The organism is Glutamicibacter sp. ZJUTW (assembly GCF_008370855.1).
Lineage (GTDB): Bacteria > Actinomycetota > Actinomycetes > Actinomycetales > Micrococcaceae > Glutamicibacter > Glutamicibacter nicotianae.
In genome coordinates this window covers 1-455,274 of sequence record NZ_CP043624.1, presented here as the reverse complement: position 1 = coordinate 455,274, position 455,274 = coordinate 1, and the positions used below count along the sequence as shown (strand labels likewise).

The following is a 455,274-nucleotide window of genomic DNA, read 5'->3' as shown; positions in this document are numbered from 1 at the left end:
GATAGTCCAAACCACACACAGCCTGCCACTGATGGACCGGTTGCTGATTCACTGCTTTCGATGGGAAAGTTCCTGCGCCGCGGTGACACCAGTGACGACCTGCGTGCCATGTTCCTCCAGGGAGGGCGCAAGGGCGATGTCTTCTACCGGGACCGATGGTCCCATGACAAGGTGGTGCGCTCGACCCACGGGGTGAACTGCACCGGCTCCTGCTCCTGGAAGGTCTACGTTAAGGACGGGATCATCACCTGGGAAACGCAGCAGACCGATTATCCCTCGGTTGGCCCGGACTCCCCCGAATACGAGCCGCGCGGCTGCCCGCGTGGCGCGGCGTTCAGCTGGTACACCTACTCCCCGACCCGCGTGCGCTTCCCCTACATCCGCGATGTGCTCGCCGAGCTGTACCGCAGCGCGAAGCAGGAGCACCCGGATCCGGTCGATGCCTGGGCATCGATTGTCGAGGACCCTGCCAAGGCCAAGCGCTACAAGAAGGCCCGCGGCAAGGGCGGGCTGATCCGCACCACCTGGGATGAAGCACTGGAAATCGCCAGTGCGGCGCAGGTCTATTCGGTGAAGAAGTACGGGCCGGACCGCATTGCAGGCTTCTCCCCCATCCCAGCCATGTCGATGGTCTCCCATGGGGCCGGCTCGCGCTACATGAATCTGGTCGGCGGCACCATGCTCTCCTTCTACGATTGGTACGCAGATCTTCCGGTCGCCAGCCCGCAGGTCTTCGGCGACCAGACCGACGTGCCGGAATCGGCCGACTGGTGGAACTCGCAGTACCTGATCATGTGGGGCTCCAATGTGCCGGTGACCCGCACCCCGGATGCGCACTTCATGGCCGAGGCTCGCTACAAGGGCACCAAGGTGGTCACGGTATCACCGGACTACACGGACAACACCAAGTTCGCCGACGAATGGGTGGCCCTGCAGCCCGGCACCGATGCGGCGTTGGGCTTGTCCATGGGGCATGTGATCCTCAAGGAGCACTACGTCGACAAGCGCACCAAGGCCTTCGAGGACTACATGCTGCGCTTCACCGATTCCCCGTTCCTGGTGGAAATCGATGCGGCCACCGGCACCCCGGTGCCTGGCAAGTTCCTCACCGCCACCGACCTCGGGATGTCCGACGAGCAGAACGCAGACTTCAAGCCTGCCCTGCTTGATCTCGATGGCACCGCCCGGGTTCCGCGCGGCACCCTGGGCCACCGCTACTCCGAACAGGACAAGGGGCAGTGGAATCTGGACCTGGGCGATATCACCCCTGCCCTGTCGGTCATGGACCTGGACAGCTGGGATGGCGCAACGGCAGAAATCAGCCTGCCGCGCTTCGATCTGACCCCGGAGGCCGGGCAGGAGCATGCCGGAGGCTCGGGCGTCGTGCAGCGCGGCGTCCCGGTGGTGCAGCTTGCCGGCAAGACGCTGACCACGGTCTTCGACTTGATGCTCGCCCAGTACGGTGTGGGCCGCGAATCCCTTCCCGGCCAGTGGCCAACTGATTTCATGGATGCCTCCACCGTCGGCACCCCTGCCTGGCAAGAAGAGCACACCGGGGTCCCGCCAGAGCAGGCCATCCGCATTGCCCGCGAATTCGCCGATACCGCAGAGAAATCCGGCGGCCGCTCGATGATCCTGATGGGTGCCGGCACCAACCACTGGTTCCATTCGGACACGATCTACCGCACCTTCCTGGCGCTGACCATGATGACCGGCTGCCAGGGCGTGAACGGCGGCGGCTGGGCGCACTATGTGGGCCAGGAAAAGGTTCGCCCGCTCACCGGCTACCAGCAATATGCTTCGGCCGGAGACTGGAACCGCCCGCCGCGCCACACCATCGGCACCGCCTTCTGGTACCTGGCAACCGACCAGTGGCGCTACGACGGCCTGCCGGCCAACCAGCTGGCCTCGCCGCTGGCCAAGGGCCAATTCGACGGGCGCACCACCGCGGACTGCCTGGTCGAGTCGATCAAGCGCGGCTGGATGCCGGACTACCCGACCTTCAACCGCAATCCGCTGGATCTGGTGGATGAGGCCGAAGCGGCCGGCAAGGATCCGGCGGCGCATGTGGTCGATTCGCTGAACGACGGCTCGCTGTCCTTCGCCTGCGAGGACCCCGACGCCCCGGAGAATTTCCCGCGGGTCGTGCTGATCTGGCGGGCTAACATCCTCGGCTCCTCCGGCAAGGGCAATGAGTACTTCCTCAAGCACCTGCTGGGCACCGATGCGTCGGTACGCGCCCCGGAAGCTGCCGTTGGCCACCGCCCGGCGGACATCGCCTGGCACGATGAGGCGCCGGAAGGCAAGCTGGATCTGCTGGCCACCGCGGATTTCCGGATGACCAGCACGACGTTGTTCTCCGACCTGGTCTTCCCGGCAGCCACCTGGTACGAGAAATACGATTTGTCCTCGACGGACATGCATCCGTTCATCCACTCCTTCAACCCGGCCATTGCTCCTCCATGGCAGACGAAGACCGACTTCGAGCTGTTCGGGTCCATGGCCAAGCGCTTCGGCGAGTACTCCGCCAAGCACCTGGGTGTGCGCAAGGACCTGGTGGCGTCCCCGCTGCAGCATGACACCCCCGATGCCATGGCCACCGTCAAGGGCAAGGTGGCGCAGGGCGCTCCGCTGGTTCCGGGACTGAGCATGCCCAAGCTGAAGGTCGTGGAACGCGACTACCCGAACCTCTACCGGCAATGGAGCACATTAGGTCCCCTGACGCAGGAACTGGGCATGGTCACCAAGGGCATCAATTACCGCGTGGGGCCTGAGATCGAGGCGCTCAAGCACGCCAACGGGGTTTCCGCCACCGGCGCGGTGCTGCTGGACACCGACAAGAAGGCCTGCGAAATGATCCTCGCCTTCTCCGGCACCTCCAACGGGCGCCTGGCCACCGCGGGCTTCAAGCAGCTCGAAGAGCATACCGGGCAGAAGCTGGCCTTCCTGGCCGAGGAGCATGAGGGCTCGCGGATTTCCTTCCACGATGTGCAGGTCCAGCCGCGCAGTGTCATCACCTCACCGGAGTGGTCCGGCTCGGAGCACGGCGGCCGGCGCTACACCGCGTTCGCGATCAACGTCGAGCAGCTCAAGCCCTTCCACACGCTGACTGGGCGGATGCACTTCTACCTGGACCACGACTGGATGCAGGAACTGGGCGAGTCGCTGCCGGTCTACCGGCCGCCGCTGGACATGCACCGGCTGTTCAACGACGCCAAGCTGGGCGCCACCGGACAGCATGAGTCGGGCAATGCCGAGGTCGCCGTGCGCTACCTGACCCCGCACTCGAAGTGGTCCATCCACTCCGAGTACCAGGACAACCTGTTCATGCTCTCGCTCTCCCGCGGAGGGCCCACCATCTGGATGTCCCCGCAGGACGCGGCGAAAATCGGGGTGAAGGACAACGAGTGGATCGAGTCATACAACCGCAACGGCGTGGTGGTGGCCCGTGCGATCGTCTCGCACCGCATGCCCGAGGGCACGGTGTACATGTACCACGCCAAGGACCGCACGGTGGATGTGCCGATCGCGGAAACCAGCGGCAAGCGCGGCGGCATCCACAACTCGCTGACCCGCATCCTGATGAAGCCCAGCCACCTGATTGGCGGCTACGGCCAGCTGGCCTGGGCGTTCAACTATCTCGGACCCACCGGAAACCAGCGCGACGAGGTCACCACGATCCGCCGCCGCAACCAGGAGGTGCAGTACCGATGAAGGTCATGGCCCAGATGTCCATGGTGATGAACCTGGACAAGTGCATCGGCTGCCATACGTGCTCCGTGACGTGCAAGCAGGCATGGACCAACCGCACCGGCGTGGAGTACGTCTGGTTCAACAATGTCGAGACGCGTCCCGGCGTGGGCTACCCGCGCACCTACGAGGACCAGGAGAAATGGCGCGGCGGCTGGACGCTGAACAAGCGCGGCCGGCTGACCCTGCGCGATGGCGGGCGCTTCAAGAAGATCAGCCGCATCTTCTCCAACCCGAAGCTGCCCGAGATCCACGACTACTACGAGCCGTGGACCTACGACTACGACATGCTGCTGAACTCGCCCTCCGGCGAGCACACCCCGGTAGCCACCCCGAAGTCGCTGCTCACCGGCAAGGACATGAAGATCGGCTGGTCGGCGAACTGGGACGACAACCTGGGCGGCTCGCTGGAGACCATGGACCAGGATCCGCTGCTGGCCAAGATGAGCGAAGAGGTGAAGGCCGAATACGAGAAGGCCTTCATGTTCTACCTGCCGCGCATCTGCGAGCACTGCCTGAACCCCTCCTGCGTGGCCTCCTGCCCCTCGGGCGCGATGTACAAGCGGGCCGAGGACGGGATCGTGCTGGTGGACCAGGACGCCTGCCGCGGCTGGAGGATGTGCGTCTCCGGCTGCCCGTACAAGAAGGTCTACTTCAACCACCGCACTGGCAAGGCCGAGAAGTGCACCTTCTGCTACCCGCGCGTGGAAGTCGGGCTGCCGACCGTCTGCGCCGAAACCTGCGTAGGCCGCCTGCGCTACCTGGGCCTGGTGCTCTACGACGCCGACGCGGTAGCCGCCGCGGCCAGCGTCAAGAACGAGCACGAGCTGCTCGACGCCCAGCGCAATGTCCTGCTGGACCCGAACGACCCGGCAGTCATCGAGGCCGCCCGCGCCGAAGGCATCCCGGACGACTGGATCGCCGCCGCCCAGGCTAGCCCGATCTGGAAGCTGATCCGCGACTACCAGGTGGCCTTGCCGTTGCACCCTGAGTACCGCACCATGCCGATGGTCTGGTACATCCCGCCGCTGTCCCCAGTAGTGGACGTGGTCACCAATACCGGCAACGACGGCGAGGACGCCAACAACCTCTTCGCCGCCATCGACAAGCTGCGCATCCCGATCGGCTACCTGGCCGAGCTGTTCACCGCCGGGGACACCGCCCCGGTGGACCTGGCCCTGCGCAAGCTGGCAGCCATGCGCTCCTACATGCGCGGCGTTTCGCTGGATGATGTCCGTGACGAGTCAATCGCGCTGGCGGTGGGAATGGACGGGCCGGCCATGGAGGAAATGTACCGGCTGCTGGCCATCGCCAAGTACGAGGAACGCTACGTGATCCCGCCGGCCCACGCAGAGCAGGCGCACGACCTGGAGGAAATGGGCTGCTCGCTGGACTTCGAGGACGGCCCTGGCATGGGCGGGGCCGGCCCGTTCGGCTCCTCCTCGGGCGAGTCGGTGCCGGTGGCGGTGGAGAATTTCCACTCGCTGAAGAACCGGCAGACCGCGGACCGGCCTTCCAGCCCGGGACGCGTGAACCTGCTGAACTGGGACGGCAACGGCCGGCCCGAGGGACTCTTTCCACCGGAGGATGAAAAGTGATTCCACGACTGTTCAACCGGGGCACCCCGCGCCGCCGGCTGCCGGGCGCCCTCGAACCGGTTCCCATGGCCCGCGGGGAACGCGCCCAGGTGCACATGCTGGTCTCCCTGCTGCTGGATTACCCGGACGCGGCATGGTTCGCCCGGCTGCCGGAGCTGGAGCGCCATCTGGGTGCGGTGCCGAAGCCGCTGGCCGGCCTGCTGGCCGAATTCATCGATGCCTCCACCGAGCTGGGTGCCGCCGAGGTGCAGCGCCGCTACGTGCAGACCTTCGATTTGAAGCGCAAGTGCAGCCTGTACCTGAGCTATTTCGCCACCGGGGATACCCGCAAGCGCGGCACCGCGCTGGTGACCTTCATCGAGGCCTACCGGGCCGCGGGCTGGGAATTCGAGGCCGAGGAGCTGCCGGACTATTTGCCGGCCGTGCTGGAATTCTCCGCACGCAGCGATGACCCGATCGCCGAGGCGCTGCTCGCGGCGCACATCGAGGGCATCGAGGTGCTGCGCGCGGCACTTGAATCCATGGACAGCCACTGGGCTGTCCTGGTCCGCTGCATCACCCTGTCCTTGCCGCCAGTCGACCAGGAAACCCAGGAACGGGTGCTGGCCCTGGTCAGCGAGGGACCGCCGACGGAAACCGTCGGTCTGTCCTTCCTGGGAAATCTTCCGCCATTCAGCCCGAGGGGGAACGGATGAGTACGTCAGCGATTCTGCTCTGGGTCGTGCTGCCCTATGCCTGCGCGGTGGTGTTCATCGTCGGCCATATCTGGCGCTACCGCTACGACAAATTCGGCTGGACCACGCGGTCGAGCCAAACCTATGAGAACCGGCTGCTGCGCTGGGGCTCGCCCATGTTCCACCTGGGCATCCTGATGGTGATCGCCGGGCACGTGGTCGGCCTGCTGATTCCACGCGAATGGCTGTACGCCATCGGGATCAACGAGCACATCTACCACCTCGGCGCCACCTGGCTCGGTACCGCGGCGGCCATCCTGACACTGGCCGGCCTGGCGATCCTGATCTACCGCCGCCGCACGGTGGGCCCGGTCTTCCTCGCCACGACCCCGATGGACAAGATCATGTACGTGTTCCTGGGAGCCACGCTGTTCTTCGGCACCTTGGCGACGGTCGTGTACCAGGTCTTCGGGCCAGGCTATTCCTACCGCGAATCGATCTCGCCGTGGATCCGGCAGATGATCATCTTCCAGCCGCACCCGGAAATGATGCTGGAGGTGCCGCTCTTCTTCCAGCTGCATGTGATCACCGCTTGCCTGCTGTTCGCGTTGTGGCCGTTCACCCGGCTGGTGCACGTGTTCTCGGCGCCGATCCCGTACTTCTTCCGCCCCTACATCGTGTACCGCTCGCGGGATGATTCCCGTGGCGCCGGCAGCCGTCCGATCCGCCGCGGCTGGGATCCAATCACCACGCCGCCGCAGACCCGCGGCCGGCGCAGCCGGTAGCACCGCGGGTTGCCGGCTGTCCGGAGAATTGCGATTCCGGGGAGGCTGCGAGCAGCCGGACTAGGCTATTCGTCCGGGTGCTCGTCAGCCCAGCGGTGGGCGCGCGAGACCAGCTGCTCGGATAAGCCAGAAAGCTCACCCTTGCCGCTGCCCATGGCCAGTCCGAGCAGGAAGGTGCTCAGCGGGGCTGCTGGCCGGGCAACCTCGTGGGCTACATGCTTGGCAACATCAAGCACGGTGGCGATGTCCACCTCGCCGGAGTCCAAGCCCAATTCCTTGGCGGCTGCTTCCAGCCAATCGTTCAATGCTTCTGGCGGCAGATGCTGTGCCATGGCTTCCCTTCGGTTCATGCGGGCGCTTTCCAGCGCCTGCGGCGTATCTATGTCACTGCTGATTCCATCATCCACCTGCACCCGCGCCAACTGCAGCTGATTCAAAGCCCGGCGCACCGGGGCATTGACCAGGTCCGCGCCCAGCTGGGCGCAGATGGCCGCCAGTGCCGAAGTGCGGTAGATTCCTGCCAGCCACTGGGTGTGTCCTTCCGCGTCAACCAGCAGCAGGCCATCGGCTCCGCGTTGCCCGAAGCCCGTCAGCAGCGCGCTGGCCACAGCGACCGGGCGTTGCAGGTCGCAGGCCAAAACCATAGTCCATTCCGCGTTGGCGCTGCCAGCGAGTTCGGCAAGTCCAGCGGCGATTCCCGCCAGCGGACCGGCAAATGGCGGGTCCTCCCGGACGACTGAATCGGCTTGGGTACCGGTGGATTCCGGGCCAACCACAACCACCCGTCGTGCGCCGGATTTGCGGGCCGCGGCAACCACGCGGTCAACCAGGCGCTGGCCGTGCAGCTGGATTTCGGCCTTGGCCTCGCCCCCGAGACGCGTACCCCTGCCGCCGGCCAGCACCAGGGCGTTGAAGCCGGGAAGCTGTGCGGCGCTCATGGAATCATCCTCAGTACTTCGACCTCATCGCCCGGGTTGACCCGGTCGACGCCAGCCGGAACCAGTGCATAGCCTTCGGCGGCGCCGAAGCCGCCCACCGAGTGGGAGATGCTGCTGGCTTGGACTGCCGGGGCGCACCGCAGTTGTTCCCCGTGCTCGAAGACGACGGGAATGACTTGCAGGCGTCCGGCCGCCGCTTTCCAGCCCACCGCGGCGATGGCGCGCAAGGTTGGGCGCAGCACCTCGCGGTGCCCTTGCATGGCCCGCAGGCAGGGGCGCACGAATAATTCGAAGCTGACCGCTGCGCTGACCGGGTTTCCGGGCAGGGCGAAGACCATCGCGCCAGCCTGCAAGCGTCCAGCGCATTGCGGCTGGCCGGGGCGAATCTTCACCCGGGCCGCCTGCACCCCGGGTTCGGCATCCAGCACCTGGCGCATCACGTCATAGGCGCCCGGGCCGACTCCCCCAGTGCTCAGGACGACATCATGGGTTGATCCAAGCACCTCAAGCTGTTCGCGTACCGCTGCGGTGTCATCCACGCAGTGCACCACGGTGGTTGCCTGGATGCCGGATTCGGCCAGCAGCCCTGCCATGAGCAGCGAGTTGGTTTCCGGGATCTGCCCGCGCGACAGCGCTGTGCCGGGTTCAAGCAATTCCGCTCCGGTGATCAGCACCGCCACCCTGGGAGCGGTGCGCACCGGCAAGCGGCTGGCCCCGGCGGCCGCCAGGGCCGAAAGACGGGCGGCGGTGAGCTGCTCGCCGGCATGGGCCACCGGCTGGCCTGCGGCCTTGTCCTCGCCGCGGCGGCGCAGGTCCTTGCCCGGCTGCACCGGCACGTGGATCTGCACGGTCGCCGCATCCCAGCCGGTCACCGCGGCGGAGGTGTCCTCGATGCGCACCACCGCATCGGCATCACTCGGGATCGGGGCACCGGTCATGATCTTCACGCACTGGCCCGGTTCCAGTTTCGGGTCCCAGCCGCTTCCGGCCGGCACTTCGCCAATGACGTCCAGCGCAACCGGCGCTGCAGCGGTATCCACCGAGCGCACCGCATAGCCGTCCATTGCCGAGTTGTCCCATAACGGCAACGGATGCGTGGAGCACACATCCTCGGCCAGCACCGCACCGTGCAGGGCGGCGAAGCCTCCAGCCACCTCGATCTGCCGCGGGGCCAACGGCACAGCCTGCGACAAAAGCCGCTCACGGTGCACTTCAAGTTCCACTGGTTGGATGCCGGTACTCATGGTTGCTCTTCCTGGATGCTCATCGGATGCTGTGCTGGCAAGGTGGCCGCCACCGCACGCACAAAGCGGTTGGCAGGTTCAGCGAAAACCTGCTGCACCGTTCCCTGCGCAATGATTCTTCCGCGCTCCAGCACCAGCAGGTCATCGGCGAGCGCCAGGGCGTCGGCGGCCGAATGCGAGACGACAATGGCGCTGGTTCCGGTGCGGTCCAGCTCTTCGCGCACCAGGGCACGCATGTCCATGGCCGCTTCGACATCCAGCGAAGCGAACGGCTCGTCGATAAGCAGGATCTTGGGCGCGGCGGCCAAGGCCCTCGCCAGCGCGATGCGCTGGCGCTGGCCGCCGGAGAGGGCCTCGGGCCGGTGCGTGGCGATTTCTTCCAGGCCCAGCCGCGCGATCCATTCGGCGGCCGCGGCCTTGGCGGCAGCCTTGTCCAGTCCCCCGGCCCGGGCGCCGAAGGCGATGTTCTTCAGCGCATCCAGGTGCGGGAACAGGTGCGGGTCCTGGCCCAGCAGGCCGACCTCGCGCAGGTGCGGCGGGCGGTGCTGCTTCGCATCGGCCAGCACGGTGCCGGAGAGCTCGATGCGCCCGGCGGCAATCTTCTGGATCCCGGCGATGGCATGCACGATGGTGGACTTGCCTGAGCCGCTGGGTCCCATCATCGCCAGCGTGCTGCCGGCAGGCACCTGGAATTCGACGTCCACGTCGAATCCGGTGCGCGGCACGCGCAGGGCAACCTCCAGTGTCATTTCAAGGCCCCCGGACGCCAGGCGCGCACCAGCAGCAGCACCACCACGGCGGTGGCCAGCAGCAGCAGCGACAGGGCGACCGCGGAATCCCGTCCGGTGCCGGCCCCGTTGAATGCGGTGTAGATGGCCAGCGGCATGGTCTGGGTAATGCCCGGCGCGTTGCCGGCGAACAGCGCGGTGGCCCCGAATTCGCCGATGGCCCGCGCGAAGCACAGGATCACCCCGGCTACCAGGCCCGGGGCGGCCAGCGGCAAGGTGATGCGGGTGAGCACCATCCAGCGTCCGGCACCCAGGGTGGCGGCGGCTTGCTCGTAGCCGGCCCCGGCGGCTCGCAGCGAGCCCTCCACGGAGAGCACCAGGAAGGGCAGGGCCACGAAACTCTGGGCGATGACCACCGCCGCGGTGGAGAAGGGCAGGGTGATCCCCCACAGGGAATCGATGAATTCGCCGATGGGGCTGGTGCGTCCGAAGAGGAAGAGCAAGGCGACGCCGCCTACCATCGGCGGCAGCACCAGCGGGACGGCGATCAGCGCGCGCAGCAGCTGGGCTATCCGGGCCGGGCTGCGGGCCATCAGCACCGCCAGCGGCACGCCAAGCAGCACACACAGCACGGTGGCCGCCACCCCGGTGCGCAGGCTCAGCCACAGCGCCGAAAGGGCCTGAGGGCTGGTTGCATCGTCCACCAGCGTGGCCCAGCTGGCGCGCGTGATCAGCGCCAGCAGCGGAAGAACCAGCAGCCCGACGCCCAGCAGGGCCGGAGCGATGGCGAAGCCGGGAACCCGTACCCCGGTATCGCTAGCCATTGGCCTGCTCAGCGCCGGTGCCGAAGCCGTGCTCGGCAAGGATCTGCTGGCCGCGCTCGCTGATCACGAAATCCATGAACGCCTGCGCGCCGGGATTCTCGCCGAGCGTCGTAATCGGATAGGTGTTCACTACGTCCTCGGCTCCGTCCGGGACAATCGAGGCGACGTTCTCTTCGTTGAGCACATCGGTGGCGTAGACCAGCCCAGCATCCGCTTCGCCGGCGGCCACCTTCTGCAGCACCGCGGTGACGTTCTGCTCCTCGCTGGCCGGGGTCACCTGAACCCCTTGGTCTTCGAGCAGCTGGCGGGAGGCCGAGCCGCATGGCACCTGCTGCGCGCACAGCACCGTGGTGGCCTGCGCCAGGTCATCTAGCGAATCGATATCCGCCGGGTTGTCCTGCGGCACCGCGATCACCAGGGTGTTGCTGGCGAAGATCACCGGCTCGTGGCCGAACCCGGCCTCGGTTACCTCGGACATGTTGCGTTCATCGGCCGAGGCGAAGACGTCCACGTCGGCGCCTTCGAGGATCTGCGTGGCCAGGGTCGAGGAGCCGTCGTAGGAGATGCTGGAAATCTGCACCTCCGGGTGTTCTGCGCTGAATTCTTCGGAGATCTGCTCGAAGGCGCTTTGCAGGGAGGCCGCCGCGGAGATGGTGATGGGTTCGGCTGCTGCATCCTCGGATGGGGTGCTGGCCGAACAGCCCGCCACCGCCAGCACGGCCACCGCCAGCCCGGCAAGGGCTCGGAACCGTGGGAAAGGGCGGTGCTGCATGGGTTCTCCTTGAAATCGGGGCTGGTGCCAATGCTACCGTCGCACCTGCCATGCCGATCCATTTGCGTAGCTGATTTGTTACTTTCAGGTTAACCGTCTTCCACGCGAGGATGCCGGAAGCTACTGTGGAGAGTATGAAAGCACAAGCGGCCGGCGCTCTGGGCGATGCCCGTGGACGGCCCCTGCACGACCTGCGGATCTCGGTGACTGACCGCTGCAATTTCCGCTGCGTGTATTGCATGCCCAAGGAGATCTTCGGGCGCGATTTCGTCTTCCGCGAGCGCTCCGAGCTGCTCAGCTTCGAGGAAATCGAGCGGCTGGCTCGTATCAGCGTTTCGCTGGGGGTCACCAAGCTGCGGCTGACCGGAGGCGAGCCGCTGCTGCGCCGCGGAATCGTGGACCTGGTTAGCATGCTTTCGAAGCTGAAGACCCCCGAGGGCCAGCCGGTGGATTTGGCGATGACCACCAACGGCTCGGCGTTGCCGGTCATGGCCCAGAAGCTCAAGGACGCGGGGCTGCGCCGTGTCACCATCTCGCTGGATTCTCTGGATGACGAGAAGTTCAAAGCGATCAATGACGTGGATTTCCCTGTCTCCCGGGTGCTGCACGCCATCGATGTGGCTCAAGAGGTGGGCCTGGGCCCGGTGAAGATCAATACGGTGGTCAAGCGCGGGGTCAACGATTCGGAGATCCTGTCGCTGGCCGAGCATTTCCGCGGCACCGGTGCGATCCTGCGCTTCATTGAATACATGGATGTGGGCACCACCAACGGCTGGAAGCTGGACGAGGTGCTGCCCTCTTCCGAGGTTGTGGCCATGGTCAATAAGCGCTGGGCGCTGGAACCGGTCAGCAAGACCGAGCCGGGTGAAACCGCCAACCGCTGGCGCTACACCGACGGCGCCGGGGAAATCGGCGTGATCTCCAGTGTCACCAATGCCTTCTGCGGCAATTGCTCGCGCGCCCGGGTCTCGGCCGAAGGCCAGCTGTACACCTGCCTGTTCGCCGGCTCCGGTTATGACCTGCGCGCCCTGATGCGCGACGGCATCAGCGATGAGGAGTTGGCCAACGCACTGGCCGGACACTGGCGCAAGCGCGATGACAACTATTCGGAACTGCGCGCCGCACTGACCCCGGGCAACCGCAAGCGCATCGAAATGTCCTACATCGGGGGCTAGCCCATCGATTTCTGCCCGTCCAGGGATTCGCGAATGATGTCCGCATGCCCGGCGTGCTGGGTGGTTTCCGCAATGATGTGCAGCAAAGTGCGGCGCACCGACCAGTGCGTGTCGGTGAACCACGGGGCAGAGGGCAATTCGTAAACCGTGTCCAGGTCGATTTCTGCCAGCAGGGCATCGGTCCGCTCGGCTACCAGCGCGTAGTTTTCCAGGAGCCCGACCAACGTCTCGTTTGGCTGCATGTTGAATTCGTTCTGGAAGGCTTCGATCATCTCCGAGGTCGGTTCGGAGAAGTCAATGCCGTCCCAGGCCATGGCGGCCCGCCCTTTGACCATGAATTCCTGCCATTGCTGCTCGACTCCGGTCACATGCTTGATCAGCCCGCCGAGGGTCAGCTCGCTGACGGTGGTTCGAGTGGCTGCCTGCTCATCGGTGAGGTTCTGGGTGGTGAACCGCAGGAAATGCCGGGCATTGGCAAGGGCCTGGAACAGGTCGGCGCGTTCCCCGGTGAGGGTGGTGTTGGTGCTGGCCATGGTGCTCATGGTTTCCTCCTGGCATAAGCTGCAGCGGGTATTTCCAGCTGGTAGTAACCAGAGTAGAAGCCAAAAGTGCCATTTTTTGTCCTAAATCAAGGCAGACTTGTTGCATGAGTACCAGCACCAGATTCCTGCGTTTGCTGTCCCTGCTGCAGACCCACCGCTACTGGTCCGGGGACGAGCTGGCTGAACGCTTGGACGTCAGCCTGCGCACCGTTCGCCGCGACATCGACAGGTTGCGCGACTTGGGCTACCCGGTGCAGGCGGATCGCGGTGTGGGCGGCGGCTACCAGCTGTCTTCTGGCGCCGCACTGCCTCCGTTGGTGCTTGACGACGAGGAAGCGGTCGCGCTGGTTGCCGGACTGCAGTCGACGGTCCACGGCGGCGAGGATGCGCTTGCGGAGGCGGGGCTGCGTGCCCTGTCCAAGGTGGTCCCGGTGCTGCCGTCCAAGCTCCGGCAGCGGGTGCAAGCGCTGGCTTCCAGCACCGTCCCGCTGAACTCCCCGACTTCCTCACCTGATTCCGTGGACCCGGCAGTTCTGGTGGCTTTTGCCCAGGCATGCCGCGACCATGAACGAATCGCCTTCGACTACAAGGATGCCAAGGGAGTTGCGAGCTCGCGCAGGGTCGAGCCAGCCCAGTTGGTGAATGTCGGCAACCGCTACTACCTGGTGGCCTTCGATCTGGATCGCGATGATTGGCGCAGCTTCCGCGTGGACCGCGCCGAGAACGCAGATCCGCGGGCGTTGCGCTTTGCGCCGCGGCAGATCCCCGGCGGCGATGCAGCCCAGTTTGTCCGCAATGGGCTGCGCGGCTCCGGAGTGCAACCAGTCAGCGCACGGGTGCACGCCGGCGCGGAAGCGCTGGAACCACGCATTGGACGATGGTTCGAGATCGAGCCGATCGACAAGCACACTTGCAGGGTGCGCACCGAGAATGCCGATTTGCGGTGGGCGGCTTTCGGGCTGGCGCTGAGCGAAGCACCGGTCAGCGAGGTGCAGCCAAAGGAATTGCGGGAGTTGCTGTCGGAATGGTCGGCCAGACTTGCACAAGAGCCTGGCACGTAGAATTCCAGCTGTCGAAACCAGCTAGCTGCTGTGCTCGCCGAAAAATGCCGTACGATTGCTCGCTGGCCTGGAAGCCGCGCGCAATGAACAGACCACGAAACGTGGGCTTGTTGAACCGTGAAGCGTCAACCTGGTGACTTGGCTCGGCTGCTGGTCGATTCAATTGCGCCGTTGCCAAGATTAATTGCTTTCGAAGCTGGCCATGGCCACGCCCCCGCGAAGTCCGGATCTCCACGTGCTAGCGCACGGAACCAACCGAATTGTTAAAGCCCCACCCATTCGGAGCTGCCGGAAGTGAAGTGCTGCTTTTTCCAGATCGGCACCTCGGCCTTGATGCGTTCCACCAGGTTCTCGATGGCGTCGAAGGCTTCCTTGCGGTGCGCCGCGGCCGAGGCCGCCACCAGCGCCGCATCTCCGATGGCCAAAGGTCCTACGCGGTGCACCGCTGAGAGCTTCAGGCCAGTGCGTTCTTCTTCCTCGGCGATGATCTTTTCCAGGAACTCTTGTGCCTGCGGGTGGTGGGAGTAATCCAAGGAATTCACCGACTGGCCGCCATCATGGTTGCGGATGATGCCATGGAACATCACCAAGGCTCCCGAAGTATCGGATTCCACGGCAGCCTTCACCGCATCTTCATCGATCGGTTCTTCGGTAATCAGTGCGTAGCTCATGCTCAAGCTCCTTCAATGTCTGCTGGTTCTGCCAGCAAGTTCGGGGCAACTTCGGCCAGGGCCGGCAACCCGCCGTCAAGATAATTTGCCTTGATGCCTCGTGTGGCGAGCAAGGATGCCGCGCGTTGCGAACGCGGTCCGCGTGCGCAGTACACGGTGACGTTTTCAGGGATCTGTTCCAGCTCGGCACCGGATTCGATCGTCGCTTCCAGCTGGGGCAACGGCAGGTGCAGGGACCCTGCAATATGCTGCTGTGCGCGTTCGTCCTCGTTGCGCACATCCAGCAGCACCGGCGCATCCGCACCGGCCAGTGCGTCGGCGAGCGCTTCGGCGCCGACGGATTCGGCCTCCGGCAGTGATCCGGCGCAGAAGAGCACGTAGTCGATCAGCCCGGAGATTTCGGGGGCTTGCGGGTCGCGGGAGTATTCCAGGGTGCGGGTGCTTGCAGCCAGCGCATCATAGATCAGCACCTTGCCCACCAGCGGCTGGCCCAGCCCAGCGATGAGCTTCAGTGCTTCGGTGGCGAGCAGCGAACCGATGGTTCCGCATAATCCGGGCAGCACTCCCCCGGCCGCGCAGTCCGGGATGGTGCCCGGGGCTGGAGGAACCGGGAAGAGATCGCGGTAGCCCGGACCTTGCTCATGCCAGGCCACGGAGACCTGGCCGTGGTGCTGCAGGATGGATCCCCAGATCAGCGGGATGCCGGTGAGCTGCGCAGCATCATTGGACAGGTAACGGGTCGGGAAGTTGTCGCTGCCGTCGATCACGAGGTCATAATTCGCAAAGATCTCCAGCGCATTGGAGGAATCCAGGCGCAGGTTGTGCTCGATGATCTTTACGTTCGGATCCAGCGCGGAGGCCGCCTGGGCCAGCGACGCGGTCTTGGATTTGCCGATATTCGCGGTGGTATGGGTGACCTGGCGATGCAGGTTGGACAGTTCCACCACGTCGTCATCCACGATGCCAATGGTGCCTACCCCCGCCCCGACCAGATACGGGATGCAGGCGCTGCCCAGGCCTCCGGCGCCGATCACCAGCACGCGGGCGGCGGCCAAGCGGCGCTGGGATACCTCATCGAATCCGGGCAGCGAGAGCTGGCGTGCGGCCCGCTTAGCCTGTTCGCCGCTGAGTTCCGCACCGGGTGCGACTAGGGCTGGGAAGTAGCCTTCGCTCATCATCGTGTCCTGTTCGCTCTAGCGCGATAGCATGAAGTCATGTCGAAGATCACGATACGCTACTTCGCTGCCGCCGCGGCGGCGGCGGGCACCGAGCAGGAAACCTGGGATCGGCCGGAAACCCTGGCGCAGCTGCGCACGCAGCTCATCGACACCCACGGGACCGAGATGGCCCAGGTGCTGCGTGCCGGAAGCTTCCTGGTCAACGGTGTGGTGCGCCGCGATGCCGGCGAGCTGGGACCCACCGGCGAGCTCACCGTGGACGTGCTGCCGCCTTTTGCAGGCGGATAGCCAATGACCTGCACCCTTGAAAACCATCGCGCCGAGCTGGCTAGCCTGCTCAAACCGGTCTTCGATTCGCTTGGCACGCAATGGCTGCCCGTAACCAGCGAGCAGCTGTGCGACCGGATCACCAGCGAGGACACCTTCGCCGTGCTGCCCATCCCCGCGTTCACGAATTCGCAGATGGACGGCTACGCCGTACGCAGCGCAGATCTGTTGTCCGCGGCACCCGATGCCCCGGTCTCCCTGCCCTTGGGCTTCACCGCCGCCGCCGGGGACCCGCAGCTGGAGCTGCAGCCGGGCACCGCCAGCCCGGTGATGACCGGCGCAATGATCCCGGCCGGAGCCGACACCGTCATTCCCGTGGAGGAAAGCGCCACCGGAACCTTTCCCGAACTCGTGCGTTGCGGCCACGGCACTCCCAGCGGCCAGGCAGCATTCACCGCGCCGAGTGCCGAAGGGCGCTTCATCCGCCCGGCCGGCGTGGATCTGGCAGCAGGCGCCCTCGTGGCACCGGCCGGCACCCGCTTGGCCCCTGCAATGATCGCGGCCCTGGCTTCCAGCGGGCTGACCGAAATCCCGGTGCGCCGCGCCCTGAAGGTGGCGCTGTGCACCACCGGCGATGAGCTGAGCAATGGCCAGCTGGCCGAAGGGCAGATCCCGGATGCCAATTCGCCGATGCTCGCGGCCCTGCTGCGCCGGCACCAGGTCGAGGTCCGCACCATCCAGCTGCCCGATGATCCGCAAGGCTTCGTCGCGGCCATCGACGAGCTGCAGGCAGAAGTGGACCTGATCGTGACCGTCGGAGGCATCAGCGCCGGCGCCTACGAGGTGGTCCGCCAAGCCCTGGCCGAACGCGGCGGGAACTTCCACCACGTGGCCATCCAGCCCGGCGGCCCGCAGGGCTATGCGCAGCTGGACGACGCAGCAGTGCTGTGCTTCCCGGGCAACCCGGTCAGCGCGCTGCTCTCGGCCGAGCTGTTCCTGGTTCCGCTGCTGCGGGAATTCAATGGCCTGCCCGAGCCTCGGCCCGAGCAGTACCGGCTGGCATCCGATGCCAGCTCCCCCGAGCACAAGCACCAGGTGCGCAGGGCAGTGATCCGCGATGGACAGGTCACCATCCTGGATCCGGGGTCCCATCTGGTGCACGACCTGGCCCGCGCCGATGCGCTGGTGCACATCCCGGTAGGCATCAGCCAGCTGGCCGCCGGCCAAAGCATTGAAACTTGGAGCATGAATGTCTGAGAAACTCACCCACCTGCGCGAAGATGGCAGCGCCCACATGGTCGACGTCAGCGACAAGGCGGTCACCAAGCGCGTGGCTACCGCCGAGGCCATCTTTGCCACCCGCCCGGATGTCATCCCGATGCTGATGACCGGAGACCTGCCCAAGGGCGAGGCGCTGGGCACCGCACGCATCGCCGGCATCATGGCGGCCAAGCGCACCTGGGAACTGGTCCCGCTGTGCCATCCGCTGCCGATTTCCAAGGTGTCCATTGATTTCACCGCCGAGGAATCCGCAGTGCGCGTCACCGCCCAGGTGACCACCAAGGGTGTCACCGGAGTGGAGATGGAAGCATTGACCGCCGCCAGTGTCGCCGCGCTGACCCTCTACGACATGGTCAAGGCCGTGGACAAGCACGCCGAGGTCCGCTCAGTGAAGGTGCTGTCCAAGTCCGGAGGCAAGAGCGGGGACTGGGTTCGTGGAGACTAGCCGCACAGCGGCGGTGGTGGTCGCCTCGACCAGCGCCGCGGCCGGCAAAGCAGAAGACAAGACCGGCCCACTGATCACCCGGTGGCTGTCCGAGCGCGGTTTCGACACCGGGCAACCGACGGTGGTAGCCGACGGGCAGCCGGTGCGTTTCGCCGTGGATGAGCTGCTGGCCAATGGCAGCCAGGTAGTGATCGTCACCGGCGGGACCGGGGTCTCGCCCGATGACCAATCCCCCGAAATGGTTGCCCCGCTGCTCGATGTCCAGCTGCCCGGTATCATCGAGGCCATCCGCCGGCGCGGAGAGGCCTCAACCCCGATGTCCATCATTACCCGCGGGGTGGCAGGATTCGCTGGCAGCAGCTTCGTGATCACGCTGCCCGGATCCACCGGCGGAGTGAAGGACGGGCTGGCGGTCCTGGAACCGATCCTTGAGCACCTGCTGGCCCAGCGCAGCGGTGTCGGTGCCGGGCACGGCTCGCGCTGAAGTTTTCCTGCATCCCAATTGACCAGAAAGGCCGCCACGGTGAGCATCGAACCCGGCATCTACCAGCATTTCAAGGGACAGCGCTATGAGGTGCTGGCCGTGGGAAAGCACAGCGAGACCGAAGAGCCGCTGGTCTTCTACCGCAAGCTCTACGATGACTACAGCTTCTGGGCCCGGCCGCTTCAAATGTTCGCGGAACACGTTGAACGCGACGGCTACAGCGGACCGCGGTTCGCCAGGATCGCATAGGTCCGGTCGCGGAATTCCCTGGCTCTACTGCGAGTCGGCCTCGTTATAGCGTGCCAAGGCTTCGGCAAAGGTGGAGATCTGCTCTTCGCTCCAGCCATCCAGGCGGTCGGCTACCGCGGCGCGGTGCACTGCGGCGGATGCCTGAAGCCGATCGCTTCCCAGCTCAGTCAGTTCCAGTACGCGCCCGCGCCCTGATTCGGCAGCGTCATAGGCGATGTATCCCAACTCCAGCAGCGTGCCCACTTGCCGGGAAACTGTCGACCGGTTCAGCGAGAATGCCTCGGCAATGTCGGTAGCCCGGGTTCCGGGAGTATCGGCAATGAAGCGCAGCAGGGAATGCTCCACGAGCGTCAACGGCTCGGCCAGCTGGCGGGAGCGCGAATTTGCCCGCCGGGTAATCAGTTGCATGTGGTGGAAAATCGATTGGATGTCGGCTTCGCGCTGTTCCTTGCCCATGTACCGAGTCTAGTACCCAGGGCTTCATCGGAATCTTAAAGTTGCATCATGCAACATTAAGAGTATTCTTGGGTGCTGATGACTCTCACCGACACCGCCCCGCGCCCATCCTCCGACTCCACGCAGAACGTCTGCGTGGACGCAAAGCCGTCCCCTGCGCCCAAGCGGGCACCGCTGGGCTGGGGAAAGCTGGCCTTGACCATGCTGATCCCGTTCTTCCTGTGCGCAATCATGGGCTTGTTCTATCTGGGCGCGTTCCATGCGCCCAGTCCGCACAACGTGCAGGTAGCAGTCGTCAGCGGTTCCGCGCAGTCCAAGGTCTTCGCCCAAACCTTGCAGGATGAATCCGACGGCGCCTTGGGAGTGCGCACCGTCGCTGATGCCGCGCAGGCTCGGAAACTGGTCGGACAGCGCGAACTCGCGGCCGCCTACGAAACAGGCAACGGCACCGCAACGCTGTACATTTCCAGCGCGGCGTCGGAAACGTCGGCGAATATCGCCCAGAAGATCTTCATGGACGTGGCCTATGAGCAGGACCTGCCCTTGCGCATCGAGGATGTCGTGCCCACCGGAAAGCAGGACACCACTGGGCAGGGCCTGTTCTTCCTGCTGGTTGCATTGAGCATTGGCGGCTATGCCAGCGCCGTTCCGCTGGCCGGGTTCATGGGCAAGGTCAAGCTGCCGGTGCGCCTGGTCCTGGCGGCGGTCGCCGCCGCAGTGGTTGCCACGATCGCAGTGCTTATCGCAGGTCCGGTCTACGGGATCATCGAGTCCCGGTTCACGGGCATCTGGATGATTTCCTGGGTTTATGCCGCCGGCATCACCTTGCTGGGCCTGGGCCTGCATCCGCTGATGCGCCACTGGACCACTCCGGTGCTGACGCTATGCTTCGTCGCGTTGAACTTCACCAGTTCCGGCGGCATCTTCCAGCCCCAGATGCAGCCCGGCTTCTATGGTGCACTGAACTCGTTCTGGAATGGCGCAGGGTGGCTGCATGCTGTGCAGACCCTGGTCTACTTTCCCGAGCAGTCCATTAGCATGGATATCCTGCGGCTGCTGTTGTGGCTCATTCCCGGGATCCTGCTGGTGATCCTGACCCACGCCTGGAGCGTGCGCAGAACCCGCATCGCGAACGAGCATGCCGCGATCCAGGACGTCGAAGAGGCTGTAGCGGCCTAGCCGGCAGGCAGCCTTGATCGTGCTTTGGCCAGCGCGCGCCGCAGTCCGTCGACCGCATCACCCATCGCCGGGGTGCCGGCATCCTGGAATGATCCCATGCCGCCTTGGTAGTGCCGCATCGCCTGCGCGGCGGCCTCACGCAATTCCTCACGGGTCGAGACCTGCCCGAACAGCTCGCCGAGCGACTGTGCCACGCCCGCCCGCTGCGCATCGCCGTCCATTGCCGCCGCCTCGCGCAGATTCGAGATGGCTTGCCGGATCTCGCGCAGGCGTTTCTCTACTGCGTGCATGCTTCTAGGCTAGCCGCCGCCTTGCTGCCGGCGCTATTGGCCCAACGCGGCGCGCACTTGTGGCAGGACTTCTGTGGCCAGCAGCTCGATGGAACGCAAGGTCTGCGCCTGCGACAGGCCGCCCAGACCCACCTGCGCCAGGAAACGGGTGTGGCCCAGGATCTCGTGCTCCCACAGGATCTTGTCCACGATTTCTGCCGGGCTGCCGGCAAAGAGCGCCCCGCGCGGGGAGGCCCATGCCTCGAAGGATTCGCGATCCAGAAATCCTGCACGCGGCATGTTCTGCCCGATGTAGGAGCTGTAATGCGGGTAGAAGCTGTTCCGGGCGCCCTGCGAGGTTTCCACGGCATAGAAGTGCGAAGTTACCCCGATGCGTCCTGGCTCGCGCCCGGCTTCGTGCGTGGCACGGCGATAGAGCTGGGCCAGCGGCCCGAAGCGTTCAGGTGCGCCGAGGATCGCCAGGTACAGCGGCAACCCTAGCCGGCCGGCACGCACCGCCGAGACCGGCGTGCCGCCTACGGCTGCCCAGATGGGCAGTTGCTCCTGAACCGGACGAGGCCAGACCCCCGCCTCATCCAGCGGCGCGCGGGTGTTGCCGCTCCAGGTCACGGGGTTTTCGTCGCGGATCTTCAGCAGCAGATCCAGCTTTTCCTCGAAGTACTCGTCGTAGCGCTCCAGCGACTGGCCGAAGAGCGGGAAGGATTCCAGGTACGCCCCGCGGCCGGCGGTGATTTCGGCGCGGCCGCCGCTGATCAGGTCCACGGTGGAGAAGTCCTCGAAGACGCGTACCGGGTCGGCTGAGGAAAGCACCGTGACGGTGCTGGTCAGCTTGATGTTCCTGGTTTGCGCTGCGGCGGCCGCGAGCACTACCGGAGGGACGGACACCGCGAAGTCCTCGCGGTGATGCTCGCCCACGCCAAAGACGTCCAGTCCGGCCTGGTCTGCGACCCGCGCCCATTCAAGGATGTCGCGCATCCTGGTGGCCGCATCGATGGGCTTGCCGTCGGCATCACTGGTCAATTCCCCGAAGGTGAAGATGCCGATTTCAAAGGGCGCGCCCTGGCTCATGCGTTGCCTGCCGCCATCGCATCCAGCTGCGCGGAAATATGGCTGCGCACGTCGTACAGCTCATCCATGTTGATGCCGTGGGCCAGCCCCGGGTAGGTCCGTTCATTCAGGGTCGAGTGCTCGGGCAGGAACCCGGCGGTCCGTTCGATGGCGACCGGGGCGATGACCCGGTCTTCGGTGCCGCGGCCCCAGAAGACGGCGGGTCGCTGGGCGGCGATGATTTCATCGGCTGGCTGGGTGCCGCCAAGCACGAAACCGCCGAGGATCGTGGTGGCCAGGACGCGCTCGGGACGGGTGCGCAGCAGCTGGCTGGCCATCAGCCCGCCCTGGGAGAAACCGACCGGAATAATCGTGGTGGAGGCGTCCGCATTTGCGTCGATCCAGGCCCAGATGGCTGCGGTGGCCGCTTCCACCGGTGCCGCGTCGGGGACGCCCGGTGTGGTGATCTGGAACCAGGCGGCCCCGCCGTGGCCCAATTCCAGCGGTGCGCGCAGCGAAGCCCACGGCAATTGAAGGCCCAGCGGTTCGGCCAGCGAAGCCAGGTCGTGCTCATTGGAGCCGAAGCCATGCAGGAAGACCAGCACGGCGCCGGATTCCGCGGCGTCATCCCAGTTGGAAGAACGCACATCGCTCAACAGGTTGCTCATGGCAGGTCAGCTCCTCATCAGTTGCCGGGGGCAGTGCCGGAGGCGGAAGTTCAGCTTTCACGGCAGCCTTCCCGGCAAAGTTCATAGTCCAAGCATACTGGAATTGATTGAAGATACAAGTAAATTTTTTCCATCCACCTCGTCACATACACCCGACCAGGCCCATTCGGAATTTCTGAAGCGAGCTACACTGCGATCCAGTTCACCCTCTGCCAAGAGCCGCGCGGCAGCAGGACGAACCTGCTGGTCAACAAAGATAATCCCGGCCCGGAATCGGCCCGAAGCGAATGCGAAAACTCGGGGATTCGCCTTGGCGGAATCATTGAATCCGGAGGTATCCCATCCCACTTCACGCAAGAATTCGGCGGCAGAAAACTCTGGACAGCGATCAAAATTACTGTGATCATTTCGTTTTACTACTGGCCGGTAGCAAGTTTCTTCCAACTTTTACCCGAAGGACAACCATGCAACGACGCATACTCTCCGGTCTGGGCGCACTGTGCCTGGCCGCCGCAGCACTCGCCGCTCCGGCCGTCGCGCCAAGCCCGGCAAGCACCGCGCAAGCCGGCACGGTTTCCACTCTTGGCATCAGCCCAGTGGGAGCCAACGACTGGGACTGCACGCCCGATGCAGAACACCCCTACCCTGTAGTCCTGGTTCACGGCACCTTTGAAACGATGGACGTCAACTGGATCTCCCTGTCGCCCAAGCTCAAGCGCAACGGCTATTGCGTTTTCGCACTGAACTACGGCTTTGAAAACGGGCTTTCCGGGGCCGCGCATGTCCCCGACTCGGCGGCCGAACTGGGCGATTTCATTGACCGCGTACGCCAGGCCACCGGTGCCAAGAAAGTGGACATCGTCGGGCACAGCCAAGGCGGAATGATGCCGCGCTGGTACATGGGCCACATGGGCGGTGCGAAGTACGTCAACGACCTGGTGTCGATCGCCCCCTCCAGCCACGGCACCCAGGGCATCCTGGTCCCGACCGCCACTGGTGTGGCAATTGCCAACAGCATTGACACTTGGATCTGCGATTCCTGCGCCGACCAGGTGTCCGGCAGCGACTTCATGACCGAGCTGAATGCCATCGGCGACACCGTTGCCGGCCCGGACTATACGGTAATTGCCACCAAGTACGACGAGATCGTCATGCCCTACAAATCGCAGTTCCTGAAGGGAGAGAGCGAGCAGGTGACCAACGTCCTGCTGCAGGACAAATGCCCATTGAATATCTCGGGACACCTCGGCGTGAACGTTGATCCGGTGGTCCATCGCTGGGTGCTCAACGCCCTGGCCACCGATGGCCCGGCAGACCCCGGCTACCGCCCATCCTGCTACCTGTAAGCAGGCCAGTACGCGTCCCGGCATCGGCTCCCGGTGCCGGGACGCACCCGGAGCACCCCTAGGCAGTGCGCCAGCCAGCTACTAGATTGGTGGCCATGGACGTACTTTCCAGCAGGGTGCTGCTGCGGCCGGTGGATCTGGCCGCAACCCAGCGGTTCTACCGCGAAGTGCTGCAGCTGGCCGTGGCCCGGGAATTCGGTCCGGCCGAGCAGCCAGGCATGGTGTTCTTCCTGGGCAATGGCCAACTGGAAGTCTCCGGGCGCAGGGCGCCTGGCACGCCCTCCACCTTGGTGCTCTGGATGCAGGTGCGGGATGTGCGCGCGGAACTGGAACAACTGTCCGCCCGCGGCGCGAAGGTGCTCCGCGAGGCATGCCAGGAGGACTGGGGCCTGGTCGAGGCATGGATCGAGGATCCCGACGGAACCAGGATCGTGCTGGTGCAGGTGCCGGCAGATCATCCGCTGCGCCGGGACGTGCGCGGGCCGCGAAAATAAAAGCTGGCGTGCGTGCCGTGCCCGTGGCAAGCTGAAACCGAGCGCCGCTGAGGAGGTCGGCGGCCCGTGGAAAAGGGGCATGCCATGCGTTTCGACCCGTCCAGGACTGCAGTGGTGTCCATCCACAATCAAAGGGACATCATCGGGCCCGATGGCGCCTTCGCGCACCTGTTCCACGAGCAGATCACCGCCCGGAACGTGGTGGGCAAACTGTCCGGGCTGCTGGACCAGGCCCGCACGGCCGGCGCCACCATCATCTACACCCGTATCGCCTTCGCCCCGGACTACAGCGACCTGGTGCCCAATTCCCCGCTGCTGCAGCTGGTGCAGCAGGCAGGCGCCCTGGTGGACGGCACCGAATCGGCGGCCATCATCCAGCCGCTGCTGCCTGGCCCCGGCGACGCGGTGATCACCAACCAGCAGGTCGGCGGCTTCGGCACCGAACTAGCTGGGCTGCTCGAATCCGGTGGCATCGACACCCTGCTGATTGCCGGGGTGGCGACGAATATCTCGGTGGAAAGCACCGCCCGGGCGGCTGTGGACCACGGCTGCCGGGTAGTGATCGTGGAAGATGCCTGCTCGGCGGCCGCCGAGGCCGCCCATGCGGCGAGCATCGAATCGCTCGGGCTGCTCGCCACGATCACCGGCTGCGCCGACATCCAATGGGATCCGGCCGCTGGCTGATCCACGGCGGCCGCTAGCGGCTGGCGGCCAGCGCCTCGCGCACCTGCTGCGCGGCTTCGAGAAGCCGCGGCAGCACCGCCTGGGCGGCATCCTGCGCAGTATCAGCGGTATTCGGATGCACGCTCATCGACACGTTCATCGCGGCCACTACGGTGCCATCGGCGCTGAATACCGGCACCGCCACGGAGCGCAGCCCGATTTCCAGTTCCTGGTCCACCACCGCATAGCCCTGGGCGCGGATCTTCTCCAGTTCCTCGCGCAGCGCAGCCGCATCTCCAATGCCCAATCCGGTCATCGACTGCACCCCGGCGGACAGCACCTCCTGCTGGATTTCCGCCGGCTGGTGGGCCAGCAGCACCCGGCCCATGGAGGTATTGGCCGCAGGGAAGCGGGTGCCCACCGAAATACCTACCCGCATGATCGAACGGGTATGCACGCGGGCGATGTAGACGATATCCGAACCGTCAAGGATGGAGGCGGAAGCCGATTCGTGCACGGCGGCCGAGAGTTCCTCGAGCACCGGTTCGATCAGCTGCGGCAAGGTGGCGCTGGACAGGTAGGCATAGCCCAGCTGCAGGACCTTGGAAGTCAGCTCGAAGTGCTTGCCGTCGGTGCGCACATAGCCCAGATCCACCAGGGTCAGCAGGAACCGCCGGGCGGTGGCCCGGGACAGGTTTGTGCGGGCGGCGACCTCGGAGAGGGTCATCGACGCGTGTTCTGCGTCGAAACTGCTGATGACCGCCAAGCCCCGGGCCAGTGACTGGACCGATGCGGTTGGTGCTGCCTGCTCGCTCACCGTGCTCCTTGCGCGTGCTCAAATGATTGCGGGGTGCGCGTCCGGGTTCCCCGATGCGCACCCCACTAATCTACTGTGTCTGCTATGCCTTGGTCAGTTCCACCGGGACCTTGGCCGCCAGCTGATCGAAGCTGATGCCATGGGTGGACCGCACGAAGACCTTGGAATCGCGCAGCTCGAAGACCGCGACTTCGGTGTAGATCCGCGAGACGCAGCCCAGGCCGGTGACCGGGTAGCTCAGCGCCTCGACGAGCTTGGATTCACCGGCCTTGGTGAACAGGCTCATCATTACCCAGGTCGCCTTGGCGCCGATGGCCAGGTCCATGGCGCCGCCCACGGCGGGGATGGCGCCTTCGGCACCGGTGTGCCAGTTGGCCAGGTCGCCGTCCTTGGAGACCTGGAAGGCGCCGAGCACGCACACGTCCAGGTGCCCGCCGCGCATCATCGCGAAGGAATCAGCGTGGTGGAAGAAGGAGGCGCCGGGCAGCTCGGTGACCGGGATCTTGCCTGCATTGATCAGGTCCTCGTCGATGTCCTCGCCGGTGGCGACCGGGCCCATGCCCAGCATGCCGTTCTCTGTGTGCAGGGTAACCCCCTGCTCCTTGGTGAGGTAGTTCGAGACGTTGGTCGGCTGGCCGATGCCCAGGTTCACGAAGGCGCCGGCCGGGATGTCGGCGGCCACCAGCTGCGCCATTTCATCGCGGGTGAGCTTCGCCTCGGTGGTGCTGAATGCGCTCATTACTTTTCCCCTCCCAGTTCCACCACGGTATCCACGAAGATGCCCGGGGTGATGACGTTTTCCGGATCGATGGCACCGGCCGGAACGACCTCGTCCACCTGGACGATGGCCTGCTTGGCCGCGGTGGCCATGATCGGGCCGAAGTTGCGTGCGGTCTTGCGGTAGACCAAGTTGCCCAGCGTGTCGGCCTTCAGCGCCTTGATCAGTGCGAAGTCCGCATGGATCGGGGTTTCCAGCACATAGCCTTTGCCATCGATGATGCGGGTTTCCTTGCCCTCGGCCAGCAGCGTGCCGTAGCCGGTGGGAGTGAAGAACCCGCCAATGCCGGCCCCGGCGGCGCGGATGCGCTCGGCCAGGTTGCCCTGCGGCACCAGTTCCAGCTCGATTTCCCCGGCCCGGTAGGCCGTATCGAAGTGCCAGGAGTCGGACTGGCGCGGGAAGGAGCAGATGATCTTCTTCACCCGGCGCTCCTTGATCAGCAGGGCCAGGCCGGCATCGGCCTGCCCGGCGTTGTTGTTGACCACCGTCAGGTCGGTGGCGCCGCACTCCATGAGCGCGTCGATCAGTTCCATCGGCTGCCCGGCGTTGCCGAAGCCGCCGATCAGCACGGTGGATCCGTCGGTGATCTCGGCGACGGCGTCCGCGGCCGAGGTGGCAATGCGTGGTGCCATGATGCTGCCTTTCTACAAGCTACTTGGTTGCGTTCACGTTCTCGACGACGACTGCCAGCCCCTGGCCCACGCCGATGCAGATCGCGGCGATGCCGTATCGTTCGCCGGATTCCTGCAGCCGGCGGGCGACGGTACCCAGGATGCGCAGGCCCGAGGCGCCCAGCGGGTGGCCGATGGAGATGGCCCCGCCCCAGGCGTTGACGATCGCCGGGTCGATATCCCAGGCGCGGATGCAGGCCAGCGACTGGGCGGCGAAGGCTTCGTTCAGTTCCACCGCGGCGATGTCCGACCACTTCAGGCCGGCCTTGGCCAGCGCCTTGTTGGCCGCCTCGACCGGTGCGAAGCCGAAGAACTGCGGGTCCAGGGCGGCAGTGCCGTTGGAGACAATGCGGGCAATCGGGTCTGCGCCCAGCAGTTGCCCGCCGCGCTCGGAGCCGAGGAAGGCGGCCGAGGCGCCGTCGCTCATCGGCGAGGCGTTGCCGGCGGTGACCGTGGCGTTCTCCCCGGTGCGGAAGACGGTGCGCAGCTTGGAGAGGGTTTCGGTGGTGGAATCGGCGCGGATGGTCTCGTCGCGGGTGACTTCCACCCCGCGCTTGGTTGCCGGAGGCACCGGGACCACCAGGTTCTCGTACTTGCCGGCCTCCCAGGCGGCCGCCGCCTGCTGGTGCGAGCGGGCCGAGAACTCGTCCTGGTCCTCGCGGGAGATGTTGTGCTTCTCGCGCAGCTGCTCGGTGGCTTCGCCCAGCGACACCGTCCACTGACCCGGCATGGCCGGGTTGACCAGGCGCCAGCCCAGGGTGGTGTTGGCCAGTTCCATATTGCTCATCGGGAACGGGCGCTCGGTCTTGGGCAGCACCCAGGGAGCGCGGGACATGGATTCGACGCCGCCGACCAGAACCAGGTCCGCGTCGCCGGTGGCGATCTGCCGGGAGGCGGCGATGGAGGCATCCAGCGAGGAGCCGCACAGGCGGTTCATCGTGGTGCCCGGCAGCGAGGTGGGCAGGCCAGCGAGCAGGGTGGCCATGCGGGCCACATTGCGGTTTTCCTCGCCGGCGCCGTTGGCGTTGCCAAAGATCGACTCGTCGATTTGCGCACTGTCCAGCTGCGGAGCGCGGGCTACCAGTTCGCGCACCACGTGGGCGGCCAGGTCGTCGGGACGGTGGCTGGACAGGGAGCCGCCGATTTTGCCGAATGGCGTGCGGATTGCGTCGTATAGGTAGGCCTGCTGCATCGTCTCACTGCTCCATCGCTATAAGATGTTCACATTGTGAACTTATGTTCGTATGTTGAACTTTACCAGTTTCCACCCATCGGGCACAAGGGTTTGGCCAGTCCCACCTGTTCGCTGTGCGAACTTTTGGTCACTATGCGAATGAGGTGCTAGTCTCACTTGGTCATGAACTGCATCACTGCCATGGCGTCGCGTCTTCGAAAGGATCAAGATTGTCCGCGCCCACCACTAGCACCTCCCCACAACGACTCGGTGGCTGGATCGCCGCCCTCTGCTTTTTCATCGTGGTCTTCGAGGGCTACGACATTGTCGCACTGGGCGCCACAATCCCAATGCTCACCGACCCGGATGTCGGCGGCTTCAGCGTCGGAGCCATGAACTGGGTCAACACCTTCTCGCTGATCGGCGTGGGCGTGGGCGCCGCATTCATGGGCCGCTTGGCCGACCGCTTCGGGCGGCGCCGCCCACTGCTGCTCGCAGTGCTCGTCTTCTCGATCTTCACGCTGGTCTTCCCGCTCATGCCCTCGGCGTTCCTGATGGGCCTGGTGCGCTTCATCGCGGGCCTCGGGCTGGGCGGCTGCATGCCGGTAGCGCTGGCGCTGATGCAGGAGAACGCGCCGGTGGGACGCCGCGCGCTGGCCAACAACTTGCCGATGGTCGGCTACCACCTCGGCGCGGTGCTGGCCTCGCTGGCTGGCAAGGCCGCCGGCGTGCACTGGTCGCTGCTCTACTACCTGGGCGGCGGCCTGGGCCTGGCGCTGCTGGCGCTGCTGTGGTTCAAGCTGCCGGATAGCGAAGTGGCTGCCGCGGATGAGCGGACCTCGGCAATGGATGTGCTCAAGCCCAAGTACCTGCGCAGCTCCATCGGCTTGTGGATTGCCGCCTTCATGGGCCTGGTGCTGGTCTACGGCCTGAATGCCTGGCTGCCGAAGATCATGGGCGCTGCCGGCTACCCGGTGGCCGATTCTCTGACCATGCTCTTCGTGCTGAACCTCGGCGCGATTGCCGGCCTGATCATCAGCGCCTACGCGGCGGATGCCAAGGGCATCAAGCTCATCTCGCTGCTCTGGTTCGCCGCGTCCGCGGTGTTCCTGCTGCTGCTGGCCGTGCCATTCGGCAGCCAGGTGCTGCTCACCGCGATCCTGTTCGTCACCGGCATCTTCGTGTTCAGCGCCCAGTGCCTGATGTATGTCTATGCCGGGCACGTGTACCCGCGCGACATGGTGGCTACCGGCATCGGCCTGGCCTCGGGCATCGGCCGCTTCGGCGCCATCATCGGCCCCTACGTCACCGGCCTGATGGTTGCCGCGGGTACCGCCTACCCGGGCGCGTTCTTCCTCTATGGCGGCGCGGCTCTGATCGCAGTCCTGGTCATCGCGCAGATCCCGAAGCCGAAGAGCGCGTAGCCGCGCGCAGCAGCTGTTCCCTGCAAGCAACGCCGGGCCCCTTCCCAAGGGGCCCGGCGTTCTTCATGCTGCGATCGAGGCGCCTTTCACCTGTGCACTGCTATTGGGCGTTGAAAGCGACATCCAGCGGCTGCCACCCGGTGGTTTCGTCGAACTCCGGCTCCTGCACAGCCAGCCGGCAGATCGATCCGATGAAGTTCCCATCCTTGTCGTAGGCGACCTCGTCCCAGGTGCTGTCGATGCCCTGGCAGGACACCGGCTCAATCTGGCCGCTCGCCTTACCCCCGGAATCGAGCACCTCGCCGGCGGCGCGTTCCATCCCGAAGTTAGCAAAGGCCACCTTGTCATCGCCATCTTCTTCCTGGAACTGGTCCAGGCTGCTGGAGATCTCGACGATGCTGAACTGCCCGTCGGCAATGCTCCCGCCCTCGGCGTACACCCGGTCGATTGCGGCGATCTGCTCCTGGCACAGCGAGCAGTCCGGAGCGGAGAATTCCTTGAGCGACGCAGTGTCTCCGGTGGCCACCGCATGGTTCAGCAGGGCTACCCAGTAGTCGACAGCGGCTTCAAGGCCCTCCTCGGTTTCCTCCTCCAAGCCCGCAGGCGGTTGCGGCGCCTCGGCAGCCTGCTGCGCAGAATCCGAGCCGGATGCCGCCGTGGCGTCCGGCTGATTGCCGGCACCCTCCTCGGACACTCCGACGCAACCGCTGGCGGCCAGCGCCACGGCAGCCGACAGCGCAACCAGTTCCACTTTATGAATTCGAACCATGTCCACCCGCTCCTCAATAGGTACGCCCCCACCTGCAACCGACAATACATCAATCGGTTGGAAAATAGGATGCCGAGAGGCTAATTCATTCTCCGCTTCTTCGGCCTACTGGCCGCGGCCTGGAGTGGGAGGCGTTGGAGGCTGCTCATCGTGCGGATTGCCGGCACCCGGGTCGGGCTCCGTTCCCGGCTGGGGGACGCGCGGCGCCATGCCCGTGGCGGGACGCGGCGGGGTGAGCACCGAGGCATAGTCGTGCTCGTCCGAGTACCGCAGGAAGGACAGGTGCGTTTCGTAGCGGTCCAGCACATCGTTGATGACCTGGTCGCGTTCCAGGCCCATCAGGTCGTAGCCTTCGGAGCCGGTCTGGGTGAAGACCTCGAGCCGGAAATACACGTCGATTTCGCGGGACATCGAACGCGCGCCGAACATCGGCACAGGAGCTTCCACCGCGGCCACCTGGTAATGGAAATCCCGGTGGTCCGGGATGTGGATGACCAGAGCATGCTCGGGGATCTTCGTCTGCTCGTTGGGCGTGGTGGACAGCTCGGCCTGGTAGCCGAGTTCCTCGAATTCCTTCGCCACTTCCACCAGCGCCGGGTGGATGACCTTCTCCACGTAGCGGGCCACCTGCTTGTTCGACGGGTAGGAGCGCAGCTGGGCCAGCCGCTGGCGCCAGGTCTTGTCCGGGGCCGCGCCGCCATGCGCGGCGGTGGCCTTGCGCCGGTTCATCCGGCCCTCGCGTTCGGCGCGCTCCATGCGCAGCACCTTGGAGAAGGAAACCATCACCAAGTAGGCGATGATGGTCACCGGCAGCGCGAAGATCAGCGTGGCGTGCTCCATGGTGGTCACCCCACCGGCCACCAGCATGGCAATGGTCAGCATCGCGGTGGCCAAAGCCCAGAAGATGCGCAGCCACTTCGGCCCGTCCTGCGACGGGTCCGGGATGGTCGAGGAGAAGTTGGACATCACCATCGCGCCGGAGTTCGCGCTGGTCAGGTAGAACAGCAGGCCGGAAAGAGTGGCCAGGCCGATGAGGAAGGGCGCGCCAGGGAACATTTCCAGCAGCGCATACCATCCGTGCTCCGGCTCCGCCATGGCCCGCTCGGCGAAGCCGGTATTGCCGTCCATGACCACCTTCAGCGCGCTGTTGCCGAAGATCGAGACGATGAAGAAGTCGCAGAGCACCGGGGCGGTGATCGCCGCGATGACGAATTCGCGCAGGGTGCGCCCGCGCGAGATGCGCGCTAGGAACATGCCGACGAACGGTCCCCAGGCCAGCCAGAAGGCCCAGAAGAACAGCGTCCAGCTGGCCATCCAGTCGGGCCCGTCGGCCTCGTAGGCGAAGGTCTGCAAGGTGCGTTCGGGCAGGGTGAAGATGAACCGGCCGATGTTCTCCACCAGCGCGCTGAGCAGGAAGGAAGTCTTGCCGGTGACCAGGATGTAGAGCATCATGGCGGCCGCGGACCACAGGTTCAGCTCGGAGATGATGCGGATGCCCTTGTCCACCCCGGAGGTGCAGGCAGCGATGGTCAGCACCACTGCCACCCCGATCAGGGCGATCTGCAGGGCCAGCCTCTCGGGCAGCCCGAAGATCATCGAGAAGCCCACATTCAGCAGCACGACGCCGATGCCCATGGAGGTCGCGACGCCGAAGACGGTGCCCACCAGGGCGAAGATGTCGATCACGTCGCCGGTGCCGCCGCGCACGCGCTTGCCCAGCAGCGGGTAGAGCGCCGCGCGGATGGACAGCGGCATGCCCCAGCGGTAGGCGAAGTAGCCCATGGCCATGCCCAGCAGCGAGTACATGGACCAGCCGGCGATGCCGTAGTGGAACATCGTCCAGACCACCGCGTCCTGGGCGGCCGCGGCGGATTCGGGATCAGCCGCCGGAGGGGCGATGTACTGGGTAATCGGCCCGGTCACCGAATAGAAGAGCATGTCGATGCCCACGCCGGCGGCGAAGAGCATCGCCACCCAGGTGACCAAGTTGTATTGCGGCCGCGAATGGTCCGGGCCCAGCCGGACGCTGCCTTCCTTGGAGAAGGCCACCCAGAGCACGAACAGCACCACCGCGGTCACCGTCAGCACGTAGAACCAGCCCAGGTTCGTGGAGATCCACGATACCGCCGAGCGCATCGCCGAGGCCGCGGCATCCGGGGCGAGCATCGCCCACAGGGAGAATCCCAGAATGACCGCGGCGGCAATCACGAACACCCGCCAGTTGACCTTGGGACCGGGGTGCTCGATGAGTTCCCCGGGGCCCTTGCTCAGTTCAGTACTGGTGATCGGCGCCCTGAATTCCTCGGCTTCGGGATTCCTCGGCTTCTTGCTGACGCCGAACTTGCTGCGTTCAACGATAGGATTCGGCTTCTCGTCTGGATCCGGCGACGTGCCGCTGTGCTCTGCCATCATGTCCTCCCTGAAGTCCTGGTGCAATCACGACTCCGGATCCGCTCGTCCGCCTGTACTGCGCCACTCGCCCGGCGGGCGCGTGGCCCCCTCCGCAAGGCCGTGGTCATCGGTGTACCTGTGCTCAGCCTAGGCACGTTGCGGTTCGCGGGCTAGCATCCCGGGAGTTGAATCGCTCTCTTTCGCCTGGCCTCAGGCCGCTGGCCTGCTGGTCTAGAGTAGTGCCATGGCCAATTCGCCCAGCGGGGATTCGATGCTGGACCGCCTGGTGCGGATCCTTGATGCCTTCGACGCGCATAACCCGCAGCTGACCGTCAGCGCGCTGTCCCGCCGGGCGGATGTCCCGCTGGCCACGGCCTACCGGCTGGTCGAATCGCTGGCTGCCCACGACCTGCTCTCCCGCGACGCGGACGGGCAGGTGCGCCTCGGCTTGCGGCTCTGGGAGCTGGCCAATCGCAGCGCGTCCACGCTTGGCCTGCGCCAGGCGGCCCTGCCCTTCATGGAGGACATCAACCAGCTCATCGGCCAGAATACCCAGCTCTCGGTGCTGGACCGGGACGAGGTGCTCATTATTGAGCGGCTCTCCCGACCAGGTTCCGTGGTGAACCAGGCCAGCGTGGCAGGCCGGATGCCGGTGCACCGCACCTCGATGGGCATGGCCCTGCTGGCTTTTGCCCGGCCGGATGCGATCGCCGGGTATCTTGCCCGCCATCAGGCATCGATGGATGCAACCCACCCGGACTTCCGTGCCGAGATCGCGGAGATCCGCCGCAACGGCTACGCCTCCTTCGATGGTTTCATCGACCCGCAGACCACGGGCGTCGCCGCCCCGATCCTCGACGAGTCGGGCTACCAGATCGCGGTAATCTCGGTCGTGGTACCCAGGGATTCGGGAATCCTGCACTCCGCCGCGCTGGCGCTGCGCACCGCGGCCCGGGGCATTTCCCGCGCGCTGGCTCCGACCACCTGATTCCGCCGGTTCCCTGCCCAGCTAGGCCCATTGGCCCTGCAGGGCCGCCAGCGTCTCAACGACTATGGCGCTGCGGCTGACCGATTTCGGCATGGCCGCCACCAGCGAATTGGGCTCGGTGTGCTCGGCGAGCGGCCGGAAGACCAGCGGCCGGTCCTCCATGCTGCTCTGCGTGGGTTGCATCAGCAGCGAGTACGCCAACCCCCGGCCCACAACCGCATGAATGGAGGGCACATTCGACAGCAGCCAGCTGACCTGCGCCGTAGCACCGTGGCGCTTGAACTCGTCCAGCGTATGCTGCAGCGCCGGCTCCAAATCAAGGAATGCGGCCGGATACTCGGCCAGCTGGGCGAAACTGATCTGCTCATGCCGGGCCAGCGGATGTTCCGGGCTCACCACCACCTGCCGGTGGAATTCCTTGAGCACCACCAGCGCGCAGTCGGGACCGAATTGGGTTTCATAACCGAGGGACAGCTGCGTGCGTCCGGAGAAAAGTGCCTCCTGTATTTCGGGGCCGCTGCCTTCGATGAAACTGAGCTGCAGTTTCGGATGCCTGCTGCTGAACCACTCGATGAGGTGCGGGATGACATGGACCGCCAACGTGGTGAAGACTCCCACGGTCAGCCGCCCGGCCAGCCCGGTATGCACCTGGGAGACCGCATCTCGCAGATGCTCCACCTGATCGGTAATAATCCTCGCTCGGGTGGCAACCTCCTGGCCCTCGGCGGTCAGCGCGACGCCGCGGCCACGCTGGCGCATGGCGAGCGTGACTCCCAGCGCCTGCTCGAGCTGACCGAGGGCCAGGCTGACCGCACCCTGGCTGACGTGGCACAACCGCGCTGCCTGGGTCACAGATTGGGTTTCGGCGATTGCCGCGAAGTATTCGAGCTGCCGCAATGTCAGTTCGCTCATTAGTTCTCCTTATGGCCGTCTGCAGTAATTCTAGCTAGGCAAATGTGACGGCGGACACCAAACTGGAGTGAGCGTCCCGGGAAACCAGTCCATCCCCGGCATCATCCGTTGAAAGCGAGAGATCCAGCATGAGCCATTCCGAGCCCGCCGACCTGATTCCATACGTCGTCACCTTGGGCACCGCCGGCGGCCCGCGCTGGTGGAAAGACCACCGCGGCACCCCGAGATTCGGCATCGCCACTGCGGTGGTGGTCGGCGAGACCTGGTACCTGGTCGATTGCGGCCAAGGGGCTGGGCGCCAAGCCAACGCGGCAGGGCTGCAGATGTCGCAGCTGGGCGGAATCTTCATCACCCACATGCACTCGGACCACACCGTGGATCTGCCTTCGCTGCTGCTCTTCGGCGCCTTCGAGCTGAAGAACGCCACTCGCGGGCCAATTCCCATCATCGGTCCAGGCGACCGCGGCAAGCTGCCGCCACTCTCTCCCCGGGCGACCTCCGTGCCCGAGCCCATCGCCCCGACGCGTCCGACCCCCGGAATCGATGGCCTGGTCACAGGAATCCTTTCCGCCTACGCCACCGACTGCAATGACCGGATCTTCGATTCGCTGGCACTCTCCCCCTCCAGGCAATTCGACCCGCGAGAAATCCGCCTGCCCGAATCGATCGGCTTCGACCCCGACACCGAAGTGGCTCCACCGATGGAACCCATCGAAGTCTTCCACGATGGCAACGTCACCGTGACAGCCATCTTGGTCTCCCACCACCCCACCGCCCCGGCTTACGCCTTCCGCTTCGATACCACCGGCGGTTCGGTGACGATTTCCGGGGATACCGCGCCCTGCGCCAACATGGCGGCCCTGGCCCGCGGCACCGACCTGCTGCTGCACGAGGCCATCAATCTGGACATCCTGGCAGCGCAGTACTCCGACGCGCAAATGCTGCAGGCCACCATGGACCACCACCGTCGGGCGCACACCACGGCAGCCGAGGCGGGGCAGATCGCTGCCGAAGCGGGGGTCGCCCATCTGGCCCTGCACCATCTGGTCCCCAGCTACAGCCCTCCAGAGGCTTGGCAGGAGGCGCGCTCGCGCTTCAGCGGGCAGCTCTCAATCCCCGATGACCTCGACGTGATCCCCTTCGGACCGGGTGCCCGCGCCTCCTTGGCGCCGGCAACAGCCCGCACCAGCAACAACTAGCATCCCCAGCACGCACCGAAAGGACAGAGCCATGAGCCAGAACCCGCAGGCAATGCCACCCACACCGGCACCACAAGGCACGACCTACCATGCCAACCCCAAGGAGATGCGCAGGATCCTGTTTTCCAGCTTCCTGGGCACCGCCGTGGAGTACTACGACTTCATCCTCTATGCCACCGCCGCGGGCATCGTCTTCAACCAAGTGTTCTTCGCCGGCCTGGACCCGAACGCCGCACTGTTCGTTTCCTTCGGCACCTTGGCCGTGGGCTACATCGCCCGCCCATTGGGCGCGTTCATCTTCGGCAACCTGGGCGACAAGATCGGGCGCAAGGCCATCCTGATCACCACGGTGCTGGCCATGGGCATCGCTTCCACACTCATGGGACTGCTGCCCACCACCGCGCAGATCGGTGTCTGGGCACCGATTCTGCTGGTCAGCTTGCGCGTTTTCCAGGGCCTTGCCGTGGGCGGCGAATGGGGCGGCGCGATGCTGCTGGCCTTCGAGAACTCGAAAAAGAGCTCACGCGGCTTCGCCTCGGCCTTCGCCTACATGGGCGCGCCTGCGGGCACCATCCTGGGCACGCTGATCCTTTCCGGGATGTCGCTGCTGCCTAAAGCCGAATTCCTTGCCTGGGGCTGGCGGGTGCCGTTCCTCTTCTCCGCTGTGCTCATGATGCTGGCGATCTTCATCCGCATGCGCGTTTCCGAGTCGCGGATCTTCACCGAGGTCTCGGCAGCGGCTAAGAAAACCAAGAAGCGCATCCCCCTCGCCGAGCTGTTCCGCGATCACCGCACGCCGCTGCTGACCGCCGTGGTGGCCGGACTATCGGGCCAAATGGCACAGGGATTGATGGGTGCGTGGGCGATTTCCTTCGCCGTGCAGCAGGCCATCCTCGCCCAGACCGAAGTGCTGAACATCAAGGCCATTGGCGGGGTATTCACCGTGCTGGCCATCATCACTGCTTCCAAGCTCAGCGACCGGCTAGGCCGCCGCCGCATACTCATCTGGGGCAATATCGCAGCGATCCTGCTGGCCTTCCCGGTGATGGCCTTGCTGGAGATGGGCAGCACCGTGGCCTTCATGCTTGCGATCGTGCTGGGACTGAGCTTGGTACAGGGCTTTACGTCCGGGCCTTACGGCGCCTTCGCCGGCGAGCTGTTCCCAACCGCAGTGCGCTATTCCGGAACCTCGGTGGGCTATCAGCTGGCGTCCACCCTCGGTGCCGGTTTCACCCCGATGATCGCCACCGCCCTGGTGATAGCTGGCGGCGGGAAGCTCTGGCTGGTAGCGATGCTGTGGATGTCATTCTCCGGCATGTCCCTAGTTGCCTTACTGCGCTCGCAGGACCGTTCCGGTTCAGAGATCCAGAATTTGGACGCTGAGATGGGCTCGGCCATGACAGTCGGCAAATCCAGCGAGGCCCAAAGCCAGGAAGCCGCCGCAATGCGAAGCTGATTCCATCACTGCCGAGGAAAGGGCGAAGCCCGGGGCGATCCATCAGTGCGGATCACCCCGGGCTTCGCCCTGCTCCTGCGCGGCTCTTGGCTGACGCCGGGAATCTTCGCGCAGCTGTTCCAGCGCATCGGCCACTCACCGTGGCGACATGCGCCAGGCGACCAGACCACTTCCAAATTCTGCTCCATGTCATCAGCCACCAGCATGTGGGCGACTTCAGCCCGTCGAAGGTGTTCCGCGTGGCCGAAACGCCATGGGCACATGTGCCGACAATTCATACCGGGCCCGAACTTGCTAGCTGCTTCAGCAGGAGCCGCAGCAAGGGAACAACCTGCCGTCGAAAGCCAGAGTAAGCCCACTGACGAGCCGCACGGCGTACCCCAGCATCAGTTCCTATTTCGGGATGCGCGCCATGGCGGAATGGCTGCCGGATTCGCTAGATCCCTGGGTGAAATTGCGTTGGCTTCAACCTGCGGGACGCCCTAGCGCACCCTGAAGACATCGATGCGCACGCCGTCGGGACGCCGCTCGCCCACGCCGAGGAACAGCGTGCGGTTCATCCAGGCATGCGGACCCGAATCATCGGCCGAGAGCTGCGGGACGCAGCGGAAGTAGACCCGGGACGGATCCACGCGTTCCCCGGCCATCATTTTCTCCAGGTCCGCAGGGGCCGCTACGCGCACCGCCCGGTTCTCCACCAGGATGCGCTGCCCGTCCTGAAGCTCTAGCACGTAGTTCGCTTCCAGCAGGGCCAGATCCGCGGATGGGTAGCGCTGGAAGTCGGCTCCGGCGTCCAGCACCTTCCCGGCCAGCCCGGGGCCGGCGACGCGTCCGCCCCGGATCGGGGCCACCCTGCGGATGCCTTGGGCCGTGCTGCCGATCTGGATGGTTTCGCTGACCTCGACATCGATGCTGGCCACGAACTCAAGTGCCGGCGGGGTTGGGATGTGCGGCATTCCGTCTCCTTCCAAGAGCGCTTGCCTGCGGTTTTCGGCAGGCACAGCCTATTCTGCCTTGGCAGGCTGAACTGCGGCTTGCGCGGGCGCTGGCTGCTGCGCGTTGCCTGTTCCCGGCGAGCGCAGCAGCGCCAGGGCCACCGCGGCAACCAGCACCACGACGCCCACGCCCAGGTAGAGCTGGCCCGCGGTCCACGAGGCGTCGAGCAGCGTGCCTGCGGCCAGCGGGGCGAGGATGGCGCCGAACCGGCCGATGCCAATGGCCCACCCAACGCCCGTGCCGCGCGACTGCGGGGCGTAGGAGGCCGGGGCCAGGGTGTACAGGCCGGCCACGCAGCCGTTGATCAGCATGCCGACCAGAACCCCGAGCACGAAGGCCAGGGCGAGGACTCCGACCGCCGAGATGAAGACCACCATGAGCACCGAAGACAGCACGGTGAACGCGATGAGCACCTTGCGCACCGCCCACTTGGCAGTGAGCGCACCGAAGAGCAACGAGCCGAAGGTGCCGCCCAGGGTCAGCATCAATCCGCCGACCACGCCCTGGCTCTCGGTCATGCCCGCGGTGACCAGTAGCTTCGGGGTCCAGCTGTTCACGAAGTAGAAGCCGAACATCACGGCGAAGAAGGCCACCCAGATCACCGTGGTCACCCGTCGGGTCTGCGGGGAGAACAGCGCGAAGACGGCATTGCGGCCCGAGCCGGACGCGGTGCCGCCCTGCTCGGGCAGCACGACATCCTCGGTTCCCAGGCGCATCTTGCGGGCCAGCCGGCCCAGCTTCTGGGTAGTGCGCACAGTGCGCCGGGTGAGCAGGAAGTCCACGGATTCGGGGACGACTGCCAGCAGGGCGAGGAAGGCGACCATGGTCAGCACGCCGCCGAAAATGAAGACCGAGCGCCAGCCGTAGTGCGCCTGCAGCCAGACCGCTGCCATGCCGCCCAGGGTGGCGCCGACGCCGTAGCCAGCGGTGTAGATGCTCACCGCCATGCCGCGCCAGCGGCCATTGGAGTACTCGCTGGTGATCACGTTGGTGCAGGCCAGGATGCCACCGACGCCCAGCCCCGTGACGATGCGCCAGATGGCAAGGCTCGTCATGGAATCCGCGGTGGATGAGAGGAACATGCCCGCGGCGGCGAGCGCGGTGGTGCCCAGCAGCATCGGTCGGCGTCCGAACAGGTCCGCAAACGGGGCCAGGAACAGCGACCCGGCAGCCATGCCGAACAGGCCGGCACTGAGCAGCACGCCCAGCTGCGCTCCGTTCAAGGAGAACTCTTCGGAAACCTGGTTCGCGGTAAATGCCATCGCCAAGACGTCGAACCCGTCGAGGGCGTTGAGGAAGGTGCAGACTGCGACGACCAGCCATTGGAAGGCCGACATCGGCGAATTCTCGATTCTCTGCTTGATGTCCATGGGGAGCTGTCTCCAGTTTCGGGGTGCACCGAGCCGCCCGCGGGCCGGTTTCTGCGCGCGGGCGGTGGTGCTAGGATGGATGGTCGGCTAGTTCGGTTCGATGGTCACCACGGCCGGCCCGCTGCCGGCGGCGGCATCGGCCTTGGCGCCGGTCGGCGAGGTGATGGCGCGCGAGACGCAGCAGTTCATCTTGCTCGACTGGCGTTTCTGGCGTTCGGAGTAGAACACGTCGCGGTGGTCGATGCGCCCGGTGATCTCGGTGATGCGCACTTCGCACAATCCGCACTCGCCCTTGCGGCAGTCGGACATCATGTCCGCGCCGGCATCTTCCAGGGCTTCGAGCATGGACCGGCCCTGCGGGACCCGCACTTCCAGGTCCAGCTTGGGAACCCGGACTATGAATTCTTCCGGGTCATGCCAGCCCGAGTTGCCGAAGGTTTCATAGCGCAGCGCCGAAGGTTCCAGTTCGCGCTCGAGCCAGCCCCGGCGCACCGCATCCATGAGCCTGATCGGCCCGCACATGTACAGTTCGGTCTCTTCGCCGGCGCGGGCCAACAGCTGATCGACCTTCAGCGAGGTGCCTTCGTCATCGACGTGCACCTCCAGCCGGGAACCGTGCTCGGCCTGCAGTTCCGGAAGGTAGGCCATGGCCGAACGCTTGCGTCCGGCGAAAACCAGCGTGTAATCGGCATTCAGCCGCTTGAGCACCGACGCCATGTTCACCATGGCGGTGATGCCGACCCCGCCGGCCAGCAACAGGTAATGGCCGGCTCCCACGCGCAGCGGGAAATTCTGCAAGGGCTGGGTGATCTGCAACCGATCCCCCACCGCAAGCTCGTGCATGAAGGATGAACCTCCACGGGACAGCGGGGCCTTGAGCACGCTGATCACCAGGGTGCTTCCGTCCGCGCTGGACTCCACCACGGAGTAGGAGCGCTTGGCGTTATCGCCGTTGATCCGCACCATCACATCGATGTGGGATCCCGGCTCGGCGCGCTTGGGCTGCTGCGGGGCGAGCTCAATGCGCCGGATCCCGTCGGCCACCTCGACGCTGCGGGTGACTTGCGCGTCCTGCCAGACTTCAATATTTGTCGCTGCCATGATCGAGGCACCAACCTTTCATCTTGTGGGAAGGGCGCGCTAGGCCTTGGCCGGCTGATTCGCCTCGGCGGCGATCATGGATTCGAGGATCCGGCGCACCCACATGCCGCCGGCATCGATGTTCAGGTTGTAGAACTCGTAGTCCGGGTTCGCATCGATGGCTTCCTGCTGGGCCTTGAGCATCGCCTCGTCTTCGCCGAAGACGCCGTGCACGCCGTCGCGCAGCTGCGTGGTGATCAGCTGGCTGTCCAAGCAGTAGTTGCGCATGAATGCCCAGAAGTAGTGCGAGGAGCGGTCGGTTTCCGGGGTGATGGTGTTCATCACGAAACCGTTCACGCCTTGGCTGCGATCGCCTTCCGGCGCCCCGGTTCCGGCTTTGGCTACGCCCACGTCAATGGTGATGGTTGCCGGGGCCTCGAAGTGGATGATCTGCCAGCGGTCCACCTTTCCTTCGAAGCCGGGGAACTTGTCGCGCATGTTCTTCAGCCAGAATGGCGGGGCATCGATGTTATGCATCCAGCGGGTCACGGTGACCTTGTTGCCCTCATGGGTGGTGATGAATTCCGAGTCGCTGAGCTCATCCTGGCCAATCGAGGAGGAATGCACGAATTCCTCATGGGTCAGGTCCATCAGGTTGTCGAGGATCAGCTGGTAGTTGCAGTCAGCGGCGATGGTCATGCCATCCCCTGCCCACTGGTCGGAAGTCATCTGGTGCATATCCGGGACCAGCTGCGGGTCGGCCAGGGTCGGGTCGCCCATCCAGACCCACACGTAGCGGTAGCGCTCGACCACGGGGAAGGACGGAACCGTTGCCGAAGGGTTGATGGTTTCCTGGGCGGGCATGGAGACGCAGCGGCCGGCGGAATTGTAGACGATGCCGTGGTACGGGCACTGCAGCCCGTCCTTGCCCACGGTCTTGCCCATGGACAGCGGGGCCAGCCGGTGCCAGCAGGAGTCGGCCAGCGCGACCGCCTTGCCGTCCTCGGTGCGGTACAGCGCCACCGGGCGCTTGGCGATGGTGCGGGACATCGGCTTGCGAGTGACCTCGTGGTCCCAGGCTGCGACATACCAGGCGTTCAGCGGATGGCCCATGATCTTGGCGGTGGTGGTGCTCTTGGCTGCAACCTCGGTCATGACGGTCCTCTCGGTCATGGATCCGGCAGTGCTCGGCTGCGGCAGATCCAGCGTGTGGTTTGCTCAGGGTGGAATGCGCGAAACTATCTATGTACATAGATAGTTCGCATGCCATTAGACTAGCTATGCAGATAGTGATGTGCAATACATTTCTGGAAAGAGGCGGATTTGAGTCTTCGCAACGCGCTGCTTTCGTTGCTCACAGTTGAGCCGATGACCGGCTACGACCTGTACAAGGTCTTCGAATCCTCGGTAGGCCACGTCTGGCACGCCCCGGACTCCCAGATCTACCCCGAGCTCAAGCGCATGGAATCCGAAGGCCTCATTACCGGCCAAGATGTGCAGTGGGGCCAGCGTGGCAAGAAACGCCAATACACCATCACCAACGAGGGCATTGCCGAATTCAAGAGCTGGATGAACACGCCGCTGGAGTACGCGCGCACCCGCGACCCCGCTCACCTCAAGGCGGCATACTTGGAATGGGCGGACCCCGAGGCGGCACGCGAGCAAATGCGCCGGCATATCGCCCATTACCAATCCCTGCTCAAGCAGTGGCAGGAGCGGATTGTTGAATTGGAGCAAGGAACGAACTCCATGCTTGCCAAGCGCTTGAACAGCACGCCGCGCAAGGACTGGGAAGCCACCATCGCCTACAAGCGGTTCACCTATGAGGGCCTGGTTTCCCGGGCAGAGGCCGAAATCCAGTGGGCCGAGCGCGGGCTTCAACTCATTGACCGATTGAACGCCTAGCAACAGTTTGCAGGTACAGGAAAGCCGCCGGCCCAGAAAGGACCGGCGGCGTTCTCGTGCTACTTGGGATTCGTCAGGAACTTCGTCTTGGCTTCCTCCGGGCGATGACCCTGCTTGGCCTTCTGGATTTCGGCATAGACGTGGTGGCGCAGCTCGGTGAACCGCGGCAGCGACCGGGTCTCCAACTGGTCGCGCTCGTCGGGCAGATCAATCAGGATATCCTCCTGCACCACGGTCGGCGACGAGGAAAGGATAATCACCCGCTGGCCCAGGTAGATCGATTCGTCGATGTCATGGGTGACGAACAGGACCGTCACGCCCAGCTTCTTCCAGACGTTGCGGATCAAGTCCTCCAAATCGGCACGCGTCTGCGCGTCAACTGCAGCGAATGGCTCATCCATCAGCAGCACTTCTGGCTGGTAGGCCACCGCGCGGGCAATGGCCACGCGCTGCTGCATGCCGCCGGAGAGCTGCCACGGGTAGGACTTGGGCACATGGGCCAGCCCCACGGCTTCCAGCGCCTCGTCGACCAGCTTCTTGCGTTCGGCCTTGGGCACCCCCGCATTCTTCAGCGGCAGCTCGACATTGTCCGCCACGCGCAGCCATGGGAAGAGCGAACGGCCGTATTCCTGGAAGACCACAGCCATTTTCTTCGGCGGGCCGGTGACCTTCTGGCCATCGAGCAGCACCTCGCCGCTGGTCGCGCCCAGCAGTCCGGAAATGCACTTGAGCAAGGTGGTCTTGCCCGAGCCTGAGGGGCCGACCAGGCAGACCAGCTCGCCATGCCCCAAGTCGAAGGTCAGGTTGCGAACGGCCTCGATATCGCCGCCGTCGGTGTGGTAGACCTTCTGCAGCCCGCGTACCGACAGCAGCGCCTCGCCCTCCGGCAGGGTGCGGCCGCCGGTAGTCCCATTCTGATTAGACAGCATTTTCGACCTCTTTCAGACCGTTGTACCAGCGCAGCACGCGGCGTTCGATCCACTGGAAAATAAATGACATGATGACGCCGATCAGACCCAGCACCACGATGCCGGACCACATTTCGGGGACAGCGAAGGACCGCTGGAACTGGACGATGGCGAAGCCCAGGCCGGAGGAGGATGCGAACATCTCGGAAATGACCATGAGGATCAGACCGATCGACAGGCACTGGCGGATGCCGGCCATGATGGTCGGCGTGGCGCTGGGAAGCACCTGGTAGCGGATCCGCGAGATGCCGCTGATCCCGTAGGAACGGCTTGTCTCGTTCTGCACCGGGTCGATGGCGCGCACGCCCTCGATGGTGTTCAGCAGCACCGGCCAGATTGCGCCGGAGATGATGACCGCAATCTTCATTCCGTCGTTGATGCCCACCAGCAGCATCAGCACCGGGATCAGCACCGGTGGCGGCAAGGCGCGGAAGAATTCGAAGACCGGCTCGGTAATGGCCCGCGCGGTGCGGTTCATGCCCACCAGCAGGCCCAGCAGCACGCCGATCACGATGGCCCCGAGCACGCCGAAGACCAGCCGCTGGATGCTTGGCAGCACATCGGTGAACATGCGTTCGCCAATCCAGGTGTCGATGAACGTCGCAACCAAATCCGCAGGGGTGGGCACGAAGAAGCTCGCTCCGCCCGCGGTGGCGGCAACCCACCAGAGCACCAGCAGCACAGGCAGGGCCACGATGAAGATCAGTGACTTCACGGTTCTCATGCGATAATTTCCCCTCGAACCGAGGCGTGCCAGGACAGCACGCGCTTCTCGACCACGCGCATGCACAGGTTGATCACCACGCCCAGCAGGCCGGTGGCAACGATCAGCGCATACATTCCGGCAATGGCGCCGCCGGACTGCGCCAGCTGGATTTCTTTGCCCAGACCCGGGGAGCCGATGATCAGTTCAGCCGTGATCGCAAGGATCAGTGCCACCGCGGCACCCAGGCGGATGCCGGTCATCAGGTAGGGCAGCATGGTGGGAAAAATGACGTCACGGATGCGCTGGAAACGGGAAAACCCGTAGGAACGCGCGGTCTGCATCGCCACGTTGTCCACGTCCGCCACGCCGTAGAGCACCTGGATCAGCACCTGCCAGAAGCAGGCGTAGATGATCAGCATCAGCGAGGACTCGATCTTGGTGCCGAACAGCAGCACCGCGAGCGGGATCAGCGCCACCGAAGGAATCGGGCGCAGGAATTCAATCGTGGAGTTGGTGGCGCGGCGCAGGAAGGGCGACATGCCGATGACCAGTCCGAGCACCAGCGCCAGCAGCACGGCAGCCAGCAGGCCGATGAACCAGGCCAGCAAGGTTTCGCCCACGGCCACCCAGAAGGCGGTCAGCGTGAGGTCGAAAGCCAAGGTCGCCAGCACTTCCGAGGCTGGCGGAAGGTACGCGGCCTGGACGATCCCCAGGGCCGGGAGCAATTCCCAGATGCCTAGGAAGACCACGATGCCGATCAGCCCCCACACGGCGTTGGGAACAGCTGAGCCGGTCCTAGCGCGCTTGGCCCTGCGCACCCGTGCCGGTACTGCGCTTGCGGCACTCATGGCAGCAGCTTCTCGATGTCAACCGGCTTGGACAAAGTTCCGTAGCTTTGCGCCGCGTCGCCGAGCTTCTGCACTGCTTCGCGGTTGAAGTCCGCGCGGAAGCGCGGGAGCACCATCCCGGCGCGGACGTCCTCGCTGATCTTGGTGTAGGTGCCCACGATGTCGCGGACCTGATCGGGGTGCTGTTGCGCGTAGTCCAGCGACTTGTTCATCGCCGTGGTGAATTTCTGCGTCACCTCGGGGTTCTCCTGCGCATACTGCGCGGAGGTGAAATATCCGGCAACATCGAGCTCCGGATCGAACTCGGCGAAGTTCGCCGAGAGCATCTTCGCCCCTGCGTCCATGGCCGAGCTCTGGAATGGCTCCAGGATCCAGGCCGCATCGACAATGCCGTTCTCCAGCGCCGCCGGGGCATCAGGGAACGGGACCTCGACGAATTCAATACTCTCCGGGTCTCCCCCGTCAGCCTCGACGATCGACTTGATGGTGGTGTCGCCGATATTCGACAGGTTGTTGACCGAAACCTTCTTGCCGGCCAGGTCCTTCGGCGAGGAGATCTTGGAATCGCCCTTGACCAGCACGGAACCGACATCGGAGCTTTCATCTCCCGTCGTGGAGATGCCATTGGCCACGAATTCCATGTCCAAGCCCTTGTCGTTGGCAACCATCACGGAAATGAGGTTCGAGAAGGCGAAATCGTAGCTGCCGGACTGGATCCCCGGCACTATGGCCGAACCGCCGGTGGCGGTTTCGATTTCCAGGTCCAGGCCTTCCGCGGCAAAGAAGCCTTTGGCTTCCCCGAGCCAGATGGGTGCGGTGTCCACGATCGGGATCACGCCGACGGTGATCTGCTCCAGGGATCCCTGGGCATCGGCGGAGCTGTCCGCCCCGCCACTGGGCGAGCCGGAGCCGCAGGCGGCCAGTGCGAGAACTGAGATGGAAGCAAGCGCGAGCTTGAACGAGTGTTTCATGGCAAATTCCCCCATTTAGGTGCGGTTGCTGCCGCGGACCCGGCTTCTGGGTCCGCGGCAGCGCGAATGCGAAGCGGTTGGATTACTTGATGACCAGCTGGTCCATGTCCGGGGCCTTGTCCAGGAATCCGAACTTGGCTGCCAGATCGCCGAGCTTGGTCAGTTCGGGAATCGGGGTCTCGGCGTTCCAGGTTTCCATTACCAGGCCTTCGGCCACCTTGGCGTCCATGTTGATGAAATCCGGGAGCATGGCGCGTGCTGCGTCCGGATCGCCTTCAGCCGCGTCGAGCACTTCTGCCATTGCGGCCTTCCAGTTCGTGATGACTTCGGGGTTCTCCTCGGCGAATTTGCCGCTGGTGAAGCTGACCATGGTCGGCATGCCGACAATGGCGTCCTGGTTCGGGTAGCCCACCAATTCGTTGTCCTTGTTGGCCAGCGCACGGGAGAGGAACGGCTCGGGAACCCAGATCGCGTCGACATTGCCGCGGTCCAGCTGGGCTTCCATATCCGGGAACGGCATTTCACTGAACTTCAGGTCCTCGGGATTGGCACCGTCCATTTCCGCCGATTCCATGATGGTCAGATCCCCTTGGGTGCGCAGCGCGTTGACCGACGTGGTCTTCCCGGCCAGGTCCTTCCAGCCGCCGATATTCGAGCCCTTGCGGGCAACTACGCCGTTGACGTCTTCGCCGGAGGAGCGGGAAGCGGAGTAGCCGGTGACGATCTTCATATCCAGGCCTTTGTCCGCGGCGGTCATCACCGACAGCGGGTTGCCTACGGCAATCGCCAATTCGCCGGTGGACACTGCTGGCAGCATCGCCGCGCCGGCATTGGAGGTGCTCAGCTCTACATCCAACCCGTGCTTCTCGAAGGTGCCGGCATCGATGCCCTGCTGCACTGCTACCGACGGCGCGATGGGCAGGATGCCCACGGTAATCTTGGTCAACGAGCCGTCTTCAGCAGCTGCCGAATTACTTCCCTCGGATCCCTCCGAGCCGGAGAGCGACCCTCCGCCGCAGCCAACCAGGCCCAATGACAGGACCGCCGCACCTGCGAGCAATGTAGACCAGCGCTTATTCATGTTTCCCCCTAGAAAGCCAGTGCCCCGGTCCCCATTGGCGGACCGCGAATTGCGTGTGATTTGAGACACATATCCAGACTAGATCAATCATTGAAAAAGTCAATGGTTGATCTTATAACGATTTAACTTCAGGGATTCCTGGCCAGATCCTGTCCGATGGCCAACGCGTTCCAGCCCGAGCGCTTCCGGAAGCGCCCGGGCTGGGAATCCTCAGCTGTACTGCTTGCGCAGATCCGCTTTGCGGATCTTACCGCTGGCCGTGCGAGGCAGTTCCTCGAGGAATACTGCTGTACGCGGAATCTTGTAGCGTGCCAACCGGCCATTGAGATGTGCCACGATGCCTTCTTGGGACATTGAGCTGCCGGGCTTGAGCACGACGATTGCGCGCGGCACTTCGCCCCATTTGTCATCCGGGATCCCGATGACAGCGACAGACTCGACTTCGGGCAGCTCCATGATGGCTTGCTCGACTTCTGCCGGATAGATGTTCTCTCCGCCGGAGATAATCATGTCCTTCAGGCGGTCCGAGATGAACAGGAAACCCTCCTCGTCCACATGCCCGATATCCCCTGAACGGAACCAGTCGGGTTCGTAGAATGACCCGGCCGTCGCTTCGGGACGGTTCCAGTATTCCTTGATGACGTTGGGACCGCTGATCAGGATTTCGCCGACCTCGCCGGCGGGCAATTCATTGCCCAGTGAATCGGCGATACGGATATCGGTGAAGAAGTGCGGCAAGCCGGCCGAACCCATTTTCGGACGCGAATGCACCGCCTGCAGCAACGTGGCCCCCGGCGCGGTTTCGGTCAGCCCGTACCCGCCGCTGAATCCCAGTCCGCGGGCTTCGTAGGCTTCCAGCACGCGCAGCGGCACGGCCGAGCCGCCGCAGGTGAGCATCTGCAGCGAGGATAAGTCCGTGTTCGCCCAATTCTCATGCTCGGCCAGCAGCTGGAAGGTGGTTGGCACTCCCGAAAGCTGAGTGACCTGGTAGCGTTCCACAGCATCCAGGACCGCCGCTGGTTCGAAGCGCTCCTGCAGCACAACGGTTCCGCCCTTGAGCAGCACCGGCAGCGCGCCCATGCCCAGTGCCGCCACATGGAATAGCGGAGCGATGAGCAGGACCACCGATGTGCTGGTGATGTCGTAGTCCACGATGACATTGTAGGAATTCCATGTCATGTTCGCGTGGGTGAGGACCGCGCCCTTGGGTGTGCCTGTAGTGCCCGAGGTATACAGGATGATGGCTGGGTCTTCGAGTTCCACGGCCAGGTCCGGGTGGGTTGCCTCACCGGCTTGCAAGGCCCGCTCGTAGGAGCTGTCTTCGCAGGGGACCAGCGCAACGTCCCATGCCTGGGCCACCGGGCTGCCCTCGATGGCTGCATGCGCTTCTGCGGCGAAGTTCTCGACATAGATCAGCACTTCGCTGCCCGAATCGCGCAAGGCGAAGTTAAGTTCCCTCGGAGCCAAGCGCACGTTGAGCGGAACGAACAGCGCTCCAAGCTGCGTGGCGGCGAACATGGTCTCCAGATAGGCGGCGTGGTTGGCCCCGAGGAACGCCACCCGGCTGCCCCGGGTGATCCCCTGGGCGGCCAAGGCGCTGCTGAGCTTGTCGATGCGTTCGGCGAGCTGAGCGTAAGTCAGGCTGACTCCCGCATGGATCACTGCAACCTGCTGCGCGGATTTCACCCGGCGCCGGTGGATCCAGTTGCCAAACCCCTTATTCAACATCTGTCACTCTTTTCGTTAGGTCGATCGGTGCGGTTGCAGCCCAGGCCCAGCAGCGCTGCGGACTAGGCGTAGAAGCGGTAGAGTCCGCGGGAGACCACGGCCGGCTTCGTGCCGCCCTCCACTTCAACTACCTGGTCTACGGCGATCTGGTAGCCGCCCTTGACCTCTTCCACGTCGGCAATTTCGGCCTTCATGCGGATCTTGGCGCCCACCGGCACGGGCGATGGGAAACGGACTTTTTCCAGGCCGTAGTTGACCTTGGTCTTCACGCCGGTGACGTCGAAGAGCTCGGTCCAGAAGGCGATCTGCAGGCTCAGGGTCAGGTAGCCGTGGGCGATCGGGCCGCCGAAGGGGCCGTCCTTGGCCTTTTCCGGATCGGTGTGGATCCACTGGTGGTCATCGGTCGCGTCGGCGAAGGTGTTGACCTGATCCTGCGTGACCACGCGGTACTCGCTGTAGCCCAGGTCCTTGCCCTTGGCGGTGGCGAGGTCTGCGTAATCCAAAATGGTCGGTGCCATGGTGTTTCTCCTGATGTTGTAGTCGTTTGTTGCTGAAGTCCGGTGCTGCAGAAGTCAGCGGAAGGCGCTGACGCCGGTAATGGCCCGGCCGATGATCAGCGAATTGATCTCGTGGGTGCCCTCGTAGGAATAGATGGCTTCGGCATCCGCGTGATGGCGGGCCACGCTGTTCTCCAGCAAGATCCCGTTGCCGCCGCATACTTCCCTGGCCAGCGCCGCGGTCTCGCGCAGCATCCGGGCCGTGAACATCTTGGCCATCGCCGAGTTCTCGTCGCGGTAGATGCCTGCTTCCTGCTGCTGGGTCAGCCGCACCACCATGGCCAAGCTGGCGGTGGCATTGGAGAGCATATGCGCCAGTTTTTCCTGGACGAGCTGGAAGGAGCCCAGCGGCTTGCCGAACTGGCTGCGCTTGGCGACGTAGTCGCGGGCCGATTCATATGCTCCGAAGCACACGCCGGTGGCAATCCAGGCGACATCCGAGCGCATATTGCGCAGGCAAGCCGCGACGTCCGCGAAGGAGTTGATCTTCTCCAGACGGGCGGAGGCCGAAACCCAGACTCCGGACAGCTCGATATCCGCGTTCTGCATGATGCGCAGGCTGGTCTTGCCCGGGATTTTGCTGATCTTCACGCCCGGCGCATTCGTTGGCACCAGGAAGCACTTGACCTGGGAGTCAGCCTTGTCGCGGGCGAAAACCGCCAGAACATCTGCCTGGCCGGCGCCACCGATCCAGCGTTTTGCCCCGTTGATCAGCCAGCCGTCTTCCCCGTCGCGCTGTTCCCGCTTGGCTGAGGTTGCCAGCCCGCCGGCGATGTCCGAGCCGTGCTCCGGCTCGGTCAGGGCAAACACGCCCTTGTAGGCGAAGGACGTGATCTGCGGTTCCAGCTGCGCCACCTGCTCTGGGCTTCCGCCGAGATTCACGGTGGTGCGGAACAGTCCCGATTGCGCGTTGTAGAAGGTGGCGACCGAGGCATCCATACGACCCAGTTCGAAGTTGCGGAAACCGGCGTAGAGGCCCGTGGGCCGCTCGCCAGCCTGGAGCACTTCGGCTGGTTCCATCAGCTGGGCGTCGACCAGCGGCGCGACGATCTGCTCCGGGAATTCCCCGCGTTCCCAGTACTCATCGAGCACCGGGCGCACGTACTCCTGAAGCAGGCCACGCAGACGCGACAACGCGCTGCGCTCGGCCTCGCTGAGCAAGTCCGTGAATCCGTAGAAGTCACTGGTGGCTACGGCTTCCATCAGCCCTCCACCCCCAGCACGCGCAGTGCATTGCCCTTCAGGATTCCCGGGCGGACCTCGTCCCTCAGCTCCAGATCGGCAAATGCGCCCAGCCATTTCTGCGGGGTGATCAGCGGGAAGTCGGTGCCGAACAGCAACTTGCGCGAAAGCACATTATTCCCCATTTTCACCAGCGAGGCCGGGAAGTACTTGGGGCTCCAGCCCGAGAGGTCGATGTAGACATTCGCCTTGTGCGTGGCAATCGAGTTCGCCTCGTCCTGCCACGGCACCGAAGGGTGCGCCATGATGATGACCAGGTGAGGGAAGTCCGCGGCAACATCGTCCAGCAGCAGCGGATTGGAATAGCGCAGCTTGATGCCTCGGCCGCCGGGAAGCCCTGCGCCCATTCCGTTCTGCCCGGTGTGGAAGATGCAGGGCAGGCGCAGTTCCTGCAGCGTCTCCCAGAGCGGGTAGAAGCTTTCATCGCTCGGGTCGAAACCCTGCAATGACGGATGGAACTTGAAGCCGCGCACGCCCAAGGTCTCGGCCTGGTACCGTGCGTCTTCAATTGCCTGCTTGCCGCGGCGCGGATCCACCGAACCGAAGGGAATCAGCACGTCATTGTTCCGCGCGCACCCTTCCACCAGGTCCTCGATGGAGTTCGGCTCATGGCCCAGTGCGGTGCGCGCATCGACCGTGAAGACCACCGCTGCCATCTTCTGCTCGCGATAGAGCTGCGCAATGCTGTCGATGGACGGGGTCCGGTCTTCCGACTTGAAATAGGCCGCCGAGGCATCGAAGAGGTCTTCCGGCATGGCCTTGTGGCCGCATTCGTCGACTTCAAGATGCACGTGCATATCGATGGCGTCCAAAGCCGCGAAGTCGACTCCTAATTCATAGCGTGCAGTCACGGGTTTTCCTCCGGAGGTTACTTGGCTGGTTCTGGGCGGAGTTCTTCAGGAAGCTCCGGGAACTTCTCGCCAACGGACTGCTGGTTGCCCGCGAAGGGGAACCGCTCCTGAAGTGTTGCATAGTCCCAGCCGCCGTCGTTGAATTCCGAGGCGATGGCCTCTGGGTGGCTCCACAGCTGCAGGCGGTCGCCGCCGGCGCCAATAGCCTGGCCAGTGATGCCGCCTGCTTCCTCGGAAGCCAGGAATGCGATCAGTCCGGCCACATCGTCTGCGGTGCCGAAGCCCAGATCCTTGCGGAAGAAGTCAGGCATGGCTTCGCCGCGCTCATCAGCCTCGACGGCCTTGGCGAAATACGGAACGGTCTTGGTCATTTCGGTGGCAGCCACCGGGATGACAGCGTTGACGGCAATGCCGGCGCGCTTCATTTCCAGCGCCCAGGTGCGCACCATGCCCACGATGCCGGCCTTGGCTGCCGAGTAGTTGGTCTGCCCGAAGTTGCCGCGCTGCCCGGTCGGTGAACCGATGGCGATAATGCGGCCGCGGATATCGTTCTCCTTGAAGTAGGCGTAGGCCTCGCGGACGCAAGTGAAGGTGCCACGCAGGTGGACGTTGATGACCAGGTCGAAATCCTCATCGGTCATCTTCAGCAGCGACTTGTCGCGCAGCACTCCTGCATTGGTCACCAGGATGTCCAAGCGGCCGAAGTTCTCGACTGCGCCAGCCACCAGCGCCTTGGCGGCTTCGGTGGAGCCGACGGCCGCGACGATGCCGGCGGCTTTGCCGCCGGCTGCGGCAATGGAGGAAACTGCAGCTTCCACAGCAGCTGGGTCAACATCGTTGATGATGACCGCCGCGCCCTGGCGAGCCAATTCTTGCGCGTAGCTCAGACCCAGTCCGCGTCCGCTTCCGGTGACGATGGCAACTTTTCCTGCTAGCGACATGAGTTCTCCATTTCAATGGGTGTTTCGATTGCTCCCCCTTGGTAGAAAGTGGGAACCTTGACTACATACATAAGATCTTTAATCCTTGAGAAAGTCAATGGTTTATTTTTTCATGAAAAATGGGGATAGTGGAGTGAGCAATAAAATCACCGCCAAATCAGCGAAGGAAGAACAGTTCATGAAATGCGATCTCGTGCAGGAGCTGAACTTCCTGGTGGCGCGCATGCGCTCCCTGGGATCAAGCCGGGCCAATCAAGCACTGAAGCCCCTGGGCTTGAAGGTGCGGTCCTACTCGGTGCTCTCGCTGGCCTGCAGCGACATCGTGCCAACCCAGCGCGATCTGGCAGAATTCCTGGCCCTGGATCCCAGCCAGATCGTCCCTCTGGTGGACGGCTTGGAATCCAGCGGGCTGGTCACGCGCATGCCGGATCCCAAGGATCGCCGCTCCAAGGTCATCGTGGCCACGGACGCCGGGCGCAAGCTCTACGCGCAGGCCAGGAAGGTTACCAAGGCGAACGAAAATGAAACCCTCGAGGCGCTCACCCCCGATGAACGCCTCCAGCTGCGCGACCTGCTATCCCGCGTGGCGTTGGCCGAAACGCAGTAGCCATTCCTTGATTATTCTCATTCATTGAGAACGTCGCTGTCGTCCAGGTCACTCGCGTCGCATGCTTGTGGAAGTTCCCCAATACTTCCCTCGGCCAGATGACCCGGCCCGGCAACGCAGCCGGCCGCACGGGACATGGCCCAGACGACAGCAAGGCAAGGTCCCATGGTTCAGAATCCACGCATCCTCAAGACCAAGGTCGGCATCATCGGCGGCGGTCCGGCCGGGCTCATGCTTTCGCATCTGCTGGCCAAGACCGGCATCGATAACATCGTCGTGGAAATGCGCGACCACGAAACCATCCGCAATACGCATCGCGCCGGAATCCTCGAAGCCCAGGCGGTGCAGATGCTCACCGAGTCGGGCGTCGACGGCCGCGTGCTCACCCACGGCGACGAGCACGCCGGCATCGACCTGCGCTTCAATGGCGAATCCCACCCGCTGGACTTCCGCGACCTGGTGGACGCCACCGTCACCCTCTACGCGCAGAACGAGGTGTTCGTGGATCTGTCCGCGGCCCGCCACCGCGACCACGGCGACGTGCGCTACTCCTGCGAGGTCACCGAGATCCTGGACATGGAGACCACCACCCCGAAGTTCCGCTTCACCGACGCCGAGGGCACCGAGTTCGAAGTGCACGCTGATGTGATCGTCGGTGCCGACGGCTCGCGCTCCTTCGCCCGCCGCCAGATGCCCGAGACCGTCAAGCAGGACTTCAAGGTCACCTACCCCTTCGCCTGGTTCGGCATCCTCACCGAAGCGCCGAAGTCCGCACCCGAGCTGATCTACGCCAACTCCCCGCATGGCTTCGCGCTGATCTCCCAGCGCAGCGAAACCGTGCAGCGCATGTACTTCCAGTGCGATCCGAACGAAGACGTGAACGCCTGGAGCGATGACCGCATCTGGGCCGAACTGCAAAAGCGCGTGGACGGGCCGGATGACTTCCAGCTGAAGACCGGGCCGATCTTCGACAAGACCGTGCTGGGCTTCCGCTCCTTCGTGCGCGAACCGCTCTCCCACGGGCGCCTGTTCCTGATCGGCGACGCCGGGCACACCGTCCCGCCCACCGGCGCCAAGGGCCTGAACCTGGCCTTCGCCGATGTGAAGGTGCTCTTCGAAGCGCTGGATTCCTACTTCTCCACCGGCAGCGACCAGCTGCTGGAAGGCTACTCCGACCTCGCGCTGAAGCGGGTGTGGAAGGCGCAGAACTTCTCCTACTGGATGACCTCCATGCTCCACACCCCGGTAGGCGGCGACCCGTTCATGGCCAAGCGCGCCCTGGGCGAGCTGGAAACCGTCACCTCCTCGCGGTTCGGCCAGCAGTACCTGGCCGAGTCCTACACCGGCTGGCCCCACGCCTGAACTCCCTGACTTACCACCGCATCCTTGAAAGGAGCCCGCATTGAGCACCGGCACCACGCACCAGGACGGCACCGAGGCCGAATCCTTCGCCAACTCGCATCTGCTGGACCCGGCGGCAACCACCGCCAGCCAGGATGAGATCAGCGGCGAAATCGCAGACATCCACGAGGCCTACCGCCAGGAAGTCCTGGCCGGCAAGAAGGCCGAAACCCAGCCGCGCATCGATTTCGCACCCTACCGCTCCTCGCTGCTGCGCCACCCGACCAAGAACCTGCATCACGCGGATCCGGAAACCATCGAGCTGCACTCCCCGGCCTTCGGCCAGCGCGACGTGCACGCACTGGAATCGGATCTGACCATCCAGCACAACGGCGAGCCGATCGGCGAGCGCATTGTGGTGGCAGGCCGCGTGCTGGATGGCGACGGCCGCCCGGTGGCCGGGCAGCTGGTGGAAATCTGGCAGGCCAACGCCGCCGGCCGCTACATCCACAAGCGCGACCAGCATCCGGCCCCGATCGACCCGAACTTCACCGGCGTAGGCCGGGCGATCACCGGCCCGAACGGCGAATACTCGTTCACCACCATCAAGCCGGCGCCGTACCCGTGGAAGAACCACCACAACGCCTGGCGCCCGGCGCACATCCACTTCTCGCTGTTCGGCACCGATTTCACCCAGCGCATGATCACCCAGATGTACTTCCCCGGCGATCCGCTGTTCGCGCTGGATCCGATCTACCAGTCGATCACCGATGCGAAGGCCCGCGACCGCCTGGTCGCCACCTACGACCATTCGCTGACCAGCCACGAATGGGCCACCGGCTACAACTGGGACATCGTGCTCACCGGCAGCAACCGCACCTGGATGGAAGACGAAGAGGGAGAGCACTAAATGGCACAGGCACCTGAACTGAAACTCGTCCCGACCCCGGGACAGACCATCGGCCCGTTCTACGGCTATGCATTGCCCTTCGAGAAGGACAACGAGCTGGCCAGCCAGGCCAACCCGAACTCGGTGCGCCTGCACGGGGTCATCACCGATGGCAACGGCGAGGTCATCCCGGACGCGCTGCTGGAAATCTGGCAGGCCGACGAGCACGGCAAGGTCGTCTCGCGCGACGGCTCGCTGGTCCGCGACGGCTACACCTTCACCGGGTGGGGCCGCGTGGCCGTGGACAACGTCGGGCACTACACCTTCACCACGGTGAACCCTGGCCCCACCGAAGAAGGCAAGGCGCCGTTCATCATGCTCACGGTCTTCGCCCGCGGCCTGCTCAACCGGCTGTTCACCCGCATCTACCTGCCGGAGGACACGCAAGCGCTGGCCAATGACCCGCTGCTGGCATCGCTGAGCGAAGCAGAACGCTCCACGCTGATCGCCACCCGCGAACAGGACGGCTCGCTGCGCTTCGACATCCGGTTGCAGGGCGAGAACGAGACGGTGTTCCTGTCCTACCCGCGCGAAAGCTAGAACCCATCGCACCACCCCGCCAGGCTGCCCCGGCGCCCGTACTGTTACGGGCGTTGAAGCACCCGGCGGGGTTTCGCCCGTTGCCGGGCACTAGAGTTCTAGAAGAACGGCGTGCACGCTTACAGCTAAGAATCGAGGGACTAAATGGAAGGCGCAGACTACGGCGTACTGGCCCCTGCCTGGGCTGGTACCGCGGCCTCGGCGCTGGCCAGCGACGCGGCTTTCGTCCAGGGGATGCTGGATGCCGAAGCCGCCTGGGTGCAGGTCCAGGCGGACGCCGGCCTGTGCAGCATCGAGGATGCGCAGGCGGTGCGCGAGGTGGCCAGCGTGGACCGCTACGACCTGGCGCTGCTGGCGTCCAAGACACCGGACGGGGCCAATGCGCTGATCCCGCTGCTGGGCATGATGCGCGAGCTGCTCACGCATGATGGCGCGGCGAAAACTGCCAGCACCGCCTTGCACCGCGGGGCGACCAGCCAGGACATCATCGACACCGCGCTGATGCTGGTGCTCTCCAAGACGATCACGCTCACGCTGGCCGATCTGCGCAGCACCGCTGGCGGGTTGGCGGCCCTGGCGCGCGAGCACCGGTCCACCGTGTGCATTGCCCGCTCGCTGACCCAGCATGCTCTGCCCACTACCCTGGGCTGGAAGGCCGCCAGCTGGTTAACTGCCGTACTGGATGCCGAACGGCAGCTGGACGCCGCCACCGGGCAGCTGCGCCTGCAGTGGGGCGGAGCGGTGGGAACGCTCGCATCCTTGGAGCAGCTGCTATCCAGACACACGGAAACAACAGCCACGAGCAAGTCGCTGGCCTCGCAGCTGGCAGGCCTGCTGGGCCTGGCGGATCCGGGAACGCCATGGCACACCAACCGCATGCCGATTCTCCAGCTCGGCTCCGCGCTGGGCGCGGCCATTGCCGCGCTGGGGACCTTCGGCGCGGATGTGCTCACCGCCTCCCGCCCGGAAATCGGCGAGCTGTCCGAACCGCGCGAGGCTGGCAAGGGCGGTTCCTCGGCCATGCCGCAAAAGCAGAACCCGGTGCGCTCGGTGCTGCTGCGCAATGCGGCGTTCAGCGCCCCCGGCCTGCTCTCCACCCTGTTCACCGCCGCCGGCACCGCAGTGGATGAACGCCCTGATGGCGGCTGGCATGCCGAATGGAGCGCCCTGCGCGAACTGGCCCGGCTGGCTTCCGGCGCCGCCTTCCACGCCGCATTCTTGGCCAACGGCCTGAGCGTGAATTTTGCAGCCATCGAACGCAACCTCGCCCTGGGCGGCGACGCGGTGCTCTCCGAGCGCCTCGCGGCCGTCCTGGCGCCACTGGTGGTTGGCGGAAAACCGGCCATCCAGGCGCTGGTGCGCCGCAGCCTGGACGAGGATGTTTCCCTGCGCGAACTGCTGCGCCTGGAAATCCCCACCCATGATCTAAGCGACCAGGACCTCGACGAATTACTTGATCCAGCCGGCTACCTCGGTGCCGCGGATCGCTTCACCGAAACAGTACTCGCCGATTACTCGGCACGGAAGGAACTATGGCAGTCCCGCAACTAACCCCATCCTTGCTGCATACCAGCAAGGAACTTCCCACCCTCATTGCCGGCCCTTCGCTGGGCACCGCCGCCCTGCCGCTGTGGGCACCGGCCCTGCCCTACCTCAAAGAGCACTTCCAGGTCATTGCCTGGGACCTTCCGGGGCACGGCGAGAGCAAGCCATCCACGGAGGAATTCACGCTGGCCGAGCTGGCCACCGCTGTCACCGAAGTTGTTCAGGCGCTGCGTGCCGACGGCGTCATCGCCGAGGGCTCCAAGCTGTACTACGCGGGCGTCTCGGTGGGCGGGGCAACCGCACTGCAGCTGGCGGTAGACCACCCAGGCTTCTTCAACGGGCTATCCTCCATCTGCTCGGCCGCGAAAATCGGCACCCCGGAAGCGTGGACCGACCGTGCCGAGCTGGTCGCCAAGGCCGGCACCCCGACCATGGTCGCCGGTTCCGCCGAACGCTGGTTCGCACCGGGGTTCATCGAGAAGCAGCCGGTGATCAGCACCGAGCTGCTGCACAGCCTGCAGGACGCCGACCGATTCGCCTACGCCCACGTCTGCGGCGCCCTGGCAGGATTCGACGTGCGCGAGCAGCTGGCTTCCACCAGCGACCCGATTATTGCCATCAACGGCGCGCAGGACCAGGTCTGCCCTCCTGCAGACGCTGAATTCATTGCCGAAAATGCACCGCACGGAACCATGGCGGTCATTGATTCGGCAGCCCATCTGGCCCCGGCCGAGGCACCGGAAGAAACTGCGGCCTTGCTGGTCGACTTCTTCCTGGCCAACTAGCAGCGAGGACTAGCAGACAATGACTGAATCATCACGCCTTCCTGGCGACACCTACGATGCCGGCATGGCGGTGCGCCGCCAGGTCCTGGGCAATGAGCACGTGGATCGTTCCACCAAGAACTCGAACGAGTTCACCGACGAATTCCAGGAGATGATCACCCGCTACGCCTGGGGCACCATCTGGACCCGCGAAGGCCTGCCACGCACCACCCGCAGCGCCATCACGCTGACTGCAATGATTGCCGGCGGATACTGGGAAGAGCTGGAAATGCACGTGCACGCCGCCCTGCGCAACGGCATGACCCCGGAAGAGATCAAGGAAGTCTTCTTGCAGTGCGCCATCTACTGCTCCGTTCCGGCAGCGAATGTGGCGTTCAAGATCGGCAAGAAGGTGCTGGACGAGTACTCGGCGGCCGAAGGCAACTAGCCGCTAGCGCCGCGCATCCGCGGCCTGCTGGATCGAGTGCAGCAAGGCCCACGGGACGATGCCGCTGGTGCGCGGGTTGCGCGGCGATGGGTAATTCTTGACCGAGAAGCTGTACTCGCCGGCTGGCCCGTGCGCTTCGATGAGGTGCTCGGTCAGCTCTGCCGCCGGATCGGCGAGCAGCCTGACCTGCACCGCGTCCCAATCCCCCACTGTTAAGGCCACTGCCGCGGCGACATTCAGCGACTTCTGGAAGTCGCGGGCCGCCACCGCAGCCGGACCATTGAATACCTCTACCGGGCCGCTGGCCTGCTCCAGTTCGCGGCGCCGCCGCGCATCCATCCACGGCTGCACCAAGGTGGCCGGCAGCTTGCGCGTAGTTACCAGCACCTGCTCGATGCCGCTCATTCGTGCCGCCGCACCAAGCAGGTCCAATCCGCCAATGGCCCCGGCGGTGCTGATCAGCCGGCCTGGCCCGGCAGCTTGCACTGATGCGGCAAGATCCGGGTCGGCCAGCGCTCCCATGGAACTGGCCAGCAGGTCGACCCCTGCCTCCAGGATGCGCACCGCATGCTCCCGCACAGCGTGCTGGCCCGCGCATTCGACCACCAGGTCGCAGCGCTCCAGCGCCTGCTGGAGATTCAACTGTTCAGGTTCCAGCCCCGGCTGATGCCGGCGCAGGATCACCCCTTCAAGCTGGGCGCCCGCCACGCTCCCGGCAGCCAATCGATCCGCCACCACGGAGCCGATGGCGCCATAGCCCATTACTCCCACCCGATACATGCTGCCCACGGCCATGACCGTCCTGTCCGAATTCTTTGATGCCAGCTATCGCCAGCTTAGCCAGCTGGCGCGACCATCACGAACCGGCGTGGTCCCGGAACGACAGGAGCTCCGCGCTATTGCCCGGCCGCGGAGGCATGGTCGCCGCGCTCCATGAGCCGGGAGGCGGCATAGCCGAAGAGGATGCCCCAGAAGGCCGCGTGGATGTTGAACAGGTCCAGACCGGAAATTGTCACGACAAATGTCACCAGCGCGCCAAGGGAGAACTTCGTGGCGAAGGCCGCCACGAACGCCTGCTGCAGGGCCTTGAGCATGGCGATGCCTCCCAAGGCCAGCACGAATGCCTCAGGGGTGGCCAGCATGAAGCGGGTCAGCGTCGGAGCCAGCAGGGCGAAGACCAGGGACAGGAATCCATAGACCACCGCCGCTGTGTAGTGGCGGTGCTTTTCGCCCGATGAGGTGAGCAGCGCGTTGGTGGGCCCGGTGACGCAGGCGGATACCGCGCCGAAGCAGGCGTTGAGGATTGAGAAACCGCCGGAGGCCAGGGCGAAGGCATTGACCGGCGGCTGGTGCCCGGCGGCACGCAGCACCGCAACGCCCTGGCCGTTCTGCACGATCAGCACGGTGATGGCCAACGGTACCACCAGTTCAAGTTGCGCGGCCCAGGTGAATTCCGGAGCGGTGAACACCGGGGTGGCAAGTACCGGACCGCCCGCGGCATCCAATGCGAACTGCCCGCCGGCGGCCATGGCAATGATGCCGGCGATCAGCGTGCCCAGCACCGGTGGCAGTTTTCGGCCCAGCGCCGGCACCGCACTGAGCAGCACGAAGACCAGCACCATGGGAGCGGCCACCACCGGGTTGGCTTGGGTGGATGAGACGATGTCGGTGCCAAAGCGCAGGAAGACCGCCGCCACCATGGCCATCACAATCGGCATCGGGATGGCCGCCATGATCCGGCGCACTACCCCGGTGGCTCCCAGCGCCAGGACCAGCACCCCCGAGACGAAGAACGCCCCGACCACTTCGGCGAAGGACAGGTGCTGCAGCGAAGGACCCAGCAGCACCGTGCCGGGGATGGACCAGGCGAAGCCCAGCGGCTGGCGGTAGAGCAGGGACATCACGATGGTCGCCAACCCGGCGGAGAGGAAGATCCCGCAAACCCAGGAAGCCATCTCGGCCTGGGATAGCCCGCCTGCGGCACCCACGGCAAGGGTGACCGCGATGGGGCCCGAGGCGGAGAAGACCAGGCCGATCACCCCATTGCTGGCATAGACCGCGCCCAGATCGCGCAGCAGCGCGCGGATCCCGGCGGGCCTGCTCGCGGGCCGTTCCAGCAGCGGTTCGCGCGGTGACCGCGCGGGTGCTGGAGCCGATTCGTCGGTGGGCAAGAAATTGGCTGGCTTGGGCATGCGCTCTCCTGGATGACGGTGGCAGTGGCATTAATAGTCCATCACTAATGCACCGCTTAGGGGGCCGTGGGAAGTGGCACATTGATCCGGGGTATGCCAGTCCTAGGATAGTTCTGGCCTCGGACCAGCACCGCAGGCAGGGCTAGGATGAGACCGGGGCGATGCGGCCCGCGGATGAAAGGACTGCTCCGATGAATTCCAATACAGAGCTCGGCGAGTTCCTCAAGGCGCGCCGGGCGCTGGTCAGCCCGGCAGGCGATGGTGGTCCCCGGCGCCGCGTTCCTGGCCTGCGCCGCGAAGAGGTCGCGGTCCTGGCCGGAGTGAGCACCGACTACTACACCCGGCTGGAGCAAGGCCGTCACAAGCGCCCCTCCGAATCAGTGCTCGGCGCGTTGGCCAAGGCCTTGGAACTGGATGAGGCGGCGACCGGGCATTTGTTCAATCTGGCGCGCTCGCTCTCCGGCTCCGGGCGCGACAGCCCATCAAGCGGCGTCCAGCGGGTGCGCCCATCCCTGCACAAACTGCTGGATTCCTTCACCGCCCATCCGGCCTTCATCCGTGGTCGGCGCACCGAGGTGCTGGGCATGAATCCGCTGGCAGCCAGCCTGCTCACCGATTTCCTGGCCAAGCCGGTGCGCCACCGTAGCCTGATCCGCTGGGCATTCCTAGATCCCGAAGCCAGGCAGCGCTATGCCGACTGGGAGCAGGTCGCCGCGTCAATGGTCGGCACCTTGCGCCTGGATGCCGGGCGCCATCCGCATGATCCGTTGCTCGCGCAGCTGGTCGGAGAGCTATCGATGAACAGCGGAGAATTCCGCACCTGGTGGGCCGACCACCGGGTGGTCGAGCGGCGGGACGGAATCAAGCGGTTCAACCATCCCGACGTGGGTTATCTGGAGGTCAACTACGAGGCGCTGGACGTAACCGGGGCAACCGACCAGACCCTATTCATCTACACCACCGAGCCGGGCTCTGAGTCCGAAGCGAAGCTGCGCGATCTAGCAGCGCGGCTCAACAGCCCGGGTGCGGCGCCGAGAGGCTAGCCGCGTGCCGGGATCAGCGATTCGCTGAGCCAGCTGCGCTCCAGCTCGTTCAGCGGCCGGGACGAAACGCCATCGGCTGCTAGCGGAACCATGACCGTGGTCGAGTCGAATACCGGCTGCCCATCCTGGTAGCCGATGCCGCGCACGGTGAATGACTTGTTGCCCAGCCGGCTGATGCCCATGCGGATGTGCATTTCGGGCTGGTAGTACAGCGGGCGCAGGTAGTCGATCTGGATGGATGCCACTACTGTGCCGAATTCGAATCGGCCAGTAGTTCCGTCTTCGCGCGTCCAGCGGATGCGCGCTTCTTCCATCAATGTCACGATGCGCGCATTGTTCACGTGGCCCAGGGCATCCTGATCCGACCAGCGCAATTGCAAGATGATCTCGGTTGCGGCGGCCAGTTCATCGTTTTTCGCGTCATTCATGAAACCCATTGCACCAGAAACCGGGGCTGGCCACTGCGCCCGTGACAGCTCATGAACTTGGAACATTGCCAGCAGGCACCCACCGCGCATCCTCGTTGTTGGCATCCAAGCAGAACCATTCCTTTGCCGGCCCATAGCACCGCAGCTCATCGGTGAACCAGAACGTCTGGTCCGGATCCCACCCGGCAATCACGCTGGCGTACTTCTCATCGATGTCGAGGCACTGGCCGGCGAGCGCCAGATAAGCACCAATGCCCAGATGCACCCCGTCATAGTCGCGCGCCACTGCCAGCCAATCAGGGATCATCCATGCGCCGTCGCGCCCAGTAGCCAAATACCAGTCGTGGCGTTTCTGCGCGGACACCTCGAGGCCGTATTCGCGGCAGAGACGGATCCAGTCCTCCGCCGTGGCGATCTCCAGCATGTTCGCTGCGGGAGGCACACTAGCGTGCCTGACGCTGGCCTGCTCCCATCCGAAACCGTCTTCCACGCAGCTCAGGCCCACAGGCTCGCCGCCAGGGAAGATACCGGTGCTGGCGGGCAGGCGGCTGCTGGGCTTGGACCACCATTCGCCACTGAAGCTGCCCAGCTGGATGTTATGCAGTTCCGCGGCATCGCGGGCTTCCGTCGCCAGAACCGCGCCCCTCCAGTCCTGCAAAATGCCAAGGGCATCGTCATCGGGAGCTTGCGACTTACCCACGGGATCATGCTGGTCGAACTCCACCTTGAACTGGTTGCGCAGATCCACGGGATCCATCCACCAGTCCGCGAGCCCGCTGTCCGCCAGATGCCGGGCGACCCGCTCAAGAGGCCCGGCGAAAGTCGGCAACGCCAGCAGGGTGTCTTCCCCATCCGGTTCCTGCCAATAGCGCGCGTAGTCCACCGAACGAACTAGCGCGTGTTGCAGGAGCGCCGCAGTGGGCGTCACCAGGTTGGTGCTATCAAGGAGCCGTGCAATCTCCTCGACACTGATATCGGGCACGCCTGGCTCGTCCATGCCAAACAGGCCAACGCTCTCGCCACGTTCGACCGCGACCCGATGCGCGGCATAGAACATCGCCGCCCGCAGTGGATGCTCCGCGAATTCCGGTTGCAGCTGCTCTTCGCTGGCAATTGCGAATTCCCACAGCAGCCTGCGTCCCCGCGCGCCTGCCATCAGCGCCTGCACCAGTTCCATCGCCACCACTTCATTTCATTAGCTGGAGATACCTAAATCCTGCCAAGACAGTCGATAACTATTTACGGGATCGATGAATCGACATTACCTGGGCATGGGTTGCAATTCACCTGTCCTTGGCACCGTGGGATACGGCTGGCCAACGGGCCGGCAGATTGCCCCCACCCGGAGGAACGTACGTGAAATTCTTCGCTCGACCCGGCAAAACCAATCATCTCACCCCACTGCATCTGACCGCCGGAAGCCTGGTTGCCATTGCCGCTTCCACCGCTTTGATCAGCGCCAGCCCAGAAGTCGAAGCGGCGCCTGCCGCCAAGACCACCGCGGATTGGAGCTCCTCGGCCTACCGCGGGTCCGTCGAGGTCATCCCTGCTAAAAATAGCGGCAACGCCGCCGATCAACAGACGCTGGACGGCGTGGTCTTCGAGGACCGCAACAAGAACTCCAAGCAGGATGCCGGTGAACCCGGCCTGCCGAACGTCACGGTGTCCAACGGCCGCGACGTTGTGTCCACCGACGGACAGGGCCGCTACGAACTGCCGGCCTACAACAACATGACCGCATTCGTCACCCAGCCGCGCGGCTTCCAGGTACCGGTTGACGAGGACAACGTCGCCCAGTTCTTCTACAACCACCTGCCCGGAGGCTCCCCGGAACTGAAGTACGACGGCATCGCCCCGACCGGCCCGCTGCCCGAGGCGGTCAACTTCCCGCTGGTGCGCAGCAGCGCCACCCAATCGCCGGAGCAGAGCTGCGTCATCGGCGCGGACGTGCAGACCTACACCCAGCAGGAAGTCGAATACGCCAGGGACGGCGCCTTCGCCGATCTGGCGGCCCGCACCGACTACATCGGGTGCGGCGTCTTGTTCATCGGCGACCTCGTGGGCGATGACCTGACCTTCTTCCACCAGACCCGCGAGCTTTCTTCCATGCTCAACGGCCCGGCCCGCTTCCTGCCGGGCAACCACGACATCGACTACGATTCGCTGGACGGGCAGCATGAGTTCGATTCCTTCCGCGCCCAGTTCGGCCCGGAATACTACTCCTACGACACCGGCAAAACGCACGTCATCGCACTGAGCACCATCGACTACCCCACTGCGGTTCCAGCTAAGAAGAGCGACTACACCTATGATTTGGGGCAGCGCCAGCTGCAGTGGCTGCGCGAGGACCTGGCCAAGGTTCCCAAGAACAAGGCCATCGTGCTGGCCGGGCACAGCCCGATGCTCGAGTTCTTCTACAGCGACGAGCATTCCACCAAGCAGGTCAAGGAGATCTACGAGCTGCTAGAGGGACGCGAGGCCGTTTCCCTGGGCGGGCACACCCACATGTCGGAGAACCTGCGCGCCGGGGACCTGATGGACGGCTGGCGCGATGAGGTCGGCGAAGCAGGCTTGCCCTTCACCCATCTGACGGTCCCGGCAATTTCCGGGCAATGGTATGACGGCCGGGTCTCCGAGAACGGCTACCCGACCTCCATCCAGCGCGACGGCACCCCGCCGGGCGTGCTCACCTTGGACATCAAGAACACCGGCATCGTGGAGCGCTTCACCGCCACCGGCCAGGATCCCAGCAAGCAGATGTCGCTAGGCCTGAATACCCCTCAGTACCGGAAGTGGTACGAAGAGAATCTGGACAAGGAACGCGGCACCGTCCAGCCCCTGGCCGACCCGCTGGCAGTGAGCCGGCAGGGATTGGCCCAGGACACCTGGCTGACCACGAACTTCTGGATGGGCAGCACCGGTTCCACCGTCGAGGTCTCCATCGATGGCCAGGACCCGGTGGCCGCCGTGCGGACCCAGCAGATGGCGGGCGAGCGCCCGCTGACCGGAGCCGAGTACTCGGACCCGTCCGCCATCGCCGAGCAGTTCGTCCACGGCGGCGGCCTCGCCGAGAAGACCAGCCACCTGTGGCGCATGGAACTGCCTGATGACCTCTCGGTTGGTGAGCACACCGCGACGGCGACCGCCACCGACGTGCATGGTCGCTCCTACACCGAGCAGCTGGAATTCACCGTCGTCCAGTAGCATCGCTGCTTTGAGCTGGTGCCTGCATGATGCAGGCGCCAGCTTTTTGTTACGCCAGCGACAGGACAGCAGCGGCCGCAGATGCCTAGGATGAAGCCATGCGCATTGCAATCCTTGATGATTACCACAACGTGGCCCGCTCGCTGGCCGATTTCGATGGCCTCGCCGCCGAGCTGGACGCCGAGATCACCGTCTTCACCGAGCACCTGGGCCATGAGGACCACACTGTCATCGAGGCATTGCTGCCCTTCGACGCCATTGTCGCCATGCGCGAACGCACGCCTTTTCCGGCCGCCCGGCTGAACGCCTTGCCCAACCTGAAGCTGCTGGTCACCACCGGTCGCCGCAACGGATCCATCGACCTGCAGGCAGCACAGGACCGGGGCATCGTGGTCAGCCACACCGGCTATGTGGCCACCGATGCCGCTGAGCACACCTGGGCGCTGATTCTTTCCGCCGTGCGCCGACTGGATGTGGAACTGTTTTCCGCGGACCGCCCGCTGGCGGCCGACTCGGGCTGGCAGACCACGTTCGGGATGGGCCTATCCGGCAAGACCCTGGGCGTCTACGGCCTGGGAAATCTGGGGTCGAGGGTGGCGAAGGTCGGCTTGGCATTCGGCATGAGGGTCATTGCCTACAGCCAGAACCTCACCAAGGAGCGCGCCGCCGAAGCGGGCGTGGAGCTGGTCTCGGAGGCCGAACTGTTTTCCATCAGCGACATCGTGACCGTGCACCTGAAGCTCTCCGAACGCAGCACCGGGGTCATCGGCCCGAAGCAGCTGGCTTGGATGCGGCCTGATTCCATCCTGGTCAACACCTCGCGCAGCCGGATCGTGCAGACCGACGCGCTCATCGACGCGCTGGAAAGCCGGCGGCTGCACCTGGCCGCGGTGGATGTCTTCGATGTGGAACCGCTGCCGGCCCAGGACCGGCTGGCGAACACCAGGGGCGTGATTGCCACCCCGCATATCGGCTACGTGACCATCGAGCAGTTCGAGATGTTCTACCGCGATGCGGTGGAAGATCTCCGCGCATGGGCTAGCGGCGCGCCGATCCGCGTGCTGGCCTAGAAGCTGCGGGCCGCGGCACGAAGAAGTAGTGCAGGATTGCCACCACGGCGGCCCAGGCGGCCCCGATCAGCAGGCCCACCAGCACATCCGAAACCCAATGGTGCCCGATGTAGATGCGCGAGGCGCCCATCGCCAGCACGAATAGCGCCGCGATGATGGCGATCAGGTACGCGTAGCGGCGCAGCCCGTAGATGATCGCCAGGTAGCTGGCGATACCGATCAGCGCCGCCGAGTTCAGCGTGTGCCCGCTGGGGAATGAAAAGGTTTCAGGCGGCGCAGGTCCCCCGGGGATGCCCTGGGGACGCGGCACCTGGAGGTTGGCCTTGAGAATAACAGTCAGCAGCACCGAGACCAATGCCGTGAACGCGACGGCCGCCAGCGGCCACGCGCTGCGCGTTTTCCAGCACAGCAGCCCGGTGATCACCAGCATGATCATGGTCATTCCCGGAGTGGATCCCCAGAAGTACAGGAAGTCGGAGACCGCGAACAGGAACGGCGACTGGTGCTCCAGCGCCCATTGGTACACCGGGGCGTCCAGGTCCTTGGCCCATCCGCCCGCATGCAGGGACACCAGCACCCTGCGGGTGAAGTAGAACATGGCGACGACCAGCCCGAAAATGATCCACAGCACCTGCGCGCCGCCAGGACGCTGGCCTTGCCGGAAATACCAAGAGGATCTCATGGCTTCCATCGTATCGGGGTGGAAGCGAAGCGCTGAACCCGCTGGATGCGGAACAATGGAAGCATGACGATCAAGGTGCTGGCAGTTGGCAAGAAACACGAGTCCTGGGTGGACGAGGGAATTTCCCGCTATGAGAAGCGGCTGAAGAAGCCCTTCGACCTTTCCTGGCAGCTGCTGAGCCACTCCTCGCGCGAGAACGACGCGGCGCGCACCGATGAATCCGGACGCATCCTGGCCAAGATCGACGACCGCGACTTCGTCGTGCTGCTCGATGAACGAGGGAAGAACGTGGACTCCCCCGCGCTGGCCAACACCCTGCGCACACCGATCGATTCCTCGCGCAATGTGGTGATCATCATCGGCGGCGCCTACGGCGTGGATCCCACGTTGCATGCCCGCGCCAACTTCACCTGGTCGCTGTCCAAGCTGGTCTTTCCGCACCAGCTGGTGCGCTTGATCCTCACCGAGCAGCTCTACCGGGCGCAGGACATCCTGGCCGGCGGCAAGTACCACCACATTTAAGCCAATCCCTTGATTTTCTGACATGGAAATGCGAGACTTTCCGTGACGGAAAGTGAGTAATTCATGGCTTCATCAGGCGATTTCATGGACGGACAGCACGCGGCCAAGCTGTTGCAATCTGCCGAGCAGCACTCACAGGAGATGGTCCAGACTTCCGGGAGTCCTCGCGGCTTCACCACCACCTTGGTCGCAGTCTCGGCCGTAGTCCTCACGTTGTTCCAGGCTTACCCACCCCAGGCTTTTTGGACAGCACTGCTGTATATACCGTTGATCCTTTGGTACGTGCTGGCCCGGCGCCGTCGCGCAAAGCCACGGACATTGGCCGATACCCCGAGCCTGCTGGCGGGCGCCTATGCAGGATATTTCTTCCTCGGCATCCTGCTGGTCAATTGCCTGAGGTTTTGGGAAGCGGCACAGGCAGAGGAAGTTGTGGCGAAGATTCTTGTCACCTTTATATCCTGCATGTTCTTGGTGGCCAAGATCCAAGCTGCCTACAACATGGCGCGCCTGGAGGACGGCAATGACCAAGTCGTCTAGCGACGCCCGGTTCGACGAATTAATCCACGCTCCATTGCGGCTGCGCATCTGTGCCAGCCTGGCTCCGGTTCAGTGGGCTGAATTCGCACACCTTCGCGGTCTCCTCGATATCGCCGACTCGGTTCTGAGCAAGCACCTCAAACAGCTCGCCGATGCCGGTTATGTCGGCATCGAGCGATTCACCAAGCTGGGCCGCAGCCATGTGCGCGTTTCGCTGACGAAGGCAGGCCGCAGAGCATACGTTGGCCACGTCGCAGCCCTTCGTGAAATTACCGCAGGATAAGAATTCTCGCGAGCTGAGCATGTGAAACGGCCCCCCAGCACCCCGCAACATAGCTTTGGCTTCGCTAATCGATGGCAAGCATTACTCATTCCAACGCTTATTCCGACAACCATTGGCATGGCGGATTCATGTGAATGCCTGAGCAGGGTTCTAATTGGCCACCGCTTCAGTTTGGGCGGTTCCTGTTCCCGAACTGTCGAGTCCAGAACGTAGTATCGATTCCATGAGTGATGTGCTTTCCCGGTTTGGTGCAGCCACCCGCAAGTGGTTCACCGACGTGTTCTCAGCGCCCACGGTGGCGCAGAGCGGCGCCTGGGAATCCATCTCCGACGGGAAGCACACCCTGGTCATCGCTCCCACCGGTTCTGGCAAGACCCTGGCCGCGTTCCTCTGGGCCCTGGACCGGCTGCATCATGCGGAACTCGACGCGCCAGCGCTGCCCGGAATGGAATCCGATGCGGACCACCCGGCAGGCACCGGAACCAAGGTCCTCTATATCTCCCCGCTGAAAGCCCTGGGCGTGGACGTGGAGCGCAACCTGCGCTCCCCGCTGGCCGGCATCCGCTCCACCGCACACGAAATGGGGCTCTCCCAGCCATCGGTCACCGTGGGTGTGCGCTCGGGAGATACCCCGGCCAATGACCGGCGCAAGCTGCTCAAGGACCCACCCGACATCCTGATCACCACGCCCGAGTCGCTGTACCTGATGCTCACCAGCCAGGCCCGCAAAACCTTGGACCAGGTGCATACCGTCATCATCGACGAGGTCCACGCCATCGCCAATACCAAGCGCGGCACCCACCTGGCCCTGTCCCTGGAACGGCTCGACGCGATGCTTGCTGCCCCGGCCCAGCGCATCGGGCTCTCGGCCACGGTGGAACCGCCCGAAGAAGTCGCCCGGTTCCTGGCAGGCTCGGCACGAGTAAATATCGTGCGCCCGAAATCCACCAAGAAGTGGGAGCTCGCGGTGCGGGTCCCGGTCGAGGACATGACCGACTTGCCGTCGGCGGCCGGCGCCCACGACCTGGGACCCGGTTCCTCCCCGGCGGCCTCGGCCAGCATCTGGCCGCACGTGGAAAACCAGCTGGTGGATCTGGTGCTGGAGAACCGCTCCACGATCATCTTCGCCAACTCCCGGCGTTTGGCCGAACGCCTGACCGGGCGGCTGAACGAGATCTATGCCGAACGCGAGGGGTTCAGCGCCGCGGATACTTCCACGTCCACACCGGCAGTGCTGATGGCCCAGGCCGGGTCCACCGCCGCCTCTAACCCAGAGGCGCCGCTGCTGGCCCGGGCCCACCACGGCTCGGTCTCCAAGGATGCCCGCGCCCAAATCGAAGAAGACCTGAAGCTGGGCAAGCTGCGCGCCGTGGTGGCCACCAGCTCGCTGGAACTGGGCATCGACATGGGCCTGGTGGATCTGGTGATCCAAGTCGAATCACCCAATTCGGTCTCTTCCGGGCTGCAGCGCGTGGGCCGTGCCGGTCACCAGGTCGGCTCGGTCTCCCAGGGCATCTTCTTCCCCAAGCACCGCGCGGACCTGCTCTCTACCGCACTGGTGGTCACCCGCATGCGCGAAGGCAAGATCGAGAAAATGGCCATGCCGGCCAACCCGCTCGACGTCCTCGCCCAGCAGACCCTGGCCGCGGTGGCCATGGAGGACCTTGAGGTCGAAGCCTGGTACGACACCGTGCGCAGGGCCGCGCCCTACCAGCAGCTGCCGCGCAGCGTGTACCTGGCGACCTTGGACATGATGGCGGGCAAATACCCGTCGGACGAGTTCGCCACCCTCAAGCCCCGGCTGATCTGGGATCGCGATGCCGGAGTGCTCAGCGCCCGCCCCGGCGCCCAGCGCCTCGCGGTGATTTCCGGTGGCACCATCCCGGACCGCGGGCTGTTCGGCGTCTTCCTTGCGGGATCCGAGGATGACAAGGCCCCCAAGCGGGTGGGCGAGCTCGACGAGGAAATGGTCTACGAGTCCCGCGTGGGCGACGTGTTCGCGCTGGGCGCCACCAGCTGGCGCATCGAGGACATCACCCACGACAGGGTGCTGGTCACCCCGGCCTTCGGCCAGCCCGGCAAGCTGCCCTTCTGGCACGGCGACGGTCTGGGCCGCCCGGTGGAACTCGGAGCGGCGCTGGGCGAATTCACTACCGGGCTGCTGGCCGGCGAGCGCAGCGCCTCCGCCGCCGCGCTGCGCGAGCACGGGCTGGATCCCTTCGCGGCCGAGAACCTGCTGAACTACCTGGGCGAGCAGCGCCAGGCCACCGGGCAGGTGCCCAACCACCAGAACTTCGTAGTGGAACGCTTCCACGATGAGCTGGGCGACTGGCGGGTCATCCTGCATTCGCCCTTCGGCCTGGCGGTGCACGCCCCGTGGGCGCTGGCCATCGGGGCGCGCGTGCGCGAACGCTGGGGCCTGGACGCCTCCGCGATGGCCGCGGATGACGGTATCGTGCTGCGCATCCCGGCCATGGATGATGAGCCGCCGGGTGCCGACCTCTTCGCCTTCGAAGCCGATGAGATCGTGGACGTGGTCACCTCGCAGGTGGCCAACTCGGCGCTGTTCGCCGCGCGATTCCGCGAATGCGCGGCCCGAGCGCTGCTGCTGCCGAGGATCAACCCGACCAAGCGCACCCCGCTGTGGCAGCAGCGCCAGCGGGCCAGCCAGCTGCTGGACGTGGCCCGCAACTACCCGGATTTCCCGATCATCCTGGAGACCGTACGCGAGTGCCTGAACGACGTCTACGACCTGCCGGCCCTGACCGAGATCCTGGGCCAGGTCTCCTCCCGCGCCATCCGTCTGGTGGAAGTCACCACCGAGCTTCCCTCGCCCTTCGCCCAATCGTTGCTCTTCGGCTACGTGGCCCAGTTCCTCTATGAGACCGACGCCCCGCTGGCCGAACGCCGCGCCACCGCGCTGAGCCTGGACCCGGTCCTGCTCGGCGAACTGCTGGGCCGCAACGATGTGCGCGAGATCCTCGACCCGCAGGTCATCGCCGCCCTTGAACAGCAGCTGCAGCACCTGGCGCCGAACCGCCGGCTATCCGGGATGGAGGGCGCCGCGGACCTGCTGCGCCTGCTCGGCCCGCTGAGTGCAGAGCAACTGGCTCAGCGCCTGCGCTCAACGGAGGATGAGCAGGAAGCCCTGAATGCCGAGACCGCCCGGGCCCATGCCGAATCCCTCGTGGCCACCCGCCGCGCCTTCACCCTGCGGGTCGCCGGGCAGCTGGCCTATGCGGCCATCGAGGACGCGGGCAAGCTGCGCGATGCCCTGGGCACCCCGCTGCCCACCGGCATCCCCACCGCCTTCCTCGAACCGGCGGCCCAGCCAATTGAGGACCTAGTGTCCCGCTTCGCCCGCACCCACGCCCCGTTCACGCTCTCCGAGCTGTCCGCCGTACTCGGCCTGGGCGTCGCGGTGCTGCGCCCGGTGCTCGACCAGCTGGTGGCGGCCGGCCGCCTGTCGCTGGGCGCGTTCCGTCCGGTGGAGCTGATCCCGCCTGGAATCAGCGGGGATGAATACTGCGATGTTTCGGTGCTGCGCACCATCCGCACCCGTTCGCTGGCCGCATTGCGCGCCGAGGTGGAGCCGGTGGACCAGCCAACGTTCGGACGTTTTCTGCCCGCCTGGCAGCAGGTGGGCTCCCGGCTGGAAGGCAGCGACGGGCTCTACGAGGTGCTGACCCAGCTGGCAGGGGTTGAAGTTCCTGCCTCGGCGCTGGAATCATTCATCCTGCCCGCCAGGTTGCACGGCTACCAGGCATCGTGGCTCGATGAGCTGACCAGCAGCGGGGACGTGCTGATCTGCGGGGCCGGGGCCGCCGGCGGCAAGGACGGCTGGCTTTCGTTGCACACCGCAGAGTTCGCCTCCCTGAGCCTGCCAGCCCCTGACATGTCCCAGCTGGATTCGCTGGCCCGCCGGGTGCTTGATTCCTTCGACGCTACCGGGGCCTACTTCGTGCAGGAACTCGCCGCCCGGCTGCACTCGGAAGAGGGGCTGCCGCCCACCGAGCAGGAGATCACCGAGGCCTGCTGGCAGCTGTTCTGGGCGGGGTTCATCTCCCCCGACACCCTCGCCCCGGTGCGCGGCTACCTGGCTGGCGGCACCACCGCGCACAAGATCGCCAAGCCGGCGCCGCGTGCCCGTGCCGCCCGGCTGAATCGGCTCTCCGGGCTTACCCGGCTAGCCCGGGAACAGGCGGCCGGACAGCTGGCACGCAATACCCGCGGCTCGGCCCGCTGGGCGCTGTTGCCCTCCCCTGCGCTGGACCCGACCATCGCAGCGCATGCAACCGCGGAAATCATGCTTGAACGCTACGGGGTGCTCACCCGCGGTTCGGTGGCCGCCGAATCCGTGCCCGGCGGCTTCGGCCAGCTCTACCGGGTGCTGTCCAAGCTGGAAGAGGCGGGCCATGCCCGCCGCGGCTACTTCATCGAGAAGCTCGGCGCCGCGCAGTTCTCCACCGCCAACACCATCGACCGGCTGCGCACCTTCACCCTGCCCGATGACCCGCAGCGCCAGCCGCAGGCTGTGGTGCTCGCCTCCACGGACCCGGCCAACCCCTACGGCGCGGCCCTGCCGTGGCCGGCCACGCAGACCGGGCACCGCCCGGGGCGCAAGGCCGGGGCGATCGTGGGTCTGCTGGACGGAGAATTGGCGCTCTATCTGGAGCGCGGCGGGCGCACCGTGCTCGCTTTCGGCGAGCCAAGCGAAGAGTCATGGCGGCTGCTGGCAGGAAATCTGGTGGCCGTGCTGCGCACCGCGACAGTGGACAAGCTGGCCATTGCCACGGTCAACGGCGAGCCGGTCCTTGAGCACCCCCTCGCCCACGCGCTGCTGGCGGCCGGATTCTATTCCACCCCGCAGGGGATCCGCTTCCGGCGCTAAGCCGCAGCGCAGGCAAGCACCGGCGCTACTTGCGCGCCCTGCCCCAGATCCAGGCAGCATTGGTGACCTCGAAGAGAACCTGCCCATCGCAGCCGAGCGAGCCATGCAGAGTCACCAGGGCCCGGTCCTCGCGCTTGAACTGGATATCGGTGATTTCCAGTTGCCCGTGCAGTTCCATGCCGGGACGCACCGGAGCATGGAACTGGATATTCTCCATCGCCCTTCCGGCCACCACCCACCAGTGCCGGTAGGCTCCCAGCACTGCCAGGCGCTGGAAGATCGCCAACGAGTGGATGCCGCTAGCGATAATGCCGCCGAAATGCCCCTGCTGCGCAAATTCCTCGTCAGTGTGGAAACGCTGCGGATCCCACTGCGTGGCGAACGCGTGCAGATCCTCCGCGGTCATCTTGTACGAGCCCAAATCAACTATGTCCCCGACTGCCAAGTCCTCGGCATAGACGGTCGGTTAGGTTGGATCGATCTGCTCTTTTGCTGCAATGCTCATGCGCCCAGCGTAGGCCACGGCCGTGACGAACTGCGCTTCGTCACGGCTGCACCGTACGATGGGTTCCTGGATTGATTCTAGGGAGGACGCATGCCAGAAGGAGATTCCGTCTACCGGGCCACCGCCCGGCTGCACCGCGCGCTGGCCGGAAAAACCATCGTTCGCTCGGACTTCCGGGTTCCGTCGCTGTCCACCGTGGACCTGGCCGGGTACATGGTGTCCGAAGTCGTCCCGCGCGGCAAGCACCTGCTGGTGCGCCTGCATCCGCCCACGGACCCAGACCCTGCCTTCAACCATCCTCCCCTGACCCTGCATTCGCACCTGCTGATGGAGGGCCGCTGGGACCTCTACGGCTCCGGCGACCGTTTCAAGCGCCCCGCCCACACTGCCCGTGTGGTGCTGCAATTCACCGGGATCACCGCGGTCGGATTCGACATCGCCCAGGTCAAGCTCGTGCCCACCGCCGACGAGCAGGAACTTGTTGGCCATCTGGGCCCGGACCTGCTCGGCACGGATTGGGATGCGCAGCAGGCGGCCGCGAACTTCCGCGCGCAGCCGCAGCGCGGCATCGGCGAGGCGCTGCTGGACCAACGGCTGATGGCCGGGGTCGGCAACATCTACCGCAGCGAGGTCCTGTTCCTCACCCGGCTGCATCCGCTCACTCTGGTGGGGCAGGTGGTGGGCCTGGAGAAAGCCATCGAGATGTCCCGGCGCCTGCTGGAGGTCAACAAGGACCGGCCGCGCCGGGTCACCACCGGCCTGGCGCGCACCCGCGAGCCCTATTGGGTGTATGGACGCGCCGGCAAGCCCTGCTTGCGCTGCGGCACCACCATCCAGGTCTTGAAGATCGCCGCCGAGGACTCGGGGCCAGAACGCGACTGCTACCTCTGCCCGTCCTGCCAGCCGGCACCGCGCAGCTGAGGCCGCGGATCAGCGTGCTCCCGGCAAAGATGGGAGAATATCCCATATGGCTATGGAATCCCCGCTTCCCGTTCGCAACGGCGTCAATGCAACTCGGCTTCGACTCCCGCGGACCGGTTCATGGGCAACTGTCGCCGATTATCTGCTCGAACGCTTTGGCCATGTCGATCCCGAGGGCATTCTGCGCCGCTTCGATGAGCAGCAAATCGTTGGCCTGGGCGGCACTCCGCTCACCCGCCAGACTCCCCTGGGCGAGCATGAATTCATTTGGTACTACCGCTCCTTGCCGGAAGAAACCCCGATCCCCTTCGAGGCCAGAATCCTGCACCAGGACGAGCACCTGATGGTCGTGGACAAGCCGCACTTCCTCCCCACCACACCCGGTGGACGCTTCATCCAGGAATCAGCGCTGGTGCGCTTGCGCAACCAGACCGGCATCGACGACCTGGTGCCGATGCACCGGCTGGACCGCGCCACCGCCGGCGTCATTCTTTTCGCGGTGAATCCGCAGACTCGGGGCGCCTACCAGATGCTTTTCGAGCGCCGGGAGATTGCCAAGCGCTACAAGGCGGTCGTCGCCCTGCAGCCCGGTGAAGGACTGGAAACCGGACGCGTGCTGCACCCCAACGGCGGGCATTCCCAGGTCAAGACTGAATCCGAACTGCGCGATCTGCTGCAGCGCATGCCGCTGGTTTTCGAAAACCGGATGTCCAAGGTCAAGGGCCAGCTGCGTTCAATTGTGGAAGAAGGCGAGCCGAATGCCCAGACCCTGATCAAGGTCGAGACCATTGGAACCAGCCATGGTTTCCATTCCGGGACCGAGGTTGCCTTGATGGATCTGGAACCGCATTCGGGCAAGACCCATCAGCTGCGGATCCACTTGGCTTCCCTGGGCCTGGGCATCATCAATGATGCGTTCTATCCCCGGCTGTGGGATCTGGCTCCTGATGACTACCGGCGCCCGCTGCAGCTGCTGGCGCACACCATTTCCTTCACCGATCCGTTGACCGGCGCCGAACGCAGCTTCAGCAGTGAACAACGGCTGACGGAAGCCCCTTCAGCTCAATAACCCCTTCTCATGTGGGAGGAACTGGCCTAAGCTGGTGCCCAATATCCCGTGACCCATAAGGATGAAGGCAAGATGGCCGAACACGAGTCGACCCCGCAACTTGATTCCCTCGTGGCCTCGGCCCGTTCCGCCATGGCATCGGCCAGCGAACGGACCTCCTTCGAGTTGCCCTATGCACCGCCGGATCATCGCCCCAACCCTGTGGTGGAGCCCTTCGACAAGATCCGCGGATATCTGCTGGGCGCTTCGGGCCTGCTGCTGTTGCTGACCACTTTGGCGTTGTCTTCCGGATTGCATGGACGAGCCGAAGCCAGCTTGCTGGATACCAGCCTGGTGCACTCGGTGCTGTGGCCGGCACTTGCCATCGCGCTGGTCCTCAGCGCAGCGTTCTCGCTGCGCAGCGACCAGCTGTCGGCCCGGCGCCAGCGGATCATTTCCATCTACTCGATCCCGGCAACAGCGTTGATGGCGTCCGCCATCACTCTGGCGTCCGGCTTCATGCCCGTCGGCGCTGCCATCCTGGCGACCATCGCTTCGCTGCTCTCCCTGTACGGCGTACTGCAGCTGAACAAGAATACTGCGCGCAACCGCTTGGAGCGTTGGGCCACCGACGCCCCGATCAGCTTCTTTGCAGGTGCCAGCATGGTTTACGCCCTGCAGCTGTGGTTTGCCGCGGCCGGCTGGCATGACGGCGAGCACGGAATCCAGGCCGCCCTGATAACTGCCGGAATCTCGGTGGCCGCCGGCGCTTTCGCCCATTCGGAGCGCGGCCGCCATGCCTTGGCCAGCGGCTACGGGATCTGCATGATTGCTGCCGCCATCCAGGGCTGGCTCAATGATTCAGCGCCGCTGTGGGTCTGCGCGGTCTGGATCTTCATGGCCCTGCTGGTGTTCCTGATGGCCGAGAACCGCCGGTTCCAAATCATCCATGCCGAGCACCGGGCGCAGCGCGGCAAAACCGTAGAATTCTAGGTTCTGCCACGCCCGCCACGAATGCTTAACGCGGTGCCATGCGGATGGCGCCATCAAGGCGAATGGTTTCGCCGTTGAGCATCGGATTGGCCACGATATGCTCCACCAAGGCCGCGTATTCTTCCGGACGTCCCAGGCGCGATGGATGCGGCACCTGGGCACCGAGCGAGTCCTGGGCTGCCTGCGGCAATCCTGCCATCATCGGCGTATGGAAAATGCCCGGCGCGATGGTCATGACGCGGATCTGGTGGCTTGCCAGCTCTCGGGCCAGGGGAAGGGTCATCGCGGCCACGGCTCCCTTGGACGCCGCGTAGGCGGGCTGTCCGATCTGGCCGTCAAAGGCGGCCACCGACGCGGTGTTGATGATGACGCCGCGTTCGGTGGTTCCCTGTTCGTCGTTCAGCGCTTCGCTATGCGCCATGGCTTCTGCGGCCAGGCGGATCACGTTGAAGGTGCCGTTGACATTGATGTCCAGCACCTTGGCGAAGCGTTCCAGCGGCAGCACCCCGTCACGGCCCAGCACCTTTCCCGGGGTGGCAACACCGGCGCAATTGACCAGCACGCGCAGAGTGCCCAGTTCCTTGGCACGTTCGATGCCGGCGGCCACCTGCTGCGCGTCGGTGACATCGGCAGGCACGAAGCGGACATTCGACCCGATCTCAGCCGCAATTTCATCGCCGTCCTCGCGCGGCAGGTCGAGCACCACCACGTGCTTGGCCTGGGCGGCCAGCGTGTGCGCCGTGGCACGCCCCAATCCCGATAGGCCGCCGGTGACGAGTGCGACTGAATCCTGCAACTGCATGCTTGCTCCTTCGTAGACAGTGAACCTGTGATCTACATTACTGGCCAGTTGCGTCCAGGCGAAGAAGCTTGCCAGCAGGCATGGAAAAACCGCTGGATCCCATGATGGGATCCAGCGGCTATCGTACGCTTCTGCTGCCTAGTGGCTCGGAACCTTTGCAGGTTCGGCTTCAGCGGCAACGGACTTGTTCTTCCCGCCGAGCAGGAAGCCGATGACCACGATGCCCACGCTGCAGGCGGCACCAACCAGGAAGCCGGGCTGGAACCCTTCAACCGAAGCGGTTAGCGGGTCGACGCCGTCCGCGATCTTCGAGGCGGTGGCCGCGGCGACAACGCCAACGAGCAGCGCGGTGCCCATGGCGCCAGCCAACTGCTGCAAGGTGGACAGCAGGGCCGAACCATGCGAGTGCAGGCTGTGCGGCAACGGGTTCAGCGCAGTGGTGAACGCCGGGGTGAAGATGAAGGCCAGGCCCAAGCTCATCACCAGGTGCATGACAACCAGCAGCCAAATCGGGGTATCCGCGTTCAGGATCATGGCGTAGCCAAGCAGCGATACCAGCAGCACCAGGGCGCCGGGAACGATCAGCGGACGGGCGCCGACCTTGTCGTAGAGCTTGCCGACCATCGGTGCGAGGATGCCCATCAGCAGGCCGCCCGGAAGCATGATCAGGCCGGTGGTCAGGGTCTCAATGCCCAGCACGTTGGTGAAGAACATCGGCAGCAGGATAATCACGCCGAACAGCGAGATCATCGAGAACATCATCAGCACCAGCGAAAGGGTGAAATCCTTGTAGTTCAGCGGACGCAAATCCAGCAGCGCCTTGTCCTCCTTCTGCAGGTTCAGCTGCAGGAAGACGAAGGCGACCAGGCACAGGACCGCGCCGACCAGGATGCCCAGGTTCAGCGGGGTGATTCCTGCCGAGAGGCCGCTCAGTCCGTAGACCAGGCCGCCGAATCCAGGGATCGCCAGGATCAAGGAAGGAATGGACAGCGGAGCCGAGGCGCCGTCGACGTCCTTGGACAGCCGCGGGGTACCGATCAGCAGGGCTGCTACCGCAATCGGGATGATCACGATGAACATGAAGCGCCACGAGAGGAACTGCAGGATCAGGCCGGAGAGCGTCGGGCCGATGGCCGGAGCTACGGAAATCACGATGGAGACGTTGCCCATCAGCACGCCGCGGCGCTCGGCCGGGACCAGATGCAAAATGGTGGTCATCAGCAGCGGCATCATGATGGCGGTGCCGCTGGCCTGGATGACACGGGCCAGCAGCAGGACGCCCAGACCCGGCGCGAGTGCAGCCAGCAGGGTGCCGAGGGTGAATAGGCCCATCGCCAAGACGAAGACATTGCGTATGCTCAGCCGCTGCAGCAAGAAGCCGGTCATCGGAATGACCACGGCCATGGTCAGCATGAAGATGGTTGACAGCCACTGGATTGCGTCAGCGGTGACATTGAATTCAACCATGAGCACAGGCAGGGCCACGTTCATGATGGTTTCGTTCAGGATGACCACGAAGCTGGAAACAATCAGCACCGCAATCGTGGTGAAATTCTGTTTGCTCAGTCGTTCTGGAGCGTTCGTCACGGCAGGAATCTGCTTCCACGAGGATTCGGAAAAAGGAAATGCCATTTGATGCCTGCAGCTGTTCGCCGGACTAGAAATTCAAATAGCTCTACCGATTTTATCGCTTGGGAATGCGGCGCACTAGGGTTGCGGGAAATCCGCATCAGTGAGTTCGGCAACACAGATCCAGCTTCATGGAATGTCGAGGGTTTGTGTACCAAGATAGAACCATGAACGTGCGCACACCTGACCCATACCCTGGATGGCTCTCCGAGGAAGACCTCTACGAGGCACGCCAGCGCCTGCCGATGCTCTACGTCGAGGCCATTCCCGTGCGCCTGGATCCGCTGGGCTACGTCAACGAGGTGGGCCTGCTGCTGACCGGCGATGACGATGGCCGCATGCTGCGCACCTTCGTTTCGGGCCGGGTGATGTACCGCGAGACCATTCGCGCAGCGTTGATCCGCCACATCGAAAAGGATCTGGGCACCATGGTGCTGCCGCAGCTTCCGGCCTCACCGGTGCCATTCACCGTTGCCGAGTACTTCCCGGCGCCGAGCGAAACCGGCCTGACCGATGATCGCCAGCACGCAGTGTCCATGTGCTACATCGTGCCGGTCCGCGGCGAGACCAGCCCGCGCTCCGACGCCTTGGAACTGACCTGGCTTTCGCCAACCGAAGCGCTCAGCTCGGATATCCAGGGCGAGTTCGCGGGCGGCCGTGAAAATATTCTCCGTCAGGCATTAGCCCACGTCGGAGTGAATATCTAGTTCTGCTTTCCGCCCTTGGGGACGATTCCCTGACGACGCTTGACGATCGATCCGACCCAGCTTCCCAAGAGCACGCCGAGCATGCCCACGATGCAGCCGATCAGTGTTTCGACCACGCGGTCGTACATAACCCAGCCGCTCAGGCCTGTGGCCAGCGAGACGCCTACCAGTGCCATCGGGGTAATGAAGACCTGCGCCAAGAAGTAGTTGCGCATGACCAGCAGCTCGGCCATGAACTGGCAGAAGCCGATGAAGGCAAGCAGGATCCACACCTGCGGATTCAGGAAGATCAAGATCGCCATCAGGATCACCCCCACCAAGGTGCCGAGCATACGGTGCATGCCGCGCCGGATGCGCAGGCTAGTGGTGTGCCCAACCAGGGGAACCACCGCGGCCACCATCGCCCAGTAGTTGTGCCCGGCTTCCAGGTTGTTGCCCAAGGTATTGGCCAGGGCACCGGCGACGCCGGCCGTCAGGATATAGAACAGCCCTTCCCACCAGATGGCTTTGCGGACGTTATCCGAAAGCGGCGGCAACGGGGTGCGCTTCCACAGGCTGGTCCACTGCCCGAGCGCCCCGGCAGCGCCGATGGCTATCGACAGCAAGATCGTCAAGCCCGCCACGAGCAGGGCCTCGCCAAAGGGCACGGGCCCAGGAATCGAGGCAATCGCCGCAAAGGCGAAGATGTGGAACAGCGAACCGCCAGGCCGCAACCGCATGAAACCGACCAGCACCGAACAGGCACCGGCAACGAGGGTCGTCGCACCAACGACTTGCCACTGCTTGATCCCGGGGTCCGAATGGTCGATCCACCAGTGGGAAGCGGCCAGCGCCAAGGCAATCACCGCGAAGAACAAGGCACCGGAACGGACCTGCATCCGCAAGCGGTTCCAGTAGCCATCCACGCGCCCATACACGCCGGTGAAGGCACCGAAAACGGCAAAGACCACCAGGTCCAGCCGGTCAATCGCGAAAAGGGCAAGCAGTGGCGCAAAAACACCTACGCCAGTGCGCAAGCCGATCCAGTGGTCTTTGCGGGCAGGCCCCAGCGTCACCAGCGCCTTGGCGGACTCCTTCAGATTCTGCAGGGCCACATCTTCCTTCCGTCGCGTTGGACACAACACGTATGCCCCATTATTCGCGCTTTGCCTTGTGACACGTTAGGTTTTGGCGCACATTGACCCTGTCGTTTTCCTCACCGCGCGATTAATACGGCAAACTTGTTACGTGCCCGAAAAGAACTTTGACCCCAGTGCCCCGCATGCCCGCCAGAACGAATTCGGCTTTGAAGTCGGAACCCGGCTGACCGCTGAAGACGGTTCCCCGATGCTCGGGCGTACCGGCGTGATCCGTACCCCGCACGGCGAAATCAAGACGCCAGCGTTCATTGCCGTAGGCACCAAAGCCACCGTCAAGGCGGTCACCCCCGTTCAGGTCGAGGAGCTTGGCGCGCAGGCAGTGCTGTCCAATGCCTACCACCTGTACCTGCAGCCGGGGGCGGACATCCTCGATGAGGCCGGTGGCCTGGGCAAGTTCATGGGCTGGGAAGGTCCAACCTTCACCGATTCGGGCGGATTCCAGGTCATGAGCCTGGGTTCGGGCTTCAAGAAGGTCATCGACATGAAGTCCGTCGACCAGTCGGGTCCGGATGATGCTGTGGCTCCGGGCAAGGAACGCCTGGCCAATGTGGATGAGGACGGCGTCTGGTTCAAGTCCCACCTCGACGGCACCAAGCACCGCTTCTCCCCTGAGATCTCCATGGGCGTGCAGCACCAGATCGGCGCGGACATCATGTTCGCCTTCGACGAGCTGACCACCCTGCAGAATTCCCGCGGCTACCAGGTCGAGTCCCTGGAGCGCACCCGGCGCTGGGCCGAGCGCTGCATTGCCGAGCACTTCGCCCTGACAGATTCCCGGGCGGGCAAGGATTACCAGGCGCTGTTCGGAGTCATCCAGGGCGCCCAGTACGAAGACCTGCGCCGCAAGGCCTGCCAGGATCTGGGAGCCATGGCCTTCGACGGCTTCGGCATCGGCGGCGCCTTGGAAAAGGAGAACCTGGGAACCATCGTCGGCTGGTGCGCCGAAGAACTGCCCGAGAACAAGCCACGCCACCTGCTGGGCATTTCCGAGCCGGATGACATCTTCACCGCCATTGAGAACGGCGCTGACACCTTTGACTGCGTCTCGCCCACCCGCGTGGCCCGCAACTCGGCGTTCTATACCCCCTGGGGCCGCTTCAACCTTTCAGGTGCACGCTACAAGCGCGACTTCACCCCACTGGTGGAAGGCTGCGAGTGCTATGCCTGCAGAAACTTCACCCGTGCCTACATCCACCACCTGTACAAGTCCAAGGAACTGCTCAGCCACACGTTGATTTCCATCCACAATGAGCAGTTCACTGTTTCGCTGGTCGAGTCCGCGCGCCAGGCCATCGAAGACGGAACCTTCTTCGAACTGAAGGACAAGGTGCTCTCCAGCTACTACGCTGGCAAGCCCGATCCGCAGGGCCAGCCAGTTACCCAGTAGACGAGGATTCCTAGAACAGCCAAGGCATCGGTTCTGAACGCGCCAGCCAGCGTGTGGAGAACCGATGCCTCGGTCTTTTCTAGGCTGGAATGCCCTGCCCTGCGCGGATCATCGGCAAATGCATGATCCCGTCGTCATCACAGTCTTCCCCAGAACGCTGGAACCCGAACTTGCCATACCAGCCCTCCAGCTGGGTCTGGGCGCTAAGCTGGATCTGAGCATCCGGGGCGCACAGGTCCACGGCACGTTGTGTGAGTTCCCCGGCAAGGCCGCGGCCGCGGGCCTCCGCTGCCGTCGCAACGCGCCCAATGCGCGGAGCGCAGCTGTCGATATCCATGATTCGAACCGTGCTCAGCACTTTTCCGTCCTCGGCAACAACCAGGTGCACCGTGCCGGCATCCAGATCGCGGCCGTCAATGTCCGGACAGCACGAGCGCTGCTCGGCGATGAAGACGTCGGCCCGCAATTTCAAGATTGAGTAGAGCAAATCCATGGACAGCTCATCGGGCTTATAGATGGAAATCATGTCGTTCATCGTACAAGACCATCTACGCCGCTCCTCCCCGTTTCCTGCCGGCAACGTGAATCAGCGAATTTGCGCCGAAGAGCATCGCGGCAACCCACAGCAATGGGGGAATGGGAGTAGCCGGGCTGAGCACCAGGCAGAAGATTGGCGAGAATGTGGCGGCCGCCCGAATAAACGTAGCGGTTTCCATGAAGAGCTGTGTGGCCATGGCCGCGTCATTGGTCGCTCCCCCGAGTACTGCGGACCAATCGCGTTCTGCTCTCCTTGCATGCGCAATGCTGGCAGCAGCGCATCCCAACGCGGCAACCACGATTGCTGCGATCCAGAGCCAAATACGCTCCAGCTGGATCATGCCAACCAGTCCCAGCCCTCCGGTCAACAGCAGCAGGCTGATGGCCGAGAAGAGCATCGCGTACAGCGTTGCTTCCCGCACCAGAGCTGCTTCCGATATCCCAAGTGGCTGGGTCAGCTGTTTCTCCGAGACCAGCGGGGCAATGGTCGCGGAAATGCTGAACGCCAGAATCAGGCAGAGCACCAGGTAGAAAGCCGCTGCACTCAGCGGATTGGCGATCCGCTGGACCGTGGCGGCCAGCGAAAAAGCCAGGAGCAGGAATCCGGCCACCGGATGCCAGCGGCCTGACCGCAGCAAGCGCAGGCAGAGGATGCGCCAGGCCACGGGCAATGCGGCGGTGAGCTTGCTGCCCAGGGTCATCCTGCGGCTGATGGCGGACTGCGCCGGAGCTGCGATGCCCCGCGAGTCGCCCTGCATCAACGTCCCCATGGCCAGTTGCTGGTGCTCTCCTGCCAAGCGCAAGGCCGGGCCCGGAATCCGTTCGACATGGCGATACGCCCAATACGTACTCACCGCGCCCAATGCCAGGACGACAAGCAAGGCGAACAGCCACGCCGCCGGATCCAATGTGGCGGCAGCCACTGCGCCAACCAGATCCTGCGCCCAAGGAATCTGGAACAGCAAGAGCAACCACAACACCGCCACTGCGGTGAGCAGTCCGAGGCCCACCCCATCGCAGATCCGTCGTGCAGCAGCTTGGCGGTTCATTGCTTGGATCGCCGTGGCCGCGTTGGCAAGCCCTGCCCCGGCCGCCGCAAAGCAGGCGAGCCCCAGGACAGCGACTGGAAGCGGGAGCGATCCGGCCAGCCCCAGCATCACGATCAGCCACAGCGCGCCTGCGAAGCTGCTTGCGAAGAGCCCAGTGAGCATCGCATTTCGCCACGCCGGTCGGCGGATTGCCCGGAGCGTGACCGGCAGCGGCAGCCACCAGTCGGCCTTGGCCGCGCTAAGCCCGCACGGTCCCAGATAAATCATGAGCCTGAAGATTGCCAAAGCTGACAGCATCAAAAGCACGAAGGACAGATCCTGCATGCGCCACACGGCGCTGGGCAGCTCTTGGTGGGCTACGCCTTCGCCCAGGAGCACGAACAGCATGCCGAAGAGCGCACTGAAGAGGTAGGCCAACGCAATCAACGCGGCCAGCACCCAGACATAGGCATCGGAAAAGCTGTCGAATTTCTCGGCGAAGTTCCTGCGCTTCCTGGCTCGACGGAGCAGTTCGCGCGGATCGAAGGCAACCCTTTGGCTGGCGGCTGGACTAGCGTTCAAGCCACTGCGCCCCTCGGTGCGGATCAAGCAACTCGCCCTCGTCGGCGTCCAGCAGCAGTACCCGGTCCATGCAGCTTCGCAGCATGAGCGGATCGTGAGTCACCGCCAGCAACGCTGTTCCGCCGCCGCGCAACCCGGCGAGCCGATGGTAGAGCTTGTGCCTGATGCGCAGATCCAGGCGCTGTTCCGGTTCGTCGAGAATCAGCAATTCTGCCGGGCGGATCAGGACCGCGGCCAGCAGCAGCTTGCGACGCTGGCCGGAAGACAGCTCGCCGGGCAGATGACCGGCAACGGCAGTGATTTCAAAGAAGTCGAGTTCTGCTTGGACAGCCTGGCCCCAGTTGTGAAGTCCGTGCCCGCGAGCGACCATTTCCAGATGCTCGCGCACCGTAAGTTCGTCGAAGAATGCGCCATCGGTGACCTGGACGGCGACGGTACGGCGAAAATGCGCCGAGCTTTCATCCACGGGAAGGCCTTGGAACGAGACGCTGCCTTCAAGCGGAATGAGATGCCCCAGGATTGTGCGGATCAGTGTCGACTTCCCGCTGCCATTGGCTCCGATAATTCCCATGCCAGCGCCCGGAGACAGCCTCAGGTTGATTGGCCCGCAGATTACCCGGCCGGGATAGCCGATAGCCAGGCCCCTGGTTTCCAGCTCGAATGTGTCGTCTTGACCTGCCTGCATATCCTCGACTCTAATGTCCGGATACAGCTGCGGGCATCGCCCTCACGGATGATGCCTACAGGATGATCAGCTTTCGACAGCCGCTTGGCTGTAGCCGGGCTCGCGCTTCTTGAACCATTTGATGACCATTGAGGTCACCGGAACGAACAGGATTTCCACTGCAGTCTTGTAGATGAAGCCCACCACCACATAATTGATGAAGCTCGGTACATCGGCGATGCCGATCACCGGCGCGGCAATGGCGCAGAAGATCAGGGTATCCAGGAATTCTCCAACACCGCTGGAACCGATAAGCCGGAGAATCAGTCCACGCTCGCCGGAACGTTCCTTGAGTTTGACCAGCACCCATGAATTGGCGAACTGGCCCACCAGGAAGCCGCAGGCCGAGGCGACGACGATCTGCCAGATCGGGCCCAGCGTGCGTTCAAGAGCTTCCTGCCCGTCGTAGAACTCGGCTGCCGGCAGCTGGATCATGATCCAGAAGCAGAACACCGCGAAGAATGCCAAGATGAACGTCACGAGGATCGAACGGCGGGCTGCCTTCAATCCATACACTTCCGAAATGACGTCGCCCAGGATATAGGCCAGAGGGAAGAGAAAGAAGCCGCCATCGGTGATGAGCGGTCCGAAGCTGACGCCTTTGGAGGCGCCGATGTTCGAAAGAATCACGACGGCACCCATCAACGTGAGCACCGTGGAGAAGTAAGGGGAACCCGAAGAAGCGAATACCGCGTTCTTGGTTCGAATCAAATTGTTGCCGGCGGTGGAATCGCCCATGAAATTTTCCTTGTCAAAGTGGTTCGCCAGAACACCGCTCACATGGCACGGCCCGACCCATGAATCAACAGGGTGGAGTTGCATGCCTACGCGCTGTCCCGCTGTATTAGCACTTACGCAACAAGTATCCCACGCATAGCTGGGGCCAAGTTCTCACCTGTTGCCGGCCAACCATGTTTCGAGAATCAGGATTTTCTGAAATTCATATCTCACTAGCCATTCTTCGGACTATGAATTCGAGGAAACAAATGGAGCAGTGACCGCTCTCCCGTACTTGAGCGTTAAATTTTTCCTTTTTTGAACGCGTTCAAATAATTGCTAGAATCGAATCCACCCGCTTTCCGTTCAAAGGCCCCATGACAACGCAACCCCGCACCGAAAAAGGTCAGCAGACCCAAGCCAAGCTCTTGGCTACTGCTTTGGAGTGCTTTGCCAAGGATGGGTATAAGGCCTCGAGCATGCGTGCCATTGCCGCGAAGGCAGGGGTCTCCCTGTCACATGCCTACTACTACTTCAAGTCCAAAGAGGACATCGTTGCCCAACTGCTGCTCAACCTGCGCAGGGAGCAATATGAGCAATGTTCGGGAATGCTCAATGAAGGCAACACGCTCGAAGCCAATATCCGCGCCGTGCTCGATTCGGGCGTCGAAGCGTTGGCCCGGTATCACGATTTCGGGCCGGCATTCCTGCGCTTGATGCTCTCGCGCGACATGGGCAACGACGAGATCTCGCGCATCGAGTTGGAGCTCTGGGAGAAAGTCGTTGCCGGATCCCGCCCATTGCCGCCAATGGGCATCCGACGGGATCTGCCGAAGTTCCTGCTGCTCGTCTCCCGCCAGATCTTCTCCGCATGGGCCTTCGACCAGTCGCCGCAGCAGCGCCGCTCCAGGCTGCTGATGAAGAATATGGCACCGGTTGCCGCCAAGTTTGCCGTGCTCTGCCGTTTGCCCGTGGTGCGCTCGCTCTTTGAAGATGTCCTCGCACTGATGGATCCCGGACCAGCAGAACTCGCCGCGGCAGCCGAGTCGCCACCTGCCCAGCTAAGAAGGCCCAAGGCCTCCTGAAATGCTGCGCATCGCGCTAGCTGGCAAACACCCAGACACAGAGTTCCGTATCACCGCGGGTTAAGGCGTAAAGTCAAAGATGCCGATAGGTGATCCCTAGCGAACCAAAGGAGAGCGCAGCACTATGAGCGCAATGGCACGAGCACTGCCAAGCTGGACCCACGACTACGCCACGCTGCGTGATCGCATTGCTTCTTTTCCGAACCAGCATGAGATTCGCTCGGTCAACCAGGACGGCGAGGACGTGGAAATCCTCCGCTACTGGCCTGATGCTTCCTGGACAGTGCCAAAGGATGCGCAGCGCTTGATCCTCTTGGGCCCGCCCAACGACAGCACCGCTGCAGAACTCGCCAAGGCAGGCTGGCAGCAAAGCACGACCATGCACCTGCTGGCCGGCAAGCCTGACGATGTCGAGCAGGTAGTCAAGCTCGCCGACACATCCGGGCTTTTCGAAGCTCCCATGGACAACTACGACGTCGTCGAGGTGACCGACTTCGACCGCCCGGTAGCCCGAGGACGCATGCGCTACGGCGAGAACTACGGCTTGCTCACCGACCCGGACCTTTTCTCTCCTGCAGATCCCGATACGGCCCGCCGTGCAGTGCTGGCAAACTTCGCTGGCGCCGCGTTCGGCCATGGACTGCCTTGGCTGCTGCTGGTGGCCACCGCAGAACATGCCCAGCAGCTTCCAGAAGGCTGGTCCAAGGCAACAACGCTCAGCTTCTGGCAGCACGACTAAACCCATTCCCTACCCGCACTACCTGCAATTGAGACTATGACTAATACAAACACCGCTTCTCCAGCAATGACCCTGACCATCGCCGGTTCCGAAGCCACTGGCGGCGCTGGCGCCCAGGCCGACCTGAAGACCTTCCAGGAACTGGGAACCTACGGCATCGTGGCCTTGACCTGCATCGTCTCCTTCGACCCGAAGGATTCCTGGAACCACCGGTTCGTTCCAGTTGACCAGCAGGTCATTGCCGATCAGCTCGAAGCCATCCAGGCGTGCTACGAGGGCAAGCTCGGCACGGTCAAGCTGGGTATGATGGGCTCTCCAGCAACGATCAACACCGTCGCCACTGCGCTGAAGTCCCAGGACTGGGAGAACGTGCTGCTGGATCCGGTGCTGATCTGCAAGGGCCAGGAACCAGGCCACGCGCTGGACACCGACGAAGCGCTCAAGTCCACCCTGTTGCCGCTGGCTACGTTTGTCACCCCGAACCACTTCGAGGCCGAGCAGCTCTCGGGAATCAAGATCACCACCGAAGATGACCTGGTCGAAGCCGCCAAGAAGATCCACGAGGTCTCCGGTGCAGCGGTCCTGGCCAAGGGCGGGGTCCGCATCGCCGGCGAAGACGCCGTGGACGTGTTCTACGACGGCAGCACCCTTGAGGTATTGCGCGAGAAGAAGATTGGCGAAGTCGCCGTCTCCGGCGCGGGCTGCTCGCTGGCCGCCGCCGTCACTGCAGAGCTGGCCAAGGGCGCGACCCCTCTGGAGGCTGCCCGCACCGCCAAGGCGTTTGTCACCGAAGGCATCCGCAACCGCGTGTCCGGCAAGACCCCGTTTGACGCACTGTGGCAGGGCGGCCGCCGCTAGGCCCCAGCCGCTGGACTTGTTGCTGGCCACCGCCGTTCACGGCGGTGGCCAGCAAATTGCTTTAAGCGTGATCGCAGTCATTGGCCTAAGCCAACCGCACTTGCTATCGTTATTTCGGAAGTGCTCGGAATCAATGCGTGGAGAACCACAGGAAGGGGCGGTCGGCTATGCAAGCCACTTTGACGCTCTGCCCGTTCGTCTGCGCATCGAACGGGGTTGTCAACGTATTTTCCGCTTAGGGCACCTGCCTTGGGCGTTGTTCTAGCGCCCCCCGAATTCTCGATGCCTCGCAGACCTCAAAACCTTTGACGATTAGAGACTCCGCGCGCCGGTAAAGTGCCCGCGGACCATTTGAGGATTTCTCATGCAGCCATTGACCGAAAAAACCATCCGCTCTTCCTTCATCAACGCCAGCCGCCAAGAAGCGAAGAAATTGACCCTGCCCGAAAACTTCGACTCCCTCGATTGGGATTCGCTGGATTACCTGGGATGGCGCGACCCGAAAATGATGCAGCGCGGCTACCTGCTCCACACCGATGGAACGGGTCGGACCCGTGGCATCCTGCTGCGTCCCACCGACGGTGGCCGCAAGCCGAATAACGCCACTATGTGCGAGATGTGCCGCGATGTGAATATCCCCTGCGCGGTAGGCATGTGGACGACCAAGCGCGCTGGCCAGGCCGGGCGCGACGGCAACACCTTGGGGACCTTGATCTGCCTGAACTTCGAGTGCTCCCGCAACGTGCGGATTCCGCCTCCGAAGAATCCGATCTATCCGGATCCGATGGTCGTCGTTGCCGAGCGAATCCAGCTGCTCGACGAACGCGTGCATAGCTTCCTGAACCGCCTCTAGAAGGCAGGAGGAGCCAAGCCGATCCCGGCGCAACCCGCCCAGCAAGTAGTGAACTGATGAGTAACAAAGCGTCTAAAATTTTCTCAAGGATTAGCGCGCTCATCAGGCCTCGCTGGGCGGGTTTGTCGCAGTGGTTCGCGGATTTAATTATGAAATTCCCAAGCCAGCTCGATATCCGGCCAAAGGTCACTATTCAATAACCCCTTGATATATGAGCTGGGTCACCTAAGATTCCAGCTAGGGGTATACGCACTAGCGGACGTTTACCCCGGACGATCATCAAGGCTCGCACTGCTTTAATGTCGCCCGCCCATGACGGGAGCAGTACCGCTATCCAGCCCAGCTAGGAGAATCATGGTCACTCGCCGCACGCAGAGAGTGCCGCGCCTGATTTTGGGATCAGCCACTGCACTTGCATTGGCCGTTACCCTCTCAGGACCGGCAAGCGCAGCAGGAATCCCCCAACCAGGCGACGGCGAAAACGCCGCTTCCCTGCCAATCACCAATTCATCAGCGCTCTCCAATTTGAAAGTCTCCGGACCGCTTGCCAAAGCTACTGGCGAGGTGTCGGTTTACGTTCAGCTCCAAGGCGATGGCGCCTTCGAGACGGTGAAGAAGTCCGGCAAGAAGAAGGATGCCGCCAAGGTCAAGAAGATGGACAAGGAGGTCAAGGCCAAGGGCAAGAAGCTGGCCGCCGAGTCCAACTCGAAGGTCATCTACACCACGCATAACGCACTGCAGGGTGTCGCCCTGACCGGCGATGCCGCAGACCTGCGCAAGCTGGCCGAGCGCAGCGACGTTGCCAAGATCAGCTCCATCGTTCCCAAGAAGCCGTCAAACCGCAGCTCGGTAGTTGACACCGGAGCCCTGGAATCCTGGAAGGCCCTGGACAAGACCGGCGAAGGCGTCAAGGTGGCCGTGCTGGACACCGGCGTGGACTACACCCACGCCAGCTTCGGCGGCCCGGGCACCCTGGAGGCCTACAAGGAAGCCCAGGGCTCTGAAGAGCTGCCCAGCGCAGACTCCGGCCTGATCGACCCCGACAAGTTCATTGGCGGCTGGGACCTGGTCGGCGACGACTACAACGCCAACTCCGACGACCCCACCTACCAGCCAATCCCCCATCCCGACCCGAACCCGCTTGACTGCCAGGCCGCCGGGCACGGCTCCCACGTTGCCGGCACCACCGCAGGCTACGGCGTCAACGCCGATGGCTCGACCTTCACCGGGGACTACTCCTCGCTGGACGCCGACGCACTGGCAGAGATGAAGGTCGGCCCTGGCTCGGCCCCTGACGCACAGCTCATCGGCATCCGCGTCTTCGGTTGCGGCGGCTCCTCCGCCGTCGTCGGCCAGGCGCTGGACTACGTCCTCGACCCGAATGGCGACGGCGACTTCTCCGACCGTGCCGACGTGGTCAACATGTCCCTCGGGTCGGATCATTCCCCGGCCAATGACCCTGAAAACGACATTGTCGACGCCCTGAGCGCAGCCGGCATCCTCTCGGTTGTCGCTTCCGGCAACGCCGGCGATGTCACCGACGTGGGCGGCTCCCCGGGCAACTCCCGTTCCTCGCTGACCGTCGCCAACTCCGTCGGCTCGCACGTCACCCTGGACAAGATCCAGATTGACGCTCCAGAAGATGTTGCCGGCTCGGCCTCGGGCCAGTACTCGGCAAACTTCAACTACACCAATGCTGATCCGGCTGCCCTGTCCGGAGAAGCTGTGATGGCTCCGGCCGATAACGCATTCGGTTGCGAGGCGTTCGAAGAGGGTTCGCTGGAAGGCAAGTGGGTTTGGCTGCAGTGGAGCGAAGGCGGCGAGTTCCCTTGCGGTTCCGGCGTCCGCTTCAACAACGCTGAAGCCGCCGGTGCCACCGGCGTCCTCTTGGATGCAGAAAGCAACCTGTTCGATGCGGGCATCGCCGGCAACGCGACCATCCCGGGTGCGCAGTTCACCTTGGACGAGTCGAATCGGCTGCGCCCAGCAGCTGAAGCGGGCACGCTGAAGGTGACCCTGTCCCCTGAATTCGTTGGCGGTTCCTCCAGCGAGTCCGGCGTTGGCGACACGCTGAATTCCTCCTCCTCCCGCGGCGTCCATGGTTCCAACGGCGTGGTCAAGCCGGATGTGGCTGCCCCAGGCACCCAGATCGGCTCGGTTGGCGTCGGCACCGGTACCGGCACTGCCGTGATGACCGGTACCTCGATGGCGACCCCGCTGGTCGCTGGCATCGCCGCACTGGTGCTGGAAGGCACCGACTACACCCCGTACGAAGCCAAGAGCATCATCATGAACACCGCGGCCACCGACATCAAGGACGCCGACGGCGAAGCCTACGGTCCTAACCGTGTTGGTTCCGGTCGCGTCATGGCCGATGCGGCACTGCAGACTCCTGCCTTCGCCTACGATTCCGAAGCAGCGGACCTGACCAGCGTGGTATTCGGCGTCATGGAACTGGACGGCAAGAAGCCGTTCACCGCGAAGCGGGAAATCACCATCGAGAACACCAGCGGCAAGGCGCAGACCTACGATGCCAACTACGTGGCAGCTACCGAGATCCCGGGTGCAACCTTCACCCTGGATCGCAATAGCGTCACCGTGCCGGCCGGCGGCAGCGCCAAGCTGAATGTCACCCTGAAGGTCGACCCGAAGCAGTGGGCCAAGACCATCGATCCGACCATGGCTACCAGCCAGTCCGGATTGGCCCGTGCCTGGGTCGCCGATGCAACCGGCCGTGTCGAGCTGACTGCGAACGATGCCCCAACCCTGCGTATTCCAGTCCAGGCAGCACCAAAGCTGGCTGCTGACATGGAAGGCAAGCTCAAGAAGCTGAAGAAGGGCGCGGATACCACCAGCCTGAGCCTGAAGGGCAAGGACATCACCGCAGGCGAGGGCGCTACCTCGGTCACCTCGCTGCTCGGCGCTTTCGAGCTCGGCGCTTCGAGCGAACGCGGCGATGACTCGCTGGACAGCATCCCAGCTGCCCGCTCGATGGACCTGCAGCACGTTGGCGCTTCGAGCACCGCGGGCCGCACCGGCATCGCTGACGGACTGCTGAATATCGGCATCTCCACCTGGGAAAACTGGGCCCACCTGGCCGGCGGCACCGAGCTGGATGTCGAGATCGATACCAATGGCGACGGCAAAGCCGACTTCGTGACCTTCAATGCGGCATTTGATGAAGTGGACCTGGACCTGGCGGCGACCTTCAATCTCGCCACCGGCGAGCAGGTTGACCTGCAGCCGGTGAACGGCGTGCTGGGCGATGTCGATACCAACACCTTCGACACCAACGCGGCGATCTTCCCGATCTCCCTGGCGGCACTGGGACTCGATGAGGATTCGGCAGAGATCTCCTACCGTGTTCTGGGCTACTCCTGGTACAACACCGATGAGAACGGTGCAATGATCCCGGTTGACCAGACCGACTGGATCGATTTCAACGTGGCGACGCCACAGGTTGATTTCGGTGCGGAAGGCACCCTGTTCACCGATCTATCCGGAACCAGCATCCCGGTAACTGTCGCCGACAGCTCCAAGGCATCGAAGGCGCTGCTGCTGCACCTGCACAACGGCAGCGGCGACCGCGCCCAGGTTCTGGACGTGACTGACGGAAAGACGAAGGGCAAGAAGTAGGCCTTACGTCTCCCAAAACCAGGCCCGGGGCACTTCCTAGCGAGTAAGGAAGAGCTCCGGGCCTATCACTTTTAAGATTCCGTCCTATGGCCTATTGGCTGCGCAGCTTCTCTTCCAGGACTAGCACCGCCGCTTCCCTGACCTTGCCCGCGAATTTGCTGTCGGATTTCGCTTCGGCAGCCAGCGCCTTCGCCATGGTGATGGCCGGAGCCGAATTCACGCATAACGGAACCGTTCCGCCAGCGGCAATGAATTTCACGGCACGCTCGCCCACCGGCACGTGGCCGACCTGCTTGGCTTCGCAGAGATCATCGGAAATCACGATTCCCTCGTACCCCATCTGCTCACGCAGCAACCCGGTGATGATCTTCGAGGAGAACGGAGCATCATTCTTCGCATCGAGACGGGCATAGCGGGCATTGGACACCATGACCCAGGACTTGCCCTGCTCGATAGCCTGCTCGAATGGCTGCAGATCGCTGGAGTCCGCACCGATCTTCGTATCTGTCACCCCGGTATTGGTATCAGTATTCTCGGCAACCCTGCCCAGTCCTGGGAAGTGCTTGACCACCGGTTGCACCCCTTGGGCGTGCAGCGCTTCATTGACCATTGCGACGGCTTTGGAAACACCGGCGGCGTCATGGGCGTACTCGCGGCCGAAGTAGCCGATGGGTGCGTTGCTGGTGCCGATGCTGGATGGAACAACGTCAGCCACCGGAGCCAGATTCACGTTGATGCCGGCTTCAGCCAGCTGCTTTCCGGCGGTTCCCACTTCGCGTTCCAGCTTCGAGGTGGACCACTGGCCCTGCTTCAACGCCGTGGGCAGTTCGGCAAAGCCTGCTCCCTGGAGCACCCGGACAAAGCCTCCCTCCTGATCGGTGGCAACCCAGACCGGCAGCTGCCCGGGAATATTGGAGTCCAGGTCCTGGGTAATTTTTTGGACCTGGGCAGCAGTCTGCTTGACCGCCAGCTGGGAACGCCCGCGCAGGAAGACATTGGAAATCCCCTGCTTCTTCATCGCTGAAATTTCCGCGGCGGATGCGCCGGTTGCCGGAACACCCGCCATCACCAGGCTCGCTGCCTGTTCGCTGGCGCTCAGCTCGTCAACCAATTCTTCGGCTTGCTGGCGCAGCGAACGTTCCTTGCTCTGGCTAGGGGTTGAACTCTCCTCAACGCCGGCAGTGCTCGACGGGCTTGGGGAGTCCGGCTGCGCGGGCGCACGCGTGCCGCTCGGGCTGCTGGCGCTGGGGGCGGGCGTGCTTGGAGCTGGTTCTCCGGCATTCGGCGCACTGCAGCTGGCGAGCATCGCTGTCATCAGGATTCCGGTTGACATGATCTGCATGGCACGGGTCATCATGAATTCATCCTCCCACCGGAAACTGCGAAGTTCCCGTAGAGCCGCCATTTTTTGCCGTTGGCCGGCCTCAGGCGCGCACCACCAGCAGCTCGTCCCAGTCGGTGGTGTAGCGCTGCGAGATATGCTCCCGTTTCATCGACCATTCGGGGCTCCTGGCCAATCCGGCATGCCCCAGGCCGATGGACTTGGCGCCGAATCGAAGCGAAATGTCCTGGACAACCGAGGAGACATTTTCCTGTTCCTGCGCAGCTGGGTCAACGTTCTGGCCAAAGAGATCCAGCTGCTGCTCGCCGGGGGTGTCGCTGAGCCCGGAGAGGATCACTCCCCCGCGGACGTAGTCCATTCCCGGTTGCATCAGATCCCGCATCGCGGCGATGGCCAGCTTGCTGAGCAGGATCGGATCCCGGGTCGGCCGTGGCAGTCTCACCTGGGCACTGGGGAATGACGCCTCTCCGCGCGCGAAGCGGCTGGTGCCTGCGGTGACGGTGAGCAGTGAAGCGTAGCGGCCTTCGCTCGCCAATCGGCTGGCGGCCTTCTGCGCATAGATGGACATGACTTCCTCCATCGCCTCATAGGTGCGCACCGGCGTGGAGAAGGAGCGTGTGAACATGACTTGGCCGCGGTCCGCGCGTTCTTCCACCGGACCGATGCAGCGTTGCCCATTGAGCTCGAATACCGTGCGCTGCAGGACAACCGAAAATTTCTTGCGGATCGCCAATGGGTCGGCCGCTTGGAGGTCAGCGATGGTTTCAATGCCCATGGCCGCAAGCTTGGCACCGGTTTTGCGTCCTACGCCCCAGACATCGGTCACCGGGACCCGGTTCATGATGCTGCCCAGGACCTCGGGATCCATGAGCTGCTGGACGCAGACGCCTCCGAGCCCCGGATTGTGCTTGGCGATGTGGTTGGCCAGCTTCGCCAGGGTTTTGGTGGATGAAACACCGACGCAGACCGGAACGCCAATCGTCTTGTCGATGGCGGCACGGATCTGGGCGGCGGTGCTGCGCACCTGCTCCAGGTTGCCTTCCAGCCCGACGAACGATTCATCGATGGAATACACCTCATGCCAGGTCCCGAAGCGCCCGAGCAGTTCCATGACCCGGGCGGACATGTCGCCGTACAGCTCATAGTTGCTCGACCGCACCGCAAGGTTGTGCGAGTCCATGTAGCGCTGGACCTTGAAGAACGGCTCGCCGGTGGGAATGCCCAGGTCCTTGGCTTCCTGCGAGCGCGCCACCACGCAGCCGTCGTTGTTCGACAGCACCACTACCGGGCGATTGCGCAGCGAGTAGTCGAAGGCCCGCTCGCAGGAGACGTAGAAATTATTGACGTCCACCAGGGAGACGTGATCAGCGGACATGATGCAAGCACCTGGTGATGACGCCGAAGACGCTGACTTCATCGCCTTCGGCCAGGATGACCGGCAGGGGCGATTCATCGCTGAGCAACCCGACCTGCTGGCCGTCGATCTGCCAGCGGCGCACCAGCATCTGGCCATTCAGGTTGACGATGACCACCGATCCGTGGCGCACGGAAAGGGACCGGTCCACAATCACCTCATCGCCATCGAAGATCCCCGCTGACTGCATGGCATGGCCCGAGACGCGCATGATGAAGGTGGATACACGGTCGCGGACCAGCAACCGGTTCAGGTCCAGTCCGCCGTCGAAGTAATCGCGCGCTGGCGAGGGGAAACCCATCGCCGAAACCGCTTGCACCGGCCCTTGGGATGCTCCCGGAGGCATCAGCTCCTGCTCTTCAGCCACACCCCACCACCTTCTAGTACAAATATTCGAATACTTGAATTGTAGCGCGTTAACCAGCGTCATGCTTCCGGCGAGCGCCTACCCCACGGACTCGGCCACGGCGCGCTGGCGGCGAACGCCGCCCCGCGCCGTGCGGCCCAGGAGCACCGCGGACAGGATGATCGCCAGCAGCGTCACGGCACCGGAGACTACGATGATCGTGCGGGCGGCGCCCACGAGCAGTCCCGGGGTGCCGATCAGGTAGCCCAGGGCAACCATGATGTTGATGAGCATTCGCAGCTGGGCCCAGGCAGCGCCATGGCGGCTTTCCGGCACATGCTCGTAGATGGCAGTGCGCACACCGGTGTTGTGCAGCCCGTTGCCCAGGCCGCCGGCCAGGAATACCATCGCCAAGCCGACCGCGTTGGCCCAGAGACCTTCGATGAGGATCGATGTACCCACCAGCCCGCCACCGAGCAAAATCGGCAGGGAGCTTCGGGCACCGAAGCGCCGATTGCCTCCCAACAGGGAACCGAGCACCGCGCCGACGGACCAGGCACCGAGCAACACCGCATATCCCGTGTCGCTATCGGTGATCTCGCGCAGGTAGAACACCCCCGCAACCCCTTCTGCTGCGGTAGACAGGACGATCGCCGCTACTGGCAGCAGCAGGATCCGCAGTCGCGGATGGCGTACAGGCGCGGCACCGCCACCAGTAATCCTGGCATTGGGAGCGGGCTCAGAACCTGTCTGAACCTCATGCCCTCTGGCTGCCATCGAGCGCGACAGGACCACGGCCGCCATTGCCAATCCCAGGAATCCCGCCGTCGCACACCACAGCACCGCACCGATCCCTGCCCTCGCGAAGGCGATCGAAGCGATTGCCGGCGCAATAATCCCCGCCAGGGAGGTAGCCACGACAAGGAAGCTGCTGGCACGGGCAAGGCTGAAGCCACCGCGGATGCGCGGAATGATCTTGAAGACCACCGCACCGTTGATCACCGCGCAAACACTGGCCACCGACATCAAGGCAAGGCTCAGGAGAATATTGGAGAAAATAGCCATCACCGCAAAAATCCCGATATGCACGCAGAGGTTCAGGATCCACACCCGGAACAGGGCAGCGCCGTCAACCCACCGCCCGATGGCCGGAGCGGCAAGGATCGGCGGAACCAGGCCAATCAAAAATAATGCTGTCACGCCCCATGACCCCAGCTGGTCCGCGGATTCAAGGGTCAAGGCAAAGAGCGCCATCCCCTCACCAAGCATGGATAGCAGCGCAATCACGCAGAACAGGACGCAACGCACTGACGACCGCACCTGCACCCCGCCCCTTCGCACATGCCGCATGGATCTGGAGGTTCTATCCTATGGGTAGGAGGATCCGCCTCCAAGGACATCTCTCACCCAAGGAGTCTCGTGAAAATTTTACTTGTCAGTTGCGGAGATGTCGCCACAGAGGCCGGACTGCGCTTCGAGCAGGCGGGCCATCGCATCACCGCTTGGCGGCGCAACAGCAGCAAGCTGCCCGCCGGATTCGACGGACACAGCGTGGATCTGCTCGATGCGTCCCAGTGGCCAAGCATTGATCCCGGCACCGAGATCGCCGTACTCACCCCTGTACCGGCAACCCGCGATGCCGAGGGCTACACGCGCAGCTATCTGCAGGTCGCCCAGGAACTGGTTTCCCGGCTGGAAACGCAATGCCCCGCTCTTCGCCGGCTAATCTATGTCTCCTCCACCGCGGTCATGGGCGGCGGCAACGGAGAGCTCGTCGACGAATCGGCGCCGCTGTCACCAGCCACCCCCACCGCGAAGGTCCTTGCGCAAACCGAGGAGGCGCTCGCCGGAAGTGGCCTGCCGGTCACCATCCTGCGGGCCTCCGGGATCTACGGTCCGGGCCGCACGCGCTTGATTGACCAAGTCCGCGCGGGCACCGCTCAACTGCCAACGCAGTCCCACTGGACCAACCGCATCCACCGCGATGATCTGGCAGCGGCGATTGTCCACGTCGCGGGGCTGGGCGAGCATGCTGCCGGGCTCTATCTGGCCAGCGACAGTGCCCCCGCCCAGTTGGGCGAGGTCTACCAGTTCCTGGCCAAGGAACTTGGTCTTCCGGAGCCGGAAAAGGCGGGACAGGCCCCAGCTCGAAGGGCCGCCGACCGCAGGCTCGATAATGCCAGGCTGCTCGCCAGCGGGCTTGAACTGCAGTATCCGGGATATGCAGAGGGCTACCGCGCGATCCTTGCCGGGACGTCAGTCCGACATCCGTAAAGGGCAATAAGGACAGCAATAAAAGCAAACCGGCTTGCGGCGCATCTGAACGATGCACCGCAAGCCGGTTCCCTTATTTCGTTCCGGGTGTGGACCGAAACGCCTAGAAACCCTTGCGCAATGGGTTGAAGTGCCGGGCAATGCCGGGAACCTGCTGGCCGGCAATCTGGGCGGCCAGGATCTTGCCAGTCAGCGGGCCGAGGGCAACGCCCCACATGCCGTGGCCGCCACCGACCGAAACCCGCGAAGATGCGGTCTGCCCGATCAACGGCAGGCCGTCGGCGGTGCATGGGCGTCCGCCCACCCATTCCTCCTTGCGGTTCTCCCAGTTGATGCCCTTGTAGACCGGGGTCGCCGCGGCAACGATGGCCTCGATGCGCTTCGGCTCCAGCTTGTGGTTGGCGTCGCGGAACTCCATGGTTCCGGCGATGCGGAAGCGATCGCCCAGCGGGGTGCAGGCAACGCGCTGGGTCGGGAAGTAGATCGGATGCGTTGGCATGTCCTCTGGCTCAACGGTGAACGAGTAGCCGCGGCCCGCCTGGACCACGACGTTCACGCCGAACTTGCTGGCCATGTCGGTCATCCACGCGCCGGTTGCCAGCACCACGTGATCCGCGGTGATTGCACGGCCTTCGGAACCGATGACGGTGACCGAACCGCCGTTGTCGCGCACATCAGTGACATTGAACGCGCCAATGATGTCGCCTCCGCGGGCAATCACGGACTCGGCCAGCGAATCCATGAACTTCGGCGGGTTGATGTAGCGCTGGTTCTTGATGGCCACACCGGCAGCGACCTTATTGGACAGGGTCGGTTCAATGCCGCGCAGCTCATCGCCGGTGAGCAATTCGTACTCGACATTGCCGCCAGTCTTCTCGATCATTTCGAATTCGTGCAGCAGCGCATCACGGTCGCTGAGCGAAGTGAAACCGGTCAAGAATGGTTCGGCGGGCTTGGTCAGCTCCTGCACGCCAGGTCCTGCTGTGGTCGACTGCGCGATTTCGTCAAAGGCATCCAGACCGGTTGCGCCGATTTCCGAGAAGACCCGCATGGCTTCTTCCCACTTCTTCGGGGTCGAGTGCCATGCGAAGCCGATGAGGAAGCGCAGCAGTTTGGCGTCGGCTTTCAGCGGAATGTAGAGCGGCGATGCAGGGTCAAGCATCATCTTCAGGCCGTTCTTGAAAATCGACGGCTCGGCGATAGGCAGGGTCAGGGCCGGGGTCAGCCAGCCGGCATTGCCCCAAGAGGATCCGGATGCGACGCCGCCACGGTCCACAACGGTGACTTTAATGCCCGCTTCCTGCAGATACCACGCGGTCGACAGTCCAACAAAGCCGGCGCCCACAACAACTACATGATCTGGCACGTTTCCTCCAGCCATGATCCACTCTCCTAGCATTTCGGCGGGCTCTCCACACGAGCCCGCATGTGTTCACTGTCGCGCGATCCCCAGGGAAAATCAACGCGTGCTGACGATTCGACGGTGAGCGCCACCACAGTGGCGCCAAGTTCGCTCTTTTTGCGGGAAATTATGGCTTACCCCGAATTTCCAACAAAGACTTGGCCGTGCATGACAACTTTCCCCATTGACTGCGTCACCATGGCGCATCGGGAACTTTTGCCGAATCGCGTCCTGCGTAGACTGGAGGCAAGCGATTTGCCTACCCTGCCGATCAGCCATTTCTAAGGAACCGCACCACACTTATGGCCTCACGTAAACCAGCCAAGAAGAAGCCTGCCCAGGGCCACCCAGCCCGCCGTACCGGCGCCAGCAACGTGCCTTTCGAGTCGGAAGTGCGCCAAGCTCTTCAGCCATTCAAGTCCTCGCTCTTCCGCCACTTCCATGAAGAGGGCCAATCAGCCAGCGAGACCCGTGCAGCGCTGGAAGGCCTGACCACCCTGCTGACCGTTCATGCCCAGCTGCGCAAGAGCGTTGACGTCAAAACCCTGGATCCGACGATTCTGGGCGAGCAGCTCGGCCACCTGACCTCGCTGGGCAAGGAAGTTTCGGAAGCCAGCGCTGCGATCCTCAAGCATTACCTGACTTTCCTGGGCACGACCGCTAATTTCGGCGGAAGCGTGGATGAGTTCAAGCAGACCTTCGAGTTCCTCTCCCGCATGGCCGGGGATTCGCCAATTGTGGCCCCTTACCTCGAAGATGACGAGGCCAACGGCAACCTCGAAGCGATGCCTTTCGTTTTCGCGGCTCGCGAATTGATCGACTGGGTTGGCGAAGGCAAGCCAACGACCCCTGCTGGAGTGCTCACCGGGGAGACGCTGCAGGATGCAGCCGGCGCACTTGGCTTATTCGTCAAGGTAGATGAGTCAGCCGGCATTCCAGAGGATTCCCAGTGGGAGCCGGAAGACGGCACGGTTGTTTCGTCGCTGGCCGACGTTCCACGCCTGTCGGCATATTGGGATGCCTTGATCGGCACGGCCATGCTGCGCTACGAGGCACCGAACGCGACCCCCACGGAGTCGCTCAGCGATGCACTGCTGGCCTCCAGCGGGCAAGGCGCACGCCTGGTCAAGGAGCTGATTGCCGAGGTTCTCTATTCGCATATCCTGATCAACACCTTGGAGGAGCCGGGCAAGGCGCAGATCGCCGAGATGGTAGCCGGCGTATTGAGCAATGCCGCATCATCAACCCCGCCGCGTGCCGAGTTTGCGTTGCAGGTTCCAACCGAAGAAGACCTGCCCGCCGAGCAGCATCACCTGATTGCCAGCCTCGAAGAGGTGGTCCCCCAGGTCGAGTCGCTGCTGCGGGTTTTCGAACGCGAAGGCCTTGTCGAGATCAACGACGAGATCACGGTTCCCTTTGTCTTGCGTTCTTCGCTGGAACGCGCTCTGGCCAAGGTTTCGGATCACGTCTTGAAGGGCGCCGAAGAAGCAGCAGATCCTCAGGCTTAGGGCTCCAAAAACGACGAAGGTGCGGGAACGATCAAGTTCCCGCACCTTCGTCGTTGAATCATCGATCAGATGCTGCGCGTCGCCAACTCGGCGTCATGCCGTGGCAGGCGATCAAACCATGGGTTCTCGCCCGGCTTGCCAACATTGACGACCAGGAAGGACTTGTGGTTGTTGTCTGCGTTAATCGCGGCATCTACCGCATCGCTGTCAAAGCCACCCATCGGGCCTGCCGCCAGACCAACTGCGCGGACAGCCATGATGAAGTAGCCAGCCTGCAGCCACGCATTATTGCTGCCCACTGCGGTGCGGACTCCAGCGTCCTGGAACATCTCCTTGCGTTCCGGAGCGTGGGGGAAGAAATTCGCGAATTCCTCGTGCCACTCGGTATCGAACGATAGAACAGCCAAGGCAGGTGCCGAAAGCGCCTTCGCGGCATTGCTTCCGGGCATGGTGCTCGCTACTGCCTGACGCGCTTCAGGACTCTTGATCCAGGTGATGCGCAACGGTTGGTTGTTCATCATCGTCGGCCCCATTTTCATGGCCTCATAGATTGCGTCCAGCACGTCGTCGGTCACCGGTTCATCGCTGAACGAATTGGCGCTGCGGGCTTCGAAGAACAGCTGATCTGCGGCTGCCTGGCCGATAGCCATCGATTCGTAAAGGTTGGTTTCTGCCTGGACGCTCATGCGGACTCGCTTTCAAGACGGGAAGTTCTCTCCCTAGGCACAACGCCACGTCCTTCAAGCCAATTCCAAGCTAAGATGTGAGTCAGCGCACAGAACTGTGGGCTGGAGTTAAGTTATAAAAGGTACGTTGCATTACTGACAGACAGCGGCGTGCGATGGGGGCACAGCGCCGATGAAAGATCAGTCCGTTTACGCAATGCAACGTACCTTTTAATCACCCTTGGATCCTCAGTGATGCCACTCGCAAAACACCACCGAGTACCTTCTCGGTGATCGGTCTTCACCGATACATGTCTAACTTATCGCGTCCTGCAAAATTCCGAAATCATACTTTAGTAGGAGGGCAGGAGTCAGAACGGGATACTTGCGCGCAGTCTCCAAACACCATTTTTGGAATCGGTTGCAAACTTTCCACCGAATGCCCGCATTCTGTCGCCCATGCCGATCAGCCCCGTCCCGCCCTCCGGAAGGCCACTCGCTTTCTTGCCAGAATTCTCTATCTGATTAGTAATTTCCAGGACAGCTTCAGCTCCGACGACCGTTAGGCTGAAAGTGCACTTCGCGCCTAAAGCCCCGTGCTTTATCACATTCGTTGTACCTTCTTGCATGACGCGGTAAATCGCAGTCTGGGCAGAACGGGGCAATTCGGAAATTTTCTCATCCGTGGTGGAGCTCACCTTGAAATTTGCATCCTTTAGCCTCTGGACAAAAAGTTCGGCGCCCTGAAGCGCATACACAGTTGTAGCGGCCGGCTTGTCATTGCTGCGGGACAAAGGATCAGCCATGGTTCCGTCGGCCCTCAGGACATTGAGCATCAGGCGCAAGTCATGCAAGGTTTCCGTACTCAGCTTGGCGATGATATCGAGCGCTTCAAGAGCCTTCTGCCCATCGTTGGCGAATTTCGCGGCCTTCGACTGCATGGCCACAACCGTTATGTCATGGGCGACAATATCGTGCAGGTCCCGGGCGATGTTCTTTCTCTCCCGGTCGACAGCAAGACGAGTCTGCTCTTCGACAGTTTGCATTTGCCGAAGCGCAACAGCGTTCTTCTCGCGCAGCATGTAGATGCTTCGGGTCAGGAAAAACGCCATCGCCGTCAACGGGGCGAGCCCAACGAGCAACACCGCATCATTCCCTGCTTGGATACCGAACTGCACCATCCAGGCCGCGGACAAAGTCAGATACAAAGCCCTAACACTCAGTGATTTGGCCGTCGCAGCCAGGGCCGAGAAAATCATGAAGGAAACGAAGGTCCAGAAAAACATGCCGCTGTCGGTGAGGAAGAAATAGGCAACGGCCACAAACAACCCGACAGAGACCGCAACCCATCGAAGACCAAGTGCAAGAATTACGCAAAGCCCCAGACCGAGCAAGGCGCCTCGAACCGATACATCTGACGAACCGCTAAATCCGTCTTCCAGCAGAGTCACAAACTCGCTACTGGAAACCGCGATCAGAACCGCAATTCCCGTCCAAACAATGACACCCCGACCAGCGAAGAGCTTGGTCAGGGTGTCTTTGAGTCGTCCATTCATATGCCGAATAATTCCCGGCTCAGATGATCAAGTCAAATGCAATGCGTTATGGGCAACCGATGCCGTAGCGGTTGCAGAACCACTCGGAAAAGGCGGAACCAAAACCAGCAGGAGTCGCAACGCTGCCGCTGCTGACGTTTGGCGAGGTCGCGGCAGATGCTGGAGCTGCCACGGCAGTCAATGGTGCCAGTACTAATGCTGCTACGGCCAGCATTTTCAAACCCTTCATAACAAACTCCACATCAGGTCAACTTATATACTTTCAGGTGAACAGGCCATCTTGAGGCCCTCGGCATCGAATCAAAGGAATCAGATGGAACAAATAAAGGTCCTAATCGTCGATGATGAACCTCTAATTCGGCATGCTTTGGGCACAATCCTAGCAACAGATAGCGGAATTGTAACGGTTAATTCTGTTGAAAATGGGCAGGCCGCCGTCGATTACTGCAAGGACCATCAAGTAGACGTTGTGCTCATGGATTTGCAGATGCCAATTATGGATGGAGTTAGTGCGACTAAAGCCATCAAATCCGTCGAAGACAGCCCATCAGTGCTTGCTATTACCGCCTTTTCCTCCGATGAATATCTGGTTCCTGTTCTGAGCGCTGGGGCCAGTGGATACTTGGTCAAGGATTCTGAGCCGGATGAAATTATCCGCGCGGTTCATGCCGTTCATCAAGGAACGGCAGCCATTTCCCCGTCGGTTTCTTCCGATCTCGTTTCTGCCGTTCGCGAGGCTTACCGCGACAATTCCCAAGACATTCAAGATCTTGCCTATGATCTGGGAATCACCAATCGGGAATTCGAAATTCTAAAGCTGCTGGCCCGGGGGCTAAACAACACCGAGATTTCAAGAACTCTGGCTATTTCCGAGACAACGGTTAAAACCCACATGGCCAAGATTTTCGTTAAGCTGGATGTTCGCGACAGGGTCCAGGCGTTGGTTGCCGCCGCCCGCATGGGACTCATCGAAATCCCGAAGGACTAGCCGCTGGCTGCCTGCCATTTGTGTGAACTCAACCTCTTTGGCACCTCTCCCGCTTGGTCCGGGAATATTTGCGCGCCGTATGCGTTGAACATGAGCATAGACCGCTCAAGTTTCTATTAGGAGGCTCACTTGCCAGCATTCTTCGGCGCACCATCAGATGGCTCGTTTGAGGAATTCCTCTCTCGGTTCCTGTCGTCGCGAGCTCAAGCTGCGCGCCCCATCGACATCACGCGTCTGCTTTCTGCCCGTACCCACGAAGCGGTAGCCACCGCGGCGGCGATTTCCCAAGAGCACGGCCATGACGAGATCGATTCGCTGCATCTGCTGATGGCTCTGCTGCGCACCGAACCAATTGGCGAGCACCTTACCGCCATGGGAATCGACATCGAGGCTTTGAGTGCCGACGCCATCGCACGCATGCCCAAGGCACAGGAGCGGGACGAGAAGCCGTCCCGCCTCTCGTCGGCAGCCCAGCGCAGCCTCTTTGACGCCTATCAGGTTGCCCGCAACTACGGCTCGACCTACATCGACCCGGATCACCTTTTCCTGGCCTTCGTCTTCAATCCGGAATCACCGGTCAGCCAGCTCTTGGCCCAGCATGGCGTCACCGGACAGTCGCTGCAGCAAGCTGCCATGGAGCAGGCCCAGCGGGGCAGCAATGATGCCCAGAACCAGAACGATGCCGAGTCCGACGTGTCCATGCTGGAACGCTACGGAACCGATCTGACCTTGCTCGCAGCCGACGGCCAGATCGATCCGGTGATCGGCCGCAAAGAGGAACTGGACCAGGTAATCGAGATCCTGGCCCGCCGCACCAAGAACAACCCAGTGCTGATCGGCGAGGCCGGCGTGGGCAAGACCGCCATTGCCGAGGGCCTGGCCCGCGCCATCATCGACGACGAGGTTCCAGCGCAGCTGCGCAATGCGGCCCTGATCTCGGTGGACCTTCCGGGCATGCTCGCCGGCACCCGCTACCGCGGCGATTTCGAACAGCGGCTGACCGGCCTGCTCGACGAGGTAGCCGCCGCCGAAGGCCAGGTGCTGCTGTTCATCGATGAGATGCACCTGCTGGTCGGTGCTGGTTCCGGCGAGTCCGGAAACATGGATGCCGCGAATATCCTCAAGCCGCGCCTGGCGCGCGGCGAGCTGCACATGATCGGCGCCACCACGCTGGATGAATTCCGCAAGGTGGAGAAGGACAGCGCGCTGGCACGGCGCTTCGGCAAGGTCACTGTCGCCGAGCCATCGGAGGAAACCGCGTTGGCCATCTTGGAAGGGCTGCGCGAATCCTACGAGGAGCACCACCAGGTGCAGTACACCCCCGAAGCGCTCAAGGCCGCGGTCACGCTCTCTGCCCGCTACCTGAGCGACCGGCAGCTTCCGGACAAGGCCATCGACCTGATCGACATCGCCGGCGCCCGCCGCTCCATCGCCGCGGGAGATGCCGAAGACGTGCAGTCCTTGCGCGCCGAATTGGTGGATGCCGAACGCGAGAAGTCGCGCGCCATCGGCGAGGAGCGGTTCGAGGAAGCTGGCGCATGGCGCGACCACATCGCGGAAATGACCGCGCGGATCAAGGCCGCCGAGGAATCCGGCGATGCCGAAGTGACCCGCGTGGTGGACGAAATGCAGATTTCGCAAGTGATCTCCCGCTTCACCGGCATTCCGACCTCGCGCATCTCGGGCGACGACAAGGCGCGGCTGGCATCACTGGAAGATTCGCTGCATGCCTCGGTCATCGGCCAGCACGATGCCGTCGCCGCGGTGGCTCGCGCCGTTCGCCGCAACCGCACCGGAATGTCCCCGGCTGGCCGCCCGATCGGCTCGTTCCTGTTCCTGGGTCCAACCGGTGTCGGCAAGACCGAGCTGGCCAAGGCCCTGGCCGCAAACCTATTCGGCTCGGCTGATTCGCTGGTGCGCATCGACATGAGCGAATACGGGGAGAAGCACACCGTGGCACGCCTGATCGGTGCGCCTCCGGGCTACGTCGGCCACGACGAGCCCGGCCAGCTCACCGAGAAGATCCGCCGCAACCCGTACTCGGTCGTCCTGCTCGATGAAATCGAGAAGGCCCACCCGGACGTGTTCAATGTGCTGCTGCAGGTGCTCGATGACGGCCGGTTGACCGATTCGGCCGGCCGCACCGTCGATTTCTCCAACACGCTGATCCTCATGACCAGCAACCTCGGCGGCGAGTACCTGGCCAACAAGGCCGGGAGCTTCGGCTTCACTTCCGCGAATGCGGCCAGCGAAGCCGGCGAGATCCGCGCCAAGGTCATGGGCAAGGTGCGCGAGTTCATGCGTCCGGAGTTCCTGAACCGCCTGGACGAGGTGCTGCTGTTCTCCAAGCTCTCGCCATCGGAAATCGGCCAGATCGTCAAGCTGGTCATCGCCGAGACCGAGGCGCGGCTGGCAGACCAGGAGCTGAAGCTGGAGGTGAGCGACGCTGCCGTGCAGTGGCTGGCTGGCGAAGGCTACGATCCCGAGTTCGGCGCCCGCCCGCTGCGCCGACTGGTGCAGCGCAAGGTGCAAGATGCCATTGCGGACCTGCTGATCAGCGATGCGCTTGCCGCTGGCGATACCGTGTCGGTGGACTATGTCGCGGACAAGCTGAAGGTGCAGAAGAAAGTCGACCTGCCGACGCCACCTGCCCACAGCGAGCATGCGCCAAGCTACTTCGATAGCTGAGTCGGCGTCGCCAGTTGAGGCGCTGGTTTGGCTGGGACTGGAATCCCAGCCAAACCAGCGCCTTTTGCTTTTCCGCATTTGGCCTCGTCGACCCGCGGATTGCAGGCGGCCTCTAGCTAAGCGGAGAGACTGGCGGTACCTTTGTCAGCATGGCGAATATTGGAATGATCACCCTCGATGCCCTTGATGAACGGTCAGCGTCTGCCTGGTGGAGGGCGGTCTTGGGCGGGCAATATCTGGGCCAGTACCCGGGATTCACGATGATCAGCGTCCCTGGCTTCAGCGCGCGACTGGGGTTCCAGAAAGTCGATGAGGTAACCGCAGGCAAGAATCGCGTCCATCTGGATTTGGAAGCCGGCTCGAGCCGTGAACAGGAAGTCGCCCGTTTCGTTGCCGCCGGCGCAACCCGCGTTGAGGACCACACCGACGATCCCTCTTTCGGCTGGACCATACTGCGTGATCCCTACGGCATCGTCTTTTGCGTTTCAGACCCGCACGAGGATTGACGCCATGTCGCTGTTCGCCAGGAAAACATCAGAAGCCTCAACGCACCGGGTGCACATCCATTTTGCCCAGCCAATGACCGAACGGCTGCGCAAAGACCATGAGGCGGGCCTGATCGATACGCTGCTGCCCGCATGCAATTCTTCCGGGTCCATCACCAACGCCAAGTCCACGCTGGACGCTGCCGAAGAACCGATCTCCAGCGACATTGAACTCGAAGTGACCACCTCCGATCCGAAGAAGGTGTTTGCCAAGCTGCTCTCTTCGCTCACCGAGAGCGGGCTGGGGCGGGGATCCTGGTTAGTCATCGATGACCAGCGCACCGACGTAGGCGACAGCGAGTACGTTTTGCTGAGAACCAGGCTCGCAGACGAATCGGATGCGCATCTGGAGCCAACCGTCAGGGCGCTGCAGCATGCTTTGGGCGACGGCAGCATCGGTTGGCACGAGGATGTCTACTACCGTCACGATGGCCCGGTATTCGTCTATAACGGCAACTCCGCCCAGGCCATTATCCATACCTTGGAAGCAGAACTGGTCAAGCATCCGTTGCTTAGCAAGGCCGAAATCGTTCCGGTTTCCCCTCAGGAGTAAAAGGACCCGATGGAACTCTCTACCACCAAGGTGCCTTCCGGAGAAGAAGTGCTCTCGCTCTACAACTCGGTCGGCTGGAGCGCTTACACAGACCAGCCAGAGGTGCTTTTCGAAGGCCTGAAGAATTCAGCCTGCGCGATCTATGCCTACGATGACGAACACCAGCTCGTCGGTCTTGTGCGTGTGGTCTCAGATAACGCCACCATCTGCTATGTCCAGGACATCTTGGTGCGCCCGTCTGCGCATCGCTCCGGCGTAGGCCGCGCCTTGTTCTCCGCCGTTCAAGCGAAGTATGAGCATGTTCGCCAGCTGGTCCTCATCACCGATGACGAACCCGGGCAACGGGCTTTCTACGAATCCATGGGACTCACCGAGGGGTCGGACTTCCGTCCCGGCGTCATCCGGACCTTCGCCAAATTCTCTTAACAGATCGCTCCTCGTTGCCTGGCCTGTATAGACTGACCATTCATCACTTGCGAGGAGTTATTCATGCGCGCCAGGTCGGTTATTGCCCTATCATCGTTGGCTTTGCTTGCAGCAGGGTGCAGCGCCGTTCCTGAGCAAGCAGCGCCCGCTGATTCGACGGTATCTGCGGTCGCTGAATCCAGTCCAGCCGCGAAACCCACGGCAGCATTTCGTGAAACTGCTGAATCTGCTGAAACCAGTCCTGCTACCGTCACTGAAGCCGACGCCAACGTTAATTCAGGACAAGCCTGGGCAGATTCCAAGATTGAGATGTGGAAAGAAAACTCCGGTATCAAGTCCACAAAAGGGTTTTTGTATCCCTACAATCTAATGGCTTCTTGGGCGTCTCCATCCCCCGGCGTCATCAATATCTTCTTGGACAACAGCATGGAATTTGGCACTCAAATGCCGCAAAGCTACGAAACCAATGAGGATGAGTTGCGCACAATGGGACTCATCATGTTCGAGAGCGTCGGCGAGGCTTCGCCAGAGCTCGAGTCCGTCACTTTCGCGACAGAGAATGGCAAGCATTCCGGAACTTACACGCGTGCACGAACCGGGGCTGATCCCAAGGATCGAAAAGCATGGGCCGAGGAAAAGTTTGTGCAGTGGCTCGACTCCATGAATGATACGTACGAATCCTTCTGCCACAGCGAAATCACCGAGCTCGAGGTGTATCGCAATTGCTTGCCAACCGATCCGCATGGCTACGTTGAGAAGGTAGAGTCTCCTGCTTTCGGTGAACTCGTCGTCACCCTTGAAGACGGTCCATGGATCGATGGTGAATACGACATTCCCGCTTCAGTGTTCGTAGGTTCAAATATGAGTATCAGAATCAACCAAAAGGCCGCTCAAGGCGAGAAGGTCGAGAACCTGACCGTCATCGCCAGAAACGGTGCTGATACTCATACAGAGACGATCTCGACGGCCATTAATTAGTACGTCTGGTTTCCGGACAATCATCCGCCACCTATCGAGCCGATAGGCTGGAAACCATGACGCAGGAATTTTCCATCCCCTTTGACGAGATCGAGCTCAGTGCCCTCTGGGACCGCGCACAGAATGCGAAAGCTGTTGTGGTGCTCGCTCACGGTTCCGGTGCCGGCAAGGATCACGACTTCATGGCTGGCTTTGCGCTAGCCGTTGCGAATCTCGGTGCCAGCGTCCTGCGTTTCAACTTCCCCTACATGGATGCCGGAAAGAAGTTTCCCGACAAGGCTCCCGTTGCGGTTGCAGTTTGGCACCAAGTCCGCCGTTGGGTGGAAGAAGACCTTGCTGAGGGCCTGCCCATCTTCACTGCAGGAAAGTCCTTCGGCGGACGCATCGCCTCGCTTGCAGTTGCCGAGGGCATGCCATCGGCAGGCTTGATCTTCCTGGGTTACCCGTTGCATGCGCCGAAGAAGGAAGAGAAGCTGCGCGATGAGCACCTTTACCCGCTTGAAGTGCCGATGCTCTTCCTCGAAGGCACCCGTGATCCGTTTGCCAACCCCGAAAAGATGGAGAACGTGGTCAGCAAGCTGAACTCGCACAGCGAACTTTCGTGGTTCGAAGGTGGCAACCATTCCTTCAAGGTCGCCCGTTCCGGCCGCACTGTCGCCCAGGACGGCGCATGGCTAGCCGAGGCTGCTCTCGACTTCATCGCCAAGCACGCCGCTTAGCCCAGCAGACCTAGTCGACCTGCTTTTCCAGGAATCGATAGACCTCGGTTTCATCCACGCCGGGAAAGGCACCGGTCGGCATGGCCGCCAGCAGGTGCGTATTGGCACGCGTTGCAGGCCACGCATTACCGAACCATTGGCTGGACAGGTCGGCAGGTGGTCGGCGGCAGCAATTCTCGTCTGGGCAGGTGGACTGGCAGCGTTCCTTGGTATCGCGTCCCCGGAACCACTTCACGTGTTCAAAAGGCACGCCAATGGATAATGAATACAGTCCCGAAGAGTGACGCTCGGTGCGTGCGGTGCACCAGAAGGTTCCATTGACGGTATCGGTGTACTGCTCGAAGGAGCGGAACTTGTCCATCTGCTCGAACACGACTCGGCTTGTCCAATAGCGGCAGATGGTCTGCCCTTCAATGGCACCGGTGTGGTCGGCCGGGAAATTCACCCGATCATTTTCATAGGCCTTGTGCAGAATGCCTGATTCGTGGACTTTCTGGAAGTGGCAGGTCATTCCCAGATGCTCGGTGGCAAGGTTGGTGAAGCGGTGGGCCGCGGACTCATAGGACACGGCGAAGGCATCGCGCAGATCCTCGACGGCCAATTCACGATTGTCTTTGGCGCGCCGCAGGTACTCCACCGTGGACTTCTCCGGCATCATCAATGCCGCTGCAAAATAATTGGTCGCCACGCGCTGCGAGAGGAAATCGAAATAATCGGTTGGCGGCTTATGCCCCAATACATGATGCCCTAGCGCCTGCAACAGCACCGAGCGGGGATCATGTTCCGAGCGGTTGGTCTGGGTCAGGTAGATGCGCTTGTTCTTCTGATCAGTCACCGAACGCGTGGAATGCGGAAGATTGCCCACGAAGCGCAGGCTGAATCCCAGATGCTCGGCAATATCCGCTGCTCGATGATGCGAGAGCGGGCCTGCATCGTGCCCAACTGCCGCGAGGACCTTGGCGGCTTCCTGCTCAATGTCCTTGTAGTAGTTATTGCGCTGGCGCATCTCATGGCGCAACGCGGTATTGGCCCGCCGCGCTTCCTCAGGGGTAGCGGCCTGCTCATTCAAACGGCGTTCCAATTCATTCTGCAAACCCACCAACGACTCGAGAACATCCATCGGCAGGCGTGCGCCAACGCGCACAGTCGGCAATCCCAAGGAAGCGTACAAGGGGCCGCGCTGGGCACGTTCCAATTCGATCTCCAAGGCAGCGCGTCGCGATGGCGGTTCGGTCCCCAGAAGATCATCGACGCCGACTCCCAAAGCGCCTGCCAAGGATTTGAGCAAAGAGAGCTTCGGTTCGCGCTTTCCGTTTTCAATCAACGACAGTTGGCTCGGCGCGGTATCGACCAGGGCCGAAACATCATCCAAGGTCAGTTGCTTGCTTTTGCGCAGAAAACGGATTCTCCGGCCTAGGGCGATGGAGTCGAGTTCCGTATCTTCGCTGCCAGCGTCGTTGCCCGCTGAGTTCACTGAGCGATTCCATGTGGTTGCAGTCACATATCAAGATTAGGCCAAGAACCAGGAAATTTTCCAGATCTTCCTGCTTTTGACGGTAATTCTTTGACCCATCCTGAGTTCGCCATCAAAACTTTCCAGTTCTTCTTTCATGCCGGGACGAGCTTCTCTCATCAAACACACAGCCGTTCTGCGGAATCATCGTTGCCGCACACACGTTGAAACTTCAAAGACGCTTTCCGAGGAGCAGCATGCACGCAATTTCCACCAGCCCGCTACCCGTCACGAGCCCTGCCCACGACCCACCCCAAACATTGGTCATCGTCGGAACCGATGGCGCAGGCAAGAGCACCAGCATCGATGCCCTGGTGCATCAGTTGCGCAACGAACGCATTCAAGCACGCAAGCTCGCAAACGTCTCCGCCCGAAGCTGGCTGACCAAATTCTCCCGCGCGGCGGGAATCACCTTCCCGACGTTCACCCGGGATTTCCTCGAAACGTCCATCCGCTGCTTCAACGTTGCACGCAACACGTTCATTGCCGCGCATTCCCCCGGGCTCAGCGTGATGGACCGCCACCTTTATTGCCAGCTGGTGCTGCGGCGCCTGCGTGGACATCCTGACGGATTGCTCCTGCCCTGGCTTGCCCGGAAAAGTACCGAGGAGGCGAGAATTGTCCTGCTCGATATGGATCCCCACCTTGCCTTCAAGCGAATCAATACCCGCGGCACAGATGAAGAAAGTTTGGAGTACCTTGAAGCGAGCCGAGCTGAATACCTCCGCCTGGCGCAACATCATGGCTGGATCATCCTTGATGCCTCGATACCCACACCTCAATTGGTTGAACAGCTTCGCATGATCGCCGGCAAGTAGACTCATCCTATGAGCGAAGCACAGGCATCTCTAGCACCAGGTTCCATCCTCGAATTGGCGCAGAGCACCAAGAAGCAGTGGGAGCTGGGCCAGGTCCGGCTCATTGCCAGCGGCACCTTGGCGCAGGACGGAACTTTGCAGCCCAGCAGCCTGCACGAAGCCACCTGGCAGCTGTCGATTCGTTCCATAGAGAAAGCCGCAAGCTTCACGCCGGCGCTTTCGGCTCAAGTATTCACCTTGATCGCCGGCGACTTCGCGCAATTGGAAGTTGATGGGCACCAGCACGGACTGGAACCTCTGCGCCCCCTGAAGTTCGACACCGGCAATCCCGTCGAGGCGAGCCAGCCCACCGAGGAATTGCTCATCGTCCACGTGGCTGCCGAACCGGCGCAGGTGCGGGCCACCGTTCGCATTGTGGAACTGTCCAAGAAACGCGAGCAGTACCTCTTTGACGGGCAGCTGGGCATCATGGTTCAAGGTTCTGCCAAGCTCTTGCTCGGCGACAACGAACAGCAGCTAAATCTGCGCGACACCGTCGTAGGCTCCGATGCCGCTGAACCACGCATCTCTGGCCGCGGTTTCATGGCCGTAGCCTCTTTCGACCAGCCTTAGCCTATTCCGGCGCTCGCATCCGTTTTCGCAAGATCCGTAGATCTTCGCGCCCCGCCATTCGCAGTTCCGGCCAGCAATGCCTGGGCATAACAGCAATCCCGGTCGTTCACCTGGCAGCGACCGCGACCCGCCCGAAACTCGGACATTTCACGTTTCCTGGCTCGTTCCACGGCGACCTAATGGGCGAGCCAGCACCTGCGGATTACCGGAAATGCCAGCTCACCGGCGATTCGTGGGCTTCTGCGAAGGTCCGTTTTGAGAGGCCCTTCCCCCCTTCAGCTGCCCGAAGGTTTGAGTTAAATTTCATTCTTCTTCGCAGCCGAATCGGTCACTTTCACTAATTTTCCATGTTTTGGCTCACAAGCACCGCAAGAACCCAAAAATTTTCATTTTCGCGAAGAACCGCAAATCTTAATTCAAAAAACCTCTGGTGAACCCCTTGCCCCTGCGGAAAAGTAGTTGTCACGAAGAAGTTCACAAGATCACCTTCCGATCAACATGAACCCGCAGCTTGTGCGAAGGAGCCAAGGCAATGACTACCGAGAACACCAACGAAACCTCGATCGACAACCGCATCGCAGCCATCGAAACCGACTGGGAAAACAACCCCCGCTGGGCCGGCGTCACCCGCGATTACAGCGCCGCAGACGTTGTGAAGCTCCAGGGCCGGGTCCAGGAAGAGCACACCCTGGCCAAGCGCGGATCCGAGAAGCTGTGGAAGCAGCTCACCGAGGAAACCCCTACCGGCGGCTACACCAACGCATTGGGCGCACTGACCGGCAACCAGGCAGTGCAGCAGGTCAAAGCCGGCCTGCGAGCCATCTATCTTTCGGGCTGGCAGGTGGCAGCAGATGCCAACCTCTCGGGCCAGACCTACCCGGACCAGTCGCTGTACCCGGCGAACTCGGTGCCGCAGGTTGTCCGCCGCATCAACAACGCCTTGCAGCGTGCCGACCAGATCGAATTCTCCGAAGGCATCCAGACCGTCGAGGACTGGATGGTCCCGATCGTCGCCGACGCGGAAGCCGGCTTCGGCGGCCCGCTGAACGCCTACGAGCTGATGAAATCCATGATCACCGCGGGCGCCTCGGGCGTCCACTGGGAAGACCAGCTGGCATCCGAAAAGAAGTGCGGCCACCTCGGCGGCAAGGTGCTGATCCCGACCCAGCAGCACATCCGCACCCTGAACGCGGCCCGCCTGGCTGCCGATGTGGCTGGCACCCCTTCGGTGGTCATCGCCCGCACCGACGCCGAAGCGGCAACGCTGATCACCTCGGATGTCGACGAGCGCGACCAGGAATTCATCACCGGCGAGCGCACCCCCGAAGGCTTCTACAAGGTCCGCAACGGCATCGAGCCATGCATCGCCCGCGCCAAGGCCTACGCACCGTATTCGGATCTGATCTGGATGGAAACCGGCACCCCTGACCTGGAGCTGGCCCGCAAGTTCGCCGAAGCAGTCAAGAAGGACTTCCCGGACCAGATGCTTTCCTACAACTGCTCGCCATCGTTCAACTGGAAGAAGCACCTGGACGACGCAACCATCGCCAAGTTCCAGCGCGAACTCGGTGCCATGGGCTTCAGCTTCCAGTTCATCACCCTGGCCGGCTTCCACGCCTTGAACCACTCGATGTTCGATCTGGCCCAGGGCTACGCGAAGGACGGCATGAGCGCCTACGTCGAGCTGCAGGAACGCGAATTCGCATCCGAGGCTGCCGGCTACACCGCCACCAAGCACCAGCGCGAAGTCGGCACCGGCTACTTCGACGCGATCTCCACGGCGCTGAATCCCAACGCCTCCACCCTGGCCCTGGTGGGATCCACCGAAGAAGGCCAATTCCATTAGACCCGGATGGGTCGATGGTGCTAGCCGGCAAAGGCGCCGGCTAGCACCAACACCATTTACAAGTTTTTAAGGACGCTGCCATGAACTCCCCCATCACCCTGAACAACATCACCATTACCGCTACCCCCGTTCGCTACCAGGAGCAGATCCTTACCAGCGAAGCCCTGGACTTCCTTTCGGCCCTGCACACCGCATTCGAACCGCGCCGTGCCGAACTGATGCAGCGCCGCCAGGTCAACCGGGCCCGCATTGCCAACGGCCGCGATCCGAAATTCCTGGACGAGACCCGCGCAATCCGCGACGATGAATCATGGCAGGTGGCCCCGATTGCACCGGGGCTGGAAGACCGCCGGGTGGAAATCACCGGCCCGATCGAACGCAAGATGGCCATCAACGCGCTGAACTCCGGCGCCAAGGTCTGGCTGGCCGACATGGAGGACGCATCCTCGCCGACCTGGCAAAACGTCATCAAGAACCAGGTCAACCTAATCCGCGTGCTGGATCAGGAACTGGACTTCACCGCACCTGATGGCCGCGAGTACAAGCTGAACACCTACGACTTGAAGCAGCTGCCGACCATCGTGGTCCGCCCTCGCGGCTGGCACCTGCCGGAGAAGCACCTGCTGGTTGCCGGCACGCCGATGTCCGGTGCGCTGGTGGACTTCGGACTGCACTTCTTCCACAACGCCAAGCGTCTGCTGGCCGCCGGACGCGGTCCGTACTACTACCTGCCGAAGCTGGAAAACCACCTGGAGGCGCGGTTGTGGAACGACGTGTTCAACCTGGCCCAGGACCTGATGGATATCGATCGCGGCACCATCCGTGCCACCGTGCTGATCGAGACCATCACCGCAGCCTTCGAGATGGAGGAAATCCTCTACGAGCTGCGCGAGCACTCCTCGGGGCTGAATGCAGGACGCTGGGACTACATCTTCTCGATCATCAAGAACTTCCGTTCCCGCGGACCGCGCTTCGTCTTCCCGGATCGCGACACCGTCACCATGACCGCACCGTTCATGCGGGCCTACACCGAGCAGCTGGTGCGTGCATGCCACCGCCGCGGCGCTTCGGCCATTGGCGGGATGAGCGCTTTCGTTCCGAACCGCAAGGACGCCTCGATCAACGAGATGGCCTTCGGCAAGGTCCGCGAGGACAAGGCCCGCGAAGCCGCTGACGGCTTCGACGGCTCCTGGGTGGCCCATCCGGACCTGGTGCCGGTGGCCCGCGAGGTGTACGACGAGGTGCTGGGCGAGAACCCCAACCAGTTGCAGCGCACCCGCGAAGATGTGGAGGTGTCGGGTGCTGCCCTGCTGAACGTGGAAAGCGTGACCGGCAAGATCACCGAACGCGGCATCCGCGACAACATCGAGATCGGCATCCGCTACATCGAGTCCTGGCTGCGCGGCAATGGCGCGGTGGCCCTGCGCAACCTGATGGAAGATGCCGCCACCGCGGAGATCTCCCGTTCGCAGCTGTGGCAGTGGATCCACCAGTCGGCAATCACCGACGAGGGCGAGATCATCACCCGCCGCTGGGTGCAGGAACTGACGGAGGAAACCATGGATTCCCTGGAGCGCTTCGAAGGCGATCGCTTCGAGGAAGCCGTGGAGATCTTCGAGGCTTGCGCACTGCGCGACGACTTCCCGACCTTCCTGACCAAGAACGCCTACCTGCGCTACCTGGACGCACCAGCGCGGACCTTGGAAATGGCAGGCTAGGCAACCGCCAGACCTGGCCGGCAAGAAACAGTCGTCCCTGAACACCGGCCGCGTCAAACGGCATTCACCAGTTGGCAACCGCTCCAACGGGTGAATGCCGTTTTTCGTGCGCAAAAGTGGATACGCTATACCCATGGCCTTCCAGTTCAAGAACCCGGCCGAGGACCTGTGGCAGCCAGACCTGCTTGGCGAGGATTTCTCGCAACGGCTGCTGCCGATGTCCGATGGTTCCACCGCGACTCTGGTCAGGCACCGTCCGCGCAGATCGCTGCGCTGGCCGCCTCCGTTGCGCGGAATCGCGGTGCTCTACGTGCATGGCTGGTCCGACTACTTCTTCCAGTCCGAGCTGGCCGAGTTCCTTTCCGAAGCCGGCGCGGATTTCTACGCCCTGGACCTGCGCCACTATGGGCGGAACCTGCCCGTGGACCGGGCCACGGGCATCGCCGAGCACAGCAGCCCCGGCTTCACCACCGATCTGGAAGAGTACTTCGAGGAGTTCGACGCGGCCCATCGGATCATTTCCAGCGCGCATCCGGGAACCCGCTTCGTGTTGCTCGCCCATTCCACCGGCGGGCTCAGCGCGTCACTGTACGGGGCAGCCAACCCGCAGAAGGTCGATGCGCTGGCGTTGAACAGCCCGTGGCTGGAATTCCAAGCCAGCGAGATCGGGCGCACCGCGTTGGCCCGGATCGTCCAGGCTGCCAGCAACCGGAACCCGCACCGCCTGTTGCCCACCGTGGACCCCGGGTTCTACACCCGCACGGTCTCCAGCCAGTTCTCCGGGGAATGGGACTACGACCTGGGCTGGCGTCCAGCCAACGGCTTCAAGCTCACCGCAGGTTTCATTTCTGCGGTCTTCGCAGCGCAAGCCAAGGTGAAGAAGGGGTTGGACCTGCAAATGCCAACGCTGGTGATGCTCTCGGCGGAAGACTACCTGCTGCCCCGCTGGCATGACACCGCTACCCGCGCCGATGTGGCGCTGAATGTGCAGGTCGTTGCCCAGCGCAGCATTGATCTGGGCCGGGAACTGCATCTGGTGCGCCTGCCCGGCGCGCTGCACGATGTGTTCCTCTCCTCGCCGAAGATCCGCTCCAAGGCCTACATGGCGCTGGGTTCATGGCTGGCGGTGGTCAAGAACCGCCAACGGGATTCGCAGCTGGCCTCCGCAATCCGCCGGATCCTTCCTTCCGGCAGCTAGCATGGCCTAGCCCGCTACCCGGTTGGGCACCTGGTCGTTGACCAGTTCCAGCTGCCAGGACCCGGACTCATTGCCAATGATTGCTACCGAGCCATTGCGGATGGTGTCCAGCTTGTAGCCGGCGAAGTGCGAGAGCGTGTAGCGGATAATGGTGCCGTGGCAGATCACCGCGACGTTCGAATGAAAACCCATGGCATAGAAGCATCGAAAAATTTGATGGAAGAGGTTATCTGGCAAATACACAGGTCAAACGCTAGCCTCATAAGGTAAAAACTACGATGCGAGAATTCGGAACATCATGTTCCACCTGAATATCCATACAGGCACGAAATGGATTACAAGAACCATGAGCCGATGCCCTTTCGGGAGAAGTATGACGTTGGGCAAACCACGTGCATTATGTTCTCTCTTGGTAAGAAAGTAATTTACTGGTGGCCAAACGCAACAATGAAGGGTGCCTCACGACTGTTCTTGTATGATATTGAAAATTCAACCGATCGTTACGGAGGCTGCCTTGTTACTAAATGGTCCAATCAAATCTTATTGTTCGGCCAATGGGTTAGAAAGCTTGCCAGCACATCAGAAGTTCGAGCACTTTAGTGTTCATGTCACTCATGGCAATGAGTACTTTGAAGGCGTCGACCAAAGCGATTTCATGGCAGGCGACGGAACTGTGGGAATCGATTCAGCCGCCGTCCTAATAAATAGCATCCCATTCATCGATCCAGAAGATGCCGAAGAGTACATTAGATCTCAGCGGCAAATAAACGTGACATTTATTTTTTTACAAGCAAAAACGAGCTCGAGTTTTAGTCGCGATACCGCCCTGGGTTTCATTGACTCTATAAAGGGATTCATAGAGGGAAGGAAAAGTATAACGTCCGACCCATTCTGGTCAAAGTTGCGAGCATTATTCGATAGCGTTTTTGAGAATAGCGCTAAGTTTGCTGGGCCTCTTCCAGAACTGAGATTATTCTTTGCTTTCGATGGGAAGAAGCCCGAGCAAGCTGTCATCACTGAAAGCATGGGCTCACATGTTTCGGATCTCGAAGAGAAGAACCTCTTTTCGGAGGTTGACCTCCAAATAGTCGGCTCCGTTGAACTGCTAGGACTATACAGAGCTACTCTCAACAGCGTACAAAAGACAATCAATTTTCAAAGACGTGTACCAATACCAAGCATTAGCGGAATCGACCAATCTTTCATCGGCGTTGTAGCTGCAAGTGAAATTTTGAAACTCGTAACTTCTGACACAGGAACACTTCGGAAGTCGATTTTCTTCGACAATGTGCGCGACTTCCAACAATGGAATTCCGTGAATCGGGAAATTCGTGACACTCTCCATGGGGATCAGGCAGATCTTTTCCCTGTACTCAACAATGGAGTCACCGTGGTAGCTAAGTCAGCTCAAGTAGTCGGAGACGACGTAATTCTAGACAACTATCAAGTGGTAAACGGTTGCCAAACTTGTAGCGTGATTTTTGACTCTAGAGATCAGGATCTCGAAGGTGTCCTCGTGCCATTACGAATAATAGTTACAAATAATGGAACCACCTCAGTTATGATCACCCGCGCAACGAACAGCCAAACTGAGGTATCGAGACAAGATTTGCTTGCATCTACAGAGTTTCAGAAGCGATTAGAGAGCGTTTATGAATCTTACTCAGAAACAGATTCTCGTCTCCGTTTATACTATGAGCGCCGGTCTGGACAATTCCTAAATGAGGGAATTGAGCAAACACGAATTATTTCAAAAACTACTCAAATGCGCTGTTTCGCGGCAACCTACCTTGAGCTGCCCCATATCTCAAGCCGTTACCCCGGGGCACTAATTGAATATAGTGACAAACAAGAAATATTCAACGAAGATCATGAAGTTCAACCATACTTTGTAGCCGCTTTTTGTTGGTACAAATTAGATGTATGGTTCCGCTCTGGTAGGATTTCACTCGATCTCAAACCTGCACGTTTTCTGATGATGAATTTGTTCATGAAACTCGCCATTGGAAATGAAAGCGTTCAAGTCGTTGGGAAAAGAAATGTTGAGAAGCAAGCCAAAAACATTTTGAACATTCTACTAGAAGACGACAAAGCAGTTGAAATATTTAATAGAGCGGGTGCCATCATCGAACAGGCTGCCGAAGGAAACGTTACTCGCGACAAAGCTAAGAGAGAGAAGCTTGTTGTAGATTCGCTCAATTTGTGCCGCGACACAATTTCGAGCCTGCCGGAGCGAACTCTTTAGTCATGACTGCGACTAGGCGGCATTTTTACGACCGATAAATTAGGTCTCGAGCCCGGCGTCTGTGCGTCACACGTCGGTGGGATCAACTGCCCTATTAATATTGGAGACCCATCCCAGCGTTCAAACTTTACCGTGAGCGGGCAACTGGTCATTGACCAGTTCCAGCTGCCAGTCCCCGGACTCATTGCCAATGACCGCTGCCGAGCCATTGCGGATGGTGTCCAGCTTGTAGCCGGCGAAGTGCGAGAGCGTGTAGCGGATAATGGTGCCGTGGCAAATCACCGCGACGTTCTTGCCAGGGTAGTCGGCGGCAATCTGCTCGATGGCGCGCAATCCGCGCTCGACCACCGAATCCAGCGGCTCGATTCCGCCGCCGTGCTTATCCGGCCACAGAGCCAGCGCCTCGGTTTCCACCATGCCCTCGCCCTGCGCGTAGTCGCGCTCGATCAGCAAGTCATAGCTCGGGCCCAATTCAAGACCAAGCCCGTCGGCGATGATCTGCGCGGTCTCGCGCGCACGGGACAGCGGCGAGGAGACGATGGCATCCCACTGGCCGGGCTCCAGCACGGAGACGGCCTCGCGGGCCTGGGCGCGCCCGGTGTCGTTCAAGGGGATGTCGCTTGAACCCTGCAAGCGGCCTTCGAGATTCCATTGCGTCTGTCCGTGGCGGACGAATCCAAGTTTCATGAGCCCCATTCTTCCACCCTGTCCAGTGGCCCGTGTACTGGCTGGTGGCAAAGCTCACGATAGATCTGCAACACTTAAGTGCGTCAAAAATCCTGGGAACACATAAGATTTTCACGGCTGCGCCCTGCCATTTGCACGGGCCCGCCCCATCGAACGCACCCCTTACAGGATCCGAGCATTACTATCGTGAACGAAATAAAGGCGTCTCTCGCCCGCGGGCTGACTGCCCGCCACATCCGCTTCATGGCCCTCGGCTCAGCTATCGGAACGGGCCTTTTCTACGGCTCCTCTTCTGCCATCCAGGCTGCTGGCCCTGCCGTTCTCTTCGCGTACATGATTGGCGGCGCTGCCGTTTTCATCGTGATGCGCGCCATGGGCGAGATGGCTGTCAAGCATCCGGTGTCCGGATCCTTCGCTCACTACGCTTCGCGCTACCTTGGCCGCTTCGCAGGCTTTGTCACCGGGTGGACCTTCGCCTTCGAGATGGCTATTGTCGCGATTGCTGATGTCACCGCGTTCGGCATCTACATGGGATTCTGGTTCCCGCAGGTCGCGCAGTGGATCTGGGTCCTGGCCATCGTCTTGCTGATCGCCGCGATCAACCTGATGAAGGTGAAGGTCTTCGGCGAAACCGAATTCTGGCTGGCCATCGTCAAGGTGACCGCGATTATCGCGATGATCGTTGGCGGCGCGGCGCTGATCATCTTCGGCTTCAATTCCCCTGAGACCGAAACCGCTACCGGCTTCGCCACCCTGATGAGCGCCGGCACCCTGTTCCCCAATGGCTTCGTGGGCCTGCTGCTGTCCTTCTCCGTGGTGATGTTCGCCTTCGGCGGCATTGAAACCATCGGCATCACCGCAGGCGAAGCTGACGATCCGGCCAAGTCGGTTCCGGCTGCCATCAACACCGTGCCGTGGCGCATCCTGCTCTTCTACGTAGCTTCGCTGGCAGTGGTCATGATGCTTTTCGACTGGCGCCAGATCGACGGCTCGGCGTCGCCGTTCGTGCAGATTTTCGACGGACTGGGCATCCCGGCCGCGGCCCACGTGCTCAATGCCGTGGTGATCACCGCGGCCGTCTCGGCGATCAACGCCGATACCTTTGGCGCTGGACGCATGCTCTTCGCCATGTCCGAAATCGGCCATGCCCCGAAATCGTTCGGCCGGATCTCCCGCAACGGCGTGCCATGGATGACCGTGGTCGTCATGGCCATCGTGCTGCTGGTCGGCGTGGTGCTCAACGCCCTGCTGCCCGAAGCGCTCTTCACCATCATCGCTTCCATCGCCACCTTCGCCACCGTCTGGGTGTGGATCATGATCCTGACCTCGTACCTGTCGATGCGGCGCAAGGAAGCCGCGGCGGGCCGTGGACCGGGTGTTGCCCGCGAGTATGCGGTGCCCGGCGGTACCGTAGCCGCGTGGATCGCGTTGGCCTTCATGGTCTTCGTCGTTGTGCTCCTGGCCCTGAGCCCGGCTACACGCGTAGCCCTGTACACCGGCATCGCCTGGCTCGTACTCCTGGCCGTGCTCTTCAAGCTGCTGGTTCGCCCTGCGGCTCCGGTCAAGCAGGACAGCGACTCGCTGCTGGGCTAACCACCGAGGAATAAAATATGCTTGGCTTCGCATATAGAAAAGCCAAGCATATTTTTTTCTTCTTACTCGATCTCGGTCAGGGATCCGTTCCGCGGTTCCGGGGAAGCATCCGGGCCCTTGGAGGCGCGCTGCTCCTGGATTAACGCCAAGCTCGCCCAAGCAAGCATGCCGGCAGCAACTATCCACAGGCTGCCCAAACCCAGCCGCAGATAGGCCAGGACGCCACCCAGCGATCCGATGGTGATCATCAGCCACAGCAGTGCGTAGCGTGTCCATAGCATTCGGTAGCCGCCACGATCCGAGCCGGTGGCCAGCCCGATGATTGCTCCGCCCAACGCCTGGCCGAGCTTGACCAATGTGCCGGTCATATACGTCAGGCCCAAGGCAACCTCGCCCGAACGGGTGTAGGAAACATTCACCGCTCCCATGGCGGCGGCCAGCAGCAGCGCCGTCAGCTGCGGCAGGGCCTGCCCTGAAATGGCCGCAGCGAGCAGCAGCACCGCACTGAAGTACATGGCCACTGGCCGGCGCAGCTTCTCCAGCCGGAGAGTCAGCAGGGTTGCGAGGATGACGCCGCCAACGAAGCAGCCGACCAGTGACATGGCCAGGGCCCATCCGGCAAAATCTCCTGTCATCAGAGCTGCGGAGGAACGGGTGGAGTTGCCTGACATGAACGACAGGAAGTAGCCGCCGAAGTGCACGAATCCGACACCATCGACGAACCCTGCCATCGCCGTAATCGTCCCGGCGAAAAGGATCCCCCGCCATCGAAGATTCTTTGCCACCTGTCTCGCTTTCTCTCGCCATCGCCGTTGTCCCCATTCCGCAGGAACCCTCCCATTATCTCTAGCCGGAGTCGGCAACCACGGATGCGGAATGCCCGGGGAACAAAAGTTGTTACCTCAAGCATGAGTGAAAATACTGCTGCCCCATCCCTGGAAGAAAAGCGCATCCGCGTCGATATCTTCTCCGACATTGCCTGCCCATGGTGCTTCATCGGCAAGCGCCGCTTCGAGCGGGGTGTCGAAGCGTTCGAATACTCCCAGAACGTGGATGTCTACTGGCATTCGTACCAGCTGGATCCAAGCCTGCCAGAGAACTACGACGGCAGCGAAGCCGAATACCTCTCCAAGATGAAGGGCTTGGGCCAGGAGCAGGTGTCCCAGATGCTTGATCATGTCACCGCCCAGGCAGCTGGCGAAGGCTTGGACTACGACTTCGCCAATCTGAAGGTCGCTAATTCCTTCACCGCGCTTCGAGTTCTGGAATATGCCAAGCAGCATGGCGCTGGAAGCGAAATGAAGGAAGCGCTGCTTTCTGCGCACTTCGAAAAAGGCCTGGATACCGGGGATGAAGAAACCCTGCTACAGCTGGCCGGATCGCTAGGCTTGGATACTGGCGAACTCCGCGCAGATCTGGCTTCCGGCGCCTATGCCGAAGAAGTCAACGCAGATATCGCCCAGGCCCGTGAGCTGGGAATCAGCGGAGTCCCCTTCTTCATCATCGATGGGAAGTACGGCATTTCCGGCGCGCAGCCAGCCGAGGTCTTTGCCAACGCCCTGACCCAGGTCCACTCCGGAAACGTGCAGACCCGGTAGCGGGCTATTTAGCGCAGACGAGCTTGCCATCCGAAGTATCGAGCTTGCGTTCTTTTACGAGGCCTTCGAACTTCTCCCCCAGCGCCAGGTCCACCCGGCTTCCCCACTTCGTCTCGTCGTAGATGAAGACGATGCCGGGGATCTGGCGCTGCACGGTGAATGCCTGGGCATAGCCATCAGGTCCGGCAATGACTGCACCGGCGGTATCGGAGAGCGATTTCCACCCGGAAGTCAGCGAAGAAATCTTGAAGCCGCGCTTTTCCAGTGCCTTGGCGGTGTCACCGGCAAGCCCTGGAATGCTGGTCGTATTCAGCACGCGTATTTCTACTTCTGCAGGCGTCTGGTACTTGAAGTCGATGGCCGGGCAGTTTGGATTCTCGATTTCTGCTTCGCTTGGCTCCGGGCTCTCCACTGCGGCGGGTTCGGCACCCAATTTGATCGTTCCATTGAAAACCAGCACGGCGCCGACCAGTACCGCGATCACCAGCAGGGCCATCACGGAGAAAACAATATTCTGGCGTCTGCGGGCACGCTTCTTTGCTTGTCCATCCGAGCTGAAACTCAATTCCTGCTCGTCGACAATATGCGCACCGTGCCATTGCCCCGGATCATCGCGATCACGCATCATTCCACCTTGCTCTGGTCAGCCTTCGGCAGCCGCTGGCCTGAAGGAGACCTCATCGTCATCCTAGTGGCGCTAGCTTATCTAACTGGCGTCCAGATCCAATACGCGCGCGTGTATTACGGAGCGATGATGAAGCGCCGAACGCAGCGCACGGTGCATCCCGTCTTCCAGATACAACACGCCCCGATAGCGCACCACGTGCGGGAACAAGTCGCCGTAGAAGGTGGAATCCTCGGAGAGCAATGTTTCAAGATCCAGGGTCGCTTTGGTGGTGACCAGGTCGGCCAACTTCACCTGCTGAGGTGGAAGGCCGCTCCAATCACGCGTCGACGAATAGCCGTGGTCTGGGTATGGCCGGCCCTCACCGACCGCTCGAAAAATCACTATTCAAGCATACGGACAAACTCTTGCGAGCCCCATATTTCCAGATCAGTGAGGGGTTCGCGGTTGCCGGAGACACCGGTTCCGAAGACGGTGCGGGCTGGCCGCCAGCACCCGGGCTCGGCCCCCGAACGCCGGGAACATAATACAAATGAATGCGAATAATCGGGCACGCAATGGGAAAATGCAAGGATTGTTACGCTGCGGGAAACGTGGGGGAACCGGGCGTAACTTTAGCTAGTAACAATCGCGTCATAAGGTGCACTCTAGGTTTATGAATAACGTAGTCACCGAGATCCCACTGCTCGATATCTCTACCGCGCGCAATGCTGACGGCTCCTTCAACGAGGAATTCGTAACCGCGCTTCGCGATGCCGCACACCGCGTCGGGTTCTTCCAGATCGTCGGCTACGGCGCGTACGCCGGCCAGGACCAGGAGCTGCTCGACACCATCGCGGAGTTCTTCCGCAAGCCGGTCGAGCAGAAGGTCAAGCTCGATAACCGCAACAGCGCCCAGTTCCGCGGCTACACCCGCATGGGCACGGAAATCACCCGCGGCCGCGCCGACGCCCGCGAGCAGATTGACTACGGACCGGAACGCGAGACCCTGAGCGTCGTTCCCGAGGACAAGCCGTATTTGAACCTGCAGGGCCCTAACCAGTTCCCTGCAGACTTCCCCCAGCTCGAAGAGCGCGCCATGGCGTGGGCCGAACTGATGAACAAGACCGGCCACGAGCTGCTTTCGGCCATCGCCGTAGGCCTGGGCCTGCCCGAAGACCACTTCGATGAGCCATTCGCCGATACCCCGTCATGGATGGGCAAGCTGGTGCACTACGTTTCGGGCGACGTTGTCCCGGAGTCGGGCAACCAGGGCGTTGGCCTGCACGCGGACTACGGCTTCGTCACCCTGCTGCTGCAGGACCAGGTTGGAGGCCTGCAGGTGCAGCCCTACGGCCAGGAAGAGTGGATCGAGGTGCCGCCTACCCCAGGTGCACTGGTAGTGAACCTCGGGGAAATGCTTGAAGTGGCCACCAATGGCTACCTGATGGCCACCATCCACCGCGTCATTGCTCCTCCAGCCGGTGTAGACCGCTACTCGGTGCCGTTCTTCTACTCCCCTCGCCTGGATGCAGTGATCGACAAAGTCGAGCTGCCAGCCGACCTGGCTGCCGACGCCCGTGGCGTTTCCGATGATCCAGAGAATCCAATGCTGGCTTCCTATGGCGCAAACGTGCTCAAGGGCTGGCTGCGAGCCCACCCGCAGACCGCGGCCATCCACTACCCGGAGCTGGCCAAAGGGCGCAAGAGCGCCTAGGCATTGAGCTCCTGCGGGGATCAGGAGCCCAACCGCGAATCCTGTTGGCGTCGAGCCGGTGAGAAATTGCCGACCCGGCGCCACAGGTCATTAAAGCGGCTTGCTCATTCAAGGCTTGAAAGCACGCAGAATTCATTTCCCTCAGGATCAGCCATCACGATCCAGCTCTCGTCCTCTTGCTGGCCCACTTCGGCATAGCTGGCCCCCAAGGCAAGGAGACGGTCGACTTCTTCTTGCTGGCTGGAGCCTTGAGGACGCAGATCCAGATGGAGGCGATTCTTGACGCTCTTGGCTTCAGGCACTTGAGCGAACGTCAGCTTCAACCCGTGCTCGCCGCGGGCTTCGGATCCAATGCTGACCAATCCGGCTTCTTCTTCCAGCACCTCGAAGTCCAGTGCTTCGCACCAGAACCTGGCCACCAGCATCGGGATGGCGCAATCGACAGCGATTTCGCTCAATACACTTGCCATAGTCTTACCTTGTCGAAAGATTGCTGAACAGTTGCCACGGATACTACCCCTCAGATTCGGGCAATGCCGGCAAGCAAAAAAATAATGTCTCGGGACATCGTTCGTACGATGTCCCGAGACATTACATTGGCGGAGGATAGGGGATTTGAACCCCTGAGGGCGTTAACCCAACACGCGTTCCAGGCGTGCGCCATAGGCCGCTAGGCGAATCCTCCTCAGTTTGCTCCGAGGAGCAGGATCCAGCATATCTAAATTCTCGCTCAATCACGAATCGAGCACTCGCCCGACGATCCCCGGAGCATCTCCAAGGTGCCAAACCCCTGAAATTCGGCGGTATTTCACCTTTTCACCACCTCGATTCTTTCTTTGAGAACCGCAGTTTGAACAGATCGATACTGTAAGCATGAGTAAAAGAGAGGCATTTCACAGCCAAGATGATCCTCGGCGGCTGCCCATAAGCCCTCCGGGGACAAGGCGCATCCCCGGAATTGACGGGCTTTGGGCAGCGAACCTGGATAAGGACAATCTCTTTACCCAGATTGCCGCCACCGCCACACACCTCTACGAGCAGCCACCGGTCTCAAGTTCCGCCCAAGGGCTGGAACGGCTGAAGGCCATTGCACGGTTGCACAGCATGCTCGATGCTGCCGAGGCAGCAGTATTGGCCGATAGCTACGAATATTTGGTTGCCGAGACAGTCAGCCAGGGATCCCAAGAACCTCTGCTGGATGACCTTGGGGAAATTGAAGAGCCCGTTGAAGATCAATCCGCATATTTCTACGGCGTCAATCGTTCCGATGAATCGCTGATCCGTTCATCTTTTGTCGCCGAAGCAGCGGTGGCCCTGCGATCCTCAGAAAGGAAAGTCCAGGACAAGTTATTCTTTGCCGAAGGGCTGCGCCATCTTTGCCCAGATATCTTGGACGCGCTGAGCGTCGGCGAGATCACGACGAGATCCGCGCAAGAGATCGTCAAGCACTCCCAGGATCTAGCACCCGAGGATGTGCAGCTGATGCAGCAAACCTTGCTGCCGATAGCTCGGCAGGCCACCGACTCCGCAGTTGCCCAACGCGCTCGGAAAATGCATGAACGCCTGCACCCCAAGCCGATCGAGGAACGCCACAAGAAAAGTGCAGAGGACCGCAAGGTCATCTATTGGCACGAGGCCAATGGCATGAGCGTCATCCAACTCCACCTGCCAGCAGAAAAAGCATTGGCCATCATCAATACGGTCAATTGGCATGCAGTACGCAATGCTGATCCAGATGATCACCGGACCGAACAGCAACGACGGCTGGATATTATCTGCGATGCCTTGCTCGATGGCTGGCCGGCAACCGAAGGGACCCCGCTGAAAGCCCGTGTCGCTGTCACGATTCCTGCCCTGGAAATGCTCGCTGATCCTAAACGCGCATTGGCGGATCTCGAAGGCTACGGACCCATCCCCGTAGGGACGGCACTGCTGATTGCCAAGGATGCCCCGTCTTTCATCAAGGTGCTCACCGACCCCTGGTCCGGGGCGGCCATAGACGTCGGCCGCGAAAAGTACCGTCCGTCGAAGGCACTGCGTGATCTGCTGCGGAGCCGGGATGTGGTTTGCAGATTCCCAGGATGCAATCGGCCAGCCGAATCAGCTGAGATAGACCATATCGATGCATGGGCCAAGGGCGGGCATACCACCCGGAGCAACACTCATCTATTGTGCAAGCGGCATCAGATGTTCAAGCATGTGCTGGGGTGGCAGGCGACATACCTTCCGGACGGTTCGGTGAACTGGCGCTCCCCCAACGGCATGATCTGCGTTGAGCTTCCCGGCAGCGTCACCAGCGTGCAGAACTTCGATTTCGAGAAAGAGCAAACGCCCATGCTGCCGACCATCGAACTCAATGACCGTGTTCGCCGCGTGCTTGGCTGGTTAGAACCGCCTGAAGAAAGCACCGCCTGAGAACTAACAGCAACCCTGCTCAGGATTGGCCAGTTGAGATCAAGCGCACGCCTGCCGATTTTATCCAAGCGCCAACCTCAGGTAGTATTTTGGGTGACCCCTCGTGTGGTGTCATCCTGTTGAACTCCCCCAGGACCGGAAGGTAGCAAGGGTAGATGGGCTCTGGCAGGTGCATGAGGGGTCTTTTACTTTCTTACGCAAGCCGAATGGAGTCCACGTGGGCGCTGGCCGTTTCGCCCCTAGCCCTTCGGGGCCGCTCCATCTTGGCAATTTGCGCACGGCAATTCTCGCCTGGCTTTTCGCCCGCTCCACGCAACGCGAATTCCTGTTGCGCATTGAGGACCTGGACCGTGTTCGTTCCGGCGCCGAAGCCACCCAGATTGCCGAGCTAGCGGCCTTGGGCATTGACTTCGACGGTGACATGCTCCGCCAGTCCGACCGCCTTCCGATATATCTTGAAGCCGTTGAGCGGCTCAAAGCGCGCGGTCTGGTCTACGAATGCTACTGCTCGCGCAAGGATATTGCCGAAGCCGGAAGCGCTCCGCATGCTGCGCCCGGTGCCTACCCGGGAACCTGCCGCAATCTGAGCGCCAGCGAGCGCTCGGCCAAAGCGCAGAACCGCCCGGCCGCCTTGCGCCTGCGTTCAGAAGTGAACGAATTTTCTGTTCACGATGAACTATTCGGCGACTACACCGGCGCGGTTGATGATTTTGTCCTGGTGCGCAACGACGGCGCACCAGCCTACAATCTTGCGGTGGTCGTCGATGATGCTTTCTCAGGCATCGACCAGGTCGTACGCGGAGATGATTTACTCTCTTCCGCGCCACGTCAGGCCTACCTGGCAACGCTTCTGGGCCACGCAATCCCCTCCTATGCACACGTCCCGCTTGCACTGAATGCCAAGGGAGAGCGCCTGGCCAAGCGCGATGGCGCGGTAACACTCGAAGAGATCACCGAACAAGGTGTGCATCCAGCCAACGTTGTGGCGGTTTTGCTAGAGTCATTGGGCTTGCCCAGCACAAGTTTGCAGGCAGCCTTGGAAGCTTTCGATCCGGCGAATCTGCCACGCGAGCCGTGGATCGTCGAACCAGAGAATATTGTCCAACAGCTGATGCCCAGGGCATCAGGAAACTGATAGGGAACCGGTGTGAGTACAGCGCTTTATCGCAGATATCGTCCCGATACGTTTGGCGACGTCATCGGGCAGGAGCACGTTACTGCGCCCTTGATGACGGCTCTGGAGAAGAACCGCGTCAACCATGCGTACTTGTTCTCCGGCCCGCGCGGTTGCGGCAAGACGACTTCTGCCCGCATCCTGGCCCGCTGCTTGAACTGCGAGCAAGGTCCCACTCCGGTTCCTTGTGGCACCTGCCCAAGCTGCGTGGATCTGGCCAATGGCGGACCAGGTTCGCTGGATGTCATCGAGATCGACGCGGCCAGCCACGGTGGCGTCGATGACGCCCGCGACCTGCGCGAGCGCGCAACGTTCGCGCCTACCCGCGACCGCTACAAGATCTTCATCATCGATGAGGCCCATATGGTCACCGCGGCAGGCTTCAACGCCCTGCTGAAGATCGTTGAAGAGCCACCGGCGCACATCAAGTTCATCTTCGCGACAACCGAGCCGGAAAAGGTCATTGGCACCATCCGCTCGCGTACCCACCACTACCCATTCCGCCTGGTTCCGCCCGAGGCGCTGTTGGCGTACCTGCAAGTGCTCTGCGAACGGGAAAGCGTCGCAGTAGCCGAAGGCGTGCTGCCGCTGGTGATCCGTGCTGGCGGCGGTTCGGTCCGCGATACCCTCTCGGTGCTGGACCAGCTGATCGCTGGCGCCCGCGATGGCAGCCTTGATTACGAGACCGCGGTTGCGCTGCTGGGCTACACCCACTCGACGCTGCTCGACGAGGTCACCTTGTCGCTGCACGAATCCGATGGCGCCGGGCTGTTCGGCGCGATCGACCGCATCATCCAGACCGGTCTGGATCCTCGGCGCTTCGTTGAAGATGTGCTGGAGCGCTTCCGCGATCTGATCATCGCCAAGGCGATGCCCGAAGGCCTTGAGAAGATCTTGCGCGGCGTGCCAGAAGACCAGCTCGAAGCCCTGCGCTTGCAGGCGGGACTGGTCGGCGCAGGCGAACTGTCGCGATGGGCAGACGTCACCAACAAGGCCCTGAGCGAGATGACCGGCGCTACCTCGCCTCGGCTGCACTTGGAATTGCTGGCGGCGCGCTTGATGCTGCCGGGTTCGCAGAACTCCGACAGCTCCTTCGCTGCCCGTCTAGATCGCCTGGAGCGCCATGCGATGACCGGTGGAGCGCTGCCTGCGCTTAATGAAGACGACGCCGAGGGTGCTGCGCCCTCAACGAATGCTGCCCCGAATCCTGGCGCCGCGCGTCAGGGTGCCGCCGCTGTGCGCGAGGCCTTGGCCGCTGCCAAGTCCCGTCGAGGAGGCGCCCCGGAACCGGCTGAAGAGCAGGAACCACAGGTCCAGTCGGCTCAGGCTCAGCCGCAGCAGGATGAGCAGGCTCCCGCACCGGCACAGCAGCCTGCGCAGCACGCAGAATCAGCGCAGGCACAGCGCACCGAGCAGCCGCAGCAGTCCATGCCGCCACAGCCACAGCCGCAGCCGGCTGATGATGACCCAAATGCACCGCTGGATCCTGGCGCGGCAGCTTCCCTGAACACCGGCGAAGCCGCTGACTGGGGCGCCACTTGGGGGCCAAAGGGCGAAAACTACTCGGTGACCACCGAGGTGCAGCCTGGTCCGAGCATTCCGGCAGCCCGTCCGGAAGGCGTGGCACCATTCAGCTTGGTTCCTGATCCATCCAGCGGTGAAGATCTGTCGTTCGGCACCGGTGTCTCCATCGATGACGTGAAGCAGAATCCTGCCATGGCCGAATTCGCACGTCGCGCGGCAGCCAACCGCGCAGCACAAGCACCGCAGCCTGCCCAGCCGCAGCAGTCGCAACAGGCGCCGGAGGCCAGCCAGCCTGGCATGAATGCCCAGCGCAACGCTGCCCATCCGGCGCAGGAACATGCCCAGCGCGAGCAAGCAGAACGCGAAGCACAACAGCGCGCCGCACAAGAACAAGCACAACGCGAGCAAGCAGAACGCGAAGCACAACAGCGCGCCGCACAAGAACAAGCACAACGCGAGCAAGCACAACAGCAACAACGGCCGCAGTCTCCCCAGCAGCCGCAGCACGGCGCGCCTGGCGGAACCCCGCAGGGCCAGCAGCCAGCACCACAGGGCGCCGGCTCGCCGGTGGCGATGTTCCAGCAGGCGTGGCCTACGATCCTGCAGCAGTTGCAGGGCAGTTCGCGTGTCCTGCATTCCATGGTCGCCACCTATGGCTCCGTGGCAGGCTTCGATGGCCGTACACTTACCTTGGCGTTCAGTAACACCGGCCCCATTGTGAATCTGCGCAACCGGCCGGATTTGATGAATACATTGACCGGAGTCCTCTCCCAGGTCGCAGGTTCGCCAATCGAAGTGGTCCTGACCGAAGGCGGATCCAACCCCAACGGTGGTGGTTCCCCAAAAGGTGAGCGCCGGCCAATCCCGGCGCCAACCCCAGCACCAACTAAGTTCACCAAGGCTGTAAGTTCTGCTGGGGCTGCTGCGCGCGCCGCAGCACGGGCCCAAGCTGCCGCTCCGGCACCGCAGCAGCGTCCTGCCTCTGCAGTGCAGACCTCGGCACCAGCCGCACCTGCGCCACGCGCCCATGAGGGGTACGCCAGCTCCTACGACGACGTTCCGCCACCCGCGGAAGAGTCGTATTTCGACGAGCCGCCGTTCCCGGATGACCCGTACTATTCGCCGGCTGGCCCCGTCCCGGTGGCACCGCAGGTTCAGCCGCAGCAGCAGTCTCCGGCCCCGGCTGCCCAGCCAGAGCCGGTGGCGCCCGCCCCGGCAACCAGTGCGCCACGCAGTTTCGACGGGCCTCCGGTGGCCCCCAAGCCCCGGATGACTGCCGGCATGGCAGCGCGCCAGGCCGAAGGCGGAGTTCCGAATATTGCTCGCCCTGTGTCTTCGACTCCGTTGCACCCGGACAGCACCACCGATTCCTTCGAGAATCTGGCGGTTGATGCACCAGAACAGCCGGCTCCGCAAACTCCAGAGCGATCGGTTCCGGAGCCTGCGCCCGCCCCTGCACAGCCTCAGGTTCGCCCACGCGAGCAGGAGCAGCCCCGCCCGGAGCCGGTTGCACCGGCGCCTTCGCCAGCAGCCCCGGCACCCGCTCCGGAGGCGGCACCGCGCTGGGGTGCTCCGCAGCCTGAGCCTGAACCAGCCCCCGCTGCATCGGCACCGGCAAGCACGGGCCGCATGAGCCGGTACCAGCAGCTGATGAACCAGGCGAAGAACGCACCAAGCGCGCCAGCGCCTGCCCAGTCGGCACGCGGCTGGGGCGGCCCGGCATCGGCTCCCGATCCTGCCCCGGCGCAGGAGCCGGAGGAGTTCGTCCCCAGCGACGATGACATCGAGGTCGAGGATTCGGCACTGATCGGCGTTCCAGCCGTGGAGCGCCTGCTTGGCGGGATGGTCATCGAGCAGCGCGACGTGAACGGGAATGTAGTGGAAATCAAACGCAGCTTGTAGCCGGCACCACGGCGAGCTGTCGGAGTGAGACACTAGGGTGTACCACGGAACAATTTCAAGGTAGTGAAGCAAGCTAGAAAGTAGGCGCACGTGTACGAAGGTGCTGTACAGGAATTGATCGACGAGCTCGGTCGCTTGCCTGGCATCGGCCCGAAGTCGGCTCAGCGCATTGCTTTCCACATTCTCGATGCCGATGCCGAGGACATGACCCGGCTCGCCGCCTCGATCCAGCTGGTCAAGGAAAAGGTGAAATTCTGCGAGATCTGCTTCAACATCTCGGAGCAGGATACCTGCGCCATTTGCCGCGATGAGCGCCGCGATGGAACAAAGATCTGCATCGTGGAGGAGTCCAAGGACGTCCTGGCCATTGAACGCACCCGGGCGTTCTCCGGCAAGTACCACGTGCTCGGCGGTTCCATCAATCCGCTGGCAGGCATTGGCCCGGAACAGCTGCACATCCGCGAGCTGGTCACCCGCTTGGCCGATGACTCGATCACCGAGCTGATCCTTGCCACCGACCCGAATCTCGAGGGCGAAGCCACCGCCGTGTACCTGGTGCGCGCGCTGGCTCCCTTGGGCATCCGCATTACCCGCCTGGCTTCCGGCCTGCCGGTGGGCGGCGATTTGGAATACGCCGATGAAGTGACCTTGGCCCGCGCCTTCGAAGGACGCCGGTCCGCCGGCCGCACCGCACCCGGCCCGGCCCGGCTCAAGGCAGAGAAGCAGGAATCCGAGCAGGAAGCACCGCAGGCAGAAGCCGGGGATGCCGCAGAAAAGCCGAAGGCGCAGCTTTCCGAGCCACGCCTGCTGCGCGTTGCCGGCGAGACTGGCGAAGCGTCGTCGCATCCAGTTGTTCCCGAGATGGACAGCCGCCGCAGCCACTAATTCCCGCAGTTCTTGAACGCCCTGCACTCGACCGCTTCACCGGCATGAGTGCAGGGCGTTTTTCCATTCCTGCAGCGCGATGTGCGGTGAAACACGCTTAGTTGATAAAGGTCAACTATCGTCGTATAGTTGACATCAATCAACCATTCAGGCTTTCCACGCCTGACCCTATTTTTTTTGGAGCTTTAATGGCCGCAACCGCACCGGTCGCCAAGCCCAAGATGACTCACCGCGAAATCCTCACTGCCCTCACAGGCATTTTGATGGGCATGTTCGTCTCCATCTTGGCCAACACCGTTGTTTCCAGCTCGCTGCCGCTGATCGTCTCGGATCTCAACGGCAGCCAGACCTCCTACACCTGGGTGGTCACCGCCACGCTGCTGGCGACCACCATCGCCACCCCGATCTGGGGCAAGCTCGCCGACCTGGGCAACCGCAAGCTGCTGCTGCAGATCTCGCTTTCCATCTTCGTCCTGGCCTCGGCCGCGGCAGGCTTCTCGCAGGACACCAGCTTCCTGATCGCCATGCGCGTGGTCCAGGGCCTGGCTGGCGGTGGCGTTGGCGCCTTGGCACAGATTGTCATGGCCGATTTCCTCTCCCCTCGTGAACGCGGCAAGTACATGGGCCTGTTCGGCGCTGTCATGGCCGTTGGCACCGTGGGCGGCCCGTTGATCGGCGGCTTCGTTACCGATGCCATCAACTGGCGCTGGAACTTCTTCATCGCCTTGCCTTTCGCCATCGCCGCGGTCATCCTGATCCAGCGCACCTTGCACCTGCCGGCCATTGCCAAGCGCAAGGTCAAGATCGACTACTGGGGCATCGTCCTGCTGTCCGCCGGCGTCTCGCTGCTGCTGATCTGGATGTCGCTGGGCGGCTCCCAGTTCGAGTGGGCCTCGGCGACCAGTTACCTGATGATTGCCGGCGCGGTAGTCCTGCTGGCACTGTTCATCCTGGTTGAGACCAAGGCTACGGAGCCGCTGCTGAGCCTGGGCCTGTTCAAGAACCGCACCTTCACCTTCGCGGTCATCGCCTCGCTGGCCATTGGTGTTTCAATGTTCGGCACCTCGGTGTTCCTCAGCCAGTACATGATCATGGCCCGTGGCGCATCAGCCACCATGGCCGGCCTGATGACCTTCCCGCTGATGGGCGGCTTGCTGGTCATCTCCACCATCGGCGGTGCGCTGATCTCGCGCACCGGCAAGTGGAAGGCGCTGGTCGTCACCGGTTCTGTGCTGGTTGTCATCGGCTTGTTCCTGCTGGGAACCATCCACTACGACACCAACTATGCGCTGGTCGCTACCTACATGTTCATTCTCGGCGCCGGCATGGGCCTGGTCATGCAGAACATGGTGCTGGTGGTGCAGAACTCGGTCCACGTCAAGGAACTGGGCGTAGCTTCCTCGGCCGTGAACTTCTTCCGCACCCTCGGCGGCACTGCAGGTACCGCGGGACTGGGCGCCGTGCTGGCGACTACCGTGCCGAGCATGATCGCCGACCGCCAGTCCGATTTGGCCGCAGCCCTGGCCTCCCTGGGCGACCAGGCCAAGGAACTGGCCGCGTCTTTGGGATCAGGCAATCTTCCTTCGGTGGCCGCGATGCCTGAACCGGTCCGCGTGATCTTCGAGTCCATCTACGGCGATGCAGTGCCTTCGCTGTTCGCCATTGCCGCTCCGCTGTCGCTGATTGTCGTCGTGGCTGTTTGCCTGATCCCCAACCAGTCGCTGAAGACCCAGACCGCAAGCGAACGCATGCAGGATCTGGACGCGGAGGACAAGGGCGCAACCAAGGCAGAAAAGCCAGCTGGCAACTAGGAGATCCAGTGCAGGTTCCAAGCAAAGCCGATGAGGCCCCGGTGGCGGAACGTCCCGATTTGTACGCCAGTGCCGAACAGGAGCTGTTCTCGCTGATCGCGCTGACGGCGCGCGCCAAGCGGGAACTGGCCACCCGGCTCGACAGCAGGCTCACCCCAGGCTATCTACCGGTGCTGGGCATGATCCTGCGCAGCCAGCGCATCACCCAGTCCGAAATCTGCGAAAGACTGCTGGTCGACAAGGCCTCGCTGTCGCGAATGATCACGAAACTGGAACAGCTGGAACTGGTCAAGCGAGAAGTCGACCCGGACGACCGTCGGGTATTCCACCTCCTGCCTGCCGAATTTGCGGCAGAACGGTGGCATGAAACCTTCCACGGGTGGCGCACGGAACTGCGCTCGCGGATGACCGATTGGGACGATGAGGATCTGTCGAAACTCATCGATCTGCTCAGTCGATTGAACTTGGAAATCCAGTCACTCTAGTTCGCTTCACCCTCTGGCCGGTCTTCTCGGAAATACCGAGAAGACCGGCCAGAGAAGCTTAAATTCCCTTGCTTGCAGGGGCATTCCTCCGCGCTGAAATGTGCAGCAGCCATCCTGTCGGTTCGGGTTGCTACGTTCATGCACATGAGCGAATCCTTGAGCAAAGCAGAGAAAATCGAAGACCACACCGGTTCAAGCATGGGCGAATGGGCAGGCACGATGGACGCCGCCGGCCTGCGCGACTTGAAGCAGAGCGAACAGGTGCAGATGCTGCTTCCACTGATGAAGGACCGTGATGAAAGCCAGAGGCTTCTCTGGGCCCGGCGCATTGCCTCCGAGTACCGGCAGCTCTAAGCGGGTCGTAGACTGAGCTCATGGCAATCAAAAGCAGCAACACGTCAGCCATCGCCAATGCCACCGGCATCGAGTGGGACCAGTGGTGCGCCAAACTGCGTGCCGGCGGAGCCGACGAGATGACGCATAAGGAGATGGCCGAACTGGCCATCACCGGCATTCCCGCAACAGTCGAAAATCCAGAATGGTGGGCCCAATCCGTCGCCGTGGCCTATGAGCAGCACATCGGAAGGCGCGTACCTGGCCAAGCCCAGGACGGCACCTTCCAGGGCTCGGTCAGCAGCACCATCGATGCCGATTTGGATACGGCACTGGAGCGCTGGGTCGCCTGCGTGAAAGACCGCAAGGAATTCAACGGGAACGAACTATCCGAACCTGCACGCGCCAGCGGTTCCGAGCGCTGGCGCTACTGGCGGGCGGACTTCAGCGATGGCACCAAGACACAGGTAGACATTGGGCTCAAGGGCGAAAAATCCTCGGTAGCCATAAACATCACTAAGGCTGAATTACCTGATCAGGTGTCTGAATGGAAGAGCTTTTGGCGACAAATTTTGGCTGAATTCAAGGGATAGCCAGTGCTTTTCGACAACTCGCACTGGGGTTTCTAGGCAATATGACCAATGGTTACCGCGCCAACTAGGACATGGCACCTCGTAGCTGTCACAATATTTATCTGGTAGATGCCTCACGCCAAAGTTCTATCAGCAACCACCGGCGGCGAGGCACAGCTTTCAACAGGTGGAGTGAGTGCCCATGGGCCTAATTGTTCAAAAATTTGGCGGTTCTTCCGTTTCAGATGCCGAAGGCATCAAGCGTGTAGCGCGCCGAATTATTGATACCAAGTCCAAGGGCCATGACGTCGTCGTGGTTGTTTCCGCAATGGGCGACACCACCGATGACCTGCTGGATCTGGCAGGCCAGCTTACCGATGATGCACCGGCTCGCGAAATGGACATGCTGCTCTCCGCCGGTGAACGCATCTCGATGTCGCTGCTGGCAATGGCCATCAACCAGTTCGGCGAGCAGGCCGCATCATTCACCGGCTCGCAGGCAGGCCTGATCACCGATTCAACCCACGGCAAGGCCCGCATCATGGAGGTCTCCCCGCAGCGGGTGCGCCGGGCCATCGACCGCGGATTCGTTGCCATCGTCGCTGGATTCCAGGGCATGAGCAAGGAATCCAAGAACATCACCACCATGGGCCGTGGCGGCTCGGACACCACTGCCGTGGCACTGGCCGCGGCCCTGGGCGCCGATGTCTGCGAGATCTACACCGATGTGGACGGCGTCTACACCGCCGACCCACGCGTGGTCGCCTCGGCAAAGAAGATCGAGAGGATCACCAGCGAGGAAATGCTGGAAATGGCCGCCAGCGGCTCGAAGATCTTGCACCTGCGCTGCGTTGAATACGCCCGCCGCTTCGGCGTGCCGCTACACGTGCGCTCCTCATTCAGCACCAACGAGGGCACCTGGGTGCTCCCGGATCCCGAAGACAAAATCAAAATTCAAGAGGGAGAACCCTTGGAACAGCCAATCATCTCAGGTGTCGCCCACGACCACTCCGAAGCCAAGGTCACCATCATTGGCGTACCTGACATTCCGGGCAAGGCCGCACAGATTTTCGGTGTGATCGCCGCTGCGCAAGCCAATATCGACATGATTGTGCAGAACATCTCGACGCGCGGCTCTGGTGCCACCGATATCTCCTTCACCCTGCCGATGACCGAAACCAAGCACGTGCTGGAAGCGCTGAATACAGCAAAGCCGGAAATCGGCTTCGAGGATATCGAGCACAATGACGAGGTCGGCAAGCTCTCGCTGATTGGCGCAGGCATGCGCTCGAACCCAGGCGTATCCTTCACCTTCTTCGAAGCACTGCACCGCGCAGGCGTGAACGTGGACATGATCTCGACGTCCGAAATCCGCATCTCCGTGGTCACCGATGCCGACAAGCTCAATGACGCAGTACGCGCAATCCACACCGCGTTCGACCTGGACACCGACGTGGAAGCCACCGTCTACGGCGGCACCGGACGCTAAGCGCTGATTAGCCAAGCGAAGAACGCCTGCGAAACAATTCCTGTCTCGCAGGCGTTTTTCATTTTGGTTTCTACTTGGCCGGTTCCAGCGTCTTGGTGTAGACGATGTCGCCCAGCCCATTGCGCAGCGTGACGGTGAACAGGTCCTGCTCGTCAAGATCGACGTGGCCGAAGAACTGGCCCTTGCCATCGCGCGGCGACTGGTTCGTGGTGCCTGCGAGCGAGAAGTCCACACGCGGCCCGAAAGTACCGTCCATCTGGTTCGGCCCGAAGGAACCGGCATTCACTGGCCCGGCCACGAATTCCCAAAACTCATTGAACTCGCGGAATGCCGCGCGTTCGGGCGAGTAGTGGTGGGCTGCGCAGTAGTGGACATCGGCAGTCAGGAAAACGACGTTCTTGATGCCGCGGTCCTTGACCGCCTTGAGCAGCCGGGCCAATTCCAGCTCGCGGCCCAGCGGTGCCCCGTGGTCAGCGTTGGAAATTGATTCCTGGGCTTTGCCATCTGGAACGATGATGCCCAGCGGAAGGTCATTGAGAATGACCTTCCAAGTGGCCTTGGACTTGGCTAGGGAATCCACCAGCCAATTCAGCTGATCTTCGCCGAGAATGGATGTGGACTTCCCTTCCATTCCAGCGGTGTTCTCCGACTTGTAGCTGCGCATGTCCAACGCGAACAGGTCAAGCGCAGGGCCGCGGGAGATCTTGCGGTAAATTCGAGCCGCCTCGAAACCGGTGCCTGGGCGCAGGGCGCGCGGGTCGGCGATGGGCTGGTATTCCTGCCAGGCCTGGCGTCCGCGAGCTGCCAAGGTGTTGATATCGCGAACGGTGTAGCGCTCATCTTCGATGATCTCGCCCGGCCACCAGTTGTTGTGGGTCTCGTGGTCATCCCACTGGGCAATCACCGGAACTTCGGAATACATGGCCCGCACGTTGCGGTCCATCAGGTTGTAGCGGTGCCGGCCGCGGTACTCGTCCAGGGTTTCGGCCACCTTGGAGACTTCTTCGGTGACCAGGTTGCGCCAGATCTGGCCATCAGGCTCCACGACCTCTGCGGCGATCGGGCCATCGGCGTAGATGGTGTCGCCGCTGTGCACGAAGAAATCCGGCTTGGTCGCATGCATGGCCGCGTAGGCGCGCATACCGCCGATCTCTTCATTGATGCCCCAGCCCTGGCCAGCGGTGTCGCCGGACCAGACAAAGCTCTGGGCTCGGGAGGCGTCATGATTGCGGCGACCGGTCAGTGCAGGTGCGGTGCTGAACCAGCCATCCTGCGTCTCGCCAAGGGTTCCATTGTCGTCCTCAAAACCGATGGTGACTGCGAAGCGGGTTCCGGCAGGCAGATGCTGGGCATTGATCTTTGCGGTGAAGTCGGTGGCCTCGCGGGCGTAGGCGCCGTGCAGTGTCCTGGCGAATGATCCGCGGCCGCGGATGATTTCCCCGGTCTCGTCTACCGCGCGCAGTTGAGCACGCAAGCGGCCTTCGCCGGAGCTGCGTGCCCAGAGCACGGCATTGCTCGTGGAGACATCACCCATGGAAAACCCGCTGGTCAGGCCAAGTCGGGAACGCACGAGGCGGGGGCTGCTGGAAGCCAGCGCTGCTCCCGTCGGCCCGACCAAGGTCAGGGCGCTGGCACCGAGAGCACCGGTGAGCAATTTGCGACGCGAAATATCAGTCATGCGCCTCAGTGTTCACGACTCGATTAGCCGTTTCCTTGAGCCAAGATGAACACAAGAAGAAATTAATTCCTGGCAATCCAGTGGCTGTGCACGAGCGAGCGCACCTGCGCGAATTTGCAAGCCGCTTGGCGTTCCTCCAGCCTGCCACCGGAACTCCGATTGCTGGCAGACTTGGACAATGAGTTCAACGCGAGTGATTTCTGGCCCGCCCTCGGCGGATCATCCTGTTCCCCCGGCGGTGCGCGCAGCAGCTGGTCCGGCAGAAATCGAGGGTATCTGGCAAAACGCGCTTGGCGGAGTCACCTACCGCATCGGCTCGGGCGAACAGATACGCTTCGCCAAGTGGTCACCGGGATGCCCTCCGGAAGCGGAAGGCGATCTGAAAACTGAAGCCCAGCGCATGACATGGGCAGGAAAATTCATTCGGGTCCCGGAAGTGCTCTCCTGCGAAGAACAGGCTGACGGCCAGCTGCTCATCACCGCCGCATTGCACGGGCACAGCGCAGCCAGCAGCCTGGGCAAAAGCGACCCTGCGCGTTCAGCCCACGCTGTCGGCCACGGACTGCGTCAAATGCACGATGCCTTGCCCATTGGAGCATGTCCCTTCGACTGGGATCTGGAATCCCGTATTCAGCATCTGCCAGCCGATCAGCAGGCCGAGTTTCTCGACAACGCCCCGGAACTGGATCTTGTGGTGTGCCATGGCGATGCGTGCCTGCCAAACACGATCATCACCGACGACCATGAATTCAGCGCGCATGTGGATTTGGGCATGCTGGGACTCGCAGACCGCTGGGCAGATCTGGCCATTGCCGCGTGGAGCACCGAGTGGAACTACGGGCCTGGTTTCGAACAGTACGTCTACGCGGGCTACGGCATCGAACCGGATGAGCGGAAGATCTCTTTCTATCGCCGGGTCTGGGACGCCACCTAGGGCGCCTTCGCTAACGTGCCACGTATCGGTGTTCAGGTCGGCCACGGGTTCCGTATCCAAGCTGGAGCTCCAGGGATTCATTGGCCACCAGCGCCGCCAAATAGCGTTGCGCTGTCGCACGGGCAACCCCCACCGCTTCTGCAACCTCGGCAACGCTCATCGGTTCGGCCGCTTCCTTCACGCAGGAAAGCACTGCATGCTCGGTCGGGGCGGCGCCCACTGACGCACTGGATTCCTCGCCGCCTTGGAGCGACCGGTACAACCGGTCCACGCCCTGCTGGTTGAACTCCGTGGTCCCGGCCAATTGGCGGCGGTAGCGCGCCCAGCCTTTGAGCTTGGAAGCCAGGGTCTTGGCATCGAAAGGCTTGATGATGAAGGCCAGCGCGCCTGAGCGCAGCGCCTTGTCGATGTTCTTCGGCTCAATCGCCGCGGAGATCATGATCGCATCGACATCGAGTTCTCTGAGCAGCTCGATTCCGCTCACATGCGGCAGGTAGAGGTCCAGCAGGACCAAATCGGGTTTCAGGCTCTGCACCAATTTGGGGACCACGCGCGGATCCTGCACAGGTTCCAAAGCCTGGAACCCGGGGATGGCATTGACCATCTCCGCATGCAGCTCGCCAACCCGGAAATCGTCATCAACGATCAGCACCCGATAATTTCCGCTGCTGTTCTCGTTCAAAGTTGCACTCCTTCGCTGTGGTCATTTTCTGAACTGGATGGTTCAGCCAGCACCGCCGGCAAGCGTGCTGCAAACACTGCACCTGAACCATCGGTGCCGCGATCCGCGATCCAGACATCCCCGCTGCGGGCCTGGGCGAGCCGCTTGATCAGCGGCAGTCCTACGCCACGCCCATGCTCGTTGCCCAGATGGGATCCGGTGCTGACGTCCCGCGCGAAGACATCCTCGTCGGTGGTGATGCCAGGTCCCGAATCGGCCACGGCAATGTGCAGGGTGTTCCCCTCGGACAGCAGATCGATTTCCACCCAGGGTTCAGCATCCGCACTAAGCGCCGCGGTGAAGGCGTTATCCAGCAGATTTCCCAGGACCGCGGTGGCATCCTGGGCATCATGGGCCGAGGCGATCTGCCCGAAAAGCATGGATTGCGGGGACACCCGCAGTTCGATACCCAATTCGTGGGCACGCACCGCCTTCGCCGAAATGAACGCCGCGAGGTAGGCATCCTGGATGGCCTCCAGCCCGGGAACCTGGGCGATCTTCGGCCCTGCTTCCATCACCTCGCGCAGGTAGTCTTCGGCCTGTTCAATCTTCCCCAGATTGATCAACCCGAGGACCGCATGCATGCGATTGGCGAATTCATGGCGTTGGGCGCGCAGCGCGTCGGCCATGTCCTGCACCGCGTCGAGCTTGGTGCCCAGCGCTTCGAGCGTGGTGACGTCATGCAGCAGCACGACCAGCCCGAGATCCACCCCGTCACGGACCACCTTGTTCACGCGGGCGATAAGCGAATTCCCATTCGCCCCGATGCGCACCGGCGCGGGGTCGCATTCCTTGATCGCCTTGACCAGCCGGGGATCCAGGCCAGCGGATTCGAAGTGGCGGCCCACCACGTCTTCCAATTCCGTGCGGTGCGGCAGGCCCAGCAGCTGCCGGACAGCCTTGTTGCGCACGGTGATCCGCTTGTCTGCGCCAATGCCCATGACGCCTTCGGTGACACCGTAGAGCACAGCCTGCTGGTCCCTGACCAGCTGGGCGATTTCGGCCGGCTCCAGCCCCAGGGTCTGGCGCTTCAAGCGGCGGACGGTCACCCGTCCGGCGAACACTGCCACGGCCGCGGCGAGCACCGCGAACAAGACGATCCAGGCGAAGGATTCAAGCAGCGCCCCGGTCAGGGAATCAGTGGTCACGCCCACGGAAACCTCGCCGACAACGGCACCCGAGGCGGCATAGATCGGGACCTTGGCGCGCACCGATTCCCCGAGGGTTCCGTGTTCCCGGGAAACCGCTTCAATGCCCTCCAAAGCGACCGGGTCGGTGGAAACCATCTGGCCCAGTTCTTCGGGGTTCGGATGGCTCAGGCGCAGTCCGCGGTCTTCGGTGATCACCACGAAATAGGCTTGCTCCTGCTCGATGACGGCGTCAGCAAGACGTTGCAGCTCTCCCTCGGCGAGCGCCTGCGGATCCAGCTTGTCCTGCTGGGCGTAGCGTGAAACCTGCTCGACGACTTCCGGCAGCACCGCCACGGTGCGGGCGATGGTCAGCGAAGTGTCCTCCGCTTTCGAATACACCCGGTCATAGCTGGCGAAAAGCGTTCCTGCGGTAACCAGGACAATCAAGACACCTACGACCAGGAACTGCAGTCGCATGATGCGGGAGGCGAAATGCCGGGTGCCGGCGCCAGAACGGAACATGCCACCCAGCATAAACCCATCCTCCCACGCTCGTGATTTTAATGAGCAAAAAGATGGCAAAGAACTTAACCGTTCAACAATAAACACAAGACGCGCAAAGTGAGCACCGCCACGTACCTTGGATTAGTGCCTCGCCCGGCTTGCGGGGCCAAAGGATTCACTCACACTGAAATGGAGGTCGGGTCAATGCTTGTTGCACTCGGATTCCTCATGGTCGCCACCTTCATGGTGCTGATCATGACAAAGCGCATGACGCCCTTGCTGGCATTGATTCTGGTACCGACCATCTTCGGCTTGTTCACCGGTGCCGGATTCGGCCTGGGCGACATGGTCATGGACGCAGTCAAGGACATGTCCGGAACCGCAGCCCTGCTGATGTTCGCGATCATGTACTTCGGCATCATGATCGACGTCGGATTGTTCGACCGCCTGGTCTCCGGCATCCAGAAGCTGGTTGGCAACGACCCGGCCAAGGTCGTCATGGGCACCGCGCTGCTCACCGCAGTCATCTCGCTGGATGGCGATGGATCGACCACCTTCATCGTGGTCACCGCCGCCATGCTGCCGATCTACCAGCGCCTGGGCATGAGCCCAGTGGTCCTGACCTGTGTCGCCGGCCTGACCAACGGCACCCTGAACATCGTTCCGTGGGGCGGCCCAACGGCCCGCGCCGCCGCGGCACTGGGTGTGGACGCTTCGGAAATCTTCGTGCCGATGCTGCCTTCGCTGGGCATTGCCCTCATTGTCATTGCCCTGTTCGCCTGGCAGATGGGTGTTTCCGAGCGCCGCCGCCTGCAGCGCGAGCGTCCGGAAATCTGGGGCACCGAGCTCGGCGGCGGCAACGTTGCCACCCCAACCGAAGGCAAGACACCGGGTGGCACCTCCCCTGCCGGTGGCAACCTGGCAGTTCTGGAATCCGTTGCCCGCAAGGGCGATGGCACCGAATTCTCCACCATGGACGGCACCGTGCTGGATCCGGACCGCGAGACCCTGCGTCCCAAGGTGTTCTACTTCAACCTTGCGTTGACCGTCGCCATCATGGTGCTGCTGGTGGTCGATGTCATGCCGCTGCCATACCTGTTCATGGTGGGTACCGCGATCGCGCTGATTGCCAACTTCCCGAAGGTCTCCGACCAGGTGAAGATGATCGCCGCTCACTCCAGCGAAATCATTGCAGTGGTCTCCATGGTGCTCGCAGCGGCAGTGCTCACCGGCGTGCTCTCCGGCACCGGCATGGTTGACGCCATGAGCCAGTGGCTGGTGGATGTCATTCCTGCCTCCATGGGCCCCTACATGGCGGTGCTGACCGGCTTGATCTCGATTCCTGCCACCTTCCTGATGAGCAACGACGCCTTCTACTTCGGTGTCTTGCCGGTTCTCGCCGAAGCCGGCGCGCACTTCGGTGTTCCAGCGGTGGATATGGCTCGCGCCTCCATCACCGGTCAGCCGGTGCACATGCAGTCTCCGCTCGTTCCAGCCATCCTGCTGCTGGTGTCGCTCTCTCGTGTGGACTTGGGCGATCACCACAAGAAGGTGCTGTGGCGCGCGTTGGTGGTCTCCCTGGTCATGCTTGCTTCAGGCATGCTCCTCGGTGTCATCCACATGGGCTAATGCCCCAAGGGCCGATGGTCCGTCGTCAGCCTGGCTCCGCGCCACCCGGATTTCTCGATTCGGGCAGCGCGGAGCCCGGTGTTTAAGCTGGGCCCAGCACTTTGAGCCGGACACCCATAGCGGCTCTCCGCAAACCGCCACTTCCGCATCCGCTCGGCAAGCTCGGCTTCTCGTGGAATGCTGGAGTCAGGGCCAACCCTCCGGGATTCAAGGAATTCACCCACCCCGTCCCCAAGCGAAGGAAGCATCCAGCGCATGGAAAGAGAACCTCTCGAGAACAGCATTTCCCTGGCCCAGCTCGAAGCCGTGGTCATGATCGTGGACTACGGCTCATTCACGGCCGCCGCGGATATCCTCGGCATTTCCCAGCCCTCCTTGTCCCGCCGCATCAGCGCCCTGGAACGCACCTTGGGCCTGCCCGTCTTCCGGGCCTCCGGCAGGGACATGGTCCTGACCGAGATCGGCCGGAGCATCATTCCCGCCGGACGCCGCGCATTGCGCGAAGTCGCCGCGATCGGAAGCATCGCTTCCTCCACCCGTGCGCTGGCCACCGGGTCCCTGCGCATCGCAGGCCTGCCCTCGCTGGTTGGCGGAATCATGCCCGAGTTCATCGGCCCATTCCATCGCCGCCATCCCGGTGTCCGGATCGAGATCCTGAGCGTGGAGGATGGCGAGCAGCTTGCCGACGCGCTTCGCTTGAATCGCGCCGATCTGGCCTTCGGCGTGAACGAGCGCATCCCTGCAGATCTCATCGGAAAATCATTGCGCGATCAGCAGTTCTCGGCGGTCGTATCCGAGGAGACCGAGGTGGACCCCGATACCGGGCTGAGCGCTGAACTGCTCAATTCCCTCACCCTTGCCACGCTCCCGCAGGGCACCTCGATCCGCAAGATCACCGACGAGGTGTACCGCAGCTTCAAGGCCACCGCTCCACGGCTCATCACCACAACGCAACGTGACGCGCTGGTGCATCTGAGTGTCGCGACCGGCGGGATCACCTTGGTTCCGCGAATCATGGCCAGCACCGCCGTGATCTTCGGCGGCAAGCAGGTTCCACTGCTCTTGCCGGCCAGCAGGCCGCTGGGCGTGATCTATCGACGCGACGAGTACCGCAATCCGGCAGTGGACGAGTTCCTCAAGTTCCTCTGAGACCGAAGTCTCGGTGCGGCTGCAGTGCCCTTGGGCTTCTGCGGGAAATTGGCGTTTCATGCGCTGAATGCATGGATCGTCCCAGCCTTGCTATTGGTTCCTTCCGCGTTTGACGTGGTCAGCTGGAGGGGTAATCCAGCCAAGGCTTGACCAAGGAGTGCAGAATCGTGAATTCCCTGCGGACGGCATCCGCTGCCACGCGAAATTCCAAGCGGACGCGGCGCAGGATGTTCGCCATCATGGCTGCTGCCCTGGTTCTGGCTCTCCTCGTGACTGCGGGCTTCGCGTTCCTGCGCCTGCAGGGGAACATTTCGGTGTCTGCGCTCAGGGCGTCCGACTCGGAAATCCCCGATTCCAGCGAAGGGCTGAGTGTGCTGGTGCTCGGTTCGGATAGCCGGGATTTCAGTTCCACCGGTTTCGGCTCCGACACCGGTTCCCGGCGCAGCGATTCGATGCTTCTGGTCCATGTGTCTCCCGGGAATGAGCGCATCGAAGCGATCCAGATTCCCCGCGATACCGTTATGCAGCTTCCCGCCTGCGCGGATACCGGATCTGGTTCCTATGCCGGTGGCTACGGCATGATCAACTCCGCGCTGAATTACGGGCCCGCATGCTCCGTCGCAGCGGTGGAAGCCCTCACGGCAGTTCGCCTCGACCATTTCATCGAAGTGGACTTCGAAGGATTCATTTCGATCATCGACGCGCTGGGAGGTGTCAAGGTGTGCCTTGCCCAGCCGATGTCGGATCCGAAAGCGAATCTGGATCTTCCGGCCGGGCGGCAGGAACTGGACGGAACCGACGCGCTGGCCTTGGCCAGGACGCGCCATGCCGTTGGCGATGGCAGCGACCTGGCCCGGCTGGGAAACCAGCAGAAGGTCATGTCCGCCATCGTCCAGCGTGCCACGAGCAAGGAAGTCCTCGCACGCCCTGACCGGCTCTATTCCTTCCTCGACGCCACCACCTCCTCGATGACCGTCGACCCGCAGCTCAGTTCGCTGCAGGACCTTGCGTCACTGGCGGCAAGGATCAAGGAGGTCCCCACTGACAAGATCGTCTTCATGACCATGCCGAACCAGCCAGCGCCATCAAACGCCAACCGGGTGGTCCCGGCCCCTGACGCTGCCCTCATCTTCGACCGCATCAAGCGAGGCATCCCGGTGAATCCCGGCTCCGATTCCGCGTCCGGAACAACTGCTACCGAGAAACCCGCCAGCCGGAAGTTGCCTCTGAGCATCGTCAACGGCGCGCAGGTGAGCGGTCTTGCCGGACAGTTCGCGAACGACGCCACGAAGCAGGGCTACACGGTCATCTCGATCGCTACTGCCGCGACTTTGCAGGCGCAGACCAAGCTGCTGATTCCGGACACCGATGATGCCAGGAGCACAGCCGCTGCATTCGCAAAAGCAATGAATCTCGATATCAAGGCCTCTGTCGCCGAGGTCGAAAGCATCGAATTAATCCTGGGCCAGGACTACCAGGATCTGGAGCGGCCCGAGAAGAAGCCCGTCCAGTTGAACAGCCGCATCGCCGACCAGGATCTTTGCGGCTAGCCCGGCGCCAAGGCGGGCAAGACCGGGAATCCCGACTGCTTTCGTCTGTCCAAGCTCTACATTGCGAGGTGGTTCCCCGTGAGCATTGCAGGCATCAACGGCAATGAATTCATCGTCCTGGCCATTCTGGCGGCCGTTCTGCTCGGGCCCGAGAAACTGCCGGACTATGCGCGGAAAACTGCCACGCTGATTCGGCAGTTGCGCCGTCTCGCCGCTGATGCCGAAGAACAGCTCCGCGAGGATCTCGGTGATGAATTCGAGGATCTGGATCTGAAAAGGCTCGACCCTCGGCAATATGATCCTCGCAGGATCATTAGCGACGCGCTACGCGAGAATCTCGATGAACTGACAGGCCAGGCGCTGTCGGATTCCGCTACTGCGAGGAAGCCGGCTCCGCCTCGCTCACCGCCACCGCCAGCGCCTTCCGGCCCGGCTCCCTTTGACGACGAAAGCACCTAGTTGGCTTCGCTCTCAGGTGCCCGGGCGGCCGCGGGCCACGCAGGGTCGGCAAAGCCAGGCTTGATCCAGCAGAAACCAATCATCGATGATTCGGAAAGCCGGCCCTGTTTCGCAGCCCGCGGCACTCGGGATCATCATCGCGAGCACACGAATTCCGGACCCAACGGGGACCGTTGCAGTTCCGGTGGCTTGCCAGCCAACAGTGATGGCCAGCAAGCAACTGCCTGCCTAGCTTGCGGACTTATCGAGGTTCCAATTCGGAACAGTATTTTTTCCCCTGGTGCCTTCGCAGCAATTCCGGGAGCAGGCACCGCTGCCCGGGCCCAGCGCCTTGCTGCCGGAGATGGTTCTTTGCTCCGGGTGCTCTCCACGCACTTGAGCTGCGCGTTCCAGGACCAAATCGACCAAGCCGCTGACAAAGGCGGGCAAAATGCCGACGCTATCGGCACGGAGAAACGCCATCCCCAACTCACGCGCTGTCTGCGCCGCTTCGGTATCCAAATCGAATTTCACCTCCATGTGGTCGGAGACGAAACCTAGCGGAACCACCAGTACCGCTTCAATTCCAGATTCCGAAAGCTCGCGCATGCGGTCATTGATGTCCGGTTCCAGCCAAGGGGTGTGCGCAGATCCGGATCGGGAGCAGAACACCAGCTCGGCATCCAATTGTTCATCTCCATGCAATTCCCCGCTAAGCCACGCCATGAGCTCTTCATGCTGCCCCTGGTAGCCAGCGGTGAATTTCTCCGATGATTTCTGCATCGCCGTCGGAATTGAATGGGTTACGAAGAGGATCTTGTGGCGACCGCGATCCAGGCTGCCGACAAGCCGCTTGAGATCTGCCAGCCCTCGCCGGAGGCATTCGAGCTGGGCCTGGGCGAATCCCGGGTGGTTATAGTACTGGCGGACTTTGTCAATCATCACCTCGATGCCTTCTGCTTCCAGTGCGGCCACGGCACCTGCAAAATCCTCCCGGTATTGCCGGCAAGAGGAATACGAGGAGTATGCCGAAGTGTCAATAGCCAGGAACCTGCGCGAGCCGTGCATGCGCGCATGGTTACCGACCACTTCAGCGAGATACGGTTCCCAGTTCCGGTTGCCCCAGAGCAGCGGCGCATCAATGCCGCGGCTCGCGAATTCATCTTGGAGCGCCCGCAGCAAAGCCTGGTTCTGCTCGTTGATCGGTGATTTTCCACCGAACATGTAGTAATGCTCGCCCACCTCTTCGAGGCGTTCATCTGGAATCCCTCGTCCCCGAGTGACGTTCTGCAGGAAGGGAAGGACATCAGCTGGCTTCTCCGGTCCGCCAAACGACATCAACAGGATTGCATCGAACGGGGCTACCGACATGTTTCCCATCAGGATCTTCCACACTTTCTCCTGGAACAACTGCCGGCATGGGCAAGCTCCTCCCGCCGCCGGCAGATGCAAAAATTTATCTAGATTGGCTATTATCTAGCTAAGCTAATGATAATCCGTTGGCTGGCATATCTCCAATTCGCCTGCACCCGGCTGGGCGAGCCCGGTTCCCTGCAGCGACCTAGCGCTGGAGCATTCGAAGCGTGGCAGGGGGTTCCAGCACCTAGCTCGCGCCGAGGCTATGGGCCAGTTCGAGCTCTATCCGCTCGTTGCGGAATTGATGCCCGGAATCAAGCAGCTTGCGCGGGACGATCCGCTGATCGGCCATGGCCAGCAGTTGCGACCCTTCGGCGCCAAGCACCAATTTCGGGGCAGCACCGGGGACCGGTATTACTGCGGGCCGGTGCACCGCGCGCGCCAGAGCCCGGGTGAATTCGGCGTTGCTGACCGGCTGCGGCGCTACCGCATTGACGGGGCCAGCCAATTGTGAATCCCAGAGCGCGCGATGGTAGATGTCCAGCAGGTCATCAAGGCCGATCCACGACAGCATCTGCTGTCCACCGCCCAAGGGTCCGCCCAGGCCTGCGGAGAATATCGGGCGCAGAACAGCGAGCATCCCGCCCTTGGGGCTGAGCACGACACCGGTGCGGATCTGCACCCGGCGCATTGAACCGCCGCCTTCTTCGGCAGCTTGCTCCCATCGCTGCACGACGCCTGAGAGGAAGTCCGGGGTGCCGGCCGGCGGGGAATCGAACTCGTCCAGCGGGTCCGCTCCGGCTGAAGCGCCATAGAACCCGATGGCCGAGGCGCTGATGAAGGTACGGACATCTGAACGTGCCGCCAGCAGGGCGAGGGAGCGGGTGGGCTCGATCCGGCTGGAGGCGATCGCCTGGCGATGACCCTGGCTGAATCGTCCGAAGATGCTCGCCCCAGCCAGATGGATGACCGCATCGCACCCTTCGAGCAGGCTTTCGTCGGGGTCCGCCGGGTCCCAGCGCCGTTCGCTAGCCGTGTTCGGCGCGTGCCGCACGAGCTTGATGACCCGGTGCCCTCCGGTGGACAAGAAGGCGCAGAGGGCCTGGCCGACCAGTCCGCTTGAACCTGTCACCGCGATCACCAGGGGTTGCAGCCCGGCCTGCGCCGCACGGTGGTGGGCGGCAAAGTCGCCCGCCAACTGGCGGTGCCGGTAGGCGAGCATCGATTCGATCTGCCGCCCGGGCATATTCGACTCGATCCAGTCGCGCACAGTGGTGGACTGCGGCCCAGCGGGCTCGAAGTAATGCTCATGCCGCCACCTCACGGCACGCGCAGGAAGGCCGCGCAGCCCAACCGGTTCGAGCTGGTCGACGAAGCTGCGGTTCTGAGCGAAGCCTTCGGGCTGGTGCTTGGCGTTCCACAGCAATCCGCCGGGAAGACCCAAGACGGCTGTTCCGTCTTTCAGCGAGCCCGCTTCCTCGATGACCTTCAGCGGAAGCCACGGTGGCAGGAGCCGGTGGATGGCCCCGGGTCGCGAGAACCAGTCGAAGACGACAGGGGCAGATACCGGCAGCTGGCTGGAGCGCTCAATGTTCATGGCCCCATCGTAGGGGCGGGGACATGTTTTCCCCATGGGCTTTCAGGTTTCTTCCATAAGTCGCGCTGAACCGGCACCGGCTCAAAGGCCCACCAAGGTTCCAGGCCTCTGGAAACTGCAGCGGAGGAAGGGAAGTTCCTCCTTCCAGGCGCTACTCCCGGTACCACGCGGGCAGATAATCCCACGGAGCATCTTCGCCCACTCGCCCGTCAACTGCTTCCCGCAGGAGATCTGCATGCCCTGCATGCCGGCCGTACTCTTCGATCAGATCGCAGATGATTCTGCGTATCGACGCATGCTTGCCTTCGAATTCCAATCCCGAGTCCGCATCCAGCGTCCCTTCCTCGATGATCGACTGCTGGATTTTCCGGCTCTTGGCCACCGCATGGTCGTAGCGTTGGTAAAGGATCTCCGGATCGTCGTCCAGATCCACAACGAACTGCTCACGCCCGTCGGCTGTGAGCTCAAGGAGCACCTCGGGCCGTTGCCCGGCGATGAAGTAGGTGAATTTCTCGTCCTCGACCAAAGCAAGGTGCTGCAGCAATCCGCCCAGGGTCAGCTGGCTACTGGGCAGCTTCGTGGCCAGCTGGCGGATGTCCAGCCCGTCGGCCTTGTACCGGAAAGTGGTGCGCAGCCTGTCGAGCATCCCGAACAGATGCTGCTGCTCGGTACCGCCCATGGGCGGTTCCCAGACAGGAAAGTCTTGCATCGCGTCCCCCTTTTCCAGGAAGTGTGAGTTGGCGTACCAAACTGGTTTCATCGGCCCATGAATTGAATAATTAGAAGTATGCCTCTGACCGCCACCATTTTGGAACCCTCGCAGTGGATGCCTGATGCCGCCGAGCATGAAGCACGGGCGCGGGCCTTTGGCGAACCTTTCGTGGATCGGCGCATGAAAGGCAAGAAGCACCCTATCGAGGATTTCCTGTTCACCTACTACACGCAAAAGCCTGGCCAGCTCTACCGATGGCATCCCGGAATGGACGTGGTTCTCACCGGAGAGGCCGCCCAAGAACGCCGCGACTGGAAGTTCTACCGCGTTGTCCAGGGCAGCCACGGCACGGGCTACCAATTTGATGCGCCGGCGTTCGGCAAGGCGCGCGCACGCGCCATCGAGTTCGCCCGAATCATCCTGGCCGGCACCTCTCAGCGTTCAGGCAATTTCTCCTGCTTCGGCCTCCACGAGTGGGCGATGGCCTACAAGTCGGAGGAAAACGGCATCCGCCATGAATACCTTCCGCTGCGCCTGGGCGCGCAGGGAACCGATGAAGTGGTGGAAACCCACAAGATCCGTTGCACCCACTTCGATGCCTTCCGCTTCTACGCACCCCAGGCCATCGAGCTCAACGAGCTGCAGCCAACCAGGGAAACCCAGCGCGATCTGGAACAGCCCGGTTGCTTGCACGCCAACATGGACCTGTACAAGTGGGCCTACAAGCTCTCCCCGGCGGTACCCAGCGAACTGGTCATGGACTGCTTCGAGCTCGCTTGGGACATCCGCACCATGGACATGCAGGCGTCCCCCTATGATTTGGGCGATTGGGGCCACGAACCCATCCGGATTGAAACTCCCGAGGGCAAGGCCGAGTATGTGCGGTTGCAAAAGGAATTTGCGCAGCGCGCCGATGCGCTGCGCAAGCAATTGCTGGACGTTGCCAACAACCTGCCAATCTCCCGGGAAGACTAGAACTCTGGTTAGGGCCGGGGCATCATGGATGCATGGGCGCAGCACGCGGAAACCACCTGCTGCTGGCCGGCATCGCGGCCAGCGCCGTGGGCCTCTTGCTGGCTTCTTGCGCCGCCGGCAGCGGCCATGAAACTCGCACCCGACTGGAAATCACCATCCGCGATGACGGCACCGAAATCTCGCAGCAGTACACCTTGGAATGCTCTGGCGAGCAAGCCGCTGATTCCAGCACCCTTCCCGACGCGTCCAAGGCCTGCTTGCAGCTCGAGCTTGAACCCGGCGTCATCACCGGAAAGCCCGGTCCGGACGAGATCTGCACCGAAATTTATGGCGGGCCGCAGCGGGCCGAAGTCAGTGGAACGCTGCGAGGCGATCCGGTCGATGCGAGTTTCTCTCGGCATAACGGCTGCGCCATCGAGCGCTGGGACACCGCGGCATTTCTCCTCGGTCCAGTGAAACGATAAGTCAATAATCCCGATTAGCCACGTGGAGAAACTAGAATAGTTAGACTATGGAGTTTTTCCTGCTGATCATCGCACTGCTATTCGCCACGATTCTGATTGTCGGCATCGGGGAACGCATTAAATTGCCCTACCCGATCTTGATGCTGATTTTCGCGACGTTGGCGGGCTTCTTGCCGTTCATGCCCGAAATGCACATCGAGCCAGAACTGATCCTTCCGATCTTCTTGCCCCCTTTGCTTTTCGCTACGGCCCAGCGCAGCAGCTGGTCAGTATTCCGCTTCCGATGGAAGGCCTTGATCAGGCTAGCCGTGGTGCTGATCGTAGTGACAGCAGGCACAGTGGCCGCCACCGCGCTGGCGTTCTCCCCGATCGTTTCCATTCCGCTGGCCCTGGCGCTGGGAGCCGTTGTCGCCCCGCCCGACCCGGTGGCCGTGGATGCCATTGCCACCAAGGTGAAGATGCCGCGGCGCCTGACCTCCCTGCTGGAAACCGAGGGCCTGTTCAACGACGCCATGGCCATCGTGATCTTCCAGCTGGCAGTGCAGGCAACCCTGAATGGCTCGGAGGTCGGGCTCGAGATCATTCCGCAATTCCTGCTTGGCGCCGCAGGCGCCGTAGTCCTGGGCCTGGCCATGGGCTGGGCCATCGGCGCACTGAACCGCTTCGTTCCCAACCTGGCGGCACGTTGCGCAGCCACCCTGGTGGCACCCTATGCGGTCTATATGATTGCCGAGGAACTGCATATTTCCGGCGTCATCGCGGTCGTGGTCACGGCCCTTGAAATGGTGCGCCGCGACCGTCCCCAGGACTCCGCCGAACGCCTGACCCGGCAGTCCTTCTGGGAAGTGCTCGAGCTGCTGGCCACCGGCTTGGCCTTCGGCTTGATGGGCATCGAGATGAACCAGGTGATCCAGGAGGAAGGCAGCAATCTGATTGGCTTCATCCCAGGCATTGCCGCGATCTGCTTCGTGGTCATCGCCGTGCGTGCGCTGTGGATGCTGGGGACCTACTACCTGCCCAACCGCGCCAAGCCCGCGATTCCTGCACGCAAGGACGCGCTGGTGCTCACCTGGTGCGGCATGCGCGGCCTGGCGACACTGGCCCTGGCGCTGGCGCTGCCAAAGGTCACGGCCGATGGAACTGCCATCGAGGGCCGCAATTTCGTGGTGGTGGCCGCCTGCTCGGTCTTGCTGTGCACCCTGGTGCTGCCGGGCCTGACCCTGCCGGCGCTGATGCGCGTGCTGAAGCTGCGCAATAACGAACAGGACACCAAGCGTGCCCGCCGCGCCCTGGCCCGCCGTGCCGAAGCCGTCGCCTTGTCGGCGCTGCGCAAGAACGTCGAGCTGGAAGAGCTGCCGGAGAACTACCAGCAGGCGGTGCGTCGGCGCATGAACTCGCTGCACACCATCCTGGCCAAGGACCCGGATCCGCATGATGCGATCTCGGACGAGAAGTACACGCAGATCCGTGCGGTGATCGCCAAGGCAGATTCGATCCAGGCCATCGCACTGGAAGCCGCCCGCGACGAGCTGCTCAAGGCCCGCCGCGAACCGAATATCGACCCGCACCTTGTTGATGAGATTGTCGGGCGCCTCGACCGGCGCACCGCAACCCTGGATCGCTAGGCGACCTTGCGCTCCAGCTTCACGATGACCTCGTAGTGGCTGGTCTGCGGGAACATGTCCATCACGCGGGCCAGCTGCGGGGTGTAGTTATCCAGCCGCTCCAGGTCCCTGGCCAGGGACTTCGCATTGCAGCTGGAGTAGATGACGTGCTGGACATCCGACTCGTTCAGCCACGCCGCCAGCTGCGCGGAAATGCCGCGGCGCGGCGGATTCACGATCACCGCGTCCGGTGCCCAGCCGGCATTCAGCGCGAATTCGGTAGCGTCCTGGGCCTTGAAGTGAACGTCTTCCAATTCCATGGCTTTCGCGCTGGTCTTGGCCGCTTCGACAGCGTCCGCGCTGGTCTCGATACCGTACACGGTGCGGTCCTCCGCAGCGCAGTGCAGCGCAAAACCGCCCACCCCGCTGTACAAATCCCACACGCTTTCCGGGTTGGCATCGTTGATCCATTGGCGGGCCTGGCGGTACAACGCGGCGGCGATCTCGCTATTGGTCTGGAAGAAACCCTGGGGACGCAGGTGCATCGGGACACCATTCAACCCGAATTCCAAGGTGCTGCGGCGGGTCAGGATGATTTCCTCTTCGCCTTCCAGCACCGCCTTGTGCTCGGGCAGGAAGTTCACCGACACCACGCTGTGGCGCGGAAGCTGCTCGAGGAACTGCGGCAGCGAATCGCGCAGCGCGACAAAATGCTTCTTGGTGCGCAGCACCCAGCGGACCATCACCGAGCCGGTGTCCGACAGGGTGAGAATCACATGCTTCAGTTCGCCCTTGCGCTTGGGAACATCGTAGGGAATGAGCTTCAAATCATGGATGAACTGCTCGATGACCGGGAACACCGCACGCAACGGTGCCGCGATGACGCCGCAGTTGCGCAGATCGACACCATGGCCGTCGGCATCCAGGATGCCGATGGTCGGTTGCTCGGTGGTCCCGGAAATGACCATCTTGGCCTTGTTGCGGAAGCCCTGCTCGTTGCTGGCTTGGGGCGGAAGGAATTCCAGGGACTGGAAGCCGGAGAGCAGCTGCTGGCAATCCTCGACTTTTGATTGCAGTTGCCGGGCGTAGGGCACCGTCATCAAGGTGCACGAGCGGCAACGGGAGGCAGAAAAGTAAAGGCAATCCATGGTGCTAATGATTTTAGCGAAGATCGGCAGGGGCCGGGCACAGAGCAATCTCGGCGCCGATTGACCGCAAATTTTCAGCTTCGGCCGCTAAGCTCGCAAGTGATCAAAAGTTACTGAGCAGAGTCCCTGGATGGTGCGAAAACCATTCCGGGATGGGTTGTTGAACCGCGAAAGGACAGATGGCACTTCATACCGGTCCCACCACGAACCGCCGTGGATTGGCATTGCTGGCGCTACCGCTGGCCGCGATCATGGGCGCATGCTCCAGCTGTTCCGCTTCCTCGCCCCAGGCCCAAGAAGTTGCTTCCAACCCGGCTCCCGCCCCTGCCTCCACCGCTTCAGCCCAGGCATCCATGCCTACCCCGGGCAAGGCCGCATCTGGCTCCAGCCTCCCGGCTCCGGCTTCCTCCCAAAGCGGCACCACCGCACCGACCACGACGCCGGGCAATACGGCCCAGCAGACCAGCAGCCCTGCCGCCCCGGAAAGCTCCGAGACAACTCTCTCGCCACTGGCTTCGGGCGCCAACACCGGCGCTTCCATCAAGGCCCTTCCCAGCGCATCGGCTGGCATGCCCAAGTCCACTACCCAGCTCTTCGCTGCGGTGAACGAGGGCAAGCTGAAGGACGTCAAGGCGGCATTGAAGAAGGGCGCCGACGTTGATGCGCAAGACCAGTCCGGCCGCACCGCGTTGATGCGTGCTGTCATCAACAAGAACCATGCCATTGCCAAGGAACTGTTCAAGGCCGGTTCGGATCCCAATAAGAAGGACGACTTCTACGAGACCCCGTTCCTGCGTGCCAGCGCCAACGGCCAAGTTGAAACGCTCAAGATGCTCATTGACGGCGGAGCGGACCTCGCCTCGGTCAATCGCATGGGCGGCACCGCGCTGGCAGTCGCAAGCGAGAATGGCCAGGTCCAGGCCGTACGCCACCTGCTGCGCACCGGCATCCCTGTCGACCAGGTCAATGACCTGGGCTGGACTGCCCTGCACGAAACCATTGTCCTGGGCCAAGGCACCAGCAACGCCATCACCATTGCGCGCTTGCTGATTACCCACGGGGCCAACCCGCACCTGGAGGACCATTCCGGTTCCGATGCGTTCAAGCTGGCCCGTGAACGCCAGCAGACCCAGATGCTGACCATGCTGCAGGCCGCGGCCAAGCGCTGAGCGGCTGAACCCCCAGCCCTAGAGCGCGTCGAGGTAGTACCAGGCGCCGTCCTGCTTCACGAAGGTGCTCACCTCATGCTGCTGCGCCTCATGCCGTCCATCGCGGTAGTGCGCGGCGAATTCCACCACCCCGCGGGAGGCTGTTGCACCGCCGGCGCGGGTTGAAATGATCTCCAAACCCCTCCAGCGCAGCTGCGCATCCAATCCCAGCTCCTTGGGCCTGGTGCTCTCATGCCAGGTCGCCAGCAAATACCGTTCCAAGCCGAGCACGAAGGCGCTGTAGCGCGAGCGCATCAGCTGCTCTGCGGTCTCAGGCAGCACCGAACCATCTTCCCTTCCGTCATGCAACGGTTTGCAGCAGTTTTCGTAGGACAGTTTCGCGGCGTCCAGAACACGGCAGGCGCAGACGGCTTGACTAGCATTTTTCACAGTTTCAGCATACGCGCCAAGCGCTGCCCGGAATCCCGTGAGCCAAAGATCACATGACTTAAACCGCGAGATATCGGTGCTATCGCACACAGGCACGTTTTCCCTGTCACATTCACGGGTAGACTATGAGGGCAAGCTCGCGGAGCGCCAAATCCCCCTGGTGTGAGACGGCATCTCCGTGTGGCATTTAACTTAACCTCGCCAACAGGAGATATGCCGGATGCCCCGCATCGTTGTAGATGTCATGCTCAAGCCAGAAATCCTTGACCCACAGGGCAAGGCCATTGCGGGAGCGCTTCCCCGCCTAGGCTTCACCTCCTTCGAAGCTGTCCGCCAGGGCAAACGCTTTGAACTGTCAGTGGACGGCGAGGTGACCGAAGAAATCCTCGCACAGGCTCGCGAGGCAGCAGAAACCCTGCTGTCCAACCCGGTGATCGAAGATGTCGTCAACGTCGAGGTAGTCGAAGACTAATGAGCGCCGAACTTCCCCTGATTGGCGACTATTCAACGCCAAGCACCGAAATTTCCGGAGCGCGCATCGGCGTGGTGACCTTCCCGGGCACCCTCGATGACCGCGACGCCGCGCGCGCAGTGCGCGCCGCCGGTGCCGAGGCCGTGTCCCTGTGGCACGCCGACACCGACCTGCAGGACGTCGACGCCGTGGTGATCCCCGGCGGCTTCTCCTACGGCGACTACCTGCGTGCCGGCGCGATCTCCCGCTTCGCACCGATGATGGCGAAGATCGCCGATGCCGCGAACTCCGATGCCAAGCTGCCCGTGCTGGGCATCTGCAACGGTTTCCAGATCCTCACCGAGTCGCACCTGCTGCCCGGTTCGATGATCAAGAACGATCACCTGAAGTTCATCTGCCGCGACCAGCTGCTGCGCGTGGAGAACAACCAGACCGCGTGGACCAACGGGTTCGAAGCCGGCCAGGAGATCACCATCGTGCTGAAGAACCAGGACGGCCAGTACGTCGCTGACGAGAAGGTGCTGGACGAGCTCGAAGCCGAGAACCGCATCGCGTTCTCCTACGTGGGCTGGAACCCGAACGGCTCGCGCCGCTCGATCGCCGGCGTGAGCAACAAGGCGGGCAACGTTGTCGGCCTGATGCCGCACCCGGAGCATGCCATTGAAGCCGGCTTCGGCCCGGATCACCGCGGCACCGACGGCCTGGCATTCTTCACCAGTGTTCTGACCCACCTTGTTGGAGGCAAAAAGTGAGCCAGGAAGCCACTAAGGAATTCAATATCGACACCGTCGATAACGCAGCGGGCACCCCGGACGTGGAACTGCCCTGGGCAGAGCTGGGCCTGAAGGACAACGAGTTCGCCGAGATCGTCAAGATCCTCGGCCGCCGTCCGACCGCCGCTGAATTGGCCATGTACTCGGTCATGTGGTCCGAGCACTGCTCCTACAAGTCCACCAAGAACCACCTGCGCCAGTTCGGGCAGAAGGTCACCGAGGAGATGAAGAAGGACCTGATGGTCGGCATGGGCGAAAACGCCGGTGTCACCGACCTGGGCGACGGCTGGGCCGTGACCTTCAAGATCGAATCGCACAACTCCCCGTCCTACGTGGAGCCCTACCAGGGGGCTGCCACCGGCATCGGCGGCATCGTGCGCGACATCATCTCCATGGGCGCCCGCCCGATCGCCGTGATGGATCCGCTGCGCTTCGGCGCGATCGACCACGAGGATTCGCAGCGCGTGGTGCACGGCGTGGTCTCCGGCATCGGCGGCTACGGCAACTCGCTGGGCCTGCCGAACATCGGCGGCGAAACCGTGTTCGACCCGATCTACCAGGGCAACCCGCTGGTCAACGCGCTGGCAGTCGGCGCGCTGCGCCACGAGGACCTGCGCCTGGCCAACGCCTCGGGCGTGGGCAACAAGGTGGTGCTCTTCGGTGCGCGCACCGGCGGCGACGGCATCGGCGGCGCCTCGGTGCTGGCCTCCGAGTCCTTCGACGACACCAAGCCATCCAAGCGGCCGGCCGTGCAGGTCGGCGACCCGTTCGCCGAGAAGGTGCTCATCGAGTGCTGCCTGGAGCTGTTCAAGGCCTCGCTGGTCGAGGGCATCCAGGACCTGGGCGCCGCGGGCATCTCCTGCGCCACCAGCGAGCTTGCCTCCAACGGCGAGGGCGGCATGCAGGTCGAGCTGACCAACGTGCTGCTGCGCGACTCCACCCTGACCCCGGGCGAAATCCTGATGTCGGAGTCCCAGGAACGCATGATGGCCGTGGTGACCCCCGAGAACGTCGAGGCATTCGAGGCGGTCATGGCCAAGTGGAACGTGGAGTACTCCTGGCTGGGCGAGGTGACCGACACCGACCGGCTGATCATCACCTGGGACGGCGAGGTCATCGTCGACGTGGATCCGAAGACCGTCGCCCACGACGGCCCGGTCTACGACCGCCCTTACGCCCGCCCCCATTGGCAGGACGCGCTGCAGGCAGACACCTTCAAGTCCTCGGCAGCCGGCGCCAACCTGCCGGCCACCGGCGAAGAGCTGAAGGCCGCCACCCTGGAGCTGATCGCCAGCCCGAACCTGTGCGACAAGTCCTGGATCACCAGCCAGTACGACCGCTACGTCGGCGGCAACACCGCGCTGGCCGCCCCGGATGATGCCGGAGTGGTCCGCATCGACGAGTCCACCGGCCTCGGCGTGGCCATCGCCACCGATGCCAACGGCCGCTACACCTACCTGGATCCGTACGCCGGCGCGCAGCTGGCTCTGGCCGAGTCCTACCGCAACGTCGCCACTTCCGGCGCCGTTCCTGCTGCCGTCTCCGACTGCCTGAACTACGGCTCCCCCGAGGACCCGGATGTCATGTGGCAGCTGGCCGAGGGCATCCGCGGCCTGTCGGACGCCTGCATGGAGCTGGGCGTCCCGGTCACCGGCGGCAACGTCTCGCTGTACAACCAGACCGGCGACAAGGCCATCCACCCGACCCCGGTGGTTGCGACCCTGGGCAAGCTGGATGACGTCGCCCGCCGCACCCCGTCGGGCTGGCGCGAAGAGGCCGACGGCCAGGCCATCTACCTGATCGGCACCACCGCCGATGAGCTGGACGGCTCGGAGTACGCGAACCTGCGCGGCCACCTCGGCGGCCTGCCGCCGAAGGTCGATCTGGCAGCCGAGAAGGAACTGGGCGAGATCCTGATCAACGCCAGCCGCGACGGCATGATCGACGCGGCGCACGACCTGTCCGAGGGCGGCCTGGTTGCCGCGCTGTCCGAGATGGTCCTGCGCTACGGCGTCGGCGCCCGCGTGGCCCTGGACGAGATCAAGCAGCGTGACGGGCTTGATTCCTTCACCGCCCTGTTCTCTGAGTCCCAGGCCCGCGCCCTGGTTGCGGTTCCACGCAGCGAAGAGGTCCGCTTCAACGACATGACTGGCGCCCGCGGCGTCACCGTGGCCCGCCTCGGCATTGTCGATGCGCAGTCCGGCGCCCTGGAAATCCAGGGCGAGTTCACCGTATCGGTGGACGAGCTGCGCGAAGCATCCGAAGGCACCATGAAGAAGTACTTCGGCTAGGCTCCAGCCAACCTGTCAACGGCGGCTCTCCTCATTGAGGAGGGCCGCCGTTTTGCCTAGGCTGGTTATTTGGCGCTGAGCACTTCTTCGAGCTTTTTTCCGCCAACAAGGATCCGGGCCTCGCCGGTACCGGCCGCGGTCATCGCGGTGTACTGGAGCTGTCCGATAATGCGCGGATCATCGCAAGTGCCGCCGGAGCTCACGGTTCCGCTCAATTCGACGGTCACCACATCGCCATCCACTGCCGATGAAACGTAGTCGAGGTCAGAACCGGCCAAGGCGTTGCGCAGCCCGGATTCTCCGAGCATTTCCTCCTCATCATCGAGCAGCGCGTCAATCGAGGCCTCAATTTGGTTGGTGAATTCCTCTGGCCCCGTTTCGGTCGCGACCAGCGAGTCGCCGCAGCCGATCTCCGGCCCTGCTTTCCCTTCATCGCCCACGGCAACATAGAACAGCGTCAGGGCCGCTGTAGTTGGCTCCGCGACGCTTGCCGCCGGCTCCGTGCTCTGCGCCGGTGTAGAGCCGCCAGGGCTAGTTGGCGATGCCGATGTTTCCGTACTCGCGCTGGTTGGCGGTGCAGGGCTTTCGGCCGTCTCGCCACCGGGGCCTTGGCTGCAGCCTGCAGCGAGCATGAGCACCGCAAGAACGAGCGCCAGTGGCGCTGGAGAGGTTCGTTGAATTCGCATGGTGATTCCTCCTCGCCAGACTCGAACGAATGGTTTTCCTACCGTAGCCATGCGCGGTGAACCCAATCCAGCACGAATCCGTTGCAGTTTGGCTCCTTTGCAGCCCCAAATGAATCAGCTGGAGAAGGCCGAATTAAAGTGGTTGACACGTCAACGACATTGAGTGATAATTGATGCATCAACCAAGTATTTGAAACGGGGAACACGCAATGACCGCCAGCGAGACTATCGAATTCGGCCTTGACACCTTCGGCGACGTGCCCAGCGACAAGACGGGCAAGCTGGCAACCCACGCGCAGGGGATCCGCGCCACCGTCCAGGAGGCCATCGCGGCCGACCAGGCAGGCGTCGACGTGATCGCCGTCGGCGAGCACCATCGTCCGGAGTACGCCATCTCCAGCCCCGAAACGGTACTGGCCGGCATTGCCACGGCGACCGAGCGGATCCGCCTCGGATCCGGCGTGACCGTGCTGTCCTCAGATGATCCGGTCCGCGTCTTCCAGCGCTTCGCTACCGTGGATGCGCTGTCCAACGGCCGCGCCGAGGTCATGCTGGGCCGCGGCTCGTTCACCGAATCCTTCCCGCTGTTCGGCTACGACATGGCCGACTACGATCTGCTCTTCGACGAGAAGATCGACCTGTTCCACAAGCTGCTCGACGAGAAGCCGGTCACCTGGCAGGGCACCAAGCGTGCGGCGCTGGTGGACATGGACGTCTTCCCGAAGACCGAGTCAGGCCGCTTGAACACCTGGGTGGGCGTAGGCGGCTCCCCGCAGTCGGTCATCCGCACCGCGCACTACGGATTCCGCATGATGCTCGCGGTCATCGGCGGCTCGCCCGAGCGCTTCGCACCCTACATCGATCTGTACCGCCGGGCCAACGACCAGTTCGGCCACGCAACCCTGCCGGTGGGCCTGCACTCCCCCGGCTTCGTGGCGGAAACCGACGAGCTGGCCCGCGAGCATATGTTCGACGCCTACAAGGAGCAGCGCGACCGCATCGGTGCCAGCCGCGGCTGGAGCCCGATGAGCCGCGGCGAATTCGAGCATGAGATCAGCGAAGGCTCGCTGTATGTCGGCTCGCCGGAAACCGTGGCGCGCAAGATCGCCAAGACCATCAAGTCCCTGGATATCGGCCGTTTCGATTTGATCTACTCCGGCGGCGCGGTGGAAGCCGGCGCCCGCCTGCGTGCCGTGGAGCTCTACGGCGAGAAGGTCATCCCGCTGGTGCGCGACATGCTCGCCCAGAGCTAGGAACGGATTCGCGAACATGCCTGAAGGAGAGAAAATGGCTCAGCAGACCATCGGCATCCTCGGTGCCGGGAAGATCGGCACGGTCCTTGCCCGCCGCGCGGTGCAAGCCGGCCACAAGGTGCTCATCGCCGGCTCCGGCGACCCCGGCCCCATTGCCCTGACCATCGAGATCCTCACTCCCGGAGCGGTGGCCGTGGATCCGGAAACTGCCGCACGGGATGCCGATATCGCCATCTTGGCGCTGCCGCTGGGCAAGTACCGGAACATTCCGGCGGCCGCACTCGAGGGCAAGCTGGTGATCGATGCGATGAACTACTGGTGGGAAACCGACGGCATCCGCGAGGATCTGAACGATCCTGCGGTGTCCACCAGCACGCTGGTCCAGGACTTCCTGCCAGCCTCGCGGATCGTCAAGGCCTTCAACCACATGGGCTACCACGATCTGGAGGACGAGGCCCGTCCGTCCGGCGTCGAGCGCCGCAAGGCCATCGCGGTGGCCGGGGATCTGCCCGAAGACGTTGAGCAGGTGGCACGGATTGTTGACGAGTTCGGCTTCGACCCGCTGCCCATCGGTTCCCTGGACGAAGGCTTGCGCCTGCAGCCTGGCCAGCCTGCCTTCGGTGCGAACAAGCCGCGCGCGGAGCTCGCCGAGCTGATCAGTTCCGCACAAATCCAGGCCTCAGCCTAGCTGCCCGAGCACCTCGTTCAGCGCCTCGGTGGACGAGGGGTGGGTGAAGATCTGGTCGCGCAGTTCGGCAGCGCCTATGCGCTGCCGCATGGCCAGTGCCACCAAGTTGATGACCTCCTGGGAGTCCACGTGCATCAGCGCCGCGCCGAGGATCCCATCGCTGCGCGCATCAACGACGAACTTGATGATTCCCCGCGGATCACCCACGATCTTGGGGCGCGGCATTGCCGCAATCTCCGCAACCTTCTTCACTGCGATCCTGGTGTCCAGCCCTTGCTGCGCCGCCTGCTTTTCGCTCAAGCCGACGCGTGCCAGTGGCGGGGTGGTGAAGATGGTGTACGGAACGGCCACCCGGTCCTTGGTGCTGCGCGATCCGTCGCCCAGCAGCCGGTTGGCCAGCACCCGATGGTCATCAAGCGAGATATAGGTGAACTGCGGACCGCCATTGGCATCACCCACGGCATAGATGCCCGGAGCGCTGGTGGCCAGGAACTCGTCCACCACGATTTCCCCGCGGGAACCCGTGCGAACCCCGGCGGCTTCCAAGCCCAGGCCGGCAGTATTCGGCACGCGCCCCAGCGCGATCAGCACCGCATCGGACTGCAACCGATGCACCTCGTCCTCGCGTTCATAGCTGACGGTAGCACCGTGCTCGTCCTGGCTGATTGAGCGCACCGAGGCCGAGCTGATGATCTCGGCTCCCGCATCTTCCAAGCATCCCTGGACCTCGGTGGCCACATCCGCATCTTCCTTGGACAGTGCACGGCTTCCGCGATCCAGCACCGTGACCCTTGATCCGAACTGGGCAAACATCGACGCGAACTCGATGCCGACATATCCGCCGCCCACCACGGCCAGGGTCTTGGGCAACGGGGCGTGCTGGATGGTGGTGGAGTCATGCACCCGCCCGCCGATCTGCGCGCCGTCGATTTCCGGGACTGCAGGGAGGGCGCCGGTGTTGATGATGATCGTTTCTGCGCTCAGTTCCAGCTCTTCTGAACCGGCATTGACCTTGATGCTCTTCGGCCCGGTGAATGCAGCCGTGCCGTTGACCACCAGCACCGAGTCCAGCTCGTCAAGCATGGAGAAGTTCTTGGCGCGCATCTTGGCGGTGAGCTTGTCCCGGCGATCGACTGCCGCGTCGAAAATCTGCTGGTCATATCCGCTGCCGTCCCGGTTTTCGGCATCATGGATCAGCGCCTTGGTGGGGACGCAACCGATATTGATGCAGGTGCCGCCGTACATCTGGGAAGACTGCTCGATGATTGCCACGCGCTGGCCTGCCCGGGCCAATGTGCCGGCCAGGGTCTTGCCGCCCTTGCCCCACCCGATGATTATCGCGTCGAGCTTTTCGTCCACGCTTGCTGAATCCACGGCAAACCCCTCGCTGCTGAAACCTTCTTTCCACCACGAGTCTTGTTCCCGCGGGCCGCTTCCGTCAACACTTCACGGATCTTCCCCAGCGGCAGACAGAAGCGCTGGGCATGCCACTTGTGGGAACTGCCATGAGCGTCTGAGTTCGGGATGCTTTCCATCGGAGGATTCTGGGACCTTATGGGACTCCGGATTGGAAAACTAGATCTTCTTGACGATGGAAGACTTCAATTCCATCTGCCCAAAGCCATCGACCTTGGCCGCGATGTCATGGTCGCCTGAACCCTGGACCAATCGGATGCCGCGGACCTTGGTTCCGGCTTTCAACGCGCTTTGCGCACCCTTGACCTTCATGGTCTTGGTGATGCTGACGGTATCGCCGTCCTGCAGCACATTGCCGACAGCATCCTTGATCACCGCTTCGGCGGTTTCGGTGTGTTCGGCCTCGGCATTCCATTCATGCGCGCACTCTGGGCAGACCAGCAGGGCATCCATTGCGTAGGTGTATTCGCTGGAGCATTCAGGGCACGGTGGCAAGGTATCAGACATGGGGCTAATTTTAGTGACCGGATCTGCTCATTGTCGAATGAATCGAATATCGAATAATCCGCGGAAATCCGCGGTAGAAATGGCCAAGGCGCCAGGCGCATGGAGCTTGGCGTTCTGCAGATTAAAATGACTTGTTTTCCATGCCCGATATCCCCCATACTCAGGCATACAGGCGGGTGCTCACACCGGCCGGGTTAGGGGCACACCATGTCTAAGCATCACAAGTACAAGAGCTACGGTCCGCAATACACGGTGACACCTAGGGAAGGGTTCACCCTGGAAGTCCTGGCCCAGGCAGAAAAGGCTGGAGCGAAGGCCGGATACGCGGTGGCCAAGGAGCAGTTATACCGGAATATTGGCGACAACTCGGTGCTCAACGAGCAGCAAACCGACGAACTGCTGGCAGCTGCCGAACGTGCCGGTGCCGCCGCAGCGCTCGCCGCCGCACGCAAAGTCCTGGATAAGACGCTGCGCACCTCTTTCAAGCACTACCACCACCCGCCGGCGCAGGCCTCGCCCGCCACTCTTGCTCCGCCACCCGCAGTCCCTTCGGAAACGCGCAGCTACGCAGAAACCTATGAGGAGCCCCTCGCCAGGCACACCCCTGCCCTGGGATATCAAGAACCGCCAAGGAAAAAGGTTGATCAGCACGTTCTGACGATCACCCGGGTAGAGCGGCTGAATGACCAGATGGTGCGCATCATCGCCGGTGCCCCAGATCTGGATGGCTACCGTTCCAATGGAGCAATCGACGAATATGTCAAAGTCTTTGTCGCTGATCCTACCCTTGGACTCGAGCCTCCCTATGATTTGCGGGCCTTGCGACAACGCCTGCCCCGCGAACATGTTCCACGTTCCAAGTCGTACACGATCCGATGGATCGACGCGCTGGTCCCGGAAATCGCTATCGACTTCGTTGTTCATGGCGAGCCGGGCACCGTTGGCCATTGGGCTGGAACGGTGCAGCCCGGGGCTCCGCTGGTCATTTCGCCATCGCGCAGCAAGTCCTCGCTGTCGCTGAACGCCGACTATAATTTACTGGCAGCGGATGAAGCCGGCATCCCGGCGATCTGCAAGGCTCTGGAAGCATTGCCCGCCGATGCGCACGGCATAGCGCTGCTCGAGGTTGCGGATCAGAACGCAATCTTTGACGTGAAACATCCTCCTGGAGTTGATTTACGCTGGTTGCCGCGCGATGGCATTTCGGCGGGACGCAGCACATTGCTGGCCGATGAGCTCCGTTCCCTGCCGCTGCCTCATCTTCGGATTGGGTTAATCGCTCATGCAGAGCGTTCCGCGGTCAAGGAGATCAGCCACGTTGCCCGGCACTGGCACCTCGACAAGCGTTCCACCCATATCTCCTCATATTGGACCCTCCGTGAAGAGAGGTTGCGCCGCTAAAGACCAGGCTGCATGCGCGCCGGCATCGGCAATGGCTCTTCCGCGGCTCCCCTGCGCAAGAAGCAGCGGTTTACGCAGTCAACGTGATCCGCTTGTTCTTGCGCCAAGGGGCGTGACTGCGGCTGGGGAACATAAAATGGGTTCGGAAAGAGATTTCGAGTAATACATTGCCGTCATATGCCGCCTGGCCAGTTTTTGGCCATCGGCCCAGGAGAACTTTAGTGCGCCCCAGCTTGTCACGAATCGCAGTTGCCTTGTTCATCAGCGCATTAGCCTTCTCCCTTGGCTCGTGCGCGACGACACCTGCCGAGCCAGCGCGGGATACGGACACAGCGGCATTTGACGTCGGGCACTGGCCTCGCACGTTCACGGATTCAATGCAGAACACCGTGAGGATTCCGGCAAAACCTGAACGCATAGTCTCGACCTCGGTAGGGCTTACGGGCTCTCTGCTGGCCCTGGACGCGCCGGTCATTGCCAGCGCGACGGCACCGGAAGGACCAGACGCTGATCGCGACGGCTTCTTCAAGCACTGGGCTGATGTTGCCTCGGCTCGCAAACTCGATCCGCTCTATGAAGTTGGAAAGTTCGATCTGGAAGAAATCGCTGAGCAGAAGCCTGACCTCATCATTGTGGCGGCGACAGGCGCAGACTCCGAATTAGGCAAGATTGGTGCGCTGCGAAAGATTGCACCAGCCATTGTCTTGGACTATGCGGATGAGGATTGGAACGAACTTTCAAAACTGCTGGGGGAAGCCACCGGCACCGAAGACAAGGCACAGCAGAACGCCGCAGCCGTTGCCGAACGGATCTCAACACTGAGAGCGAAGCTGTCAATCCCTCCCGGAACCACCGCCTCGCTCATTTCCTATGCTGCCCGTGGCACCTCTCCGATCGCCAAGGCCGCCGGGCCGTACGCGCAGCTGCTGAGCGGACTCGGCTTCACGATGGTTTCAACGCCAAAGCAGTTCGACACGTCCACGCAGCCAAGGGAGGATTTCAGTTTCGTCAGCTACCAAGACCTGCCAGCGGCGCTCACTGGCGATGCCACCTTCCTGCTGGCGGCGAACAAGAAAACCGCCATGGAGTTTACCGCGGATGAATCATTAGCCCAGCTGCCTTCGGTGCAAAGCGGCTCCGTCTTCCCGCTCAGCGCCCCGCACCTGCTGGATTACTACGCAGCCCAAGAGATCCTGGACTATTTCGAGCACGATTTCCCAGGGCTGAGTTCTTCCGAGCTTGAATAGCAGCAGTCTCTTATGCCTGTGCATTCAAAGTCACGCCACCACACGAAGCAGGCACGGCTAAATCGTCAGCCCCACTGCCTATAGTTCAAGTCAGAGGCATTTTCATGCTCAAGCACCGGCCACTTTTAGGAGTAGTACCACCGCATGCGTTTGCTGCGTCGCACCTTAGCGTTTTTCACCCTCGTATCCACTCTTGTACTCAGTTCGTGCTCTTCACTGGATAGCGCAGAGTTCCCTCCCCTGCCTGATGCGCAAGGCGCACCTGCCCCAAGCACCGCAGTGCAACGTGAGATCTATGCGGAATCCCTCGAACTGCTCGACGAAATTGCTGTGAAGGGCCGCGCGCCGAAAACCGGCTACGACAGAGCAAAGTTCGGCAAGGGGTGGAAAGATCCGGACCGCAATGGATGCGACGCGCGCAACGACATCCTGTCGCGAGATTTGGTGAACGTGACCTATAAGTCGGCCGCTCGACCCTGCGTTGTCCTGAGGGGACGGTTCGATGATCCCTATACGGGCAAGACCATTGAATTCAAGCGTGGCCAAGGCACCAGCACCGCGGTGCAGATCGACCATGTTGTCGCGTTGTCCGATTCCTGGCAAAAGGGAGCGCAGGGCTGGGATGCCGACACCCGACTGGAATTTGCCAACGACCCGTTGAACCTGCTGGCTTCCGATGGGCCGACTAATGCCGCTAAGGGCGACAAGGACGCCGCATCGTGGCTGCCGCCGAACAAGAATTTCCGCTGCGACTATGTCTCGCGGCAGACCCAGGTAAAAGCCAAATACGGAGTTTGGATGACCAAGGCAGAGCACGCCGCGATCGGGAAACTGCTGAATTCCTGCATCTAGCAGCCAAGCAGCTTTGCCTGCATCAATAGCCGGACACAGGATATCCCAAGGTAATATCCACCTTAAGGCCTATCGTAAAGTCGATGGATTTGTGGCAAGATGGATGTTATTCAACACGATAGCGATTATGTTCTGCGATCGTTTGGCCTAATCCTCCACTGCAAAGGCGCATGATGAAGACACGAATTCCCGGAGTCCTCCTGCTGGTTTCCAGCGGATTCATCTTCTCTTTTGCCCTGAACACCGCGCAGCGCGATACGGCCACTGCCTGCTGGGTCGTCTCCACCCTCATGTTCATTGGAGCAGCGATGCTGCTGCTGAAAGCGATTGTTGGCTCCTCCACCGTTACCGCGGGAGACCCTCCGCGAAAGCGTCGGCAATAGCTGCAAACTTCCATTTCCAGAAGCAACCTCTCGGCCTATGGCTGGGAGGTTGCTTCTGTTGAATAACCGCCAGAACTTGTACTTCTGCACCTAAATTTAACGCTAAAGCATCGACATGTTCATTCAGATGCGATAGACATATACCTTGTCACACTCGTCACATTTAGGAGTACCCATGTCTGCATTCAGGCAGATAAGCAAACTCGGTCTCGCCTCGCTGGCGACGATTTCGCTGGCGGCCGGCGGTGCCGCAGCAGCCCAGGCTACGTCCACGCAGAGCCCATCTTCTTCCGCAGCCGCGAATGCCGCAGCAGTCACCGTGGACCTAGTCGGCATCAATGACTTCCACGGTCGCATTTCCGCAGACAGGAGCTCCGCCGGTGCTGCGGTGCTCGCCGGCGCCGTTGATGAACTGCGCGCAGAAAACGAGAACACCCTGTTCGTCTCTGCCGGCGACAACATTGGCGCTTCGACCTTCGCTTCCGCGTCCCAGGATGATGAACCAACCATCGCGGCGCTCGGAGCCGGCGGCCTGGATGTCTCGGCAGTAGGCAACCACGAGTTCGACAAGGGCTTTGCTGATCTGGCTGGACGCGTCATCGACAGCTACGCTGATTCCACCGGTGAAAACGGTGCAGACTTCGCATTGGGCGCCAATGTCTATGAAAAGGGCACCAAGACTCCTGCCCTGCAAGAATTTGCGATCCGTGAAGTCTCCGGCGTTTCCGTGGGCTTCATCGGCACCGTTACCGAGGACATGCCCTCGCTGGTTTCCCCAGCCGGCATTGCCGATCTGGATTTCGGCAGCGAACTGGAAGCAGCGAACCGGGTAGCAGCCCAGCTCTCCGACGGCGATGAAGCGAATGGCGAGGCCGATGTGGTGGTGCTGCTGACCCATAATGGTTCCGCTGGCGACAAGTGCGCTGATATTGCTGCCGAAGACAGCACCTATGGCAAGCTCATCCGCGAAGCCAGCGATGAGATTGACGCGATCTTCTCGGGCCACACCCACCAGTCCTACGATTGCGACATCGCGGACCGCCCAGTGATCCAGTCCCACCAGTACGGCACCACCTTGGGCAAGGTTTCCCTGCAGGTGGATCCCGAAACCGGCGAAGTCACCGAAGCCGACACCGAACGAATCGCCTTGGCCACCGAGGGCGCCGACGGCGAATGGGCGGGCAACTTCGAGGCCAACGCCCAGGTTGCAGAGATCGTCAGCAACGCTGAAGCCGAAGCCGAAGTGGTCGGCAGCGTGAAGATCGGCGCCATTTCCGAAGACATCCTGCGCGGCGGCGAAGAACCAGGCTCAGACCGTGGAGTCGAATCCACCCTGGGCAACACCGTAGCCGACATCCACCTGTGGGCCACCTCGAACGACGACTTTGCCGGCGAACCAGCCGAGATCGCGTTCATGAACCCGGGCGGCCTGCGTGCCGACCTGCTCTACGGCGAAGACGGCACCGTGTCCTACAAGGACGCGGCCGAAGTCCAGCCATTCGCCAACACCCTGATCACCTTCAACCTCACCGGAGCGCAGATCCGCGAGGCGCTGGAGCAGCAGTGGCAGCCGGCTGGCTCGGAGCGCTCCAAGCTGCATCTGGGCATTTCCGAGGGACTGTCCTACACCTACGTTGAGGAAGCCGCCCAGGGCGAGCACATCAAGGACATCACCTTCAACGGCGAGCCGCTGGACGAGGAAGCAACCTTCCGGGTCGCGGCCAACGCCTTCCTGGCGACCGGTGGCGATAACTTCATCGCCTTCGCAGACGGCACCGATCACGCCGACTCCGGCCAGATCGATTTGGACGCCACCGTGAACTACTTCAAGGCGCACGACGTCGTCGAGCCGGCTCCCCTGGGCCGCGCGGTCCTGCTCGAAGAGGAAGAGCCAACTCAGTCGCCGGTTCCTTCGGATGACCCGACCGAGGATCCAACCGAGCCAACCGCTTCGCCGGAACCATCTGAAGATGCGACCGACGAGCCAACCAGTTCGCCAGAGCCAACTGGGGATGCAAGCGAATCCCCAGATGCTTCTGACGAGCCAAAGAAGGACTCCCCGGATCAAAACACCGATGATCTGGCCGACACCGGCTTCAACGCCAGCTGGATCGGCATCATCGCCGGTGTAGTTGTCCTGGCCGGCATCGCCTTGATTCTGGTACGCCGCTTCGGCAACAAGGCCGGCCGCTAAGGTCCACAGGCAAAGGCAAAGGGAAGAACCGCTGAGGTTCTTCCCTTTGCCTTTATCCCGGTAAATTAATCGATGACCAATTCGCCCATGGAATCCCAGCCCTCGCCATCCACCTTGCGGGAGACGATCTTCGGGGTGGAGACCAAGTGTGGCCGCATGGATTCAAGACCTGCAGCGAAGTGCGCCGAGTTCACATGTGCCGCAGCGGCCTCGTCATCACGGAAGGCCTCGACCAGCACGAATTCGTTGGGGTCTTCGACACTCACGGACCAGTCGAAGAAGATGTTGCCTTCCTCGGCGCGGGTAGCCGCGGTGAATTCAGCGACCTGATCCATGAAGGTCGGGGTTGATTCTGGCTTTACCTGGTATTTAACAACGATGAAGTACATGCCTCTATTCTATGCTCCCCTTGTTAATTGTGCCTTGCAGGCGGATGTATTCTTTGTCCCTCCGGGGCATGCCGTCGACCACCAGATCATAGGAATCCTCGATGAGTTCACGCATCAGGTTCGGGTCGAGTCCAGCACGCACGGAATTCCAGTGCTTCTTGTTCATGTGATAGCCCGGGGTGATCTGCGGATGCTCGCTGCGTTGCTGGTCAGCAAGGGCAGGCTCGCATTTCAGGTTCAGCACCAATTCACCATTCAGGTGCATGATCAGCCCGAACATCTTGCCTTTGCCAGGATCCCTGCCCGCCACCTTGAATACGGTGCTCTCAGGGCCAAAAGGATAATCGGCATAAGCGCACGGCATGCTCAGGCACAGCTGCGCCCACGCATTTTCCAGTTCATCTTGAGCAGCTGATATCGCCATCAAAGCCTCGCTATCGGAATGGGTACTCAATCTTAGGGCAGGTATCCATCACCACGTCCAATCCCGCGTCCCTGGCCCGCTGGGCAGCGGCTTCGTCGATCACGCCGAGCTGCAGCCACACCGCTTTGGCGCCCACGGCGATCGCCTGGTCAACGATGTCCCCCACCTTAGAGGAGTTCACGAAGCAATCCACCACATCGATGGGTTCCGGGATATCAGCAAGCTTCGTGAATCCCGGTTCGCCCATCACGGTTTCCCCGCTCAATGACACAGGAAAAATCTTCATCGACAGCTCGTCGCGCAGGAACCGTGCGATGGAAGGAGCCACGCGAACGGGATTATTGGTCAGGCCGACAACGGCCCAGCGTCCCGGTGTGCTCAACAGCCTGCGGATCGTCTCTGGATCATTTACGTGATGGGTGCCCATGCACGACACCATACCGCGTTGCCGGCGATTCAGCTTCCGGGCATCAAAGAAAGACCAGTGGCTCGGACCCATCCATGCCACTGGCCTTTCAAGCTTGCGGAATTCAGTGCTGCAGCTGCGCTGCTTTCTGGGTGGATGCTGCGCTGTTCTGCGTGAACGCTCCGCGGTATTGGGCCGCCGGATGATTTTCCGGAAGCTTGTCCCCGCGGCCGAACACCTTCTGCCGCAGGCTCCCCGGCGTGTACCCGGCTTGCGCCAGGCCGCGGCGACGCAGCTCCGGAAGGACGCCTTCGATGAAGTTGTCATAGGATCCGGGCAGTACGTGGTTCATGATGTTCAACCCATCAATCCCCGCGTCCTGCCATTGTTCCAGCTCATCAACGATCTGTTCCGGAGTGCCGACGATCTGCTGCGCCTTGGCGCGGTAGTGCGCCAGGTCGCGAAGGGTTGGGTTGCGTCCCGGGGTCGAGGCAAGCGCCGCTTCCAGCACGCCTTGGGCGCCTTCGGTCTTCACATCCCCCAGCGGGGTATCCAGATCCAGTCCACCCAGATCCACTCCGATGCCTCCGCCGATGTGGGCGATGATGGCGTGCGGATCCAGGTACTGGTCGTATTCAGCTTCAAGGGCCTTGGCTTCAGCTTCCGTGGAACCGACCACGAAGGACAGTCCGGCGAAGACCTTGATGTCTTCGCGGGTGCGGCCAGCGGCCTGCAGGTTGCTGGTCAACTGCGCATTCTTCTTCGCCACATACTGCGGGTGCGGGGCGAACAGGAACGTCGCCTCCGCATGCGTCGCGGCGAATTGGGAACCGCGTGGCGAGGAGCCTGCCTGGAATAGGAACGGGGTGCGCTGTGCGCTGGGCAGAGCCAGATGCGGACCATCGATGGAGTACAGCTCGCCACGATGGTTGATCTTATTGACCCGAGCAGGGTCGGCGAAGATGCCCGACTCCTTGTCGGCCAGCAGCGCGTCGTCCTCCCAGGACCCTTCCCACAGCTTGTAGGCCGCTTCCACATATTCCTCGGCCCAGGCGTAGCGGTCATCGTGCGCGACCAGGCTCGCACCGCCGAAATTGCGGTGCGAGTTCTCCAGCACGCTGGTGACGATGTTCCACGCCACGCGGCCCTGCGACAGGTGATCCAAGGTGGAGATCTGCCGCGCAAACTGGAATGGGTGGGATTGGATAACCGAGCTGGTCATCGCCAGGCCAATATCCTTGGTGGTAGCGGCCAGCGCGGAGAGCAGAACCATCGGGTCGTGGCTGGGCACCTGCATGCCCTTGCGCACGTGGGAGGCCCAGCCGCCTTCGTGGTCGCCGTAGAGGCCCACCACGTCGGCGAAGAACAAGTTGTCGAACTTGGCGTCTTCCAGCTTCTTCGCCAGGTCCACCCACAGATCCAGCTCGTTGAACTTGTGCTGCTGCGCCTCAGGGTGGCGCCACATGCCGCCGAGGATGTGGCTTGAGGTGTTCATGAGGAAGGCCGACAGCAGGAAGCGCGGCCGGGATTCGAAGGTTCCCATGGCTACTTGGCTCCCTTGGCTTCGCCGATCGAGTGCAAACCCGTCGGGATGGTTCCGTTGATGAAGTAATCGCCCACCGAACGCGCCTTGAAGGCCACTGGATTGTGGGTGGCGACGGTGCGCGCGTTGCGCCAGAAACGGTCCAGCGACTTCGAGGTGGATACCGCTGAGGCGCCGGTGACGTCGAAGAGTTCGCTGGTGGCATCCAAGACCAGCTTCGGTGCGGCCACGTGCGCCTGTTGCACGGCAAGCTCGGCGCGCAGGAAGGCTTCCTCCGCGTTCAAGCCGAGGCTCGGTTCCAGTGCTGCGTCCAGGTCGCGGGCCGCCGACACCACAATTGATTCTGCGGCGAATACGTTCGAGGCAAGGCGTCCTACGAGCTCTTGGATCTGCGGGTCGTCCTTGAACAGCGCGCCGGAGCCGGTGTTGAAGGTACGGGTGCGGGTCGCCACGATTCGGGCGGCTTCGTTCCGGGCTGCTTTGCCGATGCCAACCAGTACCGAGAGCAGGCAGAGCTGGAAGAACGCCGGCTCCAGGGTGGAAGCCACCTTGCGCTGGATGATGTTCTGCTCGTCCACCGCGACGTCGGTGAAGATCGCGGTGCCGGTGCCGGTCAGCGGCTGGCCGAATCCGTCCCAGTCGTCCAGGATTTCGACGCCTTTGGCGTGGCGTTCGACTACCGCGTACTGCCGCCCCTCAACGCCTTCGGTGGTGGCCATGACGACAACCCAGTCCGCGAAGATCGATCCGGTGGTGTAGTACTTCTCGCCGCGCAGCACCCACCCGGCGTCCGTCTTGACGAGTTTGGTGTTGGTGCTGCCCAGGGCGTTGCCGCCGCGCTCGGTGGCGGCATTGCCGAAGATTTCCCCCGCAAGCACCCGCGGGAACCAGCGGTCCTGGAACTCCTGAGGCTGCAGGGCAATGGTTTCCACGAACGAGAAGTGGCTGCGCAGCAAGTGGGCTACGTTGGAGTCGGCTGCCGCCAGCTCGATAAGCAGGCGGAACAGGTGCTCATGGCTAATCGGCGAGCCACCGTGGCTGGCTGGCACGCGCAAGGTGGTGAATCCTGCGTCCTTGAGCCACTGCACCTGTTCGAAAGGCAGGATGCGCTGCTGTTCGCGTTCGGTGGCGCCCTGCGCGATACGGGCAAATACCTGGCTGAAGTGTGCCAAAAGTTCTTGGTAAGCGGCTTCGGTGTGCTGCTGGGCGGAAGGACGGAATGTTGCCAAGGCTTCAGTGCTCATGGATGCTCCTAGTAGATTTTGGAATTGGTGTGAAATGGCTAGGCGGTACGCGAATCGGCCAATTCGCGAAGTACCTTGCCGGGATTCGCCGCAAGCAGGGTCCTGGTGTACTCATGCTGGGGATTGGAATAGATTTCATCGACGGTTCCCGACTCGACAATTTGCCCACGGCACATCACGCCAACGCGGTGGCTGATCCGTTCCACCACATGCAGATCATGGGAAATGAACAGGTAGGTCAGTTGTTCTTCGCGCTGCAACTGGTCGAGCAACTCAAGTATTTGTTCCTGGGTGAGTACATCAAGTGCGCTCAATGCTTCATCGAGGACGAGAATTTTGGCACCGCTTGCCAGAGCCCGGGCAATGGCGACGCGTTGGCGTTGTCCCCCGGAAAGCTCTCCTGGGCGTCTTCCGACCAGCTGTTCTGGCAGATTCACCTGATCCATCAACTGCGCGACTCGCTGGGCACGCCAAGCGGAATCACCCAGACGGTAGTTGACCATTGGTTCATCGATGATCGAGCCGATCGACTGTCGCGGGTCCAGGGCAGAGTCGGGGTTCTGATAGACCAGTTGCGCGTCCCTCCACAGGTCATAGCGCTGCTTGCCGCTGATGTTGGCAACTTCTCTGCCGTTGACCAGCACCGATCCTTCGGTGGCTGGATGCATTCCCATGATGATTTTTGCTGTTGTGGATTTTCCGGAACCGGATTCGCCTACCAGCGAGAACGTGGTGCCTCGCTGCACTTCGAAACTGACGTCGGAAAGAACCTGGTGCTCGTTGCGGCCTTTGCCGAAGACCTTGCCGAGTCCCTCCACTGTGATCGCGATGTCGTCTGAGGTTGAAGGTTGCTGCCGGTCCTGATGCGCATAGGCCTGGTCGAGCAGTGCCTTGGTGTACGGTTCAGTGCTCTGTGCAACCAGCGCCGGAACGCTGCGATCTTCGAGGAGCCTCCCCGAATTCATGACCAGTACCCGGTCTGCGATGTCAGTCGCAACAGCCAGATCGTGAGTTACGAAGAGTACAGTGGTTCCCTTCTTCCGAGCCAGCGAAACGAAAACTTCCAAAACTGTGCGCTGGACGGTGACGTCCAAGGCGCTGGTGGGTTCATCCGCAATGAGCAGTTGAGGATTCAACGCGAAGGCGATGGCAATCAATACACGTTGCTTCAGCCCGCCAGAAAGCTCGTGCGGAAATTGATCCAGCCGGCTTTCCGCCCGGTCGATGCCAACGCTCTGCATCAGTTCGATTGCCTTAGAGCGCCACTGGGCCTTTGGAACTGAGCGTGACGGATGCAAACGGAATACTTCGATGATCTGGGAGCCAATGGTCTTCACGGGATCCAGCGAGGCGCCCGGATCCTGCGGGACTAAGCCGATTCCGGCACCACGAATGGCACGCCAGTCGGACAAAGAAAGATTGGTGACTTCAGTACCGCCGAAACGCACGCTTCCCTGGACCTCAGTCCCCTGTGGCAATAGGCCAATCAGGGTCTTGGTCAGCGTTGATTTGCCCGAGCCGGATTCACCGACAATGGCAACGATTTGTCCCGCTGGAATTTCCAAGTTGATGCTGTCAGCAGCTACGGTGCCTTGGGCATACTGGACTGTTAAGTCCTCTATGCGGATCACCGCAGAAGAAGCGTTGCTGGTTGCGTTCATGGTCTTGTCCGTTCATCGAAGTGTAGAGCTAGAAGCGGAATGCCTTGTTGATGGCACGTCCCAGTACGGCTGTCAGCATGACCGCCGACACGATGACCAATCCCGGCAATGTCGTCAGCCACCAAGCCACCGAAAGGTACTGGCGGCCTTCGGAAATCAGCAGTCCCCATTCAGGGGTTGGCGGTGGCGACCCGAAGCCGAGGAACCCTAAACCGGAGATCGCAAGAATTGCAGCACCCAGATCCACAGCTAGCAAGGACAGCACCGGACCGACGATATGCGGGATGATGTGCCGACGCAGCACCGTGAAGTACTTCCCGCCACTCATTAACGCTGCCTGCACGAAATCTCGAGAGCGGACCCTCAGCACCTCTGTGCGCACGAGGCGTGCGAATGCCGCGATCGAGGCGATGCCTACACCCAGGCCCAAGGACAGCGGTCCAGGTTCAGTCGCGGTGACCAGAATCAGCGCAATGAGGAAGGCCGGAACTGCCAGGACAATATCGACAAATCGCATTGCCACGGTATCTGCGAAACGTCCAGCAGTGCCCGCCAGCAGACCGAGGATCGAGCCGACAACGCTTCCAACCAAGCACGCCAGGCCCGCGGTCAGCAGGGTCTGGCGCGTTCCGTAGACAACTCGGCTGTAGATGTCACGCCCCAGATGGTCGGTTCCGAACAGGTGTTCCGCGGATGGCGCTAGCAGCTTGTCAGCCGGCACACCAGTAATCGGGTCGTGGCCCGTAAAGAGCGATGGAAGAAAAGCCCACGCCACAAATACGGCCAGCGGAATGAGAACCCACCAAGCGGCAAACCAGCGTGCTGCTGGATTTCCTATTTTGGTTGCAGTCTTGGTTGAAGCTAGCGGCTGGTCAGCAGTGTCCACCGATCCAACGTGTTCGGTTATGAGACTCATTAGTCCTACTTTCCTTACGCAACAAGCGAGCGGGTTGCGCCGCTTGTTGACGTGACGATGCGTGGATCGAGCTGCGGGTGGATGAGATCAACGAGCAAGTTGACTGCGGTGAAAACGACTGCGGTCAGCAGCACCAATCCCTGGACCAGTGGAATGTCCTGCGCCGTCACTGACTGCAAGATCAGCTGGCCTAATCCCGCGCGGGAAAACACGGTCTCGGTGATGACGGAACCAGCGAGCAAGGCACCAATGGTGATACCGGCAATGGATAGCGCGGCCGGGGCCGCGTTCTTCAAGGTGTGCCGGTAGAAGATCCATGCTTCGCTTGCGCCTTTGGCGCGCAAAACTTCAATAAACGGTTGCCTATTCACTTCCTGCACGCTCTTGATCAGGACCTGGGCAATCGGAGCGCTCAGGTGCACGGCCAGCACGAAGATTGGCACCGCCAACGACATGAACGATCCATCCGGGAACAGCGACATCACGCCGAGCTGCACGGCCAACAGCTGCAAGAGCAGCAGACCCAACCAGAAAACAGGTATCGAAACCATCAAAGGTGGCAGGTTCAGCAGCGCCTTGCGCAACTTCCCGCCTCTGGCCAGGCTCGCAGCCGACGCGATAATCAGGGCGAATACCACTGAAAGAACGAATGCACTGCCAGCCAGAATCAAGGTTGATCCAGCGACTTCCCCGATGCGCGTTGCCACTTCCGAACCATTGGATAACGAATATCCAAGATCCCCGCGAAGCAACCCGAGCAACTGCGAGAAGTACTGCACGAAGAGCGGCTGGTCGTATCCGTAGTATGCCTTCATCTGGGCAATGGTGGCCGGATCCGCCGCCGAGTCAGTGCTCAGGAAGATCGTGACCGGGTCATTCGGCAAGGATTGCACGGCAATGAAAACCGCTGTGTAGGCAAGCCAGATGACCAGAAGCGCCTGTCCCAGTCGTTTTACGATGTAAGTGCCCATGGATTTGGTTCCTAGCCTTCGCTCTTCCAAGCACCTTGGAAGATGGGCGCGGTACCGGAAGTGAACTCGACGTTCGCCGAGCTATTGGCGCCATAGACCTGGACTTCGTCCCAAAGAACCAGCGTCAGGGCCTTGTCCAGCACCAGGGCACGCTGTTCTTCTTCGACCAGCTTCAGGTGTTCCTCATCGGTGGTCGCCGACTGCTCTTTGGTGAAAAGCTTGTTCAGTTCAGGATCAGCGCGAAGGGTCTGGTTGTTGTTCGCAGGTGCATAGACCGGGCCCAGTCCGCCGTACGCAAACTGGCGAGTTCCGAAGAACTCCACCTTGTCGTCGACAAGTGCGTTGGTCAGGAAAGTATTGTCCGCCGCGCGGTTGATCAGCTGGACGCCGATCTCGCGCCATTGCTGCTCAATCAGTTCGAACGCTGGCTTGATGACTACGGAGTTATTGGAGGTGGAAACCGTGACTTCCAACTTTTTCCCGTCCTTCTCCCGAATGCCATCTGTGCCCGGATTCCATCCGGCCTCGTCCAATAACTGCTTGGCCTTTTCCGGGTTATAAGCCAATTCTGCTGACAGGTCTACAAACCCTGGTGCCTTGTGGTTGAGGATCGATCCCGAAATGACATAGCTATCCGAGAGAACGGTGTCTTTGATGGCCTGGCGGTCGATTGCAACCTGCAGTGCCTGGCGGACTTTGACGTCTTCCAGCTTTCCCGAGCCAATGCGCACGGCCGCGTGGTTGGTGGTCAGGTCCACCCCTTCGGCGGCATAAACCTTGCCGCCGCTGGAGGCCAGCACCTGTTCGTCTACCGGCTGCAATCCTCGGACGAGATCCACCTGCCCGGACTGGGCGGCGCCGGCACGGCTAGCGACCTCTGGAAGGTACTTGATAACCAGGGTATCCAGGTAGGCATCGCCCTGGTTCGGGGCAGTTTCTGGCGCCCAGGCGTAGTCATCCCGGCTGCTGAAAACGACTTCTTCATCAGGCTTTTCCGATTCGAAGACGAATGGGCCGGAACCAACTATCTTGGAGATCGAAGACTGCGCGGCATTGTCCAGTTCAAGGGTCTTCGGGGACACCAAACCAGCAGTTACGGAGGAAGTCGACCTGAGGAAATTGGCATCTGGTCGCTTGAGCGTTACCTTGACCTTGTTGCCCCCTACGACTTCTGCCGACTTATAGGCGGCAAAATCAACGTTTGGCGCAATCTGGGCAGACTTGATTCCCTTTCCAAGGGCGTCCAGGTTCAGCTTCACAGCCTCAGCATCCAGCTTGGAGCCGTCTGAGAAAGTGACACCGTCGCGAATGGTGAAAGTGAACTCCGTCTGGTCCTCATTGGCTTCGAACTCGCTGGCGATCCAGCCAACCAGTTTGCCGGCTTCCACGTCATAGTAGGTCAGGCGATCAAGCACTGAGTTCAGAACATTCGCCTTCTCATAGAAGCGTGCTGCCTGAGTCTGCCAATTGTTGATAGGGGTGACTTCAGCGAAGGTGAAGGTGCCACCTTCAACCGGCGTCCCTGGATCGGCTACCGCCTGCGCTGCGCCCGTCTTATTGGCGTTGCCGCCGCACGCGGTGAGCGATAAGCCCAGAACGGCAAGAATCGCAGTGGTCTTCAGTCCAAAATGTGCTGTACGCATGATTTCAAATGTCCTCTCGGTTGGTGACCCGAGGATTACGCCTAGATTCCCTGTACGTTCTGCCATGATTCGTGGGACTACTCTTGGCGAGTTTCTCCCGGCAGACTGTCGTGAAAATTAGCAATCTCCATCGGTCCCGGCCTTAGCACCGCTCCCGTTTACGGGTGGTTGCTGCGACTTCAACGAGCCAGGTCTCTCGGTCGCTCTGGATGGGGTGTGCGGCTGTACCGGCCGAACAATTCAAGTCTGCAACCCGTGAATTCAGCAGACAAGCGTTACGTAAGACAGGGGTCATGAAGTCACACAACGCATTCTGAAATGCCCGATGTTCGTAATATTGGGCGTAATGCTCTGTCACAAGTCCAAGGATTAAGCACCTTGACAGGAAATCCTTGACGCTGCTGGCCTCGGCGGAGACAATGCGTCATCAGGAGCGCGAAGCGGCCCGGCTCCTGTCGGTGCCGGGCCGCTTCGCGCACGCCGAAACGTGCGGCGCAATGGGGGTTGCCGTCAGGAACCGGAGACCGGGGTGAGCACTCCCTGGACCAGCGGATCCTCGGTCGTGGCCAGGTACTCCTGCAGCCGCGGATCGGAAAATGCTTCCACCAGCTTCTGCGCATCGGCGCTCTTGGCATACTCCGCGCCCATGATCAGGCGGGAGGCAAAGGTCTTGGGCGGCTCGGGGAACAAGATCCCCTGGTCGCGGTCGACCTTGCCCGCATCGAACTGGGAGACGTAGCCGATCGCCACGCCGACGTCGTCGAGCATGCGCGGCATCGCCAGCAGGTCGGCTTCCTTCAGCTCGAAGCCCCGGGGGTTATCAACCACATCGGAGATCTTCGCGGTGCGCGGTTCGATGTCCGGGTCCAGGCCGAGCAGACCCTCGCGTTGCAGCAGCCACAGCGCCTGGCCCTGGTTGGCCACGTCGTTGGGCAGCAGCAGCGAGGCGCCGCGCGGGATGTCCTCGACCGAGTCGTAATGGTTCGAGTAGAGCCCGAAACCCCACTGGAAGAGCTCCACCGTGGGTTCCAGCTCGACTCCGGCAGCCTCGGCGGACTGCTCCATGTACCACTGGTGCTCGAAAATGGTGGCATCGAATTGGCCGCTGGCCACCGCCTGGTTGGCCTGGATCGGATCCTGCAGCCCGACCTTCTCGATTTCGATGCCGTAGTCAGGCGCGATCTGGCGCGCCACGAAATCCAGGATCTTCTCCTCCCCGGCCATGGCCGGTTCGAAGTGGACCGTGAACTTCGTCTGGCTTCCGGCGGCCGAGGCGGCGGCAGGGGCGGAGCGCTGCTGGCCCAGCAGCACGCCGAGGATGAGGGCGGCCACGGCCGCGAGGGCGGCGATGGTCCAGGGAAGGGCATTGCGGTTCTTGCGCAGCGTGAAGCCGTGGTCGTGCCCGGTGTGCGATGTAGTCATGGTCTCGCTCGTTCGTTCGTCGATGGTGTTCAGGGACGCGCCAGGGCGCGGGCGATGCGGTCGCCGAGGAATTGGACAATTTGCACGGTCAGGATCAGCACCACGATGGTCGCCAGCATGACATTCATGTCGAAGCGCTGGTAGCCGTAGGTCACGGCGAGATAGCCGATGCCCCCGGCCCCGATGGTCCCGGCGATGGCCGAGTACTCGATCATCGAGATGGTGTTCAGCGTGATGGCCGAGGCCAGGGCCGGCAGCGCCTCGCGGATCTGGGTGGTGCCGATGATCTGCGCGGCCGAACCGCCGGTCACCAGCCCTACGGCCAGGTTGTGCCTCGGCAGGTCGTTCAGCGCGTTCTGCACCAGCCGGGCGAAGAACGGGATGCCGGCAATGGTCATGGGCACGGCAGCCGCGGCAATGCCGATGGTGGTGCCGGTGACCCATTTGGTGAAGGGGATGATCGCTGCCATCAGCACCAGGAACGGCAGGGAGCGTCCCATGTTGGCGATCCAGCTGAGCACCGCATGCAGGCGCGCCCGCGGGAAGAGCCCCTGTCGATCGGTGTTGTACAGCGCGATGCCCATCAGTCCTCCGAGGCTGATGACCAGGGCCATGACGATTCCGACCATGGCCCAGGTCTGGCCGTAGGCCGGCAGCATCAACTCGGGCAATTGCTGCCACGGAGTGTCGGTGCCCACCGCTGCGCTTTCAAAGGGGATTCTCATGCGTTGGCCTCCACCAGTTCGCGATTGTTGCGGGCCAGGCTGCCCGGGTCGGCCTGCAGGCCCCACCCGTCCAGCAACCGGACCAGGTCCTGAGGGCTCGTGCCCCGCACGCCCAAGCGCACGCGGCCCAAGGTCCCCTCGTGGTGCGCCTCGACGGCACCGCCAAGCAGGGCCACCGCGATCCCGTGCTCGATGCCCAGCCGGGAGATCCAGCCGGGATCGACCCGGTCTTTGCGGTAGGCCACCGTCACGGCATAGTCGAAGCCTGCCGGCAGGTCCTCGGCCCGCAGCGGCAGCAGCTTCTCCCCGGTCGCCGAGCCTGGGGAGGCCACCAGCTCATGCAGGGCTCCGTGCTCGGCAATGCGCCTGCCGGCCAGCTGGGCGACCTCGTCGGCCACATGCCGCACCACATCCATCTCATGGGTGATCAGGATGATGGACAAGCCCAGATCGCTGCGCAGCGAATCCAGCAGCCCCAGCACCTGGTGCGTGGATTCGGGATCCAGGCCCGAGGTGGCTTCGTCGGAGAGCAGCAGCCGTGGCCGCAGGGCCAGGGCCCGGGCGATGCCGACGCGCTGCCGCTGGCCGCCGGAGAGCTGCCCGAGATAGGCGTTCGCCTTCTCCAGCAGCCCGACCCGGTCCAGCAGCTGGGCCACCCGCTGCTGCATTTCGTGGTGGACCACCCCGAGGTTCCGCAGCGGAAGGGCCACGTTCTCGGCGACGCTCAGCCGGCTCAGCAGGGCCGAGTTCTGGAAGATCGTGCCGATGGCGCGGCGTTCAGCGCGCAAGGCCCTGCCAGAGAGCGCGCCGAGATCCTTGCCGTCAACGAGGATCTGCCCGCTGCTGGGCTTCTCCAGCAGCGAGATGCAATGGGACAGGGTCGATTTGCCTGCCCCGGAAGGGCCGACCACTGCGGTGATCGAGCCTTCCGGCACCGACAGGTCGATCCCCTTGAGCACCTCGATGCGCCCCTGAGCGGTGTCATAGTGCTTGTGCAGGTCCTTGATCTCGATCATGCTGCGTGCTCCTTGGATGTTGCACCGGGAAGGACTGCCCAGGGCCGAGGCTGTGCCGGCTCGTAGCCAGGCGTGGCCCGGTGGCAGCCACTGCTCCATCGGTCCTGGCGGTAGCACCGTCCCGTGGTTCGGGTGGTTGCTGCGACGTCAACGAGCCAGGTCTCTCGGTCGCTCTGGATGGGTTGCCCGGCCTTGGAGGCCAGGTGTTCCCAGCATGCGTTCCCTGGCCGGACCAAGCCAAGAGTTGCGCAACACTGCGACATCACGTCATTTCCGATCCGGCACTGCGGGCCGTCGGCATCATCTTCGGCGTCATGATTCGTCTCATTGCCGTTCATATGACTTTCCAAGTCGGAAGTGCTCCGGCGGATTTGCGCTCGGCCGGAGCCTTCCCCGGCAACCGCCGGCCGCTGATGCCGCGGCCCGGCCCGGCATCGGGAATACTCGATGCCGGCCTACGGTTGGAATCACCGACTGCTTTTGAAAGGACTGCCATGAAGATCGCAATTACCGGAGCCACCGGACAACTCGGAGGACTCGTCATCGATGCGCTGCTGGAGCGCGGGGCCGATCCCGCGCAGCTGATTGCCATCGGCCGTTCGGAGGAAAAGCTGGCCCCGCTGGCAGGCAAGGGCTTGGAAACCCGCGTTGCCGATTACAACGTCCAGCCAGATCTGGTTTCTGCGCTTGAAGGCGTCGACAAGCTGCTGCTGATCTCCTCCAGCGAAGTGGGCCAGCGCGTTGCCCAGCATGAGAACATCATCAACGCCGCCAAGCAGGTGGACGTCTCGCTGATCGCCTACACGTCCATTGCCAACGCGATGACCGGCGGCATGGAGCTCGCCGAGGAGCACATCGCCACCGAGCGATTGCTGGCCGGATCCGGCATCGGGTACGTGCTGCTGCGCAACGGCTGGTACATCGAGAACTACACCGACCAGCTCATGGGCTACCTCAATAGCGGCGTAATCCTCGGTGCCGCGGGCGAGGGCAAGATCAGCGCTGCCGCCCGGGCCGATTTCGCGGAGGCAGCCGCCGCGGTGCTGCTGTCCGATGAAGAGCAGAACGGCAAGATCTACGAGTTGGGCAGCGACAAGCCATTCACCCTCAACCAGCTTGCTGGCGCTGTCGGCGCCGCCGCTGGCCAGGACGTCGCCTACCAGGAAGTGGATCCCGAGCAGCTGGAAAAGATCTACGCTGATGCCGGAGTCCCAGGACCCTTCGCGCACATCCTCGTCGATACCGACGTGCGCATTCGCGAAGGAGCACTGGAGGTTAGCACCGGTGACCTGGCCAAGCTGATCGGCCGCGCTCCAGCGTCCTTGGGCAAGGTCATCAAGGACAACCTGGACAAGTAGCACCGATCATCGAGGGTCCAGCGGGCAGGCACTCGCGGCAGTCGCTGCCGCGGTGCCTGCCCTGCAGCATTTAAGCTTCATAACCGCGAATATTCGCGCGACAAGGGTGCAATTTAACGCCCAGATAGATTGTGCTGCGTGTCACAAGCTCGCTGGGAGGTTCCGCTCCCGTAAATTTGCGCATACTTCATCCCCACCTGAAGAGGAGATCAAAGTATGCCACGAGCACGTTTGAGGCCAGTTGCCTGCGCTGCAGCCATCGCCTTGGGCCTGGGAGCTTTCTCGGCTGTCCCGGCGAGCGCGGATCCACGCCACACCGAAAAAGTCCCGACTGCCATTGGAACCGGAGGCGCGGTGTCTTCGGTGGACCCGGAGGCCACCGCCGCCGGCATCGAAGTCCTGCGCAAGGGAGGCAACGCCGTGGATGCGGCCGTGGCCACCGCGGCGGCACTCGGCGTCACCGAACCCTACAGCGCCGGCATTGGCGGTGGCGGATACTTCCTCTACTACGATGCGCAATCGGGAAAGGTCAGCACGATCGATGGTCGCGAAACCGCCCCGGCAGGCATTGCCAAAGATGCATTCATCGATCCTGAAACCGGCGAACCGTACAACTTCACCCCGGAACTGGTTACCAGCGGCGTGGCAGTCGGCGTGCCCGGAACCTTGGCCACATGGCAACGCGCCCTGGACAATTGGGGTTCGCAGAACCTGAAGCAGGTCCTGCGGCCGGCAACCAAAATCGCTTCCCGCGGCTTTGCCATTGATGAGACGTTCCGCGAGCAGACCTTGGACAACAAGGAACGGTTCGCCGCGTTCCCTGCCACGAGCGAATTGTTCTTGCCCGGCGGGGATGCTCCCCAAGTCGGGACCATCTTCAAGAATCCGGATCTGGCGGACACCTACCGGATGCTGGCCAAGCAAGGCCTCGACGGGTTCTATGCAGGCGACTTGGCCGCCGAGATCGCCCACACGGTGCAGGCACCGCCAAAGAGCGAAGACACCACCCTCCCGGTTCCCGCGGGGCAGTTGTCCACCGCCGATCTGGCCGGCTACAAAGTGGTTGAGCAGGAACCCACGCAAGTGGATTACCGGGGCTACGATGTCTTCGGCATGGCTCCATCTTCCAGCGGAGGAACCACCATCGGCGAATCGCTGAACATCCTGGGCCAGTTCGACGTGGCGGCCATGGACGAAGCCGATGCGTTGCACCATTATTTCGAGGCAACTGCTCTTGCCTACGCTGATCGCGGCAAGTTCGTCGGCGACCCGGCTTTCGCCGATGTTCCGACCCAGACCCTGACCGATAAGCTGTTCGGTGCGGATCGGGCGTGCGCCATCAATCCGGACCAGGCCGCGGCCAAGCCGGTCGCTCCGGGCGATATCGAGAACCATGATGGCCAGTGCCCTGCTGCCACCAGCGAGCCGGTTGAAGAGCGGGACACGGAAAACATCTCCACCACCCACCTGTCGGTGGTGGATCGCTGGGGCAACGTCGTTTCCTACACGTTGACCATCGAGCAGACCGGCGGCTCGGGCATGGTGGTTCCCGGCCGCGGATTCCTGCTGAACAATGAGCTGACCGATTTCTCCACGGTCTACGATCCGCAGGATCCGAACCGTATCGAGCCTGGCAAGCGCCCGCGCTCCTCGATGGCGCCCACCATTGTCCTGCAGGAGGGCGAACCGGTGCTGGCCATCGGTTCCCCGGGCGGTTCAACCATCATCACCACGGTGCTGCAGACCCTGGTGAACCGCATCGACTTGGGCATGAGCATCAGCGAAGCCATCGCCGCGCCGCGGGCATCTCAGCGCAATACGGCCGCGGTCACCGCCGAACCCGAGTTCATCGAATCCTATGGCCCTGCGCTTGAGGCCTTTGGCCACAAGCTCACGCCTGCTGGCGATTCCTTCACCCCGCAGGCTGAAATCGGTGCCGTTGAAGCGGTGGAAATCGCAGCCGATGGCACGCTCACCGCGGCGGCCGAGCCCACCAGGCGCGGCGGCGGTTCGGCCATGGTGCTGGAGCCAACCGAGTAGGCGTGCAGAAAAACGGCGGCCTGCGGCAACATTCTTGCGAAGTTGCCGCAGGCCGCCGCCTATTGCGCGAGCTGGCCAGCCGCTCAGGCCTGGGCGGCCAGCCGGTTGGCGACCTTGTACTGGGCTGCGCGGTGGGTGCCCTTCACGCGGTCCCCCTCGCCGAACAGCTTGTTGCGCAGCGAGCCCTTGGCGTACTCGGTCTTGTATGCGCCGCGCGCTTGCAGCTCGGGAACCACGTACTTCACGACGTCCTCGAAGGTGCCCGGGGTGATTGCGTAGGCCAGGTTGAAGCCGTCCACGTCGGTGTAGTCCACCCAGTCGATGAGCTTCTCGGCGACCTCGGCGCCGGATCCGACGGTGATCGGGCCGAAGCCGCCCACGCCCACCCATTCGGCCAGCTGGCGGATGGTCCACGGCTTGCCCTCGTCGCCGCTGGCCTTCTGGAAGGTTTCGACCGTGGACTGGATGGCGTTGGACTTCACGTTGGCTCCGATGACGTCGTCCGGGCCGTACGTGGACAGGTCAACGCCCATCCATCCGGAGATCAGCACCTGGGCGCCCTCGATGTCGGCGTAGGACTTGTAGTCCTCGAACTTCGCCTGCGCGGCGGCCGAGTCCTCGCCGGTGATGATGGTCTGCATCGCGAAGATCTTGATGTCGTGGCGGTCGCGGCCAGCGGCCTGCGCCGCGTCGCGGATCTTGGTAACGGTGGCCTTGAGCATTTCGCGGGTAGGGCTGGTCACGAAGACCGCTTCCGCGTTTTCCGCGGCGAACTTCATGCCGCGCGAGGAGGCGCCGGCCTGGTAGATCACCGGGGTGCGCTGGGTGCTCGGTTCGGTGATGGCGATGCCGGGCACCTTGAAGTACTTGCCCTCGTGCTCGATCGGGTGCACCTTGGCAGGGTCGGTGTAGATGCCGCTGGCCTTGTCGGCCTGCACCGCGTCCTCCTCCCAGGAGCCTTCGAGCAGCTTGTAGACGACCTCAAGGTACTCGTCCGCGTGGTTGTAGCGCTCGTCGTGCTCCATCTGGTCGTCCTGGCCCATGTTGCGCGCGGCGGAGGGCAGGTAGCCGGTGACCACGTTCCAGCCCACGCGGCCGTTGGTCAGGTGGTCCAGGGTGGCCAGGCGGCGGGCGAACGGGTACGGGTGCTCGTAGGCGGTGCCGGCGGTGACACCGAAGCCCAGGTTCTCGGTGACCGCTGCCATCGCGGAGACCAGCATGAACGGGTCGTTGACCGGGGCCTGGGCGCCGGTGCGCAGCGGGGACTCGTTGCTGTCGTTGAACACGTCGTAGGTGCCCAGCACATCGGCCAGGAACAACCCGTCGAACTTGCCCTCTTCCAGCACCTTGGCCAGGTGGGTCCAGTAGCCGATGGTCTTGTAGTCGGCGGCTTTGTCCTGCGGGTGGCGCCACAGGCCCGGCGACTGGTGCACCACGCAGTTCATGTCGAATGCGTTGAATAGGATCTCGCGCTTGTTCTCGCTCATGTCTTTGCCCCCATTAGGTCGATGTTCATGGAAAGTATCTGGTTTGCGTCGCGGGCGCTCAGGCCCGCTGGGTCGAATCTTCGCCGGTGACGGACAGCCGCTGCGGCTGGACTCCGTTGATCTCGTAGTCCCCGACGATGCGCGCCTTGTAGATCGCCGGGTTGTGCGTGGCGATGGTGCGCGCATTGCGCCAGTGCCGGTCAAGGTTGCAGCCGCTTCTGGTGGACGAGGCACCCAGCCCGTCGAAGAGCTTGCTGGTCACCCCGATGGCCAGCGGCTGCACCACGGTTTGGGCACGGTTGGCGGCCAGCTCGCAGACCGCATAGCGTTCCTCGTCGTTCAGTCCCGGATCGCCCAGGGCCGCCTCGACTTCGAGCACCGCGCCGATCACCACCGAGTCAGCGGCGAAGGACTCCGCGGACACCTCGCCCACCAGCTGCAGGACCTGGGGTTCCTGGTACACCGGCACCCCGGTTCCGGTGGTGAAGATGCGGGTGCGTGCCTGCACGGCGCTGCGCAGGTCGTTCAGCGCGGCGCGGGCGATGCCTGCCTGCACGGACATGAGCACCAGCTGGAAGATCGCCGCTTCGGAGTCGTTGCGCTGCTGCGGCATGAAGCAGTCCACCGGGACCTGATGGAATTCGGTGGTGCCGGTTCCGGTCAGGCCCTGGCCGAATCCGTCCCAGTCATCGAGGATCTTGACGCCGCTGCGCTGGGTGGACACCACCGCGATCTGGCGTCCGGCAAGCTCAGGGTGGGCCACCGCAACAGTGGTCCAGTCGGCAAAGATGGTGCCGGTGCAGTAGTACTTCTCGCCGTCGACTACCCAGCGCCCGTCCACGAAGCTGGCCTTCGTATTCAAGGTGCCCAGGGCGTTGCCGCCGCGCTCGGTGTAGGCGTTGCCGACAATCTGCCCGGCGGCGATGCGGGCCACCCACTTCTTGCGCAGCGCCTCGTCTTCCAGTGCCAGCACATTCTCGACAAAAGCGATATGCGCGCGCCACAGCTGGCCTACATGGGAGTCGGCCTCGGAGAGCTCGATGAGCAGGCGGAAGACATCCACCAGCCGCGCACCGTAGCCGCCGTCGGCCACGGGAAGGCGCAGTGCGCCGAAGCGCTCGCGGTTCAGCAGGCCTACCTGCTCGAAGGGAAGCACGCGGTTCAGGTCGCGGTCCTTGGCGGTCGCGGCGATCTGGGCGAAGACCGGGCGGAAGATTTCGGCCAGCCGGTCGTACTGCTCATCCGCGCCGGGGCCAGGGGTGATCTTGAGCAGCTGCCGGGTGGGCAGCTGCTCCTCGAACTTGTCCAGTTCCAGAGCGCTGGCTTGCGAAGGATCGCTGAGCTGGTTGAAGTCCAGCCCTGGGGCATTCGGTGATTCGCCAATAGGCATCAGGGTTCTCAATTCTTTCCATCGGTCCTGGCGGTAGCACCGTCCCGCTCTTCGGGTGGTTGCTGCGGCGTCATGGAGCCAGATCTCTCAGCCGCTCTGGATGGGTCGTCATTCATTTGTAACGGTAATAATCCGGCCCTTCCAAGCCGCGAAGTCATATTTCGCCTCAGAGCGTGGAGGCCCTAGGCTCAATTCCCACAGCCTAATCGCCGTCCCATCGAAGATGAGTTGCACGGATTGGCTTGCAGTCGATCAAACCGGACCTAGGTGAAATAAATAACGAAATTTCTGGGCAATGTGACGCAGTTGTCGAAGATTTTTTCATGTTACGCAAGATTTGCGTCCAAATCGTTCGACTCGCTGTAATAGAAGGGTAACCATCCCGAGCGGCCGAGAGATCTGGCTCTTTGACGCCGCAGCAACCACCTTCGGAGCTCCACCTCCGCAGGCCGGTGCTACCGCCAGGACCGATGGAGATTGATATGGCTCTTACCATTGCAGCGCCCGAGGCAACTTCAACCACCTCAACCGCACTGGACGTCCAATTCAGCAACGTGTCGCGGACCTTCACCACAAAGAAGGAAAGCCGCACCGTGCTGGCCGACATCAACTTGCACATTCCAGCCGGCCAAGTACTCGCGATCCTAGGCGCCAGCGGCTGCGGAAAATCCACGCTGCTGCGTTCGGTCTCCGGGTTGGACCACCCCTCCACCGGTGACATCCGCACAGGCACCCACGAGGTCAACGGCATCAACGAGCTATGCGCCGTTGCTTTCCAGGAACCACGGCTGCTGCCGTGGCGATCGGTGCGCGAGAACATTGCGCTGGGTCTGGCCCCAGGAACCGAGAAGGCCTCTGGCGACGCGCTGATTGATGAGCTGATCGAGCTGACCGGGCTGAGCCATGCAGCCAGCCTGCGCCCGCGGGAGATTTCCGGCGGCATGGCCCAGCGTGTTTCGCTGGCTCGCGCGCTGGCCCGCCGCCCGGGCGTATTGCTTCTCGATGAGCCCTTCGGCGCACTCGATGCCCTGACCCGCCTGAAGATGCAGGATTTGCTGCTCTCAATTCACGCATCATTCCCCACCACGGTACTCATGGTGACCCATGACGTGGACGAGGCTTTGACCTTGGCTGACCGCGTTATCGTCTTGGGACGCAGCACCGGGAACGGCGCGGCTGGTGTCATCGAAGACCTAGCGATCTCCGCCGGGCAACCGCGCCGGCACACGGACGAGAAGTTCGTTGCCGATCGCCTGCACCTGCTGCGCCTGCTCGGCGTCGACCCAACCAACCATTAATCCAGGGAACGCATTGGATCCTCGGCGATCCTTGCTCTTTGCCCTATCGTCCATCCGCTTGCACGCATAATTCTAGGATTCTCCATGCTCTTGAACCGCTTCTCCCGCCGCACCGCACTGTCCGCCGCCGCTTTGCTCATGGGCGCAGTTGCCCTGACCGGCTGCGCTGGCGAAAACGCTACGGCCGACTCCGGTGATCAGACCTTGTCCATCGACTTTGCCACGTACAACCCGCTGAGCCTGGTGCTCAAGGAAAAGGGATGGCTGGATGCGGCCGCCAAGGAACAGGGCGTTGACGTCGAGTGGATCCAGTCCGCAGGTTCCAACAAGGCCAATGAGGCGCTTCGCGCCGGTGCTATTGATGTCGGTTCCACCGCCGGTTCCGCAGCGCTGCTGAACCGTTCCAACGGTGCACCAATCAAGACCGTCGCCCTGTACTCCCAGCCGGAATGGGCAGCCCTGGTAGTGGACAAGGATTCAAAGATCGAGTCCGTTGAAGACCTGGCAGGCAAGACCGTGGCCGCCACCAAGGGCACCGATCCCTACTTCTTCCTGCTCCAGGCTCTGGACACCGCGGGACTGAGCGAAGATGACATCAAGCTGCAGAACCTGCAGCATGCCGATGGCCGCACCGCGCTGGTCAACGGTTCGGTCGATGCCTGGAGCGGCCTGGATCCAATCATGGCCGCCGCCGAAGAAGACGGCGCGCAGCTGGTTTACCGGAACCTGGACTTCAACACCTACGGTGCGCTGAACGCCCGCGAAGATTTCATCGAGCAGAGCCCCGAACTGGCCCAGCTCGTGGTCGACGCCTATGAGAAGGCTCGCGGCTGGGCTGCCGAGAACCCTGGGGAAACCGCTGAGATCCTGGCCGACATTGCAGGGCTCGAACCAGAAGTTGCCAAGACCGTGATCGAGGAACGCTCCAATCTGGACGTTCCGGCGGTTCCCGACGCCAAATTCACCGGAGTGCTGAGCAACATTGGCCCCACCCTGGTGGCCAGCGGCGATGTTTCCAAGCAGGAATCCGTAGATGAAGCACTGGCAACCCTCGTTGACGACCAGTTTGCCCTCAAGGCAGATGCTACGAAGATCTCCGGAGAGTAAACAGCGATGAGCACCGCAAACGTAGCTGATACCCGGGAAAATCCGACACCTGCCAAGCACAAGGCAGGCATCGCCGCAACGATCCTGCGAGCACCCAAATGGCTGCTTGCGCTGATCCTGCCGCTGGCCACCCTGGCTGTCTGGCAATTCGTCACGGTGAGCGGCACCGTTGCCCCGTGGACGCTGCCGACTCCAGGCTCGGTCGTTGCCGCCGCCTTTGAGCTCCTCGAAGATGGCGATCTTGGCAAGCACATCGGCATTTCCACCCAGCGTGTTCTGCTCGGCTTCGCCTTTGGTTCCCTGCTCGGCCTGGCGCTGGGCGCCCTCGTCGGCCTGTCCAAATTGGCAGATGCGTTTCTGGGCCTAAGCATCAGCGCCCTGCGCGCCGTCCCTTCGCTGGCTTGGGTTCCGTTGCTGGTGCTCTGGATGAAAATGGGCGAAGATTCCAAGGTCACGCTCGTGATCATCGGCGCGTTCTTCCCGGTCTTCACCACCGTCGCCTTGGCATTGCGCCATGTCGATGCCCACCTGATCGAGGCCGCTCGCTCCTTCGGCTTGAAGGGACTGAAGCTGCTGCGCACAGTCCAGCTGCCCGCGGTAGTCCCTTCCATCTTCTCCGGACTGCGCTTGGCACTGGCCCAAGCGTGGCTCTTCCTGGTCGCGGCTGAACTGCTCGGAGCGTCGATGGGCTTGGGCTTCCTGCTCACCGATTCGCAGAACAATGGCCGCCTGGACCGCCTGATCATGACCATCGTGCTGCTGGCCGTCTTCGGAAAAATCACCGATGCCCTGCTATCGATAGCCGAACGCTGGGCGATCAAACGCTGGACCTAGCCCCGGACGAGCTAGCACCGGCTGGCAACGCTATCCCTTCCCCCACCAAAGAAAGTTTGCAATGACCACCGAATTGGCAACAACCTCAGCACCTGAATCAGAGGCGGCACGCCAGGAATTCTGGGACGAAGCGGCGCACCTTTTGGATTGGGACACCCCGTGGCACACCACCAGCCGCATCATTCCGGCTGACCCCCAGGCGCAGCGCGGCCCGGAAATTTCCTGGTATCTCGGCGGCAAGCTGAACGCGGCAGTGAACTGCGCCGACCGCCACGTCGCCGCAGGACGCGGCGAGAAGGTTGCGCTGTACTTCGAAGGCGAACCCGGCGACCGCGTTGCAGTCACCTACAAGAATCTGCAGGAGCGGGTTTCCCAAGCTGCCAATGCCTTGGAATCCCTGGGCGTGGTGAAGGGCGACCGCGTGGTCATCTACCTGCCGGTGCTCATTGAAACCATCGTCATCACCTTGGCATGCGCCCGCATCGGCGCCATCCACTCGCTGGTCTTCGGCGGGTTCTCTGCCGAAGCGCTGAAGTTCCGCGTGGAAGACACCAAAGCGAAGGTGCTGGTCACCACCGACGGCCAGTTCCGCCGCGGCACCTCGGTCCCGGTCAAGGACAACGCCGATGCGGCAGTTGCCGGCGAGAACGAAATCGAAAAGGTGCTGGTGATCCGCCGAACCGGAGATGAGATCCCGTGGACCGAGGGCCGCGACGTCTGGTGGCATGAGGTGGTTGATACCCAGTCCACCGAGCACACCCCGGAGTTCTTCGACTCCGAGACGCCGCTGTTCATCATGTACACCTCGGGAACCACCGGCCAGCCCAAGGGCCTGGTGCACACCACCGGCGGCTACCTGACGCAGGCGGCCACCAGCTACAACATGCTGTTCGCCAATCCAGACGAGTCCCAGCGCGGGCACGATGTGCACTGGTGCACCGCTGACCTGGCCTGGGTCACCGCCCACACCTACGAGATCTACGGTCCACTGGCTAACGGCGTCACCCAGGTCATCTACGAGGGCGTGCCCAACGCCCCGCATCCGGGCCGGCACTTCGAGGTCATCGAACGCTACAAGGTCACCAGCTACTACACCGCTCCCACCTTGGTCCGCTCGCTGATGGGCTGGTTCCCCGACGGCATCCCGGCAGAATATGACCTGTCGTCGGTGAAGATCGGCGGCACCGTGGGCGAAGCGGTCAACCCCGAGGCGTGGAAATGGTTCCGCCAGCAGATTGGCCGCGACACCGCGGCGGGCCTGCCCATGGTCGATACCTGGTGGCAGTCGGAGTCCGGCGCGACAGTGCTTTCCCCATTGCCTACGGATGAGCACTTCAAGCCGGGTTGCGCCGCACGTCCGCTGCCGGGCATTTCGGTGGACATCGTTGACGCCAATGGCCGCAGCATGCCGGCCAACGAGCAGGGAAATATTGTCATTACCCGCACCGGCCCGTCGATGGCCCGTACCGTTTGGGGCAATCCGGCACGCTACTACACCAGCTACTGGGAACAATACGTCGAGCAAGGCTGGTTCCTGGCCGGTGACGGTGCCCGCTTCGATGAGGACGGCGACATCTACATCCTGGGCCGCACCGATGACGTGATCAACATTTCCGGCCATCGGCTGTCCACCATCGAGATCGAGTCGGCGCTGGTCACCAACCCCGGTGTGGTGGAAGCCGGCGTCTGCCCCACCCCGGATCCCAAGACCGGACACGCTGCTACCGCCTTCGTGGTGCCGCTGGACAAGACCCTGATCGCCGAGTCGCCTGATGCGGATCTCGCTGCCCGGCAGGCCGAATTCATCGCCGAGCTTCGCGAGACCGTCGCGGTCCAGATCGGCCCGATTGCCAAGCCGCGTGAAATCGTCCTGGTTCCAGATGTGCCCAAGACGCGTTCTGGCAAGATCATGCGCCGCCTGCTCACCCAGTTGTTCGAGGGCACCACGCTCGGCGACACGACAAGTCTGCAGAATGAGCCGTGCATCCCGGAGATCAACGCGATCTGCCGCGCTCGCGGCTAATCAGCCAGGCCAAGCCTCCAGAGGTTGAATAAAGTGAAGCTTCTTCCCGGAATCGGGAAGAAGCTTCACTTGCTTTGCCGGTAATTACTCCCCGGCAGTTGGCTTCGGGCTCTCGCCGTCGCCCTCAGTTTTCTTGCCGTCCTCCACCGGGTCAATGGTGGCCTCGGTGGCTTCGGTGGCGAAGATCTTCACTTCAGCCTCCTTGCCATCGGCACTGACCAAAGGAATTTCGGTGGTCATCAAGCTGAACTGGCTGCCCTCATGGCGGTCAATCGCCTGGCCCACGGAATGCTCAAGCACCTTGCGGGCCACCTTGTCGCCCAGCACCAGCGGATCGTTGCTCAAGTCCTTCCACAACGCCACGCAGAGCAGCAGCATCACGATGACGAACGGCAGCGCCGAAACAATGGTGATGTTCTTCAGGCCGTTCAATGCCTCCGCCGGATGATCACCGCCAGCCAGCAGCATCACCGCGGCAACAGCACCGGTGGCCACGCCCCAGAAGATCACCGCCTTCTTGGTTGGCTCTTCGGCGCCGCGTTCGCTGAGCGCACCCATCACGATCGAGGCCGAGTCTGCGCCGGTCACGAAGAAGATCGCAATCAGCAGCACGGTGACGACCATCAGCACGGTAGCCACCCAGCCTGCCAGCGGCAGGCGGCCGAGCATGTCGAAGAGGATCAGATCGAAGTTGATGTCTGGGGCGCCATCGACGATATTGGCCAGCTTTTCCCCGGTTTCCCCGGCGCGTTCGGCACGTTCCTGAATGCCGATTGCGCCGCCACCGAAGATCGAGAACCAGATCAAGGTGACAGTCGATGGCACCAGCAGCACGCCGGTAACGAACTGGCGAATCGTGCGGCCGCGGGAGATGCGGGCGATGAACAGGCCGACGAATGGGCTCCAGGAGATCCACCAGGCCCAGTAGAAGACGGTCCACGAGGACAGCCAATCAGACATTGCAACATCGCCAGCCGCCGTGCGCGAAGCCATCTCCGGCAAGTCGCCAATGAAGGAGCCAATGGCGTTGGGGATGACATTAAGGATGAACAGCGTTGGACCGCCAATGAATACGATCAACGCGATGATCACTGCCAGCACCATGTTGGTGTTAGACAGCCACTGGATGCCGCGCTCAATGCCGGAAACAGCGGAAGCAACGAACAAGGCAGTCAAAATCGCGATGATGACCACCAGAACGCCGGAACCGACTTTCTCCATCATCCCGGTGGCCTGGATGCCGCCGCCAATCTGCAATGCGCCAAGGCCCAGCGAACAGGCCGAGCCGAAGAGCGTGGCGATGATAGCCAGGATGTTAATCGTGCGGCCGCCCCAGCCGTGGATGGCGCGGTCGCCGAAGAGCGAGCTGAACATGGCGGAGAACAGCTGCGGGCGTCCCAGCCGGAAGCTGCCGTAGGCCATGCCCAAGCCGACAATCGCGTACATGGCCCATGGGAACAGCGTCCAGTGGAAGAGCGTGGTGCCCATAGCGGTGCTCAGTGCCTCGTTGGTGGAGCCTTCCACGGTTCCCGGAGGAGGCGACATGTAGAAGTACAGCGGTTCGCCGACCCCGTAGAAGACCAGTCCGATGCCCATGCCGGTGGCAAACATCATCGAGATCCACGAAACCGTGGAGAACTGTGGCGATTCACCGTCCTTGCCCAGCGGGATGCGCCCGAAATTCTTCGCTGCTACGACAATAGCGAAGACCGCGAATAATGCGGCGGCGATGACAAAAAGCCAACCAGTGTTGGTGATAACCCAGTCCAAGGCTGCGCTGGAGGCCTTGCCCAGCCCCGACGGGGTGGAGAAACCCCAAATGATGAATGCCAGCGCGATAACGCCGGCGATTCCGAATACCCAATAATCCGTACCGGAAAGGGAGTACTTCTTAGGTCGCCTGTGGCGAACTGAATGCAGTTCCTCAACGAGGTCTACGATTGATTGATCCGTCTGCTTCATTGCGTTCTTCCTTCACTGGTGAGATCCCGTGGAGAAGTTCCAGACGGAATCTGCCCAGCCATCGTTTCTAGAGTCAACGATCGCCATGCAGTGTGATTGATTGCGAATTGCTTTTCGGGTGTCGGTCCGTTGTCTCTAAATCCAGCGTCAGAACTGCCTGAAAGAAACAGCTATTCTGCGCAAATATCCCGCGAAATGTTCCTGCGAAGTGACCCGATTTAGCACGGAATTGACACGATAAATCCAAAATGGGCCTTTTCCAGCATTGTCGACATCTCACCGAGGGTCAAATCAGATCCTTGATTTCACGCCATTTTCAACGTTGGATACGCACTGGATCAAGATGTTTTCGCTGGTGCCGCGATCCGTGTGAGCTTCCTCGCCTCACTCGAATTTCCGGTTTCCGCTTCCGCTAAATCCTTCCCCGCCCCGAATTACCTCCGAAATCGGAATGAACCATTCTCCACTTCGTTTATTCGTCTCGAATATCCGGAATTCAACAATCACCTCAGCTTCGATTCCCCTCCGCCAAGGCATGCCTCAAAAGGCATACTTCCTGCACAGAAGCTCTTTCGGCGCATTGTTGCCACTCACCAACTTGTAACCTGTAATACATTCGAACTTATCTTGACTCATTCAAAATAAGCGGGCATGCTGGTTACATGACATCAAAGGCAGGGATCGAGCAGGTGCTGAAGGCGGCATCGATGCGGGTTACACAACCCCGCGTTGCGGTACTGTCCGCTGTCGCTGCGCACCCGCACGCTGATACCGAAACCATCATTTCGGCCGTTCGCGAAGGGCACCCCAATGTGTCGCACCAAGCTGTCTACGATTCGCTGAAGCTTTTCACGAAGCTGGGAGTCATCCGGCAGATACAGCCGCAGGGCCATACCGCCCGCTACGAAGCCCGCGTTGGCGACAATCACCACCATGTGGTGTGCCGCCAGTGCGGCAAGCTGGCGGACGTCGACTGCGCTGTCGGCGGCGCCCCGTGCCTGCATGCGTCCAACGATCACGGCTTCAGCATCGACGAGGCCGAAGTGATCTACTGGGGCACCTGCCCTGATTGCCAGGCTACGAATGCGCAGAAAGATGTCGTAGTAAACCCCTAGATTTGCCATCACGCAGGACTCGTTCCCGCGTGGCGGACATGAACCGCACAATCCCCTAAAAAATCCGGAAGGAAGAGCACATGTCTGAGACGACCGCAGGTCAGTGCCCAGTAGTTGGCGCGGGTCGAGTTCACCCAACCCAGGGCAACGCCAATACCGAATGGTGGCCGAACAAGCTGAACCTGAAGATCCTTGCTAAGAACCAGCAGGTATCGAACCCGTTGGATGAGGACTTCGATTACATCGAGGCGTTCAACGCACTGGACATGGAGGCCCTGAAGGCCGACTTGGCCGAGATCATGACCCAGTCCCACGACTGGTGGCCAGCAGACTTCGGACACTATGGTCCGTTCTTCATCCGCATGGCTTGGCACTCCGCCGGCACCTACCGCTCCCACGATGGGCGTGGCGGCGGCGGCGCAGGCCAGCAGCGCTTCGCCCCATTGAACTCGTGGCCAGACAACGTATCGCTGGATAAGGCTCGCCGCCTGCTGTGGCCGGTAAAGAAGAAGTATGGCCAGGCCATCTCCTGGGCCGACCTGATCCTGCTGGCCGGCAACGTGGCTCTGGAGGACATGGGCTTCGAGACCTTCGGCTTCGCCGGCGGCCGCAAGGACGTCTGGGAAGCTGACGACGACGTTTACTGGGGCCCTGAAAAGGTGTGGCTGGACAACGAGCGCTACACCGGCAAGCGCGACCTGGAAGCCCCTCTGGCTGCAGTCCAGATGGGCCTGATCTACGTGAACCCCGAGGGTCCAGACGGCAACCCGGATCCGCTGGCTTCGGCCATCGACATCCGCGAAACCTTCCGCCGCATGGGCATGAATGACGAAGAGACCGTAGCGCTGATCGCTGGCGGCCACACCTTCGGCAAGACCCACGGCGCCCACGCCGATGACAAGATCGGTCCGGATCCAGAAGCAGCTCCGCTGGAAATGCAGGGCCTGGGTTGGAAGAACGGCCACGGCACCGGCAAGGGTGCAGACACCGTGTCCTCCGGTCTGGAAGTGACCTGGACCTACCACCCAACCCGTTGGGACAACGAGTTCTTCCACATCCTGTTCGCTTACGAGTGGGAACTGTTCGAGTCGCCAGCAGGTGCCAAGCAGTGGCGCCCGGTCAACGGCGGCGGAGCCGGCCTGGTTCAGCCTGCGTTCGACACCTTGGAGAAGCGCGAACCGCGCATGCTGACCAGCGACCTGGCACTGCGCTTCGATCCGATTTATGGTCCGATCTCCAAGAACTTCAAGGAGAACCCGCACAAGTTCGCCGACGCCTTCGCCCGCGCCTGGTTCAAGCTGACCCACCGCGACATGGGCCCGAAGTCCCGCTACTTCGGCCCAGAGGTTCCAGCCGAGGACCTGCTCTGGCAGGATCCGCTGCCGGCTGCTCCAGAAACCACCCTGGGTGCCAAGGAAATCGCCGAGCTGAAGTCCCTGATCAACGACGCTGGCCTTTCGGTGCAGCAGCTGGTCTCCACCGCGTGGAAGGCCGCAGCGACCTTCCGTTCTTCGGATAAGCGCGGCGGCGCAAACGGCGGCCGCATCCGCCTGGAGCCGCAGGTTTCCTGGTCAGTGAACCAGCCGGAGCAGCTGAAGCCAGTAATCGCCAAGCTCGAGGAAATCGTTGACCAGTTCAACGCCACCTCCGAGATCAAGGCATCCTTCGCCGATGTTGTGGTCTTGGCCGGCAACGTCGGTGTTGAGCAGGCTGCCCTGGCAGCCGGACAGCAAGTCGAGGTTCCATTCACCCCGGGTCGCGTTGACGCAACCCAGGAGCAGACCGACGTGGAGCAGTTCGCTTGGCTGGAGCCAGTCGCTGACGGCTTCCGCAACTACGACTCCGGTTTCCTGAACTTGCCTAGCGAGTACCTGCTGATCGACCGCGCGAACCTGCTGGGCCTGTCGGCTCCGGAGATGACCGTGCTGCTCGGCGGCCTGCGTGTCATCGGCAACAACTGGGACGGCTCGAACAAGGGCGTCTTCACCGACACCCCGGGCGCTCTGACCAACGACTTCTTCGCGAACCTGCTGGAACTCGGTCTGGAGTGGACCCCGTCGGCTGACGAGCAGACCTACACCACCACCGACGGCCGTTGGACCGGCAGCCGCGTGGACCTGGTCTTCGGCTCCAACTCGGAACTGCGTGCTCTCGCCGAAGTTTACGCCTCGGACGACGCCAAGGAGAAGTTCGTCAAGGACTTCGCTACTGCATGGGCCAAGCTCATGGACGCGGATCGCTTCGAACTGCTGGCCAAGTAGCCGCTAACCGGCCGCTAGCTTCTGGCAGATAGTGCTGGGCTGTTGCTCCCCTGGTGGGGAGCAACAGCCCAGCACTTTTTTTATGCAGTTTTTGGCCGCTAGAACAACGTCGCCGCGCTGCCGGCGAAGTCCGGATTCTCCAGTTTCAGCAGTTCCGTCTTGGCTTCCAAGCCACCCAGGTAGCCACCCAGCGAACCATCGGTACGCAGCACGCGGTGGCAGGGCAGCACGATGGGAATCGGGTTGGTGGCGCACGCTGAGCCGACGGCTCGCACCGCCTTCGGCTTGCCGATCTGCTGCGCCAGCTGGGCGTAGCTGAGGGTCTGCCCGTAATCGATATGCCCCAGTTCCAGCTGCACTTGGCGGCGGAACTGCGTAGAGAGCTGCAGATCCACCGGGAGCTCGAAACTGTGCCGTGTGCCCGCGAAGTACTCATCGAGTTGCCGGGCGGTCCCATCCAGGCTCGACTTGTCGCGCAGGATGCGTGGGCTGAGCTTTTCCGAGAGCAGCTCAAGTATCCGGTCGTGGCCCTCGGATTCGAATGCCACCCGCACCAGCCCGGCATCGGTGCTGGCCAGCAGCAATGAACCCACTGGGCTGTCGACCACCCGATAGGCGACATCGACAAGTTCAAGCGCGCGGGCTTTTTCAGCGAGCTGGCCTTGCAGCGCGTCGAGGGTTTGCATTTCAGCGGCCGTCGCCTGCTGCTGATAATTTTTTTCGTTCATGGCTGCTCCCGCCATAGTTCCTGGTCGTCTAGCCGGACCCGCAGGTTCTTGATCCCGTCGGCACCGGCCCTGCGGGCAGCGGCTTCGCTGCCCGAAAGGATTTCGGCAATTTGCGCGTAGCTCATCCCGCCCAGGTACCGATAGGCCACGACCTGCCTTTGCTTGCCGGGAAGCTGATTCACCTCGTGCCAGAGCTGAAGATTGTCCAACTGCAGATCCGGCCGGTTCATCCCGGACGCGGGACCATCCATGTCCTGGTCATTAAGGATCTCCGGCTTATGCTTGCGCAACTCGTCAATGGCCTTGTTCCGGGCAATGCGCACCAGCCACGCCAGGACATTGGCATCATCTGGCAGCTGCGGGTACGCCTTGAGCGCGGCGAGGAAGGTTTCGGACCAGGCATCTTGCGCGCGGTGCTCATCCAGCAGGGCGCGGCAAACACGCAGGACGTTCAGTCCATAGTCTTGGACTATCCGCTCGAATGGTGCTTGCATGGCTCTCCTGGGATTTCGCGACCTGCTGGCCTCTCACCATGTAAACGCAACGGCCACCTGTTCTGTGAGGTGTGAATGAAAAATTTTTTCATTCACCCCGCTGCCGCACGGATTCCTAGAATGCCACCAAGTCGGATTCACCGGCGAGCTGCTCAAGCCGGGCCAAATCCACGTCGATAGTTTCGCCATTCTCCACGCCTTGGGCTTGTCTGGTTCCTGCCAAGGCGTCGCGAATGGTGCGCATGGTGGCCCCATGGCTCACAATCATGATCTTGCGTCCGGCATGCTTGCTGGCTAGGCCCAGCAGCGCTGGCACCGCGCGGATCAAGATGTGCGCACGCGGCTCAATCTGGTCTGCGGCGGCAGCCGATTCCTCGTCGCTGACCTCCGCCATGATCCGGCCCTCCAGCGGGCCGAAACCGCGTTCAATGAGTTCCGGAACTGCGTTGCCCGTTTCTGCCCCGATCTGCTGGGCAATCAGCACGGCAGTTTCCCGGGCACGCGCCAAAGGGGATGCCAGAATGAGCGAAAAGTCTTGGCCGATGAGCTTGCGCCCGACTTCGCGAGCTTGCTCGCGTCCGGTTTCGTTCAGCGGGATGTCGGTTTGCCCCTGCAGTCGGCCTGCAAGGTTCCAATCGGTCTGCCCGTGTCGAACCAGTGCCAGCGAAGTATCCATGACTCCAGCCTACCGGTGCCATAGATGTCGAAGAATCTCCGATCACAGGCCCGATACGCAACGTTACGACTCATAGTTGGGTCACGAACGGTCATGTTGCGAAGATTATTACACCATCCCGAGCGGCTGAGAGATCTGGTTCGATGACGCCGCAGCAACCTGCCACATCCGGTGGTTACGGTGCTACCGCCAGAAACGATGCAGCCGCTTACCCGTTGGAGAACGGCAGGAAGCGACATTGATTCCGGGATTCCTGCCTCGATCGCGGCCCGCCCTGCGGTGCACGCGAAACCCCAATCGACAAGGAGTCGTAAGCCACCATGGCAGATCACAAGTTTGGATTCCGCACCCGCGCCCTGCATGCCGGAGGCACCCCCGATGCCGAGCATGGCTCACGCGCAGTGCCCATCTACCAGACCACGTCGTTCGTGTTCAAGGACGCTGACGATGCGGCCAACCTCTTTGCCCTGCAGAAGTACGGCAACATCTACTCACGCATCGGCAACCCGACCGTGGCGGCCTTCGAAGAGCGCATGGCTTCGCTGGAAGGCGGCATCGGCGCGGTAGCCACCGGCTCGGGCATGGCCGCGGAATTCGTCACCTTCGCGGCGCTGACCCAAGCCGGCGACCACATTGTCGCCTCCTCGAAGCTCTACGGCGGCACCATCACCCAGCTGGATGTCTCGCTGCGCCGCTTCGGCGTGGACACCACCTTTATCGACTCCAACGATCCCGCGGACTTCGAAGCCGCAATCCAGGAGAACACCAAGGCCGTCTACACCGAGGTGGTGGCCAACCCGTCCGGCGACATCGCCGATCTGAAGGGCCTGGCCGAGGTGGCGCACCGCCACAACATCCCGCTGGTAGTGGACTCGACGCTCACTCCCCCATACATCCTTCGCCCCATCGAGCACGGCGCGGACATCGTGATCCACTCGGCCACCAAGTTCATCGGCGGGCACGGCACCACCCTGGGCGGCGTGGTCATCGAGTCGGGCAAGTTCAACTGGGGCAACGGCAAGTTCCCCACCATGACCGAGCCGGTAGCCAGCTACGGCAACGTCTCCTGGTGGGACAACTTCGGCGAATACGGCTTCTTGACCAAGCTGCGCAGCGAGCAGCTGCGCGACTTTGGTCCGTCGCTGCCGGCCCAGTCGGCATTCCAGCTGCTGCAGGGCCTGGAGACCCTGCCGCAGCGCATGGACAACCACCTGTCCAACGCCAAGCAGGTCGCCGCCTGGCTGGAATCCGATGAGCGCGTCACCTACGTGAACTACGCAGGCCTGGATTCCCACCCGCAGCACGAGCAGGCCAAGAAGCTGCTGCCCCTGGGCGTCGGCTCGGTCTTCAGCTTCGGCGTGAAGGGCGGACGCGAAGCCGGTGCCAAGTTCATCGAGGCGCTGCAACTGGCCAGCCACCTGGCCAACATCGGCGATGCCCGCACCCTGGTGCTGCACCCCGCCTCCACCACGCACCAGCAGCTGAGCGCCGAGCAGCTGGTCTCCGCTGGCGTGCCGGAAGACTTGATCCGCTTGTCCGTGGGCCTTGAAGACGTCGAGGACATCCTCTGGGATCTGGACCAGGCACTGGCCGCTTCGCAGGAGGCTGCCGCCGGTTCCGCCGCGCAGTTCGAAGCGCCAACTTATGACGGTTCCGCCTGCGCATTGCCAACCGCTTCGAAGGGAGCAAACTAATGACTGCCGTTGAAACCACCTGGGAAGGCCCGGGAGCCGCGCAGCGCCTGGAGATCCTGCGCGAGACGAAGACCATCGCCATTGTCGGCGCATCGAACAAGCCGTCGCGCGCCAGCTACTTCGTGGCTACCTACCTGCTCTCCTCTTCACGGTACAAGGTGTACTTCATCAACCCGGTACTCGATGAGATCCTGGGCCAGCCGGTGTACAAGTCGCTCGCCGATCTTCCGGAGACCCCGGATCTGGTGGAGGTCTTCCGCAAGCATGATGACCTGCCCGGCGTGCTGGACGAGGCCCTGGCCGTGGGCGCGAAGACCCTGTGGCTGCAGCTGGGCTCCTGGCACGAGGAAGTGGCCCATCGCGCCGAGGCCGCGGGCATGAACGTGGTCATGGACCGCTGCGTGAAGATCGAGCACGCCCGCTTCCATGGCGGTTTGCGCCTGGCCGGATTCAACACCGGCGTGATTTCCGCGAAGCGACAGGTCCTCGCCTAGAAAGTCCGGAGCTCCACATAGTGGGTGCATGCAGCATTCAGCTGCATGCACCCATTACGTGTTCGGAACAGCTCCAGAGTTTCCGTGCAGGCCGACGGGACTGGGCTTTTCCCGCGGCTCATTCGGCAGGAACGTACAGTTCACCTGCGCAATCATGCGCGATGCAATTTCCTCGCCTTCCCCCGAAACCCACTTAAAACCAAATAAAGCCAAGATTTCCCTAGATTTTTACTTGACGATGCCACGCAATCGGGCATAAAGTCATGGAAACACAGATTGATGTGTTGCAGGTCATGAGGAATTGCGGAGGCAAGAATGTTCGCCGAAGAACGACACCGGCTGATCGTTGGGCAGCTCGAAGCTGACGGGAAAGTAACCGTCGCCGAGCTCGCGCAGCGCTTCGACATCACCCGGGAAACTGTGCGGCGGGATCTGGCCCAACTTGAGTCCGAGAACTACCTTCGCCGCGTCCACGGCGGAGCGGTTGCCATCACCGAGGCGAGCACCCGCGAGGAAAGCTACGTGGTGCGCACCGCCATCCATTCCGAGCCCAAGGCCCGCATCGCCCAGCGCGCACTGAGCCTGCTGCCGGTCTCCGACGCCTCAGTTGTCATCGACGCGGGAACCACCACGGAAATCCTGGCCGAGCGCATGCTCAAAAGCGCCGCGGGCAACGGCCTGGTGGTCATCACCCATGCCCTGCCCATCGCCGCTGCCCTGGTCCACAGCCCGGATATCGCCTTGGAGCTGATCGGCGGGCGGGTCCGCGGCATCACCGGCGCCTCCAGCGGAGCCCGCACCGTGCAGGAATATTCCCAGTACCGGGCGGACATCGCCTTCATCGGCACCAACGGGCTGCATGCAGGATTCGGCCTGAGCACCCCGGACCCGCTGGAAGCCGCCGTCAAGCGCGCCCTGGTCGCCAGCGCCCGCCGCGTGGTGCTGCTGGCCGACGGATCCAAATTCGACCAGGAAACCCTGGTCTGCTTTGCCCGGTTTGAAGACATCGACACCCTGGTCACCGACCAGCAGCCCGGCGAGGAGCTCGCTGCCGCGCTGGAAGCCGCGGATGTCGAGGTGGTGATCGCATGATCATCACGCTGACCGCCAATCCGGCACTGGACAAAACCATCGAGCTGGGCGAGCCGCTGGCTCCCGGTGCCGTGCAGCGCGCTGTGGCCAGCCATGTCCAGGCGGCAGGCAAGGGAGTGAACGTCTCGCGCGCCATCGCCGCGGCGGGTGGCGCCACCTTGGCCGTGCTGCCCGGAGCCAGCACCGACCCGCTGGTCACCGCGCTGGCCCACGACCAGCTGGCTCACCGGAACCTGCCGATCGCCGAAGCGCTGCGCACCAACACCACCCTGACCGATCCCGATGGCACCACCACCAAGATCAATGAGCCAGGTCCCGCCCTTGATGCGCAGCAGCTGGCCGAGCTCGGCGAGCTGGTCGCCGAAGCGGCCGCCGGCGCCAGCTGGTTGGTGATGGCCGGCTCGCTGCCGCCGGGAGTTCCCGCCGGCTTCTATGCGCAGCTGACCTCAAAATTGCGCGCGGCCCTGGGCGCAAAGTGCCCGAAGATCGCCGTGGACACTTCCGGCGCACCGCTGCTCGAGCTCTTTGCCCACGGCCAGCAGCACATCCCAGACCTGGTCAAGCCCAACGCCGAGGAACTGGCGCAGCTGGCTGGCGGCTACAGCGAAGCGGCACTGGAAGGCTCCATCGAGCTGGCCGCCAGCTGCGCGCAGCAGCTGCTGGACCGGGGCGCCGGCGCGGTGCTGGCCACGCTCGGGGCACAGGGCGCGCTGCTGGTCACCAAGCAGGGCGCCTGGCATGGTTCGCACACCCCGATCATCCCGCGCAGCACCGTGGGGGCTGGCGATTCCTCGCTGGCCGGCTACCTGCTGGCCGATGCCGCTGGGGCCAGCGCCCCTGAACGGCTGAGAAACGCCGTCGCCTACGGAGCTGCGGCAACGCAACTGCCTGGCTCCACCATCCCGACAGAATCCGATCTCACCGCTGGCGCCGTAACCGTCAGCGAACTTACCTCAACGCAAGGAACCGAGTCATGAGTGAACTAATCACCGCAGAGCTCGTGCTGCTCGACGCCGACCTGGGCAACAGCACGAGCGAGGTCATCGAGAAGCTGGCCCTGCTGGTGGCCAACCAGGGGCGCGCCACCGATGCCGCCGCCCTGGCCGCCGATGCCAAGGCCCGCGAAGCCAAGACCGCTACCGGGGTGCCCGGCGGCATCGCCATTCCGCACTGCCGTTCGGCAGCGGTGACCGAGCCGACCCTGGCCATGGCCCGCCTGGAACCGAAGGTGGACTTCGGCGCCAAGGACGGCGAAGCCGACCTCGTGTTCTTCATCGCCGCCCCGGATGGCGCCGACCAGGCCCACCTCAAGCTGCTCTCCAAGCTCGCCCGCGCCCTGGTGAAGAAATCCTTCACCGCTTCGCTGCGCGAAGCCGGCAGCGAAGCCGAGATCGTCGAGCTGATCCGCGCGGTTGTCTCCGACGCCCCGGCGGTCTCCCTCCCCGACGCTTCCCTGGCTGCCAGCCCCGCCGCGCCGGCCGCCCCGGCCGTTGCCACGAAGAAGATCATCGCGGTCACTGCCTGCCCCACCGGCATCGCGCACACCTACATGGCAGCCGATTCGCTGGCCCAGGCCGCCGGCGAAATGGGTGTCGACTTCGCGGTGGAAACCCAGGGCTCCTCGGGTTCCACCCCGCTGGATCCGGCGGTCATCGAAGCCGCCGACGCAGTGATTTTCGCGGTGGACGTGGATGTGCGCGACCGCGGCCGCTTTGCCGGCAAGCCGGTGATCCAGGTTCCGGTCAAGCGCGGCATCGACGAGCCGGAAAAGCTGATCAATGACGCCATCGCCGCCTCCCAAGATCCCCAGGCACGCCGCGTTCCCGGGAGTGCCGCCGCGTCCAGCGAAGAATCCGCCGGCAGCGAATCCTTCGGCGCAGGCCTGAAGCGCGCACTGCTCACCGGCGTCTCCTACATGATCCCGTTCGTCGCCGGCGGCGGCCTGCTCATCGCCTTGGGCTTCCTGCTTGGCGGGTACTCGATCAGCGGCGTGGCCGATGGCGTGCTGGGTTCCAGCACGCTGTTCAACCTGCCCGGCGCCGATGTGATGTCGCAGCTGGATGCGCCGTTCGGCCCGCTGGGTGCCTATCTCGGCGCCGTCGCGTTCAAGATCGGTTCGCTGTCCATGTCCTTCCTGGTTCCGGCACTGGCAGGCTACATCGCCTACGCCTACGCGGACCGCCCCGGCATCGCCCCGGGCTTCACCGCCGGCGCGGTGGCAGGGTTCATGGGCGCCGGATTCATCGGCGGCATCATCGGCGGCCTTATCGCCGGCCTGGCCTGCCGCTGGATCAATTCCTGGTCCGTGCCGCGCTTCATGCGCGGACTGATGCCGGTGGTCATCGTGCCGTTGCTCGGCTCGATCATCGCCTCCGGGCTGATGTTCCTCTTCCTCGGCGGGCCGATCGCCAAGCTGACCCTGGCGCTGAACGACTGGCTTTCGGGCATGTCCGGCGTCGCAGCGGCCGTGCTCGGCCTGATCCTGGGCCTGATGATGGCGGTGGACTTGGGTGGACCGGTCAACAAGGTGGCCTATTCCTTCGCCGTGGCAGGCCTGGGCACCGGCTCGGTTGCGGAGAACCCCGCCCCGCTGATGATCATGGCGGCCGTGATGGCGGCCGGCATGGTTCCGCCGCTGGCCATGGCGCTGGCCACCGCGCTCTCGCCGAAGCTGTTCACCGCCGCCGAGCGCGAAAACGGCAAGGCGGCCTGGCTGCTGGGCGCCGCCTTCATTTCCGAAGGCGCTATCCCCTTCGCCGCGGCCGACCCGCTGCGCGTCATCCCGGCTTCCATGGTGGGCGCCGGGGTCACCGGCTCGCTGATCATGAGCTTCGATGTGCTCTCCCAGGCACCGCACGGCGGCATCTTCGTCTTCTTCGCCATGGATAACACCTGGCCGATGTTCCTGCTGGCCACCGTCATCGGTACTCTGGTTTCCGCGGCGCTGGTGATCGTCCTGAAGAAATATGTCCGCAAGGCCCCCGCGGGAGCCGTTGAAGAGGCAAAGGCCGCAGCATGAGCCAGGCATTCACCGGAGTAGGCGTCAGCGCCGGACGGGTCATCGGATCCGTGCGCCGCATGCCCGAACCGATCCTCCCGCCCGCAGACGGCGCCCCTTTGCCGGCAGGCTCCAGCCCGGAAGCCGAGGCCGAGCGCCTGGCCGCGGCCGCGCAAGCGGTTGCCGCGCAGCTCAAGGAGCGCGCGGCGCAGGCCACGGGCGATGCCCAAGCGGTGCTCAAGGCCACCGCGCTGATGGCCAGCGACCGCACCCTGCTCAAGTCCGCCACCAAGCTGGTCGCCTCCGGCACCTGCGCCGAATCGGCCATCTGGGAGGCCGCCGATGCGGTGGCCACGCAGCTGTCGGCCCTCGGCGGCTACATGGCCGAACGCGCCGGCGACGTGCTCGACGTGCGCGCCCGCATCGTCGCGCAGCTGCGCGGCGTGCCCGCACCGGGCATCCCCGACTCGGATGAGCCGTTCATCCTGGCCGCGGTGGACCTGGCTCCGGCAGATACCGCGACACTGGATCCGGCGAAGGTGCTGGCGCTGGTCACCTCCGATGGCGGGCCGCAATCGCATACCGCCATCATCGCCCGCTCGCTGGGCCTTCCGGCCGTCGTGGCGGCGCCCGGCACCACCGCGCTGGCCGATGGGGACCAGGTCTTCGTCGACGGCATCGACGGGCTGGTCATCGCCGATCCCGGAGCAGCCGAAGAGCACCTGGCCGCCACCTACGCCAACCGCGAGGAGCTGCCGGAGTTCTCCGGCACCGGCCAGCTTTCTGACGGGCACCATGTCCCGCTGCTGGCCAATGTGGGCAGCGGCGGCGACGCGCAGCTGGCAGCCGCGGCGGGAGCCGAGGGCGTGGGCCTGCTGCGCACCGAATTCTGCTTCTTGGGCAAGGACAAGGAACCTACCCGCGAAGAGCAGGTCGAAGCCTACGGTGCGGTGTTCGCCGCCTTCGGCGGCCGGAAGGTCGTGGTGCGCACACTGGATGCCGGGGCCGACAAGCCGCTGCCGTTCCTGACCGATGCCAGCGAGCCGAACCCCGCCCTGGGCGTGCGCGGCTACCGCACGACCCTTGCCAGCCCCGGTGTGCTCGAACGCCAGCTCGAAGCCATCGCGCAAGCCGCCAGCGAGCACCAGGCCGAGGTCTGGGTGATGGCACCGATGATTTCCATTCCATCCGAAGCGCAGCAGTTCGCGCAGCTTGCCACGGCAGCCGGGCTGGACACCGCCGGGACGATGATCGAGGTCCCTTCGGCGGCCATGCTGTCAGGCCAGATCCTGCAGCGCTGCGATTTCGTCTCCATCGGCACCAATGACCTGACCCAGTACACCATGGCGGCGGACCGCCAGCTCGGTGCCCTGGCCGAGCTCAACGACCCCTGGCAGCCGGCCGTGCTGCACATGGTGGCCGCCACCGCCGCCGGTGCCAAGGCAGCTGGTGGCAAGCCGGTTGGCGTGTGCGGCGAGGCCGCCGCCGACCCGGCCCTGGCCGTGGTGCTGGTGGGGCTGGGCGTGAGCACCCTGTCCATGAACAAGCGGGCCCTGGCACCGGTCGCCGCGGTGCTGCGCACCGTGGATCTGGCCACCGCCCAGCGCCTGGCCCAGCTGGCCCTGGACGCCGAGTCCGCAGAGGCGGCACGCAGTGCCGTGCGCGCGCAATTGGGCGAGCTGGACCGCTTTGGCCTCTAGGCCCCCGGAATTTACCGCAATCAACCATTCACGAAAACCCGAAGGAGCCATCATGGCAGAACGTACAGCAATCATCGGAAGCCGCGTCGGACTGCATGCCCGCCCGGCAGCCATCTTCGCCGAGGCCGCGGCCGAAGCGCCCGTTGAGGTCACCATCGCCCACGAGGGCGAACCCGCCGACGAGGCGCTGGACGCGTCCAGCATCCTCTCGCTGATGGGCCTGGGCGCGGAATACGGTTCCACCGTCGTGCTGCGGGCCGAGGGAGAAGGGGCCGAGGCCGTCCTGGAGCAGCTGGCCGCCATCCTGGAAACCGACCACGACGCCGAGTAGTTTCCAGCGGTTTCCCGGGGATCATGCGCCATCGCATGGTCCCCGGTTTCTTTGAATCCCGCTCATTGGTGATTTGAACTCAATCACTGGATATGCCCCTAATTAGGAGGAGGGGCTCGGCGCGGGAGCAGGCGGTCCCGCCGCCATATGTTCCAGGGCAAGCATCCTTCGGGACATTGAATCTGCGTGACACTAGACTCAGCACATGGCAATTGACAAAAGTGGCCAAGGGGCCCAATTACGCGAGTATCTGAACGATGCCCGCGAAGCAATCTTGTGGAAATGCGAAGGATTGAGCGATGCCCAAGCACGGACGCCGCTGACAGCAACAGGCACCCACGTCATGGGGTTGCTGCTTCATCTGGCCGTCACCGAAGCCGGGTACTTCATCGAATGCCTTGGGCAGAAGATTGAGAATCCCCTGATCCGAGACATCATGGCAGACGATGACGCCCAGGCCGATTTCCGTCCGCCGTCGAATATGACCTTGGCTGATGCCATGAATCTGTACCGTGAGGCAACCAGCGCAGCCGATGAGGTTCTGGATCATTCTGAACTGAATTCCCCTGCCGTTGTTACATGGTGGGGAACGCATCGGCACACGACTGTAGAGCGTCTCTTGATCCATATGATCGCCGAGTCCCATCGCCATGCAGGTCACATGGACATCGTGCGCGAGCAATTGGACGGTTTCGTCGGGTTGCGCCCCGCAGCTCCCAACATCCCAGATCTGACGCCCGCACAGTGGGACGAAGAACGCTTGCGGCTGCGCGGAATTGCCGACAACGCATAACTCGTCAACAACCGGCTGGTCTTGCCTAGAGCAGGAATACCCAGCCGGCAGCTGATGGTTTTCAGATGAGACCGCTGGCAAATCCCATACTGACCACCACGGGTGAAGGCCGCGACCCATCGCTGGCCATGACGACGTAGCAACTCTCGATTGCCATGTTCTGCTAACGGAAGCAACGCTCAACGATGACAGATTCTGAACCGGTTACTGTACAAGAGCTTCGGATACCATTACCCCTTTGGACGGTTCTGATTCGCATTGCCTCCATGATCGGAGTCCTGGTAGCTGCGTTGCTGCTCGCGGTGGCCCTGGCCAACTCATCCGACCCGACCTCATATGGGAGCCTGCGGACCCGTATCCTCAGTGGACTTGTCATTTCTGGCCTCATTATCGCTATGCTCCTGGCCCTCATTCGTTGTTCAGGGCACCGCGGACTCGACGTTGCCGGTTTCACGACAGCCGTAGGGGACTTGCGAGCGTTCTGCCTGGGCTTCATTGCGTGGTCTGTGCCCGCGGCCGCGACATTCTTTGTTCTCGCGCTACTCGGCAGCCCATTGCAGGTCGCAGCGCCCTCCGCCGAATTCTGGCTTGTGCTTGTCCTGCTCTTCTTCGCGGTGCTCTTATCTGAGGCGATCCCCGAGGAACTTGTGTTTCGCGGGTACGTGTCCGCGGTTCTTGCTGAGCGGTTGTCCTCGTGGTGGGTCATCGGAGTGCAGACTGCGCTCTTCGTTGCTACTGCGGTCCTGCTCCGCGGCGGAGCCAACCCGCTCGACGTGTCATTGTTCGCTGCCATGGGATTTGTGCTGGGCTATGCTCGACTCGTCACTGGCAGCGTGTGGACTGCCGTCGGTATCCACGTCGCTTTCCAAACCGCATCCCAACTCGTCTTCACCCATAGCATCATCAAGTTCGACGGTTCACCGGAACTCGCGATGATCGCGCTCGGCGCGGTGCCGTTCACGGGGCTCGCTATCCTGGCCTCGGTTCCTGGTATCGGGAGAACCCGCGAGTAAGGAACTGTTGATAGTACGATTCCGCCTCAATCACGGACGAGGCCGGGGCCGATGGCGAAGGAGCCGAAGCTACCCTGGTGCAGCTGGCCGCCATCCTGGAAACTGATCATGACGCCGAGTAGCTCCCAGAAATCTTTTAATCCCACCCAGTGATTGACAGAACTCAATCACTGGATGGATGATAATTCCTACGCACTACCGCAGGAGCTTTCATGAGCGCGCTCAAAACCTCTGCGCTGCGCCTCATCAAGCCGTTCGCCTACCGCGACTACGCCCTGCTGGCCAGCGCTCTCGTCTTCTCCACCTTTGCCGCCGGCATGTGGGCCGTGGCAATGGTCTACCAGGTGCGCCGCTTGGGCGGCGGACCGATGGAGCTGTCAGCAGTGGCCACCGCGAGCGCCGCCGGGCTGCTCTGCTTCGTGCTGCTCGGCGGGATCATGGCGGACCGCCATTCCTGCCGGCGGATCGTGATGCTGGTCGAGGCGCTGTCGCTGGCGGTCATGGGCGTCACCGCGCTGCTGGCCATCACCGAGGTCCTGCAGCTGTGGCACCTGATCCTCGCCGGCTTCTGCACCGGGGCAGGTTCGGCCTTCTTCTACCCGGCCTACTCCGCACTGCTGCCCAAGATGCTGCCCGCCGAGCAGCTGCTGGCCGCCAACGGGCTGGAGGGAACCGCCCGTCCGGTGGTGCACACCGCCCTGGGACCGATGGCCGCAGGCTTCGTGGTGGCCGCGCTGTCGCCGGCGCATGCCATCGTCGGCATCGCGGTGGTCCACCTGGCGGCGCTGCTGATGCTGCGCCGGATCCCCAACCGCAAGGCATACAACGCGCCGGGGCCAGTTGACGGCCAGGGGCAGCCCGGGATGCTGCGCCAGCTGCGCGAGGGCATCGGCTACACGGTGCGCACCCGCTGGCTGCTGTGGACGCTGCTGTTCTCTGTCATTTCCGTGTTCACCTTCATCGGCCCCTTCGAGGTGCTGCTCCCGTTCATTGTCAGCGGCAACCTGCACGGGGATGCGCAGCTGTTCAGCTTCGCCCTGGCCTTCTTCGGCCTCGGTTCGGCAATCGGCTCGCTGCTGGTTGCCTCCGCGAAATTCCCGCGGCGCTACCTGAGCCTGATGACCGCTTGCTGGTGCCTGGGCACCCTGCCCCTGGCTTTGGTGGGCTATGTCGATGAAGCCTGGATGCTGTTCGCGATCCTGCTGGCCTTCGGCATCACCGACGCCGTGGGCATGGTCATCTGGGGCACCCTGCTCCAGCGCCGGGTGCCAGGCCATCTACTCGGACGGATCTCCAGCCTGGATTTCTTCGTCTCGCTGGCGCTGATGCCGCTGTCCATGGCGGCCGCCGGGCCCTTGACCCAGGTGCTCAGCCTGCAGGCTATTTTCATCATCGCCGGCCTCGCCTCGCCATTGTTCGGAATCATCGCCTGGTGGGCAGGGAAATTTGCCCACGACGAGATCGCGCATCCGCTCTCGGACCCAGTCCCGGCCGCGCTGGACGGCGAGCGCGGCTGAGAAGCTCCGGCCAGCTGGCGTTAGGCGAGCACGGATCGAATTCCCAGCGGCTTTGGGCGTGTAGGTCCCGGGCATCGCTGCGGGATGGCGAGATGGTGGAAGGATGATTTCCCGTTTGCCCGGCGTGGCGCGCCGGTCCCTGCTGCTGCCGCTGTCACTGGCCTGCCTGGTTTCATGTTCCCCGGTATCTGCACCTGCGCCCGATGCGCAATCGACTGCCTCTGCGACCAGCGAGCAGGTGGACTGCACCGTGGCCCGCTGCGTGGCGCTGACCTTCGATGACGGTCCCGGCCTATACACCGGACGGCTGCTCGACGAGCTGGAGGCGGCGGATGCGCCAGCGACCTTCTTCCTCGTCGGGAAGAACATCGCCAAGTACCCCGAGACGGTCAAGCGCATGGCTGCCGAAGGCCACCAGTTGGGCAGCCACACCTGGGACCATGCGGATCTCACGTCGCTGACCCGGGAGCAGATCGAGCATGAGCTGGGGTGGACCAGCGATGCGGTAGAAAAGGCTGCCGGGAAGAAGCCGACCGTCTTCCGGCCTCCCTATGGGAGCCACGGCGCCGTTTATGATCGACTGGTTCCCTACCCGTTGGTGCTATGGGATGTGGACACCCTGGATTGGAAACACCATGATCCGAAGAAAACCGTGCGCATCGCCATGGACGAAGTCCAGCCGGGATCGATCATCCTGATGCATGACATCCATGAGAGCTCGGTCAAGGCCGTGCCGGATCTGGTGAAGAAATTGAAGGCCGCTGGCTACACCCCGGTCACCGTGGACCAGCTCTTCAATGGCCAGCTGGAGAACTCGAAGGCCTACGCCTCGGCGCCGGCTCCCGGCTCTGCCAAATAGCTGCCCGCCAACGGCTGCCGCTCAGGGAGCCTGCTCTGCGTAGAGCCGCAGCTGGTCCAGCTTGTCGCCTTCGCTTTCACGGATATTCGCCGCCAGCTCCTCGCACTGCTCCACTGTCAGGTCCGGATTGATGATCGCCACCTGCAGCACTACCTCGGTGTGCCCCGCGTCATCCTTCAGGTCGTAGCGGTAGGAGAGCCCATCGGGATTTTCCGAGGTATGCAGGATCAACAGGCGGTTCTCAATCAGGTCATGGACGCGATACACGCGTTCATGCCCGGCCACGCGGTACACCAGGTTGGTGCCGACCTTGAGTTCCGGGTCGTCCGAATGCATGGAACCGATCCCATGGATCCACAAGGGTGCCGCCGCCCAATCGGTAAGCAGCTCCCAGACACGGTGCACCGGCAGGTGGATGACCACGGTGCTCTCGAAGACGCTGAACTGGCTCATATGCGAATAGTGCCACCCTCGGCGGCCAAATGGAATAGTTCCATGGCTGTTGCCATGCGATCCATTTCCCGCTATCCAACGGCAAAGGCCGGCACCCAGCGAGCATGGTGCTGCCGGGTGCCGGCCTTAGCCGGGGGAAGACTTACCAGTCTTCGTCGCCGTCGTCATCTGCCTCGGAGATGCCCAGTTCGGGCTCGTTCTCGAGGTCGAAGTTGTACCAGGCCTCGGTGAAGTCGGCCATAGCGTCCAATGCGTCCTGCGCGTCGGAATCCAGCACCTCCATCGCCTCAGGGCTGTTGAGCACTGCGGTCACTGCGAGGAACGGGTGATTGTCGAAGTAATCGGTGGGGGTGGCATCCCCGTTGAACGTCAGGTTCTCGCTCTGCGCGAAGAGTTCGACGTACTGGGCCACTGCCTCAGGCAGACGGGTCAGGTTAATGCCAGTCAGGGACTCATTGTAGATTTCAGCAGTCGCGTCGGCCCACTGCTCAATGAGCTCTTCGCTCATCTGTGCCATCAGATTATCCACCTCGTGGTCGGGGTTCTAGTGCTCACGGGATTCTGTAGCAATTCATCTTATTTCCTCAGCGGGCGCGTGCCAAGACAGAACGGCCCGCGCGGTTGTGATCTTCTACGCGCTACGGCGGTGGCCCGAAGCTGGCCGCTGGACAGTACCAGGTTCGGGCCTGCCTCGGCTTCCTGGTTAAAATCGTCCAGCGGGCATCGTCCAAAACGATACCCGCTGGAATTGCGCATCGCAGACCAGACGGTTTGCTGAAGAGAGCAAGCGCCTAGTAGGCCTTGACGCCTTGCTCCACCACCAAGTGGATCAACGCGAACTGCTTATTCTCGTCGATAGCCCGCAGCGCACTTGCCAGTGCCGCCGGAACATCTGCATCATCCTCGACGCGGACGCCGAAGCCGCCGAAGGACTGCGCCATCAACGCGAAGTCGGGATTCAGCAGCTGTGTTCCGGAGACACGTTCCGGGTACTGGCGTTCCTGGTGGGTGCGGATGGTTCCGTACTGCTGGTTGTCCATGATGATCACCAGCGGGGTGGCGCCGTACTGGGCGGCAGTTGCCAGCTCCTGGCCGTTCATCAAGAACTCGCCGTCACCGGCGATGCTCACCACGCGGCGGCCCGGGTAATTCAGCGATGCGGCGACGGCCGAAGGGATCGAGTAGCCCATGGAACCGTTGCGTGCCGAGAGCATGGAAGCGTAACCGTTGGTCGGGAAGTAGCGGTGGGCCCAGTTGGTGTGCTCGCCGGCACCGAAGGTCACCATCGCATCTTCCGGAAGGGATTCGACCAGATTGGCCATCATGGTGGCCATCTTCGCCTGGCCTTCGGATGGCTGGGCTGGTGGAAGCTCGGCGAACTTCTCCTGCTCGCCACGCATCCGCGAGGTCCATTCCTTCCAGGATTCCTTGACCGGCAGATCCATCAGCAGCAGGTCGCGGACGAAGACATCCGGCTTGGCGACAATCTGGTGCGACACCGGGCCGGAACGCCCGCGCAGCGACGGGTCGATGGTGACGAGGAAGTTCTTCTTGTCCCAGTTCTGGCGGACGTTGAACCCGTCGGTGATGACATCGCCGGGAACCGTGCCGACGAAGATCAGCAGGTCAGTTTCCTCCAGCAGATCATAGGTCGGCTTGGGGCGGCCGTAGCCGATCGGTCCGACATAGGATGGCGAGCTGAAAGGCACGGTGCCCTCGCAACGCCATTCGGCAGCGGCCGGCAGGTCGTGCTCCTCGAGCCAGCGGGTGAAGTCCGCGGCACCCTCGTGGGACCAGTCGTTGCCACCGAAGATGAACAGCGGCTTGTCTGCTTCCTGCAGGGCGGAGTTCAGCGCCTTCCAGTCGGTTACGGTCATGCCGCCGGTGGCCACCGGGATTTCCGGGTGGATTTCGGCAGAAATTTCGTTGCGGATGATGTCTTCCGGCAGGCCGACAACCACCGGGCCGGGGCGTCCGGACATCGCGGCGAACATTGCCTCGGCGACGACTTCGCTGGCGCGATCGGCGTGGTCCAGAATCATGACGCGCTTGGCGCCGGTGCCGAACCATGCCTTCGGATCGAATTCCTGAAAGGCTTCCTTTTCACGGTGCTCGAACGGGATCAATCCCACGAACAGCACCAGCGGGGTCGAGTCCTGCCATGCGGTATGCAGGCCGACGTGGGCATTGGCAGCTCCGGGTCCGCGGGTCACCATGGCAACGCCGGGGCGCTGGTGCATCTTGCCTTCGGCTTCGGCCATGTAGGTGGCTCCGCCTTCGTGGCGGCAGACCACGGTTTCGATTGGCGAGTTATGCAGCCCGTCCAGGACATCCAGGTAGCTTTCACCCGGTACTACGTAGGCTCGTTCCACGCCGTGCGCGGCAAGCGTGTCGACAATGACGTGTCCGGCCGACTTCTTCGTCAGGCCCTGACCTTTTTCACTCATCTTCTAGGCGTCTTTCTGGTTTCGAGAAATCATCTGACGCAACGGCGGGGAAACGGCCCTGCTGGCCAAGGATGCAACGCTGCGTCAACCTGAAACAGTACTAAACAAGCTGCGACTGCACACATTGCCGGTCGAATGCTACGCATATGTGACACGATGCCGTACGTGAATCATATTTCGATGCAAAATGTCTAGAAAGTTTCACTGGATGGAACAGTTTGATTCATCACATTACGGCTGGCGCGAGCCGGGCGGCAGGCAACAATTGCCAATTCCATTGATCGGCGGCCTGAGCGCGAGTAGCCTATGGTGCAACAAAAGTTTACTTACGGTAAGCGCTGCATGCGCCCGGACATCGAGGTTCTCCATGGAATTCATCAACGGCGCAATTGTCGCCGCCTACCTGGCCGCTATGCTGGCCTTTGGCTGGTGGGGCAAGTCCCGCACCAAGAACAGCAGCGACTACCTGGTGGCCGGCCGCCGCCTCGGCCCGTTCCTCTATACCGGAACCATGGCCGCAGTGGTGCTTGGCGGCGCCTCCACCGTGGGCGGTGTGGGCCTGGGCTACAAGTGGGGCATTTCCGGCATGTGGCTCGTGGTCGCCATCGGCGCCGGCGTGATCCTGCTGTCGCTCGCATTCGCCCCGACGCTGCAGAAGCTCAAGGTCTTCACCGTTTCGCAGATGCTCTCCCTGCGCTATGGAAGCCAGACAGCAACCAACACCTCCGGCATCGTCATGCTGGCCTATACGCTGATGCTCTGCGCCACCTCCACCAGCGCCTACGCCACCATCTTCGTGGTGCTCTTCGGCTGGGAGAAATGGCTGGCCATCGCCATCGGCGGCGCCATCGTGGTCGTCTACTCGACCATCGGCGGCATGTGGTCCATTACCCTGGCCGACCAGGTTCAGTTCATCATCAAGACCATCGGCATCTTCGCCCTGATGCTGCCATTCTCCATGCATGCCGCCGGCGGCCTGGACGGCATCCGCGAACGCATCGGTGCAGAATTCTTCGACATCACCGGCATCGGCGTGCAGTCCATCATCACCTACTTCGTGGTCTACACCCTGGGCCTGCTGATCGGCCAGGACATCTGGCAGCGCGTGTTCACCGCGAAGACCCCGAAGGTCGCCCGCTGGGGCGGTACCACCGCCGGGATCTACTGCATCGTCTATGGCATCGCCGGCGCGCTCATCGGCATGGCGGCCAAGGTCGCCCTGCCGGATATCGCCGGGGCGGCAGACAACAAGGACGTGGTCTACGCCGAGGTCGCCACCCAGCTGCTGCCGGTAGCCGTGGGCGGATTGGTCATGGCCGCCGCCGTGGCCGCGATGATGTCCACCGCGTCGGGCGCGCTGATTGCAGCGGCTACCGTGGCCCGTACCGACGTGACCCCATTCGTGGCCAGCTGGTTCGGCAAGGATATCCAGGTGAACACCGATCTGAACCCGGAGCACGACGTGCGGGCGAACCGCATTTGGGTGCTGGTCCTCGGCATCGTCACGGTGACCCTGGCGATCCTCGTCGACGACGTGGTCGCCGCGCTGACCATCGCCTACGACATCCTGGTCGGCGGCCTGCTGGTGGCCATCATCGGCGGCCTGCTGTGGAAGCGCGGCAACGGCGCGGGCGCAACTGCGTCCATGGCCGTGGGCACCGTGGTCACGCTGGGCACCATGATCATCTTGGAGATCCAAGCTGAGAACAAGTTCGATGGCGTCTACGCCAACGAACCGATCTACTACGGCCTGATCGCCTCCGCGGCGACCTTTGCCGTGGTCTCCGCTGTCACCAAGGCCACCGATTCCAAGGTGCTCACCCAGTGGAACTTGCGGGTCTCGGGCAAATCCAAGGAAGAAGGCGTCAGCGTCGAACCGTAGCCGCTCCGCTGGCGGAAGGTTCTCCTCTGGGCACCGGTACTCCGCTTATGACAGGTATGAGGAAACCCCCAGCAGGATGCTCCTACTGGGGGTTTCCGCGTAACTGTCGGAACTAGTCGTTGATCAGATCGTGGCGCACGATGGTCTGGTCGCGGTCAGGACCCACGCCAATGGCGGAGATCCGGGTGCCGCTGATCTTCTCCAGGGCCAGGATGTAGTTGCGGGCGTTCTCCGGCAGGTCTTCCAGGGTCTTGGCCCCGGAGATGTCCTCGGTCCAGCCCGGGAAGTACTCGAAGATCGGCTTCGCATGGTGGAACTCGGTCTGGGTCATCGGCATCTCGTCGTGGCGCACGCCATCCACGTCGTAGGCCACGCAGACCGGGATCTGCTCGATGTTGGTGAGCACGTCCAGCTTGGTCACGAAATAGTCGGTGAAGCCGTTCACGCGCGAAGCGTGGCGGGCCAGCACCGCGTCGTACCAGCCGCAGCGGCGCGGGCGGCCGGTGTTCACGCCGTACTCGCCGCCAGTCTTCTGCAGGTAGATGCCCATGTCGTCGAACAGCTCGGTGGGGAACGGACCGGCACCCACGCGGGTGGTGTAGGCCTTGATGATGCCGATCGAACGGGTGATGCGGGTCGGGCCGATGCCCGAACCCACCGAAGCGCCGCCGGCGGTCGGGTTGGAAGAGGTCACGAACGGGTAGGTGCCGTGGTCCACGTCCAGGAAGGTGGCCTGGCCGCCTTCCATCAGCACGACCTTGTCCTCGTCCAGCGCCTTGTTCAGCTCGTAGGTGGAGTCGATGACCAGCGGGCGCAGGCGCTCGGCGTAGGACAGGAAGTACGAGACGATTTCCTCGACCTCGACGCTGCGGCGGTTGTAGATCTTGACCAGCAGCTCGTTCTTCTGGCGCAGCGCGCCTTCGACCTTCTGGCGCAGGATCGATTCGTCGAAGACGTCCTGCACGCGGATGCCCAGGCGTCCGACCTTGTCCATGTAGGCGGGACCGATGCCGCGGCCGGTGGTGCCGATGGCCCGCTTGCCCAGGAAGCGTTCGGTGACCTTGTCCATGGTCTGGTGGTAAGGGGCGACCAGGTGGGCGTTGGCCGAAACGCGCAGCTTGGAGGTATCGGCACCGCGGGACTCCAGGCCATCGATCTCTTCGAAGAGGGCCTCAAGGTTCACCACGCAGCCATTGCCGATAATCGGAGTGGCATTCGGGGAAAGAATGCCGGCTGGAAGGAGCTTGAGCTCGTACTTCTCGCCGCCTACGACCACTGTGTGCCCGGCGTTGTTGCCACCGTTTGGCTTCACTACGTAGTCGACCTTGCCACCGAGCAGGTCGGTAGCCTTTCCTTTGCCTTCATCGCCCCATTGGGCTCCGACGATCACGATTGCTGGCATGGGATCCTCCCCCTTGCTTTAAGCAGCGGTTGCGGCGTGCTTAGCGCCGTCCCGGCACGGTGCCGGGCAAAAAATATGCCCCTGTCCTGCTCACTGAAACCCGGAGGTCCGTTGCAAGAGTTAGGGGCTCTTACGACCAAAGTTTACCGAAACGATTAGCGAATCTCGAGCTGTAGGTCACGGAGCCGGGGTTATTCGTGGATATCCGCGGCTTTTTCAAGCAAACTTGACCCTGACACTGTGTGAGGGCGGAGAACTGAAGCATGTTATCCATCGGCGCGTTTGCGCAAATCGGCCAGGTGACCCACCGCATGCTGCGGCACTGGGATACCGCCGGCGTGCTCAAACCCGCCCACGTGGACCCGTTCACCGGCTACCGTTCCTACGACCCCTCCCAGCTGCCGCGCTTGCACCAGATCGTTGCGCTGCGCGAACTGGGATTCGGGCTGGAGGAGGTGTCCTCGATCCTGGATCAGGGAGCCACCGCGGAAGAAATTGCTGGGCACCTGCGGCACCGTGCTGCGCAGGTCGAGGCCGAACACCGGCTCGCCACGCAGCGGTTGCAGGATGTGCAACGGCGCCTGCGCTTGATCTCGAAGGAGAAACTCATGTCACGCATTGAAATCATCCATAAGCCGCTGCCTGCGGTACGCCTGGCCGCCGGCCGCTTCACGGTGGCCGAGCAGCCCCAGATCGCCGGGCTGATCGGTGGAGTGTTCGACCGTGTCGCCCAGGCATTGCAGGGCCAGAGCCTGGCCACGCCAATTGCGCAGTACACCGGCAGCGAGTCCGGAATGGAGGTCATTGCCGGGTATGCCAGCACGGCTGACACCGTCGACGGCGCCGAAATCATCGAGCTGCCCGCGGTTCCCGAGGCCATCTGCGGAATGCATCTGGGGGCCATGGACAGCATCCACGAAAGCTGGCAGGCGGTGCATGACGAGGTGCTGGCCCGCGGGCTGGTGCCCTCCGGCCCGTGCCGCGAAGTGTATCTGCGGGCCGCGTCGGAAGACCAGGCCGATTGGGTGACCGAGCTGCAGCAGCCGGTCAGCGCACCCTAGGCCACCAGCTGGTGCGGGGCTTCGAGCAGGTCCCCGACCACGCTTCGCGCCGCGCCGGCCAAGGCGCCGGCCTGCCCCAGCGGCGAGCACGCCAGCTTGGCTTCGCTGGCGATGCCCGGCGCGTGGGCCTGCAATGCCTCATGGACCGCCGGCAGCAGCCACCGTTCCAGGGCGGCGAAATGCCCGCCGAACACCACGGTGGAGATATTGAACAGGCGCAGCGTGGAGGCCAGGGCGATGCCCACCGCGGTTCCGGCTTCGGCCACCGCGCGCAGCGCTTTTTCTTCTCGCCCCTCCAGGGCCCGGTAGAAATTGCCGATGCGCTGCTGGCGCGAGAGGCCGTGCGCGGAATCGGCCGATTCGGCGGCCGCCAGGATTGCTTCCTGGCCGGCCACGGTTTCCAGGCAGCCCTGTCCGCCGCAGCTGCAGGGATTGCCTCCCGGCTGGATCACCACGTGGCCCAGTTCGCCCGCGTGGCCCTGCGGGCCGGTGAAGAGTTGCGCGTCGATGACCACGCCGCCGCCGATGCCCACTTCGCCGGAAACGAACAGGAAGTCCCGCTGGCCCGGCTCCATCAGCTGCAGCTGCGCCAGCGCGGAGGCATTGGCCTCATTGAACAGGCGGACGCGGGTCTTCGGCTCGGCCAGCAGCTTCGCGGCATCCAGCACCTGGTCCGCCCAGCCCAGGTTCGGGGCCTGGAGCACCATGAATTTTTCCTCGTCCACCAGGCCCGGCACGGCGAGCGCCCCGCCCAGGATTTCAAGTCCCTGGGCCGTGGCTGCCTGCTGCATCTCGGCACTCAGCTCGCCGAGGGCAGCCATGACCCGCTCGGTGGTGGCTGTGCCGTTGGCGCGGGCGACGATCCGGTGATCCAGCAATTTCCCGGACAGGTCGACCAACCCGGCGGAGATGTAGTCGACATTGATTTCCATGCCGATCACGCAGCGTGCCGGGTTCAGCACCAGCCCCACCGAGGGCCTGCCGCGTTCACCGTCGCGGTGCACCCCGATTTCGATGACCAGGCCGGTTTCCAGCAGATCCGCAACCAGGCTGGATACCGAGGCCTTGGTGAGCTTGCTGCGGGCCGCGATATCGGCGCGGGACAGGCGCTGGCCGCTGGCGGCCCCGGCAATCACCGCAAGCACCCTGGCCAGGTTCGCCTTGCGGACATCCCCCACGCTGCCCGGCGCCGTGGACGGCGCAGGCTGGGTTTTGGCTGTTGTCGTGCGCATGCCTGCTCCTGGGAAATTGGCGACCGGACTGATGTTCTTCGCTATTGACTCTAGCGCATGGCCACCCATATAGTTCAGGACATAAACTAAATGGTGGAAGCCACCCCACCCCGATCCGAGGATGCATCCCATGACCCTTCAGCCAACCGCCGCCGACCGCTTCACTTTTGGATTGTGGACCGTGAGCTGGACCGGCGCCGACCCCTTCGGCGTCGCCACCCGCGAAAACCTGGACCCGGTGGAAGCTGTGCACAAGCTGGCCGAGCTCGGCGCCTACGGCATCACCTTCCACGACAACGACCTGGTTCCCTTCGACGCCACCGAGGCGGAACGTGAACAAATCCTGGCAGGCTTCCGCACGGCGCTGGAGGAAACCGGGTTGAAGGTCCCGATGGTGACCACCAACCTGTTCAGCCACCCGGTGTTCAAGGACGGCGGCTTCACCTCCAACGACCGCTCGATCCGCCGCTTCGCGCTGGCCAAGGTGCTGCACAACATCGATCTGGCTGCCGAAATGGGTGCCGAAACCTTCGTCATGTGGGGCGGGCGCGAAGGCAGCGAATACGATGGCTCCAAGGATTTGGCCGCGGCGCTGGACCGCATGCGCGAAGGCGTGGACACCGCTGCCGGCTACATCAAGGAAAAAGGCTACAACCTGCGCATCGCGCTGGAGCCGAAGCCCAATGAGCCGCGCGGCGACATCTTCCTGCCCACCGTCGGCCACGGCCTGGCCTTCATCGAGAAGCTTGAGCACGGCGACATTGTCGGGCTGAACCCGGAAACCGGACATGAGCAGATGGCCGGCCTGAACTTCACCCACGGCATCGCCCAGGCGCTATGGGCCGGCAAGCTGTTCCATATCGACCTCAACGGCCAGCGCGGCATCAAGTACGACCAGGACCTGGTCTTCGGCCACGGCGACCTGGCCAGCGCCTTCTTCACCGTGGACCTGCTGGAAAACGGCTTCCCGAACGGCGGGCCTACGTACGATGGCCCGCGCCACTTCGACTACAAGCCATCGCGCACCGACGGCTACGACGGTGTGTGGGACTCGGCCCAGGCCAACATGTCGATGTATCTGATGCTCAAGGAACGCGCCACCGCATTCCGCGCAGACCCCGAGGTACAGGAGGCCATGAAGCTCTCGGGCGTGTTCGAGCTGGGCGAAAGCACCCTGGGCGCCGGCGAGAGTGCGCAGCAGCTAATGGCCGATGCGGCGAGCTTCGCCGACTTCGACGCCAACGCCGCCGCGCAGCGCAATTTCGCGTTCGTCCGCCTGAACCAGCTGGCCATCGAGCACCTGCTCGGCGCCCGCTAAAGATCCAGCACCCGCCCACCGCAGAAAGCAGCCGAAGAACCATGACGCTCGTTGCCGGCATCGATTCCTCCACCCAGTCCTGCAAGGTGGTGATCCGCGACGCCGCCACCGGTGCGCTTGTCCGTTCCGGGCGGGCCGCGCACCCCGAGGGCAGCGAAGTGGACCCCGAAGCCTGGTACAGCGCATTGCAGGAAGCGATCGCCCAGGCCGGGGGCCTGGATGACGTGGACGCCGTCTCGGTGGGCGGGCAGCAGCATGGCATGGTGGTGCTCGACGCCGACGGCGCGGTGATCCGCCCGGCGCTGCTGTGGAACGACACGCGCAGCGCGCAGGCGGCCAGCCAGATCATCGCCGAAGCCGGCCAGGGCGATGCCGCCGCGGGCGCCAAGTACTGGGCGCAGCGCACCGGCACCGTCCCGGTCCCCTCGATCACGCTGGCCAAGCTGCGCTGGCTGAAGGATCATGAACCTGCGAACGCGGCCAAGGTCGCGGCCATCTGCCTGCCGCACGACTGGCTGTCCTGGCGCCTGGCCGGCTACGGCCCGGGCTCCGGGGCGGCCGGCCTTGCCGCACTGCGCACCGACCGCTCGGATGCCTCGGGCACCGGCTACTACCGCGCCGCAGAAAACGCCTATGACTTCAAGGCACTGGAGCAGCATCTGGGCCACGCCCCGATTCTGCCTACGGTCGCTGGCCCGCTGGAGGCCATCGGCCGCACCGCTTCCGGCGCACTGATCGGTGCCGGCGCGGGCGATAACGCCGCGGCCGGCTTGGGCGTAGGCGCCACGGTGGGCGACGTGGTCATTTCTTTGGGCACTTCCGGCACCGTTTTCGCGGTCGCCGATTCACCCGCGGCCGATGCCTCCGGGGTGGTGGCAGGCTTCGCCGACGCAACCGGCAACTACCTGCCATTGGTATGCACTTTGAACGCCACCCGCATCTTCGATGCCACCGCCGGCCTGCTGCAGGTCAGCCTCGAGGAATTCAATGACCTGGCGCTGTCCGCCTCCCCCGGCTGTGACGGCCTGGTGCTGCTGCCCTACTTCGACGGCGAGCGCACCCCGAACCTGCCAGAAGCCACCGGCTCGCTGCACGGCATCACCCGGGCCAACTACACTCCCGCAAACCTGGCCCGCAGCGCCGTGGAAGCCGTGGTCTGCTCCCTGGCCGACGGGCTGCGCGCGCTTGAAGCGCAGGGAGTGCAGGCCCAGCGCATCATCCTTGCCGGCGGCGGCGCGCAATCCCCCGCAGTCCAGCAGATCGCCGCCCAGATCCTCGGCCTGCCAATCCTGCTGCCCGTCCCGGGCGAATACGTGGCCGATGGCGCGGCGCGCCAGGCGGCCGGCGTGCTGGCCGGGGAATTCCCCGACTGGGCCCAGGACACTGCCGAGCTCCCGGCGAGGGAACCTGCCCCGCAAATTCTCGAACGCTACCGCGCACTGGCTTCCAGCCAGTTCCGCAACGATTTCCTTGCCCGCACGGAGCTTGGCGCCTGAGCGCGCACCGGCGGTGCGACTAGACTTGTCACCATGGCATTGACTCAGTTAACGGTCGTGGACACCGCGGTTGGCATCCTGCAGCAGTTCGGGCTGGCTGACTTGTCCATGCGCCGGTTGGCCAAGGAACTCGATGTCCAGGTCGGCGCCCTGTACTGGCATGTGAAGAACAAGCAGGAGCTGCTGGCGCAGGTTGCCGCCCAGCTGCTGAACACCCCTGAGTTGTCGGTGGCTGCCGCCGACTATGCTTCCCCTGCCGAGGCAATCCTCCAGCTGGCGCGCAAGCTCTACCTCGCATTGCTGCCGATCCAGGACAGCCCCGAGGTCATTGAAGTCGCCACCGCCATGCAGGCCACCGAACTGCAACCGGTCCTGCAGCTTCGCGCCCTGCTGGAAGCGGCGGGCCTGGCTGCCGAGAACGCCCGCCATGGGCAGCAGCTGATCCTGAACCACGTGCTCGGCTCGGTGGCCTACCGGCAGAACCTCGTCCAGCTTGATGTCGACGCACCGCTGGCTGACGGCTTCGATTGGGGCCTGCAGCGGGCAGTTGCCGGCCTCATCGGCTAGCTCGCCAAGCTAGCCCAGGTTGCCGCCGGACGCTTCCAGATAGCAGGCGGCGCACAGCGACTCGTACCAGACCTCTTCGCCGTCGATCGCGACCTGGTCCCCGTCAAAGACAATCGTCTCCCCCGAGCGGCGGGTATTGAACATGGCCTTGCGCCCGCAGCGGCAGATCGTCTTGAGCTCTTCAAGCGAGTGCGCCAGCTCCATCAAGCGCGCCGAACCCGGGAAGGCACGGGTGCGGAAATCAGTGCGGATGCCGTAGGCAAGCACCGGGACATCATCGAGCACGGCAATGCGCAGCAGGTCATCGACCTGGGCGCGGGAAAGGAATTGCGCTTCATCCACCAGCAGGCAGGCCACCGGTGGCGCATCCACATGCGGCAGCAGGGCATCGGGGTCATCGCCCAGGCTGTGGGCCGCGAACTTCTCGCGCAGGTTCTCTTCCGGGCCCACGCTGAAGTCGACCTCGCGTTCGATGCCGAGCCGGGAAACGATGGAGCTCTCGCCCTTGGTATCGATCCCGGGCTTGGCCAGCAGGATGCGCTGGCCGCGTTCCTCGTAGTTGAAGGCGGCCTGCAGCAAGCTCGTGGATTTGCCCGAGTTCATCGCTCCGTAGCGGAAATACAGCTTGGCCACCATTGCTCCTCGATAGTTGCGGCACCTGCCAACTGGCACGCCCTTTAAGATCTTAGTGCCCGTGCCGCCGTTCTCCAGTGGAACAGCACGCGGCAGCCAGCTCCGCTACTTCGCCGCCGGCTGCTTCTTCCCGTCGAAGACCAGCTTGTAGAGCATCGACATCACGATCACGAAAGGCACACCGAAGATCAGCGTGTACTTGAATTCCGGCACGAAGAACGAGGTTACCAGCAGGCCGCCGAGCAGCACTGCGCCGAGCATCGAGGCGGCCGGGTAGCCCGGCAGTTTGAATTCAAGTGCTGCCTTCTCCAGGCGCACCTGGCGGCGGAAGGACACATGGGTCAGCAGGATCATGAACCAGGTGGCCAATGCGCCGAAGGTGGCCAGCGACATCATGATGCCGAAGCCTCCCTCCGGGACCATCGCATACACCCCTGCCGCCACAGCGATGCCGCCGGCTGACATCCACACCGCGTGCACCGGTGCGCCTGCGCGGTTGGTCCGGTGCGCCAGGCGTGGCGCGTGGCCGGAATCAGCCAGCGAATGCAGCATCCGGGTGGCCGCGTAGAGCTGGGCGTTCATCGCCGAGAGCGCGGCGATGATGAGCACGAGGTTCAGCACCGAGTCGGCGAACGGGATGCCAATCTGCGACATCACGGTGACAAATGGCGAACCGCCAGCCAGCAATTCGCTGGTTGGGGCCACGGCGAGGATCAGGGACATGGTGAACACGTAGAAGAGCAGCAATCGCAGGAAGGAGACCTTGAAGGCCTTGCGCACCGCGAACTTCGGCTTCTTCGCCTCGGCGGCGGCAATGGAGATCGCCTCGACGCCCATGTAGGAGAAGATCGCTACGATGACAGCGCTCCACATGCCGAACGGGCCGTTGGCGAAGAAGCCGCCCTCGGCCGAGTAGTTGTGGAACCCGAACTGGTCGCTGGGGTCGTGGAAGACCAGCCAGAGGGCGATGATGATGAACGCGATCACCGCGAAGACCTTGATCGCGGAGAACCAGTATTCGGTGGTTCCGAAGATCTTCACGCTGGAGAAGTTCACGCCCAATAGCGCGGCCGAGAAGACCAGGACCCACACCAGCCCGGGGATTGCGGGGAACCAGTACTGCATGTACTCGCCCACCGCGCTGACTTCGGTGCCCACGGCGAAAATCAGCGCCGACCAGTACAGGTACTTGGTCAGGTATCCGGCAAACCGTCCCAGATAGCGTTCGGCATAGACGCCGAAGGAACCTGCCACCGGCTGCTTGACGGTCATTTCAGCCAAGGCGCCCATGACCAGCAAGGCGACGACGCCGCCAATGAGGTAGCTGATGATCACCGAAGGGCCGGCCATGGCGATGGCGAGCTTGCTGCCGGCAAAAAGGCCGGTACCGATGGCGCTGCCCAGCGCGATCATGGACATCTGCCCAGGAGTCAGCGACTTCTTCAACCCCGAACCGACTTCAGTGGCGCGTACCGGCTGCTTGCCCAACGATGCTCCCTCTAGACCTATGCGAACAGCACGGCATCGAAAATGCCGTGCTGCTCTCAAGGTTACTCCCGCGCTGATTCGCCGGCTTCGGCCCCGGGATGGCCCGAAACCGGGGGAATTTGCGTCATGTCACGGCATTACGCACGGCGTACTCTTCGCGCTGCCACGCATTGGTGTGCAGAATTTCACGCAGTTTCTCCACGGCATCCCAGATATCGGTGCGCGTCAGGTACAGCGGGGTGATGCCAAAGCGCAGGACTTCCGGTTCGCGGTAGTCTCCGATGACGCCCTGGTCGATGAGTGCGGCGATGATTTCATATCCATGCTCATGGCGGAAGCTGACATGGCTGCCGCGGGCTGCATGCTCGCGCGGGGTCACCAGTTCCATACCGTAACCGGCGCAACGGATTTCCACCAGCTCGATGAACAGGTCCACCAGCTCCAGCGAGTTGGCGCGCACCTTGCCCATGTCAGCTTCCAGGGCGATATCCAGGCCGACCTCGATCATTGCCAGCGAGGTGACCGGCTGGGTGCCGCACATGAAGCGGCGGATGTCGTTGGCCGGGGTGTAGCTGTCGGCCATCTCGAAGGGCGACTTGTGCGACCACCAGCCGGACAGCGGCTGCCAGAAGCGTTCGTGGTGGCGGGCATTGACCCAGATGAACGCCGGGGAGCCCGGTCCGCCATTGAGATATTTGTAGGTGCAGCCCACGGCGTAGTCGGCATCTGCCGCATTCAGGTCGATCGGCACCGCCCCCGCGGCATGGGCCAGGTCCCAGACCACCAGGGCGCCCGAGGCGTGGATGGCCGCGGTCACTTCATCCATGTCCCACATGGATCCGGTGCGGTAGTTCACGTGCGACAGGGCCACCACAGCCACGGTCTCGTCCAGTGCGGCACGCAGCGACTCCGCAGAATCGATGAGCTTCACTTCGTAGGCGACGCCGGTTTCCTGCGAGAGCGAGTTGACCAGATCGGCCAGGCCCTCGGCGATATAGATGTCGGTTGGGAAGTTGTCGCGTTCGGTGAGAATCACCCGGCGCTGCGGGGCATCGGCCTTCTGCGTGCGCAGTGCCGAGGCCAGGGCCTTGAACAAGTTCAGCGTGGTGGTGTCGGTGATCGCGGTTTCGCCGGGGTTCGCGCCCAGCAGGCGCCCCAGCTTGTCGCCGAGCTTGAGCGGCATCTCGAACCAGCCGGCGGTGTTCCATGAACGGATCAGGCCCTGGCCCCATTCTTCGGTGACTACCTGGGCGGCCCGTTCGGCTGCTCCCTTGGGCAGCGCACCCAGGGAATTGCCGTCGAGGTAGATGACGCCTTCCGGGAGGTTGAAGCGGTCGCCGAACGCCACCAGCGGGTCTGCCGCGTCCAACTGTGCAAGCGATTGGCGGGTCAGTGGGGTGGTCATTGGATCTCCTGTTCGGCCACGATAAATGATGGAAAACTTCCAGTTCTCCATGATGAATCCATCGTAGAATCAGATTCGATACTGTGCGAGTAGAACTGAACTTTTTAGAAGAATCGAGTTGATCAGCCGTGCCAGGTTCAGTATGGACGATTCAAGGCGACGCCCTGCCGAATCCTGTTCGTGTCGACGGAACGGACTTGTCCATCCTTGCTGAGCTGAGCCAGGATGCGCGGATCGCCAACAATGTCCTGGCCGCAAAGGTCGGACTGGCACCCTCCACCTGCCTGGGCCGGGTCAAGGCCCTCTCCAAGGCGGGAGTAATCACCGGCTACCACGCTGCGATCAATGAGCGGCTGCTCGGCGTTGCCGTCAACGCCATGATCTCCGTCGTGGTCTCCTCCACTGCCCGGGACCGCCTGCTGTCCTCGGCGCATCAGCTCAAGGAGCTCGCCGAGGTCAAGGAAGTCTTCGTACTCGGCGGGTCGCCGGATTTGCTGGTGCGGGTGTCGACCCGGAGCATCGAAGATTTGCGGACATTCGTGGCCACGCACTTGGGGTCCAACCGCGCGTTCGCTTCCACCCAGACGGTCATCATCTTCGAGCATTTGGCCTAGCACCGGGAAGCCTTCGTCATCTAACGGCATCTCTCATCTGGATCTCATTTATTTCAGCCACAATGAAAAACATGGGAAAGGAAGCTTTGCGCCGTGTCTTTGCGACGATCGCTGTCGTGGCAGTCGTATGCCTGGGCGCGTTCGGAATCAGCCAAGCCTTGGAAGGCCCGGCGGACCAAGACCTCGGTGAAGGGTTCATCTTCGAAGAAGCCACCCCTGCTCCGACCAGCAGCACCCCCAACGGCCCAACCTCCTCGCCTTCCGCCTCGGCGACCGAATCCCCGAAGCCGTCGTCCAGCCCGAGCAAGTCGAAAAAGCCGGAGCCTTCGGAGGAACCCAAGCCGAGCGCTACTCCCAAGCCGAAACCTACGCCGCCACCCCCGCCGAAGAAGACCGTCGTCCCATTGCCTCCATCCGGCAACCAGTACGACGATGATGACGACGATGACGACGACTACGAAGAAGCCGACGACGACGGTGACGATGACTAGCTCACCCGAACGCCGGTGGTCCATCCGGGCCCGGGTGCTGACCGGCATGATGCTGCTCGTGGGCCTGGCCCTGCTGGTGGCGGGCACCGCAAGCTTTGCCGTGCAGCGCCACGAACTGAACGAACGCCTCGACGAGTCGTTGACCCGCACCGTCAAGGAATTCAAGGTCCTCACCGAAACCGGTGTCGACCCGCGGACCATGGAGCGCTTCAAGCACGCTGAGGACCTGCTGTACATCGCCATGCAGCGCACCCTGCCGTCGCCGAAGCAGGGCATGCTCGCACTGGTTGGCAACAAGGTGCGCTGGACCGCACCGGATATCGTCAACACCCGGCTTGAAGATGATCCGGAATTCCTCGAATGGGCCAGAACCGTCCAGGCTGCCAACCATATCCGCCTGGGAACTGTAGACACGGACATCACTACCTATCGCGCAGTGGTCGTTCCGGTCAGCCTTCCTGCCGACCATGAGCACGGCGCCTTCGTGCTGGCCTACGACTACTCCGCCGAGGCCATCGCCAACGACCGCAATTTCATGATCTACGCCGCCGTCGGCGGCTCGGTCATGCTCGTTGCCGCGCTGGCGGCCTGGCTTGTGGTGGGACGGATGCTCGACCCGATTCGCCGCCTGCAAACCACCGCGCAGCAGATTTCCGAGACCGATGTCTCCCAGCGCATCGAGGTTTCCGGAAATGACGAGTTCGCCGAATTGACCGTCACTGTCAACGAGATGCTGGACCGCTTGGAAGGCGCGCTGAGCTCGCAGCGCCAGCTGCTCGATGATGTCGGGCACGAATTGCGCACGCCGGTGACGATCATCAACGGGCATCTGGAACTGATGGACCCCAGCGATCCAGAAGATGTCGGGCAGAGCCGCGATATCGCCATGGACGAGCTCGGGCGCATGTCCTTGCTGATCAACGACCTGGTGACCCTGGCGAAATCCAACCGCATGGACTTCCTCCAGGTTGAGCCGACGGAAGTCGGCAAGCTGCTGGACGACATCCTCGACAAGGCTCGCGGCCTGGGACCGCGCCAGTGGCGCGTCGACTACCGCACCGAAGCCACCGTGTCGCTCGACCCGGTCCGGACCACCCAGGCCATGCTGCAGCTGTGCGCCAATGCGGTGAAGTTCTCGCCCGAGGGCAGCCGCATCGGCTTGGGCAACGAGATTGTCCGCGATGGCCAGGGCAACACCACCTTGCGCTGGTGGGTTTCCGATGCGGGCGTGGGCATCCAGGCCGAAGATCTTGAACGCATTTTCGAGCGCTTTGGACGTGGCCAGAACTCTGTGCGTTCCTCCGGTTCCGGCCTGGGGCTGAACATCGTGCAGGCCATCGCTGAAACCCACGGCGGGCGAGTGTGGGTGAATTCGGAGCATGGCAAGGGATCCACGTTCTACATTGACATGCCGTTGTCGACTGGAAGCAAGGAAGCATGAGCCAGATACTGATTATTGAAGATGAGCCGCGCATCAGTTCGTTCGTTGCCAAGGGGCTGCGTGCCGCGGGACTGACCTCATCCATCGCGGAAACCGGGCATGACGGTTTCAGCCAGGCCATTGAAGGCGACCATGAGCTGATCATCCTCGATCTGGGCCTGCCCGATGAGGACGGATTCTCGGTGCTGCGCCGCCTGCGCGCCGCGCAGATCGATACGCCGGTAATCATCCTGACCGCGCGCGGCAGCGTGGAAGACACGGTCGCCGGCCTGCAGAACGGCGCCGATGACTACATGGCCAAGCCGTTCCACTTCGACGAGCTGCTGGCCCGTGTACGCCTGCGCCTTCGCTCGGAGGACAATGCCCCCGAGGTGTCTTCGCTGACCCACGAGAACCTGCATATGGATTTGCTGCGCCGCCGCGTGACGGTCGATGAACGCGAGGTCGACCTGTCGGCACGCGAGTTCGCGCTGGCCGAAGCGTTCTTGCGCAACCCCGGACAGGTGCTCAGCCGGGAGCAGCTGCTGTCCCGGGTCTGGGGCTATGACTTCGACCCCGGTTCCAACGTGGTGGACGTGTATGTCCGCTACCTGCGCAACAAGCTCGGAACTGAACGCTTTGAGACGGTGCGCGGATTCGGCTACCGTCTCGCCTCGGAGCGGTAGCCGAATCCGCTGCCGGTGCTAGCGCAGCGCCGGGTCCGGGACGAAGCTCTGCTGCAGCAGCCGGCTCCAGCGGTTGGCCGGCAGCTGCGGGTTCAGCAGCGCAATGCCGATGCAGTACTTGGACATCGACACCTCGCGGATGCCCAGCTCCGCCAGGGCCTGGTCCGAAACGCCGCGGCCGTCGGCTGACTTGGTCTCCACGACAATCAGGTCCGGCCCGTCGACTTTCGCCTCGCCATGGGCGTATTCCAGCTCGACGTCGCAGGTCAGCCGTTCACCATCGATCGGGTTCACGAACGTCGCGCGGCGGTAGGCGCTGTCCAGGACCGGCTGCAATTGGGGTGCCTCCTGCCCGTACTCGCTGCGCAGCACCGATTCGAGGAATTCCCGGTTTTCCTTGGTCAGTTCGCCAGCAGTGTCCAGGTCCTGCTCTACACGGTGCTTCACCGTGGCGCCACGCAGCCCCTTGGTCTTGATCTCGAACATCGACAGCCCGGTGTCCGCATAGGTGCGCGAGCGCACCTTGTAGCGCCGGCGCCGGCCCTGGCGGTGGGCGCGGTACTGGTCGTAGTCCTCGGTGTCGAAATACACCGATTCGTAGCGGAAGGTGCGCCGGCCGTCGATCTGCATGATCTTGAACTGGTCGCCCAAGCGCTCGGATAGCGCGGTGAATTCTTCCGGGGTCAGCAGGAACTTCTTGTCGACGCGGGTCTGCAGCTCGGCTTCGGAGATCACATCTTCGAGGCTGATTGGCTCCCGGCCGATGACGGCTGCCTCCAGAGCCGCCCTGGCTTGGGAGGAGGCGAGGCCCATACGCTTGTCGGCAAGGGCAGTCATCAAGACCACGACCCCTGTTTCGCTCCGTTCTGCGTGGCCGGGGCGGTCTGGCTGTTGGCCAGTTCATAGGTGCCGGAGAAGCTCTCGAAGGCGCTGGCCTTGGACGCAGGCTTGCTGCCGGCGGCGTTGGTGCGGAAGCGGACATCGACGATGGTCAGGTCGCGCACCATGTCCAGCTCGACAACCACGGTTCGCAGCACCTTGGCATCCAGCAGTTCTTCAAGCGCGGCCTGCAGGTCGACCTTCTTCGGGTAGGCGCGTTCCAGGGTCACGGTCTGGCGTTCGGTGCGCGGGGCGAAGCTCGGGTGGTCGGCAAGGAACATCACCAGAACCAGGGCCGCGGTCGCTGCCGGAGCCAGCCATGCAGGTTCCGGGTGCAGGCCGTTGACCAAGCCGATGGCCAGCGAGATGAAGTAGTAGGCCACTTCTTCCTGGGTCAAGGTGTCGGACCGAAGGCGGATGATCGAGAGGATGCCGAAGAGGCCGAGACCCAGCCCCATGCCCGCACCGCTGCCCGAGAGCAGCAAGGTGACGGCGAAGATGCCCATGCTCAAGGCGATGTAGGCCAGCACGAGGTCGCGGCGGAAGTGGCGGCGGAAGTATACGAAGTACACGAGAACCGTAATGCCGATGATGTTGGAGCCCAGTCCCATCCAGAATGACAACATTGCTCTCCCTTTCGAAGACGTGAGGTGATGATCTCTTCGAAATGAACTTTAGGTGAACTAGATGAGTCCGGAAGTAGAACAACATGAGAACGCCCTCATGTTTCTTAATGAGTCATGACCTGCCGGTTTGCTGTTTGTTGAAGGTGACGACGAGACCTTCGCAGGGTTGGAAGCCTGCGTTAAATACCGCTCGGCGGCTCTTCTCCTTGCGAGAAGAGCCGCCGAGCGGTGTTGCGAAATTGGCTACTTGCCGGCTTCGATTTCAGCCTTGGCGGTAGCATCCGAGTCGTTCAGGAACTTGCCGATGCGCTCGACTTCCTCGGTCTCCCCGATGGCAGCAGCCGCCCGGCCCAGCGCGTACAGCGAGCGCAGGAAGCCGCGGTTCGGCTCGTGGCGCCAAGGCACCGGGCCCTGTCCGCGCCAGCCGGCCTTGCGCAGCGAGTCCAGGCCGCGGTGGTAGCCCACGCGTGCAAACGCATAGGACTCCACGATGCGGCCTTCGTTATGCGCTTCGTTGGCAAGCAGTGCCCAAGCCAGTGACGAGGCAGGGAATTTTGCCGCCAAGTCCGCGGCTTCGTCCCCGGCTTCGTGGCGTGCCAGCACTTCGGTTTCTTCCGGAAGCAGGGTTTCCGGGATGCCCAGCAGGTTTTCTCCGACCATGGTTACTTCAGCGACTTTCCGGCCGAGCCGAGCTGCTGGGCAGCTTCAACGATGCGGGCAGCCATGGACTCTTCGGCCTTGGCGCCCCACACGCGTGGGTCGTAGGTCTTCTTGTTGCCAACTTCGCCGTCGACCTTCAGCACGCCGTCATAGTTGGCAAGCATGTGGCCAGCTACCGGGCGGGTGAAGGCGTACTGGGTGTCGGTGTCGATGTTCATCTTGATTACGCCGTAGGAGACCGCATCGGCGATTTCCTGTTCCGAGGAGCCCGAGCCGCCGTGGAACACCAGGTCGAATGGGTTGTCCTTGCCGATCTTGGCGCCGACCTGCGCCTGGATGTCCTTCAGGATCTCTGGGCGCAGCTTTACGTTGCCTGGCTTGTAAACGCCGTGGACGTTGCCGAAGGTCAGCGCGGTGATGTAGCGGCCCTTCTCGCCGGAGCCCAGGGCCTCAATGGTGGCCAGAGCGTCTTCGACGGTGGTGTAGAGCTTGTCATTAATGGCGTTCTCCACGCCGTCTTCCTCGCCGCCCACGGTGCCGATCTCGACTTCGAGGATCTGCTTGGCGGCATGGGTGCGCGGAAGCAGTTCTGCGGCAATGCGCAGGTTCTCTTCGAGGGTTTCAGCCGAACCGTCCCACATGTGGGAGTTGAAGAATGGATCGCGGCCTGCAGCGACTTCAGCCTCCGAAGCGGCAAGCAGCGGCAACACGAAACCGTCCAGCTTGTCGGCTGGGCAGTGGTCGGTGTGCAGCGCGATGTTCACGCCGTAGTTCTTGGCAACCTGGCGGGCGAAGGCCGCGAAGCCCAGCGAGCCGGCAACCATGTCCTTGATGGACGCACCCGACCAGTATGCGGCGCCGCCGGTGGAGACCTGGATGATGCCGTCGGATTCAGCCTCTGCGAAACCGCGGATTGCGGCGTTCAAAGTCTGCGAGCTGGTCACGTTCACTGCTGGGAAGGCGTAGCCGCCTGCCTTGGCAGCATCGATCATTGCATTGTACTTATCGGGGGTTGCGATAGGCATGCTTCACTCCTGGTGATTAGCGAGGTTACGCGTCTCCATTGACGGCGGTTCGCCATCCATCCTATCGGCTATGGCACTGTCTGAGTCCTAAATCTCAGATCGTGACACGGGGATTTCCGAGGTTTACGGCAAAGCGAACGGCCAACCCAGACGAGAACTAGTCTCATGACAGTTGGCCGTTGGCTTATTGCGTTCTTTATTCGTTTGTTGCGCTCTGGGAACTGCTTCCCGATGGAGCCACCTGCGTGGTGCCCGTTGTGCTTGGAGCTGGCGCCGTGCTCTTGGACGCATTCGGAGTTTCGCTTCCGGTTGACGTCGACTTCGAGGAATCCGTTTCAGTCTCAGGAGCTGGATTCGTTGGGGAATTCTCGACCGGAGCTTCGTCTTTCTCGGATCCCTCAGTGGGTGCAGGAGCAGTCGTTTCAGGCCCCGTAGGCGAGCTCTCGTCAGGGCTCGTCGAACCGTCTGGGCTCTGCGACTCGCTGGGACTTGTCGACTCGTCCGGGCTTTTCGAGCCGTCAGGGCTCTGCGAGCCATCGGGCGACTGGGAACCGCTTGGGGATTCGCTCTCGCTTGGCGACGGGCGCTTCGTTTCCGATGGGGTCGGTTTCGGCCGAGGAATGACTGGAGTATCGTCCTCGGGAACGATCACATCTGGATCCGGGCCGATTGGAGCGCGATCTGGCGTCTGGGAGCCGTTGCCCTTCGGAGCGGTGCCGGCGTTGACCGTCAGGCGCTGCGAATTAATCATTGCCTGACGCTGTCCAGGAATGGTTGGCAGGTAGTTGCGCGGATCGTGCCAACGGCCATCGATGATGACCTCGAAGTGCACATGGCAACCGGTCGAGTTGCCGGTAGTGCCGGCCAAGGCAATCAGCTCGCCCTGTTCGACCCGCTGCCCCACCTTGGCAATCAACTTTGAATTGTGGCTGTAGCCAGTCTGGACATTGCTGCCGTGATCAATGGTCACACGCATGCCTGAGTGGCCTGCCCATGAGGATACGGTGACCGTTCCAGCCTCGGAAGCGTAAACGGGCGAGCCGCAGGCAATCGGGTAGTCCTGGCCGATGTGGATCTGGTTGCCCGGACCGGTTGGGTTGGCACGCCAGCCGTAGGGGCTGGAAATCTTGCGCGTCTTGACCGGGTGCATCAGCTGCAGGTCGCCAGGCAGCTTGCCCAGTTCACCTACCATGCCGGCGAGCAATGCGGAGGATTCGTTGTCATCGCCGGTTGCTTCGGATTCAGCATCAGCGCCATCGATCATGCCCACTGGACGTCCGTCAATTGCCAGTTCCTTGCCGGAACCGCCGAAGGCATTCAGTGGAGCGTCGGCGCTGACATAGACAGGCCCGTTGAACATCGACGGATCAGCGACAGCGCCGATGCCTACGGGGATATTTCCCTGCCTGGTATCTCCGACCTGCGCCATGATTGGGATCGCCAAGGCTCCTGTCAGCCCGAGCGCAGCGACGATAGAAGTCGACCATATAACCAATGGTTTCCTGCGTCGCGGCAAACCCGGCAACAACAAGTCGTGGTTCACTTGATGACGTCGTTTCACGACCGCCCTCTCCCAGATCACATTTTCATAACCAAAATCCAGCGTAGGCCGAAAATGGTAACTAATCCAGATGCTCGACTAAACTCGCCAGTATTAAATTTCCAGTTAACCTACTTTTTGTCCAAACACGTGCCTGCGCACCCATGCATGCATGGCAATCCCGGCGGCGGAAGCCGCATTGATTGAACGAGTCGACCCGAACTGCTCGATGGACAAGGTGTCCTTGGCCGCGGCATGGACTTCCGGACTGAGTCCGGGACCTTCTTGCCCGAAGACCAGCACGCAGTTCTTCGGAAGATCGTAGGTTTCCAATGGAACGGAATCCGGGAAGATATCGATGCCCAGAATGGTCAGCCCTTCGCCTTCGGCCCAGGCAACGAACTCCTCCACCGTTGCATGGTGGCGTACATGCTGGTAACGATCCGTGACCATGGCGCCTCGCCGATTCCAGCGGCGGCGGCCGATGATATGTACTTCCTTGGCCAAGAAGGCATTGGCGCTGCGCACCACAGTGCCGATGTTCATATCGTGCTGCCAGTTTTCAATCGCGATATGGAAATCGTGGCGGCGTTCGTCAAGATCAGCAATGATGGCGCCCATCGTCCAGTAGCGGTATTTGTCCGCGACGTTGCGCCGGTCGCCCTCGGCAAGCAGCTGCGGATCGTATCTTCCGTCGGTAGGCAGCTCCCCTTCCCAGGGGCCCACACCGATGACATGCTGCGCACCGGGATCATTCACTGGTTCATGCGTTTCTTCGTTCACAGTATTAAGCCTAGTTCGTTATGTTCGTGCCCTTGTTCACGGTGCATTTGCACGAGCCTGTGTAATCTCTTAATAGAAGGGGATACTTTCAGTGCCGATAGCTCCCACCACATACTTTCCCAGGGAGGATCCACGCCTCGTGACTACTTCAATCCGCGGTACCCGAACTGTCCACGACATCAAATGCTGGCTCACCGACATGGACGGCGTATTGGTGCACGAGAACCAGGCCATCAAGGGCGCCGCCGAGCTTTTGGGCTACTGGCGCGAAAACAACCTGCGCTTCCTGGTGCTGACCAACAACTCCATCTTCACCCCGCGCGATTTGCGCGCCCGCTTGCTGGCCTCGGGCCTGGACGTCCCGGAGGAGAACATCTGGACGTCCGCGATGGCCACCGCCGAGTTCCTGGCTCGCCAGCGTCCAGGTGGCCGCACCTTCGTCATCGGCGAAGCCGGCCTGACCACCGCACTGCACGATGCAGGTTTCATCATGACCGATCAGAATCCTGACTACGTGGTTCTGGGCGAGACCCGCACCTACTCTTTTGAAGCCATCACCAAGGCCATCCGGCTGATCGAAGGCGGGGCGAAGTTCATCGCAACGAATCCGGACGCCACCGGCCCCTCCACCGAGGGCATCATGCCGGCCACCGGCGCCATCGCGGCCCTGATCTCGCGCGCAACCAACCGCGACCCATACGTGGTGGGCAAGCCGAACCCGATGATGTTCCGCTCCGCCTTGAACCGGATCGATGCGCACTCGGAAACCACCGCGATGATCGGCGACCGCATGGACACCGATATCGTTGCGGGCATGGAAGCCGGACTCCTGACGGCGTTGGTGTACACCGGCATCACCGCCCGGGAAGACATGGATACCTTCCCGTTCCGCCCGGACCTTCAGTTCCCTTCCGTGGCTAACCTGCATGCGGAACTCGCCAAGGGCGCCGCGGCAGCGGAAACGCCAGCCGCCAAGAAGTAGCCTTCAGCTGACCCATGTAAGGCCGGGCTTTTGCCCGGCCTTACTGCGTTGGCGCACGGTTCCGGACGTATGCTGAGACCGTGAGCGAGCAAGTACCGAACGAGGTTCCGGGTGCGCGGAAGCGCGGGCGCCCCAAGGGCAGCACCACCGGGACAACCAAGGCGGCCATCCTCAGGGCCGCCTCCAAGGAATTTTCCCATGCCGGATACGAGGCAGCCAGCCTCCGTTCGGTAGCGCGCCGAGCCGGGGTGGATCCTGCGCTGGTGCACCACTACTTCAAGGACAAGGACGACCTGTTCGTCCAGACCATGCACATCCCCGTCAATCCAGGGGAAATCATTGCCCAGGCCGCCACGGCGCCGTTGGAGCAGATGGGCGAGGCGCTGGTTCGCGCGTTGCTCACCACCTGGCGCAAGCCCGCCTTCCGCACGGCGGTAACGGCCATGATCCGGGGACTAATTTCCAGCAGCAGCGCGACGAAGATCCTCCGCCCCTTCCTGCAGAAGGAGATCTTCTCGCGCTTGGGTTCGCGTTTACCCGAAGATAGCGCCGAACCCCGGGTGGCCCTGGTGGCCAGCCAGATTATCGGGCTCATTGTCGCGCGCTACATCATTGACTTGGAGCCTTTGGCCTCCATGGATGACGAGCAGGTGATCGAGCTGGTAGCTCCCACTATCCAGCGCTACCTCACCGGTGAATTGCCTGCGCTGGACCATTGACATACCGTTGGCGGGGGTCTCTAATTCATTATGTGATGAATAAAAAGGCTTGTGTCGATGTGCAGCGCCTCGTGGTCAGACGCGGAAGGTCCCTGGTCCTGGACCAGGTGGGCTTCCAACTAGCGCCGGGACGGATCATCGGCTTGCTCGGACCCAGCGGCAGCGGCAAGAGCACCCTGCTGCGCAGCATCGTGGGCAACCAGATCATCAGCGGCGGAACTGTCACCGTTCTCGGACAGCCCGCCGGGCACAAATCCCTGCGCCATCGGGTCGGCTACATGACCCAGGCCGCCAGCGTCTATGACGATTTGAGCGTCAAGCAGAACATCGCCTATTTCGCCAAGATCCTCGGGCAGCGGGCAGCCGAAGTGGAGCGGGTCATGGAAACCACGGACCTCACGGATCAGTCCGACCGGCTGGCCATGGATCTATCCGGCGGGCAGCGCAATCGCGTGTCCTTGGCCATCGCATTGCTCGGCTCGCCGGACATTGTCATCCTGGATGAACCCACAGTGGGCTTGGACCCTGTCCTGCGGGCGGATTTGTGGGCGATGTTCTCGCGACTGGCGGCCACCGGCCTTTGCCTTGTTGTCTCCAGCCATGTCATGGACGAAGCCATGCGGTGCGATGAAGTACTGCTGCTGCGCGAGGGGAAACTGCTCGGCCAGATGACCCCGGAAGCGTTGATGGAATCAACCGGTGCGCAGAATCCCGAAGATGCTTTCGTTGCGCTGATCGCGGCAGGCGGCACCGCGCAGCCGCCAAGCCGCAAGGCATCTGTTCCGAAGCATCAGGCCGCGGCGGAAGGGAAGCAGCCATGAAACGCACACTCGCCACCACCGGGCGGGTCTTGGCCCAGGTGCGCCACGACCCGCGGACCATCGCGTTGATGCTCATTGTGCCCAGCCTGCTGATCGGCCTGATCGCCTGGATCTTCACCGACACCCCGGCCTTCAGCCGCATCGGTCCGGCCATGATCGCGTTGTTCCCCTTCGTGGTGATGTTCCTGGTCACCAGCATCGCCACCCTGCGCGAACGGCGCAGCGGCACCCTCGAGCGCCTGCTGAGCATGCCGCTGGCCAAGGGCGAGTTCATCTTCGGCTATGCACTGGCCTTTACCCTGGTCGCGATTTTCCAAACCATGATCGCTGTCAGCTTCGCCATCTGGGTTTGCGGCCTGGAAATCGAAGGCAGCTTCTGGCTGCTGTTTGCCGTGGCAGCCCTCGACGCGCTGCTGGGAATCAGCCTCGGGTTGATGGCCAGCGCCTTCGCGCGCACCGAATTCCAAGTAGTCCAGTTCATGCCTGCACTGGTCATCCCGCAGTTCCTGCTGGCCGGCATCATCCTGCCCCGCGACCAGCTGCCCGGAGTGCTGGAAGCCATTGGAGACTGGCTTCCACTGTCCCACGCCATCGACGCCCTCTCAGATGTCGCGGCGGGAACAGTGGATTCCGCGACGGCAGGCAGCATGCTGGTCATCGTCGCCTGGATCGCCGCAGCGCTGCTGGTCGGTTCCCTGACCCTGCGGCGTCGCACCGCCTAGCGGCTACGCGATGTCCACCGGGGTGTCCATCACGCGGCCCTCGGCCACTTCACGCACCTTGCCGGTGATCTGGAAGTCGGCTTGCGCTGCGAGATCCTCGCTGCTCGATCCCACCAGCGCGGTGAACTTGCCCGGTTCCACAATGCGCTTTCCGGACAGTCCGGTGAACGAGGTGCGGTCGGCGTGAAGCGTGAAGGTGACCCGCTTCGACTCCCCTGCCTCGAGCTGCACCTTGGCGAAGCCGGCAAGCCAGCGGCGCGGACGCACCACCTGCGACACCGCATCAGCAAGGTACAACTGCACAACTTCAGCTCCGGAGCGCGCCCCGGTATTGGTTGCGGTGGCGCTGATCCGAAGGCTCCCGTCGGTAGCAATAGCAGTCTCCGACAGCTCCAACCCGGAGATTTCGAAGCTGGTGTAGGAGCTGCCGTAGCCGAAGGGGTACAGCGGACGGGGATCGAGGTTGGTTACGCCTTCGGCATGCCAGGCCAGCTTGGAGGCCAGGTAGGTGCCCGGTTGCCCGCCGATATGGTCGGGGATCTGCACCGGCAGCTTGCCCGAGGGGTTGACCTCGCCGGTCAGCACACTGGCCAGCGCCGGCCCGCCTTCCACACCCGGCATGAAGCACTGGATGATGGCCGCGGTGCGATCCGCGAACTGCCCGAGCGAGTACGGGCGCCCGGTGACCAGCACCAGCACCGTCGGGGTGCCGGTCGCCAGCACGGCTTCCACCAGATCCCCCTGCCGCCCGGGCAGGCGCAGGTCGACAACGTCGCAGCCCTCTCCCGAGGTGCCACGGCCGAAGAGGCCGGCGAGGTCGCCGACGGTGACCACCGCGACTTCGGCGTTGCGGGCCGCTTCGGCGGCCTGGGCGATGCCCGAATCATCCAGATCGGTGAAGTCCACGCCGCGTGCATACTCGATCTGCGACCCGGCGAGCGCAGGAGCCTGCTGCAAGGCTTCGAGGATCGAGGCCATCGGCACGCCGTAGTCCTGCTGCTCGGCAAAGCGCGAGTAGACGTGGTTGGTGAAGGAGTAGCAACCCAGGTGGGTGCGCGGCTGGGAGGCACTCGGGCCAATGACCGCCAAGCGTGCCGGGTTCTCCAAGGGGAGGATCTGCTCATTGCGCAACAGGATGATGGATTCCTCGGCCATCTTCCGGGCATGGGCACGGTTATCCGCCGAATCCAGTTCCACGTCATCGCCCAGCCAGGCCTTGCGCGGGTTCCAGCCTGGGTCCAGCAGGCCCATCTCGAGCTTCTGGGCCAGCACGCGGCGTACGGCGGTGTCCAGGACTTCCTGCTCCAGCGCTCCGGCGCGGACAGCCTGGGCCAGGTTGGCGAAGGCGGTGGTCTCCGGGAGCTCAACGTCCATGCCGGCCTCCAAGGACAGCCGTCCGGCCGCGTCCTCGTCTGGGGCAACTTCATGCATGCTGTGCAGGAAGCTGACAGACCAGTAGTCGGCCACGACGGTTCCCTTGAAGCCCCAGCGGCCACGCAGCACTTCGGTGAGCAGCCGGTGGCTGCCCGCTGGCGCTTCGCCATCCACGTCCGCATAGGAGTTCATCACTGACTTCACTCCGGCTTCGCGAACTGCGCGTTCAAACGGCGGGAAGACGATGTCCTCCAAGGCGCGCGGGCCCATGGAGACCGGCGCATGGTTGCGTCCGGCTTGCGAGGCCGCGTAGCCGGCGAAGTGCTTCAAGGTGGCGTGCACCCCGGAATCCTGCAAGCCGCGCACATAGGCTACCGCCAGCTCGCCCACAAGGTGGGGGTCTTCGCCCATGGTCTCTTCCACCCGGCCCCAGCGGTAGTCCCGGGCAACGTCCAGGACTGGGGACAGGCCCTGGTGCACGCCCATTTTCCGCATGTCGGCACCGATGCGCCGGGCCATACCTCCAATGAGTTCCGGATTGAAGGTTGCGCCCCAGGCGATGGACGCCGGATAGCAGGTGGCCCCCAGGGTGGTGAAACCGGTCAGGCATTCCTCGTGGGCAATGGCCGGAATACCCAGGCGGTTGGCGGCAATGACCTGCTCTTGCAGTTCAACCAGGCGTTCGCGGCCCTCGGCGGGAGCCAACGGGATGGTGCCGAAGGCGCGGGTGATATGACCCAATCCGTCCTTGATGGCGTCTTCGAAGTCGGGTCCGGCGCCGAAGGTGTTGGCCATCGGCGCCACATTGCCCTCGCCATCCTGGCTTGCTTCCGCAGGGCGGATCCAGAACGAGCCCAGCTGCGCGGCTTTCTCTTCCAGTGTCATTTCATCCATCAGCGCGGCGACGCGTTGCTCGGCAGGAAGTGCGGTGTCATGCCAGGCTTGCTCGACAGTTTTCATGGTTTTTCCTTGTCTTCAAAAGATTTCGATAGCTTGAGGCGCGCTGGATCAGCCCTTGACCGCGCCCTGCAGTCCATTGACGATGCGTTTCTGCATGGCCAGGAAAAAGATCAGTGCCGGGATCATGGCCAGCGCGGTGAAAGCGAAGACACCGGCGGTATCCGCCGAGTGCTCGCTGGAGTAGTCTGCGACGCCCAGCGGCAAGGTGCGCATCTCCCCCCGCAGCAGCAGCAGCGGAAGCAGGTACGCGTTCCATGACCCGACGAAGGCCAGCACGCCGACGGTGACCATGCCCGGTCCGGACAGCGGCAGCAGGATCTTCCAGAAGAAGCCCATGCGGCTGGCGCCATCGAGCTGGGCCGCTTCTTCCAGCTCCTGCGGTAGCGCCATCAGGAAGGGGCGCAGGATGACCACGGTCATGGGCAGCGCGAAGGCCGCCTGCGGCAGGGCCACACCCCACCAGGTGTTTCCCATGCCCAGGTCTCGGGTGATCAGGATGAACAGCGGAACGATTGCCACGGTGGCGGGGAACAGCAAGCCGAGCACGAAGACCATGAAGATCGGTTCGCGCAGGCGGAACTGGTAGCGGGCCAACGGGTAGGCGGCCATGATCCCGAAAACCACCACGATAACGGTGGTGATCAGCGCAATCATCGTGGAGTTCAGCGCGTACTGCCAGAAGTCCGGGTTTACCAGTACGCCCGTGTAGTTCTCCAGCACCCAGGGAGCGGGAAGGCCTGCCGGGTTCTCAGCCAGCTGGGCATTGGTGCGGAAGCCGCCGAGCACCCCGTAGAGGACTGGGCCCAGGGTTATCGCGACGACCGCCAAGGCAATGGCGTAGACCAGGACGTTTCCACCCTGCCGGCCATTGCGCTTTTTGGCGCGGCGGGCCTGTGCCGGCGTGTGCTGCGGGCGGGTGGTCAAGGTGGCGCTCATGCTTTGGCTCGCTTCCGCTTCGGGCGCTCGACATCCGGTTGCGCATCGCGCTTGAGGATGAACTGCTGGTAGGAGATGGCCAGCACCAGGGCGACGATGAACAAGATGACCGAGGCAGCCGCGGCAATGCCGAAGTTCTGGCGCTTGGTTCCTTCCGAAACCAGAAAGCTGGCCATGGTGGTCGTGGCGTTGGCCGGGCCACCGCCGGTGAGGATCCAGACCATGTCGAAGAGCTGGAGCGATCCGATCATGGACAGGAAGCCCCAGGTGCGCAGGGTGGGCCCCAGCAGCGGGATGGTGATCTTCCGCTGGATCTGCCACCAGGAGGCGCCGTCGATTTCCGCCGCTTCGTAGAGCTCGGACGGCACGCCCTGCAGTCCGGCAAGGAACAGGATCACCGCCAGCCCAAGGTACTTCCAGGTCAGTACGCCGAGCACGGTCCACAAGGCGAGTTCCGGCGTACCCAGCCAGCCCTGGGCCGGCCCTTGGATCCCCAGCTTGGACAAGATGGTGTCGATGACCCCGTACTGCGGCTGCAGGAGCTGGAACCAGACCACCCCGGCAATGACTTCGGAAAGCACGTAGGGCACGAAGATGATGGTGCGAAGCAGGGACTGGATCCTCATCTTCCGGTTCAGCAGCAGTGCGATGCCCAGGCCGATCGGGAGCTGCAGGGCGATGGAGCCGCCGATGATGACCAGGTTATGGACCAGGGCATCGGTGAATACCTCGTTGCCCAGTACCCGGACGTAGTTCTTGAAGCCTACGAAGTCCACCAGCGGGCCGAAGCCCTTCCAGTTGTACACCGAGAAGCGCACCGCCTGGATGATGGGGACCAGCATGAAGACCGCGATCAGCAGCAATGCCGGGCTGACGAAGAACAAGATCTCCAGATTCTTGCGCTTCTGTGCTGGCTTGCGTCCGCGCTTGGAGTCTCTTGGAGCCGGCAGCGCGTTTGCCTTGGAACGCTCCTTGTCGGCAAGATCGGTGCCGCCGCCAGTTGATAAGCTGGCGGCGCAGGTTACTTCTTGGGCCACGGCGGGGATCACTTCTCCAGGTCAGCGGCATCTTGGCTGGCGTCGACGATCTTCTGAGCGTTGGACTTGCCGGCAAAGAGCAGGGCAATTTCATCGTTCATTGCGCCGCCAATCGATGCGCCGAAAGCGGTGTCGAAGTAGAGCTGGAAGTACGGAGCACTGTCACGCACGTCCATCAGCGAGGCCAGTGCTGGGTCAGCGATCGCGTCCTTGGCATCCGGGTTGGTCGGCAGGCCCATGTCCAATTCGGCGAATCCGCGCTGGACTTCGGTGGAGAGCATGTACTTCACGAAGTCGACGGCCGCATCTGGCGCGCCTTCGGAAACTGCCCAGGCGTCGCCTCCGCCAAGCTGCGCGGCAGGGTCGCCTTGTCCGCCCTCGATGGCAGGGAATGGGAACCAGCCGGTGTCCTCGCCCATGCCCGCGCCGTCCTCGGTCAGGCCCTGCATGACCCCTGGCTCCCAGTGGCCAGCCAGTTCCATGGCTACCTTTCCTGTGGCCAGCAGGCCGGAAGCGGAGGTCGGGCCGGACTGCGCCGGGGTGGAGAGGAAGCCCGGGTTGAACGGCTGGGCCTTGATCAGCTTGTCCACATCTTCCCCGGCCGCCACGAAGCACTGGTCGCTGAAATCGAGATCGGCGACCGAGTCGGCAAGGGTCTGCTGGGAGCACTCGCGCACTGCCGCGTAGTACCAGTAGTGGGCCGCTGGCCACTTGTCGCCAGCGCCAATGGAAATCGGGTCGATGCCGGCCTGCTTCAGCTTCCCGGTTGCCTCGATCAGTTCGTCGAAGGTCTGCGGAGCCGAATCGATGCCCGCTTCCTTGAACAGCGCCTTGTTGTACCAGAACCCCGCGCCGCCCAGGGAGAACGGCAAGGCGTAGGTCCTGCCATCGAGCTGCCAGCCGCCGGCGCTCTCGCCGAGGAAGGCGATTTCCTCGGCGGCCGCATCGGTCAGGTCCTTGGTCAGTCCCGCGGCCACGTGCGCCGCCAGCTCGCCGCCGCCACGTTCCATGTAGACATCCGGGGCATCGCCGCTCTGGAAAGCCGCATCGAGCTTGGTGAGCATGTCCTCGTGCTGCATTGCGTTGACTTCTACGTTCACACCTTCGTGGGCGGCTTCGAAGTCGGCCGCCACTTTTTCGTAGTAGGCCTTGCCGTCGCCATTGTTGGAGTTGTGCCACCAGGTGATTGTGGTCGTTCCGTCAGCCGACTTCCCATCCTCTTTTGCGCCGGCGGCGCAGCCAGTGGCCAGCAAGGCGGTTGTGGCGGCCAGCGCCAGGATCTGCGCACCTCGGGTCTTGGATAACATGCTCGTGCTCCTCAGCTGTGATGATGACCTGTCGACCTCGGGCGGCAGGCGATTGGCTCCACCAAGAATTTCACCGTGACGCAGGTCATGTCAATCGTTTTCGATAACGTTTTCCAAATCCATCGCGAAAACGTTATCGAAAAGTTCGCGATTCCCCGCCATTTCCCCGTGAAACCGCGATTTCCCAGAGCGTTTTGCGCTACTGTTAGTCGAGTGATGACCCCTCAGACCGGAATTCCCGAGATCCCCGCCCAGCAGCAGCTCTCCGGCGAGCCCTCCGGCTCACGCGTGACCATCAACGATGTCGCGCGCGCCGCGCAGGTCTCGGTCTCAACCGTGTCGAAGGTCGTCAACGGCCGCTACGGGGTTGCCCCGGCTACCATCGCCAAGGTCCACCAGGTCATCAGCGAGCTGGGTTACGAGACCTCGCTGGTCGCTTCCTCGCTGCGCAGCACCCGCACCAACATCATCGGCATCCTGGTTGCGGAATTCGAGCCCTTCTCGCTGGGCCTGCTCAACGGCATCTCCGCGACCCTGCGCGGAACGGAATACGATCTAATGGCCTACGCGGGCAATCTTTCCCCGGACGGGCATGCCGGCTGGGAGCGCCGCTCGCTGTCCCGTTTGGGAGGAACCCTGATCGACGGCGCCATCATCGTCACCCCCACGGTGGAGGTCCCGCATAGCTCGGTTCCGGTCGTCGCCATTGACCCGCATACGGGGCCGCAGATGCCGCTGGCCATCGATGTGGACAACCGCGCCGGAGCCTACACTGCCACCAAGCACCTGCTGGATCTGGGCCATCGCCGCATCGGGCATATCCGCGGACGAGCGGATCTGGCATCCGCGCACCTGCGCGAGCAGGGCTACCGCCAAGCACTGGAAGAGGCCGGCGTGGAATTCGACCAGCAGTTGGCGCGCGACGGCGATTACCAGCATGACGCTGCCGTGCAGGCCGCCAATGACCTGCTCGATCTGCCCGAACCGCCCACCGCAATCTTTGCGGCCAACGACCTTTCGGCCCTGGCCGCGTTGGAAGTTGTCTGCGAACGCGGGCTGCAGGTTCCCGGCGATCTCTCGATCATCGGGTTCGACGACATTCCCGAGGCAGCACAGGCCACTCCCCCGCTGAGCACCGTGCGCCAGCCGTTGCACGAGATGGGCGCCCAAGCGGTGAACATGCTGCTGGCTCTGCTTTCCGGCGAGAACGTCCAATCCCCGGACCACTTGCCAGCGGTGCTCGTTCCGCGCGAGACCACCTCGCGTGCGCGCAACAGCTAACGGGCAAAGCAAAGCACCCCGCTACGCCCCGGAAATTTTCCACTGCGCAACGAGGTGCTGTCCGTGCGATCCTGCGCTGGCTACAGGCCCAGCTCGTCCTTGCCGTAGGCGAACAGGTAGGGGACGCCGGCTTCTTCTTCGATGCGTTCCTTGGCTCCGGTGTCCCGGTCAACGATCACTGCCACGGCAATGACGTTGCCGCCTGCCTTGCGCACACCTTCTACAGCGGTCAGCGCGGAGCCGCCAGTGGTGGAAGTATCTTCGAGCACGATGACATCGCGGCCTTCAACGCTTGGCCCCTCAACCTGGCGGCCCATGCCATAGGACTTCTGCGCCTTGCGGACCACGAATGCATCGATGGCGCGCTGCCGGGCACGTGCGGTGTGCATGATGGCGGTGCCTACCGGGTCGGCGCCCATGGTCAGGCCGCCGACATTGGTGAATTCCAGCTTGGCCTCGTCCAGCAGGTCAAGCATGACTTCGCCAACGAGTCCGGATGCTTCCTGATGCAGGGTGACACGGCGCAGATCGATGTAGTAATCGGCTTCCTTGCCCGAGGACAAGGTGACCTTGCCGCGCACAATGGCTAGTTCTTGGATCAGTTCTTTTAGTCGCTCACGCGCGCTGGTTTCGCTCATACCCTCGATTCTAGTCGGCATCATGGCTAGGCTGATTTCATGAACGCAAAACGCCCCTTGGGTTACTGGTTGAAATTGGTGGATTCGCTGATTGACGAGCAGTTTGCAGCGACTCTGGAAGAACACGGTGTGACGCGCAGGCAATGGCAGGTGCTCAACCTGCTGGAGCAGCAGCCTGCCACCGAGGCGCAGCTGGACGCCGGGCTTTCCCCATTCTTCGCTTCCCCGGATGAACCGCAATCATTGCGGGAACACCTTGCCGAGCTGATCGAATCAGGTTGGGTTACGGCAGTGAACGGCGAATATTCCATCACCGAGCGTGGGCACACTTCGCTGCTCAAGCTCAGCGAGCTGGTGGAGAAGATCCGCACCCAGTTCGGCCAGGACCTGGATGGTTCCGAATATGACGCTGTGGTTGAAACCCTGGAGAAGATCGCCCGGAATCTGGGCTGGGATCCCGACCGGGAATCAGCATAGCCCCGCCGGGATTTGTTGAGAACAGATTAACTTTCGTTCCCAGCCGGTGCAGCGGTACCGCACGGCGATGGCTCATGCCTAGGATTAGAAGCATGCGTGAACTGCAAGCAAAGATCATTGAAGAGCTGGGCGTGCGCCCGGAAATCGACCCGGCCGGCGAGATCCGCCGGCGCATCGACTTCCTCAAGGACTATCTGTCCGCCACCGGTGCGAAGGGATTCGTGCTGGGTATTTCCGGCGGCATCGATTCGACGCTGGCTGGTCGTCTGGCCCAGCTGGCAGTTGAAGAGGTGCGAGATGTTGGCGGCGAGGCCCGCTTCGTGTCGGTGCGCCTGCCGCATGGCGTGCAGAAGGATGCTGCCGATGCTCAAGCCGCCATGGATTTCGTGGCTGCCGACGAGCAGTTCGAGGTGAACATCCAGAAGCCGGTCGCCGCCTTCGACGAGGCCTTGGCTGATGCAGGGCACCCGGCGCTGAGCGATTTCAACCGCGGCAACCTCAAGGCCCGCTCCCGAATGCTGATGCAGTATGCCATGGCCGGCGACCGCGGGATGCTGGTACTGGGCACCGACCACGCGGCCGAGTCGGTCACCGGCTTCTTCACCAAGTTCGGCGACGGTGCAGCGGATCTGTTGCCCTTGGCCGGACTGAACAAGCGCCAGAACCAGGCGCTGCTGCGCGAGCTGCAGGCCCCTGAGCTGCTGTGGGCCAAGGAGCCGACCGCGGATCTGCTGGATGGCCAGCCCCTGCGCGCAGATGAAGACGAGCTCGGCCTGACCTATCCGCAGATTGACGATTACCTCGAGGGCCGAGAGATCGATCCGTCCGCTGCCGAAGCCATCGAGCGGCGCTTCCTGGGATCACGGCATAAGCGCACCGTGCCTGCCACCTACTGGGACAAGTGGTGGCGCGCCTAGCAGTTATCCCAATCCGGTAATTTCCTTCAGCGCCTGGACATGTTGCGCAAAGGCCTCTTGCCCGGACGAAGTCAGCTTCGCCCAGGTGCGGGGCCTTTTGCCCACGTACCCCTTCTTGATCTGCACGTACCCTCCGGCCTCCAGTGCGCTCAAATGCCGCGACAGCACCGAATCCGAAATGCCGATGGCTTCCTTCAAGGATTTGAAGTCAGCTTCGTCTACTGCTTGCAGGGAACCCATTAGCGAAAGCCGCACCGGGTTGGAGAAATCGTCATTGAGCCGTTCACGGGCATGGGAACTCACTTGCGCACCATCGCAATTCCGGTCAGCGACAACGGTGCGGCAACGATGATCCAGATCAACGCGATGACGCCCCAGCCCATGGATCCGGCTCCGAGCAACGCAACAGCCACCGCATAAAGCACCATGCTGATAGTGAATCCCCGGAGGTACATTTTTGAATGCCCGCGCGGCAGCGAGCGGTAGAGCTTCCCGTAGGCCAAGGAAATAGCTATGACGGCTATGGCAAACAAAACCATGATGACGATGAAGCCGGTGAAATTCTCGTCGGGGCGATAGAGCTGCAGTAGCGCCGCCAGCCCGCCCATGAGGACCCCCAGGATGATGCAATAGGTGCCCAGCAATTTGGCACCGTATCCGGCAGCCCGCTGCATTCCCTGTTGCGCCATCCCCAGGGCGGCGAGTTGCTCTTCGGGAGTCATTTCATTGTCGGAGCTCATTTGATGGCCGCCTTGCGGGCCTTCTGCTGACGCTGGGCATGGATGGAAGTCATGGTCATGCAGAGGGCCATGAAGAAGCCCATGCCGATGAAGAGCAGCGAGTTGTTGCCCGTGGCATAGGCGGTCATGGCCATTGCCGCGAAGGCTAGGCCTGCCGAAACGATGATGACGGTGTACCAAGTGCTGAATGGAATCTTCATTGTCCTGCTCCTTTGACTTCGATCTTCCTTGTCCCTTGACCATAACAAGTACTTTCCATTTTGGAAAGTAATTGTTATGGTTTGGAAAGGAAAATCTTGAAGGACGCTGGAGCCGGCTACACGAAGGCGCTCACTCCGGTCAGCGCGCGCCCGACGATCAGCGAGTTGATCTCATAGGTGCCTTCATAGGTATGGAGAATTTCGACATCGCAGAAGACCTTGGCCATTTCGAAATCGCTCACCACGCCATTGCCGCCAAGCATCGCCCGGCCCAACGCGGCCGACTCCCTTGCCAGGCGGGTGGCAGTCGACTTCGCCATGGCAGCATCCTCCATGCGCAGTTTTCCACGCTCTTGCTTGCGGGCAATCTCGCACATCATGGAGAGGCAGGCGCCCAGATTGCCTGCGATTTCGGCCAGCGGCTGCTGGATCAGCTGGAAGGCGGCCAACGGCTTGCCGAACTGCTGGCGCTGCGTGGCGTAGGCCTTGCAGATGTCGAGCGTGGCCATAATCGCGCCGGCAGCCTGCCATCCCACCCAAGCGCGCGATTGCATCAGCAGCTGGTTTGCGGCGGCGAAGCTGGTGGCCCCGGGCAACTTGTTCGCTACTGGAATCCGCACATTCTCCAGCCGGATATCCGCATTCTGCATGCCGCGCAGCCCGATCTTGTTTTCAATCTTGGTGGCGCTGTATCCAGGGCGGTCCGATTCAACGAGGTACGCTCCGATCTGCGCAGTCCCCTCGTCCTTGGCCCAGACCAGCGCGAAATCGCTCAGCGTACCCATGCCGATCCAGCGCTTGGCGCCGTTGATGACGTATTCGTCCCCGCCGCGGTGCGCGGTGGCGCCTATGCCTCCGGCGATATCCGATCCATGCTCCGGTTCGGTCAGCGCAAATGCGCCGAAGGCTTCAAACCCGGCGAGCTTGTCCTGCCACCGCGCCCGCTGCTGCTCCGACCCCAGTTCGTGGATCATCCCAAGCACCAGTTCATTATGGATGCCGACCACTGATGAGGTTGAAATATCGGCCCGGGCGAGTTCTGCATGGATCAGCCCGCGCAGCAGATGAGAGCTGTCCTCCAGCTGCAAACCACCCAGCCCCAATTCGGCCAGCTTGCCGATCAGCTCGGCGGGAAATTCTTCGCGGTTCCAGTAGCCAATCGACTGGCGGCGCACCTCGCGCTGCGCCACCTGGCTGATTTCACGCAGCCGCTGCCGTTCGGCTTCCTCCAGTTGTCCGGCCATATTCAAGAGGTCCATCTGGGGATTCCTTCCAAACCATAGGAAGTCCAAGTATATTGTTGGACTAAGTCTTCTTTTGGGGGTATGCAAATGACTTCTCCGCTGCCACGCGATCCAATCGCGCAAGCCAGGGAACAGTGGATTTCCCATGGGTGGTCAGCCGAGGCCGATTCCATGGCCGCGATTACCGCGGTGATGCGCACCGCATCGATCTACTTGCAGCGGGCCGACGCCATCCTCAAGCCTCACGGACTGACGTTTGCGCGATTCGAAGTGCTCGCCCTGCTCGGCTTCTCGAAGCGCGGTTCCCTGCCGATGAGCCAGGCCAGCCAGCTGCTGCAGGTTCACGCAACCAGCCTGACCAATTCGGTAGACCGGCTGGAAGCCACCGGCTTGGTGCGGCGCATCCCGCACCCAACCGATGGCCGCACCCGGCTATTGGAGCTCACGACCGCAGGCCAGCAGGTGCTGCCCGCGGCCCGTGACGACCTGAACGAAAAGCTCTTCGCCCGAAGCAATCTTTCGGGCACCGACGCAACCGAAATCTTCGAAATCCTGGCCCGCTTCCGCAAGGCCTCCGGGGACTTCCTATAGCGAGCCGTCGCGGATCGCGTTGATGATCCCGGAGAAGTCGGTCCCCGCATTGCCTTCATCGCTGAATTTGCGGTACAGCACCGCGGCAAGGGAGCCGAGCTGGGCATCGGTCGTCGTATGCTCCAGCGCACTGGCTGCCAGGCCCAGGTCCTTGGCCATCAATGCGGCGGCGAATCCCGGCTGGTAGTCCCGATTGGCAGGAGAGGCTGGCACCGGCCCAGGTACAGGGCAATTGGTCGTCACCGACCAGCACTGTCCCGAGGCCGAGGAAATGACATCGAACAGCGCCTGGTGCTCCAGGCCCAGCCGTTCTCCGAGCACGAACGCCTCGGCAGCGCCAATCATCGAGATGCCCAGCAGCATGTTGTTGCAGACCTTGGCGGCCTGTCCGGCGCCGTATCCGCCGCAATGCACGATGCGCTTGCCCATATGCTCAAGCACGCCGGTGATCTCCTCGAGATCCTCGGACTGCGCACCGAGCATGAAGGTCAGGGTCCCCGCTTCCGCCCCGACGACGCCTCCGGAAACCGGGGCATCGGCGCTGCGATGCCCCGCGTCAACCGCAAGCTGCGCCGCTTCACGGGCCTGTGCTACATCGATCGTGGAGCACTCCAGGAAGAGCGTATTGGGCTTGGCGCTCTCCAGCAGGTATTCACGGTAGGCATCGAGCACGTGCTTGCCCGAGGGGAACATGGTGATGACGATATCGACATCGGTGGCCGCCTCTGCGCCTGTCGCCACGGTGGCTATGCCTGCTTCCTCGGCCGCCTGCACCGCGGCAGGAACCACGTCGAAGCCCTTGACCCGGTAGCCGGCCTTGTCCAGGTTAATGGCCATGGGCAGTCCCATATGGCCCATGCCGAGGAATCCGATAACTGGTTTGACGCTCATGAGTGGCTCTTTTCCTCTAGATCTTCAGCGAGCAGTGCGAAAGTCAGTTCTGCTCCCGGCAAGGGTGCCAGGTGCCTTTGCGTGCGTTGGGCCGGAGTTTGGCCGAGGACAGTTTCGGTCCATTGCGGATTGCGGTCCTTGTCGACCACTGCGGCGCGAATGCCCTCGGCGAAATCTGGATCGTCGAGCCGATGCACGGCGGCCCGGTATTCCCGCTGCAGATCCGTTCTCAAATCGGCTCCAGCCAGGCGAATGAGTTCTTCGGCTAGGCGTACCGAGCTTGGGCAGGCAGCGGCCAATGCCTTCAGCGCTTCCTGGGCTTGCGGAGAGTGGTTGCGCTCCAGGGCATGCACTACTGCTGGGATGCTTTCCTCGCCAAAGGACTGCACCCATTCTTCGTGCAGGAATCCGGGCTTCGGGCTCTGCGCATAGTCGGCCAGCACTGCCGCAGCGGGCTGGGTTTCCAGCTCGGCGAGCAAGTCAGGGATCTTCTCCTGCGGCACATAGGAGTCGGCCAGACCCAAGGCGATGGTGTCGGCGGCGCCGAATTTCATTCCGGTCAGGGCCGCCAAGCGTCCGGCGGCATGCGGCGCACGCGCCAGCAAATGCGTTCCACCCACGTCTGGGAAGAATCCGATGCCGACTTCCGGCATGCCGCACCGGCTGGCTTCAGTAACAATGCGATGGCTGCCGTGCGCCGAAATGCCGATGCCGCCGCCAAGGACAATTCCGTCCATGAGCGCAATGTACGGCTTGGGGTACTCGTCGATCAGGACATTGAGCTGGTATTCAATGCGCCAGAAGTCGGCCGAAGCGCCACTGCGGTCCAGGATGTCCCGGTAGATCGCCACGATATCCCCACCGGCGCACAGGCCGCGCTCCCCAGCGCCCATGACCGCTACTTGGGCGATCTCCGGGTCATTGCGCCACTGAAGCAGGGCGTCGAGGAATTCCCGGCACATGTCCGTGGTGAGCGCGTTGAGGGCCTTGGGCCGGTTCAGCGTTATGAGTCCCAGGTGCCCCCGGCGTTCGGTCAGAATCTCAGGCAACAGACTCTCCTTTGAGTGATTGAGGTCACCTACTGGTGTCGAATATACTCGGACTTCCAACTAAATTGAAGTGGCACAGGACAGCAAACTTGATAGGTTGAACTAGTGAAGATTGCAACCTGGAATGTGAACTCGCTGCGAGCCCGCGCCGACCGTGTTGAGGATTGGCTGCGCCGCACCGATGTAGATGTCCTGGCTATCCAGGAAACTAAGTGCAAAGACGACAATTTCCCCTGGGAACTGTTCGAGAACAACGACTACGAGGTGGCGCACTTCGGAGTCAACCAGTGGAATGGCGTCGCCATCGCTTCCCGCGTTGGCCTCGAAGATGTTGAACGCACCTTCCCTGGACAGCCGGAATTCGGCAAGGCCGGAAAGAACCCGATCCAAGAGCCTCGCGCCATCGCGGCAACCTGCGGCGGGGTGCGCATCTGGAGCCTGTACGTCCCGAACGGGCGCGCGCTGGATGACGAGCACATGGGCTACAAGTTGAACTGGCTGGACGTGCTCAAGCAGGAATCCGCCGGCTGGCTGGAGCAGAATCCCCAGGCGCAGATTGCCTTGATGGGCGATTGGAACATTGCGCCAAAGGACGAAGACGTCTGGGACATCGACTTCTTCATCGAGAACAAGATGACCCACGTGTCAGCACCAGAGCGTGCCGCCTTCGCTGCCTTCGAGGAACTGGGCTTCACCGATGTGGTGCGCCCGCATACCGAAGGCCAATACACCTATTGGGACTACACGCAGTTGCGTTTCCCGAAGGGCGAAGGCATGCGCATTGATTTCTCGCTCACCTCGCCGGCGCTCACCGCACGGGTAATCGGTGCGAGCATTGACCGCGAGGAACGCAAGGGCAAGGGCGCCAGCGACCACGCCCCGGTCATCGTGGAGCTGGCCGGCTAGTCATGACGGCAAAGATGACTGGGCCCGCCGCAGAGCTGACGGCCGCCACAGCGCACCTTCGCGTCTATGAGCCGCTGGATGCCTTTGAGGATTGGGCCCAGTCCATCATCTTGCGCACTCCCCGGCGCACCGGGGAGCAATGGGACGCCTTCGAGAACGAGCGACTCTGGAGCCGCACCCTGCGCAACGTCTCCGACCCGTTCCCGCACGACGAGCCGGAATTCTTCCGCAGCGTGAAGTCCTTGGACTACCAAGGCACCGAGCACACCCGGTACTGCCCAGGACAGCTGCAGGCACGCAGCCTGCTCGCCGCCGAACAAGCCGAAGAAGCCATGCGGACCGAAGTGTTCGACCTGCTGGTGCCGCCGGCAGCGCGGCAGGCCAATGCCCAACGCGTTGATGCCGACCGCCTGGCCAAAGACATGACCCATCTGCACACGAGGACCTCGTCGTGGGGCATCCCGCTTGGCTGGTTCGCCCTCTTCCGCGAAGATGACGAGCACGAGCTGGTGCATAGCGGCGAGCAGTTGAAATCCGTTCGCATGTACGCCTCCTTCGAGCAGGCCATTAATCGCCTGTCTTGGGCAGTGCAGACGCTGGCGACCCATGCGCCGCAGTCGCAGCTTTTCGAGGAGCTGGGCAGCCTGGGCGGCTGGCTGGAAACTTTCGACAGCCGCTCGGTGATTGAACTGGATTATGGACTGCTGGCAGAAATTGTGTGGCCAGATGAATCCGTGAATGATCTGATGCACGGTATTCAGGCATTGGAAGACGAGGACCTGACGAGTGCCGCTGCGGCATACCGCCGGCTGAGCAGTCGTTGGATCGGCCCGCGGCATCTGGGTCGCGCAAACTAGCTATCTGTCCCCGGATACAGCAAAAGCTCCGGAATCCGGAGCTTCTGTTTAGTATGCGACCCTGACGGGACTTGAACCCGCGACCTCCGCCGTGACAGGGCGGCGCGCTAACCAACTGCGCTACAGGGCCTGGTGCTTTGAATAAATTCAAGTCACACAGTAAAACCCCCGGGATGAACCGAGGGCCTGCGTGGCTCCGACCGGCGTCGATCCGGTGACCTTTCGATTTTCAGTCGAACGCTCTACCAACTGAGCTACAGAGCCTGGTACCACTAAGTGGACACCAAATTTACTATTGGAATAGTAAATTGAGCGACCCTGACGGGACTTGAACCCGCGACCTCCGCCGTGACAGGGCGGCGCGCTAACCAACTGCGCTACAGGGCCTTGCTTTCGCAAGCCAATGGATTTCTCCATCTGGCAACCACTAAGTGGTTGCTTGTACCCCCAACGGGATTCGAACCCGTGCCGCTGCCGTGAAAGGGCAGTGTCCTAGGCCGCTAGACGATGGGGGCCTAAGTTGTTCGCTTCGGTTTCTTGCTTCTCCGTAGCGGACTCCAATAACTATACGCAGTGTTTTTTGCTTTTGCAAAATCGGCTCCTGGACGGGTTTTGCCCATGCCAAATCGGGTGCACAGGCATAGTCTGGAACCATGCTTTTCGAGATGGATGACGACGAATTCCAGGCCCTGGTCGAACAGGCTATCGACGCGATTCCAGAGGCCGCCTTCGCAATGATGGATAACGTCATCTTCTTCATCGAAGACGAGTACGAGCCTCTCCCTGGAGAGCCGGAAAACCCTGAGATTCTGGGGTTATACGAGGGTGTCGCACTCACGGAACGGGACCTGGATTGGGGCGCCGGAGCACTCCCGGATCGCATTACGATCTTCAAGAATCCGACGCTTCAAGCCTGCGAAACACGTGAAGAAGTGGTGCGGGAAATCGGGATTACGGTGATGCACGAAGTGGCCCACCACTTCGGAATCGACGATGCGAAATTGCACGAATTAGGGTGGTCGTAGCGCCGAAATCGCAAAATCTTCTTTTGAGATCTGCCTCACAAAACAATTAGATTCCGGCGGCCTATTTCCAGCTGAGGGAGACCAGGGCCACAGGCCAGCGATCGAAACTAGCCGCTGGGGCACATCCTCCACCCGGAAGACGACGCGGCTCAATTGCGATGTCTATAACCAAAGTGGTGCTTAATAGGCCGGCACCTGCCGCACTCGCGCCGGCCCAGCTCGGCGAGACGAGAAATTGCCGCCGGAAGAACTTGGCATGGCCACTTTCCCTTGCCGCCACGGCCAAGCGCGGAGGGCAGCAAAGGAACTTCATGCACTTCGAGGGACGATCCCTTTTAAAGGCAACTTAAAGGCAACGCTTTGAGCCGCTCCGATCCACCCCTCACGTTACCCAAACTTCATGGCAAGTAAGCCTTTGGTAACGAAGCGAGACGCATCTATTAGTTATTTCCCAATTGCTCTCGGTAAGTCACACAGGACCGAAAAACCATTATCTGTGCAGATCACCGCCGAATAGGCCCGAGAATTGCACGGATGGGATTCATGTGACTGATGTGAACAGTGTTGCCAAGCGTGTCCGAGGGGACTCATTTAAATATGCCCGCGAAACAGCCCCGGTGACTCACGAAGGAATGCCCGCGTAATCCCTGAGTTTAGCTGGCTTGTTTCTTCCTTGTTCGGGCGGGTTTGACCCCGGCGGTCGGGTCGGGCTGCTTCGCAAGTTCGGCGGCTTCGAGTTTGCGGGTCTTGTCGGCGGCGAGCCAGGTGAGGCGCTGCTGGATCCGGTCGATCTCACGGGCGATATGCGCGGGATTCAAACTGTCCCGGTACGCGGTGAGCTCTGCAGTTCTCTCGCTGGTGAGGACACCGGAACGTAAGAGCCGGTCGAACGGGGTCGCAAGCGTGTCATAGACACGTCTGCGTCGGCCTTTGCCGTCGGTGTCCCAGCCGATGGGTTTCTTCGTCGGGGTGAGGAAGTTATGCCGGTCGTTTACCAGCGGCCAGAGCTCGCCCAGAAGCCGCAACTGTGCGGGAGTGTCGTACCGCCAGTAGAAGCCATACCTGCGTACGATCTGGTTGTTCTTGGACTCGACCGTGGCCTGATCATTCTTCTTGTAGGGGCGTGATCTGGTGAAGTAGATGTCGAGTTCGGCGGCCCACCCGATGACGTCGTAGTTGATGAATTCGCTCCCGTTATCAAAGTCCACCCCGGTGACCTCGAACGGGGTGTCGGCGATAAACCGGTCGAGCGCGTCACGCAGGTGTAGGTGCGCGTTGTTTCTGATCGACCGGGTGTAGGTCCACCCGGTGTGCATGTCTGTCATGTCCAGGGTCCTCGCGAACTCGCCCTTGAGCACAGGCCCGCAGTGAGCGACGGTGTCGCCCTCGAAAAACCCGGGCACGGCTTCGATCTCGTCCCCAGCTTTCCGGACGGTGATCGAGTTGCGTAGCAAAGGTCCTGGTGTGGTCGTGGTGATGCCGCGCAGCGGGTCCTTCGCGCGGGCGGGTGCGAGATAGCGGTCGATCGTGGCGGGGCTCATCGCCAGCAACTCGTCACGCACTCCGTCGGAGTAGCCGCCCTTGCCGGGGACTAACTCCCCGTGTGTTTCGAGGAGCATCAGCTGCAGTTCCATCGTGGCGGCGAGGTACTTCCCGCTGATTCCACCCGCGAACGCCCACACCCGATGCAACACCGCGATCGCCGTATCGGTGTACTTCAGCGCGCGTGGCTTGCGTTTCTTCGCGTTGACCCGGCGCGGCTGCAATGCGAGCTTCAACTGTCTGCGTGCGTTATCTCTGGACCAGCCCGTGATCGCGCACACCTCGTCGAGTAGTTTGCTCTTGGTGCCTTTTTCTGCGGCCGAGTATTGCCGCGCGAACTTCCTGGTTATCTCGTGTTTGGCTCGCATTGATAGCCCACTTCCCATGAAATAGATGATTCCGTTTCGCGGGCATATTTATGTGAGTCACCGGAACTGTTTCGCGGGCATATTAGGTGAGGCACGTCGGTGTCTTGATTGGCCTAATGTGCTATTTGGAGTCTTATCCGAATCGTGACCTTCATATTGCTGAAAGTCACGACTCACGCACTCCGCGTCATCCATGTACTTAGTGAGGAACGATATGGCTACTCGCCACACGCTCGGTGTTGCTGCAAGCACCCTGGCCCTAGCGGTGTCCTGCCTTGCAGGCGCTTTGCCCGCTTCCGCATCTACTTCAGCTTCACTCCCTCAGTCTGTGGCGATCGCTGCCGCACCAAGCACTTCTGCGCTGCCGTCGGACGCGGAAGTCCAGGAAGCAAAGAAGGACAAAGCTTCGACGAACGCGATGATCGCGCGAATCGAAGCTTCTCTTGCTTCCAGCCGTGCCGAGTTGCAGCGCGTTGAAACCGAAGCCGCACAGGCCCAGGAATCCCTGCTTACTGCCGGCGAAGAGCGCGATCTGCGCACCGCTGCAGCTGAGAAGGCCGTTGAACAGCTTGAGTACGCAAAGACTTACTTGGAGCAGAGCCGCAACGATCTGGGCGCTATCGCCTCAGATATCTACCGCAACGGCGCTGGCACCTCAACCCTGAGCCTGCTCCTTGATGACAACCAGGAAGGCGACCTGTTCTACAAGGCCGCTACCATCGACGCATTGAGCGAACAGAAGGTTCAGTCCGTCAACACCGCCACCGAGGCCGAGGGCCTCGTTTCGGCTTGGCAGGAGTACGCCGACGCGGCACAGAATGCCGCGCAGGAAGCCGCAGCGAACTATGACGCCGCTGCAGCGACCGCGAACAGCACCTTGGCCATCTACGAAGCGGCTATCGAACCTGAGCAGCAGCTGCGCGATGAATTGATCGGCCACCTTGCTACCTTGAAGCAGAAGGAAGAAGCCGAGGTCCGCCAGGCGGTTGAAGAGCGCGAGGCGCAGGAGCAGGAAGAAACTCTTGCGGAAGTGATCGCCGAAGAGGAAAACGTCAACGTTCCCGAAAAGGACATCTTCACCGTTCAGCCGCTCACGATTGAAAAGCCTCGCGAGCTGCAGCAGACCGAACCTGAAGAGGAAACGGTCGAGCCTGAGCCTGAGCAGGTTGAAGAAGAACCGGAAGCCACCGAGCCACCTGCAGCTCCAAAGCCAGAGCCAACCAAGAAGGCCGAACCGAAGCCGGAACCAACCAAGAAGGCCGAACCGAAGCCAGAGCCAACCAAGAAGGCCGAACCGAAGCCGGAACCAACCAAGAAGGCCGAACCGAAGCCAGAGCCAACCAAGAAGGCCGAACCGAAGCCCAAGGCCACCCCGAAGCCTGAGCCGAAGCCCAAGGCCACCCCGAAGCCTGAGCCGAAGCCCAAGGTCACCCCGAAGCCGACCCCCAAGCCGGAACCAAAGCCAGAGCCGAAGCCTGAGATTGCTCCGCAGTCCAGCAACTACTCGGCAGCGATTTCCTGGGCCTTGAATACTGCAGATGATCCAAGCAAGTACTACGTCTACGGCGCCAACGGACCGGATGCCTTCGACTGCTCGAGCTTCTCGCAGCGCGCCTTCGGCAAGTCCGGCATCAGCCTGCCACGCACCTCGTCCCAGCAGTTCGCCAGCGCCCCGCAGTACGTGTCGCTGAGCAATCTGCGCCCGGGCGACCTGGTGTTCTCGTCATCCAATGGCGGATCCTCGTTCTACCACGTAGCCATCTACATCGGCAACGGCCAGGTAGTCCACGCTCGCAACCCGAGTGCCGGCATCTCGGTGACTCCGCTGAGCTACGTCAACAACCTCTACCCGAAGGCAGCCCGCTACTAAGCTGGATCCCCTCGAGCACGAAGGCCGCGCACCCGGTGGGTGCGCGGCCTTCGTGCATGCTGGCTGTTGCGGCGCGGCTACTGCTCCTGCGCCCTGGTGTCGAAGTCCTTGCGGTTCTCCAGCCGAGGATCGTCCGAGTCCGGCACAACCATGACCGGGCCCTTGGAGTGGTGCAAGACGCCCTGCGAGGTCGAGCCGAGCAGCATCCCGGTGAAGCCACCACGGCCGCGGGAGCCGGTCACGGTCAGCACCGCATGCTCGGACTCGCGGATCAGCACCTCAACCGGCGGCCCGGAGACCACATCGGTTTCGATCTTCACCGTCGGATAATGCGACTTGAGCCATTTGGTGCCCACGCTCATCTGGTAGCGCACGTCTTCGAGCACGGCTTCCTGGTCCACGGTCGCCGGCATCCAGGCCAGCGCCGCTCCCACCGGCGGCACCGCGCAGATCAGCCGCAGCGTCAGGTCGCTGGCGATGGCCGCCTCCGCTGCCGCCAGCACCGCAGAACGGGCGCGGTCAGAGCCGTCGACGCCGACCACGATGCATTTGCGGTCCGCCGCGACGGCGGCGCCGGCTTCCTCCTGCTCCTTGGCCATGGCCAGCGGAACCACGACAGTTGGGCACTTGGAGTGCGCTGGCAGCGCCGAGGAGACCGAACCGAGCAGGCGGCCCACGAAGCCACCGCGGCCGCGGGTTCCGACTACTACCAATTCCGCGTCCTGGCTCAGATCCAGCAGCACGCCCGACGGGTCCCCGGACTCGATATAGGTGCGGATGGTTGCTGTGCTGCCTTCGAGCTCTGCACGGGCCTGGCGCACAATGTCCTCGGCACCCCCGCGGATCAGATCGTCGTCCAGGGTTGAGTAGCCCGCGTCCATGGAGGATGCGGCAAACACCGGGATGGTATAGGCGGACACGATATTCAATACGCTGCCGCGGCGCACCGCTTCGCGTTCGGCCCAGCGCAAAGCGCATTTGCTCTGCTGGGAACCGTCTACGCCAACGACAATTCCTTCGATCTTCTCTGCTGCTACTGGTGCTTCGTCACTCATCAGACTCGCTCCTCAAATACCTCAGATACAACGGGTTGTGACTTCCCTTACCACCAATGTACTTGCTTCCGCAGTTCTAGGTGTGAGTTGGGTCTAAAGTTTTCGCGTACAGCCTACTGAATAGCTGGATCGATATGAATCAGCGGCTGAAACGTCATAGAATTTTTCCATGCCCTCCTCCACAAAATCCCCGTCCGGGACTGCTATAAGCGCACGCATCGACCGATATTTCAAGATTTCGGAACGGCGTTCAACGTTCTCCACCGAAGTTCGCGGCGGCATCGCCACCTTCTTCGCGATGAGCTACATCGTCGTCCTCAACCCGCTAGTTCTTTCCGGTGCCGATTCCTCGGGCGGCGAGTTGGGCATCCAGCGCGTTGCCGCAGTGACCGCATTTGTCGCCGGCATCCTGACCATCCTGATGGGCATCTGGGCCCGTCACCCATTCGCCATGGCCACCGGCTTGGGCGTCAATGCCTTCGTGGCCATCACCGTGGCCACGAACCCGGAACTGACCTGGGCCGACGTCATGGGCTTGGTGCTCATTGCCGGTGTGGTCATGTTCGGCCTGGTGCTTACCGGATTCCGAACCGCGGTGTTCAACGCGGTTCCCGCCGGGCTGAAGACCGCGATCGTGGTGGGCATCGGCATGTTCATCGCCCTGATCGGCCTGGTCAATGCCGGATTCGTCCAGCGCCTTCCGGATGCCGCGAACACCACCGTGCCGGTGGGCCTGGGCTTCGACGGCGAGCTGATGGGCTGGCCGATCCTGGTCTTCGTCGTCGGCCTGCTGCTGACCATGGCCCTGGTGGTGCGCAAGGTCAAGGGCGCAATCCTGATCGGCATCGTCGTTTCCGCGATCCTCGCCAACATCCTCGAAGCCGTCTTCCACATCGGCGCGATGGAAACCAACACCTGGTCGCTGGTGGTTCCGTCGCTGCCTGAATGGACCCTGCCGGACCTGTCGCTGATCGGCCAGGTCAGCGTGTTCGGCGCCTTCAGCAAGATCGGCGTCACCGCCGCCTCGCTGCTGGCCTTCGTCATCCTGCTCTCGATCTTCTTCGACGCCATGGGCACCATGGTGGGCTTGGCTTCCGAAGCCGGTTCCATGGACGAGAACGGGCAGATCCCCGATGTGGACAAGGTCCTGCTGGTGGACGCGGCCGGCGCAATCGTCGGCGGCGGCACCTCGAGCTCCTCGGCGCAGATCTTCGTGGAGTCCGGCGCCGGCATCGGCGAGGGCGCCCGAACCGGCCTGGCCTCGGTGGTCACCGGCCTGCTGATGATCGTGGCGATGTTCCTGAGCCCGCTGATCTACCTGGTGCCTTTCGAAGCCGTGGCTCCGGCCCTGGTGGTCGTCGGCTTCATGATGATCACCCAGGTTTCCAAGATCGACTGGAACGACTGGGGCATCGCGCTGCCGGCTTTCCTGACCTTCACCCTGATGCCGTTCACCTACTCGATCGCCAATGGCATCGGCGCCGGGTTCATCTCCTACGTGTTCATCCGCGCCACCCAGGGACGCGCCAAGGAAATCCACCCATTGATGTGGGTTGTTTCCGCGGCCTTCGTGCTGTTCTTCGGCATCGGCCTGATTGAAATGTGGGCCGGGGTCAAGTAGCCCCGCAGCCCTTCGGCGCCCCGCCATCTCAGTCGCGATGGCGGGGCGCCTTTTGCCTTCGCACCGGCGGGAACTGGATAGGATGGGGCCTATGAGCGAACAGCAGAATACCGCCGGGCAGTGGATCCAGGTGGCAGCAGGCTTGAAGAACCCTTCGATGCGCCGGCTTCTCGGCGCGGTGCTCAGCGGGCAGGGTGCGCCCGAGCCAGCCAGCAAGTCCGAGCGCAAGGACTTGGAACGCTGGGCCAGCATCGGGCTGCTGCGCCACGACGGCTCCGGGTGGGCGCTGGATGATGAACTGCTGGAGAAGACCTTGGCCTCGGCCTCGGCCGCGAAGGCCAACCGCAGCGGGATCCGCCGCTTCTTCGACGGGCACCGGCTGCAATCCCTCCCAGCGAAACCGGCGGACCGCCACGAGGTGGTTCTCTACCTGCGCAACGCGGTCATCGGCGATGGGGAAGAGCTGCGCGAAGAGCAGCTCAATGAACGGCTGCGGGTGTTCCACCCGGATGTCGCGCTGCTGCGCCGCTACATGGTCGACCACGGCCTGCTGCAGCGCGCCGCCGACGGCACCGGCTACCGGATGGGCACCGTCAGCTAGCCGGTAATCGGCGCGGCGCCGGTGGCGAAGCGGCGCACGGCTTCACCGGCAACCAGCTGCGCGGGCAACGGCGCGGTCCGCAGGCTGCGCTCGAAGGCCGGGCCGAGCTTGAGCGGCTCGTCGCTGGCCAGGAACACGATGTTCCCGTAGCGGCGGCCCTTGAGCATCGGCGGGTCGGCGACCATGGCCACATGCTCGAAGACCTCCAGCAGCGTCGCGGCTTCCGCCTTGGCGCCGGCTAGGTCCGCGGTATCGCCGCAATTCATGATGTAGACGCCACCGGCGTCCAGCACCCGCTGCGCTTCACGGGCGTAGGAGGCAGTGGTCAGCTCGCGCGGGGTGGTGCTGCCGGCAAAGACATCGCGGATGATCACATCGCGGCTCGCATCGCTCAAGGTGGGCAGCACCTGCGCCGCGTCCCCCACGCGCAGGCGCACCAGCGGGGCACGCGGCACCTCGAAGTTCACGCGCACCAGCTCGGCCAGCTTGGCATCCAGCTCCACCACGACCTGTCGGGCGTTTTCATAGCTGGCGGCAACCCAGCGGGCCATGGAGCAGCCGCCTCCGCCGAGGTGGAGCACGCGCAGCTTGCGGGCGCGGCCATCAAATTGCCCGGCAGGAAAACCGATGGTGAAGATCGGTTCCATCCAGCGCATGTACTCGAAATCGAGATAGGTCGGATCATCCAAATCCACGTGCGAGGACGGCACGCCGTTGACCTTCAGGATGTAGCGGTTGGCACCGTAGGGATCGGCCTCGATCACCGCCGTACCGGTGTCGATCGGAAATTCTCCGAGCATTGATTCCTTGGTATCCCTAGCCACGTGCGCGCACCATCCGTTGCTCGATCAAGCCTTTCCAGCTGCCAGCCAGGGCTTCGCTGGTTCCATCGGGGGTGAATCCCTGCTTCGCGAAGAAGGCCAGGGCCCGCTCGTTGCCCTGCAAAACCCAGACCAGCGCATCGCGCTCTCCCAGGACCACATCGAGGAGGTGCTGGCCCAGTCCGGTGCCGTAATACTCTTCCAGTACATAGAGCATGCCCAATTCGATGTCTACTCCGGCGTCCTTGTCCTCGTCGATGGCCGGTGTGCCGCCGGCTACCCCGATGATGCGTCCATCGCGGTCTTCGGCGATGAAGAATTGCGCGCCGGATGCCAGCCCGCGTTCCCACCAGGCTACCTGGCCATCGAGCTGGCCTTCGTGGTGAGCGAAGAATGATTCATCGCGAAGTGCGGCGTACGCTTCCCGCCAGGCTTGCAATTTCATCTGCAATGCGGGGCGGACGTCTTGTTCAGTAGCCAGTCGGATTCGATAGTCGTTCATTTGCGGCACTTCTCTAGCCTACGGCAGTAGCTTCGCTAATCTCTTCCAACTCACCAAGGCACCCTCCTACTAAAGTAGGATTGCGGACTATCCAGATGTTTGAAAAACTTTTGATGTCGTTGCAAATTTCTTGGATCAAGAGGGGGTCGGGCTTGGACCGGAATACAAAATACGCTGCCTTGACCGGTGGCCTTGTCGGTTCACTGACCCTGACCATCAGCCTTTCCTCGACCTTCTGGGTGATTCTGCTCGGTTGCGTCCTCTTGGCCGCCGGCTTCAGCATTCTAGCCAGATTCGAACGTTTCTGGGGCCCTGCCGAGCCGGACCACTACTACTACATCGTCCCCATGCTGGTTGGCCCAGTAGTTGCGGGCCTGGTGCGCAACACCGAGCAGGCCCTGTGGGTAGGCCCGCCGATGGGCGTGCTTTGCGGATTGGGCGTGTACTTCTTGATCCTGAAGTCGCCGCCGTTCAAGCAGGACGAAGCCGGGGAACACGATGCCGAACTCCCCGAGCACTCTCCTACGCGCTAGCCGTGGCCGCTAGAGGACTCGCGCGAGCGCGAATCCATCCCAGCCTTTGACGCCCACGGTCTGCAGGGCGGTGGCTGATACGCGCGGATCATCGCGCAACCACCGCAAGGAGTCCTGGATCCCCCGCACATCGGCCTCCTGCGTCCCGTGCCGAGCCGGGTCATCCAAGACTGCGCCGCTGCGCACCACGTTGTCGAGCACCAGCACGGTCCCTGGATGCGACAGTTTCACTGCCCGTTCGAGGTAGGCCACGTTGTTGCGCTTATCTGCATCGATGAAGATCAGGTCAAATGGCGCAACTCGCTTGGACAACAGCGAATCCAGCGAACCTTGGGCCGCGCCCAACTTGATTTCAACGCGTTCGGACAGCCCTGCCCGCTGCAAGTTCTCGCGTGCAACCGAGGCGTGCAGAGGTTCGAATTCGCAGCTGATGACGGTGCCGGTTTCTCCCACGCCCCGGGCAAGCCAGCTGGTCGAGTAGCCGCCGAGGGTTCCGATTTCCAGGACCCTGCGTGCGCCTGTGATCTCGGCGAGCAGCTGGAGGAACTTGCCCTGGGCCGGGCTGACTTCAATTCGCGGCAATCCGGCGCTATGGGAATGCTCGCGGCCTGCTTCCAAAGCGTCAACACGCAGCCCCAGCTCCCGCTCCAGGTACTCGTCGACTGCCCCGGCATCGCGTTCGGCTGAATGGTGGATCATGACGACATTTTCTCCTCACTATCCTTGATGGCCTTCTCGAGCCGCTGGATCTTGCCGTCAAGCTCGCCCTCGTAGCCGGGGCGGATGTCGGCTTTCAGCACCAGCGATACGCGCGAACCGAATCGACCAGCAGCCATGGTGGCTTGCTTGACCACCTCCATGACTTCATCCCATTCGCCTTCGATCTCGGTGAACATGGAGCTGGTGCGATTGGGAAGACCGGAATCCCGGACGACTTTCACCGCTTCAGCCACTGCGTCATGGACCGAGCCATTGGGGTTGTCATTACTAGGTGCTACTGAGAAAGCTACAATCATGCTTCCACTGTCCCACTACGCGCTGGGCTTGTCATCTGCCGTGCAGGCAATATTTAGGCAGCCAGTCCACTCGCCCTGAGCAAGATGGCCGCCAGGGCACCAGCAACAACGACGACAAGATAGGGCGCCTTGAAAACCAGCGCAATAATCGCGGCCGCGAGAGCGCCAATCCTGGCATCGATGACCAGTTCCTGTCCCGAGGTGAAGGCATTCACCGTCACCAAGGAAGACAGCAGCGCGATGGTCAGCGTGGCGGCGACATGGGACATGGTCGGCGAGTCCAAGACCCTGCGGGGCACAAAGAAGCCGCAGAGCTTGATGGCGTAGGCCGTTAGGCAGGCCCCGAGAATCCACCAGCTCAACTCGTTCACGCTTTCTCCTCCTCAATGCTTTCCAGTTCACCATGCTCGGTCGCCGCCGGGGCACGGCTGCCGGTGGCCACGGCGTAGATCGCGGCGCAGGCCGCCGTCACCAGAATCGGCAAGCCCGGCGCGGTGACTGGTACCGCCAGCGCGGTGAGGATCGCCGCGGCAATTGCGATCATGATCGGTTCAACTGATTTCAGCCGCGGCCAGAGCAGCCCGATGAATGCGGCGACCGCGGCGCCATCCAGGCCCCACGCAGCAGGGTCGCCCATGCGTTCGCCGAGCAAGGCGCCAACGAGGGTGAACAGGTTCCACAGGACGTAGACGCCGGCACCGGCGGCGATGAAGCCGCGGCGCTTTTCGGCCGGGTCGGATTGCCCCAAGCTCACTGCGGTGGATTCGTCGATGGTCACCTGGGCCATCCAAGGCACATGCCGTCCCAGCGGGCGCAAGGTTTGCTTGATCTGCATCCCGTACACGGCATTGCGTATGCCCAGCAGCGAAGCCGCGGAGAATGCCGCCGAGGCGGCACCGCCGCCGGAGATTACCCCGATGAAGGCGAACTGCGAGCCGCCGGTGAACATCAGGGCGCTCAGCGCAACGGTTTGCCATAGGTTCAGGCCCGCGGCGATGGACAGCGCCCCGAAGGAAATGCCGTAGAGCCCGGTGGCGATCGCGATGGAAAGGCCCATCTTGGTCGCAGGCGTGAACCAGCTAGCGGACGTGGCGGGCATCGTACCTGACCTTGTAGACACCGCGTTTGACCTTCGCCTCGCCGATTTCAACGTGCTCCAGCTGGTCCAGATGCTTCACGTGGGTGCCGCCGCACGGTTCAGCATTCACCCCGGCGATGGTCACGGTGCGGATGCCCTCTTCATCGATGGTGGTTGTGACTTCACCGCCACCTGCAATGAGTTCATTGACGCGGTCTTGGATCATGGCCTTCGCCGCGGCCCGTTCGTTCTCATCGCCCAACGGCAGATCAACGGTCACCGGATCGAAGTCGAGCCGGGATTGCCCGGGGAAGTGCGAGTGGCCCTTGTGCTGCCAGCCGCGATCTTCACCGGCAAAGCCCAGGACGTGCCCGGCGGTGTGCAGGGCTGCATGGGCAAGGCGCAGCTCGCCATCGATCTCGGCTTCGACCCGATCTCCCACCTGCTTGGTGCCGGCACCGTACAGGATCACCAGACCGTTTTCGCCGCGCTGGACCGATACCGGCAGCCCGTCTACGGTGCCCGAGTCTTCAGGCTGGCCGCCGCCGCGCGGATGGAAGATATTCGGGCTAAGGGCAATCCACTGGCCTTCGTCATCGCTGCCCGCAGCAATGACTTCAGCTTCGGTGGCGAAAACATAGGTGTCCTGCAGGTACAGATTGACCTGTGCGGTTTCATCGGTGCTCATGTTTCCTAGCTCAGCTCCAGTTCTTTGCGTAGTTCTGCCGGACGGTTGCTGGTCAGTTCCCCAACGCCCAGGTCCACCAGGAATTGCGCATCTGCCGGACGGTCGACCGTCCAGATCCGCGCTTTCAATCCTTGCTCCAGCCACCGGCGCACAAGATGCTCGTTGGCTCGGGTCCAGGCGACGCCGGATCCGACGATTCCAGCTCCCCCTGCGTTGATCAGTTCGATTCCTTCAGGCACGGAGCGGTACAGCACCTCGTAGACACCGGCCCTGCCCACGTCACCCGAATCAATCAGTTGCTGGACGTAGTCCGGATTGACTTCGGTCATCAATTGGCACAACAGCGCAGTGCTGACCGTGCGGGCCAGATAGCGCAGGGAATTCGGCTCGAAGCTCATCAAGGTCACGGCAATCTGTCCCTGCGAGCCGGCGGTCCCGGTTTGCGGGTCGAACCCGTGCGCTGCAAGGACCTGCAGCACGCCCTTTTCCAGCAGGTGGCCATAGGGGCTTGGATGCTTGATTTCGATGGCCAAACCAATTGGCTTGCCGCGTTCTTCAATGAGAGCGAAGAGTTCGCCGAGGCTCAGGAGCTGCTCGTTTTCGGTCCCATACTCGGCCGGGACGATGCTCGGTACGACTCCGGTGAAGTCCATGGCTTTCATTTCCGCCAAGGTATATCCGGCAACGAGACCGGATGAATCGGAGGTGCGGTCGACCGTTGGATCGTGGTGGCAAACAACGATTCCGTCTTTGCTCAGATGGACGTCGCATTCAATTCCATCGGCACCTTCGTCGATGGCCTGTAGATAGGCGGCACGAGTGTTCTCCGAATATTTATGGGAGCTGCCGCGATGGGCGAAGAAAAGCGTATCCATGCTTCCTACGCTACGCGATCCCCGCTCCTTGATACTGTAGATTAGCCTTGGCTCGACGCATATTTCATCAACTGCCTTCAGGTCTTTTGCGTGCAGTTGCAAGCTCCTGCGGCCATCATGAAAAACTCGAAACTCCCCGGCAAGAAAAGGTGTCTGCATTTCCGATTCTGCCCCGGATTCCCAAGGCAAAATCGTCATCCGCATGGGATCAGCGAACTCGCCGATAACTGGCTGCAATTGCACCGCTGGAGAGCGGTTGCGCTGAGATCAATTCCAGATGACGGGATTTCTGCAACCCTGCCTGGTGCAGCGTTGGACCATGGCCGGCGATAACTGGGTGAATTAGGAAGTGGTACTCATCGATGAGTTCCATCCTGTCCAGAGCTGTTGCCAGCTTGCCGCTGCCCAGAAGCACACCATCGGGGTATTGGTCTTTCAGCCTCAGTACACAGGCGCGCAGCTCTCCACTTAGCAGGTGGGAGTTATTCCATGAATATGCCGTGCGAGTGCTCGAGACAACGTATTTGGGCTTCGCCTCCAGTTGCTGTGCCCAGCGAAGCAGCGCTGGCGGCGCTGAGATGTCGCCCCGAGCCACAGCTGGCCAGTACTCCTCCATCAGTTCGTAGGTAACACGACCCCAGAGCATCGCTCCATGCGCATTCATCAGACCCGTGAAATAGTCGTGCGATTCATCGTCGGCGATGCCTTCTCGATGATCGACGCAGCCATCCAGCATGACGTTGTAGCTAAATGCCAGTAAACCCATCAGAAGCTCCTGCAGCCATTTGCTTGCCGGACGAACCCCGGTGCCCTGACTCTAGGATTAGGCGCTTATTGCGTCAAGCAGCTGTCTTAGGGCACCAGGGAACTTGCGGTGAACGGGGACTGCGCGATCGCGACAGAAATAACTGTCCACAGTCCAAGACCGGGGTACTCGCTGCCGGGCAGCCATGCCGAGTTCGGCTTCCGCGATCCTATGCTTCAAAGGTAGGCTCGCTGCATGACACAGCCAGACTCAGTCATCAGTTTGTCCCCTGTCCCACACGACCTTGTGCCCATTATCCAGGGCTTGGTCCAAGGCTCTTGGCCAAAGACTGAAGTTGAGCGTGAGGCCCTGTTCGATGCGCTTGGATTCGTATCAGGCACCGCGATTGATTCCGACGACCAGGATTCACCTCATCAGATGACGAGTCTGGATCTCGGCCTGCCAGGAAAAATATCGAGTACTTGGGATACGTACCGTCAACAATTCCTCAGTGTCTGTACGTTCCTCTACAGTTCTCGGGTCCCCCAAGATCCAGTCACCCGGTCTGGGTTTGCTGTTTTGCAGGCAGAACTCTCAGAGGTGTATGGCGCTCCGGAACGCCCCTGGGAAGACGAGGATCAGTCCATTCGCATTTGGCGATGCAATGGCCGGAGCATCACCTTGCAGTTATTCAATCGGCGGGATAGCACCGTGATGCTCACGGTTGAAGATTTGGCGCTCGCTTCAGTCATTGAATCTGAAGAAGCGGCCCATTAGCCTTCTCAATTCTTGGATCGGATGAAACAAGCCCTTGCCACGGCGATTGTTCCCGCGGCAGCGCCAATCAACGCGACGGCAAGCACGATCAGTAGAACTTTGATCAGGGTCTACGGGATATGCAGCGTGAACTACGCTATTCCGATAGCAAAAACGTCATCAAACACCAGTGATGCGATCGCCGGTCCTGCGGACAGGAGCGACGCTTTCTCAGCCATACCTCGATGATGGGCCGGCTGCGAGGCTGGACAACAGCCGCGGCAATTAAACGAGTGCAGGGCCAGAAGTTGCGCCTGGCCACCCGCACACTGACGGGTTAAACAGGTGAGGCTCCAACCATCACTGGCTAGAGCCTCAAACCCACTTAGGTTAAGTCCGGCGGTGACCTACTCTCCCACACCCTCACGAGTGCAGTACCATCGGCGCAATGGGCCTTAGCTTCCGGGTTCGGTATGGGACCGGGCGTTTCCCCCACGCTATGACCGCCGTAACAATCACGAAGCACACAAACCAAATATTTCCTGGTCAGTGTTTTCCGGTGCTACAAAGTCTTGTAACTCATCTTGCATTTATTGGTTAGAGGTTGTTGTCTCGTAACCGCATAGTGAACGCGAACAGCATTGAAAAATATCAGTTCAAATTATTGTTTTATTGTGTGTTGTAAGCCATCGGCCTATTAGTACAGGTCAGCTGCACAAGTCTTCAGTCCTTGCTTCCACATCCTGCCTATCAACCCAGTGGTCTAGCTGGGGCCTCTCACACACAAAGGTGCATGGAAATCTCATCTCGAAGCAGGCTTCCCGCTTAGATGCTTTCAGCGGTTATCCCTTCCAAACGTAGCTAATCAGCGATGCACTTGGCAGTACAACTGACACACCAGAGGTTCGTCCGTCCCGGTCCTCTCGTACTAAGGACAGCCCTTCTCAAATTTCCAACGCGCGCAGCGGATAGGGACCGAACTGTCTCACGACGTTCTAAACCCAGCTCGCGTACCGCTTTAATGGGCGAACAGCCCAACCCTTGGGACCTACTCCAGCCCCAGGATGCGACGAGCCGACATCGAGGTGCCAAACCATGCCGTCGATATGGACTCTTGGGCAAGATCAGCCTGTTATCCCGAGGTACCTTTTATCCGTTGAGCGACGGCCCTTCCACGAGGTGCCGCCGGATCACTAGTCCCGACTTTCGTCCCTGCTCGAGCTGTCACTCTCACAGTCAAGCTCCCTTGTGCACTTACACTCGACACCTGATTGCCAACCAGGCTGAGGGAACCTTTGGGCGCCTCCGTTACATTTTAGGAGGCAACCGCCCCAGTTAAACTACCCATCAGGCACTGTCCCTGAACCAGATCATGGTCCGAAGTTAGGTGACCGGTACAGCCAGAGTGGTATTTCAACGATGACTCCACCTGGACTAGCGTCCAAGCTTCACAGTCTCCCACCTATCCTACACAAGCTGCACCGAACACCAATACCAAACTATAGTAAAGGTCTCGGGTCTTTCCGTCCTGCTGCGCGTAACGAGCATCTTTACTCGTACTGCAATTTCGCCGAGTTCATGGTTGAGACAGCGGGGAAGTCGTTACTCCATTCGTGCAGGTCGGAACTTACCCGACAAGGAATTTCGCTACCTTAGGATGGTTATAGTTACCACCGCCGTTTACTGGGGCTTAAATTCTCAGCTTCGCCACAAAAGTGACTAACCAGTCCTCTTAACCTTCCAGCACCGGGCAGGAGTCAGTCCGTATACATCGTCTTGCGACTTCGCACGGACCTGTGTTTTTAGTAAACAGTCGCTTCCCCCTGGTCTCTGCGGCCCACACCCGCATCAGAGAAGCAAGTTCTCATCACGGGCAGGCCCCCTTCTTCCGAAGTTACGGGGCATTTTGCCGAGTTCCTTAACCATGATTCTCTCGATCGCCTTAGTATTCTCTACCTGATCACCTGTGTCGGTTTGGGGTACGGGCGGACTGGGACCTCGCGCCGATGCTTTTCTAGGCAGCATAGGATCACCGAATCACCCCATAAACGGGGCGCCTATCAGGTCTCAGAATACATGAGCGGCGGATTTGCCAACCGCTCTTCCTACACCCTTGGACCAGGTCAATTCCATTGCCTGGCTCGGCTACCTTCCTGCGTCACACCTGTTAATACGCTGACCTCACTGCATCGGTTCCCACCACACCACCAGCAACCATTCCCGAAGGAACAAATCACCGGATCCGTCATGGTTAGCATCCACAGCTCAGTATGGGCGGTCCTTCGCCGGTACGGGAATATCAACCCGTTGTCCATCGACTACGCCTGTCGGCCTCGCCTTAGGTCCCGACTAACCCAGGGCAGATTAGCTTAACCCTGGAACCCTTGATCATTCGGCGGACGGGTTTCTCACCCGTCATTCGCTACTCATGCCTGCATTCTCACTCGTGTGGCCTCCACCGCTGGTTTACACCGCGACTTCACCGTCCACACGACGCTCCCCTACCCATCCAAACACCCAATCGAAACCAGGTTAATATTTGAATGACGCAACTTCGGCGGTGTGCTTGAGCCCCGCTACATTATCGGCGCGGAATCACTTGACCAGTGAGCTATTACGCACTCTTTCAAGGGTGGCTGCTTCTAAGCCAACCTCCTGGTTGTCACAGCAACTCCACATCCTTTTCCACTTAGCACACGCTTAGGGGCCTTAGTTGGCGTTCTGGGCTGTTTCCCTCTCGACTATGAAGCTTATCCCCCACAGTCTCACTGCTGCGCTCTCACTTGCCGGCATTCGGAGTTTGGCTAAGGTCAGTAACCTTGTAGGGCCCATCGCCTATCCAGTAGCTCTACCTCCAGCAAGAAACACGCAACGCTGCACCTAAATGCATTTCGGGAGAACCAGCTATCACGAAGTTTGATTGGCCTTTCACCCCTACCCACAGCTCATCCCCTCCATTTTCAACTGAAGTGGGTTCGGTCCTCCACACGCTCTTACACGCGCTTCAACCTGGCCATGGGTAGATCACTTCGCTTCGGGTCTAGATCACGCCACTCAAACGCCCTATTCAGACTCGCTTTCGCTACGGCTTCCCCACACGGGTTAACCTCGCGACGTAACACTAACTCGCAGGCTCATTCTTCAAAAGGCACGCCATCACCAGGGAACAAGTCCCCAGCTCTAACGGATTGTAAGCGCACGGTTTCAGGTACTATTTCACTCCCCTCCCGGGTACTTTTCACCATTCCCTCACGGTACTGATTCACTATCGGTCATCAAGTAGTATTCAGGCTTACCAGGTGGTCCTGGCAGATTCACACAAGGTTTCACGGGCCCCGTGCTACTCGGGTATCAACACTAGAACGGCAGACACGCATTACACCTACGGGACTATCACCCTCTCTGGTCCGGCATTCCAACCGATTCACCTATACGCCTGCACCTCATCCCACCAGCAAGATAGCGCTGGTACATGCTGACCCCACAACCCCGATGATGCAACGCCTATCCGCTATCACACACCAACCGGTTTAGCCCCATCCGCGTTCGCTCGCCACTACTAACGGAATCACTGTTGTTTTCTCTTCCTGCGGGTACTGAGATGTTTCACTTCCCCGCGTTCCCTCCACACAGCCTATACATTCAGCTGCAGGTCACACCACATAACATGGTGCGGGGTTCCCCCATTCGGAAATCCTGGCCTCAACGTCCGGTTATCGACTCCACCAGGCTTATCGCAGATTCCCACGTCCTTCATCGGCTCTTGATGCCAAGGCATCCACCGTGCGCCCTTAAAAACTTCAACACAAATCAAAGTCTCAGAATTGAGCAATAAAACAATCTAACAAAATCACGCAGACAAGACTCCAACACCAGGCAATCCAAGGAAAAGGACCACCCAGCTCATCTCATCTGCAAGATGCTCGCGTTCACTATACAGTTCCCAAACAACAACCCCGCACCCCCGCAACAACACCCCAAAACCAACACCAACCAAAGGCCAGCATCAATCCAACAGGACATCCTTGCAGCAAACACAGGACAAACACCGAAACACCAAGAACCCCTCACCCAAGCGAACACCACCAGGACCCTCCCCACAGGAAGAACCCCGGCAACCATTCACCAGGAAAGGAGGCTTGTTGCCTCAAAACCCAACAGCATGCCAAACCATACAAACCACACAACACCCACACACCGCATTCCAGCACCGCAAGAAGAAAACCCCTGCAATGCGTACTAGCAGATGCCCAAGCACCACGCGGCCACAGCCAATACCCCGCACCAGCATCAGCCAGCACGTTTTCCGGTATTGAGTCCATTGATATTCCACCCATGAGCAACCCACCCGGACAACACTCGTGTCCAGCATGGGCAACCAATAATGGTTAGCTCCTTAGAAAGGAGGTGATCCAGCCGCACCTTCCGGTACGGCTACCTTGTTACGACTTAGTCCCAATCGCCAGTCCCACCTTCGACGACTCCCCCACACAAGGTGGTTAGGCCATCGGCTTCGGGTGTTACCAACTTTCGTGACTTGACGGGCGGTGTGTACAAGGCCCGGGAACGTATTCACCGCAGCGTTGCTGATCTGCGATTACTAGCGACTCCGACTTCATGGGGTCGAGTTGCAGACCCCAATCCGAACTGAGACCGGCTTTTAGGGATTAGCTCCACCTCACAGTATCGCAACCCATTGTACCGGCCATTGTAGCATGCGTGAAGCCCAAGACATAAGGGGCATGATGATTTGACGTCATCCCCACCTTCCTCCGAGTTGACCCCGGCAGTCTCCCATGAGTCCCCACCACTACGTGCTGGCAACATGGAACGAGGGTTGCGCTCGTTGCGGGACTTAACCCAACATCTCACGACACGAGCTGACGACAACCATGCACCACCTGTGAACCAGCCCCGAAGGGAAACCCCATCTCTGAGGCGGTCTGGCACATGTCAAGCCTTGGTAAGGTTCTTCGCGTTGCATCGAATTAATCCGCATGCTCCGCCGCTTGTGCGGGCCCCCGTCAATTCCTTTGAGTTTTAGCCTTGCGGCCGTACTCCCCAGGCGGGGCACTTAATGCGTTAGCTACGGCGCGGAAAACGTGGAATGTCCCCCACACCTAGTGCCCAACGTTTACGGCATGGACTACCAGGGTATCTAATCCTGTTCGCTCCCCATGCTTTCGCTCCTCAGCGTCAGTAAATGCCCAGAGACCTGCCTTCGCCATCGGTGTTCCTCCTGATATCTGCGCATTTCACCGCTACACCAGGAATTCCAGTCTCCCCTACATCACTCTAGTCTGCCCGTACCCACCGCAGATCCGAGGTTGAGCCTCGGACTTTCACGGCAGACGCGACAAACCGCCTACGAGCTCTTTACGCCCAATAAATCCGGATAACGCTTGCGCCCTACGTATTACCGCGGCTGCTGGCACGTAGTTAGCCGGCGCTTCTTCTGCAGGTACCGTCACTTTCGCTTCTTCCCTACTGAAAGAGGTTTACAACCCGAAGGCCGTCATCCCTCACGCGGCGTCGCTGCATCAGGCTTTCGCCCATTGTGCAATATTCCCCACTGCTGCCTCCCGTAGGAGTCTGGGCCGTGTCTCAGTCCCAGTGTGGCCGGTCACCCTCTCAGGCCGGCTACCCGTCGTCGCCTTGGTGAGCCATTACCTCACCAACAAGCTGATAGGCCGCGAGTCCATCCCCCACCGATAAATCTTTCCACCAACAACCATGCGGTCAAAGGTCATATCCGGTATTAGACCCAGTTTCCCGGGCTTATCCCAGAGTCGGGGGCAGGTTACTCACGTGTTACTCACCCGTTCGCCACTAATCCACCCAGCAAGCTGGGCTTCATCGTTCGACTTGCATGTGTTAAGCACGCCGCCAGCGTTCATCCTGAGCCAGGATCAAACTCTCCATAAAAAAATAAAAAGCCACCAGCAACCCCTTGGAAAAGAAGGGCGAAGCCGATGAAGTCCTGGCGAATAATAAAACACTCGAGAACACTGCACGGGGGTGCAATGCCTCAAGCAAATGTTATGTATTCACCAAATAAAAATATTCGGTATCAACAAACTTGGCACACTATTGAGTTCTCAAACAACAAACACTTACCGGTTCTTTACCCACCATTCCAGGCGGTAATTTCGTCCAGCGTTATATTCATATTCTATAACTTCGAATTCCTGAAAGTCAAATCCATTGTTTGTGATTTGAACCAGTATTCTCAGTTCCCATTCTTTTCAATTCCTTATCCACAAGACTGTGGAAAAACCTTGATTTTCTGGGGTTCTGCCGCCGTTTCACATCCGGTTTTTTGTTCCGTTTTGTTCTCGGCGACAAGGAAAAACTATACACGGGTTTTGGGGGTCCTGCAAATCGGGTGGGTGGTTTTGGCGGGTGACCGTGCACACTTAATTTCGCAACGCCGATTAAAGCGCGAGTTCTAGCGGATCGGTACCCGAAAACATTTCATGCAACGCACGAAAAGACATCTCAAAAACGGAAGCCGACCACCAAGGTGGTCGGCAATCCCTGTACAGCTAGTCTTCGAGGATCTCAGCGTCGATGACCCGTGGATCATCCAGCGGCAACGAGCTGGGCACCACCGTAGGGATTCCCTCGAAGGCAACCGCGGCATTCTCGATCACGCGCTTGGCCATGTACCGATTGCCGACACCGCCGATGGCCGCGCCAACGCCAAACGGAACCAGTCGGCCCATGGTGCTGGCAGCCTGGGTGCCGATGATCTTGCGCAAGAACTTCTTCTGCATGGTGCGCTGCATGGCGGAGTAGATGCTCGTGGACTTGCCGGCACCGAAGGACTTGGCCCAGCCCTGGACCGGTCCTCCGCCGCGGCCTGCGGCTTGGGCAGTCAAGCCGGCAATCATTGAGCTGCCTTCCTCGCCCATCATGATGCCCATAACCAGCACTCGTGACCGATCCGGGTCTTCGATGGCAATGCCGTGCAGTTCTGCCAGGCTCTGCGCATACAGCGCAGAAGCTTCCAGGAAGCCCAGCGTTGCAGCAACGGAAAGGCCCAGCGCCACGCCGGTGCCGACAGCAGGAACGGCTGCGGTTCCACCCACGGCTGCACCGGTGCCGGTAACCACACGCAGGTAATCGCGCTCGACAATGGCTGCCAGCTCGGCTGCCGTGGCTTCCGGGTGCTTCTTGCGCAGCCGCTTGATGTAGGCAAGCACCAGCGGGCGCTGCACGCCGATGCCCTTCATGATGGCATCCTGCACGCCGGAGCGCGGCTTTCCATCCTTGCCAAGCAACGTCATTGAAATCGGATCGTTTTTCATGATGGCTCCAGCTTATCCGCAAGACCCTGAGAGTTGCCGTGAGCGCTCTGCCTTCACACAAGCGTCTTGAAAAATTCCTTGAAACTCCCCGATGCTGGTGAAAGAGTTGGCTTATGAAGAACGCTCAGGCCAAACGGTATAACCATGCCTTGAAAAGCGCCGGGATCTCGGAGCACCCGGTCGCTTTGCTCGATCTCGATGCCTTCGATTCAAACGTGATCGCCCTACGCGAACGGGCCGGCGGCGTGCCGATCCGCATCGCTTCCAAGTCCCTGCGTGTACGCAAGGCGTTGGAGCGGGCGCTCGACGAGCCAGGCTTCCGGGGCGTTCTCTGCTTCACGTTGGCCGAAGCATTATGGCTGGCCAGCCAAGGTTTGAAGGACTTGGTGGTTGCGTACCCGCAAACGGATGCCGAAGCGATCAGCCGGTGGGCGGCCAGCGAGCAGGCCTGCGAAGCTGTCACCCTCATGGTGGATACCGAAGAGCAGCTGGACCTGATCGACAGAATCGCGCCGGGGCACCCGGCATTGAAGGTCGCCTTGGAACTGGATGCCGCCTATTACCCCAGCGGCAATATCCGCATCGGCGCCGCACGTTCGCCGCTGAGCCGGCCGGAACAGGTCGCGGCGCTGGCCGCCGAGGTGCACCGTCGCCGCAACTTCATCCTGGACGGGTTGATGGGCTACGAATCCCAGATCGCTTCGGTTCCCGATGGAGGGTTCAGCCCCAAGGCGCTGATCGCGCGCAAGCTGCGCCAAGCCAGCGCCGCCGAACTGGCCGAGCGCCGGGCCGAAACCGTGGAATTGGTCCGGGAGCTGGGCGAGCTGCGTTTCGTGAATGCCGGCGGCACAGGTTCGGTGGAAAGCACTGTCCAAGAACCCGCTATCACCGAGATTGCCGCGGGTTCAGGGCTGTTCGCGCCCGCGCTGTTCGATTCCTATCGCGCATTCCGACCCGCCCCTGCCCTGTATCTGGGCTTCCCTGTGGTCCGCCGTCCCGATGAGCGAACAGTCACCATCCTCGGAGGCGGTTGGACCGCATCGGGTCCAGCCGGCAAGGACCGGCTGCCAAGAATCGAGCACCCAAAGAAGCTGCGCTATCTGTCCATGGAAGGAGCCGGCGAGGTGCAGACCCCGCTCACCGGCCCCAGCGCACACCGCATCGCCATTGGCGAAACGGTCTGGCTGCGCCATGCCAAGGCCGGCGAACCTGCGGAACGGGTTAATAAGGTGGCGGTGTATTCCAAGGGCAAGATCATCGAGCAGTGGCCCACCTACCGCGGGGAAGGCAAAGCATTCCTGTGAGCACCTTCAAGAACTTCGCGCGCACCGTTGTCGCGCACCCGGCAGCCATCCGCTCCCCGCGCAGCATCGCGGAATTGGCGCAGGTCCTGGAACAGGCCGCCGACCTGGAGCAGCCGGTGCGCACCGTCGGCGCAGGCCATTCCTTCACTCCGCTAGCGGCTACCGACGGCATCTTGCTGAACCTGGATGGCTTCCAGGGAATCGAGGAAGTCGACGCCCTCACCCACGAGGTGACCTTCCGCGCCGGGACCCGGCTATGGCAGATCCCCGCACTGCTCAAGCCCTTCAATCTCGCGTTGGAGAATATGGGCGATATCGACAAGCAATCTGTAGCCGGAGCCATCAGCACCGGCACCCACGGCACCGGCCTGCGATTCAGCGGATTCAGCGGAACGGTCACCGGGGTACAGCTCCTGCTGGCCGATGGCACCCACCTGCGCGCCAATGCTCAGGAGAACACCGAACTATTCGAGGCTTCCCGGCTTGGCCTGGGAGCGCTGGGGGTGCTCACCCACGTGCGGCTGCGCTGCGTCCCGCACTACATGATGCGTGCGGAGGAAATCATCGAACCCATCGGGCTGATCGCCGAAAGCTTCGTCGAGCGCGCACGGGAAGAAGACCATCTGGAATTCTTCTGGTTCCCGGGCACCGGCAAGGCCCAGGTGAAGATCAATACCCGCCTCGACGGACAGGTCCCGGCCGAGCAGCCGCCGGCGGCAGCCCGCTGGCTGAATGATGAAGTTGTCTCCAATGGCGCATTGCAGCTGCTCAGCTCGGTGAGCGCGGCGCTGCCGAAGACCACGCCGGCCTTGGCCAAGGTGGCGTGCGCAGCGTTGCCCGAAAGCAGCCGCATCGCACCGTGGAACGAAGTGTTCACCAGTGCGCGGCGGGTGCGTTTCACCGAAATGGAATATGCGCTCCCGCTGGCCAACTTCGATGAGGCTTTCGCCAGGGTGCGGGCGTACTTCAAGCGTTCGGGAACCGGGGTCTTCTTCCCTGTCGAGGTGCGCACCGCGGCCGAGGATTCCACCTGGCTGGGAACTGCCAGCGGCCGGCAAACTGCATATATTGCCGTGCACCGCTACATTCGCGATCAGGCTCCGGGATACTTTGCAGCCATGGAAGAGATCTTCCGCTCCCTGGGCGGCCGGCCGCACTGGGGCAAGGAGCATACGCTTCAGGCTGGGGAATTGGCTCAGCTCTACCCGAAGTTCAGCGATTTCACGCGGGTTCGCCAGGCTGCCGATCCGGAGGGCAGATTTCTCAATCCGTATCTGCGCAGCTTGCTCGACGCCTAGAATTGGATGTCGGCCCAGATCAGCGGGCTTGATTCCTTCGCGAAGTCGGGGACTGTTCCCGGCAACGCCTGGGAAGTGCTCGGCTGGTTCTCCTTGATGCGGCCCTGGCCCAATACCTGCCAGGTTTCGCTCGGCACCAGGTAGCTGCCCGAATCATTGACAGCGTTCGCGTGCTTGAGTTCCTTGAGGAAAGGGTCAACGCGATCAGCGGAGCCATCTTGCAGGCCCAGTGCACCGGCAATGACAAAGCGGTCTTCGCCCACGCCTTCTGCATGTTCGCCCTCGTCGGTGCGAACATAGTTCTCGCCGGAGAGATAGCCGTCGATGACCTTCAGCTCGTCCATCTGGCGTGCCTTGGCGAATTCCTCATCCTGCGCATCCGGCTGGGTTTGCGTCGCCAGGATATGCACCGGCTCGCCACGGTACTGGATGGGAATGTCCCATAGGCCGGTGCTCATCACGGGGATAGACGCTGCCAGCACGCCGGATAAGTCGGTGTGGTGCAGCATGTCGTTGGCAACGTGTTGCCACTTGAGCTGGGAAACGCTGGTGACCTGCTCTTGGGCGATCGGGTACTTCGACAGCACGACGATCGACCCCTGCTCCGCGAATGCGGCCTGGCCCCACGCGTCCTCGGCGCTGCCGATCACGCCGTCGGCGTTCAAGTCGGCGCCGCTTTGCAGGCCTTTGGAGCCCACCGCCAGATAGGAATACCCGTAGTCCACGTCGGCGCGGTCGTCGCCCAGATTGTTCAGATAGTTCTCATTGAGCGCGTCAACTGCCTCCTGGGTGGCGTCCATATCCGTCAGCACCACCACGTCCGCGTTGGCGCTGCTGATCTTGTCCGCAACCTGGGCTGCCTGCCGGTCGGTTCCGCGCATCAGGGCCGCGGGCAGCTCTTCGGGGGTTTCGCCGGTGAGATTTGCCTGGATGGTTGCCACGCGCAGCGAGGTCTCCGAAAGCTGCGCGGCATTGGCGCCTGCTGGGTCGCCGGGTCCGGTGGGTGCGGCAAGTGCGCCGGTTGCGGGGAGCATCAGAAGTGCCCCTAAACCCAGGCTCGCTGTTCCGACTAATAACTTGCGCACCCATCCACCCTACGACGTTCAGCTACCGCTTTCCAGCACCTTTACCGGATTGTAATGCCGCAGCCGCAGCGGCCTTCTTGTTCGCGGATAGGACTTCTTCCATATACGGGGCACGCACATGCGTGGATACCCGGGCGTCCACCAGGCATACGCCGCGGGCGCCTGCATCAACCCACTGCTGCACGGCGGCGAGGTCTTCCAGCGTGCCAACGCGGATTCCGGTCGCTCCCATGGAGTTGGCAAGGCCGGCAAAATCCACGGTAGGGATCAGCATCGGATCTTCGTGCAGGCCGACGGATCCGTACTGGTGGATTTCCGCACCATAGGCGGAGTCGTTGTAGATGACGATGACGCCGCTTTCCACGGTGCGCACGATCGATTCGAGGTCTGCCAGGCCCATCAGGAATCCGCCATCTCCGGCGGCCAGCACGACCGTGCGGCCTTCCGCCGCCGGGGCCGCACCCACCATGGAGGCGATGCCCAGGCCGATGGACTGGTAGGCGGTTCCCACACAGGCCAGGGAGCGCGCACCGGAAGTCGACCAGTACATCGGACCCCAGCCGATGAAGTGCCCGCCATCCTGCACCAGCACGCGGTTGGCCGGCAGGATGCCCTGCAGCTCGCTGGCCACGCGGCGCGGATCCAGCTGCCCGTCGGAGGCCTGCTCGTCGCCGGCGGGGCGGCTGCGCAGCTCGGACAGGTCAAGGCCTGCGCGCCATGCGTCATCGGCTTGCTCCACGGCACCGAGCAGGTCCGCGGCAGCCAGGGCCGCATCGCCGGCGGCGAAGTAGTCGACGCGCGGATTGGTGGCCGCGCATCCCAGATCGATCTGGATCAGGGTGGCATCGTCTGCCACCAGCTCGCCAAAGCGCATGGTGAACTGGTTCAGCGAGGCGCCGAGCACCAGTACGGTATCTGCCTGCGCGATGATCGCGGCGTTGGCCTCCGTGGAGAACCCTCCGGTGATGCCCAGGTCGAACTCGTAGTCCAGCAGGTCGCGGGCCAGCAGCGTGCCCGAGGTGGTGGCCCCCAGCTTCTGAGCCAGCGCCTGGACCTGCTCGGCGGCATCAATTGCGCCGCGGCCATAGAGGATGTGGGTGCGCTGCGAGGCGTTGAGCTTGGCAGCGATCTGCTCCAGCTGGGTGGAGTTCAGCTGCGGCGCCGGCGGGGTGCTGCGCAGGGAGGCGAAATCGGGAAGCTGCTCTTCGAGGGAATCCAGCGCTGCCAGGTCGTAGGGAATGGCCAGGACCACCGGCAGCTGCTCGCGCAGCGCATGGGCCGCCGCCTCAAGGGCGGTCGCACCCGGGGTGTTGCGGTCGACGACGTAGCGGGGCGCCCGCACCGCGGCATCGATCGCGGCCTGGTCCACGTCCCAGCCGCGCAGGCCCGACGTCGGCGCGTCGCCGGTGACGAACAGCAGCGGGGTCCGCGCCGCGGCGGCCTCGGCCAGGGCAGTGGTGGTGTTGGTGTAGCCGGCACCGTAGGTGGTGGAGGCGATGGCCAGCTTGTTGGAGATGCGGAAGTACGCGTCGGCGGCCGAAACGGCGGCCGATTCATGGCGCACTGCGGTGTAGTCGAAGCCTGCACGCACCGCGGCGTCGAGGAAGTGGGCGTTGCCGTTGCCCATCAATCCGAAAATTCGCGGGGCCAGGGGCTTGAGGGCATGGGCAATGGCAGCTGAAACGCTGGACATTATGGACTCTTTTCAAGAAATCATGCTGAAGAAATTCCATATATGTCTGCCGTTACCGGTTGCTTCACCGCAACGGGTATCGCCCCTTTTGAGAGCGCCGGAACCAGCTGGAGCCGTGTTCCTGACTCACTGATGATAAGGCAGGGACCCTGCTCGGCGCTAGGAGCCAGTCACCGCGACCCGGAAAGTCAGGGAGGCAAACTCCTCCAAAAGTACCATGTACAGCAATCTCCATTCTCGATAAGATCAAGATAACTCTTAGTTGACTTGAACCTTATAAGGCAACCATCGAACCTTATCGAGAGGGAACGCATGCTGAAGTTCTTCGGGATCACCACTGGCGCACCGGCCGGCGGCAAAGTCCGCGCATGGCAGGGCGTGGACCGCAAGCACCGGGGCATCGCCTTCGCCGTGTCGCTGGTGCTGGCATCGGCCGCGTTCCTGGCCGCCCGCTGGCTGCTCTCGGGCCTGCCGCCCGAGCACTCCCTGCCTTATGTTCCCTGGCTTGCCGCCGCGGCCCTGCTGCTCATCAGCACCCTGGTGGCCGAGCGCTCGATGATCAGCAACCAGCCGGCCGAAGCTGGCGGCATCTAGGCGCAAAAAAGCTGGGGGAAAATACGGGCAACCCGTATCTTCCCCCAGCTTCGCGCCAACCGGCTAGGCGTTGCCCAGCCAATCGGCGGCGTCGTTGACCAGCTGCTGAGGCGAGGCCGAAATATCCAGCACCACGCCGCGCTCGTCAGCCTGCAGCTCGTCAAGCGTCTCGAACTGCGATTTCAGCAGCTCCACCGGCATGAAGTGCCCGGTGCGCTCGGCCATGCGCTGGGACAGCAGCTCGAAGCTGCCGTTCAAATGGATGAACACCGTATCCGGCGCCTGCGCCCTGATCTGGTCGCGGTACTTGCGCTTGAGCGCAGAGCACGCAATGATCAGCGGCTTGCCATCCTCGGCGGCCAGCCGCTTGCCGATTTCGCCGAGCCACGGTTCGCGGTCTGCATCATCCAGCGGGATGCCGGCAGACATCTTCGCGATATTCGCCTGCGGATGCAGGGAATCCCCGTCGAGGAACTCCGAGGCGATCCGCTGGCCCAGCAGCTCGCCCACGGTGGATTTGCCGCAGCCGGAGACCCCCATGACCACGATGCGTCCGGCCCCGGTGCCCGATGGCGCCGACAGCGGCTTGTCCATGATCGCCTCGCTCACCAGTCGTGCACCGTGCCGTCAACCAGGCGGTTGTCCGGCAGGTAGGCCTGCTGGTCCGGGTAGGACAGCGCGGCTTCCTCGTTGAACTCGACGCCCAGGCCAGGCTTGTCGCCTGGGTGCAGGTAGCCGTCCTTGAAGGTCATCGACTGCTCGAAGACGGTGTTGGTGGCGTCCGAGTGCTGCATGTACTCCTGGATGCCGTAGTTGTGGATGTCCAGGCCCACGTGCAGCTGGGCGGCGAAGCCCACCGAAGACGGCCTGCGCTTCGGCGACTCGCTGCCATGGGAATCGAGCATCCTAGACTTCTCCGGGATGGCCGTCCGAGTCCTGGGAGATCGGCTCCTCGCTGAATACCATCAAGCAGGTCATGAGCGAGGTCGATGACTCGAGCAAGGTCGTGCTGCACGTGTACTTCCGATGCCATTCGTCATGGACGAGGCCAGCGGCCTGCGCGATGCAGGCGCCATCGTCGTCGGCTTCGGCATGTCCGACACCGCGCTGATGGATAGCCTCTCGGGCAAGTTCGCCCCGCAGGGACGCATGCCGTTCGCGCTGGCCGGCACCCGCGAGTCGATCACCGAGCAGTTCAGCGACTTGCCGGGCTATGCGGAAACCTCTGACGGCGCGCTGTTCGAGTACGGCTTCGGGCTCGGCTACTAGGTAAGAACGTCCCGACAGCACGGGAGGGCTTTGGCTGGCAGATGCGCCAGCCAAAGCCCTCCCGTTTATTTCCTGCCCTTCACTGCCAACCTCAAACTACTGCTATTGGGCTTGGACTTGGCCGGGACTACGGGCTGAGCATTCTGGCGGCGGATAACTCCGTCGTTGCTCGCCTCTCGCCTGCGGCCATCTCCCGTTCATCACCGCGGCTCCGAATGATCGCGTGACGATGCACCAAGAGTCCTCGCCGGAACTCGGACTTCCGCTCGCAAAGTTATCGGGTCAGAGCCTTGTCCCGCTATACCAGCCTTGCCACCACCGCGTCTATGAACTCGGCGGTCCCCACCGGGCTGCGGCCACCTGCCAACCCCGCAAGGTCAGCGGTCATCACGCCGGACGCCACAGTGGCCCGCACCGCAGCTTCAATGCGCCGGGCTGCCTCAACCAGTGCATCGTTTCCATCAAGGGTTCCACGATGCTCGAGGGCCCGGCTCCATGCGGCAATGGTGGCTACGGGGTTGGCGCCGAGTTCTTCTCCCTTGGCCCACCGCTTGTAATGCCGGGCCACGGTTCCGTGGGCCGCTTCGAACAGGCAAGTTTCTCCGTCTTCACCTGCCAGCACCGAAGCCATCAAGCCAGGCGAGCCGAATCCCTGGGCGACGATATCGGCCTGGACATCACCGTCGTAGTTCTTCAGTGCCCAGAGGAAACCGCCAGAACTCTTGATCGCAAAGGCCACCATGTCATCGATCAGCCGATGCTCATAACCGAGCCCGGCCTGGGCGAAGAGGTGCTCGAACTCGGCTCGGTAAACAGCTTCGAATGCTTCGACGAAAGCACCATCGTACTCCTTGAGCACGGTGTGCTTTGTCGAAAAATACAGTGGGAGCCCCAATCGCAGCGCCTGCCGGAAACAGGCCCGTGCGAAGGCACGAACGGAGTCCGTGTTGTTGTACATCCCAAGGGCCACCCCGCCATCGGCTCCGAAGGTTGCGACGTCGTGGATCAGCGGCGCCGAGCCATCGGCAGGAATGAAGCTCAGGCGGAGGCTTCCCGCACCGGACACCTTGAAGTCCGTTGCCTGGTACTGATCGGCGTTGGCATGCCGAGCGACGACAATCGGCGCTTCCCAGCCAGGCACAATCCGCGGCACGGCATCGAGCACGATCGGTTCCCGGAAAATGACACCGTTCAGGGCCTTGCGCAGGGTCGCGTTGGGCGATTTCCATCGTTGGCTCAACCCGTAGGTCTCGACCTGTGCGGCTGTGGGCGTGATGGTCGAGCACTTCACGGCGACCCGATGCTTCTTCACCGCTGCGGCGGCCTGAAGGGTAATGGCATCGGCGGTCGCTTCCCGGTTGGGCAATGACAGGTCGAAGCTGTGCAGGGACACGTCAACGAGGGGCTTGATGATCCGTTCGCGCACCAGGGAGAACATTTCATTGGCCGCCTCGTCTCCGCGGATTTCCACGATCACGCTTGGTTCATTGGCATTTTTCATCGTACGGCCCCTTGGAATTGCGCTTGGGTCTTGGCTAGCAGGTGCGGAATGACCCCGCCTGCCCGGAGCAAGGCCAGGTCCAGTTCTGTTTCGGCAGCCAGGCAGGCTTCGAATTCGAGAATGCGTCCGCCGTAGAACTTGACCTTGACCGGCACCATTGCACGTACCGTGATAGCCGCAGGCTGAACCGAAATTTCGATCAGGTCCTCGACGCGTACCTGCTGCAACTTGGCTTTGGCGTGCTCCGGGACCAGCAGCGGCACCACTCCCATGCCAATCAGGTTGGAGCGGTGGATTCGTTCGAAGCTTCCCGCCAGCACGGCGCGCACACCGAGCAGCCGCTGCACCTTGGCCGCCCAGTCACGTGAACTGCCGGTTCCGTAGCGTTCCCCGGCAATAATGACGGCGCTCTTCCCCTGCTGGCGGTACCTGCCGGCGGCTTCGGTCAACGGGACCACGTCCCCGGTTCCAGCGTGGACAGTATGAGCCACCGGCAGGTTTTCCGCGAGCTGGTTGACGAGATTCTTGGCGTGGAATCCGCCACGCACCATCACTTCGAAATTTCCCCGGCGGGATGCGAAAACATTCAGATCCCCCCGGTCCTCTCCACGCGAGACAAGATAGTCGGCAACGAGCGAATCGGCAGGGATCGCGCTGGCTGGCGAGATGTGGTCCGTGGTGACATCGTCTCCAAGCACCAGCAGCGGGTGCGCAGCAAACTCTCCGAGCTGGCTGCCCTCATCCACCGCGGCGAACGGCGGGCGACGCAGGATGTTGGAATCCTCGCTCCATCGGAATTGGGCACCCTGCGGGGCATCCAGTTTCGACCACAAGACGCTGGTGGTGGCGATCTTGAAGTCGCGTGCGAAGTCCTGCGCATCATGCCCCAGCTCCCACGCCTCTTGGACTTCCTCCCGGGTCGGCAGCAGATCGGCAAGCTTGATCTGCTTTCCGCCGGCTTTCTCCGGAACAAATTCATAGGTCATCAGGTCGACATCGGCGCGCCCAACGAGCGCAAAGGCAACCACCAACGGCGGAGAAACCAGGAATCCCAGGTCCAGGTCCGGGTGGATGCGTCCGGCAAAATTCCGGTTCCCGGAGAGGACCGCGACCGGCCGAATTGCAGCCGAAGCCAGTTCTTGGCTAATGGGTTCGCTGAGCGGCCCGGAGTTGCCGATGCACGTGGTGCATCCAAAGCCCACCACATCGAATCCTGCGTAGCCCAGATCCTCCAGGAGTCCTGCCCTGCGCAGGTAGCTCATGGCCGCCGGCGAACCCGGGGCCAGCGAGGTCTTCACCCAGTGCGGCACCTTCAGACCGTGCTGCCTTGCCTTGCGGGCGACGAGCCCGGCGGCGATCAGCAACTTCGGGTCCGTGGTGTTGGTGCAACTGGTGATCGCAGCCAATGCAATGGCAAAGCGGGGCAGCGCGCCTGCACCTTCCTCGACACCCTGGGCCTCGTTCTCCAGGGCCTGCGGAATCTTGGATATCTCCATCAGATCCTGCGGGCGACGTGGCCCGGCGGCGCTGAGCCTCACATGGGACAGGTCCAGCTCAAGGACGTCGGTATATTCCGGCTCCCCCTGCGGGTCGAACCACAGGCCAGTCGCCCGGTAGTAATCCCGCACGAGTTGGATCTGCTCGCGAGAGCGCCCGGTTTGCGCCAGGTAGTCGAGGACTTGCTGGTCCACCGGGAAGTAGCCAGTGCTCGCACCGTATTCCGGCGCCATGTTCGCAACCACTGCCCTTTCCCCGGCCGACAAGCTGCTCACCCCCGGTCCGAAGAATTCGACGAATTCGCCGCTGGCTCCTCGTTCACGGATGAGATGGGTGATGGTCAGCGCCAGATCGGTGGCGGTAGCGCCCGCCGGCAATTCTCCGGTCAGCCGGAAACCGATGACGTCGGGAATTCGCAACGTGGTGGGCAGGCCGAACATGACTGTCTGCGCCTCCAGTCCGCCGACCCCCCAGCCGAGAACGCCCAAGGCGTTGACCATCGGGGTGTGCGAATCGGTGCCAATCATCATGTCAGGGACGATGAGCGGACGTGAAGGATCCTCCGAATGCTCGAAGTCAGGATGCGCCACAGTAGCCAGCTGCTCGAGATTAAGGGTATGCATGATCCCGGTTCCGGGCGGGTTGACGTTGACCGTCTCCATTGACTGCTGGGCCCATTTCAGGAACTGGTAGCGCTCCTGGTTCCGCCGGTATTCGTGGGCCAGGTTGCGCGGTACAGCATCGCCACGTCCGTAGTCCTCGACGGCGAGCGAGTGGTCGATGGACACCTCGACCTGCAACTGCGGGTTCAATGTGCTCGGGTCGATGCCGACCTCTGCCAATGTGTCGCGCATGGCGGCGATATCGACCAGGGCCGGGGTGCTCGTGGTGTCATGCATCAGGATGCGGTGCGGCCAGTATTCCAGTTCCGCCTCGGATGTGTGCTCCTGCAGCCAATCCTTGAGGTTGGCTGTGGTTCTGGCGCCTTCCTCCAAGCTGGAACGGCGCAAGGTATTTTCCGCCAGCAGCCTGAGCACGACGGGGAGCCGGTCGAATTCAGCTCCCAGGGCCGCCCTCAGATCGGTGGCCGAATAGCTGTTGCCGCCCGATTCGAATGTTGTGGTGCGCCGTTGGTTCTGCGAAGGCATTCGCCTCTCCCCTCATTTTTATAATTTATAAAATCTTACACCAAGGGATTTCGCGCAGTCCACACTTCGTAAAGCGACTAGTCGGAAAGGATAGTTAGGGTACGAATCCCTCCAAAACCGCCTCTCTTGCAAGGGTGAAGCCTCAAGAATCCCCGCTCAAGCCGTTGACATGCCTGAGATCACACTCCTATGCTACCCAATGTTATAAATTATAAATCCCTATGGCTTTGGAGTCGCCATGAGCACCTCACCCAATGCGGTTGAATCGGCGCAGTTCGAGAAACGAACCGTACGCAAGATCACCGGACGGATCATTCCGTTCGTTTTCGTTCTCTACATCGTCAACTACATCGACCGCGCCAATATTGGCTACGCGTCATTGCACATGAACGCCGAGCTTGGACTAACGAGCCAAGCCTTCGGCTTCGCCGCTGGATTGTTTTTCATCGGCTACTTCCTCTTCGAAGTTCCAAGCAACGTAGCTCTGGCAAAATTCGGAGCAAGAGTTTGGATTGCACGAATCCTACTGACGTGGGGCGCTCTCGCCGTGTTGATGGGCTTTGTGCAGAACGACATCCAACTATTTATAGTTCGGTTCCTTCTGGGCGTTGCCGAGGCAGGTTTCTTCCCGGGCATTATCGTGTACCTGAGCTTCTGGTTCCGTTCAAAAGATCTCGTTACCGCCACTTCATTATTCGTGGCTTCCATTCCCGTCTCATACATCATCGCTTCCCCACTTAGCACGTGGATCATGGAATCTGTCGATTGGTTTGGCCTCAGTGGCTGGCGCTGGATGTTCATCCTCGAAGGCTTCCCGGCCGTGCTATTGGGAATCGCTTGCTACTTCGTCCTGACAGGATCTCCAGCAGAGGCCAAGTGGCTAACGCCACGAGAGCGCAACTGGCTGGTCGGAGAACTCGAAGCGGAGCGGGCAGCCGCCTCCGCACATACTCAGCACCTCAGCTTGTTCAAGACTTTGGCCAACAAGAAAGTCCTTTATCTGGGCATCATCTACTTCGTGTATCAAGTTGGAAGTCTCGGCGTTGGCTACTGGCTCCCGCAAATTATCAAGTCGTTGTCGGATACGCTCACTGCAATGCAAGTTGGGTTCATCGGCATGATTCCATATGTAGTCGCGACCGTTGCGATGATTTGGTGGGGACGCCATTCTGACCGAAAAGCCGAACGTAAACTGCATTGCTACCTGCCCATGGGTGTAGCAGCTCTTGCGATGTTCGCCGCGGCAATCTTCCAATCACCTGTCCTAGTAATTTCGTCGATCACCATCGCCCTGGCTGGGCTTTATGCATTCAAGTCGCCATTTTGGGCGGTGCCAGGCCAGTTTCTCTCAGCAGCGACAGCAGGAACAGCAGTTGCCGCAATTAATTCCATCGGAAATCTAGGTGGTTTCGTCGGACCTTACGCACAAGGAATCATGATGGAAGTTGTCGACGATCCAAGGGCTGGCCTGTACCTCTTTGGTTTCCTTCTGGTACTTTCCACCGTGATGATGTTCCTGATTAAGCTTCCGGCCACAGGCAAGCGCGGCGGGGTTCGAGTCACCGCCGCCGGACACAGAACCACTGCCGCATCCTCAGACTCAGGACGGAGCAGCAACAAATGACCCGGAAATTCGCCTACGTCGGCACGCGTACCACCGAACGGCGCGGACATGGCAATGGCATCTACGTTTACAGGGTTCTCGGGGATCACCTCTGGTCCCTCGAGCAAACGGTCCGCGCGGTGAACCCTGGATTTCTCGCGCTGAATGAAGGTCACCAAGTCCTCTACGCAGCCAGCGGCGATCATGACTATTTGACCACCTACAAAATAGGCGACAACGGGCATCTCGAAGAGCTTGGGCGGATCCCCAGTGGCGGAATCAATCCTGCGCACATCACGCTGGACCCTTCCGGTCGTTGGCTATTGGCCGTAAACCACAGCTCTGGTTCATTGGTTGCGTTCCCGGTTGCCGCTGACGGCTCGCTAGGACCCGAATCATCTCGCCTTGATTTCATCGGGGAGCCCGGGCCGCACCGCACCGACCAAACTGGATCCAAACCGCATCACATTGCGTTCAGTCCTGACGGTCGGTGGTTCGTGGTTCCTGACAAGGGTCTGGATCTGGTTCATCTTTGCCACCTCGATCCATTGGATGGCAGGCTGTCATTGTCTGATTCCTTGCGTTCGACGAGCATGTCTGGGCCACGGCACGCAGTCTTCGGCAACAATTCGACGATCTATGTGCTCAACGAGTTATCCAATACTGTCGCGTGCTACCGTCGCGACCACGAGGCCGATCAATGGTCGCTCGTCCAGTTATTGCCCACGATGCCGGATACAGATACGCGTGATTCGCGCGCCGCGGAAATCCTGCTGACATCTGATGGCGAAAAGGTGCTGGCCACAAATCGAAGCGGTGCAGGAGACCATACGCCCGGCGGCCCTCAGCCTGACACAATGGCCTGTTTCAGCGTGCAAACTGACGGCACCTTGAGATCGGATGGCCACATTTCGACCGCTGGCATCCGGCCGCGTTTCGCCATGCAGGATTCAAACGGTCAAATTCTCGTGGCAAATGAAAAATCCGACCAGATTATCGGCCTCCGCCACTCAGATCCGCTCGCTAGCCCCAACGTAATCGCGAACGTTCCGTCACCGGTTTGCGTCGTCTTGGCCAGCGACTAACATTTATAAAAAGGACGTTGCAATTTGTAAGATTTCCCGACCATGTCCCTCGACATTCTGAAAGAGGCCAATCGTGAGCCAATCTGCGCTGACCAAAAACGCCTATGCCTACCAGAGCGTCAGGGAATTGATCATGAGCGGGGAACTGCCTCCGGGTGAAGCCTTGGCGCAATCGCAGCTGGCAGCCGACCTCGGCGTCAGCCTGACCCCGATGCGCGAAGCGCTGCGCAAGCTGGAGGCCGAGGGCCTGATTACGATCGATGCCCACCGCAACGCCAAGGTTGCGCCGCTGACCGCCAAGGAGGCGACCAACCTCTTCCAGGTGCGTGAACGGCTGGACCCAATGGCCGCAGCACTGGCAGCCACCCACCGCACCGAAGGGGACATCGCCCGCATGAAGGCGGCGGCCGAGAAGATGCGTCCCTTGGCGCAGAATCCCGACCTCGCAGCGCTTGCCGCGCACCGCGAATTCCACCGGTCAATCTATGCCGCCTCGCACAACGACCTGCTGATCGGCATGCTTGAATCCCTCTGGGACAAGGCCGACCGCTACCGCCAAGTGGGCTTGTCCGCCCGGAAGGACTCGGCCGCGGACAAGAAGCGCGTGGCCGCAGAGCATGAACGCATTCTCCAGGCAGTGATTGCGGGAAATGCAGCCAAAGCCGAAGAAGAAATGGCCCGGCACGTCCAAGGGAGCCTCGGCCGCAGGGCGATTGATGCCTTGGGCCCCGAAGCCCCCTAGCCCCGAATACCCCCGGCATCCTAGATGCCGGGGGTATTTTCATGCCCTCCTCCAGCACCTTGACATGACACGGGTCACAACTTAGGGTCATTAACTATAATTTATAATTTGTAATATCTGACCGCGTCTTTTCACCCGGTCGCGAAAGGATCAGAATGGCTCTTGAGGACACCCGGCGGCGCACGGCCCTCCCGCCGCCCCTGCGAACAGCACTTCGTTGCTTGGCCCTCTTGGCTGGCGCCGCGGTGGTTGCCGGGGCGGCCTTCAATGCGGCCAGTGGCGGCAACGGAGATAACGCACGGGCCCAGCTGACCCTCATCGCCCCGGCAGGCGCCGGGGGCGGCTGGGATGGGGCGGCCCGCGAGGCCCAGCAGGCCATGCGCGCGCAATCAATCGTCAACAACGCCCAGGTCGTCAACGTCCCCGGCGCCGGCGGCACCATCGGACTGAACAAATTCGCCGGCGTGGATGGCGAGAAGTCCAGCCTCATGGTCATGGGCATCACCATGCTCGGAGCCATCAACATCAACGGCTCGGAAACAACCATCGAGGATGTCACCCCGATTGCCCGGCTCACCGATGACTATGACGTCTTGGTGGTGCCCGCCGACTCCCCCTATGACTCGGTGGACGAACTGGTCGCCGACTGGGCCGAGGATCCCAATTCCTTCGCCTTCGGCGGCGGCTCTCTGGGCAGCGTCGACCAGATGATCATCACCCAGCTGGCCCAGCAGGCCGGCATCAAGCCCACCGCGGTGAACTACATCGCCTATTCAGGCGGTGGCGAACTGGCCACCAGCCTGCTCAGTGGAACTATCAAGGCCTCGGTCTCCGGCTGGGTGGACTTCGCCGACCAGATCGAAGCCGGAAAACTCAAGGCGCTGGCGGTGTCCGCCCCCGAACCGGTTCCAGCCACCGGGGTACCCACCCTCAAAGAGCTGGGCTATGACATCGAGCTGACCAACTGGCGTGGAATCGTCGCACCTCCCGGCCTGAGCGACGAGAACGTCCAAGAGCTCCAGCAGATCGTCGCCGAAACCGTCAAAACCCCCGAATGGGCCGACGCCTTGGAACGCAACCAGTGGGCCGACACCTTCCTGACAGGACCGGAATTCGAGGACTTCCTCGAATCCGAACGCAAAAGCGTCGACGCCATATGGAATGAGCTCGGCTACTAGCCCCGAAGATATTGGAGACACCATGACCATTCTGGTCGGATACACCCACACCGCCGAGGGCGCCGCCGCCCTGCGGCATGGCCTGGCCGCCGCCGAACTGGCCCGCACCGAAGTTGCGCTCTTTCCGCTCTTCGCCCTCAACGGCGAGAGGTGGCCGAGCGCGGAACTCGCCTCGCAACTCCAGGGCAAGGCCCGCTTCGTCCAGCCTCGCGCCAATTCTCCGCGTGCGGCCGACGAACTGGTCGACCTGGGCAATGAACTGGATGCCCAGCTGATCGTCATCGGCGTACGCTCCCGCTCGCGGGTAGGGAAAATGCTGATGGGTTCCGATGCCCAAGCCGTGATCCTCGGCGCCAGCATCCCGGTACTGAGCGTCAAGGCGGACGACGATGAGCACTGAAACTGCCCTTCAAGCCGCACCCCGGACCTCTCGCGGCACCGGGCGCAGCGGACTGGTCCTGCCGGGAATCCTGGTGCTGCTGGGAATCTACCTGAGCGTCGGCATCATCACCATGGAGGTGCCGGACGGCGCCAAGCACCCGGGACCCAAATTCTTTCCGATCCTGATCACCGTCGCGATCTTCGTTCTGTCAGCGCTGCTGGCCGTGCAATTGGCACGCACCCCGGAACCGGTACCCGCCGATCGGCACGGATACCGAAGCTACTCCGACTGGAAAACCGTGGCACTGGTCGCCGCAGGCTTCCTGGCATTCGCCCTGCTCTTGGTTCCCGCCGGCTGGCTGATCAGCGCCAGCCTCCTGTTCTGGACCGTTGCCTTCGCCCTGGGCAGCAAGAACCGCGCCAGGGACCTGGGCATCGCCGTGGTTTTCTCCTCCGCCATCCAGCTGGCTTTCGGCGCGGCACTCGGCTTGAACCTGCCTAGCGGCATCCTGGAAGGACTGGTCGGCTAATGGAATCGATGAATCTGCTGCTTGAAGGCTTCGGCCAGGCGCTGACCCCGATGAACCTGCTCTGGGTGTTCATCGGAGCCCTGCTGGGCACCGCCGTGGGCGTGCTTCCCGGCCTGGGATCCTCCATGGCCGTGGCATTGCTGCTGCCGATGACCTTTTCGCTCGATCCGGTCGGCGCCTTCATCATGTTCGCCGGAGTCTACTTCGGCGGGCTTTTCGGCGACTCGACCATGGGCATCCTGATGAATACCCCCGGCGGTTCCACAGCCATTGCCACTACCTTCGAAGGCCACCGCATGGCCAAGGACGGGAGGGCGCCGCAGGCACTGGCCACCAGCGCCATCGGCGCGTTCGTCGGCGGGCTGATCGCCACCACCCTGGTGGTCTTCTTCGCCCCGAAGCTGGCGGAAATCGCCGTGTTCTTCGGGCCGGCCGAATACTTCGCCCTGGCGATCTTCGCATTCATTGCCACCGCCTCGGTGGTCTCCGATTCGGCACTGAAGGGCCTGGCCTCGCTCCTGGTGGGCTTGGCCCTGGCCGTGGTCGGCATCGACGGCATTTCCGGCGCCTCGCGCTTCACCGCGAATGTGCCCCAGCTTTTCGACGGGGTGAGCATCATCGTGATCACCGTCGGAGTGCTGGCCCTGGGCGAAGTGCTGCATGTGGCCTCGCGCATCCACCGCGATGAGAAGCTGACTGCCATCTCCGTGGCTGGCCGCCCATACCTTTCGCGCTCCGAAGTGCGCGAGGCGATTCCCGCCTGGTTGCGCGGCACCGCTTTCGGCGTGCCCTTCGGAGTGATCCCGGTAGGCGGCGCCGAGGTGCCGACCTTCCTGGCCTACGGCACCGAACGGCAATTGGACCGCAAGCGCCGCCAACCCAAGTTCGGCACCGGCGCGATCCGCGGCGTGGCTGCCCCGGAAGCCGCGGGCAATGCCACCAGCGGCACCGCCATGGGCGCACTGCTGGCTCTGGGACTCCCCACCTCGGCGACGGCCGCAATCATGCTCGCCGCCTTCCAGCAATACGGCCTGCAGCCCGGCCCGATGCTTTTCGAGCGCAACGCCGATCTGGTGTGGGCGCTGCTGGCCAGCCTCTTTGTCGGCCTGGTGATGCTGCTGGTGCTGAACCTGCCCTTTGCGCCCATGTGGGCGAAGCTGCTGCTGATTCCCAAGCCGCATCTGTTCGCCGGCATTACGGTGTTCTGCGGGCTGGGCGTCTATGCCACCGGTGCCTCGGTGATCGACCTGCTGCTGGTGCTGGCCATCGGCTTCGTCGCGTTCTTGATGCGCCGCTACGGATACCCGCTGGCTCCAGTGATGATCGGCGTGGTGCTCGGCCCGCTGGCTGAAACCAGCCTGCGCAATGCGCTGATGTCCAGCGGCGGCGAACTTTCGATCCTGCTCGGTTCGGGGATCACGATCACCCTGTATGCGCTGCTGGCGGCGATGATCGGCTACAGCCTGTGGCGCCGGATCGCTTCCCGGCGCCGCCAGGACGTGTAGCTGCAATGCTTCGGGACCGCCCGGCCAGGACCGCTCCTGGCCGGGAGCGGTCCTGGCCGGGATTCCCCGGCTACCGACCGATTCCGTGGCTGGCCGCATAGTCCTGCGCACTGAGCTGCCCCAGGCGCGAACGGCGCCGTCCGTAGCCCAGGTAGAGCGCCACGCCGGCGATCATCCAGATGATGAACACCAGCCAGGTGTGCCAGCCCAGCTGGCTCATCAGGAACAGGCAGGCGAAGATGCCCAGGATCGGGGTGACCGGATACAGCGGCAGCTTGAACGTCCGCGGGGCCTGCGGCTGCTTGCGGCGCAGGTAGATCACCGAGGCGCCGACCAGCGCGAAGGCGAACAGCGTGCCGATGCTGGTGGCGTCGGCCAGCGCACCCAGCGGGATGAACCCGGCGGTGATCGCCACCAGGATGCCGGTGATCCAGGTGCCGGCGACCGGGGTGCCGGTGCGGCGCGAGACCTTGGAGAACACCGGCGGCACCAGCCCGTCGCGCGACATGGCCAGGAGGATGCGGGTCTGGCCGTAGAGCACGGTCAGCACCACCGAGGCGATGGCCAGCACGGCGGCCACGGCGAAGGCCAGCACGAAGATCGGCTGGCCGGTCAGGTCGCCGACGATCTGCACCAGCGGCGCCTGGGCGCCTTCGAACCAGTTCCATTCGCGCGCGCCGATCGCCGAAACTGCCACCAGCACGTAGGTGATGGTCACGATCAGCATCGAGAGCATGATGGCCCGGGGCAGATCGCGCTTCGGGTTCTTCGCTTCCTCGCCAGCCGTCGAGGCGGCGTCGAAGCCAATATAGGAGAAGAACACGCTCGATGCCGCCGCGGTCACGCCGGCCGCGCCCATCGGCAGCAGCGGCTCGAAGTTGCCCGCGTTGAAGGCGCTGAAGGCGACGACCGAGAAGAAGATCAGGATGCCTGCCTTGATGGCCACGACGATCGAGTTCACGATGGCCGATTCGCGCGCCCCGCGCACCAGCAGCACGGTGGCCAGCACGACGACGATCAGCGCCGGCAGGTTCACCACCCCGCCCTCGGCCGGGCCTCCAGCCAGCGCCGCAGGCAGCTCCATGCCGAAGGCGCGCAGCGTTTCATTCACGTACTGGCCCGCGCCGACGGCCACCGCGGCCACGGACACGGCGTATTCGAGCACCAGGCACCAGCCGCAGATCCAGGCGATACCTTCGCCCATGGTCGCATAGGAATAGGAGTAGCTGGAGCCGGACACCGGGACCATGCCGGCCATTTCGGCGTAGGACATCGCCGAAAGCAGCGCGGTGATGCCGGCGATCACGAACGAGATCCAGATGGCCGGACCGGCGATCGGCACGGTATCGCCAAGGATCACCAGGATTCCGGTGCCCATGGTGGCGCCGACGCTGATCATGGTCAGCTGCCACATGCCCAGGGTGCGGCGCAGTTGGCCTGCTCCTGCATTGGTTTCTGCCTCGGCGATCATATTCGTGATCGACTTGCGGCGGCGCAGCTGCGCACCCAGCAAGGTGGCCGGGCCGGCGCTCACGGATGGTTTGCGATTCATCGCGGATCCTCAATGGGGTGGTATTGCCGCCGCGCCCCGTCCCAGGATGCGGACGGGCGCTGCGCGTGGAAGTTCTGAACTGGAATATCATGTCACGGCCCGATCCGTCCCAGCTTTTCCAGAATCCAACAATTTCTCGCCAATTGCGCCCCCCTCTTGGGGTTTAACCGAAATCTTGGTCCATGCGGAATCCGTGCACTGAGATGGAATTCATTATCTGGAGTGCATAATTATGCACAAATCGCCGCACGCCACCCGCACCGCAGGCGCCCCGATCCTCCCTGCGCACATCGAAAACCACCGAGGTTTTCCACAATATTAGAAGACATATTCGAGCAATAGAAGTACAATTAGAACATGTCCGAAGCAAAGGCGCACGGAAACGGCCTGACCCCACCAGCACCCCCAGATGCCTTCGACCTGCATCTGGACCAGCTGAACGACGACCTCGTCCAGCTCGAAGAACACGGCACCAAAGCCGAATGCGCCCACGCCATCGAAGGCCTCGAAGCACTAGCCTCCTATATCCGCTACCGGCAGGCCTGCCTCTCCCACCAGATCGAGAAGGACTTCGTGCGCGACCACGAGGAACGCGGCGTCCACATGGATGACCAAACCCGTGGCGCCGCCGCCTGCGTTGCACTGGCCCGCAAGCAATCCCCGCACGGCATGCGCAACTACCTGGTCAACTGCCGCATCCTCTTCGAAGACACCCCTCACCTGGCCGCCGCCTGTTCCCGCGGAGAATTCACCGAAGCGCAAGCCCAGGCCATCCTGACCCCGCTCCAGGACCTCAGAGCCCAGCGCCGCACCGAATTCGACCAGTATTTTGCCCAGAACCCCGACATGTTCGAGTCCATGGGCACCCGCCAAATCACGCAAACCGTGCGCAAATTCGTCCTTTCCTACACCTCTGATCAGGAATCCATCAAGCAGAAAACCGTCGAGGAAGACCGCAACCTCACCCTGGAAATCGACCAGCAGCGCGGCTGCATCAAGATTCGCGGCGAGTACCCCCTGCTGCCCGGCATGTGCCTCAAGCGCTACCTGGACGAGGAATCCAAGACCCTGCGCAAGAAAGGCGACCCGCGCACCCGCACCCAGATCCGCGCCGATTTGCTCTTCAGCTACATGATGATCGGCGAACCCTCCAAAATGCCCGTCGCCCTGAACATCGGGGTGATCATGACCGATCGGTCCCTGTTCGCCGGCGAACGCGAACCAGCGCTATTGGAAGGCTACGGCTACATCCCTGCCCAGAGCGTGCGTGAATGGATCGGCGGGCACCAGATCCCCAATGACCTGACCTTCGAGCAGATGGAAGCGAAAGTCACCCGCGAAAACATCGAGCAAATCGAAGTGCGCACCGAACTCGCCCGCTTCTACACCGCGCCGGGCGACCAGGAACTCATTTCCATGGACTCCAAGGCGCGGCTCTTCCCGGAGAAGCTCAAGAAGTTCATCGCCGTACGCGACCGGCACTGCCGAACCCCGTTCTGCGACGGCATCGTGGAAGAAATAGACCACGTCAAGCAATACGCCCGCGGCGGCAAAACCACCGTGTCCAACGGCGATGGCCGCTGCGCGGCCTGCAACAAGGCCAAGCAAGCCGCCGGATGGTACGAATACACCACCTACGGCAACGGGCACAGCATCACCATTTGTCCCGGCTCGGCCATGTCCTACAAATCCACCGCACCACCAGCCACCGGGTACGCGCACAAGCCATTCCCGCAACTGATGCGTGACGGCACCTGGCTGCAAAAACTCAAAGAACGGCTGAGGCCGCCTGATGACCCCGAATGTGTCGCCGCCTGATAGGCGGCAGGCAACTACTGCGCACTCTCTTGGCTAGCAATCCGGTTGAAACCGCTGGCTTCGGGCCGCAGGATATGGCGAAGCCGCCTGGAAGTTGCCTCCCAGGCGGCTTGGTTCCGGACTCTACTTGCCGGCGGCTTCTGCCAGCAGTTCAACGATGTGGCGGTATTCCTTGCCCGTCGCCCGGGTCATGCCCAGTTCGCAGGTGCGGTTGCATGAAGCGTGTTCCTGCGCATCCAGTTCACGGACCTCAGCTGCCTCGCGAGCGGTAGCCGACTCGGTCAGCTCCGGATGCAGCATTCCACGGTCGCCAGCATAACCGCAGCAGCCCCAGTTCACCGGGGTGTTCACGGTATCTGCCACAGCCTCGGCGATCTTCTGCATGTCCGGATTCAGGCCCATCTGCGTGGAGGAGCAGGTCGGGTGCAAGGTCACCGAGGAGATCTTGTGCAGCTCTGGCAGCTTGTCCAGCAGGTGCTGCGAAGTGAATGCCAGCAGGTCAACCACGTCATAGCCGTGCTCGGCCAGGGTATGCGCAAACCCTTCGGTGCAGCTGGAGGCGTCCGAGATGATTGGCAGGTTCTTGCCAGGCATGGCGGCGCGGACTTCTTCCAGCACGCGCTGGCCCATGACTTCATGGCCCTGCGCGTAGCCCTTGGAAGTCCATGGAGTGCCGCAGCAGGTGGATTCGATGCCCTCCGGGACATAAACCGAGACTCCGGCGGCGTGCAGCAGCTGGGTGAACGACGATGCAACACCTTCACCGTCGCCGGCCGGGCCGAACATCGAGTTCACGCAGGCAGGCAGGTAGATGGCCATCGGCTCGGTGCCCGCGGCCCCCAGGTTCCCGGCCATCGGCTTGCGAGCCTTGCCGCCCGCAGGCAGTTCAGCGTCGTAGCGCGGCATGACGTCGGTGCTGACCACCTTGCGGGCAACATCGGTAACGCCGCGGACCAGCGACGTCGGGAACTTGTCGGCGACGCTCAGGGCCAGCGAACCAGCCCGGGTGGCCCCGCCCCAGCCCTTGGCCGCGGCCTTGAAGCCGGCTTCCAGCACAGGGTGCGCGTCTTCGCGGCGCAGGCGCTTGACCAGCAGGCCGGTGTTGATGCCGACCGGGCAAGCGGTGACGCACATGCCGTCCACGGCGCAGGTCTGCACGCCGTTGTACGCGTAGTCGCGCTCAAGCTCGGCAGCCAGCTCGGTGTTGCCCTCGGCTTCGGCCTTGGCGATGGCGCGGCGCACGACGATGCGCTGGCGCGGGGTCAAGGTCAGGTCTTTGGACGGGCAGACCGGCTCGCAGTAGCCGCATTCCACGCAATGGTCGGCCTCGACCTCGATGGTCTCGTTGAGCTTGATATTGCGGATGTGCGCGGCATGGTCCTCGTCGATGATCACCCCGGGGTTCATCATCAGGCGCGGATCGCAGGCTGCCTTCAGTTCCAGGTGCACCTCGTAGAGCTCATCGCCGTACTGCGCGCGGACGAATGGCGCCATGGCGCGACCGGTACCGTGCTCCGCCTTGAGGTTGCCGTCCTTGTCCAGGATCAGCTGGACCATCTTGTCGTTGAAGGAGTTGTAGCGGTTCAGCGCTGTATCGCCTTCGAAGCGGTCGGTCAGCATGAAGTGGATGTTGCCATCCTTGGCGTGGCCGAAGATCACCGAATCCTCGTAGCCGTACTCGGTGAACAGCTCCTGCAGGCTGCCGCAGGTTTCAGCCAAGGTCTCGACCGGGACGACGACGTCTTCGAGCAGCGCGGTGGTACCGGTGGCGCGGGCGCCGGCCACCGATGCATACAGTCCCTTGCGGAATTTCCAGGCGGCCTGGCGGTTCTTGGCATCCGGGGAGAGGATCGCCGGGGCGCGCAATGCGGCTGCGTCCAGCAGCGACTGGCCAGCTGTGCGCAGCCCTGCCAGCTCCTCTTCTGAGTCCGCATGGTATTCGACCAGCAAGGCGGCCTGCTGGTCGACCTCGAAGCCCATGATGGCTTCGGGCACGCCGGGCAGCGACTGGCCCACGCGCAGCGAGGTGGAGTCCATCAGCTCCAGCGTAGCTGCGCCGGAATCCACGAGTTCAGGCAGTGCGCGGGTGGCCAGATCCAGGTTGTCGAAGACCGCCAGGGTGGCGATGGCCAGCTTGCGGATCGGCACGGTGCGGAAAACCGCCTCCGCAACGAAGGCCAGGGTGCCCTCGGAGCCGATGATCAGGTGGGCCAGCAGCTCGGCCGGGGTGTCGTAGTCCAGGAAGGCGTTGATGCCGTAGCCCATGGTGTTCTTCAACCCGAAGTGCTTCTCGATCTTGGCCACCGATGCAGGGTTGCTGCGCACGCGCTTGACCAGCTTGCCCAGGGTGGCGACCAGCTGCGGCTCGGCGGCGGCCAGCTTGCGGTCGGCCTCGGGATCCGCGGTGTCGATCATGGTGCCCGAAGGCAGGACGAACGTCATGGATTCCAGGGTGCGGTAGGTGTTGAACTCGGTTCCGCAGGCCATGCCCGAGGAGTTGTTCGCGATCACGCCGCCGATGGTGCAGGCCGCCTCGCTGGCCGGATCCGGCCCGAGCTTGCTGCCATAGACGGCCAGGCGGGCGTTGACCTGGCGGACGGTGGCGCCTGGCTGCACGCGCACGCGTGCTCCGTTGTCGAGCACGGTAATGCCGCGGAAGTTGCGGCGCACGTCGATCATCAGGCCGTCGCCGCTGGCCTGTCCGGCCAATGAGGTGCCGCCGGAGCGCAGGGTGACCGGCTGGTTGTTCCGCGCGGCCGCTGCAAGCAGCGCGGAGACTTCCGCTGCGTCCTTAGCCAGCACGACAGCTTGCGGGGTGTACAGGTAGTGCGAGGCATCCGAGGCATAGGCGACGCGATCGATGGATCGGGTCTTGACACGGTCCTGGTCGCCGACCAAGTCGAGGATTCCGGCTGAAACCGTCGTTTCTCCGAGTGCTGGCGTGCTCAATGCCATGGTGCGCTCCTGTGCAGTTGGCAAGCGGAGCTTGCCGAATACGGAAATTGTCTTACAAGTACACATGCCATAGTAGTACGATTCGTGGGATACTTGTTAGGCATATTTTTCGCGGCTCGAAAGGACCCTTGTGGCAGCCCGTTTAGGTGTCGTTTCCGTAGTCCAGGTGGTCATCCGGTCGCTGCGCGCCCGGATTTTCAGCGGCGAACTGGCACCCGGCACCCCGCTGGCCGAGGTCGATGTCGCCGCGCAATACGAAGTTGCCCGTCCAACCGCCAAGGCCGCACTGGAGAACCTTGTCGCAAGCGGCCTGCTGACCCGCAATGCGCACCAGACCGCAAGGGTCACGCTGCTCTCCGCGCGCGATGCGCTCGATATCTACCGCACCCGCGCCATCATCGAAGCAGAGGCCGTGCGCCTGCTGGCCGCCCAACGCGAGGTCCCGTCCGAGGCGCGGGAAGCCAATGCGGAAATCACCGAACTGGTCGGCGCCTCGCCGATCGACATCATCGATCCCGACATCCGCTTCCATGCCGCCCTGGTCCAGGCGCTCGGCTCGCGGCGCACCAGCGCATTCTACGCGCAGCTGACCGACGAGATCCGCCTGTGCATGACCCACGTGCAGGATGCCACGCTGCTGTCCACCAAGGACATTGCCGCCGAGCACGCACGGCTGCTGCAGCTGATCTCCGAGGGCGAGGCGGCCGCCGCCGCGAAGGTGCTGGAAGAACACCTGCGCACCGCCAGCAACAAGCTGGCCGAGCATTTGGACAGCCTGTAGGCATGGGACTGTTCAGCCGGAAGCCGCAGGTCAGCTTCGATCAGATCGACTCGCTCCTGTCGCGGATCCCGGATCTGCAACTGGGCGCGGTGAAGTTCTCGGCGCACACGCTCGCAGCCGGCTGGAGGAAGACCACTCCCAAACCGGGCATCGACCTGACTACGTGCGGGCTGACCGGCTGGCTGGAGCTTGAAGAAACCCTGCGCTTCACCGAGGGCACGCTGTCGGTGCATGAAACCTGGACCGGCTCGCCCGCACTGTTCTTCATCTCCACCCCGGCGAGCGCTCCGGCGGATTCCGCAGCCGGCGGAGCGCTGGCCGGCGTTCCCGAAGAGCACGCAGGCATCCTGCATCCCGGCGATGACGGAAATCTTCAGCTTCTTGCCACCCTGGACCCGGTGCAGCTGGGGCAGCTGGACCGGTGGATGCGCACCTTCCCGAGGCTGTAGCGCCCTGCCTGGCAGGCAGGAAGGCTCCGCGTTGAGTGCCGCAACCTGACGCGGCATTTTCCACCAGATTCCACCAGCATCAGCACAGTCATTCGACACGCCTTCACGCATACCCCTACCCCTATTTTTGACATACCCCCGGGGGTATAGTTTATGGTAGTTCCAGACTCCCCCGACGAAAGGACATCCCATGCTTCTGGAACGCTTCTACGACGAAGACCTGGCGCAGACCAGCTACTTCATCGGCTGCCAGGCCAAGGGCGAGGCGATCGTCGTCGATGCCCGCCGCGACATCTCCGAGTACCTGGCGCTGGCCGCCAAGCACGGGATGCGCATTGTTGCGGTGACCGAAACGCACATCCACGCCGACTACCTCTCCGGCACCCGCGAACTGGCCGCCGCCACCGGAGCGGCCACCTACGTCTCGGGCGAGGGCGGGGCCGACTGGCAGTACGGCTTCGAGGCCGAACGCCTGATGGACAAGGACACCATCACCCTGGGAAACATCACCGTGACCGCGCGCCACACCCCGGGCCACACCCCGGAGCACCTCTCGTTCCTCATCACCGACGGCGCCTTCAGCGACCAGCCCGGCTACATGCTCTCCGGCGACTTCATCTTCGCCGGCGACCTGGGCCGCCCGGACCTGCTGGACGAGGCGGCCGGCGGCGTGGACACCCGCTTCGCCGGGGCCAAGCAGCTCTTCGCCTCGCTGAAGAACGTCTTCCTGCAGCTGCCCGACCACATCCAGGTCTACCCGGGCCACGGTTCGGGCAGCGCCTGCGGCAAGGCGCTGGGCGCCGTGCCCTCCACCACCGTGGGCTACGAACGCAACTTCGCCTGGTGGGGCAGCTACCTGGCGAGCAACGACGAGGCAGGCTTCATCGCCGAGCTGCTCGACGGCCAGCCCGACGCCCACGCCTACTTCGCCCGCATGAAGCGCCAGAACCGCGATGGCGCCAAGGTGCTCGGCCCCCTGCCCGAGCTCGTCGAGTTCACGGCGGAGCAGATCATCGAGCAGACTGCCTCGAATGACGCGGTCTTCGTCGACACCCGCGGACACCTGGCAGTGGCCGAGGGCACCGTCGCCGGCGCGCTGGCCATCCCCGCCATCGCCAAGATGGCGAACTTCGGAGCTTGGGCCTTCGACCCGGAAGCCGATGACCGCCAGCTGATCCTGTTCGCCGAGGACCTCCAAGCCGCGCAGCAGATGCGCGATCACCTGATGCGCGTGGGCATCGACGCGGTGTCCGGCTACGCGACCAGCCTCGAGGGGCTGCCGGCCTTCACCCCGCCAAGCGTGGCCCCGGCCGAGCTGGAGCACTTCGAGCACGCACTGCTGTTGGACGTGCGCAACCGCAGCGAGTTCGCCGCCGGTGCCATCCCGAACGCCAAGCACATCTCGGGCGGGCGCGCCCTGTGGTCCCTCGACGTACTGCCGGCCGACGGCAAGATCGTCACCTACTGCCAGAGCGGACTGCGCAACTCGATCGTCGCCAGCGCCCTGCGCGATGCCGGCTACGACGTAATCGAGCTGGCCGGAAGCTATGCCGGCTGGGCCGCAGCCATGCACAAGACCAACGCCTGACCCATCCCGAACCCCAAGGAAGCACCCGAAATATGAGCACCCCCATCAACGTCATGGACCCCGCGACCCTGGAGAACCTGCTGGCCGCCGAGGATTCGGCCGTCGCAGTCCTGGATGTGCGCACCCCCGCGGAATTCGAATCCGTGCACATCCCCGGCTCGTACAACCTGCCGCTGGACCTGGTAGCGGAACACGCCCACGACGTGACCCGCAAGCTGGCCAAGCAGATCGTGCTGGTCTGCCAGTCCGGCACCCGCGCAGGGCAGGCGCAGCAGAAGCTGGCCGACCTCCAGATCGAATCCGGCAGCGTGCTGGATGGCGGCATCTCCGCCTGGGAGAAGTCCGGCGGCGAGGTGGTGCGCGGCACCCAGCGCTGGGCCATGGACCGCCAGGTTCGCATGACCGCAGGCTCGCTGGTGCTGCTGGGCTTCATCGGCTCCAAGCTGGCCAGCCCCAAGCTCGGCTACCTGTCCGCGGGCATCGGAGCGGGCCTGGTCTACTCCGCGGCCAGCAACTCCTGCGCCATGGCCAGCGTGCTGTCCAAGATGCCGTGGAACAAGGCAAGCACCAATGGCAAGGCCAACCCGCTGGCGCAGATCCCCAATGCCGGGCAGCAGCTGAACCCGCACGGCAAGTAGGCGCGGGCAGTGGAACCATTTTTGATACTGGTCCTGGCCCTGTCAGTCGTCGTCGGCCTTGCCCTGGGCCTGCTCGGTGGCGGCGGTTCCATCCTGATGGTTCCACTGCTCACTTATGTGGCGGGCATGGAAGCCAAAGAGGCCATCACCACGTCGCTGTTCGTGGTGGGCGCGACCTCGCTGGCCAGCCTGCTGCCGCATGCGCGGGCCCGCAATGTCCGCTGGGCCGCAGGCCTGGTCTTCGCCGCTTCGAGCATGAGCGGCGCGCTGCTCGGCGGCCTGGCCAGCGCCGCCATTCCCGGTGGCGTTCTGATGGCGGCCTTCGCCATCATCATGCTGGCCAGCGCACGGAACATGATCCGCGGACGGAAGAAGGACAACGATGCCGCGGCCAAGGGGCGGTCGCTGCTGCTGTACATTCCCGTCGGACTGGCAGTCGGCATGGTTACCGGATTGGTGGGGGCCGGCGGCGGATTCCTCATCGTTCCGGCCCTGGTGCTGCTGGCAGGGGTGCAGATGAAGCACGCGGTCGGCACGTCCTTGCTGGTCATCTCGCTGAATTCGGCCTCCGGAATGCTGGGGCACCTGAATTCCACTTCGGTCAACTGGCCGTTGGCGCTGTCCATTACCGCGGCCGCGATCATCGGCTCGCTGGTCGGGGCACGGCTGACCGCCCGGGTTCCGGAGCAGAAGCTGCGCCGGGGATTCGGCTATTTCGTCCTGGCCATGGGCATCTTCGTCCTGTCCCAGGAACTGCCGAATCCGGCAGGACTCGTCCTTGCCAGTGCCGCCACGGTCGTCGCCGTTGCCTGGGTGCTGTGCACCAAGGTCCCGGCAGTGGCCGCCATCTGTCCCTGGCGCAAAGCCCCCGCTGGCCCGGCCCCGACTGCGGGCTAGCTCGCATCTACCCATAGGAATACCCATGAAACCGCTAGAATTGACCGAGACGAACTTCGCTGAAACCGTCAAGTCCTCCCAGATGCTGCTGGTCGACTTCTGGGCAGCCTGGTGCGGCCCGTGCCGCAACTTCGCGCCCGTCTTCGACACCGCGGCCGGCCTGCACGAGGACGTGGTCTTCGGCAAGGTCAACACCGAGACGCAGCAGGACTTGGCGGCCGCCGCCCAGATCACTTCCATCCCGACGCTGCTGGCATTCAAGGACGGCGTGCTGGTTTACTCCCAGCCCGGCGCACTGGATTCCCGAGGCCTGGAAGAATTGGTCGTCTCGCTGAAGAACCTGGACATGGACGCCGTGCACGCCGAACTGGCCGCCGCTCAGACGTCCGAGCCATAACCCCGGGGTCCGCCCCACGGTCTTTTCGAAATGGAGCACATCATGCGCAATGCGGATGAAGCCACACGCAAGCGAATCCTGAACCGCCTGAAGCGGGCCCGCGGCCAGCTTGATGCGGTCATCAACTCGGTGGAGGGCGACGGCAAATGCCGCGATGTGGTGACCCAGCTTTCCGCCGTATCCACCGCGCTGGACCGCGCAGGATTCGCCATCGTTTCCTCGGCCATGCAGCACTGCCTGGTTGATCCGGAGCAGACCGCCGAAGCCGAGGACGGCTTGACCATCGAGGAGCTGGAAAAGCTCTTCCTTTCACTTTCATAGATCTACGGCTATCACGCCAGAAAAGGAGGCACCCGATGTGCCGACAGGTTTCCTGCAAGAAATGCGGCAAGACCACATGGGCCGGGTGCGGCCAGCACGTTGATTCGGTCATGCGCGGCGTTCCCGCCCGCGACCGCTGCCAGGGCCACGAGAACGAGCAGAAAACCGGCTTCTTCAGCCGCCTGTTCGGCCGCTAGAACCTGCCTTCGCCCCCGCCCATCCACCACAGATGCCTGCGCGGGGGCCGCAGCAGCTCGCGTTGTTCACACAATGGTTCCGATAAGCCAACCATTGTGGCAACGATGAGCCGTGGCAGTTGCCTGCCCGTTCAGGATACCCAGGCGACATAGTCAGCTCGCATTTACCTAGTGTCAGAGTTCTTTGGAATAATCCGAGGTAATGACCATGCGCGTGCTGCAGATCGGATGCTCCGCGGGTCAGCGAGGCATCCGGCACCGCGCTCCGGCTGACCCCAAAGGAATCCCATCATCATGACCTCTAGAATCCGTATTGGCATTGCCGGCTACGGCAACCTCGGCCGCGGCGTGCAGGCCGCGATCGCGAAGAACCCGGACATGGAGCTGGTCGGCGTCTACACCCGACGCGACCCGCAGGACCTGCAGCTGGCCAGCCCGGCACCGCGTTTCGCCATCGCCGATCTTCAGCAGCACACCGGCCAGATCGACGTCCTCATCCTGTGCGGCGGCTCGAAGTCGGACCTGCCGGAGCAGGGCCCGAAGTACGCGGCGCTGTACAACACGGTGGACAGCTTCGACACCCACGCGCGCATCCCCGAGTACTTCGAAACCGTGGACGTCCCGGCCAAGGCCGCCGGCAAGACCGCGCTGATTTCCGCGGGCTGGGATCCGGGAATGTTCTCGATCAACCGCGTGTACGGCGAGGCGCTGCTGCCCGACGGGGAGACCTACACCTTCTGGGGCCGCGGCCTGAGCCAGGGGCACTCGGATGCGGTGCGCCGCGTGCCGGGTGTCGCCGCCGGCGTGCAGTACACGATACCCAGCCAGGAAGCGATCGACCGCGTGCGGGCCGGCGAGCGCCCGGCCCTGGGCACCCGCGAAAAGCACCAGCGCGAATGCTTCGTGGTACTCGAGGACGGCGCGGACGCCGAGGCGGTGCGCGAAGCGATCGTCACCATGGAGCACTACTTCGACCAGTACGACACCACGGTTGAATTCATCGACGAGCAGACCCTGGCGGCCGAGCATTCGGCGATGCCGCACGGCGGTTTCGTGATCCGCTCGGGCAACACCAGCGATGCGCAGAAGCAGGTCATCGAGTATTCGCTGGCGCTGGGCTCGAACCCCGAGTTCACTTCCAGCGTGCTGGTGGCCTACGCCCGCGCCGTGCACCGCATGAACCAGGCCGGGATCACCGGCGCGCAGACCGTCTTCGACGTTGCCCCGGGGCTGCTCTCGCCGAAGTCGGCGGCGCAGCTGCGCGCGGAACTGCTCTAGGAAGCGGCCAGCGGGTCCTTCTCCCAGGACTCCACCGGTCCCGGGACCTGCACGAACAGCGGATGCAGGGCCAGCTGGCCGGCTGGTTCCAGGCGGACGATGCGCGCAGGATCCCGGACGGCCAGCTTGCGCAGCAGGTGTTCGCGCTCGAAGCGCACCTGCCCGCCGGTGACCGGGATCTTCTGCAGCTGCGCGGGGGCTGCCGGATGCAGGATCTTGGCGGCGTCGAAGCGATAGCCCCGGGCATCGGCCTCGTCTAGCAAGCCCTGCAGGTAGCCGCCCAGATGCACCAGCGGAGCGGGCTGCGCCTTGAACCGCAGCAGCTGCGGGTGCTCCGTGTACCCCTTGGTCTGGCCCGCCAGCGCCTTCTGCGCCAGCAGGGTTTCACGCCAGCAGGCGACGAGCCCTTTGGCGTCGAGCAGTGAGGGGTGCAGGGACCAGAGGCGCATAGGCCCAGACTAGTGCCAGTGCTAGCCGGCAGGGAATTCGATGATCTCGCTGCGGATCAAGAAGCGCTTGCCTTCCGGTGCCTCCACGGAGAAGCCGGAGCCCCGGCCGTTGACCACGTCGACGGTCAGCTTGGTGTGCTTCCAGTATTCGAACTGCTCCTTGGACATCCAGAAGTCGATCTCGCCCAAAGCGGCGCCCTCGGCATCGTCCAGGGAGAGCACGCCGAGCAGGATGTCCGATCCGCCGGTGCGGAATTCGCCGGCCGGATAGCACATCGGCGAGGACCCGTCGCAGCAGCCGCCGGACTGGTGGAACATCAGCGGGCCATGGATCCCCCACAGCTTGCGCAGCAGCTGAAGGGCGTCGGAGGTGAAAGCCACCCGGGAGAAATCCTCTCCCTCGATGGCGGCGCGCGTTTCGGTGACGGTGCTCATGGCCTGCTCCTGTTCATGGTGGGCCGCTGCGCGCGGCCCGGCAGGAAGCTCCCGCCGGGCCGCGCACCGGGCTATGCAGTGTAGTCGATGACGACGCGCCCGTCGATCTTAGCGTGGCGCATCTCGTCGAATACGGCGTTGATGTCCTCCAGCGGACGGGTGTGGAAGGTCGGCTTGATCTTGCCGGCCGCATAGAAGTCCAGTGCCTCGATCATGTCCTGGCGGGTGCCGACGATCGAGCCGCGGATGGTCAGGCCCTTGAGCACGATGTCGAAGATCGGTGCCGGGAAGTCGCCGGCGGGAAGGCCGTTGAACACGATCGTTCCCCCGCGCCGGGTCATGCCAATGGCCTGCCCGAATGCTGCCGGGTGCACCGCTGTGACCAGCACCCCGTGGGTCCCGCCGATCTTCTCCTGGATCACCGCGGCAGGGTCCTGCGCGAACGCGTTCACCGTCAGCTCCGCCCCGTGCTTGGTGGCCAGCGCGAGCTTGTCGTCGGCCACGTCGATCGCGACCACGCGCATGCCCATGGCCACCGCATACTGCACCGCAATGTGCCCCAGCCCGCCGATGCCGGAGATCGCGACCCACTGGCCCGGGCGCACCCCGGTCATCTTCAACCCCTTGTAGACGGTCACCCCCGCGCAGAGCACCGGGGCGATCTCGTGCGGGTCGGAGCCCTCGGGAATGCGGGCGGCGAATTTCGCGTCCACCAGCATGTACTGGCCGAAGGAGCCGTCCATCGAGTAGCCGCCGTTGGACTGGGATTCGCACAGCGTCTCCCAGCCGGTGCGGCAGTATTCGCAGCTGCCGCAGGCGCTGGCCAGCCAGGCGTTGCCGACCACATCGCCCTCTTCGACCTCGGTGACGCCCTCGCCGACGGCGACGACGGTGCCCACGCCCTCGTGCCCGGGGATCAGCGGAAGCTTCGGCTTGACCGGCCAGTCGCCCTCTGCGGCGTGCAGGTCGGTGTGGCAGACGCCGGAGGCGATGAGCTTGACCAGGGCCTGGCCCGGTCCGGGCTGCGGGATCGGGGTATCCCCGACCGTCAGTTCATCGCTGAAGTTCTCGACTATTGCGGCTTTCATGGTACTCATGTACGTTGTCCTTTGCATGGCTTCAAAGGCGCGCGACACCCTTGCGGGTCCGGGAAATGAGGCCAATCGTGCCCCGGACGCGGTCCTGGGCGGACCGCGCGCCTTTGAAGTTCGTGGGATGGATTTCCGAACCGGACGGTTCGGGTGGAATGGTGCTTCCCCGGCTTAGAAGAAGCCGAGCTTGTCCTCCGAGTAGGAGACCAGCAGGTTCTTGGTTTGCTGGTAGTGGTCCAGCATCATCAGGTGGTTTTCCCGTCCGATGCCCGAGGACTTGTATCCGCCGAAGGCGGAGTGCGCCGGGTAGGCGTGGTACTGGTTGACCCACACGCGGCCTGCCTGGATGGCTCGGCCGGCGCGGTAGGCCACGTTGCCGTTGCGGCTCCACACGCCCGATCCCAGGCCGTACAGCGTGTCATTGGCGATGGAGATCGCGTCGTCGTAGTCCTTGAACTTGGTCACCGCGACCACCGGCCCGAAGATCTCCTCCTGGAAGATGCGCATGTCGTTGGTGCCTTCGAAGATGGTCGGCTGCACATAGTAGCCGCCCGAGAGTTCCCCGCCCAGATCTGCGCGCCCGCCGCCGAGCAGCACCTTGGCTCCCTCGGACTTGCCGATGTCCATGTAGGAGAGGATCTTCTCCAGCTGGTCGTTGGATGCCTGGGCGCCCATCATGGTGCCGGTGTCCAGCGGGTTGCCCTGCTTGATGGCCTTGGTGCGGGCCACGACGTCCCCCATGAAGCGGTCGTAGATGCTTTCCTGGACCAGCGCACGCGATGGGCAGGTGCAGACTTCGCCCTGGTTCAGCGCGAACAGGGTGAACCCTTCCTGCGCCTTGTCGTAGAAGGCGTCGTCCTTGGCGGCGATGTCCTCGAAGAAGATGTTCGGGGACTTGCCGCCCAGCTCCAGGGTGACCGGGATCAGGTTCTCCGACGCGTACTGCATGATCAGCCGGCCGGTGGTGGTTTCGCCGGTGAAGGCGATCTTGCGAATACGCTTGTTGGATGCCAGCGGCTTGCCGCATTCCACGCCGAAGCCGTTGATGACGTTCAGCACGCCAGCTGGAAGCAGATCGCCGATCAGCTCCATGAGCACCAGGATGCTGGCCGGGGTCTGCTCGGCCGGCTTCAGGACGATCGCGTTGCCGGCGGCCAGGGCCGGGGCGAGCTTCCAGACGGCCATGAGCAGCGGGAAGTTCCACGGGATGATCTGGCCGACCACGCCCAGCGGCTCGTGGTAGTGGTACGCGGTGGTGTCCTCATCGAGCTGGGAGAGGCTGCCTTCCTGTGCGCGGATAGCACCGGCGAAGTAGCGGAAGTGGTCCACCGCCAGCGGGAGGTCGGCGTTCAGGCACTCGCGGATCGCCTTGCCGTTATCCCAGGTTTCGGCCACGGAGAGCATTTCGAGGTTTTCCTCGATGCGGTCGGCGATCTTGTTCAGGATGACTGCGCGTTCTGCCGGGCTGGTCTTGCCCCAGGCCGGTGCCGCCGCATGCGCCGCGTCCAGCGCGACTTCGACATCTTCTGCGGTGGATCGGGCCACCTCGCAGAAGACCTTGCCGGTGACCGGGGTGATGTTCTCGAAGTACATGCCCTTGACCGGGGCCACCCATTCGCCGCCGATGTAGTTCTCGTAGCGTGGCTTGAAATCTACCAGCGCCCCATCGGTATTCGGATTTGCGTAAACCGCCATTGCTCCACGTCTCCTTCATCGGATGTCCTGGCCGCGATTGCCTCATCGCGGAACCTTGAATGTGACTCTAGTCACCCAAAGGTTGCAGGAAGGTTGCAGCGTTCCGGGCCGGCGGAACGGGCCTCAGCCGGGCTGGCGAGCCGGCGCTGCCGGCTGCAGTTCGCGCTCGGCGCCAGCCGGGTCGCGCCGCCCGGTCCGCGCCGCTCCGATGCCTGCGGCGATCACCAGCACAAGCCCGGCCAGGGCCGCCATGCTGGGCACTTGGTGCAGGAAGACCACGCCGACGGTGGCGGCGATTGCCGGTTCCAGGCACATCAGGGTGCCGAAAGCCGAGGCGGCCAGTCGGCGCAGGGCCAGCAGCTCCAGGCAGAAGGGCACGACGGGAAGCAGCAGGGCCAAGCCCAGGCCGATGGCCAGCACCGGCAGGTCCAGCCGCCCCGCTACCCCTGGGCCAACCACCAGCGTGGCGGCCAGGGCCGCGACTGGCATCGATACCGACAGGGCCCCGACCCCGTCCACCGCATCTCCGGCGCGCTGGGTCAGCAGCACATATGCCGCCCAGCAGACGGCCCCGCCCAAGGCATAGAGCACGCCGACCAGGTCGGCCGATCCGCTCCAGGGTTCGGTCAGGCCCAGCACCCCGGCCGCCGCGGCCAAGGCCCACCAGCGCCCGGCACCCCTCCCCTGGACCAGCGCCACGGCCAGCGGCCCGGTGAATTCCAGGGCGCTGGCGGTGCCCAGCGGGATCGTCTCGACGGCACGCATGAAGGAGAGCGTCATGCCTGCGGTAGCCAGCCCCAGCAGCGCGCACATCACCAGCGTGGAGCGGCTGAAGCGCAGCCGCCAGGGCCGGGCGAAGGCCACGAGGATCACCGCGGCCCAGGCCAGCCGCAGCCATGCCACGCCGTCGGAGCCCAGAGTTGCGGCCAGGCCGATGGAGGCAGCCAGCCCGAGCTGGACGCAGCTCATCGAGGCCACGGCCATCAGCGATCCGGCACCAGCTGAATTCACGGCGCGCACAGGGGTTGAAGTCATGGATCCAGTAGAGACCACCCAGGCCATCCATGTCCACGCGAGAATTATCGACATATCGTTCAAGATTCATGGACAATGTTCTCCATGGAAACCCGCCGCCTGCAATACCTGTACGAGCTGTCCCGCACCGGTTCGATGCGGGCGGTGGCAGACGTGCTGGGCACCACCACCTCAACGGTCTCCCAGCAAATCGCACAGCTCTCACGGGAGGTCGGCGTCAAGCTGCTGGCACCCGACGGCCGCGGGGTGCGGTTGACACCAGCCGGCCGCCGGCTCGCCGAGCATGCCCGCGGCATCCTCAGTGCAGTGGATGCCGCCCGGCTGGATCTGGATCCCGAGGCTGCGCCGTCGGGCACGGTGCGGGTTGCGGGTTTCGCCACGGCCATCCGCACCACCTTGATGCCGATCATCCAGCAGCTGGCCAGCGACCACCCGGCGGTGCAGATCGTGGTGCTTGAGCTGGAACCTGCCGAGGCGCTCCAACGGCTGGCCGCCGACGACATCGACCTGGCCCTGACCTACGACTACAACCTGGCCCCGGACACGATCGGCCCGGAAGTCGACACCCTTCAGCTGTGGAGCACCCCCTGGGGACTGGGTGTTCCCGCGGCCGATGCAGCGCGCCTGGGCGCGGGAGCGCTGCCGGAAGCGGCTGGCGTGCTGGCAGCCTTCCGGGAACGGGATTGGATCGGCAACTCGCGCAATATCGCCGACGAGGCGGTGCTGCGCCTGCTGTCTTCGATGACCGGCTTCAGCCCGCGGGTGCGCCACCACGCCGACAGCCTCGACCTGGTCGAGGACCTGGTCCTCGCCGGGATGGGGGTAGGGCTGCTGCCCGAGAACCGTCCCGCACGCGAAGGGCTGTCGATCCTGCCGCTGCACCGGCCAGATTTGCGGCTGCGGGCCTTCGCCCGGACGCGTGCCGGACGCAGCGCGTGGCCGGCACTGGCCCTGGTGCTGCAGAAGATGCGCGAACTGCGATAATCCGGGACCTCAGGATTCGAGTTCCTGGACCTCGGCAACGATCAACGAGCGCGCCGGCGACTGCGCAGGAAGCTCGCGCAGGGCTGCCCGCAACAGGTCCGAGTCGGCCAGCTGGCGGCCCAGGTTCAGCAGCTGCCGGGCGGTGCCGCGGTCCAGCGCCATTTCGCGCAGCGCCGCTTCCATCCGGTGCAGCAGTGCCACGATGCCAGGTGCTTGGGAGCGGGCCAGCAGTCCCGGCGAGTACAACGGCAGGGCGGCTTCGAGTTCGCCGGCTTCCAGTGCTTGCCTGAGCCGGCCGAAGGTCGTCTGCAGGTCCCATTGCAGGCGGTAGGGGCGCGAGGTCAGGTTGCGGCCCGGGGAACCCGCAAGCACCTTGCGCAGCCTGACGATTTCGGCGCGGACGGTGCCTTCGGCCGCGGCATCCGGGCGCTCGAACAGCTCCTCGACCAGCTGCGCGGTGCTCAGGCCTTCGCGGTAATGCGCCAGCAGCGTCAGGATCTCCGCATGGCGCAGGGATACGGGCGTCGAGCCGAGGTGGGCCCCGTCACTGCGCCCCAAGTCCAGGTAGTCGGGGTCGGCCACGACGCCGGCGCCGGGCAGGAGCAGCTGCGTTTCCGCGGCCATGACCGCGGCTTGCAGCAGCGGCAGCGAGTGCGTGGCAATGGCCTCCGGGCCGCCGGTCAGGTCTATTGCGCCAATGACCTGACCCGTGCGCGGATCGCGAATCGGCACCGCAGAGCAGCTGAAGCGGTGGGCCTGCTCGTAGAGGTGCTCAGCACCAGAGACTTGCGAACCGGCGCCCGTTGCCAGCGCCATCCCCGGCGCGGACGTGCCCACGCTCTTCTCGGCCCAGTCGGCACCTGCCATGAATCCCACGCCTTCGGCTTGGCTCATGGCGCCATTTCCACCCGCTACCCACAGCAAGGTTCCGCCTGCATCAGCAAGGGCCACCAGGAGATTGGCGTCCATGGCGGACGGGACCAGGAGTTTTTCGAAAACTGGCCAGATCCGCTGGAGTTCGCTTCGTTCGCGCGCCAGACGCAAATGGTCATCGCTCAGTACCGACGGGACACGCAGGTCAGCGGAGCTTTCCAATGATCGCTTCCAGGAATCCCGCACATCCTGACGCAATGGGAGATCGGCAACGCCGGCTCCGCTGGAGCCCAAGAGCTCATGAGCATGCTGGGCGCGACGCGATGCGCCAGGCCAATCAATGGAGAACCCACTCATGCAATCTCCTCGCTAGCAAGGCTCGATTTCCGCCGTTCCCACAAGCCTAGGCGACGGGCGGTGCCGTGAGAAGAGTCCCCGCTGCCGCACAAAGATTGATAGTGGACAATTCACCTTATTGACTGGAAAAGGGGGTGAAAAGTCAACCAGAATGTTTTCCATCTTTTCCCGAATGCCCCTTTACCTGCTGCGAGGGAGAGAGTAATATACAACCAAATGGTTGTATATGAGCTGAGCGAAGAACAGGTAAACAAGGTCTTCCGCGCCTTGGCAGATGCCACACGAAGGGACATCGTGCGGCGGACGCTTCACGCCGAGATCAGCATTTCGGATCTGGCGGCAAGCTACGACATGTCTTTTGCAGCAGTGCAGAAGCACGTTGCCGCCCTGGAAGCCGCAGGCCTGGTCAGGAAAATCGCACGTGGCCGCGAACGCATAGTCCGCGGCCAGCCGGACACCATCCGGCACGCACAAGAACTACTTTCTTCCTTGGAGGAAATCTGGCGCCAGCGCATCAGCCGGCTCGACGATTTCCTTGCCTCCGAGGACACCTAAGGAGCATTCCCATGCCCGTCACGTCCATTGATAAAGATGTCCAGTCCTTGACGCTCACCGTCCACGCAGAATTCCCGGTCAGCGTGGCCCGGCTCTGGGACGCCTACCTCGACCCGCGCCAGATTGAGAAGTTCTGGGGCCCGGTAGAGTACCCGGCCACCTTCACTCGCCACGACGCCGCCGCCGGAGGCTACTCGAACTATCACATGACCTCGCCCGAAGGCGAACAGTTCCACGGATACTGGCACTGGCAGGAAGTGGTCGACCAGAAATTCTTCGAGGTCATCGATGGTTTCGCGAACAATGACGGCAGCCCGAACGCCAAGTTGCCCACCTCGCGGCTGGTCTTCACCTTCGACCCGCTGCCCGAAGGCACGAAGCTCACGGTCACCGGAACCTACGCTTCGGCGGCGGACCTGGAACAGGTCGTCGCAATGGGAATGATCGACGGAACACGCTCGGCCATGAGCCAGATCGAGCAGGTGCTCATCGACCTGCGGGACTACGCGCAGAACTTCGCCACCGAAGCCGAACTGCTCAACGACACGCAGGTTCGCGTCAGCCGCCTGGTCCGCGGCACCCGCCAGCAGGTCTGGGACGCCCACCACGACACGGAACTGGTCAAGCGCTGGCAATACGGTCCCGATGGCTGGAAGATGACCAAATGCGAATTGGCCGTCGGCGTCGGCGAGAGCTACCTGCTGTGGTGGGCCCCTGACGACGGCGGCAAGGGATTCGGATTCAGCGGAAAGATCCTCGAACGCGTTGAGGGCCACTATGAAGCGAGCACCGAGCAGCTCGAAGGCGGAGAGGAAATGCTCGGTTCCGGCGTGCCCGGATCCGTCAACCAGCTGACGTTCACCAGCACCACCGGCGGCACCTTGGTGACCACGTTGGTCACCTACCGCGACAAGGCCGCTCGCGACGCGATGCTCGCCACCGGAATGGCCGATGGCATGGAAGCCAGCTACGCCCGGCTGGAATCGATTCTCTAAGCGATTCGCCCCACATCCGGCGCCTTGGCGCGCGCATATATGAAAGACTTAGACCCATGAGTTCTCAGAATGCGCGCGCAGGCCTGGATAAGCAGGCCGATCAGGTTCAGGACATGTTTGACAAGCTGGCTCCTCGCTACGACTTGCTCAATACCTTGATGACCGGCGGCATCGTGAACTACTGGCGCAAGATCACCACCGAGGCGATCGCGCCGAAGCCCGGCGAGCGCATTCTCGACCTGGCTGCAGGTACCGGGACTTCCTCGGTCCCGCTGGCCGAAGCCGGCGCAAAGGTGACCGCCTGCGACATGTCCAACGGCATGCTCGCCGAGGGCCGCAAGCGCTACCCGCAGCTGGACTTCGTGTACGGCGACGCCCATGAGCTTCCTTTCGAAGATGACACCTTTGACGCGGTGACCATTTCCTATGGCCTGCGCAATATCGATGACACCGAGAAGGCGCTGTCGGAAATGCGCCGCGTGACCAAGCCCGGCGGCCGAATCGTCGTCGCCGAGTTCTCCACCCCGACCGTCACCCCGGTCAAGGTGGCCTACCAGCAGTTCCTGCCGCGCGTCATCCCTGCGCTGGGCTACCTGGTGTCGCCTAACCCTTCCGCCTATGCCTACTTGGCTGAGTCCATTGCCGCCTGGCCAGACCAGGAAAAGCTGGGCGCCAAGTTCGTCAACGTCGGCTGGAAGAACGTGGAATACCGGAACCTGACCGGCGGCATCGTCGCCGTTCACCGCGCCTGGAAGTAGGGCTTCCGCAGAATTTCTTCTTGGTCCGCATCCACCGGATGCGGGCCAAAAGCCTTTAAGTGCCTGACCCGCGAACGCGGGTGGTGTTATTCTTCCAGTCCAGCTGGCATGCTTGAGTCCGTGAGCCGGACCTCGACCGAATCGCGGCATTGCGCGATGAGCTGGAAGCTGCTGCCCGCCGCCTTGCTCTCGGCCTCCGCAGCGCTGCTCTTCGGCGCCGGCAACGGCCCTGCGGGCTACGGCTTGCTGGCGCTGAGCCTGCTGTGCGCAGCTCTCATCGACCGCAGGCTCGCCCAGCATCTGTCAATGATCGCGGCAGGGCTGGTGATCATCAGCCTGGTTCCGCTCAACGCGGACCTGAGCCTGGGCCACATGGCGCAGATGGGCACGGCGCTGGCAGCGGCGGTCCTGCTGCCCTGGCTGATTTCGCGATTCGCCTTGCGGGAGCAAATTATCAAGTTCCCTGTGAACACCGGTCGCAAGTGGCCGTTGGCAGCGAAACTGTATCTGCTGGCAGTGGTGGCGCTGGGCTTCCTCGTTCTGCCGGTGTATCTGATCAGCACCGGCGTCTATCAGAACTGGCCAGACGCCTCGGACCCAGCGATCTTCTGGCGACTCTTCATCGGAGTCAACTCAGTGGGCATCTGGGACGAGCTGTTCTTCATCTGCACGGCATTCGCCTTGCTGCGCAAGCACTTTCCCGACTGGCAGGCCAATATCCTGCAAGCGGTGATCTTCTCCTCTTTCCTGTGGGAGATCGGCTACCAATCCTGGGGCCCGTTGCTGACCTTCCCCTTCGCCCTGCTGCAGGGCTATACCTTCAAGCTGACGAAGTCCTTGTCCTATGTCGTAAGTGTGCATCTGATCTTCGACCTTGTCCTGTTCCTCGCGCTGGTCCACGCGCACAACCGGGAATGGCTCCCGGTCTTCATGTACTGAGGGGCTAATTCCTGTTTTCCGCCCTGCTACCCTCATTGGCATGGACACCTGCCAAGCCAGCCAATGCCCCTGCACCGATTCTGAACGGCGCAGCTTGTTCATTTCGGCTACCGGCTTCGGTATCCTTATTCCGGCTCCCCTGCGACCGTGAGCCAGACCACGAGCGGATCGCCGCGTTGCACGATCCACGGGAAACTGCTGCCAGCCAATAGGCGCCCAGGACCTCTAAGGGCGGATCGGCTATGAGTGATTTCGACGAAAAGGGATTCCACTACGCGCCGCTGCACGGCGAGTACGAGTCTGGAACTTTTCCCGTGCTGCCGCATACGATGGTTAGCACTCTGAATGCAATGTCGATTGCAGCGGTCTGCGACATGGATGAGACCCTGACGGACAATTTGAGGCCAAGCATCAGCGTGAAAATCACGCAATGCATTTTGATGAGCGATGGGTCGATGATCAGTTTGGATCTGGATCGTGGCTTCACAGCCATATCCCATGGGCCCGGGCCCGCCAGGTGGAGGCGGTCGTCAGATGAACTGATTGCCGAGATTCTTGATTTGGTGCGGATCGATGACCCGGAAAGGTCCGGGGATCATCCGTGGGACGAAATTGCCGCTGCGGCCCAACGACGTGGTATCGATATTGATGCTGCAAGATTGAAGCAGATGCCCTACCAGGTCTTGCTCAGCGACAGGGTGATCCGAATGTTTGAGATCTAGAACTTTGGGGCCTGTTCCCTACCGTCGACCTTGTCCTGTTCCTAACGCTGGTCCACGCGCACAACCGGGAGTGGATGCCAGTCTTCTTGCGCTGAGGGGTTAATTCCTGTTTTCCTCCCTGCTACACTCTTTGGCATGGATACCTACTAAGCCAGCCAATGACCCTGCACCGATTCTGTACGGTGCAACTTGTTCATTTCGGCTACCGGCTTCGGTATCCTTTTCTTTTCCGGCCCCTCTTCGAGGTTGAGCCATTTCTGTGATCCCCCAAGTCGGCAGCCCCTTCGCATTAGCGGGAGGAACCTGCATGCCTTTGACACCACCCATTACCCTGAACCATCTCAGCTTCGCATGGCCCTCGGGAGAAATCGCCCTGGCCAACTTGGACGGCACTTTTCCCTCCGGGCGGACCGGGCTGATCGGCGCCAATGGCAGCGGCAAATCGACGTTGCTGAAACTGATCGCCGGGCAGCTGCACCCAACCAGCGGAACGGCGGAAACGAGCGCACCGCTGAGCTACCTTCCGCAAACGCTGGCTCTGGACCAGGACCCAACCGTCGCCGAACTGCTGGGGATACAGCGGATCCTGGCAGCCTTGGAGGCTATCGAATCCGGCAGTGTGGACCCAGCGCATTTCGACGCGGTGGGTGCCAACTGGGATGTGGAAGCCCGGGTCCGCGCCGAACTGGAGCCGCTGGGTTTCGGCGGCCTGGATCTGGGCCGGAAGGCATCCACGCTATCGGGTGGCGAAGCGATGCTCCTGGCAGTGACCGGGCTGCGCATCGCCGATTCACCCATCACCTTGCTCGACGAGCCGACGAATAACCTCGATCGTCCCACCCGCGAATTGCTCTACGAGCTGGTCCGCACGTGGAAGGGCACGCTGGTCGTGGTGAGCCACGATATCGAGCTGCTCGAGCTCATGGAGCACACGGTGGAGCTCTACGATGGGAAGCTCAGCGTTTACGGAGGGCCCTACAGCGCATATCGCGAGCAGCTGGAAACCGAGCAGCTGGCAGCCGAGCAGGCAGCCAGAACCGCCCAGGCCTCGCTGAAGGTGGAAAAGCGCCAGCGCGTCGAAGCCGAAACCAAGTTGGCCCGTGCCAAGCGCAAGGGGCGGGCCACCCAGCTTTCCGGGGGCATGCCGAAGATCCTGGCGAACCATCTTCGCCAGAAATCCGAGGCAAACGCCGGGAAAATGCGATCGCACCTGGATGGCAAGGTCGATTCCGCCCAAGCACGGCTCGACGAAGCCGATCAGCGGGTACGCCAGGTCGAGCACATCAATATCGAGTTGCCAGATCCGAAGCTGCCCGCCGGCAAGCAGGTTGCCGTGCTGGGTTCAGCGCAAGACCCGTTCATCATCCAGGGAGCCGAACGCGTAGGACTTGTCGGACCCAACGGTTCGGGGAAAACCACGCTGCTCAGGCAGATGCTCGCAGGCGTTGCTCCGGGCAGCGGTTTGGGCGGAAAGCTTTTCGTGGACCGGGTCGGGTATCTGCCACAGCGCCTGGAAGGCCTGGACGGCCAGCTGAGCGCCATGGAGAATGTGGCGTCGGTGGCTCCAACGGCAACCGCGAACGACGTGCGCCAGATGCTTGCCCGGCTGCTGCTGCGCGGGACCAGCGCCGACCGTCCCTTGGCGGCGCTCTCCGGCGGCGAGCGCTTCAGGGTCTACCTGGCAACGCTGCTGCTCGCGGAACCCACACCGCAGCTGCTGATCCTCGACGAGCCCACGAATAATCTGGATGTGGACAGCGTGCGCCAGCTCAGCGAGGCGCTCGGTGCCTACAAGGGTGCGTTGCTGGTAGTCAGCCACGATCAGCATTTCCTGTCGCAGCTGGATCTGGACTATTTGCTGGAAACCGGCCCCGGGGGAACCTTGGCGAAATCCTATCCGGATCCGGTTTGATAACCCCACGGCGGTGCGCTGCCGGTCTAGACTTGTTCAAAGCACACCGCCGAGGACCCCGAAAGCAAGTTGAACATGTCCTATCCCCAGCGCACCGTCGAAGTCGTCAACACCGGCCTCGTGATCGACCAGTCCGCGACCCTGCTCTGGCAGGACATCAAACGAGCCTTCATCTATGAAACGGGTTCCGGCCAGGAGGCGCTCACCTGCGCAGAATTCATGCTGGTTGAGGGTTACAGCGTGGAAATCAATAGCCAGATGCCCGGTTGGGACGTGGCCATTGAGCACCTGCCGCGGCGCATTGAGAACCTGGTCGACGAACGCTAGCAACCAATAGGAGCACCCATGGCTACGATCGTTCTTTTCCATCACGTCCAGGGCCTGACCCCTGGGGTGCAGCAGATGGCCGCTGAATTGCGCGCGGCCGGCCACACGGTGCACCCGGTGGACCTGTACGCCGGCAAGCTGCCCAAGGATTTCGACACGGGCATGCGCATGGCGGGCAAGATGACCGAGGACAAGATCCAGGAACGCGTCGACAAGCTCTTCGCCAAGCTGCCCGAAGAGCTGGTATACATCGGCACTTCGTGGGGTGCCGCGCTGGCCCAGCAGTGCGCGCAGCAACGCCCCGGCGCCGTCGCCGCGGTCCTGCTGGAATCCTTTGTGGACTTGGAAGCCGAGTGGAGCTTCGGGCCGTGGCCGGAAGGCGTGCCGGTGCAGATCCACGGCATGGACCAGGATCCGTTCTTCGCGAAGGAAGGCGATCTGGAAGCAGCGCAGCGCTTCGTCAGCAATGAGGGCGCAGGGCTCGCCGAGCTGTTCACCTACCCTGGCGACAAGCACCTGTTCACCGACAGCTCGCTGCGCTCGCATGCCCCGGAAGCTCGCGCATTGGTGATGGAGCGCATCATCAAATTCCTGGAGCGCTACGTTTAGCAGGAGGGGCAGCCCGGCGGTTCCATGCTGGACAATGAATTGAAAAACCGGACCCGGCTTGCGTCTGCAAGCCGGGTCCGGTTCACTCTGTGCGCCCTGCGGGGATCGAACCCGCGACCAATGGATTAAAAGTCCAGTGCTCTACCAGCTGAGCTAAAGGCGCACGGCACAAGGCCAAAATCCATACTACCCGATGGACCGGCATGATCATTAATCGGCGTAATCCGCACCGTGGCAGCCCGTAATTCCCGCTTGATCTTGGGGTTTGCAAGCTAAATCACCTGTTGACTGAGAACTCAGGTTCAGCGAGTATTCTGGAGCGCATGAGAGGTGCACGTGCAGGATCAAAAGTAGCCCAGGATGCGGGGTTCCGCCATCACAAGCCACGCCCCTTCGCCCCGGCAGATTTCGAGCCCTACGAAGGAGGCGCTGACCCGGCGCGCGTCTCCGAGGCCGCTCATTTGTCTGCCCAGGCTTTCGTGCAACGCGGCATTGCCAACAACGACCCCGAAGTTTCACGCCGGCTGATCGCCGTTGCCGAGGAAGAGGGCTTGGAGGTGCTCGCTGAGCTGTGGAGCGAAGCTCCCGCCCATTCCCTGCCCGGCGCGCTGTGGCGCTTGTATGCGGTCCGCGCGGCCACCATGGGCAAGCCGGAAGTGCACGCGGCACGGTTCCAGGCCGGAGCCCACCGTGCCCAGGTCGAACGCATCGTCGCCGGGGTGGCCGAACCGCCGACCGCCGAAGAAATGAAGAAGATGACCGGGTCGATTCTCTCCGGCGCCTTCAACGGAGACTTCGCCCACGCCCTGGAACGCACTGCCGCCTATTGCCGGGTCGTGGCCCTTGGCATGACCGAGCATGCCGATGCCGCAGATTTCTCCAACAGCGACCGGGGAACGAAGCTGACGCAGCAGGCCAAGGCGCTGACGGCTACGGCCGCTGATCTGGAAGTCTGCGCCCGGTTGTGGCGCCAGGACGCATTGGACTGAAAGGCGCTCCCGCGCCATTAGGATGGATTGAGGAAGTTACCCCTCAATTCTAGGCAGGTGGGTGTGGGCGCCGCATCGAGGACCAACTCTTCAGGACTCGTACGCTGGTTGCTGATCTTGATCGCGACGGCGCTGCTATCCCAAACAGCGCTGAACCTCATCCGGCCGGTCACCACCTACAAGCTCATCTCCTTCGGCTCCGGCGCGTTTACCGTCGGCGTGGTGACGGCCGCCTATGCGATCCTTCCGCTGTTCACCGCGATGATGCTGGGCCGGGTCAGTTCGCGCATCCGCAGGATCCGCTTCCTGATGGTTGCCGGCGTCGCCCTTCTGGCCGCCGGCGGCATCGGCATCAATTTCTCGCCGAATGCGCTGACCGTGGCGCTGGCCAGCGCCGTGCTGGGGCTTGGGCACTTGATGTTCACCATTGGAGGGCAATCGTCGATTGCCCGGTTCTTCCCCGACAGCGATCTGGACAAGGGGTTCGGCTGGTTCACTGCCGCCTATGCCGCTGGGCAATTCATCGGGCCGTTGATCGGCGGAATGGTGCTCGGCTCCGGCACCGACGCGCTCTCCGCCGAGCGTGTTGCCGATATCAGCCTGTCGCTGTGGATTGCCGCCGGGTGCTCGCTGCTGGCTGTCCCCTTCCTGCTTCCGAGCTGGCAGCCGAAGATCTCCAAATCGGCGTCGCAGACCCGTCCGCCGAAGTCCAAGGCCTCCATTCCTTCGGTGCTGCGCATCAGGGGCATGGCCTCGCACATGTTCGCCTCGATGACCCTGCTGGCGATGCTGGACATCCTCACCGCATTCTTGCCGCTGGTGGCGGAGAAACATGGCGTCACACCGGAAAATGTTGGTGTGCTTTTGGCCATTCGAGGTTTCGCTTCGGTTATTTCGCGGCTGTTCATTCCGAAGCTCTCGGCCCACTTCGAGCGCAATCACCTGCTGGTCACCAGCTTGTGGGTTTCGGGCATCGCCATCGCCCTGGCTCCGGCGTTCATCGATTCGCTCTGGGCTGCCGGGGCGGCGCTGCTGGTCGGCGGCTTCTTCCTGGGCCTGGGCCAGCCGATGACCATGACGATGATTTCCACGTCGGTGCCGGCGGTGGACCGCGGCGCGGCATTGGCCGTCAGGCTCATGGGAAACCGCGTCGGACAAGTAGCTTTGCCGGTTATCTCAAGTACTGTCGCCGCCGGCTTGGGTCCTGCGGGCGCGATCTGGTTCTGCTGCGCACTGCTCTGCCTGAGCGGAGCGGAAAAGGGCCTGCGCCGGTAGCGTGAGAAACCGCACGAGCACCACCCCGGCGGTTGACAGCGCACCGGTCAGGCGAGAACACTAGATAACGGTGCCGGGCTGCTGGTAACCCCGGGCTCCAAAATTCTGCCGCTTCGAGCGGCCTTCCGCCGAGAGGCGTTCCCGGTCCGGCACCATCAAGTAACCGGCGTTAACTTCCGCGTCGTAAACTGTTCTGCGTTGGTACCAATAACAGTCGAATCGAATGGTGCGCCGAAAAGTGAAGTTCCAGATCTTTCCCTCCGCCTCGCGCGGCATCGAGTTGCTGTGCGGGTTGGCCACGACCATTCGCTCCTCCGTTGCCAATGTCGCCGAGATGATCGGCTCACCCGACACCCGTGCAGATCAGCTGCGGGATTTGGCTGCCGCGGAAGCCGAGGCCTCCGACCTGGTGCACGCGGTGCTCACCCACCTGCGCACCAGCTATATCAGCCCGCTTCCCCGCGAAGACATGTACACCCTCTCGCGTTTGCTGCACGAGACCATGGAACACCTGCGCGGCACCGGCGAGCTGATCATGACCGTTGGCTCCACCCCGCTCTCCGAGCGTTCCTCGGAGCAGCTTGAACTCATTTCGCAGCTGGCCGAACTGGCCTCCGATTCGGTCCAGCGCCTGCACAACCTCGATGACCTGGAAGACAACTGGCTGCAGATGCTGCAGTTCTCCAAGCGCGCGGCGCGCACCCACCTGGTATGGGTCAACGAGATCTCGAAGTTCGCCAAGGCAGGCACGATCCACCGCCACCAGCGCGTGGCCGACCACCTGATGCTCACGGCCAACACCCTGCGCCAGTTTGCCGACCACCTCGGTCGCGTGCTGGTGAAGGAGTCCTAGGGACATGACCATCCTTTCGGTCCTCACCGGAATCGCGATCGTCCTCACGCTGGGCTATGGCGTGCTCAACGGCTTCAGGGATGCCTCCACCGCGGTTGCGGCCTCGGTGCGCACCAGGGCGCTGCGCCCGGCCATAGCGGTCTCCGTGGCGGCAGTATTCGCCTTCCTCGGCACCCTAGCCACCTCGGGGCTGAGCGTGGCGCTGGTGGACAAGCTGAACTTCAACGTCCCCGATGGCGTCGTCGGCTTGAAGCTGCTGATCTGCGGCCTGCTGACCGCCGGCGCCTGGGGACTGTATTGCTGGTGGCGCGGCTTGCCGGTCAGTTCCACCCACGCGTTGTTCTCCGGACTGGTGGGCGCCAGCGGCGCCTCGGCCTTCATGGGCGACCTGCCGATGTCCGGTGCCTGGGGGCTGCTGCTCGGCTCGGTGCTTCTGCCGTTGCTGATCACCCCGGTGATTGCCTACCTGCTGTCCTACGTGCTGGTGATTCCGGCGACCTGGCTGATGCGCCATAATTCCTCGGGTTCGGTCAACAACGGCTCGCGCGCAGGCCAAGCCATTGCCGCCTGTGCGGTAGCGCTGGGGCTGGGGCTGCAAGATGGCCAGCGCACCGGCGCGATGATCGCACTGGTGCTGATCACCGGGCATGCGATGGACCCGGGACCCGTGACCTGGGCCATCCAGCTGGCCGCCGGCACGGCGCTGGGCCTCGGCGTGCTCCTAGGCGGATGGCGCATCACCTACACGCTCGGCCGCCGGCTGGTGAACTTCGATCCGCTGCGCGGCATGATCGCCCAAGGCGTGGCCGCGGCCATGCTGTTCCTCGGCTCGCTGGTCCTGCACCTGCCGCTGTCCACCACGCAGGCGGTCACCAGCGGCATCGTCGGCGCCGGCAGTAATCAGGCTTTCGAATCGGTGGTGTGGCGCAATGTCACCAAGGTGCTGCTGCACTGGGTGCTGACCCCGGTGGTCTGCGTTGCCTGCGGCGCGATCCTCACGCTGGCGGTGCATCCGCTGCTGGGCAACGCCTAGTTTTCGCCCGGAACGAAGAGGTCTTCGATCCTGCAGCCGAAGACCGCAGATAGCTTGAAGGCCAGCGGCAATGACGGATCGTAGCGGCCCTTTTCGAGCGAGATGACAGTTTGGCGCGAGACGCCGAGCAGGTCCGCCAATGCCTGCTGGGAGAACCCGCGTTCCCTGCGGTATTCACTGAGATTGTTCTCCATTAGCTTTCGGCTCGCTTACTCGGTTGCACGAAGCGCGAGCGGGCCGATGCTACGGCGCGGGAATCGGAATCGCGCTTGTGCATCAGCCTTCCACCTTCTTGATCACCAGGTAGCGCACGAGCACGTCTACGGCAGCCAGCAGAACGACCCCAACAAGCAGCATCACCGGTTCTACGTCAATGCGCAGCAAACCCAGCGCCATGGCGCCCAATCCGCACAGGGCGATCAGATCATGAAATGCTCCGAAAACCGCCTTCTCGTACCATTTTCCCTCGATGGATGATTCCGGATCCCGCACGGCTCCGGCCAGAGTATCCCTGTCCAGCATGAATACCCAGCACAAGGCGGACGCAGCGGGCAGCATCAGCAGTGCAAAGACCAGTCCGGACAGCATCTTGCGCTGCTGATCGGCTTCGGGGCCGAATGTCCACCAGATCAGCGCCATGGCAGCGCAGAGCACCAGCCCCCCGAGCAGTGACAGGATGATCAGCAGGGCTGTCGATCCGCCGAATCGCGAACGACCCCATTTGCTTTGGCCAACTGACTCTTTTGAATCCACCACTGCCCCCTTTCCAATAAATGTAAACCTCACTTTACTGACAAGGTCGCTTTACAGTCAAGGGAGCTTTACGTGAATGGTTAAAGTGCAGCGGCGCACCGCAATCGGTGCGCCGCTGGCGGTGATCCCCTCCAGGATCCCCGGAAGACCCCCCTTCCGGTCCGTCTACCATCCGCTCAAGGAGCGGCGGTAGCCGAAATCTTTATCCGAAGCGTCCGGAGACGTAATCCTCGGTGGCCTTCTGCTCCGGGTTGGAGAAGATGGCTGCGGTGTCGTTGTACTCGATGAGCTTGCCCGGCTTGCCGGTGCCGGCGATGTTGAAGAACGCGGTCTTGTCGCTCACGCGGGCGGCCTGCTGCATGTTGTGGGTCACGATCACCACGGTGTAGTCGTTCTTCAGCTCGTTGATCAGGTCCTCGATGGCCAGGGTGGAGATCGGGTCCAGTGCGGAGCACGGCTCGTCCATCAGGATCACGTCGGGCTTGACCGCAATGGTGCGGGCAATGCACAGGCGCTGCTGCTGGCCGCCGGAAAGGCCCGAGCCCGGCTTGTCCAGGCGGTCCTTGACCTCATTCCAGAGGTTTGCGCCGCGCAGCGACTTCTCCACCAGCGCGTCGGCGTCGGACTTGGAGATCTTCTTGCCGTTCAGCTTCACGCCGGCCAGCACGTTGTCCTTGATGGACATGGTCGGGAACGGGTTGGGGCGCTGGAAGACCATGCCGATCTGGCTGCGCACGGTCACCGGGTCCACGCCCGCGCCGTACAGGTCGTCGCCGTCCAGCAGGACCTGGCCCTCGACGCGGCCTCCGGGGATGACCTCGTGCATGCGGTTCAGGGTGCGCAGGAAGGTGGACTTGCCGCAACCCGATGGGCCGATGAATGCGGTAACCGACTTCGGCTCGATGTTGATCGAGACGCCTTCAACGGCGAGGAACTTGGAGTAGTAGACGTTCAGGTCATTGACGTCGATGCGTTTTGCCATGATGTAATCCTTGAAAAAGTTTGGGTTTGTCCGGACCGGAGCCTAGGCTCAACGGCCCTTCTTTGGGGCGAAGATCGAAGCGACCAGGCGGGCGAGGAGGTTCAACGCCATCACCATGAGGATCAGCAGCAGGGCTGCGGCCCAGGCACGCTGCACCGACGGGTCGATGTTCGTCGGGCTGGTCGGGGTCAGGATCTGGTAGTAGATGAAGGTCGGCAGCGTGGACATCCAGTTCGCGAAGACGTTCAGGTTGATGTTGCTTGCGATGCCGGCGGTGACCAGGATCGGTGCGGTCTCGCCGATCACGCGGGCGATGGCCAGAGTGACACCGGAGGCGATACCGGAGATCGCTGTCGGGATGACCACCTTCAAGATGGTGCGCCAGCGGCGCACGCCCAGTGCGTAGGATGCCTCGCGCAGCTCGTTCGGGACGATCTTGAGCATTTCCTCGGTGGAGCGGACCACCGTCGGGATCATCAGCACGCTCAACGCGACCGCTGCGACAATGCCCATGCGGGCGTTCGGGCCCAGGATCATGCCGAAGAAGGCCGCCGCGAACAGGCCGGCGACGATCGAGGGAATGCCGGTCATCACGTCGACGAAGAAGGTGATCGCCTTGGACAGCGCCTTGCCCTGGCCGTATTCCACCAGGTAGACAGCGGTCAGCATGCCAACCGGAACGGAGATCAGGGTAGCCCACAGGGTGATCAGCAAGGTGCCCATCACCGCGTGGTACGCGCCGCCGACCACCGGGGTGCCATTGGCGACGGTTTCGTTGTCCACCGCGCCGGTCACACCGTTCATGGAGCTGAACAGGAAGTGGCTGTTCATGCCCGGCATGCCCTTTTCCAGCACCGTGTAGAGCACGGATACCAGCGGGATCACTGCCACGATGAAGGCGGCGTAGATCAGGTAGGTCCACATCGCGTTCTTGCCGCGGCGCTTGCCTTCGGCAACGGTGGTGATTACCGAGGCGGCCACCAGGAAAATGATCGCGGAGTAGATGGCGAAGGAGGCCACGTTGAAGCCGGTCAGCGTGGACGCTGCCGCGCCGATGATGATGGAGCCTGCGGCGATGGCCCAGATGGCCCATTTCGGCAGCTTGCCCTTGGCCAGGGAGTTGCGCTTGCGCACCGGAGGAGTCAGGTTGCCCGAGGTGCTGTTCTGGTTGGTTGTCATGGTGCTCATCAGTTGGCTCCCGAGAATTCCTTGTGGCGGGCGATGATTCCACGAGCGATCATGTTCACGACCAGGGTGATCAGGAACAGGACCAGGCCGGCGGCGATCAGCTCTGCCAGGCGCAGGCCGAAGGCCTCAGGGAAGTTCAAGGCGATTTCCGCGGCGATCGTCTGGTTGCCGGTCTTGATCAGCGATGGGATCAGGTTACCGGTGGACAGCACCAGCGCGACGGCCATGGTTTCGCCCAGGGCGCGGCCCAGGCCCAGCATGACGGCGGAGATAATGCCCGGGCGGGCGAAGGGGATCACCGCGGTGGTGATCATTTCCCAGCGGGTTGCACCCAGGGCGAGAGCGGCCTCTTCGTGCAGCTTCGGAGTCTGCAGGAAGATTTCGCGGCTCAACGAGGTGATGATCGGCAGCACCATCACTGCCAGCACGATGCCGGCGGTGAGCATGGTCTTGCCGGTCTGGCTGGCCGGGCCTTCGAAGAGCGGGATGAAGCCCAGGTTCTTGGCCAGCCATTCGTAGCCTGGAACCAGAGCCGGAGCGAGCACCATGTAGCCCCACGCGCCGTAGATCACCGAGGGGATCGCGGCGAGCAGATCGATCAGGTAGCCCAGCGGGCCGGCGACCTTGCGTGGAGCGAAGTGCGAGATGAACAGTGCCACACCGATGCCGATCGGGGTGGCGATCAGCAGCGCGATAGCCGCTGCGATAACGGTGCCGATGACAATCGGCCAGATGTAGGCGAAGAATCCTTCGCCGCCGGAAATCTCAGCCGGATCGGCTAAGAACGTCGGCAGGGCTTGGATCAGCAAGAAGACCGCGACCGCGAAGAGCGTGATCAGGATCAGGACACCGGCAGCCAGTGCGGCGCCGGAGAAGACCTTGTCACCAGCGCGGCCGGAAGTCGATGACTTGCTTGTCAAAGCATTGGTAGTCATGGCTAGAGCCTTTACGAAACGGGGGTGATGCAGTTTTCACTGCGGGGGTGGAGGGGTACTGCTGGTGCGGGTGGTTGAGTTCGGCCACCCGCACCTGTTGCCGGTTGCCCAGCGGGGTACTACTCGGCGACGGTGATGCCGTCGATCGACTTCTTGGCCTTCTCGGCGATGGATGCCGAGATTGGGGCGTTGCCTGCCGAAGCCTGGGCGGTCTTCTGGCCGTCTTCGGAGATGACGTAGTTGCCGAAGGCCTTGACCAGATCAGCGGTTGCCTGGTCCTTGTAGCTGCTGCAGAAGATGTGGTACGAAACCAGGACGATTGGGTAAGTGCCCGCTTCGGTGGTGTCGCGCTCCAGATCCAGGGCCAGGTCGTTCTCGGCCGCACCTTCAACCGGAGTTGCGGTCTCGAGGGCCTTGGCAGCTGCCTCGGCGGAGATCTTGGTGTACTCATCGCCAACCTTGACGTTCACGGTGGACAGGTTGCCCACTGCGGAGAAGTCAGCGTAGGTGATGGCGCCGTTGGTCGAAGTGGTGGTCGAAACCACGCCGGAGGTGCCCTTGGCGTTCTCCGACTGGATGTCGCTTGGCCAGTCGCCGGAGACATCGTAGGTCCAGACATCGGCCGCTGCGGCCTTCAGGTACTCGACGAAGTTCTCGGTGGTGCCGGACTCGTCGTTGCGGTGCACAACGGTGATTGCGGTATCAGGCAGCTCCACGTCCGGGTTCTGCTTGGCAATTGCCTCATCGTTCCACTTGGTGATTTCCTTCTTGAACACCTTGGCGATGGTGGCTGCGTCCATGTTGATCTCTTCAACGCCTTCGAGGTTGAAGGCGATCGCGATCGGCGAGACGTAAGCCGGGACGTTGAATGCGCCTTCTGGGCCGCAAACTTCCTTGGCCTTGGCGGCCTCGTCTTCCTTCAGGTAGGCATCCGAGCCGGCGAACTGCGCGCCGCCTGCCAGGAATGCTTCGCGGCCTGCGCCGGAGCCGTCTGGCGAGTACTGCACGTTGGCGTCCGGGTTGGCAGCCTTGAAGCCGGTGGCCCATGCTTCCATGGCCGAGTTCTGGCTGGATGCGCCGATGCCGGTCAGTGTACCGGTGACACCGGATGCAGCAGAGGTCTCTGCGCCTTCGGAACCGGCAGCGGCGGTTGGGTTATCCGAGCCGCAGGCGGTCAGTGCGAGTGCTGCGACGGAAAGAACGGCAGCTGCGCTGCCAAAGCGGTTGAGCTTCACGAGATTTACTCCCCATGTTGGTAGATCGATGTAAAACTTTCAGCGGCTTCTCTCCGCTTCATCTACGACGTTAAAGATCGAAAGTAACCAGCTCCCCCGGCGAAGGTGAACAGAAGGTTAACAACTTGTCCACAGGCAGGTGATCCTGCTCACCAGCGCAATATCCCGGCAGCTTCTGCCGCCGCCCGCCCAACCCATGGAAGACTGAAGCCATGGCAACTGGGCGGAAAGTGAAGCGCATGCCAGCGCAACTATTCGGATTCTTGGCGCAGCGCAATCGCGCCGGGCTGATACGCTCGCGCAATTCCCTGCCCAGAATCCTGCGCATGACCCTGGGCGCCATTGGCGCATTCTGGATCGCCGAAAGCATCTGGGGGCACTCCCAGCCGATTTTCGCGGCCACCAGCGCGCTGGTTTCGCTGGGCTTCGGCGCCTCCACCACGGTGCGCAAAACCGCCGAGGTCGCCCTGGGATGCACCCTGGGCGTGGCCCTGGGCGATACCCTCATGCACTGGTTCGGGCAGGGTATCTGGCAGGCCGCGCTGGTGATGTCGCTCAGCCTGGTCATAGCCCGCTACCTGGATTCAGGTGCAATCTTCTCCACCCAGCTGGGTATGCAATCGGCACTGGTGGTGCTGCTGCCGATCAGCGCCGACGGCCCATTTGCCCGTTCCATCGATGCCCTGACCGGTTCCCTGCTCGCCCTGCTGGTCATTATTTTCTGGCCCACCGACCCGAGGCGCAGTCCGGTTTCCGCATTATCGGATTTGTTCAAGGAGCTTTCCGAAGCGCTTTTGGAATGCTCCTGGGCCATCCGCGACGATGACCGGCGCTCCGCATTCCACGCGCTGATCAAGGCACGCGGCACCCAGAAGCATCTGGACAAGCTGCCAGCCGCCTTCCGCGCGTCCAAGGAAATCGCCACGATTTCCCCCGCCGGGCGGCGCCACCGCCACGAGCTGAACCGGCTGTCCAAGCGCTTCAACCACTACGACTGGGCCGCCCGCAACTCGCGGGTTTTCGCCCGGCGGCTGGCTTCCGTGCTCAGTAACAGCGCGCTGACCCCGGAAGGCGCGCAAACCCTGGCTCCGCTGATCCGCGAGCTGTCCGAAGCGGTCAACACCTTGGCGCACTCGGTGCGCGAGACAACGGTGGCGGGCCAGCGCAAATACGAGAAGTCCGCACAGCTGCAGCTGGAAGGAGTCGCCGCCCAGCTGGATCCGCGCGCACTGGGAGTCGAAGGGCTCCAGGGCGAAGGCCTTGTCCTGCTGCTGCGCCCGATGGTGGTGGATCTGCTCGAGGCAGCCGGCCGCGTGCACGAGGAAGCCATCGAAGTGCTGCCCAAGCTCTCCTGAACAAAAATGTCCGCATGGCTCGATAGCATTGAGCCATGGCCAAAACTTCCACCCGCAGCAAATCCAGCGCATCGTTCAAATGCTCCGAATGCGGATGGACCACGATCAAATGGGTGGGCCGCTGCGGCGAATGCCAGGCCTGGGGCACCGTCGAAGAAGTGGGTGTCGTTTCCGCCCGCACCGTGGCCGCGGCCAAAGTCGCCCACCCGGCCAAGCCGATCGCGCAGATCGACGGCTCCGAAGCCGCCTTCCGCCCCAGCGGTGTCTCCGAGCTGGACCGCGTGCTCGGTGGCGGACTGGTCCCGGCAGCCGCGATCCTGCTCGCCGGAGAACCCGGCGTAGGCAAGTCCACGCTGCTCCTGGACGTCGCAGCGAAAGCGGCGCAGACCGGCCTGCGCGTGCTCTACCTGACCGGCGAGGAATCGGCCGCGCAGGTCAAGTCCCGCGCCGAACGCATCAACGCCATCGCCGATACGCTGTTCCTGGCCGCCGAAACCGACCTGGCCCTGGCGCTGGGGCAGATCCAGGAGATCGATCCGCAGCTGCTGATCCTGGACTCGGTGCAGACCTTCTCCTCGGCAGAGGTGGACGGCGCGGCCGGCGGCGTGTCCCAAGTGCGCGAGGTCGCCGCGTCGATCATCAACGCGGCCAAGACCCGGGCCATGTCCACCATCATGGTCGGCCACGTCACCAAGGAAGGGTCGGTCGCCGGCCCGCGGCTGCTCGAGCACCTGGTGGATGTGGTCTGCCAGTTCGATGGCGAGAAGCATTCGCGGCTGCGCATCCTGCGCGCGCTGAAGAACCGCTATGGCGCCACCGATGAGGTGGGCTGCTTCGACCTTAATGAGGACGGCATCGAATCGCTGACCGATCCTTCCAAGCTGTTCGTCACGCGAACCCGCAACCCGGTTCCGGGCACCTGCATCACCGTCACCCTCGAAGGCCGCCGGCCGCTGGTGGCCGAGGTGCAGACCCTGCTCTCCCGCAGCAATGCCCCGGCCGCCCGCAGGGCCACCAGCGGCCTGGATGCGGCACGGGCGCAGATGGTCGTGGCGGTGCTGCAGGCCCGCGCGCATATGGATCTGTCGTCCATGGACTCCTATATCGCCACGGTGGGCGGCGTCAAGATCGCCGAACCGGCATCGGATCTGGCCTGCGCGCTGGCCCTGGCCTCGTCGATGAACGAGTTCCCGCTGCCGCAGGACTTCGTGGCCTTCGGCGAGGTAGGCTTGGCCGGCGAGGTGAGGCAAGTGCCCGAGATCTCGCGGCGCATCACCGAAGCCCAGCGCCTGGGATTCTCCTTCGCAATGGCCCCGGCTACCCCGGAACCGTTGAAGAACATCCCCGAGGGCATCCGCGTGTTCCAGGTGGAGAATATCGCCCAGGCCCTGGATATCGCCTTCAACCAGCGGCAGAAGCCAACGCGATAAACTTGATTATTGCCGCCCGCCGAAAGGACGCCAGTTGAAAGCGCACCCCACCCCCGGATTCCTTGCCGTTCTGGCCCAGATTGCCCCGGGTACCGAACTCGCCCAGGGCCTGGAGCGGATCCAGCGCGGCCGCACCGGCGCCCTCATCGTGCTCGGCCACGACAAGCTCGTCGAGTCGATCAGCTCCGGCGGCTTCCGGATCAACACCGAATACACGCCGACCCGCATCCGCGAACTGGCCAAGATGGACGGTGCGATCATCCTGGACGGAACCGGCCGCCAGATCCTGCAGGCAGGCGTGCAGCTGATGCCGGATGCGCAGATTGAAACCCAGGAATCCGGCACCCGCCACCGCACCGCGGAACGCGTGGCCGCGCAATCCGGGTTCCCGACGATTTCGGTGTCGCAGTCGATGCAGACCATCACTCTCTATGCCGACGGCAAGCGCCATGTGCTCGAGCCTGCCGAGCGCCTGCTGGCCCGCGGCAACCAGGCCATTGCCACCCTGGAACGCTACCGCCACCGCTTGGACCAGGTCACCAGCGCCCTGTCAGCGGCGGAGATCGAGGATGTCGCCACTGCGCGGGAGGTGCTGGCAGTGCTGCAGCGCACCGAGATGCTGCGCCGCACCAGCGAGGAAATCTCCCGCTACGTGCTGGAGCTGGGCATCGACGGGCGCCTGCTGGCAGCCCAGCATGCCGAATTGCTCTCCGGCATCCAGGCAGATAACGAGCTGCTGCTGCGGGACTATTCCGACGCCGAAGGCCAGGAGCTGGATATCGAGCACGCCTTGGAGACGCTGCATGAAGTGTCCGACGCGCAGCTGGTCGAGCTCGACGGGCTGACCAAGATCCTGTTCCCGCACTCCAGCATTGGCCAGGACGACCAGCTGACCCCCAAGGGATACCGCCTGCTCTCGCAGATCCGCACTGTTCCCAAGGTGGTGGGAGATCGCCTGGTGGCGGCATTCGACAACTTGCAGCTGCTGATGTCCGCGTCCACCAGCCAGCTTATGGAAATTGAAGGCGTCGGCGAGCAGCGTGCACGCTCCATCCGCGAAGGGCTCGCACGCATGGCCGAGTCCTCGCTGCTGGACCGCTACATCTAGGCGCTCACTCCAGGGTGAAGGTCACCGGCTCGGAGACGAAGTCGCCGACAGCCGCGGTGAACTTGTAGGTTCCCGGACGCGGCTGCACGCTGACAGCTTTGCAGCCGGGAGCCGAACGCTCGCGGTTCCAGGTAAAGCGCGAGTTCTCCTTCTGCCCGGGCTTGAAGGCCAGGATTACGTCCTCTGCGTTCTCGAGGCAGTCGACGGTGGAGAAGATGCGGTCAGAACCGCTGGAAACCAGGAACTCCTGCTGCGTGCTTCCGACGTTCACCTCGCATTCGCGCTTGGAGACATTCTCGATGCCGAGAATCAATGTCGGCTTCTTGTCCGAGGCGTAGCTTTTCGCATCGGTCGTCGCGGTAACCTCGATCTCGTCGCCGCTGCACATCTTGCCCGAATCTTCATCCTCTTCCGGTTCGGACGATGGCGAAGGGACCGGCTGTGTCTGCTGGGCGGTCGGTTCATTGCCCGCAGTTTCCTGCTCATCGGGGGCAAAGACCCCCACCAGGGCAACGACGCCCCAGACGATCAGGCCGATGAGCACCAGGGCAAGTACTGCCACGGTAATCCGCCGGCGCCGGTAGACGCTGGCCGATGGTTTCCCCCCTGATGCGTTGCTCATGGATTAAGGCTAATCCATTGCACTGCCCGAACCCGGTAATGGCGTAGGATCCGGGGCGCATCGCGTTCCCCACTGCTTTCCCTCGGATTCCGGGTCTTCCGTGCGCTGGCCTAGAGTGGTGGGGTGCAGCAAATCCACGACACCATCAACGACTGGTACCTAGAGAACGCCCGCGACCTGCCTTGGCGCCGTCCTGGCGTGAGCGGATGGGAAGTCATGGTCAGCGAGTTCATGCTCCAGCAGACCCCCGTGGTTCGTGTCCTGCCGGTGTGGGAAGAATGGATGCGCCGCTGGCCGCGGCCGCAGGATCTGGCCGCGGAACCGCTGTCCGAGGCGTTGAAAGCATGGGGTCGGCTTGGCTATCCGCGGCGCGCGCAGCGCTTGCATGCCGCCGCCGTGGAGATCACCACCGAATACAACGGCGAAGTCCCGCGCACCGAAGCGCAGCTGTTGGCCTTGCCCGGCATCGGCGACTACACCGCAGCCGCCATTGCCTGCTTCGCCTTCGGCGAGCGCACCGTCGTCGTGGACACGAATATCCGCCGCGTGCATGCCCGGCTCTTTGGCGGCATGGCATTGCCCGAACCAAGCCCGCGCGCCAGCGAGTTCGCCCGGGCCAGGGAAGTCCAGCCCGAAGATGACCGGACGGCGAATCTGTGGAATGTCTCCGTGATGGAGCTCGGCGCGCTGGTATGCACTGCACGCAGCCCGAAGTGCGGGCAATGCCCGGTGTTCGAGCAGTGCGCATGGGTTGCCGGCGGGCAGCCGGCACCGCACTACACCCCGAAAGGCCAAGCTTGGAAGGGTACCGATCGCCAGGTCCGCGGGGCCATCATGGCGATTCTGCGCGAACATGAGGAGGCGGTGCCGCAGCAGTCATTCCTGGCCGATCTGGCCCAGGAATCGCACGCAGGATATGTGGCACTTGCACGGTTGCAGTCTCCGCTGGATCAGCGTGAACGCGCGCTGGCCGGGCTGCTGAAAGATGGCCTGGCGATCGCCGAGGATAACCGCATCCGCCTGCCTTCCTGAGACCGGCAAAGAACACGCGGGCGGCTGCTGGCTTTCTCTGCCAGCGCGTACCTATGCTTAGCCCATGAACGCTTCAGTTGACCCTGCCGGCACGGTTCGCCACGTAGCCGAGCATCCATGGTTCGAGGGCGCCGCCCGCTTGGGATTCGTCGCCAACGGGATTCTCCATGCGACCCTGGGAGTCCTTGCAGTTGTTGTCGCCGCCGGCCGCAAGGCGGAAGCCGACCAGGGCGGAGCCATGGGCGCACTGGCAAACCAGCCCTTCGGCATGGTTCTGCTGTGGATCTGCGCAATCGGCGCCCTGCTGCTGGGCCTGTGGTCCATGGCGCAGGCCTTCTTGCCCGAGAAGAAGCTGAAGGAAAGGCTCAAGTCCGCGGCTACTTCGATATCGTTCTTGGCTGTCGGATTCACCTTTGGACGATTCGCCGCGGGGAATCCCAGCGATTCGGGAAAGACCGCCAGCAGCTTCAGCGGCGAACTGATGCAGACAGGCCTTGGCCGGGCCTTGCTGATCGCCATCGGCCTCGGCATGCTGGTCATGGCCGGCTATTACATCTACAAGGGAGCCGCCAAGAAGTTCCTGGAGGATCTGCGGGGTTCTGGAAACAAGGAGGTTTCCCGCGCGGTGAAGTTCTCAGGCATGCTCGGCTACCCGGCAAAGGGCGCAGTCCTGGGTGCAGTTGGCCTGTTGTTCATCGTGGCCACGGTGCAGCGCGACCCGGAAGAGGCCAGCGGCATCGATGGCGCGTTGAAGGCCATCCAGGACCAGCCCTTCGGGCCCGTTGCCTTGATTGCCATCGGTGCTGGCCTGGTTTGCTACGCGGTCTTCCTGATGTTCCGCGCCCGCTATGACCGGATGGAGTAGGAGTATCAGTCCAGCGTGATGATCATGCGGGTATTGCCCAGGGTATTCGGCTTCACCCGTGCAAGGTCCAAGAATTCAGCGACGCCTTCATCCCGGGAGAGCAGGATCTCCTGGTACACCGCGGGATCCACGGCGCTCTGGTCAGCCATCACCTTGAAGCCTTGGCGTTCGAAGAATGCAACTTCGAAAGTCAGGCAGAAAACACGCGACACCCCGACAGCCTTGGCGCGTTTGAGCAGTTCTCCCAGCAAAAGGTGCCCGACCCCCATGCCGCGGACCGTATCGGAGGTGGCGAGGGTGCGGATTTCGGCGATGTCTTCCCAGATGACGTGCAAGCCGCCGCAGCCGACAACGCTGCCCTCCGGATCCTCGGCTACCAGGAATTCCTGGATGGACTCGTAGTAGGTGACCGCTTCCTTATCCAGCAGGATTCGTTCCTCGGCCAGCGGACGCACAAGATTGCGGATTGCGTTGACATCACTGGTTTTGGCTGAGCGGACGGTAAAAGAGTTCACGTTTAGATCCTATGCCTCCCAGTTTGCAGAATCGAAGAAGTCGCTGGATATGTCATGGAAGGAACATCCCGCACGGAGGAATGCCAAGATAAGCTTGAAGATTGAAGCCCTACGGGAGCAAGGATGCGGATGACAGCTAGAACAGCACGCCCAGGATTCGGGTTGCTTGCCATCCTGCTCTCCGCAGTGGGCATCGCTCCCCTGCTTAATTACGGGTTGAGCGCCACCAGCGACCTGGTCATCAGGGATTTGGGAATCACCGAATCCCAGTTCGGCCTGCTGGCGACGGCCTGCTTTGGCTGCGCCGCACTGGGCAACGCCGTCTTCGGGAAGTTCTCGGACAGGCAACCGGATACCAGGCTGATGCTGCTGATTTTTGGCACCACCGCGGTTGCGCTGGGCCTGGCGGCAATTCCCGCCGGCTACGTCCTGCTGCTGGTGGCATCCGGGCTGGCCGGCTTCGCGCAGTCATTCCCCAACGGGGTCACCAACCGCATTCTTGCCCAGCGCGTCCCCAGCGCCCAGCGCATCACCTGGACCGGCATCAAGCAGTCAGGCGTGCAGGTTTCGCAGCTCGTAGGCAGCGTGGGGTTCCCGTTGCTGGCGGCGTTCATCGGCTGGCATGGCGCGTCGCTGGCTGGCGCCGTGCTCGCCGCAGTGCTCGCGCTCATCGCCGTACGAGTAGTCCGCGCCACCCCCATGCTCAGCGTGCCTGCACCGAAAAGGCCGGAAGCAGGTGCGGACAAGCCGATCGCCGCGGCAGCCCCCTCGACGAAGTTCGTCATTTTCGCGCTGGCCCTGTTCGGTTTCATCAACGGCGTCGGAGTGCAGGCAACCAATGTCTATCTGGCGCTCTTTGCGGTCCGCGAACTGGATTTCTCCTTGGTGGCCGGCGGCCTGACCGCTGCGGTGGCCGGAGTCATTGGGGTCAGTGCCCGCGTCGGCTGGGGGCAGATGATGGCCCGCGGGGTTTCAGCGCCCAAGCTCCTGCTGCTGCTGGCATCGCTGGCCACTGCGGGCGGAGCCAGCTCCCTTCTGGCCCAGCAAATGCATTCGGTGGCGCTGCTCTGGCTGGCGGTTGCCCTGCATGGCGCCTCGGCCCTGGGAGTTTCGGTGGTGCTCATGGCGGGCCTGTTGCGTGCGATCCCGGCAAGCCGCTTGGGCAGCGCCAGCGGAATCGTCTCGGCAGGCCAGTTCGGCGGATTCACCGTCGGGCCGCTGGCCATGGGCCTGCTGGTGGGATCGGCCGGTGGATTCACCGCGGGCTGGATCGCGGTCATCGGGATCTACCTGTGCTCGACTGCGCTCGGTGCAATCCTGGTGCTGCGGGCCAGGAATCGAGGTTAGCCAGTGGATGCCGAAGCGCTGAAGGCACTGGCGCATTTGCGCCGTGCCAAGGACCTGATGGATCGGAACTATGCCGAGCCTTTGGATGTGCCGGCATTGGCCCAGCGGGCGTCCATGTCTCCTGCGCACTTTTCCAGGGAGTTCAAGCGGGCCTATGGCGAGACGCCGCATTCCTATTTGCTTACCCGCCGCATTGAGCGTGCCATGCATCTGCTGCGCGCGTCAGTCTCGGTCACTGATGCCTGCATGCAAGTGGGCTGGACTTCGCTGGGGTCCTTCAGCACACGCTTCACCGAAGTGGTGGGGGAAACCCCGTCCGCCTACCGGGAACGGGATCATTCTGCCACGGAGCAGATCCCTGCCTGCATTGCCAAGATCCTTTTGCGTCCCGAGAGATTCTGAGCAGTTTTGAAGAAGCGCGCGCTGCGCGGCACTGCCTAGGCTGGAGCCATGGCAAATATTTCAATCAATCATGTCCCGTTGACCGTGCTCGATGTAGATGAGGCGCTCGCGTTCTACCGCGATGCGCTGGGCTTCACGGTAATTTCAGATGTCGCCAACGGCGGCTTCCGCTGGGTCTCGCTTGCGGGCTCCGATGGCACCGGCACCAGCTTGGTGCTTTCGGCTCCGGGCGCCGGCCGCTCCGACGCCGATGCGCAGACCCTGGCCGAGCTGGTAGCCAAGGGAACCATCGGCCCGCTGGTGCTTTCCACTACCGACCTGGACCAGGTGTTCGAGACCGTGAGCGCCTCGGGCGCTGAAGTCCTGCAGGAGCCGATGGACCAGCCGTGGGGTCCGCGCGATTGCGCATTCCGCGACCCTTCGGGAAATATGGTCCGCATCAACCAATCTGCATAGGGAGCCGAAGCATGAGCAATACGGAACAAGAGGGTTTTTCGGCCGCTGAGAAGGCCGCGATGAAAGAGCGCGCAGCCGAGGTGCGAGCTCCGAAGAAGCGCATGACCAAGGCCGAGAAGGCCGAGCAGGCGCGCAGGGAAGTTGAAGAGAAGATTGCTTCCTTCGAGGGGAACGATAAGGTTCTCGCCGAGAAGCTGCACCGGATCGTCACCTCCACGGCTCCTGGACTGGAACCGAAAACCTGGTACGGCATGCCCGCCTACGCCCTGGACGGCAAGATCTTGTGCTTCATGCAGGATGCCAAGAAGTTCGGCACCCGCTACCTGACCTTCGGGTTCAACGATGTCGCGCAGCTCGATGAGGGCACGCTCTGGCCCACGTCATTCGCCATTACCGGCTCTTAAAAGTTAAGCGTGGCGCAGGATGCTAAGCAAGTCCAACTGGCAAGCTGGCCCTCGATCGCCTCTCAGTCATCGAGGGCCTCTTGCTCTGCCCTGGGCAGGGCCCTGGCCAGCAACCCGGCAGAAAGCGCGAAGACCCCGAGCAAACCGATCAGCCCCATGCCGACAGGCAAGGAACCCAGCTGGGCGGCGTCTTGACCCAAGACGGTGAACAGCATGGCGGCACCGAGCCCGAGGATTCCGAATCCAGCTGCCACGAAGCAGACCACAATGGATTTCGGCCCGGGATTCCAGTGCCCCAGTGAGGTGAAGTCGCGGTACGCGATGATGCCGATGGCAATGCTGAGCGTGGCCGCGGCGCCGATTACGAGCACCACCAGCCATGTCGGGCTGTATCCGGCGCCATCGGCTCCTGCGTGGCGCACCAGCTGTTCAGGAAGCTCGGGCCGCAGGAAAAGGTACAGGGCCAAATAGGCCATGACGGCGAGGCAGGATGCGGCAATCATCTGCTGCCCCTTGCTTCGCATCTTCATGTGTTGAGCCTACGACATGGACGGATTAAAGCCAATAGCCGTGGAACTGGATTTCCCAGTTCCACGGCTAGTGGTGATTCCGCTAACGGCTCAGCTTTCCAGGGCTGCCGGTGCCGGCTCGCCTTCCAGCTGGCCGGTGCCGCCTTCGGCGTGGAAGACGAACTTGCGGCTCTCGCCTTCGCCCTCGACGTCCACGGTGACCTTCTGGCCGGCAACGATCTGGCTGAAGAGGATGCGCTCGGAGAGCTGGTCCTCGATGTCGCGCTGGATGGTGCGGCGCAGCGGGCGTGCACCCATTGCCGGATCGTAGCCGCGCTGGGCCAGCAGGCTGCGGGCAGCCTGGGTCAGCTCGATGGTGATATCGCGTTCCTTCAGGCGCTTGGCCAGGCGTGCGATGAACAGGTCGACGATCTCCTCGATCTCCTCCTGGTTCAGCTGCGGGAAGACCACGGTGTCGTCAACACGGTTCAGGAACTCAGGGCGGAAATGCTGGCGCAGTTCTTCCTGGACCTTGGCCTGCATCCGCTCATAACCGGTCTTGGTATCCGCGGCCGACTGGAAGCCGGTCATCACACCCTTGGAGATGTCACGGGTACCGAGGTTCGTGGTCATGATGATGATGGTGTTCTTGAAGTCCACCACACGGCCCTGGGAGTCGGTCAGGCGGCCGTCTTCCAGGATCTGCAGCAGCGAGTTGAACAGGTCCGCGTGGGCCTTCTCCACCTCGTCGAAGAGCACCACGGAGAACGGACGGCGGCGGACCTTTTCGGTCAGCTGACCGCCCTCTTCGTAGCCGACGTATCCTGGAGGGGCACCGAACAGGCGCGAAACGGTGTGCTTCTCCGAGTATTCGGACATGTCCAGGGTGATCAGCGCGTCTTCCTCGCCGAAGAGGAACTCCGCCAGCGCCTTGGCCAGCTCGGTCTTGCCCACGCCGGTCGGGCCGGCGAAGATGAACGAGCCGCCTGGGCGGTTCGGGTCCTTCAGGCCGGCACGGGTGCGGCGGATCGCCTGCGAGATGGCCTTGATGGCCGAATCCTGGCCGATAACGCGCTTGTGAAGCTCTTCTTCCATGTTGAGCAGGCGCGAGGACTCTTCCTCGGTCAGCTTCACTACCGGGATGCCGGTCGAGTTGGCAAGCACCTCGGCAATGAGGTCCTCGGTCACCTCGGAGATTTCGTCCATGTCGCCATTGCGCCAGGACTTCTCCTTCTCGTTGCGGGCCTCGATCAGCTTGGATTCCTTATCGCGCAGCGAGGCTGCACCTTCGAAGTCCTGCGCGTCAATCGCGGCCTCCTTCTCCAGGCGCACGGTGGCGATTTCCTCGTCCATTTCCTTCAGTGCCGGTGGCGCGGTCATGCGCTGGATGCGCAGTCGTGCACCGGCCTCGTCGATCAGGTCAACTGCCTTGTCCGGCAGGAAGCGGTCGGAAATGTAGCGGTGGGCCAGCTGGGCGGCAGCCTGCAGCGCACCGTCGGTGATGGTCACGCGGTGGTGCGCCTCGTAGCGGTCGCGCAAGCCACGCAGGATCTGCGTGGTCAGCTCGACGGACGGTTCCTTGACCTGGATCGGCTGGAAGCGGCGCTCGAGCGCGGCGTCCTTCTCGATGTTCTTGCGGTACTCGTCCAAGGTGGTGGCACCGATGGTCTGCAGTTCGCCACGGGCCAGCATCGGCTTGAGGATCGACGCGGCATCGATGGCGCCTTCGGCGGCACCGGCGCCGACCAGGGTGTGGATCTCGTCGATGAACAGGATGATGTCGCCACGGGTGCGGATTTCCTTCAGGACCTTCTTCAGGCGTTCCTCGAAGTCGCCGCGATAGCGGGAGCCGGCCACCAGCGAACCGAGGTCCAGGGTGTACAGCTGCTTGTCCTTGATGGTTTCCGGCACGTCGCCGCGCACGATGGCCTGGGCCAGGCCCTCGACTACGGCGGTCTTGCCGACGCCGGGCTCGCCGATGAGTACCGGGTTGTTCTTGGTGCGGCGCGAGAGGACCTGCATGACGCGTTCCATCTCATGCTCGCGGCCGATCACCGGGTCGAGCTTGCCTTCGCGGGCGGCTGCGGTCAGGTTGCGGCCGAACTGGTCAAGCACTGCCGAGCCTGCAGGGGTACCTTCCTGCTGTCCGCCCGAGCTGACGCCAGCGGACGCGGTCTCCTTGCCGCCCTGGTAGCCCGAGAGCAGCTGGATGACCTGCTGGCGCACGCGACCGAGGTCGGCGCCAAGCTTCACCAGAACCTGGGCTGCGACGCCCTCGCCCTCGCGGATCAGGCCGAGCAGGATGTGCTCGGTGCCAATGTAGTTGTGTCCCAGCTGCAGCGCTTCGCGCAGCGAGAGCTCCAAGACCTTCTTGGCGCGAGGAGTGAACGGGATATGACCGGAAGGCGCCTGCTGGCCCTTGCCGATAATCTCCTGAACCTGCTCACGAACGGCACCCAGCGAAATGTTCAGCGACTCGAGCGCCTTTGCGGCGACGCCATCGCCTTCGTGGATTAGACCGAGCAACAGGTGCTCGGTGCCGATGTAGTTGTGGTTGAGCATGCGCGCCTCTTCTTGGGCGAGCACGACAACTCGGCGGGCACGGTCGGTAAATCTCTCAAACATCTTCGGCACACTCCTTGCTTACCAATAATTCGATGCTACGCACCATGCGCCCGTAATGCTCCCTTGTTCGCCACAGGGATAACCGAAACGGCTCCCCGTTACCGGGAATCAGTAATAGGCATGCAATTCATAATGAGAATTACTTGGTTCACCAATATTGCGATCTTCAATGAAAATGCATCGTGAATAACGAACATCGTTATAAGAATATGAGCCGGCACGCATTGCGTGCCGGCTCATATTTGAGACTTGTGCAAAACCTCGCGAATTACTTCGCGCGGCCTCGACCACCCTTTCGCATTGCAGCGTTGTAGGCATCTACAACCTCTGCATTAAGGCGTCCGCGTGCGTTGACCTTAATGTTGTTTTCCTTCGCCCATGCGCGGATTGCTGGAGCTTCGCTCGCTGCAGTCTGCTTCGACGAACGAGCCGCTTCGATGTACGGCTCGATGGCTGCATGGAACTGAGCAGCGTGCTCGTCGTTCAGGTCGATTTCAAAATGCTGACCAGCGACGCTGAATGCGATTGATTCAGTTGCCTCGCTACCATCAATATCGTCGATCAGGGCAATTTGAACCTGACGTGCCATTTAGGGGTTCCTCCGAGCTTGAATGTACTGGACAGATCGGCATTCAGCCATCAGTCCATTTCAAACAACAAGCATATACAAATAGGCACGCTAAATTCTAATTATCATCAGAATTCACAAGGTTCTATCAGGAACGACTAATTCTCGTTTACTGGATTATTTGAATCCGAGCCATTTTGAATTAGCGCATCAGCTTCAGCTTCAGCTTGGCGTTCTTTTCGATCCGCGTTTGTAATAGCTTTCATCACGTACCAGAAAAGCAGCGCCAGGCAGATTGTCGGGACGATCGCCTCAATATATGGCATTCTTATGCCTCCGGCTTTAGCAGTGGGAACAGAATAGTTTCACGAATACCGACGTTGGTGAAAAGCATAACCAGACGGTCGATGCCCAAACCGATGCCGCCCATTGGCGGTGCACCGTATTCCAGGGCACGCAGGAAGTCTTCATCAAGCTGCATTGCCTCTGGGTCTCCGCCGGCAGCCATCAGGGACTGCTCGGTTAGGCGCTCGCGCTGGATTACCGGGTCGATCAGCTCGGAGAATGCGGTGCCGCGCTCCATGCCGCCGATGATCAGGTCCCACGCTTCGATAACGCCCGGCTTCGAGCGGTGCGGACGCGCCAGCGGCTGTGCCAGGGGCGGGTAGTCGCACACGAAGGTCGGGTCGATCAAGGTCGGCTCGACGATTTCGCCGAACAGCTCGATGACCAGCTTCTGGGCTCCCCAGGCCGGGTCGATCTTCACTTCGTGCTTGGCAGCGATCTCGCGCAGCACCGATGCGTCCGTTTCCGGCGTGATCTCGACGCCGACAGCCTCGGACAAGCCCGGGTAGACGCTGACCCAGCGCCATTCGCCGTCCAGGTTGACAGTGCCCTTGGGAGTTTCGATGGTGCGGCCAGCGCCGATGGCGTCAGCTGCATTGAGAATGATTTCCTTGATGCGGTCGGCCATGACGTACTGGTCGGCATAGGCTTCGTAGGATTCCAGGGTGGTGAATTCCGGCGAGTGGGTCGAGTCGACGCCCTCGTTGCGGAAGATGCGTCCCACCTCGAAGACGCGGTCGACGCCGCCGACGACGCAGCGCTTGAGGTACAGCTCGGTGGCGATGCGCAGGGTCATTTCCTGGTCGAACGCGTTCAGGTGGGTCTTGAACGGGCGGGCCGATGCGCCGCCGTGAACCAGCTGCAGCATCGGGGTCTCGACCTCGACGTAGCCGCGGTTCTCCAGGGTATTGCGCACGGCGCGGATGATCGCGGCACGCTTGTAGACCATCTCGCGGGCTTCGTCGCGCACGATCAAATCGGCGTAGCGCTGGCGCACGCGGGTCTCTTCGTTCAGATCGGCATGCAGCACCGGCAGCGGGCGCAGGGCCTTGGAAGCCATCTCCCAGGCATCGGCCATGATGGACAGCTCGCCGCGGCGCGATGAGATGACCTTGCCGGTCACGAATACGTGGTCGCCCAAATCGACGAGCGACTTCCACTGCGCCAGGCGCTCTTCGCCGACGTTGGCCAGCGAGAGCATGACCTGCAGGCGAACTCCTTCGCCCTTCTGGCCGCCCTCCTGCAAGGTGGCGAAGCACAGCTTGCCGGTGTTGCGCATGAAGACGATGCGTCCGACGACGCCGACGACGTCCTCGGTCTCCTCGCCGGCTTCGAGGTGCTCGTACTTGTCGCGGATTTCCTGCAACGAGTGGGTGCGGGCAATGCCTACCGGGTAGGCTTCCTCGCCCTTGGCCAGCAGCTGGTTGCGCTTATCGGTGCGCACCTGTCGCTGGTCGTTTGGATTTGGGGCCGGTGCGGAATTATTTTCGGAAGTCACAATAGTCCATTCTACGTGTCATGGCGCGCAGTTGAAGCCCTTCATGATCAGCCTTACACAGTGATCTTGGCCCGCAACGCAGGATGGGGCAGCGGCAAAGCCTGCTTTGCCCCTGCCCCATCCATTAGGTGATGCGGTTTACCAGATTTCCACGCGGTCGGCCGGATCCAGCCACATGCCATCGCCCGGCTTGGTGCCGAAGGCCTCGTGGAAGGAATCCAGGTTCTTCGGCACCTGGTTGCAACGGAATTCGCCGGGTGCGTGAGGGTCCGTGGTCACGCGCACCACCGCGGTTTCCGGACGGATCAGCGTGCGCCAGCATTCGGCCCAGGAGTAGAAGAAGCGCTGGTCGCCGGTGATACCGTCGATCACTTCATCTTCCTGGATGCCGCGGGCCGCCAGCTCGAGCTTGTAGGCCTTGTAGGCGATGCCCAGGCCGCCGAGGTCGCCAATGTTCTCGCCCAGGGTCAGCGCGCCGTTCACGTTGTGCTCCGGGGCTTCCGAAGGCGACAGCGCGTTGTACTGGTCCACCAGCTTGCCGGTCAGCTTCTCGAAGGAAGCGCGGTCCTCATCGGTCCACCAATTGGTCAGCTGGCCAGTGCCATCGAACTGCGAGCCCTGGTCATCGAAGCCGTGGCCGATTTCGTGGCCGATGACCGCGCCGATGCCCCCGAAGTTCGAGGCGATGTCGCGGTTCACGTCGAAGAATGGCGGGCGCAGGATTGCCGCTGGGAACGCGATTTCGTTCAGCAGCGGGTGGTAGTAGGCGTTCACCGTCTGGGGGAACATGAACCACAGTTCGCGATCCACCCCGTCATCGATCTTCTTCAGTTCACGAGCGAACTCGAATTCGTTCGCCGAGGCAATATTCGCGATGACGTCCAGTTCATCAGCCTGGATGGCAGAGTAGTCGATCCATTGGTTCGGGTAGCCGATCTTCGGACGGAACTTGGAAAGCTTATCCAGTGCCTTTTCGATGGTCTCCGGGCCCATCCAGGACAGTTCGCTGATCGAGATGCGGTAAGCCTCGATGAGCCGCTGGACCAGCGCGTCCATGGCGTCCTTGGCCTCTGCAGGGAAGTGCTCAGCCACGTACAGTTGGCCGATGTCTTCGCCAACAGCACCTTCGGTGAATGCGACACCTCGCTTCCAGCGTTCCTTGAGCTGCTCTACGCCACCGAGCTTTGCGGAATAGAAGGAGAAGTTCTCGTTGACGAAGGCGCTGGACAGGTAGGGTGCGAACGAGCGCAGGACCTGTATCCGCAGCCAGTTCTTCCAGGCATCCAACGGCTGGGAGTCGATCAGACCCGCCAGCCCTTGAAGGTAGCTTGGCTGCCACACGACAACCTCGTTGTAGTACTTCTGCTCGATACCGGCTCCCGCCAGCCAGGTGGTCACCCCTGGGAACAGCGTGGCGAGCTCTTCTCCGGACAGCAGGTTGTAGCGTGCCTGGGCGTCGCGGACCTTGACCCGGTCCCAGTGGTGAGAGGCGATCGCCTTCTCGAGCTCCACGACGCTGGCTGCGGCTGCTTCAGCGCCGGCAATGCTGCCAAGACCCAGCAGCCGGCCGAGGTGCTCTTGGTAGTCGGCTACGGTTTCAGCGAACTGCTCTTCGCGGTAGTAGGACTCGTCAGGCAGGCCCAGACCACCTTGCAGGAAGGTCAGCAGGTTCCGATCAGGATTGCCGGCATCGTTCATCGCGCCGACATCCATGAAGCCGCTGATGCCCTTGCGCTGGAAGAAACCGCAAACCTCGAGCAGCTGCTCGGTGCTCTGGATATCCGCAATGGTGTTCAGGAAGACAGCTACCGGAGCAGCACCACGTTCTTCGATCACGGCTTCATTCATGAACGAGCTGTAGAGGTGGGCAATGCGGCGGGTAGCATCGTCCGTTTCTGCACCGGAAGCAACCTTCTGAACAGCTTCGGTAATGATTCCATGAACGGCGGCTTCGGCCTGGTCGCGAAGCTCCATGAAGGAACCGTAGATTCCCTGATCTCCTGGAATGGTGGCTGTCTCGAACCACTTGCCATTGCTATGGCGGTAGAGATCGTCCTGGGGACGAATTGAATCGTCGCGGTATGTCAGTGGACTCGTGGTCTCGGTGGTCAAGGAAAGCCCCTCGCGTAGAAGATCTTGTTATGTCTACTACACACCTTATCCACTTCCATGAAGATAAGAAGAGCGAGGGATGCCGATGCGCGCACGGCTTAAATACTCTGGTTAAACAGGTGAGGCTCCAACCATCACTGGCTAGAGCCTCAAACCCACTTAGGTTAAGTCCGGCGGTGACCTACTCTCCCACACCCTCACGAGTGCAGTACCATCGGCGCAATGGGCCTTAGCTTCCGGGTTCGGTATGGGACCGGGCGTTTCCCCCACGCTATGACCGCCGTAACAATCACGAAGCACACAAACCAAATATTTCCTGGTCAGTGTTTTCCGGTGCTACAAAGTCTTGTAACTCATCTTGCATTTATTGGTTAGAGGTTGTTGTCTCGTAACCGCATAGTGAACGCGAACAGCATTGAAAAATATCAGTTCAAATTATTGTTTTATTGTGTGTTGTAAGCCATCGGCCTATTAGTACAGGTCAGCTGCACAAGTCTTCAGTCCTTGCTTCCACATCCTGCCTATCAACCCAGTGGTCTAGCTGGGGGCCTCTCACACACAAAGGTGCATGGAAATCTCATCTCGAAGCAGGCTTCCCGCTTAGATGCTTTCAGCGGTTATCCCTTCCAAACGTAGCTAATCAGCGATGCACTTGGCAGTACAACTGACACACCAGAGGTTCGTCCGTCCCGGTCCTCTCGTACTAAGGACAGCCCTTCTCAAATTTCCAACGCGCGCAGCGGATAGGGACCGAACTGTCTCACGACGTTCTAAACCCAGCTCGCGTACCGCTTTAATGGGCGAACAGCCCAACCCTTGGGACCTACTCCAGCCCCAGGATGCGACGAGCCGACATCGAGGTGCCAAACCATGCCGTCGATATGGACTCTTGGGCAAGATCAGCCTGTTATCCCGAGGTACCTTTTATCCGTTGAGCGACGGCCCTTCCACGAGGTGCCGCCGGATCACTAGTCCCGACTTTCGTCCCTGCTCGAGCTGTCACTCTCACAGTCAAGCTCCCTTGTGCACTTACACTCGACACCTGATTGCCAACCAGGCTGAGGGAACCTTTGGGCGCCTCCGTTACATTTTAGGAGGCAACCGCCCCAGTTAAACTACCCATCAGGCACTGTCCCTGAACCAGATCATGGTCCGAAGTTAGGTGACCGGTACAGCCAGAGTGGTATTTCAACGATGACTCCACCTGGACTAGCGTCCAAGCTTCACAGTCTCCCACCTATCCTACACAAGCTGCACCGAACACCAATACCAAACTATAGTAAAGGTCTCGGGTCTTTCCGTCCTGCTGCGCGTAACGAGCATCTTTACTCGTACTGCAATTTCGCCGAGTTCATGGTTGAGACAGCGGGGAAGTCGTTACTCCATTCGTGCAGGTCGGAACTTACCCGACAAGGAATTTCGCTACCTTAGGATGGTTATAGTTACCACCGCCGTTTACTGGGGCTTAAATTCTCAGCTTCGCCACAAAAGTGACTAACCAGTCCTCTTAACCTTCCAGCACCGGGCAGGAGTCAGTCCGTATACATCGTCTTGCGACTTCGCACGGACCTGTGTTTTTAGTAAACAGTCGCTTCCCCCTGGTCTCTGCGGCCCACACCCGCATCAGAGAAGCAAGTTCTCATCACGGGGCAGGCCCCCCTTCTTCCGAAGTTACGGGGGCATTTTGCCGAGTTCCTTAACCATGATTCTCTCGATCGCCTTAGTATTCTCTACCTGATCACCTGTGTCGGTTTGGGGTACGGGCGGACTGGGACCTCGCGCCGATGCTTTTCTAGGCAGCATAGGATCACCGAATCACCCCATAAACGGGGCGCCTATCAGGTCTCAGAATACATGAGCGGCGGATTTGCCAACCGCTCTTCCTACACCCTTGGACCAGGTCAATTCCATTGCCTGGCTCGGCTACCTTCCTGCGTCACACCTGTTAATACGCTGACCTCACTGCATCGGTTCCCACCACACCACCAGCAACCATTCCCGAAGGAACAAATCACCGGATCCGTCATGGTTAGCATCCACAGCTCAGTATGGGCGGTCCTTCGCCGGTACGGGAATATCAACCCGTTGTCCATCGACTACGCCTGTCGGCCTCGCCTTAGGTCCCGACTAACCCAGGGCAGATTAGCTTAACCCTGGAACCCTTGATCATTCGGCGGACGGGTTTCTCACCCGTCATTCGCTACTCATGCCTGCATTCTCACTCGTGTGGCCTCCACCGCTGGTTTACACCGCGACTTCACCGTCCACACGACGCTCCCCTACCCATCCAAACACCCAATCGAAACCAGGTTAATATTTGAATGACGCAACTTCGGCGGTGTGCTTGAGCCCCGCTACATTATCGGCGCGGAATCACTTGACCAGTGAGCTATTACGCACTCTTTCAAGGGTGGCTGCTTCTAAGCCAACCTCCTGGTTGTCACAGCAACTCCACATCCTTTTCCACTTAGCACACGCTTAGGGGCCTTAGTTGGCGTTCTGGGCTGTTTCCCTCTCGACTATGAAGCTTATCCCCCACAGTCTCACTGCTGCGCTCTCACTTGCCGGCATTCGGAGTTTGGCTAAGGTCAGTAACCTTGTAGGGCCCATCGCCTATCCAGTAGCTCTACCTCCAGCAAGAAACACGCAACGCTGCACCTAAATGCATTTCGGGAGAACCAGCTATCACGAAGTTTGATTGGCCTTTCACCCCTACCCACAGCTCATCCCCTCCATTTTCAACTGAAGTGGGTTCGGTCCTCCACACGCTCTTACACGCGCTTCAACCTGGCCATGGGTAGATCACTTCGCTTCGGGTCTAGATCACGCCACTCAAACGCCCTATTCAGACTCGCTTTCGCTACGGCTTCCCCACACGGGTTAACCTCGCGACGTAACACTAACTCGCAGGCTCATTCTTCAAAAGGCACGCCATCACCAGGGAACAAGTCCCCAGCTCTAACGGATTGTAAGCGCACGGTTTCAGGTACTATTTCACTCCCCTCCCGGGGTACTTTTCACCATTCCCTCACGGTACTGATTCACTATCGGTCATCAAGTAGTATTCAGGCTTACCAGGTGGTCCTGGCAGATTCACACAAGGTTTCACGGGCCCCGTGCTACTCGGGTATCAACACTAGAACGGCAGACACGCATTACACCTACGGGACTATCACCCTCTCTGGTCCGGCATTCCAACCGATTCACCTATACGCCTGCACCTCATCCCACCAGCAAGATAGCGCTGGTACATGCTGACCCCACAACCCCGATGATGCAACGCCTATCCGCTATCACACACCAACCGGTTTAGCCCCATCCGCGTTCGCTCGCCACTACTAACGGAATCACTATTGTTTTCTCTTCCTGCGGGTACTGAGATGTTTCACTTCCCCGCGTTCCCTCCACACAGCCTATACATTCAGCTGCAGGTCACACCACATAACATGGTGCGGGGTTCCCCCATTCGGAAATCCTGGCCTCAACGTCCGGTTATCGACTCCACCAGGCTTATCGCAGATTCCCACGTCCTTCATCGGCTCTTGATGCCAAGGCATCCACCGTGCGCCCTTAAAAACTTCAACACAAATCAAAGTCTCAGAATTGAGCAATAAAACAATCTAACAAAATCACGCAGACAAGACTCCAACACCAGGCAATCCAAGGAAAAGGACCACCCAGCTCATCTCATCTGCAAGATGCTCGCGTTCACTATACAGTTCCCAAACAACAACCCCGCACCCCCGCAACAACACCCCAAAACCAACACCAACCAAAGGCCAGCATCAATCCAACAGGACATCCTTGCAGCAAACACAGGACAAACACCGAAACACCAAGAACCCCTCACCCAAGCGAACACCACCAGGACCCTCCCCACAGGAAGAACCCCGGCAACCATTCACCAGGAAAGGAGGCTTGTTGCCTCAAAACCCAACAGCATGCCAAACCATACAAACCACACAACACCCACACACCGCATTCCAGCACCGCAAGAAGAAAACCCCTGCAATGCGTACTAGCAGATGCCCAAGCACCACGCGGCCACAGCCAATACCCGCACCAGCATCAGCCAGCACGTTTTCCGGTATTGAGTCCATTGATATTCCACCCATGAGCAACCCACCCGGACAACACTCGTGTCCAGCATGGGCAACCAATAATGGTTAGCTCCTTAGAAAGGAGGTGATCCAGCCGCACCTTCCGGTACGGCTACCTTGTTACGACTTAGTCCAATCGCCAGTCCCACCTTCGACGACTCCCCCACACAAGGTGGTTAGGCCATCGGCTTCGGTGTTACCAACTTTCGTGACTTGACGGGCGGTGTGTACAAGGCCCGGGAACGTATTCACCGCAGCGTTGCTGATCTGCGATTACTAGCGACTCCGACTTCATGGGGTCGAGTTGCAGACCCCAATCCGAACTGAGACCGGCTTTTAGGGATTAGCTCCACCTCACAGTATCGCAACCCATTGTACCGGCCATTGTAGCATGCGTGAAGCCCAAGACATAAGGGGCATGATGATTTGACGTCATCCCCACCTTCCTCCGAGTTGACCCGGCAGTCTCCCATGAGTCCCCACCACTACGTGCTGGCAACATGGAACGAGGGTTGCGCTCGTTGCGGGACTTAACCCAACATCTCACGACACGAGCTGACGACAACCATGCACCACCTGTGAACCAGCCCGAAGGGAAACCCCATCTCTGAGGCGGTCTGGCACATGTCAAGCCTTGGTAAGGTTCTTCGCGTTGCATCGAATTAATCCGCATGCTCCGCCGCTTGTGCGGGCCCCCGTCAATTCCTTTGAGTTTTAGCCTTGCGGCCGTACTCCCCAGGCGGGGCACTTAATGCGTTAGCTACGGCGCGGAAAACGTGGAATGTCCCCCACACCTAGTGCCCAACGTTTACGGCATGGACTACCAGGGTATCTAATCCTGTTCGCTCCCATGCTTTCGCTCCTCAGCGTCAGTAAATGCCCAGAGACCTGCCTTCGCCATCGGTGTTCCTCCTGATATCTGCGCATTTCACCGCTACACCAGGAATTCCAGTCTCCCCTACATCACTCTAGTCTGCCCGTACCCACCGCAGATCGAGGTTGAGCCTCGGACTTTCACGGCAGACGCGACAAACCGCCTACGAGCTCTTTACGCCCAATAAATCCGGATAACGCTTGCGCCCTACGTATTACCGCGGCTGCTGGCACGTAGTTAGCCGGCGCTTCTTCTGCAGGTACCGTCACTTTCGCTTCTTCCCTACTGAAAGAGGTTTACAACCCGAAGGCCGTCATCCCTCACGCGGCGTCGCTGCATCAGGCTTTCGCCCATTGTGCAATATTCCCCACTGCTGCCTCCCGTAGGAGTCTGGGCCGTGTCTCAGTCCCAGTGTGGCCGGTCACCCTCTCAGGCCGGCTACCCGTCGTCGCCTTGGTGAGCCATTACCTCACCAACAAGCTGATAGGCCGCGAGTCCATCCCCACCGATAAATCTTTCCACCAACAACCATGCGGTCAAAGGTCATATCCGGTATTAGACCCAGTTTCCCGGCTTATCCCAGAGTCGGGGCAGGTTACTCACGTGTTACTCACCCGTTCGCCACTAATCCACCCAGCAAGCTGGGCTTCATCGTTCGACTTGCATGTGTTAAGCACGCCGCCAGCGTTCATCCTGAGCCAGGATCAAACTCTCCATAAAAAAATAAAAAGCCACCAGCAACCCCTTGGAAAAGAAGGGCGAAGCCGATGAAGTCCTGGCGAATAATAAAACACTCGAGAACACTGCACGGGGGTGCAATGCCTCAAGCAAATGTTATGTATTCACCAAATAAAAATATTCGGTATCAACAAACTTGGCACACTATTGAGTTCTCAAACAACAAACACTTACCGGTTCTTTACCCACCATTCCAGGCGGTAATTTCGTCCAGCGTTATATTCATATTCTATAACTTCGAATTCCTGAAAGTCAAATCCATTGTTTGTGATTTGAACCAGTATTCTCAGTTCCCATTCTTTTCAATTCCTTATCCACAAGACTGTGGAAAAACCTTGATTTTCTGGGGTTCTGCCGCCGTTTCACATCCGGTTTTTTGTTCCGTTTTGTTCTCGGCGACAAGGAAAAACTATACACGGGTTTTGGGGGTGCTGCAAATCGGGTGGGTGGTTTTTGACGGTGACCGTGCCCACTTAATTCCTGAACTGCTGATTCGGCTCTTTCCATGTGCCCAATCGCTGGCAATTATTACCGAGCTAGGGCTGACGCGTAAACATTATTTCGCAGCTGCACAGAGCATCAGCGCCTGTACCTAGCGAGTTTATTGAACCCTTGAGAAGCGTACGCATATACGCGAACCCATGAATTGTGCCCACATCAGCCGATTAGACGATGCGGGCGCATGCATGAGTCTGAGCAAGGCACAAGAAGAGAACGCACATGGCGAAACGATGCATCTGGAGGTTCCATGCGCGTGACGGCCAAGGCGGCATCAGCGCAATGACTACCTAGAGCAGTCGGCATTGATGCCGGCCCAATACAGGTCTCGCAGTGCTACGTAAGCACCGCCCTCGGCTACGGTGAATAGCAGCGATATTTCGATCGCTGCCACTCCACTTGATGATCTACCGAATACAGGATGAAGTCTATGAAGTTCACGGCGTTGGAACGCTATTGCCACCTCACTGGGCAATCGTATGGCGAGGTGACTCCCGAAGAACAGCAGAGCGATTATCAAGCCGGGGTAACTGAGCTTGACGGACAGCGGTGGCGAATCAGGACCGCAAGGATCACGCCAACAAAGCCAGGTGGGTTCGTAGCCATATGGCATCGGGACGAAACTGGGACTACTGCCCCCTACGAATCCGAAGAGGGACTGCGCGGAGTTATGGTCTTTATCGAGGAAGCCGGCTGTTTCGGCGTCTTCCGCTTTACTCAACAGCACCTCGAGGAGCTGGGCGTCTTCGCCTCAGCATCGGCTCCAGGCAAGCGCGGTTTCCGCGTCTATCCATCATGGACGGCTGGCCTTAAGGGGCAAGCGAAGAAAAGCCAGAACAGTCAGCTGCCTGCGTTCACGTTGCTCGCAGACTAACTTGTCCCGCTCAGACTCCTACTGCAGCTCCATGCGCCGGAACCTGAGTTCTCGTTGCGCACCCCGCAAAGGTGAACCTTCAAAAGGCACCTCGCTGAGATCCACAGTCAATGCGGCTTTCAATGCCAACTGGTTCGCTGACTGCGTGGCCCGGTCAGCCATGCCGAGCACCCTTGCAAGCTCCGTCCAGTGCTTCTTCTTCAGATTCTTAGCCTTGCCGGCAACAGTCAAAGCCATGGTGTCATCGCCGTAGACCAGGGTGCATGGGATGTCATAGATGGGCGTTACATGAAACCGTCCATGCAAGTCCGCCAGAATCGAGACGTTCTTTCCATGCAAGTCGCCGTTGCCAGTTAGCCACGCAAAGACGAACTGCATGTATAGATTCCGCCTGGCGAGCACCGGAGCCTGGCACTGCAGCGCTAAGGCCTCAATAGCTTGTTCCGTGCTCACGGCATACTTGCTTGCCGGCGGAAGGTTCAATACCTGCATGGCATCTTCCAACGCCAAACGCGTGGGACTATCCGCCCCCTCGACACCCTCGCGATCGAACCTCTCGACCAGCAGCCCCGGACTCCCAGTGGAATCCAGTACTAGCCGATTGTTTGCGACCGGAAGTTTGAGCAATCGCGCTGCTTTCAGGTGCTGCGCCTCATTAACGACCAAATGCGGATGATCCCGGGGATCAAGCTTGAGCAGATATGCGCTGTTCTTGAACTCCACTGGTGTTGTCAGCATGGTTGCGCTGATCTTGTCTTGCACGCCGGGGATCGAGTGGCGGTCCAAGGTGCGCGCGAGGACCGAGAAGTCGAGTTCGGCTGTGCTGCTGAATTCAGCAACCACGGGGGTTTGCTCCAGTGCTGATCCTTCCGGAACAACGCGTACATTGCCTGGAGTATCGGCGCCCACTGCCATCAGCAGAGTCAACTCGTCAGAGATGCTGGTCTTAGTTGCGTCCTTGAGAACGGTCAGGCGATGGCCTTCGGGCAATAGTCCCGAGAAGAACGATGGCAACGCGCCCCCAGGCCCAACGTATGCCTCCGGGGAAGCTGGCAAAGATGTCGCAATGCCCGCGTCACCATGTGCAAGCTAGTCCTTGTTATAGCTGAAGGCCACGCTTCCGTCGGACTGTCTGGCTAGAGTGCCGACGAGGTTTTCGTTGCAGTAGACGTCAGCCTTGGTAACAAGCTTGAGCTCTTGGAGTTGCGGCTTCATTTGGCCACGCGAATTCGAAGGCCGAGTACATCCGCGACGGAGAGCACCGCTTCAATGGAGGGGTTTCCCGCCCCTCGTTCTATGGAGCGCAGCGTACGTTCGGAGATGCCAGCTAATTCAGCCAGCTGTTCCTGCGTCAGGCCATTCTGTTTTCTAACGCGCTGCAATTCGGCCCCTAGCTCAGTCACTGAATTCATGAAGGATCCTCTTCCGGCAGCATTGCGCCGATTGGCGACATTCTGCTCACTATCATTCAGCATGGAGCAAGAATCGGCAACAAGTTACCGAAATGATAGCCAGGTGCAAGCAATCGATTGTCAGAGGCATCAAAAGGCAGGATCTTGCCGATTGGCGGACCAGAACCCATCGGATAAAGCACCTGCAACGGAGCGGGCGTTCTCTCCCGTAGTGAGCCGCGGAGGTCCAGGGCCACGTCGTCTGCTTAGTCGCTTCAAGCGCGTCCGACATCGGGACACAGCTTAGCCATGGCTGCATTCACAACCCCATGCCTGCCTGGTCGTTCCTTCAGCGGTCTGCGCTAGCGGCCAGCACTCAAGCTCGTTAAAGCAGAAGGGGAGGAGGAACAAAGCAGTACCAGCTGCCCAATTCCCCCTCCCCTTCTCGTTAAACAGGTGAGGCTCCAACCATCACTGGCTAGAGCCTCAAACCCACTTAGGTTAAGTCCGGCGGTGACCTACTCTCCCACACCCTCACGAGTGCAGTACCATCGGCGCAATGGGCCTTAGCTTCCGGGTTCGGTATGGGACCGGGCGTTTCCCCCACGCTATGACCGCCGTAACAATCACGAAGCACACAAACCAAATATTTCCTGGTCAGTGTTTTCCGGTGCTACAAAGTCTTGTAACTCATCTTGCATTTATTGGTTAGAGGTTGTTGTCTCGTAACCGCATAGTGAACGCGAACAGCATTGAAAAATATCAGTTCAAATTATTGTTTTATTGTGTGTTGTAAGCCATCGGCCTATTAGTACAGGTCAGCTGCACAAGTCTTCAGTCCTTGCTTCCACATCCTGCCTATCAACCCAGTGGTCTAGCTGGGGGCCTCTCACACACAAAGGTGCATGGAAATCTCATCTCGAAGCAGGCTTCCCGCTTAGATGCTTTCAGCGGTTATCCCTTCCAAACGTAGCTAATCAGCGATGCACTTGGCAGTACAACTGACACACCAGAGGTTCGTCCGTCCCGGTCCTCTCGTACTAAGGACAGCCCTTCTCAAATTTCCAACGCGCGCAGCGGATAGGGACCGAACTGTCTCACGACGTTCTAAACCCAGCTCGCGTACCGCTTTAATGGGCGAACAGCCCAACCCTTGGGACCTACTCCAGCCCCAGGATGCGACGAGCCGACATCGAGGTGCCAAACCATGCCGTCGATATGGACTCTTGGGCAAGATCAGCCTGTTATCCCCGAGGTACCTTTTATCCGTTGAGCGACGGCCCTTCCACGAGGTGCCGCCGGATCACTAGTCCCGACTTTCGTCCCTGCTCGAGCTGTCACTCTCACAGTCAAGCTCCCTTGTGCACTTACACTCGACACCTGATTGCCAACCAGGCTGAGGGAACCTTTGGGCGCCTCCGTTACATTTTAGGAGGCAACCGCCCCAGTTAAACTACCCATCAGGCACTGTCCCTGAACCAGATCATGGTCCGAAGTTAGGTGACCGGTACAGCCAGAGTGGTATTTCAACGATGACTCCACCTGGACTAGCGTCCAAGCTTCACAGTCTCCCACCTATCCTACACAAGCTGCACCGAACACCAATACCAAACTATAGTAAAGGTCTCGGGTCTTTCCGTCCTGCTGCGCGTAACGAGCATCTTTACTCGTACTGCAATTTCGCCGAGTTCATGGTTGAGACAGCGGGGAAGTCGTTACTCCATTCGTGCAGGTCGGAACTTACCCGACAAGGAATTTCGCTACCTTAGGATGGTTATAGTTACCACCGCCGTTTACTGGGGCTTAAATTCTCAGCTTCGCCACAAAAGTGACTAACCAGTCCTCTTAACCTTCCAGCACCGGGCAGGAGTCAGTCCGTATACATCGTCTTGCGACTTCGCACGGACCTGTGTTTTTAGTAAACAGTCGCTTCCCCCTGGTCTCTGCGGCCCACACCCGCATCAGAGAAGCAAGTTCTCATCACGGGCAGGCCCCCTTCTTCCGAAGTTACGGGGCATTTTGCCGAGTTCCTTAACCATGATTCTCTCGATCGCCTTAGTATTCTCTACCTGATCACCTGTGTCGGTTTGGGGTACGGGCGGACTGGGACCTCGCGCCGATGCTTTTCTAGGCAGCATAGGATCACCGAATCACCCCATAAACGGGGCGCCTATCAGGTCTCAGAATACATGAGCGGCGGATTTGCCAACCGCTCTTCCTACACCCTTGGACCAGGTCAATTCCATTGCCTGGCTCGGCTACCTTCCTGCGTCACACCTGTTAATACGCTGACCTCACTGCATCGGTTCCCACCACACCACCAGCAACCATTCCCGAAGGAACAAATCACCGGATCCGTCATGGTTAGCATCCACAGCTCAGTATGGGCGGTCCTTCGCCGGTACGGGAATATCAACCCGTTGTCCATCGACTACGCCTGTCGGCCTCGCCTTAGGTCCCGACTAACCCAGGGCAGATTAGCTTAACCCTGGAACCCTTGATCATTCGGCGGACGGGTTTCTCACCCGTCATTCGCTACTCATGCCTGCATTCTCACTCGTGTGGCCTCCACCGCTGGTTTACACCGCGACTTCACCGTCCACACGACGCTCCCCTACCCATCCAAACACCCAATCGAAACCAGGTTAATATTTGAATGACGCAACTTCGGCGGTGTGCTTGAGCCCCGCTACATTATCGGCGCGGAATCACTTGACCAGTGAGCTATTACGCACTCTTTCAAGGGTGGCTGCTTCTAAGCCAACCTCCTGGTTGTCACAGCAACTCCACATCCTTTTCCACTTAGCACACGCTTAGGGGCCTTAGTTGGCGTTCTGGGCTGTTTCCCTCTCGACTATGAAGCTTATCCCCCACAGTCTCACTGCTGCGCTCTCACTTGCCGGCATTCGGAGTTTGGCTAAGGTCAGTAACCTTGTAGGGCCCATCGCCTATCCAGTAGCTCTACCTCCAGCAAGAAACACGCAACGCTGCACCTAAATGCATTTCGGGAGAACCAGCTATCACGAAGTTTGATTGGCCTTTCACCCCTACCCACAGCTCATCCCCTCCATTTTCAACTGAAGTGGGTTCGGTCCTCCACACGCTCTTACACGCGCTTCAACCTGGCCATGGGTAGATCACTTCGCTTCGGGTCTAGATCACGCCACTCAAACGCCCTATTCAGACTCGCTTTCGCTACGGCTTCCCCACACGGGTTAACCTCGCGACGTAACACTAACTCGCAGGCTCATTCTTCAAAAGGCACGCCATCACCAGGGAACAAGTCCCCAGCTCTAACGGATTGTAAGCGCACGGTTTCAGGTACTATTTCACTCCCCTCCCGGGGTACTTTTCACCATTCCCTCACGGTACTGATTCACTATCGGTCATCAAGTAGTATTCAGGCTTACCAGGTGGTCCTGGCAGATTCACACAAGGTTTCACGGGCCCCGTGCTACTCGGGTATCAACACTAGAACGGCAGACACGCATTACACCTACGGGACTATCACCCTCTCTGGTCCGGCATTCCAACCGATTCACCTATACGCCTGCACCTCATCCCACCAGCAAGATAGCGCTGGTACATGCTGACCCCACAACCCCGATGATGCAACGCCTATCCGCTATCACACACCAACCGGTTTAGCCCCATCCGCGTTCGCTCGCCACTACTAACGGAATCACTATTGTTTTCTCTTCCTGCGGGTACTGAGATGTTTCACTTCCCGCGTTCCCTCCACACAGCCTATACATTCAGCTGCAGGTCACACCACATAACATGGTGCGGGTTCCCCCATTCGGAAATCCTGGCCTCAACGTCCGGTTATCGACTCCACCAGGCTTATCGCAGATTCCCACGTCCTTCATCGGCTCTTGATGCCAAGGCATCCACCGTGCGCCCTTAAAAACTTCAACACAAATCAAAGTCTCAGAATTGAGCAATAAAACAATCTAACAAAATCACGCAGACAAGACTCCAACACCAGGCAATCCAAGGAAAAGGACCACCCAGCTCATCTCATCTGCAAGATGCTCGCGTTCACTATACAGTTCCCAAACAACAACCCCGCACCCCGCAACAACACCCCAAAACCAACACCAACCAAAGGCCAGCATCAATCCAACAGGACATCCTTGCAGCAAACACAGGACAAACACCGAAACACCAAGAACCCCTCACCCAAGCGAACACCACCAGGACCCTCCCCACAGGAAGAACCCCGGCAACCATTCACCAGGAAAGGAGGCTTGTTGCCTCAAAACCCAACAGCATGCCAAACCATACAAACCACACAACACCCACACACCGCATTCCAGCACCGCAAGAAGAAAACCCCTGCAATGCGTACTAGCAGATGCCCAAGCACCACGCGGCCACAGCCAATACCCCGCACCAGCATCAGCCAGCACGTTTTCCGGTATTGAGTCCATTGATATTCCACCCATGAGCAACCCACCCGGACAACACTCGTGTCCAGCATGGGCAACCAATAATGGTTAGCTCCTTAGAAAGGAGGTGATCCAGCCGCACCTTCCGGTACGGCTACCTTGTTACGACTTAGTCCCAATCGCCAGTCCCACCTTCGACGACTCCCCCACACAAGGTGGTTAGGCCATCGGCTTCGGGTGTTACCAACTTTCGTGACTTGACGGGCGGTGTGTACAAGGCCCGGGAACGTATTCACCGCAGCGTTGCTGATCTGCGATTACTAGCGACTCCGACTTCATGGGTCGAGTTGCAGACCCCAATCCGAACTGAGACCGGCTTTTAGGGATTAGCTCCACCTCACAGTATCGCAACCCATTGTACCGGCCATTGTAGCATGCGTGAAGCCCAAGACATAAGGGGCATGATGATTTGACGTCATCCCCACCTTCCTCCGAGTTGACCCCGGCAGTCTCCCATGAGTCCCCACCACTACGTGCTGGCAACATGGAACGAGGGTTGCGCTCGTTGCGGGACTTAACCCAACATCTCACGACACGAGCTGACGACAACCATGCACCACCTGTGAACCAGCCCGAAGGGAAACCCCATCTCTGAGGCGGTCTGGCACATGTCAAGCCTTGGTAAGGTTCTTCGCGTTGCATCGAATTAATCCGCATGCTCCGCCGCTTGTGCGGGCCCCCGTCAATTCCTTTGAGTTTTAGCCTTGCGGCCGTACTCCCCAGGCGGGGCACTTAATGCGTTAGCTACGGCGCGGAAAACGTGGAATGTCCCCCACACCTAGTGCCCAACGTTTACGGCATGGACTACCAGGGTATCTAATCCTGTTCGCTCCCCATGCTTTCGCTCCTCAGCGTCAGTAAATGCCCAGAGACCTGCCTTCGCCATCGGTGTTCCTCCTGATATCTGCGCATTTCACCGCTACACCAGGAATTCCAGTCTCCCCTACATCACTCTAGTCTGCCCGTACCCACCGCAGATCCGAGGTTGAGCCTCGGACTTTCACGGCAGACGCGACAAACCGCCTACGAGCTCTTTACGCCCAATAAATCCGGATAACGCTTGCGCCCTACGTATTACCGCGGCTGCTGGCACGTAGTTAGCCGGCGCTTCTTCTGCAGGTACCGTCACTTTCGCTTCTTCCCTACTGAAAGAGGTTTACAACCCGAAGGCCGTCATCCCTCACGCGGCGTCGCTGCATCAGGCTTTCGCCCATTGTGCAATATTCCCCACTGCTGCCTCCCGTAGGAGTCTGGGCCGTGTCTCAGTCCCAGTGTGGCCGGTCACCCTCTCAGGCCGGCTACCCGTCGTCGCCTTGGTGAGCCATTACCTCACCAACAAGCTGATAGGCCGCGAGTCCATCCCCACCGATAAATCTTTCCACCAACAACCATGCGGTCAAAGGTCATATCCGGTATTAGACCCAGTTTCCCGGGCTTATCCCAGAGTCGGGGGCAGGTTACTCACGTGTTACTCACCCGTTCGCCACTAATCCACCCAGCAAGCTGGGCTTCATCGTTCGACTTGCATGTGTTAAGCACGCCGCCAGCGTTCATCCTGAGCCAGGATCAAACTCTCCATAAAAAAATAAAAAGCCACCAGCAACCCCTTGGAAAAGAAGGGCGAAGCCGATGAAGTCCTGGCGAATAATAAAACACTCAAGAACACTGCACGGGGGTGCAATGCCTCAAGCAAATGTTATGTATTCACCAAATAAAAATATTCGGTATCAACAAACTTGGCACACTATTGAGTTCTCAAACAACAAACACTCTCGACACCACAACCACCAATCCTTCGATGACTGCTTCGCTCCGGAGCAACTTTTCCAACTTACCAGAGTTCCTAATCCGATCAAAATCGGTGGAAAACCTTGAGTGGAAAGTGATTGGCTGCCGGGTAAACATTCGGTAGATTCCGTGTTGTTTCCGTTCCGGCAACAGATAAAAACTATACACAGGTTCTTGGGCACTTACAAATCGAGGGGCCGCGTTGTAGGTCACATTCATATCGCTGTTCTAGTCTGGGCTCATGAGCGACCTGCAAAGACTCCTTGGATACCGTGAACCCATCTTCAATGCATCTATGGCTGGCGCGGCTGGCGGCGCCTTGGCTGCAGCTGTTTCCCACGCGGGAGGTGTAGGGATGATCGGTTCGCCTGCAACTCCCACAGCTGACTGGATTGAACAGCAAACGCAATTCGTTGAATCCCTGAGTACTCCATGGGGCGTCGGCTTCATGGCCTGGGCGCTGGAAACGGATCTCTCCCCGCTAGAGGCCTTCTTGGAGTTCGGGCCCTCGTTGGTGACCTTGAGCTTCGGCGATGTCACCCGGGGCGCGGCGGTAGCCCATGAGGCTGGAGTTCTGACCGCCATGCAGGTAGGCAACGCGGCAGATCTGGAACGCGCCATGGCTGATGACATCGACATCATCATTGCCCGTGGGGCAGAAGGTGGCGGACACGGCCGCAATGAAGCTGGAACCCTGCCGTTGCTGCAGCTGGCAACCTCCCAGCACCAGAAGCCGGTGATCGCGGCTGGCGGCATCGGCACCGCACGGGGTGTCGCCGCGGTGCTTTCAGCTGGCGCCGAAGCCGCCTGGATCGGCACCCGCTTCCTTTCGGCAACAGAAGCCAGCGGGCACGAGAACATGAAGAGCGCAGTGCGCAACGCGGGCCTGGATGGCACTATCTATACGCGTGCCTTCGATATCGCCCAGCAACTGCCGTGGGCACCGGAATTCGGCGGACGCGCACTGCGCAATGAGTTCAGCGACAAGCACGAGGACCTGTCCGGCTGGGAGCCGACGGAAGCGCTGCGCAAGCAGATGATCCACGCCCGTGCCGAAGCGCTGACGGACATCGCTCCGGTCTACGCCGGCGAGGCAGTGCAGTTCGTGGACGCTGAGCAGCCAGCCGCCGAGGTCATGCGGGAACTGTGCGGCTTCCGCCAGATCCTCGCCGATGCAGCACGGCGCTTTGCCTAGATCGGCTGGTTGTCGATCAGCCGGACATTGCCCACCTTCGCCGCGACAAGGACCAGGCCTTCTCCGGTGAAGGGGGTGTCCTGGCAGTTGAATGCCAGTTCTTGCAGGGTATCCGGGTTGACGACGACGAAGTAGTCGAGCTCCACCAGCGGTTCCATCTGGTACATTCCGATCGCATCTTCGATGTACAGCGGCTCGTTTCGTGCCGCGCGACCTGCAATCAGCTGAATCGAACGGTGCAGCACCAATGCCGCTTCCTTCTCTTCCTCGCTGAGCAATGCATTGCGGCTGGACAGCGCCAGGCCCTTGTCGCTGCGCACGATCGGCACCGCACGCAGCTCTACCGGGTAATCCAGGTCGGCAACCATGCGGCGGATCAGCACCAGCTGCTGGGCATCCTTCTGGCCGAAGTAGGCGCGGTATTCGCCACGGCGCGGGTCTGCCAGGTGCAGCAGCTTGGCAACAACTGCCAGCATTCCATCGAAGTGGCCCGGGCGCGAGGCGCCTTCATACATTTCGCCCAGTGCGCCGGAGTCCAGCTTCACCAACGGCAGGCCGGCGTGGTAGATCTCGGAGGCTTCCGGGGCAAAGACGATATCCACCCCGGCAGCAGCGGCCAGCTGGACATCGGCGTCGAGCTGGCGCGGATACTTCGCGTAGTCGTTGGCATCGTTGAACTGCAGTTCATTGACGAATACTGAAATGACGACAAGTTCATTTTCTTCACGGGCTGCCTTGAACAGCGAAGCGTGGCCGCTGTGCAGGGCTCCCATGGTGGGCACGAAGCCCAGCGACCCTGGGTTGGCTGCGGCAATAGCGGCCTTCAGCTCGGCACGGGTCTTGACAATCTTCGGGGTATTCACGCTATCTATTCTAGAACTCGCAAGAGCTCTTCCAGCGTGCTCTGGGAGATCAGGCCGCGATCGGCCGCGCGCAGTGCCGTCGCCCGCGAGAGGCTCCGGTAGGAATTATTAGTTTCTGCCGGGTCGTCGGCCAACGCCTGCAGGTGCGCGGTCACGGTCCCGCGATCGCCGCGGGCCACCGGGCCGGTCAGGGCGCCGGCTCCGGAACGCAGCGCGTTATCCAGGCTCGCGTACATCAGGGCTCGCAGGGTATTGGATGGCTCTTCCACGCCGATGCGGCGCAGGATATCGGCCGATTGCGCCGTGATGGTGTTCAGGTGGTTTGCCGCATGGGCCAGGGCCGCGTGGTAGCTGACCCGGTCCTGCTCGGCGATCACCACGGGCTCTCCGCGCATCTCCACCACCAGCGCCTGGGCGACCGGCAGGATGGCCTCGTCGGCGGTGACCGCGAAGACGCAGTCGGTCAGCCGCTGCAGATCCATGCTCATCCCGGTGAAGGTCATTGCCGGGTGGATTGCCAGGCCGAAGGCGCCGGCGTCCATGGCCGGCTGCAGGATCGAGGTGCCGAAGCGCCCGGCGGTGTGGGCGACCAGCTGCCCCACGGAGAAATGCCCGCCCGCGGCCAGCCCGGCCACGAGTTCGCCGAGCACATCATCGGGCACCGCAAAGAGCACCAGTTCGCTGCGGCGCAGGATTTCTGCCGGGTCCAGCAATTCCACGCCGGGCAGCAAGGCGTCGGCGCGATCGCGTGAGGCCTCCGAGACTGCATGGATGCCAGTGATCCGGTGCCCGCTGGCCGACAGCGCCGCACCGAGCACGGTGCCTACCTTGCCGGCCGAGATGATGCCGATTCCCAAGCGTGGTGCGTCCACTTCTACCTTTCAAACCAGGCGCCGGGTCTGCGCCCGGATAAATTCTGCCGCGGTGTCCGCATCAATCTGATGCACGTATCCGGTGATGCTTCCGCCAGCACTGTGCAAGCGGACACCGGCCAGTCTACGGCCTCGCTCCCACGGCCCCTGTATCCAGCTCATGCCCTGCACCCGGTTATGCGGCACGAAACTGGCTTGGCGCGCCAGCCAGCCGTACCGGGAAATCACCGTAGTTCCGGTGGCCAGGAACCCCTGGTGCTTCCATGCACCGGGCGATAGCGGCTTGGCGCGTTCCGGGGAGCCGATGAAACCGTGCTCGGATCCGGTGCTCACCGCCGTGGCCAGCACCTCGCGCTGGTTCTCGACGCCAAGGTCCGGCAGCAGGATCCCCATGATGCGGGCGACCGACTCGAAGTCGCCCACCGGGAGCACCTGCAGGTTGTCGGCGTCATCGCTCTTGGTGCCCAGCACGTTGACCTCCACCTTGTACCAGCCCAGCATCCGCCAGAAGAAGGGGGCCGTCACCGAAATGGCCTGGACCCGGCCGGAGGGAATTGAGTGCTGGCGGGTGTCGGCCAGACCGTAGCTGATCCGCATGCCGGTGTCCGAGGCACTGGCGGTGAAGTTCCAGCCCTGGTTCAGCTGCTTGTAGAACCAGCTGCCGAAGGCCAGCACCGAGGGCACCAGGCCGGCGATGATTCCCTCGACCCCGGAAATCCACAGCACCAGCATCGACAGGCAGGCAAGCAGGCCGATGATCACCGGCAGCTGCAGGAACAGCGAGGCGATCAGACGACCGATGGGCACCTTGGCCATCAGCGGCGATGCTTGCGTGGCAGGCTGCGGATCGGCCGGCGCGGGCGCATCTGCCGCAGCCTGTTCGGCTTCTGGGGCATGCGCGGGTCGTCCGCCGCGGGCCCGCTGGAGGATGACCTGGCGCAACGCGTGGGCGTCGGCCTTGCGCAGGAAGGAAAGGCGCAGCACCGACTCGGAGGAATCGGCCACGTCGAAGCGCAGCTCGGCAAGTCCCAGCAGCCGGGCAACCAGCGGCTGGGCGATGTCGATGCCCTGCACCTTGTCGATGCGCGCCTGCTTCTGGCTGCGGAAGAGCATCCCTGAATTCACGTACACGTGCGTGCTGGTGAGCTTGTAGCGGGTGAAGTACCAGGAAAGGAAGTAGAAGATGAGCACCACGAGCAGGGTGATGCCGGCGCCCGCGACGGTCCAGATCAGCCTGTCGCCGGAAAAGCGTTCAGCCCAGGACAGTTCGTCGGTGTTCTGCCAGTAGATGTAGACCAGGCCGATGATGGCCAGCCAGCCGTGGACGAAGGGGCTGGCCGGGTGCACCCGCTGCCATGGCTCGGTGCTGTCACCGGCGGCCGGTTCCACGGACTGGCTCATAGCATCTGCTCTTCGCCGGCGGCCACGAGCCGTTCGCGCAATTCCTGGCCTTCGCGCTCGGGCAGCCCGTAGACGTGCGCGGTGGCGCCGGTGCCTGCGGTGTTCAGCGTCAGCTGGCACAGGCCGTAGCGGCGCTCCAGCGGTCCGCTGTTGACCTCGACGTACTGCATCCGGCCGTAGGGAATGACTACCTGCTTGCGCCACATCACCCCGGAGCGGACGATGAAGTCTTCCTCGCGTTCGAGGTAGCCCAGTGCGGCGACCTGGCGGCGGATGATGCGCAAGGCCAGCAGCGCCAGCAGCAGCTCCAGCAGGATCGGGGCGAGGACCAGCCACAGCGCAATGCCGGCTCCGGTTGCCGCCAGCACGGCAGGAACCAGGGAGGCCAGCAGGATCACGCCCCAGGTGATCGCCCAGGTGGTGAGCTTGACCTTGGCATAGTCCCGGTGGGCTGGGGTGAAGCTACTCGGTGACCACGGAGTCGCTGTTGCCATCGGTATCCTCCGGTGGAAGTTTGCACAGTTGCTGAACAATATACCCAATGACCACCATGAGGAGCCCGGCACCGGCCAGCACCAGGCCGCGGGTCAGGGTGGGGGTCATGCCGGTGGCCGCCCAGAGCATGATGATGGCTGGAACATGCCAGCCGGCGATGACCGCGCCGGCATAGGCCGAGGCCTGCGCCAGCACCAGAGTGCGGGCCGCGGCGATCGGCTCGAAGTCGGCCTTGCCCTGGGTGGAACGCTTCACCCGGATCCCCAGGAACAGCACCACCGCGCAGACTGCGCCCAGCGAGTACAGCGCCGAGTAGTCCAGCACCGGAGCATACCGGCCGGCCGAGGTGAGCAGGCGCAGCGCAATCCAGCCGGCCGCGGCTCCGAACCCGGCGCACGCGAACAGCCGGCGCAGCTTCAGCTTTGTCATAGCCGGATGATGTCTTTCGCATCGGCGGCTTCGGCGGCCAGGCGGGAGACCAGTTGCCCCTCCAGCACCGCGTCCGGATCCATCCAGCTCCACGGGGCCAGCACGAAGCCGCGGATCGCGGCGCGCGGATGCGGCAGGGTCAGCCGCTCGTCATCCAGGCGCAGCTGGTCGTAGGCGATCAAGTCCAGGTCCAGGGTGCGCGCTTCCCAGCGCACCTCGCGGGTGCGGTGGTGCTTGGCTTCGATGGACTGGCACAAATCCAGCAGCTCATGCGGCGAGAGCCGGGTGCGCACCTGGACTACCTGGTTGGTGTAGTCCGGCTGGTCCGGCGGGCCGCCAACCGGCTTGGTGATGGCCAGCGGGGAGACCTTGAGCAGCTCGGTTTCCGCACCGAGTTCCTGCACCGCGGCGGCCAGCGTGGCCTGCGGGTCGCCGAGGTTGGCGCCCAGCGCGATGATCGCGGTGTGCTGCTTCTGGTGCCGGGTCAGCGAGATCGTGACATCGCTGAACGGCACCGGGATCGGTGCCTGCGGCTTGTGCACCACCACGTCGATGGTGGCCACGGACGGGTAGGCGGCGAGGATCGCCTCGGCGATTTCGCTGCCCAGCTTCTCGATCAAGTCCCACGGGCCGGCCTTGATCTGCTCGACCACCAGCTCGCTGACTTCGCCGTAGTGCACGGTGTCCAGCACATTGTCGCTGGCTGCCGCCCGCGTGATGTCCACGTGCAGCACCACGTCGATGATGAATTCCTGGCCGTCGCGCTTCTCATGCTCGAACACGCCATGGTAGCCGGTGGCCGAAATTCCGTAGATGCTAATGCGATCCATAGGCCTGCACGACTTCGATGGCGTCGCGGCTGCCGGCGACATCGTGCACGCGCACCGCCCAGACCTTGTCGCGGGCGCCCAGCACGGTGGTGGCGGCAGTCGCCGCATCGCGTTCCAGCGGCGCCCGGCTCTTGGAGCCCTCGGCCAGCAGCTCGCCCAGGAAGCGCTTGCGGCTGGTGCCGATCAGCACCCGATGGCCCAGCTCTTCGATAGCAGGGACATTGGCCAGCAGCGCCCAGTTGTGCCCGGCATCCTTGGCGAAGCCCAGTCCCGGGTCGATGATGATCTGTTCCGGGGCCACGCCCTTGGCGACGAACTCGTCGCGCAGGCCACGCAGCTCGCCGATGACCTCTGCGACCACGTCCTGGTAGTTGGCCTCGGCGACCATGTTCTGCGCGGTGCCGCGGCGGTGCATCAGCACGTAGGGGACGCCGGTTTCAGCGATCAGCTCGGGCATGCCCTGCTCGTAGGTCAGGCCCGAGACGTCGTTGATGATGTGCGCGCCGGCTTCGATGGCCGCGCGGGCGGTGGAGACATGCATGGTGTCCACGGAGATCACCGCGCCGGCCTTCACCAGGGCTTCGATGACCGGGATGATGCGCTCCTGCTCGAGGGCTGGATCCACGTCCTTGGCGCCGGGGCGGGTGGATTCGCCGCCCACGTCGATGATGTCCGCGCCGGAGTAGAGCAGCTTCAGGCCCTGGTCGATCGCGGCATCGGTGGACAGGTACTTCCCGCCGTCCGAGAAGGAGTCCTCGGTGACGTTCAGGATGCCCATGACCAGGGTGCGGCCGGTGGGCAGGTCGGCCATCGTCTTCTTCTTGGACTTGCGGATGATGGGCAAGGGGCTGGTGTTCGGGCCGGTGCCCGGGATCGCTCCAAGCGACATGGGGTTCCTACTTTCCGAGGATCAGGCTCATGGCTTCGGCACGGGTGGCAGTCTCGCGCAGCTGGCCGCGCACCGCACTGGTCACGGTCTTCGCTCCGGGCTTCTGCACCCCGCGCATGGACATGCACATGTGCTCGCATTCGACAACGACAATCGCGCCGGCCGGGCTCAGGTGCTCCACCAGCGCATCGACGATCTGGGTGGTCAGGCGTTCCTGGACCTGCGGGCGGCGGGCGTACACCTCGACCAGGCGGGCCAGCTTGGACAGGCCGGTGACCTTGCCGCCCTTGCCCGGGATGTAGCCGATATGCGCCGAACCGTAGAAGGGCACCAGGTGGTGCTCGCAGGTCGAGTAGAACGGGATCTCCTTGACCAGCACCATCTCATCGTGCTCGATGTCGAAGGTGGTGGACAGGTGGTCTGCCGGTTGCTGGTGCAGGCCGGCGAAGAACTCCGCGTAGGCCTTGGCCACCCGCTTTGGGGTGTCGACCAGGCCGTCGCGGTCGGGGTCCTCGCCGATGGCCTCCAGGATCTCGCGCACGGCTGCCGCGATCCGCGGCTGGTCAATCTCTTTCAGTTCACTCACGCTTCGATCCTAGTCGGTCGAGGAAGCTGCGCGCTCCTTGGGGCTTAATATCGGGCCCTCGCTGTGCACCGGACGGGCCTCGTTGCTCAGCCAGACTTCGCGCTTCTCGCGCTTGACCAGGTCGGCGAAGATCTCCGCGATCTCCGCCTGATTCAGGGTCTCGCGCTCCAGCAGGGCCAGGGCCAGGCGGTCGAGCACATGGCGGTTGGCGGTCAGCGCCTGGTATGCGTCGTTGTGCGCCTGCTCGACCAGCTCGCGTACCTCCTGGTCCACGAGGTGGGCCATTTCGTCGGAGAATTCGCGGGCGGCGTTGCCCATGCCCTGCTCGGCTGCCGAGCCGGCCAGGCGCACCGCGCCGACCTTCTCGCTCATGCCGTATTCGGTGACCATCTTGCGCGCGGTGGCGGTGGCCTTCTCGATGTCGTTCGATGCTCCGGTGGACGGGTCGTGGAAGACGATCTCCTCGGCGACGCGCCCGCCCATGGCGTAGGCCATCTGGTCCAGCAGCTCGTTGCGGGTGACCGAGTACTTGTCGGATTCCGGAACCACCATGGTGTAGCCCAGCGCGCGGCCGCGCGGCAGGATGGTGATCTTGGTGACCGGTGCGGTCTGGTTCATCGCGGCGGCGACCAGCGCGTGCCCGCCCTCGTGGTAGGCGGTGACCTTGCGCTCGTGCTCGTCCATCAGCCGGGTGCGCTTCTGCGGGCCGGCCATGACGCGGTCGATGGCCTCATCCAGCGCGCGGTCGTCGATCAGGTTCGCGTTGGAGCGTGCGGTGAGCAGCGCGGCCTCGTTGAGCACGTTGGCCAAATCGGCGCCGGTGTAGCCCGGGGTCTTCTTCGCGACGGCGTTCAGATCCACGGTGGCGTCCATCGGCTTGCCCTTGGCGTGCACCGACAGGATCTGCTCGCGGCCCTTCAAGTCCGGTGCCTCCACCGGGATCTGCCGGTCGAAGCGGCCCGGGCGCAGCAGCGCCGGGTCCAGCACGTCGGGACGGTTGGTCGCGGCGATCAGGATGACGTTGGTGGTGGCATCGAAGCCGTCCATCTCGACGAGCAGCTGGTTCAGGGTCTGCTCGCGCTCGTCGTTGCCGCCGCCGATGCCGGCGCCGCGGTGGCGGCCCACCGCGTCGATTTCGTCGACGAAGATGATCGCCGGGGAATTGTTCTTGGCCTGTTCGAACAGGTCGCGCACGCGCGAGGCGCCCACGCCGACGAACATCTCGACGAAGTCGGAGCCGGAAATCGAGTAGAACGGCACCTGGGCTTCGCCGGCCACCGCCTTGGCCAGCAGGGTCTTGCCGGTGCCCGGAGGGCCGTAGAGCAGCACGCCCTTGGGGATCTTCGCGCCCAGGGCCTGGAACTTGGCTGGCTCCTGCAGGAATTCCTTGATTTCGTGGAGTTCTTCCACTGCTTCGTCGGCGCCGGCGACGTCCTTGAAGGTCACCTGCGGCATGTCCTTGGTGATCAGCTTCGCCTTGGACTTGCCGAACTGCATGACCTTGGAGCCGCCGCCCTGCGAGCGGGCGAGGATGAACCAGAAGATGCCGGCGATCAGCAGGAACGGGATGATGATCCCGAGCATCGACAGCAGCCAATTGCTTTCCACCGGCTGGTCGGTGAACTTGCCCAGATTGGCCTTGTTGATCTCATCGACGACCTGTTCGGCGCGGGCGGTCGAGTAGTAGAAGCTCACCGTGGTGCCCTTGTCCACGCCGTCCACCTTCAGGGCGTCGCGCAGCTTCAGGTCGACACGCTGGTCGCCATCGAACATCTTCGCTTCGGTGACATTGCCGCTGGTCAGCTGATGCAAGCCGACGGAGGTATCCACCTTGGCAGAATTATTGCCAAAGACCATCGGCAGGAACAGCACCACTGCCACGACGCCGACCAAAACCCAAATGATCCAGCTGTTAAAAAGCTTCTTCGTTTTCATTGATCCGCCAGGCCCCGCGCCTGGCGCATCCCCCTCACGCACTGCTCTGGCGTCCGGGTCACGCCACCTTCGATACTTCTCAACGCCCCAATGGCGCGAAAAGTTCCCTACTGATAAATGTGCGGGGCCAAGGTGCCCACGCAATCCAGGTTGCGGTACTTTTCCGCGTAGTCCAGGCCGTAGCCCACGACGAATTCGTTCGGGATGTCCATGCCGACGTACTTGACGTCGATTTCCACCTTGGCTGCCTCGGGCTTGCGCAGCAGGGTGCAGATTTCCACCGATGCCGGGCCGCGGGATTCCAGGTTGGACTTCAGCCAGGACAAGGTCAGGCCGGAGTCGATGATGTCCTCGACGATCAGCACGTGCTTGCCCATCAAGTCGGAATCCAGGTCCTTGAGGATGCGCACCACACCGGAGGACTGGGTACCCGAACCGTAGGATGACACTGCCATCCAGTCCATGGTCAGGTGGGAGTTCAGCGCGCGGACCAGGTCGGCCATGATCATCACGGCGCCCTTGAGCACACCTACCACGAGGATGTCGCGGCCCTCGTAGTCCTTGTCGATCTGCGCGGCGAGTTCCTCCACGCGGGCCTGGATTTCTTCCTTGGTGTACAGAACGTGCGCAAGATCGGCTTTGACTGCATTGGAATCCACGAGAATTCTCCTGATTCTAGAGGTGTGGTACTTACCTAGAGTGCCACATTTGGCGGATTGTTGTTTAGCCGGTTGTGGTGAAAACTATCACCGATTGCCGGCGGAAGGCGCTGATCGCGCCATCGAGCTGCACCGGACCAGCCGATTTGGACTTGGGGACGCCGAATCCGGCCAGCGCGCAAAGCGCCGCCGTTCGCTCATAGCCCACATTCCTAGCGCCGGCTTCCATGGCGGCCAGGCGTAATACTCGCGAGCTGACGGCCACCGGCAGCTTGGCCAGTTCCGCGATCCGCAACCCATGCTCGGCCTTGGCCGCCTGCGCCCAGGAATCCAGTGCCTGGGCGTCGGCGGCAGCCAGGCTGGCGGTGCGCGCCAGGGCAACGGGGACATGCTCGCCAAGCTCGTCGCGCAGCAAGGGCAGGATCCGGTGGCGGATGAGATTGCGCCGGTAGCCGGTGTCCGTGTTGCTCGGATCTTCCCAGAAGTCCAGGCCCGCCACCCGGCAGATCTGCTCGGTCTGCTCCCTGGACAGGTCCAGCAGGGGACGCCGGTAGGGTCCGCGGCGGGCCGGGATGCCTGCCAGCGAACGGGTACCCGATCCGCGCAGCAATCCGAGCAGCACCTGCTCGGCCTGGTCGTCGCGGGTATGCGCGAGCATCAGCGTCTGCGCATTGTGCTGGATGATCGCCGCTTCGAAGGCCCGGTATCTGGCCTTGCGCGCCGAATCCTCATCTTTCGAGGTTTCGACCCGGATCACCTGCACCGGATCCAGCCCCAGCTCGCGGCACTGCGCGGCGGCGTGCTCGGCCACCTCGGCGCTGCCGGCCTGCAGGCCGTGGTCGATGACCACCGCACCGAAGGAACCAGGCAGCGTCGCCGCGGCAATGGCCAGGGCCAGCGAGTCGGCGCCGCCGGAGACCCCGATCAGGTTCAGCCCCGGCGCGCAGCTGGCCTGGATCGCGCCGCGGGCGAGGTGCAGGGCGCGGCTCATCGGGTGCGGGCCAGCCAGCGTTCGGGGTGGTCGAGTTCCTCGGAGCTGGGGAACAGCTCGCGGGCGGTGAAGATCTCGTTGAAGCCTTCATAGCCGATCTCATCGACGATATGACGCACGAATTTCGCCCCGCGCTTGTACTGCAGCGCCTTGGCATCCAGGCCCAGCAGCTTGCCCAGCAGGATCGCCAGGGCCGAGCGGTTCTCGCCGCGGGCTTCGAAGCGGCGGCGGATGGTCTTGATGCTGCGGATCGAGGTGACATCGTTCATCACCACCATGGCGTGCCCCTCCAGCACCGACATGATGCTGGTCAGCTCGGAAACCTCGGACTTCATGGATTTCAGGCGTTCGCCCAGTGCGCCCATGGAATTGGTAGTGCCGGCCAGCGGCTCGAAGGCCTCGGCCAGCGTCTGCTTCATGACCTCGGGGATCCAGGGGGCATGCTCGAATTGCAGGCGGTGGGTCTGCTCATGGGTGGCGATCCACAGGTAGAAGTCGCGGGCGTTGACGTTCAGTTCGCCGCGGATCTGGGTGATGGTCGGGGCATTGAGCAGCAGCCGGGGTCCGACGAACGGATCGAATTGGCCCAGCACCCGGGTGCCGAGCACCGAGAGCACCGCGCCGAGTTCGGCGCCGGCGATCAGCGGTACCGCGCCGGGGACATCCTGGCGCATTGACGGGAGCATGGCCGCGAAGTTCTGGCTGACGGCCTTGGCCCAGCCTGAGCGGTCAACCACCAGGGTCTGCGCTGGCGCAGTCGAGGCCAGCCTGGAGACCTTCTCGGCTTCCACCAGGCCTTCGCCGGCGGCGATGCGCAGTTCCTCGACGATCCGGGCGGCATCCTGGGCCTGGATCCTCGGCCCGGCGGGCATCAGGGTTTTCGCGGCCTTGGCCGCCAGGTTCCAATCGACGAACTGGTTCATTTACTGCTCCTGAGCTTTCAGCTCCGGCAGCCACAACCGCGGATGGCGGTGACTGCAGAGTCAATGGTTGGCTTGTGGGGTGCGAGTGCTCCGTTGGGCTGGTTTGCGTAGATCGAGAAGGCGAGCAGGCGCCCGTCTTCGGTCATGGTCATGCCGGTCAGCGTGGCCACGCCGGTCAGCGAACCGGTCTTGGCACGGACCAGGCCAAGTGTCGCGGCACCGTCCAGGCGGTGCATCAGGGTGCCGTTGTAGCCGGAGACCGGCAGCGAATAGACGAGCTCGCGCAATTCCGGCTTGCCGCTGGTGGCCGCCGAGCGCAGCACTGCGGTCAGCGCGGCGGGCGAAATCTGGTTCTTGGCGGCCAGGCCGCTGGCGTCCACCAGCGAATGGCCACTCGCCCCGTGCTCGGCGGCTACCGCGGCGACGGCGGCTCCCGCCTGCTCGGCGGGCATCTGGCGCTTGAGCGCGACCAGCCGTCCCATGGTTTCGGCGATGTAGTTATCCGAGACCAGCAGCATGTGCTTGACGACATCACGCAGCGGCGCGGATTTCACCTCGGTGATCTGCTCGCCGCCGGCATAGGGTCCGCGGCCGCCCTCGGTCACCGTGATGCGCTCGCTCAGGGCCTGGGCGAAGACCTTGCGGACCTGCTGGGCGGCGTCGGACTGGTAGGCGGTGCTGGTGCTCTGCCCGGCACGCCCGGCGTAGTGCGCTATCGGGTAGACCTCGCCAATATTGTTCGAGGTGAACAACGACTTGTCCCAGTCCGGGTTGCTGTGCGCGTCGCCGAACAGCGAGTCGTCCAGCCACAGCTCGACCTCGCTGATCCCGCGTTTTTCAAGCTCATCGGCGGTCTGCTTGGCCAAGGTCGCCAGTCCTGCATAGCCCTTGGGGTGCGCCGGGTCGGATTCCCCGTCGCCCAGCAGCACATCGCCCCCGCCGCGCAGGATCAGCGTTCCGCCATCGAGCAGCACGCTGGTGGACAGCTGGGTGCCTCCGCCCAGGGCGTCGAGGGCGGCGATGGCGGTGGCGACCTTCAGGCTGGAGGCCGGGGTGCCGTTTGCGGCGGCATTCTTGTCATACAGGACGTTGCCCGTGGCGACGTCCACCACCTGGGCGCTGAAGGAGGTCCGGTCGGGCTTGTCGGCAAGGATGGCGTCCAGCTTCGCGGCGAGGATCCCGGGGTCCGGCTGCACGGCTTCGGGGTCCAGATCCCGCACGGCGACTGGGGATGGCGCGGCCAGCTGCGCGCTAGCCGGGGTGTAGGAAGCTTCGGGCTCCCCGGTGAAGAATCGCGGGGCCAGGAGCATCGCGACGACGACTGCAACCACGGCAACAATCGCCACCCCCAGCGTTATGGCGCGTCGGGCGGCAGTGTTCATATGGTTACATTCCTCTCGCAGTTTTATCCATCAGGCGCAATGGGGCGATACCCTTATTAGCGGATATCCCTAAGACTAGTTTAGGAGTGTGCTTTTCATGAGCCACGACGTGACCATCGAGATCCCTACCGGATCGCGCGTCAAGTACGAGATCGACCACGAGACCCACCGCCTGCGCCTGGATCGCGTGCTGTTCACCTCGATGCAGTACCCAACCCACTACGGCTACTTCGACGATACCTTGGGTGAAGATGGCGATCCATTGGATGCCATGGTCTACCTCCCAGGTGTCGACCTGATCCCAGGCGTTGTCGTGGAAGCCCGCCCGATTGGCGTCTTCAACATGACCGACGATGGCGGTGGCGATGCCAAGCTGCTGTGCGTTCCTGCCGACAAGCGCTTTGACCACATCAAGGAACTTGAAGACATCGACGAATGGCTGATCAAGGAGATCGAGCACTTCTTCACCCGCTACAAGGACCTGGAGCCAGGCAAGTGGGTCAAGGCCGAGGGCTGGGAAGGCCGCGAGGCTGCCGAGGCCGAGCTGGCTCGCTCCATCGAGCGCTTCAAGGCCTAGTCGCTGGACTTGAGCTGGATTGGCGGCGATCCCCATGCGGGGGTCGCCGCCATTGCTTTTTCCGGGTGGCCTTATGCCTCGGGCAGCAGCGAGCTGAGCACGTCGTCCTGCGCGGCAACTTCCAGGGTCTGCACGTCCTTGAGCTTGCGCTCCACCGCCCGGGTCCGGGTGCCGGCATCGCGCACCGTGTTCTGCGCCGTGGCCAGCTGCTTGCCCAGCTTGTCCCAAACATCTCCGTACTTGCGGAATTCTTCCTTGGCTGCCGAGAGCACCTGCCACACTTCGCTGCTGCGCTTCTCGATGGCCAGGGTGCGGAAGCCCATTTGCAGCGAGTTCAGCAGGCTCATCAGGGTGGTCGGCCCGGTGACCAGCACCCGGTGCTCGGTCTGCAGCTTGCTGGCCAGCCCCGGGCTGCGCACCACCTCGGCGAACAGGCCTTCGGTGGGCAGGTACATGATGGCGAAGTCGGTGCTGTACGGCGGGGCGATGTACTTGCTGGAGATCAGCTTGGCCTGTTCGAGGATTGCCCGGTCCAGCGCCTTGCCGGCCGCGGCGATGGCCGCCTTGTCTCCGTGCTCCTGGGCATCGAGCAGGCGCTCGTAGTCTTCCTGAGGCAGCTTGGAGTCGATCGGCAGGTAGATCGTTCCGGCGTCCCGGCCGGGAAGGATCACCGCGAACTCGACGACCTCGCGGCTGCCAGGGACCACCGCCACGTTCTGCTCGTACTGCTCTGCGGTGAGGATGTCTTCCAGCTGTCGGGCCAGTTGCACTTCTCCCCAGGACCCGCGGCTCTTCACGTTGGTAAGCACGCGTTTGAGCCCGCCGACATCCTGGGCCAGGGACTGCATTTCACCCAGGCCCTTCTGGACCATTTCCAGCCGCTTGCTGACCAATTCGAAGGAATCACCGAGCCGCTTCTCCAGGGTTCCCTGCAGCTTCTCGTCTACCGTTTCGCGCATCTTCTCGAGCTTGGCTTCATTGCCGGCGCGCAGCTTTTCCATTTCCTGCTGGAGCAGCACCTGGACCTGCAGATGGCGGTTCGCATTGGCTTCGGCCATCGCGGTCAGCTTGGCATCGAGCTCGGTGCGCACCTCGCCCATGCCCTGGCGCAGTTCGGTGCGCTGGGTTCCCAGTTCCTGCCTCAGCTCCGCATTTCCAGCACGCACCGCGTCCTGGACCTGGGTGCCTTCGGAGCCCGAAGTCCTGCGAATCAGCAGCAGAGCAACACATGCCGTTGCAAGAATATTGAGGATGACGAGTACAAAAACCACGATAATCATGAGCACCTAGCCAAGATCTGTCGAGCGAACCATTACCCCCAGTCCTATCAGCGGACACCGACAGTTTGGGGACATAATGGGTTCATGCACATTCTGGTCACCGGTTTCGAGCCCTTCGGCAATGACGCATTCAATGCCAGCGGCGAGGCGGTCCGCCAGCTGCCAGCTCGACTTGGCGAGCACGAGGTGACCACCGCGATCCTGCCGGTGTCCTTCGCGGCCTCCGGGCAGGTCCTTGCGTCGTTGCTGGCCGAGCATCAGCCCGATGCGCTGATTTGCGTTGGCGAGGCCGGGGGCCGAGCCGCGATTACTCCGGAGCGCTGGGCGGTCAACGAGGATCATGCGCGCATTCCAGACAATGATGGAGAGCAGCCTCGCTCAACAGCGATCAGGGAAAACGCCCCGACGCGAGTGGAGGCGAGCATCAATCCAACGGCGGCCGCCCAGGCCCTGCTGGCCGCCGGCCTTGAGGCCAGCGTGTCCGAGGACGCCGGGCGTTTCGTCTGCAATCACGTTGCCTATGTGGCCTATTCCCAGCCGGTCCCGGCATTGTTCATTCACGTTCCTGCACTGCGTCCGCCGGGAATCCGGGCCACGGTAGGCGCCGAAACCGATGCAACGGCTATCCAGCAGCAGCGCTCAGGCCTGAGCGAGCTGCCACAGGCGCTGGGCATCGCGATACTGGGTGCACTGGGCTGAGTTGGCCCACTTTTCAACGACGCTTTGCCCTTCGTTAACTGGCACCGGGAATATGACCAACTGATACCTGCGGATTACTGTGGCGGTTCGGCGCGAGGCTAGCCTTGAATCATCATGACCCTGCACAATCTCACCCCGCTCGATCAGCTGCGCGCCGGGAAGCTCCCGCTGCGCCTGGCAAATCTGTTCATCGGCCTGATGCTTTTTGCGCTGGCCATGGCGCTGCTGATCCGCGCCCAGCTCGGCGTGGACCCATGGGATGTGCTGCACCTGGGCCTGGCCAACCACATTCCGCTGTCGCTGGGAACCATCGTGATACTTGTCGGCGTCGTGGTGTTGCTGGCGTGGATTCCGCTGAAGCAGTGGCCGGGGCTGGGGACCATCGCCAATGTGCTGCTTATCGGGCTCGGCCTAGATTTCTTCCTCTGGCTCATCCCCGATGTCCATGGCCTGGGCTGGCAGATCCTGACCCTGGTGGGCGCCATAGTCATCAATGGACTGGGCGGCGCACTGTACATCGGCTGCCATTTCGGGCCCGGGCCGCGCGATGGCCTGATGACCGGGCTGCATCTGCGCACCGGCAAATCGATCCGCCTGCTGCGCACGATCATCGAGGTGTGCGTACTGGGGATCGGCTGGCTGCTCGGCGGTCCGGTGGGCGTGGGCACGGTGGCCTATGCGCTGCTAATCGGCCCCGCCACGCAGTTCTTCTTCCGTTACACCACGGTGCGCCTGGACGCGCAGCGCGCGACCGCGGGCGTCTGAGGGGCGCTTAGCGTGCGGCCCGCTCCAGCACTTCGGCCAGCTGTTCGTGGCCACGGGCCCGGGCGAGCCCTGCCATCTCTGCGAGCACTTCCGGGCTGCCCACCGACCGCAGGTACTCGCTGGCCGCCGCACCCTCCCCCGCTTCCGCCGATCCACGGGTGGCAGTGGCGGCATCGAGCAGCTCGGCCTGCTGGAGCACCGCCTGCAAATCCGCTTCGTCGGATCGGGCTTCGAGCATCATGAGCCGCCCAAGCACCGCCGGATTGCCGATCTTGATCCGCTTGGCTCCCATCAGCTGCGAAAGCATCGGCGCGGAGAGACCCAGCACCTGGGCCAGCGAGCGCTGGGACAAGGCATACTTTTCCATCACGTGCCCGAAACGCTCCGCCAGGGGGGCGCCATACAGCCTCCGCTGCTGTTCGATAGGACTGTCCATGGAAACAATTTTCGCACGGGGGTTTGCAATTGCAAACAAATGGCATATATTTGCAACTGCAAACATCACCGCCGGAAGGAAAGCCTGATGCTTCGCCGACATCTACTCGCACCGCTCTTGGCAGTGTTGCTGGCCGCCGTGCCGCTGGCCGCAACCCACGCCGATGAGCAAACCACCACCGAACCAGTGGTCGTCGTCATGGACTATTCCAGCTCCATGCTGGAAAAGGACGCCGACGCCAAAGGCACCAAGCGGATCGACGCCGCCAAGACCGCGGCCAAGAGCCTGATTGCCAGTTCCCCGGAAGATGCCACGATGGGCCTGGTCGTCTACGGCTCGAAGTCCCCGGGCAAATGCGACGACATCACCACCGTGCAGAAACCGGGCGCCGTGGACAAGAAGAAACTGTCCAAGAAAATCGATGAGCTCAAGGCCGTGGGAGAAACCCCGATCGGCGCCTCGCTGCTCCATGCGGCCAAGGACCTGGAAGGCATCGAAGGGCCAAAGTCGATCATCCTGGTCTCCGACGGCGAAGAGAACTGCGACAAGCCGCCGGCCTGCGAGGCCGCCAAGGACCTGGCCGGACAGGGCATCGCCCTGACCGTGCACACCATCGGATTCAAGGTCAACGACAAGGCCCGCCAGCAGCTCGAATGCATTTCCGAGACCACCGGCGGAAGCTACGTGGACGTCGACGACGCGCAGTCGCTGGAAGAGGAGCTGACCAGCCGCACGCTGCGCGCCTTCCAGGGATACTCCACGGCCGGCACGCCCATCGAGGGCGGCGCCCGCCTGCACGAGGCGCCGCTGATGGTCCCCGGCCAGTACCTCGACGAGCTGGAGAAGGGTGAAACCGACAGCTGGAACTCGAACGACGGCACGACCAAGTACTACAAGATCGGCCCGCTGCAGCCCGGGCAGTATGCTCATTTCTCCGCAACCATGATCCCCGAGCAGAAGATCGACGCGGATGACGACGACCCGGCGAAGGTCATCGTCGAACTGGTCAACGGCCAGGGCTCGCAGTGCTCCTCGGGCGACAGCTACACGGTGGGCAGCGACGAGCTCGGCCGTCCGCTGGCCGCCTACACCCGCAGCCCCGAGTTCGTCCAGGACTCCAGCTACGGCTGCTTCGCCGACGGCACCGGCGAGCTGTTCGCCAAGGTCACCCGCGAGGGCTCGCTGTTCCACGAGGACCCGATGGCCGTGGAGCTGCGCTATGTGCTGGAGCCTGCGGTGGACGCCGCGCTGCTTGGCGCCCCGGCAAGCGAGGAGGACAAGCCGCAGTCGGTCACCCTCACCGGAACGCCAGAGCCGGTCCTCGGCGGCTCGAGCTTCAACGACGCGCTGCCGGTGAAGTCCGGCACGATCTACGCCGACTCGGTGCTCAGCAGCGAGGCACGGTATTACAAGGTCCACGTGGGCAACGGCCAGAAGCTCAATCTCCGGCTGACCAGCGGGAACAACGAGGATGCCAGCGCCCAGGCCGTGACCATGGGCGTCTACTCCCCGGTGCGGGACGGCGTGGACATGCTCGGCACCGGCCGGCTCCACGAGAGCACCTCCGGGGAAACGATCACCCGGTCCATGCGCACCGCGGTGGACCAGTCGAACTATGACAGCTACATCGGCCGGTCGAACTACCTGGCCGGCGACTACTATGTGGTCATCTACTCGGACACCTGGATGCAAAAGGCCAACGGCGTGCCCTATGACTACGAGCTGGCCGTCGACGTGACCGGCACCGAGAAGGAGTTCGCCGGTGCCGCCCCGATCTTCGAGGCCAGCGAGATGCCCTCCGCCTCGCCCGAGGCCGGTGCCACGGAATCGGAAACCGCCACTGAAGCGGAAGCCGCCCCTGCATCATCGGCCGCCCCTTCCCCGTCCGAAAGCGAACCGCAGGCCGAAACCGCCCCGGCAGCCTCCTCGGCACCGTTGTGGCCCTGGTTCACCGGCGGCCTGGTGGGCACCGCCGCCCTGCTGGGCGCGGGAACCTTCCTCTTCCGAAACCGGGCCACGACCGCCCATGAGCACTCCGACGACATCGACCCGACCGTGCCAGGAGGCCGACCATGAGAATCCTTGCCACCCTGCTTTGTGCCGGACTTGCCCTGTCGCCGGCCGCTGGCGCGCTGGCTTCCGAAGCGGAACTCCCCCTGCATGAACCGGTCGGCCAGCAGATCGACGGCGCACAGGACCAGGCATCGGCCCCGCAGCTGGAGGCCGGCCAGTGGGTCGACGAGCTGCCGACCACCGGCGACGACTCAGCGCTGTATTACCGGCTGCCGCAGATTGCCGACGGCGAACGGCTGCACGTGAGCGCGCAGCTGGTAGTCGATCCATCGCAGCAGCCCACCAGCCAGGAGAGCACCGAACTATCGGCCGCGCTGGTGCAGGCCAACGGGGACTGGTGCGACCGCGGCAGCAACACCACCTCGCGCCGCAATATCGACAGCCTTCCGCTGGTGGCACTGGACTCCCAACCGAAGAAGGCCGAGGGCTACTCGCGCTGCCTGGACCAGAACAACGACGAACTGTACCTGTCCCTGCAGCGCGATGGGCGCTGGCAGGATGATGCGCAGCTGCCGGTGCAGATCACCGTCGTGGTGCAGCCGGCCCTGGATCCTGCCACGCTCACCGGCACCACCCCAGGTGATCTGCCGCCGGTGTCGGTCACGCTGGATGCCGAGCCGCAGGCAGTATCCGGCGGCAGCGGCTTCTCCACCGCGGCCGAACTGTCCTCCGGCGCCGCCTACTCGGACTCGGTGCTCCCCAATGAGGTGAAGTACTACAAGGTCCATGTGGCGCAGGGGCAACGGCTGAATTACCGGATGACCGTGCTCGACTCCCCCAATGCCAGCGCCAAGGAACTGGTCACCGGCACCTACAACCCGCTGCTGCACAATGGCATCATGACCGGCACCGCCAAGCAGGAACTATCTGCAGACGATGCCGGCGCCTCGCTGACCCGCAGCCTGGCCACGACGGTGTCCCGCGACCTGCAGGTCGACGGCTCGCATCCGAAGCTGGGCTATCCGGGGGACTACTACATCACCGTGGCCGGCACAGCCTATGAGCCGCGCGGGCTGAACCCGCTGAACTTCGAGCTGGCCATCGAGGTTACCGGTGAGGCCACCGGCACCGATGGCTGGGAACCGGCGGCCCAGGCAGAATCCGGCGGCACTGCGGCGGGATCCGGCAGCTGGCTGCCGGGCAGCGCGCAGCTCGGCGCCCTGGCCGGCGGCGCGGCCGTGGCCCTGGCCGGCTACGCCGGCCTGTGGTTCTGGCGCCGGCGTGCCCAGGCAGCGGGCAAGCAGCGCGTCTAGCCTCCGGGCGGCCAGGCGGCCTCCACGCCAGCCACTGCGGCTGCCGCGGAGGCCGTTGCCGCGTCCGGCGACTGGCCGAACACCAACCAGAGGGAGAGCACACCGAGCACCAGGGCCAGCAGCAAGGCGATCCACGGCAGCAGCTGGACCGCGGAGCGCGGGCCGCTGCGGGAAGGCTTCGGGGCCGGCGCTGGTGCTGGTTCAGCAGCGGGTTGCGTCTTGGATTGCGCCACGGGTCTCGTCTCGGATGGCACCGCTGGTTGCGTCTCAGTGCCAGATGGCTGAGGTGCGTCCTGGGTTAGCCGCGGCGCGAAGTGGTCGAAGACCTCCAGGCGTTCTCCGGAGGCGACCTCGTAGCCGTCCTCGCGGCGCAACCCAGCCAGCGAGTGCGGCGCCCGGTCCGCCGCGGCACTGCGTTGCCGCGGATCACGGGAGAGCAGTCCGTCGAGCACTTCCTCGAGCTCCTTCTCGGCGCAGAAGCCGCCGGCGCGGCACCGTTCGGCCAGGGCATCGCCGCGCAGCTGCGGGTGCAGCAGCTGCACGGCCAGCACGCCCAGCGCGTAGAGGTCCTGGAAGGGCTCGGGCTGGTGCCCGCCGGTCAGTTCGGGGGCAATGAACCCCGCGGTGCCCACCACCACGCCGTGCTCGGTCAGCCGCGGCTCGTCGCGGTGCGTGGCGATCCCGAAGTCGGCCAGGCGCACCACCGGCACCCCGTCGCCGGTGGATTCGAGCAGGACATTGGCGGGCTTGACATCGCGGTGCACCCAGCCGGATTCATGCACATGGGACAGCCCGTCCAGCAGCTGCACCAGGATCTCGGCCACCAGCGGCGCGGAGAAGGCCCCGTAATCCTGCATTGCGGTATGCAGGTTGCCGCCGCGCATCAGCTCGGTGGCGATGACCACCCGGTCATCGACGGCAGCCCAGCCGTAGGGGGTGAGCAGGTGCGGGTGGTCGAATTTCACGCCCTGCTCGCGCACGAAGCGCAGGATCTCGCCGCTGTAGCTCTGCCGCATCACCTTGGCGGCGCATTGCTGGCCGCGCTGCAGGTCGCGGGCGAGCCACACGGTCCCAGAGCCGCCCCGGGCGATCTGCTCGATGAGTTCGAACCGCCCCGCAATGATTTCGCCCGCCACCAACGCTCCTTCGAAGTTTCCGGTACCAGCTTAGCGGGGCACGCCGCAGAGCGTCACTTCCTGCATTTGCAGGACAAATGCCTCCGGCACAGGCAATACTTGAAGCATGTTTGTCGTTGCGCTCAGCCCCCGGCCCCGCTCGGTCACCGATGTTGCCGCCGCCAGCGAGCAGCTGTGGCACCAGCTGGAGCAGGTCGGCTCGCACGCGCCGTTCACCGCGCTCAGCGGCCAGCTGCTGCTCGGGGTGCCTGATGGCCCCGATGCTGCAGTGGACGCGCTGCTGCGCGCGGCACGGCTGAACTTCTGCAATATCGGTTTGGGCATCGGCAGCCTGTATGAGCCGGTGCCCGTGGAGGCCGACCTGGTCGAAGGCAAGGCGGTGCGGCGCGCGCTCGGCGCCCTGGAAGCCGCCAGCCACCGTGGCGAAAGGGTCCCGATCTGCGTGTCCTCGGGCAACGACGAGATGGACGGCGAGCTCGAAGGCCTGCTGCGCATGCTCGGGCATTGGATCCGCACCCGCACCGAGGCCGAATGGGCGGTTGTCGACCTGCTCACCCCCGGGGTGCGCGGGCAGCAGAAAGCCGTCGCCGAGATCCTGGGGATCACCCCGCAGGCGGTCTCCGCGGCGATCGTGCGCTCGGGCTACAACGACGAGCTGGGTGCGCGGGCGGCGATCGCCCGCCTGCTGGAGTACACCGACCAGCTGTAGCAGCTGCGGCTATTCGCCGAGCAGTCCTTCCAGGACGATGGCCAGGCCATCGGCGTCAACGTGTTCGGTGACCTCGTCCGCGGCGTCCTTGACCTCATCCGGGGCCTGGCCCATGGCCACGCCGTGGCCGGCCCACTGGAGCATCTCGATGTCATTGCGCCCGTCGCCGACGGCCAGCGTGTCATCGGCGTGGAAATCCAGGACGGCGCGCAAGCGCTCCAGCCCACTGGCCTTGGTGGTGCCGTCGGCTGCAATATCCAGCCAGGCGGTCCAGCCCACCGAGTAGGTCACCCCGGAGAGCCCCAGGCTCTGCACTGCATGCCCGAATTCCTCTGCGGTGTTGTCGGTGGAGAAGACCACCACGCGCACTGCCTTGCTGTTCACCAGCTCGCCGAAATCCACCACCTTGCTCTCGGCGCCGAAGCTCATGTCGCCGAAGGTCTCGCTGGAAAGGAATTCGCCGCGCTCGTTTTCCAGGGCGTACTTGGCAGTGGGGAGCTGTTCGCGCAGCGCGGTGAGCGCTGTCGAGGGGTCGAAGATCTCGCGGTGCAGGATCTCGACGCCGTCCTTTGACACCTTTGCGAGCACCCCGCCGTTGCTGACCACGACGTAGCCGTGGTCGATGCCCAGTTCTTCCATGATGGGCAGGGCCGCACCCAGGGAGCGGCCGGTGGAGATGATCACTTCGTGGCCCTGGGCCACAACCGCCCGCGCGGCGTCGCGCACGCGCTGGCTCATTTCGCCCTGGTGGTTGACGATGGTGCCGTCCACGTCAAGGCAAATCATCAATTTTTGCTTGGTCAGCCGGTCGTCGTTGCCGAGCTTAGTCATAACAGTCATGGCTCAAGTTAACCATCAGCGCGGGTATTTGGCGATGACCCAAGGCACAGCTACGGGTGAACAGCCGGTTAAACGCAGGTGCCGGCCGCCCCGCGAGGGGAGGCCGGCACCTGCTCGGCACTGCCTACTTGAGCACTTCGAGTCCGCCGAGGTACGGCTGCAAGGCCTTCGGCACGTTGACCGAACCATCAGGGTTCTGGTGGTTTTCCAGGATCGCGACAATCCAGCGGGTCGTGGCCAGGGTGCCGTTCAGGGTTGCCACCGAACGGGTCTTGCCTGCCTTGCCGTCGACGATCTCGCGTTCGCGGATGTTCAGGCGGCGGGCCTGGAAGGTGGTGCAGTTCGAGGTCGAGGTCAGCTCGCGGAAGGTGCCCTGGGTCGGAACCCAGGCTTCGCAGTCGAACTTGCGCGCGGCGCTCATGCCCAGATCTCCCGCGGCGGTGTCGATAACGCGGTAGGCCAGTTCCATGCGGCCGAGCATGTCCTCTTCCATGGCCAGCAGCTTCTCGTGTTCCGCCTCGGCGTCCTCGACGCTGGCGTAGACGAACATCTCCAGCTTGTTGAACTGGTGCACGCGGATGATGCCGCGGGTGTCCTTGCCCGCCGAACCGGCCTCGCGGCGGTAGCAGGAGGACCAGCCGGCGTAGCGGATCGGGCCGTCGGACAGGTCCATGATCTCGTCCGCATGGTAGCCGGCCAGAGCCACCTCGGAAGTGCCGACCAGGTACATGTTGTCGCGCTCGAGCTTGTAGATCTCGTCGTCGTGCTCGACGTCGAAACCGGTGCCCTGCATGGTTTCCGGGCGGACCAGGGTCGGGGTGATCATCGGGATGAAGCCGTGGTCCATGGCCACATCCAGGGCCATGTTCATCATCGCGATTTCCAGGCGGGCGCCGATGCCCTTGAGGAAGTAGAAGCGGGAGCCGGAGACCTTGGCGCCGCGCTCCATGTCGATGGCGTCCAGCTTCTCGGCGATCTGCAGGTGGTCCAGCGGCTCGAAGCCCTCGGCCTTGAAGTCGCGGATGGTGCCCACGTGCTTGACGACGGTGAAGTCGTCTTCGCCGCCGGCGGGGATGCCGTCGATGATCAGGTTGGGGATGGAACGCTGCAGCGCGGTGCACTTGGCGGCGGCCGTATCGGACTCGGCCTGGGCAGACTTGACCGCGGCGGCGAGCTCCTTGACCTCGGCAAGCAGGGCGGCGCGCTCGTCGCCCTTGGCCTTGCCGACCTTCTTGGAGAACGCATTCTGCTCGGCACGCAGGCGCTCGTAGGTGGCGATGGTTTCACGACGTGCCGTGTCAGCTGCCAGCAGCTGGTCGATTAACGACTCGTCGGCACCGCGCGCGCGTTGCGAGGCACGGTACAAATCCGGATTTTCGGTGAGCATTTTCAGGTCGATCACATGTTAAGGGTAGCAATCATGAGTACGATGAGAGCATTATGCAGACAAATCGTGTGATCGTTTTCTCTGCCGTGGTTGCTGCAGCTGCCGCCGCGGCGACCAGTTGGTATTCGGTGCGCAAGCTTTCGAACTACAGCAAGCCGCTGGCCAAGCTGCCCGAAGCGGCCGCCCAGTCGGTCGCCGCCAAGGTGGCCCTGGTGATCAATCCTTCCAAGTCAGGTGCTGGCGAAGCGAGGGAAGCGGTGGCCCGTGTCTGCGCCGAGGCAGGACTGGAAGCGCCCCTGGTCCTTGAAACCACCAAGGAGAATCCCGGCCAGGACGCAGCCCGGGAAGCACTCGATGCGCAATGCGACACAATTATTGCCGCCGGCGGCGACGGAACCATCCGCGCCGTCGCAGAAGTGCTCGAAGGCACCGACGCGTCCCTGGGGATCCTGCCGCTGGGCACCGGAAACCTGCTGGCCCGCAACGTGGACATCCCCGTGGATGACCTGCATACCGCGGCGCTGGTCGCGGTACGCGGAATGGTTCGCCGGATCGACGTCGGGCATATGAAGCTGCAGCTGCTGGACGGCAACGAGGCAGACCATGCGTTCCTGGTCATCGCCGGCGTGGGCACCGACGCAGACCTGTTCGACGACACCAATGAAGAGCTGAAATCCAAGGTTGGCTGGCTTGCCTATTCGGAAGCCGGGCTGCGCCAGCTGCCGGGCCGGCGCAAGAAGGTCAGCTTCAAGCTCTCGGAGGACGAGAGCTGGCAGACCCGCAAGGTCCGTTCGGTGCTGTTCGCCAATTGCGGCAAGCTGCAGGGCCTGGATTTCGTGCCGGACGCCAAGATCGACGACGGCGTGCTGGATGCCGTGGTGCTCTCGCCCCGCTCGGCCGCGGGCTGGACGTGGATCCTGCTGAAGACCGCATTCCGCGCCAAGAACAAGATCCCGGTCATGAGCTTCTACCAGACCACTGGCGTGTCGCTGCGCTGCGATGAGCCGATGAATACCCAGATCGATGGGGACCCCACCGGCCAGGTCAATGAACTGCAGGTGTCCGTGAACCCGAGCGCACTGCGCCTGCGCGCCCCATAAATGCTGTTTATCCCCCGGCCGTTTCCCCTCCAGGAGGAACGGCCGGGGGATCACTGTGCCTAGACCCGGTCGCGCAGCGACTGCACCCAGGCGCGGGCCTCGCTGAAGGCCGCGTCGGAATTGTGCGTGTCCACGGATGCTTCCAGGCCTTGGGCCGCCGGGTAGGAACCGAGGAAGCGGAGCTTCGGGGACAGCCGGTGCAGCCCCGACAGCGCGGCGGCAACGCGTTCCTCGGCCACATGGCCTTCGATATCCACGGAGAAGAAGTACTCCCCCAGGCTCTTGCCGGTAGGCCGGGATTCAATGCGCGACAGGTTCACGCCGCGTGCGGTGAATTGCTCCAGGAGTTCCATCAGCGCACCGGGACGGTCTTCTGGAAGCGGCAGGATCAGCGTTGACTTGTCCACACCGGTCGGCTGCGGAATCCTTCCCGGGCGGGTAACCAGGATGAAGCGGGTGACCGCTCCGACGTTGTCCTCGACGCCGCTCACCAGCACCTTCAAGCCGCGTTCCTGGGCCACCAGCGGAGAGCAGATCGCCGCATCATGCGGAGGATCCGCCTCTTCGAGGGCCAGGGCGCCGGCGGCTGTGGAGGAGGCCGGAGTGAATGCGGCACCGGGAATATTTGCTTCGGCCCATAAGCGGCACTGCGCCCAGGCATGCCCATGGGTGGAGATCTGCTTGATCTGCTCCAGCGAGTCGATGCCGGGGCGCACCGCCAGCACGAAGGTGATCGGAACCAGGATCTCGGAGACAATCTGCAGCGATTCGCCCTGGGCAATCGCGTCCAGGGTGGCCGAAACGCCGCCTTCTACCGAGTTCTCGATCGGCACCATCGCCGCATCTGCGGCACCTTCGCGCACCATGGACAGCGCCACGTTGACGTTGGAGGCGGGAATCCGCTGCGCATCGGCAGCCCCGGGAACCTGCAGGAGGGCCGACTCGGTGAAGGTGCCCGCAGGTCCCAGATAGGCATAGTTCATCGTACGGTTGGCTCCTGGCCGTTGTCCGCTTCCATTGGCAGGCCCGCTTCGATCCACGCATCCGAGCCGCCGGCAACATTGAAGGCGGTGTAGCCCATGGCGGTGAGCCACGAGGCGGCCTGGGCCGAACGGCCGCCGGTACGGCAGATGACGTAGGTGTCTACATCCGGGTCAAGCTCCGATACCTTCTCCGGCAGGGTGCCCAGGGGAATATGGGTGGCTCCGGCGGCACGGCCGGCTTCCCATTCGAAGTCTTCGCGCACATCGAGGATGAAGGCGTCCTTCGGGACATCATTGACCTGGACAGTCTCAAAATCGCTCACGGCTAGCATTCCTCTCACATAGGGTGTTTGCTTATAAGACTAGTCATTTCCTGCGTCGAAAGCCGACATGTTTCCCTCAAGCGCCCTGAAATTGCGAGACGAGCTGGCCCGCGGCGAGCGTTCAAGCCGCGAGGTGACCGAGCACTACCTCAAGCGCATCGAAGAGCAGGCGGACCTCGGTGCTTTCGTCCACGTGGCGGAGAATGCGATGGAGGCCGCGGCAGCGGCCGACGAGGCGCATGCCCGCGGGGAGATTGGCCGGTTGCACGGTCTTCCCACCGCTTTCAAGGACCTGAACGATGTGGCGGGGATGCCTACCACCTACGGCACCGCGGCCATGCCAGCAGCGGTGGCCGGACGCGACCACTCCTTGGTGGCCAGGCTTCGCACCGAGGGCGTGGTGATCCTGGGCAAGACCCAGGTCCCGGAGTTCGGGCTGAGCAGCTATTCCGAGAACCTCATCGCTCCCCCTTCGCGCAATCCCTTCGATCCAACGCGCACTTCGGGCGGCTCCTCCGGCGGGCAGGCCGCGGCAATTGCCGCAGGCATGATTCCGCTGGGCCCGGGCTCCGATGGCGGCGGCTCGGTCCGCATCCCGGCGGCGGCCTGCGGACTGGTGGGGCTGAAGCCTTCCTTGGGGCGCATCCCCAGCGACATCCTCGATGGCTACACCGACCCCATGGGTGCGCCGAAATTAGCCGTCAGCGGACCGCTGGCCCATGATGCCCTGGATGCGGCTTTGCTGCTGGACGCCATGCGCGGCAAGGACCACTACCTGCCGTTGCTGCAGGGCAGCTACCCCCAGCGCCTGGATGGCCTGAAAATCGGGTACAGCACCCACTCTCCTTTTGAACCCGTCTACGAGATTGAGCTGTCGCAGGAAGCCCGGGCGGCATTCGCCCAGGGGCTCGAACGCCTTGGCGAACGCCATCGCGTCCAGCCGGCGAATCTGCACTATGCCACCGACTATCCGGAAACCTTCGCGGCGGTGTGGACCAACGGACTGAAGTCCGTTCAGGTCTCGGATGATTCGCTGCTGGGCGAACTGGCCAGGGACTTCCGCCGGCGCGCCGCCGAGCGCTCCCTGGAGCAGAGCCTGCAGGCCGGTTCGCGGTTGAAGCAGATAGCGGCTGACTTCGTGCGCCAGTGGTCCGCCTTCGATGTGGTGGCTACCCCTGCCATGGCGTCAATCCCGCCGAAGATCGGGCACTATACACAATCCACGGCAGATGTGGATTATATGTTGCAGTGCCAGTACACCCCCTACACGTCCATGGTGAACGTCGCCTCGGTAGCTGCCATCACCGTTCCGGTGGGCCACTCCAATGAGGGGTTACCCATGAGTATTCAGCTGATTTCCCCGCGTTCCGACGAGGGGCTGCTGCTCGCGCTGGCCGCTCAGATGCAATTGTGAGCTTTCCCATATAAGTAGGTACTCGCGTAGGCAAAAGCGAAAAATGTTACGTATGTCTACTGCAACAACGAGCACCAAATCTTCCGGAAAGACCTTCTTCGGTCATCCCGGTGCGCTCGCAAGCCTGTTCAGCGTCGAAATGTGGGAGCGATTCTCCTTCTACGGCATGCAGGGCTTGCTGGCCTACTACATGTACTACTCGGTCACCGACGGCGGCTTGGGCATGGACCAGGGCCTGGCCCTGTCGCTGGTCGGCGCCTACGGCGGCGCCGTGTACCTGTCCACCATCCTGGGAGCCTGGCTCTCCGACCGTCTGTTCGGCTCGGAACGCGTCCTGTTCTTCTCGGCAATCGCGATCATGCTCGGCCACATCGGCCTGGCCCTGTTGCCCGGCTATGTGGGCCTAATCGTCGGACTGGTCCTCGTTGCCATCGGCTCCGGCGGCCTGAAGGCCAACGCCGTAGCCCTGGTCGGCTCCCTGTACTCCAAGGATGATCCGCGCATCGATGCAGGCTTCTCCCTGTTCTACATGGGCGTGAACATCGGCGGCCTGCTCGGACCGCTGCTCACCGGCTGGCTGCAGGTCAAGTACGGTTTCCACATCGGCTTCGCGGCCGCAGCTGTCGGCATGGCCATCGGCCTGGCGATCTACGCCATGGGCCGCAAGAAGCTGCCGGAATCCGGCCGCATCCCGAGCAACCCTTTGCCGGCCGCCGAGCGCAACCGCTACGTGGTCATCTTCGTCGCCGTGATCGTCCTGATCATTGCCGCATTCGCGTCCAAGATCGTGACCCCGCAGAATCTGGCAAGCACCATCGCCTACGTGGTGATCGCCGCGTCGATCGCGTACTTCGCATTGATCCTGCGCAGCAAGAAGGTCAACGCCACCGAACGCAAGCAGGTCTGGGCCTTCATTCCGTTCTACATCGGTTCGGCTGCCTTCTGGGCCCTGTTCCAGCAGCAGTTCACCTTCATCGCCGCCTACTCGGACCAGCGGCTGGACCGCCACCTGGGCAGCTGGGAAATGCCGCCGAGCTGGGTCACCTCGATCAACCCGGTCTTCATCATCATCTTCGCCGGCATCTTCGCCGCACTGTGGACCAAGCTGGGCAAGCGCCAGCCACGCACCTCGATGAAGTTCGGACTGTCGCTGGTGGTTGTGGGCGCGGCCTTCCTGCTGTTCATCCCGCTGGAATCCTTCGTGAAGACTCCGCTGCTGGCGCTGGTCGGCATCCTGCTGCTGTGCACCTTTGCCGAGCTGCTGCTCTCGCCGGTGGGCCAGGCAATTGCCACCAAGCTGGCGCCGGCCGCCTTCGGCACCCAGATGATCGCCTTGTTCTTCCTCTCGGTTTCGCTGGGCACCACCCTGTCGGGTGTGCTGGCCGGCTACTACACCGAGGGCAATGAGATCCCGTACTTCATCGGCATGGGCGGCACCGCCGTCGTCCTGGGTATCGCCATGATGGCAGCTACCCCGGCCTTGAAGAAGCTGATGGGCTCGATCCACTAGGCATTCGGGCATGGAGAAAGCGGTTGGTTCAGATATGAGCCAACCGCTTTTTCATGCCCTGGAACTAGTGGAGGAACCCGAGGGAGAAGATCACGTCGTCGTAATACGAGCCGTAGCCGAATCCGGTGGACATCGCCCAGAAGAACCAGATGGCCAGCGCATATCCGAGTATGGCTAGGGCTAATCCGATCCATGAGGTGATCAGCCCGGCCAGGCACAAGCCCCGGGAAGCAGGTTCGCGCCGGTAGGCCAGGTGTCCGGTAATGACTCCGGCCAGCGGAACAAGGATAATGACAGAGAAGCCCAGCAACGACAAGATGCCGAGCACCAAGGAAGCCGTCGAGAGGCCGGCGGATTCTGGCGGTCGTTGGTAGGGGTTCTGCGGATACTGGTAGTAGCTCATTTGACTACCATTCTTCTACGAAACCGCGATAAGCGCATCAATCTGAAAGGCAATCTGTGGCACACCTCCGAGCTGGCCAGCCAGCCCAAGAATCGGACCTGATCAATCTGCAGGAGGTGCTCGATGCCTACAGCACCCTGGTTCCATCCAGCACCAACCCCGACCAGGCAGTCATCTTCGGCACCTCGGGACACCGCGGAAGCTCGCTGAACACCACCTTCAATGAAGCGCATATCGCCGCGATCACCCAGGCCGTGGTCGATTACCGCAACAGCGCGGGCATCACTGGGCCAATGTACGTGGGCAAGGACAGCCATGCGCTCTCCGAGCCGGCATACGGCACCGCGCTGGAAGTGCTGGCAGGCAACGGCGTCAGAGTGCTGGCCGATGACGGGCTGACTCCCACTCCAGCGGTCAGCCACGCAATTCTGGTGCATAACGCCAGCGGCGGCGAGCAGGCCGATGGCCTGATCATCACGCCCTCGCATAACCCGCCGACCGACGGCGGCATCAAGTACAACCCGCCGCATGGCGGACCGGCCGAATCCGAAATCACCGGGCCCATCGCCGCACGGGCCAACGAGCTGCTGGCCAGCGGGCAGATCAAGCGCGGCGAGCCCAATGCCCAGCCATTCGACTTCCGCGAACTGTACATCGCCGATTTGGCGGAAGTGATCGATTTCAAGGCCATCGCGGATTCCGGAATTTCCATTGGCGCAGATCCGCTGGGCGGCGCGTCGGTGCACTACTGGGGCGAGATCGCCCGGCGCTATAACCTGAACCTCGAAGTGGTCAACGAGTCCGTGGATCCGCGCTTCGGCTTCATGACCCTGGACAAGGACGGGAAGATCCGCATGGATTGCTCTTCCGCCCATGCCATGGCCTCGCTGGTGGCCAACCGCGAGAAGTACGACATCGCGACCGGCAACGATGCCGACGCCGACCGCCACGGCATTGTCACCCCTGATGCGGGCCTGATGAACCCGAACCACTTCCTGGCCGTGGCCATCGACTACCTGCTCACCCACCGCCCGCAGTGGCCCGCCGATGCCCAGATCGGCAAGACGCTGGTCTCCTCGGTGCTTATCGACAAGGTGGTGGCCTCCCACGGCCGGGTGCTGCGCGAGGTTCCGGTGGGCTTCAAGTACTTCGTTGAGCCGCTGGCTTCGGGCAGGGTCGCCTTCTGCGGCGAGGAATCGGCTGGGGCAAGCTTCCTGGACTTCTCGGGCAAGGCGTTCAGCACCGACAAGGACGGCCTGATGCTGGCCCTGCTGGCCAGCGAGATCCGCGCGGTAACTGGCAAGAGCCCCAGCCAGCTGCATGCCGAGCTGGTCGAGCGCCATGGTCCCAGCTTCTACGACCGCTTCGATGCGCCGGCAAACCGCGAGCAGAAGGCCATCCTGGGCAAGCTGGATCCCTCGATGGTCACCGCCACCGAACTGGCTTCGGATCCGATTACCGCCAAGGCCACGCAAGCGGCCGGCTTCCCGATTGGCGGTCTGAAGGTTTCCAGCGAGCACGCATGGTTTGCCGCGCGCCCGTCGGGCACCGAAGACATCTACAAGATCTATGCAGAATCGACAAAATCACCCGAACATCTGCAGCAGGTGCTGGCAGAGGCCCGGGTGATTGTCGATGCCGCGCTAGCTGGCTAATTCAGCTTCGCGGTCCATGGGTCGATTTCCACGGCTGGCTGCTTGCGGGTAGCCAGCCAGTGGCCCAGCCACAGCAGCAGGAAGATCGGCAGGCCGATGTAGCTGGAAGCCATCTGCAGCAGGTTTCCATCCAGGATGGCCTGGTAGTTCTGGCCGGCGATCACCACGATCAGGATCACGAAGGCAAGGATCGGACCCAGCGGGAACAGCGGCGCCTTGTACGGGAGCTTCGCCAGATCCTGTCCGCTGGCAATGTATGCCTTGCGGAACTTGTAGTGGCACACCGCGATGCCCACCCACGCGATGAACCCGGACAGGCCCGAGACGTTCAGCAGCCAGGTATAGGCCGAACCCTGCCCGATGATCGCGGTCAGGAAGCCGAAGAGGCCCACCGATGCGGTCATCAGCATGGCCGGCATGGGCACGCCGCGCTTGTTCAAGCGGGCGAAGATCTTTGGCGCCTTGCCGTCCAGCGCCATCGAATAAAGCATGCGCGCAGAGGCATATAGGCCGGAGTTGCCCGCCGAGAGGATGGCCGAGAGGATCACCGCATTCATCAAGGCCGCGGCGAAGGCCACGCCTGCCCGCTCGAAGACGAGGGTGAATGGCGAGGTGGTGATATCCGATGCCTCGGAGGAGAGCAGCGAAGGATCCAGGTACGGGATCAGCATGCCAATCACGAAGATCGCGCCGATGTAGAACAGCATGATCCGCCAGAAGATCGCCTTGATGGCCCGCGGGATATCGCGCTTGGGGTTCTCTGCCTCTCCGGCGGCCACGCCGATCAGCTCCGTGCCCTGGAAGGAGAAGCCGGCAATCATGAACACCGAGACGATCGACAGCCAGCCGCCAACGAATGGCGCCTCGCCCTGGGTCCAGTTGCTGAAACCTGGCGTGGAGTCGCCCAGGATGCCGAAGATCATTGCGACACCGCAGATCAAGAAGACCACTACGGTGATGACCTTGATCGCGGCCAGCCAGTACTCGCCCTCGCCAAAGGCCTTGGCGGACAACGCGTTCAGGCCGGTGAGCAGCGCCAGGAAGACGGCAGCCCAGATCCATCCCGGAGTATCCGGGAACCAATAGGACATGATGATCCCGGCGGCTACCAGTTCGGCAGCCACGGTGATTGCCCAGTTGAACCAGTAGTTCCAGCCGATCGCGAAGCCAAAGTGGCGGTTCACGAAGACCGTTGCGTAGGTTTGGAAGGACCCGGCGACCGGAAGGCGGGCGCTCATTTCCCCCAGTGACTGCATCAGGAGCAGCACCATCAGGCCAATCAGCGCATAAGCCACCAGCGAACCACCGGGTCCTGCTTGCGCAATGGTGCCGCCGGAAGCGACGAAAAGTCCGGTACCAATCGAGCCGCCAATGGCAATCATCTGCATATGGCGAGCTTTGAGGCCACGCTTCAGACCGTCTTGGGACGGTGCGGGCTCAGTCATGCGTTACATCTCCTGATGCTTGAAAATTTCCAACCTATCAATCCAAGCACCCTGACAAGCCACAACGCTATGAACCGCGCTACAGTAAGCGATCAATAATCTTTCGCTTAGCCCATGAATACGGAGGATATATTGCGCTCAGGGTGTCAACTACCGTCGTTTTGTTGAGTTCAGAGCGCATCTGCGAAAGCCGCTCGAATCCGTGCCTGCCATGGTAGGCCCCCATCCCGCTCGGTCCGATGCCGCCAAAAGGCAGGGTTGGAACGACCATCTGGACCAGCGGGGCATTATGCACGATTGAGCCGGCGCGCACCCGGTCGGAGAAGATCGACTGCAGCCGCGGGCTTTCGCTCATCAGGTAGGCAGCCAGCGGAGACGGCCTCCGGGCGATGAATTCGAGGGCCTCCTCGAAGCTTTCCACCTCGATCACTGGAAGAATTGGACCGAATATCTCCTCGGTCATCAAGCTTCCTTCAAGATCTGGATTGCGCATGATGCTCGGTGCGATGCGCAGTGTTTCCTCGTCATATTCGCCCCCGAAAACCACCTCGCCCTGCTCGAACATCGACAACAGCCGGTCGAAGTGCTTGCGGCTGACGATGCGGCCGTAGTCCGGGTGGGTCAACGGCTCCTTGCCGTAGAAGCTGGTGATGGCCTGGCCCAGACGCTGGATGAGCTCAGTGGAGTCCCCAATGCTCAAGACATAATCCGGGGCCACGCAGGTCTGACCGGAATTCATGAACTTGGCATAGGCGAGGCGCTTTGCCGAAGCCAGCGAATCGTTTTCCACCACGGCCGGCGATTTTCCGCCCAATTCCAAAGTGGTTGGCGTCAGGTGCTTTGCCGCCGCGGCAGCCACGATCTTGGCCACGCGTTCACCGCCGGTGTAGAAGATATGGTCCCAGCGGGCGGCAAGCAGCTCGGTGGATGTGTCCACTCCTCCCTCAACGACCGCATAAACACGTTCATCCAGGTAGACCGGGAGGAACTTGGCCAAGACGCCCGAGGTGGCCGGAGCCAGCTCGGATGGCTTGATCACCGCGGCGTTGCCGGCGGCAATGGCCGCGACCAGCGGTGCGAGTACCAGCTGGACCGGGTAGTTCCAGGCGCCGATAATCAGCACGACGCCCAGCGGACGCGGCTCAACCTTGGCCATGGCCGGCTGCAGGGCCAGCGGAACTTTGACGCTGGTGGAATCCATCCATTCAGCGAGGTGGCGTTGGGCGAAATCTATTTCTGCGCGCACCACGTCGATCTCGGAGAACTTGGCCTCGGTGGCGCTCTTGCCCAGGTCTTCAGCCAGGGCCTGGACGAAGTCTTCCAGATGCTCGTCGAGCATCTTTTCCAGGGCCTTGAGCTGCTGCAGGCGGAAGCGTCGCGGATGCGTGATCCGGGTGTCAGCAGAACGCCGCAAATGGCTCAGAACTGTTGCAATGCGCGATGGATGCTCGTCCACCGGAGGTGCGGAATCGCCGACCGGTTCGGGCAACGGCGTGGAAGTAAACAGACCCATGTTTTGAGCGTACGGCAACGAGGCGGATATTCACTGATTAATTCGCGAAGGGATTCAATATGTATCAAATAGTTGATACATTAATGGCCATGAGCCAGATCCCGGCGAGCGCCATATCCATCGCTTTCGTTGGCGCAGTCATATACCTGTGGTTGCGCTCCGTGGCGCATCGGCGTGAGGCACCGGCTATCGTCCGCGCCCAGTCGCACTCATTCTGGTGCGCATTGATCGCATTCTTCGCTTCGACTTCGTGGGATCTGCCTCAGACGTGGCGCATTCCCATGAACGGGACCGATTCGAGTTCGGTTTTCGCTGCAGCTCTCTCGCCGGGAATCTGGATTCTTCTCGTTTACCTCATTGGCTTGTTCACCTGGCCCAAGGAACTCCAGCCGGTGCGCACCGCCTCACTGGAGGCGCGCACCCTGGCGACGCCGTTCCCGAAGTCCCTGGGGATTTTCGTCGCGCTGTTGCTGCTGACCGCGGTGGGATTGCTGTGGCCTGCTTCCCGCGTCGAAGGGAGCGTTGGCATCCCAGAGTCGGAAACCACTATGTTCGATTCTGATGGCAGCTACTCCTACACCTCTGCGGGCCCAACCGATGGCCTGCTGCCCGGAAACCAAATGCTCCCGGTCTTCATCGTGGCTCTGGCAGGTATCGTCGTGGCCGCCGGGGTGATTGCAGCAGTGATCCTGAACCGGCGCCCCTTGGCCGGCATCACCGCCGAAGACAACCAGGCCTTGCGCACGGTATGGCTCAACCGGTTGCTGCGCAATACCGGTATCGTGCTGCTGGCATTTTGCGTATCGGTGGCCAATTACTCGCAAGGCTATTCAACCGGTGGACCGTACGAGTTATTGAACTATGGCGCCCTTGCGGTGGCTCTTACGCTGTTCTTCTGGGGTCCGCGCACCACATTCTCGGCTCACTCCACCACCAGGGAACGGACCGCCTTCTCGCGCTTGCGAGATCAGCTCTTCGCATTGCAATACACCACGGCTACCCTTGCATTGCTCGCCGTTGCCATCGGCTGGTCATTCCTGCCCGTGGATGAGGAATTCCGGATGCCGACCAATGAACGAACTACGTGGATCCTGGTGCTCTTTGCCGGTGCGGCATTGCTCTACATCGTGCTCAATACGCTGTATCTGGGCTACGCCAGCAGGGTGGCTCGGCAGGCGAGTGCAGCACCAAAGCATCATGCACCCCTGCCCTTGTGGTCCTACATCGCCGCTGGCTTGCTGGTTGCCATCTGCGCTTACCTGCTATTGGATCCACCGCTGGAGACGCTTTGGGGGTTCGCTCCTCCGAACCGGGGACTAGTCATCGGGCTGTTGCTGCTGCTTGCGGCGGCGCATATGGGCTTCACCTGGTTCTCCCGCCGGGCAATTATTCCCTGGGCAGTCTCGCCAGCCGAGGAAATCTGGTATCGCCGGGTTCTGGAGCTGCGTTCGATGCGCGTTGCCACCAGCGCTGTGCTTGCCATGCTGCTGATTGGCTACGGATTCCCGGCGGGCCTGGGGCTGTTTGCACTTCTGGTCTTCGTTGTCCCAGCGGTGATTTTCCTGGAGCGTCCTGGTACCGCGATGGTGCGTGCACAGCAGCCGACAGCAGCATCATGAGCACACAAATCAGTGTCGACCTCGCGGCGGCCACTGCACCCTACGAGCAGATCCGCTTGCAGATCGCCTCGCTGATCACCCTGGGAGAATTGCCCGCAGGCAGCAAGCTGCCCACCGTGCGCGCACTGGCCACCGACCTCGGCGTTGCTGCCGGAACGGTAGCGCGCGCCTACAAGGAACTGGAAGCCGAAGGTCTGATCACCTCCCGGCGGCGGGCCGGCACAGTGGTCAACGAACGGCTTCGGCCGGTGGATGCCAGCGAAGACCTGCTGGCCGCGGTGGATCACCTCTGGGCGCTGGCAGCCGCCCAGCAGGTCGATGCGGCCACGCTCAAGGCCTTGGTGGCGCGGCGCGAGCGTAAGTAACTTGTCCTCGGAACCGCTTGTGCGTACGCTCTATGGCAGTGACACGGGGTGTCGGAACAACCGACTGAGATGAGACCCGTTGAACCTGATCTAGTTCACGCTAGCGGAGGGATGTCGCATGGCTTTGCATGCAGTTGCCCAAGAATACCGGCAACAATCACCTTTGGTTTTCTGCCTGACCAACACCGTCGTAGCAAATTTCACCGCCAATGTCCTGCTGGCATCCGGCGCGTCCCCGGCCATGACGGATCTGCCCGGAGAGGCCGGCCCCTTCGCAAAGGCGGCTTCCGCCGTCTTGGTGAATCTGGGAACTCCAAGCACCGAGCAGCTGGCCGCCATGGAAGAAGCCGTGCAATCGGCGAGCGCAGCAGGCACCCCGTGGATCCTTGATCCGGTAGCGGTCGGCGCCCTGCCGGTGCGCACGGATTTCGCGCGGCGCATTGCCAGGCAACGCCCGGCCCTGATTCGCGGCAACGCCTCGGAAATCCTGGCCCTGGCCGGACGGCAATCGGTTTCACGCGGTGTCGATGCCTTGGATGACGTCTCTGCCGCCTTGGCGGCTGGACGCGAGCTGGCCCAGCAGCATGACTGCGTGGTGGCCATTTCCGGCCAGTCCGATGCCATCATCGATGCCGCGCGGACAGTCCTGGTGCACACCAACGGCATCGGCTTGACGCGGATCACCGGCGGCGGCTGCGCGTTGGGCGCGTTCTGCGCCGGCATGATTGCGGTCCACAATGACCCGTTCGAGGCCGCCATCGCGGCCCACGGCTTCTACGGGCTGGCCGCCGAAAAGGCCCTGGAGAACAGCACAGGTCCGGGCAGCTTCGCCGTCGCATTCATTGATGCGCTGTCCGCAACCGATCCAGAAGAACTTAAGACTTTGAAGCACGAGGAACTGAACCATGCATGATTACGGAGCCTACCTAGTAGCCAATACTGCCAGCTGCACCCCGCGCAGCACCCTGGAAGTGATCGAAAGCGCCGTCGCCGGAGGAATCCAGTGGATCCAGCTGCGCGCCAAGGATGAAACCGCCCGGGAATTCTTCGAGCTGGCCTGCGCGGCCGCCAAGCTCACCGAGGGCAAGGCCCAGTTGCTGATCAATGACCGCATCGACGTCTACCTCGCGGCGCGGGCTGCCGGTGCAGCCGTGAACGGCATCCATATCGGGCAGAAGGATGTGCCGGTGCAGTTGGCCCGGCAGATCATCGGCGAAGGCGTCATCGGACTGAGCGCTTCCAGCGATGAGCAACTGTCCCAGGCGAACAAGGACGCCGCGGTCATCGACTATCTCGGTGTGGGGGCCGTCCGCGCCACCCCGACGAAGAAGGACCATCCCACTCCCCTGGGCCTCGACGGCTTTGCGCGTGCCACGACGTTGGCCTCGCTGCCCTGCGTGGCAATCGGCGCCATTACCCACGAGGACGCGGCAGCCATCCGTGCCGGCGGCGGAGCGGGCATGGCAGTGGTCCGCGCCATCTGCAATGCAGAGGATCCGCAGCAGGCCAGCGCGCAGCTCGTTTCGGCATGGGAGGCCGCCAAATGAACATCTTGTCCATTGCAGGATCCGATCCTTCCGGTGGCGCCGGAATCCAGGCGGATCTGAAGGCCATTGCCGCCAACGGCGGCTACGGAATGTGCGTGATCACCGCCTTGACCGCGCAGAACACCCATGGGGTGTCCGGGGTGCAGGCGATCAGCGGCGATTTCGTCCTCGCCCAGCTTGAAGCCATCAGCGCGGATATCCGCATCGATGCAATCAAGATCGGGATGCTCGCCAACGCCGAGGTGATCCGCGCAGTCACCGGCTGGCTGGACACCGTGGATGCTCCGGTAGTCCTGGACCCGGTCATGGTGGCCACCAGCGGAGACCGCCTGCTCGATGGCGAAGCGGCGCTCGATTCGCTGCTGGACCGGGCCACGGTGATCACCCCGAACCTGCTGGAACTGGCCAGCCTGCTGCGCGAGCCGGTAGCCGCATCATGGGACGAGGTGCTGCGCCAGGCCCAGCGCCTGGCGGCCAAGCACGAGGCCCTGGTGCTGGCCAAGGGCGGGCATCTGGCCGGGGCGGACTGCCCCGACGCGCTGGTAGCAGCGGACGGGGTGCTCTGCGAGCTGCACGGTGCGCGCCATGCCACCAAGAACACCCACGGCACCGGCTGCACCCTCTCCAGCGCCCTGGCCACCCGCTTCGCGGCCACCGGAGACTGGACCGCCGCGTTGGAGCAGTCCAAGGCGTATCTGTCGGCGGCAATTGCGGCGGCCGACCAGCTGCAGGTGGGTAGCGGGCACGGCCCGGTCAACCACTTCGCCGGGTTCTTCGCCGGCGCTGATCCGATGAACGGCTGGTGGGAGGACATCGCGGACCTGCGTGCGGGCATCGACGAGCTGGCGTTCATCATGCAGCTGGCCGACGGCAGCCTGGAACGCGAGAAGTTCGAGTACTACCTGGCCCAGGACGCCCTGTACCTGCAGCGCTACGCCCAGGTGCTGGCGCAGGCCAGCGCGCTGGCCCCGGACCTGGATGCGCAGCGCTTCTGGGCCAAGGGCGCCGGGCAGATCCTCGAGGGCGAGCTGCAGCTGCACCGCAGCCACCTGGTGGAAGGGCTGGCGAACCCTTCGGCGACCACGCTGAACTACGTGAACCACCTGTCCTCCTGCACCGGCAGCTATGCGGAGCTGATCGCCGCAATCCTGCCGTGCTACTGGCTCTACCAGGACATCGGCAAGCGGCTGGCGGCGGCCAACCATGCCGGGCACCCCTACGGCGACTGGCTGGAGACCTATTCCTCCCCGGAATTCGACGAGGCCACCGCCCAGGCGATCGAGATGGTGCGCACCGCGTGGACGCTGGCCGACCCGGCGCTGCGCGAGAAAATGCGCCAGGCGTTCCTGCGTTCCAGCGAGCACGAGCTGGCGTTCTTCGCGCAGGCCCACGAGAACCGAGTAGAATTCTCTACGGCCTGAAACCCGCAGGGCCGGGAAGAGGAATCATGAGTTGGAGCATCCACGGCAACGGCAAGACCATCACCGAAGGCGAGGTAGTTGCCCCGGATGAGCGGCTGCATTGGCCGCAGACCGTTTCCATCGGCGCCCAGCACATCCTGGCGATGTTCGGCGCCACCATCCTGGTTCCGACGCTGACCGGATTCCCGGTGACCACCACCTTGCTGTTCACCGGCTTGGCCACCATCATCTTCCTGCTGATGACCAGGAACAAGGTGCCCAGCTACCTGGGTTCCTCCTTTGCCCTGATCGCCCCGGTGGTCGCGACCACCGGGTCGCACAGCATGTCCGGCGCCCTGGGCGGCATCGTGATGACCGGCGTGCTGCTGTTCATCGTCGGTCTGATCGTGCAGAAGACCGGCACCGGCTGGATCCACGCGCTGATGCCGCCGGTGGTCATGGGCACCATTGTTGCGCTGATCGGCCTGAACCTGGCCAGCGCCACCCTGGCCCCGATGAAGGACTTCCCGCTGACCACCTTCCTCACGGTGATCTTCACCGTGGTGGCCACGGTGGCCTTCAAGGGCCTGCTGGGCCGGCTCTCGATCCTTGTCGGCTTGGTCTGCGGCTACCTGGTGGCGCTGGCCCAGGGCCAGGTGGACTTCTCCAAGGTGGGCGACGCCGCATGGTTCGGCCTGCCCGAGTTCCACACCCCGACCTTCCATTTCGATACCGCGCTGATGTTCCTGCCTGCGGTCTTCGTGCTGATCGCCGAGAATATCGGCCATGTGCGCACCGTGGGCGTGATGACCGGCCGCGACCTGTCGGCGTTCAACGGACGGGCGCTGATGGCTGATGGCGCCGCCAGCGTGCTCGCCGGCTTCGGCGGCGGCTCGGCGACCACCACCTACGCCGAGAACATCGGCGTCATGGCCGCCTCGCGCGTGTACTCCACCGCCGCCTACTGGATCGCCGCGATCGTGGCCATGTCCCTGGCCTTCCTGCCGAAGTTCGGCGCCTTGATCGGCACCATTCCGGTGGGCGTGATCGGCGGCCTGGGCATCGTGCTCTACGGCATGATCGGCATCGTCGGCGCGCGCCTGTGGATCGAGGCCAAGGTGGACTTCGGCAATCCGATCAACCTGATGACCGCCGGCACCGGCCTGATCATCGCGATCGCGGTGACCAGCGAAATCGCTTTCGGCCAGTTCCAGCTCGGCGGCATCGCCCTGGGCTCGATCGCCACGCTGGTGGTCTTCCACCTGATGAGTGCCGTGGCCAAGCTGCGCGGCAACGACTTGGCCGACGCGCAGAAGAGCGCGGAAATCTAGCAAGAAATATTTCGGCAGGCCGGCAGTGCGCGTTAGCGCACTGCCGGCCTGCCTTTTTGTACGGGAATTTCCGGGCTGGTCAGGCGTGAAGCAAAACGGTTGTTTAGGCCACGCAAATCGTTAAAGTAAGGAATCCTTCCAAATTGTGATTGATCTCCCAAGAAAATTCGGAAAATCTGGATTCTGCGGCGCTCGAATCCGATAGCATGGCACATTGTGACTGCGACAACACCAGACGGAAAACTCTCCGCGCGACTCATCTTCATCGCCCTCGGGGCGGCCTTGGGCGGGTTCGTTTTCGGATATGACTCATCGATCGTCAACGGCACCGTGGACGCCGTCGAGCACGAATTCGGGCTCAACGCGGTAACCATCGGCTTCACCGTTTCCTGCGCCCTGCTCGGCGCGGCACTGGGAGCATGGGTGGCCGGCCTGGTCTCCGAACGCGTGGGACGCGTGCGCACCATGCTCATCGCCTCCATCCTGCTGGCCGCATCGGCCCTCGGCTGCGGCCTGTGCTTCGGCGTGGCCGACCTGATCATCTGGCGCATCGTCGGCGGCATCGGCGTGGGCTTCGCCTCGGTGATCGCCCCTGCCTACATCGCCGAGGTCTCCCCCGCCGCGCACCGCGGACGCCTTGGCACCATGCAGCAGATGGCCATCGTGCTGGGCATCTTCGTGGCCTTCCTGGTCAGCGCGCTGCTGGTCTTCGTGATGGGCTCGGCAGATGCCGTCGGCCTATTCGGCTTGGCCGCCTGGCGCTGGATGTACCTGTCGCTGCTGGTTCCAGCGGCGCTCTACGGCCTGCTCTCACTGCGGCTTCCGGAATCCCCGCGCTATCTGGTCGAGCGCGGCCGCTATGTCGAGGCAGCTGCCGTGCTGACCCGCGATATGGGCATGAAGGCCGGAGCCGATACCGAGAAGAAGATCGAGGAGATCCGCGCCACCGTGCACATCGAGCGGCGCCAGGCTTTCAAGGACCTGCTGGGACGCTTCGGCTTCCACCCGCTGGTGTGGGTCGGCATCCTGCTCTCGGTCTTCCAGCAGTTCGTCGGCATCAACGTGATCTTCTACTACTCCACCACGCTGTGGAAGTCCGTCGGCTTTGCCGAATCGGACTCCTTCACGATTTCGCTGATCACCTCGGTGACCAACGTGATGGCAACAATCGTGGCGGTGCTGCTGATCGACGTGCTGGGACGCAAGCTGCTGCTCGCCATCGGCTCGGCCATCATGACCTTGTCGCTGGGCATGATGGCGGTGGCCTTCGCCCAGTCGGTCACCATCGACGGCGCCGTGTCGCTGCCGGGCAGCTGGGGCATTATCGCCCTGGTCTCGGCGAACCTGTTCGTCGTCGGCTTCGGCGCCACCTGGGGTCCGGCCGTATGGGTCTTGCTCGGCGAGATCTTCCCGAACTCGATCCGCGCCATGGCCCTGGGCGTGGCAGCCGCGGCGCAGTGGATCGCCAACTTCGCGGTCTCAACCACCTTCCCCGCGCTGGCCGAGGCTGGCCTGGCACTGGCCTACGGAATCTACGCGGGCTTCGCGCTGCTGTCGCTGATCTTCGTGATCTTCCTGGTCAAGGAAACCAAGGGGCGCCAGCTGGAGGAGATGACCCTCTAGGCATCCCTGGCGGTGAACCGTGCGCGTCGCGCACCAGGAGGCGAGAACCCAAACCGGGTTCTTGCCTCCTTTGCATTCCGCGCCGCCTACCAGGCCTTGTTGGGCACCTCCGCGCCGGCCTCCCGTTGCAGCGAGAGGACATGCTCCAGGCTTGGCCTGCCTTCCAGCAGCGGGCCCTGTCCGGCGAGCGCAACGCTGATAGCTTGCCCTGGCTGCAGGTCGACCTGCTGGCCGCGCACCCAGATCGGACGCGAGAATTCCCCATGCAGGGTGAACTCGATGGCTTCGGGGCGCAAGCATACAGAAATCCGCATGCCCCGCCACCCCAGGTTGAAACGCAGGGCCCGGAATCTCTCCGGGAGCCGCGGATCGAAGCGCAGCCGGTCGTCATCGTCGCGCAGCCCGGCAAAGCCGTAGACCAGCGCCGACCAGACCCCGCCGGTCGACGCCACGTGCACGCCGTCAGCGGTGTTGCCGTGCAGGTTCTGGAGATCCACGTTCAGCGCATGCTCGAAGTACTCCCAGGCGAGATCCCGGTACCCCACCTCCGCGGCGAGGATCGACTGCACCGTGGCAGAGAGCGTCGAGTCTCCCGTGGTCAGCGGATCGTAGTAGTTGAAGTCGGCGAGCTTCTGCTCGTCAGTGAAATCGCTGGACCGCAGCCAGAGCGCCAGCACCGCGTCGGCCTGCTTGATCACCTGGAAGCGGTAGATCACCAACGGGTGGTAGTGCAGCAGCAACGGCCGCTTATCCGCACCGGTATTAGCCAGGTCCCAGACTTCGCGGTTCAGGAAGTGCTCGTCCTGCGGGTGGATTCCGACAGCTTCCGAATACGGGATGTGCATGCAGTCGGCAGCCTTGAGCCACAGCTCGAGCTCCTCGTCTTCCAGCGCGTGCCGGCTGGCCAGTTCCGCGTACTCGCGCGGATGCTCCTGGGCCATTTCGGAGAGCAGCTGGGCGCTGCGGCGCAGATTGAAGCGCGCCATGACATTGGTGTAGAGGTTGTCGTTGACCACCGCCGTGTACTCATCGGGCCCGGTGACCCCATGGATGTGGAAGCGCTCGTTGCCCGGCTCGCCGCGCCAGAACCCCAGCGAAGCCCACATGCGCGCGGTGCCCACGAGGATCTCGGCCCCGCCGGCCAGCAGGAATTCGTCGTCCTCCATGACCCCGAGGTACCGGTTGAGCGAATACACCACGTCGGCGTTGATATGGTACTGCGCCGTACCCGCCGGATAATAGGCGCTGGCTTCCTCGCCGTTGATCGTGCGCCAGGGGAAGAGCAGGCCTTCCTCGTTCATGGTCCGCGCCCGCCGGGTCGCTGCCGGAATCATCGAGACCCTGGCGCGCAGCGTATTGCGCGCCCATTGCTGGTTCGTGTAGGTCAAGAACGGCATCACATAGATCTCGGTATCCCAGAAGTAATGCCCGGAATAGCCGTTGCCGCTCACGCCCTTGGCGCTGATGCCCAGTCCGTCGGCCCGGCCGGCGGCCTGGGCGAGCTGGAACAGGTTCCAGCGGATCTTGCGCTGCAGCTCGGGCTCATCGGTATCCACCTGCACATCGCTGCGTTCCCAGTAATCAGCCATGAAGCGGCGCTGGGCGCGGAAGTGCTCATCGATCCCCAACGGCACCAGATGCTCCAAGGCCCGCTCCGAACGCAAGAGCATCTCCTGGGCCGGATGGCGCCGCGAGGAGTGGTAGACCGCGAACTTGGAAACGCGCACGCCTTGCCCGGCGTCCAGCCTGGCGCTGATCACTTCATCCGCGCGGTCATCGCGTACCTTGCGGTCCACGGACAGTTCTGCCTGCGTCCCGCCGGTGGCTGACACCTCGTGCTGGACCATTGCCGCTACCGACATCCCCGATCCGAGGACCTCGTAGGAGATGCCCAGCCGCGGCCCATCGCTGTGGATGCCGGCAGGGTGCAGCGGATTGGCACGGACCGTCTCGCTTTTGCGCGGGTCAACGGGGCCCAAGGCATCGGCTTCCTGCGGGGACGCCACCTGGCGGCTGGAAGGATACCCGATCACCGAGGACTGGATCAGCACCTGGGCCGGGGCATCAAGCAGGCGCACATGCACGTCCTGCAGCGCCAGATGGCGATCGGTGAAGGAGATCATCGAGCGCGCGGTGACGGCCACGCGGTGGCCTTCTGCAGTTCGCCACAGGGTGTGCGCGGTCAGCGTCCCGTCAAGGAAATCCAGGCGCAGTTCGTCACGAACCATCTCGGTGCGGCCGACTTCCAGGGCCTCGTCATTGATGAAGACGCGCATGGTGCGGAAATCTGGGGCGCTGATCATGGTCTGGCCGGTTTCAGCCAGCCCGAAGGCGCTCTCGGCATGGCGTATTTCCCAGGTCTCATGCAGCCCGTTGATGAAGGTGCCGCCGGCCTGGTCCCCCAAGCCCAGTTGCGCCGCCCGCGCGCCAAGGAAGCCGTTGCCCAGGGAGAACACCGTGTCCTCGGCGCCGCCGCTTTCGCGCTGGTTCCCGCGCCACAGCGACCAGGAGTCTTCTTCCCAGGCCTTGGCGTCATGCTCGGAGACCAGCTCGGACAGGTCATGGACCACGAAATGGGCGCCGGCGTCCAGCAGGGCCGCCTCGTTGTCTTCACGGGCCACGCCGATGACGCCGAAGCCTCCGGCACGCGCCGCGCTCACCCCGCTGGTGGCGTCCTCGATGACTGCGCATTCCTCCGGACGCCAGCCCAGATCCGCGGCGGCGGCCAGGAACGTGTCCGGGGCCGGCTTGCCTGCAAGCTGGCGTGCAGCGGCTTCCTGCCCGCCCATCACCAGCGGGAAATGGCCAGCCAATCCGGCGGCAGCCAGAACCATCCGCGCATTGCGCGAGGAAGACACCACCGCGACGTCCAGCCCGGCCTCCAGCACCTGCTGCAGGAAGGCCACGGAACCGGCGTAGGGGTCGATCCCGTCGCGTTGCAGCACCTGCGTGAACTTCTCATTCTTCATGTTCCCCAGGGCGCAGATGCTGTCCTCGCCGGGCTGATCGCTTTCCTCGCCGCGCGGCAACTGGATGCCGCGGGATTCGAGGATGGCGGCCACCGCGTCATAGCGCGGACGGCCGTCAAGCAGGTTGAAGTAGTCCGCGGTCGTGTACGGTGCCACGCCCGGGTGCTTGTCGAAAAAGCCGGTGAAAAGTTCTTCCCACGCCTTGCGATGCAGCAGCGCGGTCGGGGTGATCACGCCATCCAGATCGAAGAGGACGGCCTTGTAATCACGATGTCGGTACTCAGGACGAAAAGCGTTCACAATCGAAATCCTTCGAAAGAGGAGCGTATTACTGGCCGTAGTCCTTACCGTAGCAACTCAACGCGCTTGCTTCGACATACTACGATAAGAATGTGGCTCAGTGGATAGATGCATGGAATAGCGATGACTGGCGTGAGGCTACCGCCGAATGGATCGACGCTGCGTGCGAGGCCTACGGCATCGCGCGCACCGCAGGACCTGACTTCTGGCCTGCCGATCTGCACCAGATCCAGGCAACGGTGCAGACCGATGCCGCCGACCTGATCTTCAGCGCCAACGCTCCGGGGCTGGCCTCCGAGCCGGCCACCACGGTCGTTGCCGGCCAGCTGCTGCCCGACCGCGTGGTGATGCCGTTGGCCATCGACCGGATCGCCGGTTACATGCTCAGCCCGGACTACGGGCACACCCTGGCGGACCTGGGCGATTCGGTGGAGAACTGGGAGCTGGCCATGGCCTCGCTCGGCTCCTTCCAGGTCGCGCTGATGGGCCACGAGGACGAATTCTTCGATTCCGGGGTCACCGTGGTTGACCCGCAGTTCCTGCCCGAGCAGTACGAGCAGGCGCTGATGATGCACGTGTCATTGGACCCCTCCCACCCGCTGTACCTGGATGGTTCCAGCGCGGATAACCTGGTCTCGCATCTGGGTGCGCTGAAGAAGGCCACCGACGCCCTGCATGCCGGTGCGGTGCCGCTGAGCATCGAGCACGGCAACTTCGACTTGTCGCAGGTCGTGGTGCCAAGCGAAACCGGAGAGCACGGCCGCATCCTGAATCTGGGCTCCGCGCATTGGGCGCACCCCTTCTCCTCGCTGAACACTCCGCTGGCCGCCATGTGCGAGGCGTGGGATTGCGAAACCGGCGACGAGCGCGTGATGAAGGTGCTCTTCGCGTACCTGGACCAGTTCTCCGACTACGGCTCGCCCGATGAGCTCTACGACCTGATCAATCCGGCCTGCCTGGTTGCGCCGCTCTCGCAGCACGAGACCTGGCTGCGCCTGCTCTTGGATGCCAGCGACGATCACCTGCAGGAGCATGCCCCGGCCGTGCTGGGTACCCTGGATATCTCCTAGGGCATATTTCCCAGGCTCGGTTCAGGAGCCGAGAACCCGTACCAGCAAGGCCGCGTCATCGCTCATGATGGCGTCGGCCTTGCGGTCCATCAGCAGCCGCATGGTCGGCTCGTCATCGATGACCCAGACATGCACCTGCGCGCCGGCGCGGTGGACCGCCTTGATGAAGCGGCGCGTCGCCACCGGCAAGATGCCCTGCTTCAGCGGCACCTGGACTGCCCAGTAGTCCGCCAGCAGGCGCTTCGGAACCCAGCCCAGCAGGTGGGCGCACAGCCAGATGGCAACCATTTCGCGTTGCCCCGGCGAGCGCCGGATCGGCGCGGAGAGCAGGTGGCCCACCGCGGCGCTGCGCGCCGTGGAGAAGGATGCCAGGGCAATCTGCCCGTGGGCTTTCCGTCGCTCGATGAGCTCGGCCAGCGGCCCGATCACGTGCTCGTCCTTGACGTCCAGGTTCAGCGTGGCGTGCCCAAAGGCATCAAGCAGCTCGTCAAGCGTGCACAGCGGCTGCCCGCCTGCGCGGACCTCTGCCAGCTGTGCGTCGGTGAAGCCGTTGAAATTCCCGCTGGCGTCGGTGACCCGATCCAAGGTGTGGTCGTGGAAGAGGTAGACGGTGCCATCCGCCGAGGCGTGCACGTCCGATTCGAAGTGGGTGATGCCCAGTTCCGCGGCGCGCTGGAAGGCGAGCAGCGTATTCTCCTCGTTCCCTGTGCGCACCCCTCGGTGCGAAAAGGCGTAGGTCATTTCAGCAGGTCCTCGATGACTTGGGCTACCCCGTCCTCGGCCAGCGAGGGCGCGCGGAATCGGGCGGAGGCCAGCGTGGTGGGGTGCCCGGAGGACATCGCGTAGCCGTGGCCCGCGTATTCGAGCATTTCGATGTCATTGGGCATGTCGCCGAAGGCCATCACCTCGTCGGCGGCAATGCCCAGGCGCTGGCAGTACTCATGCAGCGTGGTGGCCTTGTGGATATCCACATGCGCCATTTCCAGCAGGGACACGTCGAAGGCCGAATGGGTCACCGAAACCAGTTGGGCCAGCTGCGGCCCGGCCGAGGCATAGAACTTGTCGATCGGCAGGTGCGGGGAGCGGGCAAGGAACTTCACGATGCCCTCGGAATCAATGGAGTCGCTGGTCAGATCCAGCACCGCCTGCACGCCGAAGTTGTGGTGGCGGTCGGCGAATCCATCGCCCAGGTGCAGCCCCTTGGTGGTCTCCGCGGCGAAGGCCGCCTTCGGTTCCAGCTCCAGGATGATTTCGCTCGCCTTGCGCGCGGTGGCCGCGCTGAGCGTGCGCGACCAGATCACCTCATCCTGCTCCAGGTCGTAGAGCACCGCGCCATTGGAGCAGATGACCTTGCCCATCCCGCCGAAGGCCTCGATGATCGGGGTGAGCCAGCGGAAGGGGCGTCCGGTGACGAAGACAATCTGGATGCCGGACTCGCGGGCCTCGATGAAAGCGCGCTTGGTCCGCTCGGAAATGGTGCCGTCCTTGGCGACGATGGTGCCGTCGAGGTCCGACGCGATCAGCTTGATCATCTACAGCTCCTGGCGGCGCGGCGGATTCGCTCCGGCACGCTGCACGGTCACCGCGGCGGCCATGGCCGCGAATTCCAGGGCCTGGGACAACTCGCCAATCTGCAGCTGGTTCAGCTTCTCCCGGTTGGCCGCGCCAATCAGTCCGTGCTCGGCCAGCCAGCACAGCAGCGCCGCGGTGAACGTGTCGCCGGCCCCCACAGTATCGGTCACCTCGACCGAGGGAGCAGTGAATTCGGCGTCGCCGGCGCGGACCACTCCCCAGGAGCCGCGCGAGCCTGCGGTGGAAACCACGATCGCCGGACCCATGTCCAGCCAGGCCCGAGCCGAGTCCTGGACCGAGCGCATCGGGTACAGCCACTTCAAATCGATGCCGGAAACCCGCACCACGTCGGCCTGGCCGACGAAGCGCTCGACCTCGGCGACGGTCTGCGCATGGTTGGTCACCAGCGACGGGCGCAGGTTCGGGTCGTAGCTGATGGTGGCGTGGGTGCGCGCCGCCGAGAGCAGCGGGAGCAGCTCTTCGGGGCTGAACAGGGTGGCGATGGAGCCGGTGTGCACCAGCTCGGCGTCCTGGGCCAGCTCCGGACCGATGGTCGGCATCTGCCAGTAGGCATTGAACGCGAAGGCCGCGCCGCCGGCCGGGTCGAGGATGCCGTGGGCGATGACGGTGGCCTGGTCGTCGGCCCCGCCCAGGTAGGCCACGTTGTTCTCCTGCAGGTACTGCTCGATCTTCCGGCCCTTGTCATCGGCGCCCCAGCGGGAGATCAGGGTCCCCGGGTAGCCCAGCCGGGAGAGCGCCACCGCGACGTTCAGCGGGCTGCCCCCGACGAACTCCTGGGCTGGGGCAATGCCGGAGGCCAGGACGTCAACGAGGGCCTCGCCGATCACCGTCGGGTTCATGCTGCTCCTTCAGTAGTGCAGTGGGGACAGGGCCCGCACGCAGGCAGCCCATTGGCTGCTGTGCGGATCGATCCAGGTGTAGTGGTCGCCGTCGAACAGCGAGAAGCTGTGCTCCTGTCCGAGCGCGGCCGCTTTCTGGGCCGCGATGCGGGCAATTCTTGGCGGAACATCGCCATCGTCCCGTCCATGAAAGATTACGACACGGGCAGGCATTGGCCATAATTCCACCGGATTGCAGGCGCCCAGTGGCGCACCGCCGAGCATCTCCTCCACCGCGCTGTCGCTGAGCTTCAGCCGCTGGGCGGTTTCCAGGTCCAGCACCCCGGCTTGGCTGATCACCTGGGAGACCCGCTGGTCATGGGCTGCCAGCACGCAGGCCAGCTGGGCCCCGGCCGAATGGCCGATGAGCGTGATCGGCCCTTCTTCCTTGACCAGGCCCAGGGCGAGCCGGGCATCGGCCAGCATTTTCGCCGCACTGCCCGGCCCGCGCCGGTATTCGAGGTTGTAGGCGGGAATCCCGCGGGCAGCGAGATCCTGCGCCAAGGGCACGCCGAGGCTGGCCGTGTACTTCTCACGCCAGTATCCGCCGTGGATGATCATCACCGCTCCGCGGGCGGTGATGCGTTCGGGCTCGTAGAACTGGACGTACTGGTCCCGGTGCGCCCCGTAGTGCATGGCTGGCCGCCCGGCTAGTTGCCCGGGAAGACCGGCGAGCGCTTCTCGACGAAGGCGGACCGGCCTTCCACCGAGTCGGCGGTGTGGTAAGCCTGGAGGAACGCGTCGACTTCGCGACCCAGCCCCTGATGCGTGTCCAGCCCGTCCATCGAAACCATGGCGCGCTTGGCAATGGAGATAGCGGTGGGAGAGACCGCCGCGGCTTCTTCGATGGCCGCCACGGCGACGTCGAGCAGCTGCTCAGCGGGGACCACCCGGTTGGCCAGGCCGATGCGCAATGCTTCCTCGGCCTTGATGCGCCGCCCGGTGAAGATCAGCTCGCGGGCCATCGCGTTGCCCACGCGGCGCGGCAGGCGCACCATGCCGCCAAAGCCGGGCACCAGGCCCAGGTTGACTTCCGGCTGGCCGAAGCTGGCCCGCTCGGAGGCGTAGATGAAATCGCAGGCCAGCGCCAGCTCGCAGCCACCGCCCAGGGCGAAGCCATTGACTGCGGCAATGACCGGGACGTGCAGCGACTCCAGGCGCTCGGTCACGGCGTGCATCTGCTTGGCGTAAGCGGTGAACGTGGCCTCGTCCATGGAGTTCATCTGGACGATATTCGCCCCGGCGACAAAGGATTTCTCCCCGGCGCCGGTGATGATCAGTCCGCGGTATTCGTATCCGGTGGTCTCGAACCAGTCCAGGAAGGATTCAAGGTCGTTGACAACCTCTTTTGCCAGTGCGTTCAGCGACTTTGGCTGGTCTACGGTCAGGATGAGGGCCGAGCCTTGGGTGCTCAGGGTGAGGGTATCGAATTGCTTCATACCCCTAACTCTCTCACGTAACCTGCGTCACGTGATGGATTGTCAGTGGCGCTTGCGTGGCTTGGCCTTGGCCCCTTGCGGCTTCTTGGATGGGCTCTTGGCCTGCTGTTTTGCCTTGGCTTTGGCCTTTTCCTTGGCTTTCTTCTGCTCGTTGATGCGCTTGGCCTTCTGCTCCTGGTTGCGCACCGAATTCTGCCGCGAGGAGCTGGCGGTGCGTCCGCGCACGATGCCGATGAATTCCTCGAGCACTGCAGTGTCCTCGGTGGCGGTCGGCCAGGCGATGCCGACCTGGGTTGGCGAGCCGTCTTCGATGAGGCGCACCACCACGTCCTTGCGGGCGAAGAGCCGGGCGATTGACTGCGTGGTGCGCAGCACCTGGGCTCCAGAGGCGACGACCTCCATCGCTACCGGAAAGCCGCCCACGGATTGAGGGTAATCGGCCAGGTCCAGTTGCGGAAACGACTCGACGATGTCCAGCGGCACTGATTCCTCGTAGTACTCCACATCGTGGTCCTTGCCCGCGCAGACCACTTCGAGCTCCTCATAGAGCGGGATGACGTGGCGCGTCGCGTCCTTGGGCGAATCCCCGCGGTAGCGCACGAACACCGCGTCGGCCTCGCCGGCGGCCAGCAGGTCCAGGATTTCCCCCTCATCCAGGCGCCAGGCTTTCAGCTCGATGGCCGGATAACGCTCCTGGAAGCGGTCCATCCATTTGCCGGGGGTGACGCCGGTGACGTAGGCGATTCGAAGTTTCTGCACGGGTTAAGCCTACGCGCTGCCGGGTTAAATGGTGCAGGCGGGCACCGGTGCACCGGTGCCCGCCTGCGCTTGCGCAAGCTTGGAGGCCTACTTGTCGGTCTTCACGACCAGCACGTCGCATGGTGCCGAGTGGGCTACCGAGGAAGCAACGGAACCGAGCACGCGGCCCAGGCCCTTCATGCCGACGTTGCCGACGACGATCATCGAAGCCTTGCGGTCCTCGGCGTCGGAGATCAGCACGTCGCCTGGCTTGCCGTGGCCGGCTGCAGCGGTGACCTTCACGCCTGGAACGGCGTTCTTCACGTCGTTGGCCACGCGCTGTGCGAGCTTGCGGGCCTGCTCTGCGTCGTCCAGGATCCAGGTATCGGAACCGATGGAAACGACCTCGGTGTTATCCGATGCGTGAGCGGTGATGACCACCAGGTCAGCGTCCAGCTTGACGGCGAGTTCTGCGGCGCGGCGGGCAGCGCGCTGTGCGGTTTCGGAACCGTCGACGCCTACGATGATGGTTTCAGACATATTGTTCTCCTTCATATGAGTGATGCTTTAAGTGATGGGTAACACTTTATGGCCTTCAGGCCACTTTTGCTTGCAAAAAGTCCACGGCGCGCTGCCATGCGATGGCCGCCCGCTCGGGATCGTAGTTGCCGGCGGGATTCTCGTCGTTGTGGAACGCATGATTGGCGTCGTAGTAGAAGTACTGGACTTCCGCGCCTGATTCCCGGCGGATCTGCTCTTCCTGGGCCTTGGCCTGCTCTGGCGGATACATCTGGTCCAGGTTCGCGTAATGTCCCTGGATGGCGGCGCGGACACCGGAAAAATTGTTGGGTACGCCCTGGCCGATGCCGTAGAAAGGCACGGCCGCGGCAATCCTATCGCCCTGCTGGGCTGCCATCTGCAGCACGAATCCGCCACCCATGCAGAAGCCGATGACGCCAAGCTTCTGGCTGGTGACATGCTCATTGGCCAGCAGGTAGTCCACTGCACCGCCCAGCAGCTGGGCGCCAACGGCTTCCGGAAGCTCGGACATCATCTGCCCGGCTTCCTCGCCGTCATGCGTGATCCAGCCGCCATAGAGGTCCGGGGCCAGCGCCACGAAACCCTGCGCCGCCAGCCGGTCTGCCACATCGCGGATATGGTCGGTCAGCCCCCACCATTCCTGGATCACAATCACTCCGGGGCCCTTGCCGGACTCGGGCAATGCGAGATAGCCGTGCGCTTGCGTACCTGAAGAAGGGAAAGTCACGTTCTGGTGCGGGGTTTTTTCCGCCATGGCGCCTCCTGTTCTGCGATTCCCTCCAGTTTATGCAGGTCTAGGCGCGATTGGCATTGACCTGCCCCACATTGCGCAAAGTCGTTCTATTTTCCGAGCGTGACCTCTCCGATACATTCCAGCGCGTCTACCACCAGATTCCAGAAGCCTTCGTGGTCCAGGTCCACTGCCACCGAGGTATTGCAGTCGGCGGAAGCCGGCGCACGGAAGTCCGTGACTGTCATTCCCAAGGTCAGCTCGCCACGCAGCTCGACGCTCACCGGCGCCTTGACGGTACGCACCACATCCGGGTCGATCACGTAGGCCACGGCGCACGGGTCATGCACCGGCGGCGCGTCGAAGCCCTGGTGGTCGCGGTAGGCCTGGGCGAAGAAGTCCATCAGCTCGCGCACGAAGGTCGATGGCCCGGTGCCGATCTTCTCGATGCGCTCGACCACCTCGGTGGTGGCCAGCGCCTGGTGGGTCAGGTCCAAGCCGACCATGACCACCGGCCAGGCCTCGTTGAAGACGATGTGCGCTGCCTCGGGGTCGATCTTGATATTGAATTCAGCCACCGCCGACCAGTTGCCGGTGTGGTAGCCGCCGCCCATCAGCACCACTTCGCGCACGCGTTCGACGATGCGCGGTTCCTTCCGGGCGGCCAAGGCGATATTGGTCAAGGCGCCGGTGGGCACCAGGGTGATTTCACCGGGTTCATGGCTCATCACCAGATCGATGATGACGTCCACTGCGTGGCGTTCATCAAGCTCGATGCTCGATTCCGGCTGCGCTGGTCCGTCCATCCCGGAATCCCCGTGGACCTCTCCGGCGGTTTCCACCTCGCGCACCAGCGGGCGGGCGCAGCCTGCCGCGAAGGGAATGCCGGTGATCCCGGCGATGGTGCCGACGGCCAGCGCGTTGGCAGTGACCTTGTCCAGGGTCTGGTTGCCGGCCACGGTGGTCACCGCCAGCAGCTCGATTTTTGGATTGCCATGGGCAAGAATCATTGCCACGGCGTCGTCATGGCCCGGGTCGCAGTCCAAAATGATCTTGCGCGGGGCATTGCTGTCCTGGGTCATGGATTCTTCTTTCGCTCTGCCGACTGACGGCCGGCAGCTAAGTCGTGGAGGGCGGATAGTCATCCATTGATAATTCTTTCGCGCCCGCGCACTTTCGTCAAGCGCTTAACTAAAAGCGGTGGCGCACCGCGATTCCGACTACGATGGAGCCATGAAGAATGGTGAAAAGTCCGGCAACTCGCGCGCTCCGCGCCGCGTCACCGCAGCAATGGTCGCCGAACACGCCGGCGTTTCTACCGCAACGGTCTCACTTGTTGCCAACGGAAAATCAGCGGGCCGGGTATCGGCCGCGAATGAACAGCGCGTGCGCGAGTCGATTCGCGAGCTGGGCTACTTCGTCGACAGCATCGGCAGCTCGCTGGCCAAGGGCGTCAGCTCGCTGGTCGTCCTGGTGGCCCCGGACATCTCCAACCCGTTCTTCGCCAAGGTCATCGCCGGCGTGCGCTCGGTCCTGGCCAGCGACTACCAGCTGCTGCTCTCGGTCACCGATGCCGGAGTCTCCCCCAGTGCCAGCGAGACCAGGAAGATCATGGGTCTTCGCCCGGCCGGGCTGCTGGTCCATGCCCCGAGCCAGGACTTCCTCGAAGAAATCTCCAGCACCCTTCCCCTGGTGGCCCTGGATGCCCCGGGCATCGATCCGGCGATTCCCGCAGTGAATATGGATGTCGCCCAGGGCGCGCGGGATGTCGCAGCCCATTTCGCCGCACAGGGACACACCAGGGCCGCCTACCTGGATGCGAGCACCGGCACCGAGACCTTGGCCGTGCGCCGCGAAGCGTTCTTGGCAGCGGCCAAGGAATACGGCATCGAGGTCCTGCCTGCTTCTGTCGCCAGCTCGATGATCGACGTCGCCGCGGCTTCGGCGGCTTTCAGCCAGCACTGGCCCACGTGGCGGGAAGCCGGCGTAACCGCGCTGGGATGCGCAACCGACAACCACGCGTTCGGCGTGCTGCATGCCTCCCGCCAGCTTGGCCTCAGCATCCCGCAGCAGCTTGCGGTGGCCGGATTCGACGATCTGCCCTACTCGGCGACTTCCAACCCATCCATCACCACCGTGGAACTCAATGCCCAGGAAGTCGGGCGCCAAGCCGCACTGAAACTGCGTGCGCTGCTCGATGGAAAATCCCCTGATCCACTGCAGACCATGCTGCCAAGTTCACTGGTTGTCCGCGGATCGACACTGGAAAACGCAGGAGGCTAACCGATGAACATGCGCAAATGGCCCGCCAAGGTCACGGCAATCATCGCCCTGCTCGTTGCCCTGGGCCTGATCGTCATGTCCAGCGGAGTGCTCAGCCTCTTTACCGGCCCGCCACCCTCTCCGGGGTCCGGCATCGAATCTGCCGCACGAAGCCTTCCGCTACTGGATGAGCTTTCCGCTCTTTGACACCCCGGGATCGGTGCACGAGGACAAGTCGAAGCAGCACGGGCGGCGCTTGCCATCGCGCAGCTTGGAAATGCTGACATCCACTCGGCGTTCACGCGTGGAAGGGTTCTTGGTCGCTTCGACCCAGCGGACCCATTCCCAGCGGGCCATCGGGGTGAGCCCCGCCCACACCTCTTCCAGATCATCGGCGTCATCCAGGGCGCCGGCCAAGTCCTGCGGGATCCTTGCTTCCGGCCAGGTTCCGGCAACGCGAGCCGCCAATTGCACCTGCTCCCCTGCGTCGGCCGATAGCTGCGGCATCCCCTGGCTATCGAGAGCCAGCCAGTGGCCACGGCGCCCGTCGGGATCAATCACCACCGTATGCCCCTCATGCGCCTGGAGAAGTTCTACCGCGACCTGTCCTCGGCTTGGCAACTTGTCGCTTGATTCCTGGTCGAATCGGAGAATTTTCCGGTCATTGACCAGATCTACAGTTCCCTGCAGTTCGAGGATTTCATTGGATGCTGGCACCAGAATCAGCCCTTTCAGTTGCTTAAGGGCAGTCTATGGCACAGCCGCATCCAGCTTCCACGCGGCTAGACTGCTGTCATGATCCAACGCCCGGTGCTCGTCAGTTCCTGCCTTGCTGGCATCCCTTGCCGCTATAACGGCAAGGCCAAGGCCAACCCGGCGATCGTCGAAGCTGTGGCACGCGGAGATGCTGTTGCTGCCTGCGCCGAGGAATTAGGCGAACTGAGCACCCCGCGCCCGCCAGTAGAGATTTCCGGCGGCGATGGCAACGACGTGCTCGAAGGGCGGGCCGCCGTTCTCGATGTCAACGGCGAGGATGTCAGCCGGCAGTTCGTGGCTGGAGCCCAGAAGGTCGCAGATTTGGTCCAGCGCGAGGGCATCACCGAAGCGATTTTGCAGGATCGCAGCCCTTCCTGCGGCTGTGGGAGCATCTACGATGGCTCGCATTCCGGAAAACTTGTTGCAGGCGATGGGGTGCTGGCTGCGTTGCTGAAGCGCCGGGGCATCAAGGTCAGTGGATCTCCAGCAAGCTGACACACCTTGGAAGATAACGATTCAGTTGCGCTTTTAATCAAGAAAATAACCCTCGATCCGAAGATCAAGGGTTATTTTCCATTCGTGCGCGAGGGGGGACTTGAACCCCCACGACCTTGCGATCACTGGCACCTGAAGCCAGCGCGTCTACCAATTCCGCCACTCGCGCTTATTCTGTTTTCGTTGCCTTCGTTCTTTGCAACAAGAAATAGCTTACACACACATTTTCCGTTCACCTAATCGAAACCCTCATTTGTGGCTAGCGACACATGGGAAACCTTTTTAGTGCCTTTATCGTTGATACTGACGCACTTGAGCCGTTCAAGGATTTTTCGGCATTTGCACAGCTGAAAACAGTAAGATCGAATATGAAGTTCTGCGTTCATAGCTCGGAAAGGATGACCGCAGGCTCGTAATAACTAGCCATGGACCCTAAGGAAGGAGCACGAATAATGGGCTTTCTCGACAATGTCGAACGCGGCTTAGAGAAGGTCGTCACTAGCTTCTTTCGTGGCACCAGCACCGCAGATCTAAAGCCAGTCGAACTGACTACCGCGCTACGCAATGACATGGACCGCGGAATCATGCCGATTAGCGAAGGCCGCAGCCTTGCGGCCAATGACTTCGTAGTCTCGCTGAGCACCAAGGACTACAACACCGCCAAGGGCTGGGGCCAGGGTGTCGTCAATGAAATGGCAAAGGTCACCGCCGAGCATGCCGCCACCCAGGACTATTCAGTTCATGGCGACATCATGATCCATTTCGTCTCCAATGATGATTTCAAGCCCGGTGAGATGGAAATCTCCAGCTCGGTCAAGGAATCCAGCTCACGCCCAGCGGCTTCGGCACCGGTCAAGGAGCGGGCATCCGCGCCAGCGGCACCGGCAGCTCCATCAGCAACCCCTCCAACCACCGCGCAGCCACGCCCAACGGTGCGTCCGATTGCAGAGATCCCCAAGAGGCCCGTGCAGAAGCAGGCCATCCTTGAGGTTGCCGGTCAGAGGTACGCCCTGCATCACCACTCGATCGTGCTGGGCCGTTCGGCCAGCACCGATATTCCGGTGGACGACTCCGGCGTTTCCCGGCAGCACGCTCGTGTCGAAACCCGTGGCAAGACCAGTTTCGTCGTCACCGATCTGGGTTCAACCAACGGAACCTACGTGGACGGCAAGAAGATTTCGGAAGAAACCCGTATATTTGACGGTTCGGTCATTACTATCGGACAGACGAAAATCGTCTTCCGGCTGATTACCTCGAACAACGGAGGCCGCGCGTGAACGATCTGGTTCTAAGCCTGTTCCGATTGGGCTTTTTGGTCCTCATCTGGCTGCTCGTTTTAAGCGTTGTCGGATCGATGCGCCGCGACTTGGCTATCGGTTCACGGGCCCGCACCGGCAAGCCCAGCGCTCGTGAACTGAAGAAGAACCCGGAACTGGCGGAACCAGAAGTCCCCGCGCGCAAGGCGGCCACCTCATTGGAAGTCGTCGAGGGCCCGCTGGCTGGCAGCAGCATTCCGCTACGCGGCCAGCCGATCATGTTCGGCCGCGCCCAGGATGCCACCGTAGTTCTCGATGACGACTACGCTTCGGGACGCCATGCCCGCCTGTTCCCCCAGGGATCACGCTGGTTCATCGAGGATCTCGGTTCAACCAACGGCACCTTCGTGGGTGACAACCAGCTCTCACGCGCCCAGGCAGTGGAGCCCGGCCAGCGAATCCGCATCGGGAAGACTGTCCTGGAATTGAAGGCCTAGCCTATGGCCCTCAAACTCAAATTTGCGGCGAAATCCGATGTTGGCCGGGTGCGCAAGAAGAATGACGACTCGGCCTATGCCGGCGAGTACCTGGCGGTCCTTGCCGACGGCATGGGCGGACACGTCGGCGGCGACGTCGCTTCGGCCTCTACCGTGCTCGATCTGGTGCATCTGGACCACGAAGCCACCGCGGATCCGCAGAATGCGTTGCCGGACGAAATCCAGGCCGCCAATCTGGTGCTCAATGAACTCGTCGGCGCCAATCCGAAGCTGTCGGGCATGGGCACGACCGTCACTTCCCTGCTGCTCTCGGGCGACACCCTGCACATGGCGCACATCGGCGACTCCCGCGCCTACCGCTTGAAGCACGGTGAGTTCGAGCAGATCAGCAAGGACCACACCTTTGTCCAGCGGCTCGTCGACGAAGGCCGCATCAAGCCGGCCGAAGCCGAGGTCCACCCGCATAAGAATGTGCTTTTGCGCGTGCTCGGCGACTCGGACGCGTCTCCCGAGCTGGATGTCGAGAGATTCACGGCAGAACCGGGCGAACGCTGGATGCTGTGCTCCGACGGACTCACCGACGCGGTGCCGGTTCCGGTGATCGAGCAGATCATCCGCACCACCGCCGACATGGATGAAGCGGTCAACGACCTGGTTGCCATCACGCTGAAGAATGGCGCGCCGGATAATGTCACCGTGGTGATGTTCGAGGTCATCGAGAACTCCGCCCTTGACGGCGAGGCGCCGGCCGAGCCGGAGCCCGCGCCGGATACCGGCCAGCTCACCATCGCCGCCGAAGGAGATGTCGAAGCCAGCGCATCGCTGCTTCGCCATGAGATTTCCCAGCGCCCCCACCTGCTGGTGGGCGCTGCCCAGCTGGCAACGCAGACCGGGCAAATCCCGGTGGTTACCCAGCACACCGGCGAACGACGCGCTGCAGCCTTGCTGACCCACCGTTCCCCGGCTGCCGGCGAGGTGCTCGATCCGCTGGAAGCTCCGGTGCAGCATCGACGCTGGCTGATGCCGATCCTGCTGACCCTCACGGCCTTCCTCGTCGTAGCCCTGGCCGTCTGGGGCTACATGTGGACCCAAACCCAGTACTTCGTGGGCGCCGTCGATGGCAAGGTCGCCATCTACAAGGGCGTCCCGCAAGAACTTGGGCCGATCTCGCTCTCCGAAGTCGACACCGTCAGCAAGGTGCCGCTGGAAGCCCTGCCGGAGTATTCGCGCCAGCGCGTTGAGTCGACCATCTCGGCCGAGAACCAACAGCATGCCCAGATGATCATCCAGGAACTTCTGGTCACCGCGAAGCAGAACTGCCCGGTCACCGTTCCCGGATCCTCGGATTCCGCCAACCAGCTCGAACTGCCCGCCTACTGCCAGGAGATAATGCAATGACCGAAGTGCAAACCGCACCGGTGCCTCGGCGCAATCTCGAGCTGCTGCTGGTGCTTCTTGCCCTGTGCGTCGGAGGTGCTGCGTTTTATCTTGTCGGCAGCTCCACCGAGGACGTCGACAATACCGATTTCTACGTGCAGATGAGCATCCTGGCGGGGCTATCCCTCACGGTCCACGTGCTGCTGCGCATCTTCGCAAAATATGCTGACCCGGTAATACTTCCGATCACGATTGCGTTGAACTCCCTTGGCCTAGCCATGATTCACCGCATTGACTTGGCAAAAGGAACTTCGCAGTCGGCTCGCCAGCTGCTGTGGACAGCCATTGCGATCGTCATTGCATCGGTAGTCCTCTGGGCCATCAAGGATCACCGGATACTGCGGCGCTTCACCTATATCGCCCTACTGGCATCCATTGTCCTGCTCTTGCTTCCGCTGATTCCAGGGCTCGGCGTAACCATTAACGGCGCCCGAATCTGGATCCGTATGGGAATGTTCTCCTTGCAACCAGGCGAACTCGCGAAGATCACCCTGTCGATCTTCTTCGCCGGGTATCTCTCGTCGAACCGCGACTTGATCCTGATGGCCGGACGCAAATTCGGGCCGCTGCAGCTGCCTCGCCTGCGCGACATGGCTCCGATGGTGATTGCCTGGCTGCTGTCCATCGGCGTGCTCGTGGTGCAGCGCGACCTCGGCTCCGCGATCCTCTTCTTCGGCCTGTTCATCGTGATGATCTATGTGGCCACTGCCCGGATCTCCTGGGTGCTCATTGGCGCCTTGATGGTTGTCGCCGGCGGCGTGGTCGCGGGCCTGACCATGGGCCACGTGACCCGCCGCTTGGACGTATGGCTAAATGCCTTCGACCCTGAGATCTACCAGGCCACAGGCGGCAGCATGCAGATCGTCGAGGGCCTGTTCGGCATGGCCGACGGCGGCCTGTTCGGCACCGGCCTGGGCGCTGGTTCGCCATACCGGGTGCCGCTGGCCAACTCGGACATGATCATTGCCTCCTTCGGGGAGGAAATCGGCCTGATCGGCGTGTCAGCGATCATCCTGCTCTACATGCTGCTGATCTCCCGCGGCCTGCGTGCCGCCCTGGGGTCTGCCGATAGCTTCGGCAAGCTGCTGGCTGCCGGGTTGTCCTTCACCCTGGGCCTGCAGTGCATCGTGATCATCGGCGGCGTTACCCGGCTGATCCCGCTGACCGGCCTGGCCACGCCATTCATGGCAGCTGGCGGCTCCTCGCTGCTGGCGAACTGGATCATCATCTCGCTGCTGCTATTGATCTCCCACAACTCGCGCCGCCCGAAGACCGGCGGCGTAGGACCAACCGATGAATTCGCATCTGCCAGCACGACCCTTACCTCAAGCACCAAGGCGGTGACGAAGAAGTGAATCATGCAATCAAGCGCGTTTGGGTTGCGCTAACCGTCCTGTTCGTCATCTGCCTGGGCGGTTTGAGCTATATCCAGTTCTTCGACGCCGAGTCGCTCTCGGAGAATGCGCTGAACAAGCGTGAGCTCTACCGCGAGTTCGACCTGCCCCGCGGGGCGATCCTGGTTGACGGCAAGCCGATTGCCGAATCGGTACCGACCGATGACGGCCAATTCGAATTCCAGCGCGTGTACAACGACGCGGAAACCTACGCCCACCTGACTGGCTACTATTCGCTGGCCAACGGCACCACTCAGCTCGAATCGCAGTTGAATGACTGGTTGACCGGCACGAGCTCGGATCTGCTCTTCGACCGGCTCTCTGCCATGTTCACCGGCACCCGTTCCGAGGGCGCCTCGGTCGAGCTGACCATTGACGGCCAGCTGCAGAAGACTGCCTTCGAAGCGATCCCTGAGGGCCTGAAGGCCACGATCATCGTGACCAATCCGAAGACCGGCGACATCCTGGCGATGGCTTCCAAGCCTAGCTATAACACGAACCGGCTGGCGGTGCACTCGACCGCCAAGGCGGCCGAGAACCTGAAGGAAATCAGCAACATCGATGGCCTGAGCCCCTACCGGAATCCGGCCATCAGCAGCTTGATCACTCCCGGATCATCGTTCAAGATCATCAGCACCGTCGCGGCGCTGGAATCCGGCAAGTTCGACATGGACACCCCCATCGACAACCCGGTATCGAAGAATTATCCGCATACGAACAAGCCATTGAACAACTTCAACGAGGGCATCTGCGCGCGCGACACCCGCGCCAAGCTCGAGTTCATCTTCGCGCAGAGCTGCAACACCCCGTTCATCGAGATCAGCCAGACAGTCGGCAAGGATGCCTTCACCGAGGTGGCCGAGCGCTTCGGCTACGGCCAGCAGCTGAACATCCCGCAGAATGTCGTGCCGAGCGAGTTCCCGTCGGCCGAGGCATCTGAAGCACAGATGGCGCAGATGGCCATCGGTGAATGGGAAAACAAGGCCACGCCGCTGCAGATGAACATGGTTGCCATGGCCATCGCCAACGACGGCGTGATCATGAAGCCGAACCTGATCGACAAGGTCATCGCACCGGATCTGCGGGTCATCGAGGATCCGAAGCCGGAGAAGTTCTCCACGGCCACCACCCCGGAAGTCGCCGAACAGCTCACCGAGCTGATGGAAGGCCCGGTGCTGCGCGGCACGGCGATGAACGCCCGGGTTCCCGGCGTGGATTTCCGCGCCAAGACCGGCACCTCGCAGCGACCCTCAGTGGACGGAGTCCGCATGGTGAATTCCTGGATGACCGGTTTCGCGCCGGCCGATGACCCGCAGGTGGCCATCACGGTCAATATCCAAGACGTAGATTACGACACCGGCCACAACACGGCGGGTGCACTGATGAAGACGATGTTAGAGGCGGTGTTCAACAAGTGAGGCCAGTAACCGGCACCACCTTGGGCGGTCGTTACAAGCTGACCGATCGCATTGCGATCGGCGGCATGGGCGAAGTTTGGAAGGCGCGAGACCAGGTCCTTGGACGTCTGGTAGCGATCAAGATCCTCAAAGAGGAATACACCGACAACGAGAGCTTCCTGACGCGTTTCCGCGTGGAAGCCCGCCACACCGCGCTGCTGAATCACCCCGGCATCGCTGGCGTCTTCGACTACGGCGAGGAACAGGGATCCGCCTATCTGGTGATGGAACTCGTTCCCGGCCCGCCGCTGTCCACCATCATCGAACGAGAGCGCAAGCTCGAGGTGGACCGCACGCTCTCGCTGATCGCGCAGACCGCCCGCGCGCTAGCAGCAGCCCACGAGCACGGCCTGGTGCACCGCGATGTGAAGCCGGGCAACATCCTGGTGATGCCTTCGGGCGTCGTCAAGATCACCGACTTCGGCATTGCCCGCCTTGCCGACCAGGTTCCGCTGACCGCCACCGGACAGGTCATGGGCACCGCCCAGTACCTGGCTCCGGAACAGGCCACCGGCCAGATTGCCACCGGCAGCTCCGACATCTACGCCTTGGGCGTCATCGGCTACGAGTGCCTGGCAGGACGGCGTCCGTTCACCGGCGAATCGCAGATCGCCATTGCCCTGGCACAGGTCAACGACGCTCCCCCTGCCCTGCCCGACACCATCCCGGCCCCGGTTCGCCAGCTGATCATGTCGATGCTGGCCAAGAACCCGTCGGAACGCCCGAAGGATGCAACCGCACTGGCGAAGGCCGCAGATGCGCTGCGCGCCGGCGACACCAATACCGCTACCTTGGCGGTTCCCGGCATGCTGGCCACCGGTATCGCCACCGACGCGACCCAAGTGGTCAACATGGATGACGATGCCACCCAGGCGGTGCCGCAGGCCGATTCCGCCCCGACCATGACCAATGCCATGCCCACCGTGGTGGAACCTGACCGCAATGCCAGCGGCTTCTCCGGTTCCAGCGCCGCTGCCGGCGGATTCGATGACGAGGACGTGGATACCCAGGATCCTGCTCGCGAGGCTGGCGCCAAGCGCAGCCCGTGGCTGGTCCCGCTGATCGTGATCATCGCGCTGGCTGCGGTGATCGCCTTGCTGGCATGGCTGATCCCTGCCATGAGCAGCGACAATGACAACCAGCCGACGTCGTCGCCGACGCAGAGCACCGAGCTGTCCGATTCCTCGTCTCCAACCGAGGAATCGACCGAGCCGACCGAGGAAACCACCGAAGCCTCGGAGACCTCCGACTCCCCATCGCCGACCCCGAGTGAAACCGTCACCTATGTAGATGTTCCGGCGTCGCTGATCGGCCAGGATATCGACACTGTGACCGCGGAACTCGAGGGCATGGGCCTGGTCGTTGACGCGACCCCGCAGGAAACCAGCGAGTACGAGCCGCGCGAAGTGATTTCCCTGAACCCTACCGGCAGTGTTGCACAAGGCGAAACCGTTTCGGTGACCTATGCCATGGCCCCTGAAACCGTTGGCGTGCCATCGGTGACCGGCATGAGCTTCGAAGCCGCGCAGAAGCGCATCCAGGACGCTGGACTGGCCGTGGCCAAGGGCGAGGAACGCCCCGACCCATCCGTCGCCGGCACCGTGCTGGCGCAGGACGTTCCCGCCGGCAGCGAAGTCGAGCCGGGCACCACGATCACCCTGGATATTTCCACCGGTCCAGAAGAAACCGAGCCAACCGGGTCCGCCACCGAGTCGGCATCTGAATCCCCAGAAGCCGCAGAGCCGGAGCAAAGCGAAGCGCCATGAGTGAAGTCGAAGCTTTGCCTCCTGGCTTGCCGCGAATGATCAACGACCGCTATGAGATCGAATCGCTGATTGGCCGTGGCGGCATGGCGGATGTGTATCTCGCCACCGACCACGTGCTGTCGCGCAAGGTGGCGGTCAAGGTGCTGCGCCCGGATACCGCCGGCAACCCCATGGTGGTCAATAGATTCCGCCGTGAGGCCAAGGCCGTCGCTGGCCTGAGCCACCCGAATATCGTTGCCGTGTACGACACCGGCGAGCTGCCGGCCACCGAGTACAACCGTGAGCGCCTGCCATTCATGGTGATGGAATACGTGACCGGACGTACCCTGAAGCAGGTAATCGCTGCGGGCGATGTCGATGGCTCCGTGGCAGTGCACATCACCCGCGGCGTTTGCGATGCCCTGGATCATTCGCATAACAACAACGTCGTCCACCGCGATATCAAGCCGGCCAATGTGATGGTGACCGATTCCGGCCACGTGAAGCTGATGGATTTCGGCATTGCCCGTGCCTTGGATACGTCGGCAACCATGACGCAGACCGCTGCCGTAGTGGGGACAGCCCAGTATTTCTCGCCCGAGCAGGCCCGCGGCGAACAGGTCGATTTCCGTTCGGACATCTACTCGGTTGGCTGCCTGTTCTACGAGCTGGTGACCCACCAGCCTCCATTTACCGGCGATTCGCCGGTGTCGGTCGCCTACCAGCACGTTGGCGAGATTCCCTCGGCGCCAAGCGAGGTCAAGCACGGCGTCGACCCGATCTTCGACCCAATCGTCGCCAAGGTCCTCTCCAAGGAACGCGACGACCGGTTCCAGAGCGCCGGAGCTTTCGCCTCGGCGTTGGAGGATGCGCTGAACGGCATCGAATTCCATGATGACGAGCCGGAGCCATCCACCTACACCTTGCCGATTTACGGCACCCACCATGAGGCTGAAACCGGCTTCATCGCGCAGTCTGCGCCACGAACGAGCCAGCACCCGGTCTTCGTGGAAGACGAGGCACCTGAGCCGCCTGCACGGCACAAGTCCAACCGCGGCCTAATCATCTTGCTGACCGTCATCGCCCTGATTGCCGTGGGCATCGCCAGCTTCCTAGTGATCCGCTCGATCCAGGCGGAAGCTGAAAAGCGTGCCCCGATCGCAGTACCCGAGGTCCTTGAAATGTCCGAGGACGACGCAAGGGAATTGCTGCGCGATAACACCTTCCAGGTGCGTGTAGAGCGCGAATTCAGCGATGACGTAGAACAGGGCAAGGCGACCCGTACCGATCCGGAAGCAGGATCCATGGTCGCCAAGGAGTCCACGGTCGCCCTGTACATCTCCGACGGCTCAGAGCAGCGCACGATTCCCGAGGATCTGGCGAACCAGTCCGAGACAGCTGCCCGCGATGCCCTGCGCGAAGCAGGCCTGGAAGTTGGCGAAGTCAGCCGGGAGAACTCTGCAACGGTTCCCACCGACTGGGTCATCGGCACCAGCCCTGAGCTGGGGTCCAAGGTGAAGGCCGGCAGCGAAGTCGATTTGATCCTGTCTACCGGCATGGTGACCGTTCCGGTGGTGACCGAGATGAGCCGCGAGGAAGCTGAAGAAAAGCTCTCGGCAGATGATGTCGGGCTGGAAGTCCAGTTCGTTGAGGTGGAAACCGATGACTACGCCGAGGGAACACTGTTCAAGCAGTCCCCCGAAGCCTCCGAGGACGTGCCCCAGGGAAGCCTGGTGAAGATTTCCGTGGCCAAGGCACCGCCAGCGCCCGAGCCTTCCGAAGAACCATCGTCTAGCGAGTCCGAATCATCGGATCCATCCGAATCCGATGATCCAACCGAGGATGCTTCGCCAACCAGCGATGCCCCGGCTCCTCCCAACGGGAATGGCCGGCCAGACCGGACCGGACCACCACGGGAAAATGACTGAGACTAGCCGTCAGCCAGTTATTCTCCGCTGAATAGCGGGCTCAGGGCAGCGGCCTTCTCGGCCGCGCCCTTCAGTCCTACGAACTCCAGCCAGTTGCCCAGCATCTGGTAACCCTGTTCGGTCAGCACCGACTCCGGATGGTACTGCAGGCCCCACAGCGGCGCTTCGCGGTGCGCCAAGCCCATGATGACTCCACCGGCGGTTGCCGCAATGATCTCCAGCTCAGCCGGGATGCTCTCGCGTACCGCTGCCAGGGAATGGTAGCGCGTTGCGGTGAACGGGTTGGCTACCTGGTTGAAGACCGGGTGGTTCTCGTGGTTGACCAGCGAGGTCTTCCCGTGCATCAGCTCTTCCGCGTGCGTGACCGTTCCGCCATAGGCCTCGGCGAGCGCCTGGTGCCCGAGGCAGACGCCGAGCATCGGCTTGCGCTGCGCTCCGCACCACTTGATCAGATCGATGCTGACGCCAGCTCCTGCAGGCTCTCCGGGCCCTGGGGAAATCAGCACGCCGTCGTAGTCTGCGGCCAGCTTGGTCGCTTCCTCAACGCTCAGATCGTCGTTGCGGTAAACGGCGGTTTCCGCGCCCAGCTCCTGCAAGTAGCCTACGAGGGTGTACACAAAGCTGTCGTAATTGTCGATCACAAGGATCTTGGTGCTGCTCACGGTGTGCTCTGGCCAATCGTTGAATCGGTAAATGGGCTGATGTACTGGTTCAGCCATGGGAAAACGTACATCATCAGTAATAGCACGATCGCGGCAATGAGAATCAATGCTTCAAGAATACGAAGCCACAAAGGGCCGGGCAGGTTTCTGAATATCCAGGCGTACATTTCTTCTCCTAGCTCGTTGCGTCAATGACCATGTCGCGGATTTCCTTCGGCGGTCCCGCGTCCAGGGGGCGCCAGTCGGTGAGTTCCGAGTAAGCGATCATGCGTTGCTGGGTCGAGTACTTCGGATGGCAGGTGGTCATGGTCAGGATCGACTTCGTTGGCTCCACTCCCCACTGGTGCGGGGTGGGCAACAGGACATCTCCGTTGGAGGGAGCCACAATCTCGGTGGCGTACCAGGTATAGGTGTAATACCCTTCGGCGGTCTGCAGATAGATCTTGTCGCCATCCTGCAGCTTGTCGATGTCCCAGAAGACCTGGCCATGGGTCTGGCGGTGGGCCGCGACAGCGAAGTTGCCCAGCTCCCCCGGCTGCTGCGTGGTCGGATAATGCCCGATGCCGAGGTTGTCGATCACGTGGTCTTCCACACCGTAGGTCACCGGGTGGTGCGAACCGTTAGCGCCGAAGCGCGGGAAGTACATGATGCCGAAGGTTTCTCCGGGAACCAATTCCGTGACCGGAGCCGGACCGTAGTCCTTCTCCTCTTCTTCTTCCTCATTGATTTCCGGCACCTTCACGTCGCCGAGTTCCTGCACGAGATTTGCGGTGACTTCCTTCTGGGCCTGTGCCGAGTCGATGTTCGTCCACCACAGTTCCCACACCACGTAGAGCATCAGCAGGATGCCAAGGGTAATCAGCAGCTCACCAAAGAACCCGGCGATACGGTTCCCTGCCGACGGTTGTCGACGCTGCATGCGACGACCCTGCGCTGTGGCGGTTCGGTTCACGGCGGTCTGGCTCCTTAGGCAAAAGAAATGCGCGAATCAGGTCAACTAACGTGGGCCGATGCTGGCCAAAACCCAGAGTTCCAGCGGGTAACGGCTAGTATTGAAGCTACGTAGGAATGCACTAAGCAGTTCTCAGCATTCTTGCACCCAAGCCTACCGGGAAGACCTGAAGGTCACCCACATTTACTACATTAAGCAGATGAAGCCGAGGGAGCATTCGAGTGCCGGAGTCAAAGCCACGACGCAAGAAGAATTCACAGCCGCAGGAGACGCGCCAGAACTCCCATGCCATCGATAAGCCGATGCCGGGCTGGTACAAGCCAGTCATGTTCGGACTGATGCTTCTGGGCCTGCTGTGGATCATCGTTTATTACGTTTCGCAGACCCTGTACCCGATTCCGAATATCGGCGGATGGAACATCGTCGTCGGCTTCGGAATCGCCATGGTCGGATTCTTCATGACAACAGGCTGGAAATAGGCCTATCGCCGGTCCCCTTGATGAGAGGGACCGGCGAAGCTGTTTAATGGCGGCCGTTGCTATTAGTGGCTGACGGCTTTCAATCCGATGATGCAGCCGACGAGGCCGAGAATGAAGACCATCTTCAGTACGCTGAAGGCTTCCTGCCCGGTGGCCATCGAGTAGATGACGGCAAGCGAGGCGCCGATGCCCACCCAAACGGCGTACGCGGTGCCCACGGGGATCTCTTTCATCGCGTAGGCCAGTCCGCCCATGGAGATAACCAGCCCAACGAAGAAGACGATGGTCGGAACGAGTTTCGAGAAACCCTCGCTCATGCCAAGAGCGACGGCCCATACGGCTTCAAACAGTCCGGAAACGATCAAAACAATCCAATGCATGCCAGATACTTTCTGGCCGTCTTGTCGCGTTCCGGGTACGGCTCCCTCGTCCGGGTCCAAGCAGTTATTGCTGGTGACCACCTCAGGCTAGCAAATGCAGGTCATGCTGTCTTGCGGCTGTGACCAATATGCCACCTATCCGCCTGAGGATTGGCGAATCCACCGCCCAGCGCTGAAAATACAGTGGCACATCGATAAACCATTGCTCGTTGAGCACCTGCAGCCCCTTGGCTTTCTGCAGCTGCGGCTCCGGTACCATCCCCCATCCCATCCCTGCTTCGATGGCCGCAACAAATTGCACGGAGTCCGGTACATGGTGGATCTGTCCCGCCGGGCGCGCCTTGGCTCCGGCAGCCCGCTCGAGCATGAGGTGCTGCAAAGGATCCTCGCGATCAAAGACCACCATAGGGGTGCGAATCAGTTCATCCGCGCTCCCGGTGGGTACATGGCGTTGGGCCACCGTAGCTTTAGCTGCCGCGCGGTAGCGCATTGCCCCCAGCTTCTCGCTGATGCATCCCTGGATGTTCTCTTCAGAATTCGTGACCACTGCACTGACACGGCCTGTCCGAAGCAGCTCCAGTCCCCTGTTTTCATCCGTTCGCACAATTTCGCAGGAAAGGTCCTCAAATTTGGCGAGCTCGGAGAATACCGGACCGAACCATGTGGAAAGCGAATCCGCGTTGACTCCGATCGCGATCTGGACTGGTTTCTCCGAGGCGATCTCGTTTGAGAACTCTGCACTGAGCAAGGACATCTGACGCGCATAGCGCAGTACTTTGGTTCCTTGCTCGGTGGCAGCAACCGGTCGACTGCGAACTAGCAGAATTGCCCCCAAACGATTCTCCAGCGCTTTGATGCGCTGGCTGACCGCCGAGGCGGTAATCCCCAGATCAATTGAGGCATCATCGAAACTTCCCGCATCCACAACTGCCAGCAGGGTTTCAAGTTGTTCCACATCCATATTCACATAAGGAACTCTAATGTAGATTCAGGAACTTAAGTTCGACGCAGTTTAAGGATTCTCTTACAGTTTTTACATGTTCTCTGGACCCTTGTTCTTCGGCTTCACCACGGGCTTGTCCCTCATCATCGCCATTGGTGCGCAAAACGCTTTCGTCTTGCGCCAAGGAATACGGAAAGAACATGTTTTCATCACTGCGCTGGTGTGTTCGTTGTCAGACGCAGTATTGATTGCCGCCGGCGCCAGTGGCATGGGAGCACTGGTCGAGCGAGCGCCTTGGCTATTGATGATTGCGCGAATTGGCGGTTTCATCTTCTTGGCAAGCTACGCGATTTTCGCTTTCCGTCGGGCGTTGAAGCCCGAAGCGCTGAAGGTCTCTGCACTGCCTGGCGCAACATCGGTCGCTTCAATCGTCGGAACGACTTTGGCCCTCACCTGGCTGAACCCGCATGTGTATATCGATACGGTTCTGCTTCTGGGGTCAATGGCCACTTCCCAAGCCGCGGGCGCACCTCACTTCGCCATTGGTGCCATCCTTGCCAGCTTTACCTGGTTCTTCGCACTCGCCTATGGCGCGCGGTTCCTGGCCCCGCTCTTCGCAAAGCCGAAAGCGTGGCAAGTACTGGATATAGCCATCGGTTTCGTCATGCTCATCTTCGCGAGCATGCTGATCCTTCCAGTCTTCACCAAGTAATCCACAGGCTAGAACTTTTATCCACAGTCTTTGTGCACAACTTTAATGAACAGTTGTTCACAAAGTTATCCACAGCTGGGGAAAAATGGGGGATATTGAGTGGATTTCTTCAAGGCTACCAAGTCAAGTGCGCTTCCAAGGCGTGAAATCACATGCTTGTAAGTTATTAACACTGTGGATTTCCATTGTGGATAAGGCTTGGGTTCGCCATTTGCGCCGCGATTTGCCAGATTCGTTTAAACTTTCGAACCCAAAGTTATTAACAGACTTGGGGTTCGTATATGCACTATCTACAGGGGTTGTTTAAAAGTTATCCACAGTTGGGGACAAGGCTGTGAGTATTGCGTGCTTGAAGGCGAATACCCTTGATATCAAGGGGGAGCAGAGCTGTTAATAACCTTTATGCGCAGAGAGTTACACGCTTGTAAGTTATTAACAGTGTGGATAAGCGGTGTGGATAAACGGTTCGTCGTTTTTTCGAATTACCCCAAGGGCCACTTCACAGCTTCGGTGGAAATGTAGACCGCGGCTAGCAACGCAATCGATAGAGCAGTGAGCAAAAGTATCTGCGTTCGCGCACGTTGTGGATTACTTCTCGGGATAAGCACGATGCAGCAGGCTCCGAGAATACCCAAAATCGCGCCGCCCAGGTGTCCCTGCCACGAGATACCGGAAATCACGAAGCCCAGAGCCACATTCAAGGCAAGGATGATTCCCATGGAGCGAAGTGCCTGCTTATTGGATCGGAACACGACGAAAGTCGCGAGGAATAGTCCCGCCAATGCGCCTGAAGCTCCGAGCGTGGCGCTGAGCGGATCGCTCAGCAGGAGAACTCCCAGTGAGCCGCCAAAGGCACTGAGCAGGTATAGCCAAGTGAAGCGCAGCCGCCCCATTCGCGGCTCGAGCATGGTCCCGAAGATGTAGACACCGTACATGTTCATGGCCAGGTGCAGGAAGGAACTCGTGGAGTGGGCAAAGGCGCTGGTTATCAGGCGCCATGGCTCATAGGCAGCCAGAGCGGGGGCGAGTACAAGCTGATTAGTGAATCCGGGGATGATCCACTGCAGCAGATACACCAGCACGTTCAGGCCGATGAACGTGTACGTGACAACAGGGGCGCCGGAGCGGGCCCGGCCACCGAACTGGGTTTTCTGCTGTGGCAGGTTCTTATTGGCTTGCGCTACGCAGTCCACACAGTGCACACCCACGGGTGCAGAGACCTGGCACTGCGGGCAGATCGAGCGCCCACAGCGGTTGCACGAAACATAGGACACCGTCTGCGGATGCCGAAAGCACGTAGGAGCAGCTTGGCCCTCTGGGGAAACCTGTCCGAAGGACATCGGTACCTGCCTTGCGTTGGGGGAGTAAGGATTAAATGCCCGAGGCCCCGGCAATGCCTGCTAGGAATCGCCGGAGCCTCGTGGTGGTGCGCCTGTGCTGTTACAGGGTCTCGATGTCGACCGAGTTGATGACGACGTCTTCCAGTGGCTTGTCACGGCCATCGGTAGCAACGGCGTTCAATGCGTCAACGACCTTGCGGGAATCTGCATCGACAACTTCACCGAAGATGGTGTGCTTGCCCTGCAGCCAGGTGGTAGGAACGGTGGTGATGAAGAACTGCGAACCGTTGGTTCCACGACCCATACGGATACCCGCATTGGCCATAGCCAGCTTGTAAGGCTCGTTGAAGTTCAGTTCTGGGTGGATTTCATCATCGAACTGGTAGCCTGGGCCGCCGAAGCCCTGGCCCAGTGGGTCGCCACCCTGAATCATGAAATCGGAAATGATGCGGTGGAAGATGGTTCCGCTGTACAGCGGGGTGTTGGACTTCTTGTCACCGGATTCTGGGTGTACCCACTCCTGCTCACCGGTCGACAGGCCAACGAAGTTCTTTACGGTCTTCGGTGCGTGGTTGCCGAAGAGCTCGACAACGATATCGCCCAAAGTAGTGTGAATCGTGGCTTTATGAGTTGCGTTTGCGGTCATGCCCTCATTCTTCCATGATCTATGCTCGACCCGCTAAATACTGACGTACGCGTTGAGTGAAAATTTGGATGACTTTCAGGCTGCTGGTCCGCTTATGCTGGCTACTTGGCATGGAACTGCCTAGTCTTGAACTGTCGGTTAGTGTGAATTTCTTCGGATCGGGAGCAATGCATGAGCAAGAAGAGCAAAGCAGGAAAAGTACTAGCCGTTGGCTTGATTGCGGGACTTGTCGCGGTGCTGGTTGCTGTGTGGAAAGCCTCGAAGCCTATTGAGGATCCATGGGAGAACGAGCCGCTTCCTGCACATCCGCACCAGCCTGCTGAATCAAGGGAAGCAAGCGTGGAAGAAATCCGCGAAATCCTCGAAGATGACAAGTAATCCTGGCTAGGCTTCAACTTTTGGTTGGGCTTGCCCTCGGATCACGAGGGCAAGCCCTACGAGTATCACCGCCAACCCGGCATAGGTAGCGATAGAAACTACCTGGCCTAAGAACAATGCCGCCAGGATTGCTGCTCCAGGGATCTCAAGCAGAATCAGCGTCGACACCGTCAGCGGACCGAGCACGCTGAGCAAGTGATTCATGGCGGTATGGCCGAAGATCTGGGCGCAAAGCGTCAGCAGAATGATCCCTATCCATCCTCGAGCGTCAAAACCCCAGATAGGGGTCCCAGTCACGAGGCACAGGATCAATAGCACGACGGCGGTAAACGCATAGCAGCTCGAGGCATATGTTGCAGTTCCCAAGGTCCTTCGTGCCACGGATCCGGCCAGCGTGTATACCGCGGCCAAGATGCCGCCGGCCAAGGCCAGCAGATCGCCAATGATGGCGTCCCGCCCCAGTCCCATATCGAAACCCGTGATGATGATGGCACCAAGCAGCGCAACGCCCATGCCAAGGAAAACCTGGGTCCGGTATTTGGTGCCGCGCAGAACCTGGTAAATCGCGATCCAGACACCTTGGATGCACACCAGCGCAGTACCGGCAGCCACACTGGTCAGCCGCATCGAATACATGAAGCATACGAAATGCAATGCAAGAGCCACGCCGGCAATCCCGGTGAAGAACCATTCCCGCCCGGTCATCTGCAGATAGGCTTTTGAATTTTTGCGCAGCGCCGGTGCGCTGAGCACAGCCGCGGCAGCGCCATTGCGCCAGAAGGCCATGGAGAGAACCGGGACACCCGGGAAGGCGGCGATTATGGGGCCGGATGCCGAAATACCGAGGATTCCGACCAGTGCAAGCAAGATGGTCACCAACCCAGATTACAGTTTCCGAACGCAGGGGCTTCATTCATATGCCGAAGCCGGCGAAACCGGCGATTCCGTGGAAGAGTCAAAATATGCACAGTTCGGCATATGAACTGCAAAACGCCATGTTTTCTGTCTATTTTACCGCTTTTCTCCGCCAGTATGCAGCGATCAATGCGCCGGACAAGTTATGCCAAACAGAGAATACGGCACCCGGCAGCGCCGCCTCCGGCGAGAAGTATTGCTTCGCCAGCCCTCCGGCAAGACCCGAGTTCTGCATGCCGACTTCGATGGCAATCGTGCGCCGGGAATCCTCGGGAACCCGCAGGAGGATGCCGATGGCATATCCCAATGCCAGGCCCAGTGCATTATGCAAGACTACCGCCACCAAGACCAGCAGCCCGGCCGTCACGATTGTCCGCGCGCTGCCCGCGACGATGACCGTCACCACGAATGTAATGGCCAGCACCGACAGCCATGGCAGCGCACCGCTGACCTTGTCCACGAACCGATTGAACAGCATGCGCAGGAAGATGCCCAGCACCACCGGGATCAAGACGATCTGGACAACACTGATTGCCATGGATCCCGCATCGACCGGCATGTACTGGCCAGCGAGCCACAAGGCCAGCGCTGGAGTCAGCAAAGGTGCGAGCAAGGTCGACACCGAAGTCATGGCGACGGACAGAGCAACATTGCCGCGAGCCAAGTACGAAACCACGTTGGAAGCCGTGCCTCCGGGCGCGCAGCCAACCAGAATCAGGCCGGCTGCCAATGCCGGTTCAAGTTGCAGCATCGTGGCTACCAGCCAGCCCATCGAAGGCATGATGATGAACTGCGCTGCGACACCGCCCAATACCGGCAAGGGATTCCTGAACACCAACGCGAAATCCGGCATGGTCAAGGTCAGCCCCATGCAGAACATGATCACCATCAGCAGCGGATTGATCCAACTGGAAAGTCCCAAGAACGCTTGGGGCATGAGCATTCCGCATAATCCGCCGAGCAATATCAGCACAGGGAAGAGCAGTACCGCAATGCGGGAGTTTCTTTCGGTTTCTTTGGCGTTCGCCTCGACGGTGAAAGGGCTGGGCTGTTCATTTGGCACCTAGGTAGTCTGCCACTAATGAGGTGCCGCCACAACGAGACAACTGAAGTTAATCCTTTGCCCTAGCCATATTAACTTGGGTGTCACTGGCAATCCTCATGCTGGAGACGTGAAGGTAGCAATTGTCGCTGAATCGTTCCTTCCCCATTTCAATGGGGTGACCAACTCAATCCTCAAGACCTTGGACCACCTGAGACAGACGGGCCATGAAGCCGTCGTCATCACCCCCGCAGGCTCGCTGACAGGGGAGTTGTCGGGCCACGGCGTGCCAAAGCTCTACCAGGGCTTCAAGATCCTCACGGTTCCTTCCATGCCGTTGGCCAGCTATCCGGAGGTGCGGGTCGCTACTACCAGCGTTAGCCGGCTTCGCAAATTGCTGGCTCGAGAGAGAGCAGATGTCGTTCATCTGGCTAGCCCGTTCATCCTGGGCTGGCAGGCGCTGCGCGCCGCACAAGACCTGGACTTGCCCACGGTGGCGCTGTATCAGACCGAGGTTCCAAGCTACGCGGCACGCTATAAGATGCCATGGCTTACCCAAAGGCTCTGGGAGCACGTCAGAGCGATCCACACCGGTGCGGACCTGACGCTGGTGCCAAGTACGTTTTCCTACCAGCAGCTCGAATCCCTGGGCGTCCAGCGCCTGGCCATTTCAGGCAGGGGAGTCGATACAGCCCAGTTCACGCCACGACGGCGCAGCGAGCACTTCAGACAGGCGGTCGCCCCGAATGACGAGGTGGTCATTGGCTATGTCGGCCGGCTGGCGGCAGAGAAGCAGGTTGCCGACCTGCAGGCCTTGGCGGACCTTGAGAATACCCGCCTGGTGATTGTCGGTTCCGGCCCGCTCGAGGACGAACTGCGCAGCCTGCTCCCCAATGCCCACTTCACCGGTTTCCTTTCAGGGGAGCGCTTGGGCGAGGTCATGGCCTCGATGGACATTTTCGTCCATCCCGGAGCCTCGGAGACCTTCTGCCAGACCATTCAGGAAGCGATGGCCTGCGGCGTGCCTGTGGTAGCCGTAGGACGTGGGGGACCGCTGGATCTGGTGGATTCCTCGCGCACCGGTTGGCTCTACCAGCCGGGGAATCTTGATGAACTGCGCAGCCGCGTCAGCGACTTGGCGTACGACGATGCAAAACGCCTGGCTTTTGCCAGCGCCGCGCTGAGCAGTGTCCAGGATCGTTCTTGGCACGGCATTGGCCAGCAGCTGCTTGGGCACTATGAGCAGGTCCGGATGGCCAGGATCCGGCACTAGCTGGACAGATAAGTCTTTCAGATGCGCAAAAGGCGGAAAGCGACAGCTTTCCGCCTTTCGGCAAATGTGGAGCCTAGGAGAATCGAACTCCTGACATTCTGCTTGCAAAGCAGACGCTCTACCAACTGAGCTAAGGCCCCGTATTCAATTCTGAAGCTTCCGCCCCGTGATCAATTCAGCTGAACCAATCAAAAAGAATTAGCGGAAAGTTTTCACTTTCCGCCACTTTCTTTTGTGGAGCCTAGGAGAATCGAACTCCTGACATTCTGCTTGCAAAGCAGACGCTCTACCAACTGAGCTAAGGCCCCAAAAGCTTTAGGAAACTTTATCGGCTACCTGATGCCAGGTTTCCTTTGTTTCCGACGAAACCTTCGCCTTCTTGACCAAGACTACTGCAGCAGTCGCGATCGATGCGAGAACCAGGAACTTTTTCATTGCTTCCTCTTTCCCTCCAGCAAGGTTTCCGTGGGCGTACCAAGACTTGAACTTGGGACCTCTTCGTTATCAGCGAAGCGCTCTAACCGCCTGAGCTATACGCCCTTGCTTTTGTTTTGTTCCCTTCGGAACGAAATAAAACTTTACCGGTGTTCCCCGAAAGATACAAATCGAGCCCGGGTGTCATGCATCACAGCACGAATCCCGGGCTCGACAAGGGGTGTTCCTAGTCGTCGGTGAGGGTAACCCCGGCGCCGCCGACCAGCGAAGCTGCAATGTTGTACAGCACCGCGCCAAGCATGGAGACCACGGAAATCACCACAACGTTCACCACGGCGATGATTGTCGCGTAGGAAGCCACCTGGCCCAGCGACATGGTGTCGCGCAGGTCAAAGTTTCCGTCGGCGCCGATGGCGTCGCGCATCAGCTGGTTGAACGAATCAAAGGTTCCGGTCAAGTCCAGTACGGCCCAGATGCCTACGGCTGCAACCACGGTGATCACGCCAAAGGCGACCGAGAGCAGGAAGGCCAGCTTAAGTACCGAGAAGGGTTCCACCTTGGATACCAGCAGGCGGGCCTTGCGGACCTTGGCCTTGGGGGCTGGGCGAACCAGGCGTTCCTGGCCATTGGCTGGACGCTGCTGGCCGGTTGGGCGCTGGCCTGCAGGGCGCTGCGGCGATCCCGCCGGGCGCTGGCCTGCTGGACGCGACTGTCCTGCCGCTGGTCGTGCACCGGCGCTAGCCGGGCGGGAGCCTGTACCGGTCGGAGCCGGACGCTTTACCTGGGTAGGTCGCGGCGCTGCGCTCTTCGGGGCACCGCCGCTGGGGCGTGGCGTCGAGGGCGTGCTCATGCGTTACCTCCGTTAGTGTTGTCTTCGTTTTCGGCGCCGGAATCAATTTCTGGCGCAGCCGATGACTCGTCGATCGTGTTTTCTGCGTCCAACGTTACGGCATTTTCCTCCGAGTTCTCCTCGAGCCCGGTCTCAGAGTTCTTGGCAACGGCGAGGATGCGGTCCTTCTTGTCCGGCTTGGCGAAGATGACGCCCATCGTGTCGCGGCCCTTGGAAGGAACCTGCGAAACTGCGGAGCGGACCACCTTGCCCGAGCCCATCACCACCAAGACCTCATCGGTCTCGTCAACGATCAGCGCGCCAACCAGCTCGCCGCGTTCCTCATTGAGCTTGGCCACCTTAATGCCCAAGCCACCACGGGATTGCACGCGGTATTCCTCGACCGTTGTGCGCTTTGCGTAGCCTTCGTTGGTCACGGTGAACACGAAGGATCCCTCGCGGACCACGTCCGCTGCCAGCAGCTCATCCCCGTCGCGGAACTTCATGCCGGTGACGCCGCTGGTGGCGCGGCCCATTGGGCGCAGGGCGGTATCGGTGGCGGTGAAGCGGACCGACTGGCCCAGGCGTGAGACGAGCATCACATCGTCAGATTCGCTGACCAGCTGCGCGGAGACCAGTTCATCGCCGTCGCGCAGGTTGATCGCGATGACGCCGGCGGTGCGGTTGGTGTCGTAGTCCTCCAGTCGGGTCTTCTTCACCAGGCCGTTGCGGGTGGCCAGCATCAGGTAGGCGGCATCCTGGTAGGTGCGCAGATCCAGCACCTGGGCGATGTGCTCATCGGGCTGGAAGGCCATCACATTGGCCACGTGCTGGCCTTTGGCGTCGCGGCCGGCTTCGGCCAGCTCGTAGCACTTGGTGCGGTAGACCCGGCCGTGGTTGGTGAAGAACAGCAGCCAGTTGTGGGTCGAGGTGACGAAGAAGTGCTCCACCACGTCGTCCCCGCGCAGGTTCGCGCCCTTGATGCCCTTGCCGCCGCGGGCCTGCGAGCGGTAGTTGTCGATGCGGGTGCGCTTGACGTAGCCGCCGCGGGTGATGGTGACGACCATTTCCTCTTCCGGGATCAGGTCTTCGACGCTCATGTCGCCGTCGTAGCCCATCAGCACCTTGGTGCGGCGGTCGTCGCCGTGCTTGTCGACAATTTCCTGCAGCTCTTCGGAGACGATCTCGCGCTGGCGGGCTGGGGAAGCGATGATTGCCTGGAATTCGGCGATCATGCGCTCGAGCTCGGCGTGGCGGTCCTGGATCTTCTGGCGCTCTAGAGCGGCCAGGCGGCGCAGCTGCATGTCCAGGATGGCGCGGGCCTGATCCTCGTCGATGCTCAGCAGTTCCATCAGGCCATCGCGGGCGGCCTCGGTGGTGGCCGAGCGGCGAATCAGCGCGATGACCTCGTCCAGGGCGTCCAGTGCCTTGAGCAGGCCACGCAGGATGTGGGCTTCTTCTTCGGCCTTCTTCAAGCGGTATTCGGTGCGTCGGACGATCACTTCGATCTGGTGGGTGACCCAGTGGCGGATGAATCCGTCCAGCGGCAGGGTGCGCGGCACGCCGTCGACGATCGCCAGCATGTTGGCGGAGAAGTTCGACTGCAGCTCGGTGTGCTTGTACAGGTTGTTCAGCACCACCTTGGCCACGGCGTCGCGCTTGAGCACGATGACCAGGCGCTGGCCGGTGCGGCCGGAGGTCTCATCGCGCATGTCGGCGATGCCGGAAATCTTGCCGTCACGCACCAGCTCGGCGATCTTCACCGCGAGGTTGTCCGGGTTGGCCATGTACGGCAGCTCGGTAACCACCAGGCAGGTGCGTCCCTGGATTTCCTCGACGTTGACCACGGCGCGCATGGTGATCGAGCCGCGGCCGGTGCGGTAGGCGTCGGCGATGCCCTTGGTGCCCAGGATCATCGCGCCGGACGGGAAGTCCGGGCCCTTCACGCGCAGCATCAGCTCGGCGAGCAGCTCTTCGCGGGAGACGTCAGGGTTCTTCAGGTACCACTGCACGCCCTCGGCGACCTCGCGCAGGTTGTGCGGCGGGATGTTGGTGGCCATGCCCACGGCGATGCCGGAGGAGCCGTTGACCAGCAGGTTCGGGAAGCGGGCCGGCAGGACCGTGGGTTCCTGGTTCTTGCCGTCGTAGTTGTCCTGGAAATCAACGGTGTTCTCGTTGATATCGCGGACCATTTCCATGGCCAGCGGGGCCATCTTGGTTTCGGTGTAACGCTGGGCGGCGGCGCCGTCGTTGCCCGGCGAGCCGAAGTTGCCCTGGCCCAGGGCCAGCGGATAGCGCATGACCCAGTCCTGGATCAGGCGCACCAGCGCATCGTAGATCGCGGTGTCGCCGTGCGGGTGGTACTGGCCCATGACTTCGCCGACCACGCGGGCGCACTTGTTGTAGGCGCGCTCCGGGCGGTAGCCGCCGTCGTACATCGCGTAGAGCACGCGGCGGTGCACCGGCTTCAGTCCGTCGCGCACATCCGGCAGCGCACGGCCGACGATGACTGCCATGGCGTAGTCGAGGTAGGACCGCTGCATTTCGGTCTGCAGGTCGATCTGGTCGATGCGGCCGCCGTCGTGGACCGCATCGATGATCTCGCCGTCCATTGGCGCGTCCTGTGGGGTTTGCTCGTCGCTCAATTTCTTCCCTTACAAGTCAAAAAGTCTTCGGTGGATATCTGTGGTGGCTGCGGCCGGCTAGATATCCAGGAAGCGCACGTCCTTGGCGTTCTGCTGGATGAAGTTTCGCCGGGACTCGACATCCTCGCCCATCAGCACGGAGAAGACTTCGTCGGCGGCTGCCGCGTCGTCCATGGTGACCTGGCGCAGCGTGCGGTGCTCCGGATCCATGGTGGTGTCCCACAGTTCCGAATAGTCCATCTCGCCCAGGCCCTTGTAGCGCTGGATGCCGTTGTCCTTTGGCAGGCGCTTATTGGCGGCCTGGCCGGCGAGCAGCGCGTCGTCGCGTTCCTTGTCGGAGAAGACGTAGTCGTGGGCGGCGTTGGACCACTTGATGCGGTACAGCGGAGGAGCCGCCAGGTAGACGTAGCCGTGCTCGATCAGCGGACGCATGAAGCGGAAGATCAGGGTCAGCAGCAACGTGGTGATGTGCTGGCCGTCCACGTCGGCGTCGGCCATCAGCACGATCTTGTGGTAGCGCAGCTTGGCCATGTCGAATTCTTCGCCGATGCCGGTGCCGAAGGCGGTGATCATCGCCTGCACTTCGGCGTTGCCCAGCGCGCGGTCCAGGCGGGCGCGCTCCACGTTCAGGATCTTGCCGCGCAGCGGCAGGATGGCCTGGGTGTGCGGGTCGCGGCCGCGCTTGGCGGAGCCGCCTGCGGAGTCGCCCTCCACGATGAACACTTCGCACTCGGAAGGGTTCTTTGAGGAGCAGTCCGAGAGCTTGCCCGGCATGCCGAACGATTCCATCGGGGACTTGCGGCGGGCGTTGTCGCGGGCCTTGCGGGCGGCCAGGCGCGCCTGCGACGCCAGCTGGGCCTTGCGGATGATGTCGCGGGCCACGTTCGGGTTGCGCTCGAACCAGTCGCCCAGCTCCTCGTTGACCACTCCCTGGACGAAGCCGCGGGCGATCGAGTTGCCCAGCTTGGTCTTGGTCTGGCCTTCGAACTGGGGCTCGGAGAGCTTGACCGAGATGACTGCGGTCAACCCTTCGCGGGCATCTTCGCCGGTGAGGTTGTCATCCTTCTCGCGCAGGATCTTGTTATCGCGCGCGTAGCGGTTGAGCAGGCCGGTCAGCGCGGCGCGGAAGCCCTCTTCGTGGGTGCCGCCTTCATGGGTGTTGATGGTGTTCGCGTAGGTGTGCACGGATTCGGCGTAGGCGCTGGTCCACTGCATCGCGATTTCCAGGCTGATGCCTCGAGCTGCATCTTCGGATTCGAAGGCGATAACCTCGTCGTGGACCAGCTCGATCTTCTTCGCCGCGTTCAGGTGCTTGACGTAGTCCAGCAGGCCGTCCTTGTACAGGTAGTCCACGGTGCGCGGCTTGACTACCTGGTTCTCGATTTCCTCTTCGACTTCGGCCTCAGGCTCTTCGATCTCCTGGACGCGCTCGTCGGTGAGGGTGATGCGCAGGCCCTTGTTCAGGAAGGCCATCTGCTGGAAGCGGGCGCGCAACGTCTCGAAATCGAATTCGGTGGTCTCGAAGATTTCCGGATCCGGGTAGAAGGTCTGGCTGGTGCCGGTCAGCTCGGTTTCCTCGCCCTTGGTCAGCTCCTGGACGGTGTGGCCGCCGTTGGCGAAACCGATGCGCCATGCGTGGCCCTGGCGGCGCACGATGGTGTTGACCTTCTCGGACAGCGCGTTCACCACGGAGATGCCCACGCCGTGCAGGCCGCCGGAGACCGCGTAGCCGCCGCCGCCGAATTTGCCGCCGGCATGCAGGATGGTCATGACGACCTCGACGGTTGGCTTGCCCTCGGTGGGGTGGATGTCTACCGGAATGCCGCGGCCGTTGTCCTCGCAGCGTACGCCGCCATCGGCCTGCAGCGTGACGTTGATGGTGTCGCAGTAGCCTGCCAGCGCCTCATCGACGGAGTTGTCGACGACTTCGTAGACCAAGTGGTGCAGGCCTCGCGGGCCGGTGGAACCGATGTACATGCCCGGGCGTTTGCGTACCGCTTCGAGTCCTTCGAGGACGGTAATATCCTGGGCGCCATATGTGTGTTCGACTTTGGAAGTCATCGATTCCGCGGGAACCTGGCTTTCAGCCGGTTCCTGCGGTGAAGCATTTTCGGTAGACACGGGTGCTACGAACTCCTCGAATTTAGCGCGCGATGGCCCTCTGCGACGGATTCTGCGCGTCGGGCAATCATGGTCTGGAGGGACTCCGGCGCGGGCCTTGCCCGCAACGGAGTCAATTCACTACCTCTAATTCTACCGCGTAGACCAAAATAAACGGTGACTTTGAGGCCTAAATCGCCCACCAAAAGCTGGTAATTGACGTTCTGAGGCAGTTGCGGCGATCAAGTGAGGGGGGATCCAGCCTCCGGGTCCGTGAGTGCGCCATATGCCATGCCAGCAATTTCTATCCGTAGGTGTCGCGCGGCCCCCGGCCGGCCACCGAACGCATGCCGTGGCGCCAGGAGGGAGCGTTGGGACCCAGCACCTTGAGCACGGTGACGATCCCGGGCCCCAGCTCGGCATCGAATTTCTTCAGGATGTCGTGGGTGAGCAGGCGCATCTGTGCTGCTCGCGCTGTCGTATCGCAGCGCATCACCACCACGGTGTCCTCGAAGGATTCAGGTTTGCAGTGCTTCGCGTTCTCCACGCCGATGATGTCCTCCCAGCGTCCGAGCACCGAGCCCACAGCGACCTGGGTGTTCCAGCCGCGCGACTTGGACAGCCGGGAGACCACTTCGCCAATGGCGCGCGGGTCGCGAACCGCTCCCTCGGCAGATTCCGGCCTTTCCTCGGCGAATCCGCGGCGGGCGGCCTTGCGCTTGCGCGCCCTTTCCATGCGGGCGGCATCGATGCGCCGCTCGCCGCGTTCCTCGGCGAGCTTGCGCATGCGGTTGAGCAGCGCCTTGGCCGCATCGATCTCTGGATCGAAGCGGTGTTCATCTCGTTCCGATGGCTCATGCATCGACAACCTGGCCAGGTGAAACCTGGAAGAAATGTCCCTTCAGCGCTTCGGGGACATCTTCCACAACGGCGGCGGTCACCAGCACCTGCTCGGCTCCGGCAACGATGTGCGCCAAGCGATCACGGCGGGTGGTGTCGAGCTCGGCAAAGACATCATCCAGGATCAGGATGGGGCCTGATCCAGGACGCGGATCGTCATCGCCGAAAACACGGTAGGCGGCCAGGCGCAAGGCCAAGGCAAAGGACCAGGTTTCCCCGTGCGAGGCATAGCCCTTGGCAGGAGTTGGACCCAGGATCAGGGTCAGATCGTCGCGGTGCGGTCCGAACAGCGAAATTCCGCGGTCGACTTCACGGCTGCGATTCGCTTCGATGGCGTTCAGCAGCAGTTCCTGGATCTCTTCTTGCTCCAGGGACTCAAGATCATCCGCTGGCAGGCTGTTCTCGTCGAGTTCGCCCTCGAGCGAGGAACGGTAGATGGCGCGCGCTTCCTTGGCGCCATCTGCCAGATCTGCGTAGGCGGCCTGCATGTACGGGCGGATCAAGGCCAAGACGTCCAGGCGTCCGCGCATCAGCCGAGCGCCGGCCAATGCCAGTTGCAGATCCCAGGCCTTGAGCGTGTTCTCCTGCGAGGGGCTCAGGGTGGACTTGCCGCGAATGGACTTGAGCAGGGCATTGCGCTGCTTCACGATGCGCTCGTAGTCGTTCTTGGTGCCGGCCTCCACCGGGCGCAGGGTTACCAGAAGCTCGTCCAGGAACTTGCGGCGGTTGGACGGATCGCCCTTGATGAGAGCCAAGTCCTCGGGGGCGAAGAGTACAGTGCGCACCATGCCAAGGATCTCCCGTGCGCGAACCGGGTTAGCCCGGTTGATGCGCGCCCGGTTGATCTTGCCGCTGGTGATCTCGACCTCGAGCACCGTGGTCTGCGGGCCATGATGCAGAGTGCCCCGGATCAGCGCGCGCTCGGAACCGAAATTCAGCAGGGGCGCGTCATTGCTGACTCGATGCGACGAAAGATTGGCCAGATAGCCGATGGACTCAACGATATTGGTCTTGCCGACCCCGTTGGGGCCGATCAAGACGTTGATCCCCGGGGCTAGGTGCACGTCGGCCTGCGCATACGAGCGGAAGCTCGTGAGTGAAAGCTGCGATATATACACCGGGGTCCTGACAGAAACGAGGTGGCTGATGGCCGGAGCCATCGACCACGAATTGGCTTAGTTCGAGTTTGGCAATCGAACCGGCATCACGAGGTAGCGATACTGGTCCTGGTCTTCCTCATCCAGCTTCTTCTGTCCGGTCAGCATGGCCGGCTTCGGAGCACTGGTGAAGGAGAAGCGCACGAAATCGGTGTTGAAGGAGTTCAGGCCCTCGGACAGGAAAGTCGGGTTGAAGGCAACCACGATGTCTTCGCCGCGAAGCGAGGCAACGATGGCTTCTTCAGCCTGCGCGTCTTCGCCGGTGCCAGCATCCAAGGTCAGCTGGCCATCGGTGAAGGCCATGCGAACTGGGGTATTGCGTTCGGCGACTACCGATACGCGGCGTACAGCCTCCATCAGCTCGCTGGTGCGGACGGTTGCATGAATTGGCGTATCGCTCGGGAACAGCGAGCGGATCTTCGGGTATTCGCCGTTGATCAGCAGCGAGGTGGTCCGGCGGTTGGAGCTTTCGAAGCCAACCATCTCACCGTTCTCGCTCATGGCAAGCTTCAGTTCGCCGGAGCTCGAGAGAGTCTTGGCAACTTCGCTGAGCGTCTTCGCCTTGATCAGGAAGGACGTCGAGATTTCTGCCTGGATCGGGGTCCAGTTGAGTTCACGCAGAGCCAGACGGTAGCGGTCCGTGGCCAAGAAGGTGATCAGATCATTTTCGATCTCAACCTTGATGCCGGTGAGTACCGGCAAGGTGTCGTCCTTGGAAGCGGCGACAATAACCTGCGAAACAGCTTCGGAGAATGCCTGGCCATCGATGGTGCCGGCGATAGCTGGGAGTTCAGGCAGGGTTGGGTATTCGTCTACTGGCATGGTGGCCAAGTGGAATCGTGAACGGCCGCAGGTCAGCGAGATTTTCGAGCCATCGGTTTCCAGGGTGACGGTGGAGTTGGGCAGAGAGCGGGTAATTTCTGCCAAGAGCTTGCCGGATACCAGGATCGAGCCCTGCTCGGAAATATCTGCAGGGATCTCGATATGCGAGGAAATCTCATAGTCGAATCCCTCGAGGCGAACAAGGCCTTCGTGGGTCGTGATGAGGATGCCTGCCAAAACAGGTGATGGTGGTCGCTGCGCCAGGGACCGGGCAGTCCAGGATACGGCGTCCGCCAATACATCCTTTTCAACGCTGAACTTCACGAAAAATCCGCCTTTCGGAACCCATAAGTCTTAAGTCAGGCCAAGAAGGTAGTTCCCTTGCCAAGTTCTTAAGCATAGAGCAGGTAGTTGCACGTTCTATCCATCTAATCTTGCCACGCCCTGATAGCGCAACGTCAGCTCAGTGAACGAAGTGTGGACGATGCAACAAAAAATCTGTTCTGCACAAGTTTTGGCTCGAGGGTGAACAGTGGACTCGTTATTTGGAGGATTAAGGATTTAAAGGAGAAGTGTTAATAACCCTTGTGGATACTGTGGATAAGGCCCATTACCCTAGATCTTCCGGCAATTGTGCATGTGAACAATCTGTGGTTGAACGTGAGACTCGGTTTCATCAACTTGTTGATACTCAGTTTCACGATTTTTAACATCCACATGGTTCGTGAACTTATCCGCAATCCTTCACCAGATCATCCACAGTTTTATCCACACCTGTGATTTCTCTGCTTCAGTGCTCCCGCTGGCTCTGCTTAATTCTGTTTGTCAGCTCGGTGACCTGATTGAATATCGCTCGACGCTCAGCCATCAGTTCGCGGATCTTGCGATCGGCATGAATTACGGTGGTGTGGTCGCGGCCGCCCAGTTCTGCACCAATCTTCGGCAATGACATGTCGGTCAGCTCACGCAGCAAGTACATGGCGATCTGGCGTGCGGTGACCAAAGTACGAGTACGGGATTTGCTGTTCAGCTCATCAATGCTCAGCCCGAAGTACTCGGCGGTCTGCTTGATGATGGTCGACGGCGTAATTTCTTGTGCGCCGTCTTCGCTGATCAAGTCCTTGAGCACGGTTTCGGCCAAGGCCAGGTCCACCGGCTGGTTATTCAGCGACGCGAAAGCGGTGACGCGGATCAGCGCACCTTCGAGCTCGCGGATGTTCGTGGAAATGCGTGAAGCGATGTACTCCATGACGTCGCTTGGCGCCGAAAGGTTCTCGGCGTCCGCCTTCTTACGCAGAATTGCGATACGGGTCTCGAGCTCTGGCGGCTGGATATCGGTCAGCAGGCCCCACTCGAAGCGCGAACGCATGCGATCTTCGAAGCCCTGCAGCTGCTTGGGAGGCAGATCCGAGGTGATGACCACCTGCTTGTTGTGGTTATGCAGCGCATTGAAGGTGTGGAAGAACTCTTCCTGGGTAGCATCCTTGTTGGCCAAGAACTGGATGTCGTCGATGAGCAGAATATCGACGTTGCGGTACGTCTGCTTGAAGCTTGCACCCTCGTCGTCGCGGATCGAGTTGATGAAATCGTTGGTGAACTCTTCAGAATTCACGTAGCGCACGCGGATGCCTTTGTAGAGATGGCGTGCGTAGTGCCCGATGGCGTGCAGCAGGTGGGTCTTGCCCAGACCGGAATCGCCGTAGATGAACAGCGGGTTGTAGGCCTTGGCCGGCGCTTCGGCAACAGCGACGGCTGCCGCATGGGCAAAGCGGTTCGACGAACCGATCACGAAGGTATCGAAGATGTACTTCGGGTTCAGGCGGCCGAACTCCTGAGAGTTCGATGGCGGAGTCGGCTGCGGTGCCGGCTGCGGGCGAGGACCAGGAGTCTCGACAACCGCCGGAGCGGACGGCGCAGCAGGCTTGGCCTCAGGCTCCTCTTCTTCCAGCTCATCCGACAGCGAGAGATCAACGCTGACGGCGCAGCGGATATCATCCTGGAATACTTCCCGCAATGCGTCACCCAGCGGCTCGCGCAACTGGGTCTGCAGAATATCTCGCGTGAGGTCATTGGGCACCGCAACCAAGAGCGTGGTGCCGATGAGACCTTGCGGTTTAGCCAGCGATACGAAGGCGCGGTAACGCGCCTTGACCCGGTCATCATCTTCGATCTTCCGGATGACTTGGCGCCAAGAGCTACCAATGCTATTGGTCTCGTCGCTGCTCACTAAGGGCGCCCCGCTTCCGTTCGAATGCAATCTTGGTCACAAGAATCCCGTTCCCAGGCTTCCTAAACGTCGTTTTTTGGACCACGTCTGCATTGATTC

The 455,274-nt window shown here is 62.5% G+C and carries 418 protein-coding genes, 10 tRNA genes, 9 rRNA genes, 1 other RNA gene, 2 pseudogenes and 7 riboswitches (1 of these 447 only partly in view); of the genes and pseudogenes, 213 read left to right on the top strand and 227 right to left on the bottom strand.

Annotation, left to right across the window (positions count from 1 at the left end; all coding sequences use genetic code 11):
• The 4 genes in view from F0M17_RS02175 to narI are tightly spaced (each overlapping or abutting the next) and all read left to right on the top strand, a layout consistent with a single transcriptional unit that may run on beyond the window.
• Nucleotides 1-3,714 carry the 3' portion of a nitrate reductase subunit alpha gene (locus F0M17_RS02175; protein WP_149596265.1) on the top strand. Its footprint begins 6 nt before the window's first position, so the window shows 3,714 of its 3,720 coding nt (coding positions 7-3,720); the start codon falls outside the window, past its left edge; its stop codon occupies nt 3,712-3,714.
• Nucleotides 3,711-5,348, top strand: a complete 1,638-nt coding sequence (gene narH, locus F0M17_RS02170; RefSeq protein ID WP_149596264.1) for a nitrate reductase subunit beta — start codon at nt 3,711-3,713, stop codon at nt 5,346-5,348. Before F0M17_RS02175 ends, narH begins: the two co-directional genes overlap by 4 nt.
• The gene (narJ, locus tag F0M17_RS02165; protein ID WP_149596263.1) at nt 5,345-6,043 is read left to right on the top strand and encodes a nitrate reductase molybdenum cofactor assembly chaperone; all 699 of its coding nucleotides are present in this window, start codon (nt 5,345-5,347) and stop codon (nt 6,041-6,043) included. Before narH ends, narJ begins: the two co-directional genes overlap by 4 nt.
• The gene (narI, locus tag F0M17_RS02160; RefSeq protein WP_073707452.1) at nt 6,040-6,807 is read left to right on the top strand and encodes a respiratory nitrate reductase subunit gamma; all 768 of its coding nucleotides are present in this window, start codon (nt 6,040-6,042) and stop codon (nt 6,805-6,807) included. Before narJ ends, narI begins: the two co-directional genes overlap by 4 nt.
• Nucleotides 6,808-6,872: 65 nt before the next feature.
• Here the strand turns inward: narI and F0M17_RS02155 are convergent, their stop codons facing one another.
• From F0M17_RS02155 to modA, 5 genes are read right to left on the bottom strand one after another with little or no spacing between them, the layout of a single operon-like run.
• Nucleotides 6,873-7,745: an NTP transferase domain-containing protein gene (locus tag F0M17_RS02155; RefSeq protein ID WP_149596262.1), complete on the bottom strand. Its 873-nt coding sequence runs from the start codon at nt 7,743-7,745 to the stop codon at nt 6,873-6,875.
• Nucleotides 7,742-8,989, bottom strand: coding sequence for a gephyrin-like molybdotransferase Glp (gene glp, locus F0M17_RS02150; RefSeq protein ID WP_149596261.1), 1,248 nt, complete (start codon nt 8,987-8,989; stop codon nt 7,742-7,744). Before glp (F0M17_RS02150) ends, F0M17_RS02155 begins: the two co-directional genes overlap by 4 nt.
• Nucleotides 8,986-9,738 (bottom strand): ATP-binding cassette domain-containing protein, encoded by a 753-nt coding sequence (locus F0M17_RS02145; RefSeq protein WP_149596260.1) that lies wholly within the window; start codon nt 9,736-9,738, stop codon nt 8,986-8,988. The genes glp (F0M17_RS02150) and F0M17_RS02145 overlap by 4 nt, the downstream gene beginning before the upstream one ends.
• Nucleotides 9,735-10,541, bottom strand: a complete 807-nt coding sequence (locus F0M17_RS02140) for an ABC transporter permease (RefSeq protein WP_038992369.1) — start codon at nt 10,539-10,541, stop codon at nt 9,735-9,737. The genes F0M17_RS02145 and F0M17_RS02140 overlap by 4 nt, the downstream gene beginning before the upstream one ends.
• Nucleotides 10,534-11,313 (bottom strand): molybdate ABC transporter substrate-binding protein, encoded by a 780-nt coding sequence (modA, locus tag F0M17_RS02135; RefSeq protein WP_073707449.1) that lies wholly within the window; start codon nt 11,311-11,313, stop codon nt 10,534-10,536. The genes F0M17_RS02140 and modA overlap by 8 nt, the downstream gene beginning before the upstream one ends.
• Before the next feature lie 134 nt (nt 11,314-11,447).
• Between modA and moaA the strand changes: the two genes are divergently transcribed.
• Nucleotides 11,448-12,488, top strand: a complete 1,041-nt coding sequence (moaA, locus tag F0M17_RS02130; RefSeq protein ID WP_149596259.1) for a GTP 3',8-cyclase MoaA — start codon at nt 11,448-11,450, stop codon at nt 12,486-12,488.
• Here the strand turns inward: moaA and F0M17_RS02125 are convergent.
• Entirely contained in the window at nt 12,485-13,030 is a 546-nt protein-coding gene (locus F0M17_RS02125) for a DinB family protein (protein WP_210416684.1), read from the bottom strand. The genes moaA and F0M17_RS02125 overlap by 4 nt on opposite strands.
• Before the next feature lie 104 nt (nt 13,031-13,134).
• On the opposite strand from F0M17_RS02125, the gene F0M17_RS02120 reads away from it, so the two are divergent.
• Entirely contained in the window at nt 13,135-14,091 is a 957-nt protein-coding gene (locus F0M17_RS02120) for a YafY family protein (protein ID WP_149596258.1), read from the top strand.
• Nucleotides 14,092-14,354: 263 nt separating this feature from the next.
• Here F0M17_RS02120 and F0M17_RS02115 read toward each other — a convergent pair whose 3' ends face one another.
• Nucleotides 14,355-14,762: a molybdenum cofactor biosynthesis protein MoaE gene (locus tag F0M17_RS02115; RefSeq protein WP_210416683.1), complete on the bottom strand. Its 408-nt coding sequence runs from the start codon at nt 14,760-14,762 to the stop codon at nt 14,355-14,357.
• Nucleotides 14,763-14,764: 2 nt separating this feature from the next.
• Nucleotides 14,765-15,940, bottom strand: a complete 1,176-nt coding sequence (locus F0M17_RS02110; RefSeq protein ID WP_149596256.1) for a ThiF family adenylyltransferase — start codon at nt 15,938-15,940, stop codon at nt 14,765-14,767.
• Nucleotides 15,941-15,976: 36 nt separating this feature from the next.
• Here F0M17_RS02110 and F0M17_RS02105 point away from each other — a divergent pair, with 36 nt between their 5' ends.
• The 5 genes from F0M17_RS02105 to F0M17_RS02085 are packed head-to-tail and all read left to right on the top strand — an operon-like array spanning nt 15,977 to nt 18,666.
• Nucleotides 15,977-16,228: a MoaD/ThiS family protein gene (locus tag F0M17_RS02105; RefSeq protein WP_073707444.1), complete on the top strand. Its 252-nt coding sequence runs from the start codon at nt 15,977-15,979 to the stop codon at nt 16,226-16,228.
• A 3-nt stretch (nt 16,229-16,231) separates the two neighbouring features.
• Entirely contained in the window at nt 16,232-17,464 is a 1,233-nt protein-coding gene (glp, locus tag F0M17_RS02100; protein ID WP_149596255.1) for a gephyrin-like molybdotransferase Glp, read from the top strand.
• A complete protein-coding gene (gene moaC, locus F0M17_RS02095; protein WP_038992427.1) occupies nt 17,457-17,933 on the top strand; it encodes a cyclic pyranopterin monophosphate synthase MoaC in 477 nt (158 codons plus the stop codon). Before glp (F0M17_RS02100) ends, moaC begins: the two co-directional genes overlap by 8 nt.
• Entirely contained in the window at nt 17,923-18,417 is a 495-nt protein-coding gene (locus F0M17_RS02090; protein WP_038992429.1) for a molybdenum cofactor biosynthesis protein B, read from the top strand. The genes moaC and F0M17_RS02090 overlap by 11 nt, the downstream gene beginning before the upstream one ends.
• 39 nt (nt 18,418-18,456) lie before the next feature.
• The gene (locus F0M17_RS02085; protein ID WP_038992430.1) at nt 18,457-18,666 is read left to right on the top strand and encodes a DUF1653 domain-containing protein; all 210 of its coding nucleotides are present in this window, start codon (nt 18,457-18,459) and stop codon (nt 18,664-18,666) included.
• 24 nt (nt 18,667-18,690) lie between these two features.
• Here F0M17_RS02085 and F0M17_RS02080 read toward each other — a convergent pair whose 3' ends face one another.
• Complete coding sequence (locus F0M17_RS02080; protein WP_038992432.1) at nt 18,691-19,122, bottom strand: MarR family winged helix-turn-helix transcriptional regulator; 432 nt, start codon at nt 19,120-19,122, stop codon at nt 18,691-18,693.
• A gap of 78 nt (nt 19,123-19,200) precedes the next feature.
• On the opposite strand from F0M17_RS02080, the gene F0M17_RS02075 reads away from it, so the two are divergent.
• On the top strand, nt 19,201-20,301 hold the full coding sequence (locus tag F0M17_RS02075; protein WP_149596254.1) for an ABC transporter permease: 1,101 nt from the start codon (nt 19,201-19,203) through the stop codon (nt 20,299-20,301).
• Here the strand turns inward: F0M17_RS02075 and F0M17_RS02070 are convergent.
• From F0M17_RS02070 to F0M17_RS02060, 3 genes are read right to left on the bottom strand one after another with little or no spacing between them, the layout of a single operon-like run.
• Nucleotides 20,298-20,591 (bottom strand): hypothetical protein, encoded by a 294-nt coding sequence (locus F0M17_RS02070; RefSeq protein ID WP_038992433.1) that lies wholly within the window; start codon nt 20,589-20,591, stop codon nt 20,298-20,300. The two genes, F0M17_RS02075 and F0M17_RS02070, sit on opposite strands and share 4 nt — an antisense overlap.
• Nucleotides 20,592-20,624: 33 nt before the next feature.
• A complete protein-coding gene (locus F0M17_RS02065) occupies nt 20,625-21,659 on the bottom strand; it encodes an LLM class flavin-dependent oxidoreductase (RefSeq protein ID WP_149596253.1) in 1,035 nt (344 codons plus the stop codon).
• Nucleotides 21,656-22,306: an alpha/beta hydrolase gene (locus F0M17_RS02060; protein WP_149596252.1), complete on the bottom strand. Its 651-nt coding sequence runs from the start codon at nt 22,304-22,306 to the stop codon at nt 21,656-21,658. Before F0M17_RS02060 ends, F0M17_RS02065 begins: the two co-directional genes overlap by 4 nt.
• Before the next feature lie 464 nt (nt 22,307-22,770).
• On the opposite strand from F0M17_RS02060, the gene F0M17_RS02055 reads away from it, so the two are divergent.
• The 3 genes from F0M17_RS02055 to F0M17_RS02045 all read left to right on the top strand — a co-directional run bounded on the left by F0M17_RS02055 (nt 22,771) and on the right by F0M17_RS02045 (nt 24,830).
• Nucleotides 22,771-23,652: an alpha/beta fold hydrolase gene (locus F0M17_RS02055; protein WP_149596251.1), complete on the top strand. Its 882-nt coding sequence runs from the start codon at nt 22,771-22,773 to the stop codon at nt 23,650-23,652.
• 95 nt (nt 23,653-23,747) lie between these two features.
• Nucleotides 23,748-24,146 (top strand): VOC family protein, encoded by a 399-nt coding sequence (locus F0M17_RS02050; RefSeq protein WP_038992538.1) that lies wholly within the window; start codon nt 23,748-23,750, stop codon nt 24,144-24,146.
• Nucleotides 24,147-24,230: 84 nt separating this feature from the next.
• On the top strand, nt 24,231-24,830 hold the full coding sequence (locus F0M17_RS02045; protein WP_038992539.1) for a cysteine hydrolase family protein: 600 nt from the start codon (nt 24,231-24,233) through the stop codon (nt 24,828-24,830).
• A gap of 13 nt (nt 24,831-24,843) precedes the next feature.
• Here the strand turns inward: F0M17_RS02045 and F0M17_RS02040 are convergent, their stop codons facing one another.
• From F0M17_RS02040 to F0M17_RS02025, 4 genes are all read right to left on the bottom strand, one after another.
• Nucleotides 24,844-25,626, bottom strand: a complete 783-nt coding sequence (locus F0M17_RS02040) for an IclR family transcriptional regulator C-terminal domain-containing protein (protein ID WP_073707437.1) — start codon at nt 25,624-25,626, stop codon at nt 24,844-24,846.
• 82 nt (nt 25,627-25,708) lie between these two features.
• Nucleotides 25,709-26,365 (bottom strand): 3-oxoacid CoA-transferase subunit B, encoded by a 657-nt coding sequence (locus F0M17_RS02035; protein WP_038992440.1) that lies wholly within the window; start codon nt 26,363-26,365, stop codon nt 25,709-25,711.
• A complete protein-coding gene (locus tag F0M17_RS02030) occupies nt 26,365-27,036 on the bottom strand; it encodes a 3-oxoacid CoA-transferase subunit A (protein WP_128471345.1) in 672 nt (223 codons plus the stop codon). The genes F0M17_RS02035 and F0M17_RS02030 overlap by 1 nt, the downstream gene beginning before the upstream one ends.
• Nucleotides 27,037-27,055: 19 nt before the next feature.
• Nucleotides 27,056-28,267: a thiolase family protein gene (locus tag F0M17_RS02025; RefSeq protein WP_149596250.1), complete on the bottom strand. Its 1,212-nt coding sequence runs from the start codon at nt 28,265-28,267 to the stop codon at nt 27,056-27,058.
• Nucleotides 28,268-28,479: 212 nt separating this feature from the next.
• On the opposite strand from F0M17_RS02025, the gene F0M17_RS02020 reads away from it, so the two are divergent.
• The gene (locus F0M17_RS02020; protein ID WP_073707433.1) at nt 28,480-29,673 is read left to right on the top strand and encodes an MFS transporter; all 1,194 of its coding nucleotides are present in this window, start codon (nt 28,480-28,482) and stop codon (nt 29,671-29,673) included.
• 100 nt (nt 29,674-29,773) lie between these two features.
• Here F0M17_RS02020 and F0M17_RS02015 read toward each other — a convergent pair whose 3' ends face one another.
• Both F0M17_RS02015 and betT read right to left on the bottom strand, forming a co-directional pair.
• Nucleotides 29,774-30,442, bottom strand: a complete 669-nt coding sequence (locus F0M17_RS02015; protein WP_149596249.1) for a DUF6318 family protein — start codon at nt 30,440-30,442, stop codon at nt 29,774-29,776.
• Nucleotides 30,443-30,547: 105 nt separating this feature from the next.
• Complete coding sequence (gene betT, locus F0M17_RS02010) at nt 30,548-32,851, bottom strand: choline BCCT transporter BetT (RefSeq protein ID WP_149596248.1); 2,304 nt, start codon at nt 32,849-32,851, stop codon at nt 30,548-30,550.
• 226 nt (nt 32,852-33,077) lie between these two features.
• Between betT and F0M17_RS02005 the strand changes: the two genes are divergently transcribed.
• On the top strand, nt 33,078-33,821 hold the full coding sequence (locus tag F0M17_RS02005) for an IclR family transcriptional regulator (RefSeq protein WP_149596247.1): 744 nt from the start codon (nt 33,078-33,080) through the stop codon (nt 33,819-33,821).
• A 21-nt stretch (nt 33,822-33,842) separates the two neighbouring features.
• On the opposite strand, the gene F0M17_RS02000 is transcribed toward F0M17_RS02005, so the two are convergent.
• Nucleotides 33,843-34,733, bottom strand: coding sequence for a LysR family transcriptional regulator (locus F0M17_RS02000; protein WP_073707430.1), 891 nt, complete (start codon nt 34,731-34,733; stop codon nt 33,843-33,845).
• Nucleotides 34,734-34,861: 128 nt separating this feature from the next.
• On the opposite strand from F0M17_RS02000, the gene F0M17_RS01995 reads away from it, so the two are divergent.
• Together F0M17_RS01995 and F0M17_RS01990 are read left to right on the top strand one after the other, a co-directional pair.
• Nucleotides 34,862-35,932 carry an MBL fold metallo-hydrolase gene (locus F0M17_RS01995; protein WP_149596246.1) on the top strand — a complete coding sequence of 357 codons (1,071 nt, stop codon included), beginning with the start codon at nt 34,862-34,864 and terminating at the stop codon, nt 35,930-35,932.
• Between the two features lie 31 nt (nt 35,933-35,963).
• A complete protein-coding gene (locus F0M17_RS01990; protein WP_246857113.1) occupies nt 35,964-37,388 on the top strand; it encodes an MFS transporter in 1,425 nt (474 codons plus the stop codon).
• 482 nt (nt 37,389-37,870) lie between these two features.
• On the opposite strand, the gene F0M17_RS01985 is transcribed toward F0M17_RS01990, so the two are convergent.
• From F0M17_RS01985 to F0M17_RS01970, 4 genes are all read right to left on the bottom strand, one after another.
• Nucleotides 37,871-38,344 carry a DUF3237 domain-containing protein gene (locus F0M17_RS01985; RefSeq protein ID WP_149596245.1) on the bottom strand — a complete coding sequence of 158 codons (474 nt, stop codon included), beginning with the start codon at nt 38,342-38,344 and terminating at the stop codon, nt 37,871-37,873.
• Nucleotides 38,345-38,392: 48 nt separating this feature from the next.
• Nucleotides 38,393-39,754 carry an MFS transporter gene (locus F0M17_RS01980; RefSeq protein WP_149596244.1) on the bottom strand — a complete coding sequence of 454 codons (1,362 nt, stop codon included), beginning with the start codon at nt 39,752-39,754 and terminating at the stop codon, nt 38,393-38,395.
• 87 nt (nt 39,755-39,841) lie between these two features.
• Entirely contained in the window at nt 39,842-40,855 is a 1,014-nt protein-coding gene (locus F0M17_RS01975; protein ID WP_121866088.1) for a PDR/VanB family oxidoreductase, read from the bottom strand.
• Nucleotides 40,856-40,894: 39 nt separating this feature from the next.
• Nucleotides 40,895-41,989 carry an aromatic ring-hydroxylating dioxygenase subunit alpha gene (locus F0M17_RS01970; protein WP_149597683.1) on the bottom strand — a complete coding sequence of 365 codons (1,095 nt, stop codon included), beginning with the start codon at nt 41,987-41,989 and terminating at the stop codon, nt 40,895-40,897.
• A gap of 168 nt (nt 41,990-42,157) precedes the next feature.
• Between F0M17_RS01970 and F0M17_RS01965 the strand changes: the two genes are divergently transcribed.
• Nucleotides 42,158-42,739, top strand: a complete 582-nt coding sequence (locus tag F0M17_RS01965; protein ID WP_149596243.1) for a PadR family transcriptional regulator — start codon at nt 42,158-42,160, stop codon at nt 42,737-42,739.
• A gap of 59 nt (nt 42,740-42,798) precedes the next feature.
• Here F0M17_RS01965 and F0M17_RS01960 read toward each other — a convergent pair whose 3' ends face one another.
• The 10 genes from F0M17_RS01960 to F0M17_RS01915 all read right to left on the bottom strand — a co-directional run bounded on the left by F0M17_RS01960 (nt 42,799) and on the right by F0M17_RS01915 (nt 52,632).
• Nucleotides 42,799-43,668 (bottom strand): ABC transporter ATP-binding protein, encoded by an 870-nt coding sequence (locus tag F0M17_RS01960; RefSeq protein ID WP_149596242.1) that lies wholly within the window; start codon nt 43,666-43,668, stop codon nt 42,799-42,801.
• On the bottom strand, nt 43,658-44,431 hold the full coding sequence (locus F0M17_RS01955) for an ABC transporter permease (RefSeq protein ID WP_149596241.1): 774 nt from the start codon (nt 44,429-44,431) through the stop codon (nt 43,658-43,660). The genes F0M17_RS01960 and F0M17_RS01955 overlap by 11 nt, the downstream gene beginning before the upstream one ends.
• Nucleotides 44,428-45,261: an ABC transporter permease gene (locus F0M17_RS01950; protein ID WP_121866084.1), complete on the bottom strand. Its 834-nt coding sequence runs from the start codon at nt 45,259-45,261 to the stop codon at nt 44,428-44,430. The genes F0M17_RS01955 and F0M17_RS01950 overlap by 4 nt, the downstream gene beginning before the upstream one ends.
• Complete coding sequence (locus F0M17_RS01945; protein ID WP_149596240.1) at nt 45,258-46,232, bottom strand: ABC transporter substrate-binding protein; 975 nt, start codon at nt 46,230-46,232, stop codon at nt 45,258-45,260. The genes F0M17_RS01950 and F0M17_RS01945 overlap by 4 nt, the downstream gene beginning before the upstream one ends.
• Nucleotides 46,233-46,314: 82 nt before the next feature.
• Nucleotides 46,315-47,313: an ABC transporter substrate-binding protein gene (locus F0M17_RS01940; RefSeq protein ID WP_149596239.1), complete on the bottom strand. Its 999-nt coding sequence runs from the start codon at nt 47,311-47,313 to the stop codon at nt 46,315-46,317.
• 210 nt (nt 47,314-47,523) lie between these two features.
• Complete coding sequence (locus F0M17_RS01935; protein ID WP_149596238.1) at nt 47,524-49,041, bottom strand: long-chain fatty acid--CoA ligase; 1,518 nt, start codon at nt 49,039-49,041, stop codon at nt 47,524-47,526.
• A 62-nt stretch (nt 49,042-49,103) separates the two neighbouring features.
• A complete protein-coding gene (locus tag F0M17_RS01930) occupies nt 49,104-49,559 on the bottom strand; it encodes a MaoC family dehydratase (RefSeq protein ID WP_149596237.1) in 456 nt (151 codons plus the stop codon).
• Nucleotides 49,560-49,613: 54 nt separating this feature from the next.
• The gene (locus F0M17_RS01925; protein ID WP_149596236.1) at nt 49,614-50,801 is read right to left on the bottom strand and encodes an acyl-CoA dehydrogenase family protein; all 1,188 of its coding nucleotides are present in this window, start codon (nt 50,799-50,801) and stop codon (nt 49,614-49,616) included.
• Nucleotides 50,801-51,691, bottom strand: coding sequence for an amidohydrolase family protein (locus F0M17_RS01920; protein WP_168201925.1), 891 nt, complete (start codon nt 51,689-51,691; stop codon nt 50,801-50,803). The genes F0M17_RS01925 and F0M17_RS01920 overlap by 1 nt, the downstream gene beginning before the upstream one ends.
• Nucleotides 51,692-51,708: 17 nt before the next feature.
• Complete coding sequence (locus F0M17_RS01915) at nt 51,709-52,632, bottom strand: SDR family NAD(P)-dependent oxidoreductase (RefSeq protein ID WP_121866079.1); 924 nt, start codon at nt 52,630-52,632, stop codon at nt 51,709-51,711.
• 133 nt (nt 52,633-52,765) lie between these two features.
• Between F0M17_RS01915 and F0M17_RS01910 the strand changes: the two genes are divergently transcribed.
• The 7 genes from F0M17_RS01910 (at nt 52,766) to pcaC (ending at nt 58,826) form a co-directional block, all read left to right on the top strand.
• The gene (locus F0M17_RS01910) at nt 52,766-53,239 is read left to right on the top strand and encodes a MarR family winged helix-turn-helix transcriptional regulator (protein ID WP_223308868.1); all 474 of its coding nucleotides are present in this window, start codon (nt 52,766-52,768) and stop codon (nt 53,237-53,239) included.
• A gap of 165 nt (nt 53,240-53,404) precedes the next feature.
• Nucleotides 53,405-54,601: a 4-hydroxybenzoate 3-monooxygenase gene (locus F0M17_RS01905; RefSeq protein ID WP_149596234.1), complete on the top strand. Its 1,197-nt coding sequence runs from the start codon at nt 53,405-53,407 to the stop codon at nt 54,599-54,601.
• A 40-nt stretch (nt 54,602-54,641) separates the two neighbouring features.
• On the top strand, nt 54,642-55,490 hold the full coding sequence (gene pcaH, locus F0M17_RS01900; protein ID WP_038992451.1) for a protocatechuate 3,4-dioxygenase subunit beta: 849 nt from the start codon (nt 54,642-54,644) through the stop codon (nt 55,488-55,490).
• Complete coding sequence (gene pcaG / locus F0M17_RS01895) at nt 55,491-56,069, top strand: protocatechuate 3,4-dioxygenase subunit alpha (RefSeq protein WP_038992453.1); 579 nt, start codon at nt 55,491-55,493, stop codon at nt 56,067-56,069.
• Between the two features lie 144 nt (nt 56,070-56,213).
• Complete coding sequence (locus F0M17_RS01890) at nt 56,214-57,620, top strand: lyase family protein (protein ID WP_149596233.1); 1,407 nt, start codon at nt 56,214-56,216, stop codon at nt 57,618-57,620.
• A complete protein-coding gene (locus F0M17_RS01885; RefSeq protein ID WP_073707414.1) occupies nt 57,602-58,399 on the top strand; it encodes an alpha/beta fold hydrolase in 798 nt (265 codons plus the stop codon). Before F0M17_RS01890 ends, F0M17_RS01885 begins: the two co-directional genes overlap by 19 nt.
• 19 nt (nt 58,400-58,418) lie before the next feature.
• Nucleotides 58,419-58,826 (top strand): 4-carboxymuconolactone decarboxylase, encoded by a 408-nt coding sequence (pcaC, locus tag F0M17_RS01880; protein ID WP_141356796.1) that lies wholly within the window; start codon nt 58,419-58,421, stop codon nt 58,824-58,826.
• Between the two features lie 3 nt (nt 58,827-58,829).
• On the opposite strand, the gene F0M17_RS01875 is transcribed toward pcaC, so the two are convergent.
• The gene (locus F0M17_RS01875; protein ID WP_149596232.1) at nt 58,830-59,621 is read right to left on the bottom strand and encodes an aspartate dehydrogenase domain-containing protein; all 792 of its coding nucleotides are present in this window, start codon (nt 59,619-59,621) and stop codon (nt 58,830-58,832) included.
• A 101-nt stretch (nt 59,622-59,722) separates the two neighbouring features.
• Nucleotides 59,723-61,018, bottom strand: coding sequence for a benzoate/H(+) symporter BenE family transporter (locus F0M17_RS01870; RefSeq protein ID WP_210416682.1), 1,296 nt, complete (start codon nt 61,016-61,018; stop codon nt 59,723-59,725).
• Between the two features lie 191 nt (nt 61,019-61,209).
• On the opposite strand from F0M17_RS01870, the gene F0M17_RS01865 reads away from it, so the two are divergent.
• Nucleotides 61,210-62,061 carry a helix-turn-helix transcriptional regulator gene (locus F0M17_RS01865; RefSeq protein WP_149596231.1) on the top strand — a complete coding sequence of 284 codons (852 nt, stop codon included), beginning with the start codon at nt 61,210-61,212 and terminating at the stop codon, nt 62,059-62,061.
• Here the strand turns inward: F0M17_RS01865 and F0M17_RS01860 are convergent.
• Entirely contained in the window at nt 62,058-62,489 is a 432-nt protein-coding gene (locus tag F0M17_RS01860) for a thioesterase family protein (RefSeq protein WP_149596230.1), read from the bottom strand. The genes F0M17_RS01865 and F0M17_RS01860 overlap by 4 nt on opposite strands.
• Before the next feature lie 49 nt (nt 62,490-62,538).
• Nucleotides 62,539-63,672, bottom strand: coding sequence for a hypothetical protein (locus tag F0M17_RS01855; protein WP_168201924.1), 1,134 nt, complete (start codon nt 63,670-63,672; stop codon nt 62,539-62,541).
• A 173-nt stretch (nt 63,673-63,845) separates the two neighbouring features.
• On the opposite strand from F0M17_RS01855, the gene F0M17_RS01850 reads away from it, so the two are divergent.
• Nucleotides 63,846-65,693: a calcineurin-like phosphoesterase family protein gene (locus tag F0M17_RS01850; RefSeq protein ID WP_149596228.1), complete on the top strand. Its 1,848-nt coding sequence runs from the start codon at nt 63,846-63,848 to the stop codon at nt 65,691-65,693.
• Between the two features lie 98 nt (nt 65,694-65,791).
• A complete protein-coding gene (locus F0M17_RS01845) occupies nt 65,792-66,763 on the top strand; it encodes a D-2-hydroxyacid dehydrogenase family protein (RefSeq protein WP_149596227.1) in 972 nt (323 codons plus the stop codon).
• Here F0M17_RS01845 and F0M17_RS01840 read toward each other — a convergent pair.
• On the bottom strand, nt 66,732-67,445 hold the full coding sequence (locus F0M17_RS01840) for a phosphatase PAP2 family protein (RefSeq protein WP_168201923.1): 714 nt from the start codon (nt 67,443-67,445) through the stop codon (nt 66,732-66,734). The genes F0M17_RS01845 and F0M17_RS01840 overlap by 32 nt on opposite strands.
• Nucleotides 67,446-67,508: 63 nt before the next feature.
• Between F0M17_RS01840 and F0M17_RS01835 the strand changes: the two genes are divergently transcribed.
• From F0M17_RS01835 to F0M17_RS01820, 4 genes are all read left to right on the top strand, one after another.
• Nucleotides 67,509-67,967, top strand: a complete 459-nt coding sequence (locus tag F0M17_RS01835; RefSeq protein WP_210416681.1) for a 23S rRNA (pseudouridine(1915)-N(3))-methyltransferase RlmH — start codon at nt 67,509-67,511, stop codon at nt 67,965-67,967.
• 63 nt (nt 67,968-68,030) lie between these two features.
• Nucleotides 68,031-68,504, top strand: a complete 474-nt coding sequence (locus F0M17_RS01830) for a hypothetical protein (RefSeq protein WP_149596225.1) — start codon at nt 68,031-68,033, stop codon at nt 68,502-68,504.
• The gene (locus F0M17_RS01825) at nt 68,488-68,787 is read left to right on the top strand and encodes a transcriptional regulator (protein WP_084083922.1); all 300 of its coding nucleotides are present in this window, start codon (nt 68,488-68,490) and stop codon (nt 68,785-68,787) included. Before F0M17_RS01830 ends, F0M17_RS01825 begins: the two co-directional genes overlap by 17 nt.
• Nucleotides 68,788-69,010: 223 nt before the next feature.
• Entirely contained in the window at nt 69,011-73,678 is a 4,668-nt protein-coding gene (locus tag F0M17_RS01820) for an ATP-dependent helicase (protein WP_149596224.1), read from the top strand.
• 25 nt (nt 73,679-73,703) lie between these two features.
• Here the strand turns inward: F0M17_RS01820 and F0M17_RS01815 are convergent, their stop codons facing one another.
• Nucleotides 73,704-74,084: a MaoC/PaaZ C-terminal domain-containing protein gene (locus F0M17_RS01815; protein WP_149596223.1), complete on the bottom strand. Its 381-nt coding sequence runs from the start codon at nt 74,082-74,084 to the stop codon at nt 73,704-73,706.
• Nucleotides 74,085-74,273: 189 nt separating this feature from the next.
• Between F0M17_RS01815 and F0M17_RS01810 the strand changes: the two genes are divergently transcribed.
• From F0M17_RS01810 to F0M17_RS01800, 3 genes are all read left to right on the top strand, one after another.
• Entirely contained in the window at nt 74,274-75,104 is an 831-nt protein-coding gene (locus F0M17_RS01810) for a DNA-formamidopyrimidine glycosylase family protein (RefSeq protein ID WP_149596222.1), read from the top strand.
• A gap of 46 nt (nt 75,105-75,150) precedes the next feature.
• Nucleotides 75,151-76,173, top strand: a complete 1,023-nt coding sequence (locus F0M17_RS01805) for a pseudouridine synthase (RefSeq protein WP_149596221.1) — start codon at nt 75,151-75,153, stop codon at nt 76,171-76,173.
• 72 nt (nt 76,174-76,245) lie between these two features.
• A complete protein-coding gene (locus tag F0M17_RS01800; RefSeq protein WP_210416680.1) occupies nt 76,246-77,145 on the top strand; it encodes a hypothetical protein in 900 nt (299 codons plus the stop codon).
• Nucleotides 77,146-77,170: 25 nt separating this feature from the next.
• Here F0M17_RS01800 and F0M17_RS01795 read toward each other — a convergent pair whose 3' ends face one another.
• Nucleotides 77,171-77,947: a 3-hydroxyacyl-CoA dehydrogenase gene (locus tag F0M17_RS01795; RefSeq protein ID WP_149596219.1), complete on the bottom strand. Its 777-nt coding sequence runs from the start codon at nt 77,945-77,947 to the stop codon at nt 77,171-77,173.
• Nucleotides 77,948-78,085: 138 nt separating this feature from the next.
• Nucleotides 78,086-79,579 (bottom strand): MDR family MFS transporter, encoded by a 1,494-nt coding sequence (locus tag F0M17_RS01790; RefSeq protein WP_246857112.1) that lies wholly within the window; start codon nt 79,577-79,579, stop codon nt 78,086-78,088.
• 164 nt (nt 79,580-79,743) lie between these two features.
• Here F0M17_RS01790 and F0M17_RS01785 point away from each other — a divergent pair, with 164 nt between their 5' ends.
• Nucleotides 79,744-80,283, top strand: a complete 540-nt coding sequence (locus F0M17_RS01785; RefSeq protein WP_038992495.1) for an NUDIX hydrolase family protein — start codon at nt 79,744-79,746, stop codon at nt 80,281-80,283.
• Here the strand turns inward: F0M17_RS01785 and F0M17_RS01780 are convergent.
• The gene (locus F0M17_RS01780) at nt 80,280-81,377 is read right to left on the bottom strand and encodes an FUSC family protein (RefSeq protein ID WP_149596218.1); all 1,098 of its coding nucleotides are present in this window, start codon (nt 81,375-81,377) and stop codon (nt 80,280-80,282) included. The two genes, F0M17_RS01785 and F0M17_RS01780, sit on opposite strands and share 4 nt — an antisense overlap.
• A gap of 133 nt (nt 81,378-81,510) precedes the next feature.
• Between F0M17_RS01780 and tgt the strand changes: the two genes are divergently transcribed.
• Nucleotides 81,511-82,809: a tRNA guanosine(34) transglycosylase Tgt gene (tgt, locus tag F0M17_RS01775; protein WP_038992496.1), complete on the top strand. Its 1,299-nt coding sequence runs from the start codon at nt 81,511-81,513 to the stop codon at nt 82,807-82,809.
• A gap of 79 nt (nt 82,810-82,888) precedes the next feature.
• Here the strand turns inward: tgt and F0M17_RS01770 are convergent, their stop codons facing one another.
• The 4 genes from F0M17_RS01770 to F0M17_RS01755 all read right to left on the bottom strand — a co-directional run bounded on the left by F0M17_RS01770 (nt 82,889) and on the right by F0M17_RS01755 (nt 86,418).
• Nucleotides 82,889-83,344 (bottom strand): GNAT family N-acetyltransferase, encoded by a 456-nt coding sequence (locus F0M17_RS01770; RefSeq protein WP_149596217.1) that lies wholly within the window; start codon nt 83,342-83,344, stop codon nt 82,889-82,891.
• A gap of 13 nt (nt 83,345-83,357) precedes the next feature.
• Nucleotides 83,358-84,956, bottom strand: coding sequence for a DUF6297 family protein (locus tag F0M17_RS01765; RefSeq protein ID WP_149596216.1), 1,599 nt, complete (start codon nt 84,954-84,956; stop codon nt 83,358-83,360).
• Nucleotides 84,946-85,641 (bottom strand): ABC transporter ATP-binding protein, encoded by a 696-nt coding sequence (locus F0M17_RS01760; protein WP_149596215.1) that lies wholly within the window; start codon nt 85,639-85,641, stop codon nt 84,946-84,948. Before F0M17_RS01760 ends, F0M17_RS01765 begins: the two co-directional genes overlap by 11 nt.
• Nucleotides 85,642-85,707: 66 nt before the next feature.
• Entirely contained in the window at nt 85,708-86,418 is a 711-nt protein-coding gene (locus tag F0M17_RS01755) for a queuosine precursor transporter (protein WP_149596214.1), read from the bottom strand.
• A 356-nt stretch (nt 86,419-86,774) separates the two neighbouring features.
• Between F0M17_RS01755 and F0M17_RS01750 the strand changes: the two genes are divergently transcribed.
• From F0M17_RS01750 to F0M17_RS01730, 5 genes are all read left to right on the top strand, one after another.
• Nucleotides 86,775-87,482, top strand: a complete 708-nt coding sequence (locus F0M17_RS01750) for a TetR/AcrR family transcriptional regulator (protein ID WP_149596213.1) — start codon at nt 86,775-86,777, stop codon at nt 87,480-87,482.
• Nucleotides 87,483-87,606: 124 nt separating this feature from the next.
• A complete protein-coding gene (locus F0M17_RS01745; protein ID WP_149596212.1) occupies nt 87,607-88,221 on the top strand; it encodes a hypothetical protein in 615 nt (204 codons plus the stop codon).
• A gap of 36 nt (nt 88,222-88,257) precedes the next feature.
• A complete protein-coding gene (locus F0M17_RS01740; RefSeq protein ID WP_149596211.1) occupies nt 88,258-89,079 on the top strand; it encodes a hydroxymethylpyrimidine/phosphomethylpyrimidine kinase in 822 nt (273 codons plus the stop codon).
• A gap of 364 nt (nt 89,080-89,443) precedes the next feature.
• A complete protein-coding gene (locus tag F0M17_RS01735; RefSeq protein ID WP_038992504.1) occupies nt 89,444-89,932 on the top strand; it encodes an FBP domain-containing protein in 489 nt (162 codons plus the stop codon).
• A 564-nt stretch (nt 89,933-90,496) separates the two neighbouring features.
• Nucleotides 90,497-93,568, top strand: a complete 3,072-nt coding sequence (locus F0M17_RS01730) for a S8 family serine peptidase (RefSeq protein ID WP_223308866.1) — start codon at nt 90,497-90,499, stop codon at nt 93,566-93,568.
• 91 nt (nt 93,569-93,659) lie between these two features.
• Here F0M17_RS01730 and F0M17_RS01725 read toward each other — a convergent pair whose 3' ends face one another.
• From F0M17_RS01725 to F0M17_RS01710, 4 genes are all read right to left on the bottom strand, one after another.
• Nucleotides 93,660-94,925, bottom strand: a complete 1,266-nt coding sequence (locus F0M17_RS01725) for a glycoside hydrolase family 3 N-terminal domain-containing protein (protein ID WP_168201921.1) — start codon at nt 94,923-94,925, stop codon at nt 93,660-93,662.
• A 67-nt stretch (nt 94,926-94,992) separates the two neighbouring features.
• Nucleotides 94,993-96,285 (bottom strand): Y-family DNA polymerase, encoded by a 1,293-nt coding sequence (locus tag F0M17_RS01720; RefSeq protein WP_038992508.1) that lies wholly within the window; start codon nt 96,283-96,285, stop codon nt 94,993-94,995.
• The gene (locus F0M17_RS01715) at nt 96,275-96,691 is read right to left on the bottom strand and encodes a LexA family transcriptional regulator (RefSeq protein WP_149596208.1); all 417 of its coding nucleotides are present in this window, start codon (nt 96,689-96,691) and stop codon (nt 96,275-96,277) included. Before F0M17_RS01715 ends, F0M17_RS01720 begins: the two co-directional genes overlap by 11 nt.
• A 78-nt stretch (nt 96,692-96,769) precedes the next feature.
• Complete coding sequence (locus F0M17_RS01710) at nt 96,770-97,978, bottom strand: MFS transporter (RefSeq protein ID WP_168201920.1); 1,209 nt, start codon at nt 97,976-97,978, stop codon at nt 96,770-96,772.
• Nucleotides 97,979-98,089: 111 nt separating this feature from the next.
• Here F0M17_RS01710 and F0M17_RS01705 point away from each other — a divergent pair, with 111 nt between their 5' ends.
• Nucleotides 98,090-98,944, top strand: a complete 855-nt coding sequence (locus F0M17_RS01705; protein ID WP_168201919.1) for an NAD-dependent epimerase/dehydratase family protein — start codon at nt 98,090-98,092, stop codon at nt 98,942-98,944.
• A gap of 103 nt (nt 98,945-99,047) precedes the next feature.
• Here the strand turns inward: F0M17_RS01705 and F0M17_RS01700 are convergent, their stop codons facing one another.
• Entirely contained in the window at nt 99,048-100,325 is a 1,278-nt protein-coding gene (locus tag F0M17_RS01700) for an FAD-binding oxidoreductase (RefSeq protein WP_038992510.1), read from the bottom strand.
• Between the two features lie 323 nt (nt 100,326-100,648).
• On the opposite strand from F0M17_RS01700, the gene F0M17_RS01695 reads away from it, so the two are divergent.
• Nucleotides 100,649-101,854, top strand: coding sequence for a hypothetical protein (locus F0M17_RS01695; RefSeq protein WP_149596205.1), 1,206 nt, complete (start codon nt 100,649-100,651; stop codon nt 101,852-101,854).
• A gap of 65 nt (nt 101,855-101,919) precedes the next feature.
• On the opposite strand, the gene F0M17_RS01690 is transcribed toward F0M17_RS01695, so the two are convergent.
• Together F0M17_RS01690 and F0M17_RS01685 are read right to left on the bottom strand one after the other, a co-directional pair.
• Nucleotides 101,920-102,540: a malonic semialdehyde reductase gene (locus tag F0M17_RS01690; RefSeq protein WP_073707384.1), complete on the bottom strand. Its 621-nt coding sequence runs from the start codon at nt 102,538-102,540 to the stop codon at nt 101,920-101,922.
• Between the two features lie 350 nt (nt 102,541-102,890).
• Entirely contained in the window at nt 102,891-104,075 is a 1,185-nt protein-coding gene (locus F0M17_RS01685) for a sensor histidine kinase (RefSeq protein WP_149596204.1), read from the bottom strand.
• A 313-nt stretch (nt 104,076-104,388) separates the two neighbouring features.
• Between F0M17_RS01685 and F0M17_RS01680 the strand changes: the two genes are divergently transcribed.
• From F0M17_RS01680 to F0M17_RS01650, 7 genes are all read left to right on the top strand, one after another.
• Complete coding sequence (locus F0M17_RS01680; protein WP_149596203.1) at nt 104,389-105,063, top strand: response regulator transcription factor; 675 nt, start codon at nt 104,389-104,391, stop codon at nt 105,061-105,063.
• 129 nt (nt 105,064-105,192) lie between these two features.
• Nucleotides 105,193-107,751 (top strand): ATP-dependent Clp protease ATP-binding subunit, encoded by a 2,559-nt coding sequence (locus F0M17_RS01675; RefSeq protein ID WP_149596202.1) that lies wholly within the window; start codon nt 105,193-105,195, stop codon nt 107,749-107,751.
• A gap of 149 nt (nt 107,752-107,900) precedes the next feature.
• A complete protein-coding gene (locus F0M17_RS01670) occupies nt 107,901-108,257 on the top strand; it encodes a VOC family protein (RefSeq protein ID WP_038992519.1) in 357 nt (118 codons plus the stop codon).
• A 4-nt stretch (nt 108,258-108,261) separates the two neighbouring features.
• Entirely contained in the window at nt 108,262-108,849 is a 588-nt protein-coding gene (locus tag F0M17_RS01665) for a hypothetical protein (RefSeq protein ID WP_149596201.1), read from the top strand.
• A 9-nt stretch (nt 108,850-108,858) separates the two neighbouring features.
• Nucleotides 108,859-109,275, top strand: coding sequence for a GNAT family N-acetyltransferase (locus F0M17_RS01660; protein ID WP_128471300.1), 417 nt, complete (start codon nt 108,859-108,861; stop codon nt 109,273-109,275).
• Between the two features lie 63 nt (nt 109,276-109,338).
• On the top strand, nt 109,339-110,253 hold the full coding sequence (locus F0M17_RS01655; RefSeq protein WP_149596200.1) for a hypothetical protein: 915 nt from the start codon (nt 109,339-109,341) through the stop codon (nt 110,251-110,253).
• Nucleotides 110,254-110,309: 56 nt separating this feature from the next.
• A complete protein-coding gene (locus F0M17_RS01650; RefSeq protein WP_121866035.1) occupies nt 110,310-110,972 on the top strand; it encodes an alpha/beta family hydrolase in 663 nt (220 codons plus the stop codon).
• A gap of 10 nt (nt 110,973-110,982) precedes the next feature.
• On the opposite strand, the gene F0M17_RS01645 is transcribed toward F0M17_RS01650, so the two are convergent.
• Nucleotides 110,983-112,446 (bottom strand): helix-turn-helix transcriptional regulator, encoded by a 1,464-nt coding sequence (locus F0M17_RS01645; protein WP_174787673.1) that lies wholly within the window; start codon nt 112,444-112,446, stop codon nt 110,983-110,985.
• 236 nt (nt 112,447-112,682) lie between these two features.
• On the opposite strand from F0M17_RS01645, the gene F0M17_RS01640 reads away from it, so the two are divergent.
• The 5 genes from F0M17_RS01640 to F0M17_RS01620 all read left to right on the top strand — a co-directional run bounded on the left by F0M17_RS01640 (nt 112,683) and on the right by F0M17_RS01620 (nt 118,677).
• Nucleotides 112,683-113,303, top strand: coding sequence for an AAA family ATPase (locus F0M17_RS01640; RefSeq protein ID WP_149596199.1), 621 nt, complete (start codon nt 112,683-112,685; stop codon nt 113,301-113,303).
• A gap of 9 nt (nt 113,304-113,312) precedes the next feature.
• Complete coding sequence (locus F0M17_RS01635) at nt 113,313-113,915, top strand: HutD family protein (protein WP_149596198.1); 603 nt, start codon at nt 113,313-113,315, stop codon at nt 113,913-113,915.
• 532 nt (nt 113,916-114,447) lie between these two features.
• Nucleotides 114,448-115,761: an isocitrate lyase gene (gene aceA, locus F0M17_RS01630; RefSeq protein ID WP_038993781.1), complete on the top strand. Its 1,314-nt coding sequence runs from the start codon at nt 114,448-114,450 to the stop codon at nt 115,759-115,761.
• Between the two features lie 80 nt (nt 115,762-115,841).
• The gene (gene aceB / locus F0M17_RS01625) at nt 115,842-117,479 is read left to right on the top strand and encodes a malate synthase A (RefSeq protein WP_121866031.1); all 1,638 of its coding nucleotides are present in this window, start codon (nt 115,842-115,844) and stop codon (nt 117,477-117,479) included.
• A gap of 133 nt (nt 117,480-117,612) precedes the next feature.
• Nucleotides 117,613-118,677, top strand: a complete 1,065-nt coding sequence (locus tag F0M17_RS01620) for an alpha/beta hydrolase (protein WP_052254113.1) — start codon at nt 117,613-117,615, stop codon at nt 118,675-118,677.
• A gap of 6 nt (nt 118,678-118,683) precedes the next feature.
• On the opposite strand, the gene F0M17_RS01615 is transcribed toward F0M17_RS01620, so the two are convergent.
• On the bottom strand, nt 118,684-118,869 hold the full coding sequence (locus tag F0M17_RS01615) for a histidine phosphatase family protein (RefSeq protein WP_246857111.1): 186 nt from the start codon (nt 118,867-118,869) through the stop codon (nt 118,684-118,686).
• Between the two features lie 283 nt (nt 118,870-119,152).
• On the opposite strand from F0M17_RS01615, the gene F0M17_RS01610 reads away from it, so the two are divergent.
• Nucleotides 119,153-120,922, top strand: a complete 1,770-nt coding sequence (locus tag F0M17_RS01610) for an AIPR family protein (protein ID WP_149596197.1) — start codon at nt 119,153-119,155, stop codon at nt 120,920-120,922.
• A gap of 120 nt (nt 120,923-121,042) precedes the next feature.
• Here the strand turns inward: F0M17_RS01610 and F0M17_RS01605 are convergent, their stop codons facing one another.
• The gene (locus F0M17_RS01605; protein ID WP_149596196.1) at nt 121,043-121,609 is read right to left on the bottom strand and encodes a histidine phosphatase family protein; all 567 of its coding nucleotides are present in this window, start codon (nt 121,607-121,609) and stop codon (nt 121,043-121,045) included.
• Nucleotides 121,610-121,795: 186 nt separating this feature from the next.
• Between F0M17_RS01605 and F0M17_RS01600 the strand changes: the two genes are divergently transcribed.
• Nucleotides 121,796-123,202, top strand: a complete 1,407-nt coding sequence (locus F0M17_RS01600; protein WP_066143770.1) for an amino acid permease — start codon at nt 121,796-121,798, stop codon at nt 123,200-123,202.
• A 62-nt stretch (nt 123,203-123,264) separates the two neighbouring features.
• Here the strand turns inward: F0M17_RS01600 and F0M17_RS01595 are convergent, their stop codons facing one another.
• A complete protein-coding gene (locus F0M17_RS01595) occupies nt 123,265-123,987 on the bottom strand; it encodes a YoaK family protein (RefSeq protein ID WP_149596195.1) in 723 nt (240 codons plus the stop codon).
• Nucleotides 123,988-124,110: 123 nt separating this feature from the next.
• Here F0M17_RS01595 and F0M17_RS01590 point away from each other — a divergent pair, with 123 nt between their 5' ends.
• Nucleotides 124,111-124,800 (top strand): DsbA family protein, encoded by a 690-nt coding sequence (locus F0M17_RS01590; protein ID WP_073707369.1) that lies wholly within the window; start codon nt 124,111-124,113, stop codon nt 124,798-124,800.
• A gap of 4 nt (nt 124,801-124,804) precedes the next feature.
• Here the strand turns inward: F0M17_RS01590 and F0M17_RS01585 are convergent, their stop codons facing one another.
• Nucleotides 124,805-125,428, bottom strand: coding sequence for a LytR C-terminal domain-containing protein (locus F0M17_RS01585; RefSeq protein WP_038993785.1), 624 nt, complete (start codon nt 125,426-125,428; stop codon nt 124,805-124,807).
• Between the two features lie 78 nt (nt 125,429-125,506).
• A complete protein-coding gene (locus tag F0M17_RS01580; RefSeq protein ID WP_038993786.1) occupies nt 125,507-125,809 on the bottom strand; it encodes a type II toxin-antitoxin system VapB family antitoxin in 303 nt (100 codons plus the stop codon).
• Nucleotides 125,810-126,080: 271 nt separating this feature from the next.
• On the opposite strand from F0M17_RS01580, the gene F0M17_RS01575 reads away from it, so the two are divergent.
• A complete protein-coding gene (locus F0M17_RS01575) occupies nt 126,081-127,121 on the top strand; it encodes an isopenicillin N synthase family oxygenase (protein WP_038993787.1) in 1,041 nt (346 codons plus the stop codon).
• A 104-nt stretch (nt 127,122-127,225) separates the two neighbouring features.
• Here the strand turns inward: F0M17_RS01575 and F0M17_RS01570 are convergent, their stop codons facing one another.
• Nucleotides 127,226-127,591 (bottom strand): VOC family protein, encoded by a 366-nt coding sequence (locus F0M17_RS01570; RefSeq protein WP_149596194.1) that lies wholly within the window; start codon nt 127,589-127,591, stop codon nt 127,226-127,228.
• A 127-nt stretch (nt 127,592-127,718) separates the two neighbouring features.
• A tRNA-Ser gene (locus F0M17_RS01565) sits at nt 127,719-127,806 on the bottom strand.
• A 188-nt stretch (nt 127,807-127,994) separates the two neighbouring features.
• Here F0M17_RS01565 and F0M17_RS01560 point away from each other — a divergent pair.
• The 10 genes and pseudogenes from F0M17_RS01560 to F0M17_RS01515 all read left to right on the top strand — a co-directional run bounded on the left by F0M17_RS01560 (nt 127,995) and on the right by F0M17_RS01515 (nt 139,711).
• Entirely contained in the window at nt 127,995-129,536 is a 1,542-nt protein-coding gene (locus F0M17_RS01560; protein WP_121866026.1) for an HNH endonuclease signature motif containing protein, read from the top strand.
• A 92-nt stretch (nt 129,537-129,628) separates the two neighbouring features.
• An RNA gene (ffs, locus tag F0M17_RS01555) (signal recognition particle sRNA small type) lies at nt 129,629-129,725 on the top strand.
• Nucleotides 129,726-129,753: 28 nt separating this feature from the next.
• Nucleotides 129,754-130,671, top strand: coding sequence for a tRNA glutamyl-Q(34) synthetase GluQRS (gene gluQRS, locus F0M17_RS01550; protein ID WP_149596193.1), 918 nt, complete (start codon nt 129,754-129,756; stop codon nt 130,669-130,671).
• 12 nt (nt 130,672-130,683) lie between these two features.
• The gene (locus F0M17_RS01545) at nt 130,684-134,136 is read left to right on the top strand and encodes a DNA polymerase III subunit gamma and tau (RefSeq protein WP_149596192.1); all 3,453 of its coding nucleotides are present in this window, start codon (nt 130,684-130,686) and stop codon (nt 134,134-134,136) included.
• A 90-nt stretch (nt 134,137-134,226) separates the two neighbouring features.
• A pseudogene (gene recR / locus F0M17_RS01540) lies at nt 134,227-134,817 on the top strand (recombination mediator RecR); the annotation flags it as partial.
• 392 nt (nt 134,818-135,209) lie between these two features.
• Entirely contained in the window at nt 135,210-136,832 is a 1,623-nt protein-coding gene (locus F0M17_RS01535) for an MFS transporter (RefSeq protein ID WP_149596190.1), read from the top strand.
• An 8-nt stretch (nt 136,833-136,840) separates the two neighbouring features.
• Nucleotides 136,841-137,317, top strand: a complete 477-nt coding sequence (locus tag F0M17_RS01530; protein ID WP_073707364.1) for a MarR family winged helix-turn-helix transcriptional regulator — start codon at nt 136,841-136,843, stop codon at nt 137,315-137,317.
• A 144-nt stretch (nt 137,318-137,461) separates the two neighbouring features.
• Nucleotides 137,462-137,671 (top strand): hypothetical protein, encoded by a 210-nt coding sequence (locus F0M17_RS01525; protein WP_066143739.1) that lies wholly within the window; start codon nt 137,462-137,464, stop codon nt 137,669-137,671.
• Nucleotides 137,672-137,691: 20 nt separating this feature from the next.
• Nucleotides 137,692-138,243: a hypothetical protein gene (locus F0M17_RS01520; RefSeq protein ID WP_149596189.1), complete on the top strand. Its 552-nt coding sequence runs from the start codon at nt 137,692-137,694 to the stop codon at nt 138,241-138,243.
• A gap of 181 nt (nt 138,244-138,424) precedes the next feature.
• Entirely contained in the window at nt 138,425-139,711 is a 1,287-nt protein-coding gene (locus tag F0M17_RS01515) for an aspartate kinase (protein WP_149596188.1), read from the top strand.
• Nucleotides 139,712-139,781: 70 nt separating this feature from the next.
• On the opposite strand, the gene F0M17_RS01510 is transcribed toward F0M17_RS01515, so the two are convergent.
• Nucleotides 139,782-141,389: an alkaline phosphatase gene (locus F0M17_RS01510; protein WP_038991923.1), complete on the bottom strand. Its 1,608-nt coding sequence runs from the start codon at nt 141,387-141,389 to the stop codon at nt 139,782-139,784.
• A 178-nt stretch (nt 141,390-141,567) separates the two neighbouring features.
• Between F0M17_RS01510 and F0M17_RS01505 the strand changes: the two genes are divergently transcribed.
• The gene (locus F0M17_RS01505) at nt 141,568-142,323 is read left to right on the top strand and encodes an aminoglycoside 3'-phosphotransferase (protein WP_149596187.1); all 756 of its coding nucleotides are present in this window, start codon (nt 141,568-141,570) and stop codon (nt 142,321-142,323) included.
• Between the two features lie 10 nt (nt 142,324-142,333).
• Here the strand turns inward: F0M17_RS01505 and F0M17_RS01500 are convergent, their stop codons facing one another.
• Both F0M17_RS01500 and F0M17_RS01495 read right to left on the bottom strand, forming a co-directional pair.
• Entirely contained in the window at nt 142,334-143,005 is a 672-nt protein-coding gene (locus F0M17_RS01500) for a response regulator (RefSeq protein WP_038991925.1), read from the bottom strand.
• Nucleotides 143,002-144,696, bottom strand: a complete 1,695-nt coding sequence (locus F0M17_RS01495; protein ID WP_149597680.1) for a sensor histidine kinase — start codon at nt 144,694-144,696, stop codon at nt 143,002-143,004. The genes F0M17_RS01500 and F0M17_RS01495 overlap by 4 nt, the downstream gene beginning before the upstream one ends.
• 186 nt (nt 144,697-144,882) lie before the next feature.
• Here F0M17_RS01495 and F0M17_RS01490 point away from each other — a divergent pair, with 186 nt between their 5' ends.
• From F0M17_RS01490 to F0M17_RS01475, 4 genes are all read left to right on the top strand, one after another.
• Complete coding sequence (locus F0M17_RS01490; protein WP_038992030.1) at nt 144,883-146,307, top strand: CitMHS family transporter; 1,425 nt, start codon at nt 144,883-144,885, stop codon at nt 146,305-146,307.
• Nucleotides 146,308-146,562: 255 nt separating this feature from the next.
• Nucleotides 146,563-147,456, top strand: coding sequence for a LysR family transcriptional regulator (locus tag F0M17_RS01485; RefSeq protein WP_121866017.1), 894 nt, complete (start codon nt 146,563-146,565; stop codon nt 147,454-147,456).
• Nucleotides 147,457-147,623: 167 nt separating this feature from the next.
• The gene (locus F0M17_RS01480; protein WP_149596185.1) at nt 147,624-149,006 is read left to right on the top strand and encodes an LCP family protein; all 1,383 of its coding nucleotides are present in this window, start codon (nt 147,624-147,626) and stop codon (nt 149,004-149,006) included.
• Nucleotides 149,007-149,084: 78 nt separating this feature from the next.
• Complete coding sequence (locus F0M17_RS01475) at nt 149,085-149,465, top strand: Sec-independent protein translocase TatB (protein WP_128470715.1); 381 nt, start codon at nt 149,085-149,087, stop codon at nt 149,463-149,465.
• 228 nt (nt 149,466-149,693) lie between these two features.
• On the opposite strand, the gene F0M17_RS01470 is transcribed toward F0M17_RS01475, so the two are convergent.
• The 3 genes from F0M17_RS01470 to F0M17_RS01460 form a co-directional block, all read right to left on the bottom strand.
• Nucleotides 149,694-150,824: a ferrochelatase gene (locus F0M17_RS01470; RefSeq protein WP_073707503.1), complete on the bottom strand. Its 1,131-nt coding sequence runs from the start codon at nt 150,822-150,824 to the stop codon at nt 149,694-149,696.
• Nucleotides 150,825-151,047: 223 nt separating this feature from the next.
• Complete coding sequence (locus F0M17_RS01465) at nt 151,048-152,397, bottom strand: TIGR01777 family oxidoreductase (RefSeq protein WP_149596184.1); 1,350 nt, start codon at nt 152,395-152,397, stop codon at nt 151,048-151,050.
• 151 nt (nt 152,398-152,548) lie between these two features.
• Complete coding sequence (locus F0M17_RS01460; RefSeq protein WP_149596183.1) at nt 152,549-153,106, bottom strand: DUF664 domain-containing protein; 558 nt, start codon at nt 153,104-153,106, stop codon at nt 152,549-152,551.
• Nucleotides 153,107-153,184: 78 nt separating this feature from the next.
• On the opposite strand from F0M17_RS01460, the gene F0M17_RS01455 reads away from it, so the two are divergent.
• The 3 genes from F0M17_RS01455 to F0M17_RS01445 are packed head-to-tail and all read left to right on the top strand — an operon-like array spanning nt 153,185 to nt 156,173.
• The gene (locus F0M17_RS01455) at nt 153,185-154,084 is read left to right on the top strand and encodes a 3-methyladenine DNA glycosylase (RefSeq protein WP_149596182.1); all 900 of its coding nucleotides are present in this window, start codon (nt 153,185-153,187) and stop codon (nt 154,082-154,084) included.
• Between the two features lie 32 nt (nt 154,085-154,116).
• On the top strand, nt 154,117-154,548 hold the full coding sequence (locus F0M17_RS01450) for a hypothetical protein (RefSeq protein ID WP_052253837.1): 432 nt from the start codon (nt 154,117-154,119) through the stop codon (nt 154,546-154,548).
• 47 nt (nt 154,549-154,595) lie between these two features.
• Entirely contained in the window at nt 154,596-156,173 is a 1,578-nt protein-coding gene (locus F0M17_RS01445; RefSeq protein WP_038991931.1) for a sodium:proton antiporter, read from the top strand.
• Here F0M17_RS01445 and rlmC read toward each other — a convergent pair.
• Nucleotides 156,170-157,300 carry a 23S rRNA (uracil(747)-C(5))-methyltransferase RlmC gene (gene rlmC, locus F0M17_RS01440; RefSeq protein ID WP_149596181.1) on the bottom strand — a complete coding sequence of 377 codons (1,131 nt, stop codon included), beginning with the start codon at nt 157,298-157,300 and terminating at the stop codon, nt 156,170-156,172. The genes F0M17_RS01445 and rlmC overlap by 4 nt on opposite strands.
• Nucleotides 157,301-157,479: 179 nt before the next feature.
• Here rlmC and F0M17_RS01435 point away from each other — a divergent pair, with 179 nt between their 5' ends.
• Complete coding sequence (locus F0M17_RS01435) at nt 157,480-158,469, top strand: ankyrin repeat domain-containing protein (RefSeq protein ID WP_149596180.1); 990 nt, start codon at nt 157,480-157,482, stop codon at nt 158,467-158,469.
• 18 nt (nt 158,470-158,487) lie between these two features.
• Here F0M17_RS01435 and F0M17_RS17635 read toward each other — a convergent pair whose 3' ends face one another.
• The gene (locus tag F0M17_RS17635; RefSeq protein WP_246857109.1) at nt 158,488-158,790 is read right to left on the bottom strand and encodes a YchJ family protein; all 303 of its coding nucleotides are present in this window, start codon (nt 158,788-158,790) and stop codon (nt 158,488-158,490) included.
• Between the two features lie 328 nt (nt 158,791-159,118).
• Here F0M17_RS17635 and purS point away from each other — a divergent pair, with 328 nt between their 5' ends.
• Genes purS through purL form a run of 3 tightly spaced genes read left to right on the top strand, consistent with a single transcriptional unit; the run spans nt 159,119 to nt 162,434 of the window.
• Entirely contained in the window at nt 159,119-159,370 is a 252-nt protein-coding gene (purS, locus tag F0M17_RS01425; protein ID WP_038991933.1) for a phosphoribosylformylglycinamidine synthase subunit PurS, read from the top strand.
• On the top strand, nt 159,370-160,122 hold the full coding sequence (gene purQ / locus F0M17_RS01420) for a phosphoribosylformylglycinamidine synthase subunit PurQ (RefSeq protein WP_038991934.1): 753 nt from the start codon (nt 159,370-159,372) through the stop codon (nt 160,120-160,122). The genes purS and purQ overlap by 1 nt, the downstream gene beginning before the upstream one ends.
• Nucleotides 160,119-162,434, top strand: coding sequence for a phosphoribosylformylglycinamidine synthase subunit PurL (gene purL / locus F0M17_RS01415; RefSeq protein WP_073707349.1), 2,316 nt, complete (start codon nt 160,119-160,121; stop codon nt 162,432-162,434). Before purQ ends, purL begins: the two co-directional genes overlap by 4 nt.
• Nucleotides 162,435-162,499: 65 nt before the next feature.
• Here the strand turns inward: purL and F0M17_RS01410 are convergent, their stop codons facing one another.
• The gene (locus F0M17_RS01410; protein ID WP_244213547.1) at nt 162,500-163,120 is read right to left on the bottom strand and encodes a GerMN domain-containing protein; all 621 of its coding nucleotides are present in this window, start codon (nt 163,118-163,120) and stop codon (nt 162,500-162,502) included.
• Between the two features lie 209 nt (nt 163,121-163,329).
• On the opposite strand from F0M17_RS01410, the gene F0M17_RS01405 reads away from it, so the two are divergent.
• Both F0M17_RS01405 and F0M17_RS01400 read left to right on the top strand, forming a co-directional pair.
• On the top strand, nt 163,330-164,373 hold the full coding sequence (locus F0M17_RS01405) for an LLM class flavin-dependent oxidoreductase (RefSeq protein ID WP_073707348.1): 1,044 nt from the start codon (nt 163,330-163,332) through the stop codon (nt 164,371-164,373).
• Between the two features lie 16 nt (nt 164,374-164,389).
• Complete coding sequence (locus F0M17_RS01400; RefSeq protein ID WP_149596179.1) at nt 164,390-165,061, top strand: NADPH-dependent F420 reductase; 672 nt, start codon at nt 164,390-164,392, stop codon at nt 165,059-165,061.
• Here F0M17_RS01400 and F0M17_RS01395 read toward each other — a convergent pair.
• Together F0M17_RS01395 and F0M17_RS01390 are read right to left on the bottom strand one after the other, a co-directional pair.
• Nucleotides 165,053-166,435 carry an FAD-dependent oxidoreductase gene (locus F0M17_RS01395; RefSeq protein ID WP_246857107.1) on the bottom strand — a complete coding sequence of 461 codons (1,383 nt, stop codon included), beginning with the start codon at nt 166,433-166,435 and terminating at the stop codon, nt 165,053-165,055. The two genes, F0M17_RS01400 and F0M17_RS01395, sit on opposite strands and share 9 nt — an antisense overlap.
• Before the next feature lie 201 nt (nt 166,436-166,636).
• Nucleotides 166,637-166,984 (bottom strand): zinc ribbon domain-containing protein YjdM, encoded by a 348-nt coding sequence (locus F0M17_RS01390; RefSeq protein ID WP_121866008.1) that lies wholly within the window; start codon nt 166,982-166,984, stop codon nt 166,637-166,639.
• Between the two features lie 207 nt (nt 166,985-167,191).
• On the opposite strand from F0M17_RS01390, the gene F0M17_RS01385 reads away from it, so the two are divergent.
• A complete protein-coding gene (locus F0M17_RS01385; protein WP_149596178.1) occupies nt 167,192-168,385 on the top strand; it encodes a siderophore-interacting protein in 1,194 nt (397 codons plus the stop codon).
• Nucleotides 168,386-168,455: 70 nt separating this feature from the next.
• Here F0M17_RS01385 and F0M17_RS17555 read toward each other — a convergent pair whose 3' ends face one another.
• Nucleotides 168,456-168,647 (bottom strand): hypothetical protein, encoded by a 192-nt coding sequence (locus F0M17_RS17555; protein ID WP_210416728.1) that lies wholly within the window; start codon nt 168,645-168,647, stop codon nt 168,456-168,458.
• Between F0M17_RS17555 and fepB the strand changes: the two genes are divergently transcribed.
• From fepB to F0M17_RS01365, 4 genes are all read left to right on the top strand, one after another.
• Complete coding sequence (gene fepB / locus F0M17_RS01380; protein WP_246857106.1) at nt 168,607-169,632, top strand: Fe2+-enterobactin ABC transporter substrate-binding protein; 1,026 nt, start codon at nt 168,607-168,609, stop codon at nt 169,630-169,632. The two genes, F0M17_RS17555 and fepB, sit on opposite strands and share 41 nt — an antisense overlap.
• 144 nt (nt 169,633-169,776) lie before the next feature.
• Nucleotides 169,777-170,484 (top strand): HNH endonuclease family protein, encoded by a 708-nt coding sequence (locus F0M17_RS01375; RefSeq protein ID WP_149596176.1) that lies wholly within the window; start codon nt 169,777-169,779, stop codon nt 170,482-170,484.
• Nucleotides 170,485-170,654: 170 nt separating this feature from the next.
• On the top strand, nt 170,655-170,867 hold the full coding sequence (locus F0M17_RS01370) for a hypothetical protein (protein ID WP_038991944.1): 213 nt from the start codon (nt 170,655-170,657) through the stop codon (nt 170,865-170,867).
• A gap of 175 nt (nt 170,868-171,042) precedes the next feature.
• Nucleotides 171,043-173,061, top strand: a complete 2,019-nt coding sequence (locus tag F0M17_RS01365) for a bifunctional UDP-sugar hydrolase/5'-nucleotidase (RefSeq protein WP_149596175.1) — start codon at nt 171,043-171,045, stop codon at nt 173,059-173,061.
• A 65-nt stretch (nt 173,062-173,126) separates the two neighbouring features.
• On the opposite strand, the gene F0M17_RS01360 is transcribed toward F0M17_RS01365, so the two are convergent.
• From F0M17_RS01360 to F0M17_RS01305, 12 genes are all read right to left on the bottom strand, one after another.
• The gene (locus tag F0M17_RS01360) at nt 173,127-173,450 is read right to left on the bottom strand and encodes a putative quinol monooxygenase (RefSeq protein ID WP_038991945.1); all 324 of its coding nucleotides are present in this window, start codon (nt 173,448-173,450) and stop codon (nt 173,127-173,129) included.
• Nucleotides 173,451-173,454: 4 nt separating this feature from the next.
• A complete protein-coding gene (locus F0M17_RS01355; protein WP_246857105.1) occupies nt 173,455-173,904 on the bottom strand; it encodes an MmcQ/YjbR family DNA-binding protein in 450 nt (149 codons plus the stop codon).
• Complete coding sequence (locus F0M17_RS01350; RefSeq protein WP_073707497.1) at nt 173,885-174,301, bottom strand: CoA-binding protein; 417 nt, start codon at nt 174,299-174,301, stop codon at nt 173,885-173,887. The genes F0M17_RS01355 and F0M17_RS01350 overlap by 20 nt, the downstream gene beginning before the upstream one ends.
• Nucleotides 174,302-174,404: 103 nt before the next feature.
• Nucleotides 174,405-175,823 (bottom strand): NtaA/DmoA family FMN-dependent monooxygenase, encoded by a 1,419-nt coding sequence (locus F0M17_RS01345; protein WP_149596174.1) that lies wholly within the window; start codon nt 175,821-175,823, stop codon nt 174,405-174,407.
• Between the two features lie 2 nt (nt 175,824-175,825).
• Nucleotides 175,826-177,067: an acyl-CoA dehydrogenase family protein gene (locus F0M17_RS01340; RefSeq protein WP_149596173.1), complete on the bottom strand. Its 1,242-nt coding sequence runs from the start codon at nt 177,065-177,067 to the stop codon at nt 175,826-175,828.
• A 38-nt stretch (nt 177,068-177,105) separates the two neighbouring features.
• Nucleotides 177,106-178,728 (bottom strand): ABC transporter ATP-binding protein, encoded by a 1,623-nt coding sequence (locus F0M17_RS01335; protein WP_149596172.1) that lies wholly within the window; start codon nt 178,726-178,728, stop codon nt 177,106-177,108.
• A 28-nt stretch (nt 178,729-178,756) separates the two neighbouring features.
• The gene (locus tag F0M17_RS01330; RefSeq protein WP_084083860.1) at nt 178,757-179,644 is read right to left on the bottom strand and encodes an ABC transporter permease; all 888 of its coding nucleotides are present in this window, start codon (nt 179,642-179,644) and stop codon (nt 178,757-178,759) included.
• Between the two features lie 14 nt (nt 179,645-179,658).
• A complete protein-coding gene (locus F0M17_RS01325; RefSeq protein ID WP_013347654.1) occupies nt 179,659-180,615 on the bottom strand; it encodes an ABC transporter permease in 957 nt (318 codons plus the stop codon).
• 11 nt (nt 180,616-180,626) lie between these two features.
• Nucleotides 180,627-182,258: an ABC transporter substrate-binding protein gene (locus F0M17_RS01320; protein WP_246857104.1), complete on the bottom strand. Its 1,632-nt coding sequence runs from the start codon at nt 182,256-182,258 to the stop codon at nt 180,627-180,629.
• Nucleotides 182,259-182,382: 124 nt separating this feature from the next.
• A riboswitch (SAM riboswitch) is annotated at nt 182,383-182,474 on the bottom strand.
• Between the two features lie 294 nt (nt 182,475-182,768).
• On the bottom strand, nt 182,769-183,680 hold the full coding sequence (locus tag F0M17_RS01315; RefSeq protein WP_149596170.1) for a MetQ/NlpA family ABC transporter substrate-binding protein: 912 nt from the start codon (nt 183,678-183,680) through the stop codon (nt 182,769-182,771).
• Between the two features lie 29 nt (nt 183,681-183,709).
• Complete coding sequence (locus F0M17_RS01310) at nt 183,710-184,405, bottom strand: methionine ABC transporter permease (protein ID WP_073707336.1); 696 nt, start codon at nt 184,403-184,405, stop codon at nt 183,710-183,712.
• Nucleotides 184,402-185,421: a methionine ABC transporter ATP-binding protein gene (locus tag F0M17_RS01305; RefSeq protein WP_149596169.1), complete on the bottom strand. Its 1,020-nt coding sequence runs from the start codon at nt 185,419-185,421 to the stop codon at nt 184,402-184,404. The genes F0M17_RS01310 and F0M17_RS01305 overlap by 4 nt, the downstream gene beginning before the upstream one ends.
• A gap of 92 nt (nt 185,422-185,513) precedes the next feature.
• Nucleotides 185,514-185,605: riboswitch (SAM riboswitch) on the bottom strand.
• A 310-nt stretch (nt 185,606-185,915) separates the two neighbouring features.
• On the opposite strand from F0M17_RS01305, the gene F0M17_RS01300 reads away from it, so the two are divergent.
• Both F0M17_RS01300 and ggt read left to right on the top strand, forming a co-directional pair.
• Nucleotides 185,916-186,779 carry an SDR family oxidoreductase gene (locus F0M17_RS01300; protein WP_073707334.1) on the top strand — a complete coding sequence of 288 codons (864 nt, stop codon included), beginning with the start codon at nt 185,916-185,918 and terminating at the stop codon, nt 186,777-186,779.
• A gap of 216 nt (nt 186,780-186,995) precedes the next feature.
• Nucleotides 186,996-188,819: a gamma-glutamyltransferase gene (ggt, locus tag F0M17_RS01295; protein ID WP_073707333.1), complete on the top strand. Its 1,824-nt coding sequence runs from the start codon at nt 186,996-186,998 to the stop codon at nt 188,817-188,819.
• Nucleotides 188,820-188,902: 83 nt separating this feature from the next.
• Here the strand turns inward: ggt and F0M17_RS01290 are convergent, their stop codons facing one another.
• Both F0M17_RS01290 and F0M17_RS01285 read right to left on the bottom strand, forming a co-directional pair.
• On the bottom strand, nt 188,903-190,306 hold the full coding sequence (locus F0M17_RS01290; RefSeq protein WP_073707332.1) for an LLM class flavin-dependent oxidoreductase: 1,404 nt from the start codon (nt 190,304-190,306) through the stop codon (nt 188,903-188,905).
• A gap of 58 nt (nt 190,307-190,364) precedes the next feature.
• On the bottom strand, nt 190,365-191,696 hold the full coding sequence (locus tag F0M17_RS01285) for an acyl-CoA dehydrogenase family protein (RefSeq protein WP_149596168.1): 1,332 nt from the start codon (nt 191,694-191,696) through the stop codon (nt 190,365-190,367).
• Between the two features lie 15 nt (nt 191,697-191,711).
• A riboswitch (SAM riboswitch) is annotated at nt 191,712-191,803 on the bottom strand.
• 267 nt (nt 191,804-192,070) lie between these two features.
• Nucleotides 192,071-192,173: riboswitch (SAM riboswitch) on the top strand.
• Between the two features lie 5 nt (nt 192,174-192,178).
• On the opposite strand from F0M17_RS01285, the gene F0M17_RS01280 reads away from it, so the two are divergent.
• The 4 genes from F0M17_RS01280 (at nt 192,179) to acs (ending at nt 196,958) form a co-directional block, all read left to right on the top strand.
• The gene (locus F0M17_RS01280) at nt 192,179-192,994 is read left to right on the top strand and encodes an ABC transporter ATP-binding protein (protein ID WP_038992052.1); all 816 of its coding nucleotides are present in this window, start codon (nt 192,179-192,181) and stop codon (nt 192,992-192,994) included.
• 84 nt (nt 192,995-193,078) lie between these two features.
• On the top strand, nt 193,079-194,101 hold the full coding sequence (locus F0M17_RS01275) for an aliphatic sulfonate ABC transporter substrate-binding protein (RefSeq protein WP_149596167.1): 1,023 nt from the start codon (nt 193,079-193,081) through the stop codon (nt 194,099-194,101).
• A 6-nt stretch (nt 194,102-194,107) separates the two neighbouring features.
• The gene (locus F0M17_RS01270) at nt 194,108-194,935 is read left to right on the top strand and encodes an ABC transporter permease (protein ID WP_141356988.1); all 828 of its coding nucleotides are present in this window, start codon (nt 194,108-194,110) and stop codon (nt 194,933-194,935) included.
• 61 nt (nt 194,936-194,996) lie between these two features.
• Complete coding sequence (acs, locus tag F0M17_RS01265; protein WP_149596166.1) at nt 194,997-196,958, top strand: acetate--CoA ligase; 1,962 nt, start codon at nt 194,997-194,999, stop codon at nt 196,956-196,958.
• Between the two features lie 84 nt (nt 196,959-197,042).
• Here acs and F0M17_RS01260 read toward each other — a convergent pair whose 3' ends face one another.
• A complete protein-coding gene (locus F0M17_RS01260) occupies nt 197,043-198,920 on the bottom strand; it encodes a BCCT family transporter (protein ID WP_233125362.1) in 1,878 nt (625 codons plus the stop codon).
• Between the two features lie 662 nt (nt 198,921-199,582).
• On the opposite strand from F0M17_RS01260, the gene F0M17_RS01255 reads away from it, so the two are divergent.
• Both F0M17_RS01255 and katG read left to right on the top strand, forming a co-directional pair.
• A complete protein-coding gene (locus F0M17_RS01255) occupies nt 199,583-200,035 on the top strand; it encodes a Fur family transcriptional regulator (protein ID WP_149596165.1) in 453 nt (150 codons plus the stop codon).
• An 80-nt stretch (nt 200,036-200,115) separates the two neighbouring features.
• Nucleotides 200,116-202,296: a catalase/peroxidase HPI gene (katG, locus tag F0M17_RS01250; protein WP_149596164.1), complete on the top strand. Its 2,181-nt coding sequence runs from the start codon at nt 200,116-200,118 to the stop codon at nt 202,294-202,296.
• Nucleotides 202,297-202,394: 98 nt separating this feature from the next.
• Here katG and F0M17_RS01245 read toward each other — a convergent pair whose 3' ends face one another.
• The 3 genes from F0M17_RS01245 to F0M17_RS01235 form a co-directional block, all read right to left on the bottom strand.
• On the bottom strand, nt 202,395-203,024 hold the full coding sequence (locus F0M17_RS01245) for a methylated-DNA--[protein]-cysteine S-methyltransferase (RefSeq protein WP_038992054.1): 630 nt from the start codon (nt 203,022-203,024) through the stop codon (nt 202,395-202,397).
• Nucleotides 203,021-203,518: an RNA polymerase sigma factor gene (locus tag F0M17_RS01240; protein ID WP_073707328.1), complete on the bottom strand. Its 498-nt coding sequence runs from the start codon at nt 203,516-203,518 to the stop codon at nt 203,021-203,023. The genes F0M17_RS01245 and F0M17_RS01240 overlap by 4 nt, the downstream gene beginning before the upstream one ends.
• 115 nt (nt 203,519-203,633) lie before the next feature.
• Nucleotides 203,634-204,194 carry a histidine phosphatase family protein gene (locus F0M17_RS01235; protein ID WP_149596163.1) on the bottom strand — a complete coding sequence of 187 codons (561 nt, stop codon included), beginning with the start codon at nt 204,192-204,194 and terminating at the stop codon, nt 203,634-203,636.
• A gap of 110 nt (nt 204,195-204,304) precedes the next feature.
• Nucleotides 204,305-204,416: riboswitch (SAM riboswitch) on the top strand.
• 98 nt (nt 204,417-204,514) lie between these two features.
• Between F0M17_RS01235 and F0M17_RS01230 the strand changes: the two genes are divergently transcribed.
• From F0M17_RS01230 to F0M17_RS01180, 11 genes are all read left to right on the top strand, one after another.
• Nucleotides 204,515-205,888 carry an O-acetylhomoserine aminocarboxypropyltransferase/cysteine synthase family protein gene (locus tag F0M17_RS01230; protein WP_149596162.1) on the top strand — a complete coding sequence of 458 codons (1,374 nt, stop codon included), beginning with the start codon at nt 204,515-204,517 and terminating at the stop codon, nt 205,886-205,888.
• Nucleotides 205,888-206,382 carry a CoA-binding protein gene (locus F0M17_RS01225; protein WP_038991967.1) on the top strand — a complete coding sequence of 165 codons (495 nt, stop codon included), beginning with the start codon at nt 205,888-205,890 and terminating at the stop codon, nt 206,380-206,382. The genes F0M17_RS01230 and F0M17_RS01225 overlap by 1 nt, the downstream gene beginning before the upstream one ends.
• A 315-nt stretch (nt 206,383-206,697) precedes the next feature.
• Nucleotides 206,698-207,474, top strand: a complete 777-nt coding sequence (locus F0M17_RS01220; protein ID WP_073707326.1) for a DeoR/GlpR family DNA-binding transcription regulator — start codon at nt 206,698-206,700, stop codon at nt 207,472-207,474.
• Nucleotides 207,471-208,451: a 1-phosphofructokinase family hexose kinase gene (locus F0M17_RS01215; RefSeq protein WP_149596161.1), complete on the top strand. Its 981-nt coding sequence runs from the start codon at nt 207,471-207,473 to the stop codon at nt 208,449-208,451. The genes F0M17_RS01220 and F0M17_RS01215 overlap by 4 nt, the downstream gene beginning before the upstream one ends.
• The gene (locus F0M17_RS01210) at nt 208,448-210,493 is read left to right on the top strand and encodes a fructose-specific PTS transporter subunit EIIC (protein WP_149596160.1); all 2,046 of its coding nucleotides are present in this window, start codon (nt 208,448-208,450) and stop codon (nt 210,491-210,493) included. Before F0M17_RS01215 ends, F0M17_RS01210 begins: the two co-directional genes overlap by 4 nt.
• Nucleotides 210,490-212,172: a phosphoenolpyruvate--protein phosphotransferase gene (gene ptsP / locus F0M17_RS01205; protein ID WP_149596159.1), complete on the top strand. Its 1,683-nt coding sequence runs from the start codon at nt 210,490-210,492 to the stop codon at nt 212,170-212,172. Before F0M17_RS01210 ends, ptsP begins: the two co-directional genes overlap by 4 nt.
• A gap of 52 nt (nt 212,173-212,224) precedes the next feature.
• On the top strand, nt 212,225-212,503 hold the full coding sequence (locus tag F0M17_RS01200; protein ID WP_038991974.1) for an HPr family phosphocarrier protein: 279 nt from the start codon (nt 212,225-212,227) through the stop codon (nt 212,501-212,503).
• A gap of 205 nt (nt 212,504-212,708) precedes the next feature.
• Nucleotides 212,709-213,296 (top strand): DinB family protein, encoded by a 588-nt coding sequence (locus F0M17_RS01195; RefSeq protein WP_149596158.1) that lies wholly within the window; start codon nt 212,709-212,711, stop codon nt 213,294-213,296.
• A gap of 185 nt (nt 213,297-213,481) precedes the next feature.
• On the top strand, nt 213,482-214,309 hold the full coding sequence (locus tag F0M17_RS01190; protein ID WP_149596157.1) for a CPBP family intramembrane glutamic endopeptidase: 828 nt from the start codon (nt 213,482-213,484) through the stop codon (nt 214,307-214,309).
• Nucleotides 214,310-214,521: 212 nt separating this feature from the next.
• Nucleotides 214,522-215,826 (top strand): MFS transporter, encoded by a 1,305-nt coding sequence (locus tag F0M17_RS01185; protein WP_149596156.1) that lies wholly within the window; start codon nt 214,522-214,524, stop codon nt 215,824-215,826.
• 103 nt (nt 215,827-215,929) lie between these two features.
• Nucleotides 215,930-216,685: a polysaccharide deacetylase family protein gene (locus F0M17_RS01180; RefSeq protein ID WP_149596155.1), complete on the top strand. Its 756-nt coding sequence runs from the start codon at nt 215,930-215,932 to the stop codon at nt 216,683-216,685.
• A gap of 21 nt (nt 216,686-216,706) precedes the next feature.
• On the opposite strand, the gene F0M17_RS01175 is transcribed toward F0M17_RS01180, so the two are convergent.
• From F0M17_RS01175 to F0M17_RS01165, 3 genes are all read right to left on the bottom strand, one after another.
• Nucleotides 216,707-217,138 carry an SRPBCC family protein gene (locus F0M17_RS01175; protein ID WP_073707320.1) on the bottom strand — a complete coding sequence of 144 codons (432 nt, stop codon included), beginning with the start codon at nt 217,136-217,138 and terminating at the stop codon, nt 216,707-216,709.
• 142 nt (nt 217,139-217,280) lie between these two features.
• Nucleotides 217,281-217,655: a hypothetical protein gene (locus tag F0M17_RS01170; protein WP_038991978.1), complete on the bottom strand. Its 375-nt coding sequence runs from the start codon at nt 217,653-217,655 to the stop codon at nt 217,281-217,283.
• A 274-nt stretch (nt 217,656-217,929) separates the two neighbouring features.
• Nucleotides 217,930-219,585 carry a thiamine pyrophosphate-dependent enzyme gene (locus tag F0M17_RS01165; RefSeq protein ID WP_073707319.1) on the bottom strand — a complete coding sequence of 552 codons (1,656 nt, stop codon included), beginning with the start codon at nt 219,583-219,585 and terminating at the stop codon, nt 217,930-217,932.
• Between the two features lie 367 nt (nt 219,586-219,952).
• Here F0M17_RS01165 and F0M17_RS01160 point away from each other — a divergent pair, with 367 nt between their 5' ends.
• Nucleotides 219,953-221,467, top strand: coding sequence for a sodium:solute symporter (locus F0M17_RS01160; protein ID WP_149596154.1), 1,515 nt, complete (start codon nt 219,953-219,955; stop codon nt 221,465-221,467).
• Between the two features lie 112 nt (nt 221,468-221,579).
• Here the strand turns inward: F0M17_RS01160 and F0M17_RS01155 are convergent, their stop codons facing one another.
• The gene (locus tag F0M17_RS01155) at nt 221,580-222,869 is read right to left on the bottom strand and encodes an adenylosuccinate synthase (protein ID WP_038991981.1); all 1,290 of its coding nucleotides are present in this window, start codon (nt 222,867-222,869) and stop codon (nt 221,580-221,582) included.
• A gap of 263 nt (nt 222,870-223,132) precedes the next feature.
• On the opposite strand from F0M17_RS01155, the gene F0M17_RS01150 reads away from it, so the two are divergent.
• Nucleotides 223,133-223,930, top strand: a complete 798-nt coding sequence (locus F0M17_RS01150) for a MerR family transcriptional regulator (protein WP_149596153.1) — start codon at nt 223,133-223,135, stop codon at nt 223,928-223,930.
• Here the strand turns inward: F0M17_RS01150 and F0M17_RS01145 are convergent.
• Nucleotides 223,927-225,162, bottom strand: a complete 1,236-nt coding sequence (locus tag F0M17_RS01145) for an ROK family transcriptional regulator (RefSeq protein ID WP_149596152.1) — start codon at nt 225,160-225,162, stop codon at nt 223,927-223,929. The two genes, F0M17_RS01150 and F0M17_RS01145, sit on opposite strands and share 4 nt — an antisense overlap.
• A gap of 130 nt (nt 225,163-225,292) precedes the next feature.
• Here F0M17_RS01145 and xylA point away from each other — a divergent pair, with 130 nt between their 5' ends.
• The 3 genes from xylA to F0M17_RS01130 are packed head-to-tail and all read left to right on the top strand — an operon-like array spanning nt 225,293 to nt 228,543.
• Entirely contained in the window at nt 225,293-226,480 is a 1,188-nt protein-coding gene (gene xylA, locus F0M17_RS01140) for a xylose isomerase (RefSeq protein WP_149596151.1), read from the top strand.
• A 41-nt stretch (nt 226,481-226,521) separates the two neighbouring features.
• Complete coding sequence (xylB, locus tag F0M17_RS01135) at nt 226,522-227,976, top strand: xylulokinase (protein WP_149596150.1); 1,455 nt, start codon at nt 226,522-226,524, stop codon at nt 227,974-227,976.
• Between the two features lie 33 nt (nt 227,977-228,009).
• The gene (locus F0M17_RS01130; RefSeq protein WP_149596149.1) at nt 228,010-228,543 is read left to right on the top strand and encodes a TetR/AcrR family transcriptional regulator; all 534 of its coding nucleotides are present in this window, start codon (nt 228,010-228,012) and stop codon (nt 228,541-228,543) included.
• 9 nt (nt 228,544-228,552) lie between these two features.
• On the opposite strand, the gene F0M17_RS01125 is transcribed toward F0M17_RS01130, so the two are convergent.
• The 3 genes from F0M17_RS01125 to kynU form a co-directional block, all read right to left on the bottom strand.
• Complete coding sequence (locus F0M17_RS01125; protein ID WP_066144123.1) at nt 228,553-229,176, bottom strand: thymidine kinase; 624 nt, start codon at nt 229,174-229,176, stop codon at nt 228,553-228,555.
• Nucleotides 229,177-229,281: 105 nt separating this feature from the next.
• Complete coding sequence (locus tag F0M17_RS01120; RefSeq protein WP_149596148.1) at nt 229,282-230,664, bottom strand: amino acid permease; 1,383 nt, start codon at nt 230,662-230,664, stop codon at nt 229,282-229,284.
• A gap of 124 nt (nt 230,665-230,788) precedes the next feature.
• Complete coding sequence (gene kynU / locus F0M17_RS01115) at nt 230,789-232,069, bottom strand: kynureninase (protein ID WP_149596147.1); 1,281 nt, start codon at nt 232,067-232,069, stop codon at nt 230,789-230,791.
• Nucleotides 232,070-232,266: 197 nt separating this feature from the next.
• On the opposite strand from kynU, the gene F0M17_RS01110 reads away from it, so the two are divergent.
• From F0M17_RS01110 to F0M17_RS01095, 4 genes are all read left to right on the top strand, one after another.
• Nucleotides 232,267-232,683: an Lrp/AsnC family transcriptional regulator gene (locus F0M17_RS01110; protein WP_244213544.1), complete on the top strand. Its 417-nt coding sequence runs from the start codon at nt 232,267-232,269 to the stop codon at nt 232,681-232,683.
• 71 nt (nt 232,684-232,754) lie between these two features.
• Entirely contained in the window at nt 232,755-233,174 is a 420-nt protein-coding gene (locus F0M17_RS01105; RefSeq protein ID WP_121865978.1) for a hypothetical protein, read from the top strand.
• Nucleotides 233,167-234,615: a cell wall metabolism sensor histidine kinase WalK gene (locus tag F0M17_RS01100; protein WP_244213543.1), complete on the top strand. Its 1,449-nt coding sequence runs from the start codon at nt 233,167-233,169 to the stop codon at nt 234,613-234,615. The genes F0M17_RS01105 and F0M17_RS01100 overlap by 8 nt, the downstream gene beginning before the upstream one ends.
• Nucleotides 234,612-235,280 (top strand): response regulator transcription factor, encoded by a 669-nt coding sequence (locus F0M17_RS01095; RefSeq protein ID WP_038991992.1) that lies wholly within the window; start codon nt 234,612-234,614, stop codon nt 235,278-235,280. Before F0M17_RS01100 ends, F0M17_RS01095 begins: the two co-directional genes overlap by 4 nt.
• Nucleotides 235,281-235,298: 18 nt before the next feature.
• On the opposite strand, the gene F0M17_RS01090 is transcribed toward F0M17_RS01095, so the two are convergent.
• The 6 genes from F0M17_RS01090 to F0M17_RS01065 all read right to left on the bottom strand — a co-directional run bounded on the left by F0M17_RS01090 (nt 235,299) and on the right by F0M17_RS01065 (nt 240,793).
• Nucleotides 235,299-236,117, bottom strand: coding sequence for a polyphosphate polymerase domain-containing protein (locus F0M17_RS01090; protein ID WP_149596146.1), 819 nt, complete (start codon nt 236,115-236,117; stop codon nt 235,299-235,301).
• Nucleotides 236,117-236,785, bottom strand: a complete 669-nt coding sequence (locus F0M17_RS01085) for a DUF4956 domain-containing protein (protein ID WP_149596145.1) — start codon at nt 236,783-236,785, stop codon at nt 236,117-236,119. The genes F0M17_RS01090 and F0M17_RS01085 overlap by 1 nt, the downstream gene beginning before the upstream one ends.
• A 243-nt stretch (nt 236,786-237,028) precedes the next feature.
• Nucleotides 237,029-237,445, bottom strand: a complete 417-nt coding sequence (locus F0M17_RS01080; protein ID WP_038991994.1) for a DUF3151 domain-containing protein — start codon at nt 237,443-237,445, stop codon at nt 237,029-237,031.
• Nucleotides 237,446-237,447: 2 nt separating this feature from the next.
• Nucleotides 237,448-238,470: a class II fructose-bisphosphate aldolase gene (gene fbaA / locus F0M17_RS01075; RefSeq protein WP_073707306.1), complete on the bottom strand. Its 1,023-nt coding sequence runs from the start codon at nt 238,468-238,470 to the stop codon at nt 237,448-237,450.
• Between the two features lie 196 nt (nt 238,471-238,666).
• The gene (locus tag F0M17_RS01070; RefSeq protein ID WP_149596144.1) at nt 238,667-239,914 is read right to left on the bottom strand and encodes a M23 family metallopeptidase; all 1,248 of its coding nucleotides are present in this window, start codon (nt 239,912-239,914) and stop codon (nt 238,667-238,669) included.
• A gap of 222 nt (nt 239,915-240,136) precedes the next feature.
• Nucleotides 240,137-240,793 (bottom strand): RNA methyltransferase, encoded by a 657-nt coding sequence (locus tag F0M17_RS01065; protein ID WP_149596143.1) that lies wholly within the window; start codon nt 240,791-240,793, stop codon nt 240,137-240,139.
• A 139-nt stretch (nt 240,794-240,932) separates the two neighbouring features.
• Here F0M17_RS01065 and F0M17_RS01060 point away from each other — a divergent pair, with 139 nt between their 5' ends.
• The 4 genes from F0M17_RS01060 (at nt 240,933) to F0M17_RS01045 (ending at nt 244,037) form a co-directional block, all read left to right on the top strand.
• The gene (locus F0M17_RS01060) at nt 240,933-241,775 is read left to right on the top strand and encodes an HAD-IIA family hydrolase (RefSeq protein ID WP_100339296.1); all 843 of its coding nucleotides are present in this window, start codon (nt 240,933-240,935) and stop codon (nt 241,773-241,775) included.
• Between the two features lie 80 nt (nt 241,776-241,855).
• Complete coding sequence (locus F0M17_RS01055) at nt 241,856-242,494, top strand: TetR family transcriptional regulator (RefSeq protein WP_149596142.1); 639 nt, start codon at nt 241,856-241,858, stop codon at nt 242,492-242,494.
• A 35-nt stretch (nt 242,495-242,529) separates the two neighbouring features.
• Nucleotides 242,530-243,315, top strand: coding sequence for an ABC transporter ATP-binding protein (locus tag F0M17_RS01050; protein WP_149596141.1), 786 nt, complete (start codon nt 242,530-242,532; stop codon nt 243,313-243,315).
• Nucleotides 243,312-244,037: an ABC transporter permease gene (locus F0M17_RS01045; protein ID WP_149596140.1), complete on the top strand. Its 726-nt coding sequence runs from the start codon at nt 243,312-243,314 to the stop codon at nt 244,035-244,037. The genes F0M17_RS01050 and F0M17_RS01045 overlap by 4 nt, the downstream gene beginning before the upstream one ends.
• A gap of 3 nt (nt 244,038-244,040) precedes the next feature.
• On the opposite strand, the gene F0M17_RS01040 is transcribed toward F0M17_RS01045, so the two are convergent.
• The 4 genes from F0M17_RS01040 to F0M17_RS01025 are packed head-to-tail and all read right to left on the bottom strand — an operon-like array spanning nt 244,041 to nt 249,651.
• Nucleotides 244,041-246,371: a glycoside hydrolase family 3 N-terminal domain-containing protein gene (locus F0M17_RS01040; protein WP_149596139.1), complete on the bottom strand. Its 2,331-nt coding sequence runs from the start codon at nt 246,369-246,371 to the stop codon at nt 244,041-244,043.
• Nucleotides 246,372-246,419: 48 nt separating this feature from the next.
• On the bottom strand, nt 246,420-247,307 hold the full coding sequence (locus F0M17_RS01035; RefSeq protein WP_149596138.1) for a carbohydrate ABC transporter permease: 888 nt from the start codon (nt 247,305-247,307) through the stop codon (nt 246,420-246,422).
• The gene (locus tag F0M17_RS01030; protein ID WP_083586860.1) at nt 247,304-248,344 is read right to left on the bottom strand and encodes a carbohydrate ABC transporter permease; all 1,041 of its coding nucleotides are present in this window, start codon (nt 248,342-248,344) and stop codon (nt 247,304-247,306) included. Before F0M17_RS01030 ends, F0M17_RS01035 begins: the two co-directional genes overlap by 4 nt.
• Before the next feature lie 8 nt (nt 248,345-248,352).
• Complete coding sequence (locus F0M17_RS01025) at nt 248,353-249,651, bottom strand: ABC transporter substrate-binding protein (RefSeq protein WP_149596137.1); 1,299 nt, start codon at nt 249,649-249,651, stop codon at nt 248,353-248,355.
• Nucleotides 249,652-249,867: 216 nt separating this feature from the next.
• On the opposite strand from F0M17_RS01025, the gene F0M17_RS01020 reads away from it, so the two are divergent.
• Entirely contained in the window at nt 249,868-250,932 is a 1,065-nt protein-coding gene (locus tag F0M17_RS01020; protein WP_149596136.1) for a LacI family DNA-binding transcriptional regulator, read from the top strand.
• 80 nt (nt 250,933-251,012) lie between these two features.
• Here the strand turns inward: F0M17_RS01020 and pyrE are convergent, their stop codons facing one another.
• Nucleotides 251,013-251,570, bottom strand: coding sequence for an orotate phosphoribosyltransferase (pyrE, locus tag F0M17_RS01015; RefSeq protein ID WP_174520620.1), 558 nt, complete (start codon nt 251,568-251,570; stop codon nt 251,013-251,015).
• A gap of 39 nt (nt 251,571-251,609) precedes the next feature.
• On the opposite strand from pyrE, the gene F0M17_RS01010 reads away from it, so the two are divergent.
• Both F0M17_RS01010 and nadE read left to right on the top strand, forming a co-directional pair.
• Nucleotides 251,610-252,047: a MarR family winged helix-turn-helix transcriptional regulator gene (locus F0M17_RS01010; RefSeq protein WP_038992004.1), complete on the top strand. Its 438-nt coding sequence runs from the start codon at nt 251,610-251,612 to the stop codon at nt 252,045-252,047.
• Nucleotides 252,048-252,139: 92 nt separating this feature from the next.
• Nucleotides 252,140-252,964, top strand: coding sequence for an ammonia-dependent NAD(+) synthetase (gene nadE / locus F0M17_RS01005; protein WP_141357050.1), 825 nt, complete (start codon nt 252,140-252,142; stop codon nt 252,962-252,964).
• A gap of 3 nt (nt 252,965-252,967) precedes the next feature.
• Here nadE and F0M17_RS01000 read toward each other — a convergent pair whose 3' ends face one another.
• The 4 genes from F0M17_RS01000 to F0M17_RS00985 form a co-directional block, all read right to left on the bottom strand.
• Nucleotides 252,968-253,267, bottom strand: a complete 300-nt coding sequence (locus F0M17_RS01000; protein ID WP_038992006.1) for a transcriptional regulator — start codon at nt 253,265-253,267, stop codon at nt 252,968-252,970.
• The gene (locus F0M17_RS00995) at nt 253,264-253,704 is read right to left on the bottom strand and encodes a hypothetical protein (protein ID WP_073707295.1); all 441 of its coding nucleotides are present in this window, start codon (nt 253,702-253,704) and stop codon (nt 253,264-253,266) included. The genes F0M17_RS01000 and F0M17_RS00995 overlap by 4 nt, the downstream gene beginning before the upstream one ends.
• A complete protein-coding gene (locus tag F0M17_RS00990; RefSeq protein ID WP_073707294.1) occupies nt 253,701-253,904 on the bottom strand; it encodes a hypothetical protein in 204 nt (67 codons plus the stop codon). Before F0M17_RS00990 ends, F0M17_RS00995 begins: the two co-directional genes overlap by 4 nt.
• Before the next feature lie 116 nt (nt 253,905-254,020).
• Nucleotides 254,021-255,163, bottom strand: a complete 1,143-nt coding sequence (locus F0M17_RS00985) for an acyl-CoA dehydrogenase family protein (protein WP_210416679.1) — start codon at nt 255,161-255,163, stop codon at nt 254,021-254,023.
• A 72-nt stretch (nt 255,164-255,235) separates the two neighbouring features.
• Between F0M17_RS00985 and F0M17_RS00980 the strand changes: the two genes are divergently transcribed.
• Nucleotides 255,236-255,739 carry a MarR family winged helix-turn-helix transcriptional regulator gene (locus tag F0M17_RS00980; protein WP_038992010.1) on the top strand — a complete coding sequence of 168 codons (504 nt, stop codon included), beginning with the start codon at nt 255,236-255,238 and terminating at the stop codon, nt 255,737-255,739.
• Here the strand turns inward: F0M17_RS00980 and mmsB are convergent.
• Together mmsB and F0M17_RS00970 are read right to left on the bottom strand one after the other, a co-directional pair.
• Nucleotides 255,734-256,630, bottom strand: a complete 897-nt coding sequence (mmsB, locus tag F0M17_RS00975) for a 3-hydroxyisobutyrate dehydrogenase (protein WP_149596134.1) — start codon at nt 256,628-256,630, stop codon at nt 255,734-255,736. The genes F0M17_RS00980 and mmsB overlap by 6 nt on opposite strands.
• Nucleotides 256,627-257,679 carry a 3-hydroxyisobutyryl-CoA hydrolase gene (locus tag F0M17_RS00970; protein WP_073707291.1) on the bottom strand — a complete coding sequence of 351 codons (1,053 nt, stop codon included), beginning with the start codon at nt 257,677-257,679 and terminating at the stop codon, nt 256,627-256,629. The genes mmsB and F0M17_RS00970 overlap by 4 nt, the downstream gene beginning before the upstream one ends.
• Nucleotides 257,680-257,784: 105 nt before the next feature.
• Between F0M17_RS00970 and F0M17_RS00965 the strand changes: the two genes are divergently transcribed.
• Nucleotides 257,785-258,585, top strand: a complete 801-nt coding sequence (locus F0M17_RS00965) for an exodeoxyribonuclease III (RefSeq protein ID WP_121865965.1) — start codon at nt 257,785-257,787, stop codon at nt 258,583-258,585.
• Nucleotides 258,586-258,599: 14 nt separating this feature from the next.
• A complete protein-coding gene (locus tag F0M17_RS00960; RefSeq protein ID WP_149596133.1) occupies nt 258,600-259,442 on the top strand; it encodes a hypothetical protein in 843 nt (280 codons plus the stop codon).
• Between the two features lie 56 nt (nt 259,443-259,498).
• Here F0M17_RS00960 and F0M17_RS00955 read toward each other — a convergent pair.
• The 4 genes from F0M17_RS00955 to F0M17_RS00940 all read right to left on the bottom strand — a co-directional run bounded on the left by F0M17_RS00955 (nt 259,499) and on the right by F0M17_RS00940 (nt 259,957).
• Nucleotides 259,499-259,572: transfer RNA gene (locus F0M17_RS00955), tRNA-Asp, on the bottom strand.
• Nucleotides 259,573-259,633: 61 nt separating this feature from the next.
• A tRNA-Phe gene (locus F0M17_RS00950) sits at nt 259,634-259,706 on the bottom strand.
• A gap of 49 nt (nt 259,707-259,755) precedes the next feature.
• Nucleotides 259,756-259,829, bottom strand: a tRNA-Asp gene (locus F0M17_RS00945).
• Nucleotides 259,830-259,884: 55 nt separating this feature from the next.
• Nucleotides 259,885-259,957 (bottom strand) — tRNA-Glu (locus tag F0M17_RS00940).
• 138 nt (nt 259,958-260,095) lie between these two features.
• Between F0M17_RS00940 and F0M17_RS00935 the strand changes: the two genes are divergently transcribed.
• The gene (locus F0M17_RS00935; protein ID WP_121865964.1) at nt 260,096-260,467 is read left to right on the top strand and encodes a metallopeptidase family protein; all 372 of its coding nucleotides are present in this window, start codon (nt 260,096-260,098) and stop codon (nt 260,465-260,467) included.
• A 653-nt stretch (nt 260,468-261,120) separates the two neighbouring features.
• Here the strand turns inward: F0M17_RS00935 and F0M17_RS00930 are convergent.
• Nucleotides 261,121-262,377 carry a DDE-type integrase/transposase/recombinase gene (locus F0M17_RS00930; protein WP_014317774.1) on the bottom strand — a complete coding sequence of 419 codons (1,257 nt, stop codon included), beginning with the start codon at nt 262,375-262,377 and terminating at the stop codon, nt 261,121-261,123.
• A 214-nt stretch (nt 262,378-262,591) separates the two neighbouring features.
• On the opposite strand from F0M17_RS00930, the gene F0M17_RS00925 reads away from it, so the two are divergent.
• Nucleotides 262,592-264,247 carry an NlpC/P60 family protein gene (locus tag F0M17_RS00925; RefSeq protein ID WP_149596132.1) on the top strand — a complete coding sequence of 552 codons (1,656 nt, stop codon included), beginning with the start codon at nt 262,592-262,594 and terminating at the stop codon, nt 264,245-264,247.
• A 77-nt stretch (nt 264,248-264,324) separates the two neighbouring features.
• On the opposite strand, the gene F0M17_RS00920 is transcribed toward F0M17_RS00925, so the two are convergent.
• Nucleotides 264,325-265,302, bottom strand: a complete 978-nt coding sequence (locus tag F0M17_RS00920) for a universal stress protein (protein WP_066143486.1) — start codon at nt 265,300-265,302, stop codon at nt 264,325-264,327.
• 169 nt (nt 265,303-265,471) lie between these two features.
• On the opposite strand from F0M17_RS00920, the gene F0M17_RS00915 reads away from it, so the two are divergent.
• Nucleotides 265,472-266,923, top strand: a complete 1,452-nt coding sequence (locus F0M17_RS00915) for an NCS2 family permease (protein ID WP_038992017.1) — start codon at nt 265,472-265,474, stop codon at nt 266,921-266,923.
• Between the two features lie 91 nt (nt 266,924-267,014).
• Nucleotides 267,015-267,524 (top strand): DUF2087 domain-containing protein, encoded by a 510-nt coding sequence (locus tag F0M17_RS00910; protein ID WP_052253852.1) that lies wholly within the window; start codon nt 267,015-267,017, stop codon nt 267,522-267,524.
• On the opposite strand, the gene F0M17_RS00905 is transcribed toward F0M17_RS00910, so the two are convergent.
• Both F0M17_RS00905 and F0M17_RS00900 read right to left on the bottom strand, forming a co-directional pair.
• Nucleotides 267,521-268,348: a spermidine synthase gene (locus F0M17_RS00905; protein WP_073707287.1), complete on the bottom strand. Its 828-nt coding sequence runs from the start codon at nt 268,346-268,348 to the stop codon at nt 267,521-267,523. The genes F0M17_RS00910 and F0M17_RS00905 overlap by 4 nt on opposite strands.
• The gene (locus tag F0M17_RS00900) at nt 268,341-268,847 is read right to left on the bottom strand and encodes a GNAT family N-acetyltransferase (RefSeq protein WP_073707286.1); all 507 of its coding nucleotides are present in this window, start codon (nt 268,845-268,847) and stop codon (nt 268,341-268,343) included. The genes F0M17_RS00905 and F0M17_RS00900 overlap by 8 nt, the downstream gene beginning before the upstream one ends.
• 152 nt (nt 268,848-268,999) lie before the next feature.
• On the opposite strand from F0M17_RS00900, the gene F0M17_RS00895 reads away from it, so the two are divergent.
• The gene (locus tag F0M17_RS00895) at nt 269,000-269,380 is read left to right on the top strand and encodes a hypothetical protein (RefSeq protein ID WP_121865960.1); all 381 of its coding nucleotides are present in this window, start codon (nt 269,000-269,002) and stop codon (nt 269,378-269,380) included.
• A 9-nt stretch (nt 269,381-269,389) separates the two neighbouring features.
• Here the strand turns inward: F0M17_RS00895 and F0M17_RS00890 are convergent, their stop codons facing one another.
• The 7 genes from F0M17_RS00890 to F0M17_RS00860 are packed head-to-tail and all read right to left on the bottom strand — an operon-like array spanning nt 269,390 to nt 273,803.
• The gene (locus tag F0M17_RS00890) at nt 269,390-270,079 is read right to left on the bottom strand and encodes an O-methyltransferase (protein WP_121865959.1); all 690 of its coding nucleotides are present in this window, start codon (nt 270,077-270,079) and stop codon (nt 269,390-269,392) included.
• Entirely contained in the window at nt 270,076-270,396 is a 321-nt protein-coding gene (locus F0M17_RS00885) for a thiamine-binding protein (RefSeq protein ID WP_038992021.1), read from the bottom strand. Before F0M17_RS00885 ends, F0M17_RS00890 begins: the two co-directional genes overlap by 4 nt.
• A gap of 53 nt (nt 270,397-270,449) precedes the next feature.
• Nucleotides 270,450-270,767, bottom strand: coding sequence for an AzlD domain-containing protein (locus F0M17_RS00880; RefSeq protein ID WP_083586775.1), 318 nt, complete (start codon nt 270,765-270,767; stop codon nt 270,450-270,452).
• Complete coding sequence (locus F0M17_RS00875; RefSeq protein ID WP_244213539.1) at nt 270,764-271,495, bottom strand: AzlC family ABC transporter permease; 732 nt, start codon at nt 271,493-271,495, stop codon at nt 270,764-270,766. The genes F0M17_RS00880 and F0M17_RS00875 overlap by 4 nt, the downstream gene beginning before the upstream one ends.
• Nucleotides 271,476-272,162 (bottom strand): hypothetical protein, encoded by a 687-nt coding sequence (locus F0M17_RS00870; RefSeq protein ID WP_121865958.1) that lies wholly within the window; start codon nt 272,160-272,162, stop codon nt 271,476-271,478. Before F0M17_RS00870 ends, F0M17_RS00875 begins: the two co-directional genes overlap by 20 nt.
• Nucleotides 272,163-272,167: 5 nt before the next feature.
• Nucleotides 272,168-273,274, bottom strand: a complete 1,107-nt coding sequence (locus F0M17_RS00865; RefSeq protein ID WP_210416678.1) for a glycerophosphodiester phosphodiesterase family protein — start codon at nt 273,272-273,274, stop codon at nt 272,168-272,170.
• Nucleotides 273,246-273,803, bottom strand: coding sequence for a dihydrofolate reductase family protein (locus F0M17_RS00860; protein ID WP_038992024.1), 558 nt, complete (start codon nt 273,801-273,803; stop codon nt 273,246-273,248). Before F0M17_RS00860 ends, F0M17_RS00865 begins: the two co-directional genes overlap by 29 nt.
• Before the next feature lie 234 nt (nt 273,804-274,037).
• Here F0M17_RS00860 and F0M17_RS00855 point away from each other — a divergent pair, with 234 nt between their 5' ends.
• Nucleotides 274,038-274,559, top strand: coding sequence for a hypothetical protein (locus F0M17_RS00855; protein ID WP_121865956.1), 522 nt, complete (start codon nt 274,038-274,040; stop codon nt 274,557-274,559).
• A gap of 373 nt (nt 274,560-274,932) precedes the next feature.
• Here F0M17_RS00855 and rrf (F0M17_RS00850) read toward each other — a convergent pair.
• The 4 genes from rrf (F0M17_RS00850) to F0M17_RS00835 form a co-directional block, all read right to left on the bottom strand.
• A 5S ribosomal RNA gene (rrf, locus tag F0M17_RS00850) occupies nt 274,933-275,049 on the bottom strand.
• A gap of 165 nt (nt 275,050-275,214) precedes the next feature.
• A 23S ribosomal RNA gene (locus F0M17_RS00845) occupies nt 275,215-278,343 on the bottom strand.
• A 595-nt stretch (nt 278,344-278,938) separates the two neighbouring features.
• A 16S ribosomal RNA gene (locus F0M17_RS00840) occupies nt 278,939-280,463 on the bottom strand.
• Together the 16S, 23S and 5S rRNA genes form the textbook arrangement of a ribosomal RNA operon.
• A gap of 620 nt (nt 280,464-281,083) precedes the next feature.
• Complete coding sequence (locus F0M17_RS00835; RefSeq protein ID WP_121865955.1) at nt 281,084-281,848, bottom strand: hypothetical protein; 765 nt, start codon at nt 281,846-281,848, stop codon at nt 281,084-281,086.
• A gap of 113 nt (nt 281,849-281,961) precedes the next feature.
• Here F0M17_RS00835 and F0M17_RS00830 point away from each other — a divergent pair, with 113 nt between their 5' ends.
• On the top strand, nt 281,962-283,152 hold the full coding sequence (locus F0M17_RS00830; RefSeq protein WP_149596130.1) for an alanine racemase: 1,191 nt from the start codon (nt 281,962-281,964) through the stop codon (nt 283,150-283,152).
• A complete protein-coding gene (locus tag F0M17_RS00825; RefSeq protein ID WP_246857103.1) occupies nt 283,149-284,450 on the top strand; it encodes a D-arabinono-1,4-lactone oxidase in 1,302 nt (433 codons plus the stop codon). Before F0M17_RS00830 ends, F0M17_RS00825 begins: the two co-directional genes overlap by 4 nt.
• On the opposite strand, the gene F0M17_RS00820 is transcribed toward F0M17_RS00825, so the two are convergent.
• Together F0M17_RS00820 and F0M17_RS00815 are read right to left on the bottom strand one after the other, a co-directional pair.
• Complete coding sequence (locus F0M17_RS00820; protein ID WP_121865953.1) at nt 284,447-285,484, bottom strand: endonuclease/exonuclease/phosphatase family protein; 1,038 nt, start codon at nt 285,482-285,484, stop codon at nt 284,447-284,449. The genes F0M17_RS00825 and F0M17_RS00820 overlap by 4 nt on opposite strands.
• 73 nt (nt 285,485-285,557) lie before the next feature.
• Nucleotides 285,558-287,228, bottom strand: a complete 1,671-nt coding sequence (locus F0M17_RS00815; RefSeq protein ID WP_149596129.1) for a thiamine pyrophosphate-binding protein — start codon at nt 287,226-287,228, stop codon at nt 285,558-285,560.
• Nucleotides 287,229-287,540: 312 nt separating this feature from the next.
• Between F0M17_RS00815 and F0M17_RS00810 the strand changes: the two genes are divergently transcribed.
• Nucleotides 287,541-287,822: a hypothetical protein gene (locus tag F0M17_RS00810; protein ID WP_038993635.1), complete on the top strand. Its 282-nt coding sequence runs from the start codon at nt 287,541-287,543 to the stop codon at nt 287,820-287,822.
• 63 nt (nt 287,823-287,885) lie between these two features.
• Here F0M17_RS00810 and F0M17_RS00805 read toward each other — a convergent pair whose 3' ends face one another.
• Nucleotides 287,886-288,431 carry a gluconokinase gene (locus F0M17_RS00805; RefSeq protein WP_244213537.1) on the bottom strand — a complete coding sequence of 182 codons (546 nt, stop codon included), beginning with the start codon at nt 288,429-288,431 and terminating at the stop codon, nt 287,886-287,888.
• Nucleotides 288,428-288,685: pseudogene (locus F0M17_RS00800) on the bottom strand (enolase C-terminal domain-like protein); the annotation flags it as partial. The pseudogene F0M17_RS00800 and the gene F0M17_RS00805, both read right to left, overlap by 4 nt.
• A 163-nt stretch (nt 288,686-288,848) precedes the next feature.
• Between F0M17_RS00800 and F0M17_RS17550 the strand changes: the two are divergent.
• Nucleotides 288,849-289,091, top strand: coding sequence for a hypothetical protein (locus tag F0M17_RS17550; RefSeq protein ID WP_210416677.1), 243 nt, complete (start codon nt 288,849-288,851; stop codon nt 289,089-289,091).
• A 298-nt stretch (nt 289,092-289,389) separates the two neighbouring features.
• On the opposite strand, the gene F0M17_RS00790 is transcribed toward F0M17_RS17550, so the two are convergent.
• Both F0M17_RS00790 and acnA read right to left on the bottom strand, forming a co-directional pair.
• On the bottom strand, nt 289,390-290,592 hold the full coding sequence (locus F0M17_RS00790) for an NADP-dependent isocitrate dehydrogenase (protein WP_149596128.1): 1,203 nt from the start codon (nt 290,590-290,592) through the stop codon (nt 289,390-289,392).
• Entirely contained in the window at nt 290,589-293,237 is a 2,649-nt protein-coding gene (gene acnA, locus F0M17_RS00785) for an aconitate hydratase AcnA (RefSeq protein ID WP_149596127.1), read from the bottom strand. Before acnA ends, F0M17_RS00790 begins: the two co-directional genes overlap by 4 nt.
• Nucleotides 293,238-293,475: 238 nt before the next feature.
• Between acnA and F0M17_RS00780 the strand changes: the two genes are divergently transcribed.
• From F0M17_RS00780 to F0M17_RS00750, 7 genes are all read left to right on the top strand, one after another.
• On the top strand, nt 293,476-294,861 hold the full coding sequence (locus tag F0M17_RS00780) for an MFS transporter (protein ID WP_149596126.1): 1,386 nt from the start codon (nt 293,476-293,478) through the stop codon (nt 294,859-294,861).
• Nucleotides 294,858-295,925 (top strand): lactonase family protein, encoded by a 1,068-nt coding sequence (locus F0M17_RS00775; RefSeq protein ID WP_149596125.1) that lies wholly within the window; start codon nt 294,858-294,860, stop codon nt 295,923-295,925. The genes F0M17_RS00780 and F0M17_RS00775 overlap by 4 nt, the downstream gene beginning before the upstream one ends.
• A gap of 73 nt (nt 295,926-295,998) precedes the next feature.
• On the top strand, nt 295,999-296,667 hold the full coding sequence (locus F0M17_RS00770) for a GntR family transcriptional regulator (protein WP_246857102.1): 669 nt from the start codon (nt 295,999-296,001) through the stop codon (nt 296,665-296,667).
• A gap of 155 nt (nt 296,668-296,822) precedes the next feature.
• Complete coding sequence (locus F0M17_RS00765) at nt 296,823-297,845, top strand: tripartite tricarboxylate transporter substrate binding protein (protein WP_149596123.1); 1,023 nt, start codon at nt 296,823-296,825, stop codon at nt 297,843-297,845.
• Nucleotides 297,846-297,867: 22 nt separating this feature from the next.
• Nucleotides 297,868-298,245, top strand: a complete 378-nt coding sequence (locus F0M17_RS00760; protein ID WP_168201916.1) for a universal stress protein — start codon at nt 297,868-297,870, stop codon at nt 298,243-298,245.
• Nucleotides 298,235-298,756, top strand: coding sequence for a tripartite tricarboxylate transporter TctB family protein (locus F0M17_RS00755; RefSeq protein WP_149596121.1), 522 nt, complete (start codon nt 298,235-298,237; stop codon nt 298,754-298,756). The genes F0M17_RS00760 and F0M17_RS00755 overlap by 11 nt, the downstream gene beginning before the upstream one ends.
• Nucleotides 298,756-300,261 (top strand): tripartite tricarboxylate transporter permease, encoded by a 1,506-nt coding sequence (locus F0M17_RS00750; RefSeq protein WP_149596120.1) that lies wholly within the window; start codon nt 298,756-298,758, stop codon nt 300,259-300,261. Before F0M17_RS00755 ends, F0M17_RS00750 begins: the two co-directional genes overlap by 1 nt.
• 70 nt (nt 300,262-300,331) lie before the next feature.
• Here F0M17_RS00750 and F0M17_RS00745 read toward each other — a convergent pair whose 3' ends face one another.
• Nucleotides 300,332-301,813 carry an amino acid permease gene (locus F0M17_RS00745; protein WP_149596119.1) on the bottom strand — a complete coding sequence of 494 codons (1,482 nt, stop codon included), beginning with the start codon at nt 301,811-301,813 and terminating at the stop codon, nt 300,332-300,334.
• 357 nt (nt 301,814-302,170) lie between these two features.
• Between F0M17_RS00745 and F0M17_RS00740 the strand changes: the two genes are divergently transcribed.
• Nucleotides 302,171-303,631, top strand: coding sequence for an HNH endonuclease (locus F0M17_RS00740; RefSeq protein ID WP_038993629.1), 1,461 nt, complete (start codon nt 302,171-302,173; stop codon nt 303,629-303,631).
• 123 nt (nt 303,632-303,754) lie between these two features.
• Here F0M17_RS00740 and F0M17_RS00735 read toward each other — a convergent pair whose 3' ends face one another.
• On the bottom strand, nt 303,755-306,586 hold the full coding sequence (locus F0M17_RS00735) for an FAD-binding and (Fe-S)-binding domain-containing protein (protein WP_210416676.1): 2,832 nt from the start codon (nt 306,584-306,586) through the stop codon (nt 303,755-303,757).
• 130 nt (nt 306,587-306,716) lie between these two features.
• Here F0M17_RS00735 and F0M17_RS00730 point away from each other — a divergent pair, with 130 nt between their 5' ends.
• The 9 genes from F0M17_RS00730 (at nt 306,717) to F0M17_RS00695 (ending at nt 313,132) form a co-directional block, all read left to right on the top strand.
• Entirely contained in the window at nt 306,717-307,367 is a 651-nt protein-coding gene (locus tag F0M17_RS00730; RefSeq protein WP_149596118.1) for a GntR family transcriptional regulator, read from the top strand.
• A 2-nt stretch (nt 307,368-307,369) separates the two neighbouring features.
• Nucleotides 307,370-307,816 carry a hypothetical protein gene (locus F0M17_RS00725; protein WP_149596117.1) on the top strand — a complete coding sequence of 149 codons (447 nt, stop codon included), beginning with the start codon at nt 307,370-307,372 and terminating at the stop codon, nt 307,814-307,816.
• Nucleotides 307,817-308,006: 190 nt separating this feature from the next.
• Nucleotides 308,007-309,404: a rhodanese-like domain-containing protein gene (locus F0M17_RS00720; protein ID WP_149596116.1), complete on the top strand. Its 1,398-nt coding sequence runs from the start codon at nt 308,007-308,009 to the stop codon at nt 309,402-309,404.
• Between the two features lie 32 nt (nt 309,405-309,436).
• Nucleotides 309,437-310,042, top strand: coding sequence for a rhodanese-like domain-containing protein (locus tag F0M17_RS00715; protein WP_038993625.1), 606 nt, complete (start codon nt 309,437-309,439; stop codon nt 310,040-310,042).
• 9 nt (nt 310,043-310,051) lie between these two features.
• Nucleotides 310,052-310,939, top strand: a complete 888-nt coding sequence (locus tag F0M17_RS00710; protein WP_149596115.1) for a sulfite exporter TauE/SafE family protein — start codon at nt 310,052-310,054, stop codon at nt 310,937-310,939.
• Between the two features lie 25 nt (nt 310,940-310,964).
• Complete coding sequence (trxA, locus tag F0M17_RS00705; protein ID WP_149596114.1) at nt 310,965-311,336, top strand: thioredoxin; 372 nt, start codon at nt 310,965-310,967, stop codon at nt 311,334-311,336.
• A 42-nt stretch (nt 311,337-311,378) separates the two neighbouring features.
• Nucleotides 311,379-311,657 carry a metal-sensitive transcriptional regulator gene (locus F0M17_RS00700; protein ID WP_038993621.1) on the top strand — a complete coding sequence of 93 codons (279 nt, stop codon included), beginning with the start codon at nt 311,379-311,381 and terminating at the stop codon, nt 311,655-311,657.
• A 35-nt stretch (nt 311,658-311,692) separates the two neighbouring features.
• Nucleotides 311,693-311,854 carry a hypothetical protein gene (locus F0M17_RS17340; RefSeq protein ID WP_162989147.1) on the top strand — a complete coding sequence of 54 codons (162 nt, stop codon included), beginning with the start codon at nt 311,693-311,695 and terminating at the stop codon, nt 311,852-311,854.
• Between the two features lie 294 nt (nt 311,855-312,148).
• On the top strand, nt 312,149-313,132 hold the full coding sequence (locus F0M17_RS00695; protein WP_149596113.1) for a diaminopimelate dehydrogenase: 984 nt from the start codon (nt 312,149-312,151) through the stop codon (nt 313,130-313,132).
• Here F0M17_RS00695 and F0M17_RS00690 read toward each other — a convergent pair.
• The 5 genes from F0M17_RS00690 to F0M17_RS00670 all read right to left on the bottom strand — a co-directional run bounded on the left by F0M17_RS00690 (nt 313,129) and on the right by F0M17_RS00670 (nt 317,837).
• Nucleotides 313,129-313,581, bottom strand: a complete 453-nt coding sequence (locus F0M17_RS00690) for a pyrimidine dimer DNA glycosylase/endonuclease V (RefSeq protein WP_149596112.1) — start codon at nt 313,579-313,581, stop codon at nt 313,129-313,131. The two genes, F0M17_RS00695 and F0M17_RS00690, sit on opposite strands and share 4 nt — an antisense overlap.
• A gap of 21 nt (nt 313,582-313,602) precedes the next feature.
• Nucleotides 313,603-314,016 (bottom strand): DUF779 domain-containing protein, encoded by a 414-nt coding sequence (locus tag F0M17_RS00685; protein ID WP_038993619.1) that lies wholly within the window; start codon nt 314,014-314,016, stop codon nt 313,603-313,605.
• Between the two features lie 71 nt (nt 314,017-314,087).
• Nucleotides 314,088-315,113: an alcohol dehydrogenase AdhP gene (gene adhP, locus F0M17_RS00680; protein ID WP_066144596.1), complete on the bottom strand. Its 1,026-nt coding sequence runs from the start codon at nt 315,111-315,113 to the stop codon at nt 314,088-314,090.
• Between the two features lie 165 nt (nt 315,114-315,278).
• Complete coding sequence (gene adh / locus F0M17_RS00675; RefSeq protein WP_149596111.1) at nt 315,279-316,802, bottom strand: aldehyde dehydrogenase; 1,524 nt, start codon at nt 316,800-316,802, stop codon at nt 315,279-315,281.
• 123 nt (nt 316,803-316,925) lie between these two features.
• A complete protein-coding gene (locus F0M17_RS00670) occupies nt 316,926-317,837 on the bottom strand; it encodes a DMT family transporter (protein ID WP_073707988.1) in 912 nt (303 codons plus the stop codon).
• 75 nt (nt 317,838-317,912) lie between these two features.
• On the opposite strand from F0M17_RS00670, the gene F0M17_RS00665 reads away from it, so the two are divergent.
• Nucleotides 317,913-318,821 carry a LysR family transcriptional regulator gene (locus F0M17_RS00665; RefSeq protein ID WP_149596110.1) on the top strand — a complete coding sequence of 303 codons (909 nt, stop codon included), beginning with the start codon at nt 317,913-317,915 and terminating at the stop codon, nt 318,819-318,821.
• A gap of 9 nt (nt 318,822-318,830) precedes the next feature.
• On the opposite strand, the gene F0M17_RS00660 is transcribed toward F0M17_RS00665, so the two are convergent.
• Nucleotides 318,831-320,051 carry a GAF domain-containing protein gene (locus F0M17_RS00660; protein ID WP_052254091.1) on the bottom strand — a complete coding sequence of 407 codons (1,221 nt, stop codon included), beginning with the start codon at nt 320,049-320,051 and terminating at the stop codon, nt 318,831-318,833.
• Between the two features lie 216 nt (nt 320,052-320,267).
• On the opposite strand from F0M17_RS00660, the gene F0M17_RS00655 reads away from it, so the two are divergent.
• The 8 genes from F0M17_RS00655 (at nt 320,268) to F0M17_RS00620 (ending at nt 326,868) form a co-directional block, all read left to right on the top strand.
• Nucleotides 320,268-320,606, top strand: coding sequence for a helix-turn-helix transcriptional regulator (locus tag F0M17_RS00655; RefSeq protein ID WP_038993615.1), 339 nt, complete (start codon nt 320,268-320,270; stop codon nt 320,604-320,606).
• A gap of 11 nt (nt 320,607-320,617) precedes the next feature.
• Nucleotides 320,618-321,601, top strand: coding sequence for an SRPBCC family protein (locus F0M17_RS00650; protein ID WP_149596109.1), 984 nt, complete (start codon nt 320,618-320,620; stop codon nt 321,599-321,601).
• Nucleotides 321,602-321,657: 56 nt separating this feature from the next.
• A complete protein-coding gene (locus F0M17_RS00645; protein WP_038993613.1) occupies nt 321,658-322,359 on the top strand; it encodes a demethylmenaquinone methyltransferase in 702 nt (233 codons plus the stop codon).
• A gap of 156 nt (nt 322,360-322,515) precedes the next feature.
• Nucleotides 322,516-323,298 carry a CPBP family intramembrane glutamic endopeptidase gene (locus F0M17_RS00640; protein ID WP_052254090.1) on the top strand — a complete coding sequence of 261 codons (783 nt, stop codon included), beginning with the start codon at nt 322,516-322,518 and terminating at the stop codon, nt 323,296-323,298.
• A 242-nt stretch (nt 323,299-323,540) separates the two neighbouring features.
• Nucleotides 323,541-324,020 carry a hypothetical protein gene (locus F0M17_RS00635; RefSeq protein ID WP_038993611.1) on the top strand — a complete coding sequence of 160 codons (480 nt, stop codon included), beginning with the start codon at nt 323,541-323,543 and terminating at the stop codon, nt 324,018-324,020.
• A 307-nt stretch (nt 324,021-324,327) separates the two neighbouring features.
• Complete coding sequence (locus F0M17_RS00630; RefSeq protein WP_149596108.1) at nt 324,328-325,932, top strand: ABC-F family ATP-binding cassette domain-containing protein; 1,605 nt, start codon at nt 324,328-324,330, stop codon at nt 325,930-325,932.
• 75 nt (nt 325,933-326,007) lie between these two features.
• Entirely contained in the window at nt 326,008-326,259 is a 252-nt protein-coding gene (locus F0M17_RS00625) for a hypothetical protein (RefSeq protein ID WP_038993609.1), read from the top strand.
• 18 nt (nt 326,260-326,277) lie between these two features.
• Nucleotides 326,278-326,868, top strand: a complete 591-nt coding sequence (locus F0M17_RS00620; protein ID WP_149596107.1) for a dienelactone hydrolase family protein — start codon at nt 326,278-326,280, stop codon at nt 326,866-326,868.
• Nucleotides 326,869-326,958: 90 nt separating this feature from the next.
• On the opposite strand, the gene F0M17_RS00615 is transcribed toward F0M17_RS00620, so the two are convergent.
• Nucleotides 326,959-327,031 (bottom strand) — tRNA-Lys (locus tag F0M17_RS00615).
• A 160-nt stretch (nt 327,032-327,191) separates the two neighbouring features.
• Between F0M17_RS00615 and F0M17_RS00610 the strand changes: the two genes are divergently transcribed.
• From F0M17_RS00610 to F0M17_RS00595, 4 genes are all read left to right on the top strand, one after another.
• Entirely contained in the window at nt 327,192-327,857 is a 666-nt protein-coding gene (locus tag F0M17_RS00610) for a hypothetical protein (protein WP_073707958.1), read from the top strand.
• A gap of 108 nt (nt 327,858-327,965) precedes the next feature.
• On the top strand, nt 327,966-329,132 hold the full coding sequence (locus F0M17_RS00605) for an MFS transporter (protein ID WP_233125406.1): 1,167 nt from the start codon (nt 327,966-327,968) through the stop codon (nt 329,130-329,132).
• 238 nt (nt 329,133-329,370) lie between these two features.
• The gene (locus tag F0M17_RS00600) at nt 329,371-329,985 is read left to right on the top strand and encodes a hypothetical protein (protein WP_038993652.1); all 615 of its coding nucleotides are present in this window, start codon (nt 329,371-329,373) and stop codon (nt 329,983-329,985) included.
• Between the two features lie 4 nt (nt 329,986-329,989).
• A complete protein-coding gene (locus F0M17_RS00595) occupies nt 329,990-331,018 on the top strand; it encodes an inorganic phosphate transporter (RefSeq protein ID WP_121865922.1) in 1,029 nt (342 codons plus the stop codon).
• Here F0M17_RS00595 and F0M17_RS00590 read toward each other — a convergent pair.
• The 6 genes from F0M17_RS00590 to pstS form a co-directional block, all read right to left on the bottom strand.
• Entirely contained in the window at nt 331,015-331,212 is a 198-nt protein-coding gene (locus tag F0M17_RS00590) for a helix-turn-helix transcriptional regulator (protein WP_038993600.1), read from the bottom strand. The genes F0M17_RS00595 and F0M17_RS00590 overlap by 4 nt on opposite strands.
• A gap of 82 nt (nt 331,213-331,294) precedes the next feature.
• Nucleotides 331,295-331,771, bottom strand: coding sequence for a hypothetical protein (locus tag F0M17_RS00585; protein ID WP_073707986.1), 477 nt, complete (start codon nt 331,769-331,771; stop codon nt 331,295-331,297).
• A gap of 202 nt (nt 331,772-331,973) precedes the next feature.
• Nucleotides 331,974-332,753, bottom strand: coding sequence for a phosphate ABC transporter ATP-binding protein PstB (gene pstB, locus F0M17_RS00580; RefSeq protein ID WP_038993599.1), 780 nt, complete (start codon nt 332,751-332,753; stop codon nt 331,974-331,976).
• A 48-nt stretch (nt 332,754-332,801) separates the two neighbouring features.
• Entirely contained in the window at nt 332,802-333,941 is a 1,140-nt protein-coding gene (gene pstA, locus F0M17_RS00575; RefSeq protein ID WP_073707955.1) for a phosphate ABC transporter permease PstA, read from the bottom strand.
• The gene (gene pstC / locus F0M17_RS00570; protein ID WP_038993597.1) at nt 333,941-334,876 is read right to left on the bottom strand and encodes a phosphate ABC transporter permease subunit PstC; all 936 of its coding nucleotides are present in this window, start codon (nt 334,874-334,876) and stop codon (nt 333,941-333,943) included. The genes pstA and pstC overlap by 1 nt, the downstream gene beginning before the upstream one ends.
• Before the next feature lie 119 nt (nt 334,877-334,995).
• The gene (gene pstS / locus F0M17_RS00565) at nt 334,996-336,111 is read right to left on the bottom strand and encodes a phosphate ABC transporter substrate-binding protein PstS (RefSeq protein WP_121865920.1); all 1,116 of its coding nucleotides are present in this window, start codon (nt 336,109-336,111) and stop codon (nt 334,996-334,998) included.
• 239 nt (nt 336,112-336,350) lie between these two features.
• Here pstS and F0M17_RS00560 point away from each other — a divergent pair, with 239 nt between their 5' ends.
• From F0M17_RS00560 to disA, 3 genes are read left to right on the top strand one after another with little or no spacing between them, the layout of a single operon-like run.
• Nucleotides 336,351-337,466: an aromatic acid exporter family protein gene (locus F0M17_RS00560; protein WP_073707985.1), complete on the top strand. Its 1,116-nt coding sequence runs from the start codon at nt 336,351-336,353 to the stop codon at nt 337,464-337,466.
• Nucleotides 337,467-337,501: 35 nt separating this feature from the next.
• Entirely contained in the window at nt 337,502-338,896 is a 1,395-nt protein-coding gene (radA, locus tag F0M17_RS00555) for a DNA repair protein RadA (RefSeq protein WP_038993595.1), read from the top strand.
• A 34-nt stretch (nt 338,897-338,930) separates the two neighbouring features.
• On the top strand, nt 338,931-340,004 hold the full coding sequence (gene disA, locus F0M17_RS00550; protein ID WP_149596106.1) for a DNA integrity scanning diadenylate cyclase DisA: 1,074 nt from the start codon (nt 338,931-338,933) through the stop codon (nt 340,002-340,004).
• 4 nt (nt 340,005-340,008) lie between these two features.
• On the opposite strand, the gene F0M17_RS00545 is transcribed toward disA, so the two are convergent.
• Nucleotides 340,009-340,626, bottom strand: a complete 618-nt coding sequence (locus tag F0M17_RS00545) for a hypothetical protein (protein ID WP_066144550.1) — start codon at nt 340,624-340,626, stop codon at nt 340,009-340,011.
• A gap of 123 nt (nt 340,627-340,749) precedes the next feature.
• On the opposite strand from F0M17_RS00545, the gene F0M17_RS00540 reads away from it, so the two are divergent.
• The gene (locus tag F0M17_RS00540) at nt 340,750-341,658 is read left to right on the top strand and encodes an A/G-specific adenine glycosylase (RefSeq protein WP_038993592.1); all 909 of its coding nucleotides are present in this window, start codon (nt 340,750-340,752) and stop codon (nt 341,656-341,658) included.
• A gap of 64 nt (nt 341,659-341,722) precedes the next feature.
• Nucleotides 341,723-342,523, top strand: a complete 801-nt coding sequence (locus tag F0M17_RS00535; protein ID WP_038993590.1) for a DUF1206 domain-containing protein — start codon at nt 341,723-341,725, stop codon at nt 342,521-342,523.
• 5 nt (nt 342,524-342,528) lie between these two features.
• Here F0M17_RS00535 and F0M17_RS00530 read toward each other — a convergent pair whose 3' ends face one another.
• Nucleotides 342,529-343,038 carry an amino-acid N-acetyltransferase gene (locus F0M17_RS00530; RefSeq protein WP_128471506.1) on the bottom strand — a complete coding sequence of 170 codons (510 nt, stop codon included), beginning with the start codon at nt 343,036-343,038 and terminating at the stop codon, nt 342,529-342,531.
• Nucleotides 343,039-343,167: 129 nt separating this feature from the next.
• Here F0M17_RS00530 and F0M17_RS00525 point away from each other — a divergent pair, with 129 nt between their 5' ends.
• Genes F0M17_RS00525 through F0M17_RS00510 form a run of 4 tightly spaced genes read left to right on the top strand, consistent with a single transcriptional unit; the run spans nt 343,168 to nt 345,647 of the window.
• Nucleotides 343,168-344,385 carry an MFS transporter gene (locus F0M17_RS00525; protein WP_168201914.1) on the top strand — a complete coding sequence of 406 codons (1,218 nt, stop codon included), beginning with the start codon at nt 343,168-343,170 and terminating at the stop codon, nt 344,383-344,385.
• A 57-nt stretch (nt 344,386-344,442) separates the two neighbouring features.
• The gene (locus tag F0M17_RS00520) at nt 344,443-344,787 is read left to right on the top strand and encodes a helix-turn-helix domain-containing protein (protein WP_052254094.1); all 345 of its coding nucleotides are present in this window, start codon (nt 344,443-344,445) and stop codon (nt 344,785-344,787) included.
• Between the two features lie 48 nt (nt 344,788-344,835).
• Complete coding sequence (locus tag F0M17_RS00515; RefSeq protein WP_073707950.1) at nt 344,836-345,243, top strand: VOC family protein; 408 nt, start codon at nt 344,836-344,838, stop codon at nt 345,241-345,243.
• Between the two features lie 11 nt (nt 345,244-345,254).
• Nucleotides 345,255-345,647, top strand: coding sequence for an iron chaperone (locus tag F0M17_RS00510; RefSeq protein WP_149596105.1), 393 nt, complete (start codon nt 345,255-345,257; stop codon nt 345,645-345,647).
• 62 nt (nt 345,648-345,709) lie between these two features.
• Here F0M17_RS00510 and F0M17_RS00505 read toward each other — a convergent pair whose 3' ends face one another.
• The 9 genes from F0M17_RS00505 to F0M17_RS00470 form a co-directional block, all read right to left on the bottom strand.
• Nucleotides 345,710-346,177, bottom strand: coding sequence for a hypothetical protein (locus F0M17_RS00505; RefSeq protein ID WP_149596104.1), 468 nt, complete (start codon nt 346,175-346,177; stop codon nt 345,710-345,712).
• Between the two features lie 90 nt (nt 346,178-346,267).
• A complete protein-coding gene (locus F0M17_RS00500; protein ID WP_038993583.1) occupies nt 346,268-348,781 on the bottom strand; it encodes an ATP-dependent Clp protease ATP-binding subunit in 2,514 nt (837 codons plus the stop codon).
• Between the two features lie 268 nt (nt 348,782-349,049).
• On the bottom strand, nt 349,050-349,370 hold the full coding sequence (locus F0M17_RS00495) for an Lsr2 family protein (protein WP_038993581.1): 321 nt from the start codon (nt 349,368-349,370) through the stop codon (nt 349,050-349,052).
• Between the two features lie 137 nt (nt 349,371-349,507).
• Nucleotides 349,508-349,675, bottom strand: coding sequence for a hypothetical protein (locus F0M17_RS17335; protein WP_162989142.1), 168 nt, complete (start codon nt 349,673-349,675; stop codon nt 349,508-349,510).
• A 2-nt stretch (nt 349,676-349,677) separates the two neighbouring features.
• A complete protein-coding gene (gene lysS / locus F0M17_RS00490; RefSeq protein WP_038993580.1) occupies nt 349,678-351,192 on the bottom strand; it encodes a lysine--tRNA ligase in 1,515 nt (504 codons plus the stop codon).
• Between the two features lie 138 nt (nt 351,193-351,330).
• Nucleotides 351,331-353,304, bottom strand: a complete 1,974-nt coding sequence (locus F0M17_RS00485) for a M13 family metallopeptidase (protein ID WP_149596103.1) — start codon at nt 353,302-353,304, stop codon at nt 351,331-351,333.
• 168 nt (nt 353,305-353,472) lie between these two features.
• A 5S ribosomal RNA gene (gene rrf / locus F0M17_RS00480) occupies nt 353,473-353,589 on the bottom strand.
• A 165-nt stretch (nt 353,590-353,754) separates the two neighbouring features.
• Nucleotides 353,755-356,888 (bottom strand): 23S ribosomal RNA (locus tag F0M17_RS00475).
• Between the two features lie 594 nt (nt 356,889-357,482).
• Nucleotides 357,483-358,998, bottom strand: a 16S ribosomal RNA gene (locus F0M17_RS00470).
• A 98-nt stretch (nt 358,999-359,096) separates the two neighbouring features.
• On the opposite strand from F0M17_RS00470, the gene F0M17_RS00465 reads away from it, so the two are divergent.
• Both F0M17_RS00465 and F0M17_RS00460 read left to right on the top strand, forming a co-directional pair.
• Complete coding sequence (locus F0M17_RS00465; protein ID WP_168201913.1) at nt 359,097-359,612, top strand: hypothetical protein; 516 nt, start codon at nt 359,097-359,099, stop codon at nt 359,610-359,612.
• A gap of 332 nt (nt 359,613-359,944) precedes the next feature.
• Nucleotides 359,945-360,388 (top strand): MepB family protein, encoded by a 444-nt coding sequence (locus F0M17_RS00460; protein WP_038993720.1) that lies wholly within the window; start codon nt 359,945-359,947, stop codon nt 360,386-360,388.
• Nucleotides 360,389-360,406: 18 nt separating this feature from the next.
• On the opposite strand, the gene F0M17_RS00455 is transcribed toward F0M17_RS00460, so the two are convergent.
• From F0M17_RS00455 to F0M17_RS00435, 5 genes are all read right to left on the bottom strand, one after another.
• A complete protein-coding gene (locus F0M17_RS00455) occupies nt 360,407-361,456 on the bottom strand; it encodes a type II toxin-antitoxin system HipA family toxin (RefSeq protein ID WP_256370207.1) in 1,050 nt (349 codons plus the stop codon).
• Nucleotides 361,457-361,599: 143 nt separating this feature from the next.
• The gene (locus tag F0M17_RS00450; RefSeq protein ID WP_038993722.1) at nt 361,600-361,800 is read right to left on the bottom strand and encodes a helix-turn-helix transcriptional regulator; all 201 of its coding nucleotides are present in this window, start codon (nt 361,798-361,800) and stop codon (nt 361,600-361,602) included.
• Nucleotides 361,801-362,284: 484 nt separating this feature from the next.
• Nucleotides 362,285-362,401, bottom strand: a 5S ribosomal RNA gene (rrf, locus tag F0M17_RS00445).
• A 165-nt stretch (nt 362,402-362,566) separates the two neighbouring features.
• A 23S ribosomal RNA gene (locus F0M17_RS00440) occupies nt 362,567-365,696 on the bottom strand.
• Between the two features lie 594 nt (nt 365,697-366,290).
• Nucleotides 366,291-367,812: ribosomal RNA gene (locus F0M17_RS00435) — 16S ribosomal RNA — on the bottom strand.
• Between the two features lie 447 nt (nt 367,813-368,259).
• On the opposite strand from F0M17_RS00435, the gene F0M17_RS00430 reads away from it, so the two are divergent.
• A complete protein-coding gene (locus F0M17_RS00430; RefSeq protein ID WP_073707229.1) occupies nt 368,260-369,213 on the top strand; it encodes a nitronate monooxygenase family protein in 954 nt (317 codons plus the stop codon).
• Here the strand turns inward: F0M17_RS00430 and panC are convergent.
• From panC to dacB, 13 genes are all read right to left on the bottom strand, one after another.
• A complete protein-coding gene (gene panC, locus F0M17_RS00425; protein ID WP_038992644.1) occupies nt 369,210-370,076 on the bottom strand; it encodes a pantoate--beta-alanine ligase in 867 nt (288 codons plus the stop codon). The genes F0M17_RS00430 and panC overlap by 4 nt on opposite strands.
• Before the next feature lie 5 nt (nt 370,077-370,081).
• A complete protein-coding gene (locus tag F0M17_RS00420) occupies nt 370,082-370,948 on the bottom strand; it encodes a Rossmann-like and DUF2520 domain-containing protein (protein ID WP_149596101.1) in 867 nt (288 codons plus the stop codon).
• Between the two features lie 9 nt (nt 370,949-370,957).
• Nucleotides 370,958-372,349, bottom strand: a complete 1,392-nt coding sequence (locus tag F0M17_RS00415; protein ID WP_149596100.1) for a PH domain-containing protein — start codon at nt 372,347-372,349, stop codon at nt 370,958-370,960.
• Nucleotides 372,346-372,843 (bottom strand): PH domain-containing protein, encoded by a 498-nt coding sequence (locus F0M17_RS00410; protein WP_149596099.1) that lies wholly within the window; start codon nt 372,841-372,843, stop codon nt 372,346-372,348. The genes F0M17_RS00415 and F0M17_RS00410 overlap by 4 nt, the downstream gene beginning before the upstream one ends.
• Entirely contained in the window at nt 372,812-373,273 is a 462-nt protein-coding gene (locus F0M17_RS00405; RefSeq protein WP_149596098.1) for a DUF3180 domain-containing protein, read from the bottom strand. The genes F0M17_RS00410 and F0M17_RS00405 overlap by 32 nt, the downstream gene beginning before the upstream one ends.
• Nucleotides 373,270-374,103 carry a 2-amino-4-hydroxy-6-hydroxymethyldihydropteridine diphosphokinase gene (folK, locus tag F0M17_RS17630; protein ID WP_246857100.1) on the bottom strand — a complete coding sequence of 278 codons (834 nt, stop codon included), beginning with the start codon at nt 374,101-374,103 and terminating at the stop codon, nt 373,270-373,272. Before folK ends, F0M17_RS00405 begins: the two co-directional genes overlap by 4 nt.
• Nucleotides 374,090-374,992, bottom strand: a complete 903-nt coding sequence (gene folP, locus F0M17_RS00395; protein ID WP_168201911.1) for a dihydropteroate synthase — start codon at nt 374,990-374,992, stop codon at nt 374,090-374,092. Before folP ends, folK begins: the two co-directional genes overlap by 14 nt.
• A 7-nt stretch (nt 374,993-374,999) precedes the next feature.
• Nucleotides 375,000-375,578: a GTP cyclohydrolase I FolE gene (folE, locus tag F0M17_RS00390; protein WP_149596096.1), complete on the bottom strand. Its 579-nt coding sequence runs from the start codon at nt 375,576-375,578 to the stop codon at nt 375,000-375,002.
• 9 nt (nt 375,579-375,587) lie between these two features.
• Complete coding sequence (ftsH, locus tag F0M17_RS00385) at nt 375,588-377,513, bottom strand: ATP-dependent zinc metalloprotease FtsH (RefSeq protein ID WP_149596095.1); 1,926 nt, start codon at nt 377,511-377,513, stop codon at nt 375,588-375,590.
• A 107-nt stretch (nt 377,514-377,620) separates the two neighbouring features.
• Entirely contained in the window at nt 377,621-378,172 is a 552-nt protein-coding gene (gene hpt / locus F0M17_RS00380) for a hypoxanthine phosphoribosyltransferase (RefSeq protein WP_038992657.1), read from the bottom strand.
• A 64-nt stretch (nt 378,173-378,236) separates the two neighbouring features.
• On the bottom strand, nt 378,237-379,163 hold the full coding sequence (tilS, locus tag F0M17_RS00375) for a tRNA lysidine(34) synthetase TilS (protein WP_246857099.1): 927 nt from the start codon (nt 379,161-379,163) through the stop codon (nt 378,237-378,239).
• Nucleotides 379,160-380,086 carry a zinc-dependent metalloprotease gene (locus F0M17_RS00370; RefSeq protein ID WP_149596094.1) on the bottom strand — a complete coding sequence of 309 codons (927 nt, stop codon included), beginning with the start codon at nt 380,084-380,086 and terminating at the stop codon, nt 379,160-379,162. Before F0M17_RS00370 ends, tilS begins: the two co-directional genes overlap by 4 nt.
• 17 nt (nt 380,087-380,103) lie before the next feature.
• A complete protein-coding gene (dacB, locus tag F0M17_RS00365) occupies nt 380,104-381,468 on the bottom strand; it encodes a D-alanyl-D-alanine carboxypeptidase/D-alanyl-D-alanine-endopeptidase (protein ID WP_149596093.1) in 1,365 nt (454 codons plus the stop codon).
• 97 nt (nt 381,469-381,565) lie between these two features.
• On the opposite strand from dacB, the gene F0M17_RS00360 reads away from it, so the two are divergent.
• A complete protein-coding gene (locus F0M17_RS00360; RefSeq protein WP_038992659.1) occupies nt 381,566-382,045 on the top strand; it encodes an inorganic diphosphatase in 480 nt (159 codons plus the stop codon).
• Between the two features lie 71 nt (nt 382,046-382,116).
• Here the strand turns inward: F0M17_RS00360 and F0M17_RS00355 are convergent, their stop codons facing one another.
• On the bottom strand, nt 382,117-383,325 hold the full coding sequence (locus tag F0M17_RS00355; RefSeq protein WP_149596092.1) for a DNA recombination protein RmuC: 1,209 nt from the start codon (nt 383,323-383,325) through the stop codon (nt 382,117-382,119).
• An 84-nt stretch (nt 383,326-383,409) separates the two neighbouring features.
• Here F0M17_RS00355 and F0M17_RS00350 point away from each other — a divergent pair, with 84 nt between their 5' ends.
• Nucleotides 383,410-384,024, top strand: coding sequence for a hypothetical protein (locus F0M17_RS00350; protein ID WP_073707220.1), 615 nt, complete (start codon nt 383,410-383,412; stop codon nt 384,022-384,024).
• 114 nt (nt 384,025-384,138) lie between these two features.
• Complete coding sequence (locus tag F0M17_RS00345) at nt 384,139-384,789, top strand: YitT family protein (protein WP_073707219.1); 651 nt, start codon at nt 384,139-384,141, stop codon at nt 384,787-384,789.
• A gap of 7 nt (nt 384,790-384,796) precedes the next feature.
• On the opposite strand, the gene F0M17_RS00340 is transcribed toward F0M17_RS00345, so the two are convergent.
• Nucleotides 384,797-385,225, bottom strand: coding sequence for a hypothetical protein (locus F0M17_RS00340; RefSeq protein WP_073707218.1), 429 nt, complete (start codon nt 385,223-385,225; stop codon nt 384,797-384,799).
• A gap of 87 nt (nt 385,226-385,312) precedes the next feature.
• Here F0M17_RS00340 and F0M17_RS00335 point away from each other — a divergent pair, with 87 nt between their 5' ends.
• Nucleotides 385,313-387,301 (top strand): VWA domain-containing protein, encoded by a 1,989-nt coding sequence (locus F0M17_RS00335; RefSeq protein ID WP_073707217.1) that lies wholly within the window; start codon nt 385,313-385,315, stop codon nt 387,299-387,301.
• Nucleotides 387,298-388,551: a hypothetical protein gene (locus F0M17_RS00330; RefSeq protein ID WP_149596091.1), complete on the top strand. Its 1,254-nt coding sequence runs from the start codon at nt 387,298-387,300 to the stop codon at nt 388,549-388,551. Before F0M17_RS00335 ends, F0M17_RS00330 begins: the two co-directional genes overlap by 4 nt.
• On the opposite strand, the gene F0M17_RS00325 is transcribed toward F0M17_RS00330, so the two are convergent.
• Entirely contained in the window at nt 388,548-389,687 is a 1,140-nt protein-coding gene (locus F0M17_RS00325) for a serine/threonine-protein kinase (protein WP_168201910.1), read from the bottom strand. The genes F0M17_RS00330 and F0M17_RS00325 overlap by 4 nt on opposite strands.
• Nucleotides 389,688-389,793: 106 nt before the next feature.
• On the opposite strand from F0M17_RS00325, the gene F0M17_RS00320 reads away from it, so the two are divergent.
• Nucleotides 389,794-390,396, top strand: a complete 603-nt coding sequence (locus tag F0M17_RS00320; RefSeq protein ID WP_073707214.1) for a hypothetical protein — start codon at nt 389,794-389,796, stop codon at nt 390,394-390,396.
• A 9-nt stretch (nt 390,397-390,405) separates the two neighbouring features.
• Here F0M17_RS00320 and F0M17_RS00315 read toward each other — a convergent pair whose 3' ends face one another.
• Both F0M17_RS00315 and serS read right to left on the bottom strand, forming a co-directional pair.
• Nucleotides 390,406-391,236 carry an HAD family hydrolase gene (locus tag F0M17_RS00315; protein WP_073707213.1) on the bottom strand — a complete coding sequence of 277 codons (831 nt, stop codon included), beginning with the start codon at nt 391,234-391,236 and terminating at the stop codon, nt 390,406-390,408.
• Nucleotides 391,237-391,360: 124 nt separating this feature from the next.
• Nucleotides 391,361-392,638: a serine--tRNA ligase gene (gene serS, locus F0M17_RS00310; RefSeq protein ID WP_149596089.1), complete on the bottom strand. Its 1,278-nt coding sequence runs from the start codon at nt 392,636-392,638 to the stop codon at nt 391,361-391,363.
• A gap of 38 nt (nt 392,639-392,676) precedes the next feature.
• Here serS and F0M17_RS00305 point away from each other — a divergent pair, with 38 nt between their 5' ends.
• Nucleotides 392,677-393,723: a diacylglycerol kinase family protein gene (locus F0M17_RS00305; RefSeq protein ID WP_149596088.1), complete on the top strand. Its 1,047-nt coding sequence runs from the start codon at nt 392,677-392,679 to the stop codon at nt 393,721-393,723.
• Between the two features lie 59 nt (nt 393,724-393,782).
• Here the strand turns inward: F0M17_RS00305 and pheA are convergent, their stop codons facing one another.
• Together pheA and F0M17_RS00295 are read right to left on the bottom strand one after the other, a co-directional pair.
• The gene (pheA, locus tag F0M17_RS00300) at nt 393,783-394,706 is read right to left on the bottom strand and encodes a prephenate dehydratase (RefSeq protein WP_038992673.1); all 924 of its coding nucleotides are present in this window, start codon (nt 394,704-394,706) and stop codon (nt 393,783-393,785) included.
• The gene (locus tag F0M17_RS00295; protein ID WP_038993350.1) at nt 394,703-395,029 is read right to left on the bottom strand and encodes a rhodanese-like domain-containing protein; all 327 of its coding nucleotides are present in this window, start codon (nt 395,027-395,029) and stop codon (nt 394,703-394,705) included. Before F0M17_RS00295 ends, pheA begins: the two co-directional genes overlap by 4 nt.
• Before the next feature lie 67 nt (nt 395,030-395,096).
• On the opposite strand from F0M17_RS00295, the gene F0M17_RS00290 reads away from it, so the two are divergent.
• Together F0M17_RS00290 and F0M17_RS00285 are read left to right on the top strand one after the other, a co-directional pair.
• Nucleotides 395,097-396,443: an amidase gene (locus F0M17_RS00290; RefSeq protein WP_149596087.1), complete on the top strand. Its 1,347-nt coding sequence runs from the start codon at nt 395,097-395,099 to the stop codon at nt 396,441-396,443.
• Between the two features lie 52 nt (nt 396,444-396,495).
• Nucleotides 396,496-397,953, top strand: a complete 1,458-nt coding sequence (locus tag F0M17_RS00285; RefSeq protein WP_149596086.1) for a peptide MFS transporter — start codon at nt 396,496-396,498, stop codon at nt 397,951-397,953.
• A gap of 64 nt (nt 397,954-398,017) precedes the next feature.
• Here F0M17_RS00285 and F0M17_RS00280 read toward each other — a convergent pair whose 3' ends face one another.
• A complete protein-coding gene (locus tag F0M17_RS00280; protein ID WP_066142647.1) occupies nt 398,018-398,356 on the bottom strand; it encodes a DUF4190 domain-containing protein in 339 nt (112 codons plus the stop codon).
• Nucleotides 398,357-398,412: 56 nt separating this feature from the next.
• Here F0M17_RS00280 and pgm point away from each other — a divergent pair, with 56 nt between their 5' ends.
• The gene (gene pgm / locus F0M17_RS00275; protein ID WP_141357950.1) at nt 398,413-400,011 is read left to right on the top strand and encodes a phosphoglucomutase (alpha-D-glucose-1,6-bisphosphate-dependent); all 1,599 of its coding nucleotides are present in this window, start codon (nt 398,413-398,415) and stop codon (nt 400,009-400,011) included.
• Here pgm and F0M17_RS00270 read toward each other — a convergent pair.
• Both F0M17_RS00270 and F0M17_RS00265 read right to left on the bottom strand, forming a co-directional pair.
• Nucleotides 400,008-401,456 (bottom strand): amino acid permease, encoded by a 1,449-nt coding sequence (locus F0M17_RS00270; protein WP_149596085.1) that lies wholly within the window; start codon nt 401,454-401,456, stop codon nt 400,008-400,010. The two genes, pgm and F0M17_RS00270, sit on opposite strands and share 4 nt — an antisense overlap.
• A 79-nt stretch (nt 401,457-401,535) precedes the next feature.
• Nucleotides 401,536-402,969, bottom strand: a complete 1,434-nt coding sequence (locus tag F0M17_RS00265; protein ID WP_141357948.1) for an aldehyde dehydrogenase family protein — start codon at nt 402,967-402,969, stop codon at nt 401,536-401,538.
• A 59-nt stretch (nt 402,970-403,028) separates the two neighbouring features.
• Between F0M17_RS00265 and F0M17_RS00260 the strand changes: the two genes are divergently transcribed.
• The 7 genes from F0M17_RS00260 (at nt 403,029) to F0M17_RS00230 (ending at nt 410,854) form a co-directional block, all read left to right on the top strand.
• A complete protein-coding gene (locus F0M17_RS00260) occupies nt 403,029-404,588 on the top strand; it encodes a hypothetical protein (RefSeq protein ID WP_210416675.1) in 1,560 nt (519 codons plus the stop codon).
• Entirely contained in the window at nt 404,585-404,953 is a 369-nt protein-coding gene (locus F0M17_RS00255; protein ID WP_038992686.1) for a GntR family transcriptional regulator, read from the top strand. The genes F0M17_RS00260 and F0M17_RS00255 overlap by 4 nt, the downstream gene beginning before the upstream one ends.
• A 34-nt stretch (nt 404,954-404,987) precedes the next feature.
• Nucleotides 404,988-405,082: riboswitch (TPP riboswitch) on the top strand.
• Nucleotides 405,072-405,866 carry a hydroxyethylthiazole kinase gene (gene thiM, locus F0M17_RS00250; protein ID WP_149596083.1) on the top strand — a complete coding sequence of 265 codons (795 nt, stop codon included), beginning with the start codon at nt 405,072-405,074 and terminating at the stop codon, nt 405,864-405,866. Its footprint overlaps the riboswitch before it by 11 nt.
• On the top strand, nt 405,859-406,500 hold the full coding sequence (thiE, locus tag F0M17_RS00245; protein WP_149596082.1) for a thiamine phosphate synthase: 642 nt from the start codon (nt 405,859-405,861) through the stop codon (nt 406,498-406,500). Before thiM ends, thiE begins: the two co-directional genes overlap by 8 nt.
• Nucleotides 406,497-407,921 carry a bifunctional hydroxymethylpyrimidine kinase/phosphomethylpyrimidine kinase gene (thiD, locus tag F0M17_RS00240; RefSeq protein WP_149596081.1) on the top strand — a complete coding sequence of 475 codons (1,425 nt, stop codon included), beginning with the start codon at nt 406,497-406,499 and terminating at the stop codon, nt 407,919-407,921. The genes thiE and thiD overlap by 4 nt, the downstream gene beginning before the upstream one ends.
• A 26-nt stretch (nt 407,922-407,947) precedes the next feature.
• Nucleotides 407,948-409,231 carry a uracil-xanthine permease family protein gene (locus tag F0M17_RS00235; RefSeq protein ID WP_149596080.1) on the top strand — a complete coding sequence of 428 codons (1,284 nt, stop codon included), beginning with the start codon at nt 407,948-407,950 and terminating at the stop codon, nt 409,229-409,231.
• Nucleotides 409,232-409,447: 216 nt separating this feature from the next.
• Nucleotides 409,448-410,854, top strand: a complete 1,407-nt coding sequence (locus F0M17_RS00230; protein WP_149596079.1) for a sugar porter family MFS transporter — start codon at nt 409,448-409,450, stop codon at nt 410,852-410,854.
• A gap of 86 nt (nt 410,855-410,940) precedes the next feature.
• Here the strand turns inward: F0M17_RS00230 and F0M17_RS00225 are convergent, their stop codons facing one another.
• Nucleotides 410,941-414,123 carry an HAD-IA family hydrolase gene (locus tag F0M17_RS00225; protein WP_149596078.1) on the bottom strand — a complete coding sequence of 1,061 codons (3,183 nt, stop codon included), beginning with the start codon at nt 414,121-414,123 and terminating at the stop codon, nt 410,941-410,943.
• Between the two features lie 92 nt (nt 414,124-414,215).
• On the opposite strand from F0M17_RS00225, the gene F0M17_RS00220 reads away from it, so the two are divergent.
• On the top strand, nt 414,216-415,193 hold the full coding sequence (locus tag F0M17_RS00220) for a hypothetical protein (protein ID WP_038992692.1): 978 nt from the start codon (nt 414,216-414,218) through the stop codon (nt 415,191-415,193).
• A 21-nt stretch (nt 415,194-415,214) separates the two neighbouring features.
• Here the strand turns inward: F0M17_RS00220 and F0M17_RS00215 are convergent, their stop codons facing one another.
• The 9 genes from F0M17_RS00215 to F0M17_RS00175 form a co-directional block, all read right to left on the bottom strand.
• Nucleotides 415,215-415,934 (bottom strand): glycerophosphodiester phosphodiesterase family protein, encoded by a 720-nt coding sequence (locus F0M17_RS00215; RefSeq protein WP_149596077.1) that lies wholly within the window; start codon nt 415,932-415,934, stop codon nt 415,215-415,217.
• On the bottom strand, nt 415,931-416,725 hold the full coding sequence (locus F0M17_RS00210; protein ID WP_121865889.1) for an HAD family hydrolase: 795 nt from the start codon (nt 416,723-416,725) through the stop codon (nt 415,931-415,933). The genes F0M17_RS00215 and F0M17_RS00210 overlap by 4 nt, the downstream gene beginning before the upstream one ends.
• Entirely contained in the window at nt 416,726-417,625 is a 900-nt protein-coding gene (locus F0M17_RS00205) for a PfkB family carbohydrate kinase (protein WP_038992695.1), read from the bottom strand. It abuts the gene before it with no gap.
• Nucleotides 417,626-417,634: 9 nt separating this feature from the next.
• Nucleotides 417,635-418,300: an alpha/beta hydrolase gene (locus F0M17_RS00200; RefSeq protein ID WP_052253932.1), complete on the bottom strand. Its 666-nt coding sequence runs from the start codon at nt 418,298-418,300 to the stop codon at nt 417,635-417,637.
• A gap of 14 nt (nt 418,301-418,314) precedes the next feature.
• Nucleotides 418,315-419,103 carry an enoyl-CoA hydratase/isomerase family protein gene (locus F0M17_RS00195; protein ID WP_052253933.1) on the bottom strand — a complete coding sequence of 263 codons (789 nt, stop codon included), beginning with the start codon at nt 419,101-419,103 and terminating at the stop codon, nt 418,315-418,317.
• A 42-nt stretch (nt 419,104-419,145) separates the two neighbouring features.
• Nucleotides 419,146-419,862 carry a LysR family transcriptional regulator substrate-binding protein gene (locus F0M17_RS00190; RefSeq protein WP_149596076.1) on the bottom strand — a complete coding sequence of 239 codons (717 nt, stop codon included), beginning with the start codon at nt 419,860-419,862 and terminating at the stop codon, nt 419,146-419,148.
• A gap of 87 nt (nt 419,863-419,949) precedes the next feature.
• The gene (locus F0M17_RS00185) at nt 419,950-420,381 is read right to left on the bottom strand and encodes a universal stress protein (protein WP_073707201.1); all 432 of its coding nucleotides are present in this window, start codon (nt 420,379-420,381) and stop codon (nt 419,950-419,952) included.
• 55 nt (nt 420,382-420,436) lie between these two features.
• Nucleotides 420,437-421,135 (bottom strand): dienelactone hydrolase family protein, encoded by a 699-nt coding sequence (locus tag F0M17_RS00180; RefSeq protein ID WP_073707200.1) that lies wholly within the window; start codon nt 421,133-421,135, stop codon nt 420,437-420,439.
• Between the two features lie 86 nt (nt 421,136-421,221).
• Nucleotides 421,222-422,193 (bottom strand): nucleoside hydrolase, encoded by a 972-nt coding sequence (locus F0M17_RS00175; protein WP_073707199.1) that lies wholly within the window; start codon nt 422,191-422,193, stop codon nt 421,222-421,224.
• A 151-nt stretch (nt 422,194-422,344) separates the two neighbouring features.
• Here F0M17_RS00175 and F0M17_RS00170 point away from each other — a divergent pair, with 151 nt between their 5' ends.
• Both F0M17_RS00170 and F0M17_RS00165 read left to right on the top strand, forming a co-directional pair.
• On the top strand, nt 422,345-423,394 hold the full coding sequence (locus F0M17_RS00170; protein WP_073707198.1) for a LacI family DNA-binding transcriptional regulator: 1,050 nt from the start codon (nt 422,345-422,347) through the stop codon (nt 423,392-423,394).
• Between the two features lie 3 nt (nt 423,395-423,397).
• The gene (locus tag F0M17_RS00165; protein ID WP_149596075.1) at nt 423,398-423,580 is read left to right on the top strand and encodes a hypothetical protein; all 183 of its coding nucleotides are present in this window, start codon (nt 423,398-423,400) and stop codon (nt 423,578-423,580) included.
• On the opposite strand, the gene F0M17_RS00160 is transcribed toward F0M17_RS00165, so the two are convergent.
• Nucleotides 423,554-424,090, bottom strand: coding sequence for a YdeI/OmpD-associated family protein (locus F0M17_RS00160; RefSeq protein ID WP_073707196.1), 537 nt, complete (start codon nt 424,088-424,090; stop codon nt 423,554-423,556). The two genes, F0M17_RS00165 and F0M17_RS00160, sit on opposite strands and share 27 nt — an antisense overlap.
• Nucleotides 424,091-424,168: 78 nt before the next feature.
• On the opposite strand from F0M17_RS00160, the gene F0M17_RS00155 reads away from it, so the two are divergent.
• On the top strand, nt 424,169-424,624 hold the full coding sequence (locus tag F0M17_RS00155) for a DUF523 domain-containing protein (protein WP_149596074.1): 456 nt from the start codon (nt 424,169-424,171) through the stop codon (nt 424,622-424,624).
• Nucleotides 424,625-424,709: 85 nt separating this feature from the next.
• Here the strand turns inward: F0M17_RS00155 and F0M17_RS00150 are convergent.
• Nucleotides 424,710-424,793, bottom strand: a tRNA-Leu gene (locus F0M17_RS00150).
• Between the two features lie 283 nt (nt 424,794-425,076).
• Here F0M17_RS00150 and F0M17_RS00145 point away from each other — a divergent pair.
• From F0M17_RS00145 to pknB, 7 genes are read left to right on the top strand one after another with little or no spacing between them, the layout of a single operon-like run.
• A complete protein-coding gene (locus tag F0M17_RS00145) occupies nt 425,077-425,901 on the top strand; it encodes a DUF3662 and FHA domain-containing protein (RefSeq protein WP_038992705.1) in 825 nt (274 codons plus the stop codon).
• Nucleotides 425,898-426,377, top strand: a complete 480-nt coding sequence (locus tag F0M17_RS00140; RefSeq protein WP_038992707.1) for an FHA domain-containing protein — start codon at nt 425,898-425,900, stop codon at nt 426,375-426,377. Before F0M17_RS00145 ends, F0M17_RS00140 begins: the two co-directional genes overlap by 4 nt.
• 3 nt (nt 426,378-426,380) lie before the next feature.
• Entirely contained in the window at nt 426,381-427,775 is a 1,395-nt protein-coding gene (locus tag F0M17_RS00135) for a PP2C family serine/threonine-protein phosphatase (protein ID WP_038992709.1), read from the top strand.
• Nucleotides 427,772-429,169 carry an FtsW/RodA/SpoVE family cell cycle protein gene (locus F0M17_RS00130; RefSeq protein ID WP_073707194.1) on the top strand — a complete coding sequence of 466 codons (1,398 nt, stop codon included), beginning with the start codon at nt 427,772-427,774 and terminating at the stop codon, nt 429,167-429,169. The genes F0M17_RS00135 and F0M17_RS00130 overlap by 4 nt, the downstream gene beginning before the upstream one ends.
• The gene (locus F0M17_RS00125) at nt 429,166-430,626 is read left to right on the top strand and encodes a penicillin-binding protein 2 (RefSeq protein WP_038992712.1); all 1,461 of its coding nucleotides are present in this window, start codon (nt 429,166-429,168) and stop codon (nt 430,624-430,626) included. Before F0M17_RS00130 ends, F0M17_RS00125 begins: the two co-directional genes overlap by 4 nt.
• Nucleotides 430,623-432,431 (top strand): protein kinase, encoded by a 1,809-nt coding sequence (locus F0M17_RS00120; protein WP_149596073.1) that lies wholly within the window; start codon nt 430,623-430,625, stop codon nt 432,429-432,431. Before F0M17_RS00125 ends, F0M17_RS00120 begins: the two co-directional genes overlap by 4 nt.
• Nucleotides 432,428-434,338, top strand: coding sequence for a Stk1 family PASTA domain-containing Ser/Thr kinase (pknB, locus tag F0M17_RS00115; RefSeq protein WP_149596072.1), 1,911 nt, complete (start codon nt 432,428-432,430; stop codon nt 434,336-434,338). Before F0M17_RS00120 ends, pknB begins: the two co-directional genes overlap by 4 nt.
• 17 nt (nt 434,339-434,355) lie before the next feature.
• On the opposite strand, the gene F0M17_RS00110 is transcribed toward pknB, so the two are convergent.
• Genes F0M17_RS00110 through F0M17_RS00105 form a run of 3 tightly spaced genes read right to left on the bottom strand, consistent with a single transcriptional unit; the run spans nt 434,356 to nt 435,952 of the window.
• The gene (locus F0M17_RS00110; RefSeq protein ID WP_038992716.1) at nt 434,356-435,000 is read right to left on the bottom strand and encodes an aminodeoxychorismate/anthranilate synthase component II; all 645 of its coding nucleotides are present in this window, start codon (nt 434,998-435,000) and stop codon (nt 434,356-434,358) included.
• Complete coding sequence (locus F0M17_RS17330; protein ID WP_038992718.1) at nt 434,997-435,167, bottom strand: hypothetical protein; 171 nt, start codon at nt 435,165-435,167, stop codon at nt 434,997-434,999. Before F0M17_RS17330 ends, F0M17_RS00110 begins: the two co-directional genes overlap by 4 nt.
• A gap of 8 nt (nt 435,168-435,175) precedes the next feature.
• Nucleotides 435,176-435,952 (bottom strand): class E sortase, encoded by a 777-nt coding sequence (locus F0M17_RS00105; protein WP_038992720.1) that lies wholly within the window; start codon nt 435,950-435,952, stop codon nt 435,176-435,178.
• 221 nt (nt 435,953-436,173) lie between these two features.
• Between F0M17_RS00105 and F0M17_RS00100 the strand changes: the two genes are divergently transcribed.
• Nucleotides 436,174-436,431, top strand: a complete 258-nt coding sequence (locus tag F0M17_RS00100) for a cell division protein CrgA (RefSeq protein WP_038992721.1) — start codon at nt 436,174-436,176, stop codon at nt 436,429-436,431.
• A 62-nt stretch (nt 436,432-436,493) separates the two neighbouring features.
• Here the strand turns inward: F0M17_RS00100 and F0M17_RS00095 are convergent, their stop codons facing one another.
• Together F0M17_RS00095 and F0M17_RS00090 are read right to left on the bottom strand one after the other, a co-directional pair.
• A complete protein-coding gene (locus tag F0M17_RS00095) occupies nt 436,494-436,811 on the bottom strand; it encodes a multidrug efflux SMR transporter (protein ID WP_038992722.1) in 318 nt (105 codons plus the stop codon).
• Nucleotides 436,812-436,822: 11 nt separating this feature from the next.
• Nucleotides 436,823-436,890: riboswitch (guanidine-III (ykkC-III) riboswitch) on the bottom strand.
• Nucleotides 436,891-436,893: 3 nt separating this feature from the next.
• Entirely contained in the window at nt 436,894-437,766 is an 873-nt protein-coding gene (locus F0M17_RS00090) for an ArgP/LysG family DNA-binding transcriptional regulator (protein ID WP_210416674.1), read from the bottom strand.
• A 97-nt stretch (nt 437,767-437,863) separates the two neighbouring features.
• Between F0M17_RS00090 and F0M17_RS00085 the strand changes: the two genes are divergently transcribed.
• Entirely contained in the window at nt 437,864-438,466 is a 603-nt protein-coding gene (locus F0M17_RS00085) for a LysE family transporter (protein WP_038992724.1), read from the top strand.
• A 482-nt stretch (nt 438,467-438,948) separates the two neighbouring features.
• Here F0M17_RS00085 and F0M17_RS00080 read toward each other — a convergent pair whose 3' ends face one another.
• Both F0M17_RS00080 and F0M17_RS00075 read right to left on the bottom strand, forming a co-directional pair.
• Complete coding sequence (locus F0M17_RS00080; RefSeq protein ID WP_052253938.1) at nt 438,949-439,659, bottom strand: rhomboid family intramembrane serine protease; 711 nt, start codon at nt 439,657-439,659, stop codon at nt 438,949-438,951.
• 247 nt (nt 439,660-439,906) lie between these two features.
• Entirely contained in the window at nt 439,907-440,452 is a 546-nt protein-coding gene (locus F0M17_RS00075) for a peptidylprolyl isomerase (protein WP_038992728.1), read from the bottom strand.
• A gap of 171 nt (nt 440,453-440,623) precedes the next feature.
• Between F0M17_RS00075 and F0M17_RS00070 the strand changes: the two genes are divergently transcribed.
• Entirely contained in the window at nt 440,624-440,830 is a 207-nt protein-coding gene (locus tag F0M17_RS00070; protein WP_149596070.1) for a hypothetical protein, read from the top strand.
• A gap of 6 nt (nt 440,831-440,836) precedes the next feature.
• Here F0M17_RS00070 and F0M17_RS00065 read toward each other — a convergent pair whose 3' ends face one another.
• Together F0M17_RS00065 and F0M17_RS00060 are read right to left on the bottom strand one after the other, a co-directional pair.
• Nucleotides 440,837-441,706, bottom strand: a complete 870-nt coding sequence (locus tag F0M17_RS00065) for a DMT family transporter (RefSeq protein ID WP_066142748.1) — start codon at nt 441,704-441,706, stop codon at nt 440,837-440,839.
• A gap of 130 nt (nt 441,707-441,836) precedes the next feature.
• Entirely contained in the window at nt 441,837-442,808 is a 972-nt protein-coding gene (locus F0M17_RS00060; protein WP_149596069.1) for a bile acid:sodium symporter family protein, read from the bottom strand.
• Nucleotides 442,809-442,917: 109 nt separating this feature from the next.
• Here F0M17_RS00060 and F0M17_RS00055 point away from each other — a divergent pair, with 109 nt between their 5' ends.
• Nucleotides 442,918-444,060, top strand: a complete 1,143-nt coding sequence (locus F0M17_RS00055; RefSeq protein ID WP_168201909.1) for a glycosyltransferase family 1 protein — start codon at nt 442,918-442,920, stop codon at nt 444,058-444,060.
• Between the two features lie 67 nt (nt 444,061-444,127).
• Here F0M17_RS00055 and F0M17_RS00050 read toward each other — a convergent pair.
• The 11 genes from F0M17_RS00050 to dnaA form a co-directional block, all read right to left on the bottom strand.
• Nucleotides 444,128-444,200: transfer RNA gene (locus F0M17_RS00050), tRNA-Ala, on the bottom strand.
• A 95-nt stretch (nt 444,201-444,295) separates the two neighbouring features.
• Nucleotides 444,296-444,368, bottom strand: a tRNA-Ala gene (locus F0M17_RS00045).
• 7 nt (nt 444,369-444,375) lie between these two features.
• Nucleotides 444,376-444,495 (bottom strand): DLW-39 family protein, encoded by a 120-nt coding sequence (locus F0M17_RS17800; protein ID WP_210416673.1) that lies wholly within the window; start codon nt 444,493-444,495, stop codon nt 444,376-444,378.
• 31 nt (nt 444,496-444,526) lie between these two features.
• Nucleotides 444,527-444,600, bottom strand: a tRNA-Ile gene (locus F0M17_RS00040).
• 121 nt (nt 444,601-444,721) lie between these two features.
• Entirely contained in the window at nt 444,722-445,345 is a 624-nt protein-coding gene (locus F0M17_RS00035) for a DUF3566 domain-containing protein (protein ID WP_038992733.1), read from the bottom strand.
• Nucleotides 445,342-447,969 (bottom strand): DNA gyrase subunit A, encoded by a 2,628-nt coding sequence (gyrA, locus tag F0M17_RS00030; protein WP_149596067.1) that lies wholly within the window; start codon nt 447,967-447,969, stop codon nt 445,342-445,344. Before gyrA ends, F0M17_RS00035 begins: the two co-directional genes overlap by 4 nt.
• A gap of 57 nt (nt 447,970-448,026) precedes the next feature.
• The gene (gyrB, locus tag F0M17_RS00025; RefSeq protein ID WP_210416711.1) at nt 448,027-450,030 is read right to left on the bottom strand and encodes a DNA topoisomerase (ATP-hydrolyzing) subunit B; all 2,004 of its coding nucleotides are present in this window, start codon (nt 450,028-450,030) and stop codon (nt 448,027-448,029) included.
• A 343-nt stretch (nt 450,031-450,373) separates the two neighbouring features.
• Nucleotides 450,374-450,931 (bottom strand): DUF721 domain-containing protein, encoded by a 558-nt coding sequence (locus tag F0M17_RS00020; protein ID WP_073707185.1) that lies wholly within the window; start codon nt 450,929-450,931, stop codon nt 450,374-450,376.
• On the bottom strand, nt 450,924-452,087 hold the full coding sequence (gene recF, locus F0M17_RS00015) for a DNA replication/repair protein RecF (RefSeq protein ID WP_149596066.1): 1,164 nt from the start codon (nt 452,085-452,087) through the stop codon (nt 450,924-450,926). Before recF ends, F0M17_RS00020 begins: the two co-directional genes overlap by 8 nt.
• 57 nt (nt 452,088-452,144) lie before the next feature.
• Complete coding sequence (gene dnaN, locus F0M17_RS00010) at nt 452,145-453,272, bottom strand: DNA polymerase III subunit beta (RefSeq protein ID WP_038992738.1); 1,128 nt, start codon at nt 453,270-453,272, stop codon at nt 452,145-452,147.
• Nucleotides 453,273-453,738: 466 nt separating this feature from the next.
• Entirely contained in the window at nt 453,739-455,175 is a 1,437-nt protein-coding gene (dnaA, locus tag F0M17_RS00005; RefSeq protein WP_149596065.1) for a chromosomal replication initiator protein DnaA, read from the bottom strand.
• Nucleotides 455,176-455,274: the final 99 nt, after the last annotated feature.

What these genes read in the sequence shown, in the direction of transcription:
- F0M17_RS01300 (WP_073707334.1), top strand. Translation starts at nt 185,916, where the DNA reads ATGAAGATCGCAATTACCGGAGCCACCGGACAACTCGGAGGACTCGTC.
- folK (WP_246857100.1), bottom strand. Translation starts at nt 374,103, where the DNA reads ATGGATCGCATTAGCATCTACGGAATTTCGGCCACCGGCTACCATGGC.
- glp (WP_149596261.1), bottom strand. Translation starts at nt 8,989, where the DNA reads ATGAGTACCGGCATCCAACCAGTGGAACTTGAAGTGCACCGTGAGCGG.
- F0M17_RS01610 (WP_149596197.1), top strand. Translation starts at nt 119,153, where the DNA reads ATGATATTGAAAATTCAACCGATCGTTACGGAGGCTGCCTTGTTACTA.
- F0M17_RS01995 (WP_149596246.1), top strand. Translation starts at nt 34,862, where the DNA reads ATGAGCCATTCCGAGCCCGCCGACCTGATTCCATACGTCGTCACCTTG.
- F0M17_RS00820 (WP_121865953.1), bottom strand. Translation starts at nt 285,484, where the DNA reads ATGCTCCCCGCAACCGGCGCACTTGCCGCACCCACCGGACCCGGCGAC.
- F0M17_RS00735 (WP_210416676.1), bottom strand. Translation starts at nt 306,586, where the DNA reads ATGGCATTGAGCACGCCAGCACTCGGAGAAACGACGGTTTCAGCCGGA.
- F0M17_RS00750 (WP_149596120.1), top strand. Translation starts at nt 298,756, where the DNA reads ATGGAATCGATGAATCTGCTGCTTGAAGGCTTCGGCCAGGCGCTGACC.
- F0M17_RS00590 (WP_038993600.1), bottom strand. Translation starts at nt 331,212, where the DNA reads ATGGAGAACAATCTCAGTGAATACCGCAGGGAACGCGGGTTCTCCCAG.
- F0M17_RS00990 (WP_073707294.1), bottom strand. Translation starts at nt 253,904, where the DNA reads ATGAAGATTCCATTCAGCACTTGGTACACCGTCATCATCGTTTCGGCA.
- F0M17_RS00665 (WP_149596110.1), top strand. Translation starts at nt 317,913, where the DNA reads ATGTTCTCCATGGAAACCCGCCGCCTGCAATACCTGTACGAGCTGTCC.
- pyrE (WP_174520620.1), bottom strand. Translation starts at nt 251,570, where the DNA reads ATGAGCGAAACCAGCGCGCGTGAGCGACTAAAAGAACTGATCCAAGAA.
- F0M17_RS00035 (WP_038992733.1), bottom strand. Translation starts at nt 445,345, where the DNA reads ATGAGCACGCCCTCGACGCCACGCCCCAGCGGCGGTGCCCCGAAGAGC.
- F0M17_RS01485 (WP_121866017.1), top strand. Translation starts at nt 146,563, where the DNA reads ATGGAAAGAGAACCTCTCGAGAACAGCATTTCCCTGGCCCAGCTCGAA.
- F0M17_RS00640 (WP_052254090.1), top strand. Translation starts at nt 322,516, where the DNA reads ATGAGCTGGAAGCTGCTGCCCGCCGCCTTGCTCTCGGCCTCCGCAGCG.
- F0M17_RS00505 (WP_149596104.1), bottom strand. Translation starts at nt 346,177, where the DNA reads ATGAAGATGCGAAGCAAGGGGCAGCAGATGATTGCCGCATCCTGCCTC.
- F0M17_RS00495 (WP_038993581.1), bottom strand. Translation starts at nt 349,370, where the DNA reads ATGGCACGTCAGGTTCAAATTGCCCTGATCGACGATATTGATGGTAGC.
- F0M17_RS01950 (WP_121866084.1), bottom strand. Translation starts at nt 45,261, where the DNA reads ATGAGTGCCGCAAGCGCAGTACCGGCACGGGTGCGCAGGGCCAAGCGC.
- F0M17_RS01405 (WP_073707348.1), top strand. Translation starts at nt 163,330, where the DNA reads ATGACCGCCAGCGAGACTATCGAATTCGGCCTTGACACCTTCGGCGAC.
- F0M17_RS01870 (WP_210416682.1), bottom strand. Translation starts at nt 61,018, where the DNA reads ATGCCCAAGCCAGCCAATTTCTTGCCCACCGACGAATCGGCTCCAGCA.
- F0M17_RS01410 (WP_244213547.1), bottom strand. Translation starts at nt 163,120, where the DNA reads ATGCGAATTCAACGAACCTCTCCAGCGCCACTGGCGCTCGTTCTTGCG.
- F0M17_RS01975 (WP_121866088.1), bottom strand. Translation starts at nt 40,855, where the DNA reads ATGGCAGCGACAAATATTGAAGTCTGGCAGGACGCGCAAGTCACCCGC.
- F0M17_RS01915 (WP_121866079.1), bottom strand. Translation starts at nt 52,632, where the DNA reads ATGTCGCTAGCAGGAAAAGTTGCCATCGTCACCGGAAGCGGACGCGGA.
- acnA (WP_149596127.1), bottom strand. Translation starts at nt 293,237, where the DNA reads ATGCCTTCGCAGAACCAACGGCGCACCACAACATTCGAATCGGGCGGC.
- F0M17_RS00210 (WP_121865889.1), bottom strand. Translation starts at nt 416,725, where the DNA reads ATGATCAAGCTGATCGCGTCGGACCTCGACGGCACCATCGTCGCCAAG.
- F0M17_RS01835 (WP_210416681.1), top strand. Translation starts at nt 67,509, where the DNA reads ATGACGATCAAGGTGCTGGCAGTTGGCAAGAAACACGAGTCCTGGGTG.
- F0M17_RS01535 (WP_149596190.1), top strand. Translation starts at nt 135,210, where the DNA reads ATGGCCGCAACCGCACCGGTCGCCAAGCCCAAGATGACTCACCGCGAA.
- F0M17_RS00235 (WP_149596080.1), top strand. Translation starts at nt 407,948, where the DNA reads ATGAGTTGGAGCATCCACGGCAACGGCAAGACCATCACCGAAGGCGAG.
- F0M17_RS01360 (WP_038991945.1), bottom strand. Translation starts at nt 173,450, where the DNA reads ATGTACTTCATCGTTGTTAAATACCAGGTAAAGCCAGAATCAACCCCG.
- F0M17_RS00775 (WP_149596125.1), top strand. Translation starts at nt 294,858, where the DNA reads ATGACCCGGAAATTCGCCTACGTCGGCACGCGTACCACCGAACGGCGC.
- F0M17_RS01400 (WP_149596179.1), top strand. Translation starts at nt 164,390, where the DNA reads ATGCCTGAAGGAGAGAAAATGGCTCAGCAGACCATCGGCATCCTCGGT.
- F0M17_RS00355 (WP_149596092.1), bottom strand. Translation starts at nt 383,325, where the DNA reads ATGATTATCGTGGTTTTTGTACTCGTCATCCTCAATATTCTTGCAACG.
- F0M17_RS02070 (WP_038992433.1), bottom strand. Translation starts at nt 20,591, where the DNA reads ATGCACGCAGTAGAGAAACGCCTGCGCGAGATCCGGCAAGCCATCTCG.
- F0M17_RS00890 (WP_121865959.1), bottom strand. Translation starts at nt 270,079, where the DNA reads ATGATCCACCATTCAGCCGAACGCGATGCCGGGGCAGTCGACGAGTAC.
- dacB (WP_149596093.1), bottom strand. Translation starts at nt 381,468, where the DNA reads ATGAACACTGCCGCCCGACGCGCCATAACGCTGGGGGTGGCGATTGTT.
- F0M17_RS01435 (WP_149596180.1), top strand. Translation starts at nt 157,480, where the DNA reads ATGGCACTTCATACCGGTCCCACCACGAACCGCCGTGGATTGGCATTG.
- F0M17_RS01375 (WP_149596176.1), top strand. Translation starts at nt 169,777, where the DNA reads ATGCGTTTGCTGCGTCGCACCTTAGCGTTTTTCACCCTCGTATCCACT.
- F0M17_RS01585 (WP_038993785.1), bottom strand. Translation starts at nt 125,428, where the DNA reads ATGATGCGTGATCGCGATGATCCGGGGCAATGGCACGGTGCGCATATT.
- radA (WP_038993595.1), top strand. Translation starts at nt 337,502, where the DNA reads ATGGCCAAAACTTCCACCCGCAGCAAATCCAGCGCATCGTTCAAATGC.
- F0M17_RS01945 (WP_149596240.1), bottom strand. Translation starts at nt 46,232, where the DNA reads ATGAAACACTCGTTCAAGCTCGCGCTTGCTTCCATCTCAGTTCTCGCA.
- F0M17_RS00985 (WP_210416679.1), bottom strand. Translation starts at nt 255,163, where the DNA reads ATGGACCTCTTGAATATGGCCGGACAACTGGAGGAAGCCGAACGGCAG.
- F0M17_RS01050 (WP_149596141.1), top strand. Translation starts at nt 242,530, where the DNA reads ATGAATAAAAAGGCTTGTGTCGATGTGCAGCGCCTCGTGGTCAGACGC.
- F0M17_RS01810 (WP_149596222.1), top strand. Translation starts at nt 74,274, where the DNA reads ATGCCAGAAGGAGATTCCGTCTACCGGGCCACCGCCCGGCTGCACCGC.
- aceB (WP_121866031.1), top strand. Translation starts at nt 115,842, where the DNA reads ATGAACTCCCCCATCACCCTGAACAACATCACCATTACCGCTACCCCC.
- F0M17_RS01845 (WP_149596227.1), top strand. Translation starts at nt 65,792, where the DNA reads ATGCGCATTGCAATCCTTGATGATTACCACAACGTGGCCCGCTCGCTG.
- F0M17_RS00860 (WP_038992024.1), bottom strand. Translation starts at nt 273,803, where the DNA reads ATGGGTTTACTGGCATTTAGCTACAACGTCATGCTGGATGGCTGCGTC.
- F0M17_RS01510 (WP_038991923.1), bottom strand. Translation starts at nt 141,389, where the DNA reads ATGACTGATATTTCGCGTCGCAAATTGCTCACCGGTGCTCTCGGTGCC.
- kynU (WP_149596147.1), bottom strand. Translation starts at nt 232,069, where the DNA reads ATGACCACCCCACTGACCCGCCAATCGCTTGCACAGTTGGACGCGGCA.
- F0M17_RS01490 (WP_038992030.1), top strand. Translation starts at nt 144,883, where the DNA reads ATGCTTGTTGCACTCGGATTCCTCATGGTCGCCACCTTCATGGTGCTG.
- F0M17_RS00195 (WP_052253933.1), bottom strand. Translation starts at nt 419,103, where the DNA reads ATGAAGCAATTCGATACCCTCACCCTGAGCACCCAAGGCTCGGCCCTC.
- F0M17_RS00715 (WP_038993625.1), top strand. Translation starts at nt 309,437, where the DNA reads ATGAGCACCCCCATCAACGTCATGGACCCCGCGACCCTGGAGAACCTG.
- fbaA (WP_073707306.1), bottom strand. Translation starts at nt 238,470, where the DNA reads ATGCCTATCGCAACCCCCGATAAGTACAATGCAATGATCGATGCTGCC.
- moaC (WP_038992427.1), top strand. Translation starts at nt 17,457, where the DNA reads ATGTCTGAGAAACTCACCCACCTGCGCGAAGATGGCAGCGCCCACATG.
- F0M17_RS01310 (WP_073707336.1), bottom strand. Translation starts at nt 184,405, where the DNA reads ATGAGAATCCCCTTTGAAAGCGCAGCGGTGGGCACCGACACTCCGTGG.
- F0M17_RS00810 (WP_038993635.1), top strand. Translation starts at nt 287,541, where the DNA reads ATGCTGAAGTTCTTCGGGATCACCACTGGCGCACCGGCCGGCGGCAAA.
- F0M17_RS00920 (WP_066143486.1), bottom strand. Translation starts at nt 265,302, where the DNA reads ATGAGTGACGAAGCACCAGTAGCAGCAGAGAAGATCGAAGGAATTGTC.
- F0M17_RS01180 (WP_149596155.1), top strand. Translation starts at nt 215,930, where the DNA reads ATGATTTCCCGTTTGCCCGGCGTGGCGCGCCGGTCCCTGCTGCTGCCG.
- F0M17_RS00335 (WP_073707217.1), top strand. Translation starts at nt 385,313, where the DNA reads ATGCTTCGCCGACATCTACTCGCACCGCTCTTGGCAGTGTTGCTGGCC.
- F0M17_RS00690 (WP_149596112.1), bottom strand. Translation starts at nt 313,581, where the DNA reads ATGCGCCTCTGGTCCCTGCACCCCTCACTGCTCGACGCCAAAGGGCTC.
- F0M17_RS01740 (WP_149596211.1), top strand. Translation starts at nt 88,258, where the DNA reads ATGACTAATACAAACACCGCTTCTCCAGCAATGACCCTGACCATCGCC.
- F0M17_RS01840 (WP_168201923.1), bottom strand. Translation starts at nt 67,445, where the DNA reads ATGAGATCCTCTTGGTATTTCCGGCAAGGCCAGCGTCCTGGCGGCGCG.
- F0M17_RS00755 (WP_149596121.1), top strand. Translation starts at nt 298,235, where the DNA reads ATGAGCACTGAAACTGCCCTTCAAGCCGCACCCCGGACCTCTCGCGGC.
- F0M17_RS01105 (WP_121865978.1), top strand. Translation starts at nt 232,755, where the DNA reads ATGGGAAAGGAAGCTTTGCGCCGTGTCTTTGCGACGATCGCTGTCGTG.
- F0M17_RS01745 (WP_149596212.1), top strand. Translation starts at nt 87,607, where the DNA reads ATGAGCGCAATGGCACGAGCACTGCCAAGCTGGACCCACGACTACGCC.
- F0M17_RS02125 (WP_210416684.1), bottom strand. Translation starts at nt 13,030, where the DNA reads ATGAGCACCATGGCCAGCACCAACACCACCCTCACCGGGGAACGCGCC.
- F0M17_RS01465 (WP_149596184.1), bottom strand. Translation starts at nt 152,397, where the DNA reads ATGAACATTGAGCGCTCCAGCCAGCTGCCGGTATCTGCCCCTGTCGTC.
- F0M17_RS00650 (WP_149596109.1), top strand. Translation starts at nt 320,618, where the DNA reads ATGCCCGTCACGTCCATTGATAAAGATGTCCAGTCCTTGACGCTCACC.
- F0M17_RS01760 (WP_149596215.1), bottom strand. Translation starts at nt 85,641, where the DNA reads ATGCAGGCAGGTCAAGACGACACATTCGAGCTGGAAACCAGGGGCCTG.
- F0M17_RS02155 (WP_149596262.1), bottom strand. Translation starts at nt 7,745, where the DNA reads ATGAGCGCCGCACAGCTTCCCGGCTTCAACGCCCTGGTGCTGGCCGGC.
- F0M17_RS01515 (WP_149596188.1), top strand. Translation starts at nt 138,425, where the DNA reads ATGGGCCTAATTGTTCAAAAATTTGGCGGTTCTTCCGTTTCAGATGCC.
- F0M17_RS00545 (WP_066144550.1), bottom strand. Translation starts at nt 340,626, where the DNA reads ATGAGCAACGCATCAGGGGGGAAACCATCGGCCAGCGTCTACCGGCGC.
- F0M17_RS01280 (WP_038992052.1), top strand. Translation starts at nt 192,179, where the DNA reads ATGGCTCTTACCATTGCAGCGCCCGAGGCAACTTCAACCACCTCAACC.
- F0M17_RS01700 (WP_038992510.1), bottom strand. Translation starts at nt 100,325, where the DNA reads ATGGCTGGAGGAAACGTGCCAGATCATGTAGTTGTTGTGGGCGCCGGC.
- F0M17_RS01215 (WP_149596161.1), top strand. Translation starts at nt 207,471, where the DNA reads ATGATCATCACGCTGACCGCCAATCCGGCACTGGACAAAACCATCGAG.
- F0M17_RS01330 (WP_084083860.1), bottom strand. Translation starts at nt 179,644, where the DNA reads ATGAGTCTCATAACCGAACACGTTGGATCGGTGGACACTGCTGACCAG.
- F0M17_RS00645 (WP_038993613.1), top strand. Translation starts at nt 321,658, where the DNA reads ATGAGTTCTCAGAATGCGCGCGCAGGCCTGGATAAGCAGGCCGATCAG.
- F0M17_RS00655 (WP_038993615.1), top strand. Translation starts at nt 320,268, where the DNA reads ATGGTTGTATATGAGCTGAGCGAAGAACAGGTAAACAAGGTCTTCCGC.
- F0M17_RS01095 (WP_038991992.1), top strand. Translation starts at nt 234,612, where the DNA reads ATGAGCCAGATACTGATTATTGAAGATGAGCCGCGCATCAGTTCGTTC.
- F0M17_RS00900 (WP_073707286.1), bottom strand. Translation starts at nt 268,847, where the DNA reads ATGAACGACTATCGAATCCGACTGGCTACTGAACAAGACGTCCGCCCC.
- F0M17_RS01830 (WP_149596225.1), top strand. Translation starts at nt 68,031, where the DNA reads ATGGCTTCATCAGGCGATTTCATGGACGGACAGCACGCGGCCAAGCTG.
- F0M17_RS01750 (WP_149596213.1), top strand. Translation starts at nt 86,775, where the DNA reads ATGACAACGCAACCCCGCACCGAAAAAGGTCAGCAGACCCAAGCCAAG.
- F0M17_RS01365 (WP_149596175.1), top strand. Translation starts at nt 171,043, where the DNA reads ATGTCTGCATTCAGGCAGATAAGCAAACTCGGTCTCGCCTCGCTGGCG.
- F0M17_RS00330 (WP_149596091.1), top strand. Translation starts at nt 387,298, where the DNA reads ATGAGAATCCTTGCCACCCTGCTTTGTGCCGGACTTGCCCTGTCGCCG.
- katG (WP_149596164.1), top strand. Translation starts at nt 200,116, where the DNA reads ATGTCTGAGACGACCGCAGGTCAGTGCCCAGTAGTTGGCGCGGGTCGA.
- F0M17_RS01635 (WP_149596198.1), top strand. Translation starts at nt 113,313, where the DNA reads ATGAGCGAAGCACAGGCATCTCTAGCACCAGGTTCCATCCTCGAATTG.
- F0M17_RS00020 (WP_073707185.1), bottom strand. Translation starts at nt 450,931, where the DNA reads ATGCATGAGCCATCGGAACGAGATGAACACCGCTTCGATCCAGAGATC.
- trxA (WP_149596114.1), top strand. Translation starts at nt 310,965, where the DNA reads ATGAAACCGCTAGAATTGACCGAGACGAACTTCGCTGAAACCGTCAAG.
- thiM (WP_149596083.1), top strand. Translation starts at nt 405,072, where the DNA reads ATGGCTTTGCATGCAGTTGCCCAAGAATACCGGCAACAATCACCTTTG.
- F0M17_RS01190 (WP_149596157.1), top strand. Translation starts at nt 213,482, where the DNA reads ATGACAGATTCTGAACCGGTTACTGTACAAGAGCTTCGGATACCATTA.
- F0M17_RS01495 (WP_149597680.1), bottom strand. Translation starts at nt 144,696, where the DNA reads ATGTTCCGTTCTGGCGCCGGCACCCGGCATTTCGCCTCCCGCATCATG.
- F0M17_RS02000 (WP_073707430.1), bottom strand. Translation starts at nt 34,733, where the DNA reads ATGAGCGAACTGACATTGCGGCAGCTCGAATACTTCGCGGCAATCGCC.
- F0M17_RS01210 (WP_149596160.1), top strand. Translation starts at nt 208,448, where the DNA reads ATGAGTGAACTAATCACCGCAGAGCTCGTGCTGCTCGACGCCGACCTG.
- F0M17_RS02105 (WP_073707444.1), top strand. Translation starts at nt 15,977, where the DNA reads ATGTCGAAGATCACGATACGCTACTTCGCTGCCGCCGCGGCGGCGGCG.
- F0M17_RS00200 (WP_052253932.1), bottom strand. Translation starts at nt 418,300, where the DNA reads ATGCACTACGGGGCGCACCGGGACCAGTACGTCCAGTTCTACGAGCCC.
- F0M17_RS00430 (WP_073707229.1), top strand. Translation starts at nt 368,260, where the DNA reads ATGAGCGACCTGCAAAGACTCCTTGGATACCGTGAACCCATCTTCAAT.
- F0M17_RS00610 (WP_073707958.1), top strand. Translation starts at nt 327,192, where the DNA reads ATGAGAGGTGCACGTGCAGGATCAAAAGTAGCCCAGGATGCGGGGTTC.
- ggt (WP_073707333.1), top strand. Translation starts at nt 186,996, where the DNA reads ATGCCACGAGCACGTTTGAGGCCAGTTGCCTGCGCTGCAGCCATCGCC.
- betT (WP_149596248.1), bottom strand. Translation starts at nt 32,851, where the DNA reads ATGGCAGAGCACAGCGGCACGTCGCCGGATCCAGACGAGAAGCCGAAT.
- F0M17_RS01010 (WP_038992004.1), top strand. Translation starts at nt 251,610, where the DNA reads ATGAACGCAAAACGCCCCTTGGGTTACTGGTTGAAATTGGTGGATTCG.
- thiE (WP_149596082.1), top strand. Translation starts at nt 405,859, where the DNA reads ATGCATGATTACGGAGCCTACCTAGTAGCCAATACTGCCAGCTGCACC.
- F0M17_RS17550 (WP_210416677.1), top strand. Translation starts at nt 288,849, where the DNA reads ATGCCATTCGTCATGGACGAGGCCAGCGGCCTGCGCGATGCAGGCGCC.
- F0M17_RS00135 (WP_038992709.1), top strand. Translation starts at nt 426,381, where the DNA reads ATGGCCCTCAAACTCAAATTTGCGGCGAAATCCGATGTTGGCCGGGTG.
- F0M17_RS01085 (WP_149596145.1), bottom strand. Translation starts at nt 236,785, where the DNA reads ATGTTGTCATTCTGGATGGGACTGGGCTCCAACATCATCGGCATTACG.
- F0M17_RS01325 (WP_013347654.1), bottom strand. Translation starts at nt 180,615, where the DNA reads ATGGGCACTTACATCGTAAAACGACTGGGACAGGCGCTTCTGGTCATC.
- F0M17_RS01470 (WP_073707503.1), bottom strand. Translation starts at nt 150,824, where the DNA reads ATGGGAAACATGTCGGTAGCCCCGTTCGATGCAATCCTGTTGATGTCG.
- F0M17_RS01665 (WP_149596201.1), top strand. Translation starts at nt 108,262, where the DNA reads ATGTCGCTGTTCGCCAGGAAAACATCAGAAGCCTCAACGCACCGGGTG.
- F0M17_RS00130 (WP_073707194.1), top strand. Translation starts at nt 427,772, where the DNA reads ATGACCGAAGTGCAAACCGCACCGGTGCCTCGGCGCAATCTCGAGCTG.
- F0M17_RS01240 (WP_073707328.1), bottom strand. Translation starts at nt 203,518, where the DNA reads ATGCAAGCACCATTCGAGCGGATAGTCCAAGACTATGGACTGAACGTC.
- F0M17_RS02115 (WP_210416683.1), bottom strand. Translation starts at nt 14,762, where the DNA reads ATGAGCTACGCACTGATTACCGAAGAACCGATCGATGAAGATGCGGTG.
- pknB (WP_149596072.1), top strand. Translation starts at nt 432,428, where the DNA reads ATGAGTGAAGTCGAAGCTTTGCCTCCTGGCTTGCCGCGAATGATCAAC.
- F0M17_RS01345 (WP_149596174.1), bottom strand. Translation starts at nt 175,823, where the DNA reads ATGGGAACCTTCGAATCCCGGCCGCGCTTCCTGCTGTCGGCCTTCCTC.
- F0M17_RS01930 (WP_149596237.1), bottom strand. Translation starts at nt 49,559, where the DNA reads ATGGCACCGACCATTTTGGATTACGCAGACCTCGCCACCGCCAAGGGC.
- F0M17_RS00630 (WP_149596108.1), top strand. Translation starts at nt 324,328, where the DNA reads ATGCCTTTGACACCACCCATTACCCTGAACCATCTCAGCTTCGCATGG.
- F0M17_RS00660 (WP_052254091.1), bottom strand. Translation starts at nt 320,051, where the DNA reads ATGAGTGGGTTCTCCATTGATTGGCCTGGCGCATCGCGTCGCGCCCAG.
- tilS (WP_246857099.1), bottom strand. Translation starts at nt 379,163, where the DNA reads ATGAGCCGCGCCCTGCACCTCGCCCGCGGCGCGATCCAGGCCAGCTGC.
- F0M17_RS01990 (WP_246857113.1), top strand. Translation starts at nt 35,964, where the DNA reads ATGAGCCAGAACCCGCAGGCAATGCCACCCACACCGGCACCACAAGGC.
- F0M17_RS01080 (WP_038991994.1), bottom strand. Translation starts at nt 237,445, where the DNA reads ATGGTCGGAGAAAACCTGCTGGGCATCCCGGAAACCCTGCTTCCGGAA.
- F0M17_RS02065 (WP_149596253.1), bottom strand. Translation starts at nt 21,659, where the DNA reads ATGAGCCAGGGCGCGCCCTTTGAAATCGGCATCTTCACCTTCGGGGAA.
- F0M17_RS01370 (WP_038991944.1), top strand. Translation starts at nt 170,655, where the DNA reads ATGATGAAGACACGAATTCCCGGAGTCCTCCTGCTGGTTTCCAGCGGA.
- F0M17_RS01185 (WP_149596156.1), top strand. Translation starts at nt 214,522, where the DNA reads ATGAGCGCGCTCAAAACCTCTGCGCTGCGCCTCATCAAGCCGTTCGCC.
- F0M17_RS02055 (WP_149596251.1), top strand. Translation starts at nt 22,771, where the DNA reads ATGCAACGACGCATACTCTCCGGTCTGGGCGCACTGTGCCTGGCCGCC.
- F0M17_RS00515 (WP_073707950.1), top strand. Translation starts at nt 344,836, where the DNA reads ATGGCAAATATTTCAATCAATCATGTCCCGTTGACCGTGCTCGATGTA.
- aceA (WP_038993781.1), top strand. Translation starts at nt 114,448, where the DNA reads ATGACTACCGAGAACACCAACGAAACCTCGATCGACAACCGCATCGCA.
- F0M17_RS00290 (WP_149596087.1), top strand. Translation starts at nt 395,097, where the DNA reads ATGTTTCCCTCAAGCGCCCTGAAATTGCGAGACGAGCTGGCCCGCGGC.
- F0M17_RS00760 (WP_168201916.1), top strand. Translation starts at nt 297,868, where the DNA reads ATGACCATTCTGGTCGGATACACCCACACCGCCGAGGGCGCCGCCGCC.
- F0M17_RS01025 (WP_149596137.1), bottom strand. Translation starts at nt 249,651, where the DNA reads ATGTTATCCAAGACCCGAGGTGCGCAGATCCTGGCGCTGGCCGCCACA.
- F0M17_RS00185 (WP_073707201.1), bottom strand. Translation starts at nt 420,381, where the DNA reads ATGTCTGAAACCATCATCGTAGGCGTCGACGGTTCCGAAACCGCACAG.
- F0M17_RS00170 (WP_073707198.1), top strand. Translation starts at nt 422,345, where the DNA reads ATGAAGAATGGTGAAAAGTCCGGCAACTCGCGCGCTCCGCGCCGCGTC.
- F0M17_RS02045 (WP_038992539.1), top strand. Translation starts at nt 24,231, where the DNA reads ATGCGTTTCGACCCGTCCAGGACTGCAGTGGTGTCCATCCACAATCAA.
- F0M17_RS17330 (WP_038992718.1), bottom strand. Translation starts at nt 435,167, where the DNA reads ATGTACGCCTGGATATTCAGAAACCTGCCCGGCCCTTTGTGGCTTCGT.
- F0M17_RS01570 (WP_149596194.1), bottom strand. Translation starts at nt 127,591, where the DNA reads ATGGCAAGTGTATTGAGCGAAATCGCTGTCGATTGCGCCATCCCGATG.
- acs (WP_149596166.1), top strand. Translation starts at nt 194,997, where the DNA reads ATGACCACCGAATTGGCAACAACCTCAGCACCTGAATCAGAGGCGGCA.
- F0M17_RS00930 (WP_014317774.1), bottom strand. Translation starts at nt 262,377, where the DNA reads ATGCGAGCCAAACACGAGATAACCAGGAAGTTCGCGCGGCAATACTCG.
- F0M17_RS00875 (WP_244213539.1), bottom strand. Translation starts at nt 271,495, where the DNA reads ATGCCCGCCACGTCCGCTAGCTGGTTCACGCCTGCGACCAAGATGGGC.
- F0M17_RS00215 (WP_149596077.1), bottom strand. Translation starts at nt 415,934, where the DNA reads ATGACCTACGCCTTTTCGCACCGAGGGGTGCGCACAGGGAACGAGGAG.
- F0M17_RS00835 (WP_121865955.1), bottom strand. Translation starts at nt 281,848, where the DNA reads ATGAAAAACGATCCGATTTCAATGACGTTGCTTGGCAAGGATGGAAAG.
- F0M17_RS01940 (WP_149596239.1), bottom strand. Translation starts at nt 47,313, where the DNA reads ATGAATAAGCGCTGGTCTACATTGCTCGCAGGTGCGGCGGTCCTGTCA.
- F0M17_RS00740 (WP_038993629.1), top strand. Translation starts at nt 302,171, where the DNA reads ATGTCCGAAGCAAAGGCGCACGGAAACGGCCTGACCCCACCAGCACCC.
- F0M17_RS01165 (WP_073707319.1), bottom strand. Translation starts at nt 219,585, where the DNA reads ATGAGTGAAAAAGGTCAGGGCCTGACGAAGAAGTCGGCCGGACACGTC.
- F0M17_RS01655 (WP_149596200.1), top strand. Translation starts at nt 109,339, where the DNA reads ATGCGCGCCAGGTCGGTTATTGCCCTATCATCGTTGGCTTTGCTTGCA.
- F0M17_RS00625 (WP_038993609.1), top strand. Translation starts at nt 326,008, where the DNA reads ATGTCCTATCCCCAGCGCACCGTCGAAGTCGTCAACACCGGCCTCGTG.
- F0M17_RS01145 (WP_149596152.1), bottom strand. Translation starts at nt 225,162, where the DNA reads ATGCGCACGACAACAGCCAAAACCCAGCCTGCGCCGTCCACGGCGCCG.
- F0M17_RS01755 (WP_149596214.1), bottom strand. Translation starts at nt 86,418, where the DNA reads ATGGGCGATTCCACCGCCGGCAACAATTTGATTCGAACCAAGAACGCG.
- F0M17_RS02140 (WP_038992369.1), bottom strand. Translation starts at nt 10,541, where the DNA reads ATGGCTAGCGATACCGGGGTACGGGTTCCCGGCTTCGCCATCGCTCCG.
- F0M17_RS00525 (WP_168201914.1), top strand. Translation starts at nt 343,168, where the DNA reads ATGACAGCTAGAACAGCACGCCCAGGATTCGGGTTGCTTGCCATCCTG.
- ptsP (WP_149596159.1), top strand. Translation starts at nt 210,490, where the DNA reads ATGAGCCAGGCATTCACCGGAGTAGGCGTCAGCGCCGGACGGGTCATC.
- F0M17_RS01350 (WP_073707497.1), bottom strand. Translation starts at nt 174,301, where the DNA reads ATGGGCACCCATCACGTAAATGATCCAGAGACGATCCGCAGGCTGTTG.
- F0M17_RS00995 (WP_073707295.1), bottom strand. Translation starts at nt 253,704, where the DNA reads ATGAGCTCCGACAATGAAATGACTCCCGAAGAGCAACTCGCCGCCCTG.
- F0M17_RS01670 (WP_038992519.1), top strand. Translation starts at nt 107,901, where the DNA reads ATGGCGAATATTGGAATGATCACCCTCGATGCCCTTGATGAACGGTCA.
- F0M17_RS01905 (WP_149596234.1), top strand. Translation starts at nt 53,405, where the DNA reads ATGGTTCAGAATCCACGCATCCTCAAGACCAAGGTCGGCATCATCGGC.
- F0M17_RS02060 (WP_149596252.1), bottom strand. Translation starts at nt 22,306, where the DNA reads ATGAGCAACCTGTTGAGCGATGTGCGTTCTTCCAACTGGGATGACGCC.
- F0M17_RS00370 (WP_149596094.1), bottom strand. Translation starts at nt 380,086, where the DNA reads ATGAACCAGTTCGTCGATTGGAACCTGGCGGCCAAGGCCGCGAAAACC.
- F0M17_RS02025 (WP_149596250.1), bottom strand. Translation starts at nt 28,267, where the DNA reads ATGCAGCAGGCCTACCTATACGACGCAATCCGCACGCCATTCGGCAAA.
- F0M17_RS00885 (WP_038992021.1), bottom strand. Translation starts at nt 270,396, where the DNA reads ATGATTGTAGCTTTCTCAGTAGCACCTAGTAATGACAACCCCAATGGC.
- modA (WP_073707449.1), bottom strand. Translation starts at nt 11,313, where the DNA reads ATGCAGCACCGCCCTTTCCCACGGTTCCGAGCCCTTGCCGGGCTGGCG.
- F0M17_RS02080 (WP_038992432.1), bottom strand. Translation starts at nt 19,122, where the DNA reads ATGGGCAAGGAACAGCGCGAAGCCGACATCCAATCGATTTTCCACCAC.
- F0M17_RS17555 (WP_210416728.1), bottom strand. Translation starts at nt 168,647, where the DNA reads ATGAACAAGGCAACTGCGATTCGTGACAAGCTGGGGCGCACTAAAGTT.
- F0M17_RS02030 (WP_128471345.1), bottom strand. Translation starts at nt 27,036, where the DNA reads ATGGCACCACGCATTGCCACCTCGGCCGCGGACGCCGTCGCCGAGATC.
- F0M17_RS01770 (WP_149596217.1), bottom strand. Translation starts at nt 83,344, where the DNA reads ATGAACGACATGATTTCCATCTATAAGCCCGATGAGCTGTCCATGGAT.
- F0M17_RS00745 (WP_149596119.1), bottom strand. Translation starts at nt 301,813, where the DNA reads ATGAATCGCAAACCATCCGTGAGCGCCGGCCCGGCCACCTTGCTGGGT.
- F0M17_RS00265 (WP_141357948.1), bottom strand. Translation starts at nt 402,969, where the DNA reads ATGGGTCTGTTTACTTCCACGCCGTTGCCCGAACCGGTCGGCGATTCC.
- F0M17_RS00560 (WP_073707985.1), top strand. Translation starts at nt 336,351, where the DNA reads ATGCCAGCGCAACTATTCGGATTCTTGGCGCAGCGCAATCGCGCCGGG.
- F0M17_RS00725 (WP_149596117.1), top strand. Translation starts at nt 307,370, where the DNA reads ATGGGACTGTTCAGCCGGAAGCCGCAGGTCAGCTTCGATCAGATCGAC.
- F0M17_RS00500 (WP_038993583.1), bottom strand. Translation starts at nt 348,781, where the DNA reads ATGTTTGAGAGATTTACCGACCGTGCCCGCCGAGTTGTCGTGCTCGCC.
- purS (WP_038991933.1), top strand. Translation starts at nt 159,119, where the DNA reads ATGCCCCGCATCGTTGTAGATGTCATGCTCAAGCCAGAAATCCTTGAC.
- F0M17_RS00165 (WP_149596075.1), top strand. Translation starts at nt 423,398, where the DNA reads ATGAACATGCGCAAATGGCCCGCCAAGGTCACGGCAATCATCGCCCTG.
- F0M17_RS01680 (WP_149596203.1), top strand. Translation starts at nt 104,389, where the DNA reads ATGGAACAAATAAAGGTCCTAATCGTCGATGATGAACCTCTAATTCGG.
- rlmC (WP_149596181.1), bottom strand. Translation starts at nt 157,300, where the DNA reads ATGGATTGCCTTTACTTTTCTGCCTCCCGTTGCCGCTCGTGCACCTTG.
- F0M17_RS01160 (WP_149596154.1), top strand. Translation starts at nt 219,953, where the DNA reads ATGGAATTCATCAACGGCGCAATTGTCGCCGCCTACCTGGCCGCTATG.
- F0M17_RS01605 (WP_149596196.1), bottom strand. Translation starts at nt 121,609, where the DNA reads ATGAAACTTGGATTCGTCCGCCACGGACAGACGCAATGGAATCTCGAA.
- F0M17_RS02075 (WP_149596254.1), top strand. Translation starts at nt 19,201, where the DNA reads ATGACTCTCACCGACACCGCCCCGCGCCCATCCTCCGACTCCACGCAG.
- F0M17_RS01225 (WP_038991967.1), top strand. Translation starts at nt 205,888, where the DNA reads ATGACTGCCGTTGAAACCACCTGGGAAGGCCCGGGAGCCGCGCAGCGC.
- F0M17_RS01925 (WP_149596236.1), bottom strand. Translation starts at nt 50,801, where the DNA reads ATGGAAGCCGTAGCCACCAGTGACTTCTACGGATTCACGGACTTGCTC.
- F0M17_RS02015 (WP_149596249.1), bottom strand. Translation starts at nt 30,442, where the DNA reads ATGGTTCGAATTCATAAAGTGGAACTGGTTGCGCTGTCGGCTGCCGTG.
- F0M17_RS01230 (WP_149596162.1), top strand. Translation starts at nt 204,515, where the DNA reads ATGGCAGATCACAAGTTTGGATTCCGCACCCGCGCCCTGCATGCCGGA.
- F0M17_RS01335 (WP_149596172.1), bottom strand. Translation starts at nt 178,728, where the DNA reads ATGAACGCAACCAGCAACGCTTCTTCTGCGGTGATCCGCATAGAGGAC.
- F0M17_RS01100 (WP_244213543.1), top strand. Translation starts at nt 233,167, where the DNA reads ATGACTAGCTCACCCGAACGCCGGTGGTCCATCCGGGCCCGGGTGCTG.
- F0M17_RS00695 (WP_149596113.1), top strand. Translation starts at nt 312,149, where the DNA reads ATGACCTCTAGAATCCGTATTGGCATTGCCGGCTACGGCAACCTCGGC.
- F0M17_RS01720 (WP_038992508.1), bottom strand. Translation starts at nt 96,285, where the DNA reads ATGTCCGCTGATCACGTCTCCCTGGTGGACGTCAATAATTTCTACGTC.
- F0M17_RS00685 (WP_038993619.1), bottom strand. Translation starts at nt 314,016, where the DNA reads ATGAGCACCGTCACCGAAACGCGCGCCGCCATCGAGGGAGAGGATTTC.
- F0M17_RS00790 (WP_149596128.1), bottom strand. Translation starts at nt 290,592, where the DNA reads ATGAAAAATGCCAATGAACCAAGCGTGATCGTGGAAATCCGCGGAGAC.
- F0M17_RS01320 (WP_246857104.1), bottom strand. Translation starts at nt 182,258, where the DNA reads ATGCGTACAGCACATTTTGGACTGAAGACCACTGCGATTCTTGCCGTT.
- F0M17_RS01455 (WP_149596182.1), top strand. Translation starts at nt 153,185, where the DNA reads ATGCCTCTGACCGCCACCATTTTGGAACCCTCGCAGTGGATGCCTGAT.
- F0M17_RS01695 (WP_149596205.1), top strand. Translation starts at nt 100,649, where the DNA reads ATGGCCTCACGTAAACCAGCCAAGAAGAAGCCTGCCCAGGGCCACCCA.
- F0M17_RS02005 (WP_149596247.1), top strand. Translation starts at nt 33,078, where the DNA reads ATGGCCAATTCGCCCAGCGGGGATTCGATGCTGGACCGCCTGGTGCGG.
- F0M17_RS01305 (WP_149596169.1), bottom strand. Translation starts at nt 185,421, where the DNA reads ATGATCGAGATCAAGGACCTGCACAAGCACTATGACACCGCTCAGGGG.
- xylA (WP_149596151.1), top strand. Translation starts at nt 225,293, where the DNA reads ATGACCCTTCAGCCAACCGCCGCCGACCGCTTCACTTTTGGATTGTGG.
- F0M17_RS17800 (WP_210416673.1), bottom strand. Translation starts at nt 444,495, where the DNA reads ATGAAAAAGTTCCTGGTTCTCGCATCGATCGCGACTGCTGCAGTAGTC.
- F0M17_RS00340 (WP_073707218.1), bottom strand. Translation starts at nt 385,225, where the DNA reads ATGGACAGTCCTATCGAACAGCAGCGGAGGCTGTATGGCGCCCCCCTG.
- F0M17_RS01290 (WP_073707332.1), bottom strand. Translation starts at nt 190,306, where the DNA reads ATGAGCGAGAACAAGCGCGAGATCCTATTCAACGCATTCGACATGAAC.
- F0M17_RS01985 (WP_149596245.1), bottom strand. Translation starts at nt 38,344, where the DNA reads ATGCCGCACATCCCAACCCCGCCGGCACTTGAGTTCGTGGCCAGCATC.
- glp (WP_149596255.1), top strand. Translation starts at nt 16,232, where the DNA reads ATGACCTGCACCCTTGAAAACCATCGCGCCGAGCTGGCTAGCCTGCTC.
- F0M17_RS00415 (WP_149596100.1), bottom strand. Translation starts at nt 372,349, where the DNA reads ATGAGCCAGTCCGTGGAACCGGCCGCCGGTGACAGCACCGAGCCATGG.
- pheA (WP_038992673.1), bottom strand. Translation starts at nt 394,706, where the DNA reads ATGAACTATGCCTATCTGGGACCTGCGGGCACCTTCACCGAGTCGGCC.
- F0M17_RS01245 (WP_038992054.1), bottom strand. Translation starts at nt 203,024, where the DNA reads ATGAACGAAAAAAATTATCAGCAGCAGGCGACGGCCGCTGAAATGCAA.
- xylB (WP_149596150.1), top strand. Translation starts at nt 226,522, where the DNA reads ATGACGCTCGTTGCCGGCATCGATTCCTCCACCCAGTCCTGCAAGGTG.
- adhP (WP_066144596.1), bottom strand. Translation starts at nt 315,113, where the DNA reads ATGAGTACCATGAAAGCCGCAATAGTCGAGAACTTCAGCGATGAACTG.
- F0M17_RS00450 (WP_038993722.1), bottom strand. Translation starts at nt 361,800, where the DNA reads ATGAATTCAGTGACTGAGCTAGGGGCCGAATTGCAGCGCGTTAGAAAA.
- F0M17_RS01450 (WP_052253837.1), top strand. Translation starts at nt 154,117, where the DNA reads ATGGGCGCAGCACGCGGAAACCACCTGCTGCTGGCCGGCATCGCGGCC.
- F0M17_RS01970 (WP_149597683.1), bottom strand. Translation starts at nt 41,989, where the DNA reads ATGACCGAGGTTGCAGCCAAGAGCACCACCACCGCCAAGATCATGGGC.
- pstC (WP_038993597.1), bottom strand. Translation starts at nt 334,876, where the DNA reads ATGACTACCAATGCTTTGACAAGCAAGTCATCGACTTCCGGCCGCGCT.
- F0M17_RS00285 (WP_149596086.1), top strand. Translation starts at nt 396,496, where the DNA reads ATGTCTACTGCAACAACGAGCACCAAATCTTCCGGAAAGACCTTCTTC.
- F0M17_RS01825 (WP_084083922.1), top strand. Translation starts at nt 68,488, where the DNA reads ATGACCAAGTCGTCTAGCGACGCCCGGTTCGACGAATTAATCCACGCT.
- F0M17_RS00345 (WP_073707219.1), top strand. Translation starts at nt 384,139, where the DNA reads ATGACCCTGCACAATCTCACCCCGCTCGATCAGCTGCGCGCCGGGAAG.
- F0M17_RS01315 (WP_149596170.1), bottom strand. Translation starts at nt 183,680, where the DNA reads ATGACTACATCGCACACCGGGCACGACCACGGCTTCACGCTGCGCAAG.
- F0M17_RS01860 (WP_149596230.1), bottom strand. Translation starts at nt 62,489, where the DNA reads ATGAATGACGCGAAAAACGATGAACTGGCCGCCGCAACCGAGATCATC.
- F0M17_RS02110 (WP_149596256.1), bottom strand. Translation starts at nt 15,940, where the DNA reads ATGATGAGCGAAGGCTACTTCCCAGCCCTAGTCGCACCCGGTGCGGAA.
- F0M17_RS01790 (WP_246857112.1), bottom strand. Translation starts at nt 79,579, where the DNA reads ATGGCATTTCCTTTTTCCGAATCCTCGTGGAAGCAGATTCCTGCCGTG.
- mmsB (WP_149596134.1), bottom strand. Translation starts at nt 256,630, where the DNA reads ATGAGCGTCAAACCAGTTATCGGATTCCTCGGCATGGGCCATATGGGA.
- F0M17_RS01260 (WP_233125362.1), bottom strand. Translation starts at nt 198,920, where the DNA reads ATGAAGCAGACGGATCAATCAATCGTAGACCTCGTTGAGGAACTGCAT.
- F0M17_RS00175 (WP_073707199.1), bottom strand. Translation starts at nt 422,193, where the DNA reads ATGACCCAGGACAGCAATGCCCCGCGCAAGATCATTTTGGACTGCGAC.
- F0M17_RS01800 (WP_210416680.1), top strand. Translation starts at nt 76,246, where the DNA reads ATGGCCGAACACGAGTCGACCCCGCAACTTGATTCCCTCGTGGCCTCG.
- F0M17_RS01960 (WP_149596242.1), bottom strand. Translation starts at nt 43,668, where the DNA reads ATGCTGTCTAATCAGAATGGGACTACCGGCGGCCGCACCCTGCCGGAG.
- F0M17_RS00925 (WP_149596132.1), top strand. Translation starts at nt 262,592, where the DNA reads ATGGCTACTCGCCACACGCTCGGTGTTGCTGCAAGCACCCTGGCCCTA.
- F0M17_RS01590 (WP_073707369.1), top strand. Translation starts at nt 124,111, where the DNA reads ATGAGTGAAAATACTGCTGCCCCATCCCTGGAAGAAAAGCGCATCCGC.
- F0M17_RS00720 (WP_149596116.1), top strand. Translation starts at nt 308,007, where the DNA reads ATGCTTCTGGAACGCTTCTACGACGAAGACCTGGCGCAGACCAGCTAC.
- F0M17_RS01935 (WP_149596238.1), bottom strand. Translation starts at nt 49,041, where the DNA reads ATGTTGAATAAGGGGTTTGGCAACTGGATCCACCGGCGCCGGGTGAAA.
- narI (WP_073707452.1), top strand. Translation starts at nt 6,040, where the DNA reads ATGAGTACGTCAGCGATTCTGCTCTGGGTCGTGCTGCCCTATGCCTGC.
- F0M17_RS00155 (WP_149596074.1), top strand. Translation starts at nt 424,169, where the DNA reads ATGATCCAACGCCCGGTGCTCGTCAGTTCCTGCCTTGCTGGCATCCCT.
- F0M17_RS01505 (WP_149596187.1), top strand. Translation starts at nt 141,568, where the DNA reads ATGAGTTCAACGCGAGTGATTTCTGGCCCGCCCTCGGCGGATCATCCT.
- F0M17_RS00670 (WP_073707988.1), bottom strand. Translation starts at nt 317,837, where the DNA reads ATGACTTCAACCCCTGTGCGCGCCGTGAATTCAGCTGGTGCCGGATCG.
- F0M17_RS02050 (WP_038992538.1), top strand. Translation starts at nt 23,748, where the DNA reads ATGGACGTACTTTCCAGCAGGGTGCTGCTGCGGCCGGTGGATCTGGCC.
- gyrB (WP_210416711.1), bottom strand. Translation starts at nt 450,030, where the DNA reads ATGACTTCCAAAGTCGAACACACATATGGCGCCCAGGATATTACCGTC.
- F0M17_RS00410 (WP_149596099.1), bottom strand. Translation starts at nt 372,843, where the DNA reads ATGGCAACAGCGACTCCGTGGTCACCGAGTAGCTTCACCCCAGCCCAC.
- F0M17_RS00460 (WP_038993720.1), top strand. Translation starts at nt 359,945, where the DNA reads ATGAAGTTCACGGCGTTGGAACGCTATTGCCACCTCACTGGGCAATCG.
- F0M17_RS00855 (WP_121865956.1), top strand. Translation starts at nt 274,038, where the DNA reads ATGACACAGCCAGACTCAGTCATCAGTTTGTCCCCTGTCCCACACGAC.
- F0M17_RS01270 (WP_141356988.1), top strand. Translation starts at nt 194,108, where the DNA reads ATGAGCACCGCAAACGTAGCTGATACCCGGGAAAATCCGACACCTGCC.
- F0M17_RS00320 (WP_073707214.1), top strand. Translation starts at nt 389,794, where the DNA reads ATGTTTGTCGTTGCGCTCAGCCCCCGGCCCCGCTCGGTCACCGATGTT.
- F0M17_RS00620 (WP_149596107.1), top strand. Translation starts at nt 326,278, where the DNA reads ATGGCTACGATCGTTCTTTTCCATCACGTCCAGGGCCTGACCCCTGGG.
- F0M17_RS00305 (WP_149596088.1), top strand. Translation starts at nt 392,677, where the DNA reads ATGCAGACAAATCGTGTGATCGTTTTCTCTGCCGTGGTTGCTGCAGCT.
- adh (WP_149596111.1), bottom strand. Translation starts at nt 316,802, where the DNA reads ATGGCGGTTTACGCAAATCCGAATACCGATGGGGCGCTGGTAGATTTC.
- F0M17_RS01130 (WP_149596149.1), top strand. Translation starts at nt 228,010, where the DNA reads ATGGCATTGACTCAGTTAACGGTCGTGGACACCGCGGTTGGCATCCTG.
- F0M17_RS01150 (WP_149596153.1), top strand. Translation starts at nt 223,133, where the DNA reads ATGTTATCCATCGGCGCGTTTGCGCAAATCGGCCAGGTGACCCACCGC.
- folP (WP_168201911.1), bottom strand. Translation starts at nt 374,992, where the DNA reads ATGTCGCTTGGAGCGATCCCGGGCACCGGCCCGAACACCAGCCCCTTG.
- F0M17_RS00075 (WP_038992728.1), bottom strand. Translation starts at nt 440,452, where the DNA reads ATGACCGCAAACGCAACTCATAAAGCCACGATTCACACTACTTTGGGC.
- F0M17_RS00520 (WP_052254094.1), top strand. Translation starts at nt 344,443, where the DNA reads ATGGATCGGAACTATGCCGAGCCTTTGGATGTGCCGGCATTGGCCCAG.
- F0M17_RS01045 (WP_149596140.1), top strand. Translation starts at nt 243,312, where the DNA reads ATGAAACGCACACTCGCCACCACCGGGCGGGTCTTGGCCCAGGTGCGC.
- F0M17_RS00095 (WP_038992722.1), bottom strand. Translation starts at nt 436,811, where the DNA reads ATGCATTGGATTGTTTTGATCGTTTCCGGACTGTTTGAAGCCGTATGG.
- F0M17_RS01620 (WP_052254113.1), top strand. Translation starts at nt 117,613, where the DNA reads ATGGCCTTCCAGTTCAAGAACCCGGCCGAGGACCTGTGGCAGCCAGAC.
- F0M17_RS00280 (WP_066142647.1), bottom strand. Translation starts at nt 398,356, where the DNA reads ATGAGCTACTACCAGTATCCGCAGAACCCCTACCAACGACCGCCAGAA.
- F0M17_RS00635 (WP_038993611.1), top strand. Translation starts at nt 323,541, where the DNA reads ATGAGTGATTTCGACGAAAAGGGATTCCACTACGCGCCGCTGCACGGC.
- F0M17_RS01785 (WP_038992495.1), top strand. Translation starts at nt 79,744, where the DNA reads ATGAACGTGCGCACACCTGACCCATACCCTGGATGGCTCTCCGAGGAA.
- F0M17_RS00915 (WP_038992017.1), top strand. Translation starts at nt 265,472, where the DNA reads ATGCCCTCCTCCACAAAATCCCCGTCCGGGACTGCTATAAGCGCACGC.
- F0M17_RS01735 (WP_038992504.1), top strand. Translation starts at nt 89,444, where the DNA reads ATGCAGCCATTGACCGAAAAAACCATCCGCTCTTCCTTCATCAACGCC.
- F0M17_RS00350 (WP_073707220.1), top strand. Translation starts at nt 383,410, where the DNA reads ATGCACATTCTGGTCACCGGTTTCGAGCCCTTCGGCAATGACGCATTC.
- F0M17_RS01195 (WP_149596158.1), top strand. Translation starts at nt 212,709, where the DNA reads ATGGCAATTGACAAAAGTGGCCAAGGGGCCCAATTACGCGAGTATCTG.
- F0M17_RS00405 (WP_149596098.1), bottom strand. Translation starts at nt 373,273, where the DNA reads ATGACAAAGCTGAAGCTGCGCCGGCTGTTCGCGTGCGCCGGGTTCGGA.
- F0M17_RS00260 (WP_210416675.1), top strand. Translation starts at nt 403,029, where the DNA reads ATGTATCAAATAGTTGATACATTAATGGCCATGAGCCAGATCCCGGCG.
- F0M17_RS00765 (WP_149596123.1), top strand. Translation starts at nt 296,823, where the DNA reads ATGGCTCTTGAGGACACCCGGCGGCGCACGGCCCTCCCGCCGCCCCTG.
- F0M17_RS01020 (WP_149596136.1), top strand. Translation starts at nt 249,868, where the DNA reads ATGACCCCTCAGACCGGAATTCCCGAGATCCCCGCCCAGCAGCAGCTC.
- F0M17_RS01520 (WP_149596189.1), top strand. Translation starts at nt 137,692, where the DNA reads ATGGCAATCAAAAGCAGCAACACGTCAGCCATCGCCAATGCCACCGGC.
- F0M17_RS00935 (WP_121865964.1), top strand. Translation starts at nt 260,096, where the DNA reads ATGCTTTTCGAGATGGATGACGACGAATTCCAGGCCCTGGTCGAACAG.
- F0M17_RS02145 (WP_149596260.1), bottom strand. Translation starts at nt 9,738, where the DNA reads ATGACACTGGAGGTTGCCCTGCGCGTGCCGCGCACCGGATTCGACGTG.
- ftsH (WP_149596095.1), bottom strand. Translation starts at nt 377,513, where the DNA reads ATGAAAACGAAGAAGCTTTTTAACAGCTGGATCATTTGGGTTTTGGTC.
- F0M17_RS00510 (WP_149596105.1), top strand. Translation starts at nt 345,255, where the DNA reads ATGAGCAATACGGAACAAGAGGGTTTTTCGGCCGCTGAGAAGGCCGCG.
- F0M17_RS01460 (WP_149596183.1), bottom strand. Translation starts at nt 153,106, where the DNA reads ATGCAAGACTTTCCTGTCTGGGAACCGCCCATGGGCGGTACCGAGCAG.
- F0M17_RS00815 (WP_149596129.1), bottom strand. Translation starts at nt 287,228, where the DNA reads ATGTCCAGCGTTTCAGCTGCCATTGCCCATGCCCTCAAGCCCCTGGCC.
- F0M17_RS01660 (WP_128471300.1), top strand. Translation starts at nt 108,859, where the DNA reads ATGGAACTCTCTACCACCAAGGTGCCTTCCGGAGAAGAAGTGCTCTCG.
- F0M17_RS00145 (WP_038992705.1), top strand. Translation starts at nt 425,077, where the DNA reads ATGGGCTTTCTCGACAATGTCGAACGCGGCTTAGAGAAGGTCGTCACT.
- F0M17_RS01560 (WP_121866026.1), top strand. Translation starts at nt 127,995, where the DNA reads ATGAGTAAAAGAGAGGCATTTCACAGCCAAGATGATCCTCGGCGGCTG.
- F0M17_RS00180 (WP_073707200.1), bottom strand. Translation starts at nt 421,135, where the DNA reads ATGGCGGAAAAAACCCCGCACCAGAACGTGACTTTCCCTTCTTCAGGT.
- F0M17_RS01275 (WP_149596167.1), top strand. Translation starts at nt 193,079, where the DNA reads ATGCTCTTGAACCGCTTCTCCCGCCGCACCGCACTGTCCGCCGCCGCT.
- F0M17_RS01155 (WP_038991981.1), bottom strand. Translation starts at nt 222,869, where the DNA reads ATGCCAGCAATCGTGATCGTCGGAGCCCAATGGGGCGATGAAGGCAAA.
- F0M17_RS01200 (WP_038991974.1), top strand. Translation starts at nt 212,225, where the DNA reads ATGGCAGAACGTACAGCAATCATCGGAAGCCGCGTCGGACTGCATGCC.
- F0M17_RS00780 (WP_149596126.1), top strand. Translation starts at nt 293,476, where the DNA reads ATGAGCACCTCACCCAATGCGGTTGAATCGGCGCAGTTCGAGAAACGA.
- F0M17_RS00465 (WP_168201913.1), top strand. Translation starts at nt 359,097, where the DNA reads ATGCCTCAAGCAAATGTTATGTATTCACCAAATAAAAATATTCGGTAT.
- F0M17_RS01885 (WP_073707414.1), top strand. Translation starts at nt 57,602, where the DNA reads ATGGCAGTCCCGCAACTAACCCCATCCTTGCTGCATACCAGCAAGGAA.
- F0M17_RS01525 (WP_066143739.1), top strand. Translation starts at nt 137,462, where the DNA reads ATGAGCGAATCCTTGAGCAAAGCAGAGAAAATCGAAGACCACACCGGT.
- F0M17_RS01285 (WP_149596168.1), bottom strand. Translation starts at nt 191,696, where the DNA reads ATGCCTATTGGCGAATCACCGAATGCCCCAGGGCTGGACTTCAACCAG.
- F0M17_RS01725 (WP_168201921.1), bottom strand. Translation starts at nt 94,925, where the DNA reads ATGATGACCCGTGCCATGCAGATCATGTCAACCGGAATCCTGATGACA.
- F0M17_RS00830 (WP_149596130.1), top strand. Translation starts at nt 281,962, where the DNA reads ATGAAGAACGCTCAGGCCAAACGGTATAACCATGCCTTGAAAAGCGCC.
- F0M17_RS17335 (WP_162989142.1), bottom strand. Translation starts at nt 349,675, where the DNA reads ATGCCATATATTGAGGCGATCGTCCCGACAATCTGCCTGGCGCTGCTT.
- F0M17_RS17340 (WP_162989147.1), top strand. Translation starts at nt 311,693, where the DNA reads ATGTGCCGACAGGTTTCCTGCAAGAAATGCGGCAAGACCACATGGGCC.
- F0M17_RS00360 (WP_038992659.1), top strand. Translation starts at nt 381,566, where the DNA reads ATGAGCCACGACGTGACCATCGAGATCCCTACCGGATCGCGCGTCAAG.
- F0M17_RS01795 (WP_149596219.1), bottom strand. Translation starts at nt 77,947, where the DNA reads ATGCAGTTGCAGGATTCAGTCGCACTCGTCACCGGCGGCCTATCGGGA.
- pstB (WP_038993599.1), bottom strand. Translation starts at nt 332,753, where the DNA reads ATGGCAAAACGCATCGACGTCAATGACCTGAACGTCTACTACTCCAAG.
- F0M17_RS00070 (WP_149596070.1), top strand. Translation starts at nt 440,624, where the DNA reads ATGAGCAAGAAGAGCAAAGCAGGAAAAGTACTAGCCGTTGGCTTGATT.
- F0M17_RS01815 (WP_149596223.1), bottom strand. Translation starts at nt 74,084, where the DNA reads ATGACCGCGGAGGATCTGCACGCGTTCGCCACGCAGTGGGATCCGCAG.
- F0M17_RS01955 (WP_149596241.1), bottom strand. Translation starts at nt 44,431, where the DNA reads ATGAGAACCGTGAAGTCACTGATCTTCATCGTGGCCCTGCCTGTGCTG.
- F0M17_RS01890 (WP_149596233.1), top strand. Translation starts at nt 56,214, where the DNA reads ATGGAAGGCGCAGACTACGGCGTACTGGCCCCTGCCTGGGCTGGTACC.
- F0M17_RS01685 (WP_149596204.1), bottom strand. Translation starts at nt 104,075, where the DNA reads ATGAATGGACGACTCAAAGACACCCTGACCAAGCTCTTCGCTGGTCGG.
- F0M17_RS01445 (WP_038991931.1), top strand. Translation starts at nt 154,596, where the DNA reads ATGGAGTTTTTCCTGCTGATCATCGCACTGCTATTCGCCACGATTCTG.
- thiD (WP_149596081.1), top strand. Translation starts at nt 406,497, where the DNA reads ATGAACATCTTGTCCATTGCAGGATCCGATCCTTCCGGTGGCGCCGGA.
- F0M17_RS01805 (WP_149596221.1), top strand. Translation starts at nt 75,151, where the DNA reads ATGGCTATGGAATCCCCGCTTCCCGTTCGCAACGGCGTCAATGCAACT.
- F0M17_RS00870 (WP_121865958.1), bottom strand. Translation starts at nt 272,162, where the DNA reads ATGAGCACCGATGAAACCGCACAGGTCAATCTGTACCTGCAGGACACC.
- F0M17_RS01040 (WP_149596139.1), bottom strand. Translation starts at nt 246,371, where the DNA reads ATGAAAACTGTCGAGCAAGCCTGGCATGACACCGCACTTCCTGCCGAG.
- pcaG (WP_038992453.1), top strand. Translation starts at nt 55,491, where the DNA reads ATGGCACAGGCACCTGAACTGAAACTCGTCCCGACCCCGGGACAGACC.
- F0M17_RS01390 (WP_121866008.1), bottom strand. Translation starts at nt 166,984, where the DNA reads ATGTCTGATACCTTGCCACCGTGCCCTGAATGCTCCAGCGAATACACC.
- F0M17_RS01690 (WP_073707384.1), bottom strand. Translation starts at nt 102,540, where the DNA reads ATGAGCGTCCAGGCAGAAACCAACCTTTACGAATCGATGGCTATCGGC.
- F0M17_RS01650 (WP_121866035.1), top strand. Translation starts at nt 110,310, where the DNA reads ATGACGCAGGAATTTTCCATCCCCTTTGACGAGATCGAGCTCAGTGCC.
- F0M17_RS01615 (WP_246857111.1), bottom strand. Translation starts at nt 118,869, where the DNA reads ATGGGTTTTCATTCGAACGTCGCGGTGATCTGCCACGGCACCATTATC.
- F0M17_RS00700 (WP_038993621.1), top strand. Translation starts at nt 311,379, where the DNA reads ATGCGCAATGCGGATGAAGCCACACGCAAGCGAATCCTGAACCGCCTG.
- F0M17_RS01170 (WP_038991978.1), bottom strand. Translation starts at nt 217,655, where the DNA reads ATGGCACAGATGAGCGAAGAGCTCATTGAGCAGTGGGCCGACGCGACT.
- F0M17_RS00960 (WP_149596133.1), top strand. Translation starts at nt 258,600, where the DNA reads ATGACTGGGCCCGCCGCAGAGCTGACGGCCGCCACAGCGCACCTTCGC.
- F0M17_RS02120 (WP_149596258.1), top strand. Translation starts at nt 13,135, where the DNA reads ATGAGTACCAGCACCAGATTCCTGCGTTTGCTGTCCCTGCTGCAGACC.
- F0M17_RS01175 (WP_073707320.1), bottom strand. Translation starts at nt 217,138, where the DNA reads ATGAGCCAGTTCAGCGTCTTCGAGAGCACCGTGGTCATCCACCTGCCG.
- F0M17_RS01820 (WP_149596224.1), top strand. Translation starts at nt 69,011, where the DNA reads ATGAGTGATGTGCTTTCCCGGTTTGGTGCAGCCACCCGCAAGTGGTTC.
- moaA (WP_149596259.1), top strand. Translation starts at nt 11,448, where the DNA reads ATGAAAGCACAAGCGGCCGGCGCTCTGGGCGATGCCCGTGGACGGCCC.
- F0M17_RS01220 (WP_073707326.1), top strand. Translation starts at nt 206,698, where the DNA reads ATGTTCGCCGAAGAACGACACCGGCTGATCGTTGGGCAGCTCGAAGCT.
- F0M17_RS01255 (WP_149596165.1), top strand. Translation starts at nt 199,583, where the DNA reads ATGACATCAAAGGCAGGGATCGAGCAGGTGCTGAAGGCGGCATCGATG.
- F0M17_RS01090 (WP_149596146.1), bottom strand. Translation starts at nt 236,117, where the DNA reads ATGACTGCCCTTGCCGACAAGCGTATGGGCCTCGCCTCCTCCCAAGCC.
- pstA (WP_073707955.1), bottom strand. Translation starts at nt 333,941, where the DNA reads ATGAGCACCATGACAACCAACCAGAACAGCACCTCGGGCAACCTGACT.
- F0M17_RS01875 (WP_149596232.1), bottom strand. Translation starts at nt 59,621, where the DNA reads ATGGCCGTGGGCAGCATGTATCGGGTGGGAGTAATGGGCTATGGCGCC.
- F0M17_RS00980 (WP_038992010.1), top strand. Translation starts at nt 255,236, where the DNA reads ATGACTTCTCCGCTGCCACGCGATCCAATCGCGCAAGCCAGGGAACAG.
- F0M17_RS01865 (WP_149596231.1), top strand. Translation starts at nt 61,210, where the DNA reads ATGAATTCCAATACAGAGCTCGGCGAGTTCCTCAAGGCGCGCCGGGCG.
- F0M17_RS00595 (WP_121865922.1), top strand. Translation starts at nt 329,990, where the DNA reads ATGACCATCCTTTCGGTCCTCACCGGAATCGCGATCGTCCTCACGCTG.
- F0M17_RS00255 (WP_038992686.1), top strand. Translation starts at nt 404,585, where the DNA reads ATGAGCACACAAATCAGTGTCGACCTCGCGGCGGCCACTGCACCCTAC.
- F0M17_RS00270 (WP_149596085.1), bottom strand. Translation starts at nt 401,456, where the DNA reads ATGACTGAGCCCGCACCGTCCCAAGACGGTCTGAAGCGTGGCCTCAAA.
- F0M17_RS00315 (WP_073707213.1), bottom strand. Translation starts at nt 391,236, where the DNA reads ATGACTGTTATGACTAAGCTCGGCAACGACGACCGGCTGACCAAGCAA.
- F0M17_RS01575 (WP_038993787.1), top strand. Translation starts at nt 126,081, where the DNA reads ATGAATAACGTAGTCACCGAGATCCCACTGCTCGATATCTCTACCGCG.
- nadE (WP_141357050.1), top strand. Translation starts at nt 252,140, where the DNA reads ATGCGTGAACTGCAAGCAAAGATCATTGAAGAGCTGGGCGTGCGCCCG.
- narH (WP_149596264.1), top strand. Translation starts at nt 3,711, where the DNA reads ATGAAGGTCATGGCCCAGATGTCCATGGTGATGAACCTGGACAAGTGC.
- F0M17_RS00910 (WP_052253852.1), top strand. Translation starts at nt 267,015, where the DNA reads ATGAGCGAACAGCAGAATACCGCCGGGCAGTGGATCCAGGTGGCAGCA.
- F0M17_RS00205 (WP_038992695.1), bottom strand. Translation starts at nt 417,625, where the DNA reads ATGAACCCGACGGTGATCGGCGAGGCCCTCGTTGACGTCCTGGCCTCC.
- purQ (WP_038991934.1), top strand. Translation starts at nt 159,370, where the DNA reads ATGAGCGCCGAACTTCCCCTGATTGGCGACTATTCAACGCCAAGCACC.
- F0M17_RS00535 (WP_038993590.1), top strand. Translation starts at nt 341,723, where the DNA reads ATGAACGCTTCAGTTGACCCTGCCGGCACGGTTCGCCACGTAGCCGAG.
- F0M17_RS02035 (WP_038992440.1), bottom strand. Translation starts at nt 26,365, where the DNA reads ATGAGCGCATTCAGCACCACCGAGGCGAAGCTCACCCGCGATGAAATG.
- F0M17_RS01980 (WP_149596244.1), bottom strand. Translation starts at nt 39,754, where the DNA reads ATGGACATCAAGCAGAGAATCGAGAATTCGCCGATGTCGGCCTTCCAA.
- F0M17_RS01035 (WP_149596138.1), bottom strand. Translation starts at nt 247,307, where the DNA reads ATGAGCGCCACCTTGACCACCCGCCCGCAGCACACGCCGGCACAGGCC.
- F0M17_RS01385 (WP_149596178.1), top strand. Translation starts at nt 167,192, where the DNA reads ATGTCTAAGCATCACAAGTACAAGAGCTACGGTCCGCAATACACGGTG.
- pcaC (WP_141356796.1), top strand. Translation starts at nt 58,419, where the DNA reads ATGACTGAATCATCACGCCTTCCTGGCGACACCTACGATGCCGGCATG.
- F0M17_RS01235 (WP_149596163.1), bottom strand. Translation starts at nt 204,194, where the DNA reads ATGGATACTTCGCTGGCACTGGTTCGACACGGGCAGACCGATTGGAAC.
- F0M17_RS01640 (WP_149596199.1), top strand. Translation starts at nt 112,683, where the DNA reads ATGCACGCAATTTCCACCAGCCCGCTACCCGTCACGAGCCCTGCCCAC.
- F0M17_RS01340 (WP_149596173.1), bottom strand. Translation starts at nt 177,067, where the DNA reads ATGAGCACTGAAGCCTTGGCAACATTCCGTCCTTCCGCCCAGCAGCAC.